The 453380-nt window shown below is 63.5% G+C and carries 430 protein-coding genes, 7 tRNA genes, 3 rRNA genes, 4 pseudogenes and 4 riboswitches (2 of these 448 cut by a window edge); of the genes and pseudogenes, 203 read left to right on the forward strand and 241 right to left on the reverse strand.

Annotation, left to right across the window (positions count from 1 at the left end; genetic code table 11):
* Window positions 1-150 carry the 3' end of a thiolase family protein gene (locus JWV26_RS05335; RefSeq protein ID WP_206418556.1) on the forward strand. Its footprint begins 1026 nt before the window's first position, so only the last 150 of its 1176 coding nucleotides appear in the window; the start codon falls outside the window, past its left edge; the stop codon is at window positions 148-150.
* Between the two features lie 45 nt (window positions 151-195).
* Here JWV26_RS05335 and JWV26_RS05340 read toward each other — a convergent pair whose 3' ends face one another.
* Window positions 196-825: a LysE family translocator gene (locus JWV26_RS05340; RefSeq protein ID WP_206418557.1), complete on the reverse strand. Its 630-nt coding sequence runs from the start codon at window positions 823-825 to the stop codon at window positions 196-198.
* A gap of 79 nt (window positions 826-904) precedes the next feature.
* Between JWV26_RS05340 and JWV26_RS05345 the strand changes: the two genes are divergently transcribed.
* The 4 genes from JWV26_RS05345 to JWV26_RS05360 all read left to right on the forward strand — a co-directional run bounded on the left by JWV26_RS05345 (window position 905) and on the right by JWV26_RS05360 (window position 4380).
* On the forward strand, window positions 905-1870 hold the full coding sequence (locus JWV26_RS05345) for a 2-hydroxyacid dehydrogenase (RefSeq protein ID WP_206418558.1): 966 nt from the start codon (window positions 905-907) through the stop codon (window positions 1868-1870).
* Window positions 1871-1995: 125 nt separating this feature from the next.
* Complete coding sequence (locus tag JWV26_RS05350) at window positions 1996-2991, forward strand: class I SAM-dependent methyltransferase (RefSeq protein ID WP_206418559.1); 996 nt, start codon at window positions 1996-1998, stop codon at window positions 2989-2991.
* Window positions 2992-3028: 37 nt separating this feature from the next.
* Window positions 3029-3149: riboswitch (yybP-ykoY riboswitch) on the forward strand.
* Window positions 3150-3243: 94 nt separating this feature from the next.
* Window positions 3244-3825, forward strand: a complete 582-nt coding sequence (locus tag JWV26_RS05355) for a TMEM165/GDT1 family protein (RefSeq protein WP_139271244.1) — start codon at window positions 3244-3246, stop codon at window positions 3823-3825.
* Window positions 3826-3936: 111 nt separating this feature from the next.
* Window positions 3937-4380, forward strand: coding sequence for an ester cyclase (locus JWV26_RS05360; RefSeq protein WP_206418560.1), 444 nt, complete (start codon window positions 3937-3939; stop codon window positions 4378-4380).
* Between the two features lie 53 nt (window positions 4381-4433).
* Here the strand turns inward: JWV26_RS05360 and JWV26_RS05365 are convergent, their stop codons facing one another.
* Window positions 4434-5255, reverse strand: a complete 822-nt coding sequence (locus tag JWV26_RS05365) for a M48 family metallopeptidase (RefSeq protein WP_072424307.1) — start codon at window positions 5253-5255, stop codon at window positions 4434-4436.
* Window positions 5256-5449: 194 nt separating this feature from the next.
* Between JWV26_RS05365 and JWV26_RS05370 the strand changes: the two genes are divergently transcribed.
* Window positions 5450-7600: a methyl-accepting chemotaxis protein gene (locus JWV26_RS05370; RefSeq protein WP_093052872.1), complete on the forward strand. Its 2151-nt coding sequence runs from the start codon at window positions 5450-5452 to the stop codon at window positions 7598-7600.
* A gap of 81 nt (window positions 7601-7681) precedes the next feature.
* Here JWV26_RS05370 and JWV26_RS05375 read toward each other — a convergent pair whose 3' ends face one another.
* From JWV26_RS05375 to JWV26_RS05385, 3 genes are read right to left on the reverse strand one after another with little or no spacing between them, the layout of a single operon-like run.
* Entirely contained in the window at window positions 7682-8299 is a 618-nt protein-coding gene (locus JWV26_RS05375; RefSeq protein ID WP_055986979.1) for an SOS response-associated peptidase, read from the reverse strand.
* A 27-nt stretch (window positions 8300-8326) separates the two neighbouring features.
* Window positions 8327-8587 (reverse strand): putative signal transducing protein, encoded by a 261-nt coding sequence (locus JWV26_RS05380; RefSeq protein ID WP_072424310.1) that lies wholly within the window; start codon window positions 8585-8587, stop codon window positions 8327-8329.
* Window positions 8587-8769 (reverse strand): CPXCG motif-containing cysteine-rich protein, encoded by a 183-nt coding sequence (locus JWV26_RS05385; RefSeq protein WP_017675389.1) that lies wholly within the window; start codon window positions 8767-8769, stop codon window positions 8587-8589. The genes JWV26_RS05380 and JWV26_RS05385 overlap by 1 nt, the downstream gene beginning before the upstream one ends.
* A 99-nt stretch (window positions 8770-8868) precedes the next feature.
* Between JWV26_RS05385 and JWV26_RS05390 the strand changes: the two genes are divergently transcribed.
* The gene (locus JWV26_RS05390) at window positions 8869-10032 is read left to right on the forward strand and encodes a 1-acyl-sn-glycerol-3-phosphate acyltransferase (protein ID WP_206418561.1); all 1164 of its coding nucleotides are present in this window, start codon (window positions 8869-8871) and stop codon (window positions 10030-10032) included.
* Window positions 10033-10096: 64 nt separating this feature from the next.
* Here JWV26_RS05390 and JWV26_RS05395 read toward each other — a convergent pair whose 3' ends face one another.
* Window positions 10097-10372, reverse strand: a complete 276-nt coding sequence (locus JWV26_RS05395; protein ID WP_074916392.1) for a hypothetical protein — start codon at window positions 10370-10372, stop codon at window positions 10097-10099.
* Between the two features lie 274 nt (window positions 10373-10646).
* Here JWV26_RS05395 and JWV26_RS05400 point away from each other — a divergent pair, with 274 nt between their 5' ends.
* Window positions 10647-10853 carry a hypothetical protein gene (locus tag JWV26_RS05400; protein WP_004424534.1) on the forward strand — a complete coding sequence of 69 codons (207 nt, stop codon included), beginning with the start codon at window positions 10647-10649 and terminating at the stop codon, window positions 10851-10853.
* A 61-nt stretch (window positions 10854-10914) separates the two neighbouring features.
* On the opposite strand, the gene JWV26_RS05405 is transcribed toward JWV26_RS05400, so the two are convergent.
* The gene (locus JWV26_RS05405; protein WP_004424536.1) at window positions 10915-11499 is read right to left on the reverse strand and encodes a YajG family lipoprotein; all 585 of its coding nucleotides are present in this window, start codon (window positions 11497-11499) and stop codon (window positions 10915-10917) included.
* 166 nt (window positions 11500-11665) lie between these two features.
* On the opposite strand from JWV26_RS05405, the gene JWV26_RS05410 reads away from it, so the two are divergent.
* Together JWV26_RS05410 and mqo are read left to right on the forward strand one after the other, a co-directional pair.
* Entirely contained in the window at window positions 11666-11896 is a 231-nt protein-coding gene (locus tag JWV26_RS05410) for a hypothetical protein (RefSeq protein WP_072424313.1), read from the forward strand.
* A gap of 463 nt (window positions 11897-12359) precedes the next feature.
* Window positions 12360-13859: a malate dehydrogenase (quinone) gene (mqo, locus tag JWV26_RS05415; RefSeq protein ID WP_206418562.1), complete on the forward strand. Its 1500-nt coding sequence runs from the start codon at window positions 12360-12362 to the stop codon at window positions 13857-13859.
* Window positions 13860-13904: 45 nt separating this feature from the next.
* On the opposite strand, the gene JWV26_RS05420 is transcribed toward mqo, so the two are convergent.
* The 5 genes from JWV26_RS05420 to rplU form a co-directional block, all read right to left on the reverse strand.
* Window positions 13905-14366: a CreA family protein gene (locus JWV26_RS05420; RefSeq protein ID WP_206418563.1), complete on the reverse strand. Its 462-nt coding sequence runs from the start codon at window positions 14364-14366 to the stop codon at window positions 13905-13907.
* 11 nt (window positions 14367-14377) lie between these two features.
* The gene (gene proB, locus JWV26_RS05425) at window positions 14378-15496 is read right to left on the reverse strand and encodes a glutamate 5-kinase (RefSeq protein ID WP_196459093.1); all 1119 of its coding nucleotides are present in this window, start codon (window positions 15494-15496) and stop codon (window positions 14378-14380) included.
* Between the two features lie 81 nt (window positions 15497-15577).
* Window positions 15578-16798 carry an Obg family GTPase CgtA gene (gene cgtA, locus JWV26_RS05430; protein WP_017675396.1) on the reverse strand — a complete coding sequence of 407 codons (1221 nt, stop codon included), beginning with the start codon at window positions 16796-16798 and terminating at the stop codon, window positions 15578-15580.
* A gap of 166 nt (window positions 16799-16964) precedes the next feature.
* Window positions 16965-17222: a 50S ribosomal protein L27 gene (gene rpmA / locus JWV26_RS05435; RefSeq protein ID WP_003240427.1), complete on the reverse strand. Its 258-nt coding sequence runs from the start codon at window positions 17220-17222 to the stop codon at window positions 16965-16967.
* Between the two features lie 36 nt (window positions 17223-17258).
* Entirely contained in the window at window positions 17259-17570 is a 312-nt protein-coding gene (gene rplU / locus JWV26_RS05440) for a 50S ribosomal protein L21 (protein ID WP_004424548.1), read from the reverse strand.
* Between the two features lie 246 nt (window positions 17571-17816).
* Between rplU and JWV26_RS05445 the strand changes: the two genes are divergently transcribed.
* Window positions 17817-18785: a polyprenyl synthetase family protein gene (locus JWV26_RS05445; protein ID WP_206418564.1), complete on the forward strand. Its 969-nt coding sequence runs from the start codon at window positions 17817-17819 to the stop codon at window positions 18783-18785.
* A gap of 133 nt (window positions 18786-18918) precedes the next feature.
* On the opposite strand, the gene JWV26_RS05450 is transcribed toward JWV26_RS05445, so the two are convergent.
* The gene (locus tag JWV26_RS05450) at window positions 18919-19677 is read right to left on the reverse strand and encodes an SDR family oxidoreductase (RefSeq protein WP_072424318.1); all 759 of its coding nucleotides are present in this window, start codon (window positions 19675-19677) and stop codon (window positions 18919-18921) included.
* A 108-nt stretch (window positions 19678-19785) separates the two neighbouring features.
* Between JWV26_RS05450 and JWV26_RS05455 the strand changes: the two genes are divergently transcribed.
* The 8 genes from JWV26_RS05455 (at window position 19786) to JWV26_RS05490 (ending at window position 27574) form a co-directional block, all read left to right on the forward strand.
* Window positions 19786-20520, forward strand: a complete 735-nt coding sequence (locus JWV26_RS05455; protein ID WP_093052881.1) for a HugZ family pyridoxamine 5'-phosphate oxidase — start codon at window positions 19786-19788, stop codon at window positions 20518-20520.
* Between the two features lie 67 nt (window positions 20521-20587).
* Window positions 20588-21037: an FxsA family protein gene (locus tag JWV26_RS05460; protein WP_079782823.1), complete on the forward strand. Its 450-nt coding sequence runs from the start codon at window positions 20588-20590 to the stop codon at window positions 21035-21037.
* Between the two features lie 324 nt (window positions 21038-21361).
* Complete coding sequence (locus JWV26_RS05465; protein ID WP_017675400.1) at window positions 21362-21655, forward strand: co-chaperone GroES; 294 nt, start codon at window positions 21362-21364, stop codon at window positions 21653-21655.
* Between the two features lie 48 nt (window positions 21656-21703).
* On the forward strand, window positions 21704-23350 hold the full coding sequence (groL, locus tag JWV26_RS05470) for a chaperonin GroEL (RefSeq protein ID WP_206418565.1): 1647 nt from the start codon (window positions 21704-21706) through the stop codon (window positions 23348-23350).
* 283 nt (window positions 23351-23633) lie between these two features.
* Window positions 23634-24338 (forward strand): lipopolysaccharide kinase InaA family protein, encoded by a 705-nt coding sequence (locus JWV26_RS05475; RefSeq protein ID WP_072424322.1) that lies wholly within the window; start codon window positions 23634-23636, stop codon window positions 24336-24338.
* A gap of 358 nt (window positions 24339-24696) precedes the next feature.
* Window positions 24697-24933, forward strand: a complete 237-nt coding sequence (locus tag JWV26_RS05480; RefSeq protein WP_072424323.1) for a hypothetical protein — start codon at window positions 24697-24699, stop codon at window positions 24931-24933.
* 314 nt (window positions 24934-25247) lie between these two features.
* Complete coding sequence (locus JWV26_RS05485; RefSeq protein ID WP_277426010.1) at window positions 25248-25979, forward strand: carbonic anhydrase; 732 nt, start codon at window positions 25248-25250, stop codon at window positions 25977-25979.
* Window positions 25980-26062: 83 nt separating this feature from the next.
* Window positions 26063-27574 carry a SulP family inorganic anion transporter gene (locus JWV26_RS05490; protein WP_206418566.1) on the forward strand — a complete coding sequence of 504 codons (1512 nt, stop codon included), beginning with the start codon at window positions 26063-26065 and terminating at the stop codon, window positions 27572-27574.
* 429 nt (window positions 27575-28003) lie between these two features.
* On the opposite strand, the gene JWV26_RS05495 is transcribed toward JWV26_RS05490, so the two are convergent.
* On the reverse strand, window positions 28004-28831 hold the full coding sequence (locus JWV26_RS05495) for an arylamine N-acetyltransferase family protein (RefSeq protein WP_206418567.1): 828 nt from the start codon (window positions 28829-28831) through the stop codon (window positions 28004-28006).
* Window positions 28832-29007: 176 nt separating this feature from the next.
* Here JWV26_RS05495 and JWV26_RS05500 point away from each other — a divergent pair, with 176 nt between their 5' ends.
* Both JWV26_RS05500 and JWV26_RS05505 read left to right on the forward strand, forming a co-directional pair.
* Window positions 29008-29214 carry a hypothetical protein gene (locus JWV26_RS05500; protein ID WP_175488667.1) on the forward strand — a complete coding sequence of 69 codons (207 nt, stop codon included), beginning with the start codon at window positions 29008-29010 and terminating at the stop codon, window positions 29212-29214.
* 153 nt (window positions 29215-29367) lie between these two features.
* Window positions 29368-29823 carry a phosphatidylethanolamine N-methyltransferase family domain-containing protein gene (locus JWV26_RS05505; RefSeq protein ID WP_239690095.1) on the forward strand — a complete coding sequence of 152 codons (456 nt, stop codon included), beginning with the start codon at window positions 29368-29370 and terminating at the stop codon, window positions 29821-29823.
* Window positions 29824-30038: 215 nt separating this feature from the next.
* Here JWV26_RS05505 and JWV26_RS05510 read toward each other — a convergent pair whose 3' ends face one another.
* The gene (locus JWV26_RS05510; protein WP_093052903.1) at window positions 30039-31535 is read right to left on the reverse strand and encodes a CoA-acylating methylmalonate-semialdehyde dehydrogenase; all 1497 of its coding nucleotides are present in this window, start codon (window positions 31533-31535) and stop codon (window positions 30039-30041) included.
* A gap of 107 nt (window positions 31536-31642) precedes the next feature.
* A complete protein-coding gene (aptA, locus tag JWV26_RS05515) occupies window positions 31643-32989 on the reverse strand; it encodes an omega-aminotransferase AptA (RefSeq protein ID WP_093052906.1) in 1347 nt (448 codons plus the stop codon).
* A 163-nt stretch (window positions 32990-33152) separates the two neighbouring features.
* Here aptA and JWV26_RS05520 point away from each other — a divergent pair, with 163 nt between their 5' ends.
* The 13 genes from JWV26_RS05520 (at window position 33153) to JWV26_RS05580 (ending at window position 47507) form a co-directional block, all read left to right on the forward strand.
* Window positions 33153-34070 carry a LysR family transcriptional regulator gene (locus tag JWV26_RS05520; protein ID WP_017675412.1) on the forward strand — a complete coding sequence of 306 codons (918 nt, stop codon included), beginning with the start codon at window positions 33153-33155 and terminating at the stop codon, window positions 34068-34070.
* A gap of 186 nt (window positions 34071-34256) precedes the next feature.
* Complete coding sequence (locus JWV26_RS05525) at window positions 34257-35633, forward strand: nucleobase:cation symporter-2 family protein (RefSeq protein ID WP_093053192.1); 1377 nt, start codon at window positions 34257-34259, stop codon at window positions 35631-35633.
* Between the two features lie 160 nt (window positions 35634-35793).
* Window positions 35794-36456: a TetR/AcrR family transcriptional regulator gene (locus JWV26_RS05530; protein WP_093052909.1), complete on the forward strand. Its 663-nt coding sequence runs from the start codon at window positions 35794-35796 to the stop codon at window positions 36454-36456.
* Entirely contained in the window at window positions 36456-37040 is a 585-nt protein-coding gene (locus JWV26_RS05535) for an IMPACT family protein (RefSeq protein ID WP_206418568.1), read from the forward strand. The genes JWV26_RS05530 and JWV26_RS05535 overlap by 1 nt, the downstream gene beginning before the upstream one ends.
* The gene (locus tag JWV26_RS05540) at window positions 37037-37603 is read left to right on the forward strand and encodes a DUF922 domain-containing protein (protein WP_093052915.1); all 567 of its coding nucleotides are present in this window, start codon (window positions 37037-37039) and stop codon (window positions 37601-37603) included. Before JWV26_RS05535 ends, JWV26_RS05540 begins: the two co-directional genes overlap by 4 nt.
* 161 nt (window positions 37604-37764) lie before the next feature.
* Entirely contained in the window at window positions 37765-38451 is a 687-nt protein-coding gene (locus tag JWV26_RS05545; protein WP_206418569.1) for an SDR family oxidoreductase, read from the forward strand.
* 324 nt (window positions 38452-38775) lie between these two features.
* The gene (locus tag JWV26_RS05550) at window positions 38776-40323 is read left to right on the forward strand and encodes an ABC transporter ATP-binding protein (protein WP_206418570.1); all 1548 of its coding nucleotides are present in this window, start codon (window positions 38776-38778) and stop codon (window positions 40321-40323) included.
* Window positions 40324-40334: 11 nt separating this feature from the next.
* Window positions 40335-41432, forward strand: a complete 1098-nt coding sequence (locus JWV26_RS05555; protein ID WP_206418571.1) for an ABC transporter permease — start codon at window positions 40335-40337, stop codon at window positions 41430-41432.
* Between the two features lie 17 nt (window positions 41433-41449).
* Complete coding sequence (locus JWV26_RS05560; protein ID WP_093052925.1) at window positions 41450-42376, forward strand: ABC transporter permease; 927 nt, start codon at window positions 41450-41452, stop codon at window positions 42374-42376.
* Window positions 42377-42577: 201 nt separating this feature from the next.
* A complete protein-coding gene (locus JWV26_RS05565) occupies window positions 42578-43933 on the forward strand; it encodes an 8-oxoguanine deaminase (protein ID WP_206418572.1) in 1356 nt (451 codons plus the stop codon).
* 254 nt (window positions 43934-44187) lie between these two features.
* On the forward strand, window positions 44188-45270 hold the full coding sequence (locus tag JWV26_RS05570; protein ID WP_206418573.1) for a BMP family ABC transporter substrate-binding protein: 1083 nt from the start codon (window positions 44188-44190) through the stop codon (window positions 45268-45270).
* 181 nt (window positions 45271-45451) lie between these two features.
* Window positions 45452-46417 (forward strand): 2-oxoglutarate and iron-dependent oxygenase domain-containing protein, encoded by a 966-nt coding sequence (locus JWV26_RS05575; protein ID WP_206418574.1) that lies wholly within the window; start codon window positions 45452-45454, stop codon window positions 46415-46417.
* A 142-nt stretch (window positions 46418-46559) separates the two neighbouring features.
* Window positions 46560-47507, forward strand: a complete 948-nt coding sequence (locus JWV26_RS05580) for an adenosine deaminase (RefSeq protein ID WP_206418575.1) — start codon at window positions 46560-46562, stop codon at window positions 47505-47507.
* A gap of 62 nt (window positions 47508-47569) precedes the next feature.
* Here JWV26_RS05580 and JWV26_RS05585 read toward each other — a convergent pair whose 3' ends face one another.
* The 8 genes from JWV26_RS05585 to JWV26_RS05620 form a co-directional block, all read right to left on the reverse strand.
* On the reverse strand, window positions 47570-48106 hold the full coding sequence (locus JWV26_RS05585; RefSeq protein WP_196459133.1) for a cytochrome b/b6 domain-containing protein: 537 nt from the start codon (window positions 48104-48106) through the stop codon (window positions 47570-47572).
* A complete protein-coding gene (locus JWV26_RS05590; RefSeq protein WP_017675426.1) occupies window positions 48106-48372 on the reverse strand; it encodes a PepSY domain-containing protein in 267 nt (88 codons plus the stop codon). Before JWV26_RS05590 ends, JWV26_RS05585 begins: the two co-directional genes overlap by 1 nt.
* Before the next feature lie 576 nt (window positions 48373-48948).
* A complete protein-coding gene (locus tag JWV26_RS05595) occupies window positions 48949-49443 on the reverse strand; it encodes a copper chaperone PCu(A)C (protein WP_206418576.1) in 495 nt (164 codons plus the stop codon).
* A 74-nt stretch (window positions 49444-49517) separates the two neighbouring features.
* Entirely contained in the window at window positions 49518-50891 is a 1374-nt protein-coding gene (locus tag JWV26_RS05600) for a PepSY-associated TM helix domain-containing protein (RefSeq protein ID WP_206418577.1), read from the reverse strand.
* Between the two features lie 23 nt (window positions 50892-50914).
* Window positions 50915-52426, reverse strand: a complete 1512-nt coding sequence (locus JWV26_RS05605; protein ID WP_241201300.1) for a PepSY domain-containing protein — start codon at window positions 52424-52426, stop codon at window positions 50915-50917.
* A 5-nt stretch (window positions 52427-52431) separates the two neighbouring features.
* A complete protein-coding gene (locus tag JWV26_RS05610; RefSeq protein ID WP_206418579.1) occupies window positions 52432-54588 on the reverse strand; it encodes a TonB-dependent receptor in 2157 nt (718 codons plus the stop codon).
* 72 nt (window positions 54589-54660) lie between these two features.
* Window positions 54661-55056 carry a DUF2946 domain-containing protein gene (locus JWV26_RS05615; RefSeq protein ID WP_072424345.1) on the reverse strand — a complete coding sequence of 132 codons (396 nt, stop codon included), beginning with the start codon at window positions 55054-55056 and terminating at the stop codon, window positions 54661-54663.
* 106 nt (window positions 55057-55162) lie between these two features.
* Complete coding sequence (locus JWV26_RS05620) at window positions 55163-56077, reverse strand: LysR family transcriptional regulator (RefSeq protein ID WP_072424346.1); 915 nt, start codon at window positions 56075-56077, stop codon at window positions 55163-55165.
* A gap of 105 nt (window positions 56078-56182) precedes the next feature.
* On the opposite strand from JWV26_RS05620, the gene JWV26_RS05625 reads away from it, so the two are divergent.
* From JWV26_RS05625 to JWV26_RS05635, 3 genes are all read left to right on the forward strand, one after another.
* The gene (locus JWV26_RS05625; protein ID WP_072424347.1) at window positions 56183-56476 is read left to right on the forward strand and encodes a putative quinol monooxygenase; all 294 of its coding nucleotides are present in this window, start codon (window positions 56183-56185) and stop codon (window positions 56474-56476) included.
* A 22-nt stretch (window positions 56477-56498) separates the two neighbouring features.
* The gene (locus tag JWV26_RS05630; RefSeq protein WP_072424348.1) at window positions 56499-57515 is read left to right on the forward strand and encodes a zinc-binding alcohol dehydrogenase family protein; all 1017 of its coding nucleotides are present in this window, start codon (window positions 56499-56501) and stop codon (window positions 57513-57515) included.
* Between the two features lie 179 nt (window positions 57516-57694).
* The gene (locus tag JWV26_RS05635; RefSeq protein WP_072424349.1) at window positions 57695-57877 is read left to right on the forward strand and encodes a hypothetical protein; all 183 of its coding nucleotides are present in this window, start codon (window positions 57695-57697) and stop codon (window positions 57875-57877) included.
* Between the two features lie 56 nt (window positions 57878-57933).
* Here the strand turns inward: JWV26_RS05635 and JWV26_RS05640 are convergent, their stop codons facing one another.
* Window positions 57934-58614 carry a TetR family transcriptional regulator gene (locus JWV26_RS05640; RefSeq protein WP_072424350.1) on the reverse strand — a complete coding sequence of 227 codons (681 nt, stop codon included), beginning with the start codon at window positions 58612-58614 and terminating at the stop codon, window positions 57934-57936.
* A 181-nt stretch (window positions 58615-58795) separates the two neighbouring features.
* Here JWV26_RS05640 and JWV26_RS05645 point away from each other — a divergent pair, with 181 nt between their 5' ends.
* Genes JWV26_RS05645 through adeC form a run of 3 tightly spaced genes read left to right on the forward strand, consistent with a single transcriptional unit; the run spans window position 58796 to window position 64532 of the window.
* Window positions 58796-59944 carry an efflux RND transporter periplasmic adaptor subunit gene (locus tag JWV26_RS05645; RefSeq protein WP_072424351.1) on the forward strand — a complete coding sequence of 383 codons (1149 nt, stop codon included), beginning with the start codon at window positions 58796-58798 and terminating at the stop codon, window positions 59942-59944.
* A 14-nt stretch (window positions 59945-59958) separates the two neighbouring features.
* Window positions 59959-63102, forward strand: coding sequence for an efflux RND transporter permease subunit (locus JWV26_RS05650; protein WP_079782796.1), 3144 nt, complete (start codon window positions 59959-59961; stop codon window positions 63100-63102).
* Window positions 63099-64532, forward strand: coding sequence for an AdeC/AdeK/OprM family multidrug efflux complex outer membrane factor (gene adeC, locus JWV26_RS05655; protein WP_074916457.1), 1434 nt, complete (start codon window positions 63099-63101; stop codon window positions 64530-64532). Before JWV26_RS05650 ends, adeC begins: the two co-directional genes overlap by 4 nt.
* Before the next feature lie 87 nt (window positions 64533-64619).
* On the opposite strand, the gene JWV26_RS05660 is transcribed toward adeC, so the two are convergent.
* On the reverse strand, window positions 64620-65231 hold the full coding sequence (locus JWV26_RS05660; RefSeq protein ID WP_079782794.1) for a TetR/AcrR family transcriptional regulator: 612 nt from the start codon (window positions 65229-65231) through the stop codon (window positions 64620-64622).
* Between the two features lie 106 nt (window positions 65232-65337).
* On the opposite strand from JWV26_RS05660, the gene JWV26_RS05665 reads away from it, so the two are divergent.
* Window positions 65338-66294 carry an SDR family oxidoreductase gene (locus JWV26_RS05665; RefSeq protein WP_206418580.1) on the forward strand — a complete coding sequence of 319 codons (957 nt, stop codon included), beginning with the start codon at window positions 65338-65340 and terminating at the stop codon, window positions 66292-66294.
* Window positions 66295-66325: 31 nt separating this feature from the next.
* Complete coding sequence (locus JWV26_RS05670; protein ID WP_072424354.1) at window positions 66326-67420, forward strand: alpha/beta hydrolase family protein; 1095 nt, start codon at window positions 66326-66328, stop codon at window positions 67418-67420.
* Between the two features lie 11 nt (window positions 67421-67431).
* On the opposite strand, the gene JWV26_RS05675 is transcribed toward JWV26_RS05670, so the two are convergent.
* The 4 genes from JWV26_RS05675 to JWV26_RS05690 are packed head-to-tail and all read right to left on the reverse strand — an operon-like array spanning window position 67432 to window position 71052.
* Window positions 67432-68025 (reverse strand): HAD family hydrolase, encoded by a 594-nt coding sequence (locus tag JWV26_RS05675; RefSeq protein WP_072424355.1) that lies wholly within the window; start codon window positions 68023-68025, stop codon window positions 67432-67434.
* Window positions 68022-68891, reverse strand: a complete 870-nt coding sequence (tesB, locus tag JWV26_RS05680) for an acyl-CoA thioesterase II (RefSeq protein WP_017675445.1) — start codon at window positions 68889-68891, stop codon at window positions 68022-68024. Before tesB ends, JWV26_RS05675 begins: the two co-directional genes overlap by 4 nt.
* Window positions 68888-70495 (reverse strand): SagB/ThcOx family dehydrogenase, encoded by a 1608-nt coding sequence (locus tag JWV26_RS05685; protein WP_206418581.1) that lies wholly within the window; start codon window positions 70493-70495, stop codon window positions 68888-68890. The genes tesB and JWV26_RS05685 overlap by 4 nt, the downstream gene beginning before the upstream one ends.
* Complete coding sequence (locus JWV26_RS05690) at window positions 70492-71052, reverse strand: GNAT family N-acetyltransferase (protein ID WP_079785264.1); 561 nt, start codon at window positions 71050-71052, stop codon at window positions 70492-70494. Before JWV26_RS05690 ends, JWV26_RS05685 begins: the two co-directional genes overlap by 4 nt.
* A gap of 52 nt (window positions 71053-71104) precedes the next feature.
* Here JWV26_RS05690 and JWV26_RS24335 point away from each other — a divergent pair.
* The 4 genes and pseudogenes from JWV26_RS24335 to JWV26_RS05705 all read left to right on the forward strand — a co-directional run.
* Window positions 71105-71321 (forward strand): annotated as a pseudogene (locus JWV26_RS24335) (histone deacetylase); the annotation flags it as partial.
* A 34-nt stretch (window positions 71322-71355) separates the two neighbouring features.
* Window positions 71356-71973, forward strand: a complete 618-nt coding sequence (gene trhA / locus JWV26_RS05695; RefSeq protein ID WP_206418582.1) for a PAQR family membrane homeostasis protein TrhA — start codon at window positions 71356-71358, stop codon at window positions 71971-71973.
* Between the two features lie 196 nt (window positions 71974-72169).
* Window positions 72170-73252 carry an L-dopachrome tautomerase-related protein gene (locus JWV26_RS05700; RefSeq protein ID WP_206418583.1) on the forward strand — a complete coding sequence of 361 codons (1083 nt, stop codon included), beginning with the start codon at window positions 72170-72172 and terminating at the stop codon, window positions 73250-73252.
* A gap of 258 nt (window positions 73253-73510) precedes the next feature.
* Window positions 73511-74431, forward strand: coding sequence for a histone deacetylase family protein (locus JWV26_RS05705; protein WP_093052972.1), 921 nt, complete (start codon window positions 73511-73513; stop codon window positions 74429-74431).
* Between the two features lie 72 nt (window positions 74432-74503).
* Here JWV26_RS05705 and JWV26_RS05710 read toward each other — a convergent pair whose 3' ends face one another.
* Window positions 74504-75637: an aminotransferase class V-fold PLP-dependent enzyme gene (locus JWV26_RS05710; protein WP_206418584.1), complete on the reverse strand. Its 1134-nt coding sequence runs from the start codon at window positions 75635-75637 to the stop codon at window positions 74504-74506.
* A 113-nt stretch (window positions 75638-75750) separates the two neighbouring features.
* Between JWV26_RS05710 and JWV26_RS05715 the strand changes: the two genes are divergently transcribed.
* The 4 genes from JWV26_RS05715 to JWV26_RS05730 all read left to right on the forward strand — a co-directional run bounded on the left by JWV26_RS05715 (window position 75751) and on the right by JWV26_RS05730 (window position 78998).
* On the forward strand, window positions 75751-76986 hold the full coding sequence (locus JWV26_RS05715) for a TIGR03862 family flavoprotein (protein ID WP_206418585.1): 1236 nt from the start codon (window positions 75751-75753) through the stop codon (window positions 76984-76986).
* 120 nt (window positions 76987-77106) lie between these two features.
* Window positions 77107-78108, forward strand: coding sequence for a response regulator (locus tag JWV26_RS05720; RefSeq protein ID WP_206418586.1), 1002 nt, complete (start codon window positions 77107-77109; stop codon window positions 78106-78108).
* Between the two features lie 4 nt (window positions 78109-78112).
* Window positions 78113-78550, forward strand: coding sequence for a PAS domain-containing protein (locus tag JWV26_RS05725; protein WP_045736286.1), 438 nt, complete (start codon window positions 78113-78115; stop codon window positions 78548-78550).
* An 82-nt stretch (window positions 78551-78632) separates the two neighbouring features.
* A complete protein-coding gene (locus JWV26_RS05730) occupies window positions 78633-78998 on the forward strand; it encodes a VOC family protein (RefSeq protein WP_074916491.1) in 366 nt (121 codons plus the stop codon).
* 66 nt (window positions 78999-79064) lie between these two features.
* Here the strand turns inward: JWV26_RS05730 and JWV26_RS05735 are convergent, their stop codons facing one another.
* The 3 genes from JWV26_RS05735 to JWV26_RS05745 form a co-directional block, all read right to left on the reverse strand.
* Window positions 79065-80408, reverse strand: a complete 1344-nt coding sequence (locus JWV26_RS05735; protein ID WP_206418587.1) for an RNA helicase RhlE1 — start codon at window positions 80406-80408, stop codon at window positions 79065-79067.
* A gap of 127 nt (window positions 80409-80535) precedes the next feature.
* Window positions 80536-81135 carry a 3'-5' exonuclease gene (locus JWV26_RS05740; protein WP_074916495.1) on the reverse strand — a complete coding sequence of 200 codons (600 nt, stop codon included), beginning with the start codon at window positions 81133-81135 and terminating at the stop codon, window positions 80536-80538.
* A gap of 7 nt (window positions 81136-81142) precedes the next feature.
* A complete protein-coding gene (locus JWV26_RS05745; protein WP_074916497.1) occupies window positions 81143-81622 on the reverse strand; it encodes a LabA-like NYN domain-containing protein in 480 nt (159 codons plus the stop codon).
* Window positions 81623-81723: 101 nt separating this feature from the next.
* On the opposite strand from JWV26_RS05745, the pseudogene JWV26_RS05750 reads away from it, so the two are divergent.
* The 3 genes and pseudogenes from JWV26_RS05750 (at window position 81724) to JWV26_RS05760 (ending at window position 83411) form a co-directional block, all read left to right on the forward strand.
* A pseudogene (locus JWV26_RS05750) lies at window positions 81724-82208 on the forward strand (YbaK/EbsC family protein).
* 63 nt (window positions 82209-82271) lie between these two features.
* Entirely contained in the window at window positions 82272-82940 is a 669-nt protein-coding gene (locus tag JWV26_RS05755; RefSeq protein WP_072424369.1) for a YciC family protein, read from the forward strand.
* A 33-nt stretch (window positions 82941-82973) separates the two neighbouring features.
* Window positions 82974-83411 (forward strand): VOC family protein, encoded by a 438-nt coding sequence (locus JWV26_RS05760; protein WP_017675461.1) that lies wholly within the window; start codon window positions 82974-82976, stop codon window positions 83409-83411.
* A gap of 9 nt (window positions 83412-83420) precedes the next feature.
* On the opposite strand, the gene JWV26_RS05765 is transcribed toward JWV26_RS05760, so the two are convergent.
* From JWV26_RS05765 to JWV26_RS05775, 3 genes are read right to left on the reverse strand one after another with little or no spacing between them, the layout of a single operon-like run.
* Window positions 83421-84164, reverse strand: coding sequence for a substrate-binding periplasmic protein (locus JWV26_RS05765; RefSeq protein WP_072424370.1), 744 nt, complete (start codon window positions 84162-84164; stop codon window positions 83421-83423).
* A complete protein-coding gene (locus JWV26_RS05770) occupies window positions 84164-85009 on the reverse strand; it encodes an SDR family oxidoreductase (protein WP_072424371.1) in 846 nt (281 codons plus the stop codon). Before JWV26_RS05770 ends, JWV26_RS05765 begins: the two co-directional genes overlap by 1 nt.
* Window positions 85010-85041: 32 nt before the next feature.
* Complete coding sequence (locus tag JWV26_RS05775; protein WP_206418588.1) at window positions 85042-85281, reverse strand: CDGSH iron-sulfur domain-containing protein; 240 nt, start codon at window positions 85279-85281, stop codon at window positions 85042-85044.
* Window positions 85282-85371: 90 nt separating this feature from the next.
* Here JWV26_RS05775 and JWV26_RS05780 point away from each other — a divergent pair, with 90 nt between their 5' ends.
* On the forward strand, window positions 85372-86463 hold the full coding sequence (locus JWV26_RS05780) for an endonuclease/exonuclease/phosphatase family protein (protein WP_206418589.1): 1092 nt from the start codon (window positions 85372-85374) through the stop codon (window positions 86461-86463).
* A gap of 96 nt (window positions 86464-86559) precedes the next feature.
* The gene (locus JWV26_RS05785; RefSeq protein ID WP_074916506.1) at window positions 86560-87294 is read left to right on the forward strand and encodes a substrate-binding periplasmic protein; all 735 of its coding nucleotides are present in this window, start codon (window positions 86560-86562) and stop codon (window positions 87292-87294) included.
* Between the two features lie 4 nt (window positions 87295-87298).
* Here JWV26_RS05785 and JWV26_RS05790 read toward each other — a convergent pair whose 3' ends face one another.
* From JWV26_RS05790 to JWV26_RS05800, 3 genes are read right to left on the reverse strand one after another with little or no spacing between them, the layout of a single operon-like run.
* Window positions 87299-88105, reverse strand: a complete 807-nt coding sequence (locus tag JWV26_RS05790) for a TlpA disulfide reductase family protein (protein WP_206418590.1) — start codon at window positions 88103-88105, stop codon at window positions 87299-87301.
* A gap of 7 nt (window positions 88106-88112) precedes the next feature.
* Window positions 88113-90647 carry an ATP-dependent helicase HrpB gene (hrpB, locus tag JWV26_RS05795; protein WP_206418591.1) on the reverse strand — a complete coding sequence of 845 codons (2535 nt, stop codon included), beginning with the start codon at window positions 90645-90647 and terminating at the stop codon, window positions 88113-88115.
* Window positions 90613-90777: a hypothetical protein gene (locus tag JWV26_RS05800; RefSeq protein ID WP_158234277.1), complete on the reverse strand. Its 165-nt coding sequence runs from the start codon at window positions 90775-90777 to the stop codon at window positions 90613-90615. Before JWV26_RS05800 ends, hrpB begins: the two co-directional genes overlap by 35 nt.
* Here JWV26_RS05800 and JWV26_RS05805 point away from each other — a divergent pair.
* The 5 genes from JWV26_RS05805 to JWV26_RS05825 all read left to right on the forward strand — a co-directional run bounded on the left by JWV26_RS05805 (window position 90776) and on the right by JWV26_RS05825 (window position 93716).
* Entirely contained in the window at window positions 90776-91195 is a 420-nt protein-coding gene (locus tag JWV26_RS05805) for a polyribonucleotide nucleotidyltransferase (protein ID WP_206418592.1), read from the forward strand. The genes JWV26_RS05800 and JWV26_RS05805 overlap by 2 nt on opposite strands.
* Window positions 91196-91199: 4 nt before the next feature.
* Window positions 91200-92081, forward strand: a complete 882-nt coding sequence (locus JWV26_RS05810) for a cation diffusion facilitator family transporter (RefSeq protein ID WP_072424385.1) — start codon at window positions 91200-91202, stop codon at window positions 92079-92081.
* A gap of 372 nt (window positions 92082-92453) precedes the next feature.
* Entirely contained in the window at window positions 92454-92933 is a 480-nt protein-coding gene (locus JWV26_RS05815; RefSeq protein ID WP_004424680.1) for an Lrp/AsnC family transcriptional regulator, read from the forward strand.
* 90 nt (window positions 92934-93023) lie between these two features.
* Window positions 93024-93242: a DUF2788 domain-containing protein gene (locus JWV26_RS05820; RefSeq protein WP_003240295.1), complete on the forward strand. Its 219-nt coding sequence runs from the start codon at window positions 93024-93026 to the stop codon at window positions 93240-93242.
* Between the two features lie 81 nt (window positions 93243-93323).
* Window positions 93324-93716 carry a globin gene (locus tag JWV26_RS05825; protein WP_072424386.1) on the forward strand — a complete coding sequence of 131 codons (393 nt, stop codon included), beginning with the start codon at window positions 93324-93326 and terminating at the stop codon, window positions 93714-93716.
* Window positions 93717-93934: 218 nt separating this feature from the next.
* Here the strand turns inward: JWV26_RS05825 and JWV26_RS05830 are convergent, their stop codons facing one another.
* Window positions 93935-94555, reverse strand: a complete 621-nt coding sequence (locus tag JWV26_RS05830) for a pseudouridine synthase (protein ID WP_420890293.1) — start codon at window positions 94553-94555, stop codon at window positions 93935-93937.
* A gap of 123 nt (window positions 94556-94678) precedes the next feature.
* Between JWV26_RS05830 and ahr the strand changes: the two genes are divergently transcribed.
* On the forward strand, window positions 94679-95710 hold the full coding sequence (ahr, locus tag JWV26_RS05835) for an NADPH-dependent aldehyde reductase Ahr (RefSeq protein ID WP_196460540.1): 1032 nt from the start codon (window positions 94679-94681) through the stop codon (window positions 95708-95710).
* 59 nt (window positions 95711-95769) lie between these two features.
* Window positions 95770-96216: an acetyltransferase gene (locus JWV26_RS05840; RefSeq protein ID WP_196460678.1), complete on the forward strand. Its 447-nt coding sequence runs from the start codon at window positions 95770-95772 to the stop codon at window positions 96214-96216.
* Window positions 96217-96253: 37 nt separating this feature from the next.
* Here the strand turns inward: JWV26_RS05840 and JWV26_RS05845 are convergent, their stop codons facing one another.
* The gene (locus JWV26_RS05845; RefSeq protein ID WP_206418593.1) at window positions 96254-97597 is read right to left on the reverse strand and encodes an aminotransferase-like domain-containing protein; all 1344 of its coding nucleotides are present in this window, start codon (window positions 97595-97597) and stop codon (window positions 96254-96256) included.
* An 80-nt stretch (window positions 97598-97677) separates the two neighbouring features.
* Between JWV26_RS05845 and JWV26_RS05850 the strand changes: the two genes are divergently transcribed.
* Window positions 97678-98649 (forward strand): threonine dehydratase, encoded by a 972-nt coding sequence (locus JWV26_RS05850; RefSeq protein ID WP_206418594.1) that lies wholly within the window; start codon window positions 97678-97680, stop codon window positions 98647-98649.
* A gap of 2 nt (window positions 98650-98651) precedes the next feature.
* Here the strand turns inward: JWV26_RS05850 and JWV26_RS05855 are convergent, their stop codons facing one another.
* A complete protein-coding gene (locus JWV26_RS05855) occupies window positions 98652-99461 on the reverse strand; it encodes a hypothetical protein (RefSeq protein WP_206418595.1) in 810 nt (269 codons plus the stop codon).
* 110 nt (window positions 99462-99571) lie between these two features.
* Window positions 99572-101044, reverse strand: coding sequence for an AMP nucleosidase (amn, locus tag JWV26_RS05860; RefSeq protein ID WP_021489460.1), 1473 nt, complete (start codon window positions 101042-101044; stop codon window positions 99572-99574).
* Between the two features lie 125 nt (window positions 101045-101169).
* Here amn and JWV26_RS05865 point away from each other — a divergent pair, with 125 nt between their 5' ends.
* Window positions 101170-101892, forward strand: a complete 723-nt coding sequence (locus tag JWV26_RS05865; RefSeq protein WP_206418597.1) for a hypothetical protein — start codon at window positions 101170-101172, stop codon at window positions 101890-101892.
* Window positions 101893-101901: 9 nt separating this feature from the next.
* Here the strand turns inward: JWV26_RS05865 and JWV26_RS05870 are convergent, their stop codons facing one another.
* Window positions 101902-102582 (reverse strand): energy-coupling factor ABC transporter permease, encoded by a 681-nt coding sequence (locus JWV26_RS05870; protein ID WP_206418598.1) that lies wholly within the window; start codon window positions 102580-102582, stop codon window positions 101902-101904.
* Between the two features lie 53 nt (window positions 102583-102635).
* A riboswitch (cobalamin riboswitch) is annotated at window positions 102636-102837 on the reverse strand.
* A gap of 307 nt (window positions 102838-103144) precedes the next feature.
* Here JWV26_RS05870 and JWV26_RS05875 point away from each other — a divergent pair.
* Window positions 103145-103888, forward strand: coding sequence for a carbonic anhydrase (locus JWV26_RS05875; protein ID WP_206418599.1), 744 nt, complete (start codon window positions 103145-103147; stop codon window positions 103886-103888).
* Between the two features lie 57 nt (window positions 103889-103945).
* On the opposite strand, the gene JWV26_RS05880 is transcribed toward JWV26_RS05875, so the two are convergent.
* The 8 genes from JWV26_RS05880 to JWV26_RS05915 form a co-directional block, all read right to left on the reverse strand.
* Window positions 103946-105595: an acyl-CoA dehydrogenase family protein gene (locus JWV26_RS05880; RefSeq protein WP_206418600.1), complete on the reverse strand. Its 1650-nt coding sequence runs from the start codon at window positions 105593-105595 to the stop codon at window positions 103946-103948.
* Window positions 105592-106233: a TetR/AcrR family transcriptional regulator gene (locus tag JWV26_RS05885; RefSeq protein ID WP_206418601.1), complete on the reverse strand. Its 642-nt coding sequence runs from the start codon at window positions 106231-106233 to the stop codon at window positions 105592-105594. The genes JWV26_RS05880 and JWV26_RS05885 overlap by 4 nt, the downstream gene beginning before the upstream one ends.
* Before the next feature lie 168 nt (window positions 106234-106401).
* On the reverse strand, window positions 106402-108813 hold the full coding sequence (locus JWV26_RS05890) for a hybrid sensor histidine kinase/response regulator (protein ID WP_206418602.1): 2412 nt from the start codon (window positions 108811-108813) through the stop codon (window positions 106402-106404).
* Between the two features lie 91 nt (window positions 108814-108904).
* On the reverse strand, window positions 108905-109795 hold the full coding sequence (locus tag JWV26_RS05895) for an ABC transporter substrate-binding protein (RefSeq protein ID WP_196460561.1): 891 nt from the start codon (window positions 109793-109795) through the stop codon (window positions 108905-108907).
* The gene (gene fhuB, locus JWV26_RS05900) at window positions 109792-111768 is read right to left on the reverse strand and encodes a Fe(3+)-hydroxamate ABC transporter permease FhuB (protein ID WP_196460563.1); all 1977 of its coding nucleotides are present in this window, start codon (window positions 111766-111768) and stop codon (window positions 109792-109794) included. The genes JWV26_RS05895 and fhuB overlap by 4 nt, the downstream gene beginning before the upstream one ends.
* Window positions 111769-111770: 2 nt before the next feature.
* A complete protein-coding gene (locus JWV26_RS05905; protein ID WP_206418603.1) occupies window positions 111771-112538 on the reverse strand; it encodes an ABC transporter ATP-binding protein in 768 nt (255 codons plus the stop codon).
* Window positions 112532-113278, reverse strand: coding sequence for a siderophore ferric iron reductase (locus JWV26_RS05910; protein WP_196460567.1), 747 nt, complete (start codon window positions 113276-113278; stop codon window positions 112532-112534). The genes JWV26_RS05905 and JWV26_RS05910 overlap by 7 nt, the downstream gene beginning before the upstream one ends.
* A 90-nt stretch (window positions 113279-113368) precedes the next feature.
* The gene (locus JWV26_RS05915) at window positions 113369-114529 is read right to left on the reverse strand and encodes an MFS transporter (RefSeq protein ID WP_074916544.1); all 1161 of its coding nucleotides are present in this window, start codon (window positions 114527-114529) and stop codon (window positions 113369-113371) included.
* Window positions 114530-114672: 143 nt separating this feature from the next.
* On the opposite strand from JWV26_RS05915, the gene JWV26_RS05920 reads away from it, so the two are divergent.
* From JWV26_RS05920 to JWV26_RS05940, 5 genes are all read left to right on the forward strand, one after another.
* Window positions 114673-115470: a hydroxymethylpyrimidine/phosphomethylpyrimidine kinase gene (locus JWV26_RS05920; RefSeq protein ID WP_196460569.1), complete on the forward strand. Its 798-nt coding sequence runs from the start codon at window positions 114673-114675 to the stop codon at window positions 115468-115470.
* A complete protein-coding gene (gene thiE / locus JWV26_RS05925; RefSeq protein WP_196460571.1) occupies window positions 115467-116090 on the forward strand; it encodes a thiamine phosphate synthase in 624 nt (207 codons plus the stop codon). The genes JWV26_RS05920 and thiE overlap by 4 nt, the downstream gene beginning before the upstream one ends.
* Window positions 116091-116112: 22 nt before the next feature.
* Window positions 116113-117402, forward strand: a complete 1290-nt coding sequence (hemL, locus tag JWV26_RS05930; RefSeq protein ID WP_206418604.1) for a glutamate-1-semialdehyde 2,1-aminomutase — start codon at window positions 116113-116115, stop codon at window positions 117400-117402.
* The gene (locus tag JWV26_RS05935) at window positions 117402-118034 is read left to right on the forward strand and encodes a DUF6962 family protein (protein ID WP_206418605.1); all 633 of its coding nucleotides are present in this window, start codon (window positions 117402-117404) and stop codon (window positions 118032-118034) included. The genes hemL and JWV26_RS05935 overlap by 1 nt, the downstream gene beginning before the upstream one ends.
* 312 nt (window positions 118035-118346) lie before the next feature.
* Window positions 118347-118895 carry a tetratricopeptide repeat protein gene (locus tag JWV26_RS05940; protein ID WP_074916562.1) on the forward strand — a complete coding sequence of 183 codons (549 nt, stop codon included), beginning with the start codon at window positions 118347-118349 and terminating at the stop codon, window positions 118893-118895.
* A 143-nt stretch (window positions 118896-119038) separates the two neighbouring features.
* Here JWV26_RS05940 and JWV26_RS05945 read toward each other — a convergent pair whose 3' ends face one another.
* A complete protein-coding gene (locus tag JWV26_RS05945; RefSeq protein ID WP_013717157.1) occupies window positions 119039-119362 on the reverse strand; it encodes a DUF1820 family protein in 324 nt (107 codons plus the stop codon).
* A gap of 191 nt (window positions 119363-119553) precedes the next feature.
* On the opposite strand from JWV26_RS05945, the gene miaB reads away from it, so the two are divergent.
* The 5 genes from miaB to lnt all read left to right on the forward strand — a co-directional run bounded on the left by miaB (window position 119554) and on the right by lnt (window position 124934).
* Window positions 119554-120897 (forward strand): tRNA (N6-isopentenyl adenosine(37)-C2)-methylthiotransferase MiaB, encoded by a 1344-nt coding sequence (gene miaB, locus JWV26_RS05950; RefSeq protein WP_074916563.1) that lies wholly within the window; start codon window positions 119554-119556, stop codon window positions 120895-120897.
* An 87-nt stretch (window positions 120898-120984) separates the two neighbouring features.
* Entirely contained in the window at window positions 120985-121977 is a 993-nt protein-coding gene (locus JWV26_RS05955) for a PhoH family protein (protein WP_072424516.1), read from the forward strand.
* Window positions 121970-122449, forward strand: a complete 480-nt coding sequence (gene ybeY / locus JWV26_RS05960; protein WP_072424409.1) for an rRNA maturation RNase YbeY — start codon at window positions 121970-121972, stop codon at window positions 122447-122449. Before JWV26_RS05955 ends, ybeY begins: the two co-directional genes overlap by 8 nt.
* A gap of 6 nt (window positions 122450-122455) precedes the next feature.
* Window positions 122456-123295 carry an HlyC/CorC family transporter gene (locus tag JWV26_RS05965; protein ID WP_072424410.1) on the forward strand — a complete coding sequence of 280 codons (840 nt, stop codon included), beginning with the start codon at window positions 122456-122458 and terminating at the stop codon, window positions 123293-123295.
* Window positions 123296-123410: 115 nt separating this feature from the next.
* Complete coding sequence (gene lnt / locus JWV26_RS05970) at window positions 123411-124934, forward strand: apolipoprotein N-acyltransferase (protein WP_206418606.1); 1524 nt, start codon at window positions 123411-123413, stop codon at window positions 124932-124934.
* Window positions 124935-125016: 82 nt separating this feature from the next.
* On the opposite strand, the gene JWV26_RS05975 is transcribed toward lnt, so the two are convergent.
* Entirely contained in the window at window positions 125017-125787 is a 771-nt protein-coding gene (locus JWV26_RS05975) for a YdcF family protein (protein ID WP_074916567.1), read from the reverse strand.
* Window positions 125788-125891: 104 nt separating this feature from the next.
* Complete coding sequence (locus JWV26_RS05980) at window positions 125892-126320, reverse strand: hypothetical protein (RefSeq protein WP_021489481.1); 429 nt, start codon at window positions 126318-126320, stop codon at window positions 125892-125894.
* A 178-nt stretch (window positions 126321-126498) separates the two neighbouring features.
* On the opposite strand from JWV26_RS05980, the gene leuS reads away from it, so the two are divergent.
* The 6 genes and pseudogenes from leuS to lipA all read left to right on the forward strand — a co-directional run bounded on the left by leuS (window position 126499) and on the right by lipA (window position 133734).
* Window positions 126499-129111, forward strand: a complete 2613-nt coding sequence (gene leuS / locus JWV26_RS05985; protein WP_206418607.1) for a leucine--tRNA ligase — start codon at window positions 126499-126501, stop codon at window positions 129109-129111.
* Window positions 129112-129165: 54 nt separating this feature from the next.
* A complete protein-coding gene (locus tag JWV26_RS05990; protein ID WP_072424415.1) occupies window positions 129166-129777 on the forward strand; it encodes an LPS-assembly lipoprotein LptE in 612 nt (203 codons plus the stop codon).
* A 55-nt stretch (window positions 129778-129832) separates the two neighbouring features.
* The gene (gene holA, locus JWV26_RS05995; RefSeq protein ID WP_206418608.1) at window positions 129833-130867 is read left to right on the forward strand and encodes a DNA polymerase III subunit delta; all 1035 of its coding nucleotides are present in this window, start codon (window positions 129833-129835) and stop codon (window positions 130865-130867) included.
* Window positions 130868-130997: 130 nt separating this feature from the next.
* A pseudogene (arfA, locus tag JWV26_RS06000) lies at window positions 130998-131144 on the forward strand (alternative ribosome rescue factor ArfA); the annotation flags it as partial.
* Between the two features lie 81 nt (window positions 131145-131225).
* On the forward strand, window positions 131226-132482 hold the full coding sequence (locus JWV26_RS06005; RefSeq protein WP_206418609.1) for a lytic murein transglycosylase: 1257 nt from the start codon (window positions 131226-131228) through the stop codon (window positions 132480-132482).
* Between the two features lie 199 nt (window positions 132483-132681).
* A complete protein-coding gene (gene lipA, locus JWV26_RS06010) occupies window positions 132682-133734 on the forward strand; it encodes a lipoyl synthase (RefSeq protein WP_206418610.1) in 1053 nt (350 codons plus the stop codon).
* Between the two features lie 108 nt (window positions 133735-133842).
* Here the strand turns inward: lipA and lipB are convergent, their stop codons facing one another.
* The 11 genes from lipB to JWV26_RS06065 form a co-directional block, all read right to left on the reverse strand.
* Window positions 133843-134460 (reverse strand): lipoyl(octanoyl) transferase LipB, encoded by a 618-nt coding sequence (lipB, locus tag JWV26_RS06015; RefSeq protein ID WP_206418611.1) that lies wholly within the window; start codon window positions 134458-134460, stop codon window positions 133843-133845.
* A 5-nt stretch (window positions 134461-134465) separates the two neighbouring features.
* Entirely contained in the window at window positions 134466-134744 is a 279-nt protein-coding gene (locus tag JWV26_RS06020) for a DUF493 domain-containing protein (RefSeq protein WP_206418612.1), read from the reverse strand.
* A 190-nt stretch (window positions 134745-134934) separates the two neighbouring features.
* Window positions 134935-136095 carry a D-alanyl-D-alanine carboxypeptidase family protein gene (locus JWV26_RS06025; protein ID WP_021489490.1) on the reverse strand — a complete coding sequence of 387 codons (1161 nt, stop codon included), beginning with the start codon at window positions 136093-136095 and terminating at the stop codon, window positions 134935-134937.
* A gap of 111 nt (window positions 136096-136206) precedes the next feature.
* Window positions 136207-137220: a septal ring lytic transglycosylase RlpA family protein gene (locus JWV26_RS06030; RefSeq protein ID WP_206418613.1), complete on the reverse strand. Its 1014-nt coding sequence runs from the start codon at window positions 137218-137220 to the stop codon at window positions 136207-136209.
* The gene (gene mltB / locus JWV26_RS06035) at window positions 137217-138227 is read right to left on the reverse strand and encodes a lytic murein transglycosylase B (RefSeq protein WP_206418614.1); all 1011 of its coding nucleotides are present in this window, start codon (window positions 138225-138227) and stop codon (window positions 137217-137219) included. The genes JWV26_RS06030 and mltB overlap by 4 nt, the downstream gene beginning before the upstream one ends.
* Before the next feature lie 19 nt (window positions 138228-138246).
* The gene (gene rodA / locus JWV26_RS06040; protein WP_420890294.1) at window positions 138247-139392 is read right to left on the reverse strand and encodes a rod shape-determining protein RodA; all 1146 of its coding nucleotides are present in this window, start codon (window positions 139390-139392) and stop codon (window positions 138247-138249) included.
* On the reverse strand, window positions 139389-141281 hold the full coding sequence (mrdA, locus tag JWV26_RS06045) for a penicillin-binding protein 2 (protein ID WP_072424424.1): 1893 nt from the start codon (window positions 141279-141281) through the stop codon (window positions 139389-139391). The genes rodA and mrdA overlap by 4 nt, the downstream gene beginning before the upstream one ends.
* Window positions 141282-141291: 10 nt before the next feature.
* Window positions 141292-141759 carry a 23S rRNA (pseudouridine(1915)-N(3))-methyltransferase RlmH gene (rlmH, locus tag JWV26_RS06050; RefSeq protein WP_003240195.1) on the reverse strand — a complete coding sequence of 156 codons (468 nt, stop codon included), beginning with the start codon at window positions 141757-141759 and terminating at the stop codon, window positions 141292-141294.
* Between the two features lie 9 nt (window positions 141760-141768).
* Window positions 141769-142122 carry a ribosome silencing factor gene (rsfS, locus tag JWV26_RS06055; RefSeq protein WP_003240193.1) on the reverse strand — a complete coding sequence of 118 codons (354 nt, stop codon included), beginning with the start codon at window positions 142120-142122 and terminating at the stop codon, window positions 141769-141771.
* Between the two features lie 66 nt (window positions 142123-142188).
* Window positions 142189-142848, reverse strand: coding sequence for a nicotinate-nucleotide adenylyltransferase (gene nadD, locus JWV26_RS06060; RefSeq protein ID WP_074916584.1), 660 nt, complete (start codon window positions 142846-142848; stop codon window positions 142189-142191).
* Window positions 142849-144114, reverse strand: a complete 1266-nt coding sequence (locus tag JWV26_RS06065) for a glutamate-5-semialdehyde dehydrogenase (RefSeq protein WP_206418615.1) — start codon at window positions 144112-144114, stop codon at window positions 142849-142851.
* A gap of 245 nt (window positions 144115-144359) precedes the next feature.
* Between JWV26_RS06065 and JWV26_RS06070 the strand changes: the two genes are divergently transcribed.
* Window positions 144360-145079 carry a DNA-3-methyladenine glycosylase gene (locus JWV26_RS06070; RefSeq protein ID WP_074916761.1) on the forward strand — a complete coding sequence of 240 codons (720 nt, stop codon included), beginning with the start codon at window positions 144360-144362 and terminating at the stop codon, window positions 145077-145079.
* Entirely contained in the window at window positions 145076-146392 is a 1317-nt protein-coding gene (locus tag JWV26_RS06075; RefSeq protein ID WP_206418616.1) for a bifunctional DedA family/phosphatase PAP2 family protein, read from the forward strand. Before JWV26_RS06070 ends, JWV26_RS06075 begins: the two co-directional genes overlap by 4 nt.
* A gap of 9 nt (window positions 146393-146401) precedes the next feature.
* Here the strand turns inward: JWV26_RS06075 and JWV26_RS06080 are convergent, their stop codons facing one another.
* The 3 genes from JWV26_RS06080 to JWV26_RS06090 are packed head-to-tail and all read right to left on the reverse strand — an operon-like array spanning window position 146402 to window position 148119.
* Window positions 146402-146986 (reverse strand): LON peptidase substrate-binding domain-containing protein, encoded by a 585-nt coding sequence (locus JWV26_RS06080; RefSeq protein ID WP_206418617.1) that lies wholly within the window; start codon window positions 146984-146986, stop codon window positions 146402-146404.
* A 60-nt stretch (window positions 146987-147046) separates the two neighbouring features.
* Complete coding sequence (locus JWV26_RS06085; RefSeq protein ID WP_072424429.1) at window positions 147047-147763, reverse strand: LrgB family protein; 717 nt, start codon at window positions 147761-147763, stop codon at window positions 147047-147049.
* Window positions 147760-148119: a CidA/LrgA family protein gene (locus JWV26_RS06090; protein ID WP_003463039.1), complete on the reverse strand. Its 360-nt coding sequence runs from the start codon at window positions 148117-148119 to the stop codon at window positions 147760-147762. Before JWV26_RS06090 ends, JWV26_RS06085 begins: the two co-directional genes overlap by 4 nt.
* A 401-nt stretch (window positions 148120-148520) precedes the next feature.
* On the opposite strand from JWV26_RS06090, the gene JWV26_RS06095 reads away from it, so the two are divergent.
* The 6 genes from JWV26_RS06095 (at window position 148521) to JWV26_RS06120 (ending at window position 155163) form a co-directional block, all read left to right on the forward strand.
* A complete protein-coding gene (locus JWV26_RS06095) occupies window positions 148521-148976 on the forward strand; it encodes a MaoC family dehydratase (RefSeq protein WP_017675516.1) in 456 nt (151 codons plus the stop codon).
* Window positions 148977-149111: 135 nt separating this feature from the next.
* Window positions 149112-150836 carry a C13 family peptidase gene (locus JWV26_RS06100; RefSeq protein ID WP_072424430.1) on the forward strand — a complete coding sequence of 575 codons (1725 nt, stop codon included), beginning with the start codon at window positions 149112-149114 and terminating at the stop codon, window positions 150834-150836.
* Between the two features lie 30 nt (window positions 150837-150866).
* On the forward strand, window positions 150867-151508 hold the full coding sequence (locus tag JWV26_RS06105) for an oxidoreductase (protein WP_074916592.1): 642 nt from the start codon (window positions 150867-150869) through the stop codon (window positions 151506-151508).
* Window positions 151509-151524: 16 nt separating this feature from the next.
* On the forward strand, window positions 151525-151869 hold the full coding sequence (locus JWV26_RS06110) for a DUF5629 family protein (protein WP_206418618.1): 345 nt from the start codon (window positions 151525-151527) through the stop codon (window positions 151867-151869).
* 3 nt (window positions 151870-151872) lie between these two features.
* Window positions 151873-152484 carry a class I SAM-dependent methyltransferase gene (locus JWV26_RS06115; protein ID WP_206418619.1) on the forward strand — a complete coding sequence of 204 codons (612 nt, stop codon included), beginning with the start codon at window positions 151873-151875 and terminating at the stop codon, window positions 152482-152484.
* A 69-nt stretch (window positions 152485-152553) separates the two neighbouring features.
* Complete coding sequence (locus tag JWV26_RS06120) at window positions 152554-155163, forward strand: EAL domain-containing protein (RefSeq protein ID WP_206418620.1); 2610 nt, start codon at window positions 152554-152556, stop codon at window positions 155161-155163.
* A 4-nt stretch (window positions 155164-155167) separates the two neighbouring features.
* Here the strand turns inward: JWV26_RS06120 and JWV26_RS06125 are convergent, their stop codons facing one another.
* Together JWV26_RS06125 and JWV26_RS06130 are read right to left on the reverse strand one after the other, a co-directional pair.
* Window positions 155168-155806, reverse strand: a complete 639-nt coding sequence (locus tag JWV26_RS06125) for a response regulator transcription factor (protein WP_093053107.1) — start codon at window positions 155804-155806, stop codon at window positions 155168-155170.
* 160 nt (window positions 155807-155966) lie between these two features.
* Entirely contained in the window at window positions 155967-157889 is a 1923-nt protein-coding gene (locus tag JWV26_RS06130) for a sensor histidine kinase (RefSeq protein ID WP_206418621.1), read from the reverse strand.
* Window positions 157890-158030: 141 nt separating this feature from the next.
* Between JWV26_RS06130 and JWV26_RS06135 the strand changes: the two genes are divergently transcribed.
* The 6 genes from JWV26_RS06135 (at window position 158031) to JWV26_RS06160 (ending at window position 165872) form a co-directional block, all read left to right on the forward strand.
* Entirely contained in the window at window positions 158031-159650 is a 1620-nt protein-coding gene (locus JWV26_RS06135) for an acyl-CoA synthetase (protein WP_206418622.1), read from the forward strand.
* A gap of 125 nt (window positions 159651-159775) precedes the next feature.
* Window positions 159776-161149: a solute carrier family 23 protein gene (locus tag JWV26_RS06140; RefSeq protein ID WP_206418623.1), complete on the forward strand. Its 1374-nt coding sequence runs from the start codon at window positions 159776-159778 to the stop codon at window positions 161147-161149.
* Between the two features lie 59 nt (window positions 161150-161208).
* Entirely contained in the window at window positions 161209-162981 is a 1773-nt protein-coding gene (locus tag JWV26_RS06145; RefSeq protein ID WP_206418624.1) for an acyl-CoA dehydrogenase C-terminal domain-containing protein, read from the forward strand.
* Between the two features lie 131 nt (window positions 162982-163112).
* Window positions 163113-164291 (forward strand): acetyl-CoA C-acetyltransferase, encoded by a 1179-nt coding sequence (locus JWV26_RS06150; RefSeq protein ID WP_206418625.1) that lies wholly within the window; start codon window positions 163113-163115, stop codon window positions 164289-164291.
* Window positions 164292-164365: 74 nt separating this feature from the next.
* Window positions 164366-165232, forward strand: coding sequence for an MBL fold metallo-hydrolase (locus tag JWV26_RS06155; RefSeq protein ID WP_206418626.1), 867 nt, complete (start codon window positions 164366-164368; stop codon window positions 165230-165232).
* Between the two features lie 160 nt (window positions 165233-165392).
* Window positions 165393-165872 (forward strand): YbaK/EbsC family protein, encoded by a 480-nt coding sequence (locus JWV26_RS06160; protein WP_093053209.1) that lies wholly within the window; start codon window positions 165393-165395, stop codon window positions 165870-165872.
* A 40-nt stretch (window positions 165873-165912) separates the two neighbouring features.
* Here the strand turns inward: JWV26_RS06160 and JWV26_RS06165 are convergent, their stop codons facing one another.
* The 5 genes from JWV26_RS06165 to JWV26_RS06185 form a co-directional block, all read right to left on the reverse strand.
* Window positions 165913-166203 carry a YceK/YidQ family lipoprotein gene (locus tag JWV26_RS06165; RefSeq protein ID WP_206418627.1) on the reverse strand — a complete coding sequence of 97 codons (291 nt, stop codon included), beginning with the start codon at window positions 166201-166203 and terminating at the stop codon, window positions 165913-165915.
* Window positions 166200-166490 (reverse strand): DUF2845 domain-containing protein, encoded by a 291-nt coding sequence (locus JWV26_RS06170; protein WP_206418628.1) that lies wholly within the window; start codon window positions 166488-166490, stop codon window positions 166200-166202. The genes JWV26_RS06165 and JWV26_RS06170 overlap by 4 nt, the downstream gene beginning before the upstream one ends.
* A gap of 11 nt (window positions 166491-166501) precedes the next feature.
* A complete protein-coding gene (gene ubiX / locus JWV26_RS06175; protein ID WP_021489517.1) occupies window positions 166502-167131 on the reverse strand; it encodes a flavin prenyltransferase UbiX in 630 nt (209 codons plus the stop codon).
* Window positions 167132-168487, reverse strand: a complete 1356-nt coding sequence (gene mpl, locus JWV26_RS06180; protein ID WP_206418629.1) for a UDP-N-acetylmuramate:L-alanyl-gamma-D-glutamyl-meso-diaminopimelate ligase — start codon at window positions 168485-168487, stop codon at window positions 167132-167134. It lies immediately after the preceding gene.
* An 85-nt stretch (window positions 168488-168572) separates the two neighbouring features.
* Entirely contained in the window at window positions 168573-169448 is an 876-nt protein-coding gene (locus tag JWV26_RS06185) for a LysR substrate-binding domain-containing protein (protein ID WP_074916611.1), read from the reverse strand.
* Window positions 169449-169571: 123 nt separating this feature from the next.
* Here JWV26_RS06185 and JWV26_RS06190 point away from each other — a divergent pair, with 123 nt between their 5' ends.
* The 5 genes from JWV26_RS06190 (at window position 169572) to JWV26_RS06210 (ending at window position 175384) form a co-directional block, all read left to right on the forward strand.
* Complete coding sequence (locus JWV26_RS06190; RefSeq protein WP_206418630.1) at window positions 169572-170741, forward strand: 2-aminoethylphosphonate--pyruvate transaminase; 1170 nt, start codon at window positions 169572-169574, stop codon at window positions 170739-170741.
* Between the two features lie 285 nt (window positions 170742-171026).
* Entirely contained in the window at window positions 171027-172313 is a 1287-nt protein-coding gene (locus JWV26_RS06195) for an MFS transporter (RefSeq protein ID WP_206419181.1), read from the forward strand.
* Between the two features lie 39 nt (window positions 172314-172352).
* A complete protein-coding gene (gene phnX / locus JWV26_RS06200; RefSeq protein ID WP_074916617.1) occupies window positions 172353-173180 on the forward strand; it encodes a phosphonoacetaldehyde hydrolase in 828 nt (275 codons plus the stop codon).
* A gap of 59 nt (window positions 173181-173239) precedes the next feature.
* Window positions 173240-174760, forward strand: coding sequence for an acetaldehyde dehydrogenase ExaC (gene exaC / locus JWV26_RS06205; RefSeq protein WP_206418631.1), 1521 nt, complete (start codon window positions 173240-173242; stop codon window positions 174758-174760).
* A gap of 168 nt (window positions 174761-174928) precedes the next feature.
* Window positions 174929-175384: a GNAT family N-acetyltransferase gene (locus tag JWV26_RS06210; RefSeq protein WP_036998299.1), complete on the forward strand. Its 456-nt coding sequence runs from the start codon at window positions 174929-174931 to the stop codon at window positions 175382-175384.
* A 27-nt stretch (window positions 175385-175411) separates the two neighbouring features.
* Here JWV26_RS06210 and JWV26_RS06215 read toward each other — a convergent pair whose 3' ends face one another.
* The gene (locus JWV26_RS06215; RefSeq protein WP_206418632.1) at window positions 175412-176995 is read right to left on the reverse strand and encodes a serine/threonine-protein kinase; all 1584 of its coding nucleotides are present in this window, start codon (window positions 176993-176995) and stop codon (window positions 175412-175414) included.
* Window positions 176996-177109: 114 nt separating this feature from the next.
* Between JWV26_RS06215 and JWV26_RS06220 the strand changes: the two genes are divergently transcribed.
* From JWV26_RS06220 to JWV26_RS06320, 21 genes are all read left to right on the forward strand, one after another.
* Window positions 177110-177937, forward strand: coding sequence for a M90 family metallopeptidase (locus tag JWV26_RS06220; protein ID WP_206418633.1), 828 nt, complete (start codon window positions 177110-177112; stop codon window positions 177935-177937).
* Window positions 177938-178015: 78 nt separating this feature from the next.
* Entirely contained in the window at window positions 178016-178543 is a 528-nt protein-coding gene (gene ppa / locus JWV26_RS06225) for an inorganic diphosphatase (protein WP_013717208.1), read from the forward strand.
* A gap of 170 nt (window positions 178544-178713) precedes the next feature.
* Window positions 178714-181080 carry an EcoAI/FtnUII family type I restriction enzme subunit R gene (gene hsdR / locus JWV26_RS06230; RefSeq protein WP_206418634.1) on the forward strand — a complete coding sequence of 789 codons (2367 nt, stop codon included), beginning with the start codon at window positions 178714-178716 and terminating at the stop codon, window positions 181078-181080.
* Between the two features lie 100 nt (window positions 181081-181180).
* Complete coding sequence (locus tag JWV26_RS06235) at window positions 181181-182647, forward strand: type I restriction-modification system subunit M (RefSeq protein WP_206418635.1); 1467 nt, start codon at window positions 181181-181183, stop codon at window positions 182645-182647.
* A 19-nt stretch (window positions 182648-182666) separates the two neighbouring features.
* Window positions 182667-183638, forward strand: coding sequence for a virulence RhuM family protein/type II toxin-antitoxin system death-on-curing family toxin (locus JWV26_RS06240; protein WP_206418636.1), 972 nt, complete (start codon window positions 182667-182669; stop codon window positions 183636-183638).
* Entirely contained in the window at window positions 183635-185326 is a 1692-nt protein-coding gene (locus JWV26_RS06245) for a restriction endonuclease subunit S (protein WP_206418637.1), read from the forward strand. The genes JWV26_RS06240 and JWV26_RS06245 overlap by 4 nt, the downstream gene beginning before the upstream one ends.
* Before the next feature lie 17 nt (window positions 185327-185343).
* On the forward strand, window positions 185344-186426 hold the full coding sequence (locus tag JWV26_RS06250) for an endonuclease NucS domain-containing protein (protein ID WP_206418638.1): 1083 nt from the start codon (window positions 185344-185346) through the stop codon (window positions 186424-186426).
* Between the two features lie 46 nt (window positions 186427-186472).
* Entirely contained in the window at window positions 186473-187051 is a 579-nt protein-coding gene (locus tag JWV26_RS06255) for a hypothetical protein (protein ID WP_206418639.1), read from the forward strand.
* Window positions 187048-187383 (forward strand): hypothetical protein, encoded by a 336-nt coding sequence (locus tag JWV26_RS06260; RefSeq protein WP_206418640.1) that lies wholly within the window; start codon window positions 187048-187050, stop codon window positions 187381-187383. The genes JWV26_RS06255 and JWV26_RS06260 overlap by 4 nt, the downstream gene beginning before the upstream one ends.
* Window positions 187346-188068, forward strand: coding sequence for a hypothetical protein (locus tag JWV26_RS06265; RefSeq protein ID WP_206418641.1), 723 nt, complete (start codon window positions 187346-187348; stop codon window positions 188066-188068). The genes JWV26_RS06260 and JWV26_RS06265 overlap by 38 nt, the downstream gene beginning before the upstream one ends.
* Before the next feature lie 61 nt (window positions 188069-188129).
* Entirely contained in the window at window positions 188130-188411 is a 282-nt protein-coding gene (locus JWV26_RS06270) for a ParE family toxin-like protein (RefSeq protein ID WP_206418642.1), read from the forward strand.
* Window positions 188412-188438: 27 nt separating this feature from the next.
* Window positions 188439-188942, forward strand: a complete 504-nt coding sequence (locus JWV26_RS06275; protein ID WP_206418643.1) for a glycine-rich domain-containing protein — start codon at window positions 188439-188441, stop codon at window positions 188940-188942.
* Between the two features lie 169 nt (window positions 188943-189111).
* Window positions 189112-190776, forward strand: a complete 1665-nt coding sequence (locus JWV26_RS06280) for a methyl-accepting chemotaxis protein (RefSeq protein ID WP_373422866.1) — start codon at window positions 189112-189114, stop codon at window positions 190774-190776.
* A gap of 2 nt (window positions 190777-190778) precedes the next feature.
* Window positions 190779-191273 (forward strand): chemotaxis protein CheW, encoded by a 495-nt coding sequence (locus JWV26_RS06285; RefSeq protein WP_206418644.1) that lies wholly within the window; start codon window positions 190779-190781, stop codon window positions 191271-191273.
* A 4-nt stretch (window positions 191274-191277) separates the two neighbouring features.
* Window positions 191278-192525 (forward strand): CheR family methyltransferase, encoded by a 1248-nt coding sequence (locus JWV26_RS06290; RefSeq protein WP_206418645.1) that lies wholly within the window; start codon window positions 191278-191280, stop codon window positions 192523-192525.
* Window positions 192518-193201, forward strand: coding sequence for a chemotaxis protein CheW (locus JWV26_RS06295; protein ID WP_206418646.1), 684 nt, complete (start codon window positions 192518-192520; stop codon window positions 193199-193201). Before JWV26_RS06290 ends, JWV26_RS06295 begins: the two co-directional genes overlap by 8 nt.
* Window positions 193198-195462 (forward strand): hybrid sensor histidine kinase/response regulator, encoded by a 2265-nt coding sequence (locus JWV26_RS06300; protein WP_206418647.1) that lies wholly within the window; start codon window positions 193198-193200, stop codon window positions 195460-195462. Before JWV26_RS06295 ends, JWV26_RS06300 begins: the two co-directional genes overlap by 4 nt.
* Window positions 195459-196463 (forward strand): chemotaxis response regulator protein-glutamate methylesterase, encoded by a 1005-nt coding sequence (cheB, locus tag JWV26_RS06305; RefSeq protein WP_206418648.1) that lies wholly within the window; start codon window positions 195459-195461, stop codon window positions 196461-196463. Before JWV26_RS06300 ends, cheB begins: the two co-directional genes overlap by 4 nt.
* Before the next feature lie 61 nt (window positions 196464-196524).
* Window positions 196525-197547 carry a response regulator gene (locus JWV26_RS06310; RefSeq protein WP_206418649.1) on the forward strand — a complete coding sequence of 341 codons (1023 nt, stop codon included), beginning with the start codon at window positions 196525-196527 and terminating at the stop codon, window positions 197545-197547.
* A 204-nt stretch (window positions 197548-197751) separates the two neighbouring features.
* Entirely contained in the window at window positions 197752-198192 is a 441-nt protein-coding gene (gene aroQ / locus JWV26_RS06315; RefSeq protein WP_055987317.1) for a type II 3-dehydroquinate dehydratase, read from the forward strand.
* A 4-nt stretch (window positions 198193-198196) separates the two neighbouring features.
* A complete protein-coding gene (locus JWV26_RS06320) occupies window positions 198197-199048 on the forward strand; it encodes a shikimate dehydrogenase (protein WP_074918618.1) in 852 nt (283 codons plus the stop codon).
* Window positions 199049-199118: 70 nt separating this feature from the next.
* Here the strand turns inward: JWV26_RS06320 and JWV26_RS06325 are convergent, their stop codons facing one another.
* The 6 genes from JWV26_RS06325 to JWV26_RS06350 form a co-directional block, all read right to left on the reverse strand.
* On the reverse strand, window positions 199119-199790 hold the full coding sequence (locus JWV26_RS06325; protein ID WP_045736196.1) for a TetR/AcrR family transcriptional regulator: 672 nt from the start codon (window positions 199788-199790) through the stop codon (window positions 199119-199121).
* Window positions 199791-199876: 86 nt separating this feature from the next.
* On the reverse strand, window positions 199877-201784 hold the full coding sequence (gene quiC / locus JWV26_RS06330) for a 3-dehydroshikimate dehydratase QuiC (RefSeq protein ID WP_074918616.1): 1908 nt from the start codon (window positions 201782-201784) through the stop codon (window positions 199877-199879).
* A 191-nt stretch (window positions 201785-201975) separates the two neighbouring features.
* Window positions 201976-202860 carry a DMT family transporter gene (locus JWV26_RS06335; RefSeq protein WP_206418650.1) on the reverse strand — a complete coding sequence of 295 codons (885 nt, stop codon included), beginning with the start codon at window positions 202858-202860 and terminating at the stop codon, window positions 201976-201978.
* Window positions 202861-202965: 105 nt separating this feature from the next.
* On the reverse strand, window positions 202966-203784 hold the full coding sequence (locus JWV26_RS06340; protein WP_206418651.1) for a sugar phosphate isomerase/epimerase family protein: 819 nt from the start codon (window positions 203782-203784) through the stop codon (window positions 202966-202968).
* Between the two features lie 13 nt (window positions 203785-203797).
* Window positions 203798-204847: a Gfo/Idh/MocA family protein gene (locus tag JWV26_RS06345; RefSeq protein WP_206418652.1), complete on the reverse strand. Its 1050-nt coding sequence runs from the start codon at window positions 204845-204847 to the stop codon at window positions 203798-203800.
* A gap of 302 nt (window positions 204848-205149) precedes the next feature.
* Window positions 205150-205926 carry an IclR family transcriptional regulator gene (locus JWV26_RS06350; protein WP_206418653.1) on the reverse strand — a complete coding sequence of 259 codons (777 nt, stop codon included), beginning with the start codon at window positions 205924-205926 and terminating at the stop codon, window positions 205150-205152.
* Between the two features lie 698 nt (window positions 205927-206624).
* On the opposite strand from JWV26_RS06350, the gene JWV26_RS06355 reads away from it, so the two are divergent.
* From JWV26_RS06355 to JWV26_RS06365, 3 genes are all read left to right on the forward strand, one after another.
* Window positions 206625-207095 carry a tripartite tricarboxylate transporter TctB family protein gene (locus JWV26_RS06355; RefSeq protein ID WP_093053162.1) on the forward strand — a complete coding sequence of 157 codons (471 nt, stop codon included), beginning with the start codon at window positions 206625-206627 and terminating at the stop codon, window positions 207093-207095.
* 13 nt (window positions 207096-207108) lie between these two features.
* On the forward strand, window positions 207109-208623 hold the full coding sequence (locus JWV26_RS06360) for a tripartite tricarboxylate transporter permease (protein ID WP_074918607.1): 1515 nt from the start codon (window positions 207109-207111) through the stop codon (window positions 208621-208623).
* Window positions 208624-208690: 67 nt separating this feature from the next.
* Complete coding sequence (locus tag JWV26_RS06365) at window positions 208691-209692, forward strand: tripartite tricarboxylate transporter substrate binding protein (protein ID WP_206418654.1); 1002 nt, start codon at window positions 208691-208693, stop codon at window positions 209690-209692.
* A 55-nt stretch (window positions 209693-209747) separates the two neighbouring features.
* Here JWV26_RS06365 and JWV26_RS06370 read toward each other — a convergent pair whose 3' ends face one another.
* Window positions 209748-210617: a helix-turn-helix domain-containing protein gene (locus tag JWV26_RS06370; RefSeq protein ID WP_206418655.1), complete on the reverse strand. Its 870-nt coding sequence runs from the start codon at window positions 210615-210617 to the stop codon at window positions 209748-209750.
* Window positions 210618-210752: 135 nt separating this feature from the next.
* Here JWV26_RS06370 and pobA point away from each other — a divergent pair, with 135 nt between their 5' ends.
* The 7 genes from pobA (at window position 210753) to JWV26_RS06405 (ending at window position 220517) form a co-directional block, all read left to right on the forward strand.
* Complete coding sequence (gene pobA / locus JWV26_RS06375) at window positions 210753-211937, forward strand: 4-hydroxybenzoate 3-monooxygenase (RefSeq protein WP_206418656.1); 1185 nt, start codon at window positions 210753-210755, stop codon at window positions 211935-211937.
* A 258-nt stretch (window positions 211938-212195) separates the two neighbouring features.
* On the forward strand, window positions 212196-213248 hold the full coding sequence (locus JWV26_RS06380) for a TRAP transporter substrate-binding protein (protein WP_206418657.1): 1053 nt from the start codon (window positions 212196-212198) through the stop codon (window positions 213246-213248).
* 58 nt (window positions 213249-213306) lie between these two features.
* Window positions 213307-213837 carry a TRAP transporter small permease gene (locus tag JWV26_RS06385; protein ID WP_238597196.1) on the forward strand — a complete coding sequence of 177 codons (531 nt, stop codon included), beginning with the start codon at window positions 213307-213309 and terminating at the stop codon, window positions 213835-213837.
* The gene (locus JWV26_RS06390; RefSeq protein WP_072424466.1) at window positions 213834-215156 is read left to right on the forward strand and encodes a TRAP transporter large permease; all 1323 of its coding nucleotides are present in this window, start codon (window positions 213834-213836) and stop codon (window positions 215154-215156) included. Before JWV26_RS06385 ends, JWV26_RS06390 begins: the two co-directional genes overlap by 4 nt.
* 125 nt (window positions 215157-215281) lie before the next feature.
* Window positions 215282-216541, forward strand: coding sequence for an OprD family porin (locus tag JWV26_RS06395; protein ID WP_206418658.1), 1260 nt, complete (start codon window positions 215282-215284; stop codon window positions 216539-216541).
* 107 nt (window positions 216542-216648) lie between these two features.
* Complete coding sequence (locus JWV26_RS06400; RefSeq protein ID WP_206418659.1) at window positions 216649-218583, forward strand: methyl-accepting chemotaxis protein; 1935 nt, start codon at window positions 216649-216651, stop codon at window positions 218581-218583.
* Window positions 218584-218822: 239 nt separating this feature from the next.
* Window positions 218823-220517 carry an FAD-dependent oxidoreductase gene (locus JWV26_RS06405; protein ID WP_206418660.1) on the forward strand — a complete coding sequence of 565 codons (1695 nt, stop codon included), beginning with the start codon at window positions 218823-218825 and terminating at the stop codon, window positions 220515-220517.
* Between the two features lie 81 nt (window positions 220518-220598).
* Here the strand turns inward: JWV26_RS06405 and pcaC are convergent, their stop codons facing one another.
* The 13 genes from pcaC to pcaQ all read right to left on the reverse strand — a co-directional run bounded on the left by pcaC (window position 220599) and on the right by pcaQ (window position 231765).
* Complete coding sequence (gene pcaC / locus JWV26_RS06410; RefSeq protein WP_017675537.1) at window positions 220599-220994, reverse strand: 4-carboxymuconolactone decarboxylase; 396 nt, start codon at window positions 220992-220994, stop codon at window positions 220599-220601.
* Between the two features lie 72 nt (window positions 220995-221066).
* Window positions 221067-221855, reverse strand: coding sequence for a 3-oxoadipate enol-lactonase (gene pcaD, locus JWV26_RS06415; RefSeq protein ID WP_206418661.1), 789 nt, complete (start codon window positions 221853-221855; stop codon window positions 221067-221069).
* Window positions 221856-221864: 9 nt separating this feature from the next.
* A complete protein-coding gene (locus JWV26_RS06420) occupies window positions 221865-223217 on the reverse strand; it encodes a 3-carboxy-cis,cis-muconate cycloisomerase (protein WP_206418662.1) in 1353 nt (450 codons plus the stop codon).
* 118 nt (window positions 223218-223335) lie between these two features.
* Window positions 223336-224541: a 3-oxoadipyl-CoA thiolase gene (pcaF, locus tag JWV26_RS06425; RefSeq protein ID WP_206418663.1), complete on the reverse strand. Its 1206-nt coding sequence runs from the start codon at window positions 224539-224541 to the stop codon at window positions 223336-223338.
* Entirely contained in the window at window positions 224538-225320 is a 783-nt protein-coding gene (locus JWV26_RS06430; RefSeq protein ID WP_206418664.1) for a CoA-transferase subunit beta, read from the reverse strand. The genes pcaF and JWV26_RS06430 overlap by 4 nt, the downstream gene beginning before the upstream one ends.
* Window positions 225320-226171, reverse strand: coding sequence for a CoA transferase subunit A (locus tag JWV26_RS06435; RefSeq protein WP_072424474.1), 852 nt, complete (start codon window positions 226169-226171; stop codon window positions 225320-225322). Before JWV26_RS06435 ends, JWV26_RS06430 begins: the two co-directional genes overlap by 1 nt.
* A gap of 131 nt (window positions 226172-226302) precedes the next feature.
* The gene (locus tag JWV26_RS06440) at window positions 226303-227148 is read right to left on the reverse strand and encodes an IclR family transcriptional regulator (RefSeq protein WP_072424475.1); all 846 of its coding nucleotides are present in this window, start codon (window positions 227146-227148) and stop codon (window positions 226303-226305) included.
* Window positions 227145-227282 carry a hypothetical protein gene (locus JWV26_RS06445; RefSeq protein WP_206418665.1) on the reverse strand — a complete coding sequence of 46 codons (138 nt, stop codon included), beginning with the start codon at window positions 227280-227282 and terminating at the stop codon, window positions 227145-227147. Before JWV26_RS06445 ends, JWV26_RS06440 begins: the two co-directional genes overlap by 4 nt.
* A gap of 104 nt (window positions 227283-227386) precedes the next feature.
* Window positions 227387-228334: an AEC family transporter gene (locus JWV26_RS06450; protein WP_072424476.1), complete on the reverse strand. Its 948-nt coding sequence runs from the start codon at window positions 228332-228334 to the stop codon at window positions 227387-227389.
* Window positions 228328-229371, reverse strand: a complete 1044-nt coding sequence (gene zapE / locus JWV26_RS06455; RefSeq protein WP_206419182.1) for a cell division protein ZapE — start codon at window positions 229369-229371, stop codon at window positions 228328-228330. Before zapE ends, JWV26_RS06450 begins: the two co-directional genes overlap by 7 nt.
* Before the next feature lie 4 nt (window positions 229372-229375).
* Window positions 229376-229984: a protocatechuate 3,4-dioxygenase subunit alpha gene (gene pcaG / locus JWV26_RS06460; RefSeq protein WP_206418666.1), complete on the reverse strand. Its 609-nt coding sequence runs from the start codon at window positions 229982-229984 to the stop codon at window positions 229376-229378.
* Between the two features lie 12 nt (window positions 229985-229996).
* Complete coding sequence (gene pcaH / locus JWV26_RS06465; protein WP_072424479.1) at window positions 229997-230716, reverse strand: protocatechuate 3,4-dioxygenase subunit beta; 720 nt, start codon at window positions 230714-230716, stop codon at window positions 229997-229999.
* A gap of 116 nt (window positions 230717-230832) precedes the next feature.
* Window positions 230833-231765 (reverse strand): pca operon transcription factor PcaQ, encoded by a 933-nt coding sequence (gene pcaQ, locus JWV26_RS06470; RefSeq protein ID WP_206418667.1) that lies wholly within the window; start codon window positions 231763-231765, stop codon window positions 230833-230835.
* A 146-nt stretch (window positions 231766-231911) separates the two neighbouring features.
* On the opposite strand from pcaQ, the gene JWV26_RS06475 reads away from it, so the two are divergent.
* The 8 genes from JWV26_RS06475 to JWV26_RS06510 all read left to right on the forward strand — a co-directional run bounded on the left by JWV26_RS06475 (window position 231912) and on the right by JWV26_RS06510 (window position 244912).
* Window positions 231912-232688, forward strand: a complete 777-nt coding sequence (locus JWV26_RS06475; protein ID WP_206418668.1) for a sulfite exporter TauE/SafE family protein — start codon at window positions 231912-231914, stop codon at window positions 232686-232688.
* A gap of 202 nt (window positions 232689-232890) precedes the next feature.
* Window positions 232891-233133 (forward strand): exodeoxyribonuclease VII small subunit, encoded by a 243-nt coding sequence (locus JWV26_RS06480; RefSeq protein ID WP_003244024.1) that lies wholly within the window; start codon window positions 232891-232893, stop codon window positions 233131-233133.
* The gene (locus JWV26_RS06485; protein ID WP_003244023.1) at window positions 233130-234017 is read left to right on the forward strand and encodes a polyprenyl synthetase family protein; all 888 of its coding nucleotides are present in this window, start codon (window positions 233130-233132) and stop codon (window positions 234015-234017) included. The genes JWV26_RS06480 and JWV26_RS06485 overlap by 4 nt, the downstream gene beginning before the upstream one ends.
* Window positions 234018-234163: 146 nt before the next feature.
* Window positions 234164-237436, forward strand: coding sequence for a carboxyl transferase domain-containing protein (locus tag JWV26_RS06490; RefSeq protein WP_206418669.1), 3273 nt, complete (start codon window positions 234164-234166; stop codon window positions 237434-237436).
* A 10-nt stretch (window positions 237437-237446) separates the two neighbouring features.
* Complete coding sequence (locus tag JWV26_RS06495; protein WP_206418670.1) at window positions 237447-238397, forward strand: alpha/beta fold hydrolase; 951 nt, start codon at window positions 237447-237449, stop codon at window positions 238395-238397.
* A gap of 82 nt (window positions 238398-238479) precedes the next feature.
* A complete protein-coding gene (dxs, locus tag JWV26_RS06500; protein ID WP_206418671.1) occupies window positions 238480-240375 on the forward strand; it encodes a 1-deoxy-D-xylulose-5-phosphate synthase in 1896 nt (631 codons plus the stop codon).
* Window positions 240376-240454: 79 nt separating this feature from the next.
* The gene (locus JWV26_RS06505; RefSeq protein WP_241201279.1) at window positions 240455-242704 is read left to right on the forward strand and encodes a methyl-accepting chemotaxis protein; all 2250 of its coding nucleotides are present in this window, start codon (window positions 240455-240457) and stop codon (window positions 242702-242704) included.
* Window positions 242705-242753: 49 nt separating this feature from the next.
* Window positions 242754-242959, forward strand: a riboswitch (cobalamin riboswitch).
* Between the two features lie 87 nt (window positions 242960-243046).
* Window positions 243047-244912 carry a TonB-dependent receptor domain-containing protein gene (locus JWV26_RS06510; protein WP_206418672.1) on the forward strand — a complete coding sequence of 622 codons (1866 nt, stop codon included), beginning with the start codon at window positions 243047-243049 and terminating at the stop codon, window positions 244910-244912.
* Window positions 244913-245131: 219 nt separating this feature from the next.
* Here the strand turns inward: JWV26_RS06510 and JWV26_RS06515 are convergent, their stop codons facing one another.
* The 13 genes from JWV26_RS06515 to nrdR all read right to left on the reverse strand — a co-directional run bounded on the left by JWV26_RS06515 (window position 245132) and on the right by nrdR (window position 254948).
* Entirely contained in the window at window positions 245132-245926 is a 795-nt protein-coding gene (locus JWV26_RS06515; protein WP_206418673.1) for a cobalamin-binding protein, read from the reverse strand.
* A complete protein-coding gene (locus JWV26_RS06520) occupies window positions 245926-246339 on the reverse strand; it encodes a hypothetical protein (RefSeq protein WP_017675574.1) in 414 nt (137 codons plus the stop codon). The genes JWV26_RS06515 and JWV26_RS06520 overlap by 1 nt, the downstream gene beginning before the upstream one ends.
* Window positions 246336-246956, reverse strand: a complete 621-nt coding sequence (gene ribA / locus JWV26_RS06525) for a GTP cyclohydrolase II (protein WP_017675575.1) — start codon at window positions 246954-246956, stop codon at window positions 246336-246338. The genes JWV26_RS06520 and ribA overlap by 4 nt, the downstream gene beginning before the upstream one ends.
* 111 nt (window positions 246957-247067) lie before the next feature.
* Window positions 247068-247712 carry a retropepsin-like aspartic protease family protein gene (locus JWV26_RS06530; RefSeq protein WP_074918557.1) on the reverse strand — a complete coding sequence of 215 codons (645 nt, stop codon included), beginning with the start codon at window positions 247710-247712 and terminating at the stop codon, window positions 247068-247070.
* Window positions 247713-247730: 18 nt separating this feature from the next.
* Complete coding sequence (locus JWV26_RS06535; protein WP_074918555.1) at window positions 247731-248465, reverse strand: substrate-binding periplasmic protein; 735 nt, start codon at window positions 248463-248465, stop codon at window positions 247731-247733.
* Window positions 248466-248474: 9 nt separating this feature from the next.
* Window positions 248475-249002: a phosphatidylglycerophosphatase A family protein gene (locus tag JWV26_RS06540; protein WP_017675578.1), complete on the reverse strand. Its 528-nt coding sequence runs from the start codon at window positions 249000-249002 to the stop codon at window positions 248475-248477.
* Window positions 249003-249017: 15 nt separating this feature from the next.
* Window positions 249018-249971, reverse strand: a complete 954-nt coding sequence (thiL, locus tag JWV26_RS06545; RefSeq protein ID WP_079782708.1) for a thiamine-phosphate kinase — start codon at window positions 249969-249971, stop codon at window positions 249018-249020.
* Complete coding sequence (nusB, locus tag JWV26_RS06550) at window positions 249968-250447, reverse strand: transcription antitermination factor NusB (RefSeq protein WP_079782707.1); 480 nt, start codon at window positions 250445-250447, stop codon at window positions 249968-249970. Before nusB ends, thiL begins: the two co-directional genes overlap by 4 nt.
* Complete coding sequence (gene ribH, locus JWV26_RS06555) at window positions 250444-250920, reverse strand: 6,7-dimethyl-8-ribityllumazine synthase (protein WP_003243999.1); 477 nt, start codon at window positions 250918-250920, stop codon at window positions 250444-250446. Before ribH ends, nusB begins: the two co-directional genes overlap by 4 nt.
* A gap of 218 nt (window positions 250921-251138) precedes the next feature.
* On the reverse strand, window positions 251139-252218 hold the full coding sequence (gene ribBA, locus JWV26_RS06560) for a bifunctional 3,4-dihydroxy-2-butanone-4-phosphate synthase/GTP cyclohydrolase II (RefSeq protein WP_024309629.1): 1080 nt from the start codon (window positions 252216-252218) through the stop codon (window positions 251139-251141).
* Window positions 252219-252230: 12 nt separating this feature from the next.
* Window positions 252231-252893: a riboflavin synthase gene (locus JWV26_RS06565; protein ID WP_206418674.1), complete on the reverse strand. Its 663-nt coding sequence runs from the start codon at window positions 252891-252893 to the stop codon at window positions 252231-252233.
* Window positions 252894-253019: 126 nt separating this feature from the next.
* Window positions 253020-253174: riboswitch (FMN riboswitch) on the reverse strand.
* Between the two features lie 194 nt (window positions 253175-253368).
* Entirely contained in the window at window positions 253369-254484 is a 1116-nt protein-coding gene (gene ribD / locus JWV26_RS06570) for a bifunctional diaminohydroxyphosphoribosylaminopyrimidine deaminase/5-amino-6-(5-phosphoribosylamino)uracil reductase RibD (protein WP_206418675.1), read from the reverse strand.
* Window positions 254481-254948 (reverse strand): transcriptional regulator NrdR, encoded by a 468-nt coding sequence (gene nrdR, locus JWV26_RS06575; RefSeq protein WP_003243991.1) that lies wholly within the window; start codon window positions 254946-254948, stop codon window positions 254481-254483. Before nrdR ends, ribD begins: the two co-directional genes overlap by 4 nt.
* A 145-nt stretch (window positions 254949-255093) precedes the next feature.
* Between nrdR and JWV26_RS06580 the strand changes: the two genes are divergently transcribed.
* Genes JWV26_RS06580 through trxA form a run of 3 tightly spaced genes read left to right on the forward strand, consistent with a single transcriptional unit; the run spans window position 255094 to window position 257118 of the window.
* A complete protein-coding gene (locus JWV26_RS06580; RefSeq protein WP_206418676.1) occupies window positions 255094-255534 on the forward strand; it encodes a hypothetical protein in 441 nt (146 codons plus the stop codon).
* Window positions 255531-256190, forward strand: a complete 660-nt coding sequence (locus JWV26_RS06585) for a class I SAM-dependent methyltransferase (protein ID WP_206418677.1) — start codon at window positions 255531-255533, stop codon at window positions 256188-256190. Before JWV26_RS06580 ends, JWV26_RS06585 begins: the two co-directional genes overlap by 4 nt.
* Before the next feature lie 55 nt (window positions 256191-256245).
* On the forward strand, window positions 256246-257118 hold the full coding sequence (gene trxA, locus JWV26_RS06590; RefSeq protein ID WP_206418678.1) for a thioredoxin: 873 nt from the start codon (window positions 256246-256248) through the stop codon (window positions 257116-257118).
* A gap of 124 nt (window positions 257119-257242) precedes the next feature.
* Here the strand turns inward: trxA and JWV26_RS06595 are convergent, their stop codons facing one another.
* Window positions 257243-257587, reverse strand: coding sequence for a hypothetical protein (locus JWV26_RS06595; protein ID WP_206418679.1), 345 nt, complete (start codon window positions 257585-257587; stop codon window positions 257243-257245).
* Between the two features lie 113 nt (window positions 257588-257700).
* Here JWV26_RS06595 and JWV26_RS06600 point away from each other — a divergent pair, with 113 nt between their 5' ends.
* The 4 genes from JWV26_RS06600 (at window position 257701) to JWV26_RS06615 (ending at window position 261036) form a co-directional block, all read left to right on the forward strand.
* Complete coding sequence (locus JWV26_RS06600) at window positions 257701-258273, forward strand: DUF2796 domain-containing protein (RefSeq protein WP_206418680.1); 573 nt, start codon at window positions 257701-257703, stop codon at window positions 258271-258273.
* A gap of 214 nt (window positions 258274-258487) precedes the next feature.
* Entirely contained in the window at window positions 258488-259195 is a 708-nt protein-coding gene (locus tag JWV26_RS06605; protein WP_206418681.1) for an ABC transporter ATP-binding protein, read from the forward strand.
* A 1-nt stretch (window position 259196) separates the two neighbouring features.
* On the forward strand, window positions 259197-260462 hold the full coding sequence (locus JWV26_RS06610) for an ABC transporter permease (protein WP_206418682.1): 1266 nt from the start codon (window positions 259197-259199) through the stop codon (window positions 260460-260462).
* A 52-nt stretch (window positions 260463-260514) separates the two neighbouring features.
* Entirely contained in the window at window positions 260515-261036 is a 522-nt protein-coding gene (locus JWV26_RS06615) for a DUF3299 domain-containing protein (RefSeq protein ID WP_017675594.1), read from the forward strand.
* 181 nt (window positions 261037-261217) lie between these two features.
* Here the strand turns inward: JWV26_RS06615 and JWV26_RS06620 are convergent, their stop codons facing one another.
* From JWV26_RS06620 to JWV26_RS06645, 6 genes are read right to left on the reverse strand one after another with little or no spacing between them, the layout of a single operon-like run.
* A complete protein-coding gene (locus tag JWV26_RS06620) occupies window positions 261218-262315 on the reverse strand; it encodes a tetratricopeptide repeat protein (RefSeq protein ID WP_206418683.1) in 1098 nt (365 codons plus the stop codon).
* 2 nt (window positions 262316-262317) lie between these two features.
* Window positions 262318-263001 (reverse strand): energy transducer TonB, encoded by a 684-nt coding sequence (locus tag JWV26_RS06625; protein ID WP_079782696.1) that lies wholly within the window; start codon window positions 262999-263001, stop codon window positions 262318-262320.
* Complete coding sequence (locus tag JWV26_RS06630) at window positions 263001-263411, reverse strand: ExbD/TolR family protein (RefSeq protein ID WP_021489595.1); 411 nt, start codon at window positions 263409-263411, stop codon at window positions 263001-263003. Before JWV26_RS06630 ends, JWV26_RS06625 begins: the two co-directional genes overlap by 1 nt.
* An 11-nt stretch (window positions 263412-263422) precedes the next feature.
* Window positions 263423-263971: a MotA/TolQ/ExbB proton channel family protein gene (locus tag JWV26_RS06635; protein WP_206418684.1), complete on the reverse strand. Its 549-nt coding sequence runs from the start codon at window positions 263969-263971 to the stop codon at window positions 263423-263425.
* The gene (locus JWV26_RS06640) at window positions 263964-265313 is read right to left on the reverse strand and encodes a MotA/TolQ/ExbB proton channel family protein (RefSeq protein WP_021489596.1); all 1350 of its coding nucleotides are present in this window, start codon (window positions 265311-265313) and stop codon (window positions 263964-263966) included. The genes JWV26_RS06635 and JWV26_RS06640 overlap by 8 nt, the downstream gene beginning before the upstream one ends.
* The gene (locus tag JWV26_RS06645; RefSeq protein WP_161867396.1) at window positions 265310-266083 is read right to left on the reverse strand and encodes a DUF3450 domain-containing protein; all 774 of its coding nucleotides are present in this window, start codon (window positions 266081-266083) and stop codon (window positions 265310-265312) included. The genes JWV26_RS06640 and JWV26_RS06645 overlap by 4 nt, the downstream gene beginning before the upstream one ends.
* Before the next feature lie 192 nt (window positions 266084-266275).
* On the opposite strand from JWV26_RS06645, the gene JWV26_RS06650 reads away from it, so the two are divergent.
* Window positions 266276-266959: an OmpW family outer membrane protein gene (locus JWV26_RS06650; RefSeq protein ID WP_206418685.1), complete on the forward strand. Its 684-nt coding sequence runs from the start codon at window positions 266276-266278 to the stop codon at window positions 266957-266959.
* A 55-nt stretch (window positions 266960-267014) separates the two neighbouring features.
* Here JWV26_RS06650 and JWV26_RS06655 read toward each other — a convergent pair whose 3' ends face one another.
* The 4 genes from JWV26_RS06655 to JWV26_RS06670 are packed head-to-tail and all read right to left on the reverse strand — an operon-like array spanning window position 267015 to window position 270730.
* Complete coding sequence (locus tag JWV26_RS06655) at window positions 267015-267938, reverse strand: NAD-dependent epimerase/dehydratase family protein (protein ID WP_196460658.1); 924 nt, start codon at window positions 267936-267938, stop codon at window positions 267015-267017.
* The gene (locus tag JWV26_RS06660; protein ID WP_072424507.1) at window positions 267931-268815 is read right to left on the reverse strand and encodes a sugar nucleotide-binding protein; all 885 of its coding nucleotides are present in this window, start codon (window positions 268813-268815) and stop codon (window positions 267931-267933) included. Before JWV26_RS06660 ends, JWV26_RS06655 begins: the two co-directional genes overlap by 8 nt.
* 19 nt (window positions 268816-268834) lie before the next feature.
* Window positions 268835-269326 carry a single-stranded DNA-binding protein gene (locus JWV26_RS06665; protein ID WP_003463262.1) on the reverse strand — a complete coding sequence of 164 codons (492 nt, stop codon included), beginning with the start codon at window positions 269324-269326 and terminating at the stop codon, window positions 268835-268837.
* Window positions 269327-269335: 9 nt separating this feature from the next.
* Complete coding sequence (locus JWV26_RS06670; RefSeq protein WP_125874142.1) at window positions 269336-270730, reverse strand: MFS transporter; 1395 nt, start codon at window positions 270728-270730, stop codon at window positions 269336-269338.
* 135 nt (window positions 270731-270865) lie between these two features.
* Here JWV26_RS06670 and uvrA point away from each other — a divergent pair, with 135 nt between their 5' ends.
* Window positions 270866-273700: an excinuclease ABC subunit UvrA gene (uvrA, locus tag JWV26_RS06675; protein WP_206418686.1), complete on the forward strand. Its 2835-nt coding sequence runs from the start codon at window positions 270866-270868 to the stop codon at window positions 273698-273700.
* A gap of 46 nt (window positions 273701-273746) precedes the next feature.
* On the opposite strand, the gene bfr is transcribed toward uvrA, so the two are convergent.
* From bfr to tyrS, 57 genes are all read right to left on the reverse strand, one after another.
* The gene (gene bfr, locus JWV26_RS06680) at window positions 273747-274211 is read right to left on the reverse strand and encodes a bacterioferritin (RefSeq protein ID WP_079782690.1); all 465 of its coding nucleotides are present in this window, start codon (window positions 274209-274211) and stop codon (window positions 273747-273749) included.
* A gap of 135 nt (window positions 274212-274346) precedes the next feature.
* On the reverse strand, window positions 274347-276497 hold the full coding sequence (katG, locus tag JWV26_RS06685; RefSeq protein WP_079782689.1) for a catalase/peroxidase HPI: 2151 nt from the start codon (window positions 276495-276497) through the stop codon (window positions 274347-274349).
* Between the two features lie 183 nt (window positions 276498-276680).
* Complete coding sequence (locus JWV26_RS06690; RefSeq protein WP_079785257.1) at window positions 276681-278060, reverse strand: Na+/H+ antiporter NhaC family protein; 1380 nt, start codon at window positions 278058-278060, stop codon at window positions 276681-276683.
* A 198-nt stretch (window positions 278061-278258) separates the two neighbouring features.
* Window positions 278259-278645 carry a 50S ribosomal protein L17 gene (rplQ, locus tag JWV26_RS06695; protein ID WP_003243945.1) on the reverse strand — a complete coding sequence of 129 codons (387 nt, stop codon included), beginning with the start codon at window positions 278643-278645 and terminating at the stop codon, window positions 278259-278261.
* Between the two features lie 44 nt (window positions 278646-278689).
* Window positions 278690-279691: a DNA-directed RNA polymerase subunit alpha gene (locus JWV26_RS06700; RefSeq protein WP_003463273.1), complete on the reverse strand. Its 1002-nt coding sequence runs from the start codon at window positions 279689-279691 to the stop codon at window positions 278690-278692.
* Between the two features lie 22 nt (window positions 279692-279713).
* Complete coding sequence (rpsD, locus tag JWV26_RS06705) at window positions 279714-280334, reverse strand: 30S ribosomal protein S4 (protein ID WP_017675608.1); 621 nt, start codon at window positions 280332-280334, stop codon at window positions 279714-279716.
* A gap of 17 nt (window positions 280335-280351) precedes the next feature.
* Complete coding sequence (gene rpsK, locus JWV26_RS06710) at window positions 280352-280741, reverse strand: 30S ribosomal protein S11 (RefSeq protein WP_003243933.1); 390 nt, start codon at window positions 280739-280741, stop codon at window positions 280352-280354.
* 30 nt (window positions 280742-280771) lie between these two features.
* Window positions 280772-281128, reverse strand: a complete 357-nt coding sequence (rpsM, locus tag JWV26_RS06715) for a 30S ribosomal protein S13 (RefSeq protein ID WP_012019780.1) — start codon at window positions 281126-281128, stop codon at window positions 280772-280774.
* A gap of 133 nt (window positions 281129-281261) precedes the next feature.
* The gene (rpmJ, locus tag JWV26_RS06720) at window positions 281262-281378 is read right to left on the reverse strand and encodes a 50S ribosomal protein L36 (protein WP_002555468.1); all 117 of its coding nucleotides are present in this window, start codon (window positions 281376-281378) and stop codon (window positions 281262-281264) included.
* A 28-nt stretch (window positions 281379-281406) separates the two neighbouring features.
* Window positions 281407-282735 carry a preprotein translocase subunit SecY gene (gene secY / locus JWV26_RS06725; RefSeq protein WP_017675609.1) on the reverse strand — a complete coding sequence of 443 codons (1329 nt, stop codon included), beginning with the start codon at window positions 282733-282735 and terminating at the stop codon, window positions 281407-281409.
* Entirely contained in the window at window positions 282736-283167 is a 432-nt protein-coding gene (gene rplO, locus JWV26_RS06730) for a 50S ribosomal protein L15 (RefSeq protein ID WP_017675610.1), read from the reverse strand. It lies immediately after the preceding gene.
* Between the two features lie 2 nt (window positions 283168-283169).
* Window positions 283170-283349 carry a 50S ribosomal protein L30 gene (rpmD, locus tag JWV26_RS06735; protein ID WP_003243922.1) on the reverse strand — a complete coding sequence of 60 codons (180 nt, stop codon included), beginning with the start codon at window positions 283347-283349 and terminating at the stop codon, window positions 283170-283172.
* A gap of 2 nt (window positions 283350-283351) precedes the next feature.
* The gene (rpsE, locus tag JWV26_RS06740; RefSeq protein WP_017675611.1) at window positions 283352-283852 is read right to left on the reverse strand and encodes a 30S ribosomal protein S5; all 501 of its coding nucleotides are present in this window, start codon (window positions 283850-283852) and stop codon (window positions 283352-283354) included.
* 3 nt (window positions 283853-283855) lie between these two features.
* Window positions 283856-284206, reverse strand: a complete 351-nt coding sequence (gene rplR / locus JWV26_RS06745) for a 50S ribosomal protein L18 (protein ID WP_017675612.1) — start codon at window positions 284204-284206, stop codon at window positions 283856-283858.
* Window positions 284207-284217: 11 nt separating this feature from the next.
* A complete protein-coding gene (gene rplF / locus JWV26_RS06750; protein ID WP_017675613.1) occupies window positions 284218-284751 on the reverse strand; it encodes a 50S ribosomal protein L6 in 534 nt (177 codons plus the stop codon).
* Between the two features lie 12 nt (window positions 284752-284763).
* On the reverse strand, window positions 284764-285156 hold the full coding sequence (gene rpsH / locus JWV26_RS06755; protein ID WP_003243915.1) for a 30S ribosomal protein S8: 393 nt from the start codon (window positions 285154-285156) through the stop codon (window positions 284764-284766).
* 192 nt (window positions 285157-285348) lie between these two features.
* A complete protein-coding gene (gene rpsN / locus JWV26_RS06760) occupies window positions 285349-285654 on the reverse strand; it encodes a 30S ribosomal protein S14 (RefSeq protein ID WP_003463288.1) in 306 nt (101 codons plus the stop codon).
* Window positions 285655-285668: 14 nt separating this feature from the next.
* Window positions 285669-286208 carry a 50S ribosomal protein L5 gene (gene rplE / locus JWV26_RS06765; protein ID WP_017675614.1) on the reverse strand — a complete coding sequence of 180 codons (540 nt, stop codon included), beginning with the start codon at window positions 286206-286208 and terminating at the stop codon, window positions 285669-285671.
* 19 nt (window positions 286209-286227) lie between these two features.
* Complete coding sequence (gene rplX / locus JWV26_RS06770; protein ID WP_017675615.1) at window positions 286228-286542, reverse strand: 50S ribosomal protein L24; 315 nt, start codon at window positions 286540-286542, stop codon at window positions 286228-286230.
* Window positions 286543-286553: 11 nt separating this feature from the next.
* Window positions 286554-286922 carry a 50S ribosomal protein L14 gene (gene rplN, locus JWV26_RS06775; RefSeq protein ID WP_003243907.1) on the reverse strand — a complete coding sequence of 123 codons (369 nt, stop codon included), beginning with the start codon at window positions 286920-286922 and terminating at the stop codon, window positions 286554-286556.
* Between the two features lie 23 nt (window positions 286923-286945).
* Window positions 286946-287212 (reverse strand): 30S ribosomal protein S17, encoded by a 267-nt coding sequence (gene rpsQ, locus JWV26_RS06780; protein WP_026088453.1) that lies wholly within the window; start codon window positions 287210-287212, stop codon window positions 286946-286948.
* Between the two features lie 2 nt (window positions 287213-287214).
* Window positions 287215-287406: a 50S ribosomal protein L29 gene (gene rpmC, locus JWV26_RS06785; protein ID WP_003463299.1), complete on the reverse strand. Its 192-nt coding sequence runs from the start codon at window positions 287404-287406 to the stop codon at window positions 287215-287217.
* Window positions 287406-287819 (reverse strand): 50S ribosomal protein L16, encoded by a 414-nt coding sequence (rplP, locus tag JWV26_RS06790; protein WP_003243901.1) that lies wholly within the window; start codon window positions 287817-287819, stop codon window positions 287406-287408. The genes rpmC and rplP overlap by 1 nt, the downstream gene beginning before the upstream one ends.
* A gap of 12 nt (window positions 287820-287831) precedes the next feature.
* Window positions 287832-288518: a 30S ribosomal protein S3 gene (gene rpsC, locus JWV26_RS06795; RefSeq protein WP_017675617.1), complete on the reverse strand. Its 687-nt coding sequence runs from the start codon at window positions 288516-288518 to the stop codon at window positions 287832-287834.
* Between the two features lie 13 nt (window positions 288519-288531).
* Entirely contained in the window at window positions 288532-288864 is a 333-nt protein-coding gene (gene rplV, locus JWV26_RS06800; RefSeq protein WP_003103908.1) for a 50S ribosomal protein L22, read from the reverse strand.
* 11 nt (window positions 288865-288875) lie between these two features.
* On the reverse strand, window positions 288876-289151 hold the full coding sequence (gene rpsS / locus JWV26_RS06805) for a 30S ribosomal protein S19 (protein WP_017675618.1): 276 nt from the start codon (window positions 289149-289151) through the stop codon (window positions 288876-288878).
* A 16-nt stretch (window positions 289152-289167) separates the two neighbouring features.
* Entirely contained in the window at window positions 289168-289992 is an 825-nt protein-coding gene (gene rplB, locus JWV26_RS06810) for a 50S ribosomal protein L2 (protein WP_017675619.1), read from the reverse strand.
* 14 nt (window positions 289993-290006) lie between these two features.
* Entirely contained in the window at window positions 290007-290306 is a 300-nt protein-coding gene (gene rplW / locus JWV26_RS06815; protein WP_003463306.1) for a 50S ribosomal protein L23, read from the reverse strand.
* The gene (rplD, locus tag JWV26_RS06820) at window positions 290303-290905 is read right to left on the reverse strand and encodes a 50S ribosomal protein L4 (protein WP_072424511.1); all 603 of its coding nucleotides are present in this window, start codon (window positions 290903-290905) and stop codon (window positions 290303-290305) included. The genes rplW and rplD overlap by 4 nt, the downstream gene beginning before the upstream one ends.
* Window positions 290906-290919: 14 nt before the next feature.
* Window positions 290920-291549: a 50S ribosomal protein L3 gene (rplC, locus tag JWV26_RS06825; protein ID WP_017675621.1), complete on the reverse strand. Its 630-nt coding sequence runs from the start codon at window positions 291547-291549 to the stop codon at window positions 290920-290922.
* A gap of 83 nt (window positions 291550-291632) precedes the next feature.
* Window positions 291633-291944 carry a 30S ribosomal protein S10 gene (rpsJ, locus tag JWV26_RS06830; protein ID WP_003463313.1) on the reverse strand — a complete coding sequence of 104 codons (312 nt, stop codon included), beginning with the start codon at window positions 291942-291944 and terminating at the stop codon, window positions 291633-291635.
* 155 nt (window positions 291945-292099) lie between these two features.
* Window positions 292100-293293: an elongation factor Tu gene (gene tuf, locus JWV26_RS06835; RefSeq protein ID WP_017675622.1), complete on the reverse strand. Its 1194-nt coding sequence runs from the start codon at window positions 293291-293293 to the stop codon at window positions 292100-292102.
* A 30-nt stretch (window positions 293294-293323) separates the two neighbouring features.
* Window positions 293324-295471, reverse strand: coding sequence for an elongation factor G (gene fusA, locus JWV26_RS06840; protein WP_072426374.1), 2148 nt, complete (start codon window positions 295469-295471; stop codon window positions 293324-293326).
* A gap of 30 nt (window positions 295472-295501) precedes the next feature.
* Window positions 295502-295972 carry a 30S ribosomal protein S7 gene (gene rpsG / locus JWV26_RS06845; RefSeq protein WP_003246741.1) on the reverse strand — a complete coding sequence of 157 codons (471 nt, stop codon included), beginning with the start codon at window positions 295970-295972 and terminating at the stop codon, window positions 295502-295504.
* A 104-nt stretch (window positions 295973-296076) separates the two neighbouring features.
* Entirely contained in the window at window positions 296077-296448 is a 372-nt protein-coding gene (rpsL, locus tag JWV26_RS06850) for a 30S ribosomal protein S12 (protein ID WP_003463319.1), read from the reverse strand.
* A gap of 146 nt (window positions 296449-296594) precedes the next feature.
* Window positions 296595-300794: a DNA-directed RNA polymerase subunit beta' gene (rpoC, locus tag JWV26_RS06855; protein ID WP_017675624.1), complete on the reverse strand. Its 4200-nt coding sequence runs from the start codon at window positions 300792-300794 to the stop codon at window positions 296595-296597.
* Between the two features lie 63 nt (window positions 300795-300857).
* Window positions 300858-304931 carry a DNA-directed RNA polymerase subunit beta gene (rpoB, locus tag JWV26_RS06860; RefSeq protein WP_074919223.1) on the reverse strand — a complete coding sequence of 1358 codons (4074 nt, stop codon included), beginning with the start codon at window positions 304929-304931 and terminating at the stop codon, window positions 300858-300860.
* A 221-nt stretch (window positions 304932-305152) separates the two neighbouring features.
* Window positions 305153-305521, reverse strand: a complete 369-nt coding sequence (gene rplL / locus JWV26_RS06865; protein WP_013717352.1) for a 50S ribosomal protein L7/L12 — start codon at window positions 305519-305521, stop codon at window positions 305153-305155.
* An 80-nt stretch (window positions 305522-305601) separates the two neighbouring features.
* A complete protein-coding gene (rplJ, locus tag JWV26_RS06870) occupies window positions 305602-306102 on the reverse strand; it encodes a 50S ribosomal protein L10 (protein WP_003463333.1) in 501 nt (166 codons plus the stop codon).
* A 211-nt stretch (window positions 306103-306313) separates the two neighbouring features.
* Window positions 306314-307009 (reverse strand): 50S ribosomal protein L1, encoded by a 696-nt coding sequence (gene rplA, locus JWV26_RS06875; protein ID WP_017675626.1) that lies wholly within the window; start codon window positions 307007-307009, stop codon window positions 306314-306316.
* Window positions 307009-307440 (reverse strand): 50S ribosomal protein L11, encoded by a 432-nt coding sequence (gene rplK / locus JWV26_RS06880; protein WP_004373444.1) that lies wholly within the window; start codon window positions 307438-307440, stop codon window positions 307009-307011. The genes rplA and rplK overlap by 1 nt, the downstream gene beginning before the upstream one ends.
* A gap of 119 nt (window positions 307441-307559) precedes the next feature.
* Entirely contained in the window at window positions 307560-308093 is a 534-nt protein-coding gene (gene nusG / locus JWV26_RS06885; protein WP_004373446.1) for a transcription termination/antitermination protein NusG, read from the reverse strand.
* Window positions 308094-308102: 9 nt separating this feature from the next.
* Entirely contained in the window at window positions 308103-308471 is a 369-nt protein-coding gene (gene secE / locus JWV26_RS06890) for a preprotein translocase subunit SecE (RefSeq protein WP_017675627.1), read from the reverse strand.
* Window positions 308472-308513: 42 nt separating this feature from the next.
* Window positions 308514-308589, reverse strand: a tRNA-Trp gene (locus JWV26_RS06895).
* A 53-nt stretch (window positions 308590-308642) separates the two neighbouring features.
* The gene (gene tuf, locus JWV26_RS06900; protein WP_017675622.1) at window positions 308643-309836 is read right to left on the reverse strand and encodes an elongation factor Tu; all 1194 of its coding nucleotides are present in this window, start codon (window positions 309834-309836) and stop codon (window positions 308643-308645) included.
* Window positions 309837-309920: 84 nt separating this feature from the next.
* Window positions 309921-309996 (reverse strand) — tRNA-Thr (locus tag JWV26_RS06905).
* 26 nt (window positions 309997-310022) lie between these two features.
* Window positions 310023-310096 (reverse strand) — tRNA-Gly (locus JWV26_RS06910).
* Window positions 310097-310120: 24 nt separating this feature from the next.
* A tRNA-Tyr gene (locus JWV26_RS06915) sits at window positions 310121-310205 on the reverse strand.
* Window positions 310206-310346: 141 nt separating this feature from the next.
* Window positions 310347-311033, reverse strand: a complete 687-nt coding sequence (locus JWV26_RS06920) for an SPOR domain-containing protein (protein ID WP_072426378.1) — start codon at window positions 311031-311033, stop codon at window positions 310347-310349.
* 8 nt (window positions 311034-311041) lie between these two features.
* Complete coding sequence (locus JWV26_RS06925; protein ID WP_206418687.1) at window positions 311042-311791, reverse strand: pantothenate kinase; 750 nt, start codon at window positions 311789-311791, stop codon at window positions 311042-311044.
* Window positions 311781-312746: a bifunctional biotin--[acetyl-CoA-carboxylase] ligase/biotin operon repressor BirA gene (gene birA, locus JWV26_RS06930; RefSeq protein WP_206418688.1), complete on the reverse strand. Its 966-nt coding sequence runs from the start codon at window positions 312744-312746 to the stop codon at window positions 311781-311783. Before birA ends, JWV26_RS06925 begins: the two co-directional genes overlap by 11 nt.
* A 321-nt stretch (window positions 312747-313067) precedes the next feature.
* Window positions 313068-313183, reverse strand: a 5S ribosomal RNA gene (gene rrf / locus JWV26_RS06935).
* 137 nt (window positions 313184-313320) lie between these two features.
* A 23S ribosomal RNA gene (locus tag JWV26_RS06940) occupies window positions 313321-316213 on the reverse strand.
* Between the two features lie 258 nt (window positions 316214-316471).
* Window positions 316472-316547 (reverse strand) — tRNA-Ala (locus JWV26_RS06945).
* Window positions 316548-316569: 22 nt separating this feature from the next.
* Window positions 316570-316646, reverse strand: a tRNA-Ile gene (locus JWV26_RS06950).
* A gap of 85 nt (window positions 316647-316731) precedes the next feature.
* Window positions 316732-318268, reverse strand: a 16S ribosomal RNA gene (locus tag JWV26_RS06955).
* Together the 16S, 23S and 5S rRNA genes with 2 tRNA genes alongside form the textbook arrangement of a ribosomal RNA operon.
* A 582-nt stretch (window positions 318269-318850) precedes the next feature.
* Window positions 318851-320050: a tyrosine--tRNA ligase gene (gene tyrS / locus JWV26_RS06960; protein WP_206418689.1), complete on the reverse strand. Its 1200-nt coding sequence runs from the start codon at window positions 320048-320050 to the stop codon at window positions 318851-318853.
* 181 nt (window positions 320051-320231) lie between these two features.
* Between tyrS and JWV26_RS06965 the strand changes: the two genes are divergently transcribed.
* Both JWV26_RS06965 and JWV26_RS06970 read left to right on the forward strand, forming a co-directional pair.
* Window positions 320232-321659, forward strand: a complete 1428-nt coding sequence (locus JWV26_RS06965; RefSeq protein ID WP_206418690.1) for a peptidoglycan DD-metalloendopeptidase family protein — start codon at window positions 320232-320234, stop codon at window positions 321657-321659.
* A 3-nt stretch (window positions 321660-321662) separates the two neighbouring features.
* Entirely contained in the window at window positions 321663-322754 is a 1092-nt protein-coding gene (locus JWV26_RS06970) for an anhydro-N-acetylmuramic acid kinase (RefSeq protein WP_206418691.1), read from the forward strand.
* Window positions 322755-322804: 50 nt separating this feature from the next.
* Here JWV26_RS06970 and erpA read toward each other — a convergent pair whose 3' ends face one another.
* The 4 genes from erpA to argC all read right to left on the reverse strand — a co-directional run bounded on the left by erpA (window position 322805) and on the right by argC (window position 325402).
* Window positions 322805-323155, reverse strand: a complete 351-nt coding sequence (gene erpA, locus JWV26_RS06975; protein ID WP_003463426.1) for an iron-sulfur cluster insertion protein ErpA — start codon at window positions 323153-323155, stop codon at window positions 322805-322807.
* A gap of 72 nt (window positions 323156-323227) precedes the next feature.
* Window positions 323228-323638, reverse strand: coding sequence for a bactofilin family protein (locus JWV26_RS06980; protein ID WP_196459465.1), 411 nt, complete (start codon window positions 323636-323638; stop codon window positions 323228-323230).
* Window positions 323628-324371 (reverse strand): DUF6776 family protein, encoded by a 744-nt coding sequence (locus JWV26_RS06985; RefSeq protein ID WP_241201280.1) that lies wholly within the window; start codon window positions 324369-324371, stop codon window positions 323628-323630. The genes JWV26_RS06980 and JWV26_RS06985 overlap by 11 nt, the downstream gene beginning before the upstream one ends.
* Entirely contained in the window at window positions 324368-325402 is a 1035-nt protein-coding gene (argC, locus tag JWV26_RS06990) for an N-acetyl-gamma-glutamyl-phosphate reductase (RefSeq protein WP_072425058.1), read from the reverse strand. The genes JWV26_RS06985 and argC overlap by 4 nt, the downstream gene beginning before the upstream one ends.
* A 134-nt stretch (window positions 325403-325536) precedes the next feature.
* Here argC and hemJ point away from each other — a divergent pair, with 134 nt between their 5' ends.
* The 5 genes from hemJ (at window position 325537) to JWV26_RS07015 (ending at window position 330100) form a co-directional block, all read left to right on the forward strand.
* Window positions 325537-325965: a protoporphyrinogen oxidase HemJ gene (gene hemJ / locus JWV26_RS06995; RefSeq protein ID WP_017675639.1), complete on the forward strand. Its 429-nt coding sequence runs from the start codon at window positions 325537-325539 to the stop codon at window positions 325963-325965.
* Between the two features lie 10 nt (window positions 325966-325975).
* On the forward strand, window positions 325976-326938 hold the full coding sequence (locus JWV26_RS07000; RefSeq protein WP_206418692.1) for an NAD(P)H-dependent flavin oxidoreductase: 963 nt from the start codon (window positions 325976-325978) through the stop codon (window positions 326936-326938).
* On the forward strand, window positions 326935-328197 hold the full coding sequence (locus tag JWV26_RS07005) for an alanine racemase (protein WP_206418693.1): 1263 nt from the start codon (window positions 326935-326937) through the stop codon (window positions 328195-328197). Before JWV26_RS07000 ends, JWV26_RS07005 begins: the two co-directional genes overlap by 4 nt.
* Window positions 328198-328321: 124 nt before the next feature.
* On the forward strand, window positions 328322-329302 hold the full coding sequence (locus tag JWV26_RS07010; RefSeq protein ID WP_206418694.1) for a DUF805 domain-containing protein: 981 nt from the start codon (window positions 328322-328324) through the stop codon (window positions 329300-329302).
* 9 nt (window positions 329303-329311) lie between these two features.
* Window positions 329312-330100, forward strand: a complete 789-nt coding sequence (locus tag JWV26_RS07015) for an SDR family NAD(P)-dependent oxidoreductase (protein ID WP_206418695.1) — start codon at window positions 329312-329314, stop codon at window positions 330098-330100.
* 8 nt (window positions 330101-330108) lie between these two features.
* Here JWV26_RS07015 and JWV26_RS07020 read toward each other — a convergent pair whose 3' ends face one another.
* Window positions 330109-331590 carry an AAA family ATPase gene (locus JWV26_RS07020; protein WP_206419184.1) on the reverse strand — a complete coding sequence of 494 codons (1482 nt, stop codon included), beginning with the start codon at window positions 331588-331590 and terminating at the stop codon, window positions 330109-330111.
* A gap of 123 nt (window positions 331591-331713) precedes the next feature.
* Here JWV26_RS07020 and JWV26_RS07025 point away from each other — a divergent pair, with 123 nt between their 5' ends.
* Together JWV26_RS07025 and coq7 are read left to right on the forward strand one after the other, a co-directional pair.
* Window positions 331714-332541 carry a formylglycine-generating enzyme family protein gene (locus JWV26_RS07025; RefSeq protein ID WP_206418696.1) on the forward strand — a complete coding sequence of 276 codons (828 nt, stop codon included), beginning with the start codon at window positions 331714-331716 and terminating at the stop codon, window positions 332539-332541.
* Window positions 332542-332832: 291 nt separating this feature from the next.
* On the forward strand, window positions 332833-333480 hold the full coding sequence (gene coq7, locus JWV26_RS07030; RefSeq protein ID WP_021488790.1) for a 2-polyprenyl-3-methyl-6-methoxy-1,4-benzoquinone monooxygenase: 648 nt from the start codon (window positions 332833-332835) through the stop codon (window positions 333478-333480).
* 45 nt (window positions 333481-333525) lie between these two features.
* On the opposite strand, the gene JWV26_RS07035 is transcribed toward coq7, so the two are convergent.
* The gene (locus JWV26_RS07035; protein ID WP_017675647.1) at window positions 333526-333948 is read right to left on the reverse strand and encodes an OsmC family protein; all 423 of its coding nucleotides are present in this window, start codon (window positions 333946-333948) and stop codon (window positions 333526-333528) included.
* 234 nt (window positions 333949-334182) lie between these two features.
* Between JWV26_RS07035 and crp the strand changes: the two genes are divergently transcribed.
* A complete protein-coding gene (crp, locus tag JWV26_RS07040) occupies window positions 334183-334827 on the forward strand; it encodes a cAMP-activated global transcriptional regulator CRP (protein WP_017675648.1) in 645 nt (214 codons plus the stop codon).
* Between the two features lie 49 nt (window positions 334828-334876).
* Here the strand turns inward: crp and trpC are convergent, their stop codons facing one another.
* The 16 genes and pseudogenes from trpC to JWV26_RS07120 all read right to left on the reverse strand — a co-directional run bounded on the left by trpC (window position 334877) and on the right by JWV26_RS07120 (window position 354219).
* On the reverse strand, window positions 334877-335716 hold the full coding sequence (trpC, locus tag JWV26_RS07045; RefSeq protein WP_072425051.1) for an indole-3-glycerol phosphate synthase TrpC: 840 nt from the start codon (window positions 335714-335716) through the stop codon (window positions 334877-334879).
* Window positions 335713-336759: an anthranilate phosphoribosyltransferase gene (gene trpD / locus JWV26_RS07050; RefSeq protein WP_072425050.1), complete on the reverse strand. Its 1047-nt coding sequence runs from the start codon at window positions 336757-336759 to the stop codon at window positions 335713-335715. Before trpD ends, trpC begins: the two co-directional genes overlap by 4 nt.
* Window positions 336756-337352, reverse strand: coding sequence for an aminodeoxychorismate/anthranilate synthase component II (locus JWV26_RS07055; RefSeq protein WP_021488787.1), 597 nt, complete (start codon window positions 337350-337352; stop codon window positions 336756-336758). Before JWV26_RS07055 ends, trpD begins: the two co-directional genes overlap by 4 nt.
* 13 nt (window positions 337353-337365) lie before the next feature.
* Window positions 337366-338856: an anthranilate synthase component I gene (gene trpE, locus JWV26_RS07060; protein ID WP_072425049.1), complete on the reverse strand. Its 1491-nt coding sequence runs from the start codon at window positions 338854-338856 to the stop codon at window positions 337366-337368.
* 67 nt (window positions 338857-338923) lie between these two features.
* A pseudogene (locus JWV26_RS07065) lies at window positions 338924-339744 on the reverse strand (phosphoglycolate phosphatase).
* A complete protein-coding gene (gene rpe, locus JWV26_RS07070; RefSeq protein WP_012019851.1) occupies window positions 339741-340415 on the reverse strand; it encodes a ribulose-phosphate 3-epimerase in 675 nt (224 codons plus the stop codon). Before rpe ends, JWV26_RS07065 begins: the two are co-directional and overlap by 4 nt.
* Window positions 340416-340577: 162 nt before the next feature.
* Complete coding sequence (gene gabD / locus JWV26_RS07075; RefSeq protein WP_206418698.1) at window positions 340578-342038, reverse strand: NADP-dependent succinate-semialdehyde dehydrogenase; 1461 nt, start codon at window positions 342036-342038, stop codon at window positions 340578-340580.
* 62 nt (window positions 342039-342100) lie between these two features.
* Window positions 342101-343480, reverse strand: a complete 1380-nt coding sequence (locus JWV26_RS07080) for a hypothetical protein (RefSeq protein WP_206418699.1) — start codon at window positions 343478-343480, stop codon at window positions 342101-342103.
* 77 nt (window positions 343481-343557) lie between these two features.
* Entirely contained in the window at window positions 343558-344706 is a 1149-nt protein-coding gene (locus JWV26_RS07085; protein ID WP_206418700.1) for an iron-containing alcohol dehydrogenase, read from the reverse strand.
* A gap of 177 nt (window positions 344707-344883) precedes the next feature.
* The gene (locus tag JWV26_RS07090; protein WP_206418701.1) at window positions 344884-346254 is read right to left on the reverse strand and encodes a sigma-54 interaction domain-containing protein; all 1371 of its coding nucleotides are present in this window, start codon (window positions 346252-346254) and stop codon (window positions 344884-344886) included.
* Window positions 346255-346357: 103 nt separating this feature from the next.
* On the reverse strand, window positions 346358-347185 hold the full coding sequence (locus JWV26_RS07095; RefSeq protein ID WP_196474679.1) for an ABC transporter permease: 828 nt from the start codon (window positions 347183-347185) through the stop codon (window positions 346358-346360).
* A 203-nt stretch (window positions 347186-347388) separates the two neighbouring features.
* Window positions 347389-348636 (reverse strand): ABC transporter permease, encoded by a 1248-nt coding sequence (locus JWV26_RS07100; protein ID WP_206418702.1) that lies wholly within the window; start codon window positions 348634-348636, stop codon window positions 347389-347391.
* Between the two features lie 66 nt (window positions 348637-348702).
* A complete protein-coding gene (locus JWV26_RS07105; protein ID WP_206418703.1) occupies window positions 348703-349734 on the reverse strand; it encodes an ABC transporter substrate-binding protein in 1032 nt (343 codons plus the stop codon).
* A 53-nt stretch (window positions 349735-349787) separates the two neighbouring features.
* Window positions 349788-350885, reverse strand: coding sequence for an ABC transporter ATP-binding protein (locus tag JWV26_RS07110; RefSeq protein WP_079782668.1), 1098 nt, complete (start codon window positions 350883-350885; stop codon window positions 349788-349790).
* A gap of 302 nt (window positions 350886-351187) precedes the next feature.
* Window positions 351188-351817: a response regulator gene (locus JWV26_RS07115; RefSeq protein ID WP_072425039.1), complete on the reverse strand. Its 630-nt coding sequence runs from the start codon at window positions 351815-351817 to the stop codon at window positions 351188-351190.
* Window positions 351814-354219, reverse strand: a complete 2406-nt coding sequence (locus JWV26_RS07120; protein WP_206418704.1) for a PAS domain-containing sensor histidine kinase — start codon at window positions 354217-354219, stop codon at window positions 351814-351816. Before JWV26_RS07120 ends, JWV26_RS07115 begins: the two co-directional genes overlap by 4 nt.
* A 113-nt stretch (window positions 354220-354332) precedes the next feature.
* On the opposite strand from JWV26_RS07120, the gene JWV26_RS07125 reads away from it, so the two are divergent.
* Window positions 354333-355322: an alpha/beta hydrolase family protein gene (locus JWV26_RS07125; RefSeq protein WP_206418705.1), complete on the forward strand. Its 990-nt coding sequence runs from the start codon at window positions 354333-354335 to the stop codon at window positions 355320-355322.
* 20 nt (window positions 355323-355342) lie between these two features.
* Here the strand turns inward: JWV26_RS07125 and JWV26_RS07130 are convergent, their stop codons facing one another.
* Genes JWV26_RS07130 through JWV26_RS07140 form a run of 3 tightly spaced genes read right to left on the reverse strand, consistent with a single transcriptional unit; the run spans window position 355343 to window position 357798 of the window.
* Window positions 355343-356104 (reverse strand): DnaJ domain-containing protein, encoded by a 762-nt coding sequence (locus tag JWV26_RS07130; protein ID WP_196459429.1) that lies wholly within the window; start codon window positions 356102-356104, stop codon window positions 355343-355345.
* Window positions 356105-356776, reverse strand: a complete 672-nt coding sequence (murU, locus tag JWV26_RS07135; RefSeq protein ID WP_206418706.1) for an N-acetylmuramate alpha-1-phosphate uridylyltransferase MurU — start codon at window positions 356774-356776, stop codon at window positions 356105-356107.
* Window positions 356773-357798 carry an aminoglycoside phosphotransferase family protein gene (locus JWV26_RS07140; protein ID WP_206418707.1) on the reverse strand — a complete coding sequence of 342 codons (1026 nt, stop codon included), beginning with the start codon at window positions 357796-357798 and terminating at the stop codon, window positions 356773-356775. Before JWV26_RS07140 ends, murU begins: the two co-directional genes overlap by 4 nt.
* Window positions 357799-357922: 124 nt before the next feature.
* Here JWV26_RS07140 and JWV26_RS07145 point away from each other — a divergent pair, with 124 nt between their 5' ends.
* From JWV26_RS07145 to JWV26_RS07195, 11 genes are all read left to right on the forward strand, one after another.
* Entirely contained in the window at window positions 357923-360712 is a 2790-nt protein-coding gene (locus JWV26_RS07145; protein ID WP_206418708.1) for an LPS-assembly protein LptD, read from the forward strand.
* Window positions 360693-361985 (forward strand): peptidylprolyl isomerase, encoded by a 1293-nt coding sequence (locus JWV26_RS07150; protein ID WP_206418709.1) that lies wholly within the window; start codon window positions 360693-360695, stop codon window positions 361983-361985. Before JWV26_RS07145 ends, JWV26_RS07150 begins: the two co-directional genes overlap by 20 nt.
* Window positions 361986-362081: 96 nt before the next feature.
* The gene (gene pdxA / locus JWV26_RS07155; RefSeq protein ID WP_196459419.1) at window positions 362082-363077 is read left to right on the forward strand and encodes a 4-hydroxythreonine-4-phosphate dehydrogenase PdxA; all 996 of its coding nucleotides are present in this window, start codon (window positions 362082-362084) and stop codon (window positions 363075-363077) included.
* A gap of 113 nt (window positions 363078-363190) precedes the next feature.
* A complete protein-coding gene (gene rsmA, locus JWV26_RS07160) occupies window positions 363191-364000 on the forward strand; it encodes a 16S rRNA (adenine(1518)-N(6)/adenine(1519)-N(6))-dimethyltransferase RsmA (RefSeq protein WP_206418710.1) in 810 nt (269 codons plus the stop codon).
* 29 nt (window positions 364001-364029) lie between these two features.
* Window positions 364030-364410, forward strand: a complete 381-nt coding sequence (apaG, locus tag JWV26_RS07165; RefSeq protein ID WP_021488768.1) for a Co2+/Mg2+ efflux protein ApaG — start codon at window positions 364030-364032, stop codon at window positions 364408-364410.
* Window positions 364410-365228 carry a symmetrical bis(5'-nucleosyl)-tetraphosphatase gene (locus JWV26_RS07170; RefSeq protein ID WP_074917218.1) on the forward strand — a complete coding sequence of 273 codons (819 nt, stop codon included), beginning with the start codon at window positions 364410-364412 and terminating at the stop codon, window positions 365226-365228. The genes apaG and JWV26_RS07170 overlap by 1 nt, the downstream gene beginning before the upstream one ends.
* 38 nt (window positions 365229-365266) lie before the next feature.
* Window positions 365267-365596 (forward strand): thiosulfate sulfurtransferase GlpE, encoded by a 330-nt coding sequence (gene glpE / locus JWV26_RS07175; protein ID WP_079782660.1) that lies wholly within the window; start codon window positions 365267-365269, stop codon window positions 365594-365596.
* A gap of 283 nt (window positions 365597-365879) precedes the next feature.
* On the forward strand, window positions 365880-367802 hold the full coding sequence (locus tag JWV26_RS07180) for a PrkA family serine protein kinase (protein ID WP_074917222.1): 1923 nt from the start codon (window positions 365880-365882) through the stop codon (window positions 367800-367802).
* 230 nt (window positions 367803-368032) lie between these two features.
* Complete coding sequence (locus JWV26_RS07185; RefSeq protein WP_206418711.1) at window positions 368033-369304, forward strand: YeaH/YhbH family protein; 1272 nt, start codon at window positions 368033-368035, stop codon at window positions 369302-369304.
* A gap of 10 nt (window positions 369305-369314) precedes the next feature.
* On the forward strand, window positions 369315-370880 hold the full coding sequence (locus tag JWV26_RS07190; RefSeq protein WP_072425026.1) for a SpoVR family protein: 1566 nt from the start codon (window positions 369315-369317) through the stop codon (window positions 370878-370880).
* Between the two features lie 57 nt (window positions 370881-370937).
* The gene (locus tag JWV26_RS07195) at window positions 370938-372176 is read left to right on the forward strand and encodes a multifunctional CCA addition/repair protein (protein ID WP_206418712.1); all 1239 of its coding nucleotides are present in this window, start codon (window positions 370938-370940) and stop codon (window positions 372174-372176) included.
* 130 nt (window positions 372177-372306) lie between these two features.
* Here JWV26_RS07195 and folK read toward each other — a convergent pair whose 3' ends face one another.
* Window positions 372307-372840 carry a 2-amino-4-hydroxy-6-hydroxymethyldihydropteridine diphosphokinase gene (gene folK, locus JWV26_RS07200; RefSeq protein WP_206418713.1) on the reverse strand — a complete coding sequence of 178 codons (534 nt, stop codon included), beginning with the start codon at window positions 372838-372840 and terminating at the stop codon, window positions 372307-372309.
* Window positions 372831-373187 carry a dihydroneopterin aldolase gene (gene folB / locus JWV26_RS07205; protein ID WP_206418714.1) on the reverse strand — a complete coding sequence of 119 codons (357 nt, stop codon included), beginning with the start codon at window positions 373185-373187 and terminating at the stop codon, window positions 372831-372833. Before folB ends, folK begins: the two co-directional genes overlap by 10 nt.
* A gap of 75 nt (window positions 373188-373262) precedes the next feature.
* Here folB and plsY point away from each other — a divergent pair, with 75 nt between their 5' ends.
* Window positions 373263-373832, forward strand: coding sequence for a glycerol-3-phosphate 1-O-acyltransferase PlsY (plsY, locus tag JWV26_RS07210; protein ID WP_024309705.1), 570 nt, complete (start codon window positions 373263-373265; stop codon window positions 373830-373832).
* Between the two features lie 56 nt (window positions 373833-373888).
* Here plsY and tsaD read toward each other — a convergent pair whose 3' ends face one another.
* Window positions 373889-374914, reverse strand: coding sequence for a tRNA (adenosine(37)-N6)-threonylcarbamoyltransferase complex transferase subunit TsaD (gene tsaD, locus JWV26_RS07215; RefSeq protein ID WP_079782656.1), 1026 nt, complete (start codon window positions 374912-374914; stop codon window positions 373889-373891).
* 203 nt (window positions 374915-375117) lie between these two features.
* Between tsaD and rpsU the strand changes: the two genes are divergently transcribed.
* The 7 genes from rpsU (at window position 375118) to egtD (ending at window position 385775) form a co-directional block, all read left to right on the forward strand.
* The gene (rpsU, locus tag JWV26_RS07220; RefSeq protein ID WP_003290642.1) at window positions 375118-375333 is read left to right on the forward strand and encodes a 30S ribosomal protein S21; all 216 of its coding nucleotides are present in this window, start codon (window positions 375118-375120) and stop codon (window positions 375331-375333) included.
* A gap of 146 nt (window positions 375334-375479) precedes the next feature.
* Window positions 375480-377480, forward strand: coding sequence for a DNA primase (gene dnaG, locus JWV26_RS07225; RefSeq protein ID WP_196459406.1), 2001 nt, complete (start codon window positions 375480-375482; stop codon window positions 377478-377480).
* Between the two features lie 67 nt (window positions 377481-377547).
* Entirely contained in the window at window positions 377548-379395 is a 1848-nt protein-coding gene (gene rpoD / locus JWV26_RS07230; RefSeq protein WP_074917243.1) for an RNA polymerase sigma factor RpoD, read from the forward strand.
* Between the two features lie 155 nt (window positions 379396-379550).
* Window positions 379551-383285, forward strand: a complete 3735-nt coding sequence (locus tag JWV26_RS07235) for a bifunctional diguanylate cyclase/phosphodiesterase (protein ID WP_206418715.1) — start codon at window positions 379551-379553, stop codon at window positions 383283-383285.
* Window positions 383286-383301: 16 nt separating this feature from the next.
* Window positions 383302-383378 (forward strand) — tRNA-Ile (locus JWV26_RS07240).
* Window positions 383379-383529: 151 nt separating this feature from the next.
* Window positions 383530-384810, forward strand: coding sequence for an ergothioneine biosynthesis protein EgtB (egtB, locus tag JWV26_RS07245; RefSeq protein WP_206418716.1), 1281 nt, complete (start codon window positions 383530-383532; stop codon window positions 384808-384810).
* Between the two features lie 2 nt (window positions 384811-384812).
* Window positions 384813-385775, forward strand: coding sequence for an L-histidine N(alpha)-methyltransferase (gene egtD / locus JWV26_RS07250; protein WP_074917256.1), 963 nt, complete (start codon window positions 384813-384815; stop codon window positions 385773-385775).
* Window positions 385776-386014: 239 nt separating this feature from the next.
* Here egtD and JWV26_RS07255 read toward each other — a convergent pair whose 3' ends face one another.
* A complete protein-coding gene (locus JWV26_RS07255) occupies window positions 386015-386173 on the reverse strand; it encodes a YqaE/Pmp3 family membrane protein (protein ID WP_003084988.1) in 159 nt (52 codons plus the stop codon).
* A 159-nt stretch (window positions 386174-386332) separates the two neighbouring features.
* Between JWV26_RS07255 and JWV26_RS07260 the strand changes: the two genes are divergently transcribed.
* Window positions 386333-386968: a LuxR C-terminal-related transcriptional regulator gene (locus tag JWV26_RS07260; protein WP_079782649.1), complete on the forward strand. Its 636-nt coding sequence runs from the start codon at window positions 386333-386335 to the stop codon at window positions 386966-386968.
* Window positions 386969-386971: 3 nt separating this feature from the next.
* Here JWV26_RS07260 and JWV26_RS07265 read toward each other — a convergent pair whose 3' ends face one another.
* A complete protein-coding gene (locus JWV26_RS07265; RefSeq protein ID WP_079782648.1) occupies window positions 386972-388603 on the reverse strand; it encodes an ATP-binding response regulator in 1632 nt (543 codons plus the stop codon).
* Between the two features lie 196 nt (window positions 388604-388799).
* Here JWV26_RS07265 and JWV26_RS07270 point away from each other — a divergent pair, with 196 nt between their 5' ends.
* Window positions 388800-389168 carry a hypothetical protein gene (locus JWV26_RS07270; RefSeq protein WP_017675741.1) on the forward strand — a complete coding sequence of 123 codons (369 nt, stop codon included), beginning with the start codon at window positions 388800-388802 and terminating at the stop codon, window positions 389166-389168.
* A 7-nt stretch (window positions 389169-389175) separates the two neighbouring features.
* Here the strand turns inward: JWV26_RS07270 and JWV26_RS07275 are convergent, their stop codons facing one another.
* From JWV26_RS07275 to JWV26_RS07290, 4 genes are all read right to left on the reverse strand, one after another.
* On the reverse strand, window positions 389176-390276 hold the full coding sequence (locus JWV26_RS07275; RefSeq protein WP_079782647.1) for a GGDEF domain-containing protein: 1101 nt from the start codon (window positions 390274-390276) through the stop codon (window positions 389176-389178).
* 83 nt (window positions 390277-390359) lie between these two features.
* Window positions 390360-391655 (reverse strand): TRAP transporter large permease, encoded by a 1296-nt coding sequence (locus JWV26_RS07280; RefSeq protein WP_072425008.1) that lies wholly within the window; start codon window positions 391653-391655, stop codon window positions 390360-390362.
* Entirely contained in the window at window positions 391645-392121 is a 477-nt protein-coding gene (locus tag JWV26_RS07285; protein ID WP_072425007.1) for a TRAP transporter small permease, read from the reverse strand. Before JWV26_RS07285 ends, JWV26_RS07280 begins: the two co-directional genes overlap by 11 nt.
* A 237-nt stretch (window positions 392122-392358) precedes the next feature.
* On the reverse strand, window positions 392359-393360 hold the full coding sequence (locus JWV26_RS07290) for a DctP family TRAP transporter solute-binding subunit (RefSeq protein WP_072425006.1): 1002 nt from the start codon (window positions 393358-393360) through the stop codon (window positions 392359-392361).
* A gap of 298 nt (window positions 393361-393658) precedes the next feature.
* Here JWV26_RS07290 and JWV26_RS07295 point away from each other — a divergent pair, with 298 nt between their 5' ends.
* From JWV26_RS07295 to JWV26_RS07310, 4 genes are all read left to right on the forward strand, one after another.
* Window positions 393659-395119 carry a sigma-54 interaction domain-containing protein gene (locus tag JWV26_RS07295; protein WP_206418717.1) on the forward strand — a complete coding sequence of 487 codons (1461 nt, stop codon included), beginning with the start codon at window positions 393659-393661 and terminating at the stop codon, window positions 395117-395119.
* Window positions 395120-395512: 393 nt separating this feature from the next.
* Window positions 395513-396898, forward strand: a complete 1386-nt coding sequence (locus tag JWV26_RS07300) for a GntP family permease (RefSeq protein WP_206418718.1) — start codon at window positions 395513-395515, stop codon at window positions 396896-396898.
* Window positions 396899-396967: 69 nt separating this feature from the next.
* Window positions 396968-398527, forward strand: a complete 1560-nt coding sequence (locus tag JWV26_RS07305; protein WP_206418719.1) for an acyl CoA:acetate/3-ketoacid CoA transferase — start codon at window positions 396968-396970, stop codon at window positions 398525-398527.
* A 140-nt stretch (window positions 398528-398667) separates the two neighbouring features.
* Window positions 398668-400971, forward strand: coding sequence for an FdhF/YdeP family oxidoreductase (locus JWV26_RS07310; RefSeq protein ID WP_206418720.1), 2304 nt, complete (start codon window positions 398668-398670; stop codon window positions 400969-400971).
* Between the two features lie 9 nt (window positions 400972-400980).
* Here the strand turns inward: JWV26_RS07310 and speB are convergent, their stop codons facing one another.
* Together speB and JWV26_RS07320 are read right to left on the reverse strand one after the other, a co-directional pair.
* Window positions 400981-401946, reverse strand: coding sequence for an agmatinase (gene speB, locus JWV26_RS07315; RefSeq protein ID WP_206418721.1), 966 nt, complete (start codon window positions 401944-401946; stop codon window positions 400981-400983).
* A 51-nt stretch (window positions 401947-401997) separates the two neighbouring features.
* On the reverse strand, window positions 401998-403071 hold the full coding sequence (locus tag JWV26_RS07320; RefSeq protein WP_206418722.1) for an extracellular solute-binding protein: 1074 nt from the start codon (window positions 403069-403071) through the stop codon (window positions 401998-402000).
* A gap of 140 nt (window positions 403072-403211) precedes the next feature.
* Between JWV26_RS07320 and JWV26_RS07325 the strand changes: the two genes are divergently transcribed.
* The 4 genes from JWV26_RS07325 (at window position 403212) to JWV26_RS07340 (ending at window position 406302) form a co-directional block, all read left to right on the forward strand.
* A complete protein-coding gene (locus JWV26_RS07325; RefSeq protein WP_074917275.1) occupies window positions 403212-404105 on the forward strand; it encodes a LysR family transcriptional regulator in 894 nt (297 codons plus the stop codon).
* An 81-nt stretch (window positions 404106-404186) separates the two neighbouring features.
* Complete coding sequence (locus tag JWV26_RS07330) at window positions 404187-404741, forward strand: NADPH-dependent FMN reductase (RefSeq protein WP_017675752.1); 555 nt, start codon at window positions 404187-404189, stop codon at window positions 404739-404741.
* A gap of 105 nt (window positions 404742-404846) precedes the next feature.
* Window positions 404847-405422, forward strand: a complete 576-nt coding sequence (locus JWV26_RS07335) for a TetR/AcrR family transcriptional regulator (protein ID WP_206418723.1) — start codon at window positions 404847-404849, stop codon at window positions 405420-405422.
* Between the two features lies 1 nt (window position 405423).
* The gene (locus tag JWV26_RS07340) at window positions 405424-406302 is read left to right on the forward strand and encodes an alpha/beta hydrolase family protein (protein WP_206418724.1); all 879 of its coding nucleotides are present in this window, start codon (window positions 405424-405426) and stop codon (window positions 406300-406302) included.
* A gap of 88 nt (window positions 406303-406390) precedes the next feature.
* Here the strand turns inward: JWV26_RS07340 and JWV26_RS07345 are convergent, their stop codons facing one another.
* The 6 genes from JWV26_RS07345 to JWV26_RS07370 all read right to left on the reverse strand — a co-directional run bounded on the left by JWV26_RS07345 (window position 406391) and on the right by JWV26_RS07370 (window position 415185).
* Window positions 406391-408346, reverse strand: a complete 1956-nt coding sequence (locus JWV26_RS07345; protein ID WP_206418725.1) for a PhoX family protein — start codon at window positions 408344-408346, stop codon at window positions 406391-406393.
* A gap of 160 nt (window positions 408347-408506) precedes the next feature.
* Window positions 408507-409295 carry an energy transducer TonB gene (locus JWV26_RS07350; protein ID WP_241201281.1) on the reverse strand — a complete coding sequence of 263 codons (789 nt, stop codon included), beginning with the start codon at window positions 409293-409295 and terminating at the stop codon, window positions 408507-408509.
* The gene (gene tolR, locus JWV26_RS07355; RefSeq protein ID WP_012019904.1) at window positions 409292-409741 is read right to left on the reverse strand and encodes a protein TolR; all 450 of its coding nucleotides are present in this window, start codon (window positions 409739-409741) and stop codon (window positions 409292-409294) included. The genes JWV26_RS07350 and tolR overlap by 4 nt, the downstream gene beginning before the upstream one ends.
* A gap of 10 nt (window positions 409742-409751) precedes the next feature.
* On the reverse strand, window positions 409752-410462 hold the full coding sequence (gene tolQ / locus JWV26_RS07360) for a protein TolQ (RefSeq protein ID WP_206418726.1): 711 nt from the start codon (window positions 410460-410462) through the stop codon (window positions 409752-409754).
* Between the two features lie 189 nt (window positions 410463-410651).
* Complete coding sequence (locus JWV26_RS07365; protein ID WP_206418727.1) at window positions 410652-412613, reverse strand: phytase; 1962 nt, start codon at window positions 412611-412613, stop codon at window positions 410652-410654.
* A 61-nt stretch (window positions 412614-412674) separates the two neighbouring features.
* A complete protein-coding gene (locus tag JWV26_RS07370) occupies window positions 412675-415185 on the reverse strand; it encodes a TonB-dependent receptor (protein ID WP_206418728.1) in 2511 nt (836 codons plus the stop codon).
* Window positions 415186-415549: 364 nt separating this feature from the next.
* On the opposite strand from JWV26_RS07370, the gene JWV26_RS07375 reads away from it, so the two are divergent.
* From JWV26_RS07375 to JWV26_RS07385, 3 genes are all read left to right on the forward strand, one after another.
* A complete protein-coding gene (locus tag JWV26_RS07375; protein ID WP_074917297.1) occupies window positions 415550-416467 on the forward strand; it encodes a GGDEF domain-containing protein in 918 nt (305 codons plus the stop codon).
* 10 nt (window positions 416468-416477) lie between these two features.
* Window positions 416478-417509: an AraC family transcriptional regulator gene (locus JWV26_RS07380; RefSeq protein ID WP_072424989.1), complete on the forward strand. Its 1032-nt coding sequence runs from the start codon at window positions 416478-416480 to the stop codon at window positions 417507-417509.
* 448 nt (window positions 417510-417957) lie between these two features.
* Window positions 417958-418617 (forward strand): endonuclease, encoded by a 660-nt coding sequence (locus JWV26_RS07385; RefSeq protein WP_079782630.1) that lies wholly within the window; start codon window positions 417958-417960, stop codon window positions 418615-418617.
* 128 nt (window positions 418618-418745) lie between these two features.
* Here the strand turns inward: JWV26_RS07385 and hutC are convergent, their stop codons facing one another.
* From hutC to hutI, 6 genes are all read right to left on the reverse strand, one after another.
* Window positions 418746-419459: a histidine utilization repressor gene (gene hutC, locus JWV26_RS07390; RefSeq protein ID WP_206418729.1), complete on the reverse strand. Its 714-nt coding sequence runs from the start codon at window positions 419457-419459 to the stop codon at window positions 418746-418748.
* 88 nt (window positions 419460-419547) lie between these two features.
* Window positions 419548-421083: a histidine ammonia-lyase gene (hutH, locus tag JWV26_RS07395; RefSeq protein ID WP_206418730.1), complete on the reverse strand. Its 1536-nt coding sequence runs from the start codon at window positions 421081-421083 to the stop codon at window positions 419548-419550.
* A gap of 13 nt (window positions 421084-421096) precedes the next feature.
* Window positions 421097-422758, reverse strand: coding sequence for a urocanate hydratase (hutU, locus tag JWV26_RS07400; protein WP_093051795.1), 1662 nt, complete (start codon window positions 422756-422758; stop codon window positions 421097-421099).
* A gap of 38 nt (window positions 422759-422796) precedes the next feature.
* Window positions 422797-424122: a YjiH family protein gene (locus tag JWV26_RS07405; RefSeq protein WP_206418731.1), complete on the reverse strand. Its 1326-nt coding sequence runs from the start codon at window positions 424120-424122 to the stop codon at window positions 422797-422799.
* 88 nt (window positions 424123-424210) lie between these two features.
* On the reverse strand, window positions 424211-425146 hold the full coding sequence (gene hutG / locus JWV26_RS07410; RefSeq protein WP_206418732.1) for a formimidoylglutamase: 936 nt from the start codon (window positions 425144-425146) through the stop codon (window positions 424211-424213).
* A complete protein-coding gene (gene hutI, locus JWV26_RS07415) occupies window positions 425136-426353 on the reverse strand; it encodes an imidazolonepropionase (protein ID WP_206418733.1) in 1218 nt (405 codons plus the stop codon). Before hutI ends, hutG begins: the two co-directional genes overlap by 11 nt.
* Window positions 426354-426580: 227 nt before the next feature.
* On the opposite strand from hutI, the gene JWV26_RS07420 reads away from it, so the two are divergent.
* The 4 genes from JWV26_RS07420 (at window position 426581) to JWV26_RS07435 (ending at window position 429604) form a co-directional block, all read left to right on the forward strand.
* Window positions 426581-427183 carry a HutD/Ves family protein gene (locus tag JWV26_RS07420; RefSeq protein ID WP_079782623.1) on the forward strand — a complete coding sequence of 201 codons (603 nt, stop codon included), beginning with the start codon at window positions 426581-426583 and terminating at the stop codon, window positions 427181-427183.
* Window positions 427184-427250: 67 nt separating this feature from the next.
* Complete coding sequence (locus tag JWV26_RS07425; RefSeq protein WP_196459341.1) at window positions 427251-428411, forward strand: Na/Pi symporter; 1161 nt, start codon at window positions 427251-427253, stop codon at window positions 428409-428411.
* Window positions 428412-428430: 19 nt separating this feature from the next.
* The gene (locus JWV26_RS07430; RefSeq protein WP_072424977.1) at window positions 428431-428658 is read left to right on the forward strand and encodes a hypothetical protein; all 228 of its coding nucleotides are present in this window, start codon (window positions 428431-428433) and stop codon (window positions 428656-428658) included.
* A gap of 4 nt (window positions 428659-428662) precedes the next feature.
* Window positions 428663-429604, forward strand: a complete 942-nt coding sequence (locus JWV26_RS07435; RefSeq protein WP_206418734.1) for a PstS family phosphate ABC transporter substrate-binding protein — start codon at window positions 428663-428665, stop codon at window positions 429602-429604.
* A gap of 75 nt (window positions 429605-429679) precedes the next feature.
* Here JWV26_RS07435 and ppk2 read toward each other — a convergent pair whose 3' ends face one another.
* The 11 genes from ppk2 to bioB form a co-directional block, all read right to left on the reverse strand.
* Window positions 429680-430612: a polyphosphate kinase 2 gene (ppk2, locus tag JWV26_RS07440; RefSeq protein WP_083431627.1), complete on the reverse strand. Its 933-nt coding sequence runs from the start codon at window positions 430610-430612 to the stop codon at window positions 429680-429682.
* Window positions 430613-430905: 293 nt separating this feature from the next.
* Window positions 430906-432684 (reverse strand): acyl-CoA dehydrogenase C-terminal domain-containing protein, encoded by a 1779-nt coding sequence (locus JWV26_RS07445; RefSeq protein WP_206418735.1) that lies wholly within the window; start codon window positions 432682-432684, stop codon window positions 430906-430908.
* 166 nt (window positions 432685-432850) lie between these two features.
* Window positions 432851-434170 (reverse strand): GGDEF domain-containing protein, encoded by a 1320-nt coding sequence (locus JWV26_RS07450; protein WP_230875377.1) that lies wholly within the window; start codon window positions 434168-434170, stop codon window positions 432851-432853.
* Window positions 434171-434285: 115 nt separating this feature from the next.
* Window positions 434286-436091, reverse strand: coding sequence for a phenylacyl-CoA dehydrogenase (locus JWV26_RS07455; RefSeq protein ID WP_072424973.1), 1806 nt, complete (start codon window positions 436089-436091; stop codon window positions 434286-434288).
* A 170-nt stretch (window positions 436092-436261) separates the two neighbouring features.
* Window positions 436262-436999 carry a putative metalloprotease CJM1_0395 family protein gene (locus JWV26_RS07460; protein ID WP_206418736.1) on the reverse strand — a complete coding sequence of 246 codons (738 nt, stop codon included), beginning with the start codon at window positions 436997-436999 and terminating at the stop codon, window positions 436262-436264.
* Window positions 437000-437053: 54 nt separating this feature from the next.
* Entirely contained in the window at window positions 437054-437353 is a 300-nt protein-coding gene (locus JWV26_RS07465) for a hypothetical protein (RefSeq protein WP_079782617.1), read from the reverse strand.
* Between the two features lie 99 nt (window positions 437354-437452).
* Window positions 437453-438139: a dethiobiotin synthase gene (bioD, locus tag JWV26_RS07470; protein ID WP_072424970.1), complete on the reverse strand. Its 687-nt coding sequence runs from the start codon at window positions 438137-438139 to the stop codon at window positions 437453-437455.
* Window positions 438140-438198: 59 nt separating this feature from the next.
* Window positions 438199-439032, reverse strand: a complete 834-nt coding sequence (gene bioC, locus JWV26_RS07475; protein WP_206419186.1) for a malonyl-ACP O-methyltransferase BioC — start codon at window positions 439030-439032, stop codon at window positions 438199-438201.
* Between the two features lie 19 nt (window positions 439033-439051).
* A complete protein-coding gene (locus JWV26_RS07480; protein ID WP_072424968.1) occupies window positions 439052-439774 on the reverse strand; it encodes an alpha/beta fold hydrolase in 723 nt (240 codons plus the stop codon).
* The gene (gene bioF / locus JWV26_RS07485) at window positions 439767-440936 is read right to left on the reverse strand and encodes an 8-amino-7-oxononanoate synthase (protein WP_093051764.1); all 1170 of its coding nucleotides are present in this window, start codon (window positions 440934-440936) and stop codon (window positions 439767-439769) included. The genes JWV26_RS07480 and bioF overlap by 8 nt, the downstream gene beginning before the upstream one ends.
* 88 nt (window positions 440937-441024) lie before the next feature.
* On the reverse strand, window positions 441025-442083 hold the full coding sequence (gene bioB / locus JWV26_RS07490) for a biotin synthase BioB (protein ID WP_074917335.1): 1059 nt from the start codon (window positions 442081-442083) through the stop codon (window positions 441025-441027).
* Window positions 442084-442279: 196 nt separating this feature from the next.
* Here bioB and JWV26_RS07495 point away from each other — a divergent pair, with 196 nt between their 5' ends.
* From JWV26_RS07495 to rarD, 5 genes are all read left to right on the forward strand, one after another.
* Window positions 442280-442573 (forward strand): hypothetical protein, encoded by a 294-nt coding sequence (locus JWV26_RS07495; RefSeq protein WP_072424965.1) that lies wholly within the window; start codon window positions 442280-442282, stop codon window positions 442571-442573.
* A gap of 43 nt (window positions 442574-442616) precedes the next feature.
* Complete coding sequence (locus JWV26_RS07500; RefSeq protein WP_206418737.1) at window positions 442617-443357, forward strand: ComF family protein; 741 nt, start codon at window positions 442617-442619, stop codon at window positions 443355-443357.
* Window positions 443358-443418: 61 nt separating this feature from the next.
* Complete coding sequence (locus JWV26_RS07505) at window positions 443419-444183, forward strand: TOBE domain-containing protein (RefSeq protein ID WP_206418738.1); 765 nt, start codon at window positions 443419-443421, stop codon at window positions 444181-444183.
* Between the two features lie 98 nt (window positions 444184-444281).
* Window positions 444282-445256 (forward strand): serine/threonine protein kinase, encoded by a 975-nt coding sequence (locus JWV26_RS07510; protein ID WP_079782610.1) that lies wholly within the window; start codon window positions 444282-444284, stop codon window positions 445254-445256.
* A 218-nt stretch (window positions 445257-445474) separates the two neighbouring features.
* Window positions 445475-446368, forward strand: a complete 894-nt coding sequence (rarD, locus tag JWV26_RS07515; RefSeq protein ID WP_017675778.1) for an EamA family transporter RarD — start codon at window positions 445475-445477, stop codon at window positions 446366-446368.
* Between the two features lie 295 nt (window positions 446369-446663).
* On the opposite strand, the gene JWV26_RS07520 is transcribed toward rarD, so the two are convergent.
* Together JWV26_RS07520 and JWV26_RS07525 are read right to left on the reverse strand one after the other, a co-directional pair.
* A complete protein-coding gene (locus JWV26_RS07520; protein WP_074917350.1) occupies window positions 446664-447182 on the reverse strand; it encodes a glycine cleavage system transcriptional repressor in 519 nt (172 codons plus the stop codon).
* Between the two features lie 34 nt (window positions 447183-447216).
* On the reverse strand, window positions 447217-447666 hold the full coding sequence (locus JWV26_RS07525; protein ID WP_206418739.1) for a GNAT family N-acetyltransferase: 450 nt from the start codon (window positions 447664-447666) through the stop codon (window positions 447217-447219).
* 356 nt (window positions 447667-448022) lie between these two features.
* Between JWV26_RS07525 and JWV26_RS07530 the strand changes: the two genes are divergently transcribed.
* From JWV26_RS07530 to JWV26_RS07540, 3 genes are all read left to right on the forward strand, one after another.
* A complete protein-coding gene (locus JWV26_RS07530; protein ID WP_206418740.1) occupies window positions 448023-450200 on the forward strand; it encodes a malate synthase G in 2178 nt (725 codons plus the stop codon).
* Between the two features lie 223 nt (window positions 450201-450423).
* On the forward strand, window positions 450424-452355 hold the full coding sequence (locus JWV26_RS07535; protein WP_072424957.1) for a putative nucleotidyltransferase substrate binding domain-containing protein: 1932 nt from the start codon (window positions 450424-450426) through the stop codon (window positions 452353-452355).
* On the forward strand, window positions 452352-453053 hold the full coding sequence (locus JWV26_RS07540; RefSeq protein ID WP_072424956.1) for a 3'-5' exonuclease: 702 nt from the start codon (window positions 452352-452354) through the stop codon (window positions 453051-453053). The genes JWV26_RS07535 and JWV26_RS07540 overlap by 4 nt, the downstream gene beginning before the upstream one ends.
* Before the next feature lie 201 nt (window positions 453054-453254).
* On the opposite strand, the gene trhP is transcribed toward JWV26_RS07540, so the two are convergent.
* Window positions 453255-453380, reverse strand: the 3' portion of a protein-coding gene (trhP, locus tag JWV26_RS07545) for a prephenate-dependent tRNA uridine(34) hydroxylase TrhP (RefSeq protein WP_206418741.1). It continues 1182 nt past the right edge of the window; 126 of the gene's 1308 nt are visible here — the last part of the coding sequence; its start codon lies beyond the right edge, outside the window; its stop codon occupies window positions 453255-453257.

Consider the following 453380-nt stretch of genomic DNA (forward strand, 5'->3'; position numbering starts at 1 on the left):
TGCGCCCAGGGTCATCCGGTCGGTTCCACCGGCTCGCGGATCATCCTCACTCTGATCAACGCCCTGCAGAAGAAAGGCGGCAAACGCGGCGTCGCCTCGCTGTGTATCGGTGGCGGCGAAGCCACTGCAGTCGCCATCGAACTGTTGTAAACCAGCCCATCACCAAAGAGCCCCGCAGTTGCGGGGTTCTTTGGTTTAGCGCATTTCGCTCAGCGCCAGCTTCACACCGATCCCGACCAACACTGCGCCCATCAGCCGATCGAACCAGTGCCCCATGCGGGCAAAGCCGGCGCGCACGCGCTGCTGGCTGAACAGCCAGGCCACCAGGCAGAACCAGAAAGCGGTGGCCAGCGCCAGATAAAGGCCGTAACCGGCCTGCACCGCCACTGGCGTATGCGGATTGATCACCACCGTGAACAGCGACAGGAAGAACAGTGTCGCCTTGGGATTCAAGCCATTGGTGATAAACCCCGTGACGAAGGCACCACGACCGCTGCGTTCGCCGGCTGCCAGATTCAGCTCGGCACTGGCCGGGTCGGCCGGGCGCGCGCGCAGCGCCTTGATGCCGATATACAGCAGATAGGCAGCCGCCAGCCATTTCAGCGCGTTGAACAGCACGATGGACTGCGACACGATCAGGCCGATACCGAGCAACGAATAAGTGACGTGGACCAGAATCCCGCTGCCCACACCGAAGGCGGTGAACAACCCGGCGCGGCGACCGTAGCCGACGCTCTCGCGCACGACGATGGCGAAATCAGGCCCGGGGCTGGCCACGGCCAGCAGGTGAATCAGGGCAACGGTGAGAAATTCAGTCCAGTACATGGTGGCTCCGCATCGACGCTGAAGGTCTGGTAGGCTCGCCAATCTACTCTTGCGAACCTCCTGCGAAAAGGTACAGCTGATGAGCAACAGCCCACGCGCCGTCTTCCTCGACCATGCCTCCCTCGACCTTGGCGACCTCGACATGCAACCGCTGCATCAGGCGTTCGCCGAGCTGACCCTGCACGCGCACACGCGTCCGGATCAGGTCGCCGAACGCCTGCAGGGTGCCCAGGTCGCCATCAGCAACAAGGTGCCGCTGGATGCCACCACCTTCGCGGCCTGCCCCGAGTTGAAACTGGTTCTGGTAACCGCTACCGGCACCAACAACATCGACCTGAAAGCCGCCAGTGCCCATGGCGTGACCGTATGCAACTGCCAGGGCTACGGCACCCCGTCCGTGGCACAACACACCTTTATGTTGCTGCTGGCCCTGGCCACACGCCTGCCCGACTACCAGCGCGATATCGCTGCCGGTCATTGGCAACAAGCCAGTCAGTTCTGCCTGCTCGATCACCCCATCGTCGAACTCGAAGGCAAGACTCTGGGCATGCTCGGCCATGGCGAACTGGGCGGCGCCGTGGCCCGCCTGGCCGAAGCCTTCGGTATGCGCGTGCTGCTTGGCCAACTGCCTGGCCGGCCCGCGCGCGCCGATCGCCTGCCGCTGCACGAACTGCTGCCGCAAGTCGATGCCCTGACCCTGCACTGCCCCCTCAACGAGCAAACCCGCAACCTGATCGGCGCCGAGGAGCTGGCGCTGATGAAGCCGCGGGCGTTCCTGATCAACACCGCGCGTGGCGGCCTGGTCGACGAACAGGCACTGGCCGATGCCCTGCGCAGCGGTCATCTGGGCGGCGCTGCCACCGACGTGCTGACGCAGGAGCCGCCGAAGGATGGCAACCCGCTACTGGCCGCCGATATCCCGCGCCTCATCGTCACCCCGCACAGCGCCTGGGGCAGCCAGGAAGCGCGCCAGCGCATCGTCGGCCAGGTCGTGGAAAACGCCGCTGGTTTCTTCGCCGGTGCGCCGCTGCGAGTCGTCGGGTAAGCTGCGCAGCTTTATTTAGGGAGCGACGGGCCAGCGCTGCGCTTTAACAGCGATGCCCTGGTTTCGCGAGCCGAGATCACTCCCGCCCCTCTTACTTTTCCGCGTCACAGATTTCAGGAAGCACCATGGACCCGCGAAGCGAAGTTCTCCTGCGCCAGGCCGAGCTGTTCAGCGGCGAGCTGTTACTGGCCGGCCTGCCGGCTGACGACCTGCTTGGCGCCCTGCCGCAGGCACATGGCTGGAACTGGCATGCGGGTGATCAGGCACTGCTCACCGCACGCTTTGCCGGTCGCAGCCACTTCGGCATACGCATGCCGGAAGGCGACTATCGCGCCGCTGTGCTGTTCCTGCCCAAGTCACGCGAGCTGACCGACTACCTGCTGCAAGCGCTGACCTCGCGCCTGGCAGGCAAGCCGCTGTACCTGGTCGGTGAAAAACGTGGCGGTATCGAACGCGCAGCGAAACAGCTGGCCGCCTATGGCAAGCCGCGCAAGCTCGACAGCGCGCGACACTGCCAACTCTGGTGCGTCGAAGTGGATCAAGCGCCAGCAGTACCGGACCTGCATGCCCTGGCACAGAGCTACCCATTGCAGTTGGCCGGCGGTGCACTGGAAATCGTTACCCTGCCCGGCGTATTCGCCCATGGCCGCCTGGATCGCGGCAGCGCGCTGCTGCTGGAGCATCTGGATGACTTGCCCAGCGGCCACCTGCTCGACTTCGGTTGCGGCGCTGGCGTGCTCGGCGCCGCGCTCAAAAGGCGTTACCCAGATAGCGAGCTGAGCCTGCTGGATGTCGACGCCTTCGCCCTGGAAAGCAGCCGCCTGACCCTCGCGCGCAATGGCCTGTCAGCCAACCTGATCGCCGGCACGGGCATCGAATCGGCACCCGAGGGACTCAGCGCCATCGTCAGCAACCCGCCGTTCCATCAGGGCGTGCACACCGACTACCAGGCCAGCGAGAACCTGCTGAGCCAGGCGGCTCGCCACTTGATAAAAGGTGGCGAGCTGCGCCTGGTAGCCAACAGTTTCCTCAAGTATCCCCCCCTGATCGAGCGTCATCTCGGCCCCTGCCGCACCCTGGCAGACGCCGATGGATTCCGCATCTACGGCGCCCGACGCTGAATTGGGGTTGCTCCCAATGCGGCGCTTGGGCACAATTGCGCCCGTCCTAGGGGAGTAGTCTCCCGCGAGCGCCCTGCTCGCCCGGTATACGTCAACACACTTGCTCCGCAGAGCATGGCGTATACGACCCAAGGCCTACATAGAGAGGCCTGCGGTTTGACAAGACCTATGACACGTACAACCTATACCCGGGGCGGGAAGGTCGTTCGTGTCATAAGCCGTGTCGACCCGCCCCCTGTAGGAAACCTGATGCTGGAATCGCTGTTCGTCCCCACCCTGATCGTTGCCCTCGCCGAAATTGGTGACAAGACCCAGTTGCTCGCCCTGCTGCTGGCCGCCCGTTTTCGCAAACCCTGGCCGATCATCTGGGGCATAGTCGTCGCCACCCTGGCCAACCACTTCGCCGCTGGCGCCGTCGGCAACTGGGTCGCCGGTTTCTTCTCCCCCGCCACTCTCAGCTGGATTCTCGCTGCCAGCTTCGTCGCCGTGGCGGCCTGGACTCTGGTACCGGACAAACTCGACGACGACGAAGCATCCGGCCTGAAGAAATACGGCCCCTTCCTCACCACGCTAATCGCCTTCTTCCTCGCTGAAATGGGCGACAAGACCCAGGTCGCCACCGTGATGCTGGCCGCGCAGTACCCGCACTTCATCCTGGTGGTGATTGGTACCACGCTGGGCATGTTGATCGCTAACGTACCTGTGGTGCTGGCGGGCAATTTCGCCGCCGAACGCCTGCCGCTGACCCTGATCCGCCGCCTGGCCGCCTGCGCCTTCGCCGCGCTGGCAATCTATGCCGGCTACCAGGCACTGAAGCTGAGCGGCCTGATCTGACGAACCACTGACGTCAACGAGCCGGCATTTCGGCCAATTCCAGCCCCCTCCTCCCTGCTGCTAAAGTGCGTGCCACGTCACATGGAGACGGCCTGCAGCCGGGAGGACAACATGTCATTGGATGATCGCAAGAAGGTGGTGTGCCAGCACATCGACCTGGCCTGGAACAAGGGGCGCCTGGCGCTGGCCGAACAACTGCACAGCCGCGATTTTCTCTACAAGAGCTCGTTCATCGGCACCCCGCTCAGCAGCGCCGGCTTCGCCCAGATGGTCCAGAACATCCGTTACGCCATGCCGGACCTGCAGGTACTGGTCGAGGAATGCATCGCCGAGAACTACAAAGTGGTCACCTGGAGTACCCTGATCGGCACCATCCAGAAACCCGCCCTAGGTTATCCACCCAGCGACAAGGTCCTCAGCATCTCGGCCATGGCCTTCTGGTCCCTGACACCGGGCAATGAGATCCAGGAAATCTGCACCATGTTCGACATGGAAAGCTTCCGCGCTCAGCTGGGCCTGCAACCCCGTCCACTTGCAGAAATCGCCCTGCCCTGAAACGCAAACGGCGCGCCGTGAACAATCACGCCGCGCCGTTTCCTGGCCCGAAATTAACGCCCGGCCTTGGCCTGCTCGTACAGCGGCATCACCTTGGGGATCGCCGCCTGCAGTGAGGCGATACGGCTGCTGGACGACGGGTGGGTACTCATGAACTCGGGCGGTGCCCCACCACCGGCGGCCTCCATCTTCTGCCACAGGCTGATGGCCGCATTCGGGTTGTAGCCCGCGCGTGCGGCCAGCTCCAGGCCAATCAGGTCGGCCTCGTTCTCGTTGCTGCGGCTGTTGGGCAATGTCAGGCTGTACTGCACCACCGTATCCGCCATGGCCATCCCGCTCTCGCCCAGTCCGAGCAAGGCACTGGCGCCCTGTTTGGCCACCTGAATACCGTATGCCTTGGACATCGCCTCACGGCTGTGCTCACGCAGGGCATGCGCCATCTCGTGGCCCATGATCGCGGCGATTTCATCGTCAGTCAGCTTCAGCTGCTCGATGATGCCACTGTAGAAAATGATCTTGCCGCCCGGCCCGCAGTTGGCATTGAGCTCGGGGTTCTTGATCAGATTGACCTCCCACTGCCAGTTGGCGGCATCCGGACGAAAACGCGGCGCCTGCGGAATCAGGCGAGCGGCGACGGCCTGCAGGCGTTTGGCATTGTTACTGGTCTTGTCCAGCACACCCTTGCTCGACGCCTCGCTCAGCGTCTGCTGATAGGACTGCGCGTACATCTGATTGACTTCTTCGGCTGACAGCATGCTGAACATGTACTGCTTGCGCTCCACGCCAACCGCACCACCACTGGTGGTATTGACGGCCTGACACCCTGCCAGCAGCACGGCAGCAGCCAGGCCACTCAGATATAGAACCTTGCTCATCGAGCCTTCTCCTTGAATCGGACGCCCTATGCTAGGCCGCCCCCGTGGCACGAGCAACCGCGTCACTTGCGCGATAGCCGTGCGCCATCTTTGCTAAATGCAACAGCAGCCAGATGCTCCGCATCAGCCTATTAAGGTTTTCCCCTGTCACGGCCGATAGCCCGTAACAGGACACACTGCGCTCGGGAGCTCCCATGAAGTTCAAGTCGATCCAGTTTTCCGTCGCATTCCTCGCCGGAGCCAGTGTGCTGGCAGTGGTCGTGGCATTGGTGCTCTATGCCCTGTTCGCCAGCGACCGAACCCAGAATCTGGTGCAGCAACGCACCCAGGTCCTGCTTGAGCAGGTTATCGAGCAGCGCCTTTCCTCGCTGGCGCAGGCCCAGGTCAGCGAAATCCAGCGAGAACTGGAAGCGCCCCTGCAGATCACCGCCGACCTGGCGCGCGTCAACGCCATGCTCGGCATGACCGATGCCGGCGGCAGCCCGCTGCTCAGCATCAGCCGCGAAGAACTGGCCAACCTGGTGCATGAAACCACGGCGCAGAATCCCAAGCTGCTCGGCAGCTACCTGGGCTGGGAGCCAAACGCCTTCGACGCCAGCGACGATATGTACGCCGGTAGCAAGGAAAATGGCTACGACGGTACCGGCCGTTTCCTGCCTTGGTGGTATCGCAATGCCGACGGCAGTCTCGGTGTCGATGCCATCGGCTCGACCGAGAGCGAGGAACTGCTGCCGACCGGCGTGCGCGCGGGCGAATACTACCTGTGCCCCAAGGAACGCAAACGCCCCTGCGTGATCGATCCAGCCCCCTACGACGTCGGCGGCAAGATGACCATGCTCGCCTCCTTCACCTCACCAATTCTGGTCAACGGCGAGTTTCGTGGTATCGCCGGGGCTGATCTGGCGGTCAACTTCATCCAGGAACTGTTGGTCAAGGCCGACGCCCAGCTCTATGGCGGCGCCGGCGAGATCGCCCTGATCGCCAGCAATGGCCGTATCGTCGCCTCGACCCAAGCACCGGAAAAGCTTGGCGAGCCCGCTACCGAGCTGCTCGACGCCAACGAACTGGCCAACCTGAGCAGCCTGCAGCCTGGCATGCCGAAGTACGACGTGCATGTCGAGGACGATCCCGCCGACAGCCACATCGAGCTATTCCTCAGCTTCACCATCGGCCAGACCGACGCTCGCTGGGTGCTGATGCTGGTACTGCCGCTGGACACCGTGATGGCAGACCTGCGCCAACTGCAGGCTGAGCTTGTCACCCAACGCGACGGCGACACCCTGGGCATGACGCTGGTGGGCTTGCTGATCGCCGGCCTGGGTCTGCTGGTAATCTGGTTCGTCGGCTACGGCATCGCCCGCCCGCTGCGGCAGATGGTCGGCATGCTCGATGACATTGCCAAGGGCGACGGCGACCTGACCGTGCGCCTGCAGGTCGACCGTACGGACGAGCTGGGACAGATCGCTCAAGGCTTCAATGCCTTCCTGGCCAAACTGCAGACGATGATCGCCTCCGTGGTGACCTCGGTGCAGCAGGTCAGCGACTCCTCCGAGCACACCGCCGACATCGCCATCCGCACCAACCAGGGCGTGCAGAAGCAACTGGCCGAGATCGAACTGGTGGCCACGGCGGTACACGAGATGACGGCCACCGCGCAGGATGTCGCGCGCAACGCCACTCATGCTGCCGAGGCGGCCAACCACGCCGACCGCGCGGCCAATCAGGGCAAGCAGGTGGTGCAGGAAACCTCCACCGCCATCGCCGCACTGGCCAGCGAAATCGGCCGCGCCGTGGGCGTGGTGCAGAACCTGGCCAAGGACAGCGAGAACATCAACGCCATCCTTGTCGCCATACGCGGCATTGCTGAGCAGACCAACCTGCTCGCCCTCAATGCGGCCATCGAGGCAGCCCGCGCCGGCGAGCAAGGTCGAGGTTTTGCCGTGGTCGCCGATGAAGTGCGCAACCTGGCGCAGAAGACCCAGCAGGCCACCGAAGAAATCCAGAACATGATCCAGCAGCTGCAGCAGGGCACCCGCGAAGTGGTCAAGGTGATGGAGCAGAGTCAGAGCAAGACCGACGATAGCGTGGAGCACGCCAACCAGGCCGCTCAATCGCTGGAGTCCATCACCCAGGCGGTATCGGTGATCAACGACATGAACACGCAGATCGCCAGCGCGGCCGAGGAACAGAGCGCAGTCGCAGAGGATATCAACCGCAACGTCACCAATATCGGCCAGGTCGCCAACGAGGTGGCCGGCGGTGCCGACGAAGCCAGCCAGGCCAGCGCCCAACTGACCAAGCTGGCCGAACAGCAACGTAGGCTGATCAACCAGTTCAAGGTGTAAGGGACTTCATCACCGCATGCAGCGGCTCTAGGCCAGCCGCGGCGTGCACAGCATGGACGACCCTCGAGACCCTGCGCAGGCTCAAGCCGGAGTCAGACACTCCGGCGCATCCAGCTGTGGATCGTTGACCAACGTTGCCAGCGCGCGCTCACGCAGCGCCATCTGCGGCTTGAGCAGCAGCGCTGCCAGTTGCTCGGGCGGCGTGTCGTTGCTCAACCACAACGCCTGTTCGTGCTCACCGAGAATCAAGGGCCGCCGCAGCGTGGCAGCTTCCTGAGTGATCAGCGCCACGCTCAGGTACTCCTGCCCGCCCACCGGATAAAGCTCCCACAACGCCGCGAAATACATCAGGGGCTCACCGTTGCTCATCCAGTACGGCCGCTTGCGCGCGCCACCGCGCCACTCATAAAAGCCATTGGCCGGCAGCAGCGCGCGGCGCTGGCGGAAGGGCTCACGGAACATCGGCTGCTCGGCCAGGGTTTCGGCGCGGGCATGAGCCGGGGTCTTGGACAGATCCTTGAGCCACGCCGGCGTCAGCCCCCAACGCGCCGCGGCCGCTTGCGGCCCTTGCTCGCCAGCACGCAACATCAGCACCTGACCGTTGGGCGCCAGGTTCCAGTGCGGCTTCTGGTCAGCGGGAAAGCCGGGTAACGCCGCAAAAGCGGGCGACCAGCGGAACAGGGCATAACGTCCACACATGAAACGACTCGACAGGCAGGGGGCGCGTCAACAGAGCAACACGCCCTGAAAGGACTCTGGCTCATCGCCAGGCACAGGTTGCGCCGCATTGTACTCAGCGATCAGCGTCCGTGCCCGCTCGGCGTAGTGATCAGCGACGACCAAGCCGAGCAGGCCGCACGCCGGCAACTCCCCCACCGCACCGACCAGATGCTGACCGAGCAGATGCGCCTCAACGCCCTCACTGGCCAGCATGTCCACCAGCATCTGCCCTTCCAGCAGGTTTTCCGGTTCGTAGATTCGTTGCATCAGTCGTTCTCCCCGCGAACGTCCAACTCCCACTCGGTGCCGTCCGTACGCAGCTCGAACTCGATCGGCCGACAGCACACCGGACAGTCTTCGATGTAGGACTGATCACCACCCGACAAATCCAGCAGCGCCTCGGCCGGCTCGCCGCAATAGGGGCAATAATACAACTGGCTTTCCAGCATCGCGGCCTCCTTGTGACTTGGCGGTATAATCGCCGGTCTACTGCTCACCCTGTTTAAGCAGACCCCCTTTCAACCTTAGCCGTTCTAGAACAAGAGAGCATGATGGGCGCATTCGATGCCATCCGACCCTATGCCGATGCAGAAGTGCGCCCCGTACTGGCGCGCCTGCTCGCCGACCCGGCGTTTCTCGGCACCCTCACCCGTTTTCGCTTCCCGCGCTTGGCCGGGCCACTCGGTTGGCTGCTCAAGCCGCTGATCGCTGCGCGGCTGCGCAGCGAGTTCGCCAGCATCGATTCGGTTTCCAAGCTGCAGGAAAAGATCGAACCCTATATCGATCGCACCATCGAGCATGCCAGTGATGGCATCAGCTACTCCGGCCTGGAACACCTGCAACCGGGCAAGCCCTATCTGTACCTGGCCAACCATCGCGATATCGTCATGGACCCGGCCTTCGTCAATTACGCCGTCTACCACGCCGGCCTGCAGACGCCACGTATCGCCATCGGCGACAACCTGCTGCAGCGCCCCTTCGTCAGCGACCTGATGCGCCTGAACAAGAGCTTCATCGTGCACCGCTCGATCAGCGGGCGACGCGAGAAGCTGGCGGCCTATCAATTGCTCTCGGCCTATATCAACCACTCGATTCGCGAAGATGGCGAGTCGATCTGGATCGCCCAGGCCGAGGGCCGCGCCAAGGACGGCGACGACCGTACCGACTCGGCCATCCTCAAGATGTTCCACATGAGCCGCAAGGATGAGCCGTTCGCCGCCGTGATCGATTCGCTGAACCTGATCCCGGTGTCGATCAGCTACGAGTACGATCCCTGCGACCTGGCCAAGGCCCGCGAACTCTGCGTACGCGCCGCCACGGGCAGCTATACCAAGGCGCCGGGCGAAGACGACGCCAGCATCGCCCTGGGCATCACCGGCTACAAAGGGCGCGTGCATCTGCACTTCAGTCCGCCTGTCGCCGGCCTGGAGGACACCAAGCAGCTTGCCCAAGAGATGGATCGTCACATTCTCGGCCAGTATCGCCTGTTCCCCGTGCACTACCTGGCCTACGCCATGTGGGAAGGCCGCGAGGCCGAGCTGAACGTGCCAGCAGCAAGCGACGTATTCGATGCCGCGGAACTGGCCAAGGCCGAAGCGCAATGGAACAAACGCCTGGCCGCCTGCAGCGCCGAAGAAAAACCGTTCCTGGTCCTGCAGTACGCCAATCCGGTGCGCAACCAGTATCGGATCAAGGCGGGTCTGCCTCTGTAAGAGGCCCGCGCTACAAACGAAAACGGCAGCCTGATGGCTGCCGTTTTCGTTTAGCGCTCAAGCATCAAAGCCGTGTGCTGAGCCAGGACAGCAGCAGGGCTGCGCCCAGGCAGACGGCGCCAAAACGGTAGAAGAAGCGGTTGATGCGCACAGTGCGCTCATCCTGTGCTTCGCTTTCGTCCAGCTCACCCTGAGCCAGCACGCGCGCCATACCGCGCTGCTCACGCACGCGAGTCATCAGACACAGCCAGGCACCCGCCAACGCGAAGAACAATGCCAGCGAATTCACCACCCCGGCCGGATGGACGAGAAACAGCGACCACAACATCTGCAGCGACATGCAACACCTCGAGAACAGCATGGTGCAGCAACCCCGCCACTGCACCAGAATGGGGATTTCGGCCGAGAAACGGTACGTCTCGACCCTCGAAAAGTCGTCGCGCAGTGTACTGAACTAGCGCTTTTATAAGGTTCGTTTCCGACGAACGCGGCCCGCTATCCCGAAATCGTCTGAAAACTGTCATATGCCTGGCCTAGGGTTTGTATCTCCAATAGTGACCAAACAGTCACGACTGTTGCTGGAGCCAAACCTCAACGTCCCTGGAGGACCTGCCATGCTTAATTCACAACCGCTGGATCGCGATTACCTGATCGACTCGCTGGATGAAGTGGACGCCGTGGTCGACGAACTCTCCTTCAACGTGCAGGACCAGCACTGGCTGGTGTACTGCGCCCTTGGCGGTCACGAGCATTACGACCTGCCGGACATCGACAACCGCACCGGCATGAGCCTGCCGGAGTTCTACGCCGAAGCGGCATGAAGACCCAGGACAAATGAAAACGCCCCGCAATGCGGGGCGTTTTTCGTAGCGATGCTAGGACTTACTGCAGCAGAACCTGGCCAATGGTCGGGTCCTTGAACGCACGGGTCAGCGCGTCGCTGAGCACGTCACCCACCAGCTTGGTGTTGGTCTGCTGGTTCGGTGCAGTGCCGAAACGCTGGTTCAGCGAGGCGCCGTAACGGCCGGTATAGCGGCGGCTGCCACCTTGAACGTCAGCGCGAATGGAAGCGGAGATATCCGCCTCGGTGACGTACATACCCTCTTTCGGCGACTGATACTTCAATTCCGCCAGGGTGATGGTCAGCTGCGGCGCGTTGTAGGCGTTGGCCGACGGGGTGAAGCCGAGCAGACGTACAGCAGCCTCGGCCTCAGCCTGCAGCTTGGGCAGCACATACTCGGGGCTGACGCTGATGGAACTGGTTTCCGGATACAGGCCACCGCGGGTGCCAAGCACCGGCGAAGGACGGCCATCGACCACGCGCACCACCACCGGCTGGCCCTGACCCACGGGAGTCAATGAGCTGGTGAGCTTGGGTTGCGGGGTGAGTTGCTGAGGGCTGAGGGCGCAACCGGCCAGAGTCAGGCTGGCGGCAGCAAGCAAGGCGATCAACGCACGGTGCAGCATGCTCATCTCTCCGAGTGAGGTAAAAGTGGCCGGCAGTATACCCAGCGCGGCCTGAGGCCGACAGTGGTGCAGCATAGGACCGCCAGCACAGCATTGCGGTTCCTGTCATCGGCCTGTCACCGCGCCCTGGCATAAAGATACCCGTCACCACGCTGGAGCCTTCGCCATGCTGTTGCGCCGTCTGTTCAGCCGCGCTCGCCCGATGCGCCATTTTGCCCTGATCGATGGTCAGGGGCTTTGCCGTGCCCTGCGGCAGATGCAGGAACACCCGAGCCAGCCTGGCTGGGTGGAAGTTCGCGAGCCGAGCATCTCCTGGCTGGGCTCCCCCTTGCCTGCCAGCGCCCGAATCACCCCGGTCGTCACACACGCACCAGCCGCTCGCCCGTTGGCGGCCTGACCGGCGGAAGAATAAAAGTCACGCAGGGGCGATCAATTTCCCCTCATTCACCGTTATAATCACGCCCCGATTATAAGGACGTCTCCTGATCGGGCCGAACGACCTCGCCGATGCAACGTCATCGCCCCGCCCCAGAGAGTCGCCCACTTCGAGCTGCCGCTTCCGGCCAGCCGCTTTCCGCCCATATGCAGAGCAGTTATGCAGCCATGCATTGCATGATTTGCACGGGCAAAAGCGCGCCGAGGCAGTCGAGCTTTTGAGGTTCACCGCTCCAAAAGAGCGTGAAAAAACGGTTTTTACAAACTTCACAAGAGTGTGGCGAACAGATGAACAGTTTTGCGTCCGCAAATCCCAGCCTTGACCCTCCCCGCCGAACGACAGGGCATCACGCCTGAGTCTGCCGGTATCGCCCTGAAAGGCCGAACGGCCATCCATCTGGTGCAGTTTTCTTGGAGAGAGGTTAATGGCGCATAACGATTACCAAAGCGTAGATGTGGTGCTGGTTGGCGCTGGCATCATGAGCGCGACCCTGGGCGTACTGCTCAAGGAACTCAACCCCGGCATCACCCTGGAAGTGGTAGAGCTGCGCGAGTCCGGCGCAGTGGAAAGCTCCAACCCCTGGAACAACGCCGGCACCGGTCACGCCGCGCTGTGCGAGCTGAACTACACCCCGGAAGGCGCGGACGGCAGCATCGACATCAAGAAGTCGGTGAACATCAACGCCCAGTTCGAGGAGTCCAAGCAGTTCTGGGCCTACCTGATCGAAAAAGGCGCGATCAACTCGCCGAAGACCTTCATCAACCCGGTGCCGCACATGAGCTTCGTGCGCGGCGAAAGCGGCATCGCCTTCCTCAAGAAGCGTTTCGAGGCCCTGCGTCAGCATCACGCCTTCACCGAGATGGAATACACCGAGGATCGCGCCACCATCACCGAATGGGCGCCGCTGCTGATCCCGGGCCGCGATGACAGCGAACCGTTGGCGATGACCCGTGTGCAGGCCGGCACCGACGTCAACTTCGGCGCGGTCACCGAGCAGATGCTCGCCTACCTGACCACCCAGCCCGACGCCAAGGTCACCTGCAACCAGAAGGTCACCGACCTCAAACGCGACGGTGAAGGCTGGCTGGTGGACATCAAGGACACCCGCTCCGGCGCCACGCGCAAGCTCAAGAGCAAGTTCGTCTTCCTCGGCGCTGGCGGCGGCGCGCTGCCGCTTCTGCAGCTGTCCGGCATCCCCGAAGGCAAAGGCTTTGGCGGCTTCCCGGTGAGTGGCCAGTGGCTGCGCTGCGACAACCCTGAGATCGTCAAGCAGCACCAGGCCAAGGTCTACAGCCAGGCTGCCGTGGGCTCGCCACCGATGTCGGTACCGCACCTCGATACCCGCGTGGTCGATGGCAAGAAATCCCTGCTATTCGGCCCCTACGCCGGCTTCACCACCAAGTTCCTCAAGCACGGCTCGTTCCTTGACCTGCCGCTGTCGGTACGCCCCAACAACCTCGGCCCGATGCTGGCGGTGGCGCGCGACAACATGGACCTGACCCGCTACCTGATCAAGGAAGTGATGCAGTCCGAGGAGCAGCGCCTGAACACCCTGCGCGGCTTCTACCCCGAAGCCAAGGCAGAGGACTGGCGCCTGGAAGTCGCTGGCCAGCGCGTGCAGATCATCAAGAAGGACAGTAAGAACGGCGGCGTGCTGCAGTTCGGCACCGAACTGGTGGCTGCAGCCGACGGCACCATCGCCGCATTGCTCGGCGCCTCGCCGGGCGCATCGGTCACCGTGTCGATCATGCTCGACCTGATTCGCCGCTGCTTCCCCGAGCAGGCCAAGAGCGACGAATGGCGCAGCAAACTGGACGAGATCTTCCCGGCCATGGCCGATGTTCTGTCCAGCGACGCCGCGCGCTACCACGAAGTGCAGACGCAATCGAATCAGCGCCTGCAGCTCGACATCCCCAGCGCCTGATCGTCACGCACGAAAAACCGCCCTTCGGGGCGGTTTTTTATGGGGTTACTGCTGACCCCAAGGCAGAATCGGAATGGCCGTCACCGCATTCTGCGGGCTGCCCTCGATCACCCGGTCGCTGTAGACCAGATACACCAGTGTGTTGCGCTTGCTGTCGAAGAAACGCACCACCTGCATGGTCTTGAACACCAGCGAAGTGCGTTCCTTGAACACCTCCTCGCCGTCCTTGAGCGTGCCCTTGAAGGCAATGGGACCGACCTGGCGGCAGGCGATGGAGGCCTCGGCCCGATCCTCGGCCAGGCCCAGACCACCCTTCACTCCGCCGGTCTTGGCCCGCGACAGGTAGCAAGTCACACCATCCACCTTGGGGTCATCGAAGGCCTCGACGACGATCTTGTCGTTCGGCCCCACCCATTTGAACACCGTCGACACCTCGCCGATGGTTTCGGCCAGCGCCAGGTTGGGCAGCATCAACACACCCAAGGCAATGCCCTTGAACAGCCCCATGAGCGTCTCCTTCATACGAGGATCAGATTGTCGCGATGCACCAGCTCCGGCTCATCGACATAGCCCAGCAGCTTCTCGATGGCGTCCGACGGCTGGCCGATGATCTTCTGTGCTTCCAGCGCACTGTAGTTGACCAGGCCACGGGCGACCTCACGGCCGTCAGGCGATACGCAGACCACCATCTCGCCACGGCGGAAGCTACCCTGCACAGCCTTCACGCCGACCGGCAGCAGGCTCTTGCGATCCTGGCTCAACGCCTTCACCGCACCGGCATCCAGCACCAGGGTGCCACGGGTCTGCAGGTGACCAGCCAGCCACTGCTTGCGCGCCGCCAGCAAGCCACGCTCGGGGGCCAGCAGCGTGCCCAAACGCTCGCCCGACTTGAGCCGCGCCAACACCTGCTCGATGGCTCCACCAACGATCACCGTATGCGCCCCGGAGCGCGCAGCCAGACGCGAAGCACGCAACTTGGTCTGCATACCACCACGGCCCAGCGCACCACCGACGCCACCAGCTACCGCATCCAGTGCCGGGTCATCGGCGCGGGCTTCGAAGATCAGCTCGGCATCGGGATTGTGGCGCGGGTCGGCGTTGTACATGCCATCGCGGTCGGTGAGGATCACCAGCAGATCGGCTTCCACCAGGTTGGCTACCAGCGCGGCCAGGGTGTCGTTGTCGCCGAAGCGGATTTCATCGGTGACCACGGTGTCGTTCTCGTTGATCACCGGAATTACGTCGAGATTCACCAAGGTGCGCAGGGTGCTGCGCGCGTTGAGGTAGCGCTTGCGGTCGGAGAGATCGTCGTGCGTCAGCAGCACCTGTGCGGTACGCCGGCTGTGCTCGGCAAAGCTCGACTCCCAGGCCTGCACCAGGGCCATCTGGCCAATGGCGGCAGCGGCCTGCAGCTCGTGCATCGCGCTGGGTCGGCTGGTCCAGCCGAGACGGCTCATGCCGGCAGCCACCGCGCCGGAGGACACCAGCACCAGTTCCACGCCCTGCTCACGCAGCGCGACCATCTGCTTGACCCACACCGCCATGGCCGCACGATCCAGGCCACGCCCGTCGGCGGTCAGCAGCGCGCTGCCGATCTTCACCACCCAGCGCCGCGCGCCGGTCACCTTGTCACGCATGATCTTCCAACCTTAGCCAGAAAATGATGGGGTCCACCCCACCTACAAAAACGCCGCAATTAAGCGGCGTTGAAAATTTGCTTAATCCCGGACGTAAATGATTTCCGGGCCATCGTCGTCTTCTTCGTCGAGGAAGTCATCGTCCTCGTCGATATCATCGACACTGCGCACACCGGATTTACGCAGCGCACGCTGATCGTCCAGCGCCTGCAGACGGGCACGCGCCTCGTCTTCGATGCGCTGATCCAGCTCGGCCAGTTCCTCGGCGAATACCGGGTCCTCGGCGATGCGCTCGGCACGCACTTCCAGGTAATGCATGATGTCGCGGCTGATGCGCTCGGTGCCGTCGCGGCTGATGGCCGAGACCACGTAAACCGGTCCCTGCCAGTTCAGACGGGCAACGATATCGGCCTTGCGCGCCTCGCGCTCGTCCTCGGGTACCTGGTCCATCTTGTTCAGCACCAGCCAGCGATCGCGCTCGGCCAACGCCGGACTGAAGCGCCCCAGCTCGTCGATGATCACCTGCGCAGCCTCGGCCGGATCGCTCTCGTCCAGCGGCGCCATGTCCACCAGATGCAGCAGCAGGCGAGTACGCGCCAGGTGCTTGAGGAAGCGAATGCCCAGACCGGCACCGTCCGAAGCGCCTTCGATCAGCCCCGGAATGTCGGCGACGACGAAGCTCTTGAAGCGATCGACGCTGACCACGCCCAGGTTCGGTACCAGGGTGGTGAAGGGGTAATCGGCGACTTTCGGCTTGGCGGCGGAAACGGCGCGAATGAAGGTGCTCTTGCCGGCATTGGGCAGACCGAGCAGGCCGACGTCGGCCAGCACTTTCAGCTCGAGCTTGAGATCGCGCGACTCGCCCGGCTTGCCCGGCGTGGTCTGCCGCGGCGCACGGTTGGTGCTGGACTTGAAGCGGGTGTTGCCCAGGCCGTGCCAGCCGCCCTGAGCGACCATCAGGCGCTGACCGGGCTTGACCAGGTCACCAATCACTTCCTGCGTGGCCACATCGATCACCGTGGTGCCGACCGGCACCGGCAGGATCAGATCCTCGCCCTTGGCGCCGGTGCAGTCGGTGCTACCGCCCTTCTCGCCATTCTGCGCGTTGAATTTGCGCGTATAGCGGTAATCGATCAGGGTGTTGAGGTTGGCATCGGCCTCGAGGAATACCGAGCCGCCGTCGCCGCCGTCGCCGCCGTTGGGGCCGCCCTTCTCGATGAACTTCTCGCGACGGAAGGCCATCATGCCGTTACCGCCGTCACCGGCTTTTACAAAAATCGAAACTTCGTCGACAAATTTCATGGATACGCCTCCCGCAAGCGCTGCGGGTCAACAGAACAACGTAAAGGCCCTTGCCGGATCACCCCACGCAAACAGCGTGGCGTTACGGGTGATCGGGCAAGAACCCAAGAATACAGAAACAAAAAAGCCCCGTCCTACGGACAGGGCTTTTCCAGCGCGTAGGCGATTAGGCCTGAACGACGCTCACGTAGCGACGGCCGAAAGCGCCCTTCACTTCGAACTTGACCACGCCTTCGATTTTAGCGAAGAGGGTGTGGTCTTTGCCCATGCCCACGCCGAAACCCGGGTGGAACTCGGTGCCGCGCTGACGAACGATGATGTTACCGGCCTTGATGACCTGACCACCGTACATTTTCACGCCAAGGCGTTTACTTTCGGAATCGCGGCCGTTACGGGTAGAACCGCCAGCTTTTTTGTGTGCCATGAGTCAATACTCCTATAAAGGATCGGGGCCGACGAATCAGGCCTGGATACCGGTGATTTTGATCTCAGTGAACCACTGACGGTGGCCCTGACGCTTCATGTGGTGCTTACGACGGCGGAACTTGATGATGCGCACTTTATCGTGACGGCCTTGCGACACGACTTCGGCAACCACTTTAGCGCCGTCTACGACCGGAGCGCCGATCTGAACGTCGTCGCCATTGCCGATCAGCAGAACGCGATCGAAAGTCACGGCTTCGCCGGTAGCGACTTCGAGCTTCTCGATCTTGAGGAATTCGCCTTCGGTGACTTTGTATTGCTTGCCACCAGTAACAATTACTGCGTACATGGTAAATCTCCGTTGATCCTGCTCACCCAGCGCTTTAGAAAAGTCGTTATTGGCTGGCATGGCTGCTTGGGGCCGGAAGTGACACCCTTGCAATTGCGTAAGGCAGGGAAATGCCCAGGGGGAAGTTCAGGGTGCGCGATTGTACGCAAGCGCCGAACGCTTCGCAAGGGGCGCCAGTGCTTGCCTTGACAGCCCCTACCCTGCCACCTAGCATGCCGCGCAACCTCACAGGAGCACCAGTCGCCGATGCAACCCCAGGCTTTCTACCGCGTGGTAGCGGACGATTTCACCGCCGTCGATGGCATCATTCGCCAACAGGTGGTTTCCCGCGTGCCGCTGGTGGAAAAGATCGGCGACTATATCATCTCCGCTGGCGGCAAACGCCTGCGCCCGCTTCTGGTGCTGCTCAGCGGTCGCTCGCTGGGTTACCAGGCCGACGACCTGCGCCTGCTGGCCGCCACCATCGAGTTTCTACACACTGCCACCCTGCTGCATGACGATGTGGTCGACATGTCCGACATGCGCCGCGGGCGCAGCACCGCCAACGCCCAGTGGGGCAACGCACCGAGCGTGCTGGTGGGCGACTTCCTTTATTCACGCTCGTTCGAAATGATGGTCGAGCTCGGCTCCATGCCGGTAATGAAGATTCTCTCCCACGCCACCCGCGTGATCGCCGAAGGCGAAGTGCTGCAACTGTCCAAGGTACGCGACGCCAGCACCACGGAAGAGACCTATATGGAAGTCATCCGTGGCAAGACAGCGATGCTGTTCGAGGCCTCGACCCACAGTGCCGCCGCCCTGGCCGGCGCCAACGAGGCGCAGCGCGAAGCCCTGCGCACCTTCGGCGACCACCTGGGTATCGCCTTCCAACTGGTCGACGACCTGCTCGACTACAAGGGCGACGCGGCCGAGCTGGGCAAGAACGTCGGTGACGACCTGGCCGAAGGCAAGCCGACCCTGCCGCTGATCTACACCATGCGTGAAGGCACCGAGGAACAGGCCGCTCTGGTACGCCGTGCGATTCAGAAAGGCGGTATCGAAGACCTGGAAAGCATCCGCGCTGCCGTGGATGCCGCTGGCGCTCTGGATTACACCGCACAACTCGCCCGCGACTACGCCGAACGCGCCATTGCCTGCCTGGAAGTGCTACCGGCCGGCGAATATCGCGATGCGCTGATCGAGTTGAGCCGTTTCGCCGTCGCTCGTACACATTGAAAGCAGCGGTGCGCACGGCGCACCCTACGGAAAGTCGCGCGCATCATGCCCGTAGGGTGCGCCGTGCGCACCAGCTGCCAGAAACGAAAACGCCCCGAACCAGTCGGGGCGTTTTGCGTTCAGGCCTGGCGGATTACAGACGCAGGCCGCCGTCCAGCTCCAGAATGCGACCGGTGTAGTAGTCGTTTTCCAGAATGTAGGCCACCGAATGCGCGATCTCGGCCGGCTTGCCCATGCGCTTGAGCGGAATGCCGGAGGTCATCTTCTCCAGGGCTTCCGGCTTCATGCTGCCGGTCATCTCGGTTTCGATGAAGCCCGGCGCCACACCCGCGACGCGGATGCCGTAGCGCGCCAGCTCCTTGGCCCAGACCACGGTGTCGGCAGCCACGCCCGCCTTGGCTGCAGAGTAGTTGGCCTGGCCCATGTTGCCGGCACGGGAGATCGAGGAAATGTTGACGATGGCGCCCTGGTTGCCCAGCTCGATCATCTTCGCCGCCACTTCACGGGTGCAGAGGAAGACGCCGGTCAGGTTGACGTCGATCACCGCCTGCCACTGCGCCAGGCTCATCTTGGTCATTTCGCCATCCTTCACACGGATGGTCAGGCCATCGCGCAGGATGCCGGCGTTGTTGACCAGGCCGTTGATGGCACCGAAGTCATCGGCCACCTGGGCGACCATATGGGTCACCTGCTCTTCATCGGCGACGTTGCACAGATAGGCGCGAGCATCGCCACCGGCAGCCTTGCAGGCAGCCACGGCTTCGTCGAGTTTTTCCTGGTTCAGATCGACCAGCGCCAGCTTGGCGCCCTTGGCCGCCAGGTACTCACCCATGGCGCGGCCCAGTCCCTGGCAACCGCCAGTGATGATGATGACTTTGTCTTTCAGTTGCATCGCTTTATCCCCTCAAGGTGCAGCATTTACCGACCCCGCTGATGCCCGCTAACCGCTATGCTAGGGCGTCTGTCCGTTTCTGACGGATTCTTTGCGAGGAGTCATAAGGTGAGCGTGAAAGCCGGCAAGCATGCACGAGAATTGCTGCTCAAGGAATACCGTGGCGTGCTCAGCACCCACTCCAAGGCCATGCCGGGTTTCCCTTTCGGATCGGTGGTGCCCTACTGCCTGGACGCCGAAGGCCGCCCACTGATCCTGATCAGCCGCATCGCCCAGCACACCCATAATCTCGGGCAGGACGCCAAATGCTCGCTACTGGTCGGCGAACGTGGCGCAGAGGATGTGCAGGCGGTCGGCCGCCTCACTTTGCTCGCCGAAGCACGACAGTTGCATGACGAGAGCGAAATCGAAGCGGCCGCACAGCGTTATTACCGCTTTTTCCCCCAGTCGCGCGACTACCATCGGGCGCATGATTTCGATTTCTGGCGGCTGGAGCCAGTGCGCTGGCGCTTCATCGGTGGCTTCGGTGCCATTCACTGGCTCGAACAGGTGGCCCTGGCCAATCCCTTCGCGACGGACGGCAGCGAAGCGAGCATGGTCGAGCACATGAACGACGACCACGCCAGCGCCATCGCGCATTACGTCGAACTGGCCGGCCTACCGCAACACGAACCCGCGCAGATGGCCGGTGTCGACAGTGAAGGCTTTCATCTGCGCATCGGCCAGAGCCTGTACTGGCTGCCCTTTCCCGCACCCTGCGGCAATCCCGGCGCCGTGCGCCAGGCGCTGGTGCAACTGGCCAGAGCCGAGAGCTGGCCGACCAATGGCGCGCCTTCAGCTTGAATTAAGCGCGAAACGCCATATTTAACTTCTACGGGAAGCCCGTCTTCCGCCAAGGACACTTCGACTCATGCGCGCGTTTCTGTTCCTCTTTCTGCTCTTTCCCATCATCGAGCTGGCCCTGCTGATCAAGGTCGGCAGCGCCATAGGCGTGCTGCCCACGCTCATGCTGGTGATCGGCACCGCTATCCTCGGCAGCGTGCTGCTGCGCGTCGCAGGTGTCGCCACCGCCTGGCGTGCCCGCGAAAAGCTCTCGCGTGGTGAGCTGCCCGAGCAGGAAATGCTCGAAGGCCTGCTGATCGCCGTCGGCGGTGGCCTGCTGCTGCTGCCGGGTTTCATCAGCGACATCTTCGGCGTGCTCTGCCTGATTCCCTTCACCCGGCGCCTGCTGGTGGGCAAGATCCGCCGCCGCGCCGAGGAACAGGCCCTGCGTCAGCGTGCTTTCTTCGACGACCAGGCGGCCCGCTCCGGACAGACCCGTCCAAACGTTCTCGAAGGCGAGTACGAGCGTCGCGACTGAGCATGCTCAGCGGCTACGGGCGCCAGCTTGCCGGCGATCACCGCAGAGGCTGATCGCTGGTAAGCCGGCTTCTACTCAAGAGCAACGCTGGCATCGAACCGCCCTGCGATATCCCCCTCTGCAGCGCAAAAATTTTTACCCCCGCCCCTTGAAATGCCCTTGCCCGCCCACATGTAGCAGTCACCGCAAGGTGCCTGCCCTCTGAGGCAGTCCGACTTTCGCGGTGCGCCCAGCGTGCCGCGCCCGGCCTCGCCGGATTTTACAAACCCGCCGACCAATCAAGAGTCGGCAAGTTGGCCATTCAATTGTTAGGAGAGATCGACAATGAAGCTTCGTCCTCTGCATGACCGCGTCGTGATCCGTCGCAGCGAAGAAGAGACCAAAACCGCAGGCGGCATCGTGCTGCCGGGTTCGGCCGCCGAGAAGCCGAACCAAGGTGAAGTCGTTGCCGTCGGTACCGGTAAGGTTCTGGATAACGGCGAAGTCCGTCCGCTGGCCGTCAAGGTCGGTGACAAGGTGGTATTCGGCCCGTACTCCGGCAGCAACACCGTCAAAGTCGACGGCGAAGACCTGCTGGTAATGGGCGAGAACGAAATCCTCGCTGTCGTCGAAGCCTGATTCCCACGAATCTCCGTTTAACCTTCAAGAATTTGAGGACTGATCAACATGGCTGCTAAAGAAGTCAAGTTTGGCGATTCCGCCCGCAAGAAAATGCTCGTAGGCGTCAACGTACTGGCCGACGCCGTCAAAGCCACCCTCGGCCCGAAAGGTCGTAACGTGGTTCTGGCCAAATCCTTCGGCGCTCCGACCATCACCAAAGACGGTGTTTCGGTTGCCAAGGAAATCGAACTGAAAGACGCCTTCGAAAACATGGGCGCCCAACTGGTCAAGGACGTTGCGTCCAAGGCCAACGACGCTGCCGGTGACGGCACCACCACCGCTACCGTTCTGGCTCAAGCCATCGTCAACGAAGGTCTGAAGTCCGTCGCTGCCGGCATGAACCCGATGGATCTGAAGCGCGGCATCGACAAAGCCACCACGGCCATCGTTGCTCAGTTGAAAGACCTGGCCAAGCCGTGCGCCGACTCCAAGGCCATCGCCCAGGTCGGCACCATCTCCGCCAACTCCGACAGCTCCATCGGTGACATCATCGCCGAAGCCATGGACAAGGTCGGCAAAGAAGGCGTCATCACCGTTGAAGAAGGCTCGGGCCTGGAAAACGAACTGTCCGTCGTTGAAGGCATGCAGTTCGACCGTGGCTACCTGTCCCCCTACTTCATCAACAAGCCGGACACCATGGTTGCCGAGCTGGAAAGCCCGCTGCTGCTGCTGGTCGACAAGAAGATCAGCAACATCCGCGAACTGCTGCCGGTTCTGGAAGCCGTTGCCAAAGCTGGCCGTCCGCTGCTGATCGTTGCCGAAGACGTGGAAGGCGAAGCCCTGGCCACTCTGGTCGTCAACAACATGCGCGGTATCGTCAAAGTCGCTGCGGTCAAGGCTCCGGGCTTCGGCGACCGCCGCAAAGCCATGCTGCAGGATATCGCCATCCTGACCGGCGGCACCGTGATCTCCGAAGAAGTTGGCCTGTCCCTGGAAAGCACCACTCTGGAGCACCTGGGTAACGCCAAGCGTGTTGTACTGAACAAGGACAACACCACCATCATCGACGGTGCTGGTGCTCAGGTCGACATCGAAGCCCGCGTTGCGCAGATCCGCAAGCAGGTCGAAGAAACCTCTTCCGACTACGACAAAGAGAAGCTGCAAGAGCGTCTGGCCAAGCTGGCTGGCGGTGTTGCCGTGATCAAGGTTGGCGCTGCCACCGAAGTCGAGATGAAAGAGAAAAAAGCCCGCGTCGAAGACGCCCTGCACGCTACTCGCGCCGCTGTTGAAGAAGGCGTGGTGCCTGGCGGCGGCGTGGCCCTGGTTCGTGCTCTGCAGGCTATCGAAGGCCTGAAAGGCGACAACGAAGACCAGAACGTCGGTATCGCTCTGCTGCGTCGTGCTGTTGAAGCACCGCTGCGCCAGATCGTTGCCAACGCTGGCGGCGAGCCGAGCGTAGTGGTCGACAAAGTCAAGCAGGGTTCGGGCAACTACGGCTTCAACGCCGCTACCGATACCTACGGCGACATGATCGAGATGGGTATTCTCGACCCGGCCAAAGTCACCCGTTCGGCTCTGCAAGCTGCTGCTTCCATCGGTGGCCTGATGATCACCACCGAGGCCATGGTTGCCGAAGCGGCTGATGACAAGGCTCCGGCCATGCCTGATATGGGTGGCATGGGCGGTATGGGTGGCATGGGCGGCATGATGTAAGCCACCCGGTTCCTTAGCAGTACCAAGAACCCCGCGCCCGTCGCGGGGTTTTTTATGGCCTGCCATCCATGGCGGCCACCCTGCGGGCCGTCGCTACACGACGTTAAGAATTTCTCCCGGAATTTTTTTATGCCCGACGAAGAGCGCTACAGGCCGAAAAATCCGATGACATTTCCTGTGGACTCGGGAACGTTGTTTGCTTATGTTTTGTTACAACCCTGAACGATGCAGTCCCCGTTCATGAGACGAGTACTGCGTAAACCTCCAATAGAAGAACAAAAATATGGCCCCTTGCAGTACGAGCGAGATTCCTCAGCAGGTATTCCAATACTGGTGGCAACAGCAAGGTGATTGGGTCGAAGAGCCCAACGCTCGTCGCGGCGGCGAAAGTGGCGTGCAACGCCTGCTGGATGAAACCGGTGTGCTCTACGCCAAGAAACAGATCGGCCATCTCTACCGCAGCCTGCTGCACCCACAGGGACGCCCGACCGTACTGCGCGAACGCAGTGCATTGCTGGCCCTGGACGCACTCGGCGTGCCCGTTCCCAAGCTGATCTACTGCGGCGTTGAACGCGACCCACAACAGGGCTGGCGGGGCCTGCTGGTGACCGCCGAGCTCGAAGGCTTCATGGACATCGAAAGCTGGTACGCCAAAGGCGGCCGCGAAGCCTGTGGCGAAGCCGTACACACCGAGCTGCTGCAACTTGTTGGCGCTACTCTGGCGCGCATGCACCTGGGGCGCTGGCAGCACGGTTGCCTGTATGCCAAACATGTCTTCGTTAACGTTGCCGGCGAAACGCCGCAGGTTGCCCTGCTGGATCTGGAGAAAAGCCGTCGTCGCCTGACACGCGTTCAGGCTGCTCAGCACGACCTGCCTCAACTACGACGCCACAGCCCCTGGTCCGACGCCGACTGGCAGCAACTGCTGCAGGGCTATCGCCAGATCTTCGCCGATGGTGCCAAAGGCTTCGGCACGGCTATTGCCTGAACAAACGACTGCCGGCCCAAGGTCGGCAGTGTTTTTCCCGCAACACCTCGTTCCATCCGCATCACCCCCACCAGGAAGTGGCTCTACCTTGCACCTTTGCGCTGGGTAGCAAGCAGAGCTGCAGGCAACTGCAACTGCCAGGGCCGGCTGTTACAGGGGGCCTTAACGGGCACCTAAGGTTACGTCGATACGTTACCCGCAGCATTGTTGAACCAACCGACAAGGCCCGTGTCCCACCACAGCCCCGGCTGGTGCCAGCTACGCGCTAAGACCGTTCGTCGCATAAGACGACAACAAGGCAATGGGTGATCTAGGTTTAGCGAACAGCGTTTGGCAGCGCTTTCAAGGGGTTAGCAAAATGAAATTAGAAATAGCACGAGGTTTGTTCTTGGGCCTCGCCCTCAGCGTAACGGCAATCGCCGCCGCAGCCTGGCAGGAGCCCGGCCCACGTGTGCTGGAAGCGCACGCCTGCACCGCCGCAGAGCCCTGCCCCACCGCGCCTTTGCGCAAGCAAGTGCAGCCCGCCGCCAAACCCGATGCCAATTTGCTGGTGCTGATGTTCAGCCTCAGTGGCGCGATGAAGGGCGAGCACTAAGTCACACCCACGGTCACACCTCGCCAAGCGGGCTGACCTGCATCAGCAGGTGGCCCGCCAGGCGCTGCCTCTTGGCGCTCATAACCGCGCAGCTCGACCTCCCATTCTGCTCCTCGGTACTCCCAGCACTCGCTCATGCCTCTGGCCCCACAGGCCGCATCCCTGAAAATACCCGCATAGTGGCGTTTTAGAGCCTCTCGTTCAGTTTTGATTAAGTAAGAATCTTTATCGTTGCCCCGAAAGTGACCGATCGGTCACAGGCGTTTGGCCAGCAGTCGAGAACGTCACCGATGAAAATCACAGGAGATGCAACGATGAACTCAACCGCTTCCCGAACCGGCAACACCCTGCGCCCCATCGCCAAGGACAACGCCCAGGCAGCCCTGCAACAACTGCTGCAGGGCTTTCGGCGTTTCCGCCAGGAGGTCTACCCGCAGCAGCAGGCGCTGTTCAAGCGTCTGGCCTCGGCGCAGTCGCCCAGCGCAATGTTCATCACCTGCGCCGACTCGCGCATCGTGCCGGAGCTGATCACCCAGAGCGACCCCGGCACCCTGTTCGTCACCCGCAACGTGGGTAACGTGGTACCGCCCTACGGACAGATGAACGGCGGCGTATCCACCGCCATCGAGTACGCCGTACTGGCGCTCGGCGTACAGCACATCATCGTCTGCGGCCATTCCGACTGCGGTGCGATGAAGGCCGTGCTCAACCCGGCCAGCCTCGACGGCATGCCCACCGTGCGCACCTGGCTACGCCATGCCGAGGTGGCGCGCAGCGTGGTGGCGGACAACTGCAAGTGCGGCAGCGCCCATGAAACCCTCGGAGTGCTGACCGAAGAAAACGTGGTGGCGCAGCTCGACCACCTGCGCACTCACCCTTCCGTCGCCGCACGTCTGGCCAGTGGTCAGCTGCAGATCCATGGCTGGGTCTACGACATCGACAGTGGTGGCATCCGCGCCTACGACGCCGCCTCGGGCAACTTCCTTGCGCTCGACGGTGACGAGCAGCCCTGCGCCACCCCGCAACCGCGCTACGCCAGCGCCTGAGCCACCCATTTCCCCGAGCCTGCCTCCACAAATGAAGGCGGGCACGGGCTGCTTTTGCCCGCAAGTCGGGCCAGGAGATCCCCATGAACCTGTTTCGCACATTGCCACGGGACGCACTGGCGTCCGTCGTGGTCTTTCTCGTCGCCCTGCCCTTGTGCATGGGCATCGCCATCGCCTCCGGCATGCCACCGGCCAAGGGTCTGATCACCGGCATTATCGGCGGTCTGGTGGTCGGTTTCATCGCTGGCGCGCCGCTGCAGGTGAGCGGCCCGGCTGCCGGCCTCGCCGTGCTGGTGTTCGAACTGGTGCGGACTCACGGGATGGCTGCACTAGGCCCAGTATTGCTGCTGGCCGGACTGATCCAGCTGGTCGCCGGCACCTTGCGCCTGGGCGGCTGGTTTCGCGTCACCGCACCGGCGGTGGTCTACGGCATGCTCGCCGGCATCGGCATCCTCATCGTGTTGTCGCAGGTGCATGTGATGATCGACGCGGCACCCCAGGCCTCCGGCCTGGACAACCTGCTGGCCTTCCCCGGCGCCGTGCGTGATGCGCTGAGCCTGCTCGGCAGCAACGCCATGATCGCCGGTGCAGTGGGCCTCGGCACCATCGTCAGCATCTGGCTGTGGGAGCGTTTTCGCCCAGCGCCACTGCGCTTTCTGCCCGGCGCGCTGGTCGGCGTGACGCTCGCCACTCTGGCCAGCCTGTGGCTGACACTGCCGGTCAAACGCGTCGAACTGCCGGCCAACCTCGGCGATGCCATTGACTGGATTACCCCGCAGGACCTGGCCAGCCTGGCCGATCCGCAACTGCTGATTGCGGCACTGGCGCTGGCCTTTATCGCTAGCGCCGAGACGCTGTTGTCTGCCGCCGCCGTCGACCGCATGCACGACGGCCCGCGTGCCCGCTTCAACCGCGAACTGTCCGCCCAGGGCATCGGCAACATCCTCTGTGGTGCGGTCGGCGCCCTGCCGATGACCGGCGTGATCGTGCGTAGCTCGGCCAACGTCCAGGCCGGCGCACGCGGCCGCGCCTCGACCATCCTCCACGGCGCCTGGCTATTGGCCCTGGTCACTCTGCTGCCCGTCGTACTGCAGAGCATCCCGGTGGCCAGCCTCGGCGCGGTGTTGGTGTATACCGGCTGCAAACTGGTCGACCCCAAGGCCATGCGCAACCTCGGCCAGTACGGGCGCATCCCGGTGTTCATTTACGCCGCCACGGCGCTGTGCATCGTCGTCACCGACCTGCTGACCGGCGTGCTGGTGGGCTTCGCCCTAACGCTGCTAAAACTGGTGTGGAGCGCCTCGCGCCTGCGCGTGAAACTGGTGCCCACCAGCCCGAACAGCGCCGAACTGCGTATGAGCGGCGCCGCCACCTTCCTCCGTGTGCCACAACTGGCCAAGCTGCTGGCCAGCGTCGAACCGGGCACACGCCTGCACCTGAGCCTGGCGCGGGTCAGCTATATCGACCATGCCTGCATGGAACTGCTGGAAGACTGGGGCCGCTCCGCCCGCGCCCAGGGCGGCGGACTGGAGATCGTCGAAGGTGCGGCGTTGAAACGCCGGGTGGAGGGCCGACAACGCACGGTGCTGGCCTGAACGCGCCACGGCTCACTCACGCATGCCGGTGAGTGAGCCAGACTGGGGACAGACCTTTTGGTTCCTTTGGGCGGGGCCGGCCATCCGGCGGTTGCCAAAAGGGGCTCGCCGTAAGGGCGATACGAAGCGAAGCGTAGTAACAGCCGCCGGCTGGCCCGGAGGGTGAGCGAAGCGAATCAACCGTAATCACGGACAACGAATTTGCGGTGTCGGAGTGCAATACCCCAGCAAAAGCCCAAAGCGCCCTCTCCCCTAGCCCCTATCCCGCAAGCGGGAGAGGGGAACTGATCGCAGGCCTTCAGCAATCTCAGCAGGCCTCCGAGGCTTCCAAGATTTTCGCGGCTGAAGCCGCTCCTACAGATTTGGGTGGCTTCGCGGCGCGGCTAAAGCCACTCCTGCAAGAGCGTGGCGATACCAGCGGCCTTGTCTTCACGCTCCCGCGATCAGCCGCTCGATGATCTCCCGACGCTCAGGATGCTCCGGCACCTGAATGCCAAACTCTTCTCGCAACACCTTCAGCACCTCAACGACACTCTGCAACTGCACCCGCTCACTCGCCTGCCCCAGGCGGTGGATGGCGAAGCTGCCATTGTTCAGCGTCTTGCGCAGGCCTGGCCCGGTGCGGGCGGCGATCATCTGGCCGAGGAAGGGCGAGTCCGGGTGGGTGCACACGTACCAGTTGCCCACCACGTAATCGATATCCGCCACCTGCTGCAGATCGAACACGTACATCGCCCGCCAACTGCCGGCGACCAATGCGTGCAGGGTGTAGGTGCCGTCCACCAACGTCAGCCGATAGGGCTCATGCGGTGTGGCCTGCTCAGCCTCGCTGTCGAGTAGCAGTGGGCCGGTCGGCACCATGCCGCCGAAACCGACGTCGCTGATGTAGCGCACGCCATCGAGAGTCACCAGCACCAGCATATGGGTACGCGCCGGCAGGGCATCTTCCGGACCGCCCATGACCACGCGGCCGGTCAGCCCGCGCGCGTCGAAGCCCAACGCCTGCAACAGCAGCAGGTACAGACGGTTAAGTTCGAAGCAGTAGCCGCCACGGCCCTGGCGTAGCAGCTTGTCCTGGATCGCGGCGGGTTCGACCTCCACCGGCACGCGCAGCATGCTCGCCAGGGTTTCGAAGGGGAACTCGGCGGTGTGCCGCGCTTGCAGCTCGCGCAGGGTGTCGAGGGTCGGTGGCGGCGCCGACGAGTAACCCAGGCGCTCGAGGTATGTGTGTAGATCCAGCATGAATGGCTCGGTCATCGTGCATCTCCCTTTTCTACCTGCCGGCTGTTTTACCAGAGGGCGTGGATAGACGATATGCAACGAGCCACATGGTGTGCTCGAATCAGCGCTTTCGGTTTGCGGCAGCCGGCACACATAACCCGGCATAAATGCGCCAATCTATCGCTCACCGCACGAGCTTGCCCGAGGACTCCATGATGCACCTGCGCCATTGCTGCACCCTTTCCCTGTTAATCACCCTGGGCGGCTGCGGCGCCGGTGAGACGGCCGCTACGGCGACGCTCCAGGCTGAACAGGCCAAACAGGCCCAGCAGCAGATGGAGCAGCTCAAGCAGCAGATCGACCAGGCCAATGCGGCGAACACCCAGCGCCTGCAGGAGGCAATCGATCAGGCGCAGTGAGCGTCGCCCATGCAGTGCGCCTATCCATCCAGTGGCAAGCTGCTTGTAGCTAACAATGCGCCGCCTGAAAACAGGGAGGCCGGTCACAAGACCGGCCTTTTTCTTTAATGCCTTGCTGTTATCCACCTGTAGTGGACATTCGGCACTTCCCTGATGGCGATAAGCCTCTATAGTACGCGCCCCTATCAGCACTACGACAAGGATGTAATCCGGATGTCTTCCCTCAAGTCTGCCGCCATGCTGGCAGCCGCGCTTATCGTCAGCGGTTGCTCCACTGCCACCTGGGTCAAGCTCCCCGACGATAGCGCGCTCATCGTCAACGAGCGCCCGGCTCTTCACAAAGAAGGCCTGATCAAGACTCGCCCATTTTCATGGGGTGCAGCAGGAGGCGTTCCTTATCGCTTGGAGGACAAGCAATCTCATGTCATCCAGAGTGGCCACCTGAAAACGCGCTTTCGCGTCGCTTCGATCTTCTGGCCACCGGTCGGCATAGCCTATTGGCCGATGGGCTTCGGCCAGCGCTGCTACGACCTGACCGGCCCGGCGCCCCAGACCTGCACCCATCAGGATCTGATCGACCTGCGGAAGAACCATCGCCTCTCTCGCTGACGAAAAAGGGGAGCCAATGGCTCCCCTTTTTTCTGCCCGTTCGAATCAACGATTGCTACCAGCGCCGTTAGGATGGATTAGGTATTGCATCGCCGGTGCTTGCACGTTCATTCGCGGCTGAAGCCGCTCCTACGAGAAGCCCAAGCACAGCGACACTGCGACCAAGAAAAAGGCCGATCACGTGATCGGCCTTTTCATTCAACGCCTCAGCTCACTCAGCCATTGCTGGGGAAGGCGAACTGCGCCGCTTCGTGGCTCTTGCGTGCCGGCCAGCGCTGGGTGATGGCCTTCTTGCGAGTGTAGAAGCGCACGCCATCCGGGCCGTAGGCGTGCAGGTCGCCGAACAGCGAACGCTTCCAGCCGCCGAAGCTGTGGTAGGCCACCGGCACCGGCAGCGGCACGTTGACGCCGACCATGCCCACTTCGATCTCGTCGCAGAACAGGCGCGCCGCTTCCCCGTCACGGGTGAAGATGCAGGTGCCGTTGCCGTACTCGTGTTCGTTGATCAGCTGCATGGCTTCTTCCAGGCTGCCGACGCGGACGATGCACAGCACCGGGCCGAAGATTTCGTCGGTGTAGATAGTCATGTCCGGGGTCACCCGGTCGAACAGGGTACCGCCGACGAAGTAGCCATTTTCATTACCCGGCACCACCAGACCACGACCATCGACCACCAGCTTGGCGCCCTGCGCCACACCGGCGTCGATGTAGCCCTTGACCTTGTCACGCGCAGCAGCGGTGACCAGCGGGCCCATGTCCAGCCCGCAGGAGGTGCCGGCACCGATTTTCAGCGCCTGGATCTGCGGAACGATCTTCTCCACCAGCGCGTCAGCGATCTGGTCACCCACGCACACGGCCACGGAGATGGCCATGCAGCGCTCGCCGCAGGAGCCGTAGGCCGCGCCCATCAGTGCGCTGACGGCATTGTCCAGGTCAGCATCGGGCATCAGCACAGCGTGGTTCTTGGCGCCGCCGAGGGCCTGTACGCGTTTGCCGCGCTTGGTACCTTCGCTGTAGATGTATTCGGCGATCGGGGTCGAGCCGACGAAGCTCAGGGCCTTGACCTCGGGCGCTTCGATCAGCGCATCGACCGCATCCTTGTCACCGTTGACCACGTTCAGCACGCCCTTGGGCAGGCCGGCCTGGTTCAGCAGCTCGGCGATAAACAGGGTGGAGCTGGGATCGCGCTCGGACGGCTTGAGGATGAAGCAGTTGCCGCAAACGATGGCCAGCGGGTACATCCACAGCGGCACCATGGCCGGGAAGTTGAACGGGGTAATTCCTGCGACGACACCGATAGGTTGCAGATCGGTCCAGGCGTCGATGTTCGGGCCGACGTTGCGGCTGTATTCGCCCTTGAGAATTTCCGGGGCGGCGCAGGCGAACTCGACGTTCTCGATGCCGCGCTTGAGTTCGCCGACGGCGTCTTCGATGGTCTTGCCATGCTCGGCGCTGATCAGCGCGGCGATTTCGTTCTCGTTCTGCTCCAGCAGTTGCTTGAAGCGGAACATGATCTGCGCACGCTTGGCCGGCGGGGTGTTGCGCCAGGCCGGGAAGGCGGCCTTGGCAGCGTCGATGGCCAGTTGCATGGTGGCGCGGTCAGCCAGGCCGACAGCGCTGGTGGAGTCGCCGGTGGACGGGTTGTATACCGGGGCGCTGCGACCGTTGCCGGCAACGCGTTCGCCATTGATCAGGTGCGGGATATGGCTCATGGGGAAGCTCCTAGACGTAATTATTGTGGGTAGGAGCCGGCTTGCCGGCGATCCGCTTTACAACATCGCCCGCAAGCGGACTCCTACAGAAATGGGTGCGTTCGCTCTTAATCCAGCTTGTTCAGCACGTCACCGACGGCGTTGAAGACGCGGTCGAGGTCTTCCATCTTGGCGTTGAAGGTCGGGCCGAACTGCAGGGTGTCGCCACCGAAGCGTACGTAGAAACCCGCCTTCCACAGGGCCATGCCGGCCTCGAACGGACGGATCACCGCGTCGCCATCACGCGGGGCGATCTGCAGGGCGCCAGCCAGGCCGCAGTTGCGGATGTCGACGATGTGCTTGGTGCCCTTCAGGCCATGCAGCGCAGCCTCGAACTTCGGCGCCAGCTCGGCGGACTGCTGAATCAGATTCTCGCGCTTGAGCAGCTCCAGCGTCGCCAGGCCAGCGGCGCAGGCCACCGGATGTGCCGAGTAAGTGTAGCCGTGGGTGAACTCGATCATGTGCTCCGGCGACGGCTGCTGCATGAAGGTGTTGTAGATCTCGCTGCTGGCGATCACCGCACCCAGCGGGATGGCGCCGTTAGTGATCTGCTTGGCGACGTTCATCAGGTCCGGGGTCACGCCGAAGAACTCTGCGCCGCTCCACTTGCCCATGCGGCCGAAGCCGGTGATCACTTCGTCGAAGATCAGCAGGATGTTGTGCTGCGTGCAGATCTCGCGCAGGCGCTGCAGGTAGCCCACCGGCGGCACGATGGCACCGGCCGAGCCGGACATCGGCTCGACGATCACCGCAGCGATGTTAGAGGCATCGTGCAGCTCGATCAGCTTGAGCAGTTCGTTGGCCAGCTCCACGCCGCCGGTCTCGGCCATGCCCTTGGTGAAGGCCATGCCCGGTTGCAGGGTATGCGGCAGGTGGTCGGCGTCCATCAATTGGCCGTACATCTTGCGATTGCCGCCGATGCCACCGAGGGCGGTGCCGGCGATATTGACGCCGTGGTAGCCACGGGCACGACCGATGAAACGAGTCTTGGACGCCTGGCCTTTCAGACGCCAGTAGGCCTTGGCCATCTTCACTGCGGTGTCGGCGCACTCGGAGCCGGAACCGGTGAAGAACACATGGTTGAGCTCACCCGGCATCAGGTCGGCGACCTGCTCGGCCAGCTTGAACGACAGCGGATGGCCGTACTGGAAGCCCGGCGAATAGTCGAGGGTGCCGAGCTGCTTGGCCACGGCTTCCTGAATTTCCTTGCGCGAGTGACCGGCGCCACAGGTCCACAGGCCGGACAGGCTGTCGTAGATCTTGCGGCCCTGGTCGTCGGTCAGCCAGTTGCCCTCGGCTGCCACGATCAGGCGCGGGTCACGCTGGAAGTTGCGGTTGGCGGAGAACGGCATCCAGTGCGCATCCAGCTTGAGCTGGCTGGCCAGGGACGGGGTTGCGGTCTGCGGCATGTTCATCGGGAAGCCTCACTCGGGCAGGCAATCGGATGTAGGAGCCCGCTTGCGGGCGATGATCGCCGGCAAGCCGGCTCCTACAGGGTAGTTGCCAGCAAAGGTGCCATGGGCATAGAGTCAGTAAAACAGTACTCTTCTTATCTTCAGTTCAAGGCCCACTAAACAAATGAGCAGCCGCCGTCCCGATCCGCTGGCCCAGGTCAGCGACTTTGAAATCCGCCTGCTCAAGCTGTTTCGCAGCGTGGTGGAATGCGGCGGTTTTTCCGCCGCGGAAAGCGCACTGGGCATCGGCCGCTCGGCCATCAGCCAGCAGATGAGCGACCTCGAACAACGCCTCGGCCTGCGCCTGTGTCAACGCGGCCGCGCCGGCTTCGCCCTGACCGAGGAAGGCCGCGAGGTGTATCAGAGCACCCTGCAACTGCTGGCGGCGCTGGAGAGCTTTCGCACCGAGGTCAACGGCCTGCACCAGCACCTGCGTGGCGAGCTAAATATCGGCCTCACCGACAATCTGGTGACCATCCCGCACATGCGCATCACCAATGCCCTGGCACGCCTCAAGGTGCAGGGGCCGGACGTGCGCATCCACATCCGCATGACGCCACCGTCGGAAGTGGAACAGGGCGTGCTCGACGGTCGCCTGCATATCGGCGTGGTGCCGCAGGTCGGCGCCCTCTCCGGTCTGGAATACCAGGCGCTCTATGACGAGCGTTCGCTGCTCTACTGCGCGGTCGGCCACCCGCTGTTCTACGTCGATGATCTGCAGCTCGAGGACGAAAGACTCAACGCCCAGGAGGCCATCGCCCCGACCTTTCGCGTGCCGCCCGAGGTGCAGAGCCATTACCAGGCGCTCAATTGCACGGCCAGCGCCTCGGACCGCGAGGGCATGGCCTTTCTCATCCTCACCGGACGCTATATCGGCTACCTGCCCGACCACTACGCCCAGGCCTGGGTGCAGCAAGGTCGCCTGCGCGCGCTCAAGGCGTCCACTCGCTACTACGACATCAACCTGGCAGCGGTGACGCGCAAGGGCCGCCGCGCGCACCTGGTGCTGGAGAGTTTTCTCGATGCCCTGGCCGAAGCCTGAGCCCGCACCATGGCCGCGCATGCCGAGCCAGTGCGGTGCATTGCGAACATGACAAGACCGCCGGACGCGAGCAGATCAGGTATCTGTACCCAATGAAAACCATGCTGCTGCGCACAACCCCTAAAAACTGATCACATGGACAGCTTCTTGCATAAGGGCGAGCGCCCTCTGCTGCGAGAACTCGTCATGACCACCGAATCACCGACATCGTCCGAACTGCTCTACGGCCTGGACGACTGCCCTGCGCCGCTGCCGGCCTTCTTCGCCGCGCTGCAGCATGTACTGGCCTGCTTCGTCGGCATCGTCACGCCGACACTGATCATCGGTGGCGTGCTCGGCCTGCACGAACAGTTGCCCTACCTGATCAGCATGGGCCTGATGGTGTCCGGCGTCGGCACCCTGATTCAGGCGCGCCGCCCGTTCGGCATCGGTGCCGGGATGATCTGCGTGCAGGGCACCAGCTTCGCCTTCCTCAGTGCCGTGCTGGCGGCAGGCTTGATGGTCAAGGCACGCGGCGGCAGCCCGGACGAGATCCTGGCGATGATATTCGGCGTGTGCTTCTTCGGCGCCTTCATCGAGATGGTGCTGAGCCGCTTCATCGGTCGTCTGCAACGCGTCATCACGCCGCTGGTGACCGGTATCGTCATCACCATCATCGGCGTCAGCCTGATCAAGGTGGGCATCACTGATGTCGGCGGCGGCGCCAAGGCGGAGAACTTCGGTGCGCCGATCAACCTGGCCCTGGGCGCCCTGGTGCTGCTGACCATCATCGTGCTCAACCGCCTGAGCAACCCTTGGCTACGCCTGTCGGCCATCGTCATCGGCCTGCTGGTGGGTTCACTGGCTGCCTGGTTCAGCGGCGTGCTGGTGCCCAAGGCATTGCCCGAACTGCCGCTGATGAGCCTGCCGATCCCGTTTCGCTACGGTTTCGACTTCGACTGGATGGCCTTCGTCCCGGTAGCGCTGATCTACCTGATCACCGCCATCGAAACCACCGGCGACCTGACCGCCAACTGCATGATCTCGAAACAGCCGATCAACGGCACGCAGTACCTGCAACGGATCAAGGGCGGGGTGTTCGGCGATGGCGTCAGCTCGCTGATCGCCGCCGTTTTCAACACCTTTCCCAACACCACCTTCAGCCAGAACAACGGGGTGATCCAGCTCTCTGGCGTGGCCAGCCGCCATGTCGGTTACTACATCGGCGCCATTTTGCTAATCCTCGGTCTGTTCCCAGTGCTCGGCGCCATCCTCCAGCAGATTCCCAAGCCGGTGCTGGGCGGCGCTACCCTGGTAATGTTCGGCACGGTCGCCGCCGCCGGCATTCGCATTCTCGCCCAGGCGCCACTGGAGCGGCGCAGCCTGCTGATCATGGCCACCAGTTTCGGCATCGGCCTCGGTGTTTCCAGTCAGCCGGACCTGCTGAGCCAGATGCCCACGCTGGTGCAGAACGTATTCGGTTCGGCAATCACCAGCGGCGGCCTGACGGCCATCCTGATGAACCTGCTGTTGCCGCTGGAATCAGCCAGCGCGAGCACGACTGGACAAGGGCAGGGAGCCTGAGGCGTCCGGGTGCGCGGGAGCCATTCCGCGCACAACCCTGGTGCACGAGACCGGTGTGAGGGTATTTCCTGCCATTTTTCCGCGACTTGCGCTTGTCACCCAGGCGGCGCTGGGGTATCAGTGCAAACGCTCTGCCCCAAGATCAGCCCGGAATCGCCCCATGACCTTCGAAGTCCCCGCCCACAGCGCCAACGACAAGCCCGCCGGGCGCATTCGCCAGAAGAACGAAGAAGCCATCATCAAGGCTGCCGAGGAAGAATTCGCCCGGCACGGCTTCAAGGGCACCAGCATGAATACCATCGCGCAGAACGTCGGCCTGCCCAAGGCCAACCTGCACTACTACTTCAACAACAAGCTGGGGCTGTACCTGGCGGTGCTGAGCAATATCCTCGAACTGTGGGACAGCACCTTCAATAATCTGAGCGTCGATGACGACCCGGCCGAAGCGCTGGAGCGTTACATCCGCGCCAAGATGGAATTCTCCCGGCGCCAGCCGAAGGCTTCGCGCATCTTCGCCATGGAAGTGATCAGCGGTGGCGACTGCCTGTCGCAGTACTTCAACCAGAACTACCTGGACTGGTTCCGTGGCCGTGCTGCGGTGTTCGAAGGCTGGATCGCCGCCGGCAAGATGGACCCGGTCGACCCGATCCACCTGATCTTCCTGCTGTGGAGCAGCACCCAGCACTACGCCGACTTCGCCTCGCAGATCTGCCGGGTGAAGCAGAGCTCGCGCCTGACCAAACAGGACTTCGAGCAAGCCTCCGATCAACTGGTGCAGATCATCCTCAAAGGCTGCGGCCTGAAGCCCGCCGCCAAAGCCTGATGGCCTTCACCCTGTCAGGGCCTTGCGAATACCGCGAGGAGATTCGCAAGAGCCGCTTCATTGCCCTCGCCGCGCCGATTGCCAGCGCGGCCGAGGCGCAAGCCTTCATCGATAGCCACAGCGATCTGGCCGCCTCGCACAACTGCTGGGCGTGGAAGGTCGGCAACCAGTACCGCTTCAACGACGACGGCGAACCGGGCGGCACGGCTGGCAGGCCGATCCTCGCCGCCATCGAGGGGCAGGACTGCGATCAGGTGGTGGTACTGGTGATTCGCTGGTACGGCGGCATTCAGCTCGGCACCGGCGGCCTGGCCCGCGCCTACGGCGGCAGCGCGGCGAAATGCCTGCAGGCTGGCGAGCGCCGTGAACTGGTGCTGCGGCAGCCCTTCACCTGTCATTTGCAGTTCGCCGAACTGCCGCTGTTCAAGGCGCGTCTGAACGAGTTCGACAGCCTGATCGAAAGCGAGGATTACGATGCTACCAGCGCACGTCTGCAACTGGCCGTGGCGCCGGCCGAACATGCGGCACTGGAACGCTTGCTGGGCGATATCAGCCGTGGCCGCGAGAGTCTGAAAGCGCCATGAAGCTAACGACCGCTGCCCTGCTGCCGCTGCTGTGGCTCGCCCTGTCGGCCCACGCCGAAGTACAGGAGCAGTTGCAGGAGCAGTACTACGACCTGCAGGTAGCGTCCGGCGAGTCCCTCAGCCGCGCCATCAACCAGGCCTCGCCGATTCGCCAGAACGGCCAGATCTACCACGCCTACACACGCTGGCAGGTGCAATGGAACTTCTGGTGGCGCGAACAGCGTGATGGTCGCTGCCAGATCGATCTCACCCGCACCCAGTTGAACGCCACCATCACCCTGCCCCGCCTCGGCGGCGGCGACGCACAGCAGCGCCAGCGTTTCGAACAGTACCTGGGCGCACTGCGCGAACATGAGCTGGGCCATTACCGCATCGGCCAGGCGGCGGCGGCCGAGATCGACGCGGCGCTGCTGGCGACACCTGAATACCCCAGTTGCGCCGAGCTGCAACAGCAGGCCAACCGGCGCGCCAATGCCGTGCTGCAACGGCATGTCGAACATGAACGCCGTTACGACCGCGACACCGGTCACGGCCGCAGCCAGGGCGCCTGGTTGACGGAATAACACTGCAGAAAAATTTAGGCGCGGCGCCCCGCCACGAATCGTGCCTGGACGCACTTGAAAAGCTTCGCCCCGGGGGGCTCCTAAAGGGGATTGCCGTGCCGGGCTTATCGGATCGGCATTCGCTATGCTGATCTTCTTTCTCATCCGCAATGGAGCCTGACATGACTGCCCCCCGATCCATCCTGATCATTGGAGCCTCACGTGGCCTCGGCCTTGGCCTGGCCGGTGAATTCGCCGCCCAGGGCTGGGCCGTGACCGCCACCGTGCGCAGCGCCGCGCAGCAAGCGCCGCTGCAGGCACTGCCCAGCGTACGCGTGGAGCAACTGGAGATGACCGACCCGGTCAGCCTCGAGCAGTTGGCTGGCCGCCTGAGCGACCAGCAGTTCGACGTCATCTTCATCAACGCCGGGATCGCCGGCCCCGAGCACCACAGCACTGCACAGGCCAGTGCCGAGGAAATGGGTCAGCTGTTCCTGACCAACGCCGTCGCCCCGCTGCGCGTGGCCGAGCGCCTGCTGCCGAACTTGGCCGCCGAACATGGGCTGATCGTGTTCATGAGTTCGATCCTGGGCAGCATCAAAGCCGGTGCCGGCCTGGGCATGCCGCTGTACGGCGCCAGCAAGGCTGCGCTCAACCACCTCGTGCAATGCTTCGTGCGCACTCAGGACAATCCAAAACTCGGCGTACTGCTGATGCATCCGGGCTGGGTACGCACCGACATGGGCGGCGCAGACGCCCCGCTGGATATCGACAGCAGCTGCAAGGGCATGGTCGAACAGGTCAGCGCTGCCGTCGGCCAACCGAGCCTGCGTTATCAGGACTATGAGGGCAATCCGCTGCCCTGGTAAGGGCGTTCGCTACGCTCGAACCGGGCCGGTAGCGGAAGTTCGCTCTGGTAGCCACAAGTAGTGGCCTCTGGTAATCCCCGGATTGCATCCGGGCTATGTTCGCGGCTAAAGCCCTTCCCACAGGAGCAGCAGCTGTTTGTGGGAGGGGCTTTAGCTGCGCACGCGCGAATACGGTGCATTGTGCGCAGCGCACGGAGAGACGCGCACCAATGGCAGGCATTGCAGTGCGCTCGGCCATAGGCGAGAGCCAATTAAATGGATTTTCTGACTCACTGGCCAAGTTTTTGCTTTATCCCCGCTCAGTCATGTTCATGAGCGCTTCCCATGTCCGCCCCACCCGCTTCCCCACGCCTGCAGCTGACAGCCATCAGCAAGCAATACCCCGGCTGTCTGGCCAACGACCGTATCGACCTGGCCATCGACCCCGGCGAGATCCATGCCCTGCTCGGCGAGAACGGCGCCGGCAAGAGCACGTTGATGAAGATCATCTACGGCGTCACCCAGCCCAGCAGCGGCGAGATTCACTGGCAGGGCCAAGCCTTGAAGATGCGCGACCCAGCCATGGCGCGCAGCCTGGGCATCGGCATGGTGTTCCAGCATTTCTCGTTGTTCGAGACGCTGACCGTCGCCGAGAACATCGCCCTGGCCATGGGCGCCGAGGCCGGTACGCCCAAGCAGCTTGAACCTAAGATTCGCGAGGTGTCGCAGCGCTACGGCATGGCGCTGGAGCCGACCCGGCTGGTGCACAGCCTGTCCATTGGCGAACGCCAACGGGTGGAGATCGTCCGTTGCCTGATGCAGGACATCAAACTGCTGATCCTCGACGAACCCACCTCGGTGCTCACCCCGCAGGAGGCTGATGAGCTGTTCGTCACCCTGCGCCGGCTGGCCGCCGAAGGCTGCAGCATTCTCTTTATCAGCCACAAGCTCGGCGAGGTGCGCGCGCTCTGCCACAGCGCCACGGTGCTGCGTGGCGGCCGCGAATCCGGCCATTGCGTGCCGGCCGAGTGCAGCGATCTGGAGCTGGCGCGGCTGATGGTTGGCGATGCCGAGGGGCTGGAAAGCAGTTACCCGAAAGTCAGCGGCAGCCTGCCACGGCTGCGCGTCGATGACCTCAGTTGGCACAACCCTGATCCCTTCGGCTGCTCACTGGAACGTATTCGCCTGGAGGTGCGCAGCGGCGAGATCGTCGGCATCGCGGGCGTGGCCGGTAATGGTCAGGACGAACTGCTCGCGCTGCTCAGCGGCGAAACGCGCCTGCCCCGTGGCGAGCGCGAGCGGGTCAGTATCGATGCCGCGCCAGTGGCCAATCTGCATCCTGATGCACGGCGTGGGCTTGGCCTGGCCTTCGTGCCCGCCGAACGCCTCGGCCATGGCGCGGTGCCGGAGATGAGCCTGGTGGACAACGCCCTGCTCACCGCCTTCGGCCAGGGTCTGGTCAAGGGCGGCCTGGTGCAGCGCAGCAAGGTGCGCGCGCTGGCCGAGCAGATCATCCAGCGCTTCGCGGTGAAAACGCCGGATGCCGACACCGCCGCGCGCAGCCTGTCCGGCGGCAATCTGCAGAAATTCATCCTCGGCCGCGAGATTCTGCAAAACCCCAAGCTGCTAGTAGCTGCACATCCCACATGGGGCGTGGACGTCGGCGCGGCCGCCGCCATCCACCGCGCGCTGATCGCCCTACGCGATGCCGGCGCGGCGATCCTGGTGATCTCCGAAGACCTAGACGAACTGTTCCAGATCAGCGACCGCATCGGTGCGCTGTGTAGCGGGCGGCTGTCGCCGCTGGCCGAGACGGCGCAGGTGTCCACCGTGGAAGTCGGCCGCTGGATGGCCGGTGAATTCGATCAACCCGCCGCCGCTGCGGCCTGCTGACGGAGCCCGTCATGCTGTTATCCCTGGAACCGCGCGGCCAGGAGTCGCGCCCCATGCTCTGGCTGTCGCCGCTGTTGGCCGCCGTGCTGACGCTGGTGAGCGGCATGCTGCTGTTCACCCTGCTCGGCCATGATCCGCTGGAAACCCTGCACACCCTGCTGATCGCCCCGGTCAGCGACTGGTACGGCGTGTCCGAACTGCTGGTCAAGGCGCTGCCGATTCTGCTCTGCGCCCTCGGCCTGGCGGTCGCCTACCAGGCGCGCATCTGGAACATCGGCGCCGAAGGCCAATTGCTGATCGGCGCGCTGGCAGGCAGCGCCATGGCCCTGCAACTGATCGACTGGGACAGCCGCTGGGCGCTGGCCTGGGTGGTGCTGGCCGGTACATGCGCCGGAGCGGCCTGGGCCGGGCTCACCGCCTGGCTGCGCACGCAGTTCAACGCCAACGAAATTCTCACCAGTATCATGCTCAACTACATCGCGCTGAACCTGCTGCTGTTTTTCGTGCATGGCCCGCTGAAGGACCCGGCCGGTTTCAACTTCCCCGAATCGGCCATGTTCGGCGATGCCAGCCGCCTGCCGCTGGTCAGCGAGGACGGTCGCCTGCATGGCGGCCTGTACCTGGCGCTGCTGGCCCTGGTCGCGGTGTGGGTGCTGCTGCACAAGAGCTTTCTCGGCTTCCAGATCAAGGTGCTCGGCCTGGACAAGCGCGCCGCCGGCTTCGTCGGCTTTCGCGAGAAACGCCTGGTGTGGTTCGCCCTGCTGGTCAGCGGCGCCCTGGCCGGTATGGCCGGCGTCGGCGAAGTGGCCGGGCCGATTGGCCAGTTGGTGCCGCAGGTGTCACCCGGCTACGGCTATGCGGCGATCACCGTGGCCTTTCTCGGCCGTCTCAATCCGCTCGGCATCGTCGCCGCCAGCCTGCTGATGGCGCTGCTCTACCTGGGCGGCGAGAACGCGCAGATGAACCTGAATCTGCCACAGGCGATCACCCAACTGTTCCAGGGAATGATGCTGTTCTACCTGCTGGCCTGCGACGTGCTGATCCTCTACCGGCCTCAGCTGAAGTGGAAATGGGCGCGCCGCCAAACGCTTGCCGAAGCCACCATCTGAACGCCAAGGAAATCCCCATGGATCTCGATCTGTTGACCAATATTTTCTACGCCATGGTCCGCACCGGCACACCGCTGCTGCTGGTGGCCCTGGGCGAGCTGGTGTGCGAGAAGAGCGGCGTGCTCAACCTCGGCCAGGAAGGCATGATGCTGTTCGGCGCGGTGATCGGTTTCATCGTCGCCTTCAGCACCGGCAGCCTGTGGCTCGGTGTGCTGCTGGCCATCGCCGCCGGCATGCTGCTGTCGCTGCTGTTCGCTGCCGTGGCGCTGGGTTTCAACGCCAACCAGGTGGCTACCGGCCTGGCCCTGACCATCTTCGGCGTGGGTCTGTCCACTTTCGTCGGCGCCGCCTGGGTCGGCAAGCCGCTGAGCGGTTTCGAGCCCATCGTCATCCCGCTGCTGTCCGACCTCCCGCTGATCGGGCGCATGCTGTTCGCCCAGGACGTGCTGATCTACCTGTCCTTCGCCCTGTTCGCACTGGTGGCCTGGGTGCTGCTGAAAAGCCGTATCGGCCTGATCATCCAGGCCGTCGGCGAGAACCCGGACGCCGCCAGCGCCATGGGCCTGCCAGTGCTGCGCGTGCGTACCCTGGCGGTGCTGTTCGGTGGTGCCATGGCTGGCCTGGCCGGTGGCTATCTGTCGCTGGCCTACACGCCGATGTGGGCGGAGAACATGACCGCCGGGCGCGGCTGGATCGCCCTGGCGCTGGTGGTGTTCGCCAGCTGGCGGGTGCTGCGCGTGCTGCTCGGCGCCTACCTGTTCGGCCTGGCCAGCATCCTCCATCTGGTAGCGCAAGGCATTGGCCTGTCGATCCCGTCGAACCTGCTGGCCATGCTGCCCTACGTCGCCACCATCGTCGTGCTGGTGCTGCTCTCGCGCGATGCGATCAAGACCCGGCTGTATGCGCCGGTATCGCTGGGCCAGCCTTGGCAGCCGGGGCATTGATGCGCCCATGAATCGCGGCTGAAGCCGCTCCTACACAAGCGACGCACTCCCTGTAGGAGCGGCTTTAGCCGCGACAGGCTTGTTGCCCCTGACTCCAGAGTCAGTTATCTTCGCCGCACGTCATTTCTGACGAACCTGGATCAGCAGACAGGGTCAACACTGAGCTGGCTTACCTGAAATCAACCTCAGAGGAGCCTGCTCATGGCAGCTACCCGTATCTGGATCAAGAACCCCCTTGCCATCTTCACCGCCAACGACCTGGACGCTTCCGGCGGCCTGATAATCGAGGATGGCCGCATCGTCGAAGTGCTCAGCGCCGGCCAGCAACCTGCCGCGCCCTGCCAGCACGTGTTCGATGCCCGCGAGCACGTGGTCCTGCCGGGCCTGATCAACACCCACCATCACTTCTACCAGACCCTCACCCGCGCCTGGGCGCCGGTGGTCAACCAGCCGTTGTTCCCCTGGCTGAAAACGCTCTACCCAGTCTGGGCACGCCTCACCCCCGAGAAACTGGCCCTGGCCAGCAAGGTGGCGCTGGCAGAGCTGCTGCTGTCCGGCTGCAGCACGGCCGCCGATCACCATTACCTGTTCCCCGGCGGCCTGGAGAATGCCATCGACGTACAGGTCGAGGCGGTGCGCGAACTGGGCATGCGCGCCATGCTCACGCGTGGTTCGATGAGCCTGGGCGAAGCCGACGGTGGTCTGCCGCCGCAACAGACGGTGCAGCAGGGTGAGGTGATCCTGGCGGACAGCAAGCGCCTGATTGGCCAATACCACCAGCGTGGCGACGGGGCGCAGATCCAGATCGCCCTCGCCCCCTGCTCGCCCTTCTCGGTAACCCAGGAGATCATGCGCCAGAGCGCCGAACTGGCCGAGGAGCTGGACGTGCGCCTGCACACCCATCTGGCCGAAACCCTCGACGAGGAAGATTTCTGCCTGCAGCGCTTCGGCCTGCGCACCGTGGATTACCTGGACAGCGTCGGCTGGCTCGGCCCGCGCACCTGGCTGGCCCATGGCATCCACTTCAACCCCGACGAGATCACCCGCCTGGGCGCTGCAGGCACCGGCATCTGCCATTGCCCCAGCTCCAACATGCGCCTGGCTTCGGGCATCTGCCCCAGTGTCGAGCTGGAAGCCGCTGGTGCACCGCTAGGCCTGGGTGTCGACGGCTCGGCCTCCAACGATGCCTCGAACATGATCCTCGAAGCGCGCCAGGCGCTGTACATCCAGCGCCTGCGCTACGGCGCCGAGCAGATCACTCCGCAACGCGTACTCGGTTGGGCCAGCAAGGGTTCGGCGAAGCTGCTGGGCCGCAGCGACATCGGCGAACTGGCGGTAGGCAAGCAGGCCGACCTGGCGCTGTTCAAGCTCGATGAGCTGCGCTTCTCCGGTAGCCATGATCCGCTTTCGGCGCTGCTGCTGTGCGGCGCCGACCGCGCCGACCGGATGATGATCGGCGGCACCTGGCGCGTCATCGACGGGCAGATCGAAGGGTTGGACGTGGCGCAGCTGATCGCCGATCACCGCCAGGCGGCGCGTGAGCTGATCAACGGCTGAGGACGACCCGCGAAGTAAGCCGTGCGCACTGGTGAACCAAGGTGCGCACGGCGCACCCTACGAGCGAAACACCGCATATCGCACCACAACGCAGCAGCTGCAAGCGCTGCGCACCAAGACCGTTCCATCCCGCACAACCGCATCTGCGTGGAATGGGTTCGCCACGGCTATCTGTCTTGTTGGTCAGCTTTTTGCAGTCAGGGGATCAGCCAAACAACGGCCACCCCAACACCAAGACTGGAGCTGCACCCACCATGCACAAGATGAGCAAGAAACCGCTGCTGCGCACACTCGTCGCCGCCCTGGGCTTTGGCGCCATGCTCAGCGCCTCCGCCGCCGACCCGCTGAAAGTCGGCTTCGTCTACATCGGCCCTATCGGCGACCACGGCTGGACCTACCAGCACGAGCAGGGCCGGCAGATGCTGATCAAGGAAATGGGCGACAAGGTCACCACCAGCTTCGTCGAGAACGTACCGGAGGGCGCCGACGCCGAGCGGGTGATCCGCAACATGGCCAAGGGCGGTTTCGACCTGATCTTCACCACCTCCTTCGGCTACATGAACCCAACCATCAAGGTGGCCAAACAATTTCCCAACGTCACCTTCGAACACGCCACCGGCTACAAGCAGGACAAGAACGTCGGCACCTACCTGTCGCGCTCCTATGAGGGGCGCTACGTCGGCGGCTTCCTCGCGGCGAAGATGACCAAGACCAAGAAGGTCGGCTACGTTGCCTCCTTCCCGATCCCCGAGGTGATCCGCGATATCAACGCCATCCAGCTGGCCCTGGACAAGTACAACCCGGGCACCGAGATCAAGGTGGTGTGGGTCAACACCTGGTTCGATCCGGGCAAGGAGTCCGATGCCGCCAACGCACTGATCGACCAGGGCGTGGACGTGATGTTCCAGCACACCGACAGCCCGGCGCCGATCCAGACCGCCGAGCGCCGTGGTATCTACTCCGTCGGCTACGCTTCGGACATGGCCCACTTCGGGCCGAAGGCCGTGCTCACCTCCATCGTCAACGACTGGGGCCCGCACTACGTGAAATCCACCCAGGCGGTGATCGACGGCACCTGGCAGGCGCAGGATTTCTGGGGCGGTCTGGCCGAGGACACCATCGAGCTGCCGATCAGCGACTTGGTGCCGGCTGATGTGAAGAGCGAGGCCGAGCAGATCATCGCCGACATTCGCAGCGGCACGTTCCACCCCTTCACCGGCCCGATCAAGGATCAGAGCGGCGCGGTGCGCATCGCCGAAGGCGTGAGCGCGACCAACGCCGAACTGGCCTCGATGAACTACTACGTGGAAAACGTGAAGGCCGAGCTACCGAAGTAAGCAAGCAGAACATCGCGGCTGAAGCCGCTCCCACAGGTGTGGGGGCGCTTCAGCGGCGACATTCTTGTATTCATCGATGCCGTCCCTGCCACCGGCAGAACCGCATCAAGGGGATCTCATCCGAGGTCTCTTTCCGCTGCCCTGGGTACGAGAAGACTCGCAGCAACACCCCGGAGCTTTTATGAACAGCCTTCCCATCATCGACATTGCCCCTCTCTACGCCGACGACGCAATCGCCTGGCCTGCCGTGGCCGAGCGGATCGACCGCGCCTGCCGCGACTGGGGCTTCTTCTATATCGTCGGCCACCCTATCAGCGCCGAGCGCATCGACGCCCTGCTCAGTGCGGCGAAGACTTTCTTCGCCCTGCCCGCCGAGGAAAAACTCAAAATCGATATCACCCAGACCGCCCACCATCGCGGCTATGGGGCGATTGCCACCGAACAGCTCGACCCGAGCAAGCCGAGCGACCTCAAGGAAACCTTCGACATGGGTTTCCACATGCCCGCCGATCACCCCGAGGTGCTGACCGGCAAACCGCTGCGTGGGCCCAATCGCCACCCGGATCTACCCGGCTGGGCCGAGCTGATGGAACAGCATTACGCCGACATGCAGGATCTGGCCAAGACTCTGCTGCGCGCCATGGCCATGGCCCTGGATATCGAGCACGACTTCTTCGACGTGCGCTTTCATGAGCCGATCAGCGTGCTGCGCATGATCCACTATCCACCGCGCCACACCGCCACCAGCAGCGATCAGCAAGGCGCCGGCGCGCACACCGATTACGGCTGCATCACCCTGCTCTACCAGGACGATGCCGGCGGCCTGCAGGTGCGCGCGCGCGATGGCGAGTGGATCGACGCGCCGCCGATTGCAGGCAGCTTCGTGGTCAACATCGGCGACATGATGGCGCGCTGGAGCAACGACCGTTACACCTCCACGCCGCATCGGGTGATAAGCCCGCTGGGGGTGGATCGCTACTCCATGCCGTTCTTCGCCGAACCGCATCCCGACACGCTGATCGACTGCCTGCCGAACTGTTCCAGCGCGGACAATCCGGCCAAGTATTCGCCGGTGACCAGCGCCACGTACCTGCTGTCGCGCTTCGCCGATACCTATGCCTATCGGCGTGAGGAAGCACAGGGCTGATCTGATGGCTCCCACGCTCCGGCGTGGGAACGATGATGGGCATGAAGAGCGATGTCCGCCCAGCAGGCTAGGCGGCGCAGCACGATCCTGTCCGAGCGGTTAAACTTTGCCGATCCCCAAGCCTGATAACGAGAACCTGACCATGCCCGAATGGCTCAACGCCCTGCCCAAGGCCGAATTGCACCTGCACCTGGAGGGCTCGCTGGAGCCCGAGCTGCTGTTCGCCCTGGCCGAACGCAACCAGATCGCCCTGCCTTGGGCCGATGTCGAGACCCTGCGCGCGGCCTACGCCTTCAACAACCTGCAGGAATTTCTCGACCTGTACTACGCCGGCGCCAACGTGCTGCGTACCGAGCAGGACTTCTACGACCTGACCTGGGCCTACCTGCAACGCTGCAAGGCGCAGAACGTCATCCACGTCGAACCCTTCTTCGACCCGCAGACCCACACCGACCGTGGCATTCCCTTCGAGGTGGTGCTGCGCGGCATCCAGCAGGCGCTGGTCGACGGCGAGAAGCAGCTGGGCATCAGCCACGGCCTGATCCTCAGCTTCCTGCGTCATCTACCCGAGGAAGAAGCCTTCAGGACCCTGGAGCAGGCCATGCCGTTCCTCGATGCCTTTATCGGCGTCGGCCTCGACAGTTCGGAGAAGGGCTTCCCGCCGCGGCTGTTCGAGCGGGTGTTCGCCAAGGCACGTAGCGAAGGCCTGCACGCGGTGGCGCATGCCGGTGAGGAGGGCCCGCCCGAATACATCTGGGAGGCACTGGATCTGCTCAAGATCAAGCGCATCGACCACGGCGTACGCGCCATCGAGGATGAACGCCTGATGCAGCGCATCATCGACGAGCAGATTCCGCTGACCGTCTGCCCGCTGTCCAACATCAAGCTGTGCGTGTTCGAGCACATGGGCCAGCACAACATCCTCAAGATGCTCGAACGCGGTGTGAAGGTGACGGTGAACTCGGATGATCCGGCCTACTTCGGCGGCTACGTCGGCGAGAACTTCGCCGCCCTGCACGAACACCTGGGCATGACCGAAGCTCAGGCCAAGCGCCTGGCGCAGAACAGCCTGGACGCGCGCCTGGCCTGAGCAGGAGCATCGCCGCTGAAGCCCCTCCCACAGTGGGAGGGGCTTCAGCCGCGACTGTACACTCAGTGCTCCGAGAGCTTGCGCCGCTTTCCGGTCACCATCGACAGCGGCAGGTTCTCGCGCAGCCGATAGCTCTCGAACAAGGCGGCGCTGATATGCAGGCCGACCACCACCATCAGGCCGTTGGCACAGAATTCGTGGATTTCCAGCGGCAGATCCGCGCCCCAGAAATAATCGACCTCCTCCATCAGAAAGCCGGTCACGCCCAGACCGAGCATGAGCGTCATCATCAGGAGCATCACCAGCGCGCCCAACGGCGAATGCCCCAGGCGGTGGTAGGGCTGGCCGGCAATCAGCGCACGCAGATGTGCACCGAGGCGTGCCCGAGTCGGCCAGAAATCCGCCCAGCGCGCCGCTGGCGTGCCGACGAAACCCCATACCAGGCGGATCGCCAGCCAGGCCACGGCGTAGTAACCGAACCAGCGATGCCAGTCCTCGCCCTCTTCGGTGAAGAAGTAGTTGGCCAGGAAAGCGCCGGCCAGGGACCAGTGGAACAAGCGCACCACTGGGTCCCACACGCGCACGATCGCGGCGCTCATCAGCCTTCTACGTTGCTCTTGACCGGCTTGCCGCTGACCGGATCGAAGTAGATCTCGACCTTCTTGCCGTCCTTGTCGAAGCCATAGATTTCGTAGCAGTTGCCGCCAGTGACCTTGAACTTGTTGATCTCGTAGCCCTGGGCCTTGAGGTCGGCCTGGAACTTGTCCTGATCCTGCCACTGCGACTTGTCGGCAGTGGTGCATTCGGTCGCGGCGAAGGTCAGCGGGCTGGCCAGAGCCAGAGACAGCAGAAGCAGTTTGCGCATGGTGTAGTCCTCTCGCGTGCAGGGAAAAGTGTGTCTGCGGGGGACTACTCTGGTGCCTGAACCTTAAGACTCTATTAGCGCACGCCAAATCGTAGCCCGGATGCAGCCCAGGGGGATCGGCAGGGATAAGGCTACGAACCATACAACCGCTGGGTGGGACTGGACCTGTGTGGGTCGCAGCTAAAGCCCATCCCATGGGCGAGCGTCTCAGAAGGCTAATCGACCTGGCCGTCCACTACAGGCCAGCGCTCGCCGACGCTCCAGGCGTCACACTGGTAGCGCCAGACTCGCCCCGCAGCTTGTCGCCCCGATACTGGATGCCGATATCGAGCTGGGGGCTCTTCTCCGGCTTGATGCCAGCGAAGGCGTTGCTCGCGCCAGCTACCCGGCGACTGGCCAGCCTCTGTCTACCAGGGCCGGGAAATGAGAGAACACCGACAGTAGCCGCAGGCATGCACGTGCACCACGGGCGACTGACATCAGGCGGCACGGCACGCAGTGGCGACGCCAGAGGCGCCAGCAGAACAAGAAGCCCATGCTGGGCTGCCACAGCTCGCCTGCGTGCCGTGAACAGCATCAGTGCTGATGCTTGCCGTGGTCGTGAGCCTCGCCATGATCATGGCCTGCCGGCGCGTCTTTCTGCACGACAACCTCGACCTCGACAGCACCGGCTTTCTCGAAGGTCAGGGTCAGCGGGAAGCGCTCACCATCCTTGGCCTGCTGCTTCAGGTTGAACAGCATGACGTGATAGCCCATGGGCTCGAACTTCACCTCGCCACCAGCGGGGATGGCCACATCCTGTACCTGCTGCATCTTCATCACGCCACCATCGTGCACATGCTCGTGCAGCTCGGCCTTGCCGGCTACCGGGGTGCTCACGGCAAGCAGGCGATCGGCTTCGCCGCCCTTGTTGTGGATGACGAAATAGGCGGCGGCAGTAGGCGCCACCGGCGGCATCTCGCGCGACCAGGGGTGGTCGATATGCAGTTGACCGGCTTCGTACTCGTGGGCCTGCACCAACAGCGTCGGCAGCAGCAGGGTGAGGCCGAGCAGGGTTTTCTTCAGGGTCATGGGGTGTTGCCTCCTGGTTTGGAATCGAATCATGGGTCGAGCCTATCGCGTCCTGCGGCGATCGAACTGTTCACTCATGCCAGCGGCCGGGTCGATGGCCGCAGTTGGCGAAAGCGCGAGAGTAGCCAGTCAAGAACGAAGACCAGCAGCAGCGAAGCACCGACCAGCGGGAAGATCACACCAAGCACCATCATCACGCCGATGGCGGTCTTCCAGCGCGGCAGGTCGTGGCGCAGCGGCGGCACGCCGAAGCGTCCGGCCGGGCGGCGTTTCCACCACAGCACCAGGCCGCTGACGGAGCTGAAGATGATCAGCAGGCACACCGCCGCCATCAGCAGTTGGTTGGCCAGGCCGAACAGCTTGCCTTCGTGCAGCATCACCCCGGTTTCCACGGTTTTCGCCACTGGCCCGTAGTCCTTCCAGCGCACGTCGGCGAGCACTGCGCCGCTATATTGATCGAAGTGCAGCGTGGCATCGTTGCGTGGATCGTCGGCGAACAGCGCGACGGTGTAAACGCCTTGCTCGCCCTGGGGCATGCTGATGCTGTAACCCGGCTGGACACCGCACTCGGCGGCGCTGTCGACCACATGCTGCAGCAGGTTGGTGGAGACCGCTGCGGGCTGATGCACGGCATGACCGTGATGCGCAGCATGCGGGTCGGACGCTGGCAGCGGCGTGACCTCCACCGCCCAGGCCACGGTTTGCTGGCTGCTGCTGTTGAGGCTGCCGGTCAGTTGCCCGGACTTGGGCACGTCATCCCACATGGCGGCGGGAAAGTGATTCCAGGCACCGGCGAACTGCGCGCCCCAGTAGCCCGTCCAGGTCATGCCGGTGAGCAGCATGAACAGCAGCAGTGCGCTGCCCCAGAAACCGGTCACCGCATGCAGGTCGCGCCACCACAGGCGCCCACGCGCGCTCAGGCGCGGCCACAGCACACCCGCCCCGCTGCTGCCGCGCGGCCACCACAGGTACATCCCAGACACCACCAGCACGATGCCCCAGCCCGCGGCCAGCTCGATCAGCCGGTCACCAACGGTGCCGATCAGCAGATCACCGTGCAGCGTGCGTACTACCGCCTGCAGATTCCACAGGGCGTCCTGGGTGCCGAGAAGGCTGCCGCTGTAGGGATCGACGAACAGGTTCAGCTCCTGGCCGTCCCGATTGATCACGAATTGCGCGCTGCGATCCTGCGCTGCAGGCGGCAGGTATTTGCTGACCACTGCCTGCGGGTAGGCTTCACGGACAATGGCCAGTTGCTGATCGGCGCTCAGGCGCTGCTCGGCGACCGGCACCTGCATCAGGTCGGCATACATCCAGGCGTCGAGCTGCGGTTTGAACAGATAGATGATCCCGGTGATCGACAGCAGGATCATGAACGGGATGACGAACAGCCCGGCATAGGAGTGCCAGCGCCAGGCCAGGTTGTAGAACGAGGTGGACTCACGCATGACAGGTGCCTCCATCAGGGGTTTCATAAAAGGCGTTCACAACGACCTTCCTTCGTTCGCAGGAGCGTGTTTCTACGGTTCGGCACTCGTGAGCGACGCAAACGTCGCCAGCCCAACACCGTGCCGCTGAGGCAGACCACCAGGCCGCCAAGGCTGAAGGCGATGATCAGGGCTTCGCGCAGCAGCGGGCGTTCCAGCAGCGGCGGCCAGTCCCAGCTATGCAGCAGGTTGAACAGCCAGCGGCCGACGCGCTGGCGCTGGTCATGCCGCGCGACCATCTCGCCGCTGGCCGGGTCGAGGTAGACCCAGGTCCGCTCCGGGTCATCGAAGCGCACCCGCAATACTGGCAGCGGCCGGCTCTGGGAGCCGTACATGCTCTGCGCATCGCGGGCGAAGTAGTAGGAATCGAAACGCTCCAGCCAATCGCTTTGCAGCGCCGTATCCGGCGCCATGAGGCGGGCCGTATCGAGCAGTTGTTCGCGGGGCAGCTGACGCAGCAAGGTCTCGCCGAGCAACAGGCGGCTATCGCCGCTCGCATCGCGCGCCACCAGATAGGTGCGGCCATCCAGGCGACGCCATTCCAGCTCGACCACATCCAGCTCGGTGCGCAGCAGTTGCAGCGCGCGGCTGATGGGGAGCGAAACGTCCGCCGCCCGCAACTCACCGCCCTGCATCAGCGCAGCATCGAGGCGCGAACGGCTGTCGGTGGTGCCCCAGGGCCGCATGGACATCAGACCACTGAAGATCCACACCACCAGCACAACGCCGAACAGCAGGCCGCCGATATGGTGCCAACGCCACCAGCCGCCGGAATGTGGGCTGCGGGAGCCGTTGCGATAGGGTTTGCGAAAGCGCCAGCGCATCAGGCCAACCACCATGCCCAGCACGGCCATGCCCGTGCCCAGCAGGGACAGGCCGATCACCAGTACGCGCCAGCCATTGTCGAAACCGAAACCACCACGTAGCGGATAGAGCCAGTGCAACCAGGCACCCAGCCAGTTCCAGCGCCGCTCCTGCAGGCTGGCGTCACGCACCACTTCGCCAGTCCTGCCCGACAGGTAAAGCCAGGTACGCTCGGCATCGCCCAGCTCGACCAGATGCAACGGGCGCTCGGCATCCAGCGCACGCGAATGCGTCCAGACATCCTCTTCGAACTGGCCGCGATAGCGCAGCGGCACATCGCCGGCATATTGCCGGGCGCCAGCCAACGCCCAGGCTTCGTCGGCGCGCGCCAGGGGCTCACCGCTACGCGCATCGAGGGTCACGCGGCGCCCGTCGGCCAGCTCCAGCAGATAGAACGGCTGGCTGCCCAGGCTGCTCAGGCGCAGCCGCTGCAACGGCAGTTGTGCCCATTGCGCCGGCACCTCGGCGCAGCAGCTCGCGGGCAGTGCCGGTAGATGCGCGAGGCGCTCGCTGCCGGTCAGCTTGGGGTAGCCGACATAGAGCATCACCACCCCGGAGACGAACCACAGCGCCATCAGCAGGCACAGGCCGATACCCAGCCAGCGATGCCAGAGGTACAGCTGGCGTTTCAGCGCCATCAGTAACGCCACTGCACAGCCACTTCCAGGCTGCGCGGCTCACCCAGGTAGTACTGGGTGTTGCTCTGGTGGATGAAGCGGGCGTAGGTCTCGTCAGTGAGGTTGCGCAGCCGCGCGCTCAGTTCGGTGTGAGCATCCAGGTCGTGCTTGAGGAACAACCCGTAGACCGTGTACGACGGCACCCACATGGTGTTGGCGGTGTTGGCGTAGACCGAGGAGACATAACGCGCATCGGCCCCCACCTGCCAGTCCGGTGCGACGTCATAGGTCAGCCAGAGGTTGGCCACGCGCTCGGGGATGTTCACCGGGTTCTTGCCCTTGCGCGATACCGCCACACCGCCGACGTTTTCGTTGAACTCGTCGTATTCGGCACGTACCCAGGCGACGTTACCGGCGGCGAGCAACTGCGGGGTTATCTTGAACGAGGCGGCCAATTCGACACCGGTGGAGGTCTGCTGCCCGGCCTGCTCGGTGGTGTTCGGCACGCTGGAAGACGGCACCGAGATGTTCTTGCGCACGATGCGGTAGGCCGCCGCCGTCGCCGAGCCGCGCCCATCGAGGAAGTCGAACTTGCTGCCCACCTCGACCTGGCGACCGGTGCTCAGGTCGAAATCGGCGACCTGGGCGACCGAGGCGCTGGTCAGGGTGCCGCCTGGCGGTTCGGCCGAGGTGCTGTATTGGGTGTAGAGGCTGATGGCATCGGTGAGGTCATAGACCAGACCGGCCCGTCCGGTGAAGGCATCCCAGCGGCGATCCAGCTCGACGCGGGTTGCATGTTCGACCACCTCGAAGTCGATATGGTCGTAGCGCAGCGCGGTGATCAGCGCCAGGCGCTCGGTCAGCCGGGTACGGTTCTCGACGAAGGCCGAGGCGGTATCGGTCCAGGTGCTGCGACCCTTTGTACGCGGGGCGTCCATGCCGGGGATGTCGAGAAACTCGCCTGGATTGAAACCGTTGGGATCTACCGTGTCGAAGTTCGCCGAGATCGACAGCGGGTAGTTGGTCTGCTGGTTGCGGCTGTACTCCAGACCGAACGCCCAGTCGCTGGCCAGGCCGAACAGATCGCCGGCATGGGTCAGCTCGAAGCGGTCGCCATTGACCTCCTGATCATGGCGCTGACGGTAAGCGGCAGAGCGGGTCACCTCGGTATTGGCGGCGTTGTAGCGATAACGCTCGAGGTTGCGGTAATCGCGCTGGCCCTTGTAGTGGTAGAAGGTGTTGCGCAGCTGGGTGGCGTCATCGAGGCGGTAGTCGGTGATCGAGCGCAGCCAGCGGGTGCGTTGCTCGTAGCGACCGTCCTCGACGTTGTAGTTGTTGAAACGGTTGTGCTTGTCGATACGCAGCTTGCCACTCAGTGGCTGCAACACCGGCGAGCCCCAGTACGGGCTGTCTTCCTGCTCCTCCAGGTACTCGATGGCCAGGGTGTGGGAGAGCTGGTCGTTGATGTCGCTGAGCAGGGAGAAGGCCAGGTTGCCGGCCTGGTTTTCCTGGCGGTCTATATAGCCGTTGGTGTGGGTGCGGCTGTAATCCAGGCGCGCGTAATGACGCGGCCCGTCGCCCTCATTGAGCGCCTGATTGACGCCGATGGCGGTTTCCCAGGTGTCGTAGCGCGAATAGCTGACGCGCCCTTCCAAGCTGTCCTTATCACGGCTGGCGAGCTTGGTGATGTAGTTCAGGCTGCCGCCGACCGCGCCACTGCCATTGAGGAAGGATGACGGCCCGCCCAGCAGTTCGACGCGATCATAGATCCAGGCGCCGACAGGACGCGCCGAACCGCCGTACTGCAGGTTGATGCCATTGAACAACTGGCCGATCTGTGCGCCATTGAAACCTCGATAGGCGACGTAGCCGCCCCAGCCGGGTGGTGCCGAGGCGTTCACGCCGGGCAAGGCATTGGCAGCATCCTGAAAGTTGCGTACGCCCAGACGCTCCATGGTCGCCCGATCCGCCACGCTGACCGAGGCCGGATTTTCACGAGCATTGAGATTGAGGCGCGAGCCACTCTCGATGGTTTTATCCAGGTTGATGCCAGTAGCCTCGTCAGGCTCGGCAGCAACGGCAGATACGGTGCTGGCAGGCAGCGTCAAGGCGTCATCTTGCGCCCAGGCAAGGGAGGTGCTGCAGGCGAGCAGCGCCAGGGTGGTCATACGAAACATGTAGGGCTTCCAGGCTTTTGTTCGATAAGCCCGCACGAGACCTGGCCTCAAAGCCAGGTTGAACGGGCGACTTCAGAGTGCAGGAAGCAGGAAGGGAGAAGCGCGGGGATTAGCGGGAGGCCAGCGATAGCGGGCAAGACGCGGAATATGCAGGGCCGCCAGCGGACGCACACGTTCGGCCACGAGCAGGCCGAGCAACCCGAAGAACGCCGCCAGGATGATCGCGCTGAACAGACTGGCCAAGGCGCAACCCGTACCGGTGGCCGGGTTGGGCGCAACGATGCCAGAGCCGTCAAGGTCGGCGCCCGCGCCGAAGTTGCCGTCGAACGAGCAATACTGACCGTCCAGACCACTGAGTTGCATGCCGGCCATCTGACCGTGGCTGATCGCGCAGACGAACGCACTGAACAGGATGCTGAAGTACAGCACCCAGGCGGTCAGTGAGCGGTCTTGGTGGGCCAGTTTCATGGGGCGCGACTCTAAACAGAGGATGGCAGCGCGACACTGCGGTGCGTTGCCGCAGCCATTGTGTACGAGAGTCTAGCAGGGCTTGCTGGCTTTATCGCATCAAGTGCTAACGCCATGGCGCAGCGTCCAGCAAACGCTGACAGCGCAGCTGCACGAAGTCACGCAGCAGATGCACCGCCTTGCTCAGCTGAGCACGGTGCGCGCACACCAGATACAGAGGCGTCGGCTCGCCCAGCCAGTTCGGCAGCAGCACCTGCAGGCGGCCTTCGCGCACGTCTTCGGCGACATCCAGCCAGGACTTGTAAACGATGCCCCGCCCGGCCACGGCCCAGCGCCGAGTGACATCGGCATCGTCGCAGACCCGGTCGCCCGCGACGTTCATCAGCACTTCGCGCTTGCCGTCCTGAAAGCGCCAACGATCATGCGCACGGCCATGCAACATATAAAGCAGGCAGTTGTGCTGATGCAGCTCCTCCACGCTCTGCGGCGAACCGCGCCGGGCGAGATAGGAAGGTGAAGCACAGAGCACCCGACGATTGTCCGGTGCCACCGGCAGCGCCACCAGGCTGGAATCCTCCGGTGCGCCGTAGCGCAGGGCGATGTCCACCGGCTCACGGAACAGGTCGGCCACCCGGTCGGCCAGCAGCAGACGCAGCTGCAGTTGCGGATGCTCGTCCTGGAACTCGTCGAGCCAGGGCAACAACGTATTGCGACCCAGATCCGACGGCGCCGACAGCTGCAATACACCGCAAATACCTTCCTGGCTGCCGACCAGTTGCTGACGCCCCTCCTCGAGGCTCTGCAACGCCAACCGGGCATGCACCAGATACAGCTCTCCCTCGGGCGTCAGGCGCAGACTGCGCGTCGAACGCGCCAGCAGGCGCACCTGCAGCTGCTGCTCAAGACGCTTGAGGGCGGCGCTGGCCACGGCTGGCGAAACATCCAGCAGCCGCGCCGCAGCAGAGAGGCTGCCGGTTTCGGCGGTACGCACGAAGAGTTGCAGGTCGTCGAAACGCAGCATGGCCGCTCACTTTCAAAATAATGATGAAAGAGACTCTATTACCCGCTGCTTTTTCTTTCCACACAAATAAAAGAGCATGGTTTCAATTCCCTACAGGAGCCAGCCATGGCCACTGCTCTCACACTGATCGCCACCATCAAGGCCCTGCCAGGTCATGCCGAGGCTGTGGCCGCAGGCCTGCAGCGTCTGGTCACGGCCACCTGCGCGGAGCCCGGATGCCTGCAGTACGCGCTGCACCGCAACAAGCTGGACCCGCACCAGTTCGTGATGATCGAACAATGGCGCGACGCCGAGGCATTGGACCAGCATCGCGCAGCGCCGCACTTCCTACACTTCACCAACGCATTCGGCGAGCGGCTTGCGGGCATCGATCTGCTCCCGCTGCAACCCCTTACCTGATTTCTCACAGAGGACCATTTCCATGAAAGCCATCGCTTACTACCAATCCCTGCCTGTCGACCATCCCGAAGCACTGCAGGACGTGCAACTGGCCGAACCCACTCCGGGTGCGCACGATCTTCTGGTCGAGGTTCGGGCCATCTCGGTCAACCCGGTCGATACCAAGATCCGCCTCGGTGTTAAACCGGAGAATGGTGCCGCCAAGGTGCTGGGCTGGGATGCAAGCGGCGTCGTCAAGGCCGTGGGCAGCGAAGTCAGTCTGTTCCAGCCCGGCGACCGGGTGTTCTATGCCGGCGCCATCGACCGTGCCGGCGCCAACAGCGAACTGCACCTGGTCGATGAACGCATCGTTGGCCATATGCCGGGCAGCCTGTCGTTCGCCGAAGCTGCGGCCCTGCCACTGACCGCCATCACCGCCTGGGAACTGCTGTTCGAGCGTCTGCAGGTTGCCGAGGGCTCGGCCGATCAAGGCCAGAGCCTGCTGATCGTCGGCGCCGCCGGTGGCGTCGGTTCGATTCTCACCCAACTGGCGCGCCACCTGACCGGCCTGACCGTGATCGGTACTGCCTCACGTCCGGAAACCCAGGCCTGGGTCCGTGAGCTGGGCGCACATCATGTGATCGATCACAGCAAGCCGCTGAGCGAGGAACTGGCGCGCATCGGCATCGGCCAGGTCACCCATGTCGCCAGCCTGACCCAGACCGACCAGCACTACGCGCAACTGGTCGAATCCCTGGAGCCGCAGGGACGCCTGGCGCTGATCGACGACCCGCTGCAACCGCTGGACGTGATGCAGCTCAAGCGCAAGAGCCTGTCGCTGCACTGGGAGTTGATGTTCACCCGTTCGCTGTACCAGACCGAAGACATGATCGAGCAGCATCGTCTGCTGGAACGAGTATCCGATCTGGTCGACGCCGGCGTGCTCAAGACCACCCTCGGCGAGCATTTCGGCACCATCAATGCCGCCAACCTGCGCCGTGCCCATGCGTTGCTGGAGAGTGGCAAGGCCAAGGGCAAGATCGTGCTCGAAGGGTTCTGAGGCGCGATGGCGTGGTGGGCTGACCCAATCACCTTTCCTTGGCGGTACCGCTTATCGCCAAGCGGCCACCACGCTGGTCGGCTATTTGACTTGGATCAGAAAAAGGTCATGCAAGCGAACTATCCTGACTGTCCCCAACAAGCACCGGCGACTCGTCGCAGCTTAAGGAGGTGGTTCGCATGAAAGTTCTCGTTCAGCCGCGTGATCAGGGCGGCGAATGCCTGTGGCAGGTACGACTGGATCAGCATTGCGTGAGTTTTCGCAGTGAAGAGGAGGCCCGCCAGTTTGCCGCCAGGCTCGAAGCCCGCTTGCGCGCACCACACAACCTGCCCGACTGGCCCGTGCAGCGTCAGGCGAGCTGAATCTCCGCCCTGATTGCAATGGCGTAGGGTGTGCTGTGCGCACCGAAAAAAACGGGCTAGCCCTCGGTGCGCACGGCGCACCCTACCTCGCCAGGCATCTGGCAGCCCGTCATCAGGCGCAACGCCGGACTGCGCAGCATATCCAGCACGGTATCGACCAGCGCAGGCGCCTGCTGCGCGAGGTCGAAGTTGGGCACCAGCAACCAGTTGGACTCGATACCTTCCATATAGGCATGCAGACAGACGGCCGCCCGCGCGCAGTCCAGGTCGCTCGGCAACTGACCCTTGTTGACCGCGTTGCTCAGCGCCTTGGCGATACGCTGATCGCATTCCAGGCTCAGTGCCTGCATGCGCTCGCGCAGACCTAGCAGCTCACCGGTGTATTCACACTTGTAGCGCAGGATGTCGTGGGTGCGATGAGTCTGCGGCTCGCAAGCCAGACGCGTCAGCGCCTTGATCAGCAATTCACGCATGCAGCCCAGTGGGTCCGGCTCGTCCTCGCTCTCGCTGGCACGCGCCAGTTCCTCGAGCGGCAGGCGTAGACGTTCGAGCATGGCCTGGAACAGGTCGATCTTGTTCTCGAAATGCCAATAGATGGCGCCGCGGCTGACGCCGGCTTCTTTCGCCACCTCGGCCAGAGACGCACGGGAAACGCCCTGGGCATGGAACACCCGCTCGGCAGCATCGAGTATCTGTACCCGCGTCGCCTGCGCTTCTTCTTTGGTTCTTCTGGCCATCTGTCTACCTGATTTCGCCTCTATGTAAAGCTCCGGTAAAGGAGGACGGGCGAGAGTATGCAGGCAGCTTTAGGCATTTACAAACATTCACGTACGTAAGTATATTCCTCCATCGATTTTTTCCCCTGCCTTCGTCCCCTTCGCCCCTTGGGCCATGATTCGATAAAAACGAGGTTCTCAGATGCACTCGAAGCCAGCCTTCGCTGTCTTGGTTTCCGCCATCGCCGTGGCAATGCTCAGTCTCACCGGCTGCCAGGAATCCAGCGCCCCACAGACCCAGCAAACCCCGCAAGTCGGAGTGGTAACGCTCGAAGCCAAACCCTTTGCTCTGACCAGTGAAGTGCCGGGGCGCACCAGCGCCTATCGCATCGCCGAGGTGCGCCCACAGGTCAACGGCATCATTCAGAAGCGCCTGTTCACCGAAGGCAGCGAGGTCAAGGCGGGCCAGCAGCTGTACCAGATCGACCCGGCCACCTACGAAGCCGCGTTCAAGAGCGCGCAGGCCACGCAACTGTCCGCCAAGTCCCTGGCTGATCGCTACAAGCTGCTGGTTGCCGACAAGGCCGTCAGCCAGCAGGCCTATGACGAAGCCCGCGCTGCCGGTCTGCAGGCCGATGCCGCACTGGAACAGGCGCGCATCGACCTGCGCTACACCAAGGTGATGGCGCCGATCAGCGGTCGCATTGGCCGCTCCGCGGTGACCGAAGGTGCACTGGTCAGCAACGGTCAAGCCAACGCCATGGCCACCATCCAGCAACTCGACCCGATCTACGTCGACGTCACCCAGTCGAGCAAGGAACTGCTGCGCCTGCGCCGTGACCTGGCCGAGGGCCGTCTGCAGAAGGCCAGCGACAGCGCCGCCAAGGTCGCACTGAAACTGGAAGATGGCAGCCGCTACGCCCATGAAGGCACGCTGGAATTCTCCGAGGTGGCAGTGGACGAAAGCACCGGCTCGGTGACCCTGCGCGCGGTATTCCCCAACCCCGATCATCTGCTGTTGCCGGGCATGTTCGTGCATGCCGAGCTGCTCTCCGGGGTCAAGCAGAACGCCATTCTTGCCCCGCAACAAGGTGTGACCCGCAATCAGCGCGGCGAACCCACGGCGATGGTGGTGGGTGCAGACAACAAGGTTGAACTGCGCGTGCTCAAGGCTGATCGCACCACCGGCAGTGCCTGGCTGGTAGAGGAAGGCCTGAACGAAGGCGACCGCCTGATCACCGAGGGTCTGCAGTTCGTACAGCCTGGCGCCGAGGTCAAGGCCGTACCGGCGAGCAACGTCAAGACCGAACAGCCTGCCCAAGACGCCGAACAAGCCAGCGGCCAGGACTAACGGAGAAGTACTGAATGTCCAGATTCTTTATCGACCGGCCGATCTTCGCCTGGGTGATCGCTCTGGTGATCATGCTGGCGGGTGGCCTGTCCATCCTCAAGCTGCCGATCAACCAGTACCCGAGCATCGCGCCGCCTGCCGTTGCCATTCAGGTTTCCTACCCGGGCGCCTCGGCGCAGACGGTGCAGGACACCGTGGTGCAGGTGATCGAGCAACAGCTCAACGGTATCGACGGCCTGCGCTACGTCAGCTCGTCGAGCAACTCCGACGGCAGCATGGAGATCATCGTTACCTTCGAACAGGGGGTGAACCCGGATATTGCCCAGGTTCAGGTGCAGAACAAGCTGCAACTGGCCACCCCACTGCTGCCACAGGAAGTCCAGCAACAGGGCATCCGTGTGACCAAGTCGGTGCGTAACTTCCTGATGGTCATCGGCGTGGTGTCGAAAGACGGCAGCATGACCCGTGAGGACCTGTCCGACTACATCGTCTCCAACCTGCAGGACCCGATCTCGCGGACCAAGGGCGTCGGCGACTTCCAGGTGTTCGGCGCGCAGTACGCGATGCGCATCTGGCTCGATCCGGCCAAGCTCAACAGCTTCCAGCTGACTCCGGTTGACGTGCGCAGCGCCATCCAGGCGCAGAACGTGCAGATCTCCTCCGGCCAGTTCGGCGGCCTGCCGGCGGCGCCGGGCAATCAGCTCAACGCCACCATCATCGGCAAGACGCGCCTGCAGACCCCGGAAGAGTTCCGCAAGATTCTGCTCAAGGTGCAGGCCGATGGCTCCCAGGTGCGCCTGGGTGATATCGCCAAGGTCGAACTGGGCGGCGAGAACTACGCCATCAACGCGCAGTTCAACGGCCTGCCGGCCTCCGGTCTGGCGATTCGCCTGGCCACCGGTGCCAACGCCCTGGACACCGCCAAGGCGGTGCGTGAAACCATCGCCAATCTCGAGCCGTTCTTCCCGGCCGGCATGGAAGTGGTCTTCCCCTACGACACCACACCGGTGATCTCGGCCTCCATCGAAGGGGTGGTGCACACCCTGTTCGAGGCCATCGTGCTGGTGTTCCTGGTGATGTTCCTGTTCCTGCAGAACCTGCGCGCCACCATCATTCCGACCATGGCGGTGCCGGTGGTACTGCTCGGTACCTTCGGCATACTTGCCGCGTTCGGTTTCTCCATCAACACCCTGACCATGTTCGCCATGGTCCTGGCCATCGGCCTGCTGGTGGACGATGCCATCGTGGTGGTGGAAAACGTCGAGCGGGTGATGCGCGAGGATGGACTGTCACCCAAGGAAGCGACGCGCAAGTCCATGGGGCAAATTCAGGGCGCACTGGTGGGCATTGGCCTGGTGCTCTCGGCAGTGTTCCTGCCGATGGCGTTCTTCGGCGGCTCCACCGGGGTGATCTATCGGCAGTTCTCCATCACCATCGTCTCGGCCATGGCCCTGTCGGTACTGGTGGCGCTGATCTTCACCCCAGCGCTGTGCGCCACTTTGCTCAAACCCATCGACAGCGATCACCACGAGGCCAAGCGCGGCTTCTTCGGCTGGTTCAACCGTACCTTCGAGCGCGGCAGCAATGCCTATCAGCGCGGCGTGGCGGGCATGATCAAGCGCAAGGCGCCCTACCTGCTGCTGTACCTGGTGATCGTCATCATCATGGCCTGGATGTTCACCCGCATCCCTACCGCCTTCCTCCCCGAGGAAGACCAGGGCGTGCTTTTCGCCCAGGTGCAGACGCCGTCCGGCTCCAGTGCCGAGCGCACCCAGGTGGTGGTAGACGAAATGCGCCAGTACCTGCTGGAAGACGAGGCGAGCACGGTCAAATCGGTATTCACCGTCACCGGCTTCAACTTCGCCGGCCGTGGTCAGAGCTCCGGTATGGCCTTCATCATGCTCAAGCCCTGGGGTGAACGTCCCGGCGCCGAGAATGGCGTAGCCGCGCTGGCGCAACGTGCGCAGATGCACTTCTTCAGCTTCCGCGATGCGATGGTGTTCGCCTTCGCCCCGCCGGCGGTGATGGAGATGGGTAACGCCACTGGCTTCAACTTCTTCCTGCAGGATCAGGCGGGTGTTGGCCACGAGGTGATGAACGAGGCACGTGACAAGTTCCTGCAACTGGCCAACCAGCACCCGGTGCTCGACAGCGTGCGTGCCAACGGCCTGCGCGACGAGGCGCAGTACCAGTTGCTGATCGATGACGAGCGGGCCCGCGCCCTCGGGTTGTCGCTGGCGGACATCAACAGCACCCTGTCGATTGCCTGGGGTGCCAGCTACGTCAACGACTTCATCGATCGCGGTCGAGTGAAGAAGGTCTACCTGCAAGGCGTGTCCGACGCGCGCATGAGCCCGGAAGACCTGAACAAGTGGTACGTGCGCAACGATCAGGGCCGCATGGTGCCGTTCAGTGCCTTCGCCAGTGGCGAATGGACCTATGGTGCTCCGAAGCTGGCGCGCTACAACGGCGTGTCGGCAGTGGAGATCCTCGGTGCTCCGGCGCCTGGCTACAGCACCGGTGATGCCATGGCCGCCGTCGAGGAAATCGCCTCGCAGCTGCCACAGGGCGTCGGCTACTCCTGGACCGGGTTGTCCTACGAGGAGCGCCTGGCAGGCTCGCAGACCACTGCACTGTTCGTGATCTCCGCCATCGTGGTGTTCCTGTGCCTGGCAGCACTGTACGAGAGCTGGTCGATCCCGTTCTCGGTGATGCTGGTGGTGCCGCTGGGGATCATCGGCGCCTTGATGTTCACCGAGCTGCGTGGCCTGTCCAACGACGTGTTCTTCAAGGTCGGCCTGCTCACCACCATCGGTCTGTCAGCGCGTAACGCGATTCTCATCGTCGAATTCGCCAAGGCCCAGTACGAACAGGGCATGACCTTCGCCGAAGCGGCCATCGAAGCCTGCCGCATGCGCTTGCGCCCGATCATCATGACTTCGCTGGCGTTCATCCTCGGCTGTCTGCCGCTGGCCATCGCCAGTGGTGCCGGCGCGGGCAGCAAGCACGCCATCGGCACCGGGGTGATCGGCGGCATGCTCAGCGCGATGATCCTGGCGATATTCTGGATTCCACTGTTCTACGTCGTGGTCTGCTCGATTTTCGAGAAGAAGCGCCCCGAGCCGACCCGTGAAAACGAGAAGGAGGTACTGCAATGAGGCAGTCCCTGTTGTCCCTGGCCGTGGCCGCCGCTCTGCTCAGCGGTTGCAGCCTGATTCCCGACTATCAGCGCCCTGACGCTCCGGTGGCCGCCGACTGGCCGCAAGGCGAAGCCTATGGCAGCGCCGCCAGCGAAGGCAGCCGTGCGGCGGCCGACCTGCAATGGCGCGAGTTCTTCCGCGACCCGGCGCTGCAGCAACTGGTGCAGGTGGCACTGGAGAACAACCGCGACCTGCGTGTCGCTGCGCTGAACGTCGAAGCCTATCGCGCGCTGTACCGCATCCAGCGCGCCGACCTGCTGCCATCGGTATCCGCTGATGGCGCCGGCACTCGCCAGCGCCTGCCGGCCGATCTGAGCCAGACCGGTGAAGCCCGTACCAGCGGTCAGTACAGCGCCACCCTGGGCGTCAATGCCTGGGAGCTGGACTTCTTCGGCCGTATCCGCAGCCTCAGCGAGCAGGCCCTGCAGCAGTACCTGGCCACCGAACAGGCCCAGCGCAGCACGCAGATCAGCCTGGTCGCCAGCGTCGCCAACGCCTACCTGCAATGGCAGGCGGATCAGGCGCTGCTGCAACTGACCCAGGACACCCTGAAGACCTTCGAGGAAAGCTACCAGCTGACCCAGCGCAGCTTCGATGTCGGTGTCGCCGATGCCCTGGCCCTGAGCCAGGCACGCAGCTCGGTGGACAGCGCCCGCGTCAGCCTCGCGCAGTACCAGCGCCTGGTCGCTCAGGATCGCAACGCCCTGATTCAACTACTCGGCACCGGCCTGCCGGCCAATCTGCCGCAAGGGCTGAAGCTCAATGCAGAACTGCTGGAACAGGTTCCGGCCGGCCTGCCCGCCGACCTGCTGCAGCGTCGCCCCGACCTGCTGCAGGCCGAGTACCAGCTCAAGGCCGCCAACGCCAATATCGGCGCGGCGCGTGCGGCGTTCTTCCCCAGCATCAGCCTGACCGCCAATGCCGGCACCGCCAGCAGCCAGTTGTCCGGCCTGTTCGACGGCGGCTCGGGCACCTGGCTGTTCCAGCCGCAGATCAGCCTGCCGATCTTCAACGCCGGACGTCTGCGCGCCAACCTCGACTATGCCGAATTGCAGAGCGATATCCGCGTCGCCGAGTACGAGAAAGCCATCCAGGTGGCCTTCCAGGAAGTCGCCGACCGCCTCGCGGCACGCACCACCTACCGCCAGCAACTGGACGCGCAGCGCGCCCTGCTGGAAACCACCGAGACCTATTACGACCTGGCCGAACGCCGCTACCGCACCGGCGTCGACAGCTACCTGACCCTGCTCGACGCCCAGCGTCAGCTGTTCAGCGTGCGCCAGCAACTGATCGCCGACCGCCTGGCCCAGCTCAGCAGCGAAGTGGAGCTGTACAAGGCCCTGGGTGGTGGCTGGAGCAATACGGGGAGCAACGCCCCACAAGGTTGACTGCGCGTAACCCGCTTCAAGGACGACCTTATCCCACGCGCCGCCCCCGCAGTCTTTGCGGGGGCGTTTTTTTGCTGGGTCAGTCGGTCAGAGTTCGGACTTGAGCGTCTCGAACGCTTCTTCGAGATAACTGGCCACGGGCTTGGGCTGACCCACCTGCTCCTGCCAGGTCTGGATCGCCAGGCGCATGGCGCCCAGAGACGCCATGGCCACCACGCGCAGGGTCATGCGCCGCTCGGGTTGGCGCCATACCTCACAGAGCGTGGCGAACAGCTGCCTCTCCTGCTCGGCGTAATGCGCCTGCTTGCGTGCCAGCAGCGACTCGCTGGAACGCATCAGCCGGTCGATGGCCGCCATCTGCTCGGTGGTGTAGCGGGAAATATGACTCACCAATACATCGCGCACGGCGTCCAGCGGCGCGATATCCGGCGACACCCGCAGCAGCTCGCTATGGATGCTGGCCCAGCCGGCCTCCTGCCAGGACAGGATGACGTCATCCTTCGACTTGAAATAGGAAAAGAAGGTACGCCGCGAGATACCAGCCTCGGCGGCGATCGCGTCGAGCGTGGTGCTTTCGTAACCATTTGTGAGAAACAACTGCAGCCCGACTTCGGCGATACGCTGCCGAGTAGCCCGGCGCTTGCGCTCTCGCAGGCCTTCGGCAGGCGCATTGCCCTCGGGAGGGAGAGATTCGGACATTCCAATAGCCTATTGCGATAATTGCACTGAGTGCACTAATGTTTGCACCCAGTGCAATTATTTATGCATTCAGATTAGCGCCCCATTCTGAGGCAAGGCAACGATCATGGCCAACTGGACCACTTCCGATATTCCGTCGCTACACGGTCGCACCGTCGTCATCACCGGCACCGGTGGGCTCGGCCTCGAAGACGCAAAAGCCCTGGCCGAAGCGGGAGCGCGGGTGATACTCGCCGGCCGCAACCCTTCGCGTGGCGCAGCTGCCGTCGAGCAGATCCGCCAACTCAATCCGGGTTCAGACGTCTGCTTCGAGCAGTTGGACCTGGCCAGCCTCGACTCCATCGACGCGTTCGCCAAACGCCTTGGCGACTCCGATAGCCACATCGACCTGCTGATCAACAACGCCGGGGTGATGACGCCGCCGCAGCGCCAGGAGACGGCCGACGGCTTCGAACTGCAATTCGGCACCAACCACCTCGGTCACTTCGCCCTGACCGCCCAACTGTTGCCGCTGCTGCGCAAGGGCGATCAGCCGCGCGTTGTCAGCCTCTCGAGCATCGCTGCCAGGCAAGGCGCCATCGACCTGAGCGACCTGCAATCCACCCGTGACTACAAGCCTATGGTCGCCTACAGCCAATCCAAACTGGCCTGCCTGATGTTCGCCATGGAGCTGCAACGCCGCAGCAACGCGGCTGGCTGGGGTATCCGCAGTATCGCGGCGCATCCGGGTGTGTCACGTACCGAACTGCTGCCCAATGGCGCCGGCAAGTGGAGCGCGGCCGGCAGTGCCCGGCGCCTGCTCTGGTTCCTGTTCCAGCCAGCGGCTCAGGGCGCGCTGCCGACGCTGTTCGCCGCTACCGCCCCGCAAGCTCAGGGCGGCGCCTACTACGGCCCGAACAGGCTGAGCGAAACCCGCGGCTATCCCGTCCTCGCCAGAACGCCTCTGCAGGCAATGGACCTGGGTATGGCCAGACGCCTGTGGAACGAATCCGAACGCCTCACCGGCATGTCATTTCCCGCCGCGCCTTTGCGGGTCACCAAGCCCTACCAACTCTTTCCATAGCCTGAACAGCCGCCAGGGAATCCGCACCACGATGAACTCGACTTTGAAATACCAAGCCAGCAGCGACGACCTTGACCTTACCGACTCCGCCGACTTCGTCGCACAACCACGACGCAGAGGCTGGAAGATGCTGGCAAGCGCATTGCTGGCCATGCTGGCCGTATCGAATACGGCCACGGCCAATACCACCGAAGCAGAGGAGTCGGCCTACGAAATCAGCGATTTCGACTGGCTCGATCAGACTCGCTCACGCGCCGTTCCGGTACGCCTTTACTGGCCGGCCAACGTGCAGCCAGGCGCCAGCGTGCCGCTGGTGGTGTTCTCCCATGGCATCGGCGGCTCACGCAAAGGCTACAGCTACCTCGGCAAGCACTGGTCGAGCCACGGCGTCGCCAGCCTGCACGTGCAGCACGTCGGCAGTGATTCTGCGCTGTGGCGGGGTAACCCGTTCGCCGTGGTGGAGCGCCTGCACGATGCTGCCCAGGAAAGCGAAGCGATGGCCCGTGCCAGCGATGTGAGCTTCGCTCTCGACCAGATGCTTTCCGCTGCGACAGGGAAGATGGGCGCTGCGGTCGACCCACAACGTATCGTCATCGCCGGACACTCCTACGGCGCCAACACGGCGCTGCTCACTGCAGGAGCACAGGTGGTCAGGGATGGCCAGGTCATCAGCTACCGCGATCCTCGCTTTGCCGCCGCAGTGATCATCTCGGCCCCGCCGTTCTATGGTGAAAACAACCTGGCAGCGGTGCTCGGTCAGGTTTCGGTACCGACCCTGCATGTGACCGCCACCGATGACGTGATCCAGATTCCGGGTTATCGCTCTGGCGCGGATGACCGCCTGGCAATCTACGATGCGGTGGCCAACCCGACCAAATTGCTGGCGGTATTTCGCGATGGCTCCCACAGCATCTTCACCGATCGCTCGTTCACCGGCGGCCCCTCGCTCAACGCCAAGACCAAGGCAGCCACGGCCGACCTGAGCCTGGCTTTTCTCGACCTGGTATTTCGCGGCGATGGCGCGGCACTGACGCAGTGGCGCAGCGACTGGCAACCCATCCTCGCTCAGGCTCGGGGCATGGACACCGCATCAGTCACAAGCCCGCAACACGCCGTCAATAACTGAGACCTCGCCGCTCAGCCCAGCCCCGCCAACAACTGCGCGCAATCCTGCGCGTGCAGCCCGGTCAGCTCCGGCCAGGGGTTGTCCGGCAGGTTGACCAGCACGCTGCGCGCACCGGCGGCCTGGGCGCACTCCAGGTCGAAGCGGTAGTCTCCAACCATTACCAGCTCACGCGGCGTAACGCTCCAGCGCTCGGCGAGGTGCAGCAGCCCACCCGGATGCGGTTTGGGTGGAGCCTCGTCGCGGCCAAGAATATCCGCCCTGGCAAAGCAGTCATCCAGGCCGATGGCCTGCAACGTCAGCAACGCCAGCGAGTGAGCATTGCGCGTGAGGATGCCGAGCTGGCAGCCACGCTCGCACAGGGTGCGCACCAGCTCGATGGCACCCGGCGCCGGGCGCGAGGCCACCGCCAGTTCGCGCTCGTGCTCGAGCAGCCAGGCATGCTTGGCCGCGGCCTCCTCTGCCGGTAGCGCCGCCAGGTGATGAAGGATGTCATCCTCCTGAGGAATGCCCAGCGCCCGCTTGATCGCCGGGAAATCATGCACGGCCAGGGTCAGGGTGCCATCCATGTCGAACACCCAGTGACGAGCTTCGCGCAGTGTTCTCACTTCCAGTCCTCACGCACGCGCGTCAGACCTTCCTGGGCTGCCGAGGCCACCAGTTCGCCCTGGCGGTTGTAGATGCTGGCGCGGGAGAAGCCGCGGGCGTTGCCGGCCCACGGGCTGTCCATGGCATATAGCAGCCAGTCATCCATGCGCAGGTTGCGGTGGAACCACAGCGAATGGTCAAGGCTGGCGACCTGCATGAACTTCTGAAACACCGACACACCGTGCGGCTGCATCGAGGTGGTCAGCAGGTTGAAGTCACTGGCGTAGGCCAGCAGGTACTTGTGCAGTTGCGGGTCGTCCGGCAGCTCGCCGGCGGCGCGGAACCACACGTACTTGACCGGTTCGCAGGGCTGCGGGGCAAAGGGGTTGATCAGGGTGACCGGGCGGATCTCGATCGGCTTGTCGCTGATCAACCGCTCACGCATGCGCTCGGGAATCATCGGCGCCACCATGCGCGCCAGTTCGGTTTCCGACTTCAGGCCCTCGGGACCGGGAACGTCCGGCATCTGGTTCTGGTGATGAAAGCCTTCCTCGTCGTACTGGAACGAGGCACTGCAGAAGAAGATCGGCTGGCCCTTCTGCACCGCCACCACGCGGCGGGTGCTGAAGCTGCCACCATCGCGGGTGCGCTCGACCTGATAGACCACCGGCAGGCTGGCATCGCCCGGGCGCAGGAAGTAACCGTGCATGGAGTGCACGTGGCGCGCCTCCTCGACCGTCTGGCTGGCAGCGGAAATGCATTGGCCAAGCACCTGGCCGCCGAACAGCTGGCGAAAACCGAGATCCTGGCTGCGGCCACGGAACAGGTTTTCCTCGATCTGTTCCAGGCTCAGCAGCGCGACCAGATCGTCGAGTACCTGGGTCATGGAGTCTCTCCTTGTGCAGGGGTTGGTAATCGCGGTTGGGAATAGGCCGGCAGGGACGTCAGGCGTTCATCCCATACAGCGCGGCCAAGGGTGAAATGGTAAAGACTTTGCCAGCCGCTGTCGGCATCGCCGAGCAATTCCCGCAAAGCGTCGTCGAAATAACAACCGATGCCAGTACCCGAAAGCCCGGCCGCCTCGGCTTCCAGATAGAGCAACTGGCCGATCTGGCCACATTCCCAGTAGAGCCGTGGATAACGCCAGGCGCCATCCGTCACGGCGCGCTCCACCCGCGCCAGCATGGCCAAGGCTACACAGCCGTCAGCGGCGATGTCCTGGCCACAACTGAGGAACCCCGCCAGGCCACGGGCGTCGCCTTCGAGCAGACGATACAGCGGCAGCTCCTCGTCCACCCGCTGCCACAGGTAATCCTCGCGTAACGGCTGCACACCGCTGCCCGTGCGATCCAGCCAGTACAGGCCAGGTTGCAGACCCTGCACGCGATGGACGAACAGCAGCAGGTCGATCTCGCTCCGCTCACCGCTCACGGCAAAGGGCACCGGTGACTGCTGCGGCATCAGGCGGTGCAGCCAGGCCAGCAGCAGTGCAGCCTGGATGCCGCTGCGACCGTCCATGGCCTGCGCGCTACGCCGACGATGCAGGATCGGCCTCAAGGGCAGGCCGGGGTTGTCATTGCGAACACCAGCAGCATCTACGCTCCAGACGGAGCGAGGACGAGCCGGCGCACGGCATAGCCCATGTATGCGCTGCAACTCGGGCCAATGGCGATACTCACGGGACAGGCGATTGGGCGCACCACTACGCTCAAGCTGTGCCAACGCTGTCAGCAGGGCCTCGGGCAGCGCGAATTCCATCGTCTGCGCCGGGCCGATCCACAGCAGGCAGTCGCCGTGTTCGGCTTCGTGAAAGTCGTCTCCGTCCAGTCCCAGCAGTCGGTCCAGACGCGCCTCGGCCACGCCGTGCAGCATGCGCACCTGCCAGCCCTGCACGCTGGCGGCGATGGCCAGCGCCGCCAGGGCATGCCCCAGGTCGTGCTGGCAATAGCGGTAGGCTCGCTCGCCGTACTTCCAGGCTTCGCGCCAGGCAATGCTACTCAGGCCGAGGAGAAAACCACCCGGCGGCAGGCTGTTGGCAAGCTGCTGGCCGAGCGGCGCAGGCAGCTCACTGCGTATCTCCAGCGCATGGATATCCGGGGCATAGTGGGCCAACACAGCGGCTTCAGCCACGACACCCGGCGGCAACAGCAGATAAGCCTCGGTCGGGTGCAGGTTGCCGGACGACGGGTTGACCCGCAGCGCCCAGCGGCTGCCGCCAGCCTCCTTCCAGGCGGAAATGGCCAGGCTGTCGTACAGCAGTTGCGAGACGCTGGCTCGATTCAGTGGTGCGGGCGGCGTCTGCGGCCCGGCGAATGCAACATCGTAGGCCTGCCCCTCTTCCAGCGGGCGGTGGTACAGCTCGATCAGCCGGGCACCGTTGTAGCGACGAAACGGTGCCGGCTGAGTCGCCCAATCCAACTGCCCCGGTCCCGGTGCGAAGCGCTCGGGGGCGTGTTTGCTGAGCTGGTGATAGGCGAGCACGTCCGTCACCGCTGCGCCTCCCACTGCTCGCGGCTTATGCGGTAGAGCACGTGCGGCTGCAAGGGATGACCGGACGGCACGCGCGGATGGAGAAAATCGCCGCTCTCGTCGCGCTGCATACCGATGCTACGCATCACCGCCTGCGACGGCAGGTTGGCCGGCACGGTGAAACTCAATACCTCGTCCAACCCAAGCTGCTCGAAGGCCACGGCCAGTGACGCGCGCGCCGCCTCACCGGCATAACCCTGGCGCCAGTGCGCCCGCGCCAGACGCCAGCCGATCTCCACAGCCGGTACGAACGGCGCATCGAAGCCGACCTGTGCCAGGCCGGTGACACCGATCAGCTCGCCCGTATCGCGCCGCTCCAGGGCCCAGAAGCCAAAGCCGTGCTCATCGAAATGCGCCCGGATGCGCGCCAGCAGTTGTGCGCTCTGCTCGGCGTCCATAGGCGCGGGAAAATGACGCATCACCTCGGCATCGGCATTGAGTGCGGCCAGCGCCGGCAGGTCACTGTCGCGCCAGGCACGCAGCAAGAGGCGCTCGGTGGAGGTTTCGATCAGGGGCATGGCGATTGTCTCGATTGGCTGCGACCATATGGCGTCGACTCGATGAGCACCTATTGTATGCCGCTTACAGCCTGCCCTTCGCGGCCAGGCCTCCTTCCCCATGGAGAAATTCCGCCTGCTGCGTGATCACCTGGTCGACCGCGGCCTGAGTACCGATGCCGAACTGCATCATCCCGAACAATCTCCAGCGGAGGCCCTCGCCCTTCGACTACATCGCTTGCTACATGGCTGGCGAACTGTCATACGAGAACCCGCACAGAAAAGGTCTGGCAAGGTCAGGCGTAACGGACGACGACAGATAGCATGTACCACGGAGAAAAATTCAACGCCTGGAGCCACCTGATCGGCGCCGTTCTGGCGGCCATCGGTGCGGTATGGCTGCTGGTACTGGCCAGCTCCACGGGCGACCTGTGGAAGATCGTCGCAGTGGCCATCTATGGCGTCACCCTGATATTGCTGTACAGCATCTCCACCCTCTACCACAGCATGCGCGGCCCGGCGAAACGGGTGATGCAAAAACTCGATCACCTGTCGATCTATCTGCTGATTGCCGGCAGTTACACCCCGTTCTGCCTGGTAACCCTGCGCGGCCCCTGGGGCTGGACCTTGTTCGGTATCGTCTGGAGCCTTGCGCTGATCGGCATGCTGCAGGAAATCAAACCCCGCTCCGAAGCACGCGTGCTGTCGTTGATCATCTACGCGGTGATGGGCTGGATCGTGCTGGTGGCGGTAAACCCCCTGATCGCCGCCCTGGGTATGACCGGCTTCAAGTGGCTGGCGGCCGGTGGCGTGCTCTACACCGTGGGCATCATCTTCTTCGCCTACGACAGCCGCTTTCGCCATTGGCATGGCATCTGGCACCTGTTCGTCATGGCTGGCAGCCTGCTGCACTTCGTGGCGATTCTGTTCTACGTGCTGTGACGACTTTCTTCCGTCGATTGAAAGACGTTCAACGTAGCCAGCCTTTTTCGCCTTTGCTGATAAAGCCACACTGGGCCTCACTGCCTGCCGACCTCAGGGTGAATGTTCGCCGCTATTGATCACCGAGGCAGCCGCAACGGCGGATAATGCTTGTATAGCGCATTCGCCCTTCCCAGTGCACAACAGGAAACCTGTCATGATGTCTCTTTCTCGCCCCATCCGCCGTGCGGCCAGCGCCACCCTGCTGGCTCTTTCCATACCCTTCTTCAACTCGGCCCTTGCTGCCAAGGTCGGCGACCTGGAAGTGGTCGCCGAACTGCCGATCCGCCCCGGCAACGTCGCCCCCAGCGCGGACAACCGGGTGTTTGCCACGGTCCATCCCTTCGGCGCGCCCGCTGCCGCTCAACTGATCGAAATCACCGGCCGCGACAGCTACAAACCCTGGCCCACCGGCAAGTTGCAACGCGGCACCGCCTCCGCCAATGATGCGCAGATCGATACACCGCTGGGCATCGCCATCGATGGCAAGAACCGCCTGTGGATAACCGACATGGGCCTGAACCTGGGCAAAACACGTTTGTGGGGCTTCGATGTTGCGACTGGCGATGAGCTGTATCGCATCGAGCTGCCTTCCGATATCGCGCCCAAAGGCAGCTTTATCCAGGACCTGGCCGTCGACGACAAAGAGGGCTGGATCTACCTGGCGGACATTGCCAACCCCGGCCTGATCGCCGTAGAGATCAGCAGCGGCAAGACACGGCGCTTCAGCGGTCATGCCGCGTTGCAGGCAGAACCCGACGCCAGGATGGTCATCGGCGGCGTGCCGATTCAGTTCCAGGGCAAGCCTGCCAACGTGGCGGTCAATCCGATCACCCTGTCGGCCGACCATGCCACCCTGTTCTTCGGCGCCATGAACGGCAAGACCTGGTACTCGTTGCCCAGTAAGCTGCTGCGTGACGGCGCCAGCGACGAGCAAATCGCGGCGGCCATCCAGCGAGTCGGTGCCAAGCCGGTTTCCGACGGCGCCGGCACCGACGCCAAGGGCCGGCATTTTTTCACCAACCTCAACGACAATGGCATCGACCTGCTCGACACCGACGGCGTGCTCAAGCCGCTGGTACGCGACGCCCGACTGGACTGGCCGGACAGCGTGCATGTGGGTCACGACGGCTGGCTGTATATCTCGGTCAATCAGCTATACAAAACCCCGGCCTTCACCGGCGGCGCCGACAGCGGCACACCGCCTTATCGCGTGATGCGCGTATGGCCGGGAGAATAAGCCCCCCGCAGCCACGGCCCGCATCATCCGTGCTCTGACAACGATCATCGTTGTGCCTATCGGTTTGATCACCGATTACAAGACCGGAGTCGTTACCCACCAAGCCACTCCCACAGCGCTGGCCCTGGCCGGCACTGTGGGCAGTGGACGTCAGTGGAGATATTCAGCTTTAGCTCGGAGCAGGTTTCGATCAGGGGGCATGGCGATTGCCTCGATTGGCTGCGACCATAGGGCGTCGATTCGATGAGCACTGCCTGTATGCCGCTACCGCTGGTCTACCACGAGGATTACAGCCCGCCCTTCCCAACCGGGCATCGCTTTCCCATGGAGAAATTCCGCCTGCTGCGCGATCATCTGGTCGACAGCGGCCTGACCACCGATGCCGAACTGCAGCGTCCCGAACTCTGCCCAGCGGAGATCCTCGCCCTGGTTCACTGCCCCGACTACATCGCCCGCTACATGGCCGGTGAGCTGTCATACGAGGACCAGCGCCGCCTCGGCCTGCCCTGGAGCGATGCCCTGGCACGGCGTACCGTGCGCGCCGTGGGCGGCTCGCTGCTGACCGCCGAACTGGCACTGCGTCACGGCCTGGCCTGCCACCTGGCTGGCGGCACGCACCACGCGCACTACGACTTCCCCTCCGGTTTCTGCATTTTCAACGACCTGGCGGTGATCGCCCGCTATCTGCTCGAAGCGGGCCGCGTGCACCGCGTACTGATTTTCGACTGCGACGTGCATCAGGGCGACGGCACCGCGCGGCTGCTGGAAGACGAACCGGACGCCGTTACCGTGTCGCTGCATTGCGAGCAGAACTTCCCGGCACGCAAGGCGCAGAGCGACTGGGATATCCCCCTGCCGCGCGGCATGGGCGACGAGGATTACCTGAAGGTGGTAGACGACATCCTCAACTACCTGCTGCCAATCTACCAACCGGACCTGGTGCTCTACGATGCGGGCGTCGACGTGCACAAGGACGATGCCCTGGGCTACCTGCAACTCACCGACGCGGGCCTGGCCGCGCGTGACGAAGCCGTGCTGCAGCATTGCCTGGGCCGCGATATCCCAGTACTCGGGGTAATTGGCGGCGGCTACTCCAAGGACCATGCCGCCCTCGCCCGCCGCCACGGCATCCTGCATCACAGCGCGGCCCGGGTTTGGGCTGCACGCGGGTTGGGCTAGCCCCTCGTAGGACGGGTGAAACCCGCCACGGATGAACTGGCGGGTTGCACCCGTCCTACGCAGTCCTGACGATCAGCCGGCCAGCACCCTGTCCAACGCCAGCTCCAGGGTCGCCACGGTACGCTCGATATTGCCCAGTTTGTCCAGGCCGAACAGGCCCAGACGGAAGGTCTGGAAGTCCGCCGGTTCGTCGCATTGCAGCGGCACGCCGGCGGCGATCTGCAGACCGACGGCGGCGAACTTGGCGCCAGTCTTGATCTGCCCGTCATCGGTGTAGCAGACCACCACGCCCGGCGCCTCGAAGCCCTCGGCCGCGACACTCTTGAAGCCACGCGCCGCCAGCAGCGCACGCACCCGGTCGCCAAGCTCCTGCTGTTGCTGGCGTACACGGTCGAATCCGAGAGCCTTGGCTTCCAGCATGGCATCGCGAAAACGCGCCAGGGCGTCGCTGGGCATGGTGGCGTGGTAGGCGTGGCCGCCCTGCTCGTAGGCCTGCATGATCTGCAGCCACTTCTTCAGGTCGCAGGCGAAGCTGCTGCTCTGGGTCGCCTCGACACGCGCCTGGGCCGCTTCGCTCAGCATCACCAGGGCGCAGCAGGGTGAAGCACTCCAACCTTTCTGCGGCGCGCTGATCAACACGTCGATGCCACAGGCCTGCATGTCCACCCACAGCGTGCCGGAGGCGATGCAGTCGAGCACGAACAGGCCGCCGACGGCGTGCACCGCATCGCTCACCGCGCGCAGGTAGTCGTCCGGAAGGATCATCCCCGAGGAGGTTTCCACATGCGGGGCGAACACCAGTTGCGGCTTCTCGGCGGCGATGGTGGCCAGCACTTCCTCCAGCGGTGCCGGGACGAAGGCCGCCTGGCGGCCTTCGGCGACCGGACGCGCCTTGAGCACCAGGGCCTCGGCAGGAATCCGACCCATCTCGAAGATCTGCGTCCAGCGGTAGCTGAACCAGCCGTTGCGGATCACCAGGCACTTCTGCTCGGTCGCCAGCTGCCGCGCCACGGCCTCCATGCCGTAAGTGCCGCTGCCCGGCACCACCGCCACGGCATGGGCGTTGTAGACCTGTTTCAGGGTGGCAGAGATATCGCGCATCACGCCCTGGAACGACTGCGACATATGGTTCAGCGAGCGGTCGGTGTAGACCACCGAATATTCGAGCAGGCCATCGGGATCGATGTCGGGGCAGATTTGGGACATAACGGGCTCCAGCCGAAAAGGTTCGAGCTGAACCTGCCCCAACCCGGGGCAAATGACAAGGCCGCGGAGCACTCGGGTAGAATGCGCAGCCTTTCTCCTGTCTGCTCATCACCATGACTACTGCCGCTCAGCCCAATGCTTATCACGTCGCCATCATCGGCGGCGGCCCTGCCGGGCTGATGGCTGCAGAAGTGCTGGCGCAAGGCGGCGTACGTGTGGAGCTGTTCGACGCCATGCCCTCGGTGGGGCGCAAGTTCCTGCTGGCCGGCGTCGGCGGCATGAACATCACCCATTCCGAGCCCAAGGACGCCTTTATCGGCCGTTACGGCGAGCGCCAGGCCGAGGTCGCGGCGCTGCTGCGTGAGTTCGATGCCGACGCCCTGCGCGAGTGGATTCATGGCCTGGGTATCGACACCTTCGTCGGTACCTCCGGCCGCGTGTTCCCCAGCGACATGAAGGCCGCGCCGCTGCTGCGTGCCTGGCTGCGCCGCCTGCGCGAACTGGGCGTGACGATCCACACGCGCAGCCGCTGGCTCGGCTGGAACGCGGATGGCAGCCTGCGTATCGCTGGCTCGGATGGTGAGCGCGCACTGGTCGCCGATGCCTACCTGCTGGCACTGGGCGGCGGCAGCTGGGCTCGGCTGGGTTCCGACGGTGCCTGGGTGCCCCTGTTGCAGGCACGCGGCGTCGAGGTGTCGGCGCTGAAACCGAGCAACTGCGGTTTCGAGGTGGCCGGCTGGAGCGAGTATCTCAGGGAGAAATTCGCCGGTGCGCCACTGAAGAACATAGCGCTGAGCCTGCCCGGCCAGGCGCCTCGCATCGGCGAGTTCGTGCTCACCGCAGGCGGTGTCGAAGGCAGCCTGGTGTACGCCTTTTCCGCCAATATCCGCCGCGCCATCGAGGCCGACGGCCAGGCCGTGGTTCACCTCGACCTGTTGCCGCAAATGCCATTGGTCAAGCTGCAGCGGGCGCTGGGCAAGCCACGCGGCAAGCACTCGATGGCCAAGCATCTGCATCGCCAGGCCGGGCTGGACGGCGTTAAGGCTGCCCTGCTGCGCGAGTTGGCGCCGACCGAAGCCTTCGTCGATCCAGCCGCCCTGGCGCCGTGGATCAAGGCGCTGCCGATCACCCTGTTGCGCACCCGACCACCGGACGAGGCGATCAGCTCCGCCGGCGGCGTGCCCTTCGAGGCATTGGATGGCGGCCTGATGCTCAAAGCCTTGCCCGGCGTGTTCTGCGCTGGCGAAATGCTCGACTGGGAAGCCCCCACTGGCGGCTACCTGCTCACCGCCTGTTTCGCCAGCGGGCAGGTCGCGGCGCAGGGCTTACTGGCCTGGTTGAAACCGTAGGAGCGATCACGACGCCAGGTACAGTGCGCGACGGCTGAAAAAGCACTGAAACCGTCGTGACGCCGTACGGGCTGAGGCTATGCTCAGAATTAGCGCTTCCCACACAGGTAATTCCCCGCCGTGATCCCGCTGCTGGTCTGCGACGACTCCAATATGGCGCGCAAGCAACTGATCCGCGCCCTGCCGCCGGAATGGCCGGTTTCCCTCAGCCAGGCCAACAACGGCGAGGAGGCGCTGGCCTTGATCCGCCAGGGTCTGGGCCCGGTCATGCTGCTCGACCTGACCATGCCAGTGCTCGATGGCTACCAGACCCTGGCCGCGCTGCGCGCAGAAGGGCTCAGCAGCAAGGTCATCGTGGTGTCCGGCGACGTGCAGGAAGAAGCCGTTCGCCGCGTGCGTGAGCTGGGTGCCCTGGCCTTCATCAAGAAACCCGCCGACCCCGAGGTCCTGCGCCAGACGCTGATCGACCTGAAGCTGTTCGACCCGCACGCCACGCCAGCGGCGCAAGCCCAGGCCGCTGCGCTGTCAGAACTCAAGGTCAGCTTCCGCGATGCCCTGCGCGAGGTAAGCAACGTCGCCATGGGCCGCGCCGCCGCGCTGCTGGCCAAGGTACTGGGTGTATTCGTGCAGTTGCCGGTGCCGCAGGTGAATATCTTCGAAGTCAGCGAGCTGCACATGACTCTGCTCGACGCCCAACGTGGCGAGCGCTTTAGCGCCATCTGCCAGGGCTTCATCGGCGAGGCCATCGCCGGAGAGGCGCTGCTGCTGTTCCATGACTCGGAAGTGGACGACATGGCGCGCCTGCTCGGCTGGCAGCCGGAGAACGAAGCGCAAACCTCGGAGATGTTGCTGGACCTGGCCAGCATCCTGACCGGCGCCTGCCTGGCCGGCGTCGCCGAGCAACTCGACCTGCGCTTCTCCCAGGGCCACCCGCAGTTGCTCGGCCAGCATGCCAGTCTCGACCAGCTGATCCAGGTCAACCGCCAGCGCTGGCGCAAGACCCTGGCCGTGGAGATCAGTTACAGCCTGGAAGGCCATGCCATCCACTTCGACCTGCTGTTGTTGTTCACCGAAGATTCGATCAAACGCCTGACCGACAAGATCGGCTACATGATGGAGTGAGGCGATGCCCGCACAGATCGATATCAAGGAAGTTCACTGGCTGCTCGACATCGTGCAATGCATCGACGTCGGCGTGGTGGTGCTCGACCGCCAGTACCGCGTCGAAGTGTGGAATGCCTTCATGGAGAACCACTCCGGGCTGGGGCCGGACCAGGTACAGGGGCGTTCGTTGTTCGAGCTGTTCCCGGACATTGACCGCCCCTGGCTGGAGCGCAAGGTGGAAAGCGTGGTGCAATTGGGCACCCGTGCCTTCAGCCTGTGGCAGCAACGCCCCTACCTGATGCGCTTCAAGAGTTACCAGCCGATCACCGGCCAGGCCGATTTCATGTACCAGAACGTCACTCTGTTGCCGCTGGCCGGCCAGCCGGTGGAGCATGTGTGCCTGGTGATCTACGACATGACCGCTGCAGCCGTGGCGGCACTGGCGCAACCGGCTCGATAAAACGCCGTAGCCCGGATGCAATCCGGGGCCGGTGCCAGGTGCTCCCGGATTGCATCCGGGCTCTGACGAAAAAGGAATTTACATGCTGCGCAGCGTTGAACTGAAAACCTTCGTCCCGGCACGGGACTTCGCCCTGAGCATGGATTTCTACCAGGCCATGGGCTTCAGGCGCGGTTGGTCGGACGAACAGATGGCCTATTTCAACCATGGTGATCACTGCGCCTTTCTGCTGCAGAACTTCTACGTGAAGGAACAGGCGGAGAACTTCGTCATGCACCTGCTGGTGGAAGAAGTCGATGCCTGGTGGCAGCAGATTCAGGCAGCCCGACTGGATGAGCGGTTCGGCACACGACTGATCGCGCCGCAGGATCAGCCCTGGGGCATGCGCGAGTTCATGGTGTTCGACCCCAGCGGCGTGCTCTGGCGCATCGGCCAGAACATCGACTAGTCGCGGCTAAAGCCCCTCCCACAGCGTGCCGTAGGGCGGGAGCAACCCGCCAACAGAGATTTCCAACTACTTCTTGCCGCCCTTGGGCTTGCTGCCAAAGCTCGGCACCTTGCGCACCGCCTTGGCCTTGGGCTTGGCGTCCTCTTCCTCGAACCAGCGGCCGAGGTGAATATTGCCCTTGCCGGCAGGCTTGGCCGCACCGGGGATCAGCTTCTGCTTGGGCTTCTTCGGTTTTTTCAGTACCTGGCCACCGACCGCAGTCAGCGGTACGCGGTGATCGGGAATGAAGTCCGGCTCATCGACACGCTTGATCAATTGCTGGGTCAGGTTCTCGATCGCCGCCAGCTGATCCACCTCGTCGGCGCAGACCAGGGAGATCGCCTCGCCCGTGCTGCCGGCGCGGCCGGTACGGCCGATACGGTGCACGTAGTCTTCGGCGTTGATCGGCAGGTCGAGGTTGACCACCAGCGGTAGGTCATCGATATCCAGGCCACGCGCGGCCACGTCTGTGGCCACCAGAATCTGCACCTCGCCAGCCTTGAAGCGCTCCAGTGCGCGCAGGCGGCTCGGCTGTGGCTTGTCGCCATGAATCGAATCGGCTGACACGCCCATGGCCAGCAGCTCCTGCTCGAGCTGATCGACACCCTTGCGGGTCTTGGCAAACACCAGCACCTGGCCCCAGCGTTTTTCCTGCAGCAGGTGCAGGAACAGCTCACTCTTGCGCTTCTTGTCTACCGGAATCAGCCACTGCTTGACGCTCTTGGCGACAGCGTTGCGTGGGCTGACTTCCACCGACAGCGGGTCGCGCAGCAACTCGCCGGCCATCTGCCGGATAGCATCGGAGAAGGTGGCGGAGAACAGCAGGGTCTGGCGCTTTTTCGGCAGTGCGCTGAACAGCTCGTCCAGCTCGCGGGCAAAACCCAGGTCGAGCATGCGATCAGCTTCATCCAGCACCAGGGTCTGCAACTGGGAGAACTTCACCGCGTTCTGCCGATACAGGTCGAGCAGTCGCCCCGGCGTGGCCACCAGCACGTCGACACCCTTGCGCAGTTTCATCATCTGCGGGTTGATGCTGACGCCGCCGTACACCGCATAGCTGGTCAGGGGCAGGTGCTGGCCGTAGCTCAAAAAGCTCTGCAGCACCTGCTCGGCCAGTTCGCGGGTCGGCGTCAGCACCAGCGCACGCACGCTGTTGCTCGCCACCTGCGGCCCTTCCAGAGTCAGACGCTGCAACACCGGCAAGGCGAAGCCGGCAGTCTTGCCGGTGCCGGTCTGCGCAGCAGCCATCAGGTCGCGCCCCTTGAGCACGGCGGGAATGGCCTGGCTCTGCACCGGGGTCGGGGTCTGGTAGTCGAGTTCGGTGAGGGTGCGCAGCAGCGGCTCGATCAAACCGAGGGAGGCGAAGGTCATGGAGGGTAACCGAAGGAAGTAGGAAAACTGGCGCGTAGTTTACCCGTTCGTGCCCGTAAAGCACCGCTCTGTAGCCCGGATGCAATCCGGGAATAGCGGCCCCCGGATTGCATCCGGGCTACGACGGCTAAGCCGCGGCCAATAGCGCACGCACCTTGGCGGCAGAGAGGTTCTGCAACTGGCAGAGAAAGGCATGATCGGCCTGGTGCCGGCCATGGCGCTCGCGCAGCAGGCCGAACAGGTGCAGTGTCAGGTTCGCTGCCATCTCGGCGTCGGCCAGGGCACGGTGAGCGCGGCCGGTATCCGGCAGACCGGCCCAGGTGTTGAGATTGCCCAGCTTGTGGCTTGGCGCCTCCGGTAGCAGACGGCGCGACAGCAGCAGCGAACAGGCGAAGGGCTGCGCACGACGCCGACGCACGCGCGCCAGCTCGGCGTCCCAGAACTTCTGGTCGAAGGATGCGTTATGCGCCAGCAGCGGCCTTTCGCCGATGAAGTCGGCCACCTCGTTCATCACCTGATCCGACGGCGGCGCCTTGCGCAGCATGGCGTTGCTGATACCGGTGAGCTGCTCGATGAATGGCGGCACCCAGGCGCCGCTATTCATCAGACTCTGGTAGCGGTCGACGATGCGCCCGTCCTCGATGATCGCCACGCCGATCTCGGTGGCGCGCGCCTGGGTCGGCGACACGCCAGTGGTTTCGAAATCGATTACTGCAATGGATTCCACGTACGCCTCAATGATTACGGAGCAAAAGTTCACCCTCGATGGGCACGTACAGGCTGGCGGCGCGAATCAGCGACTGCGCCGTCAGCCCGGGCGCGCCATAAGCGATGGCCTCGACGCCACGACTGCGCACACGCTCGAGCAACAAGTCGAAATCACCATCGCCAGAGGCCAGAACGATCTCGTCGACGCGCTCAACCGCGTCGAGCACGTCGATGGTGATGCCGACGTCCCAGTCACCCTTGGCCGAGCCGTCGCTGCGCTGGATGTAGGGTTTGAGCTTCACGGTAAAGCCCAGCTTGCGCAGGATCTGCTGGAACTGCTGCTGCTTGGCGTCGCCACGGTCGATGGCGTAGGCGTAGGCCTCGGCGATCACGCCACGGCGACTGACTTCGGCCCACAGCACACTGTAGTCGAAGTGGCAGCCATAGACCTGGCGCACCGTGTAGTAGAGGTTCTGCACATCGGCGAATACGGCGATCTTCTTCACCGGGAGTCCTCGGGGGCGACGAAGGCGCCAGTATGCCAGAGCCGACCGTATCCTGCGTCCGGGGCTGGTCCGGGCGTGGCGCAGCCCCTATCCTAGCCGCCATGACGCCTCTACAACTGCTGTGCCAGCGCAACCTCGACCTGCTGCAACGCCTGGATATCGCCCATCGCCTGGTCGAGCACGAGCCGGTACTGGATACCCCACCGCCCATGCCGTGCGCCAGCGTTTCGGTCTGCGCGGCGTGGAGAGTAAGAGCCTGTTCCTGCGCTTCGGCGCCGAACGCTACGCCATGCTGATCAGCCTCGAAGGCGCTCGCGCCGACTGGACCAGGCTCAAAGCGCTGCTGGGCAGCCGCCCGCGCATCGCCAGCGACGAGGAACTGATCGAACACACCGGCTGCGTACCGATGTGCGCCTGTCCGTTCGGCCATGACGCTGACATCACCCTGTTGATCGACCGCGCGGTGCTGGCCTGCGACTTTCTGCAGTATTCACCCGGCCCACCCGAGCTGACCCTGGAAGTGCCCGGCAGCGAACTGCCGCGTCTGCTCGCCGCGCTACCCAATGCGCAGCTGGAGTACCCTTGAACCCATTCGACTGCCCTGGCGCATGGCTACAGAGCCCACGCCCCGACACTTGGTAACCTGCCGATGAGCCCTCTTTCCATCCTCCGTGATGCCTGGTTTTTCTCCAGCCACAACCTGGCGGCCATTGCCCGCCTGACCCTGCCGCTGTTGCTGCTCGAAGCCATCGCCCAGACGATCCTCGCCGCCCAGCTCGGCGAAGACGCCAACCCGGCCTATGGCGTGCTGCTCGGCATTCTCTTCTACCCGCTGTATGCCGCGCCGCTGATTCTCTTCCTGCATGCACGCAGCATCGGCCAGACGCCCGGCAACGCGCAGCTGTTCGCGGCAGGCCTGCAACTATGGCCGACCTTCGCCCTGATGACCGGATTGAGCACCCTGGCAATCATGCTCGGCCTGTCGCTGTTCATCGTGCCGGGCATCTGGATCATGATGCGCCTGGCCTTCTCCGAACTGATTCTGGTACTGCGCCAGGAGCCGCCGCTACGCGCGTTGCAGGCCAGCTTCACCTTGACCGAGGGGCGCTTCTGGCCGGTGTTTGCCTGCCTGGCCAACGTGCTGGTGCCGTTGTGGCTGCTCGACTGGTGGACGCAGCCGAGCCAGAGCGACACCCTGCTATGGGTGCTGCATCAGACTGGCAACGGCTTCCTGCAGCTGTTCGCCATCGTGGTGCTGTTCCGCCTGTTCATGCTGCTCGAGCCGCAGCAGGCGGCGAATAGCGAGAACAGCGACTAGGCTTGCAGCTTTGGCCAGTGTAAGGAGAGCGCCATGAGCGAAACGAACCCCAGCATCCTGTCCCACGTCTCCATCGGCACCAACGACTTCGATGCCGCCAGCGCCTTCTATGCCAAGGTGCTGGCCACCCTCGGTTGTCGGGAAATCATGCGCCATCCCGGTGCGGTGGCCTTCGGCCGCGAGTACCCGGAGTTCTGGGTGCAGACGCCAATCAATGGTCAGCCGGCGACCCTCGGCAACGGCAGTCACTTCGGCTTCGTCGCCCCGGACAAGGCCTCGGTGCATGCCTTTCACGAGGCAGCTTTGGCAGCCGGCGGCCAGGACGAAGGCCAGCCAGGCCCGCGCCCGGACTACGGCGAGCCCTACTACGGTTGTTTCGTCAGGGACCTCGACGGTCACAAGATCGAGGCGGCGTACTGGGATATGGAGCTGATGTACGAGCTGTACGTCGAGCCGCACGAGCATGGCTGACACAACCTGCTACTGATGCGCCACCACCGTCTGATAACGCCGTGCCGCTCGCGCTACCCAGCCCTCGCGTAGCAGGGTCTCCAGCGCAGCCGCAAGCTGCGGCAGACGCTCCAGGCGCTGACGGGAAAAGCCGATATAGAGTTCGGTGCGCGCCTCGGGACGGTAGGCTGCCTTGACGATGCGACCGCCCAGTTCGGGGGCAAGCAAGGCGTAGTCGACCTGGCAGTCGGTGCCCACCAGTACGTCGATGCGGCCACGTGCGAGCATCTGCAGCAACTGGCTCTCGTTACTGACACCGACCTTGTTCAACTGCTGATCGCCATCGAACGGCTGGAAGTACACCGACTCCAGCACATGGCCGATGCGCAGCCCGCGAAGTTTCTCGTAGCTGTCCAGGCGCGTGGCCAGCGCCGGATTGGCGTAGAAACGCGGCGAGCACGCGTAGTACGGCGCTTCCAGATACTGAATATAGCGCTCACGCTCCGCCGTCCTGGCCAGCCCGGTCATCAGATCGGCCTTGCCCTGTTCCAGCGCAGCCAGACCTCTCGCCCAGGGCGCGCGCTCCACATCGAAACGCAGCCCAGTGCGCCGTGACAGTTCGGCCAGCAGATCGATATCCAGCCCCTGCAGCTGACCGTTCTCATCCTCCATGCGAAAGGGCGGCCAGAGGTCGGTCATCACCCGTAGGGGTTCGCCTTCGCCAGCCCGGCACAGAGGCGTCAGAATCAACAGTGCGAGTAGCCAAAGACGCATCAATTGCGCCCCGAACGCTGTGGTCGCAACCCGGAAAGCCGCGGTAGCAACACCCGCTCGAACAGCCTCGGGAAGAAGCGCGCCAGCACCCGGGCACGCCAATCGACGTTGGACAACACCAGCAGACGCCGACGCTTGAGTGCCCCATGATAGATGGCCTCGGCGACATCCTGCGGCGAAGCCACCTTGCCCATCGCCAAGGGAGGTTGGGCAGCCACCGAGCCGTCACCGACCAGAGCGTTCTTGCGCAGGTCTGTCGCGGTAAAACCTGGGCACACTAGCATCACGTTCACGCCCGAGCCCTTGAGCTCAAAGCGCAGCGTCTCGAACAAGCCGTGCAGCGCGTGCTTGCTGGCGTTGTAAGCGCTGCGGTAGAGCAACGGCGCGATACCCGATAGTGAGCTGAGCACGATTATCTGTCCGCCGCGGGCAATCAGGCTGGGCAGCGCTGCCTGGGTGCAGTAGAGCGCGCCGAAATAGTTGACCGCCATGACCCGCTGGAACACGTCCAGACTGGTCTCGGCGAAGGTGCTGCGATGAGTGATCCCGGCATTGTTGACCAACACATCGATACCGCCGAAACGCTCCACCGCCAGCGCCACTGCGCGCTGCACCGCCTCGGCGTCAGCCACGTCGCAGAGCAGCCCAAGAGCCTCGGCGTTGTGATGATCGGCCAGGTGCTGCACCAGGCTGTCCAGCGCTGCCTGCTGCAGATCGAGAATCACCAGGCGCGCACCAGCCTGGGCCAGGCGCATCGCCAAGGCGCGACCGATGCCGGCACAACCTCCCGTGATGAGTACGACCTTGCGGTCGAACACCTTGTTGGCGAATACCTTGCGATACATGCATTGCTCCCGCTGCCCTGGCCTCGGCGACACTACAACCTGTTATGGCTGCCATCGCAACAGGGCGGCGTGGCTGTGTGCTTGCAACCACAGAAAAATAGCCGTTCGGCGCGCTCGGCATGGTACCTCTGTGGCGTCAGTCCACTGCCCTTGTGGCTGCCATCGCAGAATGGCTGGCTGGCGCTGTGCCCACAACGGCACCAGAAATAATCCCGCCCAGCCTCCACATCCACCGCGTAGGGGCCATGCTGGGCGATCAGCGGCTGGTTCATCGCAACCTCCCGGCAGGATCGCGCATGCCTGGGCCGACAGGCCGCAGTCAGGTATCCTCGCCTCCTTCCAGCATAGCCGCCCGTTTCGCCATGTCCCTGCCTCGCCCGCTTCGCCTGCTCCTGCTCATTTTTTTGCCATTGCTCGCTGTGCTGATTGCGCTGGTGTACAGCCTGACATGGCGCCCGCTGCCCCATGAAGAAGCAGCCGTGTCATGCAGCGGGCAGGTGGCGCAGCTGCAGCCCGGCCAGGCACTCAAAGTGATGACCTGGAACGTGCAGTACCTGGCCGGCAAGCGCCATGTATTCTGGTACGACCTGCCCGGCGGTGATGGACCGGACGAGCGCCCGAGCAGCGCCGACCTGGCCATCACCCTGGATGAAGTGGTGCGCGTGCTGCGCGACGAACAACCGGATGTCGTACTGCTGCAGGAGCTGCACGACAACGCCAAGGCCAGCGACTACCAGGATCAGTTGGCCCTGCTGCAGGCACGCCTGAGCGACCTTTACCCCTGCAGCACCCAGGCCTTCTACTGGAAGGCTGGTTTCGTTCCGCACCCGCGAATCCTCGGCAGCGTCGGCATGAAACTCGGCACCCTCAGTCGCTTCCAGATCGCCCGCGCCGAACGCCTGCAATTGCCCATGCTCGATAGCGACCTGCTGAGCCGCCAGTTCCAGCTCAAGCGCGCCTTGCTGATCAGCTACCTGCCGATTCGTGGTGGCGACGAACTGGTGGCGATCAACACCCATTTCGATGCCTTCGCCCAAGGCGCGGACACCATGCAGCGCCAGGTAGAGATGACCGACGGTTTACTCCAGCAGCTGCAAACCAGCGACAAAACCTGGGTGCTGGGCGGCGACCTCAACCTGCTGCCACCCGGTCAATTCCAGCATCTGCCGGAGGGTCAACGTAGCTGGTACGCTGCCGACAGCGAATTGCAGGACTTGGCCCGTCGCTACCCGATGATCCCCAGCCTGCAACAGGCCAGCGGCGCACAGCAGGCGCAGTGGTACACCCATTACCCCAACGATCCAGCCGCCAGCGGCCCGGATCGCACCCTCGATTACCTGTTCTACAGCCCACGCCTGACCCCGCTCGCCAGCCAGGTTCGCCAGCGCGATACCTTGGCGATCTCCGATCATTTACCGGTGATCGGTCGCTTTTTCCTGCCAAGTCAGGAATAAACCGTGCAGAACTGGACAAGTCCACCGCGACTTGTCCATGCTCGTTAGGCACCATTCGATAACAACGAAAAGACGGCGAAGAGCCGCGATAACCGGATGCCAAGACGCTTCTGCCTGATATTCATCGCCCTGCTATGGCTACACGCCGCTCATGCTGCCGAGGCCAGGCAACGCGTTCACGTGGGTTACTACGAGTTTCCGCCCTATTCCTATACCGACGCGCAAGGCCAGCCCAGCGGCTCGGGCCTGGAGCTGGCCGCGCGCCTGCTCGACGAAGCGGGATACCAGGCAGACTTTCGCTCCTACCCCGGCGCCCGCCTCTACAGCGGTCTGCTCGATGGCAGCATACATATCTGGGCCGGCGCCTCAGGCAAGCCGGAGCTGGTCGAGCACACCCTCGAAGGCAAGCATCTGCTGGGGGAGATCACCCTCAACCTGTACTTTCGCCACGACACACCTGCACCGCGCATTCCGGATGATCTGCAGGATCGTGGGGTGATCCTGATCACCGGCTACAGCTACTGGCAAGACGTCAATCAATGGCTGGAAGATCCGGCGCGCAATATCACTCATCACCGTACCGCCAACCACACCTCGGCCCTGGAAATGCTCCAGCGCCGACGCGGAGACTACCTGCTGGACTATCAGGCCCCCGTCGAACAGGCCAAACGCACACTGGGCATGGGCGAACTGCCCTTCGTCGAGGTACAGCGTCTGCCGCTGCGGCTGATCTATTCGCGACGTGCGCCTGATGCCGAGCGCCTGCGCGAGGACCTGGATCGGGTGTACCAGCAGTTGCAGGATGCCGGCGAGGATCTGTGGTTGTATTGACGCGTCAATCGCCCCGCAATCGAGCCAGCGCTCGCTCCAGGCTGGCATGCGACAGCTCGCCCAGGTGACTGCCTACTTGCCGCCCCTCTGCATCGTAGAAAAGCGTGGTGGGTAACGCCCGCGAGCCCACCAACTGACCCAGCTGCACCTGATCGTCGAGCAGCAGATTGTCCAGACTCAGTTGCTGCGCGGCGAGGAACTCACCCACCAGCGCAGCACTTTCCCCCTGGTTGACGAACAGGATGGTGATAGCAGCCTCACGCTGCTGCGCCTGCATCAGCACCGGCATCTCACGTCGACATGGCGGGCACCAGGTGGCCCACAGGTTGACCACCAGCGGCTGGCCGGCGTAGTCACGCAGGTTCACCGGATTGCCCTGCATATCCCGCACCTGCAGGTCAGGCAGTCGCGTGCCCTGCTCCAGCGCATGCAACATCAGGTTGCCGCCCAGCCACAGCGCCAGGCCGACGCCCATCGCCGCGCCCAACGGCCGGCGCAATTGTGCCTGGCGCCAGAGATACCAGGCGCCCAGCACAAGTCCCGCGAGCACACCCGGCCAGGCGATGAAGCCGCCATCACGGATATCCACCACCCGCCACGGCTCATCGCGGTAATACTCGGCATACACCAGCACGAACGCCAGCCGCGCCACCAGCAAGCCCAGCATCAGCATCCGGAACAACTGGCTTTCCGGATTGCAGCCGTGGCGACGACCGATCAACCAACCAACCAGTGTGGCCAGCAGCAGGCTGCCAAACAGCAGTAAATGGGGTACACCAAGGGCCAAGGGCCCGACGTCCAGAGTCAGCATCGACTTCTCATTTTCTCGGTTTGGCTCGCGCCGTGGGTTCGGCGATCAGCGGGTCGTCAGGCCAGTAATGCTTGGGATAGCGGCCCTTGAGGTCCTTCTTCACCTCCAGATAGGTGTTGGCCCAGAAGCTGGCCAAGTCCTGAGTCACCTGCACCGGACGACGTGCCGGCGACAGCAAATGCAACTTGAGGCCCAGACGACCACCGGCGATGCGCGGCGTCGCGGCCAGGCCGAACAACTCCTGCAGGCGCACGGCGAGCACCGGCGGGTGCTCCGTGTAGTCGATGGCGATGCGCGAGCCGGACGGCACGCTCAGCGCTCTCGGCGCCAGCTCGTCAAGGCGTTGCGGCAGCGGCCAGGGCAGGAGCGTCTGCAGGATCAAGGGCAGGTCGAGATTGGCGAAATGGCTGAGGCGGTTGACCTTGCCCAGGAAGGGCGTCAGCCACTGCTCGAGGCTGGCCAGCAGCGTAGCATCGGACAGATCCGGCCATTCGCTCTGTCCCTGTTGCTGCAAATCCAGCTCGCGCAGCAGCGCCACGCGTGCCTGCCACTGGCGCAGCTCCGGCGTCCACGGCAGCAGTTCCAGGCCCTTGCGCCGTACCAGGCCGACCAGGGCGCGGCCGCGCGCCGCCTCGTCCAGCGCGGCCAGCGCCTGGCGTTCCAGCACCAGCTCACCCACTTTGCGCTGACGTTCGGCGCGCAGCACGCCTTCACGCTCGTCCCAGTCGAGCACGTCCAGCGTCGCGACCTGCTCGGCGAGTTCACGCTCGAACAGCACCGGGTCGAGATCGGCGGCGAGATAGATGCGCTCCTCGCGCTGGCCCTGGCGGCTGCCCAGATCGGCCACCACCAGCCATTCGTGCTTCATCAGGGCATCGGTTTCACCGAACTGTGCCGCGCGACCATTGGCCAGGCGATAGTCAGCGCCGCCGGCTCGGCGTTGCTGGGCAATACGGTCGGGGTAAGCGAAGGCCAGCAGGCAGCCGAGCCAGCGCGAGTGTCCAGGGTCACTCACTGCCTGGCTGACGGCCCGGCCATTGATCAGCCCCTGGAACTGCTTCGCCAGTTGCCGCGCCCGCTGCACGCCCCCTTGGGCCGAGCGCATGGCGCGGCTTTCGCCGCTGAGCAGGGCCAGACGACTGTGCAAGTCGGCGCCACCTCCGCGCAGGATATCGCGCTCGGACAACAGCGCCGCCAGATCGCAGGCCAGCCCACCAAGCCCCAGCGCCTGGCCACGCAGCAGCAGATGGGCAATACGTGGATGGCTCGGCAGCTCGGTCATGGCCTGACCGTGGGCATTGAGTGCACCACGTTCATCGAGGGCGCCCAGGCGACCAAGCAGATCCAGCGCCTGGGCGTAGGCGGCCGGCGGTGGCACGTCGAGCCAGCTCAGCTCCTGCGGTGTCACGCCCCAGCGCAGCAGTTGCAGGGCTAGTCCGGCCAGGTCCGCCTGGAGGATCTCCGCACTGGAATAGGCGCTGAACTGTTCGTGCTGCGCCTGCGACCACAGCCGATAGCACACGCCCGGCTGCAGGCGCCCGGCACGGCCGGCGCGCTGGGTCGCGGAGGCACGGGAAATGCGCTGGGTGTCGAGGCGGGTCATGCCGCTGGCCGGGTCGAAGCGCGGCACCCGCGCCAGGCCGGCATCGATGACCACACGCACGCCGTCGATGGTCAGGCTGGTCTCGGCGATGTTGGTGGCCAACACCACCTTGCGCTTGCCGGCCGAGGCCGGCTCGATGGCAGCACGCTGGGCGGACAGATCCAGCTCGCCATGCAGCGGACAGAGCAGGATGTCGTCGTGCCCGCTCAGCACCTCGCCCAGTTGCTCGGCCACGCGGCGAATCTCGGCCTGCCCCGGCAGGAACACCAGCAGGCTGCCCGGCTCGTCGGCCAGCGCCTGCTGTACCGTCTGCACTACCCGCGGCTCGATCCACTCACCGAGCGCCAGCGGCGCGCTCCAGCGGATATCCACCGGGAACATGCGCCCTTCGCTGCGCAGCACCGGCGCATCGCCAAGCAATGCCGACAGACGCTCGCCTTCGAGAGTGGCGGACATCAACAGCACCTTGAGCGGCGCCTCGCCGCTGCCTTCGCCACGGAACATGGCGCGGCCGTTGAGCGTCAGCGCCAGGGCCAGGTCGGCATCGAGGCTGCGTTCGTGAAATTCGTCGAAGATCACCAGACCGACGCCATCCAGCGCCGGATCGTCCTGCAGGCGGCGGGCAAGAATGCCTTCGGTGACCACCTCGATGCGCGTGTTCGGCCCCACCTTGCTGTCCAGCCGAATGCGGTAGCCGACCGTCTCGCCGACCCGTTCGCCCAGCTCGCTGGCCAGGCGCTCGGCGGCAGCACGTGCTGCCAGGCGACGCGGCTCGAGCATGAGGATGGTTTGCCCAGCCAGCCAGGGCGCATCGAGCAATGCCAGCGGTACGCGGGTGGTCTTGCCGGCACCGGGCGGCGCCTCCAGCACTACTTCGTGGCGGGCGCTCAGCGCATTGCGCAAATCAGGCAGCAGCGAATCGATCGGCAGGGTATTCATCATTTCTCCACAGCAGACCGGCAATTATAACGGCGAACCGCCTGCCAACTTGCTGGTCTGAAACAGCGCGCTGCAGTTTTGCAATCATCGCCTTGCTATAGTTGCGCCACTTTTTTCTGGAGGTGCTCATGCGCACGAAATCCCGCGTCATCGCCGGCATTGTCGCCGCGACCCTGCTCGCCCAACTGACTGCTTGCGGCTCGATCTTCTACCCGGATCGCCGCGGCCAGATCGAAGGCAAGATCGACCCGGTGATCGCCGGGGCCAACGCCATCGGCATCCTGTTCTACGTGATTCCTGGCCTGATCGCCTTCGCCGTGGACTTCGCCACCGGCGCCATCTACCTGCCCGAAGGCCAGACCGCCCAGGTCGACCCGCAGCAGCTCAAGCAACTGATTGGCGAAGACGGCAAGGTCGACCAGTACGCGCTCAAGACCCTGATCGAAACCAGCACCGGCCACCAGCTGCCGCTGGACGACCCACGCCTGATCCAGCACAGCGGCAGCGCCGAACAACTGGCAGCCTACGGCCTGCATCCGGCTGCCTGAGTTCATGCATGACCCACAGCACGCCAGGCTGATGCGCCTGGCCACCCGGGCAGCGCTGACGGTGGCGCTGACCCTGGTGCTGGCCAAGGCGATTGCCTGGTGGCTGAGCGGTTCGGTCAGCCTGCTGGCCGGCCTCACCGATTCGCTGCTTGATAGCGCCGCCTCGCTGATCAACCTGGTTGCCGTGCACTTCGCCCTGCGCCCTGCCGACGAGGATCACCGCTACGGCCACGGCAAGGCCGAGGCGTTGGCCGGACTGGGCCAGGCGCTATTCATCGGTGTCAGTGCCGTGCTCATTGGCCTGCAGGGCGTCGAGCGCCTGCAAGTGCCACAGCCGCTGGAGGCCGAAGGTATTGGCATCGCCGTCATGCTGCTGTCGCTAGCCTTGACCGTCGCCCTGCTGAGCTTTCAACGCAAGGTGGTACGCGAGACTGGCTCCACCGCGATTCACGCCGACTCGCTGCACTACCGCTCCGACATCCTGCTCAACAGCAGCATCCTCCTCGCCCTGCTACTGACCCGTTTCGGCTGGCAGCAGATGGATGCGATCTTCGCCATCGGTATCGCCTTCTACATCTTCTGGAGCGCCATCAGCATCGTGCGCGGCGCGATCGGCGTGCTGATGGACGAGGAGCTACCCAGCGAAACCACTCAGCATATGTACCAGCTGGCCACCTCGGTGCCGGGTGTGCTCGGCGCGCATGATCTGCGTACACGCATTTCCGGTACGCGCTGGTTCGTCCAGTTGCACCTGGAGCTGCCGGGCGAGATGAGCCTGTCCGACGCGCATGCGCACTGCGAGGCCGTGGAAAAGGCGATCCAGGAGCGCTATCCACGCGCCGAAGTGCTGGTACACGCCGATCCGCCGGAAGTTGTCCGGCACTGAATACACCCCCCGCCTCTCGAAAATCGCCAAAACCCACGAGCCTTCTGCAGAAATCCCAGACAATAAAAAAGGGGCCTTGCGGCCCCCTCGGGAAATCTGTCCGGTGCTGGCGATGCTGTCGCCGCTTTCTTCGCCCGCCTGGTTGGGCAGTGCGGACCCGGGTGCCGGTGCGATCCGGTAGGACCGTCGGCGCCGGCTCACCTGGTTGGGCGAGGCCGGTAGGACTTGTCGTCCGGGCCGTGAAACTGAGAGAAAGCTTACGCCTGCCGCGCCGAAATAAGATTGCTAAGATTGCTTACAAACTTACCAATTGCGCAATTAACAACTAAAGGAGCACTATCTAGCGCAATCCAATAATGAGCCAGTTAAAAAATGGACAAACTCGACCGTTACGACCTGAACATTCTCGCCGAATTGCAGCGCAACGCTGCCCTGTCCAACCAGGAACTGGCCGAACGTATCGGCCTGTCGCCCTCGCCCTGCTCGCGTCGGGTCAAACAGCTGGAAGACGATGGCTACATCACTGGCCAGGTCGCCCTGCTCGACCGCAAGAAGCTTGGCCTGAGCCTGACCGCCTACGTGCTGATCGGAATGGACCGGCACACCCCCGAGCGCTTCGAGCACTTTCAGGACGAAATCCGCAAATGCCCCGAGGTGCTGGAGTGCTGCCTGGTGACCGGGATGGACGCCGACTACCAGCTCAAGGTAGTGGTGCCGGACATGGACCATTACCAGAAGCTGCTGCTCGGCACCCTGACTCGCATCGATGGTGTTTCCAGCGTGCGCTCGAGCTTCGTACTGCAGCAGATTCTCTCCAGCACGCAGTTGCCGTTGCAGCACCTGCGCGACTGAAAGTCGCAGGGTGAAGCGGATCATGCCGCGCTCTGGGTCAGGGCGCGTATAATTCCGGCCCTGCGTTTTCCGTCCGAATCATGAGGCACCATGGAAACCGAACAATTTGAAGCCCTGATGATGTACGTCCTGGTGGGCGGCCTGATGCTGTTCATGTTCTTCATCATCTGGGACCTCGCGAAGAAGTCCAAGGCCGGCCGCCTCGGCACCGCCATCCTGTTCCTCGGCCTGGGCCTGTGCCTGTTCGCCTTCCTCGCCAAGCCGATCATCACCTACATCATCGAGACCGCGCGCGGCATTCACGGCTAAGCCACTCGGCCAGCGCATTACGTCTGATTGAAACCAGGCCATCGTCTCGATGCGACCTGCCGCCTATTCAAGGAGTTACACATGAGCGCCGCCAATCTGGTGATGCAGAGCTATGGACGCTGCTGCGCCAGCCTGGATTTCTTCGACAGTTTCTACCGCCACTTCCTCGCCAGCTCGCCGCTGATTCGCGAGAAGTTCGTCGACACCGACATGAGCGCGCAAAAGCAATTGCTGCGCCAGGGCATTCTCAATCTGGTGATGCACGCGCGCGGCATGCCCGACACCAAGCTGCGCGCCCTCGGCGAATCGCACTCGCGCCAGCATCTGGACATTCGCCCCGAACTCTACGACCTGTGGCTCGACGCGCTGCTGGCGACCATCAGCGAACACGACAAGGAGTGCGACGCAGAGGTACGCCAAGCCTGGCGTGAAGTGCTGAACAAAGGTATCGCCGTGATCAAGGCCGGTTATTGATTCAGGTCATGCTCGCTGGGCCGACCTCTGCGACAAAACGTCCGCTGCGCGGTGCGTCTCACTGATCACCGCGGCCGCCGCCGTTCTCCCCCTATACCCATCCAGCGGCGTACGGGAACAATCGGCGTCGTGACCCTGGTGCACGCGGCGCACCCTACAGGGACACCGCCGGCCGTAGGGTGCGCCGTGCGCACCAACTTCGCCTGCAATGAGGCTCCCTATGGCAATAACGCCGGGATCTCGCGCCACTGACCAGGCTGCAGGCCATCAAGTCTCCAGGGACCGATGGCCACGCGCACCAGGCGCAGGGTCGGCAGGCCAACCGCAGCGGTCATGCGCCGCACCTGGCGATTGCGCCCTTCGCGGATCACCAGTTCCAGCCACGCCGTCGGCACGCTCTTGCGAAAGCGTACCGGCGGGTTGCGCTCCCACAGCTCGGGCTCGTCCAGGCGCCGCGCCTCGGCCGGCAGGGTCTGGCCGTCATTGAGCGTCACGCCATCGCGCAACTGCTGCAGTTGCACATCGCTCGGCTCCCCTTCCACCTGCACCCAATACGTCTTCGGCAGCTTGTGCTTGGGGTCGGCGATACGCGCCTGCAGACGGCCATCGTTGGTCAACAAGAGCAGGCCTTCGCTATCGCGATCCAGGCGACCCGCCGGGTACACGCCGGGCACATCGACGAACTCCTTGAGCGTGACGCGGCCCTGCTCATCGTTGAACTGGGTGAGCACGTCAAACGGCTTGTTCAATACCAGCAGGCGCGGCTGCGCAGGCGGCGCCTTGGCCACTCGGCGTGGGGCTGCAGGGCGGCGATTGGCGGGAGTACGAGAGCGTGACATGCAACTGGCTTCGGTGGCACTGGGGCGCGCAGTGTAACCCACGATAAGCGGCGCTGATGGTGCTTCCACGGTCTGCCAGAGCAGCTAAGCTGCTGATTCACCCCCTGCGATCAGGAGCCACCGATGAGCAACAACGCCGAACTTGCCACCTTTACCGGCTGGGCCGCCACCGCGCCCAAGGCACCATTGGAGCCCCTGAGCTATGACCCCGGCCCACTGGGCGCCGAAGAGGTGGAAGTGGCGGTGGAATACTGCGGCATCTGCCATTCCGACCAGTCGATGATCGACAACGAATGGGGCAACGCGCGCTACCCCTTCATCCCCGGCCATGAGGTGGTGGGCACCATCGTCCGCCTCGGCGAGCAGGCGCGCGGGCTCAAGCTGGGCCAGCGCGTGGGCATCGGCTGGTACAAGGGCAGCTGCATGCACTGCGGCTCGTGCATGGAAGGCTCACACCAGCTGTGCCGCTCGGTGAAGCCGACCATCGTTGGCAGCCACGGTGGTTTCGCCGACCGCCTGCGTTCGCACTGGGCCTGGGCTGTGCCACTGCCCGATGGCCTCGACCCGGCGCTGGTCGGCCCGCTGTTCTGCGCCGGTTCGACGGTATTCAGCCCGCTGCTGGAATTCGACATCAAGCCGACGGATCGCGTCGGCGTGGTTGGCATCGGCGGCCTCGGCCACCTGGCGCTGCGCTTTCTCAATGCCTGGGGCTGTGATGTGACCGCCTTCACCTCGTCACTGAACAAGCAGGACGAAGCCAAACGCCTGGGCGCGCACAAGGTGGTGGCTTCCACCGACAGCGCGGCGATGAAGGCGATTGCCGGCAGCCTGGATTTCCTTCTGGTCACTGCCAGCGCCGATCTGGACTGGCAGGCGCTGATCGGCACCCTGCGCGGCAAGGGCCGCCTGCACTTCGTCGGCATCGTGCCCAGCGCCATCCCGGTGCACGTGTTCAACCTGATCCCGCAGCAGAAGAGCCTGTCCGGCTCACCGGTGGGCTCGCCCTCAAGCATGGCGACCATGCTCGAGTTCTGCGCGCGTCACCAGATTCTGCCGCAGGTCGAGCACTTCCCCATGAGCCAGGTGAACGCGGCCATCGACCACCTGCGCAGCGGCAAGGCGCGCTATCGCGTGGTGCTCGACGCCAGCAAATGACAGCACGGGCGCAGAACTGGCATGCTCCGCGCCCTGCTTGATCTTCGATGCCTACTGACATGCCGCTGACTCTCGACACCCCCACCGCTGCCGAACTGCCCACCCTGGTGGAAATCTGGGAGGCGGCCGTGCGCGCCACCCACCACTTCCTGCCGGAAAGCGACCTGCAGGTGATCAAGCCCTTGCTGCGCGAGCAGTATTTCCCGGCCGTGCAATTGACCTGCGCACGTGCCGAGTCAGGGCGAATCCTGGGTTTTCTCGGCACCAGCGAAGGCATGGTGGAAATGCTCTTCGTCGACCCGGCCTGCCACGGCCAGGGCGTGGGCAAGCGACTGATGCGCCACGCCATCGACGCGCTGGGCACCAGGCGCGTCGACGTCAACGAGCAGAACCCGCAGGCCGTGGGTTTCTACCAACACCTGGGTTTTGTCGTGACCGATCGCTCACGCCTGGATGGCGGCGGGCGGCCGTTTCCGATTCTGCATATGAAACTCGCAAGGGCGTAGGGCGGTCCGGGACGCCCTACCGCCCTACATGTGGCACTCAACCGATAGGCCAAGCCGCCACGATCCCCTCCAACGCCTGCTTGAGTTCGACCCGGCTGGCCGCCGCCGCAAGGCTGACACGCACCGCATGCCCCGGATTGGCTTCCACTGCGAACACCTCGGCCGGCACCACCTCCACGCCATGCTGTCGACAGGCCTCGGCCAGACCCACCGGCGCAGCACTATCGAGCCACAGGTGCGGCGCCACCGCCCTGCCCTGCGGCATGCGCGGCCCAAGCACGCGTGCGGCCAGGCGCCAACGCTGCTGCAGTTCCTCGATCTGCCAGGCCAGGCGCTGTTCGGCGATGCCGCTTTCGATCCACTCACAGGCCAGCGCCAGACTCAGTGGCGTCACCGCCCAGCGGGTGGCCTGGGCTTCGGGATCGATAAGTTCGAGCAGTTCCGGCGCACCGGCGATAAAGCCCAGGCGTAAGCCGGGTGCGACGCTCTTGGACAGGCTGCTGATCAGCAGACAGCGTTCGGGCACCTGCACCGCCAGCGGCGCCGCGCTGCCGAGCACGCCGTAGACGTCATCCTCGACGATCCACAGGCCGCGTCGGCGCGCCACCTCGGCAATGGCTGCGCGGCGCTCGGCGTCCAGACTGGCGCCAGTGGGGTTCTGCAGGCAAGGCGTAAGCACCACTACGCGAGCGCCGGTGGCACGCGCCTGGCGGTCTAGGTCATCAGGCAGGATGCCGCGTTCATCCATCGCCACACCGTGCAGCGGCAAGCGCAACTGGCGCGCGGCGGCCTTGATCCCCGGTGCGGTGAAGCGCTCCACCAGGATCGGCTCGCCCGCCTCGCACAGCGCCAGCAGCGCCGCCGATACGCCCTGCTGGGCACCAGCGCAAAGCAGCAGGCCGTTCGGCGCCAGTTCCAGGCCACGGCGGCGTAGCCAGGTGGCGCCCGCCAGGTGCGCACGCTCGAACAGCGCTGCCGTGGGATAAGCCTGCAACGCGTCCAGCTCGCTGCGCGCAGCCAGCGCGGCAAGGCTGACGGACAGGTCACGGCTGTCCGGATCGTGCACCGGCACGTTGGTCGACAGGTCGATCAGCTCGCCCTGCGCGGCCGGTTGCTTGAGGCGAAACAGGCTCGCCTCGCGGCTACCGGCCAGCACGTAGGTACCACGGCCGACCTCGCCGGAAACCAGATGCCGACGCGCCGCCTCGCGGTAGGCGAGCATCACCGTGCTCGGGTTGATACCCAGCGTCCATGCCAGGCGCCGCTGCGGCGGCAGGCGTTCGCCGGGCTTGAGTTCACCGCGACCGATGGCGGCGGCGATGGCCTCGACCAGGGCTAGGTAAGTGGGCAGGGAACTGCTGGAGAGGTCAGGGAGCCACATTGCTTGCCATGCAATATAAAGATTTACCCATACAATGCGCCGCACTAGCATCGGGGTCAACACCACTCGGAGCACAGCCCATGTTCGACCTCGCCCAACTGCGCCAGAGCGCTGAACTGGTTCACCGCCATATGGCGCCGACGCCGCAACTGGCCTGGCCGCTGCTGTGCCAGCGCACGGGTTGCGAGCTGTGGGTCAAGCACGAGAACCACGCACCCACTGCCGCCTTCAAGGTGCGTGGCGGGCTGGTCTATATCGACGCCCTGCTACGCCACGAGCCGCAGGTGCGTGGCCTGGTCACCGCCACCCGTGGCAACCACGGCCAGAGCCTGGCGCTGGCTGCGCGCCAGGCCGGGCTGGCGATCCGTATTCTGGTGCCACATGGCAACGCCCGCGAGAAGAACGCGGCGATGCGCGCCCTCGGCGCCGAGGTGATCGAACATGGCCGCGACTTCGACGAAGCGCGCGCCGAAGCCGCGCGTATCGCCGAACGCGACGGCCTGCACTGGGTGCCGTCACTGCATGAGGATCTGGTGCGCGGCGTGGCTACCTACGCGCTGGAGCTGCTGGAGGCGGTGCCGAACCTGCGCCGGGTGTACGTGCCCATCGGCCTCGGCTCGGGCATCTGCGGGATGATCCGCACCCGCGACCTGCTCGGCCTCGACACTGAGATCGTCGGCGTGGTCGCCAGTGGCGCCGATGCTTATGCACGGAGCTTCGAACAAGGCCGCCTGGTGCAGACCGAATGCGCCGAGACACTGGCCGACGGCATGGCCTGCCGCCAGCCCCAGGAATTGGCGCTGGGTATGATCCGCACCGGCGCGGCACGCATCGTGCGCGTGAGTGATGAAGAGATTCGCGCCGCCATCCGCGCCTATCACGAGGACACCCACAACCTTGCCGAAGGCGCCGGCGCGGCGGCGCTGGCCGCCCTGATGCAGGAGCGCGAAAGCAACGCCGACCAGCGCGTGGCCGTGGTGCTCAGCGGCGCCAATATCGACCGCGCAGCGCTGGCCGAACTGCTGAGCGACGAGGCGCCGGCGGCCGCCTGAACTCAGACCGTGGCAAGCGGCTCGGCAGGCAGGCGAGAGGGCATCTGCCGCAACCAGCGCGACAGGCCCCACTCCGCCGCGATTACGGCCAGCAGCAGGCCGAGTTGGATCAGCAGGGCGATATAGAAGGGTTTGAATACATGGCCGATCTGCTTCTTGAGCAGCCCGAGAAGAAACTCTGCCTGTAGCAGTTGCTCGATACGCGCATCCAGCACCTGCGTCAGCACCTTCTCGTTGAGCCCGCTGTAGCGCGCGGTTTCCTCAACCGCCATCTCGCCAATCGCCTTACCCAGCAGGCTGGCACGCAGGCGGTCGAACAGGTCGAAGGCGATGCGCTCGGCGGTAGAGGCCTCGGCACGAGCCCCGGCCTCCAATAGCCGCTCGCTGCGCAGGTAGTCCAGCGCCAGCTGATTGAGCACCTCCTGCACGCTGGTATCGCGCACCGCCAGGGCGCCCTGCTGGCCCTGTGCCTCGACGTACGCCTGGAAGTCACTCCAGACGCCATCGGCCAGTTCCTGCACCACCGGTGCATAGCTGTCGAGATGGCGATTGATCTGCTGCTGGCTGCCGTACAGCAGCCCTCCCTGAAAACCGAGAAAACCTCCAGCCAGGGGCAGCAGCAGAAAGTAGAGTTTGAGCAGCCAGTGGTGCCAGCGCTTGTTACGCGCCAGACAGCCCAGGCGCTGCAGCTTGAAGGCCAGCAGCAGGCCGAGCGCAGCACCCAGCGTGAGGGCCAGGCCGGTGTAGAGGAAAAGACTGAAAAAGCTGAAGGGTTCCCACAGCGCCGTGAGCAGCAAGCGTGCCTGTTCCATGCGTATCGCCTCGTTCGTCCATGACGGGCGCGAGTTTAAACCCGAGCGTGAACGAACGCCGAACAGGCGTGGCCGGACTGTGCGCCAGGCCACGCCGTTAGATCAGGCCTCTAGCGGAACGGCGGCTCGTCGAAGCTGCGCAACTTGCGCGAGTGCAGCGAGTTGAGCTGGCTGCGCATCAGCTCCAGCGCCGCGATACCGATATGCAGATGCTGGGTCACGGCGCGCTCGTAGAAAGCGCCGGCTGCGCCGGGCAGCTTGATCTCGCTGTGCAAGGGTTTGTCCGACACGCACAGCAGCGTGCCGTAGGGCACCCGCAGACGGTAGCCTTGCGCTGCGATGGTGCCGCTTTCCATATCCACCGCCACCGCACGCGACAGGTTGATCAGCGGCCGTTCCTGGGCCCAGCGCAGTTCCCAGTTGCGATCGTCGTAGGTGAGCACGGTGCCGGTGCGCAGGCGTTTCTTCAGCTCGTCGCCCTCTTCGCCGGTAACCAGCTTGGCGGCTTCCTGCAGCGCCTGCTGCACCTCGGCCAGCGCCGGCAGCGGGATATGCGGCGGCAGTACGCGGTCGAGAATGCCGTCGCGGCGCATATAGGCGTGGGCCAGCACGTAGTCACCGATGGTCTGCGACTGACGCAGGCCGCCGCAGTGGCCGATCATCAGCCAGCAGTGCGGACGCAGCACGGCCAGGTGGTCGGTGATGTTCTTGGCGTTGGACGGGCCGACGCCGATATTGACCAGGGTGATGCCGTGGCCGTCCGCTGCCTGCAAGTGATAGGCCGGCATCTGGTAGCGGTGCCAGACCACGTTCTCGATGATCGCCTGCATCTCGCCTTCGGCCATGCCACGCTCGATCACCACGTTGCCTGGCAGCACCATGCGCGTGAAGCGCGAGTCGCCCACCAGCATGTCCAGACCGTGGCGGATGAACTGGTCGACGTAGCGGTGGTAGTTGGTCAGCAGGATCCACGGCTGCACATGGCGCCAGTCGCTGCCGGTGTAGTGCTGGATGCGCTTGAGCGAGAAATCGGTGCGCGCCGCGTCGAACAGTGCCAGCGGCAGCGGGTCGATGTTCTCCCAGTCGTACAGGCCATCGGCGGTGCCGTCGGTGGCGGCGGACAGATCGGTGCTGGGGAATACCCGCGCCAGCTCGGCGGCGGTCACGCCACTGCCGGCCAGCTCATCGCCGCCCTCGACCACGTAGGGATAGGGAATGTTCTGCTGGCTGCGGCCGACCTCGACGCGCAGGGTGAAGTCGTTCATCAGCGGGCGCAGTTGCTCCAGCAGGTATTTGCGGAAGGCCGCCGGCTGGGTCACGGTGATCGCGTAGGTGCCTGGCACCTGTACCTTGGCGTAGGCACGCACGGTGGTCGGCACCTCGCCCTGGCACAGGTAGGTCAGGCGCAATTCGGGGTAGCGGAAAAGGCAGTGCTCGCTGGCATCGGGACGGATGCGCTCCTTGAGGTAGCGTTTGAGCGCCTGGCTCAACGCACCGGTGGCTTCCTGGTGCAAGGCGGCGAGGCGGTCGACGGCCTCTTCGGGGGTGTAAGCAATGATGAAATCATCTGAGCAGGCTTTCACTGTGCATCTTCCTGACTGAACGTACGCGTCTATCTTGCCTGCATACGTTGACGAAAACATAGCGCGATCCCCCGCCTATCGCTGCCAACGGCTAGGCTTGGATCAATTCGTCGGAGGTCACCATCATGCCTCATGCAATCGTTCTGCTGTTGGCCATGGCCTCATGCTCAAGCGTTCAAGCCGGTGAACTCGATGGCCATTACCGGGCCACGCTCGACGGCCAGCCGAGCGAGCTGATCCTGCGCCAGAACGACGCCGTGGTGGAAGGCGAGTACGTAGAGGGCCAGCACCTGCGCCTGGTCGTCAAAGGTCGCTACGACGGCAAGTTGCTGCGCGCCGAGATCAGCGACCCGCAATCGGGCCTGCTGCTGGCGAACATGAACGCGACCTACGCCAACGCGATGCTCAACGCCAGTATCGCTGCGCGTAACCCAAGAAACGGGGAGATCTTGGAACGCCAGGCGCTGTTTCAGCGCGAGGCGGCGATTGCGACGCCACCTACGTCAGGCACTTTGGACCCGACACTGGTCGGCACCTGGGTACACGAGAAGATCATCAATAGCGGCGGTGCCAGCTTCGCCTCGTTCAACACTCTGATGACCCTGCAGTTGAATGCCGACGGCAGCGTCACCCAGTGGAGCCGCTCGGTCGGTGGCGGAGGCGACTGGAGCTACGACAGCCCAGGCGAGATGCAGTACAGCGGCCACTGGCGCAGCCAGGGCGGCATGCTGATGGTGCGCCTGGCTGGCGCCGCCGACTATCAACCCGCCGCCTACTACCGCTTCAGCGACCAGTACCTGGTCACAGAGAGCAATACCGGCAAGATGATCTGGCAACGCCGCCGCTGAGCGACCGGCTCAGGCCGGCTGATGCAGGCGCACGTTGAACAGCGGCCCCTGGCTGAAACGCGACAGCGCCTTGGCAGCGGCCAGCACCCCCAGGTCGATCAGCGGCTCGACCAGGATCACGCTCATGTAGGCCAGGCCGAAGCTGCCCACGGCCGCCAGGTTCTCGCTGGAGAAGCCATGACCGTAGAAAGCCCAGAACGCGACCCAGGCGACGATGCCGCCCTGATAAGCGGTCGAAAGCGCCAGCGCCTGCTTGTAGGAAAGATCGACGTAAGCCGTGCCCGGCGCGACGATGCGCTTGGCCAGCAGGTTGATACCCCACAGCGGGATCAACAGCGTGGTGACGTTCATGCCGTACTGCGGCAGGTCGAACTGAGCGAACAGCAGCCCCTGCAACAACAGGCCAGCGGCCAGACCAATGGCGGCAGCCCCGGCGCCGAATAGCAGCAGCAGGGTCGAGCCGAGGATCAGGTGCACCTCGGAAACGCCCACCGCATGATGCGGGAACACTTCGAAGAAGCAGAACACCAGGGCGGTGGTCAGCAGGCTGCGTAGCGCCAGGGCGGCGACACCGCCGTTGTTGCGGACGCTGCCCAGAGCGAGCTTGGCGGTCAGGCCGAAAGCGGTGACGGCCGTTGCGTAGCTGAGCAGGATTTTGGCGCCTTCGACGACACCAGGTTCGATATGCATGCGAGCTCCTTTGCCGCGCCCACCGCGCGACGATTCGGATAAGGGGGTAGGCGAAACGCCCGTTGTCGATGGCAGGTCTCCTGGCTCACGGCTTGGCACTTCGCCCGCCTTCCCGACCGAAGTCAGTGGCATGAGGGCGTCGTTCGCCGCTTACAGTTGCGGGGGCAGCCAGGGCATTGGCGAGATTCGCCGCACCCTGTTCCCTTTTCATCCACACGCGCCAAGGCGAGCGGAACCATCGGCGGCAACCTTACTCCGCAGCTCGGGCAAAAGACAGTACTCGCGCTCAAGGCACCGCCCACCTCCTCGGCAACGATCCGGGCCTGCCACCTAAGCGCGACAGGCAGCGCAACACTCCCGAAATGCTCTCATCTGCCAGGAGCCACTCCACCTGAACAGATACTGTCTTGAATACAGCCGGCGCCACCGAGAATGCGCAATGCATCACGCCCAACCCATGAAGATGTAACTTTTTATTACAAATCATGCGTAATCTTTCCGCACTCGCCCCCGACTGCTGGCCACGCGAGCTGTAGATCCATCATCCAGTAAGAGAGCGCATATGAAGAAGACCCTGATCGTTGCGTTGACTGCACTGTTCGCAACCGGCGCCATGGCGGCCGAACAGCAACCGCACTGGAGCTACAAAGGCAAGGAAGGCCCCGAACACTGGGCCGAGCTCGACCCGGGCTACGAAACCTGTGCACTCGGCCATGCGCAATCGCCGATCGACATCAGCCATGCGACGCGCGCATCGCTGCCTCGCCTCGCCTTCGACTACCAGGCCAGCCCGGCCGAAGTGGTGAATAACGGCCACACCGTCCAGGTGAATCTGACCAATGCTGGCGGCATCGAGATCGACGGCAAGCCTTATCGCCTGGTGCAGTTCCATTTCCATACACCCAGCGAGGAGCACATCGCCGGCAAGGGTTTCCCGATGGTGGCGCATTTCGTCCACCAGGCCGCCGATGGCCGCCTGGCGGTAGTGGCTGTGCTGTTCAAGGAAGGTGAGAAAAATCAGGCACTGGAGTCCGTGTTCGATGCCATGCCGCCCAAGGCAGGCGAAAAAGTCGAACTGGCAGGCAGCTTCGCCCCGCAAACCGTACTGCCGCAGCAACAGGGTTACTACGCCTTCGCCGGCTCGCTGACCACACCGCCATGCAGTGAGGACGTGCAATGGCGCGTACTCAAACAACCGGTCGAGCTGTCCCATGCGCAACTGGCGCAGTTCCAGCACCTGTATGCGAAGAACGCCCGCCCGATACAGGCGCTCAACGGCCGAGAAGTACTGGAGAGCGACGACTGACCCCTGAGGCGCCGGCTGGATGGCCGGCGCACTGTCACGCCGCTATCGCGCTAGCCCTCACAGTAGATGCGGCGTGCTACGCGCCAGCAGCGCCTCGACATCGACACCGCGCGGCAGGGTGCCGTAGACGCGGCCGCGGCCTTCCAGGCGACTGGCGATAAAGGCGTCGCTGACCACGCTGTTGCCCGCCTCAAGCAGCAGCTTGGCCTGCAGTGCCACGGCCATGTCTTCGGTGAGCTGGCGGGCGCGGTACTGGATATCGGCTGTATCAGCGAAATCTGCCTTGAGCCGCTGGATATGCGCCTTCAGGCGGGCATCGCCATGGCCATCACCCAGTTCGGCGAACAACGCGTCGAGCACGCCCGGCTCCTTGGACAGTGCACGCAGCACGTCCAAACATTGCACGTTGCCCGAGCCTTCCCAGATCGAGTTGACCGGCGCTTCGCGGTACAGGCGCGGCATGATGGTTTCCTCGACATAACCTGCGCCGCCCATGCACTCACTGGCCTCGTAGATCATTTCCGGCGCGCGCTTGCAGATCCAGTACTTGCCCACGGCAGTGACCAGACGGGCGAACTTGTCTTCCTGCGCGTCATGCGCGTGATCCAGCGCGCGGCCCATGCGCATGCACAGGGCCAGCGCAGCTTCGCTCTCCAGCGCCAGGTCGGCCAGCACATTCTGCATCAGCGGCTGGTCGGCGAGCAGCTTGCCACCCACCTGGCGATGCGCACAGTGGTGCGCAGCCTGGGTCAGCGCCTGGCGCATCAGGCTGCTGGAGCCGACCATGCAATCGAAGCGAGTCATCGCCACCATCTCGATGATGGTCGGCACGCCGCGCCCTTCCTCGCCGAGCATCCAGGCGAAAGCGCCACGGTATTCCACCTCGCTGGAGGCGTTGGCCCAGTTGCCCAGCTTGTTCTTCAGGCGCTGGATGTAGAACGCGTTGCGCGTGCCGTCCGGGCGGTGACGCGGCAGCAGGAAACACGACAGGCCCTTGTCGGTGTAGGCCAGGGTAAGGAAGGCATCGCACATCGGCGCCGAGCAGAACCATTTGTGGCCCACCAGCTCATAGCCCTGCCCCGGCCCGCCGAGGCCGATGGGATAAGCGCGGGTGGTGTTGGCACGCACGTCGGTGCCGCCCTGCTTCTCGGTCATGGCCATACCGATGGTCACGCCAGTCTTCTGCTCCATCGGCAGGTTGCGTGGGTCGTACTCGGTGGCGAGGATCTTCGGCAGCCATTGCTCAGCCACGTTGGGCTGCAGGCGAATGGCCGGCACGGCGGCGAAGGTCATGGTCAACGGGCAGCCGCTGGCCGCTTCGGCCTGGCTATGCATATAGGTCAGCCCGGCACGGGCAACATGGGCGCCGGCGCGCGGGTCGCTCCAGGGCAGCGACGGCAGGCCGTGCTCGACCGCCGTGCGCATCAGCTCGTGGTAAGCCGGGTGAAACTCGACCAGGTCGATGCGATTTCCGTAGCGGTCGTGGCTCTTGAACGCCGGTTTGTTCTCGTTGGCAAGAAAGCCGGCCTGCATCAGGGCGCCGCCGGCCAGCGCGCCATAGGCGCTCAAACGCTCGTGGGCCCAGGCGCCATCGTAGCGGCGAATCCACTCCTGCAGCGGCAGGTCGAGGCGATAGAGATTGGCGCCATCGAGGCTCGGTACCTGGTTGAACACCTCGTGGGTTTCGGCATACAGGCTGGGTTTCATCGCGTGGACTCCTTGGCGCCGACGGCGCGCAGGCAGAAGGTGGCAAGGCTGGCGCTGACCTGCGCCAGCTCCAGGGTGGGTTGGCCTGCTTCGCGAGCGGCGCGAGCAGGTGGCGACAGGGGGCCGACCAGCGCTTCGGCAATGGCGCCGACCAGGCAGGCCGCCATCAGACCGATCTGTTCGACGCGAAACTCACCAGCGCCGGCACCCTCCTCCAGCAGATCGATGAACAGCTCGGCGTAGGCTTCGCGATAGAGCAGGCGCTGCTCATCGACTTCCGGGTCGACCGGTTCGGCAATCAGCGCGAAGGCCAGGCGGCGGCTATGCCAGGCGCGGGCAGCGAACTGTTCCAGGCCGATGCGCAGGCGCTCGCTGGCGCTGCCCGGCCCACGCAAGGCAGCGGCCAGAGCATCTACCTCACGCTGGCTGGCGCTGGCGAATACCTCGGCGGCCAGTTCACCCTTGCTGCGAAAGTGGCGGTACAGACTACCGGTGGCGATGCCAACATCGTCGGCCAACGCCTGCATGGTCAGGGCGGCGAAACCGCCCTCGGCCACTCGCAGCAAGGCGCAGTCGAGAATACGCACGCGCAACGCTTGGTCGCGGTCGAGTCGAGCTTCGGTGGTGCGATAAGCCATGGTCTGAATCCTGATTCACCTGCATGCAGTGAATCAGGATTCAGACCATGGCTAAAGGGACGATCCGGCCAAATCTGCCGCCGAATCGGGAAACAGGTAGCTCGTACAAAGCCGCACGTGCAGGAGCCTACAGGGCGGAGCGACTTGATTACGCCCTGCGAAGAAGAGTCAGACCGGCGCGGCGCCACCAGAGACCGCTGCCGGGCGGCACAGCACCCAGTCATGCAGCAGTACGCGTAACTCGTCGAATTTCACCGGTTTCGCCAGGTAGTCGCTCATGCCCGCAGCCAGGCAGCGCTCGCGGTCGCCACTGTGACTGTGCGCAGTGATCGCCAGCACCGGCAACTCGGCGCAGCCCGGCAGGGCGCGCAGTGCGCGACAGGTGGCAAACCCGTCCATCACCGGCATCTGGCAGTCGAGGAGCACCGCATCCACCGTCTCGCTGCGCAGCAACTCGAGGGCCTCGGCGCCGTTGTCGGCAGTGCGCACGCGGTAGCCGAGCTTGAGCAGCATGCCGCGAGTGACCAGTTGGTTGATAGCATTGTCCTCGACGATCAGTACCGTGCATTGCTGCGCCTGACGCTGCAGCGCGCCGCCCTGCGGCCGTGCCGGGCGAACATCGCTGGCCTGCGGTTGCAGCGGCAGGGTCAGCGGCACATCGAGGCGAAACCGACTGCCCTGCCCCGGCTGCGACTCGTGACTGAGCACGCCACCAAGCAGGTCGACCAGTTGCCGGCAGATCGCCAGGCCGATGCCCAGGCCGCCGTACTTGCGTGTCATCGAGCCATCGAGTTGATGGAAGCGCTGGTAAAGGTCGCCGTCGCCGGGCGCGAAACCGATCCCCGTATCGCTGACCACCACACTCAACGGCAGGTTGCTGCCCACGCTGCCGGCGCGGCCGACCTGCAAGGTCACGCCGCCCTGGCTGGTGAACTTGATGGCGTTGTCCAGCAGATAGCCCAGCGCCTGCGCCAGCTTGGCCGCGTCCCCTTCCAGGGTGTCGGGCAGGTTGTCGTCCAGCTCCAGGGCGAACGTCAGCCCCTTGTCTTCGGCGCGCGCCGCATACTGGGCACGCAGACCATCGAACAGCCCGCGCAGGCTGAACGTCTCGCGCCGCGGATAGAGCTTGCCGGCCTGCAATTCGGTGAGCGCGAGGATGTCGTTGACCATGCGCATCATGTCGCGCGCGGACGCTGCAGCGGTCTTCTGGTACTGCTCCAGTTCGATGTCCATCTTCACCGTCTGCATCAGCTCCAGCGAGCCGATCACCCCGTTCATCGGCGTACGCAGCTCATGGGTCACGGTGGCGAGGAATTCATCCTTGAAACGGTTGCTGTCGGCCAGTTCCTGGTTCAGCGTTTCGAGCTTGCGTCCGGCCTCCTGGAGGATGCGCGTGCGCTCTTCCTTCATCGCGTTGATGCGGTCGGCCAGCGCCAACGACAGCAGGCCCACTTCCAGCGCCGAGCCGATCTGACTGGCGTACATGGTGAGAAAGACGTTGGGCAGGTAGCCCAGCACCATCAGCGTGTTGACGATGCCGCCGATGAGAAAGGCGGTCCAGGCGAAGATGAAGTAACGCGCCACGCGCATACCGCGCAACCAGGCAAGCACTCCGGCAGCGAAGATCACCACGGTGAACAACAGGGCCAGGTAGGTGGCCAGACGCAATGCCGTGGCATAACTGACGCTCAGTGCCAGGATCATCACCCCGGCGCCGCAGGCCATCAGCAGCAGCAACAGGCGATCGACCCAGGGACTGTGTTCGCCAGTGTGCAGGAAGCTGCGGGCGAACTGGCAGCCGAACAAGGCGGCCGAGCCGATCAGAAATGGAGTCGCGGCATTGGCCCACCAGGGGTTGTTGGGCCAGAAATACTCGATGCCGGCACCGTTGACCGAGACCTGATACAGGCCGAACGAGGCGATATAAAGAATGTAATAGAGGTAGCTGGTGTCACGCACGCTGAGGAAGATGAACAGGTTGTACACCAGCATCACCAGCAGCACGCCGTAGATGATGCCAAGCACGTAGATACGCGCGGGCTGCTCTTCCAGATAGGCGTTGGGCGCCCACAGGGTCAGCGGCGCCTGGATCGAACCCTGGCTTTCCAGACGTAGATAGATGCGCTTGGTCTGGTTCGGCTCGAGGTTCAGCTCGAACAGGTAATTGTGCTGGCGGATCTGGCGGGTGTCGAAAGGCAACGAATCGCCTGTACGCTGAGCCAGTGCGAAGCCGCCGGCCTCGTCGGGGAGGTAGAGTTCAAGGTGATCGAGCGGCGGATAAGCCAGCTCCAGCAACCAGTTGCGGTCACCCTGCGCCTCGCGCGGCAGATAGTGCAGGTCCAGCCGCAGCCAGAATACCGAGCGTGAATAGCCGGCGTTGAGCACGGGTTTGTCATGCAGACGGAAACTGCCTTGCACGGCGGGCGAGGCGATGTCGTCGATGCTGGCATCGCCGCGCACGTCCTCGAACACGTACATGCTCTGCCCCAGAGGCAGAGTGCGCATATGTTCGTCGAAGGTAACGGCGCCCACGAGCGAGGAAAAAACGAGGCTCACGATGAGCAGGAGCAGCCGGTACATACGACTCCAAAACCCTGTCGGACAACGCCCAGGCCCCCATTAGCCCATCAGATGGCGCCGTCACGCACGGCAGACTTATATTCGAATCGCTCTACTCTAGGGACTGTTGGGGCGCTTTTCCAGATTCAGACGGTAGTTTAAGCAGCGCTTCACCTATGGCCCCGGCCAGATACTGCAGGGAAAACACGCCGCCATAGGTCCAGGTCGAGGGCATCGCGGCGAAGCGCTGCTCACGCACGAAAGGCATCGCCTGCCACAATGGTGAGGCGAACAACTGCGCTTCCTGGGCAAAGGGTTCGATATGCAGCACGACGCCCTCTTCGATGCGACCGAGCGCGGTGATCGGTACCTGAGTGATGCCCCAGGGGCTCGCCGCCAGGTCCATCGCAGGCTGAAGGCCGAGCAGCGCCAGCGCATGTTGCGGCATGGAGTTGGGACCGTTGATGAAGGCGGCCGTCGGCGACGAGAGACGTATCACCGTGACGGCCGGCAGGCGCTCCCCGTAATGAGCCCGCAGCCGCTCGCGCCATTGCGCCAGCTCGGCGTCCATCGCCTGCAGGCGTTGCCTGGCCAATGCCTCGCGGCCGAGCGCACGCGCCAGGTCGAGAAACGCCTCGCGCTGCACCTGCAGATTGTCGTGCTGCTGGCTGAAACCTTGGTACACCTGAACCGGCGCAATACGCTCTAGCAACGGGCGGATGTCTTCCAGCAAAGGAGGGATGACGATCAACTCAGGCTGCAACTCGGCCAGCAATTCGAGGTTGGGCTCCAGGCGCGAGCCGGCCGAAGGCACGTCTGCGGGCAGCGTCGGCCGCACCACCCAGGCGCGGTAGTCACCGGCATCGGCGACGGTCAACGGTGTCACATCGAGCATCAGCAAATGCTCGGTGGCCTCCCAGCTCAGCGCGGCCACCCGTGGCTCAGCGCTGCTCCAGGCAGGCGTCAGCCACAGCAGCAGAAAGCAGAGCAAGCAATGCTTCACGCCAGCCTCCCACGGATGAGCAGGTAGACGAAATAGCTGCCACACAACACCGAGGCGACAATGCCCACCGGAATCTGCAACGGGAAGATCAGGGTGCGACCGGCCCAATCGGCCAGCAGCATCAGCACCGCGCCCAACGAGGCCGCCAACAGCAACTGCGGCAGCACCCGGCGCGCGCCAAGCATCACCGCGATATGCGGGGCCAAAAGCCCCAGAAACGCCACTGGACCTAGCAGGCTGGTAACCAGCGCACAGAGCAGCGCCACCAGCACCAGCAGTGCCAGACGCAAGCGCGGCACGTTCAGGCCACGGCTGGCGGCCACCCCGTCTCCGATGCCGATCAGCGTCAGCGCACGCTGGAACAGCAATGCCAGCGCGCCGAACAGCAGCACGCCGACCGCCAGCCACAATGCCTGTGCCGGTGTGGCGCGGTAGGTGGAGCCGGCCAGCCAGCCGAGCAACGCGAACGAGTCACCGCTGCCCTTGGCCAGCACGAACTGCAAGGCGGCGTTGAGCAGCGCGCCGAGGGAAATACCCAGCAGCGCCATCAATGCTGGTGAGTAGTGATGACGCCGGCCCAGCAGCATCAACACCGCCAACACCGCCAGGCTGCCGACGAAGGCAGCCAGCGGCGCGACCGCTCCGAACATCGCGCCACCGAAGACGATCAGCGCCAGCATAACCGCCAGCGTGGCACCCGCGGATAGACCGAGAATATCCGGGCTGGCCAGCGGGTTACGCAATAGGCGCTGCAGCAGCAGACCGGAAATCGCCAGGCCGGCACCGGCCGCGGCGGCAGTGAGCACACGCGGCCAGCGCAGCGACCAGACCAGCGCCGACGGCCACTGCAGGTGCCAGCCATCGACACCACGCGCCAGCCCGAGCGCCACGGTCAGCGCCAGTACGGCGAGAAGTGCCACCCACAGCGCACTGCGCCAGCCGAAACGCTCGGCGCCGCGCGGCAACTGCAGGCCACGCGGGTCTTCCGCAGCCAGGTGGCGGCGCGCCAGCCACAACAACACTGGCGCACCGATCAACGCCGCCGCCGCGCCACTGGGTACCAGTTGGCCGCTGACACGATTGGCCAACAGCGCCAGGGCGTCGGTGCCGAGCAGCAGCAAGGCACCGAGCAACGCGCTGTAGAACAGTTCATCACGCGCCGTGCGGGCACCAAGCATCTTCGCCAGATTCGGTGTGAGCAGGCCGATGAAACCGATCAGGCCGACCGCCGTGATCGACACCGAACATAGCCAAAGCGCCGCCAGGAACAGCACCAGCATCACCGGCCACAGCGCCAGGCCACGGGCCTGAGCGGCATCACTACCGAGCTGCAACAGGCTCAACGGTCGTGGTGCCAGCACCAGCAGTGGCAAGGCCAATAGCAGCTTGGGCCACAACCACTGCACCCAGTGCCAGTCGATCTGCGCCAGATCACCCGCACCCCAGACGAACAACCCCTGGGTGTACTGGTTGTTGATCAGCACCAGGCCGGCAGCCAATGCGCCGAGCAACAGGTTCATGGCCATGCCGCCCAGCACCAGCGGCAGCCCGCCAATACCGCTGCGCCCGGCAATCAGCAGCACCAGACCGACCGCCGCCAGTGCGCCGAGCAGGGCCGCCCATTGTCCGTTGCTGGCCGCGAAGGTCGGCACCAGCAAGGTGGCCAGCACCAGCCCGAGCCAGGCCCCGGACGAGGCGCCGATGGTCATGGGCGACACCAGGCGATTCTGCGTGATCTGCTGTAGCAGGCTGCCGGACAGTCCCAGCGCAGCGCCCGTGAGCAGCGCCATGCTCAGCCTGGGTAGAGCCGACAGTTGCAGCTGTAGAAACTCGAAGCTGTGTTCGGCAGAAGCCAGCATCGCCCACAGTTCGAACGGATCAAGATCGGCCGCCAGCCACAGGTGCAGGAGTGCCAGGGGCAGCAGCGCGAGCAACGTCAGAAGGTGGCGTGACGGCGCCGAAACTGCCGCCATGCTCAGGCCACCACGGCAATCTTGCGGGCGCTGCCGGGCTGCTCGATCAGTTCGATATCGATGTCGTAGAGCTGGCTGAGCAACGGCCCGCTGAGCAACTCGTCCGGGCTGCCGTCGAAGAAGATCCGCCCCTGCTTGAGGGCAATCACCCGGTCGGCATGCCGCGCCGTGAGGTTGATGTCGTGGAGGATGGCAACGATACCGCGCCCGCTGTCGCGATTGAGCTGGCGCAGCATGCCCATCAACTCGTACTGATGCGCCAGGTCCAGCGCCGAGGTTGGCTCGTCGAGCAGCAGCAGCGGCGATTGCTGGGCCAGCAGCATGGCGATCCAGGCGCGTTGGCGCTCGCCGCCGGACAGACTGTCGGCCAGGTGATCGGCGTAATGGGCGACATCGGTCTGGGCCAGCGCCAGATCGACGGCGGCATGGTCCTCGGCGCGCCAGCGGCCGAGCAGCCCGCGCCAGGGGAAGCGCCCCAGACGCACCAGTTCGCGAACGGTCAGGCCAACGACATCGGGCAGGTGTTGCGGCAGAAAAGCCACACGGCGGGCGAAGTCACGGGCGGAAAAATCGGCCAGGGTACGCCCGTCCAGTTGCAGCGAGCCTCGGGTCGGCTGCAGCTGCCGCGCCAGCAGGTTCATCAGGGTCGACTTGCCCGAGCCGTTGTGGCCGAGGATCACGGTGAAGCGATCACCTTCGAGGTGCAGTTCGTCCAGCGCCAGCGTCACCCGCTCGCCGCGGCGTACTTCGATATCACGCAACGTCAACATGCCAGGGCCAGCTCCTCGCGCAGACGCAGCAGGCGCTCGTCACGCCGCAGCTTCGGGCAGGTGCTGCACAGCTCGCCGTCGCAACGCCGAAAATGCTGACAGCAGGCCTTGCGCTCCAGAGTCAGGCAGCCGCGGCCATCGTCCAGGCGCACTTCCAGCAGCTCACTGGCGCCGCGCAGGCCCAACGCGTCCAGCCAGCGTACCGCCAGCGCGCGAAGTTGCTGGTTATCCAGAGTCAGTTGGCGCTGTACCAGCAACAAGGCGGCCAGCACGTAGTCGGCAGCGAGGCGCTGGGCCAGCTTGCCGTGAATGCTTTGTACCTGGCAGAACTCGGCGTGCTGGCGGCGCAGCAGTTGCTCAAGCTGGCTGGCAGCCAGGCCGATCAGCTGATCGTCCGTAGCCTGCTGCGGGCAATGCTCGGGCAGACAGAAACCCGACACCACGCCGCCCTGCACCGCCTGCCCCAGGCTCGCCAGACAGGGCACGCGCTGCGCCAGGTGTACGCCGAGCAAGGTCAGGTAGATGGGCTGCCAGACCAGGTAGGTCCAGCTGCGCACCGTCCAGTAATGCGGCCCGGCCTCGGGATGAGCCTGCTGCCAGTGCTGGTAGAGCGCGGCGATACGCCGGTCGTTGCCCTCGCTGCCGCACACCAGCAGGTCAGCCCCGGCATGCCCGATCCGCCCTTGCAGCCCGGGCAGGCTGCGGGAAATGACATCGAGCAGGTGGTGGAGGTCTTGCATCGCGGCGAACCCGGACGACGGCGGCAGTGCGGAGGGCGAATTTAATCACCGAAACGCATCTGCATCAAATTATCATTCGCCACTCAAGACTCAGGCCGTGCGCGGTTTACGCACCAGCAATGGGAATAGTGCAGCCGTCGCCAGCAGGCCGGCAGCACCGACCCAGAACGGCATGGCCTGGCCGTAATGGCTGACCAGTAGGCCCGCGCCGTAGGCCGAGCCCATGTTGCCCAGGCACTGGAAGATATTGATCTTGCTGAAGTCCACCGCGTAGTGCTCCGGCGAGCTGAGCTCGAACAGCAGTGCGTCGAGACGCACGGTGACCTGATACAGCGCCCAGCCGAACAGCACACGGCCGAGCAGGATCAGCCACTGATCACCAAAGCCCTGAATGAAGGTGGCCGCCGCGCCCAGCAGCAGACCGGCAAGAATGCCGTCACGGGTATTGCCCTGCTTGGTCGCGCGGCGCCCCCACCACAGCGCCACCACGGCCACCGCGCCGGGCAGGGCATAGACGAAGCCGGCCGCCATCTCGCTGTTCCAGTGCGCCACCTGCTGCCAGTACACAGCAAAGAACGGCCGCGTGACGTAACCGACGAAGTAGAACAGCAGCATCACCAGGCACAGGCGATAGATCGCTGGCAGGCTGCGCGACTCGTTCTTCACCGGCGCCTCGTCGCTCGCTGGCTGCTCGCCTGGTGCCGGCAGATAGCCACGCACCAGATGCATGCAGATGGCCATCTGGATGAAATCGCCGGCGGCCATCACCAGAAACACATCGCCAATGTTCATGATCTGCAAAATCAGGCCGCCCAGCGCGGCGCCGAGAATGGCGCCGAAATGCACCACCACCGACAGCGTGCCGATGGTCTGGGTGTGGTTGTCCTGCTGCTGCAGGCTCATCACGTAGGGGTACATCAGCAGGTAGCTGCCCTTGAACACCACCATCAGCAACGACACCACCCAGAACAGCGGCAGCGAGTCGATGAAATAGCAGGCGGCGGTCAGGCTGCCGGCCATCAGCTGCGCGCTGATCAGGATGCGCACCGGGTGCACGCGCTTGGCCAGACGCGCCCAGAGCGGGAACACCGCCATCACCACCAAGCTGACCACCGCCAGATACAGGCCGACGTGCTGCTCCGGCGGATTGTCGAAGCGCTCGGCGAAGTACTGCGGATAGAAGGGAATGATCAGGTTGTCGGTGATCACCGCCAGGGCGGTCATCATGATCAGGCAGGTACGCAGCGTCATCGGAGGCAGTCGGGCAAGGCGGCAGGGCCGCGCATGATGCCATTTCCAGACCAGATAACGCTAATACGCACGAGAATCAGAAAGGCTAACGACCGGCATGGCGTGCAGCGACTTGAGGCTTGTTAGTGATAAGCTCGCGCACCATGAAAACGCCAAACTTCCGCCCCGTAGTGCTATGCATGTCCGGTCACGACCCCAGTGGTGGTGCTGGTCTGCAGGCCGATATCGAAGCCCTGCTGGCCCAAGGCTGCCACGCCGCACCGACGGTGACCGCGCTGACCGTGCAGGACACCGTCAACGTCTCCGACTTCCGCGTGCTCGACCGCGACTGGGTGCTGGCCCAGGCCCGCGCGGTCATCGCCGACATGCCCGTGGCCGCCGTCAAGCTGGGCATGCTCGGCTCGGTGGACATGGTCGACACCGTGCTCGAGGTGATGAGCCAGCTGCCGGGCGTGCCACTGGTCTGCGATCCGGTGCTGCGCGCTGGCGGCGGCGGCTCGCTGGGCAAGGACGACGTCGGCTATGCCATGCGCGAGCGCCTGTTCGCCGTCTCCACCATCGCCACGCCGAACCTGCCGGAAGCGCGCATCCTCGCCGAACTGCCGCAAGGCAGCGCCGACGAGTGCGCCGAGAAGCTGCTGCCTTTTATAGAACACCTGCTGATCACCGGCGGCCACGGCGACGAAGCCGAAGTGCACAACCGCCTGTACTGCCGTGACGGCAGCCGCCACACCTTCACCTGCGCGCGCCTGCCCGGCAGCTACCACGGCTCCGGCTGCACCCTGGCCAGCACCCTGGCCGGTCGCCTGGCCCTGGGCGAGGAACTGGTCAGCGCCGTGAAAAGTGCCCTGGACTATACCTGGCGCACCCTGCGCGACGCCGAACAACCCGGCCATGGCCAACACGTGCCGCGCCGCCTGCCTTTGGACTTCGGGGCATGAATCTTCGCGGTCTCTACGCCATCACCGACACCCCGCTGCTGGCCGGCGGCAAGCTGCTGCCCTATGCCGAAGCGGCGCTGATCGGTGGCGCGCGCCTGCTGCAGTACCGCGACAAGTCGGGTGATGCCATGCGTCGCCTCGATGAAGCCCAGGCACTGGCCGAACTGTGCCAGCGCCATGGCGCCACGCTGATCATCAACGATGACCTGGAGCTGGCCGCGCGCCTGGGCGTCGGCCTGCACCTGGGCCAGAGCGACGGCTCGCTGGCCGCCGCTCGCGCCTGCCTCGGCGCAGAAGTCGTGATCGGCGGTACCTGCCACGCCCAGCTGGAACTGGCCGAACGCGCGGTCGCCGAAGGCGCCAGCTACATCGCCTTCGGCCGCTTCTTCAATTCCAACACCAAACCCGGCGCTCCGGCTGCCACCGTGGAGCTGCTGGATCAGGCACGCGCGCGCTTTGCCCAGCCCATCGTCGCCATCGGCGGCGTGACCCTGGAAAACGCCCCCGGCCTGATCGCCCGGGGCGCCAGCATGGTTGCCGTGATCCACGCCCTGTTTGCCACGGACTCCGCCACCGAGGTGGAAGACCGCGCCCGCGCCTTTGCCGCGCTGTTCGACTGATTCGTTTCCAGAGAGACCTGCCATGTCCCGTTCCGAAATTCTCTTCGCCAACGCCCAGAAACACATCCCTGGTGGCGTCAACTCGCCGGTGCGCGCCTTCCGCAGCGTCGGCGGCACGCCGCTGTTCTTCAAGCACGCCGAAGGCGCCTATGTCGTGGACGAAGACGACAAGCGCTACGTCGACTACGTCGGTTCCTGGGGCCCGATGATCCTCGGCCACAGCCACCCTGAAGTGCTCGACTCGGTGCGTCGTCAGTTGGAACACGGCCTGTCCTACGGTGCGCCGACCGCGCTGGAAACCGAAATGGCCGAGCTGGTGTGCGGTCTGGTGCCGTCGATGGAGATGGTGCGCATGGTCAGCTCGGGCACCGAGGCGACCATGAGCGCCATCCGCCTGGCCCGTGGTTTCACCGGCCGCGACAGCATCATCAAGTTCGAGGGCTGCTACCACGGTCACTCCGACAGCCTGCTGGTCAAGGCCGGCTCCGGCGCCCTGACCCAGGGCGTGCCGAACTCCGCGGGCGTGCCGGCGGCCTTCGCCAAGCACACCCTGACCCTGCCGTTCAACGACATCGACGCCGTGGCCGAGTGCCTGGCGCAGGTCGGTCAGGAAGTGGCGTGCATCATCGTCGAGCCGGTGGCCGGCAACATGAACTGCGTGCCGCCGGCGCCGGGCTTCCTCGAAGGCCTGCGCGAGCAGTGCGACAAGCATGGCGTGGTGCTGATCTTCGACGAGGTGATGACCGGTTTCCGCGTCGCCCTGGGCGGTGCGCAAGCGCACTACGGCGTCACCCCGGATCTGACCACCTTCGGCAAGATCATCGGCGGCGGCATGCCGGTAGGCTGCTTCGGCGGCAAGCGCGCGATCATGGAATGCATCGCCCCGCTCGGTCCGGTCTACCAGGCCGGCACCCTGTCGGGTAACCCGCTGGCCATGGCCGCTGGCCTGACCACGCTGAAGCTGATCAGCCGTCCGGGCTTCCACACCGAGCTAACCGACTACACCACGCGCATGCTCGATGGCCTGCAACAACGCGCCGATGCCGCCGGCATTCCCTTCGTCACCACCCAGGCCGGCGCCATGTTCGGTCTGTATTTCAGCGGCGCCGACGACATCGTCACCTTCGCCGACGTGATGGCCAGCGACAGTGCGCGCTTCAACCGCTTCTTCCATCTGATGCTGGACGGCGGCGTGTACCTGGCACCGAGCGCCTTCGAAGCGGGCTTCACCTCCATCGCCCATGGTGAAAAAGAGCTGGAAACCACCTTCGCTGCCGCCGAGCGCGCCTTCGCCGAGCTGAAAAAAGCCTGATGCAATACAGCACGGCCTTCAGTGACGCGTTGCTGGCCCTGGCCTGCGTCGTCTGCGTCGTATGGATCGGCCGGGCTCGCAGGCGCTATGGCGAAGGTGACCAACCGGCGCTGTTCTGCGCCCTGCTCGGTTTTCTGCTGCCGGCTGCGGCGGCCAGCGTCGGCGTGATTCGTTACGGCTTCGACCCGAGCTGGCAGCCAGCGCACCTGTGGCTGTCGCAGGCCAGCAGCTTTCTCGGCCTGCCGCTACTCGGTGCCGCCGCACTGGCGCTGGGCCGTGGCTGGGCCTGGAGCCGGCCGAACTGGGGCCGAATCCTGCTCGGCCTGTGCGCCTTCTTCGAGTTGTTCCGCCAGCTTGGTTATATGGAGGACTACCGCCTGGCGCTGAACCTGGCCACGCTGGTGCTGATTCTCTATGCCGGCGCAGTCCAATGGCCGCGCCGCGCGCCTGCTGTAGTCGCAGCCGTGGTGGTGGGCCTGTTCCTGCTGGCCGGTGTGGCAGTCGGCACCGAAGGCGTGATCGGACCGCTGCGCCGCATCGACCTGTTCCACGTGCTGTTGGCGCCAGCTTACCCGCTGCTGGCATGGCTGCTGATGAGGCTGCCGGGAAGTGCGAAACGACAGACCGGGTAACAGGCTGTTGAAAAACGTAGGCGACGACTGCATGGATGCAGGAGGTAGAGCGAAGCAGGAAGCCCGAGCCGAGGCAGGCAAGACAATACCGATGGCGGCCCCGCAAAAACGGCCGAAAAAGCGCAGTTTACGCGCTGTAAATGAGCATTTTGAGGCCGGCTTTAACGCAGTATTGCCAACGCAGGTAGTTTTTCGACAGCCTGGTAAAGCCTTTGTAACAAGCCCGCGGTTATTCCATAATGCGACTGTCGGCACGTTTTGCGCCGACCGGGCACGTCACCCGCCCTGAACTGCCGAGGTCCCGTTATCCAGATGAACCGCACCGGCCGCACCCTGTCCCTGGGCTGCCTGTTGCTTTTCCTCCCGCTGTTTGCATTCGCAGGCGGCAATTCGCTATTGATCCCCGCCAGCGGCAGCTGCGCGCTGAACGCCTCCCCCGAAGAGATGCCCGATGCCCTGGCCAGCTGCCAGGAAATGGCACGCGCCGGCAACACGCAGGCGGCCTATGAGCTGGGTGAGTACTACTACGACGGCAAGCGCACCCCGCGCGATCTAAAGCAGGCCCTGACCTGGTTCGAGCGCGCCTCACTGCAGGGCCACGCCGAAGCGCAGCTGCGCCTGGGCACCATGTTCTTCCGTGGCGAAGGCGTACCGGCCAACAACGTGCAGGCCTACATCGTATTGAAGATGGCATCGGTCAATGGCTCGGACGAAGCCATGGACAGCGCCGACCTGGTGTCGGCGCAGATGCGTCGCGATGAACTGGAAATCGCCAGCCAGGTGCTGGGACAGATCTTCCGCAGCTACCTGCTGGAGCTGCAGACCGCCGAAGGTCGTTCACCTTTCGCGCCCTTGCCCTGACCCCACAGGGTGGGCCGGGCGGCGTTCCGCTTCAGCCCACCAGGTGGCATCGCGATACCGCTGTTGGGCTGAAGCCCACACTACTTCGCTGCCTTAAGCACCATTAAAAGCTGGTGCGCGCGGCACACCCTACGATTCTGCGCTTACTTGTCCGGCATCGGCATGGGGAATGGCATCACGTTGCCGCCGCCCTTGGCCTCGCTGATCTTCGCCGTGCCCAGGCGCTCCACCTCGTCGATGCGGATGATCGCGTGCATCGGCACGAAGCTGCGCACTACACCCTCGAACTGGGCCTTGAGCTTCTCCTCGCTGGGATCGACCACCAGTTGGCTGCGCTCGCCAAAGACGAACTCCTCCACCTCCAGAAAACCCCACAGATCGCTCTGATAGATCTGCTTGGCATACATCTCGTACACCTGGCCCTGGTTGAGGAAAATCACCTTGTAGATGGGATCGCGCTTGCTCATGAAGACTCGAAGTCAGGAAAAAAACAGGGCGCGCAGGATAGCACAGCGGAGCATGCGTAGCCCGGATGCGAACCGCGGATGGACGGCGCAAGACGCCGGATTGCATCCGGGCTACGGGAACTGAGCGGTAGCATCCCCCAGGGCACACGCCTATAATGCGCGGTCATTTTTTAACCACCTCAGACAGTGCCATGACCAAGAAGCTCTATATCGAAACCCACGGTTGCCAGATGAACGAGTACGACAGCTCGCGCATGGTCGACCTGCTGGGCGAGCATCAGGCCTTGGAGGTCACGGAAAAACCCGAAGAAGCCGACGTGATCCTGCTCAATACCTGCTCGATCCGCGAAAAGGCGCAGGACAAGGTGTTCTCCCAGCTCGGCCGCTGGCGCGAGCTGAAGCAGGCCAATCCAGATCTGGTGATCGGCGTCGGTGGCTGCGTGGCCAGCCAGGAAGGCGCGGCGATCCGCGACCGCGCGCCCTATGTCGACGTGGTATTCGGCCCGCAGACCCTGCACCGTCTGCCGGAGATGATCGACGCCGCGCGCACCACCAAGACCGCGCAGGTCGACATCAGCTTTCCAGAGATCGAGAAATTCGACCGCCTGCCCGAACCGCGCGTCGACGGCCCCAGCGCCTTCGTCTCGGTGATGGAAGGCTGCAGCAAGTACTGCACCTTCTGCGTGGTGCCCTACACCCGTGGCGAGGAAGTCAGCCGTCCGCTGGTCGACGTGCTGATGGAAATCACCTCCCTCACCGAGAAGGGCGTGAAGGAAATCACCCTGCTCGGGCAGAACGTCAATGGCTACCGTGGCGAAGCGCCGGACGGCCATATCGCCGATTTCGCCGAGCTGCTACATGCCGTGGCTGCGCTCGATGGCGTCGAGCGTATCCGCTACACCACCAGCCACCCGCTGGAGTTTTCCGACGCGATCATCCAGGCCCACGCCGAGATCCCGCAGTTGGTGAAATACCTGCACCTGCCGGTGCAGTCCGGCTCCGACCGCATCCTCGCGGCGATGAAGCGCAACCACACCGCACTGGAATACAAGTCGCGCATCCGCAAGCTGCGCGCTGCCGTGCCGGACATCCTGATCAGCTCGGACTTCATCGTCGGCTTCCCCGGCGAAACCGAGAAGGACTTCGAGCAGACCATGAAGCTGATCGAGGACGTCGGTTTCGACTTCTCCTTCTCCTTCATCTACAGCTCGCGCCCCGGTACCCCGGCCGCCGATCTGGTGGACGACACCCCGGACGAGGTGAAGAAGCAGCGCCTGGCCCTGCTCCAGCACCGCATCAACCAGAACGGCTTCGAGAACAGCCGGCGCATGGTCGGCACGGTGCAGCGCATCCTGGTCAGCGACTACTCGAAGAAGGACCCGGGCATGCTCCAGGGCCGTACCGAGCAGAACCGCATCGTCAATTTCCGCTGCGACAATCCACGCCTGATCGGTCAGTTCGTCGACGTGCATATCGACGACGCCCTGCCCCATTCGCTGCGCGGCACCCTGCTGGATGCCGACACCCTCCACTAACGTAGCGGGCGCCCCCACTTTGCGTTGCGGGCGCCCGGCGTTATGCTGCCTTTCAATACCCAGACAAGTGACGATCACACCATCACCTTGAACACCTCTCTAGAACCTCATCGTTTTACCCTCGAACCTTTCGAGGCCCGCCGTTTCGCCAATCTCTGCGGCCAGTTCGACGAGCATCTGCGCCTGATCGAAGAGCGCCTCGGCCTGGAAATCCGCAACCGTGGCAACCAGTTCGAGATGCTCGGCGCCGCCGAAAAGACCCAGGCCGCCGAAACCCTGCTGCGCAAGCTGTACCGCGAAACCAAAGCTACCGAGCTGTCGCCCGACCTGGTGCACCTGTACCTGCAGGAGTCCGGCGTCGAGGAACTGGTCAACCCCAGCAACCTGCCGCAGGTCACCCTGCGCACCAAGAAGGGCGTTATCAAGCCACGCGGCGTCAATCAGCAGCGCTACGTCAAGGCGATCCTCGACAACGACATCAACTTCGGCATCGGCCCAGCCGGCACCGGCAAGACCTACCTGGCCGTGGCCTGCGCGGTGGACGCCCTGGAGCGCGAGCAGGTACGACGCATCCTGCTGGTGCGTCCGGCGGTCGAGGCCGGCGAGAAGCTCGGCTTCCTGCCCGGTGACCTGGCGCAGAAGATCGACCCCTACCTGCGCCCGCTGTACGACGCGCTCTACGAGATGCTCGGTTTCGAATACGTGGCCAAGCTGATCGAGAAGCAGGTGATCGAGATCGCACCGCTGGCCTACATGCGCGGCCGCACCCTTAACAACAGTTTCATCATTCTCGACGAGAGTCAGAACACCACCGTCGAGCAGATGAAGATGTTCCTCACCCGTATCGGTTTCGGCTCCACCGCCGTGATCACTGGCGACATCACCCAGGTCGACCTGCCGCGCGGCACCAAGAGCGGCCTGACCCACGTGATCGACGTGCTACGCGACGTGCCCGGCATCAGCTTCACCCACTTCAAGCCCAAGGACGTGGTGCGTCACCCGTTGGTGCAGCGCATTGTCGAAGCCTACGAGCGCCACGACGCGCGCCTGCACGGCAAGGTCGACAGCCACGATGCTTGAACTCGACCTGCAACTGGCCACTGACGGCCAGCACCCGGACGAAGCGCAGCTGCGCCGCTGGTGCGAACTGGCGCTGCGCCAGCGCACGGCCGACTCCGAACTGACCATCCGCCTGGTCGATGAAGCCGAAGGCCGCGAGCTGAACCACACCTGGCGGCACAAGGACTACGCTACCAACGTCCTGTCATTCCCTGCCGAGATTCCTGACGGAATCCTCGACATTCCGCTGCTGGGCGACCTGGTGATCTGCGTACCGGTGGTCGAGCGCGAAGCTGCCGAGCAAGGCAAGACATCGCAAGCGCACTGGGCCCACCTGGTGATCCATGGCTGCCTGCACCTGCTGGGCTATGACCACATCGAGGAAGACGAAGCCCTCGAGATGGAAGATCTGGAACGACAATTGCTCGCCGAACTGGGTCATCCCGACCCGTATGCCGGTGATGAATCTCCTAATGAAAAGGACCCCGAGTAAAACGCCATGAGCGAAGACCGATCGAGCAACGAGCAGAAGTCCTGGTTCAACAAGCTGACCCAGGCTTTTGCTCATGAGCCGAGAAACCGCCAGGAACTGCTGGAAGTCCTGCGCGAAGCCCATCAGAACAAGCTGCTCGACAGCGAAGCACTGGCCATCGTCGAAGGCGCCATTCAGGTCGCCGACCTGCAGGTACGCGACATCATGGTGCCGCGCTCGCAGATGATCAGCATCAAGGCCAGCCAGACGCCCCGCGAGTTCCTGCCCGCCATCATCGACGCGGCGCACTCGCGCTACCCGGTGATCGGCGAAAGCCTCGACGACGTCATCGGCATCCTCCTGGCCAAGGATCTGCTGCCGCTGATCCTGCAGGGTGAACAACCCAACTTCAACATCAAGGACTTGCTGCGCCCGGCCACCTTCGTGCCCGAGTCCAAGCGCCTGAACGTGCTGCTGCGTGAGTTCCGCGCCAACCACAACCACATGGCCGTGGTCATCGACGAATACGGCGGCGTCGCCGGCCTGGTGACCATCGAGGACGTGCTCGAGCAGATCGTCGGTGACATCGAGGACGAGCACGATGTCGAGGAAGACGGCTACATCAAACCGCTGCCCTCCGGCGACTACCTGATCAAGGCACTGACGCCCATCGACAGCTTCAACGAAACCTTCGACAGCCAGTTCTCCGACGACGAGTACGACACCGTCGGCGGTCTGGTGATGAGCGCCTTCGGCCACCTGCCCAAGCGCAACGAAGTCACCGAGATCGGCGAGTTTCGCTTCCGCGTGCTCAACGCCGACAGCCGTCGCATCCACCTGCTGCGCCTGACGCCAGTCAGCCGCTGACGGCTGCTATCCGGGGATGGCAACCGAGCCTCCCCGGATTGCATCCGGGCTACCACTTGCCGCCTACCACTGCCTCCCCCTACCCTTGCGCCACCCCGACTCCAAGGATCACCCCATGCTGCAATGGATCACTCGTCCGGGCTGGCCCGGCCACCTGCTCGCCTGCGGCGCAGGCGCCCTGACCACCCTGACGCTTGCCCCCTTCGACCTGTGGCCGCTGGCCGTGCTGTCCATTGCCCTGTTCTATCTCGGCCTGCGCGAACTGCGCCCGGGCCAGGCGGCGCTGCGCGGCTGGAGCTACGGCTTCGGCCTGTTCGCCGCCGGCACCAGCTGGGTGTATGTGAGCATCCACGACTATGGCGCCGCCTCGCCGGCGCTGGCAGGCATTCTCACCCTGGGCTTCGTCGCCGGGCTGGGCCTGTTCTTCGCCCTGACTGCCGCTCTCTGGGCGCGCTGGATACGCCGCAACGAAGCGCCGCTGGCCGACGCCCTGGCGTTCGCCGCACTATGGGTCGCCCAGGAAGTGTTGCGCGGCTGGTTCCTCACCGGTTTCCCCTGGCTGTATGCAGGCTACAGCCAGCTCGACGGTCCGCTGAGCGGCCTGGTGCCGATAGGCGGAGTCTGGCTGTCATCCTTCGTCATCGCGCTGTCGGCCGCGCTGATCATCAACCTGGAGCGCCTGCGTCCGCACAAACCGCGCTACATCTGTGCCCTGCTTCTGCTGCTGAGCCCTTGGCTCGCCGGCCTGGCGCTGAAGGATCACAACTGGACCCGAGCCGCAGGCAGCAGCCTTACGGTCGCCGCCGTGCAAGGCAACGTCGAGCAGAACCTGAAATGGGACCCGGCCCAGCTCAACGCACAGCTGGCGCTGTATCGTGACCTTAGTTTCAGTGCCGAGCGGGTCGATATTCTGGTCTGGCCGGAAACGGCGATCCCGGTGCTCAAGGACATGGCCCAGGGCTATATCGGCGTGATGGATCGCTTCGCCCGTGACCGCAACAGTGCGCTGATCACCGGCGTGCCGGTGCGCCAATCCAACGAGCGCGGGGAGATTCGTTACTACAACGCCATCACCAGTTTCGGCGAAGGCCAGGGCACCTACCTCAAGCAGAAGCTGGTGCCATTCGGCGAATACGTGCCCCTGCAGGAAGTGCTGCGTGGCTTGATTGCTTTCTTCGACCTGCCCATGTCCGACTTCGCCCGCGGCCCGGCCGACCAGCCACCGCTGCTGGCCAAGGGGCATCGCATCGCACCATTCATCTGCTACGAAGTGGTCTACCCGGAGTTCGCCGCAGCACTGGCAGCGGACAGCGAGATCCTCCTGACGGTGAGCAACGATGCCTGGTTCGGCACCTCCATCGGCCCGTTGCAGCACCTGCAGATGGCGCAGATGCGCGCGCTCGAGGCCGGACGCTGGATGATCCGCGCCACCAACAACGGCATGACCGTGGTGATCGACCCGCAGGGCCGTATCCAGTTCGGCTTGCCGCAGTTCGAACAAGGCGTGCTCTATGGTGAAGTGCTGCCCATGCAGGGACTCACGCCTTATCTGCAATGGCGCATCTGGCCGCTGGCGATTCTCTGCGCCCTGTTACTGGGTTGGGCCCTGCTGGCCAGCCGCATGGCCAAGACCCTGTAGGACGGTCTCGCGAGCGAAGCGAGCAGCCCGCCAGCCCTCGGAACGCAGAATCCGCAGGCTTACTTCCTGCGGCGAGTACGCCCTACTGCTTGCCGTAGACGATGGGATACGCCAACAGGCCGATGGCTTCGTTGAGCAACTGACTGCTCTGCCAGATCACCCGCGACTCCGGCAGCCAGCCACCCAGCGGGCGCTCATAGCCGGCACTTAGGTAACCCATCGGCGCCGTGATCACCTCGAAGCCGGCCTGCTCGAAACTCCGGCGGGCACGCGGCATGTGCCAGGCCTGCGTTACCAGCACCACGCGACGCACACCCTGAGGCTGTAACAGTTCAGCGCTGAGCGTCGCATTTTCCCAGGTAGTGCGGCTCTCCTCCTCCAGCCAGCGGATCTCCAGCCCGTAGTCGCGGCGCATGGCATCGGCCATCAGCGCTGCTTCACTGGGCGGCTGGCCGTAATGCAGGCCACCGCTGGCAGCCAGTGGCAGACCGGACGCGCGCGCCAGACGAGCTGCATAGCGCAGGCGCTCCAACGCCATCAGGCCGGGTTGATCGGTGCGCCCCCAGCCCGGATCGTTCTGCTCACGCCCGGCACCGAGAATCACGATGGCGTCGGCACGCTGCGCCAGCGTCGTCCACTGCGCCTGCTCCAGCACCGGCTCGCGCTCGAGCAACCCCGCGCCCCACTGCATCACCGCCGGCAGACTCATCAGCCAGAGCCCGCCAAAACCCATCGCGAAACAGACCACCGCCACACGCGGAAACCGACGGCGCAACCACCAACCCAGCAGCATCAGCAGCAGCAGGACGCCTGGCGGCATCAACAGTTGTTTGAGGATGTAGCGAATCGGCATCAGGCACCTCCTGGGCGCCCTAGCCTAGCAGGCTGCTGAAACCGTAGGCGACGACTGTATGGATGCAGGAGTAAAGGCGAAACAGGAAGCACGAACCGAAGCAGTTAGCGGGAATTGCCACTGCGAAACAGCTTCGAACCGCAGGCCTGACAGGCCTGGGCATTCTGGCCTCGCTGCCAGGTCACCGGCGTACCGCACAGGGCACAACACAAGGCCTGGCGCCGCTTGAGCAGGGGCTTGGCCTTGGCCACCGGACGGGCGGAGGCACCCTTGCCCATGCGAATTGGCTGGCGCTGTATCAGCGCCAGCTCCTCGGCCGCCGCATGCCAGCCACGCAGCCAGTGCAGGTCACGGTTGAGATAGGCACGAATCAGGTCCAGCTCCGCCGGGCTCAACCCATCAAGCTCCAGCTCGCGCAGCGGCTCAGCATGCAGGCGGCTGGCGGTATCAGCTTCCTCCAGCGCCAGGGCAAGCCTTTGCAACAGTCGCTCGTAAAGGCCACCACCCCGTTCCGCCTGCCGTACATCCGCCATCTAACACCTCGCGAGCCCCGACAACCGCGGGCCTTGAATAAAGCTTAGCGAAGGCCCCGCGCGCAGCCCGGCGCCGCGACAAACGGCGGACGCGGCACAATCTGGGTTTCCCTCGATAGACGGCGCTCATGTATGCTACGACGTTTTCCGCAAGCCCCATTCCTTCAGCGCCAGAGCCATGCACGAACAGTACTCGCCCCGTGAAATAGAAGCCGCCGCGCAGTCCCACTGGGACGCGCAGAAATCCTTCGTCGTCAGCGAACAGCCCGGCAAGGACACCTTCTACTGCCTGTCGATGTTCCCCTACCCCAGCGGCAAGCTACACATGGGGCACGTGCGCAACTACACCATCGGTGACGTGATCGCGCGCTACCAGCGCATGCAGGGCAAGAACGTGCTGCAGCCGATGGGCTGGGACGCCTTCGGCATGCCGGCGGAAAACGCCGCGATGAAAAACCAGGTAGCGCCAGCCAAGTGGACCTACGAGAACATCGCCTACATGAAGTCCCAGCTCAAATCGCTGGGCCTGGCCATCGACTGGACGCGCGAAGTTACCACCTGCAAGCCGGACTACTACCGCTGGGAACAGTGGCTGTTCACCCGCCTGTTCGAGAAAGGCGTGATCTACCGCAAGAACGGCACCGTCAACTGGGACCCGGTGGACCAGACCGTACTGGCCAACGAGCAGGTCATCGACGGCCGTGGCTGGCGTTCGGGCGCGCTGATCGAGAAGCGCGAAATCCCGATGTACTACTTCAAGATCACCGCCTATGCCGAAGAGCTGCTGAGCAGCCTGGATGAGTTGGATGGCTGGCCCGAGCAGGTCAAGACCATGCAGCGCAACTGGATCGGCAAGAGCTTCGGTGCCGACATCGTGTTCGACTACGACGTCGCCAGCATCGGCATCGACGGCCAGCTCAAGGTCTACTCGACCCGCCCCGACACCCTGATGGGCGCGACCTACGTCGCCGTGGCCGCCGAGCATCCGCTGGCCCAACGCGCCGCCGAGGGCAACCCGGCCATCGCTGCGTTCATCGCCGAATGCAAGGCCGGCTCCGTGGCCGAGGCCGACATGGCCACCATGGAGAAAAAGGGCGTGGCCACCGGCCAGTTCGTCATCCACCCGCTGACCGGCGACAAACTGCCTGTGTTCGTCGCCAACTACGTGCTTTGGGGCTACGGCGAAGGCGCGGTAATGGCCGTGCCGGCGCATGACGAGCGCGACTTCGAATTCGCCAACAAGTACGACCTGCCGATCACCCAGGTGTATGCCGGTGAAGGCAAGGACTACGACGCCAGCGCCTGGCAGGACTGGTACGGCGACAAGGCCGGCCTGACCACCATCAACTCCGGCAAGTACGACGGTCTGGATTTCAGCGCCGCCTTCGACGCCATCGTCGGCGACCTCGAAGCCAGCGAACACGGCGCGCGCAAGACCCAGTTCCGCCTGCGCGACTGGGGTATCAGCCGCCAGCGCTACTGGGGCTGCCCGATCCCGATCATCCACTGCGATAGCTGCGGCGATGTGCCGGTGCCGGAAGACCAGTTGCCGGTGGTGCTGCCCGAAGACGTGGTGCCGGACGGCGCCGGTTCGCCGCTGGCGAAGATGCCCGAGTTCTACGAGTGCAGCTGCCCGAAATGCGGCGCACCGGCCAAGCGCGAAACCGACACCATGGACACCTTCGTCGAGTCGTCCTGGTACTTCGCCCGCTACGCCAGCCCGCACTACGAGGGCGGCATGGTCGACCCGCAGGCCGCCAACCACTGGCTGCCGGTGGATCAGTACATCGGCGGCATCGAGCACGCCATCCTGCACCTGCTGTACGCGCGCTTCTTCCACAAGCTGATGCGCGACGAAGGTTTGGTGTCATCGAATGAGCCGTTCAAGAATCTGCTGACCCAGGGCATGGTGGTTGCCGAGACCTACTACCGCACCCTGGAAAACGGCGGCAAGGACTGGTTCAACCCGGCCGACGTCGAGGTCGAGCGTGATGCCAAGGCCAAGGTCATCGGCGCCAAGCTGAAGAGCGACGGTCTGCCGGTGGAAATCGGCGGCACCGAGAAGATGTCCAAGTCGAAGAACAACGGCGTCGACCCGCAGGACATGATCGACCAATACGGCGCCGACACCTGCCGCCTGTTCATGATGTTCGCCTCGCCGCCCGACATGAGCTGCGAATGGTCGGATGCCGGCGTCGAGGGTGCCAACCGCTTCCTGCGTCGTGTCTGGCGTCTGGCTCAGGGCCATGTCAGCGCCGGTCTGCCGGGCAAGCTGGATGTCTCCGCTCTCACCGACGAGCAGAAAGCCGTGCGCCGCGCCATTCACCTGGCGATCAAGCAGGCCAGCAACGATATCGGTCAGCACCACAAGTTCAACACCGCCATCGCCCAGGTGATGACCCTGATGAACGTGCTGGAAAAGGCCGCCACCGCTACCGAACAGGACCGCGCGCTGGTGCACGAAGGTCTGGAAATCGTCACTCTGCTGCTGGCACCGATCACCCCGCACATCAGCCACGAGCTGTGGCAGCGCCTGGGTCATGCCGATGCGGTGATCGATGCGCAGTGGCCGCAGGTCGATGAATCCGCCCTGGTTCAGGACAGCCTGACGCTGGTGGTACAGGTCAATGGCAAACTGCGCGGCGAGATCATCGTTGCGGCCAGCGCCAGCCGCGAAGACGTCGAGGCCGCCGCTCGTGCCAACGAGAACGTCCTGCGCTTCACCGAAGGCCTGAGCATTCGCAAGGTCATCGTGGTGCCGGGCAAGCTGGTCAACATAGTCGCCAACTGATTAAGCTCGGCGCCACACATGTGTGGCGCCGTGATCCGCCAAGGGGATATGAGAATGATGAAACGGAATCTGCTGGTCATCGGCCTGGCTGGCCTGCTCAGCGCATGCGGCTTCCAGCTGCGTGGCACCGGCGATGTGCAGTTCGCCCTCACGGAACTCGACGTCAGCGCGCGTGATGCCTACGGCGACACCGTGCAGCAAGTACGTGAAGTGCTGGAGAACAACGACGTTCGCGTCTACTCCGGCGCCCCCTACAAGCTGGTGATCGCCCGCGAGACCGAGAATCGTCGCGGCGCCAGCTACAGCAGCGGCGCACGTACCGCCGAGTACGAGCTGACCATGGGTCTGGAATACGAGATCCGCGGTGCGAAGAACCTGCTGCTGACCGGCAACAAGGTGGAAGTGCAGAACTACTACCAGCAGGACGACAACAACCTGGCCGGCTCCGACCAGGAAGCGGCTCAGCTGCGTAGCGAGCTGCGCCGTGAAATGATCCAGCAACTGATGTTCAGCCTGCAGCAGATCACGCCCGAGCGACTGGACCAACTGCAGCAGACCGCCGAAGCCCGCGCCAAGGCCGAAGCCGAAGCACTGGAAGCGCAGCGTCGGGCTCGTGAGAGCCAGGTCGCGCCGCAGCAGTCGCCGATCGAACTGCCGTCCCGCTAAAGGCCCAAGGGCCGCAGCCGCGGCCCGACGCCCTGCCCCTGATGACATCAACCCGATGAAGCTTGCCCCAGCGCAACTCGGCAAACACCTGCAAGGCGCACTGGCACCTGTCTATGCGATCAGCGGCGACGAGCCATTGCTGTGCCAGGAAACCGCTGACGCCATTCGCAATGCCTGCCGCCAGCAGGGGTTCGGCGAACGCCAGGTGTTCAATGCCGAAGCCAACTTCGACTGGGGCAACCTGCTACAGGCTGGCGCCAGCCTCTCGCTGTTCGCCGAGAAACGCCTACTGGAACTGCGCCTGCCTTCCGGCAAGCCAGGCGACAAGGGCACAGCCGCCCTGCTCGAGTACCTGGCCCGGCCGCCCGAGGACACCGTCCTGCTGCTGAGCCTACCCAAGCTCGACGGCAGCATGCAGAAATCCAAATGGGCCAAGGCGCTGATCGACGGTCAGGTGAGCCAGTTCATTCAGATCTGGCCGGTAGACGCCAACCAGTTGCCGCAGTGGATTCGCCAGCGCCTCGCTCAGGCCGGCCTGAGCGCCAGCGCCGATGCCGTGGACATGATCGCCGCGCGCGTCGAAGGCAACCTGCTGGCCGCCGCCCAGGAAGTGGAAAAGCTCAAGCTGCTCGCCGAAGGCAACCAGGTGGATGCCGAAACCGTGCAGGCGGCCGTGGCCGACAGCGCCCGCTTCGACGTATTCGGCCTGATCGACTGCGCCCTGGCTGGCGATGCCGCCCATGCCCTGCGCGTACTCGAAGGCCTGCGTGGTGAAGGCGTGGAAACCCCGGTGATCCTCTGGGCGCTGGCGCGCGAAATTCGTCTGCTGGCCGGCATCGCCCACCAGCAAAGCCAGGGCATCCCGCTGGACAAGGCCTTCTCCAGTGCCCGCCCCCCCGTCTGGGACAAGCGCCGTCCGCTGGTTTCCAAGGCGTTGCAGCGCCACAGCAGCAAGCGCTGGGGCCAGTTATTGCAGCAGGCGCAACTGATCGATGCGCAGATCAAAGGCCAGGCGGCTGGCGATCCGTGGAGCGAGCTCGCCATGCTGACCCTGCAACTGGCCGGACAGCGGCTACGTCTCGCAACGTAGCGCGGGTACAAACCATCACTTGGTGATGGCGGCTGCACTCGCTCTGAGCCCCATCTGGACATTTTCTGTACAGCGGCGCATAGTCCTCGCCGCCTGCATAGGCGCAGGCCAGTCTGCATGAGGAAATTCCATGAGCAAGAAAACCGGCAAACGGCCGAACAAGGCCAAATCCATCGTCGCCCAACCGCTGTTTCGCTCCCGCCAGGAACGACCACAGAAAGGCAAAGGCAGCTACCGCCGCGAAGCCTCCCACAATTGGGAGGCTTCTTGCTTTATGGGGTATGTCGACTCACTGATGGCCCTGCCTGTTGCCCGAGCATGCTAAGGTAAGCGCCTGCTTAAACGTCCTGAGATAGACATGCCACACCAGCTTCCTCGTCGCGTCCTGGCTCTGCTTCCTCTTCTGCTGCTGGCGGCCTGCGCCCAGGCCCCGGCGGAAAATCTGCCTACCGCCACAGCCCCTGCAGCGGTTCAGACTGCCACCGAAACAACCTTGCCCAGTTTCGCCGACTGGCGTCAGGCCATGCGTAGCGAAGCGATTGCCGCCGGCATCGACGCGGCGCTGTTCGATCGCGTATTCGCTGGCGTCACCCCTGACCCTGCGGTGCTCAAGGCAGACAGCAGTCAGCCCGAGTTCACTCGCCCGGTGTGGGAATATCTCGACGGCGCCGTCTCCTCCAGCCGCATCGGCCGCGGCCGGGTATTGCTGGCCCAGCACAACGCCATGCTGCAACGCATCGAACAGCAATATGGCGTCGAAGCGCAGATCCTGGTGGCCATCTGGGGCCTGGAGAGCAACTTCGGTAACAATATCGGTAGCCACAGCGTCATCCGCTCCCTCGCTACGCTGGCCTATGACGGTCGCCGCCAGGGCTTCTGGCGTGCCCAGTTGCTGGCCGCCCTGCAAATCCTGCAGAACGGCGATGTGCCCAGCGAACGCATGATCGGTTCCTGGGCCGGCGCCATGGGCCAGACTCAGTTCATGCCCACCACCTACAACCAGCATGCGGTCGACTTCGACGGCGACGGCAAGCGCGACCTGTGGAACTCTCAGGCCGACGCCCTGGCCTCGGCCGCCCATTACCTGCAGGCATCCGGCTGGCAGCGAGGGCAGCCTTGGGGCTTCGAAGTGAACCTGCCGAATGGCTTCGACTACGCCCTGGCCGACCCGGATCAACGCCGCACGCTGGCCGAATGGGCAGAGCTCGGCGTAAGGCCGCTGGCACCGACAGGCGCAGCGGCGAGCTCCCGCGCCAGCCTGCAGCTGCCTGCTGGGCATCAAGGTCCCGCCTTCCTGCTGCTGGATAATTTCCGCAGCATCCTCAAGTACAACAATTCCACGTCCTACGCGCTGGCCATCGGCCTGCTCGCCGACAACCTGCTACGCACCACCGAAATCAAGGGGCAATGGCCCCGGGGTGAGCGTCAGCTGGGGCGTAGTGAACGTGTCGAACTGCAGGAACTGCTGGCCCAGGCCGGCTTCGACCCAGGCCCGGCCGACGGCATCATCGGCGCCAATACGCGCAAGGCCATTCGCGCCCTGCAACTGCAGTTGAACTGGCCAGCCGATGGCTACCCCAACACCCAACTGCTGCAACAGCTGCGCACACGCTGAATCCAGCACTGACACCTCAGAGGGGCTTGCCATCATCGGCAAGCGCCTTGCCGAGCGGTCATAGCGCCGCCTCCCCAAAACGCCTTGGCTGTGTTTTGTCGACAGGCGGCCTCAGCGTCTGCATACACCTTCTGTGGTAGACTGGCCGGCGGCCAAAAGCCACCTGCCCACGGAGCCTCTACCGGAGCCCAGATTTCCGATGTCCGACACCTCCTCGCCCAAATCCGTCGCCAGCGGCGAAAAATTTCGCACCGCCCAAGGCATTACCGCGATCAAGGATGGTCAGAAGCGCCGCGCCTCGGCCGAACCCCAGGTTTTCGAACCCAAGCCCAAGTGGCTGCGGGTCAAGGCTCCTGGTGGTAGCCGTTTCGAGGCGGTCAAGCGCAACGTCGGCGAACACCGCCTGAGTACCGTCTGTCAGGAATCGCACTGCCCGAACATGGGCGAATGCTGGTCCAACGGCACGGCCACCATCATGCTCATGGGCTCGGTGTGCACCCGCGCCTGCCGCTTCTGCGCCGTGGACACCGGCAATCCCAATGGCTGGCTTGACCTGGAAGAGCCGCAGAACACCGCCAAGTCGGTGGAGCTGATGGCCCTGCGTTATATCGTGCTGACCTCGGTGGACCGTGACGATCTCGAAGATGGCGGCGCCAGCCACTACGCAGCCTGCGTGCGAGCGATCAAGGAAAACACCCCGCAGGTGGTGGTCGAAGCCCTGACCCCGGATTTCGATGGCGATCATCAGGCCATCGAGCGCGTCGTCGACTCCGGCCTGGAGGTGTTCGCGCAGAACGTCGAGACGGTCAAACGTCTCACCCATGTGGTACGCGACCCGCGCGCCGGCTACGAGAAGACCCTAAAGGTGCTCGAGCACGCCAAGAAGCACCGTCCCGACGTGCTGACCAAGACCAGCCTGATGCTCGGCCTGGGTGAAACCGACGAGGAAATCCTCGAGACCATGGATGACCTGCGCACCATCGGCGTGGACATTCTCACCCTCGGCCAGTACCTGCAGCCGACGCGCAACCACCTCAAGGTGCAACGCTGGGTCAGCCCTGAAGAATTCAACCGCTTGCGCGACATCGGCCTGGAGAAAGGCTTCATGGAAGTCGCCGCCGGCCCGCTGGTGCGCTCCAGCTACCGCGCCGACCGCGTGTTCGAGAAGAACAACCTGGGTCTCGCCGCTCCGGTTCCGGTGCCTGGCCAGGAAGTTAATGCCAGCCTGATTCCGGCGCTAAATCTGAACTGAAATTAGTCTTCACGACAAACGAAAAAGGGACGCCTCGGCGTCCCTTTTTCGTTGCTTGCAGTAGGCTGCGCCGTGCGCACCAAGAAATCGCCGATGGGTGGCGACGCGCTACGCGTAACCCAGACGGACACGCAGTACCTGCTCCAGACGTCGCGACACCTCGTCGAACGCAGGCGGCGATTGCAGCAGGTCACGCATCTGCATCATCTTCAGCCCCGCGTAGCCGCATGGGTTGATGCGCAGGAAAGGCGACATGTCCATATCGACGTTCAGCGCCAGGCCATGGAAGGAGCAGCCACGGCTGACGCGCAGCCCCAGCGAAGCGATCTTGTCACCTGCCACATAGACGCCCGGCGCATCCGCTTTGGGCGCCGCCTCGATGCCATAGCTGGCCAACAGCTCCACCAGGCTCTGCTCCATGGCGGTGACCAGTTCACGCACACCAAGGTCAAGGCGACGCAGATCCAGCATCAGATAGGCCACCAGCTGACCGGGACCGTGGTAGGTCACCTGCCCACCGCGCTCGACCTGAATCACCGGAATATCGCCGGCAGCGAGTACATGCTCGGCCTTGCCAGCCTGGCCCTGAGTGAACACCTTGGGATGCTGCAGCAACCAGATTTCGTCCGGGGTCTGCGCATCGCGCTCACGGGTCAACTCGCGCATGGCTTCCAGTGTGGGCTGGTAGTCGACCAATCCTAGGTGACGGACGACAAGCTCGGGCATGGCTATCACAGCACCATATGCACGCGGCCGGTGGCACGCAGGTCGACGTGAATCGCCTGCAATTGCTCGACACCGGTGGCCGTGATCAGCACCTGAACGGAAATGAAGTTACCGTTGCGGCTGTCACGCATCACCAGCGTGGAGGTATCCAGATCGGGGGCGTGGCGCTGGATCACTTCGATCACCAGGTCGGAGAAACCCTCACCAGCGGTGCCGATAACCTTGATCGGGTAACGCTCGCAGGGGAATTCGATTTTTGGCGGTTGAACGTCGCTATCGGTCATGGCATCAGCGGGCTTGTGGCCCGTCCAGAAAGGGCCGCTCCGGATTGGAGCGGCCGGGCTAAATCGGAGGCCTCTAAAGCGCAGACGGAGCAGTCAGGCGAAGAAGCGCGGCTTACAGCATGTAAATGGGCACTGCTGCAGCCTGTTTCAACGCCATGACGACAACGCTGGTCGCTTTCGGAGGTGGCCGTCAGTTGAACAGGCCGAAGAAGAACATCCGAATGCTATCCCACAGACGACGTAGCAAGCCGCCCTCTTCAACCGATTCCAGCGCAACCAGGTCAGTGCTGCGCACCACCTCGTCACCCAATTTGACTTCGACCTTGCCGATCACATCGCCCTGCTGGATCGGTGCGATCAGTTGCGGATTGAGGGTCATGCTGGCCTGCAGTTTTTCCAGTTGGCCCTTGGGCATGGTCAGGGTCAGGTCTTCGGCGAGGCCGGCCTTGACCTGATGCGCAGTTCCTTTCCAGACGGTGGCCTGAGCCAGCTCGGCGCCTTTCTGATAGAAGGTGCGGCTTTCGAAGAAACGGAAACCATAGGTCAGCAGCTTCTGCACTTCGGCAGCACGGGCCTGTTCACTGACGGTACCGAACACCGCCGCAATCAGACGTTGGCCGTCACGCACGGCGGAAGCCACCAGGCAGTAGCCCGCTTCCTCGGTGTGACCGGTTTTCAGGCCATCAACCGTGTTGTCGCGCCACAACAGCAGATTGCGGTTGGGCTGCTTGATGCCGTTCCAGAAGAATTCCTTCTGCTTGTAGATATCGTAGTGAGCCTGATCTTCGTAGATGATCGCGCGGGCCAGTTTGGCCATGTCGTGGGCCGAGGAATAGTGCTCCGGATCCGGCCAGCCGGTGGAGTTCATGAAGTGGGAGTTGCTCATGCCAAGACGCTGGGCATGAGTATTCATCATGTCGGCGAAGGCATCTTCACTACCGGCGATGTGCTCGGCGATGGCAATACTGGCATCGTTGCCGGACTGAATGATGATGCCGTGCAGCAGGTCATCCACCGAGACTTCCTTGCCCACCTCGATGAACATCTTCGAACCGCCCTTGCGCCAGGCCTTTTCGCTGACGCGGACCATGTCGCTTTCCTTGATCTGGCCCCGGTTGATCTCCAGAGTCGCGATATAGGCGGTCATCAGCTTGGTCAGGCTGGCCGGCGGCAGACGCTGATCACCGTTGTTCTCCACCAGGACCTGGCCGCTGGCGGCATCCATCAGGACATAGGAAGTCGCCGCCAATTGCGGGGGCGCGGGAACCACTTGCTGGCTGGACCAGGCGAGCGGAGCGCTCAGCAGGCCCAGGAAGAGGAAGGCACGTTGCGCGAAGCTGGTGATGTTCATCCGTCTCTCGAGATTCATTACTTGGGTTTAGCGACCCATATGGGCCATCGGACAGCTCGCCGCGAACGGCGAGCCTCGGATTTAGTCCGGCAAACGCCGGTTAAGTTGCCCTCAGTCGGCACGTACCAGCGTGGGCTGCCCCAGATTGGCCAGGCGCACGCTGCTCTGCAGCTGCTCAGCCTCGCCCTGGTTGCTGATCGGCCCCATGCGCACCCGATGCAGAATCTGCTGGTCGCGCACCACTGAGCTGATGAACACCGGCACACTGCTGGTCTGGGTCAGCTTGGACTTGAGCAGCTCCGCAGCGTCCGGATTGGCGAAGGCTCCCACCTGGAGATACAGGCCAGAGGCTCCGAGTGAATCGTTTTTTTTTGCGTCGATCTGCACCGGCACCACCGCAGCGGCGTGCTGCGTCGGCGGCGGCGAGTAATGCTCGACAGGCTGCGGCACAGGCTGCGCGACGGGCTGGGCAACGGCAGCCTTGGCCGGCTGATTGTTGGCCAGCACCAGCGGCACCGGACGGCCCTGCTGCGCCCACCACTCGTGCGGATCGATACCTTCGACCTTGACCCGCGCGGTACCTTTCTCGGCATAGCCGAGCTTCTTCGCCGCTGCGAAGGACAGGTCGATGATGCGGTCGGAGTAGAACGGCCCACGGTCGTTGACCCGCAGGATCACAACCTTGCCGTTCTCCAGGTTGGTCACCCGCACGTAACTGGGCAGCGGCAGCGTCTTGTGTGCTGCGGTCATGCCGTACAGGTCGTAGGTCTCGCCGTTGGCAGTGGCCTGGCCATGAAACTTGGTGCCATACCAGGAAGCCGGACCGACCGCCTGGTAGCGACGAGCGTCCTGAATCGGGTAGTACTGTTTGCCGAACACCACATAGGGGCTGGCCTTGACCGGCCCGTAATGGGGCATGGGAATGGCGTCTTGAATCTTCGACACGTCGACGTCCCACCAGGGCGCGCCATCCTTGTGCGGTCGGTTGAAATCATCCGGGCCGGAGATGCCAGCCGACTGACCGGGCACCACCGCAGGCTGCGGTGCACGCTTGGAAGAACAGCTCGCCAGCAACAGCGCTGCAGCTACGCAGGCTGCCAGCGGCAGCAGTTTGGACGCACTCATCGATTACCCCGCGCTTCGACCAGCAGTTCGGCCAGTTGGTTGACCGCCATGGCATACATCACGCTGCGATTGTAGCGGGTGATGGTGTAGAAGTTGGGCAAACCGAACCAGTATTCGTCACCTTGCGCGCCTTCCAGACGAAACGCGGTCACCGGCAAGTCTTCTGCCAGTTCGTCCTGGCTGTTCCAGCCCAGCTCGCGCAGCTCGGCGACGTTCTTCACCGGGTCCAGCCCCTGGGTCAGGCCTTCGTCGACGCGAGCACCACTGGCCTCGACGCGACTGGCGACCTGACCGCCGGCCTGCCAGCCGTGACGCTTGAAATAGCTGGCAACGCTGCCGATGGCATCGGTCGGGTTGCTCCAGATGTTGATATGCCCGTCGCCATCGAAGTCCACGGCGTAAGCACGGAAACTGCTCGGCATGAACTGTGGCAAGCCCATGGCGCCAGCATAAGACCCCTTGAGGGTGATCGGGTCGACCTGCTCCTCACGGGTCAGCAGCAGAAATTCGCGCAGCTCCTTGCGGAAGAACGGCGCGCGTGGCGGGTAGTCGAAGGCCAGCGTGGACAGCGCGTCCATCACTCTCCAGCTGCCGGTGTTGCCACCGTAGAAGGTTTCCACGCCGATGATTGCGACGATGAACTGCGGCGGCACACCGTACTCGGCCTCGGCCTTTTCCAGCGCAGCCTGGTTCTTGCTCCAGAACTCCACGCCCTGGGCGATGCGCTTGTCGGTAATGAAGATCGGCCGGTATTCCTTCCAGGGCTTGACCTTCTCTGCTGGGCGCGAAATGGCATCGAGGATCGCCTGCTTGCGCTCGACCTCGGCGAACAGACTGATCAGTTGCTCGCTGGCGAAGCCATAGTCGCGGGTCATTTCCTCGACGAACTCGGCCACCTGCGGCGACCCGTCGTAATCGGCCGCCAGCGCCTGTGCACCAGTACCAAGCGCGCCGGCGATACCGACTCCAATGAGCGTACGAGCAGCCCAACTACGCAGAGAATGCATTAACTCAAAACCCCCAAAATCAAACCTGAGCGATCCACTTTCTGTGGGTGTGGATCGCCATCAATACCCCGAAGCCTGACAACAGCGTGACCAGATGGGTTCCGCCGTAACTAATGAAGGGTAGCGGCACCCCAACCACCGGCAGCAGCCCGCTGACCATGCCGATATTGACGAATACGTAGACGAAGAAGGTCATGGTCAGCGCCCCGGCCAGCAGCTTGCCGAACAGCGTCTGTGCCTGGGCGGTAATCACCAGGCCACGCGCCAGCAGCAGCAGATAGAGCAGCAACAACAGACAGACGCCGACCAGGCCGAACTCCTCCGCGAGCACGGCAATGATAAAGTCCGTATGGCTTTCCGGCAAAAAATCCAGGTGCGACTGGGTACCCAGCAACCAGCCCTTGCCCAATACGCCACCAGAACCGATCGCCGCCTTGGACTGGATGATGTTCCACCCCGACCCCAGCGGATCGCTCTCAGGGTTGAGGAAGGTCAACACACGGCGTTTCTGGTAGTCATGCATGACGAAGTACCACATGCCCACCGCGATCGGTACCACCGCGGCAGCGGCACCAATGATCCAGCGCCACTGCAGGCCGGCCATGAACACCACGAAGGCGCCAGAGGCCAGGATCAGCAGCGAGGTACCCAGATCAGGCTGCTTGGCAATAAGCACAACAGGCACGCCGATCATCGCCAGGCTGATGGCGATATGCTTGAAACGCGGCGGCAGGTTGTGCCGCGACAAGTACCAGGCGATGGTCATCGGCATGATGATCTTCATCAGCTCCGAGGGCTGGAAGCGGATCACCCCGGGAATGTTGATCCAGCGCGTGGCCCCCATCGCCGTGTGCCCCATCAGCTCGACCACCATCAACAGGCCGACGCCCGCCACGTAGGCCAAGGGCACCCAGCGTGCCATGAAGCGCGGGTCGAACTGGGCGATCACCACCACCGCGAGCATGCCGATGCCGAAAGACGAGGCTTGCTTGAGGAGCAGGTCGACGTTCTTGCCATTGGCCGAATAAAGAATGAACAGGCTGCCAGTACCCAGGATCAGCAGCAGCAACAGCAACCAGCCATCGATATGCATGCGCTGCAACAGGCTGGCGCGACGACGCAGTACGTCCTCGTCGGACAGGGTGCGGTCGAAATTGCTGATCATCGCTGGCTGACCTCGGCAGTCTGGGGCAAGGCGAATTCGGCTTTGAGCTGACCGGTCTCTTTATCCAGCAACCAGGCGTCCATCACCTGCTTGACCACCGGGGCGGCGACACCGGAACCGGACTCGCCGTTTTCCACCATGACCGCTACGGCGATCTGCGGCTTCTGCGCCGGCGCAAAACCAATGAACAGGGCGTGGTCACGATGGCGCTCCTGCACCTTGTTGCGGTCGTACTTCTCACCCTGCTTGATCGCCACCACCTGCGCCGTACCGCTCTTGCCCGCGATGCGGTAGACCGAACTGTCACCGACCTTGCGCGCGGTACCGCGAGGGCCGTGCAATACCTCTTCCATGCCGTGAATGCCGTAATCCCAGAATTTCGGATCACGCAGGACGATATCGGGCATCGGATTGGGGTCCGCGGGCAGGCGGCCGTCGATGCTCTTGGCCAGGTGCGGGCGAATCCACTTGCCGCGCGTGGCCATCAGCGCGGTGGCCTGCGCCAACTGCAGCGGCGTGGTCTGCATGTAACCCTGACCGATACCGAGAATCAGCGTCTCGCCCGGGTACCAAGGCTGACGATAACGTGCCCGTTTCCAGTCACGCGAGGGCATCAGGCCGGCGGTTTCCTCGAACATGTCCAGCGCCACGCGCTGCCCGAGGCCGAAGCGGCTCATGTAGTCATGCATGCGATCGACGCCCATCTTGTGCGCCAGATCGTAGAAATAGGTGTCGTTGGAGCGAGCAATGGCCAGGTTGAGATCGACCCAGCCGTCACCTGTGCGGTTCCAGTTACGGTATTTGTGGCTGTGATTGGGCAACTGGTAGAAGCCGGGGTCGAACACCCGCGAAGTGGGCGTGACCACGCCGGCATCGAGACCGGCCACGGCCACCATCGGTTTGATGGTCGAGCCTGGTGGATAGAGGCCACGCAGCACCCGGTTATACAGCGGCTGATCGATGGAGTCGCGCAGCTCGCCATAGGCCTTGAAGCTGATACCGGTGACGAAGGGATTGGGGTCGAAGCTGGGCTGGCTGACCATCGCCAGCACTTCACCATTGTTCGGATCGATGGCCACCACTGCTCCACGTCGACCACCCAGGGCGTTCTCGGCCGCCTCCTGCAGCTGTACATCGAGGCTGAGAACGATGTCCTTGCCCGGTTTCGGGTCGACGCGCTTGAGCACCCGCAAAACGCGGCCACGCGCGTTGGTCTCTACCTCTTCGTAGCCGACCTCACCGTGCAGCTCGTCCTCGTAGAAACGCTCGATACCGGTCTTGCCGATATGGTGGGTGCCGGCGTAATCGGTCGGGTCCAGGCGCTTGAGTTCCTGCTCGTTGATGCGCCCGACGTAGCCGACCGAATGAGCGAAGTGTTCCTGCTGCGGGTAATGACGCACCAGTTGCGCGGCCACCTCGACGCCCGGCAGGCGGAACTGATTGACGGCGACACGCGCGATCTGTTCTTCGGACAACTCGAACAGGATCGGCACAGGCTCGAACGGGCGCCGCCCCTGGCGCACGCGGCGTTCGAACAGCGCCCGGTCGTCATCGGCAAGCTCCAGTACCTCGACCACCGTATCGAGCACGCTCAACCAGTCACCGGCGCGCTCACGGGTCACGGTCAGGCTGAAGCTGGGACGGTTGTCGGCAATGATCACTCCATTGCGGTCGAAGATCAGCCCACGGGTCGGCGGCAGCGGTTGCACATGGATGCGATTGTTTTCCGCCAGGGTGCTGTGATGCTCGTACTGCACCACCTGCAGGTAGTACATGCGCATGATCAACAGGCAGGTCATCACGATGATGGCCACAGCACAGAACACCACCCGGCGCTTGACCAGGCGAGCGTCCTTTTCGTGATCCTTGAGGCGAATCGGCTGCGGCATGACTAGGTGATCACTTGTGATACGGGTGGCCGGACAGCACCGTCCAGGCCCGGTAGATCTGCTCGCCGAGCAGAATACGCACCAGCGGATGCGGCAGGGTCAGTGGCGACAGCGACCAACGCTGTTCGCTACGCGCACAGACCTCCGGCGCCAGCCCTTCCGGACCGCCGACCATGAGGTTGACGTTGCGCGCATCGAGACGCCAGCGCTCCAGCTCCGCCGCCAGTTGCTCGGTGCTCCACGGCTTGCCATGGACCTCCAGCGTGACGATACGTTCGCCGGGCTGCACCTTGCTCAGCATGGCCTCACCCTCCTGACGGATCAGGCGGGCAACGTCGGCATTCTTGCCGCGGGTATTGAGGGGGATTTCCACCAGTTCCAGCGGCAGTTCGGCAGGCAGACGCTTGACGTACTCCTGCCAGCCCTCCTCGACCCAGCGTGGCATGCGCGAACCGACGGCGATCAACTTGATCCGCACGATCCAGGCTTACTCGGCGCTGTGCTGGGCGCGGCTCTGCTCGGCGCCTTGCCACAGGCGCTCGAGGTCGTAGAACTGACGCGCGGTCGGCAGCATCACGTGCACGACGATGTCGCCCAGGTCGAGCAGGGCCCATTCGCCGCTGTCCAGACCTTCGCTACCGATCGGACGCACGCCCTGCTCCTTGACCTTTTCCAGCACGTTTTCCACCAGCGACTTGACCTGACGGCTGGAGCTACCGCTGGCGATCACCATGAAGTCGGTGATGCTGGTCTTGTCCTTGACGTCGATCACGGTGATGTCGGTCGCCTTGATTTCTTCCAGCGCCGCCACGGCGATCTTGACCAGCTCTTCGCTGGGCATGTTCTGCTTGCTCATATAAAACTCATTTGCCTCGTGTAATGGACGCCAGCGCACATGCGCGGCGTTTCAAGCATTCGGCGCACGGTACAGATCGTGCGCCTGGATGTAGGCCAGTACCGCATCCGGCAGCAGATATCGCGCCGAGCGGTCGGTTGCCAGTAGATGGCGAATCTGCGTGGCGGAAATCGCCAGCGGAGTCTGCCAGATGAAACTGATTTGCCCGCCTGCACCCTGCAGGCTCAGCGGGTCGCTGACACTGCGCGCGGCCAGCAGATCGCGCAGCGCCTCCGGCGCTTCGCTGTCGGCATCCGGCCGTTGCAGCACCAACAGGTGGCAATGCTCGAGCAGTTCCTGCCAGCGATGCCAACTCGGCAAGCCGCAGAAAGCGTCCCAGCCGAGCAGCAGAAACAGCTGATCATCTGCTGCCAGCTCGGCGCGCACCGACTCCAGCGTGTCCACCGTGTACGACGGTTTGTCGCGGCGCAGCTCGCGATCATCGACCGTAAGCCGCGGCTCGCCGACCACCGCCAGCTCGACCATGGCCAGACGCTGCTCAGCTGTTGCCTGTGGCGTGTCGCGATGCGGCGGCCTGGCGCTGGGAATCAGCCGCAGCTGGTCCAGCGCCATGAACTCGGCCACTTCCAGTGCGGCACGCAGATGCCCGATGTGCACCGGGTTGAAGGTACCGCCGAGCAGGCCGATGCGTCGGGCGCCGATCCGTTTCATTTATGTGCGAATGTGTCCATCGCCGAAGACCACGTACTTCTCGCTGGTCAGCCCCTCCAGGCCAACCGGGCCACGGGCGTGCAGCTTGTCGGTGGAGATGCCGATCTCCGCGCCCAGGCCATATTCGAAACCATCGGCAAAGCGGGTCGAGGCATTGACCATCACCGAAGCGGAATCCACCTCGGTGAGGAAGCGACGAGCATCGCTGAAGTTCTCGGTGATGATCGAATCGGTGTGCTGCGAGCCGTAGTGGTTGATGTGTTCGATGGCCGCATCCAGCGAGTCGACGATACGAATCGCCAGGATCGGCGCGTTGTACTCGGCGAACCAGTCGTCCTCGCTCGCCTCCAGCACGTCGCTGCCGAGCAGTTCGCGGGTCGCGGCATCGCCACGCAGCTCTACGCCCTTGTCACGGTAGATGGCGGCCAACGGCGGCAGCACACGCGCGGCGATGGCCTGGTGCACCAGCAGGGTCTCCATGGCGTTGCACGGCGAGTAGCGCTGGGTCTTGGCGTTGTCGCAGACGCGGATGGCCTTGTCGAGATCGGCAGCGACGTCGACATAGACGTGGCAGACGCCGTCCAGGTGCTTGATCACCGGTACCTTGGCGTCGCGGCTGATGCGCTCGATCAGACCCTTGCCACCGCGCGGCACGATCACGTCGACGAACTCCGGCATGCTGATCAGCTCACCGACCGCAGCGCGGTCGGTGGTTTCCACCACCTGCGCGGCAGCTGCCGGCAGATCGGCCTCGGCCAGACCCTGCTGGATGCAGCGGGCAATCGCCTGGTTGGAATGAATGGCCTCGGAGCCGCCACGCAGGATGGTGGCGTTGCCGGACTTCAGGCACAGACTGGCCGCATCGATGGTCACGTTCGGCCGCGACTCGTAGATGATGCCGATCACGCCCAGCGGCACACGCATCTTGCCGACCTGGATGCCGGACGGCAGGTAGCGCATGCCCTGAATCTCGCCGATCGGATCGGGCAGGGTCGCCACCTGGCGCAGGCCTTCGATCATGCTGTCGATCACCTTCGGCGTCAGCGCCAGGCGGTCGACCATGGCCGGCTCCAGACCGCTGGCGCGGGCGGCAGCCAGGTCCAGTTCGTTGGCGGCAGTCAGTTCGGCGCGAGCAGCGTCGAGGGCATTGGCAGCGGCCTGCAGCGCGCGATTCTTCTGCGCGGTGCTGGCACGGGCGAGCACCCTGGACGCCTGGCGGGCGGCCTGGCCCAGGCGGGTCATGTAGTCGTGCACGGACTCGGTCATGGCGGCGGAGGTCTGGCAGTTGGAAAAAGGGGCTGATTATAGCGGGCTCGCAAGGCCACGCCCAGCGGCGTCTGGCAAGCGGTAGGCAGCTCGTCCGCCAGGTGATGAATGCTGGGCAAAGCCGGGGCTTGCCGAGGTAGTGCACCGATGGGCAAACATGGGTACCAAGGGTGCTGGAACGTTCAGGCATTTTTAAGCTTCTTGTTGTTATGCTCGCCGCCCGATACCCAGCCACCGTGCGACAGATGAAGCCTGCTGAACCCACCCTCAGTTTACCCTGGCCCGGCGCCAGGCCATTGCCCGATACCTTCTTTGATCGCGATGCCCAGTTGCTGGCCCGCGAGTTGCTCGGCAAGGTCATCCGCCATCGCGTCGGCGCGCTGTGGCTGAGTGCACGGATCATCGAGACCGAGGCCTATTACCTGGTCGAAAAGGGCAGCCACGCATCGCTCGGCTACACCGAGAAGCGCAAGGCACTGTTCGCTGATGGCGGACATATCTACATGTACTACGCGCGCGGCGGCGATTCGCTGAACTTCAGCGCTCATGGGCCTGGCAACGCGGTACTGATCAAATCCGCGCATCCCTGGGTCGACGCCATCAGCGGCCCCGATGCCCTGGCGGCAATGCAACGCAACAACCCAGGTAGCCTCGACCAGCCCCGCGCCCCCGAACGTTTGTGCGCCGGGCAGACGCTGCTGTGCAAAGCGCTGGGCCTGAAAGTAGCGGACTGGGATGCGCGTCGCTTCGACCCGCAGCAGCTGTTCGTCGAGGATGTCGGCGAACGCCCGCACGTGATCATCCAGTGCGCGCGCCTGGGCATTCCCAAGGGCCGCGACGAGCACCTGCCCTACCGTTTCGTTGACGCCACCTACGCACGCCATTGCACACGCAACCCTTTGCGTCGTGGTCAGGTCGAAGGGCGTGATTATCGATTGTTGAGTGTTTCGGGAGCAGAACGATGAGTGTCTGGCTGGACAACCTGACCACCTGGCTTAGTGGCAACCCGCAGTGTCTGGGTCTGGCGATCTTCCTTATCGCCCTGCTCGAGTGCCTGGCACTGGTCGGCATTGTGCTGCCCGGTGTGGTGCTGCTGTTCAGCGTCGCGCTGCTGGCCGGCAGCGGCGTACTGACGTTGTGGCAGACGCTGCTGCTGGCCTACGCCGGCGCGCTGTGTGGCGACATGATTTCCTATTCGCTGGGCAGACGCTTCAAGCACAACATCGGCCGCCTGCCGGTGCTCCGTCACCACCCGCAGTGGATCCTGCGCGCCGAACTTTATTTCCGCCATTACGGCGTGGCCAGCCTGCTGGTCGGTCGCTTCATCGGCCCGCTGCGCCCCATGCTGCCACTGGTAGCCGGCATGCTGAGCATGCCGCTGCTGCGCTTCGTTCTGGTCAGTCTGGTGGCAGCTGCCGGCTGGGCGGTGGCGTACCTGCTACCGGGCTGGGCGACCGGTGCGGCCCTGCGCCTCCCCATGGCAGAAGGTTTCTGGACAGAAGCGGCGGTGCTGCTGGCGGGTATCGTAGTGATTCTGCTGCTGACCATCCAGGCCAGCCTGGCGGAAAAACCGCGCGCCAGCCTGCTCGGTGGCGGTCTCAGTCTGTTGCTGTTATTGGCCATCGTCATCGGCTGGCCGCATCTCGACGCACTGGATCAGGGCCTGATGGCCCTGGTCCAGGAACAGCGCCAGACGCACCTGGATCGCTGGATCGGCACCATCACTCGACTGGGCGATTTCCATATCCAGCTGGTAGCCGCAGCGGTGCTGTGCATCCTGCTGCTACTGGCACGCCGCTGGCGTCACCTGCTGTTCGCCGGCTCGACCCTGCTGGTCACGGCGCTGGGCAACACCACGCTCAAGCATGGTTTTGCCCGGGCGCGCCCCGACGTGCTGAGCGAGCCACTGACCACCTTCAGCTTTCCCAGCGGGCATAGCTCGGCAGCCTTTGCCTTCTTTCTGGTGCTGGGTGTGCTGGCCGGCCGTGGTCAATCGGCACGCCTGCGCCTGGCCTGGCTGGTGGTGGCGAGCCTGCCGGCCTCGGCGATCGCTCTGTCGCGGGTCTACCTGGGTGTGCACTGGCCCAGCGACATCATCGCCGGCGCCCTGCTGGCCTCGGCCGTCTGCGGCCTGAGCCTGGCGCTGTGTCAGCGCCAGGAAACGCTGCCGGCGCTACCGGCGCGCCTGTGGTGGATTGTCCTGCCCGCCTGCCTCGCGGTCCTGGGCGCCATGGCGACCTGGCAGCTGTCATCGGCGCTGCTGCGCTATGCGTATTGACACGTCGCTTCAGACATCGCCCTGGAGCATTTCCAGCATGACGTGCAGTTGCTCCAGACGCAGAGCGGGGTCATCGAGTTGAAGTAGCTGCAGTTTCTGCGCAGGCTCCAGTGGCAACAGATAGGCCAGCTGATTGGCCAGTTGCTGCTGACCGGCGACCACGCCTTCCATGGCCAGCCCCGCCACCAGCGGATGCTCGGCCAGGGCAGCGTGCAGGGCGGCCAGATCGGCGTGCTCGGCCTGCAGCGGGCTGTCTGGCTGTTCCTCAAGCCACTGCACCTCGGCGACGGTCAGTTGGTCAGGCAGAACCTGGGCACGCTCGACACGAAAACGCCGCCCACCTTTGACGCGAATACCAAGCAGCCCATTGGTACGCTGCTGAAAGTCGCGCACCAGGGCCTCGCAGCCAATCGCGGCAAAACTACTGGCGGCTGCGCCCACTTCAGCGCCCTCGACGATGCACACCACACCGAAACCACTGCCCTGCTTCATGCAGCGACTGATCATGTCCAGGTAGCGCGCCTCGAATATCTGCAGGTCGAGCACACAGTCGGGAAACAGTACGGTATTGAGCGGGAACAGCGGGAGCTTCATGGTTTACGGCCTGTTATCTACGCAAGGCTGCCGGAACATCAGGGATGGTCAGGCAGGCTCTCACAGGAGCATGACAATCGCCAGAGGCAACAGTACGGCGGTGATCACCCCCATCAGACTCATCGCCAATGCCGCGAAGGCACCGCACTCATCGCTCTCCTGTAGTGCCCGCGCGGTACCCACGGCATGCGCGGTGATGCCCAGGGCCATGCCCTGCGCCGCCGGATGATGAACCCTGCACAGACGCAGAATGGACGGCCCGACGATGGCACCGATAACCCCGGTGATCATCACGAACACCGCCGCCAGCGCCGCGATACCGCCGATCTGATCAGCCACCAGCATGGCGATAGGCGAGGTCACCGACTTGGGCGCCATGCTCATCAGCATCAGCCGCTCGGCACCGAACAACCAGGCCAGCCCCGCACCAAGCACGGTGGCGAAGGTGCCGGCAACCAGCAGGGTCAGGATGATCGGCCAGAACAGCTGACGAATCCGCCGCAGGTTGAGATACAGCGGCACCGCCAGGGCCACGGTGGCCGGGCCGAGCAGCAGAGTCAGCGCCGCAACGCTGCTCCGGTATTCGGCAAAACTCAGACCGCACAGCAGCAGGATGCCAATGACCGTGAGCATCGACACCAGCACCGGCTGCAGGAATACCCAGCGAGTACGCTCGTAGGCGGCCATGGCCAACTGATAGGCGCCCAGAGTGATGCCGATGCCGAACAACGGGTGATGGGTCAGCGCCTGCCAGGCGCCCTGCCAATCGGGACTCATACGTCCTCCCGGCGCTGCTGGCGCTCGATCAGTTTCTGCATCAGCCAGCCGGCGAAGGCCAGCGATACCAGCAGCGACAGCACCAGCGCGCCGACCACGGCCCAGAAATCGGCGGCGATATCGCTGGCATAGGCCATCACACCCACGGCGGGTGGCACCAGAATCAGCGGCAGGTATTTGAGCAGGCTGCTGGATGCAACGCTCAGCGGCTCGCCCACCTCGCCGCGCAGCATGAGAAAAACGAACAACAGCAGCATGCCGATGATCGGCCCTGGCAACATCGGTAACAGCAGGACGTTGAGAACGGTACCCAGCAACTGGCATAGCACCAGCCAGGAAAGGCCGCGAAGCAGCATGTTTGAGGTCTCCAGAAGACGAGCGATGGCCGTATTTCCGCTCGCGAGTAGGCCGTTGAAAAACGTAGGCGAGGCAGTCAGTGCAATACCGGTGGCGGCCCCGCAAAAACAGGCGAAAAAGCGGAGTTTACGAGCTGTATATGAGAACTTTTAGCCTGTTTTTAACGCAGCAAGACAACACAGGTAGTTTTTCAACGGCCTACTAGAGGGGATTCCGGGCATCTATTGGGGCATGTCGGCCATTATAGGCGCGCTGGCCTCTGTATTGCTTCGTCAGGCTGGCCTATGCCGCGTCATTCATTACGCCAAGGCAGGCTTGACCCGCTGCCGGCCCCGTGATGATCTAGGCCGCAACGGTTTCACGCACACAAGAAAAACACCCGCGTCCTCAAGGAGGAACTATGCCGTTCGTACCCGTAGCAGAGCTCAAGGACTATGTTGGCAAGGAACTTGGCAAGTCCGAGTGGCTGACCATCGACCAGCAGCGCATCAATCAGTTCGCCGAGTGCACCGGCGACCATCAGTTCATCCATGTCGACCCGGAAAAGGCCAAACTGACCCCCTTCGGCACCACCATCGCCCACGGTTTCCTGTCGTTATCGCTGGTGCCGATGCTGATGGAAAAGATCATGATCATGCCGCAGGGCCTGAAGATGGCGGTGAACTACGGTCTCGACAGCGTGCGTTTCATCCAGCCGGTCAAGGTCGACTCCAAGGTGCGCCTGGTGGTCACCCTGACCGACGCCAGCGAGAAGAATCCCGGCCAGTGGCTGCTCAAGGCCCGCGCCGTACTGGAGATCGAAGGCCAGGAGAAGCCGGCCTATATTGCCGAACCCTTGACCCTCTGTTTCGTCTGACCCCTGCCTGTTCCCGTTTCCGGTGTCATCCGCCGGAACGGGAGAGTTCTCACATCAGCAAAGCGTGCGACTCGGCAACGCAAGCGTCCAGGCTTGCGGCATACTGCGGACAAAGCACCGACCTGGACGTCCCTCATGAATCCCCTTGCCCTGCGCTTGCTGCCTCTTTGCCTGTCTCTGCTGCTCGCCGGTTGCGACGAAGCACGCCCGCTGCTGCCGGCCAATGCCACCCTGCCGGATGGTGGCCAGTATCGCGGCGAGATAGTCGACGGCCTGTTGCAAGGGCCGGGACGCCTGGACTACCGCAACGGCAGCTGGTTCGTCGGCCAATTCAAGGACGGCATGCTCGAAGGCAGCGGTGAATGGCAAGGCCCAGGTGGAGAGCACTATCTGGGCGAGTTCCACGAAGGCATGTTCCATGGCCAGGGCACCCTGACCTACAGCGATGGCAGCCGCTACCAGGGCGGTTTCGAACGCAATAGATTCAGCGGCGTCGGCCTGCTGGAACAGGGCGGCCAACGCTACCAGGGCGAATTTCTCAACGACCGCTTCCATGGCCTGGGCAAACTGGAGATGGCCGACGGCAGCAGCTTCCAGGGCCAGTTCGTCAACGGTCAACCAGAGGGCCAGGGCGTGCGCAGCGACGCCTACGGCAACCAGTACAGCGGCGTGTTCGCCCAGGGGCTGCTCAGCGGCCAGGGCAGTTACCAGAATGCCGATGGCGACAACTACAGCGGCGGTTTCCAGAATGACGAATTCCACGGCAAGGGCCGCTACCAGAGCGCCAGTGGCGAAACCTGGGCCGGGGAGTTCATCGAGGGCGTGATGCAGGGCCCCGGTGAATATACCGACGGCGCCGGCACCCGCTACCTCGGCGAGTTCGCCGACTGGCAGTATGAAGGTGAAGGCCTGCTCACGCTGAGCGATGGCAGCGCCTACCGGGGCCGCTTCTCGGCTGGCGAGTACAGCGGTACAGGTACCCTGACCCTGGCCGATGGCAGCCGCCAGTCCGGCACCTGGCAACGCGGCCGCCTGGTACGTGACGAACAGGGCCAGGTGTTGCCCGATAGCCTCGAGCTGGGCCTGCTGCAACAAGGGCACCTGCTCGATGAAGCCATCGCCGCGATTCCAGAATCGACACCGGCGCGCGAGTTGTATGCGCTGACCCTGGCCGGCGACGGCAAGCAGAGCGTATTCATGCGCGAAGCCGACTACGTCAGCCGGCTGATGCGCGAGCGCTTCGGCGCCCATGGCAGCATCAGCCTGATCAACCACCGCGACCATCTCGCCGACCGCCCACTGGCCACCCGCGAGAATCTCACCCGCGTGGTGCAGGCGCTGGCCGAACGCAGTGGCGAAGAAGACCTGATCTTCATCTATCTGACCAGCCACGGCTCGCGCCGTCACGAGCTCAATCTCGACCAGCCGCGCCTGCAACTGGCCGACCTGCCCGCCAGCGAGTTGGCTGCCCTGCTAGCTCCACTCAAGCAGCGCAACAAGGTGGTGGTGATCTCTGCCTGCTATTCCGGCGGATTCATCCCGCCACTGAAAGACGAAAAGACCCTGGTGATGACCGCCGCACGTGCCGACCGGGTGTCCTTCGGTTGCAGTGAAGAGAACGACTTCACCTACTTCGGTCGCGCCCTGTTCGCCGAGGCGCTGGGCGAAACCGACAACCTCGAGCGGGCCTTCGAGCTGGCCAAGGAACGCGTCGCCGAGCGTGAGCAGAGCGACGGCTTCGAACCTTCCGAACCGCAGATCTGGGCGCCACGCGGCGTACTCCAGCACTGGCGCAACCTGCGTCAGAGCCAGGCCGAGCGTGCGCTCAGTGCCTTGGCCAGTGGCCCGGCAAAGGACTAAGCTGAACTGTAACGGACAAGAGACAACTGCATGTACCTGACCCCGCAGCACATCCTTATCGCTGGCGCCACCGGACTCACCGGTGAACACCTGCTCGACCGCCTGCTCAGCGAGCCGACGGTCGCCCGCGTGCTGGCACCTACGCGCCGCCCACTGGCCGCGCACCCGCACCTGGAAAACCCGGTGGGCGACCTGCAAGCGCTGCTGCCGCAGCTGTCCGGCCAGGTCGATACCGCTTTCTGCTGCCTGGGCAGCACCATCAAGCAGGCCGGCTCGCAGGAAGCCTTCCGTGCCGTCGATCATGACCTGGTGCTGGCCTTCGCTCGTCGCGCTCGCGAGCTGGGCGCACGGCATCTGGTGGTGATCAGCGCCCTCGGTGCCAACCCCGGATCAAAGGTGTTCTACAACCGCATCAAAGGCGAGACCGAAGAGGCGCTGAAAGCCATGGACTGGCCGCAACTGACCATCGCCCGCCCGTCGCTACTGCTCGGCGCGCGGCACGAATTTCGTCTCGGCGAGCGCCTCGCCGCCCCGTTGCTGCGCTGGCTACCAGGCAAGTATCGCGGCATCGACGCCTGCGCCCTGGCCCGCGCACTGTGGCGCCTGGCCCTGGAAGAGGAAGACGGCGTGCGCGTGATAGAGTCTGCCGACCTGCGCCGGCTGGGGCGCTGATACCGTGGATGAAACGATGAAACCCACAAGCCTGATCGAGGCCCTGCAAGACGCCGACATGCTCGAGATCGACGGCCTGTACGCCTGGCAGTTCGACCTCGACACCGAATTGCTGGCGCAGATCAGCGCCGGCACGGCTGGCAGTGACAGCGCCGCCAAACCCCTGCTGCAGGTGCACTGCATCGACGGCCGTGAACGCCGCCTGTGGAAGTTTTCCCTGGCGTCGGTGCAGGCTGCGCGCTACAGCGAAGCGGACGACAGCTGGCTGATCGAGGGCAGCGAAGTCGGCCATAGCCTCAAGTGCTTCGCTGCCTATCGCGGCGACAACGATGACGGCGACGACGAGCAAGACGAAGCCTGAACCATGCGCCTCTATGACCGCCACGTGCTGCCGTATCTGATCGATTTCGCTTGCGGCATGGGCGCGGTCATGAAAGCCCGCTCGCAGATCCTGCCGCTGGCCAAGGGCCGAGTACTGGAGATCGGCATCGGCAGTGGCCTCAACCTGAGCCTCTACGATCCGCAGCGGGTCGAGGTGATCGTTGGCGTCGACCCGTCCGCCGACATGCAGCGCCTGGCCCGTGAACGCGCCGCGCGCTGCCAGGTGCCGGTGGAAATGATCGCCCTGGAGCTGGGGCAGATTCGGGCCGAGGACGCCAGCTTCGACGACATCGTCTGTACCTTCACCCTGTGCACCATCCCCGATGCGCTGGCCGCACTCAGGGAAATGCGCCGGGTGCTGAAAGCCGGTGGTCGTCTATTGTTCTGCGAACATGGCCTGGCGCCGGATCTGCCTGTGGTGCGCTGGCAGAAACGCCTGACGCCGCTGTGGAAACCGCTGGCCGGCGGCTGCCATCTGGATCGAGACATACCCGCACTGATCGAGGCCGGGGGCTTTCATATCCGCCAACTGGATACCGGCTACCTGAAAGGCCCCAGGCCCATGACCCATGTCTATAGCGGCTGGGCCGACTGAGCACCGTCCTGAGCTCGCATACTCGGTATAGACGGCCATACTGCAGAACAGGCTGCTGGAATTCTGTCCATGGAAGTCGACCCGCGCATGAAGCCCCTCTCGTCACCCCGCCTCGTTAACCTGCTGCTGTGTCTGTACCTGCTGGGCTGCGCCTGGAGCAGCGCCGCAGAGTCACGCACGGTCAGGGTCGGCGTGTACGCCAACGAGCCAAAGATCTTTGCTGATGCCAGCGGGCAACCATCAGGCATTCTCGGCGAACTGCTGCAGGCCATTGCCAACGAGGAACGCTGGCAACTGCAGGCAGTGCCCTGCGCCTGGCAGCAATGCCTGCAACTGCTGCAGGACGGCGAGATCGATCTGCTGCCGGATGTCGCCTTCAGCGAGGAGCGGGCACAACTGATGGATTTCCACCAGGTGCCTTCGCTATTCAGCTGGTCACAGCTGTACAGCCACGAAGAGCTGCGCCTGCAGAGCGTGCTCGACCTGCGCGGCCTGCGTATCGCAGCGTTGGAGGGGTCGATTCAGTTCCAGTATCTGCAGAGCCTGCTCGATAGCTTCGGTCTGCAGGCGCAGATGATTCCGCTCAGCGACCTGAGCCAGGGCTTTGCCATGGTGCTTGCCGAACAGGCCGATGCAGTGGTGGCCAATCAGCTGTTCGGTGACTATCACGCCGCCAACTACCGCCTGAGCGCGACACCGATCATGTTCCAGCCCGCACAGCTGTTCTACGCCACGCGCAAGGGTACCAACGGCGAGCTGCTCAGCGCCATCGACCACCACCTGCAGAATTGGCAATCAGCGCCTGGCTCTATCTACTTTCAGGTGCTGCAGCGCTGGAGCGGCACACCTCAGCAGCGCAGCGTGCCCGTCCTGTTCTGGTGGGGCCTGGCGCTGCTCGCCGCAATGCTGACGCTGGCCATTGGCGGCAGCCTGCTGTTGCGCCGCCAGGTCGCAGACAAGACCCGACACCTAAAGACCAGCGAAGCGCGCCTCAATACCATCCTCGACAGCGTCGAGGCGCATATCTACATCAAGGATCCGCAACTGCGTTATCAGTACGCCAATCGCAAGGTCTGCGAGCTATTCGGACGCAGCGCCGAACAGGTCATCGGTCATAGCGATGCCGACTTCTTCGACAGTGACACGGCGCAAGCACTGGGCATCAACGACCGACGCGTACTGGCTGGCGAGCGTATCGAGAGCGAGGAAACCAACCGTGATCGCTACGGCCGTAACGAGCGCACCTACTTTTCGGTGAAGCTGCCGCTGCGTGCGGCCGATGGCAGCATCTATGCCCTGTGCGGCATTTCCACCGACATCACCGAGCACAAGAAGAACCTCGAACAGATCCATCAACTCGCCTATTACGACGCGCTCACCGGCCTGCCCAATCGCCGCCTGCTGCTCGAACACCTGCAGTTCGCCCTGGCCCGCAGCGCACGCAGTCGACGTGAGGGCGCGCTGCTGTTCATCGATCTGGACAATTTCAAGCAGCTCAATGACACCCTCGGCCACGACATGGGCGACCTGCTGCTGCAACAGGTCAGCGAGCGCCTGCTCAATCAGGTGCGCCTCGAAGACAGCCTGTCGCGCCTCGGCGGCGACGAATTCGTATTGATCCTGGAGAACCTCGAGCCCGAGCCTCAGGCTGCCATCGCCACTATCGAGCATGTCGCAGAAAAGCTGCTGCGCGCTCTGGCCACCCCGTTCGAGCTGCCCGGCTATAGCCACAGCGGCAGCGCCAGCATCGGTGTCGCACTATTCTCGCAGCCCCATGACAGGCCCGAGGAGTTGCTCAAGCACGCCGACCTGGCGATGTATGAAGCCAAGGCCGCCGGGCGCAATACCCTGTGCTTCTTCGACCCGCGCATGCAGCAGGCACTGGCCGCCCGCGCCACCCTGGAGCACGAGCTGCGCCGCGCGCTGAGCGAAGCTCAGCTGCTTCTGCACTACCAACCGCAGGTGAATGATAGGGGTGAGCTGCTCGGCGCCGAGGCGCTGGTGCGCTGGCAGCACCCGCAGCGCGGTCTGGTACCGCCTGGCGAATTCATCCCGCTGGCGGAAAGCACCGGGCTGATCCTGCCCATGGGCCGCTGGATCCTGCACTCGGCCTGCCAGCAACTCGCCTCATGGGCCAACGACCCGCAGCGCGCCGAGCTGACCGTGGCGATCAACGTCAGCGCCCGCCAATTCCATCATCCGGACTTCGTCACCGACGTACTCAGCGCGCTACAGAAGACCGGAGCCAACCCGCACAAGCTGGAGCTGGAGCTGACCGAGAGCCAGCTGGTGCAGGACATCGAAGCGCTGATCAACAAGATGGAGCAACTCAGGGCTCGTGGCGTGCGCTTCTCGCTGGACGACTTCGGCACCGGCTACTCATCACTCAGCTACCTGAAACGCCTGCCACTCGACCAGTTGAAGATCGACCGCAGCTTCGTTCGCGACCTGCTCGACAATGCCAGCGATACCGCCATCGTGCGGACCATTCTCGCCCTGGGGCAGGCGCTCGAGTTGCGCGTCATCGCCGAAGGCGTAGAGAGCCAGGCACAGCGCGATGCTCTGCTACGCCTGGGCTGTCGCCACTTCCAGGGCTACCTGTATGGCGTCCCGCAGCCGGCCGAACAGATCGGCGCCTATGGCCGAGCCACCCTCGACCTGCGCCAGGGCTCCGCCTGAAGGCTCAGGCGCGCACCGGCTCACGCAACGCCAGGCTGTCCACCAGACCGGCGGCGATAGCCATACCCACCAGCTCGGCCAGCGTCTCGGCCTGCATGCGTTTCATTACCCGTGAGCGATAGAGGTCGACGGTTTTCACACTGATATCGAGTTGCTCGGCGACTTCACGGTTGGTGTAGCCGCGCACCAATGGCAACAGCACGTCACGCTCACGCGGGGTGAGTTGATCGAGCCGCGCCTGTACCTCGGCCAGACGCGGATCGCGCCTGGTTACAGGCTTACGGCGCTCCAGCGCCTGCTGCACGCTGTCGAGCAGCAGTTGCTCGTTGTAGGGCTTCTCGATGAAATCCACCGCGCCGGCCTTGAACGCGCGCACCACGATGGGCACGTCGGCGTGACCGCTGACGAAAATTATCGGCAGGTCGATACCCCGTGCGCGCATCTCCTCCTGCACATTGAGCCCACCCATACCCGGCATGCGTACATCGAGCAGCACGCAGGCATTGACCGCCGGGTCGCAGGCGTCGAGAAAGGCACGACCGCTGGTAAACGGCACGCCCTTGAGCCCCACCGACTCCAGCAGCCAGAGCGTCGAATCGAGCATGCCCTGGTCGTCATCGACCACATAAACCAGTTGTTGCATCTGCGTGCTGCTCCTCTTGTTGTTATCAGTTCGTGGGGCGGACTCAGGAGCGAAGCGAACAGTCCGTTTTTTTTGGCGTCTCTCGAATCCATCGGCGTACTGCTTCGCGAGTACGCCCTACATCCAGTACGCCCTACACCTGGGTACGCCTTGCCTCGGCTTAACCCTCGCTTTCCTCAACCCTGCCCAACGGCAAACGGCACTCCAGGCACAACCCGCCGCCCTCGACCGGCAATGCCTCCAGCGCCCCGCCAAAGCCTTCGACGATGCTGCGGCTCATGGATAGACCAAGGCCCAGGCCGTCCTCCTTGCTGGTGTAGAAGGGGATGAACAGCTTGCCCATCTGCTCATCGCTGACACCCGGCCCCTGGTCGATCACCCGGATCGCCAGGCTGCCGTCGGCTTCGCCGGCCTCCAGACGCACCTGCGAAGGCGCGCCCGGGTGACGTTCGCGGTTGGCATCGATGGCGTTGCGCAGCAGGTTGAGCAGCACCTGTTCGAGCAACACACGGTCGGCGAATACCGGCGGCAGATTGTCCGGCAAGGCGTCGCTGACCGCCACCTGCGCCGTGCTCGCCTCCCAGTTGCACAGACGCACCGCTTCGCGCGCCACCTCGGCCAGATTGAGCGCCTGCATGCGCCGCTGGCCCTTGCGCAGGAAGGCGCGCAGGCGCTTGATCACCACCGAGGCGTGATTGGCATGTTCGGTGATGCGCGCCAATCCCCGAGCCACCTTCTCGACACCCACCGGATCGCCGCCGACACCCTGCAGGTAGCGCTGGCTGGCGCTGGCGTAGTTGACCACTGCTGCCAGCGGCTGGTTGATTTCGTGGGCGATGCCCGAGGCCAGCTCGCCCAGGGTGATGAGACGCGTGGTATGCGCCAGCTCGTCCTCCAGACGGCGCTTGTTCTCCTCGGCCTGGATGCGCGCGGTGATGTCGCGCGACACGCTGACCACCTCGACCACCGCGCCGGTGTAAGTCTCACGAATGGCACGACTGGCGGTCTCGAACCACAGGTAATGGCCGTCGCGATGACGAATGCGATAGCTCATCGTGTGGTAGCCGTCCTGCTCCAGCGCCTCGCGCGCCTGCTTGGCCTGCTGCAACTGGTCCTGCGGATGCAGCAGACTGTCGACCGCCAGACCGCGCAGCTCCTCCGGCCAGTAGCCGAGCAACGTCCAACTGGCGGGCGTGGCATCGAGAAACACGCCGTCCGGGGTATGGCGGGAGATCAGGTCGGTGGTGTTCTCGGTGATCAGCCGGTACAGCCGTCGCGCCCGCGCGGCCTCGCGCTGCTCGCGAATCTCCTGGGTCGCTTCGCGGCAGCGTGCCAGCACCCGCTGCTCTGCCACATCGGGAATAAAGCTCCAGATCAGGATGCGCTCGCCGTCCTGTGCCTCCACCGCTTCGATGGCTCGCGACTGCTGCAAGCAGGCGCGCACCAGCGGCAGATGATTGACCGGCAGCAGTTCACCGACCCGGGCCAGCGGACGTTCGTCGAGCAGCGCCTGCAACGCCTGGTTGAACTCCAGCGGCCTTGCGCGCGCATCGAGCAGCAACGCCGGCTGCGGGTCGGCCGACAGCAGCGGCGCACTGCGGCTCATGCCACCAGCCAAACCGACCAGTTGTGCCAGCAACTCGCGCAGCCAGGGCAACCACTCCAGGCCGGCATCTTCGTCCACCTGCAGCAGCAACAGACCGGCACCGCCCTCCTCCAGACTCAGCGCCAGCGCCTGACCGTGATGAATCGCGGCGCGGCGCAGTCGCCCGGCCAGCCAGCAGGGCAGTTGACGCACTGCTTCCAGGCTCAGGCAGGGCTGTGTCGTCAGCGCCTCGAACAACTCCTGATCGCTGGCGGCCAGAGGATCGCCCTGCCCCGGCGGCAAGCGTGGCCCGCCATCTTCCTGGGCATAGGTACGGCTGGCCGGCTGCCAGGTCAGGTACCAGGCCTGGCGTACCTGTGGGCAGCCGAGCACGGCACGGCGCAAAGCCGCCGCCCGCTCGTTGAGGGATGGCGCTTCGCGCTGGATACGCAGCCAGGCCTGCAGCGGCACGGCCGCCTGATCACTCGAAAGATTCATATAGTAATTATTCTATAAAACCTTGGTACAACTTCCATAAAAAATAGAAATGACCTATAAATTACCGCCAACAAGCTTCGGTAATGCCTGCATCATTACCGGAATAACCAGAGCTAACAATCAGCCAAAGGTGTATCCGCCATGTCGATCTACGAGCAGGGCCTCGGCCGCGCCGCCGTCAACCACGTCGCCCTCAGCCCCCTGAGCTTCATCGAACGTACGGCGGCGGTATACCCGCACTATCCGGCGGTGGTGCATGGCTCGATTCGCCGTAACTGGGCCGAGACCTACGCGCGCTGCCGACGCCTGGCCTCGGCGCTGGCAGGCCGTGGCATCGGCAAGGGCGACACGGTGGCAGTGATGCTGCCGAACATTCCGGCCATGCTCGAGGCGCATTTCGGCGTGCCGATGATCGGCGCGGTGCTCAACACCCTCAACGTGCGCCTGGATGCCGAGGCCATCGCCTTCATGCTGCAGCACGGCGAAGCCAAGGTGGTGATCGCCGACCGCGAGTTCTTCGATGTCATCCACGCCGCCATCGGCATGCTCGACCACCCGCCACTGGTGATCGACGTCGACGACCCCGAGTACGGCGAGGGCCAGGCGGTCAGCGACCTGGATTACGAGGCCTTCCTCGCCGAGGGCGACCCCGAGTTCGCCTGGCAGTGGCCCACCGACGAGTGGCAGGCCATCAGCCTCAACTACACCTCAGGCACCACCGGCAACCCCAAGGGCGTGGTCTATCACCACCGCGGCGCCTTCCTCAACGCCATGGGCAACCAGATGACCTGGGCCATGGGCAACCACCCGGTCTACCTGTGGACCCTGCCGATGTTCCACTGCAACGGCTGGTGCTACCCCTGGACGATCACCGCCCTGGCCGGCGTGCATGTGTTCCTGCGCCGCGTCGACCCGGCGAAGATCCTTACCCTGATCCGCGACGAGCAGGTCACCCACCTGTGCGGCGCGCCCATCGTGCTCAATGCGCTGGTGAACATGCCGGCCGAGGCCAAGGCGGCCATCGATCATCCGGTCAAGGCCATGGTCGCCGGTGCCGCGCCACCCGCCAAGGTGATCGGCGCAGTGGAGGAAATGGGCATCGCCGTGACCCACGTCTACGGCCTCACCGAGGTCTACGGCCCGGTGACCCTGTGCGCCTGGCACGCCGAATGGGACCAGTTGCCGCTGGAAGAACGCGCCACCATCAAGGCGCGCCAGGGCGTGCGCTACCCTACTTTGGAAGGGGTGATGGTCGCCGACCCGAAGACCCTGGAGCCGGTGCCGCGTGACGGCCAGACCATCGGCGAGATCTTCATGCGCGGCAACACGGTGATGAAGGGCTACCTGAAGAACCCCAGCGCCACCGCCGAAGCCTTCGAGGGCGGCTGGTTCCACACCGGCGACCTGGGCGTGTGCCACGCAGACGGCTACGTGGAAATCCGCGACCGCCTCAAGGACATCATCATCTCCGGCGGCGAGAACATCTCCACCATCGAGGTCGAAGGCGTGCTCTATCGACACCCGGCGGTGCTGGAGGCGGCGGTGGTCGCCCGCCCGGACGAGAAATGGGGCGAGACGCCCTGCGCCTTCATCACCCTGAAGACCGGCCAGCAAGCCAGCGACAGCGAAATCATGAGCTTCTGCCGCGAACACCTGGCCGGCTTCAAGGTGCCCAAGACCGTGGTCTTCACCCAGTTGCCCAAGACCAGCACCGGCAAGATCCAGAAGTTCGTCCTGCGCGATATGGCCAAGGCTCTCTGACCACGTAGCCCGGATGCAATCCGGGGACAGCGATTCGGATTCCCCGGATTGCATCCGGGCTACGGCAAAACCGCACCGTTTGCACAACAACAAGAACCGGCCCAGGCGGCCGACGGAGAACCCTCATGCAAATCTTCCAGCGCCGTGACGGCGACGAACAACCGCACTGGCCCCTTGGCCCGTTCAAGGTGCGCCTGCCCTTCGTGCATTACCGCTGGGAAACCGCGGAGATGCTACAGGCGCTGATCATGTTCGTGGTCAGCCTGGCGATGATCCCGCTGCTGGAGAAATACCTCGGCCTGCCCTACGACGTGGCCCTGGCCTACGTGGTGGTGTGCGGCATAGGCTTCATGCTGCCGGCGCTGCTCGGCGTGCCCTTCGTACCCGGCTGGATCACCCCCGGCATCCCCGTGGTGCTGCTGTTTCTCGGCAACTACGAGCCGGGTCCTGCGGCCATCCAGGCGCTGTTCGCCCTGCAGTTCCTGGTGTTCGTGATCTTCCTTTTCCTCGGCGTCACCCGCCTGGGCAGCGCCCTGGTGCGGCTGATCCCCAACTCGATGAAGGGCGGCATAATCATCGGCGCCGGCATCGCCGCGCTGATGGGCGAGATCAGCGCCGGCGGCCGCCTGGCCAACACGCCGATCTCCCTGGTTCTCGGCAGTCTGATCTGCCTGTACCTGATGTTCTCGGTGTCGTTCAAAGGCCTGACCGAGCGCGTGCCCTTTGCCCGCAAGATCGTCAACTACGGCATGGTGCCGGGCATGCTGATCGCCATCTTCATCGGCATCGCCGTGGGCGAGTACAAGATGCCGGACGTGAAGTGGGGCATCACCGCGCCGGCCTTCGGCGAGATGTGGAACTACCTGCCGTTCAACGTTGGTTTCCCGAGCCTGGACGTGTTCATGCTGGCGGTGCCCACCGCGGTGATCGCCTACGTGATCGCCTTCGGCGACATCATCGTCGGCCAGTCGCTGATGCAGCGCGCCGATGAACTGCGCACCGACGAGGTGATCGAAAACAACGTCGACCGCGTACACCTGGTGACCGCCATCCGCAACGCCCTGCACGCCTTCTTCGCGCCCTACCCTGGCCTGGCCGGTCCGCTGTGGACAGCCGTGGCGGCGACCATGGCCGAGCGCTACAAGTACGGGCGCAAGGCGATGGACTCGATCTACAGCGGTGCCGGCACCTTCTGGATTACCGGCTTCGCCGCGCTGTTCATGCTGCCGCTGGTCAGTTTCTTCCAGCCGGTACTGCCGATCGCCCTGTCGCTGACGCTGATCCTCACCGGCTATATCTGCCTGATGGTCGGCTTCGAGCAACTGAACAACAACACCGAGCGCGGCATCGCCGGCACCATGGGTGTGGTGCTCGCTGTCTACGGCGCGGGCTGGGGCCTGGCTGCAGGCGCGGCGCTGTACATCCTGGTCGAACGCACCCATCTGCTTAAATTCACCAGCATCAAGGACAAACCGAACGAAGCGGCCGAGGCTGACTGAGTTCTTTCGTTCACCCAGCGCCGCGCCTGTCGCGGCGCCTCTGCTGTCGAGGTTGCACCATGCCCGAATTCAACGCCCCGCTGCGCGATATGCGCTTCGTCCTCCACGACGTCTTCCAGGCGCCGAGCCTGTGGGCACGCCTGCCGGCCCTGGCGGAAACCGTCGATGCCGACACCGCCGACGCCATCCTCGAAGAGGCGGCCAAGGTCACCGGCAGCCTGATCGCCCCCCTCAATCGCAGCGGCGACGAGGAAGGCGCGCAATGGATCGATGGCGACGTGCGCACCCCGGCCGGTTTCCGCGAGGCCTACGCCACCTACACCGAAGGCGGCTGGGTCGGCCTCTCCGGCAACCCGAATTATGGCGGCATGGGCATGCCCAAGATGCTCGCCGTGGCCTTCGAGGAGATGCTCTACGCCGCCGGCTCCAGCTTCGCGCTGTATTCGGCGCTGAGCTCCGGCGCCTGCCTGGCCATCGACGCCCACGCCAGCGAAGAACTCAAGACCACCTACCTGCCGCCAATGTACGAAGGCCGCTGGGCAGGCTCCATGTGCCTGACCGAGGCCCACGCCGGCACCGACCTGGGTATCATCAGAACCAAGGCAGAGCCGCAGGCCGATGGCAGCTACAGGATCACCGGCAGCAAGATCTTCATCACCGGCGGTGAGCAGGACCTGACCGAGAACATCATCCACCTGGTGCTGGCCAAGCTGCCGGACGCACCGGCCGGGCCGAAGGGCATCTCGCTGTTCCTGGTGCCCAAGGTGATGGTCAACGGCGATGGCAGCCTCGGTGCGCGCAACGCGGTGAGCTGCGGCTCCATCGAGCACAAGATGGGCATCAAGGCCTCGGCCACCTGCGTAATGAACTTCGACGGCGCCACCGGCTACCTGATCGGCGAGGTCAACAAGGGGCTGGCGGCGATGTTCACCATGATGAACTACGAGCGTCTGTCCATCGGCATCCAAGGCATCGGCTGCGCCGAGGCCTCCTACCAGTCGGCGGTCAGCTACGCCCGCGAGCGCATCCAGAGCCGCGCCGCCAGCGGCCCGGTCAACCACGACAAGATCGCCGACCCGATCATCGTGCACGCCGACGTGCGCCGCATGCTGCTGACCATGAAGGCGCTGAACGAGGGTGGTCGTGCATTCGCCTGCTACGTTGGCCAGCAGCTAGACCTGGCCAAATACGCCGAGGACGACAGCGAGCGGCAGAACGCCGAAGCCCTGGTCGCCCTGCTGACACCGGTAGCCAAGGCCTTCTTCACTGACACCGGGCTGGAAAGCTGCGTGCACGGCCAGCAGGTATTCGGCGGTCATGGCTATATACGCGAGTGGGGTCAGGAGCAGCTGGTACGCGACGTGCGTATCGCACAGATCTACGAAGGCACCAACGGCATCCAGGCGCTCGATCTGCTGGGGCGCAAGGTGGTGACCAATGGAGGTGCCGCGCTACGCCTGTTCGCCGCCGAAGTGCGCGACTTCGCCCATGCCCATGAATCGTCCTTCGGCGATCGCCTGGTGGAAGCGCTGGAACGCCTGGAAGCGGTCAGCGGCTGGCTGCTGGAGCAGGCCAAGAGCGACCCGAACTCGGTAGGTGCCGCCTCGGTGGAATACCTGCACCTGTTCGGCTATGTCGCCTACGCCTACATGTGGGCGCGCATGGCGGCGGTGGCGCAGGGCAAGCAGGACGAAGACGAGGCCTTCTACGGCGGCAAGCTGGCCACAGCGGAGTTCTTCTTCGCTCGTCTGCTGCCGCGCACCCTGAGTCTGGAAGCGAGCATCCGTTCCGGCAGCCAGCCACTTTACGGTCTGGCTGCCGAGCAGTTTTAAACGTAGGGCGGGTACAACCCGCCACCGCCGAGCCGGTGGCCCTACAAGCTTGAGCGTGTTGCGCGGCGCTTCGGTGCCGCGCTTTTTTATTCGAGTCTCGGCTGGCGCTGCCCAGCCGACGAGGATTTTGTATGCGTGAAGTCGTAATAGTCGCTGCCTGTCGTACCGCCATCGGCAGCTTCCAGGGTGCGTTGAGCCGCATTCCAGCCCCACAGTTGGGCGCCGCGGTGATCCGTGAGCTGCTCGCCCGCACGGGAATCGAGGGCGAGCAGATCGACGAGGTGATTCTCGGCCAGGTACTCACCGCAGGCTCCGGGCAGAACCCGGCCCGGCAGAGCGTGCTGCTCGCCGGCCTGCCGCATACGGTGCCGGCCATGACCCTGAACAAGGTCTGCGGCTCCGGCCTCAAGGCGGTGATCCTCGGCGCCCAGGCCATTCGTGGCGGCGATGCCGAGATCATCATTGCCGGCGGTCAGGAGAACATGAGCCTGGCGCCCTACGTCATGCCCGGCGCCCGCAGCGGCCTGCGCATGGGCCATGCGCAATTGGTCGATACCATGATCCAGGACGGCCTGTGGGACGCCTTCAACAACTACCACATGGGCATCACCGCCGAGAACCTGGCCGAGCAGTACGGCGTCACCCGCGCCGAGCAGGATGCCTTCGCCCTGCGTTCGCAGCAGCGCGCTCAGGCCGCCATCAAGTCCGGGCGTTTTACCAGCGAGATCGTACCGGTGGAAATCCCCCAGCGCGGCGACGAACCGCTGCGTTTTGCCCAGGATGAACAACCGCGCGCCGGCACCAGCCTGGACAGCCTGGGCAAGCTGCGCCCGGCTTTCAAAAATGACGGCACCGTGACTGCCGGCAATGCCTCGACGCTCAACGACGGCGCCGCTGCCGTACTGCTGATGAGCGCCGAGAAGGCCGACGAACTGCAACTGCCGGTGCTGGCCCGTATCGCCGCCCACGCCAGCGCCGGCGTCGATCCGGCGGTGATGGGCATCGGCCCGGTATTCGCCAGTTGCAAGGCGCTGGAGCGCGCCGGCTGGAGCCTGGAACAGCTCGACCTGATCGAGGCCAACGAAGCCTTCGCCGCCCAGGCCATCGCCGTCGGCCGCGAGCTGCATTGGGACAGCGCCAAGGTCAACGTCAACGGTGGCGCCATCGCCCTCGGCCACCCCATCGGCGCCTCCGGTTGCCGCATATTGGTCAGCCTGGTGCACGAGATGCAGCGCCGCGACGTCCGCCGTGGCCTGGCCACCCTGTGTATCGGTGGCGGCCAGGGTGTGGCCCTTGCCATCGAACGCTGAAACAATCGCCGTTTCGGGTGGATCACGCTTCACCGATCCACCCTGCAATCCCAGACAAGAACAAGAGAAACACCATGCGAACCCTGACCACCCTGACCGGCAACAGCCAGAAACTCGATGGCGGCGCCATGTTCGGCAACGCACCCAAGGCGCTCTGGCAGCGCTGGATGCAAGCCGACGACCTGAACCGTATCGACCTCGGCTGCCGCGCCCTACTGGTACAGGAAGACGAGCGCAACATTCTTATCGAGACCGGCATCGGCGCCTTCTTCAGCCCGGAACTCAAGCAGCGCTTCGGCGTACAGGAAGAGCGTCACGTGCTGCTCGACAGCCTTGCCGCCGTCGGCCTGAACGATGCCGATATCGATATCGTCGTGCTCACCCACCTGCATTTCGACCATGCCGGCGGCCTGCTCGCCGCCTGGCATGACGGTCAGCCGGCGCGCTTGCTATTTCCCAACGCGCGCTTCGTCACCGGCCGGCGCCAATGGCAGCGCGCCTGCAAGCCACACGCTCGGGATAGAGCCTCCTATATCCCGGAACTGCTGGAACTGCTGGAGAACAGCGGTCGCCTGCATTTGATCGAAGAAACCGAGCACTGTGAATTGCTCGGCCCAGACTGGCGCCTGCACTGGAGCGACGGCCACACCCCAGGCCAACTGCTGCCGGAAGTGGCCATGCCGGGTGGGCCGGTGGTATTTCCCGGCGACCTGATTCCCGGCGCGCCCTGGGTTCACCTGCCAATCACTATGGGTTACGACCGTTTCCCCGAAGGCCTGATCGAAGAGAAGGAAGCACTGCTCAGCGACCTGTTCTCGCGCGGCGGCAGGCTGGTATTCACCCACGACCCGAACGTCGCCCTGGGCCGGGTAACGAGAGACGAAAAAGGTCGCTTCGGGCTCGATGAAGCCGAAAAAGCAGCGCATCTGCTGGCAAACTGACGCCATCAGGCCTTGACGTGCCGGCCATGCAGCGCGAGCATGGCCGCTTGTTTTTTCGCCGTGCTCACGACCACGCCAGCACTAGGATGGGGCTGTGCTTGACCAGCACCAGACTGGCCACAGCGTCGTGCTCACCTCGACAGCCCTGGGGGACCGTTTCATGAGCCTGGCCTCTGTACGCGCCTTCTTCGCCGCCAAGGCGCCCGACATTGCGATCATCGAACTGCCGTCCAGCACCGCCACCGTGGCGCTGGCGGCCGAAGCGCATGGCGTATCGCCGGGGCAGATCGCCAAGACCCTGGCCTTTCGCATCGCCGAACGCGACGTACTGATCGTCGCCCGCGGCGACGCGCGTATCGACAACCGCAAGATGAAGGAATGCTTCGGTGCCAAATCGCGCATGCTCGATGCCCAGACCGTGGTGGAGCTGACCAGCCACCCGGTGGGCGGCGTCTGCCCATTCGGCCTGGCCACCCCGTTGAGCGTCTATTGCGACCGCTCGCTGCTGGCCTTCGATGAAGTGCTGCCGGCCGCCGGCGCCACCCACAGCGCAGTGCGCATCGCCCCGCAGCGCATGGCCGAACTGGTGGATGCCGAGTGGATCGACGTGTGCCAGGAAGTGGAAACGGAAATCTGCTGAACACCGCGCGCATCAGCGCATTTCCCGGATTGCATCCGGGCTACAACCCGCCGCTGACACCGAGGCTCACACCCAGCGCCGTGGCCAGCGAAAACGGCAGCAACAGGGTATCGAGCAAAGCGCTGGCCGGCAGATCCAGCCCGGGATAACGCGGTGCCTTGGCACCGAAACGATCCAGCGGGCAGCAGCCGCCATTGATCGCATACCAGTCCAGCCGCGTCCCGGCATAAACCACAGGGGCATCGGGCTTGGCCGCGTCCAGCGTTCGCACGGTGGCGCAGCCGGTCAGGTTCAGCGCCAGCAGCAGAGTGAGTGCCAAAGTCCGTCTCATCCGCGCTCGACCCTGATTTCCACCAGCTTGCCATCGAGAAAACGCAGGTAGCGATAGACGCCATTGCGAGGCCCATACATCCATTGCTCCACTGTCACGCCGCCACCCAGTGGACTGCTGGGTGGCGTCACCTCGCGCTGGTCGGGTTCACCGCATTTGCGCAGCACCTCGACGCTACGCTCGCCCTCGTAAACCAGGGCGGTACCGCAGCGCATGGAGGCCTCTGCGACCGGCAGCAACGACAAGGTGAGAACGCTTCCCAACACACAGCGACTCACAATGGACATCAGCACTCTCCTTAGTCATCTGATACCAAATGATGCTCGCCCCAGCGCGGCAGCATGTCCTGAGGGATATTCAGGCAATTGAGGATGCGTGCGACGACGAAGTCCACCAGGTCATCCAGCGTCTGTGGCTGATGATAGAAGCCGGGCGATGCCGGCAGGATGGTCACACCCAGATTCGACAGCTTGAGCATGTTTTCCAGGTGGATGCTCGAATACGGCGCCTCGCGCGGCACCAGAATCAGCTGGCGGCGTTCCTTCAATGCCACATCAGCGGCGCGTTCGATCAGGTTGTTGCAGGCACCGCTGGCGATGGCCGACAAGGTGCCGGTGCTGCACGGCACCACCACCATGGCGGTCGGCGCGCCGGAACCGGAAGCGGCTGGCGCCATCCAGTCTTCCTTGCCGTAGACGCGAATCTGCCCCGGCGCCGCGCCGGTGTACTCGGTCAGGAACTGGGCCATGGACTGCGGTTTGGCCGGTAACGCCACGTCGGTTTCGGTGGCCATCACCAGTTGCGCGGCCTTGGAGATCAGGAAGTGCACCTCGCGATCTTCCTGCACCAGACAATCGAGCAGGCGCAGGCCGTATTGCGCGCCGGAGGCACCGGTCATCGCCAGCGTTATACGTTCCGGACCAGACATCTATCCCTCCAGAGCTGCTGCCAGCTTGCCATGCAGGCCGCCGAAGCCGCCGTTGCTCATGATCACCACCTGGGTGCCGGGGCGCACCAGGGCCTTCACGCCATCGATGATCGACTCCAGCGAGTCGCACACGCGCGTCGGGTTGCGCGCCTGCGCCACGGTGGCGGCCAGGTCCCAACCGAGATTCGGTGGCGCGTACCAGAACACCGCATCGGCCTGTTCGGCGGACTCGGCCAGACCGTCGCGATGGGCGCCGAGCTTCATCGAGTTGGAGCGCGGCTCGATCACCGCGATCACCTGGGTGTCGTCGCCGACGCGCTTGCGCAGGCCATCGAGCGTAGTAGCGATGGCGGTTGGATGATGGGCGAAATCGTCGAAGACGGTCACGCCATTCACCTCGGCGACCTTTTCCATGCGCCGCTTGGCGTTGATGAACTGGCCCAGCGCCTCGATGCCCAGCGCCGGCACCACACCGACATGGCGCGCCGCAGCGAGCACGGCCAGGGCGTTGGCAACGTTGTGCTGGCCGGTCAGTTGCCAGTCCACGGTGCCCTCGACCTTGCCCTCGAAGCTCACCTCGAAGCGCGAGCCATCGGCGCTGAGCAGGCGTGCCTGCCACTGGCCACCTTCACCGGTGGTCTGCACCGGCGTCCAGCAACCCATCTCGATCACTCGCGCCAGCGCAATTTCGCTGGCCGGATGGATGACCAGGCCCTCGCCGGGAATGATGCGCACCAGGTGATGGAACTGCCGCTCAATGGCTGCCAGGTCCGGGAAGATGTCCGCGTGGTCGAATTCCAGGTTGTTGAGGATCGCTGTGCGCGGGCGGTAGTGGACGAACTTGCTGCGCTTGTCGAAGAAGGCGCTGTCGTACTCGTCGGCCTCGACCACGAAGAACGGCGTACCGCCCAGGCGCGCGGAAATACCGAAATTCTGCGGCACGCCGCCGATCAGAAAGCCCGGGCTCATGCCGGCATGTTCCAGCACCCAGGCCAGCATGCTGGAACTGCTGGTCTTGCCGTGGGTACCGGCCACCGCCAACACCCAGCGCCCCTGCAGCACGTGATCGGCCAGCCACTGCGGCCCGGAAACGTAGGGCAACCCCTTGTTCAGCACGTATTCCACCGCCGGGTTGCCACGGCTCATGGCATTGCCCACCACCACCAGATCCGGAGCCGGCTGCAGGTGCGCCGGGTCAAAACCCTGCATCAGCTCGATGCCCTGGGCTTCCAACTGAGTGCTCATGGGCGGGTAAACGTTGGCATCGGAGCCGGTGACGCGATGGCCGAGCTCCTTGGCCAGAACAGCCAGCGACCCCATGAAAGTGCCGCAGATGCCGAGAATATGGATGTGCATTGATGACCTCTGAACATGCCCAACAATAGGGCGTGAAGCGATGGCGGCAGGTTAGCACAGCGCCTTCAGGCCGTAGGCACCTGCATCAGATGCCGACGTTCGACCGTACCAATTCAAGAAAAGTCTCGATGATGCGTCGTGAGCTCTGCTCGCGTAGGCACACCATTGTTTCAGTCATGCGCTGGCGGCAATCGAGAATAGGCAATGCATGCAGGCTACGGCTGCTCCCAAACTCTGCAGCCGAGACAATGCCTATGCCAAGCCCGCCAGCAACTGTCTCGAACACGGCCTCGCGCCCCTCCACCTCGATCGCTGAGCGCAGGCGAAGTCCTTCACGCTGGAGCTCCAGTTCGATCAGCTGACGCGTCATTGAACCCCGTTCACGTAACACCAAGGGTTGATCATCGAGATCAGCCAACACAATCGATTCACGCGCAGCCAACGGATGATCGGCGGCGACGAAAGCCAACAAGGGTGAACTGCTCAACACGACACTCACCAACGCCTCATCTTGAATCGGACGGCCGAGTACGGCGAAGTCGGCCTGGTAGGCGAACAACCGAGCCAGCGCCTCGTCTGTGTTACCAGTGACCACGTTGAAGCGTATACCCGGATAACGGTCGTTGAATTGACCAATGAACGGCAACACATGCACAGGCGAATCCACCGCCAGGGTGAGACTTCCAGTCTGCAGTGCACGCGAGCTGGAGAGCAGTTCCTGCGCTTCGGCCGCTACCGCATAGAGGCGCTGAGTGATGCCGAGCAGGCGCTCTCCCAGCTCGGTGAGCTGCACCGTGCGCTTGGTGCGATTGAACAGCAGCACGCCGTACTGCTCCTCCAGCTTGCGTACCTGGTCGGAAACAGCCGGCTGGCTAAGGAACAGGCGCTCGGCCGCACGGGTGAAGCTGCCCGTCTGGGCTACGGCATGAAAGGCCCGCAGTTGGGCGTGGGAGACAGCCATAGGCACCTCTATTAATAAGCTCAGCTTGTTTTTGAAATACTATAAATCGATTTTATTTATTCATCGCCAATTGTTTTGATCGTCTCCAGCGCGGCGTACTGCCGCACCTCACCGGAGACGATCATGAGCAAAGCCGAATTTCTCACCGCCCGCCCCGCCATCGCCGCCCCCGCCCTGGGCGAACCCTACCTGCTGACCCCCGGCCCACTGACCACCTCGCTGACCACCAAGCAGGCCATGCTGCGCGACTGGGGCTCGTGGGACGCCGACTTCAACCGCGTCACTGCGGAGATCCGCCAGGGCCTGCTGGCCATGGCAGGCGTGCACGATGACAGCTACGCCTGCGTCCCCCTGCAAGGTAGCGGCACCTTCGCCGTGGAAGCGGCGCTGGCCACCGCCATCGCCCGCGATGGCAAGGCTCTGGTGCTGATGAACGGCGCCTATGGCAAGCGGGCCACACAGATTCTCGATTACCTTGGCCGCGACTACATCGCCCTAGACAAAGGCGACTATCTGCCGCCACAACCGGAGGAAGTCGCCGAGCTGCTGGAGCGCCATCCGGATGTCACCGATGTGTTCCTGGTCCACTGCGAAACCAGCTCGGGCATCCTCAACCCGCTGCGCGAGATCGCCGATGTGGTCAAGGCGCACGGCAAGGGCCTGATCGTCGACGCCATGAGCTCGTTCGGCGCAGTGCCGCTGACCGTCGACAAGATTCCCTTCGACGTCATGGTCTCCTCGGCCAACAAGTGCATCGAGGGCATTCCCGGTTTCGGTTTCGTGATTATTCGCCGCGCACTGCTGGAGCAGTCCAAAGGCCGCGCCCATTCCCTGAGCCTGGATCTTCTGGAGCAGTGGCAATACATGGAGCGCACCGGGCAGTGGCGCTTTACCCCGCCCACCCACAGCGTGGTGGCCTTCCGCAAGGCGCTCGAGCAGCACGCCGAGGAAGGGGGAGTGGTCGGACGCCAGGCACGTTACACGAACAACCGCGACACCTTGGTGGCCGGCATGCGTGCCATGGGCTTTCAAACGCTTCTGGAAGACCGCTGGCTGTCGCCGATCATCACCACTTTCTTCAGTCCTACTCACCCGAACTTCCAGTTCAAGCGTTTCTACGACGAGCTCAAGGCCCGCCAGTTCGTCATCTACCCCGGCAAGTTGACCATTGCCGAGAGTTTCCGCATCGGCTGCATCGGCCAGATCGACGAACGCATCGTTGGCCAGCTGTTGCGTGCCGTCGCCGACACCCTGGCGGTAATGGGCGTCGACGACTGCAGCCCGGCGAACTGAACCACAGCGCCCAGGCCAACACGGCCATGGGTGCAGACCTGCTGTACGAGACCGGCTGTTGCCCGCCCTGCCAGGCAGGGCAACCCGGCAGGACGCCACGCCCACCGGGCCTCGATTGATCTGATCCAGACCGTCCGCCAAGACGGCGCCAGAAGTGCTTTGACAACAACAAAAGCAGCCATCCCTTGAACTGCCAGCACATTCAACTCAGAGGTCAGTAACGTGAATCAGACATCCGGTTTTCCCCTGTTCAACCTCGGCAATAACCCTGCTCAGCGTTGGCGCATGCAGATATTCGCCATAACCTGGCTGGCCTATGCCGCCTTCTACTTCACCCGCAAAGCCTTCTCGGTAGCCAAGCTGGGCATCGCCGATGACCCCGACTTCGAACTGGAAAAGGCCACCATGGCCAACCTCGACGCGCTCTACCTTGGCGCCTACGCCGTCGGTCAGTTCACCTGGGGCATCCTCGCCGACCGTTTCGGCCCACGCGTGGTAGTGCTCGGAGGTCTGCTGATCTCAGCCGTGGTGGCATTGATCATGGGTAGCTTCGCCACCCTGCCGATCTTCGCCACCTGTATGGTAATCCAGGGCCTGGCGCAGTCCACTGGCTGGTCGGGGCTGTGCAAAAACCTCGGCAGCTTCTTCGCTACCGGCGAACGTGGTCGCGTGCTCGGCCTGTGGAGCAGTTGCTATGCTTTCGGCGGCCTGGTTGCCTCCCCCTTCGCCGGCTGGTGGGCCTATCAGGTCTACGGCGACTGGCGCGCGGCATTCTTCTCCAGCGCCATAGTGGTCGCCGGGGTCGCCGTGCTGTTCTTCCTGCTCCAGCGCAATACCCCGCAGGACGTCGGCCTGCCGCCGGTGGAAGACGCCGATGCGCCACAACACGATGACAGCGGTCGCCACGCCAGCTTCGGCAGTTGCCTGAAGACCATCCTCAAGAACCGCACCGTGCTGGTGCTCGGTCTTGCCTACTTCCTGCTCAAGCCGGCGCGCTACGCCATCCTGTTCTGGGGCCCGGTCATGGTCTACGAGCGCATGTCGGAGATCGGTAAGGTCGCCTCGGCCATCGTCCCCACGTCCTTCGAGGTCGCCGGCCTGGTCGGCCCGATTCTCCTCGGCCTGATCTCGGACAAGCTGTTCGGCGCCCGCCGCTTCCCTGCCTGCGTGATCAGCCTGCTGGCCCTGACCGCCTGCCTGGCGCTGTTCGTCCCGGCGATGCAGAGCGGCAGCGTACTGGTGGTAGTCGCCCTGCTGTTCATGATGGGCCTGACCCTGTACGGGCCAGACTCGATGATCAGCGGTGCCGCCGCCATCGACTACGGCAAGGGGACCGCCGGTACCGCGGCTGGGTTCGTCAACGGCTGTGGCTCGATCGGCGCGATCCTCGGCGGCCTGCTGCCCGGCTACTTCGATACCGAAAGCGTGTTCCTGGTATTCACCGGCACTGCCCTGATCGCCACCGCCCTGATGCTTCCCTACTGGAACAGCCGGCCGGACAAGCGGGCCGACAGCCAAACCGCCGCATGCAACCCCAGCTCCCATGTCAGCAACGCCCGCCTCAAGGCCTGAAGCGTCCAACCTTCCCCGCAAGCAACAGGAGTCACTGCAATGAACTATCAGCAACCCCGCCAACTGCAAGCCGCGATCCTCGACTGGGCCGGCACCGTGGTCGACTTCGGCTCCTTCGCGCCGACCCAGATCTTCGTTGAGGCCTTCGCCGAGTTCGGCGTCGAGGTCAGCCTGGCCGAAGCTCGCGGCCCCATGGGCATGGGTAAGTGGGATCACATCCGTACCCTGTGCAACGTGGTGGAGATCGCCGAGCGCTACCGCGCCGCCTTCGGCCGCCTGCCCACTGATGACGACGTCACCGCGATCTACGAACGTTTTATGCCGCTGCAGATCGCCAAGATCGCCGAACATTCCGCACTGATCCCCGGTGCGCTCGATACCATCACCAGCCTGCGTAACCAGGGCCTGAAAATCGGCTCCTGCTCCGGCTACCCGGCGGTGGTGATGGAAAAAGTAGTGCAACTGGCCGAACGCAACGGCTACGTCGCCGACCACGTGGTCGCCACCGATGAAGTGCCCAATGGCCGCCCTTACCCGGCCCAGGCGCTGGCCAACGTGATTGCACTGGGCATTAGCGATGTGGCGGCCTGCGTCAAGGTCGACGACACCACGCCCGGCATTCTCGAGGGGCGTAGCGCCGGCATGTGGACAGTCGCCCTGACCTGTTCGGGCAATGCCCTGGGTCTGACCTACGCGCAATTCAAGGCTCTGCCTGCCGAGCAACTGGCCAAGGAACGCGTGCGCATCGCCCAACTGTTCGAAGGCTCACGCCCGCACTACCTGATCGACACCATCAACGAACTGCCGGCAGTGATAGACGACATCAATGCCCGCCTCAAGCGCGGGGAAACCCCGCAAGGCGTCTGACAACCTCAGCCGGCAGGCACCGCGCTCGCCGGCTCCCCCTAACAAGAGAGGTCAGCATCATGATTTACGCGAAACCGGGTACTCCAGGCGCCGTCGTCACCCTCAAGCCGCGCTACGGCAACTACATCAACGGCGAGTTCGTCGCTCCGCTCAGCGGCCAGTACTTCAGCAACACCAGCCCGGTCGATGGCTCGGTGATCGCCGAATTCCCCCGTTCCAACGCTGCGGACATCGACAAGGCGCTGGATGCTGCCCACGCTGCGGCCGATGCCTGGGGGCGCACCAGCGTGCAGGAGCGCTCGCACATCCTGCTGAAGATCGCCGACCGCATCGAAGCCAACCTCGAACTGCTGGCCGTGGCCGAAACCTGGGACAACGGCAAGGCCGTGCGTGAAACCCTCAACGCCGACGTGCCGCTGGCCGCCGATCACTTCCGCTATTTCGCCGGCTGCATCCGTGCTCAGGAAGGCAGCACCGCCGAGATCAACGACGGCACCGTTGCTTATCACTTTCACGAGCCGCTCGGCGTGGTCGGGCAGATCATCCCGTGGAACTTCCCGCTACTGATGGCCGCCTGGAAACTGGCTCCGGCCCTGGCCGCCGGTAACGCCATCGTGCTCAAACCGGCCGAGCAAACGCCGCTGTCGATCACCCTGCTGATGGAGGTCATTGGCGACCTGCTGCCGCCGGGGGTGCTCAACATCGTTCAGGGTTTCGGTCGTGAAGCCGGTGAAGCGCTGGCCACCAGCAAGCGCATCGCCAAGATCGCCTTCACCGGTTCTACCCCGGTCGGCTCGCACATCCTCAAATGCGCCGCCGAGAACATCATCCCGAGTACCGTCGAGCTGGGCGGCAAATCGCCGAACATCTTCTTCGCCGACATCATGAACGCCGAGCCGGCCTTCATCGAGAAGGCTGCCGAAGGTCTGGTGCTGGGCTTCTTCAACCAAGGCGAGGTGTGCACCTGCCCGTCGCGCGCGCTGGTGCAGGAGTCGATTTACGATGCCTTCATGGCCGAGGTGATGAAGAAGGTCAAACAGATCAAGCGTGGCAACCCGCTGGACACCGAGACCATGGTCGGCGCCCAGGCCTCGCAGCAGCAGTTCGACAAGATCCTCAGCTACCTGGAGATCGCCCAGCAGGAAGGTGCGCAGGTGCTCACCGGTGGCGCCGCCGAGCGTCTGGAAGGCGACCTGGCCAGTGGTTACTACATCCAGCCGACCCTGCTCAAGGGTACCAACCAGATGCGCGTGTTCCAGGAAGAGATCTTCGGCCCGGTGATCGGTGTGACCACCTTCAAGGACGAAGCCGAGGCCCTGGCCATCGCCAACGACACCGAGTTCGGTCTGGGCGCCGGCGTGTGGAGCCGCGACATGAACGTCGCCTACCGCATGGGCCGCGCAATCAAGGCCGGCCGCGTGTGGACCAACTGCTACCACCTGTACCCGGCGCATGCCGCCTTTGGTGGTTACAAGAAGTCCGGTGTCGGCCGTGAAACCCACAAGATGATGCTCGACCACTACCAGCAAACCAAGAATCTGCTGGTGAGCTATGACATCAATCCGCTGGGCTTTTTCTAAAGCGGTATGACAGCATCCAGCTCTCAGAGACTGTTAGGGCTGGATGCTAAATCAAACGCTTGCTTTGATTGCGCTTTCAACTGGCTTTGAGGCAGCATCGACTGACCCGCTGGCACAACAGCTGCATCGCCACTCCTGCCCCATTACAGAGAGAAGCCGAGGCCCACCATGCGCATCGTCCAAGCCACCCTGGAGCACCTGGACCTGTTGACCCCGCTGTTCGTCAAATACCGCGAGTTCTATAACGAGCTGCCCTACCCCGAGTCGTCACGCAAGTTCCTCGAGAAGCGCCTGCGCCGCAAGGAGTCGGTGATCTACCTGGCTCTGGCCGATGATGAAGACAAGCTGCTCGGCTTCTGCCAGCTCTACCCCAGCTATTCGTCGCTGTCGCTCAAGCGCGTGTGGATTCTCAACGACATCTACGTGGCCGAGGATGCTCGCCGCCAACTGGTTGCCGACCGCCTGCTGCACACCGCCAAGCAAATGGCCAAGGAAACCAACGCCGTGCGCATGCGCGTGGCCACCAGCCGCGACAACGAGGTGGCGCAGAAGGTCTACGAGTCCATCGGCTTCGTCGAGGACGAACAGTTCAAGAACTACGTACTGCCGATCAATTCCGATTGATCGACTCACAGGCGCAGTGACTGCCTATCAGCCACCAAGACTGAGCAGCAGCCCCAGCAGCAATGGCAACGTGACCAGGCCCAGCGCAGCCAGGCGTGCCGGCTGCATTGGCACACGCCGCAGCGCCTGACTGCGACGCGCCTGCAGGGGCTGCTGCAATGCCAGCTGAAACTCCGACAGCGCCTCGAAACGTGCCTGTGGCTGTGGCGCCAGAGCCCGGGCGAGCACGCCGTCCCAGCCCTGCGGCACATGCCCGGTAAAGGTCGCCAGCGGCACATAGCAGTGTCCGGGCCTGACGTCACTGCGCGCCGCCTCCGGCCATTGCCCACTCATAAGCCAATAGACCAGCGCCGCCAGGGCAAACTGATCGGCACGACCATCCAGCGCACGGCCGCTGCGCAGTTCCGGCGCCAGCGGCACAGCCTGCTCAGGCAAAGGCTGACGCGCTACACCGGGCAGAATCGCAGCTGCGCCCGGCAGAAACAGCACCCTCCCGTCATCACCGAGCAGAATCTGCCTGGGGTTCAGCCACAGCCCCTGCATGCCACGGCGCTGCAACGAACGCACGGCTGCGATCAGTTGCGTCACCACCCCCATCAGCGTCTGTGTATCCGGCGCGCCATGGGCGGCCACCCAATCGAACAGATTGCGCATGCCGCGGGGCGGCTTGGCCAGGACCAGATACGCGTAACTACGCGTCTGATGCGGCGACAGCACCTGCGGCAACGCCTGCTGCGGACTGCGCCGCAACGCCCACTCACGCTGCCAGAAGGCTTCGCCTGCATCTTCCTCGGCGAACCAGAGCACGGCTTCCCGTCCGGACTCATCACGCCCGATATACAGCCGCCCGGGCGGCCCATAAGGACATTGACGCAACAGCGTCCAACCATCGAGCTGCTGGCCGCAGGCGATCTGCGCCAGCGCCGGGCGCGGCGCAGCGGACGGCGCCGGCGTCAGGCACTGGGTTTCCCCCACGCCGAGCAGCACCGCAGCGCCGGGGGCCTGCAACAGCGGTTGCAACCGCTCGCACAAGCCGCCCTGCGCCTGGATACATAGCCCTTGCAGATCACTCACATCGAGCAGCGGTTGCGGCGCCAGCAGCAGCTGCTCGCCACAGCTGGGCAACAGATTGTTCTGAACCAGCGCCAGCTCGGCCTGGGCGCCGAGAGCCTGCCCCTCACGACCTGCCAGGATCTGCAAAGCGCCTTTGTCTGCTCGCGCCAGGCCAACACTGCCCGCCTGCAGAAACTGCAACTCATCGCCCTGCATCAGCAACACACCGGCATGCAAGTCGGCGACGCCCTGCCCAGTCTGCTGCCGGCGAAACAGCTGGAGATTCAGTGCGGCCAGTACCTGGCGCGCCGCCTGGGTTTCACTCCAGCCCTCAGGCGTACAGCGAAAATCGGCGAACAGGGCGTCCAGATGACGCTCCAGGCTTTGCACCACATCGGGGCAGTGGCGTGCCCAAAGCAATACGACCAGCAGCAACGGCGGACGCTGCTGGCGACCGGCCAGCCACATCGCTCGAGCCCGCGCGGCCTGGTGCGGCAAGTCCAGTCCGGTGCCGGACGCCAGCGTGATTCCAGGGTGTTCCAGCAGTTGCAGCGCCATGCTCAGCCCTCCTGCTGCAGCGAAGCTGCAAGGAGCTTTGCAGCCTTTATGCCGACTTGTGGCGAGTGCCTGGCGCCCTTATGGTGGCGTGGTCCTCCCAACGAGCCTGCATGCATGTGGTCCTTCAAGGCCTGGCGCCGTCGTCGCACCCTCGCAAACAACCCTGTCGATCCCGCCCACTGGGCCGAAGTACGCAGACGCCTGCCGATTCTCGATGGCCTCGACGAGCACGAAGAGCAGCTGTTGCGCGAACGCGCCGTGCTGTTTCTGCATGACAAGCACCTGACCGCCCTACCAGGGCTGGCGCTCGGCCCGGTCGAGCACCTGCTGCTGGCCGCCCAGGCGCAGTTGCCACTGCTGCACCTGGGCGATCTGGACTGGTACCGGGGTTTTCACGAAATCGTCCTCTACCCGGATGACTTCGTGAGCCCACAGCGCCACCGCGACGCCAGCGGCATCGAGCACGAATGGGACGACGCGCGCAGCGGCGAGGCCTGGCAGCAAGGCCCGGTGATCCTCGCCTGGCCCGGTGTCGAGGCCAGCGGTGGCTGGGAAGGCTACAACCTGGTGATCCACGAACTGGCGCACAAGCTGGACATGCTCGAAGGCGGCGCCAATGGCCTGCCGCCGCTGCACCGCGACATGCGTGTCCAAGACTGGGCGAGCGCCATGCAGAGCGCCTATGACGCACTGAACGCCGAGCTGGACGCCAATCCTGAGGCGGAAACCGCCATCGACCCTTACGCAGCCGAAGATCCGGCGGAATTCTTCGCGGTGACCAGCGAATACTTCTTCACCGCACCGGATCTGCTGGCCGACGCCTTCCCCGAGGTCTACCGGCAACTGGCCCTGTTCTACCGCCAGGACAGCCTGGCGCGATTGCAGCGTCTACAAGCGGAACACCCCGACTACAAGGCGGTCGAAAACGCGACCAATGGCTGAGTAGTCCGCCGTAGTAACGCATTGCGAATACGCCTATAATGCGCCCCACTTTTTTGGCCCTCCCTGGGAGTTTCCCCCATGAGCTACAGCAAGATCCCGGCTGGTAAAGACCTGCCGAACGACATCTACGTTGCCATCGAAATCCCGGCCAACCACGCGCCGATCAAATACGAAATCGACCACGACACCGATTGCCTGATGGTTGATCGTTTCATGGCCACCCCGATGTTCTACCCGGCCAACTACGGCTTCATCCCGCACACCCTGGCTGACGACGGCGACCCCCTCGACGTGCTGGTCGTGACCCCTTATCCGGTCGCGCCGGGTTCGGTGATCCGCGCCCGTCCGGTCGGCGTACTGCACATGAGCGACGAAGCCGGCGGCGACGCCAAGCTGGTTGCCGTTCCGCACGACAAGCTGACCGTTCTGTACAAGGACGTTCAGGAATACACCGACCTGCCCGCGCTGCTGATCGAGCAGATCAAGCACTTCTTCGAGAACTACAAGGATCTGGAGAAGGGCAAGTGGGTCAAGGTAGAAGGCTGGGGCGGCGCTGAAGAAGCCCGCGGCCTGATCAACAAGGCAGTCGCGGCTTACCAAAAATAAGTCCTGACCACCTCCGAAAAGCCGGCCACAAGCCGGCTTTTTTATTGCCTGTCTCCCGGCAAGACCGACCTCAGCTTCAACCATGAGACGACCTCGCAGACCGATACTGGCGCCATGCCTGCATTCGGCTCTGGTAAAGTCCACAGCACGCCATAAGGACGTAGCTGGTCATGGATAAAAAATCGCTTTCCGAGCGCGACATCTGCAGCAAATACATCACCCCCGCCATCACCGCTGCGGGCTGGGATCTGCACAAGCAGGTGCGCGAGGAAGTCAGCTTCACCAAGGGCCGTATCATCGTCCGTGGCAAGCTGCACAGCCGTGGCCAGGCGCGCCGCGCCGATTACATCCTCTATCACCAGCCCAACCTGCCCATCGCCGTGATCGAGGCCAAGGACAACAAGCACTCATTGGGCGCCGGCATGCAGCAGGCGCTTGGCTATGCCGAGTCGCTCGACGTGCCCTTCGTGTTTTCCAGCAACGGCGATGGCTTTCTCTTCCATGACCGCAGCGGTACCGGCAGCCAGGTGGAAACCACGCTGAGCCTCGACCAGTTCCCCAACCCGGATGAACTCTGGCAACGCTATTGTCAGTGGAAGGGCCTGGATGCCCCGGCACGGCACAAGGTCGAGGCGCCGTACTACGACGACGGCTCGGGATACACGCCGCGTTATTACCAGATGAACGCCATCAACCGCACCGTCGAGGCTGTCGCGCGTGGCCAGGAGCGCATATTGCTGGTGATGGCCACCGGCACCGGCAAGACCTACACCGCCTTCCAGATCATCTGGCGCCTGTGGAAGTCCGGGCAGAAGAAACGCATTCTCTTCCTTGCCGACCGCAACATCCTGGTCGACCAGACCAAGACCAAGGACTTCAAACCCTTCGGCCCGGCGATGACCAAGATCGCCAAGCGGCAGATCGACAAGTCCTACGAGATCTACCTGTCGTTGTACCAGGCCGTCACCGGCGCCGAAGAAGACCAGAACATCTACAAGCAGTTCTCTCGCGACTTCTTCGACCTCATCATCATCGACGAATGCCATCGCGGCAGCGCCGCCGCCGATTCCGCCTGGCGCGAAATACTCGACTACTTCTCCAGCGCTACTCACATCGGCCTGACTGCCACGCCCAAGGAAACCAAAGAGGTTTCCAGCAGCACCTACTTTGGCGAGCCGGTGTACAGCTACAGCCTCAAGCAAGGTATCGAAGACGGCTTCCTCGCGCCCTACAAGGTGGTGCGTATCGACTTCGATAAGGATCTGCAAGGCTGGCGCCCGCCCAAGGGCATGCGCGACAAGCACGGCGAACTGATCGAAGACCGCATCTACGACCTCAAGGACATGGATCGCCACCTGGTCATCGAAGCACGCACCTGGACAGTGGCGGCCAAGGTCACCGAGTTCCTCAAGGCCACTGACCCGTACCAGAAGACCATCATCTTCTGCGACGACATCGACCACGCCGAGCGCATGCGCTCAGCGCTGTTCAACCTCAACCCCGAGCGCATCGCCGAAAACCGCAAGTACGTCATGCGCATCACCGGCGATGACCAGGAAGGCAAGGCCGAGCTGGACAACTTCATCAACCCCGAACAGCGCTACCCGGTAATCGCCACCACCAGCAAGCTGCTGACCACTGGGGTGGATGCCCAGACCTGCAAGCTGATCGTGCTCGACCAGCACATCAAGTCCATGACCGAGTTCAAGCAGATCATCGGCCGTGGCACGCGCATCAACGAGGATTACGGCAAGTACTGGTTCACCATCATGGACTTCAAGAAAGCCACCGAACTGTTCGCCGACCCGGCATTCGATGGCGAGCCGGTGGTGATCTACAGCCCCGAAGGTGACCAAACGCCCGTGCCGCCCGACAGCCCGCTGGACGATGAAGACGGCATCGTCGACGGTGGCGATTGGCTGCCCGAAGGCGACGAAACCGACGGCGAGGAGGGCGGTAAAAAGCGCATCAAGTACGTGATCGACAGCGTGCCGATCTACGTCATCGCCGAGCGTGTGCAGTACTACGGGCCGGACGGCAAGCTGATCACCGAATCGCTGCGCGACTACACCCGCACCTGCGTGCACAAGCAGTTCGCCTCGCTCGATGACTTCCTGCGCCTGTGGAGCAGTGCCGAGCAGAAGAAAGCCATCATCGACGAACTCGCCGCCCAGGGCGTGATGTGGGAAGCGCTGGCCGAAGAAGTCGAGGCCAAACGCGGCCAGGCCCTCGACCCCTTCGACCTGATCTGCCACATCGCCTTCGACCAGCCGCCGCTGACCCGCAAGGAACGCGCCGAGCAGGTGAAGAAGCGCAACTACTTCGGCAAATACTCTGGCGCCGCCCGCCAGGTGCTGGAAGCCTTGCTCGACAAATACGCCGACACCGGCATCGAGCACATCGAAGACATCCGCATTCTCCAGCTCGACCCGTTCCGGCAAATCGGCGCGCCGATGGAGCTGGTCAGGGCGTTTGGCGACCGGGCCGGCTACGAGAAGGCGCTGCATGAGCTGGAAACCGAGCTTTACGCCAGCTAGCCAGCGCCGCCAGTAAGGTGGGCAACGGTGCAGCCTTGCCCACCTTACCCGCCAACCCCATTACAATCCCCCGCTTTGCCGTACCCGCCCGGAAGTCACCATGTCCATCAGCTCAACCATCAAATCCATCCAGGACATCATGCGCAAGGACGTCGGCGTCGACGGCGACGCCCAGCGCATCGGCCAGCTCGTATGGATGCTGTTTCTCAAGATCTTCGATGACCGCGAGCTGGAATGGGAACTGATGAATGGCGACTACCGCTCGCCGCTGCCCGACAGTTGCCGCTGGCGCACCTGGGCGGCCAACCCGGAAGGCATCACCGGCGATGAACTCAAGCACTTCATCGACAACAACCTGTTCCCGCAACTGCAGAACCTCCACGAATACAGCACCACCCCGGCGGCCTACGTGGTGCGCGGTGTGTTCGAGGACGCCTACAACTACATGAAGTCCGGCCAACTCATCCGCCAGGTGATCAACAAGATCCAGGAGGGCGTGGACTTCAACAAGGCGCAGGAACGTCATGCCTTCGGCGACATGTACGAGCAGCTGCTGCGCGACCTGCAGAACGCCGGCAATGCCGGTGAGTTCTACACCCCGCGCCCGGTCACCGAATTCATGGTGCGTATGGTCGACCCCAAGCTGCACGAGAAGGTCATGGATCCCGCCTGTGGTACAGGCGGCTTCCTTACTTGCACCATCGACCACAAGCGCAGCCGCTACGTGAAAACCGCCGACGACGAACGCGCTCTGCAGGCCAGCATCTTCGGCGTGGAAAAAAAGCCGCTGCCGCACCTGCTGGCCACCACCAATATGATCCTGCACGGCATCGAAGTGCCCAGCCAGATCAAACACGCTAACACCCTGGGCCGCCCGCTGATCAATTGGGGGCCGAGTGAGCGCGTCGACTGCATCGTCGCCAACCCGCCGTTCGGCGGCATGGAAGAAGACGGCATCGAAAGCAACTTCCCCGCTGCCTTCCGCACCCGCGAAACTGCCGACCTGTTTCTGGTGCTGATCATGCACCTGCTCAAGGACGGTGGTCGCGCCGCCGTGGTGCTGCCGGACGGCTTCCTCTTCGGTGAAGGCATCAAGAGCCGCATCAAGGAAAAGCTGCTGACCGAGTGCAATCTGCACACCATCGTTCGCCTGCCCAATGGCGTGTTCAACCCCTACACCGGCATCAAGACCAACCTGCTGTTCTTCACCAAAGGCACGCCGACCAAGCAGGTGTGGTTCTACGAGCACCAGTACCCGGCAGGCGTTAAGAACTACTCCAAGACCAAGCCCATGCGCATCGAGGAGTTCGCGGTGGAGGAGGCCTGGTGGGGCAGCGAGGCCGATGGCTTTGCCGCGCGGGTGGAAAACGAGTTCGCCTGGAAGGTCAGCCTGGACGAGATCAAGACGCGCAACTGGAACCTGGACTGCAAGAACCCGCACATCGGAGAGCAGATCAGCCACGACCCGGACGAGCTGCTGCGTAACTACGCCGCCCTGCAAGGCGAGATTGGCGAGCTGCGCGACCAGCTCAAGGCCGTGCTGGCCGAAGCGCTGGAACGCCAGTGAACACCTGGGGAGCACGAGCATGAACAGCGAAATTGCGATCTATGAAAGCGCCAACGGCCAGATTGCCGTCACCATCGAGCACGACAGTGTCTGGCTGAGACAGGAACAACTGGCCGAGCTCTTTGGTCGTGACCGTACAGTGATCGGACGGCATATTCGCAATGTATTCGCCGAGGGCGAGCTGGAGCGTGAAAGCAATGTGCAAAATCTGCACATTGCCGGCTCCGACAAGCCTGTGGCCTTTTACAACCTCGACGTGATCATCTCGCTGGGCTACCGGGTCAAATCGCGCGAGGGCACACGCTTCAGGCAATGGGCCAGCCAGGTAATCAAGCAACACCTGACCCAAGGCTACACCCTCAACCGCGAACGTTTCGAAGCCAACGCCCGCGAGCTGGAAGCGGCGCTGGAGTTGGTGCGCAAGACGGCACGAGCGCCCGAGCTGGATAGCGAGGGTGGCCGTGGGCTGGTGGAAATCGTCAGCCGCTACACCCAGACCTTTCTCTGGTTACAGCGCTATGACGAAGGCCTGCTCAGCGAACCCGCCGGTAGCCCCGGTGGCGAATTGCCCAGCCTGGCCAGCGCGCGCCAGCACCTGCAGAGCTTGAAAGCCCAACTGATGACCCGAGGCGAAGCCAGCGAACTGTTCGCCCGCGAGCGCGGCGACGGCCTCGCTGCGCTGCTCGGCAACCTGCAGCAGAGCGTGTTCGGCGAACCGGCCTACTCCAGCCTGGAAAGCAAGGCCGCGCACCTGCTGTATTTCGTGGTCAAGAACCACCCCTTCGCCGACGGCAACAAACGCAGCGGCGCCTACCTGTTCGTCGACTTCCTGCACCGCAACGGTCGCCTGCTCGACGCCCAGGGCAACCCGCTGATCAACGACACCGGCCTGGCCGCTCTCACCCTACTGGTCGCCGAGTCCGCCCCAGCGCAGAAGGACACCCTGATTCGCCTGATCATGAACATGCTCGCCCCGGAACCCCGCCCATGACCGCCTTGCTCACCGATAATCTGCCGCTGCTGGCCGGCGCACCCAATGGCATCAAGAAACTGCGTGAGCTGATTCTGGAGCTGGCGGTGCGCGGCAAGCTGGTGCCGCAAGATGCGAATGATGAGCCGGCCAGTGAGTTGCTCAAGCGGATTGCCGAGGAAAAGGCACGGTTGGTGGCGGAAGGCAAGATCAAGAGGTCGAAGCTGCTTGTAGATATAAATGAGCTGGATAAGCCTTATGAATTGCCAGCCGGTTGGAGCTGGACAACTCTACCTGGAGCCGCCAGTTATCAAATTGGTAAAACTCCCCCGACCAAGGAGTCTAAATTCTGGGACGACTCTGGACAGGCTTGGGTGAGCATCTCCGACATGGAGCATTACGGTGAGATAAATGACACCTCTCGCAAGGTTTCCGTGCTTGCTCAACAGAATGTTTTCAAGTATCCGCCTATCCCAGCGGGCACACTGCTGATGAGTTTCAAGCTCACTGTCGGAAAAGTATCGATACTCGCAGTTGACGCGTATCACAACGAAGCAATCATATCGTTGTCGCCATTTTGTGGAGTTTCGAAAGATTACCTTTTCAGCTTTCTGCCAAGCATTGCACTTGGGGGGCAGCAAAAGAATGCATTGATGGGGAACACTCTCAACTCCGAGTCGATGGCTCAGTTGCTAATCCCAATCCCCCCACTCGCCGAGCAACACCGGATCGTCGCCAAAGTTGATGAGCTGATGGCTCTGTGCGACCGGATGGAAGCCCGGCAGGCCGATGCCGACAGTGCCCACGCCCAACTGGTGCAGGCGCTGCTGGATAGCCTGACCCAGGCCCGCGATGCCGAGGACTTTGCGCAAAGCTGGCAGCGCCTGGCCGAGCACTTCCATACCCTGTTCACCACCGAATCCAGCATCGACGCCCTCAAGCAAACCCTACTGCAACTGGCGGTGATGGGCAAACTGGTGCCGCAAGACTCCAGCGATGAGCCGGCTAGCGAGCTACTGGTGCGCTTGACCAACGATCGGAATGATTATGCAGCCATACACAAGGTTGCTGTGGCTAAGCCAGAGCCGATATCAGGCTCTGATCAGAGCCTCTCTCTACCGAATGGCTGGGCGTGGGCACGCCTCTGCTCAATGTTCAGAGTGATTACGGATGGTGATCATCAGCCACCACCGAAATCCACTGACGGTATTGCATTCCTTACTATCGGAAATGTAACAAAAGGGTACCTTGATTTCTCAAACTGCCGTTTTGTGCCGCAGGACTACTTTGATCGAGTCGCGATTTATCGCCGCCCTGAAACTGGTGACATTCTTTATACGGTTGTAGGTGCAACGTATGGTCGCCCCATAGCAGTCAATAGCTCGCGAGACTTTTGTGTGCAGCGACACATCGCGATTCTCAAAAGCAGCAAGCTGATTAGCCCTGCATTTGCATGCTACTTACTAGCATCGCCGTGGATATATGAGCAGGCCACTCAAAGTACGACTGGTACCGCGCAGCCCACAATTCCACTGAAACCATTGCGTAACTTTCTGGTCATGCTTCCTCCGCTCCCCGAACAACACCGCATCGTCGCCAAAGTCGATCAACTGATGGCCCTGTGCGACCAACTCAAAGCCCGTCTTAACCAGGCCCGCCAGGTGCATGAGCAACTGGCCACAGCCCTGGTCGAGCAGGCCGTGGCCTAACCAACAGGAGCGCAGGGATGCCCATTCGCACCCAGATTTGGACCGTCGGCGCGCAGCCCGCGCCGCTGAAAAACGCCGTGCTGGCCAGCGAGCAGTTTCTTGAAGACATGATCGTCAGCGCCCCAGCGCTGCTGTCCGAGGACTGGCTGCTGATTGGACGGCAGGAAAGCACCGGCCAGGGCGGGCGTATCGACCTGCTGGCGCTAGCGCCCGATGCCTCGCTGGTGCTGATCGAACTCAAGCGCGAGCGCACCCCGCGTGAGGTGGTGGCGCAGGCGCTGGACTATGCGGTGTGGGTGGAGCGCTTGCAGGCCAACGAGATCGAGGCCATCTACCAGCGCTTCAAGCCGGGTGCCGACCTGGCGGCGGACTTTCAGGCGCGCTTCGGCACGCCGCTGGAGGCCGAGGCATTGAATCAGAGCCACCAGATCGTCATCGTCGCCGCCGAGCTGGATGCCAGCAGCGAGCGCATCGTCGGCTACCTGAGCGAGCGCGATATCGCCATCAACGTGCTGTGCTTTCAGGTGTTCCAGTTGGGCGAACAACAACTGATCAGCCGCGCCTGGTTGCTCGACCCAACCGAGGCGCCGCAGGCCAGCAGCGCCAGCAAGCCCGGCATGCCGGCCGAGCCGTGGAACGGCGAGTTCTACTGTTCCTTCGGCGATGCCGAGCACCGCAACTGGGCAGAAGCGCAGCAGTACGGCTTCGTCTGCGGCGGTGGCGGCAGTTGGTACAGCAACAGCCTGAAAATGCTCGCCCCTGGTGACCGTGTGTGGGTCAACGTGCCTGGTGCCGGTTACGTGGGCGTGGCCAAGGTCACCGGCCACGCCACACCAGCCGGGGACTTCTGCCTGCAACAAAATGGCGAAGAGTTCCCGGCTCTGGATGTGCTCAGCGCCGCCCGTTATCACCGTGACCAAGTCGACGACCCCGAACGCTGCGAATACTTCGTGCCGGTGCAATGGCTGTACAGCCTCCCGCTGAACGAGGCGGTGAAGGAAGTTGGCCTGTTCGGCAACCAGAACACCATCTGCCGCCCCACCACGCCGAAATGGCGCTGGACTGTAGAGCGACTCAAGGAGCGCTTCGGTATTCACTGAAGCGCTCCCAATCCAACCAAAATCATCAAACGGACAAGGACGCCCCATGCAGCTCCCCATACCAAGCCTTCTGCTGGAACAACTCGATATCGGCCTGAACCACGCCGTCGGTTATGTGCTGCGCGGTCTCAAACATTTGGCTCTCTGGCTGACGGGCCTGACCGCCCTGATCGCGGCAACCTGCATCGTGTTCGAATACGGCGAAGGGCTGGCCGATATCTCCCAGTTCGAATGGGCCTTCATGGTGCTGGCAGCGCTGCTGGCCTGGCGGCATTGCCATTACGCCCGGCAATTCGGCTATGGCTTCTGGCGCGGTCTGGCGCGAGGGCTGAGCGTACAGGGCATAGCGTTGATCACCCAATTCACCCTGATGGGGCTATGGCTACTGTTAGCACTGTGGGCAATGAGCCTGCCCATGGAATGGCAGGGCACTGCAGATGCCATGAACGATGGCGATATGGCCCTCAAGACTTACGAGATCATTGGCCTGGCTATGGTGCTGCTGGCCCTGTATCTCGGCGCGCCTACTCGCCCACTCGATGCTGTAGCCACCCAGCCGAAACAAAAGGCGCTGCGCCAGGAACCTACACTCGCCTCTACTCCCGACAAGGAAGTCTCGCTGTGAACTACCTGTACCCGCTGTGTGCGTTGACTCTTTTCAGCCTGCCGTTCCAGGCCAGCCAGGCCAATACCGATGCCGCCCGATTGATCGACGGCTGCCGCGAGTTGGTCAGCATCTACAACAAACGCGACGAATTGCGTTTTGCCGCAGCTCAGTTCGCTTCACTTTCCGAGGCGATGCGCGCCGGTTATTGCCGAGGCGTGCTGGACGAGTACCAACGCAAGAATACCTGCAACACCAACGACTGGCGTGAGCAGGCCAATACCATCGTCAGCCATGCCTTCGAGCAACCGCAGGATGTCGACACCTTGCTGGCAACTGCCTGTGGCCGTTGAACAGGGGCTGACCCTGCCCCAGGCGGTGGAGCGCCTGTTCGGTATTCCCGTGGCTCGCCATCCGGTGCTGCGCAATGCGGTAAACACCTTGGTCAAGGCGCTGAGCCAAGCCAAGGTGTTGCAGTTACAGGAAGAAGAAATCAGCTACGTCACGAACGGCCGCAAGCGTTGGACGCTGCCGCGCAGTGATCTGGTCGGGCTGAGCAATGCCATAGTGCTGCACGGTATCTTCGGTGAACCGAAAACGGTTCTGCGCCTGTTCGAGCAACCCAAGGTTCGCCGCGAGCATGCCGACTGGGCCCGGAGCCTACTGCTGGAGCGGCAATCGGTCGCCAGTCTGGGGCTGATCAATCAGGAGCTGCTGCGCTTGCTCGACCTGCTCGAATCGGACGTTGACCTCAAGCAGGTGCGCTTACCCAACCCCTTCGATAACAACACCCTGCCGCAGATGGGCCTGGACGACTATGGCGGCAACCTGCTGCGGGCACTCGCCTGCCAGACAGCGGCCCTGTCACTAGGCGACAGCATGATGGCTCACTACCTCAATGGCGAGCTGGAACAGGCGCACTCGGCAGCACTCGCCCTGAACACCCAGAATCCCCTGCTGCTGCAGTATCGCCAAATGATCCTGCGCCGCTATGAAGAAGCACGCGCCTTCGATGAGCTGCTGGATACGTGGCGATGAACGGTCTTGGTAGTGGATTCAACATATAAACACTGGCTCCGTCATCCCAACGGAGCCAGTCATGCACACCATTCAATCAATCCTCACCCGCTGCCCTCATCAGGTCAGCCCCTGCCATCAGCACAAAGCCCTGGAAATCGATCAGGCGCTGCGTCTAGGTACTCCCTTCACTGCACTGGGTGGCAAGCGCGTGCGCTGCCGCAACGGCCTGGTACGTTTCAAGCTGGGTTGCGCCTGGCGTCTGCTTTATCGCATCAGCGCCAACGGCTACGTGCCGCACAGTCTGGTCAGCCGCCAGTGTTTCGAACGTGAACTGAAACGAAGGCGGGCTCTCAAGCCCTGATTCCTTTCATTCACTGGAGAAACACCCATGACTGCAATCATTGCACTGAAACAACCGCTACTGGCCGCCGATGGCCTGGAGATGCAGGTCAGCCTGCTGGATTTTGCACGCCTGAAGCACAAGTACACGGCCTCATCCGAGGCTGAGATGAGCGCTGAGCAATGGGAGGCGGCAGAGCTGGAGTACCGCCGTTTCCTGACACTCAAGTGCCTGTACCCAGCGGTGGCGCTGGTTCCGAGCAAGCAGGTCGATGCCATCTGGCATGCACACATTCTCGATACCCGCGCCTACCGCGAGGACTGCCATCAGGTATTTGGCCGCTTCATCGATCACTACCCCTACTTCGGCATCTACGGCCAGGAGGACTATCAGGAACTGACGAATGCATTCGCTCATACCGTCGCGCTTTACGAAAAACACTTCGGCGCCTACCCAGGCGGCGGCAATGAGGCTCAGGCCATGCGCTGTAAAGATCACGCCTGCCATGTGCCGACAACCTGCGCCTGCCGTGTGCCTGGCGCCTGCCAATAACGACGCGATCAGAGGAGGAGCCTCTGGAGATTGTTATTTCTTTCAAATCAATTGATTGAGAAGTAAAAAAGCCGGCCACAAGCCGGCTTTTTTATTGCCTTTCGCCAGGCAATCGGTACACATTCGTTACACCCAGACAAAACGGCGACACGCTGGTGTGCTGTAATCGATGAGCAAAACTGACCTGCCAGGCCCAATGGACATGATGAACCTGACCGTACGCAATCGAATCATTGTCAGCTTCCTGCTGATCATCGCCATTCTGGTTCTGCTGGCTGGCGCCTCTTATGCTCGCCTGGTGCAGATCGAGAACGAGGCCAATGGCATTCGCAATGAGTCGATCCCGGGCTTGTATTACCCGAGCAAGGCACAGGAGCTTTGGTCCCGTCACATGCTCGACACCCGCCGCCTGCTGTTGCGTGCCGTCGATGAAGACGTTGCCACCCTGCTCAACAACTACCGTGACCAGTTCGCCACGCTGGAGCAGGCGATCGATGAGGAATTCGGCCGCTACCAGAGCGCCACGGCGGACGATCAGGAACTCGCGCTGGCCGAGCAATTCCGTCAGGTGCAACGTCAGTATCTGAACCGCCACGGGCAGTTGCTCGACAGTTTGCCGAGCATCGAACTCAAGCAGGCTCGTCAGTTCAGTGCTGAACGCGTGTTTCCCGACTGGGAAAAAGGCGAGAGCCTGCTAAGCGAGCTGATCGAGATGAATCGCAGTCAGGCCGACGCCGCTGCGCACGAAATTCGTAGCGCGGTGCGCATCATGGAGGCAGGCTTGCTGATCGCCATCCTGCTGGCCATCCTCGTCTCCGCCGTATGCGGCTGGCTGTTGATGAACGCCATCACCACACCGGTGAACCGCATCGTCAGCACCCTCAAATCCCTGGAAAGCGGCGACCTGTCGGTGAAGCTCGACCTGCACCGACGCGACGAATTCAACGCCATCGAGCTGGGCTTCAACAGCATGGTCGGCGAGCTCAAGAACCTGGTCGGCAACGCCCAGCGCTCGGCAGTGCAGATGACCACCTCGGTCACCGAGATCGCCGCCACCTCGCGTCAGCAGCAGGCCACGGCCACCGAGACCGCCGCCACCACCACCGAGATCGGTGCAACTTCACGGGAGATCGCCGCCACTTCGCGCGACCTGGTCCGCACCATGGGCGAGGTATCGGATAACGCCGAGCAGACCTCGATTCTCGCCGGCACCGGCCAGTTGGGCCTGGCCCGCATGGAAGAAATCATGCATCAGGTGATGGGCGCGGCCGACGTGGTCAACGGCAAGCTCTCGATCCTCAACGAGAAGGCCGGCAATATCACCCAGGTGGTGACCACCATCGTCAAGGTGGCGGATCAGACCAACCTGCTTTCACTCAACGCCGCCATCGAGGCGGAAAAAGCCGGCGAGTATGGCAAGGGCTTCGCCGTGGTGGCCGTGGAAGTGCGTCGCCTGGCCGACCAGACCGCCGTGGCCACCTACGACATCGAGCAGATGGTGCGCGAGATCCAGTCCGCGGTATCCGCCGGCGTGATGGGCATGGACAAGTTCTCCGAGGAAGTGCGCCGCGGCATCGGCGAGATGGCGCAGATGGGCGACCAGCTCAGTCAGATCATCCAGCAGGTGCAGGCCCTGGCGCCACGCATCCAGATGGTCAACGAAGGCATGCAGGCGCAGTCCACTGGCGCCGAACAGATCAACCAGGCGCTGGTGCAGCTCGGCGAAGCCAGCAGCCAGACCGTCGATTCGCTGCGCCAGGCCGGCGCCGCCATCGATGAACTCAACCAGGTGGCCAACAACCTGCGCGTTGGCGTCAGCCGCTTCAAGGTCTGAACATGCCGGTTTCCAGCAAAGCAGCAGCCGGCGAACTGCACTTGCAGTTTCAGCTCGGTGACGATCGCTACGCTCTGCCCGCCAGTCAGGTGGTCGAAGTGCTGCCGCTGCGCCGCCTGAAACAGGTGCCCGAAGCACCACAGTGGGTGGCCGGGCTGTTCGAGCATCGCAACCGGGTGACCCCGGTGATCGATCTCAGCCGCCGCGTGCTGGGGCGCCCCGCCCTGCCCCGCAGCAGTACGCGGCTGGTGCTGGTGCGCTTCGACATGCAACAGGGCGAGCAAGCACCGGTGCTCGGGCTGATTCTGGAGCACGCCACCGACACCCTGCGCCTGCCCAGCGACGCCTTCAAGGCCAGCGGCCTGGAAGCCGGCCAGGCGGATTACCTTGGGCCGCTGCAGCGCGATGCCCGCGGCATGATCCAGCGCATCGAGGTCGCCGGGCTGCTCGACGACGAGGTACGCGCCCTGCTGTTCCAACCGGCGGAACAGGGCTGACGGCATGATCGAGCATATCGAGCGCCTGCTGAAAAGCCGCATCGGCCTGGAAGCCGAATCGGTCGGCCGCACGGTGATCGAACGCGCCGTCCGTCAGCGTATGAGCGCCCTCGGCCAGCAGAACCTGGAAGGCTACTGGACCACTCTCGGTGGTTCGCCGCGCGAGCAGCAGGCGCTGGTGGAAGCCGTGGTGGTGCCGGAAACCTGGTTCTTCCGCTACCCGGAATCGTTCAAGGCACTGGCAAGTCTGGCCCAGGAACGCCACGCCCAACTGCACGGCGGCCGGCCGCTGCGCCTGATCAGCCTGCCCTGTTCCAGCGGTGAAGAGCCCTACTCCATCGCCATGACCTTGCTCGATGCCGGTTTTTCCGCCGAACAGTTTCAGATCGAGGCGCTGGACGTCAGCGACAAGGTGTTGGAACAGGCACGCAAGGGCCTCTACGGGCGCAACTCGTTCCGCGGCGATGCCCTGGCCTTTCGCGATCGTTTTTTCCATGAGCAGGACACCGGAGGCTTTCTCCTCGACGAGCGGGTGCGCACCGGCGTCAGGCTGCGCACCGGTAACCTGCTCGACCCCAGCCTGTTCGCCGGCGAACCCAGCTACGACTTCATCTTCTGCCGCAACCTGCTGATCTATTTCGATCGCCCGACCCAGGTGCGCGTGCTGGAACTGCTCAAGCGCCAGTTGCAGGAGGGTGGCACGCTGTTCATAGGCCCGGCCGAGGCCAGCCTAGCCAGCCAGAACGGTCTGCAGGCACTGGGTCGGCAGCAGACCTTCGCCTTTCGCATGGCCCCGGCCCAACCAGTAATGAGCGTGCCGACGCGGGTACCCGCCAGCCGCACGCGCCCAGCAGCAGTGATACCAACGCGCGCCATCCAGCCGAGCAGGCCACGCCCCGCAAGCAGAACGCTGAGCGCAGCGGCGCCACAAGCGCAGGCTGTGGATATCTGGAGCGAAGTCGCCAACCTGGCCAACGCCGGCCGTATCGACGAGGCGCGCCGGCATAGCGAGCAGCATTTGCAACTCAACGGCCCCAGCGCCGCCGCTTATTACTGGTTGGGCCTGCTCTGCGATGCGGCAGGTAAGGGTGACCAGGCCTGCGCCTACTACCGCAAAGCGATCTATCTCGAACCGCAGCACCGCGAGGCGCTCACCCACCTGGCCGCACATCTGGAAGCGCAAGGCGACCAGAGCGGTGCCCAACGCCTGTATCGCCGCGCGCAGAACCCCGAGGTAGGCGAACGTGACTGATCAGGACCTGCTGCACAGCCAGGCTGTCGTGGACGATTGCTGGAATCGCATCGGCGTATTCGGCGACAAGAGCTGCCCGCAGCTGGAGCGACATATTCACTGTCGCAACTGCGAGGTTTACGGCGCAGCGGCCATCGCCCTGCTCGACCGCTATGGCAGCGCCCTGGAGCGTGGCGATGACGACTACGGCCAAGGCGAGACCGAGCAGGCGCAGGGCGCACAACGCTCACTGCTGATCTTCCGCCTTGGTGAACAATGGCTGGCCATCGCCACGCGCTGCCTGGCCGAGGTGATGCCGGTCTCGCCGATCCACGTACTGCCACACCGCAACAGCCATGGCCTGCTGGGCGTGACCAACGTACGCGGCACCCTGGTCGCCTGCCTGTCGCTGGCCGAATTGCTCGGCCTCGACACGCAGCAGGATGCGCGCCGTGGCGAGCGCCGGGTGATCCCGCGCATGCTGATTCTGGAAAGCGACAGCGGCCCGCTGGTGACGCCGGTGGATGAGGTCAGCGGCATCCAGCGCATCCCTGTGGCACGCATCAGCAGCGTCAAACATGACGACAAGCGCGCCATCAGCCGTTTCACTGCGGGCGTCCTGCAATGGCAGGAACAGAGCATTACCCTGCTCGACGACGAACAGTTGCTGCAAACCATGATCGGGAGCCTCGCGTGACACCGGACCAGATGAGGGATGCATCGCTGCTCGACCTGTTCCGGCTGGAGGCCGAGGCGCAGAAGCAGGTGCTCGACACCGGCCTGCTGATTCTCGAGCGCGACCCGGCCAACGCCAGCCAGCTGGAAGCCTGCATGCGCGCCGCGCACTCGCTCAAGGGCGCAGCGCGCATCGTTGGCCTGGACCATGGCGTGCAGGTCGCCCACGCCATGGAGGACCTGCTGGTCGCCGCCCAGGAAGGCCTGCTACGGCTGCTGCCCGATCATATCGACGCCCTGCTGCAAGGCTCCGACCTGCTCCTGCGCATCGGCCAGGCACAACAGGACGCCGAGCTGGAAGCACGTGTAGAAACCGTCACCACACGCCTACAGGTGCTGCTTGGCAACGCCGTACCGGCACTGCGCGTGCAACCAGGTGAAAGCGCCGCGTTTGCCGCCGAAACGGCAGCCCCCAGCAAACCCGAACCACTGCCGACGCCTGCGCCACAAGCAGCCGAGCCGGTCGCAGACGAACGCATCAGCCGCGTATTGCGGGTGTCGGCCGAGCGCTTCGATCACCTGATCGACCTGTCCGGTAAATCGCTGGTGGAATTCCAGCGCACCAAGCCGCTGAACGATTCGCTGCATCGCCTCAAGCGCCAACAGGAGTCGGCACGCCGCACCCTGGAGAGCCTGCGCGAGCACCTGCTCGGCACGGAGCTGGACGCCTCCGCCCAGGCGCTGTTCGCCGAGAGCCGCAACCTGCTGATCGAATGCCAACAACAGCTGCAAGCCCATCAGGAACTGTTCGACGACTTCGTCTGGTACGGCGGGCAACGCACGCAGCAACTCTACGACCTGGCCCTGGCCTCACGCATGCGCCCCTTCGCCGACGTGCTCACCGGGCACACACGCATGCTACGTGACCTGGGCCGCTCGCTGGGCAAACAGGTGCGCCTGGAAATCGAAGGCGACAACACCCAGGTCGACCGCGACGTACTGGAACGCCTGGAGGCGCCGCTGACACACCTGCTGCGCAACGCCGTCGACCATGGCATCGAGCCGCCGGCGCTACGCGCTCGCAAGGGCAAGCCGGAAGAAGGTGTGGTGCAACTGCGCGCGCGTCATCACGCTGGCATGCTGGTGCTGGAGGTCAGCGACGACGGCGCCGGTATCGACCTCGAGCGCGTTGCCCAGGCGGTGGTCAAACGCCGTTTCGCCACCGCCGAGCAGGTTGAGCAGATGACCGAGGAAGAGCTGCTGGCCTTCCTCTTCCTGCCTGGTTTCAGCATGAGCCAGCAGGTCACCGAAGTCTCCGGTCGCGGTGTCGGCCTCGACGTGGTGCAACACGAGATTCGCCGCATGCGCGGCAACGTGCGACTGCTGCAGACCCCCGATCAGGGCTGTCTGTTCCACCTCGAACTGCCATTGACGCTCTCGGTGGTGCGCGCGCTCGTGGTGACCATCGGCGGCGAGGCCTATGCCTTTCCGCTGGCGCAGATCGAACGCATGCTGCGTCTGCCGCGCAGCGCCATCGTCCAGCTCGAGGGGCGCCAGCATTTCTGGCTGGAGGACGAGCACGTCGGCCTGATCTCCGCCGCACAGCTGCTGCAATGCAATGAGAAACAGGGCGATGATGACAGCATCCCCATCGTGCTGATTCGTGACCGCGAGCAATACCACGGTCTGGCGGTCGAAGCCTTCCTCGGCGAGTTCACCCTGGTGCTGATGCCGCTCGATGGACGCCTGGGCAAGGTGCGTGACGTCGCGGCCGGCGCCCTGCTACACGACGGCACGCCGGTGCTGATCCTCGACGTCGACGACCTGCTCAACTCGGTGGGTAAATTGCTCGGCACCGGCCACCTGGAGCGTGTCGACCATGCCAGCCACGCGCGCCAGACTGTCAGCAAGCGCGTGCTGGTGGTGGATGACTCGCTCACCGTGCGCGAACTGGAGCGCAAACTACTGCTTAGCCGCGGTTATCAGGTATCGGTCGCCGTCGACGGCATGGATGGCTGGAACGCCCTGCGTGCCGAGACCTTCGACCTGCTGATCACCGATATCGACATGCCGCGCATGGACGGTATCGAGCTGGTCACCCTGGTACGCCAGGACCCACGCCTGCGCTCGCTGCCGGTGATGGTGGTGTCGTACAAGGACCGCGAAGAGGATCGCCGCCGGGGCCTGGAGGCCGGCGCCGATTATTACCTGGCCAAGGCCAGCTTCCACGACGAAGCGCTGCTGGACGCCGTACAAACCCTGATCGGTGAGGCCCGCGAATGAGGATCGCCATTGCCAACGACATGCCCTTGGCGGTCGAAGCCCTGCGCCGTGCGCTGGCGGCAGAACCCGAGTACCAGTTGATCTGGGTCGCCAGCAACGGCGAGGAAGCGGTCAGCCGCTGCCGCGACGACCTGCCCGACCTGCTGCTGATGGACATGCTTATGCCCGGCATGGACGGCGTGGAGGCGACCCGGCGGATCATGCACGACACCCCCTGCGCCATCCTCATCGTCACCTCGGATGTCGAGCGCAACATGTCGCGGGTGTTCGACGCCATGGGCGCCGGTGCGCTGGATGTGGTTGCCGCGCCATCGCTGGGCCCGCAACAGGTGCTCGATGCCGCGACCGTGCGGCGCAAGATTCACAACATCGCCTGGATGATCGGCCACAAGACCTCGCGCTCGGTCAAACCGACACCCATGCGCAGCACTGAAAACCGCAGCAAGAGCCTGGTAGCCATCGGTGCATCGGCGGGCGGCCCGGCCTCGCTGGTGGAGTTGCTGCGGCAGATCCCGGCGGACTTTCCGGCCAGCATCGTGCTCGTTCAGCATGTCGACGAAGTCTTCGCTGCCGGTATGGCACAGTGGCTCGGCAGTGAAGCGCACATCCCCGTGCGCCTGGCGCGGGAAGGCGAAGTGTTGCAGCCGGCTACCGTGCTGCTGGCCGGCACCAACAACCACCTGTACCTGGCGCCAGAGGGGCGCCTGGTCTATCGACGCGAACCTGCCGATCAGGTCTACCGGCCCTCTATCGATGTATTCTTCGAAAGTGTGGCCACCTACTGGCGAGGTGATGCTATCGGCGTGTTGCTGACGGGCATGGGCCGCGATGGTGCCAGGGGCCTGAAGCTGATGCGCGAACGCGGCTTTCATACCATCGCCCAGGACCAGGCCAGCAGCGCCGTCTACGGCATGCCCAAGGCCGCCGTGGCACTGGGTGCCGCAGCAGAAGTGCTAGCCCTGGACAGAATTCCCGCGCGCCTGATCGAGCGCCTGGGCTAAAAACGCCAACCGCGGCCAAAGCAGCCGCGTAACCTACGAAAACAAAGGCGGAGACGCGCTTATGCAACGGCCTCAAGGTAACTCCAACCATCATCACGGTTTGCCCGACTATTCGATGATGGTGCTGCTGGTCGACGACCAGGCCATGATCGGCGAAGCCGTGCGACGTGCCCTGAGTGAAGAGAGCGATATCGACTTCCACTTCTGCTCCGACCCGCACCAGGCGCTGAGCGTGGCTCAGCAGATCAAGCCGACGGTGATCCTGCAGGACCTGATCATGCCCGGTGTCGACGGCCTCGAGCTACTCGCCCAATACCGCGCGGCGCCCGGCCTGCGCGATGTGCCGATCATCGTGCTGTCGACCAAGGAAGACCCCAAGGTCAAGAGCGCCGCCTTCACCGCCGGTGCCAACGATTACCTGGTCAAGCTGCCGGATGTGATCGAACTGCTCGCGCGCATTCGATACCACTCGCGTTCCTACCTGACCATGCTGCAGCGCGACGAAGCCTACCGTGCCCTGCGCGAAAGCCAGCAGCAGTTGCTCGATACCAATCTGGTGCTGCAGCGCCTGATCAAGTCCGACGGCCTCACCGGCCTGGCCAACCGCCGCTACTTCGACGAATACCTGGAGATCGAGTGGAGCCGCGCCCTGCGCGATCAGAGCGAACTGTCGCTGCTGATGATCGACGTCGACTATTTCAAGGCCTACAACGACCAGCACGGCCACGTCGCTGGCGATGAAGTATTGCGCCGCGTTGGTGAGTCGCTGCGCGGCAGTTGCACACGCGCCACCGATCTGGCAGCCCGCTACGGTGGCGAGGAATTCGCGGTGATCATGCCCGGCACGGCAGCCGGCGGCGCGCGCCTGCAGGCAGAAAAGATCCGCCGCGCAGTGGAAGGGATGGGTATTCCTCACGACCTCCCCAAGCCGGGCTCGCCAATCAGCGTAAGCATCGGTATCGCCACCATCCGCCCCTCTGTGGAACATGACCCGCTGAGCCTGGTGATAAAAGCCGATGAAGGCCTGTACCTGGCCAAGCACAGCGGCCGCAATCAGGTGGCGCAGGCTGGCGAAAGCAGCTAGCCACCGGGCGATAATCGCCCACTTTGCGAGCATCCTTCGGCCTTGCCGAAAACCCCCGCAACCCGCGATTTTACTGAGCCTGACGCCCCGCTCGAGGGTGTCGGGCTTTTTCTTGCACGCTTTAACTAGCAACCGCTGAATTGACTGAATTAACCAGTTAGTACATTTTTCTTGCAGTCACGTCACAACAACAAGAGATACCCCATGACGCCCTGCATTCTTGTACTCAACGGCCCCAATCTGAACCTGCTCGGAACCCGCGAACCGGCTACCTATGGCCATGAAACCCTCGCCGACATTTCCCGGCTTTGCGCCGATACTGCCGCCGAACACGGCTTGAAGATCGAGTTTCGCCAGACCAACCATGAGGGCGAACTGCTCGACTGGATTCATGCCGCACGAGGGCGCTGCGCCGGCATCCTGATCAATCCGGCAGCCTGGACTCACACGTCGGTGGCCATCCGCGATGCCCTGGTAGCCAGCGAACTACCGGTCATCGAGGTGCATCTGTCCAACGTGCACAAGCGCGAACCGTTCCGTCATCACTCCTTCGTCTCGCCGATTGCCGTCGGTGTCATTTGTGGGCTCGGCAGTCAGGGTTACCGACTGGGCCTGCAGTACTTCGCTCAATCGCTCAAGGGTTAAGACCATGTCCTCCGTTACCAGCGGCATTCTCGCCGGCCTAATCGGCAAAGGCATTCAGGCTTCCCGCACGCCCGCCATGCACGAACGCGAAGGCGATGCGCAGGGGCTGCGCTACCTCTACCGCCTGATCGACCTCGATCAGTTGGGCCTCGACCTCGACGCGCTGCCGAGCCTGCTCGATGCGGCGCAGCACATGGGCTTTACTGGTCTCAACATCACCTTCCCGGCCAAGCAGGCGATCATCCCGCTGCTCGATGAGCTGTCGAGCGAGGCGCGTGGTATTGGCGCGGTGAACACCGTGGTACTCAAGGACGGCAAGCGGGTCGGCCACAACACCGACTGCCTGGGTTTCGCCGAGGGCTTGCGTCGCGGCCTGCCCAACGTGGCTCGCCGGCGCGTGGTGCAGATGGGGGCAGGCGGCGCAGGCGCAGCCGTGGCCCATGCCCTGCTCGCCGAAGGCGTCGAACGCCTGTGCATTTTCGAAGTGGAGCCCGGCCGCGCCCAGGCCCTGGCGGACAATCTCAACGCTCACTTTGGCGCCGAGCGCGCCATCGCCGGTGTAGACCTGGCCGGTGAAGTCGCCGCTGCCGATGGGCTGGTCAACACCACGCCGGTGGGCATGGCCAAACTGCCGGGCACACCGCTGCCGGTGGAGCTGCTGCATGCCGGGCTGTGGGTGGCCGAGATCATCTATTTTCCGCTGGAAACCGAACTGCTGCGCCACGCTCGCGCCCTGGGCTGCCGCACCCTGGATGGCGGCACCATGGCGGTATTCCAGGCGGTCAAGGCGTTCGAACTGTTCAGCGGCCGCCCGGCCGATGCCGAACGCATGCAGGCGCATTTCGCCAGTTTCTGAGCGTACTCATGCAAAAAGGGCCCTGGCAGCGACAACGCCGCCAGGGCCCTTTGCATATCCGCACCGATCTTCAGCCCTGGATATAACGCAGCACCGCCTCGCAGATCATCGCCTTGTGGCGCTGCTTGACCTGCTCGTCGGGCAGATCGATCTGGAAGATCTCGCCAAAGGTATGGCGGTTGGACACCCGGTAGAAACAGAACGAACTGATCAGCAGGTGCACATCGAGCACATCGATACCGGGGCGGAACACGCCCTCTTCCTCGCCGCGACGCAGGGTCTTGCCGAGGGTGTCGAGCACCACGTTGCTCATCTGGCGGATGACCGGCGACTGCTTGACGTACTCGCCGTAGTGGATGTTCTCGATGCTGACGATGCGCACGAAGTCGACGTTGCGGTCATGGTGATCGAAGGTGAACTCCACCAGCCGACGGATCGCCAGCACCGGTGGCAAGGAGGCCAGATCGAGGCGACTCTCGGTACCGCGGATATCGCCGTAGAGTTTGACCAGCACCTCGAGATAGAGCTGTTCCTTGCTGCCGAAGTAGTAGTAGATCATCCGCTTCGAGGTCGCGGTACGCTCGGCGATGGCGTCCACGCGGGCGCCGGACAGGCCCTGCTGAACGAACTCCGTGATGGCGGCCTGGAGAATGCTCTCGCGAGTTTTCTCCGGATTGTTCTTACGTACCTTGCGCACCACCTCGAGAGGTTGAGTGGCCAGGTTGGCAACGGCTTCGGTCATACGGCAATGGTCTTTTTTATAGGTATTGGTGGAGCGGATTATGGCAGGCCGCAGCGGCAACCGGACAGGCTGCCACCTGCACCCACTTATAACCGCGGACGCTTCAAGCCACCGCTGCGCGCCTTGGCCATGGCGGCCAGACGCACCGCAACGTTGGCCGCGCCATAGCCGACATAGCCGCCCTTGCGCTGAATGATTTCGAAGAAGAAGCGTTCCTCGAACGGCTCGGTGTAGACATGGAACAGCTCGCCACCCTGGGCATCGCGGTCGTAGAGCACGTTGTAATAGGCCAGCTCGCTGAGGAACTCGTCGTCGAAGTCGAAGCGCGCGGCCAGATCGTCGTAGTAGTTCAGCGGGATTTCCAGTAGCGGCACGCCTGCCTCCTTGGCCCGCGCCACTTCGGCGAAGATGTCTTCGCAGGAGAAGGCGATGTGGTGCACGCCGGAGCCCTGATAGCTGGACAGGGCGTGGGCAATTGCGGTGTTACGGTTTTCCGAGATGTTCAGCGGCAGGCGAATCGAACTGCAACGGCTGCGAATCGCGCGGCTTTTCACCAGGCCGTAAGGATCGGGCAGGACCACTTCGTCGTCCGCTTCGAAGTCGAGCAGGCTCTTGTAGAACAGCACCCAGCTATCCATGGAATCGGCTGGTAGTGCCAGCGCCATGTGATCGATGCGCTGCAGCCCGCCGCTGGCCTGGGCATTGGCGTCCAGGCTGAAGTCGCTGTCGTAGATGGTCTGCCCTGCTCCCGCCTGCTCCACCAGATAGATCAGGCTGCCATCGGGAGCGCGCACTGCCGGCACTTCCCGCTCGTTGGGGCCGACCAGGCCGCGATAGGGCTGGCCCCGATAATCGCAGGCGCGCTGCAACGCAGCGGCACCATCCTTCACCCGCAGCGCGGTGGCACACAGTGACGGGCCATGGGACTCGAAGAAGTTGTGCGCGAAGGAATAAGGTTCGGCGTTGAGCACGATGTTGATATCGCCCTGGCGCAGCAGGCTGACGTCCTTGGAGCGATGCTGGCCGGCATGGGCAAAGCCCAGTCGCTCCAGCCAGCCTGACAGACGCGCGCCGACGGCCTCGTCGACGGCGAATTCGAGAAACTCCACGCCGTCGTAGCGGTGGGCCGCAGGCGGGGTGAAGAGCACGCCCGGCTCGATCTGATGCCCCTCTTTCTCGAGACGCTTGTGGGTCTTCTCCTCGAGATAGAGCAGCGAGCGCAGGCCGTCGGCGGCGTTCTGACGCGGCGGCGCGGCACGGAAACCATCGTTGAAGATTTCCAGCGACAGCGGACCGCGGTAGCCGGTGCGCAGGATCGGCGCGAGGAAACCGGCCAGATCGAATTCGCCCTGCCCCGGGAAGCAGCGGAAATGACGGCTCCATTCCAGCACGTCCATGGCCAGGATCGGCGCATCGGCCATCTGCACGAAGAAGATCTTGTCGCCAGGGATATCGGCGATGGCGCTCGGGTCGCCCTTGAGCGACAGGGTATGGAAACTGTCGAGGATCACCCCGACGGCCGGATGGTCGGCCTGGCGCACCAGCTTCCATACCTGCTGATAGGTATTGACGTGGCGGCCCCAGGCCAGGGCTTCGTAACCGATTCGCAGGCCGCGTGCGCCGGCGCGCTCGCCGAGCAGGCGCAGGTCGTCGATGAGGATTTCATCGTCGCCCAGCGAGTCGGCGGCGACGTTGCTGCACACCAGCACCAGGTCGGTTCCCAGTTCCTGCATCAGGTCGAACTTGCGCTCGGCACGGTCGATGTTGCGCTGCAGGCGGTCGCGGCGGCAGCCTTCGAAGTCGCGAAATGGCTGAAACAGGGTAATGGCCAGGCCGAGGTCGGCACAGCGCTTGCGGATCTCAGTGGGGCTGCCGTCGTAGTAGAGCAGGTCGTTCTCGAAGATTTCCACACCGTCGAAGCCGGCGGCGGCAATGGCTTCGAGCTTCTCGGGCAGGGTACCGCTGAGGGAAACGGTGGCAATTGAACGCTGCATAGACGGCTCCGGGCTGAGGCGGCGCCGTGGCGGGCAAAGTGAGGGAGGCGAGACGCGCTCATGAGCCCTCACTCGGCCGGTTGGTCGGCGCTCATGGATTGTTCGTAGCCTGGATTATTGGCAGGGTCGGAGAGATCAGCAATTCAAAATGAACGAACTGGTTAGTTTTCCGTTCGATAATCGAACATCGATCATTTCCGGGACGGTTTCCGGCTCTGCCAGGCAGCCGCCAAACCACTGAGGCAGATGATGAGGATACCGATCATCGCCGTGGTATCCGGCTTGTGCTGGAACACCAGCAGCCCCAGCAACCCGGCGAAGACGATCTGCACATAGCCGAACGGCGCCAGCAAGGCAGGCGCGGCATGGCGGAAGGCATGGGTCAGCAGCAGGTGCGCGGCCATGCCACAGCCGCCTAGCGCCAGCATCATCAAACCGTGCGTGAGGCTCGGCACATGCCAGAAGAACGGCACCAGCAGACTCATCACCAGCGTGTTGACCAGGCCGGCGAAGAAGTTGCTAGTGGTCGCGCTGTCCACTTCACTGAGGCGCCGGGTGAGGATCTGATAGCAGCTGAAACACAGCGCTGCGCTCAGCGGCAACAGCACCGCCGGGGTGAACAGGTTGCCGCCCGGATGCACGATGATCAGCACCCCGACGAAGCCGATGATCACCGCCACCCATTGCCCAATGCTGACGCGTTCACCGAGCAAGGGCACCGAGAGCGCCGTGACCAGCAGCGGTGCGAGAAAGATCACCGAGGTCGCCTCGGCCAGCGGGATGAACATCAGCCCCGTGGTGAACAGCAGGCTCACGCCCAGCAGGCACAGCGCCCGCAGCACCTGCAGGCCAGGCCGTTTGGTACGCAGCACGCGCAAACCGGATTGCGGCAGGAAGATGCCGGCCATCAGCAGGGTGTGCACCAGGTAGCGTGCCCAGACGATGAGGATGATCGGATAGAAACCCGACAGGTATTTGGACATGGCATCGTGACTGGCGAACAGGAAGGTCGCCAGCACCATCAGGCCGATCCCCTTGAGCGGGTGATTGGCACCGGACAATGGAGTGAGACTCATGAAATACCCGGAAGGCGGACTCGCCGCAAAAAGATAGCAAGGCAACCAACTATACAGACCACCGCAGCCCAGCGCCTACATCCACTGCGGCAAGCACTGACTGCATCACGACTGACGGCCGAGCAGCTGCCGGGTCTTCTCCAGCGCCATGCGGGCTCGCTGCAATGCGCTGACACCCTGCTCCAGCAGCTGTCGGGTCGGAATTTCCAGGCTCAGCGGGATATTTGCCGGTAGGGCTCGCAGCAAGCCGAGCAGATCGCAGTCACCATCACCGGGAAAGCGCCGCTCGTTGCGCGCTTGGCGCAGGATCTCCTCCATGTCAGCTGGACGAGGCCCGGCCACGTCGCACAACTGAGCGTAGCGCAAGCGCTCGGCGGGCACTGCCGCCAGGTCTTGCAGGCGCGAAGCCGAGCGGTCGAAGTGGAAGGCATCGACCAGCACGCAGCCGTTGGGGCGGCCCGCCGCGGCGACGATACGCGCCGCCTGGGCCAGATCGCGGGCGTCGGTCCAAGGCATGAACTCCAGGTGCGGATGCAGGCCGTACTGCGCTGACAGATCACAGAGCGCGGCGAAGTTGTCGGTCAGTCGTGCTTCATCTGGATCATTGCCGGCCACCAGCAGTTCGCTGGCACCGCACTCGGCGCCTACTGCGAGGATGGCCTCGAAATCGGCGACGCGGGTGTCCGGCTTCAGGCGCAGGATTTCCACATCGAGCACCCGGATGCCGGTATCGCGCAAACGCTGCAGGGTCTGCACACGCAGGGCGGCATCGGCCACCAGCGGGAAGTGATGTTCCTCCGGTGTGGCCGGTACCAAACGCAGGCCAACATGGCTGTAGCCGGCGCGCGCCGCTACTTCGACCATTTCCGGCGGCGACAGCTCGAGCACGGTCAGGGCGGCCAGGGAAAGAATACGTTCGCTCATGATGATTCTCTGCTCAGAGGGTTTCGGGGACGCAGGCCAGGCCGCTTTCCGCCGCCTGGCGAATGGCCTCGACCAACGCCAGGGTGCGACCAGCATCGGCAGCGCTGACCAGCGGCTCAACCTGGCCACGGGCGACCTGGACGAAATGCTGCAACTGGCGGTACAGCGCCTCGCCTGCGTCGAAGTACTCCTGTACCTGCTGCAACGGCTGGTGCCAGCCAGCGCCCGCCTCGCAGTAATACCAGCGCTTGAGCTGTGGAACGCTCAAGGCGCCGCGGGTACCGGCGAGCAGGTAACAGGGCTGATCGGCCTGGCGCGGGTAGACCGGGTTCTCGCCTGATGTCATCTCCCAGCTCCAGGGCGCGGCAACGCCGTCGGAGCCGGTCAGGCTGCCAAGCGCGCCACCTTCGAATTGCAGCAGCACCGCTGCGCTGTCCTCGTTGGCGAAGCCGCGTACGCCATTGCTGGTAATGGCCTGTACCTGGCGCACTTCGCCGCACAAGTGCCGCAGCAGATCGAGGTCGTGAATCAGATTGGTCAGCAGCATCCCGGCCCCGGCCTCGCGGCGCCAGGCAATGTCGTAGTAGCTGTCGGGCTTTTGCACCTGCCACAGCGCGGTCACCGTGGTCAGTCGGCCCAGAGCGCCCTCCTCGATCAACTCGCGGGCACGGGCGATCAGCGGATTGTGTCGGCGATGATGGCCGACCAGCACCGGCACGCCACTGCGTTCGCTGGCCGCCACCAGCTCGCGCACTTCGTCCAGGTGCACGCCCACCGGTTTCTCCAGCAGCACCGGCACGCCTACGGCAATGCAGTCGAGTGCGGTACTGACATGCAGTGCGTTGGGGTTGGCAACGATCACTGCTTCAGGCCGCACCTGCTCCAGCATCTGCTGGTGATCGGCGAAACAAGGCACAGCGTATTGCGCCGCAAACTCGGCGGCCTGGGGGCCGGGATCGGCGATGGCACAGAGCCGTGCCTCAGTGAGGTTCTGCAGGTGCTGATGGTGCTGGCGGCCCATGACACCAGCGCCGATCAGGGCAATACGCAAGGGGGAAGTCACGCGTTGATCCTCTTGTTGTCGTCTTTACGCGGAGGCACCGAATACATCAGGCGCAGACCTTTTTAATATTTAGAACCTAGTTCCAAAATTTACGCAAGACGAAAAACAGCGGATATCGCAGGCTTCGCTGCCCTCCAGAAGTTGACCTGGGATTCGTAGGGTGCGCGATGCGCACCGCGCCTTGAGAAAGGTCGGATTTGGATCAGGCCCGGATTACCTGCAGGCGCGACGGTGCCGCGAAGGACGCTGATCGCGGCTGAAGCCGCTCCTACGTTGAGGTTGACGCGTTGCCTTCCAGCCGATCAGGCGAACAGTTCGGAGGCAGGGCTGGCGGCGGACAGTTCGGCAGCGGCGGCCAGCAGCTCAGGCGCCAGTTGCTCGATACGCGTCAGAGGCAGACGAGCACTGGGCCCGGCAATGCTGAGCACGCCGAGCACTCGTCCCTCGACAGGGTGACGCACCACGGCGGCCAGTGCAGCGGTACCCAGCGACGAACTTTCCATCACCCAGGCATAGCCCTGCTGACGCGCCAGCGCCAGGCGCTGCAGCAGTTCCTGTTCATTGCGCGGGGCGTTGGGGCCGAAGCCGGCAGGGTCGGCGATCCCCTGCCGCGCCACCAACGCCAACGCGTCTGCATCGCTCATGCTGGCCAGCCAGGCATGCCCGGAGGCGGTATAGAACAGCGGCGCCTCACGCCCCATGTCCGGGTCGTAACGCAGGCCGGAACGAGCTCCCTGGCTCTTGGCGATCCAGGTCTGGCGCTCGCTCTCGATCACGCCCAGGCGCACCAGCTCGCCGCTGGTTTCAGCCAAGGCATCGAGAATCGGCTGCACCACATCGGCGCCGCTATTGGCCAGGTAGCGAAAGCCAAGCGCCACCAGTTTGGTCGACAGCCGATAGCGACTGGTGAGCGCATCCTGGCGCACATAGCCCAGGCGCATAAGCTCGGCGAGCATGCGGTGCGTGGCGCTCTTGGGAATATCCAGCTCATCGGCCAGGGCCTGCATCTGTACGCCACGGGCATCGCGAGTGAGGCTTTCGAGAAGGCTGAGCGCGCGTTCGATCTGACTGCCGGCCATGAGAATGTCCTGAAAAATTTGCGCCGATTCTAGCAGGCCGCAGGAGAACTACCTGCGTTGGCAATACTGCGTTAAAAACGACCTCAAAATGCTCATTTACAAAACGTAAACTGCGCTTTTTCGGTCGTTTTTGCCTTGTCTTGCCTGCCTCGCCTACGTTTCCAACGGCCTGCTGAGAGACAAGCGCCCGGCGACGCGAGCCAGACCGGAGCCTGCCTCTGGATGCTGGGCCACGGACGCGCGATACTGCCAGCGCGACGCACAATGTACTAACTGGTTCGTTCTTGTTCGGTTATCGAACAAAACCCCGTTTAGCGAATTGAAATGGCCAGCCTGGTCGGCCCACTATTCCTACCACGCCTGAAACCGAAGTGATCTTCTGCCTGGTGCATCACGCTTCGAATGTTTCAGCAGCCAATAAATATAAGAAGGTCAATTGTCATGTCACAGCCTATGCACCTGCGTGCCCCGGCCACCCCTGCCACAGCGAGGATCGCTCCTCGTCCGGCGCCCAGCTCGTTGCTCGACGACTGGTCATCCCTATCGACGCTAGCCATGCCTGCCCTCGCCCCTGCCTCTCATGACATGCATGGGAGCTCTCGGCCGCGCCTGATCAGCTCGCTGCTTGCCAGACTGCTGCCTGCGCGCAAAGCCTGACTCAGCCCCTTACCCTCCCCCCATTCTGTCGGAGCGATAGCATGAACAAGACAGACAAGATGCTGGTCGGCGAGCGCACCTTCTGTGTCCTGCTGTTACTGGCCAGCCTGGTGGTGTTCTACCTGGCCTACCAGATTTCCGGTTTCTCCTCGGTCAATTCCCCCGGGGCGTTTCCCCTCGGCGTCGCGCTGGTGATGATCCTCTCCGCGGTGAAGATCGCCGTCGAGCTGATCGGCAAGGCCAAGCCTGACTGCAGTGGCTGGCAGGATGCCTTCAAGCAATTTCGCGACACCCACTTCCCGCGCCGCACCCTGGTCTTCGGCCTGCTGGCCGTGGCCTACCTGGCGGCGATCCAGTGGGCCAGCTTCTACGTCAGCACCTTCGCTTTTCTGGTGCTGTCGATCGTCTACCTGCGAGGCGGCCGCGTACTGAACGCGATCCTGATCGCAGCTGTGTTGCTGGTGCTGATCTATCTGTTGTTCAGCCTGGCGTTCAGCGTTTACCTGCCATAACGAGGCACCCGAGATGAGCGATACCCTTTCCTACCTGCTGATGGCCTGGAGTGACCCGCAGCTGCTGATGCTGACTGCGCTGGGCACTTTCGCCGGCATCTATATCGGCGCCATCCCGGGCCTGTCGGTGACCATGGCGGTGTCCATCCTGGTGTCCTTCACCTTCTCCTGGGATGTCAACGACGCGCTGGCGCTGATCGTTGGCATCTTCATCGGCGGCGTTTACGGTGGCTCGCGCAGCGCCATCCTGCTGAACATCCCCGGCGCGCCTTCCTCGGTGGCCACGGCCTTCGACGGCTACCCGCTGGCGCAACAGGGTGAGGCCGGTCGTGCCATCGGCCTGAGTACCGTGATGTCGGTGGTCGGCGGTATCGTCGGCACCATCATGCTCGCCAGCGCCGCACCGCTGATCGGTGAACTGGCCCTGCGCTTCGCCCCGCGCGACTACTTCCTGGTCGCCGCCATCGGCCTGCTGCTGGTCGGCAGCCTGGCAGAAGGTTCGCTGGCCAAAGGCATCTTCGCCGCTGCCCTCGGCGCGGTGATCGGCCTGGTCGGTATGGACCCGGTGACAGCGCAGGGGCGTTTCACCCTGGGCCAGGTCGAGCTGATGGGCGGCATCCACTACGTGGTACTGATGATCGGCCTGTTCGGCGTTGCCGAGGCCTTCTATCAACTGCATAACCTCGACAGCCCGGTCATCCGCCAGAAGGTGGACAAGATCCTGCCGTCCTTCGCCATGGTCCTGAAATTCCTGCCGTTGTCGATCCGCACCTCGATCATTGGCGTCATCGTCGGCGTACTGCCGGGCGTAGGCGGCGATATCGCCGCGCTGATGGCCTACGACCATGCCAAACGCACCGTGAAGAATCCGTCCAAGCCCTTCGGCAAGGGTGCCTACGAAGGCCTGGTAGCCCCGGAAACCGCCAACAGTGCGGCGGTCGGTGGCGCCTACGTGCCGATGCTGACCCTGGGTATGCCCGGTGATGCAGTCACCGCAGTGATCATCGGTGCCCTGGTGGTGCATGGCCTCAATCCCGGCCCGATGCTGATGGTGGAAAACCCGCACATCTTCTACTTCACCGTCGGTAACCTGCTGCTGGCCAACGTGTTTCTGATGATCTTCGGCCTGATGGGCATCAAGCTCTTCGCCAAGTTCGTGGAAATGCCCAAGGCCGTGCTGATTCCGCTGATCCTCGTGCTCTGCGTGGTCGGCACCTACTCGATCAACAGCAGCATGACCGAGGTGTACTGGATGCTCGGTTTCGGCGTGCTCGGCTACCTGCTGAAGATCTTCGGCTTCCAGATGGGCCCGATCATTCTCGGCGCCATCCTCGGCCCGTTGATGGACACCTCGTACCGCCAGGCCATGTCCTCGGCCGGTGACAACCCGGTGGAGCTGCTGCAAGGGCTGGTCACCAGCCCGCTGTCGCTGATCCTCAGCGCCGCGGTGGTGCTGATCCTGCTGGGCAACACCCCGCTGCTGAAGAAACTCAAGAGCAAGTTCAGCCCCGCTTCGGCGCGCGGCTGATACCCAGGTTCCAAGGCGTGCCCCGGCCGACAGGGGCTCACAACAACAACCGATGGAGAGTCTCCACATGTTCAAATCGCTACTGACTGGCGCCGCTCTCGGACTCAGCGCCCTCACCATGGCCCTGCCAGCCCACGCCGAATACCCCGAGCGCAGCATCCAGGCGGTCATTCCCTGGGGTGCAGGCGGCGCCACCGACAACGTCATGCGCAGCCTGACTCCGTACGTGGAAAAGGAACTGGGCGGCAAGTTCATCCTCAACAACCGCCCGGGTGGCACCGCTGTGATCGGCAGCACCCACGTCATGCAGCAGCGGCCGAACGGCTACACCATCCTGCTCGGCGCCGAAAACCCGCAGCTCTATAAAGTGCTGAAACTCGCCGACTTCGACTACGCCGACTTCTACCCGGTCAACATCATCGGCCAGAACGTGGTGGTGATCGCCGCCAACGCCGACGCGCCGTTCAACAACATGGCCGAACTGATGGCCGCCGCCAAGGCCAACCCGGACACCCTGCGCATGGGCTCCACCGGCGCCGGCGGCCTGCCGAGCACCGTCAGCGCGATGATCAACGCGGTGGACGAGCTGAAAGTGCGTGAAGTGACCTTCGGTGGCGACGGCCCCGGCATCACAGCACTGATGGGCAAGCACATCGACTTCATGCCCCTTAGCCTGGCCGCCGCCCGCGAACTGGTACGCAGCGGCAAGCTCAAGGCCCTGGCCGTGTTCGCCACCGAGGAAACCCCGGAGCTGCCGGGCGTGGAACCGATCACCAAGTCCCTGCCGGCCATTGCCGAGTACCTGCCGTGGGGCCCGTTCTGGGGCGCCTTCGTGCACAAGGACACCCCGGACGACGTCAAGCAGAAGCTGGTCGACGCCTACGCCAAGGCCGTTGCCAACCCCGAGTTCCAGGGCTTCCTGAAGAACTTCGGCGCGCAGAGCCTGAACCTCAACGGCGCCGAAGCTGAAGAGTTCCTCAAGCGCTGGCAGTCGGTCACCACCTGGTCGATGTACAAGGCCAAGGCCATCGAGGTTGCCCCGGACTCGGTCGGCATCGCCAAGCCCTGAGCCCTTCCCCGGCGGGTGCCTTCGGCGCCTGCCTCTCTTTCGCCTGCATCGCTGCTCAGCGATGCAGGCGAAATGCCTTGGGCGAAAGCCCGCTGCCACGCTTGAAGAAACGGGAAAAATAGCCCGGCTCGGAAAAACCCAGACTGTCTGAAATCTGGCTCACCGTCATGGTGGTGTACACCAGACAGCGCTTGGCCTCGAGCAACAGACGCTGATTGATCAGTTGCAATGCGGATTGTCCGGCCAACCGCCGGCACAGCGCATTGAGGTGAGCGGCGCTGATCCCCAGGCGCGAGGCGTAATGTTCGATCGGTAGATGCTCGCGAAAGTGCACCTCGAGCAAATGCACGAAGGCCTGCACATGCTCGCGCCCTCGGCCGTCGGCGGGCTCCTGCGCCTCACTTCGCGCCAGTTGCCGGCGCGCGATGGCAACCAGCAGGACACTGATCAACGATTGCAGCATCAGCTCCCGCGCTGGCTCCAGACGGCCGTACTCCTGGCTGATCGATTCGAACAAGGCATCCAGATAACGGCGCTGCTCGCCAACCTCATAGCACATGGGGCTCTGCAAGCATTGCTGGCCCAGCGGCGCGGCCAGTTGCTCCACCAGCGGCCGCGCCAGGCTCAGCACATAGCCCTGAACATCACGCGAGAAACGAAAGCCGTGCACGCACAGCGCCGGCACGACCTGCAGCGAAGCACTGCGCACCAGGCGCACCTGCCCCTCCACCTCCAGCTCCGCCTCACCCGCCTGCACATAGAGCAACTGCAGCAGGTCAGCGTGACGGTGCGGTTTGATTTCCCAACCGTGCAACTGGCTGCGTTCGGGAATCGATTCGCAGTGGATAAGGTCGGGAGTCGGCCATTCGGTCGTCTCACCGTACAGTTTGAATACCGGCACCAGGGAGACTTTCGAAGCAGTCATGAGCGGGCTCTTAAAATCATCGAAAAGTCCAAGAATCCTTTTCGATATTGCCTTCTAACCGAGCATGTATCCACAAAAAATACAGACCTGAGCCTGTGAATCGACATACAGCCGATCACTTACTGGAGAACAATAATGAACACTCAGGTCGCCATCATCGGCGCTGGCCCTTCCGGCCTGCTGCTCGGCCAACTGCTGCATAACGCCGGCATCGACAACGTCATCCTCGAACGCCAGAGCCCCGACTACGTGCTCGGCCGCATCCGCGCTGGGGTGCTCGAACAGGGCATGGTCGACCTGCTGCGCGAGGCCGGCGTGGCCGCGCGCATGGATCGCGAAGGCCTGCCGCACGATGGTTTCCAGTTGGCCTTCGATGGCCGCTGCGAGCGCATCGACCTCAAGGGGCTGACCGGTGGCAAGAGCGTGATGGTCTACGGCCAGACCGACGTCACTCGCGACCTGATGGAAGCACGCCAGGCCAGCGGCGCCGTCACCCTGTACAACACCAGCCAGGTGCAGTTGCACGAACTCAAGGGCGAGCGCCCTTACCTGACCTTCGAGCATGAGGGCCGCACGCAGCGCCTGACGTGCGATTACATCGCGGGCTGCGATGGCTTCCATGGTGTATCGCGACAATCCATTCCGGCTGGGGTACTTCAGGAGTTCGAACGGGTGTATCCGTTCGGCTGGCTGGGCATCCTTGCCGACACCCCGCCAGTGCACAAGGAGCTGATCTACGCCAATCACGCGCGCGGCTTCGCCCTGTGCAGCATGCGTTCGCCGACACGCACGCGTTACTACGTGCAGGTGGGCGCCGAGGAGAAGGTCGAAGACTGGTCCGACGAACGCTTCTGGGACGAACTCAAACGCCGCCTGCCAAACGAGATCGCCAGCCAGTTGGTCACCGGACCTTCGATCGAAAAGAGCATCGCGCCGCTGCGCAGCTTCGTGGTCGAGCCGATGCAGTATGGTCGCCTGTTTCTGCTCGGCGATGCCGCACACATCGTTCCGCCGACCGGCGCCAAGGGCCTGAACCTGGCCGCCAGCGACGTCAGCACGCTGTACCGCATCCTGCTCAAGGTCTACCGCGAGGGCCGTGTGGACCTGCTCGAACGCTACTCGGAAATCTGCCTGCGGCGCATCTGGAAGGCCGAGCGTTTTTCCTGGTGGATGACCTCGATGCTGCATCGCTTTCCCGACACCGATGCGTTCAGCCGCCGCATGCAGGAGACCGAACTGGACTACTTCGTCAGCTCCGAAGCAGGGCGCAAAACCATTGCCGAAAACTACGTCGGCCTGCCCTACGAGGCCATCGAATAGCGCATTTCTCAGCCGCAGGACGACGCAACTTCCCCCCTCGCACGGGAGCCCCTGACCGATAATCGCCTGGCGCGCCGACGGCACGTCCCAGGCCTACGCAATTCGTTCGTTTATCGCACACTAAGTCGTTAATCGAATTGAATAGCCCCTCGCTAACTCGCACCATGCGAGCAGCGAATCCTAGCGGCGGCAGTATTGCAGCCGAATTTGGCTGTACCTGAGTCGCCTACTAACAATGAATAAGAAAGGACATTTGCGATGCACAAGCTTTCCAAGGCTTTGCTGACGCTGCTTGCCACCAGCGTCATGACCTGGGCCAACGCCGACGAGGCCGAGGTCACCCTCAAGGTTCACCACTTCCTGCCAGCGCACTCGGTGACCCAGGCCGACTTTCTCAAGCCCTGGGCAGAGAAGATCACCGCCGAATCCAATGGTCGGATCCAGTTTCAGTTCTACCCGTCCATGCAGTTGGGCGGCACCCCGCCACAACTGATCGACCAGGCGCGTGATGGCGTTGCCGACATCGTCTGGACCCTGCCCGGCTACACCAGCGGCCGCTTCCCTCTGGCATCGGCATTCGAGATGCCGTTCATGAGCCGCTCTTCGGAAGCCAGCAGCCAGGCCATGTGGGACTTCCTCGAAGCCCACGGGCAGAAGGAGTTCGCCGACGTGCATCTGCTCGCGACTCACCTGACCGATGGCGCGCTGCTGCATACGGCGAAAAAACCGGTGCGTAGTCTGGCAGACTTCCGTGGCCTGAAACTGCGCTCGGCCAACCGCATCTCCACCAAGCTGATCTCCATGCTCGGCGCCACCCCTGTGGCCATGCCGGTACCGCAGGTGCCAGAAGCGCTGTCCAAGGGTGTGGTCGATGGCGCCGTGCTGCCCTGGGACGTGGTCCCTGCACTGAAGCTGCAGGAACTGGTCAAGTACCACACCGAAATGGCGCCGGGTCAGCCGGCGCTGATGCACACCGCGCTGGTGCTGGCGATGAATCCGGCCAAGTACGCCAGCCTGCCCGATGACCTGCGCAAGATCATCGACGACAACAGCGGCCGTGAACTCTCACGCCAGGCCGGCCATATCTGGGATACCAACGTGATCGAGACCGGGCACCAACTGGCGCAATCGCGTGGCAACGAGATCTATGTACTGCCCGCCGAAGAACAGGCCAAGTGGATGGCCATCGGCCGCAAGCTGGACAACGACTGGATCAAGGAAGTCGAGAGCAAAGGCAACGACAACGGTGCTGCGCTGCTGCAAGAAGTGCGCGACCGGATCGAAAGCTACAACGCCAAGCTGCCGCACTGATCGTTAACCCTCGTTGTGTTGGCCGGCACTTGCGGTGCCGGTCTTGCGGAGTCCTGTCATGATCGAAAACCCTGCCTTGCCCGGGCAGCCTCAACGCATGCGCCCGTTCGGCCAGTTGCTCGATGTCCTGGCACGCTGGCTTGCCCTGGCTGGCGGCCTGGTGCTGGTCGCCATCACCCTGCTGTCGGCCTACAGCATCACCATGCGCAGCCTGTTCGATGCGCCACTGCTCGGTGACGTCGAGCTGGTGCAGATGGGCTGCGGTATTGCCGTGGTGAGTTTCCTGCCGCTGTGCCAACTGCGTCGTAGCAACGTCATCGTCGACGCCTTCACCCTGCGCGCCTCGGCCACCACCCGGCGCTATCTCGACACGCTCGGCTGTCTGCTGATGGCCGCCTGTGCAGCGCTGCTGGCCTGGCGCTCGGTAATCGGCACGCTGGACACTTACCGCAACGGTGAAGAGTCGATCATCATGGGTATTCCGATGTGGTGGTCGATGACGCCCTTCGCGCCGTCTTTCGCCCTGCTGGCCGTCATTTCCCTGTACACCGCCTGGCTCGACCAGCGTGGTGAGGGAGGCCAGCAATGAGCAGCGTCGCATTGGGCGGACTCTTTCTCGCCTTCCTCCTGGTTCTGCTGGCCATCCGTATCCCGATCGCCATCGCCATGCTGCTGACGGGTATTGGCGGCTACGTCTCGATCAGCGGCTGGGACCCATTGCTCAACTACCTGAAGACGGTGGCCTACGCCCGCTACACCGTGTACGACCTGTCGGTGATCCCGCTGTTTCTGCTGATGGGGCAGTTCGCCTCGCGTGGCGGCCTGGCTACCGGCCTGTTCCGTGCCGCAGCCGCCATGGTCGGGCACTGGCGCGGTGGCCTGGCGATCTCCGCCATTGGCTCCTGCGCAGCCTTCGGCGCGGTCTGTGGCTCATCGGTGGCAACCGCTGCGACCATGGGTCAGGTGGCCCTGCCGGAGCTGCGTCGCTACAAGTACTCCAACTCGCTGGCAGTCGGTTGCCTGGCGGCCGGCGGCACCCTGGGCATTCTCATCCCGCCATCGGTGGTGCTGGTGATCTACGCCATCCTCGCCCAGCAGAACATCTCCACGCTGTTCATGGCCGCCTTCGTGCCGGGCATTCTCGCGGTCATCGGCTACATGATCGCCATTGCCATCTATGTGCGCCTGTTCCCGGACTCCGGCCCAGCACAGGAACGCTCGAGCTGGAAGCAACGGCTGCAAGCGCAGCAGGGGGTGTGGCCGGTACTGCTGATTTTCCTGGTGGTGCTCGGGGGTATCTACGGCGGCTGGTTCACCCCGACCGAGGCCGCAGCCATCGGCACCGTGGGCACGGGCTTCTTCGCCTTCACCCTGGGCAAGATGCGTCTGGCCGAACTCAAGGAGGTGCTGCTGGGCACCGGGGTGACCACGGCCATGATTTTCATGATCCTGCTCGGCGCCGATGTGATGAACGCCTTCCTGGCCATCTCGCAATTGCCCAACTTCATCGCCGAAACCATCAGCGGCGCAGGTCTGCCGCCGTTCCTGGTGCTGGCCGGGATCCTCGTCCTGTACCTGATCCTCGGCTGCGTGATGGACACCATGTCGATGATCCTGCTGACCATCCCGATCTTCTTCCCGGTGATCATGGGGCTGGACTTCTATGGTCTGGACCAGACCGAGAAGGCCATCTGGTTCGGCATCCTGGCCTTGATGGTGGTGGAGATCGGCATGGTCACCCCGCCACTGGGCATGAATGTCTACGTGATTGCCGGCATGGCGCGCGATATCCCCATGAGTGAAGCCTTCAGAGGCATCGTGCCGTTCCTGATCTCGGACATCGTGCGCGTGGTCATCCTCGTGCTCTTCCCATCGATCACCCTGTGCCTGGTGCGCTGGCTGACCTGAGGACTCGCGATGCATTCAGACGAACACCGCTGAACCCCGAATAACTGCCACCACTCTCCCCGATGTAGAAGCCTATCCGCCACTGCGGAGGGGAGCTTTCAACCTTGAAAAAGGAAACGATAACAATGAAAAAAACTCTGTACCTCGCTCCCAGCGCAATCGCCGTTGCAGTCATGGCCTCCAGCCTCTCGGTCGGCGTTCAGGCCGCCGGTTTCGTCGAAGACGCCAAGGTCACCCTCGGCCTGCGCAACTACTACTTCAACCGTAACTACCTGAACGGCACCGACCCCGTGATCCGTGGCGAGCGCCAGGGTCAGGCCGAAGGCTGGACGCAGAACTTCATTCTCGATGCGCGCTCCGGTTTCACCGAAGGCACCGTTGGCTTTGGCCTGGACGTGCTCGGTCTGTACAGCATCAAGCTGGACGGCAATCGCGGCGCTGCCAACACCCAATTGATGCCGATCCACGACGACGGCCAGGCCGCCGACCAGTTTGGTCGTACTGCCGTTGCGGCCAAGGCCAAGCTCTCCAAGACCGAACTGAAAGTCGGTGAGTGGTTCGCCGTGCTGCCGATCCTGCGCGCTGACGACGGCCGTTCGCTGCCGCAAACCTTCCAGGGTGCGCAGCTGACTTCCAACGAGATCGACGGCCTGACCCTGTACGGCGGCCAGTTCTGGAAGAACAGCCAGCGCAACGATGCCAGCCGTGAAGACATGTCGTTCGGTGGCGTGAAGGGCGACGACTTCAACTTCGGCGGCGGTGAGTACCGCTTCAACGGCAACAACACCATGGTCGGCGTCTGGCATGCGCGCCTGGAAGACGTCTACCAGCAGAGCTACGTGCAGTTGACCCACAGCCAACCGGTCGGTGACTGGGTACTGGGTGCCAACCTGGGCTATGTCACCGGCAAGGAAGAAGGCGCGGCCAAGGCCGGCAACCTGGACAACAAGGTCTACCAGGGTGCGCTCTCCGCCAAGACCGGCAACAACACCTTCATGGTGGCCTACCAGCGCCTGAGCGGTGACACCAAGTTCATGCGCATCGACGGCGCCAGTGGCGGCACCCTGGTCAACGACGGCTTCACCAACAGCTACGACAACCCGGAAGAGCGCTCCTGGCAGATCCGCCATGACTACAACTTCGCCGGCCTCGGCATCCCGGGCCTGACCCTGATGAACCGTTACGTCAGCGGCTCCAACATCCACACCGGCGGCCGTACCGATGCTGAAGAGTGGGGTCGTGAATCCGAGCTGGCCTACACCATTCAGGAAGGCTCGCTGAAGAATCTGAGCATCCGCTGGCGTAACTCCGATGTGCGCCGTGACGTGGGCCAGGATCTGCACGAGAACCGCCTGATCATCAACTACCCGCTGTCGATTCTGTAAGCATCACGCAACATCGCTGCACAAGTGACTCCTAGTGTTACGGCACGTTCAGCCCGTCCTCGTGACGGGCTTTTTTTTGATGTGCAACTGTTCGAGGAAGTACCCCCATGCGCTGGATTATCGAACGTAGCGCCGACCTCAAGGTCGGGCACAAACTCCTGCTGGGCTTCTCACTGGTAATGCTGCTGACCCTGGCAGTCGCCCTGGGTGGCTGGCGCACCGCCAGCGAGATTCTCGGGCATGCCGCTCAGTCGCTCCAGGTGGCGGACCTCAAGCAACAGATCCTGCAACTGCGCTTGCAGGAGAAGGATTATCTGCTGGCGCCGCTGGCTGGCCATGAAGCAGCCATCGCCGAGCAACATGCGCGCATCGCCGCACAGCTGGCTGACTTGCCCACCGACGCCGAGCAACTCCAGCTGTTGCTGCACGGCAACGACGCCTATCTGCAGCAATTCACCCAACTGCGCGCGACGCAATCTCAGGCAAGCACGGCGCAAACCGGCATGGCGATACGCGCCGACGAAGCGCTGATCCAGTTCGAAATGGTCACCCAGGACCTGTTCAACCTGATTCGCGATCGATTGTTCGATGGCGAAACGGGCACGCAGAGCAGCGTCGACCAGGCCGAGGCGGCGGCGCGCCTGAGCCACACGCTGCTGCAGCTGCGCCTGGCGGAAAGCCAGTTCATCCGCAGCGGCGACAGCGCCGATATCGATCTCTGGCAAATGCGCTTCGCCAGCATGACCGAAGCGGCGCAGCAACTGCGCGCACAACTGGCGGCCCTGCAGCAGGCCTCCCTGGACGAGGCCCTGCGCGCACTCGACAGCTATCGCGAATCCTTCGAGCACTATCGCCACAGCCACGAGGCCGAACAGCGCAGTCGCAGCCAACTGGCCGATCTGGCGCAAGTCATGCTGCAACATGGCAACGACCTGCAGCAGCACCAGCAACGCACCATGCAAGCGGGCAACCGCACCTCCCTGCAAACCCTTGCCCTGCTCACGACTGCAGCGCTGCTACTGGCTCTGCTCGCCAGTTGGCTGATTCGCCGCCTGATCGTCGGGCCGCTGCAACACTGCCTGCTACTGGCCCAGCAGGTCGCGTCCGGCAATCTCAGTGGCAGTCACATCGCCGTGCGCCGTGATGAGGTCGGCCAGCTTCTGGGCGCCCTGCAAACCATGCGCGACCACCTGCGCGAACTGATCGAGCAGATCGGTGGCAGCGCGACACAGATTGCCGCTGCGGCAGAGCAACTCTCGGCAGTCAGCGAACAGACCCGCGCGGGGGTGCGCGAGCAGAGCGAAGAGTCCAGCCAGACGGCCTGCGCCATGCAACAGATGGTCACCAGCGTGCAGCAGGTCGCCGGTGATGCCGAGCAGGCATCGCAGGCCGCGCAACAGGCAGAATTGCAGGCCCGTGATGGCGACCGCCAGGTGCACCAGGTAGTCGAGCAGATCGAGCGCCTGGCCAGCGAGGTGGCGCATACCGGGCAGACCGTTGGCCTGGTGCAGGGCGAGAGCCAACGCATCGGCACTGTGCTGGATGTGATCAAGGCTGTCGCCGAGCAGACCAACCTGCTCGCGCTCAACGCCGCCATCGAAGCCGCACGCGCGGGTGAACAAGGCCGCGGTTTCGCTGTTGTCGCCGATGAAGTGCGCGCGCTGGCGCGCCGTACTCAGGACTCCGCCCGCGAGATCGAGGCGCTGATCAGCAGCCTGCAAAGCCGCGTACAGAGCGCCGTCGCCCAGACCCAGGCCAGCCAGACGCTGAGCCAGGACGCCATGAGCAGCGTCAAGCTGGCCGGGCAGAGCCTGATGCGCATCAATCAGGCGGTTGCACTGATCGAGCAGATGAACCAGCAGATCGCCAGTGCGGCCGAACAGCAGAGTGCGGTGGCCCTGGAGATCAACCGCAGCCTGGACAACGTACGCGGCATCGGCGAGCAAAGCGCCAGCGCCACCGAGCAGACCGCGCTATCGAGCGCCGAGCTGGCCAGGCTGGGCGGTGAATTGCAGCTGCGCATCGGCCGCTTTCGTACCTGAGGCCGAGGAACCGGCCTTTACGGCCGTAGGGTGGAAAACGCGCAGCTTGTCCACCATCGCTGCTCGTAAGCGAAGCAATCGCTACCCTTTCTCGGATTGAATCCGCACTACCCCGACAATAATTGACCGCTAACCGCACGACTTCCCCGGCGAATCATCCGACAGTGCTTGGCGCCTCGGCAGCCCCAACATAAAATCCGGAACCAGGTTCCAATAAATAGCACATGCGGAGATCTGCCATGGCCAACGCCCCACTCGACTGCGACCTGCTGGTGGTCGGCTCCGGCGCGGCCGGGCTGGCGGCTGCCGTCAGCGCCGCGCACCTGGGCAAACGGGTAATCCTGGCGGAGAAGGACGCCGTGCTGGGTGGTGCCACCGCCTGGTCCGGCGGCTGGCTGTGGGCGCCGCGCAACCCCCTGGCCCAGCGCGCTGGCATCGTCGAGGATATCGAGCAGCCGCGCACTTACCTGCGTAACGAACTCGGCGAGCATTACCGTCCCGAACTGGTGGACGCCTTTCTGCAGCACTGCCCCGATATGGTGGCGTTTTTCGAGCAGCACACTGCCCTGCAGTTCGTCGACGGCAACGGCATCCCCGACATGCACGGCGACACGCCCGGCGCTGCCACCGGCGGCCATCAGGTCATCGCAGCGCCCTACGATGGCCGCGAAGTGCTCGACCTGCTGCCACATCTGCGCAAGACCATGCGCGAGACGTCCTTCATGGGCATGCCGATCATGGCTGGCGCCGATCTCGCCGCCTTCCTCAACATGACGCGTTCGCCCAGGGCTCTGCTGTACGTCATCCGCCGTTTTACCACCCATCTGTATCACCTGGCCCGCTACGGACGGGCCATGCACCTGGTCAACGGCGTGGCGCTGGTCGCCCGCCTGGCGCGCTCGGCGCAGGACCTGGGTGTGCAGATGATGGTGTCCACGCCCGCGCAGCGCCTGATCATCGAAGACGGCAACATATGCGGTGCCGTGGTGCTGCACGCTGGTGAAGAAACTACTATCCGGGCCAAAGCGGTGGTGCTGGCTGCCGGCGGTTTTCCCAACGATCCTGAGCGGCGTAAGGCAATGTTCCCGCGCGATGCCAGCGGCCATGACAACCTCGCCCTGCCGCCAGCCAGTTGCTCCGGCGACGGCCTGCGCCTGGGCGAATCAGCGGGTGGCTATGTGGCCGACGACCTGCGCTCGCCAGTGGCCTGGGCGCCGGTATCGAAGGTGCCCTACGCCGACGGCAGCGTCGGCCACTTTCCGCACATCATCGACCGCGGCAAGCCCGGCATCATCGGCGTGCTGCAAAACGGCAAGCGTTTCGTCAACGAGGCAGGCGGTTACTACGACTATATCGACGCCATGCTCAAGGCCATTCCCGAGGATCAGCAAGCCTGCTCCTGGCTGATCTGCGACCACCGCTTTCAACGCCGCTACGGCCTTGGCTTCGCTCGCCCGGCGCCAGTACCGCTGTGGCCACATATCCGCAACGGTTACCTCAAGCGCGGCCACAGCCTCGAAGCACTGGCGCAGGCCTGCGGCATCGACCCGTTCGGGCTCGTGGCCACCGTCGACGAGTTCAACCAGCATGCGCGCCGTGGCGAAGACCCACTGTTCGGCCGTGGCAGCACCGCGTTCAACCGTCGCAGTGGCGATGCCCAGCACAACGGTCCGAACCCCTGCGTAGCCCCTATCGAGCATGGCCCCTTCTATGCCGTGAAAGTACAACCGGGCTGCTTCGGCACCTTTGCCGGGCTACGCACCGATGGCCATGCGCGCGTACTTGATGGTGTCGGCCAGCCTATCCCCGGCCTGTATGCCGCCGGTACGGACATGGCCAGCCCACTGGGCGGGCACTACCCCTCGGGTGGCATCAACATTGGTCCGGCGCTGACCTTTGGCTATATCGCTGGACGTCACGCGGCTGCGGTCTGATATGGGCCAGCCATGGATGGCAGGCATAAAAAAGCGCCGCCCGGATGCGTGGTCCGGGCAGCGCTGTATCGCTCGTACGAATCAGTCTTCCAGCGATTCCACGCCCAATTCGTCCCAGACTTCCTCGGCCAGGTGGAAGGTGGCGTTGGCCGCCGGGATACCGCAGTAGATCGCGCTCTGCATGAGCACTTCCTTGATCTCGTCGCGGGTCACACCATTGTTCTTCGCCGCGCGCAGGTGCAGGCGCAGCTCACCCTCACGGTTCATGCCGATCAGCATGGCGATGGTGATCAGGCTGCGGGTATGACGCGGCAGGCCGGGACGCGTCCAGATATCGCCCCAGGCGTGACGGGTGATCATCTCCTGGAACTCACTGTTGAACGGCGTGAGTTTCTCCAGGCTGCGGTCGACATGGGCGTCGCCCAGCACCGCGCGGCGCACCTGCATGCCGGCTTCGTAGCGTTGTTTTTCGTCCATTGCATCACTCCGGGTAAGCATCGGTGCGCACAGCGCACCCTACCGTAAGGTGCGCCGTGCGCACCGATGGTTTCACTGGTTCAGGAAATCCAGCAGCGCCTGGGTAAAGGCCACGCCGGCCTCGACGTTGGACAGGTGCGCGGCGTGGAACTCCACCAGCTTCGCACCCTCGATGCGCTGCTGCATGAAGCGACCGTGCTCGACAGTGGTCACCGGATCGAGGCTGCCGCAGACGATCAGCGTTGGCGACTGGATATCTGCAAGCTGCTCGCGAAAATCGGCATCGCGCACCGCTGCACAGTTGGCGGCGTAACCTTCGGGCGAAGTCTGCGCCAGCATGCCGACGATGGGCTCGACCTGCTGCGGCTGCGCGGCGGCGAAACCGGCGGTGAACCAGCGTGAGATCGAGGCATCGCGCAGGTCACGCATGGCCTGCGCGCCGCCGGCCAGCACGCTTTCAATACGCGGGTTCCACACCTCCGGCGCGCCGATCTTGGCGGCGGTATTGCACAGCACCAGGCGTGCGATACGCTCGGGCGCGTTGAGCGCCAGCCACTGGCCGATCAGCCCGCCCATGGACAGCCCACAGAAATGTGCCTTGGCGATATCCAGCGCATCGAGCAGAGCCAGCACGTCGCGGCCCAGTTGCTCGATGCTGTAGGGCCCTTCAGTCACCAGCGACTGGCCATGGCCGCGGGTGTCGTAGCGCAGCACCTGGAAATGACGGGTCAGCGCTGGCATCTGCACGTCCCACATATGCAGGTCGGTGCCGAGGGAGTTGGACAGCACCAGCACCGGCGCGCCGGCCGGGCCTTCGAGCTGGTAGTTGAGGTCGCCATCGGCGAGACGTACGGCAGGCATGGATAACTCCTAACGCGAAAATTGCGTGTGTTCGGCGACGGCCCGCTGCACCCAGCGGCGGGCCTGTCCCAGGTAATGGGCCGGATCGAGCAGGCGCTCCAGCTCGGCGGCGGACAGCTCTGCGCTGACCTCGGCATTGGCGCCGAGCACCGCGCGCAGGTGCACACCCTGCTGCACCGCCTGGCGGCAACACTGCTCGACCAGATGATGGGCGGCGTCGCGACCGATGCGCTGGGCCAGGGCGATGCTCACCGCCTCGGCCAACACCAGGCCCTGGGTCAGTTCGAGGTTGGTGCGCATGCGCGCCGCGTCCACTTCCAGCCCCGGCACCGCCAGCTGCGCCTGCTGCAGCGCACCGGAGACCAGGCAGCACAGCTCCGGCAGGGTTTCCCACTCGGCATGCCACAGGCCGAGGCTGCGCTCGTGCTCCTGCGGCATGGCGGCCAGCATCGTCGCCACCAGGCCCGGCGCGCGAGTAGCGGCGCCGATCAGCACCGCGGCACCCACCGGGTTGCGCTTGTGCGGCATGGTCGACGAGCCGCCTTTGCCCGGCGCGGAAGGCTCGAACACCTCGCCGGCTTCGGTCTGCATCAGCAGGCTGAGGTCGCGGCCGAGTTTGCCCAGGCTGCCGGCGATCAGCCCGAGCAGGCTGGCGAATTCCACCAGGCGGTCGCGCTGGGTGTGCCAGGGCTGCTCGGGCAGGGTCAGCTGCAACTCGGCGGCCAGCGCCTCGGCCACCGGCCAGGCTTGCTCGCCGAGCGCCGCCAGGCTACCCGAGGCGCCGCCGAACTGCAGGCACAGCAGGCGCGGCTTGAGCTCGGCGAGGCGCTGACGATGGCGGGTGATGGCGCCGAGCACGCCGGCCAGCTTCATGCCCAGGGTCACCGGGGTGGCCTGCTGCAGCCAGGTGCGTCCGGCCAGCGGCGTGTCGGCATGCCGCTCGGCCTGCGCCGCCAGGGCATCGGCCAGGGTGGCGAGATCGCTTTCGATCAGGTCGATAGCGGCGCGCAGCTGCAGCACCAGGCCGCTGTCCATGGCGTCCTGGCTGGTGGCGCCGAGATGCACGTAGCGCTCGGCCTCGGCATCGCTGGCGGCGATACGTTTACCGAGGGCCTTGACCAGCGGAATCGCCGAGTTGCCGGCGGTAGCGATGGCCTGGGCCAGCGCCGGGTAATCGTAGAGCTCAGCTTTACAGGCGGCCTCGATGGGCGCCACGGCCTCGGCGGGGATCAGCCCCGCAAGTGCCTCGGCCCGCGCCAGCGCGGCCTCGAAGTCGAGCATGCCCTGCACCCGGCCGGCGTCGCAGAAAATCGCGCGCATGGCCGGGGCGGTGAAATAGGCATCGAAAAGTTGGTTGCTCACGAGCGAAACGCTCCTGGAAGAAATATACGGCTAAGTGTGGCATCAACCGGCGGTGGTAAGCACAGCGCGTAGGATGGGCTAAAACGGATCGCCACCCGACCCACCCTACAGATGTCATTCACACCCGCTCAATCGCCAGCGCCAAACCCTGCCCCACGCCCACGCACATGGTCGCCAGACCAAGCTTGCCGCCGGTCTTCTCCAGGTGATGCACGGCGGTCAGTACCAGGCGGTTGCCGCTCATGCCCAGCGGGTGGCCGAGGGCGATGGCGCCGCCGTTCGGGTTGACCTTGGGGCTGTCGTCCGGCAAACCGAGGTCGCGGATCACGGCCAGGCCTTGAGCGGCGAAGGCTTCGTTCAGCTCGATCACGTCGAACTGCTCGACGTTCAGGTTCAGCCGCGCCAGCAGCTTGCGCACCGCCGGTACCGGGCCGACGCCCATGATGCGTGGCGCCACGCCGCCGCTGGCCATGCCCAGCACCTTGGCGCGCGGCTTGAGGCCGTACTTCTGAACGGCTTCGGCAGAGGCCAGAATCATCGCCGAGGCGCCATCGTTGAGGCCCGAGGCGTTGCCGGCGGTGACGGTCTTGCCTTCGCCATTGACCGGCTTGAGCTTGGCCAGGCCTTCGGCGGTGGTGTCGGCACGCGGGTGCTCGTCACGGTCGACGACGATCTCGCCCTTCTTGGTCTTGATCACTACCGGGACGATTTCCTCGGCGTAGTAACCGCTCTCCTGAGCCGCCGCCGCACGCTGCTGGCTGCGCAGGCCGAAGGCATCCTGATCGGCGCGGCTGACGCCGTAGTCCTCGGCGACGTTGTCACCGGTGACCGGCATCGGGTCGACGCCGTACTGCGCTTTCATCAACGGGTTGACGAAGCGCCAGCCCAGGGTGGTGTCTTCCAGCTTCTGGCCACGGCCAAAGGCGCTGTCGGCCTTGCCCATCACGTAGGGGGCGCGGGTCATGGACTCGACGCCAGCAGCGATGGCCAATTCCATCTCACCCGAGGCAATGGCGCGGAAGGCAGCACCGACCGCCTCCATGCCCGAGGCGCAGAGGCGATTGAGGGTCACGCCCGGCACCGTTTCCGGCAGGCCGGCGAGCAGCAGCGCCATGCGCGCCACGTTGCGGTTGTCCTCGCCGGACTGGTTGGCGCAGCCCATGAACACTTCATCGACGGCAGACCAGTCGACCTGCGGGTTGCGCTCGACCAACGCCTTGAGCGGAATCGCCGCCAGGTCGTCGGCGCGCACCGCCGACAGCGCGCCATTGAGGCGGCCAATCGGCGTGCGGATGGCGTCGCAGATGAAAACGTCGCGGCTCATTCTTCACCTCCGGCCTGGCCGTGGGCGGCGGCGGTGCGCGCTTCCAGGTCACGCAGTGCAGCCAGCTCCTCGGCAGTCGGCGCCTCGGTAGTGGTCACGCTGTCGGCGAAGCGAATCTGCCAGCCGGTGTTCTCGATCACCTGCTCGCGGGTCACACCCGGGTGCAGCGAAGTGACGATGAATTCGTTGGTGCCGGCTTCCGGCTCCATGATGCACAGGTCGGTGATGATCGCCACCGGCCCGTCGCCCGGCAGGCCCAGGCGCTTGCGGTGGTCGCCGCCCTCGCCGTGGCCGACCGAAGTGATGAAGGCCAGCTTGTCGACGAAGGTGCGGTGGCCCTGCTTGAGGATGATCAGCACTTTCTTCGCACTGCCGGCGATTTCCGGCGCGCCACCGGCACCCGGCAAGCGCACTTTCGGCGCGTGGTAGTCGCCGATCACGGTGGTGTTGATGTTGCCGTACTTGTCGACCTGGGCGGCGCCAAGGAAGCCGACATCGATACGCCCGCCCTGCAGCCAGTAGCGGAAGATCTCGCCAGTCGGCACCACGGTGTCGGCGGTTTCGGCCAGCTCGCCGTCACCGATGGACAGCGGCAACACGCTCGGCTTGGCGCCAATCGGGCCGGATTCATAGATCAGCACCACTTCCGGTGCATGGGTCAGGCGCGCCAGGTTGGCGGCCTTGGACGGCAGGCCGATGCCGACGAAGCACACGCTGCCATTGCCGAGGCGGCGAGCGGCAGCCACGGTCATCATTTCATTGGTGTTGAATGCGCTCATCACTTGGCCTCCCCATTCACTTTCGCCTGGTACTGCGCAAAATCCTCGGTGCCACGGATGTACTCATCGATCCAGGCGGTGAAGGTGTCGCGGCCACGGGCAATCGGGTCCCAGGCCTGGTAGAAGCGGTTGTCACGCTCGTAGTAGCCATGGGCGTATGACGGATGGGCACCGCCGGGCACCACGCAGACCGCACTGATGGCCCAGGTCGGCAACACGCAGGCGTTCATCGGCGCCTGCAGGTCGTCGACGATTTCCTCGACCGTGACGATGCAGCGCTTGGCGGCCAGGGCGGCTTCCTTCTGCACGCCAAGGATGCCCTGGATCAGCACGTTGCCCTTGCGGTCGGCCTTTTGCGCGTGGATCACGGTGACGTCCGGACGCACGCTGGGGATCGCGGCCAGCTTCTCGCCAGTGAACGGGCATTCGATGAACTTGATCTCCGGGTTGACCTTGACCAGGTCGGAGCCCTGGTAACCGCGCAGCACGGCGAACGGCAGGTTGGAGGCACCAGCGACGTAGGCGTTGGCCATGGCGGCGTGGCTGTGCTCGCTGATTTCCAGCTTGTGCGGCCAGTGCTTCTCGACCGCGTCGCGCAGGCGGTGCAGCGAACCGACGCCGGGGTTGCCGCCCCAGGAGAAGGTCAGCTTGCGCGCACAACCGGCGCCGATCAGCAGGTCGTAGACCAGGTCCGGGGTCATGCGCACCAGGTGCAGGTCTTTCTTGCCCTGGCGGATCAGCTCATGAGCGGCAGCAGTGGGAATCAGGTGGGTGAAGCCTTCGAGGGCGACGCAATCGCCGTCCTGGACATGGCGCGAAATGGCGTCGCGCAGCGTGATGATGTCGGCCATCGTATTGTTCTCGTCAGGTTGCAGGCGCCACCGAAGCGAGCGCGGTGGATACCTGCCACATTAAAAACTGACCCTGAAGAGAACAATCCGATAATCGCCATATAGGGCGATTATCGAACACCTTCGAACACCTACACCGCGCGGAACAACTGCCCGCTCAACTCTCGACTGGCCGACAACATCAGCGGCAGGTAACGCTTCTCCAGCTCGCTGACCGGCACACGACCGGCGTGGGTGCTGACGTTCATCGCCGCCAGCACGTGGCCGGCCGAGTCGTATACCGGCACTGCCAGCGAACGCAGGCCCTGCTCCAGCTCCTGATCGACGACGCACCAGCCCTGATGGCGCACGCGCTGCAGGCATTCCCACAGCGCTTCGGGGGTGTGCAGGGTGCGACTGGTCTTGGGCTGCAGCTCGGCGTGAGCCAGGTAGTCCTGCAGTTGGTCGTCGTCCAGCGCGGCCAGCAGGATGCGCCCCATCGACGTGCAGTAGGCCGGCAGGCGGCTGCCGACGCTCAGGTCCACCGAGATCAGCCGCTGCGGAATCGCCGAGCGGGCGATGTAGAGCACCTGCTCGCCTTCCAGGGTGGCCAGGTTGCAGGCCTCGTGTAGTTGCTCGCTCAAGCGGTCGAGATAGGGCTGGGCGGACACCGCCAGCGGCGTCGACGACAGGTAAGCGTGCCCCAGAGTCAGCACCTTGGGCAGCAGCGAATAGGTGCGCCCGTCGGTGGTGACGTAGCCCAGCTTCATCAGCGAGTACAGACAGCGGCGCACCGCGGCGCGGGGAATCTCGGTACGGTGGCTGATCTGCGCGATGGTCAGGTGGCGCTTGCGCTCCTGAAAGGCGTTGATCACCGCCAGGCCACGGGCCAGGGAAGTCATGAAGTTGGGGTCGCCAGCGAACTCTTCGATACGCTTGGCCGGCGATACGTAGGGCGGCGGAGCAAGACTGGTAAGCGGCGGACGGGTTTCGCTCATGATGACTCCGAAACGGCGATGAACAGCACCTGGCGATTATCGAACCCTTGTGCGGTAATCGCAAACATGCTGAGCGAAACAGCGAACGACACTTCTGTAGCCCGGATGCAATCCTGGGCCATCGTGTCAGTCATTCCCGGATTTCATCCGGGCTACGAGGCTCAATACCCTTGCCGCCGCCCAGCCCCGGCCGTTACGGTCAGGTACCCCTCGGGGCGCGGGCGGGGTTCGCCACTGCTTACGCGAGCAGCCCGCGGAATTCGATGAAGCCGATCAGCGCACTGATAGTGAAGAACGCCAACACGGTCGCCCCGACCAGCGCCGCCGCGCAACGTTCCTCGAGGCCGAAGCGCTGGCCCATTATCGGGTAGATGCTCAGCATCGGCGCACTGGCGAACAGCACCCCGGCCACCAGCATGTGCGGCTCGATACCGGGCATCAGCATCAGTGCGGTGAACACCGCCAGCGGGTGCAACAGCAGCTTGGCCAGGCTGATTTGCGCCACCTCGCGCCACACGCCATTGGCCTTCATGCCGTACAGGGTGCCGCCGATGACGAACAGCGCCACCGGCGCCGAGGCACTGGCCAGCATGTCGATGGGCCGGCTCAGCAGGGTCGGCAGGTCGATCCCCAGCAACGAGACAACCAGGCCCAGACTGATACCGATGATGATCGGATGCTTCAGCAGGCGCTTGAGGGTTTCACCCAGCACCGCCCACTTCGACTGCGCCTGCTGCTGCCCGCCCTCGGCGAGCATCAGGGCCAGGGGGATCATCAGCAGGTTTTCCACCAGCATGCCCAGGGCCAGCGCCACGGCAGCTTGCTCGCCCAGCACCGTAAGCGCGATCGGGTAACCGATGAAACCGCTGTTGGACACCGACACGCCAAGGGCCATGATCGCGCTGCGCGACACGCCCTGCCGGCGCAACCCGAAGGCCACGGTAAAACCGATGGCGAAGATCGCCAGCGAGCCCAGGGCATAGGCGCCCATGTACGGCACGTTGAGCACCTCACTCAGCGGCCGCTTGGCCAGGGCGTTGAATACCAGGGCGGGCAGGGCGAAGGTGATGACGAAGGTGCCCATGCCGCGCAGTTGTTCGCGGTTGACCAGACCACCCCGTACCGACACGAAACCCAGACCGATCAGGATGAAAATCGGTGCGGTAATGCTGAGTACGGCTAACACGCGACGCAGTTCTCCACAGAGCTGGACAGTTGCTGCAAACGGCTGCGGGTGCGGCTGAAATCGCTGGTGCCGATACCGGCGCACACCTGCTCCAGGCTCGACTCGCTGGCGAGCAGCAGGACCACCCCACTGTCGTAGGCAACATCGATGAAATTGATCACCCGCTGCTGCACATCCAGTGACAGCCGATGCAGCGGCGGAACGTTACTGACGGCGACGCAAGCGAGATGCTCGCACAACCACAGGTAATCCGCGGTCGATGACGGCACCTCGAACAGCGCCGAAAAATCCAGCCAGATCCCCTGCCCGCTTCGCCCCCGCAGGGCGAACGAGCGGCGGTTCAGTTCCAGCTCGCCGCCCTCGCCCGCCACGATCTGCAAGGCGCGGCACAACAGGCTGTCGGCCCGCTCGGCAGGCGCCTGGATGAAGCGCCCCCAATCGTGCCGGGTGCGCTGGCGATAGTCTTCGCCGGCGTCCAGTTCGAGTAGCTGGCAATGGCGCTGCAGCAACGCGATGAACGGCCTGAAGCGTACATGATAGAGCGGGTTCGGGCACAGCCTGGCCGGTGCGAAATTGGACGTGAACACCAACGCCACGCCTTCACGCAGCAGGCATTCGAGCAGGCGCCCGAGGAGAATGGCGTCGCCGATGTCGTGCACATGGAATTCATCGAAGCACAGCAGGCGCGCTTCGCCGGCCAGGTCGGTGGCGACCCGGGCCAGCGGCTCGGGCTGGCCGCTGTAGGCGTTCAGGCGCTGTTGCAGCTCCTGGAGAAAACCGTGCACGTGCACCCGGCGCTTGTTCGCCACCGGCGCGGCGGCGAACAGGCAATCCATGACGAAGCTCTTGCCGCGCCCGACACCGCCCCACAGGTAGACACCCGCAGCCGGACGCCGCCAGCGCCGCTTGGGCGCCAGCTGCGCGCCCAGCCAGTCGGCAAGTTGGGCGATGGCCCGCTGCTGGGCGGGGTCGGCGCGAAAGCCCCGGGCCGCCAGCTCGCGGTCGAAGTGACGGCGCACCGCCTCGGCGGGCGCCACCGGGTCAGAAGTCAAAGAACACTGTCTCGCCGTCCCCCTGGATACGGATATCGAAACGGTAGGCCGGCTTGCCGTCCACCTCGCAGCGCTTGGCGATCAGCGTCTCACGGCGTTGCGGCTGCTCGATCAGGTTGAGCACCGGGTCCTTGGCGTTGGCCTCGGCCTCGTCCTCGAAATACAGGCGAGTGTTGAGGTGAATATTGATGCCACGGGCGAACAGCGCGACGTTGACGTGCGGCGCCATCGGCACGCCAGCGGCGTTGTGCACCACGCCCGGCTTGACCGTATAGGCGGTCCACTCGCTACCGGCATCGAAGGTGGTGGCGGTACGGCCGAAACCGTTGAACGGCTTGGACTGGTCGTACTCCTCGTCGTACCGGCCCTGATGGTCGGCCTGCCACAGCTCGAGAAAGGCGTCGCGCACCAGGTGGCCGTTGCCGTCATAGACATGGCCAACCAGCACGATGTGCTCGCCGGGCGCGTCGGGCCCCGCCATCTGATTCCAGATTTCCTGCTCACGGGTCGGGTTGCCGGCAGCGGCGAGGGCCAGGCCGATGTGCACGTAAGGGCCGGCGGTTTGAGAAGGGGTTTCCGGCAGCAGTTCAACAGGCATGGTCATCCCTCCTTATTTGTTCTCGAAATGGGTTTGGCGTTGGCCACGCAGCACGATATCGAAACGGTAGGCCAGGCAGTCCATGGGGTTGGCCGTGCTCATGTCCAGCTTGGCGATCAGCGTCTGCACCGCGTCCGGGTTGGCGATCGACTTGACGATCGGGCACAGCGGGATCAGCGGATCGCCCTCGAAATACAGTTGAGTGATCAGACGCGTGGCGATCGACGGGCCGTTGAGCGAGAAGTGGATATGCGCCGGGCGCCAGTCGTTGGGGCCATTGCGCCAGGGGTAGGGGCCGGGCTTGATGGTGCGGAAGATATAGCGACCTTCGCTGTCGGTCAGCGCGCGGCCGACGCCGCCAAAGTTGGGGTCGAGCGGCGCCAGGTAGCGGTCGTTCTTGTGGCGGTAGCGGCCGCCGGCGTTGGCCTGCCACATCTCCACCAGGGTATGCGGGATCGGCTTGCCGTACTGATCCATCACCCGCCCGGAAACGATGATGCGCTCGCCGATGGGCAGGCCACCGTTGTTGAAGTTGAGCAGCAGGTCGTTGTCGTGCTCACCACGCTTGAGGTGCGAGAAGTCCGGGCCGGTGGTTTCGGAAATCGACTGCGGGATGCTTACCAACGCCTGACGCGGCGAGCGGGCGATGGAGGTCTTGTAATCGGGCGTCAGGGCTTTGGGGTGCCAGTTGCGGTCACGAATGACGAAACGGCGATTGTCCTCGGCAGGCATGGTGCGCTCCTGTTGTGAGTATTGTGGAGTCGACCTGGGATCAGGCTGAAACACAGTTTCCGACAAAGCAGACGCGGGGAATATTGAAAAGACGCCGTCTATCCATAACCAAATGGTTATGAAAAAAGCCCTTCGCGGTAGGCTTCGGCCACCTCACGCAGCGCCGCGCAGAACTGCTCGGCGGCCAGCGGCAGGGCCAGCGCGCTGTTGCGGCAGATGCCCACCGAGCCGCCTGGTTCCTGCACGCCCAGCTGCAGCTCGACCAGCTCGCCGCGCTGCACGTCCAGGCACACCGCGTCCTGCGGCGCCACCCACAGCGCATCGCCGGACAGCACGTAGCGCCGACTCAGCGCCGGCGACAGGGTTTCCAGGCGCTGCCGCGAAGGCGTCACCCCGCACTGCACGAACAGGCTGTCGGCATGCTTGCGGATGGTGGTGCCGGCCGTCGGCAGCACCAGTGGGTAATCGCCAAGCTGTCCCAGCGCGGCGGCGCCGGCAGCCAGCAGTGGATGACCGGGACGCACCACCAGACTCATCGATTCGCTGTACAGGTGCTCGAAGGTCAGACCCTGGATGTCCGGGCTGTCAGTCATGCGCCCGACCACCAGATCCAGCTCGCCAACGCGCAACTGACCGAGCAGGTAGGCACCCGGTCCGGTGGCGACGCTGACCACCAGCGCCGCGTGACGCTGATGCAGACGCCGCACCACCTCGGGAATCAGCAGGCTCTCTACCGTAGAAAGCACGCCGACTCGCACCTGGCCGGCCTCGTGCTCACCCTCGCGCAGGCTGTTCACCCCATCGCGCAGCGCCTGCACGCAGGGCCCGGCGTAACGCATAAAGGCTACGCCGGCGGCCGTCAGGGTCACGCCACTCTTGCTGCGCTCGAACAAACTGGCGGCGAGAATCTCCTCCAGTTCCTTGAGCGTCTTGGAAATCGCCGGCTGGCTGATCGCCAAGGCATCGGCCGCCTTGGCGAAACTGCGCTGGCGGGCGATCTCGAGAAAGCACAGCAGGTGACGGAATTTGATACGGGTGTCGATGTTCATCGCGGGCACCGAAAACAGATGCCCGCGATGATGCCGCAAAGCACAGGCCTGGCACAGACGACAATTGGCAGGTTGGTCACTTTGGTCGCACTTGGCTGACCGAGGGGTCAGCTCTATGCTGCACCTTTTTTGTGCGAGCCTGCCTGATGTCTCTGTCCGATCTGCTGCTGTTAGCCCTCGCCGGTTTCGCCGCCGGAGGTATGAATGCCCTGGCTGGCGGTGGCACCTTTTTCTCCTTCCCCGCCCTGCTCGCCGCCGGCCTACCACCGGTGACCGCCAATGCCACCAACGCGGTGGCATTGTGGCCGGCCAGCCTGGCTGGTGCGTGGGCAGCGCGTGCCTCGTTGCGGCCGCTGGGTCGTTATCTGCTTCCACTGCTGTTGGCCGGTCTGGCCGGCGGTCTGCTGGGCGGTCTGTTGCTGCTGGCGGGTGGCGACGACGTTTTCCGCGTGCTGATCCCCTGGCTGCTGCTAGCGGCCACCGCACTGTTCGCCGCCAGCCCCTGGCTGGGTCGCTGGCTATCCGAGCGGCGCAAGAACAAGACATCCGTACATCCGCCGCATACGCCGATGTCGCTGGGCGCGCATATCAGCGTGTCAATCTATGGCGGCTACTTCGGCGCCGGCATGGGCATCCTGCAGCTCGCCGCATTCTCCATCGAAGGTCACCCGCTGGCCCGTGCCAACGCACTGAAGAACCTGATCTCGGCGGTGATCTACAGCATCGCCACGCTGACCTTCGTCATCGCCGGCCGGGTCAGCTGGTACGAGTTGGCCGTCCTGCTAACTGGCGCCACCATCGGCGGTTACGCTGGCGGCGCATTGGGCGAGAAGCTGCCGCCGGCACTGCTACGCAGCTTCGTCATTCTGGTCGGTAGCACGATGACCCTGTATTACTTCTGGAGCACCTACTTCGCCGCCTGAAAATCACGGCACTCCCGCAGCTGGGCATCCCAGGCGCCTTCCGTAGGAGCGGCTTCAGCTGCGAATTTCGCGGATAAATCCGCTCCTACAGAGAGCAGCTTTCAACGCCTTTCAATTGCTCCCTGCAAGGCCCACTGATTTGCCCGAGTGGCCTAGCTCTGCTAGTGTCGCGCGGTTTCCAAGCTGCCCGAGACTCGCCGCCATGGCCCGCAAGAAAGCCGCCCCCGACTTCGAACACTCCCTCGCCGAGTTGCAGACTCTGGTCGAGCGCCTGGAGAGCGGCGAGCTGTCGCTGGAAGACTCGCTGACTGCTTTCGAGCAGGGCATCGGCCTGACCCGTGAATGCCAGGCCGCCCTGGCTCAGGCCGAGCAGAAGGTGCAGATCCTCCTGGAACGCGATGGCGAGCTGGAGCCGGCTCCCTTCGACGCGGACCCGACCGCATGATCAAGGCCTACCAGGCGAGCTGCCAGGCACGGGTCGACGCCGCCCTCGAGCCGCTGTTCCAGCCTCCCCGTGCCGAGCTGCAGCGTCTGTACGAGGCGATGCGCTACAGCGTGATGAACGGCGGCAAGCGCGTGCGCCCGCTGCTGGTGTATGCCGCCTGCGAAGCGCTGGATGGCAATCTCGATCGCGCCGATGGCGCCGCCTGCGCGGTGGAGCTGATCCACGCCTATTCCCTGGTGCACGACGACCTGCCGGCGATGGACGACGACGATCTGCGCCGCGGCCAACCCACCACTCACAAGGCCTTCGACGAGGCCAGTGCCATCCTCGCCGGTGACGGCCTGCAGAGCCTGGCCTTCGAGGTGCTCGCCGACCGCCGGCGCAACCCGCAGGACGCCGAAGTGCGTCTGCAGATGATCGATGCCCTGAGCAGCGCAGCTGGGCCGGCCGGCATGGTTGGCGGCCAAGCCATCGACCTCGGCTCGGTGGGGCAGCAGCTCGACCAGGCGGCGCTGGAAACCATGCACCGGCACAAGACCGGCGCGCTGATCGAAGCCAGCGTACTGCTCGGCGCCCTGGCCAGCGGCAACGCCGACGAACTCAGCCTCAAGGCACTGCTGCAGTACGCCCGCGCCGTCGGTCTGGCCTTCCAGGTGCAGGACGACATTCTCGACGTGGAGAGCGACACCGCCACCCTGGGCAAGACCCAGGGCAAGGACGAGGCCAACGACAAGCCCACCTACCCCGCCCTGCTCGGCCTCGACGCAGCCAAGGACTATGCCCTGGAACTGCGCGACCAGGCCCTGCACGTGCTGCGCCCGTTCGGCAGCCAGGCCGAGCCGCTGCGCGAACTGGCGCGCTATATCGTCGAACGGCGCAGCTAGCAGGTAAGCGCTGGTGCGCACGGCGCACCCTACGCTCGGCATCATCATTGGCATCTATGTCGGCATGATCGCCGCATAAGGCTTGCTTTACCCCTGCGACCAGCCTCCTAAGATGGCTCCATAACGACAAGACGTCTGGAGCCGCCATGCCCTTCCCCGCCCTGCTGATCGCCAACCGTGGCGAGATCGCCATTCGCATCGCCCAGGCCTGCGCCGACCTCGGTATCCGCAGCGTGGCGGTATACGCCGAGGACGACAGCGCCTGCCTGCACACGCGAAAGGCCGACCTGGCCGTGGCGCTGGCTGGACGCGGCCCGACGGCCTATCTGGATATAGATCAGCTCATTGCCATCGCCCGCGAGCAGGGCTGTGCAGCCATACACCCAGGCTATGGTTTCCTCGCCGAGAACGCTGAGTTCGCACGCCGCTGCCAGGCGGTCGGATTGACCTTCGTCGGCCCGACGCCCGAAACCCTGCAACTGTTCGGCGACAAGGCCGCCGCCCGTGATCTCGCCCAGCACTGCGACGTACCACTGGTGCCCGGCATCAACCAGGCGGTGACGCTGGAGCAGGCCGCCGCCTTCCAAGCCGAACACGGCAGCGTGATGCTCAAGGCCCTGGCCGGCGGTGGCGGGCGCGGCATGCGTGCAGTGGACGATCCGGCGCAACTGGCCGAGGCCTTTACCCGCTGCGCCTCCGAGGCTCAGGGCGCCTTCGGCAGTGGCGCGCTGTACGTGGAAAAGCGCGTGCGCCGCGCCCGGCATATCGAAGTGCAGGTGCTCGGTGACGGCAGCGGCGCGGTCAGCCATCTGTGGGAGCGCGACTGCAGCCTGCAACGCCGCCACCAGAAGCTGGTGGAGATCGCGCCCAGCCCAGATATGGATGCGTCCACCCGTGACGCCATCATCGCCAGCGCCCTGCGCCTGGCGGCCGAGGTGCAGTATCGCGGCATCGGCACCTTCGAGTTCCTCCTCGACCTAGACCAGCCAGGGCGCTTCTATTTCATGGAAGCCAACCCGCGCGTGCAGGTGGAGCACACCGTCACCGAGCAGGTCACCGGTGTCGACCTGCTGCAAACGCAACTGCACCTGGCCGCCGGCAAAAGCCTGGCCGAGCTGAACCTGCTCACGCCACCGGCGACCAAGGGCTATGCCGTGCAGGTGCGCCTGAATCTGGAAAGCCTGCACGCCGATGGCAGCGCGCGCCCGGCCAGCGGCGCGCTCAGCGCCTACCAGCCGCCCAGCGGCCCCGGTCTGCGAGTGGATGGCTGCGGCTATGCCGGCTACGCCATCAGTCCGGCCTACGATTCGTTGATCGCCAAGCTGATTGCCAGCGCCAGCGATTACCCCGGCGCCCTGCGCCGCGCCTACCGAGGGCTGTGCGAGTTCCGCCTCGACGGCGTGGCGAGCAACCTGCACCTGCTGCAGAACCTGCTGCAATGCGAGGCGGTGATCGCCAACCAGGTCGACACTACTTATGTCGAGCGTCACCTGGGCGAGTTGCTGGCCGCTCGCGAGCAGGCCCATCCACACCGCTACTTCGCCACTGACACCGCGCTGCACAACGCCAAGGCCACTGTCGACGCCCCGCCCGGCACCCTGGCCCTGACCGCCGCCAGCGCCGGCGTGCTGGTCAGCCTGGCGGTGGCCGAAGGCGACGCCGTGGCCGCAGGCCAGCGCGTCGCCGTGCTGGAAGCGATGAAGATGGAATTCGAGGTCAAGGCCGAGCACAGCGGCATCGTCCGTGCGCTGGCCGTGGTACCCGGTGACGCCATCGGTGAGGGCCAGGCGCTGGCGTTCCTGGAACCTGCCGAGGTGGATGGCCTCGCCGAGCATGGCGAGCAGGCGGTCGACCTGGCGCATATCCGCGCCGACCTGGCCGAAGTGCTGGAACGCCACGCGCGCCTGACAGACGCGCGCCGTCCCGAAGCCGTGGCGAAAAGGCGCAAGACCGGTCAGCGCACCGTGCGGGAAAACCTCGCGGACCTGCTCGATGCAGACAGCTTTATCGAATACGGCGCCATGGCACTGGCCGCCCAGCGTCGTCGACGCTCCCCCGAGGAACTGCTGGAGCTGAGTCCGGCCGATGGCCTGGTCGCCGGCATCGGCACGGTGAACGCCGAGCGATTCGGCAGCGAGGCCGCGCGATGCATGGCCATCGCCTACGACTACACGGTATTCGCCGGCACCCAGGGCGTTATGAACCACAAGAAGACCGACCGCATGCTGGCCCTGGCCGAGCAATGGCGCCTGCCGGTGGTGCTGTTCGCCGAAGGCGGCGGCGGGCGGCCGGGGGATACCGACTTCGTCGGCGTGGCCGGGCTGGACTGCCACACCTTCGTCGCCATGGCCAGGCTCTCCGGCCTGGTACCGACGGTGGGTGTCGTCTCCGGTCGCTGCTTCGCCGGCAACGCGGCGCTGCTCGGCTGCTGCGATGTGATCATCGCCACGCGTAACGCCAGCATTGGCATGGCCGGCCCGGCGATGATCGAAGGTGGCGGCCTCGGCAGCTTCACCCCCGAACAGGTCGGCCCGACCAGCGTGCAGGGCCCCAACGGGGTGATCGATGTGCTGGTGGAGGACGAAGCCGCAGCGGTCGCCGTGGCCAAGCAGTACCTGGGGTATTTCCAGGGCCCTGTGAGCGACTGGCAGTGCAGCGATCCCCGCGAGCTGCGCCAGGTGATCCCGGAAAACCGCCTGCGTGTGTACGACATCCGCAAGGTGATCGAACTGCTGGCCGACGAGGGCAGTGTGCTGGAGCTGCGCCGTCAGTTCGCACCCGGTCTGATCACCGCGTTGATCCGCATCGAGGGCAAGCCCTTCGGCCTGATCGCCAACAATCCCGCGCACCTGGGCGGCGCCATCGATGCCGTGGCCGGCGATAAGGCCGCACGCTTCCTGCAACTGTGCGAAGCCCATGACCTGCCCATCGTCTCGCTGTGCGACACCCCCGGTTTCATGGTCGGCCCGGAGGCGGAGAAGCAGGCCACGGTGCGCCACGTTTCGCGCCTGTTCGTCACCGCCGCCAGCCTCACGGTGCCTTTCTTCACCCTGGTGCTGCGCAAGGGTTACGGCCTCGGTGCCCAGGCCATGGCCGCCGGCAGTTTCCATTCGCCGCTGTTCACTGCCGCCTGGCCCAGCGGCGAGTTCGGCGCCATGGGCCTGGAGGGTGCCGTGCGCCTGGGCTTCGCCAAGGAACTGGCAGCCCAGCCGGACGAGGCTGCGCGTCAGGCGCTGTTCGACAAGCTGGTGGCCAAGGCCTACGACAACGGCAAGGCTCTGAACATGGCCAGCTATCTGGAGATCGACGCCGTGATCGATCCGGCCGACAGCCGCGCCTGGTTGCTGCGCGGTCTCAATGCGGCGCCACGACCGCTTCGGCGCGATGGCAAGAAACGTCCCTTCATCGACACCTGGTAAGGACATCGCCATGCATATCGATCACCGCCTGCTCGCCGTCAACGGCATTGAACTCAGCCTGTACAACGCCGGCCCCGAGCACGGCAAGCCGGTGTGGCTGCTGCATGGTTTTCCCGAGTGCTGGTACGCCTGGCATCCGCAGATCGAGGCACTGGCCGCCGCCGGCTATCGCGTGTTCGCCCCGGAAATGCGCGGCTACGGCGCCAGCAGCGCACCGGCCGATCCGACGGCCTATGACCTGCTCACCCTATGCGGCGATATCCAGGCGGCGATGGACATGCTCGGCCAGGGCGAGGTAGCGGTGGTCGGCCACGACTGGGGCGCGCCGGTGGCCTGGCATCTGGCGCTGCTGGAGCCCGAGCGGGTCAAGGTGCTCGGGGCGCTGTCGGTGCCCTTCGGCGGCCGGCCGAAACGCCCGGCCATCGAGATGATGCGCGAGGCCTATGCCGGGCGCTTTCACTACATCCTCTACTTCCAGCAACCGGGGCTGGCCGAGGCCGAACTGGACGACGACATCGGCCGCAGCCTGCGCCTGCTGCTTGGCGGCCTGGGCGATGCCCTGCTGGCAGCGGACAAGCCGGCCGATGCGCGGCTGTTCGATGGCATGCCGGACGACCTGCCGCTGCCACCCTGGTGCAGCGAGGCGATGTTCGCCCACTACCTGCGCACCTTCGAGCGCCACGGCTTTCGCGGCGCGCTGAACTGGTACCGCAACTTCGAGCGCAACTGGCAACGCAGCGAGCATCTGGCGTGTCTGCAAATCACGCAGCCGACGCTGTTCCTGCTCGGGGAGAATGACCCGGTGGGCCGCTTCGAGGCACCGACGCTCAAGCGCATGGGCGACAAGGTGCCGCACCTGGAACGCCACGACCTGCCCGACGCAGGCCACTGGCTGCAGGCCGAATGCGGCGAGCGGGTCAGCGCCCTGCTGCTGGACTTCCTCGCACGAAACTACCAGTAACGGCGATATGGACAGCGGATTGGGCTGTTTTCCTGGCATCAGGTAAACTGCCGCATCTTTTACGCCTATAACGATTCGCCTGATGCCGACCACTTTCCACGAGATCCCCCGCGAGCGCCCGTTGACGCCGCTGCTCGACAGCGCCAACACGCCCGACGAACTGCGCCGCCTGGCCGAAGCGGACCTGGAAACCCTCGCCGACGAACTGCGCCAGTACCTGCTCTACAGTGTCGGCCAGAGCGGCGGGCACTTCGGTGCCGGGCTCGGCGTGATCGAGCTGACCATCGCCCTGCACTACGTCTTCGACACCCCCGACGACCGCCTGGTGTGGGACGTCGGCCACCAGGCCTACCCGCACAAGATCCTCACCGGCCGCCGCGAGCGCATGGGCAGCCTGCGCCAGAAGGACGGCCTGGCCGCCTTCCCGCGCCGTAGCGAGAGCGAGTACGACACCTTCGGCGTCGGCCACTCCAGCACCAGCATCAGCGCAGCGCTGGGCATGGCCATCGCTGCTCGCCTGAAGGGCGAGAAGCGCAAGAGCGTAGCGGTGATCGGTGACGGCGCACTGACCGCCGGCATGGCCTTCGAGGCGCTCAACCACGCTACCGACGTCGGCGCCAACATGCTGGTGATCCTCAACGACAACGACATGTCGATCTCCAAGAATGTCGGCGGCCTGTCCAACTACCTGGCCAAGATCATCTCCAGCCGCACCTACGCCAGCATGCGCGAGGGCAGCAAGAAGATCCTCTCGCGCCTGCCCGGCGCCTGGGAAATCGCGCGCAAGGTCGAGGAACACGCCAAGGGCATGCTGGTACCCGGTACCCTGTTCGAGGAATTGGGCTGGAACTACGTCGGCCCCATCGACGGCCATGACCTGCCGACCCTGCTCGCCACATTGCGCAATATGCGCGATCTGGACGGCCCGCAGTTTCTCCATGTGGTGACCAAAAAGGGCAAGGGCTTCGCCCCGGCCGAGGCCGACCCCATTGGCTACCACGCCATCACCAAGCTGGAACCGGTAACCCCGGTCGCCGCCCCGAAGAAGCCAAGCGGCCCGAAATACTCCAACGTGTTCGGCCAGTGGCTGTGCGACATGGCCGCAGCCGATAACCGCCTGGTTGGCATCACCCCGGCGATGAAGGAGGGCTCCGACCTGGTGGCCTTCGCCGAGCGCTTCCCCGAGCGCTACTTCGATGTGGCGATTGCCGAGCAGCACGCCGTGACCCTGGCCGCCGGCATGGCCTGCGAAGGCGCCAAGCCGGTGGTGGCGATCTACTCCACCTTCCTCCAGCGCGCCTATGACCAGTTGATCCACGACGTGGCCGTGCAGCACCTCGACGTGCTGTTCGCCATCGACCGCGCCGGCCTGGTGGGCGAAGACGGCCCGACCCATGCCGGCAGCTTCGATATCTCCTACCTGCGCTGCATCCCCGGCATGCTGGTGATGACCCCGAGCGACGAGAACGAGCTGCGCCGCATGCTCAGCACCGGCCACCTGTTCGACGGCCCGGCGGCGGTGCGCTACCCACGCGGCAGCGGCCCCAACGCGCCGCTCGATGCTGGCCTGGAGCCACTGGAAATCGGCAAAGCCGTAGTGCGCCGCCAGGGTAAGGGCGTTGCCCTGCTGGCCTTCGGCGTGCAACTGGCCGAAGCCTTGCGCGTGGGTGAGACAATGGACGCCACGGTGGTCGACATGCGTTTCGTCAAACCGCTGGACGAAGCGCTGCTGCGCGAGCTGGCGAGCAGCCACGCGCTGCTGGTGACCATTGAGGAGAACAGCATCATGGGCGGCGCCGGCAGCGCGGTCGGCGAGTTCTTCGCCGCCGAGAACCGCCAGGTGCCGATGCTCCATCTGGGCCTGCCGGACTACTATGTCGAACACGCCAAACCGAGCCAGATGCTGGCCGAGTGCGGCCTCGACGAAGCCGGTATCGAACACGCAGTACGCCAACGCCTGAACTTGCTACAGCCCTGATCTGACGCCCTGCACGGCCCAATTATTGCAAAATATTTGGGCTACGCTCTCAGCATTGAGCAGCGGACAGGGGCGCATCATGTCGTTACGCAGTCATCAGATGAACTTCACCGGACAGGAACGGCGCTGGCTGCCCTGGTTCGGCAAAACCGGCAAACTGGCCATGCGCTGGTCATGCCTGCTCAATGCCGGACAGGTGGCGCGAGTCGAGAAAACCTTCGCAGGCTTGGCGCAAACCCGTGTCGACCTGCTGGTCAACTGGGCGCGCCAGCACTGGCAAGAGCTCGAGCTGATCGCCAGTGGCCTGCAGCAGGCCTGGCCCATCACGGCCAACAGCGAGCTGCACAGAGCGCACAGCCACATGCCGGAAGTCTCCGAGCTGTTCGTGGTGGACGTCAGTGGCCTCGTTATCGCCTCCACTCATGCCCCCCGCGCAGGTCAGCGCCACGATGCAAAGGCCCTAGCCACCGGCCTGGCCGCGCCCTTCCTGCACGGTCCTTATATCGACCCGGTGACCCGGCAACTGGGTGCGACCACCTCCAAGTTCCATGACGCCGTTACCCTGGTGTTCCATCAACCGCTACGCCATGCCGGCAAGGTAGTCGGTTGCCTGTGCGCACGCATTCCCAACGACGTGCTGAGCGACCTGATCCAGCGCGAGGCCGGACACGTCTACCGCGACTCGGGTGACAACTACCTGTTCATGGTGCAAAGCCGTCATGACCCGCAGATCGCCCCGGGCACCGCCCTGTCCCGCTCGCGCTTCGAAGACGATACCTTCAGCGGCGGCGACAACCTGAAACAGGGCGTAAAAACCGCTTTCGGCACCGTTCGGGTGCAGAACCATACCGAGTTCGAGCTGCGCTTCACCGATCCAGCAACGGGCGAGCTGCACCCGGGGGTGCGCGAAACCATCCGCAACGGCAGGAACCTTTTCGCCCTTTACCCGGGCTACCCGGATTACCGGCACATCCCGGTGATCGGCGCCGGACTGACCCTGCAGATGCCCGGCTCGCCCGATACCTGGGGGCTGATGTGCGAGGGCGACCTGGAGGAGGTTTACCGTCAGCGCAGCCTCAGCTACACGCTTTCCAGCCACCTGCTCCTTGGTCTACTGGCCTTGGGGTTGCTGCAGTGGCAACTGCAGCAACTGGTGCCGGCCTTCGCGGTACAGGCCGGCATGATCGCCACAGCGGCCATGATGTTCGCTTACTGGGGCTTGAGCCTGCGTCCGCGCGTGCGCAGGCTCCAGGCTCTCTCGGACTTCTTCCTGGAAACCGCCGAATGCGGCGCACCACTGAGCAACCGCCTGGCCCCCGAATTGTTCGGCAGTGACGAGGCCGGCGCGCTGGCCGGCTGGGTAAACAGCTTCGTCGACAAGATGGACCACACCATGCAGGGCATCCTCACTGCCGGTGCAGCCCTGCAACAGACCTCCACAGGACTGACGCGCACCGCCATCAACGCCAGCCAGTGTGCCACCCAGGGACAGAACGCGGCGACCTCCACTGCCCGCGCGATGGTCGAGGTCAACCACAGCATCGGCCAGGCCACAGCGCACATCCTCGACAGCGAACGCGCCTCGCAACAGGCCCTGGACATGACGCGCCAGGGCAGCGCTGCGGTTAACCAGAATGCCGAGGAAGTCAGCCAGCTGGCCGAGCGCATCGAACAGTCCAGCCAATCCCTGCAGGCCCTGAATCGACAGACCGAAGAGATCCAGCACATCAGCGAGTCGATCCACGCCATCGCCGAGCAAACCAACCTGCTGGCCCTGAACGCTGCGATCGAAGCCGCTCGTGCCGGCGACAGCGGCCGCGGCTTCGCGGTGGTGGCAGATGAAGTGCGTAATCTGGCGCAGCGCACGGCGCAAGCGACCGAAGAGATCACCACCACCCTGGCCAGCGTGCGCCAGCAGACCCTGGACAGCATGAGCAGCATGCGCAGTTGCCAGGAAGCGGCCCAGCGCAGCGTGACGCGTTCCGATGAAGCCACCGCAGCCCTGGCGCGCATCCAGCACGAAGTGGAAGCGATGCAGAGCCGCCTTGGCCAGTTGAGTCAGGGCATGCAATCTCAACTGGCGCAGGTGCATGCAGTCAACGATCAGGCCCAGGCCATTACCGGCGCCGCCGAACGCAGTAGCCAGAGCGCAGATGAAACCCTGCAAGCTGCACAAGTCCTGGCGCAACTGGTGCTCGATCTGCACAAGACGGCGAACCGCCTCAGCCATCAGGAGCCCCAGACTGATCAGCACACGACGATCCAGCACGGCTGGCAAGCGCCGCCTAGGATGAAGAGCGATCTGAGCATGAGCGCCACTCATCGCTGAATGAGCGGCGCTTGCTTGTCATTCATACTCGCGCGCACTAAGGTGCGCGCCATTCATGTTCCGCCAGGGTGCGCTGCGCAAGCAGTGTTAAACGGGAAGTCGGTGCGCTTTTGTTGAGCAAACCCGACGCTGCCCCCGCAACGGTAATCGACAGCAAGCCCAAAGCTTGCGCCACGTCCAACAGCCACTGGGCCAAGCCTGGGAAGGTGGACGCGGGTCGAGAGCCCGGAGACCGGCCAAGGCGGTGCGACTGGTGTTGCGGAGGGCGACACGGTCAAGCGCCGTCCTGCCCGCGCTTGCGCCTGCCCTCCTCGAACGTCTGCCGACTGTTGAGGAAAAATAATGAAACTGTCTCGTCTGGCTCTGGCCATCGCCGTCATGCCAGGTCTTTCGCTGGCCGCCGAACCCTACGTGGCCGAGCCACTGGTCGTCACCTCCGGGCGCCTGGCCGAACCGCAAGCGCAGGCTACCGCCGCCACCACGGTGTTCAAACGGGACGACATCGAGCGCCTGCAGGTCAGCAGCGTTACCGAGCTACTGGAGCGTGTGCCCGGCCTCAGCGTCGTCCGCACTGGCGGTGCAGGCAGCCAGACGGGCGTGTTCCTGCGCGGCGCCAGCACGGCACAAACCCTGGTCCTGGTCGACGGGCAACGTATCGCGGCAGCCTCCAGCGGCACCAGCAGCCTGGAGTTTCTCGCCCCCGAGCAGATCGAGCGTATCGAAGTGGTTCGTGGAGCGCGTTCGGCGCTATACGGCTCAGACGCCATTGGCGGGGTGATTCAGATCTTCACTCGCCAGGGCGATGGCCAGGGCCTCAAGCCTTACGCACGGCTGGCGGCTGGCAGTGATAGCACTTACCAGCGCAGCCTCGGCCTCTCCGGCGGCGACAAGCGCACTCGTTTTCACCTGGGTGCCGCTCTGGACGAGACTGCCGGCATCGACGCCACCCGCGACGGTTTCGGCGCCAATGGCGACGACGACGCCTACCGCAACCGCTCGTTAAGCCTGAATCTGTCGCACCGCTTCAACGACTCGCTGGAGGTTGGCTTCACTGCGCTCGATCAGCGCGGGCAGGTGGAGTATGACGACACCTTCACTGGCTCCCTGCCAACCACCGATTTTCTGCTCAGCAGCATCTCTGGTTTTATCGAGGCTCGTGTTACCGAAGTCTGGAGCAGCCGCCTGGAACTGGGACACAGCGAGGACAAGCGCGACAGCGGCAACGACCAGGCAGGCGGTACCGTCAGCCAGTTCAATACCTACCGTGACGCAGCCAACTGGCTGAACACCCTGACACTCAACGAAAACCACCAACTGCTGCTAGGTCTGGACTGGTATGAAGATCGAGCGCAGGGCACGACGGACTTTGTCGAGGACTCACGCTGGAACCGCGCGGCCTTCGTTCAGCATCGTTATATCGGAGAAACGTTCTCGACCGAGCTAGGGGTGCGCCACGACGACAACCAGCAATTTGGTAACGAGAACACATGGAACGCGTCATTGACCTTACCCCTCAACAACGCCAACGACCTGATCCTGTCGTATAGCGAAGGCTTCCGCGCCCCGACCTTCAACGACCTTTACTACCCGGACTTCTGCTTTGGTGGCATGTGCTTCCCCAGTGCCAATCCCGACCTCGCCCCGGAACGCTCCAAGAGCTACGAGCTGCAATGGCGTAGCCGCTACAGCGACACAGGATCGTTGCAGGCTTCCGTGTATCGAACCGATATCGAGGACGCCATCGTCCTGGACGAGAACTTCATTCCACAGAACGTCCAGACAGCCCGGATCAATGGCTTCGAAGCCGCCGTGCAGCAGGAGTTGTTCGGCTGGCAAGGCAATCTCGCGCTGGCCCTGATCGACCCGCGTGACCGCGCCAGCGGCCATACCCTGCAGCGCCGCGCCAAACGCACTTTGAGCCTGGACGTCGACCGCCGCTTTGGCGATGTGTCGGTGGGCGCAGGCTGGCGTGCGATCAGTGGTCGCTACGACGACGCCGACAACGAGATCGAAATGAGCGGCTACGGCCTGCTGAGCCTGCGCGCCGCCTGGCAGGCCAATGAGGAACTGGGGCTGAGCCTGAAGCTGGATAACCTGCTGAACAAGGACTATGCAGAATCGACCTACAGTACACCCAATGGCCGTTTCGGCTACAACAGCGCCGGCCGCACCGCACTATTCGCCGTCACCTGGACGCCGCAACTCTAAAGTTGATGTGCAATCTGCGTAGGGTGGTTTAGCGGAGCTGAACACCAATCTTGCAAACGCAGATACAGGCAGCGCGCTCGGATGGCCGCCCCACGTAACCCACCAGGCGATGGATCGCCTTGCACCAATGGTGGCTTACGCCGCATCAAGCACAGTGAGTCACGCAACCACCGCAACAAGCGGCTCCCCCCTACGCGACCATATGCAACCCACGTAACGCTACCGTGCCTCGGCCATCAACTCGCACAACCGCTCGATGGCGCCCAGCATCTGCCGGCTAGGCCGTTCCAGGCCCTTGTCCGGCACCGCCCAGACCTGTCCCAGCCGCACCGCATGCAACTGCGGCCAGGCTTGCCAGACGCTCAGCTCGGCATTGCTGCCACCGAGTATCACGTCCGGATCACGCGCCAGCACCGCCTCGACGCTGACCTGCGGCGCCGGCTGCGGCAGGTCGGCGAACAGGTTGCGCGCTCCACACACCTGCAAGGCGTCACCGATCAGTTGCTCGCCACCGATGGTGTACAGCGGTTGGTGCCAGACCTGGTAGAACACCGCAAGGGGCTGCTCACGCCGGTAGCGCTGGCGCAGCGCGTCCAGTTCGGCGCGAAACTCAGCCGCCAGCCGCGTCCCCTGCTCGGCCCGGCCCACTTGCTCGCCAATACGCATGAAGGCCTCGCCGAGTTGCTCGAGGCGCTGCGGCTCGACAATCAGCAGGTCAATGCCGAAACGCTGCAACTGCGCTTGTTGCGCCGGCGGCACACTGCCAGGCGCGATGAGGATCAGATCCGGCGCCAGCTGTAACAGGCGCTCGAATTCCAGCTGGCCATAACGACCGACTGTGGGGAGATGGGCCAGCGCGGCGGGACGCTCATCACCGTCGAGCACGCCGACCAGCAGGTCGGCGGCATCCAGATCAAGCATGATTTCACTGAGCGATGGGGCCAGGCTGATTACCCGCTCGGCGGCTGTCAGCGGCAACGCCAGCAGGCAAAGCGCGAGCAGCAGCGTGCGCATCAGCCCAACTGGCGGGGTATGCGGTAGAGGCTGTGCAGCACGATGGACGACAGCGCCAGCAGTACCAACGGGATCGCCTCGAGGCCAGCGAGGACTGCCAACGCGGCGATCCACGCAGGCAGCGCAGCACCGAGCAAGGCACGCAGACGGACACGATCCAGCTCCAGCCAGGCGGCAGGTTCGTCGTCGCTGTCGAGAGCCTTTTCGGTCGCGATCAGAGCGCGTTTGTAAGCGGAGAACAACGGCAGGCTGACGAACATCGAAGCCAGGCCGGCGATGAACAGCGGCATGGTCAGCACCGTGGTGCTACCGCCGCCGAACAGCAGGTTGAACATGAACACGGGCGCCAGCGCCACGCCCAGCTGACGCCACCAGGCCAGCGCCAGGCGACGCTTTACCTGGCCTCGGGTCACAGGCTTTCCTCGGTCTCGCCCTGATGCTGGTTGCCCAGCATATGACCGAGCTTGCCGGCCTTGGTGGCGAGGTAGCGCTTGTTGTAGGGATTGTGCGCAATCTGCAGCGGCACACGGTGATCCACGGCGATGCCCATGTCGCCCAAGGCTTTGACCTTGCGCGGGTTATTGGTCATCAGCTTGAGGCTGTCGATGCCCAGGTGCTCGAGCATCGGCAGGCAGATGGCGTAATCACGCTGGTCGGCGCCGAAACCCAGGCGCTCGTTGGCTTCCACGGTATCGGCACCGCCGTCCTGCAGTTCATAGGCGCGAATCTTGTTCAGCAGACCAATACCACGGCCCTCCTGACGCAGATACAGCAGCACGCCGCGGCCTTCGTTGGCGATGGCCTGCAGCGCCGCCTGCAGCTGGGCACCACAGTCGCAACGCAAGCTGAACAGTGCGTCGCCGGTCAGGCATTCGGAATGCAGACGTCCCAGCACCGGTGCACCGTCGGCGACGTTGCCGAAGGTCAGGGCGACATGTTCCTTGCCGGTAGCCTCATCGAGGAAACCGTGCATGGTGAACACACCGAAGGGCGTGGGCAGTTGGGAGGCGGCGACGAACACGACGGACACCGGATACTCCTAGCAATGAGTACGAAACAGGGCCGGCATTGTATCAGCAGCCCCCGCTGGCGGGTCAGTCAGAATTGCCGATCATCAGTATCGAAACGGTCAATGGCAGTCTCATAGCTTGGACTCCAGCACTAGCATCCCCTGCTCCTCGCGCCAGCCAACCCGACCGAGGAAGCTCATGCCCAGCAGCGCCTCATGCGGCGCGCCACCTTCGAGCACCACAGCTTCGACGCCGAGCACCTCGAGATCGCCGACCTTGACCCGGTCGAGCATCACTCGCCAGCCACGCGCAACGCCGCTGGCGGTGTTGACCTGCAGAGGCCGCCCACTGACTCGATAATCGATACCCAGGCGTCGGGCATGGGCGTCGTTGAGCGCCACCGAGGTGGCGCCGGTATCCACCAGAAACTGCACCGTCTGGCCGTTGACCGAACCGGCCACCCAGTAATGTCCGCCGATGCCCTTGGCGATGCTCAGACGCTTCCTTACCGGCTCGGCGAAACCGGCACTGTATTCACGACTCAGTGGATAGACGCGCTCGACGCCCTCGACACGTAGCACCGCGCCCTGCTTGTCGACGCTGACCACTTCCACCCCGCCAGGGCCGGCCTGGCCGACCCGCACCAACTTGCGCTGGCCATCGACATTGAGCACCGCCGCACCGGGAAACAGGCCGACCACCTGAACCTGAGAGGCCGCCCAGGGAGAACTCGCACATAGCAGCGCCAGCGCGGCGAGACAATGACGAAGCTGCATGTATGAAGGCCTCCCGGCTCAGTCGAAGGGATAGGGTTGCTGCCAGCGCTCGAAGATTGGCCGCAGCTCACCACTGGCGATCAGCTGCGTCATACGCTGATCGAAGAGCTTGGCCAGGATATGGCCGCGTGGCGTATCGGCAAAGCCGAGATAGAGCGGCAATTGCATCAGATTCGTCACCCGGTATTGCTGAGGCTTGGCGGCCCGGCCCAGTACGTAGTCGACCTCGGGACGGGCATCGATATAGAAATCCGCGTGGCCCAGCTCGAGCATGCCGAGGATACCGTCACGCCGCTGTACTTCCCGGTAGTCGTGCACATTCGGCAGATATTCCTCGTAACCGTAGCCTCGCACCCAGACCAGCCGGTGCTTGCCCAGGCCGTCCAAGGTCGGCACCGGTTTGTCCTTGAGGGCGAGTGCGACGATCTGATCACGGTCATAGTGATGCTTGGGGTAGAACACCGGCCCCTCGACCTCGTCACGATAGGAACCGACCCAGGCATCGGCTTCGCCACGCTGCACCAACCCGACAGAACGGGTGTATGGCACGCTGTGAATATCCAGACGGACGCCTGCCGGCTCGAACACCTCGCGCATGACATCCCAGCCCAGACCGGTACCATCGGCTTCGGTATAGGCCTCCCAGATTTCACTGGCCAGACGTATTTCACCTGGCAGCTCGCCCTGGGCCTGAGCACCAGACAAGGCAGAGAGCATCAGCAGCATCCCCAGCCAGACTTGCCTCATGCGCATGTCCACTCCTTAGAAACCCAGCCCGGCTCCATAGTTGGCCCAGCCCCAGACCAACCCCTGCATCGCCAACCAGGCAAAGACCCCGGCGATGACATCATCGAGCATGATGCCTACACCGCCATGCACGTGCCGATCGATCCAGCGAATCGGCCAGGGTTTGACGATGTCGAACAGGCGAAACATGAGAAAGCCTAGCAGCAACCAGACCCAGCCCTCGGGCACCAGCCACAGGGTGATCCACATGCCGACCATTTCGTCCCAGACGATGCCTTCGTGATCGTGCACGCGCAGGTCGTCAGCCACCTTGCCGCATAGCCAGAAGCCGAACAGCATGGTCACCCCGAGCATCAGCCAGTAGCCCCAGTCCGGCAACATCTGCCATAGCGGCACGAACGGCAGCGCCACCAGCGACCCCCAGGTGCCGGGCGCCTTGGGCAGGGTGCCGGAGCCGAAGCCGAAGGCGATGAAATGCCAGGGATTGCGCCATACCGAAGGCGGTACGTACTCGGCGGGAACCTGGTTGGGGTGATCGGTCACACGCACTCCGTCCTGTCAGAAATGTTGGTAGCCGCCACGCGGCGGCTCGATGGGCTGGCCGGCGGCGTCCAGCAACTCTACCCCAGAGCCGGCCTGCACACGGCCAATCACCCGTATTTCGGGCCAATCGGCCTGCAGATCGGCGAGCAGGGCTGGCGGTAGGGTAAAGGCCAGTCGGTAGTCATCGCCACCGCCCAGCGCGCAGACCCGCGCCTGCTGCTCGCCGGCGAAGGCGCGCAGCGGCGCAGACAGCGGCACGTGCTCCAGCTCGATCTTAAGGGCGACCTGTGAAGCCTTGGCGATATGCCCGCAGTCGGCCAACAGGCCGTCGGAAATATCCAGCGCGGCCGTGGCGCGGCCACGCAGCGCTTGCCCCAAAGCCAATTGGGGTTGCGGCGACCAGTAGCGCGCCAGCAATGCTTCGCTGATGTCCGCCGCTGCCTCGCGCTGCCCCAGCACCAACGGCAGCGCGCCCGCGGCATCGCCCAGCTCGCCGCCGACGCAAAGCAGATCGCCCACCTGCGCGCCGCTACGCAGCAGCGCCTGTCCGCTCGGCACTCGGCCGAACACGGTGAGCGTCAGACTCAACGGGCCACGCGTGGTATCGCCGCCGACCAGCGCCAGCGAACAGCTCTGCGCCATCGTTTGCAGGCCGCGAGCGAATTCGGCCAGCCAGGTTTCATTGGCGCTCGGCAGGGTCAGGGCAAGGGTAAAAGCCAGCGGCGTAGCGCCCATGGCGGCCAGATCACTGGCGGAAACGGCCAGCGCGCGCTGACCGAGGAGAAAGGCATCGCAGGCGTCGGGGAAATGCACCCCGGCGACCAAGGTGTCGGTGGAAACCGCCAGCTGTTCACCGGCGGGCAACGCCAGCAGCGCGCAGTCATCACCAATACCGAGAACCACTCCGTCGCCGCCCTGAGCACAACGGGCGGCGGCGAAATAGCGACGGATCAGCTCGAACTCATTCACCGCTTGTTGGCGTTGACTTCGGCGGCACGCAGCTTGGGCGCGAGCTTGTCGAGAATGCCGTTGACGAACTTGTGCCCGTCGGTGGCGCCGAACACCTTGGCCAGCTCGATACCTTCGTTGATCACCACCTTGTAGGGGACGTCGACGCGGTTCTTCAGCTCGTAGGTGGACAGGCGCAGGATGGCCAGCTCGACCGGGTCGATCTCTTCCAGCGGGCGATCGAGCAGGGGCGTGAAGGTCTCGTCCAGCTCGGTCTTGTGCCGCGGCACGCCGTGCAGGATTTCGTGGAAGTAGGCACCATCGACCTTGCTGAAATCGTTGTCGACGCGAAACTGCGCTTCGATCTCGTTCAGCGGCTGGCCGGCGATGTGCCAGGAGTACAGGGCCTGCATGGCCAGGGTACGGGCTTCGCGGCGCGCGAGAATCTTGCCGCTGGGGCCCTTCTTGGCCGGCTGGCCGTTACCGGAGTTGCTCACTTGGCCTCCAACTGCGCCAGCAGGCTGACCATTTCCAGGGCAGACAGCGCAGCTTCGGCACCCTTGTTACCCGCCTTGGTGCCGGAGCGTTCGATGGCTTGTTCGATGGAGTCGACGGTCAACACGCCGAAGGCGACCGGCACGCCGTATTCCATGGAAACCTGGGCCAGGCCCTTGGTGCACTCGCCCGCTACGTATTCGAAGTGCGGGGTGCCGCCACGAATGACCGCGCCCAGGGCGATGATCGCGGCGAACTCACCACGCTGAGCGACCTTCTGGGTCACCAACGGAATCTCGAAAGCACCCGGCGCACGGATGATGGTGATGTCGCTCTCGCTAACACCGTGGCGAACCAGGGCGTCGATGGCGCCGCTGACCAGGCTCTCGACGACGAAGCTGTTGAAACGGCCTACCACCAGGGCGTATTTGCCCTTCGGGGCGATGAAGGTACCTTCGATGGTCTTCAGGGTCATGACGGGTCTCACATGGGTTAAAGAGCCGGAGCGCCTTGCGCTCCGAAAATAAAATTCGTTTGTCGGCGTAGCCCGGATGCAATCCGGGGCCAGTGTGCCGATCTCCCCGGATTTCATCCGGCTACGTGCTTTAGCTCCCCTCTCCCATTTGTGGGAGAGGGGTCGGGGGAGAGGGTCGGCGTTGGCCACGACACCCTCTCCCGCCCTGCGGGCCGCTTTTAGTCAGCCGGCAGGTATTCTACAACTTCGAGGTCGAAGCCGGATATCGCGTTGAACTTCATCGGCGAGCTCATCAGGCGCATCTTGCGCACGCCGAGGTCACGCAGGATCTGCGAACCGGCGCCGACGGTGCTGTAGGTCGCCGGATTGGCCGGTTGCTGACGACCGATAAGCGCCAGCAGCTCCGGCCCGGTCAGCGGGTTGCCCAGCAGCAGCACCACGCCACTGCCGGCCTTGGCCACTTCCGCCATCGCCGCACGCATGCTCCATCGGCCCGGCTGGTTGACCAGGAACAGGTCGCGTAGCGGGTCCATGTTGTGCACGCGCACCAGGGTCGGTTCCTCGGCGCAGATGGTGCCCAGGGTCAGCGCCATGTGCGCGGTGTCTTCCACCGCGTCACGGTAGGTCACCAGATTGAACTGGCCCAGCTCGGTGTCCAACGGCTGCTCGCTGATGCGTTCGACGGTGCGCTCGTGGATCAGACGGTAGTGGATCAGGTCGGCGATGGTGCCGATCTTCAGGCCGTGCTCTTCGGCGAACTTTTCCAGCTCCGGGCGGCGGGCCATGGTGCCGTCGTCGTTCATGATCTCGCAGATCACCCCGCTCGGTTCGAAGCCGCCCATGCGCGCCAGGTCGCAGGCCGCCTCGGTGTGACCGGCACGGGCCAGTACGCCGCCAGGCTGGGCCATCAGCGGGAAGATATGACCTGGGCTGACGATATCGTCGGCCACGGCATTGCGCGCCACGGCGGCCTGCACGGTACGCGCGCGGTCGGCGGCGGAGATGCCGGTGGTCACACCCTCGGCCGCCTCGATGGAGACGGTGAACTTGGTGCCGAAGCCGGAGCCATTACGCGGCGCCATCAGCGGCAGCTTGAGCAGCTCGCAGCGCTCGCGGGTCATTGGCATGCAGATCAGGCCACGGGCAAAGCGGGCCATGAAGTTGATATGTTCGGCCGTCACGCATTCCGACGCGATGATGATGTCGCCTTCGTTCTCGCGGTCCTCGTCATCCATGAGGATGACCATCTTGCCGGCGCGGATGTCTTCGATCAGTTCTTCAGCGGTATTGAGCGCCATCGGGGCGTCTCCTCAATTCTTCAGGTAGCCGTGTTCGGCGAGAAAGCTTTCGGTCAGGCCCGAGGCCTTGGGCTCGGCGGCCTTGTCGCCGAGCAGCAGGCGCTCCAAGTAACGCGCCAGCAGGTCGACTTCGAGGTTGACCTTACGCCCGGCCTGGTAGTCGACCATGATGGTCTCGGCCAGGGTGTGCGGCACGATGGTCAGTTCGAACTCGGCGCCATCGACCGCGTTGACGGTCAGGCTGGTGCCGTCGACGGTGATCGAGCCCTTGTGCGCGATGTACTTGGCCAGCTCACGCGGGGCGCGCACCTTGAACTGCACGGCGCGGGCGTTATCGGCTCGGGAGACGATCTCGCCGACGCCGTCGACGTGGCCGCTGACCAGGTGCCCGCCGAGGCGGCTGGTGGGCGTCAGGGCCTTTTCCAGGTTAACCGCGCTGCCGGGTTTGAGGTCGACGAAGGCCGTACGCGCCAGCGTCTCGCGGCTGACGTCGGCCCAGAAGCCGTCGCCGGGCAGTTCCACTGCGGTCAGGCACACGCCGTTGACGGCGATGCTGTCGCCGAGCTTGACGTCGCCCAGATCGAGCTTGCCGGTGGCCACGTAGACGCGCACGTCGCCGCCCTTGGGCGTTATGGCGCGGATGCTGCCGATGGCTTCGATTATGCCGGTGAACATGCGCCCTCCGGTGTCACGTTGAAGATGGTGCTGAACAGCATGGACGAACTCCTGTTTTGGTCAAAAACAGGGCAATGCCGATCGATAGGGATTTCGCGGACGCGCAAAAAGCGCCCGAGGAGGGAATCCCGCTCTCTCTTTATCCGGACTATACCGTCGGCCCCGGAATCGCACCGGGTCTGCTGGACCTCGCCAGGCAGGTGCCATGGCGAGCGCTCGCGGGCTAGGTTCTGCGAACCATTACCGCCGGTGGGGAATTCCACCCCGCCCTGAGAACGTTGCGGCCATATGAATGACCGCGTGGCGTTTTACCATATTTATCGCAGCGCTGCATGGCCTGTAGGGTGCGCTGTGCGCACCAGAACCAACCGCCGATCTGCCAGGCCAGCACCTGTTCCCGTGCCAGCTCGAATCATTGCCGCCAGGCAAAGGGGATGTGGAGAGAGCCGCGGCGGCCGCGGTGCGCACGGCGCCCCTACCTGGTCTTGGGCACCGCGGTAATCTGCCAGTCGTCACCGACGGCGCGGATATCGACAATCTGCAGCTCCGGCGCCTCGGCCATACGATTGAGCGGCAGCTCGAACAACGGCCGAGCACTGGAGCCGAGCAGCTTGGGCGCAACGAAGATGCGGTACTCGTCCACCAACCCGGCACGCGCGAAGGCGCCGGCCAGACGCGGCCCGGCTTCGACCAGCACCTCGTTGACGCCACGGCCGGCCAGTTCCAGCAGCAACTTGCGCAAATCGACGTGACCATTGCTGCCCGGCACGGCAAGCAGTTCGTGGCCGTCGGCCAGGTAGCGGTCGCGCGCGGCAGCGGCCGCGCAGGTGGCCACCAGCGCCGGGCCGACCTGGAAGAACGCCTTGCTCAGCGGCACCCGCAGCCGGCCATCGACCAGTACCCGCAGTGGCGGCCGCGAGGCTGCCATGAAGGTGGCCTCCACACCCAGTCCCAGCTCATCGGGGCGCACGGTCAACCGGGCATCGTCAGCTAGCACGGTATCGGCACCGCTGAGCACCACGCTGGACTGCGCACGCAAACGCTGCACCTCGGCACGCGCCGCCGGGCCGGTGATCCACTGGCTTTCGCCACTGGCCATGGCCGTGCGGCCATCGAGACTCATCGCCGATTTGACTCGCACAAACGGCAGGCCGGTTTCCATGCGTTTGATGAAGCCGACATTGAGCGCGCGCGCCTCGGCCTCCAGCACGCCGGCCAACACCTCGATACCGGCATTGGCCAGGCGCAACAAACCGCGACCCGCGACCTGCGGGTTGGGATCCTGCATCGCCGCGACCACCCGGCCGACACCGGCGGCGACCAGCGCATCGGCGCAGGGCGGCGTACGCCCATGGTGACTGCAGGGTTCCAAAGTGACATAGGCGGTGGCACCGCGCGCCCGTTCGCCTGCCTGGCGCAGAGCATGCACCTCGGCGTGCGGTTCACCGGCACGAGCATGCCAGCCCTCGCCGACGATCTCGCCATCACACACGATGACGCAACCGACACGCGGATTGGGATGAGTGGAGTAAAGGCCTTTGCGCGCCAGCCGCAGGGCGCGCGCCATGAACAAGTGGTCGCGCTCGCTCATCGGCTTTTCGACGGCTCGCGGGCCAGGCGTTCGATCTCTTCGCGGAACTCGTTGAGATCCTGAAAGCGTCGGTACACCGAGGCGAAACGAATGTAGGCCACCTCGTCGAGCTTGCTCAGCTCGGTCATCACCAACTCACCGAGCACCAGCGATTTCACCTCACGTTCGCCGGTGGCACGCAATTGCTGCTTGATGCGGGCGATGGCCTCTTCCAGACGCTCGACGCTTACCGGGCGTTTTTCCAGCGCACGCTGCATGCCGGCGCGCAGCTTCTCTTCATCGAAGGGCTGACGACTGCCGTCCTGCTTGATCAGGCGCGGCATCACCAGCTCGGCGGTTTCGAAAGTGGTGAAGCGCTCGCCGCAGGCCACACATTCGCGGCGGCGGCGAACCTGATCGCCCTCGGCGACCAGGCGGGAATCGATGACCTTGGTGTCGTTGGCGGCGCAGAAGGGACAATGCATGGCAGGCGCTGACTGATTGGCGGCAAAGGCGCCATGGTAGCGCATAGCACGCCGTTGAAAAATGTAAGTAGCCTTGAGCAGGCCTGCTTGGCAGGTACAAGACAAATTAAGCTATGGGCAAGCACCTCCAAGAGCAGTACATGCCATGAACCGATACCTGCCCCTTCTGCCACTGGCCCTGAGCGGCCTGCTTGCCGCCTGCGCCGGCGAGCCAACAACCACCGTGCCGCCCCCCATGCCAGCACCTGCACTGGCAGACCCCAGCACTGCGCCGATTCATGGCCCTGGCCTGCGTGGCGAGTTGCTTGGCGTCGCAGCAGGCGCCGATGTCGACCTGGCACTGCTGGGCGTGGATATGCGCGGCAGGCCGCGCGCGCTGCTCGGCCAGGTTCATCTGCGTGGAAGCGGCGAAGCGCTGCCGTTTCATCTGCCCCTGAGCAACCTGCAGACGCCGCAGGATCTGCGCCTGGAGCTGCGTGGCCGGGTCAGCCAGTCCGGGCGACTGGTGCAACGCCTGCCGGCACGCACCATCGCCGAGCTGCGCGATCAGGACCTTGGCGCACTGCAGCTGGGGCCGGCGCCATGAGGCCACCCGAAGCGCTGCAGCAGGCACTGAGCGACCTGCTCGGCGATGCCCGCCTGGTGGCCGAAACGCTGCCGGGTACCGATATCGCCCTATGGCTGATCGATGCCAGCAATATGGATCGCGCGTTCAACCCCGAGGAAACCCGCCGCATCCTCGAAGAGCCGCCCTACTGGTGCTTCTGCTGGGCCAGCGGCCTGGTGCTCGCCCGCTGGCTGGCCGAACGCCCCGAGTGGGTACGCGGCAAACGCGTGCTGGATTTCGGCGCAGGCTCCGGCGTGGCTGCCATCGCCGCAGCCAGGGCGGGCGCCGCCGAAGTGGTGGCCTGCGACCTCGACCCAGTGGCGCTGGCCGCCAGCCGCGCCAATGCCGAGCTCAACGGCGTGACGCTGAACTACTCGGAAGATTTCTTCGCCGAAGCGGACCGCTACGACCTGATTCTGGTTGCCGACGTGCTTTATGATCGCGCCAACCTGCCGCTGCTCGATCATTTTCTCAGCCGCGGCCATCAGGCGCTGGTGGCCGATTCGCGGGTCAAGGATTTCCAACATCCGCTCTACCAGCGCCTGGCAATGCTGGATGGCTGCACCTGGCCGGACCTGGCCGAGCCGGCGGAATTCCGCGAAGTCAGCCTGTATCACGCCGCGCGCCCCTTGTAACCGCGCCACACTGCCCGCATTAATAGACCATTGCCCTGCTTTTTCGAGACCGACCATGAGCGACTCCCCCTACATCTTCGACATCTCCGGCGCCGCCAGCTTCGAGCAACTGGTGATCGAGAACTCCTTCCACAAACCGGTGCTGGTGGACTTCTGGGCCGAGTGGTGCGCGCCGTGCAAGGCGCTGATGCCGATGCTGGCGAAGATCACCGAGGAATACGCCGGTGAATTGCTGCTGGCCAAGGTCAACTGCGATATCGAGCAGGACATCGTCATGCGTTTCGGCATTCGCAGCCTGCCGACCGTGGTGCTATTCAAGAACGGTCAGCCGGTGGACGGCTTCGCCGGTGCCCAGCCGGAAGCGGCGATCCGCGAGATGCTCAAACCCCATGTCGCCGAACCCGCTCCTGCCGCTGCCGATCCGATGGAAGCTGCCCAGGCGTTGTTCACCGAAGGACGTTTTGCCGACACCGAAGCGCTACTCAAGCAGGTGCTGACGGAAGACAACGAGAACGCGGCCGCGCTGATTCTCTACGCACGCTGCCTGGCCGAACGCGGCGAGCTGGGCGAGGCGGAAACCGTGCTCAACGCGGTCAAGGGTGATGAGCACAAGCAGGCACTGGCCGGCGCCAAGGCGCAGCTGACCTTCCTGCGCCAGGCCGTCGACCTGCCAGACGCTGCCACGCTGAAAAGCCGCCTGGCACAGAATGCCGAGGATGACGAAGCGGTGTATCAACTGGCCGTGCAACAACTGGCGCGCCAGCAGTACGAAGCGGCGTTGGACGGCCTGCTCAAGCTGTTCGTGCGCAATCGCAGCTACAGCGACGGCCTGCCCCACAAGACCCTGCTGCAGGTGTTCGATCTGCTAGGCGGCGACCACCCGCTGGTCACCAGCTACCGCCGCAAGCTGTATCAGGCGATCTACTGACCTCTAGGACTTTAAATAACACTCGCCGTAGGGTGCGCCATGCGCACCGCGGCCTAGCCAAATCGAGCAGACGCTACCCGGTGCGCGCGGCGCACCCTACGGGCAGATCGCCACTCGGCCTGCCTTACTCCGCCACCCAGTGATAGATCGGCGCATCCGCTCCGGTTTCCATGCGGATCTGCGAGCAGTGGCGCAGGCGCACCAACAGACGCTTGCCCGCTGCCTCACCGCCAGCCAGTGCCGCCAGTTGCGCCAGCAACCGCGGACCCTCGACCGAACCGGCATCGCGCACCAGTTGCAGTGTGGTCTGCCATAGTCGGTCACTGCTATCAGCCGCCGTCCCTGCTAAGGGCTGAATAGCCGCCGGTGTGACGGCGACGTGCTCTGCCAGTTGCGCCCAGTCCTCGGCATCCAGCTCCAGCGTCAGATCCACCGGCCAGTCGCCAATGCGCCCACGTATTCGCACCATGTTCAGCCTCCAGTCAGGATCTTGCATGCTCCCATGACAGCGCCGGGCTGGCCAGTTCGCCACGAAAGTTGTTATAATGTAACAATCAAATCGCACCTACGCTGGAGATAACCATGCGCCACCTGCTGCTCGCCCTGCCCTTCGCCCTGTTGCCCCTGGTCGCTGCCCAGGCTCATGAGCACGGCCATGATCACGACAGCCTGGGTGCCCACGAGCATGGTGTCGCCAGCCTCAATGCCGCGCTGGACGGCAATCTGCTGGAGCTGCAATTCGAAAGCCCGGCGATGAACCTGGTCGGCTTCGAATATGCGGCCAAGAGCGATGCCGACAAGGCCAAGGTCGCGGCCGCCAAGCGCGAGCTGGAGCAGCCCATCAGCCTGTTCGCCCTGACCAGCGGCGACTGCAAGGCCACTCAGGTCGAACTGCAAAGCCCGCTGTTTGGCGACGCAGACCACGACCACGACCACGACCACGACCACGACCATCATGATCATGAGGGCGAACACAGCGACATCCATGCGCACTACCGCTTCGAATGCGCCAAGGCCAACGAATTGAAACAACTGGATCTGGCCGAGCTGTTCAAACGCTTCCCCGCCACCGAGAAGATTCAGATACAACTGATCGGCCCGAACGGCCAACAGGGCGTGGAACTGACTCCAGCCCAGCCACGCCTGTCTTTCTGATGCCGCAGGGTGGATCGGGGCGCATAGCTGACGCTCTTTTCATCCACCACGCCTGCTTTGAGGGAGGGCCAGGGGCGACTCGCTTTAGCTGCGAAAAAGCTCGCTAAAGCGCCTCCCACAACCTGCTCCGGAGGTGTGAATGCCATCCGAGAGCTCGGCTCAGATGATCAGGCCAGCATGCCCGGCTTTTCATGAACGACGATTCGAAGAAACCATGACCCAACCTCTGATCGAACTCGCCGATCTCGGCTTCGCCTGGCCTGGCCAGGCGCAGTTGCTGAATATTCCCCATTTCACCCTGGCGCGTGGCGAAACCCTGTTTCTCAAGGGCCCCAGCGGCAGCGGCAAGACCACCCTACTCGGCCTGCTGGGTGGCGTGCAGAAGGCCCAGCACGGACACATCCGCCTGCTCGGCCAGGAACTCGGCCAGCTCTCGGCCGGTGCCCGTGATCGCTTCCGCGTCGATCACACCGGCTACATCTTCCAGCAGTTCAACCTGTTGCCCTTTCTCTCGGTGCGCGAGAACGTCGAACTGCCCTGCCGCTTCTCGCGTCTGCGCGCAGAACGTGCGCGCCAGCGCCATGGCAGCGTCGATGCTGCAGCCGCGGCGCTGCTCGACCACCTCGGCCTGCGCGCCGAACTGCTCGGCCGCCGCGCCGACGAGCTGTCCATCGGCCAACAACAACGCGTTGCCGCCGCGCGTGCACTGATCGGCCAACCGGAACTGGTGATCGCTGACGAACCCACTTCGGCGCTGGACTTCGACGCCCGCGAAGCCTTCCTGCGACTGTTGTTCGCCGAATGCCGCGCCGCCGGCGCCAGCCTGCTGTTCGTCAGCCACGACCAGAGCCTGGCGCCGCTATTCGACCGCAGCCTGTCGCTGGCCGAACTCAACCGCGCCACGCGCGCCCAGGAGGCCTGAGATGCACCTGATCCGCATCGCCCTGGCCAGCCTGGCCAACCGACGTTTCACCGCCTTGCTCACGGTATTCGCCATCGCCCTCTCGGTGTGCCTGCTGCTGGCCGTGGAACGTGTACGTACCGAGGCGCGCGCCAGCTTCGCCAATACCATCAGCGGCACCGACCTGATCGTTGGCGCCCGCTCGGGCAGTGTGAATCTGCTGCTGTACTCGGTATTTCGCATCGGCAACGCCACCAACAACATCCGCTGGGACAGCTTCGAGCACTTCGCCCAGCACCGTCAGGTGAAGTGGGCCATCCCCATTTCCCTCGGCGACTCGCACCGCGGTTACCGGGTGATGGGCACCAGCACCGCCTATTTCGAGCACTATCGCTACGCCCGCGGCCAGACGCTGCAACTGGCGCAGGGCCGCGAGTTCGCCGACGACCCGTTCGAGGTGGTTCTGGGCGCGGAAGTGGCGCAGGCGCTGGGCTACGGCCTCGGCGAGAAGATTGTCCTGGCACACGGCGTCGCCACCATCAGCCTGGTCAAGCATGACGACAAGCCGTTCACCGTGGTCGGCATCCTCGAACGTACCGGCACGCCGGTGGACCGCACGCTGCACATCTCCCTGGCCGGGATGGAGGCGCTGCATATCGACTGGCAGAACGGTATGCCGGCACGCGGCGCGGCGCAGATCAGCGCGGATCAGGCACGCGCCATGGACCTGCAGCCAAAGCAGATCACCGCGTTCATGCTCGGTCTCAACAGCAAGATCGCCACCTTCAGCCTGCAGCGCGAGATCAACGAGTTCCGTGGCGAGCCGCTGCTGGCCATCCTGCCGGGTGTCGCCCTGCAGGAGCTGTGGAGCCTGATGGGCACCGCCGAACAGGCGCTGTTCGTGGTCTCACTGTTCGTCGTGCTGACTGGTCTGATCGGCATGCTCACCGCCATTCTCACCAGCCTCAACGAGCGTCGCCGGGAGATGGCCATCCTGCGCTCGGTGGGTGCTCGCCCCTGGCATATCGCCAGTCTGCTGGTGCTGGAGGCCTTCACCCTGGCGCTGGCAGGCGTGGCCTTCGGTGTCGCGCTGCTCTATCTGGGCATCGCCGGCAGCCAGGGTTTCGTCCAGGCCAATTACGGTCTGTACCTGGCACTCAATGCGCCGTCGAGTTACGAATGGAAACTGCTTGGCGGCATTCTCGCCGCCGCCGTGGCGATGGGCAGCGTACCGGCCTGGCGGGCCTATCGGCAGTCACTCGCCGACGGCCTGTCGATACGCCTGTAAGGCGCGATTCGCCTGTACACTGTGCAGGCGAATCACTGCACAGAGGTAATCCATGTTCCGCCCCCTGCTCGCCAGCCTGCTGCTGACGCTGGCCCTGCCGCTGGCCGCCGCCGATGTGCGCGAAATCACCTGGTCGGAGCTGATTCCGCCGGATGCTCCGCCGCAGGTCATCAACCCCGCGCCGATCCATGACCTCTCGCAATTGGCCGACGCCCTGGCTGAATCCGGCCCGGCCGCCATGCAGCAATCGCCGGCCGCCCCGGTGGTCAAGGAGCTCAATGGCCAGCAGGTGAAACTGCCCGGCTATATCGTGCCGCTGGATGTGACAGACGAAGGCCGGGTGGTGGAGTTTTTGCTGGTGCCCTACTTCGGCGCCTGCATCCACGTGCCGCCACCGCCGTCGAACCAGATCGTTCATGTCACCAGCGAACTCGGCGTGCTGCTCGATGCGCTGTACCAGCCTTTCTGGGTGGAAGGCCCGCTGAAGACCGAGCATGTCAGCAGCGAACTGGCCGAAGTCGGTTACCAGATGGAAGCGGACAAGATCTACGCCTACGAACTGCCGGATAGCTGACCCCTGCCGGGGCATTCGTAGGTGTGGCTGTAGGAGCGGCTTCAGCCGCGAAAAGATTCGCGGATAAATCCGCTCCTACAGAGATACGCCACCCAAGAAAAAGCCAGACACTAGGTCTGGCTTTTTCTTGGTGCGTACGGCGCACCCTACGGTAGGGTGCGCCGTGCGCACCGAGAACGACTCAACTGCGACTGGCTACCCGATTTTCTCGTTCGAAACGCAGCTCGCTTTCCGCCCACTGCCGCCACGAACGCACCTTGGCCCGCTCGGCACCGCCACGTTCGGCACGCGCCAGCGCATCCAGGCCGGCCTGCCAGCGCGACTGCTCCAGCTCCAGTTGAGCGACGTACAACCAGTGTTTGCCATTGCCGCTGCGTTCGGCCAGCGGTCGCAACACGCGCACCGCGGCAGAACGATCACGCGCCTGCCACCAGAACAGGCCCAGACGTTCCTGGCGAGCCGCGGTATTGGCCAGCAGACCGCTGTCGAGCATGCCGGCCAGCAGCTTGGCGCCCTGCCAGGGTTGATCGGCGGCACCGGCGAGCAGCACCAGGTTGTCCAGTTCCGCCTCGCTGAAACGCAGGCCCTTGCTGTGCGCCGCACGCAGGGTCGCCAGCGCCTTGTCGTTGCTGCCGGCCATCTGCTGCAGACCGGCCAGTTGGCGCCAGCCCTTGGCATCGTTCGGCTGGCGCGCCAGCAACTGACGCTGCCAGCGCTCGGCCTGGGCATAGCGCTTGAGGTCGGCGTTGGCACCCACCAGAAACTGCAGCCAGATGTCATCGGCATTGGGATTGGCCTGCACGTAGCGCTCGGCCAGTGGCAATGCCTTGGCCGGCTGGTTCATGCCCTGATAGGCCTGCACCAGCATCTGCAACACCTCCTCGGAGGCGCTGGCCTGATTCGGCGCCAACAGCTCGACGACCTTGGCGTAGCGGCGCTCGCCCAGGTTGAGCTTGGCCAGGTTGAGACGCTCGCCGGCCAGCATCTCCGCGTCCAGCTTGCCGCTGCGCACGGCCTTGTCCAGCCAGTCGATGGCCTGGCCGTTGTTGCCGGCCGACCAGGCCACATAGGCCTTGCTGCGCCAGACCAGTGCCTCTTCGAGGCTGCCGCTCTTGGCCTGGACATCATCCAGCGCGCGTCGTGCAGCGGCATAATCGCCCTTCTGCTGCGCAACCTGCGCCGTGTTCAGAGCCTTGAACACGGCCGGGTCGACGGTCTGCTGGGCCATGCCAGGCACGGCCGCAGCACTGAGCATCACGAGCAACAACCAACGGTACATGGTCAGCTCCTTTCCAGACGGAAGTAGAGGGTCTTCACCGCTTCGCGGTCCACCGCCAGGCCACCCTCGGTACGTGGTGCGAAGCGCCAGCGAGAGGCGGCACGGCGTGCTTCGCGCTCGAAGACGTTACGCGGGTTGGCCTCCAGCACGCGGATATTCTCCACGTTGCCGGAGCGATTGATGGTGAAAGCCAGTTTGACGAAACCTTCGATGCCACGCTGCAGCGCATAACGCGGGTATTCCGGGCGCACGTCGTTGAGCGGCATGACTTCGCTCTCCATGCCGCCCATCTGCCCACCGGACTCGGCGGCCTCGCTCGGTGGCGTCGGCGCTGGAGCACCCGGCGCAAGGCCGGACAGACTCGGTGCCGGCGCGCTGTTGACGGCAATACCGCTGGCCAGGCTGGGCAGCTGGATATCCAGCGCCGGCAGGTTGGCATTCGGCGTGGCCGTTTGCGGCGTCGGCGGCGTGGGGGGCTGCGGCGTCTGCGGTTGCGGCGGCTGCGGTGCCTGCTGACGGGTGCGGCTGGCGGTCTCGCTGGCGTTACCGTCCATGCGCACAAAGTTGGCCACGCTGACCGGCTCCTGGTTCACCTTGGCGCTCGGTGGCGCGACCATATATAGCATCAGGGCGAACAGCCCCAAGGCCATCAGGCAGGCGCCGAGAAAAGACAGCGGCAGGCGCATCAGTTGACTCCGCTACCGGCGGCCAGGGCGACATCCTGCACGCCGGCCAGTCGCGCCTGATCCATCACCTGAACCACCAGGCCGGTACGCGCATCCTGATCGGCCTGTACCACCACGGCGCCTTCCGGCTGATCGACGCGCATGCGCTCGACATGGGCACGCACGCTGCGGATGTCCACCGGCTGCTTGTCCATCCAGATCTGCCCGTCAGCGGTGACGGCGATAAGGATATTGCCCTTGTCCTGCGGGCTGGCGGTTTCCGCTTGCGGGCGCTGCACCTCGACCCCGGACTCACGAATGAAGGAGCTGGTGACGATGAAGAAGATCAGCATGATGAAGACCACGTCGAGCATCGGCGTGAGGTCGATACCGGTGTCTTCGTCCTGCTGGTGGTGACGACGCATTCTCATGTTGGGCGATCTCAGTCGTGACGCAGCTGGTCGGCCAGCCGCTCGATGGCCTGGCTGGCTTCGCGTTCGAGGCGCGCCAGGCTGAACAATCCAGGAATGGCCAGAACCATGCCGGCCATGGTCGGCAGGGTCGCCTGCCAGACGCCTGCGGCCATGCCACGTGGGTTACCGGTGCCGTTGAGGGCGAGCACGTCGAACACCGCGATCATGCCGAGCACGGTGCCGAGCAATCCCAGCAACGGGTACAGCGCCACCAGGGTCTTGCCCAGGCGCAGCGGCGCCGCCAGTTGCTGGCGCGCCTGCGCCAGCCAGGCCAGACGCACGGCGCGCTGCCAGTTGCCGTTGTCATCGGCCAGCACCTGCTGCCAGGCCTCGCGGCGCTCCTGCACCCAGCGCGGGAAAATCCTGCGCATGTACCAGAAACGCTCGAACACCAGGGTCCAGAACACCACGCAGAGCAGCGCAAGCGCCCACATCACCACGCCGCCGGCGCCCATGAAGTCGAGCAGTGCATAGGCACTGTCGACTGCACGCAGCCAGAAGGCGAACAGATCAGTCACGGCGCGGTGCTCCCGACAGGTGCAGGGCGATCAGGCCGGCGCTCTGCTGCTCCAGAATCTGGATCAGGCCCTTGCTGCGGCTGGCCAACAGGCTGTGCAGGAACAGCAGCGGAATGGCCACCACCAGGCCCAGTACGGTGGTCACCAGCGCCTGGGAGATACCGTCGGCCATCAGCCGCGAGTCGCCGCCACCGCTCTGGGTGATGGCCTGGAAGGTCACGATCATGCCGGTCACGGTGCCCAGCAGGCCGAGCAGCGGTGCCACGGCGGCGAGCAGCTTGAGCAGGCCTTGGCCTTTCTCCAGCGGCGGTGTCTCCTGCAGGATCGCTTCGTCGAGCTTCAGTTCCAGGGTTTCCAGATCCGCCAGTTGCGGCTTGGCACCCAGCACGCCAATCACGCGGCCCAGCGGGTTGTCATTGCGCGGCGCGCTGAGGTCGTGCATCTGCGCCTTGACGCCACTGCCAACGCGCCCCAGATAGACCATGCGCCACACAGCCAGAAGCAGGCCGAAAGCACCCAGCACGACGATCACCCAGCCGACCAGACCGCCCTGCTGCAGACGATCCCACAGGGTCGGCTGCTGCTGCAGCTGCGCCAGCAGGCTGCCACGGCTCGGGTCGATGGGCAGCGTGGCGAGCGCATCGGTGCTGCTCAGGTAGTCCTTGACCTGGCCCAGGCCGGACGGCTGACGCGGCGGGGCTACCAGTTGCCCTGCATCGGCGTCGTAACGCAGGAACGCATCCTCACCATATACGGCAAAGGCGCCAACACGCAGCACCTGCTGCTCCTGGCGAGAGCCATCGGCATTCACCACCGGCAGTTGCAGGCGCTCGATACGACCGCTGGCGGCCAGGTCTTCGAGCAGCAGCATCCAATAGCCGTCGAGGTCTTCGGCGGACGGCAGCGAACGGCTCTCGGCCAGTGCCTTGAGGCGCTTCAGGCGCTCCGGATACTGGGCGTTGAGCAGGCTGTCCTGCCATTGCCCGGCGACATCACCGGCACTCTGGCGTACCACACCGAACAGTTCACCGAGGTGGCCGACACGCTGCGCCAGAAGTTTTTCCTGCTCGGCCAGTTCGGCCTCCTGCCGGTCGAATTCGGCCTTCAGACGCTCGCTTTCGGCTTTCTGGGTATTCAGCGCTGAACGCGCGGCAGCCAGCAGCTGCGCCTGCTCGCTACGCTTGGCCAGGAAGGCCTGCTCACGCTCCTGCATGGCGCTGACTTCAGCAGCGCGCTCGCTGCGAATGCGCTGCAGCAGTTGATCAGGGTTGAGGGTTTCGGCCACGGCGGCCAGCGCCGGCAACAGGCTGAGCGCCAGTACGGCTACAACACGACGACTCATTGTGCGGCCTCCTCGGCCAGGGTCTTGATCGGCAGGGACAGCACGGCGGGCGCCTGTTGCTGACGGGCGATGGCGATGGCCTGGGTCAACGGACGGCGCGCGCTGCCGTCGAGCACTTCCCATGCCTTGGTCTGCGGGTTCCACCAGCCGCTCTCGTGCGCATCGAGGGTCTGGTAATAAAGCATGCTGCGGCCCAGGCGCAGGAACTCGACGCTGCGCGAACCACCATCTGCCTGATTCAGCTCGCCGCGCCAGGCTTCGAGCGTGCGGCCATAATCGCTCTCGATCTGGTAGGCCTCGAGGATGCGGCGGTATTTGTCGGCCAGGCTGACGTCGGCGCGCGGCAGCAAGTCCTGCAGTTGAGCCAGACGGTCTTCGCGTTCTTCGGGCAAAAACGGCAGGTCAGCGGCGATGAACTCACCCAGCACCTCGACCATCTTGACCATCTGCGGGCTCACCGCTTCCTGGGTACGTTCGATGCCATCGAGCTGCTTCTGATAACTGGCCAGTTCCTGACGCTGGGCTTCGACCAGGTCACGAAGTTGACTGTTATAACCTTTCAAAGCTTCAGCCTGCTGCAGGGCATTTCGGTACTCATTGAGCATCTCACGGCTGGCGTCATCCAGCTGTTCGACACGGCCCTGGGAGGCTTTCGCCTCGGCGGCCAGGCGCTGGCTTTCGTCGAGCGCAGCATCCAGCGGCGCAGCAGCCAGCGAGCCGCTGGCCAACATCAGGGCCACGGCCAGGGAACGGAGGGGGAAGCGATTCATGCGCAGAGGGTCCTCAACAGACGGGCTTGCTTCAAAAAGAGAAACATTATCATCTACAGACGCATTCGAAGCAATGGACAAAACACCGCAACAGAGCTCGCCGATCTATTGAGCCAGGTCAAAAAGCGGATTGTTGCTTGGCTTAGCATTGATTCCAGCCAAAGACACAACCGACTCGAACTGGAGCTCGCCATGTACAAATCACTGTTCACTGCCTCGCTGCTGGCCCTCGCCATCGCCGCCCCTGTTGCCCAGGCCCACCAGGCCGGGGATGTCATCGTCCGCGCCGGTGCCATCACCGTCGATCCGCGCGAAGACAGCGGCAATATCGATCATGCCGTACTGGGCAAGGTAGCCGGCAGCGGCGCCACCCTGAACAGCGACACCCAGCTGGGCCTGAACTTCGCTTACATGGTGACCGACAATTTCGGCATCGAGCTGCTGGCGGCCACGCCGTTCAGCCACGATGTCGGCGTCAAGGGCATGCCAGGCGCTTTCGCCGGCCTGAATGGCAAGCTGGGCAGCCTCAAGCACCTGCCGCCGACCCTCAGCGCTATTTACTACCCGCTGGACAAGAGCTCGGCCTTCCAGCCCTATGTCGGCGTCGGCATCAACTACACCTGGTTCTTCGACACCGAACTGAGCAGCGAAGCCGAGGCCAAGGGCTTCCGCGGCCTGGACATGAAGGACTCCTGGGGCCTGGCCGGGCAGATCGGCATGGACTACATGCTGACCGACAACCTGATGCTCAACGCCCAAGTGCGCTACATCGATATCGATACCACCGGCACCACCTATCTGGCCGGCGACAAGGTCAAGGTCGATGTGGATGTCGACCCCTTCGTCTACATGGTCGGCCTGGGTTACAAGTTCTGATAACCCTCGCAGAAACGAAAAAGCCGGCGCATGCCGGCTTTTTCATGAGCTCGATTCACACACCGAGCAGCTGGCGCAAGCCTTCACGCAGCGGCGTCTGCTCTGGCATGTGGTAATGAGCCTGCAAGCGCGCATTGTCAGCACGCGAATGGCGAATATCGCCAGCACGGGCCGGCAAGTGCGTCACCGGCGGCAGGCCGCCGCACAGCACGCCGATCTCAGCCAGCAGTTGGTTGAGACTTACCGCCTGGCTCCAACCCACATTGAGCGGATCACTCACCACCTGCTCGCTGAGCAAGCCCTGCATCAACAGCGCGACCAGATCACCGACATAGAAGAAATCACGGGTCTGCTCACCATCACCGAAGACGCTGATCGGCAGCCCCTGCTGCGCACGTTGGGTGAAGATACTGATCACCCCGGAGTACGGCGAGGATGGATCCTGGCGCGGCCCGAAGATATTGAAGAAACGAAACACCGCCGGCTCCAGGCCATGCTGACGGCGGTAGAAATCCAGATAGTGTTCGCCAGCCAGCTTGTCGGACGCGTAAGGCGTCAACGGCGCCTTGGCGGTGGCTTCATCGATTGCCACGCCCTCGCCATTATTGCCATAGATGGCCGCACTGGAGGCATAGACCACGCGTCGCACGCCATGCTGACGCATGGCCTCGCAGACATTCAGGGTACCGATGAAATTGCTCTGGTGCGTGGACACCGGATCATCCACCGAGGCCTGAACCGACGCCACCGCAGCCAGATGCGCTACCCCTGCACAACCAGCGACCGCCTGCGCGACCACCTCGGCATCGGCGACATCGCCCTCGATGAAGCGCAAACGCGGGTTGTCCAGCGGCAGATTGCTGCGCTTGCCCATAGACAGATTGTCCAGCACACGCACATTGTGACCGGCGGCCAGCAAGGCATCGACCAGGTTTGAACCGATAAAGCCTGCACCACCCGTTACGAGAAATTCAGCCATGGCGATAGTAACGATCCAGTAAGCTCGGCAGACCGGAGCGCCAGGCGCGCGGCTTGATGCCGAAGGTGTGAAGAATCTTCTTGCAGGCCAGCACGGCATGCTGCGGCTCATCGGCTGCATCCGGACGGGCGGCGTGCGCCTGCGGCGCAACATCCTCGACCAGATTGCTGCGATAGTGACGCGCCTCGCTCAGTACTGCCTGCCCCAGGCTCAGCGATGTACTCGCCTCATGGCCGCCGTAATGATAGGTACCCCACAAGGGCGACTCGCAATCGAGCTGCTTGAGCACGGCCAGAATCACCCGTGCAGCATCGTCCACCGGCGTCGGGTTGCCGCGCCGGTCATCGGCGAGGTAGAGCGCATCGTCGCGCTCGGCGCGCAGCAGAAAGCGCCCCAGCAACCCTTCACGGCTGTCATCGAGCAGCCAGCCGAAGCGCAGCAGCACATGGCGCGGACAGATCGCCCGAACGCTCTGCTCCAGACGCCATAGCGCCTGGCCACGCAGCCCGAGGGGGACCGGCTCTTCCTTTTCGCTGTAAGCGGTGACACGTGAGCCATCGAAGACCCGATAGCTGGACGGCTGCAGCAAGACGATGGAATGGTGTTGGCACAGCTCGGCCAGGCGCTCCACAGCGCGTTCCTGCGTCTGCAGGCGCGACTCGGCCACCGACTCGGCCTGGAACCAGTCGAAGTAGTAAGCCAGGTTGATCAGTGCATCCGGGCGGGTCTCGTCGAGCAACTCGGTGAGGCTCGCCGCATCCCAGCCATCTTCCGGCGGGCGTGGCGCGAGGAAGCCGATGTCTTCCTCGGCGCCAAGACGGATCAGCGCTTGCCCCAGGGCACTACCACCGCCCAGCAGCATCAGGCGCATTCGCATAGGCTAGAGCCCGCTCAGATCAGAACGGGATGTCGTCATCGAAGCTGTCGTAGTCAGGCGCTGGCTGGGCCTGCTGCGGAGCCGGACGCTCCTGACGCGGGGCCTGTTGCGGCTCGCGCTGCGGAGCCGGACGCGACTGGCGCGGCGCGCCGCCTTCATCACCGCTCGGACGACCGCCCAGCAGCTGCATGGTGCCCTGCATGTCGACGATGATCTCGGTGGTGTAACGCTTGATGCCGTCCTTTTCCCACTCGCGGGTCTGCAGCTTGCCTTCGATGTACACCTGCGACCCCTTGCGCAGGTACTCGCCGGCGATCTCGGCAACCTTGCCGAACAGGGCGACGCGGTGCCACTCGGTCTTCTCGACCTTCTGCCCGGTCTGCTTGTCGGTCCACTGCTCGCTGGTGGCCAGGCTCAGGTTGGTGACCGCGTTGCCGCTGGGCAGGTAGCGTGTTTCCGGGTCCTGGCCGCAGGTGCCGACCAGAATGACTTTGTTAACCCCACGGGCCATAACGTTCTCCTAGACTCGGCACGCCGCTGGTGCCGATATGATCAGGCTTTCCAGCGTCGTGCGATCCACTTGTTGGGTATCGACTTTGATATAGATGGCCGCTTCGTCGACCACCACCACGGCGTCCGCCACTCCCGGCGTTGCCTTGAGGCGTTCGACCAGTCCGACATCGGCCAGTGCCGCGGCATCGAGCGGCAGGCGCAAACTGGTCACGTACGGCGGTTCGCGCATAGTAACAGCAATAGCCAGCCAAATTGCACAGAGCACGGCGCAGCCGATGAACACACCGCCCAGGCCCACGTGCTGGTACAGCCAGCCACCGAGAATGCCGCCCAGGGCTGCGCCGAGGAACTGGCTGGTGGAATAGACGCCCATCGCCGTGCCCTTGCCGCCTGCCGGCGCCACCTTGCTGACCAGCGACGGCAGCGAGGCCTCGAGCAGGTTGAAGGCGGTGAAGAACACCACGATACCCAGTACCAGCGCCCGCAGGCTGCTGCCGAAGAAAGCGAAGTAGAGCTCGCAGGCCAGCAACACGCTGACGGCACCGAGCAGCACGCGCTTCATCTGGCGTTTCTTCTCGCCATAGATGATGAACGGCACCATGCCGAAGAAGCCGATCAACAGCGCGGTGAGGTACACCCACCAGTGCTCTTCCTTGACCAAGCCGCCCTGCTCCACCAGCGCCAGCGGCAAGGCGACGAAACTGGCCATGAGCACCGCATGCAGGGCCAGGATGGCGAAGTCCAGACGCAGCAGGTCGCCATGCTTGAGGGTCGGCCACAACGCCTGTGCCGCCACGCCGGATTCGCGATGCTGCAGCGGGCCGGCGTCTTTCGGCACGATGCCGGCGACGATCAGGATGCCGAGCAACGCCATCGCCGCCGTCGCCCAGAACAGCCCGGACAAACCAAAGGCGCGAGTCAGCAGCGGGCCGACCACCATGGCTACGGCGAACGACAGACCGATGCTCATGCCAATCATGGCCATGGCCTTGGTGCGGTGCTGCTCGCGAGTCAGATCCGACAACAACGCCATCACCGCCGCCGAGATCGCTCCAGCCCCCTGCAGCACACGCCCGGCGATCACGCCCCAGATCGAATCGGCATTGGCCGCCAGCACGCTGCCTGCAGCAAAAATCAGCAAGCCTGCGTAGATCACCGGGCGTCGGCCGATACGGTCACTGAGCATGCCGAAGGGAATTTGCAGCACAGCCTGGGTCAAACCATAGGCACCGATGGCCAGGCCGATCAGTGCGGGGGTACTACCCGCCAGATCCATGCCGTAGGTGGCCAACACCGGCAGCACCATGAACATACCCAGCATACGAAACGCGAACACCATAGCCAGGCCGCCGGCCGCGCGGGTCTCGCTACTACTCATGCGCTCGCTGTGCGGATCGTGCATCGAATGAACCCTGAGGAAATCAGCCGGCGATTCTAGCAGCCGCCGTCGTTTCGGCACAGGCGCACACTTTGCCGCAGGGCAGCAGCAAGCCCTATACTCGACCGTTTTCCGCCCGCCCAGCGAGGCCCGTTGTAAGTGGACAAGATTCTGATTCGTGGGGCCCGTACCCACAACCTGAAGAACATCGACCTGACCCTGCCGCGCGACAAACTGATCGTGATCACCGGCCTGTCCGGTTCCGGCAAGTCCTCTCTGGCTTTCGATACCCTTTACGCGGAAGGCCAGCGCCGTTACGTCGAGTCGCTGTCGGCTTATGCCCGGCAGTTTCTGTCGATGATGGAAAAGCCCGATGTCGACACCATCGAAGGCTTGTCACCGGCAATTTCCATCGAACAGAAATCCACCTCACACAACCCGCGTTCGACCGTCGGCACCATCACCGAAATCTACGACTATCTGCGCCTGCTGTATGCCCGCGCCGGCATTCCGCGCTGCCCGGACCATGACGTGCCGCTCGAGGCGCAAACCGTCAGCCAGATGGTCGATCAGGTGCTGGCCCTGCCGGAAGGCCGCAAGCTGATGCTGCTGGCACCGGTGGTCCGCGAGCGCAAGGGCGAACATCTGTCGGTGTTCGAGGAGCTGCGCGCCCAGGGTTTCGTCCGTGCACGGGTCAACGGCAAACTGTTCGAGCTGGACGAGCTGCCCAAGCTGGACAAACAGAAGAAGCATTCCATCGACGTGGTGGTGGACCGTTTCAAGGTCCGTGAAGACCTGCAGCAGCGTCTGGCCGAGTCTTTCGAGACCGCCCTCGGCCTGGCCGACGGCATCGCCCTGATCGCCCCCATGGATGATGAGCCGGGCGAAGAGATCATCTTCTCCGCGCGCTTCGCCTGCCCGCACTGCGGCCACTCGATCAGCGAGCTGGAACCCAAGCTGTTCTCCTTCAACAACCCGGCCGGCGCCTGCCCGACCTGCGACGGCCTGGGCGTGAAGCAGTTCTTCGACGTCAAACGCCTGGTCAATGGCGAACTGACCCTGGCCGAAGGCGCCATACGCGGCTGGGACCGGCGCAACGTCTACTACTTCCAGATGCTCGGTTCGCTGGCCGCGCACTATGGCTTCAGCCTCGAAAAGCCCTTCGACGATCTGGCCGCCGAACACCAGAAAGTCATTCTGTTCGGCAGCGGTACGCAGAGCGTCGACTTCAAGTACCTGAACGACCGTGGCGACATCGTCAAACGTTCGCACCCCTTCGAGGGCATCATTCCCAACCTCGAGCGCCGCTACCGCGAGACCGAGTCGGCCAGTGTGCGCGAGGAGCTGGCCAAGTTCCTCAGCACCCAGCCCTGCCCCGATTGCCGGGGCACGCGCCTGCGCCGCGAAGCGCGGCATGTCTGGGTCGGCGAGAAGACCCTGCCGGCGGTGACCGGCCTACCGGTCGGCGATGCCTGCGATTACGTCGCCAACCTGCACCTGACCGGGCGGCGCGGCGAGATCGCCGAGAAGATCCTCAAGGAAATCCGCGAGCGCCTGCAGTTCCTGGTCAACGTCGGCCTCGACTACCTGACCCTTGATCGCAGCGCCGATACCCTGTCCGGCGGCGAAGCGCAGCGCATCCGCCTGGCCAGCCAGATCGGCGCCGGCCTGGTGGGCGTGATGTACATCCTCGACGAGCCGTCCATCGGCCTGCACCAGCGCGACAACGAGCGCCTGCTGGGTACCCTCAACCACCTGCGCAACCTGGGCAATACGGTGATCGTGGTCGAGCACGACGAAGACGCCATCCGCATGGCCGATTACGTGGTGGATATCGGCCCGGGCGCTGGCGTGCATGGCGGACGCATCGTCGCCGAAGGCACGCCGGACGAGGTGATGAATCACCCCGACTCGCTGACCGGCAAATACCTGTCCGGCCGCGAGAAGATCCGCTATCCGGCGCAGCGCACACCGCGTGACAAGAAGAAACTGCTCAAGCTCAAGGGCGCACGGGGCAACAACCTGCGCAATGTCGATCTGGAGATTCCGGTAGGCCTGCTCACCTGCGTTACCGGCGTGTCCGGCTCGGGCAAGTCGACGCTGATCAACAACACCCTGTTCCCGCTGACCGCCACGGCCTTGAACGGCGCCACCACCCTGGAGGCGGCGCCGCACGACTCCTTCGACGGCCTGCAGCACCTGGACAAGGTGGTCGACATCGACCAGAGCCCGATCGGCCGCACGCCGCGTTCCAACCCGGCCACCTACACCGGCCTGTTCACACCGATTCGCGAGCTGTTCGCCGGCGTGCCGGAGTCGCGCTCGCGCGGCTACGGCCCTGGGCGCTTCAGCTTCAACGTCAAGGGCGGGCGCTGCGAGGCGTGCCAGGGCGACGGCGTGATCAAGGTGGAAATGCACTTTTTGCCGGACATCTACGTGCCGTGCGACGTGTGCAAGGGCAAGCGCTACAACCGCGAAACCCTGGAAGTGAAGTACAAGGGCAAGAGCATCACCGAAGTGCTGGACATGACCATCGAGGAGGCCCGCGCCTTCTTCGACGCCGTGCCGGCCATCGCCCGCAAGCTGCAAACGCTGATGGACGTCGGCCTGTCTTATATCAAGCTGGGCCAGAGCGCAACCACCCTGTCCGGCGGTGAGGCGCAGCGGGTCAAGCTGAGTCGCGAGCTGAGCAAGCGCGACACCGGCAAGACCCTGTACATCCTCGATGAGCCGACCACCGGCCTGCACTTCGCCGATATCCAGCAACTGCTGGACGTGCTGCACCGCCTGCGCGACCACGGCAATACCGTGGTGGTGATCGAGCACAACCTGGACGTGATCAAGACCGCCGACTGGCTGGTCGACCTCGGCCCCGAGGGCGGCTCCAAGGGCGGCATGATCATCGCCACCGGCACACCGGAGGACGTGGCCGACAATCCGGCATCGCATACCGGGCACTTCCTCAAGCCATTGCTGGAACGCGACCGCGCCTGAAACGAGAGAGCCCCGCAGATGCGGGGCTCTTTTTTGGCAAATCAGCTTACATCTGACTTTGCAGGTACTTCTCCAGCCCCAGCTTGTCGATCAGCTGCAACTGAATCTCCAGCCAGTAGGCGTGGTCTTCCTCGGTGTCCTTGAGCTGCAGCAACAGGATGTCGCGGCTCTGATAATCCTGATGTTTCTCGCACAACTCGATGCCCTTGCTCAGAGCCGCGCGCACTTCGTACTCCAGGGCCAGATCCAGCTTCAGTGCCTCAGGTACGGTCTGCCCGTATTTGAAAGCGTTGGGCACCATGTCCGGCACACCCTCAAGGAAGATGATGCGCTTGAGCAGGGCATCGGCGTGCTGGGTTTCCTCTTCCATCTCGTGGTTGATGCGCTCGTAGAGCTTGCTAAAACCCCAGTCCTCATACAGCCGCGAATGAATGAAGTACTGGTCGCGCGCAGCCAGCTCGCCCTTGAGCAGGTGCTTGAGATAGTCGATGACTTCGGTATGGCCTTTCATGGCGGCAATCCTTGTTGCATTCGTGAGCAGGGGGCAATGCTCCACCTGACGCCCTGCTCGGTCAAGCAAAAGCACAACGCCCCCACGAGGGAGGCGTTGCGGTTTACTGACGCACCGTCGGCGCGCCAATCAGGCTCAGGCCAGATCGAAGCGATCCAGGTTCATCACCTTGGTCCAGGCGGCAACGAAGTCCTTGACCAGCTTCTCCTTGCCGTCGGCACTGGCATACACCTCGGCATAGGCGCGCAGTACCGAGTTGGAGCCGAACACCAGGTCATTGCGGGTGGCGGTGTATTTCACCTGGCCATCCTTGCGTGTACGTCCTTCGAAAACTTCATTGCTGTCATCGGTGGCCTTCCATACGGTGCCCATATCCAGCAGGTTGACGAAGAAGTCATTGGACAGCACGCCGACCTTGTCGGTGAACACGCCATGCTGACTGCCGTCGTAGTTGGCGCCCAGCACTCGCAGGCCGCCGACCAGCGCAGTCATCTCCGGCGCGGTCAGTGTCAGCAACTGCGCCTTGTCGATCAGCATCGCCTCGGTGGGCACGCCCAGGTTGCCTTTGCTGTAGTTGCGGAAACCATCGGCAGCAGACTCCAGCACATCGAAGGAGTCGACATCGGTTTGATCCTGACGTGCATCGACACGGCCCGGCGCGAAGGGTACGTCTACGCTCACACCGGCAGCCTTGGCGGCCAGTTCGACACCGACATTACCGGCCAGCACGATCACATCGGCCAGGGAGGCCTTGCCGGATGCCTGCTGGATTTCTACCAGCTTCGGCAGCACCTGAATCGCCCGCTGGTTGGCCGCCCAATCCTTCTGCGGCGCCAGAGCCAGTCGCGCACCATTGGCACCACCACGCTTGTCACCACCACGGAAGGTCGAGGCCGAAGCCCAGGCCACGGACACCAGATCACCGATCGAAATCCCCGAAGCAGCGATCTTCGCTTTCAGATCGGCGATATCGGCAGCGCTTGGGTTATGGGTGGCAGCCGGCAGCGGGTCTTGCCAGATCAGGTCCTCTTTCGGCACTTCCGGGCCCAGGTAGCGGGCTTTCGGCCCCATGTCGCGGTGGGTCAGCTTGTACCAGGCGCGCGCGAAGGCATCGGCGAAGGCCTGCGGATCTTCATAGAAGCGCTTGGAAATCTTGCCGAACTCCGGATCGAAGCGCAGGGTGAGGTCGGTGGTAAGCATGGTCGGCTTGTGGAATTTACCCGGCACGTGCGCATCCGGGATGATCTCCGGCGCGTCCTTGGCCACCCACTGCTTGGCACCGGCGGGGGACTTGGTCAGCTCCCATTCGAACTTGAACAGGTTCTCGAAGAAGTTGTTGCTCCACAGCGCCGGGGTCTTCGTCCAGGTCACTTCCAGGCCACTGGAAACCGTGTCCTTGCCAAAGCCACTGCCGAAGTTGCTGGTCCAACCCAGACCCTGGGCTTCGATAGGTCCAGCCTCAGGCTCCGGCCCTTTGTGCGATTCCGGCGCCGCGCCATGCGCCTTGCCGAAGGTGTGGCCGCCAGCGATCAACGCGACGATTTCTTCGTCATCCATCGCCATGCGATAAAAGGTGGCGCGAATATCCTTGGCCGCTGCCAGGTAGTCGCCGCTGGCATTGGGGCCCTCCGGGTTCACGTAGATCAGACCCATGTGGGTGGCGCCAAACGGTGCGGTCAGCTCGCGTTCATCATTGACGCGCTTGGGATCGACACCCAGCCAGGCGACTTCGGCGCCCCAGTTGACGTCCTGATCCGGTTCCCATACGTCTTCGCGACCGGCACCGAAGCCGAAGGTGCGAAAACCCATGGATTCCAGAGCGACGTTACCAGCGAGGATGTACAGGTCGGCCCAGGAAATGGACTGGCCATACTTCTGCTTGATCGGCCACAGCAGGCGACGCGACTTGTCGATGTTGACGTTGTCCGGCCAGGAGTTGAGCGGAGCGAAACGCTGCTGACCACGGCCGCCACCGCCACGGCCATCGGTGGTGCGATAGGTGCCGGCAGAGTGCCAGGCCATGCGGATGAACTGCGGACCGTAGTGACCGAAGTCGGCAGGCCACCAGTCCTGACTGTCGGTCATCAGTCTGACCAGATCGGCCTTGAGCGCCTTGTAATCAAGCTTCTTGAAGGCTTCGGCGTAGTTGAATGTTTCACCCAGCGGATTGGATCGGTCGGAATGCTGATTGAGCAAATCCACACGCAGCTGATTCGGCCACCAATCTTTGTTGGTCGTGCCACCACCAGCGACGTGGTTGAACGGACATTTACCTTGGTTCGACATGGTTCTCTCCTTCTCCTCATCGGGTCGGTCCCAGCGAGTGCGACCAACAATGGGACAAGCCTAGACCCGCTTCGCCAGGCGAACCAATTCATGAAGCATAACGGCGCGATAGTTATTTTCTTTTGCGCGCGCCATGAAAAAACGGGCCACCAGGGCCCGTTCTTTCATGACGCGCAACAACCTTCAGGCGACGATAACGAAGCCTACGAAAGCCACTGCGGCGGCCACCAGCGTGTAAGGCAGCTGAGTGATCGCATGGCTGATCAGGTTGCAGCCCGAGCCCTGTGCCGCCAGCACGGTGGAGTCGCTGTAGAAGCAGGCCTGACTGCCGAAGGCCGAGGCCGACATCAGCGCCCCGATCACCAGCGGAATGTCCGCGCCCAGGGCGTAGGCCAGGGGCATGACGATGGGAATGGTCACAGCGAAGATGCCCCAAGACGAGCCGGTAGCGAAGCTCAGCACCGCCATGCACAGGAACACCATAGCCGGCAGCATCTGCGGCGTCATGTAGGGCTTGAGCGTCTCGACCACGTACTGCGGCAGCATCAGCTGATCGCAAACATCCTTGAAGACGAAAGCTGCCACGCAAATGCCGATGGCCGGAAGCATCGTCTTGAAGCCGTCGACCATCTGATCGAGCATCTCCGACAGCGGCATCAGGCGCTGTACCAGATAGAACGGCAGAGTCAGCAGCATAGTGGCGATCATGCCCATCCATACGTCGATGTCGAAATACACGGTGAAGCCCACCAGCATCGCTAGCGGCACAAGGAAGTTGTATAGCTTGCCGCTCTCCTTGTCGGCGCCTTCGAACTCCTCTTCCAGCGACTTCATCGAATAGTTGTGCTCGGGACTCAGCTCGCCAACGTGCATGGCACCAGCGGAGCCGTGGCGCGCCTGCAACTCGACCTTGCGCATCGGCCCGATATCCGGGAACAGCCCGGCGGCCACCAGCACCACCAGCAATACCGCCGCCCAGGCGTAGAGCATGTAAGGAATGGCCTGGATGTAGACGTTGATGCCCTGACCAGTCTCGGCGATACCGTTGTTCTCCAGCAGGCCGCCAAAGAACACCGCCCAGGTGGACAGCGGCACCAATACACAGATCGGCGCGGCGGTGGAATCCACCACGTAAGCCAGCTTCTCGCGCGAAATTTTGAAACGGTCGGTAACGCGCTTCATGGTCTCACCCACCGTCAAGGCATTGAGGTAGTCATCGACGAAGATCACCACGCCGAGCACGAAAGTCATCAACAGCGAGGAGCGAGGCCCCTTGGCCAGCTTCAGCGCACTGCGACCGAAGGCCAGGGCACCACCAGTACGCACCAGCAGGGCGATCAGCGCACCGAAGCTGCCACACACCAGGATCAGCCAGCCGATGGTTTCGTCCTGCATCACCTTCAGCGAGATTTCCGCGAAGCTCCCGAGCGCATCCTGGGGCGAAAGCAGCAACAGACCGCTGCAGGCGCCGACCAGCAAGGCCAGGATGGGGCGACGCAGCCAGATGGCGAGGGTCAGGACAACGGCAGGAGGGATAAGACTCAGAGCAGTAGGTTCGGACATGATCAGCAATTGTTCTTGTTGGGGCCGGCGCAGCGGCGAAACGGAGACTGCCGCACCTTACCCGAGCCCCTCTGCGTACACAATATCAAACAAGACGTGCGGAAAAATATTCACCCCACACACTGCGCGCCTCCGTTCGGCGAATCTCAGACAACAAAAAACCGGGCACAAGGCCCGGTTTCTTGTACAACCAGCAACTTACTCGGCAGCTTCTACCGAACCGCCGACCGGACGGTCGACCAGTTCAACGTAAGCCATCGGAGCGTTGTCGCCAGCGCGGAAACCGCACTTGAGGATGCGCAGGTAGCCGCCGTTACGGGTGGCGTAGCGCTTGCCCAGATCGTTGAACAGCTTGCCGACGATGGCTTTCGAACGGGTACGGTCGAAGGCCAGACGACGGTTGGCAACGCTGTCTTCCTTGGCCAGGGTGATCAGCGGCTCGGCAACGCGACGCAGTTCCTTGGCTTTCGGCAGGGTAGTTTTGATCAGCTCGTGCTCGAACAGCGAGACCGCCATGTTCTGGAACATGGCCTTGCGGTGAGCGCTGGTGCGGCTGAGGTGACGGCCACTTTTACGATGACGCATGGTTCAATTCCTTACCAAACTTGTTCGTTCGGTGATGATGACGATCAGGCAGTGGCCTTATCGTCTTTCTTCAGACTTGCCGGCGGCCAGTTGTCGAGGCGCATACCGAGGGACAGACCGCGAGAAGCCAGAACATCCTTGATTTCGGTCAGGGATTTCTTGCCCAGGTTCGGGGTTTTGAGCAGCTCTACTTCGGTGCGCTGAATCAGATCACCGATGTAGTAGATGTTCTCTGCCTTGAGGCAGTTGGCCGAACGTACGGTCAGTTCCAGGTCATCAACAGGACGCAGCAGGATCGGATCGATCTCGTCTTCCTGCTCGACCACCACTGGCTCGCTGTCGCCCTTGAGGTCGACGAACGCGGCCAACTGCTGCTGCAGGATGGTCGCGGCACGACGGATAGCCTCTTCAGGGTCCAGAGTACCGTTGGTTTCCAGGTCGATAACCAGTTTGTCCAGGTTGGTGCGCTGCTCAACACGGGCGTTTTCCACCACGTAAGCAACCCGACGCACAGGGCTGAACGAAGCATCCAGCTGCAAGCGACCAATGCTGCGGCTTTCATCTTCGTCGCTCTGACGCGCGTCAGCCGGCTCATAGCCGCGACCACGAGCCACGGTGAGCTTCATGTTCAGCGCGCCATTGGAAGCCAGGTTGGCGATTACGTGGTCGCCATTGACGATTTCGACATCGTGATCCAGCTGAATATCGGCAGCGGTAACTACGCCCGGGCCCTTCTTAGCCAGAGTCAGGGTCACTTCGTCACGGCCGTGCAGCTTGATAGCCAGACCTTTCAGGTTGAGCAGGATCTCAATGACATCTTCCTGCACACCTTCGATCGCGGAGTACTCATGGAGTACGCCATCGATCTCGGCCTCGACTACTGCACAGCCAGGCATGGAGGACAACAGGATGCGACGCAGCGCGTTGCCCAGGGTATGGCCAAAGCCACGCTCGAGAGGCTCGAGGGTGATCTTGGCGCGGGTCGGACTGACCTCCTGCACATCGATGTGACGGGGGGTCAGGAACTCATTTACCGAAATCTGCATGGATGCACCTATTTTCTAGCCCTTACTTGGAGTAGAGCTCGACAATCAGGCTCTCGTTGATGTCAGCGGACAGATCGCCACGAGCCGGTACGTTCTTGAACACACCAGACTTCTTCTCGGCGTCTACTTCTACCCACTCAACACGGCCACGCTGGGCGCAGAGCTCGAGAGCCTGAGCGATGCGCAGCTGATTACGCGATTTCTCGCGAACAGCAACGACGTCGCCAGCCTTAACTTGGTAGGACGGTACGTTTACGGTCTGACCGTTGACGCTGATCGCTTTGTGCGAAACCAGCTGACGGGACTCGGCACGAGTGGCGCCAAAACCCATACGGTAAACCACGTTGTCCAGACGGCACTCCAGCAGTTGCAGCAGATTTTCGCCGGTGGCGCCTTTCTGGCTGGCAGCTTGCTTGTAGTAACCGCTGAATTGACGCTCCAGTACGCCGTAGATACGACGAACTTTTTGCTTCTCACGCAGCTGGGTGCCGTAGTCGGACTGACGGCCACGGCGCTGGCCGTGGATACCCGGGGCTGCTTCGATGTTGCACTTAGATTCAAGCGCGCGAACACCACTCTTCAGAAAGAGATCGGTGCCTTCACGACGAGACAGTTTGCACTTGGGACCAATGTAACGAGCCATTTCTCACTGTCTCCTGATTACACGCGACGCTTCTTCGGCGGACGGCACCCGTTGTGCGGGATTGGCGTCACGTCGGTGATGCTGGCGATTTTGTAGCCGCAGGCGTTCAGAGCACGCACGGCGGATTCGCGACCTGGGCCTGGACCTTTGACGTTGACGTCGAGGTTCTTCAGACCGTATTCCAGTGCAGCCTGACCAGCGCGCTCGGCGGCGATCTGAGCAGCGAACGGAGTGGACTTACGCGAGCCGCGGAAACCCGAACCACCAGAGGTAGCCCAGGACAGGGCGTTACCCTGACGGTCGGTAATGGTCACGATAGTGTTGTTGAAAGACGCGTGGATGTGGGCGATGCCATCAACCACCGTCTTTTTGACTTTTTTACGAGTACGAGCAGCAGGTTTTGCCATGACTAAATTCCTGTCGATTCGCGAATGCGATTACTTGCGGATCGGCTTACGCGGGCCCTTACGGGTGCGAGCGTTGGTCTTGGTACGCTGGCCGCGAACCGGCAGACCTTTACGATGACGCAGGCCACGGTAGCAACCCAGATCCATCAAGCGCTTGATCTTCATATTCACTTCACGACGCAGGTCGCCTTCGGTATTCACCTTGGCTACTTCGCCACGCAGCTGTTCGATCTGCTCGTCAGTCAGATCCTTGATTTTCGCAGCCGGGTTTACACCGGTAGCGGCACAGATTTTCTGTGCAGTGGTGCGACCAACACCATAGATGTAGGTCAGCGAGATAACAGTGTGCTTGTTATCCGGAATGTTAACGCCTGCAATACGGGCCATTCAGTGGAACTCCAATTGACAGCTACCTACGCCCCGGAAGCCAAGAAATAGGGCGCGAGATATTAACGCTGTAATAACAAATAATCAACCCGGCAGCGCACTAGCTGCCGGGCTTATCACGCGTGGTTCACACTCAGCCTTGGCGCTGCTTGTGACGCGGCTCTGCGCTGCAGATCACCCGCACGACACCTTCGCGACGGATAATTTTGCAGTTACGGCACAGCTTTTTCACCGATGCACGAACTTTCATTACCAACTCCTCGAACCTTACGGGTGGATCAGCGGAGCATGCCGCTGCCATAGCCCTTCAGGTTGGCTTTCTTCATCAGGGAATCGTACTGGTGAGACACGAGGTGCGATTGCACTTGGGACATGAAGTCCATTACAACCACGACCACGATCAGCAACGAGGTCCCGCCAAGGTAGAACGGAACGTTGGCTGCAACCACCAGGAACTGGGGCAACAGGCACACGGCCGTCATGTACAGAGCACCGAACATGGTCAAGCGGGTCAGAACGCCATCGATATAGCGTGCAGACTGCTCGCCCGGACGGATGCCCGGAATAAAGGCACCGGACTTCTTCAGGTTTTCCGCTACGTCTTTCGGGTTGAACATCAGCGCTGTGTAAAAGAAGCAGAAGAAAATGATCCCTGCACTAAACAGCAGAATGTTCAACGGCTGACCAGGAGCGATAGCCTGCGAAATGTCCTGCAGCCAGCCCAAACCCTCGGACTGACCAAACCAGGCACCCAGCGAGGCCGGGAACAGCAGAAGGCTGCTGGCGAAGATGGCCGGGATTACGCCCGCCATGTTCACCTTCAACGGCAGGTGGCTGGTCTGCGCAGCGAAGACCTTGCGGCCCTGCTGACGCTTGGCATAGTGCACCGCAATGCGACGCTGACCACGCTCAATGAACACCACGAAACCGATGATCGCTACTGCCAGCAGGCCGATGGCGATCAGAGCGAAGATGTTGATATCGCCCTGACGAGCAGACTCGAAAGACTGCCCGATCGCCGACGGCAGACCGGCCACGATGCCTGCAAAAATCAGCATCGAGATACCGTTGCCGACACCGCGCTCGGTGATCTGCTCGCCCAGCCACATCATGAACATCGCGCCCGCCACGAAAGTGGTGATCGCCACAAAGTGGAAGCCGAAATCGCCCGAGAACGCAACGCCCTGACTAGCCAGACCAACGGACATACCGATGGCCTGAACGAACGCCAGAACGAGAGTGCCGTAGCGGGTGTACTGGCTGATCTTGCGACGGCCAGCTTCACCTTCCTTCTTCAACTGTTCCAGCTGCGGGCTGACAGCGGTCATCAGCTGCATGATGATCGATGCCGAAATGTACGGCATGATCCCCAGTGCAAAGATGCTCATCCGCTCCAGCGCGCCGCCGGAAAACATGTTGAACAAGCTAAGAATGGTCCCCTCATTCTGCCGGAACAGATCCGCCAGTCGGTCTGGGTTGATGCCAGGAACCGGGATGTGCGCACCTATCCGGTAGACGATGATCGCCAGGAACAGGAAACGCAGACGAGCCCAGAGTTCGGACAACCCGCCACCTGCCAGCGCTGAGAGAGCACCTTGCTTAGCCATTTAGTCCTCGAACTTACCGCCAGCTGCTTCGATAGCCGCACGCGCACCCTTGGTGGCGGCGATACCTTTCAGGGTGACCGCACGGGTAACCTCACCGGACAGCATGACTTTCACACGCTGTACGTGATGGCCTACCAGATTGGCATCCTTCAGAGCCTGCAGAGTTACAACACCCTCTACCTTGTTCAGCTCGGAGGTACGCACTTCGGCGCGATCCATAGCCTTCAGGGAGACGAAGCCGAACTTCGGCAGACGGCGGTGCAGCGGCTGCTGACCACCCTCGAAGCCCGGAGCGATGGAACCACCGGAGCGGGAGGTTTGACCTTTGTGGCCACGGCCACCAGTCTTACCCAGACCGCTACCGATGCCACGGCCCGGACGGTGCTTCTCGCGACGGGCACCCGGCGCGGAACGCAGATCGTTCAGTTGCATGATTAACCCTCCACCTTCAGCAGGTAGTAAGCCTTGTTGATCATGCCGCGGTTTTCCGGAGTATCCAGAACCTCTACGGTGTGACCGATGCGACGCAGGCCCAGGCCCTTGACGCAAGCTTTGTGATTGGCCAGACGGCCATTGGTGCTCTTGATCAGAGTCACTTTGACGGTATTAGCCATGGTTAGAGAATCTCCTCGACGCTCTTGCCACGCTTGGCTGCAACAGAACCCGGAGACTGCATGGTCTTCAGACCCTTGAAAGTGGCGTGAACCACGTTCACCGGGTTGGTCGAGCCGTAGCACTTGGCCAGAACGTTCTGCACGCCAGCCACTTCCAGCACGGCACGCATGGCGCCGCCGGCGATGATACCGGTACCTTCCGAAGCCGGCTGCATGAACACCTTGGAGGCGCCGTGAGCGGACTTGATCGGGTACTGCAGAGTGGTGCCGTTCAGATCAACTTGGATCATGTTGCGACGAGCAGCTTCCATCGCCTTCTGGATAGCAGCCGGAACTTCGCGGGACTTGCCACGGCCGAAACCGACGCGACCCTTGCCATCACCCACCACGGTCAGCGCGGTGAAAGTGAAGATACGGCCACCCTTTACGGTCTTGGCAACGCGGTTAACCTGAACCAGCTTCTCGATGTAGCCTTCGTCGCGCTTTTGGTCGTTATTTGCCATAACTTAGAACTCCAGCCCGCCTTCACGAGCAGCATCAGCCAGCGCCTTGACGCGGCCGTGGTACTTGAAGCCAGAACGGTCGAATGCCACCTGGGTCACACCAGCGGCTTTCGCACGCTCAGCAACCAGCGCACCAACTTTCTTGGCTGCGTCGACGTTGCCGGTGGCGCCATCACGCAGTGCTTTGTCCAAGGTAGAGGCGCTGGCCAGAACCTTGCTGCCGTCGGCCGAGATGACCTGGGCGTAGATGTGCTGCGAAGAGCGGTACACGCACAGACGCACGGCTTCGAGCTCGTGCATTTTCAGGCGTGCTTTGCGAGCGCGACGCAGACGAGTAACTTTTTTGTCGGTCATTTTTCAGCCCCTTACTTCTTCTTGGCTTCTTTACGACGGACAACTTCATCCGCGTAACGAACGCCTTTGCCCTTGTAGGGCTCAGGACGACGGAAGTCACGGATTTCCGCAGCCACCTGACCCACCAGTTGCTTGTCGATACCCTTGATCAGGATTTCGGTCTGGTTCGGGGTTTCAGCCACGACGCCTTCCGGCAGTTCGTAGTCGATCGGGTGGGAGAAGCCCAGTGCGAGGTTCAGCACCTGGCCTTTGGCTTGAGCTTTGTAGCCCACGCCGACCAGCTGCAGCTTACGCTCGAAGCCTTGGCTGACACCGATGACCATGTTGTTCACCAGGGCACGAGTAGTACCGGCCATAGCGCGGTTCTGCTGGTCGCCATTACGGGCGGCGAAACGCAGTTCGCTACCTTCCTGGATCACTTCCACGGACGAGTGAACGTTCAGTTCCAGGGCGCCCTTGGCACCCTTGACCGAGAGCTGCTGACCGGCGAGTTTGATCTCGACACCGGCAGGCAGCACAACGGGGTTCTTAGCAACGCGAGACATGCTTATCCCCCCTTAGAACACGGTGCAGAGCACTTCGCCGCCGACACCGGCAGCGCGCGCAGCGCGATCCGTCATCACACCTTTGTTGGTGGAGACGATGGAAACACCGAGACCGCCGCGAACCTTCGGCAGGTCATCGACGGATTTGTATTGACGAAGGCCAGGACGGCTCACGCGCTTGACTTCCTCGATGACCGGACGGCCTTCGAAGTACTTCAGCTCGATGGACAGTTGTGGCTTGGCTTCACCATTGACTTCATAACCCGCAATGTAACCTTCGTCTTTCAGAACTTTGGCTACGGCTACCTTCAGAGTGGAAGAAGGCATGCTTACGACGGACTTTTCAGCCATCTGGGCATTACGGATACGAGTTAGCATGTCCGCTAACGGGTCCTGCATACTCATGGGCTAGACGCTCCTGATACAAAAAGAACAGCCCGAGGGCTGTGGGATCATCCAAAAGCTCGGCATGGAAATACCAGGCTCAGGAGAGCCGGACATTCTAGAGACCGATCAAAAATGAATCAAGCCCCAAAAGGGGCTTGTTCAAATAAAGACAAAGCCGGCACTAGGCCGGCTTCGCTTTTTTTACTGCTGTTACCAGCTGGCTTTCACCAGGCCCGGTACGTCACCGCGCATGGCGGCTTCGCGCAGCTTGTTACGCGACAGACCGAACTTGCGGTAAACGCCGTGCGGACGGCCGGTGATGCGGCAACGGTTACGCAGGCGCGAGGCGCTGGCGTCACGTGGTTGCTTCTGCAGAGCGACCTGGGCTTCCCAACGCGCTTCCGGACTGGTGTTCGGGTTAGCGATGGTGGCTTTCAGCTCGGCACGCTTCTTGGCGTACTTGGCAACCGTTTGCTGACGCTTCAGCTCGCGGTTCTTCATGCTTGTCTTGGCCATTATCCAGACTCCGATCAGTTGCGGAACGGGAAGTTGAAAGCACGCAGCAGAGCGCGGCCTTCATCATCGTTACGGGCAGTGGTAGTCAGGGTGATGTCCAGACCACGCAGCGCATCGATTTTGTCGTAATCGATTTCCGGGAAGATGATCTGCTCTTTCACGCCCATGCTGTAGTTGCCACGACCATCGAAGGACTTGGCATTCAGGCCGCGGAAGTCACGCACGCGCGGCAGGGAGATGGACAGCAGACGATCCAGGAACTCGTACATACGCTCGCGACGCAGAGTGACCTTGACGCCAATCGGCCAACCTTCACGAACCTTGAAACCGGCGATCGACTTGCGGGCATGAGTCACAACGACTTTCTGACCGGTAATCTTCTCGAGGTCGGCAACAGCGTTTTCGATGATCTTCTTGTCACCGATCGCTTCGCCCAGGCCCATGTTCAGGGTGATCTTGGTGATGCGCGGAACTTCCATCACGTTCGCCAGCTTCAGTTCTTCCTTCAGCTTGGGCGCGATTTCCTTCCGGTAAATCTCTTTCAGTCGTGCCATGGTATTTACCTACGGATTCTCAAGCGCCAACCGGCTTCTGGGTGGACTTGAAGACACGAATTTTCTTGCCGTCTTCGGTCTTGAAGCCAACGCGGTCAGCCTTGTTGGTTTCAGAGTTGAAGATGGCAACGTTGGAAGCGTGCAGAGGCGCTTCTTTCTCGACGATACCGCCTTGAACGCCCGACATCGGGTTCGGCTTGGTATGACGCTTCACCAGGTTGATGCCACCGACGACCAGACGGTCGTCAGCGAGAACCTTGAGCACCTTACCGCGCTTACCTTTGTCTTTGCCGGCGATCACGATGATCTCGTCGTCACGACGAATCTTTTGCATGTCGGATCTCCTTAAAGCACTTCAGGGGCGAGCGAGACGATCTTCATGAACTTCTCGGAACGCAGTTCACGGGTCACTGGCCCGAAGATACGGGTACCGATCGGCTCTTGCTTGTTGTTCAGCAGAACAGCAGCGTTGCCGTCGAAGCGGATGATCGAACCGTCGGCACGACGAACGCCGTGACGGGTACGAACAACCACTGCGGTCATGACCTGACCTTTCTTCACTTTGCCGCGCGGAATTGCTTCCTTGACGGTGACCTTGATGATGTCGCCGATGCCGGCGTAGCGACGATGAGAGCCGCCCAGCACCTTGATGCACATAACGCGACGTGCACCACTGTTGTCAGCAACATCGAGCATGGATTGAGTCTGAATCATAAAATTTCTCCGACCCCTAGCCCTTAGACGTCAACTGCGCGTTCGACGACTTCAACCAGAGCCCAGGACTTGGTCTTGGACTGCGGACGGGTTTCGCGAATGGAAACCTTGTCGCCGATCTTGCACTGGTTGGTTTCGTCGTGAGCGTGCAGTTTGGTCGAACGCTTGACGTATTTACCGTAGATCGGGTGCTTTACACGGCGCTCGATCAGAACGGTGATGGTCTTGTCCATCTTGTCGCTGACAACACGGCCGGTCAGCGTACGGACTGTTTTTTCGGCTTCAGCCATGATCACTTACCTGCCTGCTGGTTGAGCACAGTTTTCACACGAGCGATGTCGCGCTTAACTTGCGAGAGCAGGTGAGACTGCCCCAACTGGCCAGTTGCTTTCTGCATGCGCAGATTGAACTGGTCGCGCAGCAGACCGAGCAGTTGCTCGTTCAGTTGCTGTGCGGTTTTTTCACGAAGTTCGGTCGCTTTCATCACATCACCGTCCGCTTAACAAAGGTGGTGGCGAGCGGCAGCTTTGCAGCAGCCAGGGCGAAAGCCTCGCGCGCCAGCTCTTCGGAAACGCCTTCGATCTCGTACAGGACTTTGCCTGGCTGGATCTGGGCTACCCAATATTCGACGCCACCCTTACCTTTACCCATCCGCACTTCGAGAGGCTTCTTGGTAACCGGCTTGTCCGGGAATACGCGAATCCAGATCTTGCCGCCACGTTTTACGTGACGAGTCAGAGCACGACGAGCGGACTCGATCTGACGGGCGGTGAGACGACCGCGGGCTACAGACTTCAGCGCGAACTCGCCGAAGCTGACCTTGCTACCGCGCTGAGCCAGACCACGGTTGTGGCCGGTCATCTGCTTGCGGAACTTCGTACGCTTTGGTTGCAACATGATGCGTACTCCTTATTTCTTAGCAGCTTTACGAGGAGCGGGCGCTTGCGGCTTCAGCTCTTCAGTGCGGCCACCAATGACCTCACCCTTGAAGATCCAAACCTTGACGCCGATCACACCGTAAGTGGTGTGCGCTTCGTAGGTGGCGTAATCGATATCTGCACGCAGGGTGTGCAGGGGCACACGACCTTCGCGATACCACTCGGTACGGGCGATTTCAGCGCCACCAAGACGACCACTCACCTGGATCTTGATGCCCTTGGCACCAATACGCATGGCGTTCTGTACAGCGCGCTTCATGGCGCGACGGAACATTACGCGGCGCTCCAGCTGCTGAGCTACGCTCTGTGCAACCAGCATACCGTCGAGCTCCGGCTTGCGGATCTCTTCGATGTTGATGTGCACCGGCACACCCATTTGCTTGGTCAGGTCCTGACGCAGCTTCTCAACATCTTCACCTTTCTTGCCGATCACGATGCCGGGACGAGCGGTGTGGATGGTGATGCGTGCGGTTTGAGCCGGACGAGCGATGTCGATACGGCTAACGGACGCGCTTTTTAGTTTGTCTTGCAGGTATGCACGAACCTTCAGGTCGGCATTCAGGTAGTCGGCGTAAGTGCGACCATCTGCATACCAAACCGAAGTGTGATCCTTGACGATTCCCAGGCGGATGCCAACGGGATGTACTTTCTGACCCATCTGATCGACTCCGTTACTTGTCCGCAACCTTGACAGTGATATGGCAAGACCGCTTGACGATGCGATCAGCACGGCCTTTGGCACGCGGCATGATGCGCTTAAGCGAACGCCCTTCGTTGACGAAAACGGTGCTGACCTTCAGGTCATCAACGTCTGCGCCTTCGTTGTGCTCGGCGTTGGCAACGGCCGACTCCAGCACTTTCTTCATGATCTCGGCGGCTTTCTTGCTGCTGAAAGCCAGCAGGTTGAGCGCTTCGCCCACCTTCTTCCCGCGGATCTGGTCGGCGACCAGGCGAGCTTTCTGGGCGGAGATGCGAGCGCCCGACAACTTAGCGGCTACTTCCATTTCCAAACCCCTTAACGCTTGCCTTTCTTGTCGGCAACGTGACCACGATAGGTACGCGTGCCGGCAAATTCGCCCAGTTTGTGGCCGACCATGTCTTCGTTCACGAGGACCGGGACATGTTGACGACCGTTATGCACAGCGATGGTCAGACCGACCATCTGCGGCAGGATCATGGAACGACGCGACCAGGTCTTAACCGGTTTGCGTTCGTTCTTTTCCACCGCCGCTTCGACCTTCTTCAGTAGGTGAAGATCGATAAAAGGACCTTTTTTCAGAGAACGTGGCACTGTCGTATCCCTCTATTTACTTGCGACGACGGACGATCATGTTGTCGGTGCGCTTGTTAGCACGGGTTTTCGCGCCCTTGGTCGGGAAGCCCCATGGCGACACCGGATGACGACCACCGGAGGTACGACCCTCACCACCACCGTGCGGGTGATCAACCGGGTTCATGGCAACACCACGAACGGTCGGACGAACACCGCGCCAGCGCTTGGCACCGGCCTTACCCAGCGAACGCAGGCTGTGCTCGGAGTTCGAGACTTCGCCCAGGGTCGCACGGCACTCGGAAAGGACTTTGCGCATTTCGCCGGAGCGCAGACGCAGAGTCACATAGGCACCTTCACGAGCGATCAGCTGAGCGGAAGCACCAGCGGAACGAGCGATCTGAGCACCTTTACCCGGCTTCAGCTCGATACCGTGAACGGTCGAACCTACCGGAATGTTGCGCAGCTGCAGGCTGTTGCCCGGCTTGATCGGAGCCATGATGCCCGCAATCAGCTGGTCGCCAGCAGAAACGCCCTTCGGAGCGATGATGTAGCGACGTTCGCCGTCAGCGTATTTCAGCAGAGCGATGTGAGCAGTACGGTTCGGATCGTATTCCACGCGTTCGACGGTGGCAGGAATGCCATCCTTGTCGTTGCGACGGAAGTCGACCAGACGGTAATGCTGCTTATGACCACCACCGATATGACGGGTGGTAATACGGCCATTGTTGTTACGACCACCGGACTTCGACTTTTTCTCGAGCAGCGGAGCGTACGGAGCGCCTTTGTGCAGCTCCTGATTGACCACCTTGACCACAAAACGGCGGCCAGCGGAAGTCGGTTTGCATTTAACGATTGCCATGATGCACCCCTTCCTTACTCAGCACTGCTGGTGAAATCGAGTTCTTGGCCCGGCTGAAGGGAGATAACTGCCTTCTTCCAGTCGTTACGCTTGCCCAGACCGCGAGCGGTGCGCTTGCTCTTACCCAGAACGTTCTGGGTAGTAACGCGCTCAACCTTCACGCCGAACAGGCCTTCGACAGCCTTCTTGATTTCCAGCTTGGTCGCATCGGTAGCGACTTTGAAAACGAACTGACCTTGCTTGTCAGCCAGAACCGTGGCCTTCTCGGAGATGTGCGGGCCAAGCAGCACTTTGAATACGCGTTCCTGGTTCATCCCAGCAGCTCCTCGAATTTCTTCACGGCCGAAACGGTGACCAGCACCTTCTCGTACGCGATCAGGCTGACCGGATCGGAACCCTGGACGTCACGTACATCAACGTGCGGCAGGTTGCGGGCAGCCAGGTACAGGTTCTCATCGACAGCGTCGGATACGATCAGCACGTCGGTCAGGCCCAGGCCATTGAGTTTGGCCAGCAGGGTCTTGGTCTTCGGCGCATCAACGGCGAAGTCTTCGACCACGACCAGACGGTCGGTACGAACGAGCTCAGCAAGGATGGAGCGCAGAGCTGCGCGGTACATCTTCTTGTTCAGCTTTTGCTCGTGGTTGCGGGTGGACGCTGCGAAGGTCACACCACCGCCACGCCAGATCGGACCACGAGTGGTACCAGCACGAGCACGACCAGTGCCCTTCTGACGCCATGGGCGCTTACCGCCACCGGAAACGTCGGAACGGGACTTCTGACCTTTGGTGCCCTGACGGCCGCCAGCCATGTAGGCCACGACTGCTTGGTGAACCAGAGTCTCGTTGAACTCGCCACCGAAGGTCGCTTCGGACACTTCGATCGCCTGAGCGCCATTTACATTCAATTGCATCTCAGATTCTCCCCTTACGCCTTGGCAGCCGGACGAACGATAACGTCGCCGCCAGTAGCGCCAGGAACGGCACCCTTGACCAGCAGCAGATTACGCTCGGCGTCTACGCGCACGACTTCCAGGGACTGCACGGTAACGCGCTCAGCACCCATGTGGCCGGACATCTTCTTGCCCTTGAATACGCGACCCGGGGTCTGGCACTGGCCAATGGAACCCGGAACACGGTGGGACACGGAGTTGCCGTGAGTGTTGTCCTGGCCGCGGAAGTTCCAACGCTTGATGGTACCGGCGAAGCCTTTACCCTTGGACTGACCGGTGACATCCACCAGTTGACCAGCTTGGAAAATTTCAGCGTTGATCAGATCGCCAGCCTGGTAGTCGCCTTCTTCAAGACGGAACTCCAGAACGGTACGACCTGCCGCGACGTTCGCCTTGGCGAAGTGGCCAGCTTGAGCTGCTGTGACACGCGAAGCACGACGCTCGCCAACAGTGACTTGCACTGCGCGATAGCCATCGGATTCTTCGGTTTTAAACTGGGTGACGCGATTCGGCTCGATCTCGATGACCGTAACCGGAATGGAGACACCTTCTTCGGTGAAAATACGGGTCATACCCGCTTTACGACCGACTACACCAATAGTCATGTTGTAAACCTCATGAGTGTACGGGGCTTTCACCCGCTATGGCCGCCCATTTCAGAGCGTTACACGACTAAAACCGCCAGGTTTTAGCCGAGGCTGATCTGCACTTCCACGCCTGCCGCAAGGTCAAGCTTCATCAGCGCGTCAACGGTTTTATCCGTCGGCTGGACGATGTCCAGAACACGCTTATGAGTGCGGATTTCGTACTGATCACGCGCGTCTTTGTTGACGTGCGGGGAGACCAGAACGGTGTACCGCTCCTTACGAGTAGGCAGAGGAATCGGACCACGCACCTGAGCACCAGTACGTTTCGCGGTTTCCACGATTTCCTGGGTAGATTGATCGATCAGGCGATGGTCAAAAGCCTTCAACCGAATACGGATTTGTTGGTTTTGCATTTTGACCTCAGATTCCAAGCTGCTAATCCCCACAGACGGACTACGCCCGCTCGAGGGAGGCGCAATTGTACGGATGCCCCCTGGGGGTGTCAACTTTTAACCAGTTCAAAAGAAAAGGGCCCCGAAGGGCCCTTTTCTATACCGCGGATCGTTGATTACTCGACGATCTTGGCAACCACGCCAGCACCAACGGTACGGCCGCCTTCGCGAATCGCGAAACGCAGACCATCTTCCATGGCGATCGGCTTGATCAGGGTAACAACCATTTTGATGTTGTCGCCCGGCATTACCATCTCAACGCCTTCCGGCAGTTCGCACGAACCGGTCACGTCAGTGGTACGGAAGTAGAACTGAGGACGGTAGCCCTTGAAGAACGGAGTGTGACGACCACCTTCTTCCTTGGACAGAACGTACACTTCAGCTTCGAACTTGGTGTGCGGCTTGATGGTGCCCGGCTTGGCCAGAACCTGACCACGCTCGACTTCATCACGCTTGGTGCCGCGCAGCAGCACGCCGCAGTTCTCACCAGCACGACCTTCGTCCAGCAGCTTGCGGAACATCTCAACGCCGGTGCAGGTGGTCTTGGTGGTCGGACGCAGACCAACGATTTCGATTTCTTCCTGGATACGGACGATACCGCGCTCTACACGACCGGTAACTACAGTACCGCGGCCAGAGATCGAGAATACGTCTTCGATCGGCATCAGGAACGGCTTGTCGATGGCACGAACCGGCTCAGGGATATAGGTATCCAGAGTCTCGACGAGCTTCTTGACGGCAGTGGTGCCCATCTCGTTGTCGTCCTGACCGTTCAAAGCCATCAGCGCGGAGCCGATGATGATCGGAGTGTCGTCACCCGGGAAATCGTAGGTGCTCAGCAGGTCGCGAACTTCCATCTCGACCAGCTCCAGCAGCTCAGCGTCGTCAACCATGTCAGCCTTGTTCAGGAAGACAACGATGTACGGTACGCCAACCTGACGGGACAGCAGGATGTGCTCACGGGTTTGCGGCATCGGGCCGTCGGCAGCCGAGCAGACCAGGATCGCGCCATCCATCTGGGCAGCACCGGTGATCATGTTCTTCACGTAGTCGGCGTGACCCGGGCAGTCAACGTGCGCGTAGTGACGAATGTTGGAATCGTACTCTACGTGGGCAGTGTTGATGGTGATACCACGAGCCTTCTCTTCCGGAGCGCTGTCGATCTTATCGAAGTCAACGCGAGCGGAACCGAAAACTTCGGAGCAGACACGGGTCAGAGCAGCGGTCAGAGTGGTTTTACCGTGGTCAACGTGACCGATGGTGCCAACGTTGACGTGCGGTTTGTTACGTTCGAATTTTTCCTTAGCCACGACAGTAAACCTCTTACTTAAAGGGCGGGATTAGCCTTGTTTTTTAACCAGTGCTTCGACGATGTTCGCCGGAGCCTCTGCGTACTTGGAGAATTCCATGGAGTAGCTGGCGCGACCCTGGGACATGGAACGGACGTCGGTAGCGTAACCAAACATCTCGCCCAGCGGAACTTCGGCACGGATAACCTTACCGGACACCGAATCTTCCATACCCTGGATCAGACCACGACGACGGTTCAGGTCACCCATCACGTCACCCATGTAATCCTCAGGAGTTACCACTTCTACCTTCATGATCGGCTCAAGCACCTTACCGCCACCCTTCTGGGCCAGCTGCTTGGTCGCCATGGAGGCAGCGATCTTGAACGCCATCTCGTTGGAGTCGACGTCGTGGTAGGAACCATCGAACACGGTAGCCTTCAGGCCGATCAGCGGATAGCCGGCAACAACGCCGTTCTTCATCTGCTCTTCGATACCCTTCTGGATCGCCGGGATGTATTCCTTTGGAACCACACCACCTACGACTTCGTTGGTAAACACCAGACCTTCGGTGATGTTGCCCTTGTCGTCCACGTCCGGAGTCGAGAAACGAATCCAGCAGTGACCGAACTGACCGCGACCACCGGACTGACGAACGAACTTACCTTCGATCTCGACAGCGTCCTTGGTGATGGTTTCACGGTAGGAAACCTGCGGCTTGCCGATGTTGGCCTCGACGTTGAATTCGCGCTTCATGCGGTCAACGAGGATGTCCAGGTGCAGCTCACCCATACCGGAGATGATGGTCTGACCGGTTTCTTCGTCAGTCTTGACGCGGAACGACGGGTCTTCCTGAGCCAGCTTGCCCAGTGCGATACCCATCTTCTCCTGGTCAGCCTTGGTTTTCGGCTCTACAGCTACCGAAATGACCGGCTCCGGGAAGTCCATGCGCTCGAGGATGATCTGCTTGTCCGGATCGCACAGGGTTTCACCGGTGGTGACGTCCTTCATGCCGATCAGAGCTGCGATGTCGCCAGCGCGCACTTCTTTGATCTCTTCACGCTGGTTGGCGTGCATCTGCACCATACGACCAACGCGCTCTTTCTTACCTTTCACGGAGTTGATGACCGACTGGCCAGACTCCAGAACGCCCGAGTAGACGCGCACGAAGGTCAGCGTACCGACGAACGGGTCGGTAGCGATCTTGAACGCCAGAGCCGAGAACGGCTCGTTGTCGTCAGCATGACGCTCGTCGTAATCGCCTTCGGCGATTTCATCTTTCGGCTTGTCGGCCAGATCCGGGTGAATACCCTTGATCGCAGGGATCTCGGTCGGAGCGGGCAGGAAGTCGATGACGGCATCGAGAACCAGGGGAACGCCCTTGTTCTTGAACGAGGAACCGCAGACAGCCGGCACGATCTCGCTCGCCAGAGTACGGGCGCGCAGACCAGCCTTGATGTCCTCGGCCGACAAGTCACCTTCTTCAAGGTACTTGTTCATCAGCTCTTCATTGGCTTCGGCAGCAGCCTCAACCATGTTCGAGCGCCACTCGTTGGCCAGGTCTACCAGCTCGGCAGGAATCTCTTCCTCACGATAGGTAGTGCCCTTGTCGTCTTCGTTCCAATAGATGGCCTTCATCTTGATCAGATCAACCTGACCTTCGAAGTTCTCTTCTGAACCGATGGCGATCTGAATCGGTACCGGGGTGTGACCCAGACGGTTCTTGATCTGACCAACGACGCGCAGGAAGTTGGCACCAGCACGGTCCATCTTGTTCACGTAGACGATACGTGGAACGCCGTACTTGTTGGCCTGACGCCATACGGTTTCGGACTGCGGCTCAACGCCCGAAGTACCACAGAACACTACGACAGCGCCGTCGAGTACGCGCAGCGAGCGCTCTACTTCGATGGTGAAGTCAACGTGACCGGGGGTATCGATGACGTTTACGCGGTAGTTGTCGTACTGACCAACCGAACCTTTCCAGAAGGTGGTGATAGCAGCAGAAGTAATGGTAATACCACGCTCCTGCTCCTGAACCATCCAGTCGGTGGTCGCGGCGCCATCATGCACCTCGCCCATCTTGTGGCTCAGGCCTGTGTAGAACAGGATCCGCTCGGTAGTGGTGGTCTTGCCCGCGTCAACGTGGGCACAGATACCGATGTTACGGTAGCGGTTAATTGCTGTATTACGAGCCATAAAGCCCTCGCAAGGTTAGTGGAGCCGGAATTAGAAGCGGTAGTGCGAGAAAGCTTTGTTGGCTTCAGCCATACGGTGCACGTCTTCACGCTTCTTGACAGCAGCGCCTTTGCCTTCAGCAGCATCCAGCAACTCACCAGCCAGACGCAGAGCCATGGACTTCTCACCGCGCTTGCGCGCGTAGTCCACCAGCCAGCGCATAGCCAGGGCGTTACGACGGGAAGGACGAACTTCGACCGGAACCTGGTAGGTAGCACCGCCTACACGGCGGGACTTGACTTCGACCAGCGGAGCGATGGCGTCGAGAGCTTTCTCGAAGATCTCCAGGGGATCGCTGTTCTTGCGTGCTTTGACAGTGTCCAGAGCACCGTAAACGATGCGCTCGGCCACGGCCTTCTTGCCGCTTTCCATCACGTGGTTCATGAATTTGGCGAGGATCTGGCTTCCGTATTTCGGATCGTCCAGGATCTCACGCTTTGCTGCTACACGACGTCTTGGCATTGATAAGCCCTCAAACGGTCTTCAGGTTAGCTCGGGACCAACAGCGAACGCCGCGCCCGACCTTACTCTTATCGACTCAACTAAATAAAAAGGATCAAGCGGCCTTATTTCGGACGCTTGGTACCGTACTTGGAACGACCCTGCTTACGGTCTTTGACGCCGGAGGTATCCAGCGAACCACGCACGGTGTGGTAGCGCACACCCGGAAGGTCTTTTACACGACCGCCACGGATCAGCACGACGCTGTGCTCTTGCAGGTTGTGGCCCTCACCACCGATGTACGAGGAAACCTCGAAACCGTTGGTCAGACGCACGCGGCATACTTTACGCAGTGCCGAGTTAGGTTTTTTCGGCGTAGTGGTGTACACGCGAGTGCACACGCCACGACGCTGCGGGCAGTTCTGCAGCGCAGGCACGTCGGATTTCTCGACGATACGCTTACGCGGCTGACGTACCAGCTGGTTGATAGTTGCCATCTACTAGCTCCACTGTTGTCTTTCGACGCTCACAAATAAAGATGGCAGAGCACAGCGCCCTGCCAAATTTAGGGGTGCATGAGTCTAAAGAGACTCACCCCCCCAGTCAAGACAAAGCCCCGCTGGCAAACCAGCGAGGCTTCGACTCAATTTCCGCTGGAGTTCAGCGCTTCGGTCAGTGCGGCTTCCACCTCACTGGCGCTGACTCGTACCGGCTTGTCTGCATCACGCTTGCGCTTGCGCTCGCTGTGATAGGCCAGACCGGTACCGGCCGGGATCAGACGACCCACGACCACGTTCTCTTTCAGACCACGCAGGTAGTCGCGCTTGCCGGTAACCGCCGCCTCGGTGAGGACGCGAGTGGTTTCCTGGAAGGACGCTGCCGAGATGAACGACTCGGTGGACAGCGACGCCTTGGTGATACCCAGCAGTACGCGGGTGTACTTGGCGACGAACTTGTCCTCTTCGGCCAGACGCTCGTTCTCGCCCAGAACCTGGGTGAGCTCCATCTGGTCGCCCTTGATGAAGGACGAATCGCCGGACTCGCTGACTTCGACCTTACGCAGCATCTGACGCAGGATGGTCTCGATGTGCTTGTCGTTGATCTTCACGCCCTGCAGACGGTAAACGTCCTGGATCTCGTTGACGATGTACTTGGCCAGCGCGCTCACACCCAGCAGACGCAGGATATCGTGCGGATCGCTCGGACCGTCGGAGATAACTTCGCCGCGGTTCACTTGTTCGCCTTCGAAGACGTTCAGGTGACGCCACTTCGGAATCAGCTCCTCGTACGGATCACTGCCATCGGTCGGGGTGATGACCAGACGGCGCTTGCCCTTGGTCTCTTTACCGAACGAGATGGTGCCGCTGATTTCCGCCAGGATCGAAGCTTCCTTCGGACGACGGGCTTCGAACAGGTCGGCAACGCGCGGCAGACCACCGGTGATGTCGCGAGTCTTCGAGGTCTCTTGCGGAATACGGGCGATAACGTCACCGACCGCGATCTGCGCACCGTCAGCCACACCGACCAGGGCGTTGGCTGGCAGGAAGTACTGAGCGGGAACGTCGGTACCCGGCAGCAGCAGTTCCTTGCCGTTGGCATCGACCATCTTGATGGCCGGACGAATGTCCTTGCCAGCAGCCGGACGATCCTTCGGATCGAGAACCTCGATGTTGGTCAGACCGGTCAGTTCGTCGGTCTGGCGCTTGATGGTGATGCCCTCCTCCATGCCGACGAAGGTCACGGTACCCTTCATTTCGGTCACGATCGGGTGGGTGTGCGGGTCCCACTTGGCGACGATGGCGCCAGCGTCGACCTTGTCGCCTTCCTTCACGGAAATCACGGCACCGTACGGCAGCTTGTAACGCTCGCGCTCGCGACCGAACTCGTCAGCCACAGCCAGCTCGCCGGAGCGGGAAACCGCTACCAGGTTGCCGTCCACGCGCTCGACGTGCTTCAGGTTGTGCAGGCGGATCGCACCACCGTTCTTCACCTGGACGCTGTCGGCAGCCGAAGTACGGCTTGCAGCGCCACCGATGTGGAAGGTACGCATGGTCAGCTGGGTACCCGGCTCACCGATGGACTGCGCTGCGATAACGCCGACCGCCTCACCGATGTTGACCTGGTGACCACGGGCCAGATCGCGGCCGTAGCACTTGGCGCAGATGCCGAAGCGGGTTTCGCAGGTGATCGGCGAACGCACGACCACTTCGTCGACGCTGTTCAGCTCGATGAACTCGACCCACTGCTCGTCGATCAGGGTACCGGCCGGGACGATAACGTCCTCGGTGCCTGGCTTGAACACGTCCTTGGCAATCACTCGACCCAGTACGCGCTCACCCAGCGGCTCGACGACGTCGCCGCCTTCGATGTGCGGCGTCATCAGCAGACCGTGCTCGGTACCGCAATCGATCTCGGTCACCACCAGATCCTGCGCCACGTCGACCAGACGACGAGTCAGGTAACCGGAGTTCGCGGTCTTCAGTGCGGTATCCGCCAGACCCTTACGAGCACCGTGGGTGGAGATGAAGTACTGCAGAACCGACAGACCTTCGCGGAAGTTCGCGGTGATCGGCGTTTCGATGATGGAGCCGTCCGGCTTGGCCATCAGACCACGCATACCGGCCAGCTGACGGATCTGGGCGGCGCTACCACGAGCACCGGAGTCCGCCATCATGTACATGGAGTTGAAGGACTCCTGCTCGACGGTCTTGCCTTCGCGATCGACAACCGGCTCTTTCGAGAGGTTGGCCATCATCGCCTTGGACACTTCATCGTTGGCCTTCGACCAGAGGTCGATCACCTTGTTGTACTTCTCGCCCTGGGTAACCAGGCCGGAGGCGTACTGCGATTCGATTTCCTTCACTTCCTCGGTGGCGGCGTCGATGATGCGCGCCTTCTCGTCCGGGATGACGAAGTCGTTCACGCCGATCGACACACCGGAGATGGTCGAGTAAGCGAAACCGGTATACATCAGCTGGTCAGCGAAGATGACGGTGTCCTTCAGACCAACGGTGCGGTAGCACTGGTTGATCAGCTTGGAGATCGCCTTCTTCTTCATCGACTGGTTGACCACGTCGTAAGACAGGCCGGCCGGTACGATCTGGAACAGCAGCGCGCGGCCGACGGTGGTGTCGACGATGCGGGTGTTCTTGGTGATCGAACCATCTTTCTCTTTGATGGTTTCGTTGATACGCACTTTCACGCGGGCGTGCAGGGACGCTTCGCCGGCGCGGAACACGCGATCGACTTCCTGCAGGTCGGCGAATACGCGACCTTCTCCCTTGGCGTTCACGGCTTCACGGGTCATGTAGTACAGACCCAGTACAACGTCCTGCGACGGCACGATGATCGGCTCACCGTTGGCGGGCGAGAGGATGTTGTTGGTCGACATCATCAGCGCGCGCGCTTCGAGCTGGGCTTCCAGCGTCAGCGGCACGTGAACGGCCATCTGGTCACCGTCGAAGTCGGCGTTGTACGCGGCGCAGACCAGCGGGTGCAGCTGGATCGCTTTACCTTCGATCAGTACCGGCTCGAACGCCTGGATGCCCAGACGGTGCAGGGTCGGTGCACGGTTGAGCAGGACGGGGTGTTCGCGGATCACTTCGGCGAGAACGTCCCACACTTCCGGCAGCTCGCGCTCGACCATCTTCTTCGCGGCCTTGATGGTGGTCGCCAGACCACGCATTTCCAGCTTGCCGAAAATGAACGGCTTGAACAGCTCCAGGGCCATCTTCTTCGGCAGACCGCACTGGTGCAGACGCAGGGTCGGGCCGACGGTAATAACGGAACGACCGGAGTAGTCCACGCGCTTACCGAGCAGGTTCTGACGGAAGCGACCTTGCTTACCTTTGATCATGTCGGCCAGCGACTTCAGCGGACGCTTGTTCGAGCCAGTGATGGCGCGACCGCGACGGCCGTTGTCGAGCAGGGCGTCGACCGCTTCCTGCAGCATGCGCTTTTCGTTGCGCACGATGATGTCCGGCGCGGACAGATCGAGCAGGCGCTTGAGACGGTTGTTACGGTTGATCACGCGGCGATACAGATCGTTCAGATCGGAAGTCGCGAAGCGGCCACCATCCAGCGGTACCAGCGGACGCAGATCCGGCGGCAGAACCGGCAGAACGGTCAGCACCATCCATTCCGGCAGGTTGCCGGAGTCCTTGAAGGCTTCCATCAGCTTCAGGCGCTTGGACAGCTTCTTGATCTTGGTCTCGGAGTTGGTCTGCGGAATCTCTTCACGCAGGCGGCCGATCTCATGATCCAGGTCGATGGCGTGCAGCAGCTCACGCACGGCTTCGGCGCCCATGCGCGCATCGAAGTCGTCACCGAACTCTTCGAGGGCTTCGAAGTACTGTTCGTCGTTCAGCAGCTGACCCTTCTCGAGGGTGGTCATGCCCGGATCGATTACGACGTAGCTCTCGAAATAGAGCACGCGCTCGATATCACGCAGGGTCATGTCCATCAGCAGGCCGATACGGGACGGCAGCGACTTCAGGAACCAGATGTGGGCAACCGGCGAGGCCAGTTCGATGTGCGCCATGCGCTCACGACGAACCTTGGCCAGCGCCACTTCAACGCCGCACTTCTCGCAGATCACACCGCGGTGCTTGAGGCGCTTGTACTTGCCGCACAGGCACTCGTAGTCCTTGACCGGGCCAAAGATCTTGGCGCAGAACAGGCCGTCGCGCTCTGGCTTGAAGGTACGGTAGTTGATGGTTTCCGGCTTTTTAACTTCACCGAACGACCACGAACGGATCATCTCAGGCGAGGCCAATCCGATACGGATGGCGTCGAACTCTTCGATCTGACCCTGGTTTTTCAGCAAATTCAGTAGGTCTTTCAAGGCCTTTCCTCCTGGCGGAGCGGGCAGCGGGCTGGACTAGCCCCGCTGCCGATTCACGTCGTGTTATTCGGTTTCCAGATCGATATCGATGCCGAGCGAACGGATCTCTTTGATCAGTACGTTGAAGGACTCGGGCATGCCCGGCTCCATACGGTGATCGCCATCCACGATGTTCTTGTACATCTTGGTACGGCCGTTCACGTCGTCCGACTTCACGGTCAGCATTTCCTGCAGGGTGTAGGCGGCGCCATAGGCTTCCAGTGCCCAGACCTCCATCTCCCCGAAACGCTGACCACCGAACTGCGCCTTACCACCCAGCGGCTGCTGGGTAACCAGGCTGTAGGAACCAGTGGAACGGGCGTGCATCTTGTCGTCCACCAGGTGGTTCAGTTTGAGCATGTACATGTAGCCGACGGTGGTCGGGCGCTCGAACTGGTTACCGGTACGACCGTCGAACAGGCGCATCTGGCCGCTCTCCGGCAGATCAGCCAGCTTCAGCATGGCCTTGATCTCGGTTTCCTTGGCGCCGTCGAACACGGCAGTCGCCATCGGTACACCGCCTTTGAGGTTCTTCGCCAGCTCGAGGATCTCGGTATCGGAGAACTCGTCGAGGTTTTCCTGACGGCCACCGATCTCGTTGTAGATCTCAGCGAGGAACTTGCGCAGTTCGGCGATCTTGCGCTGCTCTTCGAGCATGCGGTTGATCTTCTCGCCCAGACCCTTGGCTGCGAGGCCTAGGTGGGTTTCGAGAATCTGACCGACGTTCATACGCGACGGAACGCCCAGCGGGTTCAACACGATGTCGACCGGAGTACCGTTGGCGTCGTGCGGCATGTCTTCGACCGGCATGATCACCGACACCACACCCTTGTTACCGTGACGACCGGCCATCTTGTCACCCGGCTGGATGCGACGGCGGATGGCCAGGTAAACCTTGACGATCTTCAGTACGCCCGGCGCCAGGTCATCGCCCTGCTGCAGCTTGCGCTTCTTGTCTTCGAACTTGTCGTCGAGCATCTGACGGCGATCGGAGATGTAGGCCTGAGCCTTCTCCAGCTGCTCGTTCAGGGCATCATCGGCCATGCGCAGTTTGAACCACTGGCCACGCTCAAGACCGTCGAGGAACTCGTCGGTGATCGCAGTGCCTTTCTTCAGACCAGCGCCGCCTTCGGCGATAGCGCCAACCAGAGCGGAACGCAGACGCTCGAAGGTCGCGCCTTCGACGATGCGGAACTCTTCGTTGAGGTCCTTGCGGATCTCGTCCAGCTGCATCTTCTCGATGGACAGGGCGCGCGAGTCGCGCTCCACGCCATCACGGGTGAAGACCTGCACGTCGATGACGGTACCCTTGGTGCCAGTCGGCACGCGCAGGGAAGTGTCCTTAACGTCGGAGGCTTTCTCACCGAAGATCGCACGCAGCAGCTTCTCTTCCGGCGTCAGCTGGGTCTCGCCTTTCGGAGTGACCTTACCGACCAGGATGTCGCCCGGGCCGACTTCGGCGCCGACGTAGACGATACCGGCTTCATCCAGCTTGTTCAGAGCAGCTTCACCCACGTTCGGGATGTCAGAGGAGATTTCCTCTGGGCCGAGCTTGGTGTCACGCGCCACACAGGTCAGTTCCTGGATGTGGATGGTGGTGAAGCGGTCTTCCTGGACCACGCGCTCGGACAGGCAGATGGAGTCTTCGAAGTTGAAGCCGTTCCACGGCATGAACGCAACGCGCATGTTCTGACCCAGCGCCAGTTCACCCATGTCGGTGGACGGGCCGTCAGCCATGATGTCGCTACGCGCCACCTTGTCACCTTTGCTCACCAGCGGACGCTGGTTGATGCAGGTGTTCTGGTTGGAGCGGGTGTATTTGGTCAGGTTGTAGATGTCGACACCGGCTTCGCCAGTTTCGACTTCGTCATCGTTGACACGCACCACGATACGGCTGGCGTCGACGGAGTCGATCACACCACCACGACGGGCCACGACGCAGACACCGGAGTCACGGGCGACGTTGCGCTCCATGCCGGTACCTACCAGCGGCTTGTCGGCACGCAGGGTCGGCACAGCCTGGCGCTGCATGTTCGAACCCATGAGGGCGCGGTTGGCGTCGTCGTGCTCGAGGAACGGAATCAGCGAGGCAGCGACGGAAACGACCTGCTTCGGCGAAACGTCCATCAGAGTGACGTCTTCCGGCGCCTTGACGGTGAATTCGTTCAGGTGACGTACGGCTACCAGCTCATCGATCAGCTGACCCTTGTCGTTCAGGGTCGCGGATGCCTGGGCGATAACGTGATCGGCCTCTTCGATGGCGGACAGGAACACGATCTCGTCGGTGACCTTGCCTTCCTTGACCACGCGGTACGGGCTTTCCAGGAAGCCGTACTGGTTGGTGCGGGCGTAGGCAGCCAGCGAGTTGATCAGACCGATGTTCGGACCTTCCGGCGTTTCGATCGGGCACACGCGACCATAGTGAGTCGGGTGTACGTCGCGGACTTCGAAGCCTGCACGCTCACGAGTCAGACCACCTGGGCCGAGTGCGGAAACGCGGCGCTTGTGGGTGATCTCGGACAGCGGGTTGTTCTGGTCCATGAACTGCGAGAGCTGGCTGGAACCGAAGAACTCCTTCACCGCTGCCGCAACCGGCTTGGCGTTGATCAGGTCTTGCGGCATCAGGCCTTCGCTTTCGGCCATCGACAGACGTTCCTTGACCGCGCGCTCTACACGCACCAGGCCAACGCGGAACTGGTTCTCGGCCATCTCGCCGACGCAACGTACGCGACGGTTACCCAGGTGGTCGATGTCGTCGACGATGCCCTTGCCGTTACGGATGTCGACCAGGGTCTTCAGTACGGCAACGATGTCTTCCTTGCTCAGCACGCCCGAACCTTCGATCTCGGTACGACCGATACGACGGTTGAACTTCATGCGGCCAACGGCGGACAGATCGTAACGCTCGGCGCTGAAGAACAGGTTGTTGAACAGGGTCTCGGCAGCATCCTTGGTTGGCGGCTCGCCAGGACGCATCATGCGGTAGATCTCGACCAGCGCTTCCAACTGATTGGTGGTGCTGTCGATCTTCAGCGTGTCGCTGATGAACGGACCACAGTCGATGTCGTTGGTGTACAGGGTCTCGAAACGAACCACCTGCGCCTTGGCCATCTTGACCAGCAGGTCGGCGGTCAGCTCGGTGTTGCACTCGGCGATGATTTCGCCGGTAGCCGGGTGCACGATCGCCTTGGCAGTGGTACGGCCAATGACGTAGTCGAGCGGAACTTCCAGCTCCTTGATACCAGCCTTGTCCAGCTGGTTGATGTGACGAGCCGTGATACGACGGCCCTGTTCCACGATCACCTTGCCGCTGCCGTCCTTGATGTCGAGAACGGCGACTTCGCCGCGCAGGCGCTGCGGAACCAGCTCCAGACTCAGGCTCTCGCCCTTCACATGGAAGACGTTGGTGTCATAGAAGGCATCCAGTACTTCTTCAGTGCTGTAGCCCAGCGCGCGCAGCAGGACGGAAGCCGGCAGTTTGCGGCGACGGTCGATACGCACGAATACCGCGTCCTTCGGATCGAACTCGAAGTCCAGCCAGGAACCGCGGTAAGGAATGATGCGAGCGGAGTACAGCAGCTTGCCCGAGCTGTGGGTCTTGCCACGGTCGTGGTCGAAGAACACACCCGGCGAACGGTGCAGCTGGGACACGATCACACGCTCGGTACCGTTGATGACGAAGGTACCGTTCTCGGTCATGAGCGGAATCTCGCCCATGTACACTTCCTGCTCTTTGATGTCCTTGATCGCTTTGTTCGACGATTCTTTGTCGAAAATGATCAGGCGCACTTTCACGCGCAGCGGCACGGCGAAGGTCACGCCACGCAGGACGCACTCCTTGACGTCGAACGCCGGCTCGCCCAGGCGATAGCCGACGTACTCCAGGGCGGCGTTGCCGGAGTAGCTGATGATCGGGAATACCGATTTGAAGGCCGCATGCAGGCCGATGTCGCGGAACTGTTCCTTGCTCACCCCTTGCTGCAGGAATTCGCGGTACGAATCCAGCTGGATGGCCAGGAGGTAAGGCACATCCATGACATCCGGCAACTTGCTAAAGTCCTTGCGGATACGTTTTTTCTCAGTGTATGAGTAAGCCATCAGCGTTCCCCAGCTTGGTCACCTGCTTGTTTGGCCAGCGCCGGCGGCGGTGACCAGAAAATCGTGCAAACCCTCGGTTTGCAACCGCCTCTCGGGCGGGATCTTTTCGGCTCCAGGCCGGCCGTTGAACAGCCAACCTAGAACGGAAAAAGGCCGGTGGCAAAAGCCACCAGCCATCAGCCTTGTGCGAGTCGCTCGGGCTGTAGACGCAAGGTACGAACTTACTTGAGCTCGACCTTGGCGCCAGCTTCTTCCAGCTTCTTCTTGGCGTCTTCAGCAGCTTCTTTGGTCAGACCTTCAGCGATGACCTGAGGAGCGGTATCAACCTTCTCCTTGGCTTCTTTCAGGCCCAGACCGGTCAGCTCGCGAACAGCCTTGATCACGTTCACTTTCTTGTCGCCGGCTTCAGCCAGGACAACGTTGAACTCGGTCTGCTCTTCGACAGCGGCAGCGGCAGCAGCCGGGCCGGCGGCAACAGCGGCAGCAGCGGTAACGCCGAAGGTTTCTTCCATCGCCTTGATCAGCTCAACGATTTCCATAACGGATTTCTGGCCGATAGCTTCGATGATTTGCTCGTTAGTCAGAGACATGACTATCAATTCCTGTATTGGGGTGACGGCCTACGCGACCATCAAATTAAACGTTTGATTTCGAAAGGGCTCACGCTGCCTTAGGCAGCAGCAGCTTCTTTCTGGTCGCGAATGGCTGCCAGAGTGCGAGCGAGTTTGCTGGTGGCGCCTTGAATAACGCTCATCAGCTGGGCGATGCCCTCGTCGCGGGTCGGCAGACTTGCCAGTACGTCGATCTGGTTTGCTGCGAGGTACTTGCCCTCGAACGCAGCTGCCTTGATCTCGAACTTGTCCTGACCCTTGGCGAACTCCTTGAACAGACGAGCAGCAGCGCCCGGGTGTTCGTTGGAGAATGCGATCAGGGTCGGGCCTTTGAACACGTCGTTGAGCACGTCAAACTGAGTGCCTTCAACGGCGCGCTTGAGCAGGGTGTTACGCACGACTTTCACGTACACACCAGCTTCGCGGGCCTCTTTACGGAGTCCGGTCATTGCGCCGACGGTCACGCCACGGGCATCAGCCACGACAGCGGACAGACCGGCTTTGGCAGCCTCGTTGACTTCAGCGACGATGGCCTTCTTGTCTTCGAGTTTAATTGCCACGGGTTTACTCCTGGTTTTTACCGTATCGCCGAACCGGAGTTCGGCGGCGTTTTGGTGTCTGATTCGGTAACGAATCGGGAGCACCATCTGCGTAGGCCATCAGGCGAACCTGACATTTAAAACGCGAGTCACCTACGGTCTTGGATAGCCCCCGCCAGGCAGGGACCCCAATCTTTCAAGGCCGGCAGCCCATGGCTACCGGCCCAATCACTTACGCGTCGAGCGAAGCCTGATCGATGATCAGACCCGGACCCATGGTGGTGCTCAGGGTCACGCGCTTGACGTAGATGCCTTTCGAGGTCGACGGCTTCAGACGCTTCAGGTCGGACAGCAGGGCTTCCACGTTCTGCTTCAGCGCAGCGGCTTCGAAGCCGACCTTGCCAACGGAGGTGTGGATGATGCCGTTCTTGTCGGTACGGAAACGCACCTGACCAGCCTTGGCGTTCTTGACAGCGGTAGCGACGTCCGGAGTAACGGTGCCGACTTTCGGGTTCGGCATCAGACCGCGCGGGCCCAGTACCTGGCCCAGCTGGCCAACGACGCGCATGGCGTCCGGGGAAGCGATGACCACGTCGTAGTTCAGATCGCCTGCCTTCATTTCGGCAGCCAGATCGTCCATACCAACCTTGTCAGCACCGGCAGCCAGAGCAGCTTCAGCGCCCGGACCCTGGGTGAACACGGCAACGCGTACGGTCTTGCCAGTGCCGTTCGGCAGAACGGTGGCGCCACGTACAACCTGGTCGGATTTACGCGGGTCTACACCAAGGTTCACGGCGACGTCGAAGGACTCGGTGAACTTGACGGCAGACAACTCGGCCAGCAGGCCGGCAGCTTCTTCGAAGGTGTAGGCCTTGCCGGCTTCAACCTTGGCCGCGATGGCCTTTTGGCGCTTGGTCAACTTAGCCATTACACACCCTCCACGTTCAGGCCCATGCTACGAGCGGAGCCGGCGATGGTGCGCACGGCCGCATCCAGGTCAGCGGCAGTCAGATCAGCCTGCTTGGTCTTGGCGATCTCTTCCAGCTGAGCACGGGTAACGGTGCCTACTTTGACGGTGTTCGGACGAGCGGAACCGCTGGTCAGGCCGGCGGCCTTCTTCAGCAGTACCGATGCCGGGGTGCTCTTGGTTTCAAAGGTGAAGCTGCGGTCGCTGTAAACGGTGATGATCACAGGAGTCGGCAGACCAGGTTCCATGCCCTGAGTCTTGGCGTTGAACGCCTTGCAGAATTCCATGATGTTCACGCCGTGCTGACCCAGAGCGGGGCCGACGGGTGGCGACGGGTTTGCCTGACCGGCTTTAACCTGCAGCTTGATATAAGCCTGAATCTTCTTAGCCATTAGCTACTCCAATTTCGGGTTCGAACGCCTGACGGCTCCCCGAGGTTACTTACGCATTTATCCCAGTGACGACAAAACCCCGCAGCCTAAGGCTGCGGGGTGAGGGATGCTTATGTCAGTTATGCCTTCTCGACCTGACTGAACTCCAGCTCGACCGGGGTGGAGCGACCGAAAATGGTCACAGCAACCTGGATGCGGCTCTTCTCGTAATTCACTTCTTCGACCACACCACCGAAATCGGCGAACGGGCCATCGACAACTCGTACCATCTCGCCCGGCTCGAACAGCGTCTTCGGCTTGGGCTTGTCACCACTATCGGCAACACGACGCAGAATGGCTTCAGCTTCTTTCTCGGTGATCGGCGCCGGCTTGTCGGCCGTACCACCAATGAAGCCCATGACGCGCGGCGTATCCTTGATCAAGTGCCAAGTCGCCTCGTTCATTTCCATCTGCACCAAAACATAGCCAGGGAAGAACTTGCGCTCACTCTTGCGCTTTTGACCATTGCGCATCTCGACCACCTCTTCAGTGGGAACGAGAATCTCGCCAAAGTCATCTTCCATACCAGCCAGTTTCACGCGCTCGATGAGCGAGCGCATCACATGCTTCTCGTAACCCGAGTAGGCATGCACGACGTACCAACGCTTAGCCACGAGACACCCTTAACCAACAATCAGGGAAACAAGCCAACCGAGCAGGGAATCAAGCCCCCACAGCAGCAGCGCCATCACCAGGACCACCGCAACCACAATCAGAGTGGTCTGCATGGTTTCCTGACGGGTCGGCCAAACAACTTTACGAATCTCGACGCGCGCTTCTTTCAGCAGCACCGCGAACGCTTGACCACGAGCAGTCTGAAACGCCACGAAAGCAGCAACAGCACCCAACGCAACCAAGCCCAGAACGCGATACAGAACCGGCTCAGCAGAGAAGTACTGATTACCGACAACACCCACAGCAACCAGGGCAGCGACAACCAGCCACTTGACCAGATCAAAGCGAGAGTCTTTGGCTTCAGCCTTAACATTCATTCGAGAGGATCCTGTGAAAGACACGCCAGATTCGTTAGAAAATGGCAGGTCAGGAGGGAATCGAACCCCCAACCTGCGGTTTTGGAGACCGCCGCTCTGCCAATTGAGCTACTGACCTAAAGCAAAATCAGGCCGACCATTATGCCGGCCTGAGAGGAACAGATCAACCGATTACTCGACGATCTTGGCAACCACGCCAGCACCAACGGTACGGCCGCCTTCGCGAATCGCGAAACGCAGACCATCTTCCATGGCGATCGGCTTGATCAGGGTAACAACCATTTTGATGTTGTCGCCCGGCATTACCATCTCAACGCCTTCCGGCAGTTCGCACGAACCGGTCACGTCAGTGGTACGGAAGTAGAACTGAGGACGGTAGCCCTTGAAGAACGGAGTGTGACGACCACCTTCTTCCTTGGACAGAACGTACACTTCAGCTTCGAACTTGGTGTGCGGCTTGATGGTGCCCGGCTTGGCCAGAACCTGACCACGCTCGACTTCATCACGCTTGGTGCCGCGCAGCAGCACGCCGCAGTTCTCACCAGCACGACCTTCGTCCAGCAGCTTGCGGAACATCTCAACGCCGGTGCAGGTGGTCTTGGTGGTCGGACGCAGACCAACGATTTCGATTTCTTCCTGGATACGGACGATACCGCGCTCTACACGACCGGTAACTACAGTACCGCGGCCAGAGATCGAGAATACGTCTTCGATCGGCATCAGGAACGGCTTGTCGATGGCACGAACCGGCTCAGGGATATAGGTATCCAGAGTCTCGACGAGCTTCTTGACGGCAGTGGTGCCCATCTCGTTGTCGTCCTGACCGTTCAAAGCCATCAGCGCGGAGCCGATGATGATCGGAGTGTCGTCACCCGGGAAATCGTAGGTGCTCAGCAGGTCGCGAACTTCCATCTCGACCAGCTCCAGCAGCTCAGCGTCGTCAACCATGTCAGCCTTGTTCAGGAAGACAACGATGTACGGTACGCCAACCTGACGGGACAGCAGGATGTGCTCACGGGTTTGCGGCATCGGGCCGTCGGCAGCCGAGCAGACCAGGATCGCGCCATCCATCTGGGCAGCACCGGTGATCATGTTCTTCACGTAGTCGGCGTGACCCGGGCAGTCAACGTGCGCGTAGTGACGAATGTTGGAATCGTACTCTACGTGGGCAGTATTGATGGTGATACCACGAGCCTTCTCTTCCGGAGCGCTGTCGATCTTGTCGAAGTCAACGCGAGCGGAACCGAAAACCTCGGAGCAGACACGGGTCAGAGCAGCGGTCAGAGTGGTTTTACCGTGGTCAACGTGACCGATGGTGCCAACGTTGACGTGCGGTTTGTTACGTTCGAATTTTTCTTTAGCCATCTTGACCGTCTCCTAGCGAAGAATTGAGCAAGCCATGCCGCCATTAAAACAAAGGCAGATACTTTCATATCTGCCTTCATTAGATGGAGCTCATGAGCGGATTTGAACCGCTGACCTCACCCTTACCAAGGGTGTGCTCTACCAGCTGAGCTACATGAGCCAAACTCTGTTGCGCCAACCACAAACTGGAGCGGGTAGCGGGAATCGAACCCGCATCATCAGCTTGGAAGGCTGAGGTTCTACCACTGAACTATACCCGCGGAGCTTGCAGCTCACGCTGAATCTGGTGGAGGGGGAAGGATTCGAACCTTCGAAGTCGATGACGTCAGATTTACAGTCTGATCCCTTTGGCCGCTCGGGAACCCCTCCAAAGTGAGGCGGCATTTTCTAGATCTGCCACCCTGCTGTCAAGCTTTTTCTCATTAAAATCTTGAGGTTAGCTACTTTGACAACATCTTCGTCGGGAACCAACTTTGACCACCCTGCGAAGCGGGCGCCATTCTATGCAAACTACTGGAGCAATGCAACGCCTTCACAAGGCATTAATTGATGCTGCAAACCTGCGAAGTCACCCGCGAGCCGCCCAAGCAAAAATTCGTCAGCCAAGCGCCGGCTTTCCGGAGCCACCCGCACCCAGAAACTGCGATGCGCACGCGAGAGCTCGCGAATCTGCGGCTCGTAACCCACATCCCGCAAACGCTGCATGACGCTATTGGCCGAGTCATTGCGAGGGAATATGCCGAGCGATATGCCATTCGCCAGCTCGCCCTGAGTAATGATGTAGCTATCGATACGACGGGCCTGCAGTTCGCGCAACTGCCTCAGCGAGGCCTGGCGGGAAGCCAGAGGCGGCAGATACACCCAATACTCGACCCCCGCCGCCGCATCGACACCGCGCACCTCAGCCTGTATGTCCAAACTCAATAGCCGCTGCTCCACAACCCTGGCCCTCGACTCCTCTTCGAAACTCCCTAGATAGAGGCAAACAGCCGCATCAGGAGCAGCCGCATCAGCCGGCATCGACGAATCTGCACGCGAGCGCGGCGCATCCGCTTCACTCAACAAACGAATATCTTTACGCGCCGCCTGATAAGCACCTGCTGGAGCCACCTCTTTGGCACGCAAGGGGGCCTGCTGCTGATGCCAAACGTAATAGAAGGCGTTAAGCAGCAGGAGCAATAGCAGAATCCAGCGCATACCTCGCCTCAGCTCAAGGGACAGGCGATAGCCAGCCCGACAAATACCAGATCAGGAACAACCTGCGCTCCCGGAACCACATCTTGTACCAGGCCCGCATCGCCTCCAGTCAAGAAGACCTCGAAGCCCTCAGGAAAACGAGCCTGCGCCTGCAGCAACTGCTCGGCAACAAAACCGCGCAGCATCAATACGCACCCTCGCTCGACAGCCTCCGCAGTGGAGCGCCCAGGCTCCAGCTCTTGCAAAGCAGCGAGAGCCACCTGTCGGTCATAGCGAATACGCCGAGTGTGCGTACTCAACTGATCACGCATGAGCGGCAACCCCGGGCAAATGAAGCCGCCCAGGTGCATACCTGAGGCAGAAACGAAATCAGCGGTCACCGCTGTCCCGAGATCCACCACCAGACAAGCACGCTGCCCAAGATGATAGGCACCCAGCATAGCCAGCCAGCGATCCAGACCAAGGCGCCGGAAGTCTTCGTAACCGTTATGCACAACCCCGACCTGACTGGCAGATTGAGCACAGACCGCATCCACCCCCAAGGACTCACGCAGACGCGCAACCAACTGTTCGGTCTCGGCGTCGCTGCGCACGCTGACCAAGCGACAGCGACTTACCCGCAACTCAGGCGCAGCAGCCAATGACTCGAAGAGAGCGGCATCGGAATCGACCACGCCTGCAAGAAGGCGCTGCGCTCCATCCACGGAGATCACCCGCCACTTGATAAAGCTATTACCGCAGTCGAGCTCAAGAATCATGCTGCAACCTCAGGCTCAACTCGCCCCCACTGAAGGAGCGATCGACGCCATCCACGCTCAGCCTAATAGCGCCTCGCTCATCAACCCCAAGCACGACACCCAGAGTCGCATTATTTCCTGCCGTCAACGCCACAGCTCGCCCGCGCCATGCATGCAACGCTTCCCACTCCTCGCGCAAACCGGCAAACCCGCGCTGCCAATGAATGGAAAGGCAATCTCGAAGCTGCAACAACAACTTGGCGGCCAACTCATTACGGTCGAGCATGTGTCCAAGGCACTGGCGCACTGAGGTCCAGGGCTGGTCGATAACAGCAGGCACATCGATCGCCATATTGACGTTGATACCGACACCAATCACAACGTGACAGACATCTGCCGGATCCCCGGCCAGCTCTAGGAGAATTCCAGATATCTTGCGCCCCTCGACCAGTACATCATTCGGCCATTTCAGTCGCGCACCATTGATGCCAATGGATTGCAGCGCCTTAGCGACAGCAAGGCCCACAGTCAGACTCAAGGCCTCCACCTGACTCATGCCACCATCTACACGCAGAACCACGCTGCAATAAAGGTTCTCGGCAAAGGGACTGGCCCAGACCCGCCCCCGCCGACCACGCCCAGCGGTCTGACGCTCGGCAAGCAGAACGAAAGGCGCACGCACTCCAGCATCGAGGCGACGAAAGATCTCCGCGTTCGTAGAGTCCACGCTGGACTCGACAGTGATCGGCCAATCCAAGCCATCAGCGCCATGAGATATCTCTTGGGCATCGAGCAAGGTCATGGGCGAAGACAACCGATAGCCCCGACCAGGAACCTTGAACACCTCGATCCCCAGCTCGGCCTCCAGGCCTTGCAGTTGCTTCCAGATGGCACTGCGACTTATCCCAAGCTTCGCCCCCAGGGCTTCACCGGAATGGAATCGACCATCCTGTAGAAGTTTCAACAATTCCAGCATGCCAGGCCCCGCCACGAACAAGGCTGGCATGATAACGACGAGGCTTCAGCTTGCATAGAAAACGGCAAGCCGAAGAAGGCCGCGCGGGGAAAGATAACTGCCACGGCGCAAGATCCAGCCGAAAGAGCCGCCAATAAAAACCAACGGCAACAAGACCACCTTCAAGGAAACCTTCCTATTGATGCCGATAAAGCTTAAATCTGAGGCGAGCGCTGTGACGCCGACATGTCGGTGCGCGCAGCGCACCCTACGCGAGCGTTGTTTTCCAGCCCCAAAGAAGAAACCCCAGACCGCTTTCGCGATCTGGGGTTTCGTATAGGAGCTTGACGATGACCTACTCTCACATGGTGAAGCACCACACTACCATCGGCGATGCGTCGTTTCACTACTGAGTTCGGGATGGGATCAGGTGGTTCCAACGCTCTATGGTCGTCAAGCAATTCGGTTGGGATCTCGCGGTGAGGCGCTATCCCTTGGATACGTGATAGAGGCTTGTAGCTCTCGCAAATTTTCGGCTTTCTGTCGACTTCACCATCGACACCCTCTGCACGAGAGCAGATTGTTTGGGTGTTATATGGTCAAGCCTCACGGGCAATTAGTATGGGTTAGCTCAACGCCTCACAGCGCTTACACACCCCACCTATCAACGTCGTAGTCTTCGACGGCCCTTCAGGGAGCTCAAGGCTCCAGTGAGATCTCATCTTGAGGCAAGTTTCCCGCTTAGATGCTTTCAGCGGTTATCTTTTCCGAACATAGCTACCCGGCAATGCCACTGGCGTGACAACCGGAACACCAGAGGTTCGTCCAACCCGGTCCTCTCGTACTAAGGTCAGCCCCTCTCAAATCTCAAACGTCCACGGCAGATAGGGACCGAACTGTCTCACGACGTTCTAAACCCAGCTCGCGTACCACTTTAAATGGCGAACAGCCATACCCTTGGGACCGGCTTCAGCCCCAGGATGTGATGAGCCGACATCGAGGTGCCAAACACCGCCGTCGATATGAACTCTTGGGCGGTATCAGCCTGTTATCCCCGGAGTACCTTTTATCCGTTGAGCGATGGCCCTTCCATACAGAACCACCGGATCACTAAGACCTACTTTCGTACCTGCTCGACGTGTCTGTCTCGCAGTCAAGCGCGCTTTTGCCTTTATACTCTACGACCGATTTCCGACCGGTCTGAGCGCACCTTCGTACTCCTCCGTTACTCTTTGGGAGGAGACCGCCCCAGTCAAACTACCCACCATACACTGTCCTCGATCCGGATAACGGACCAGAGTTAGAACCTCAAGGTTGCCAGGGTGGTATTTCAAGGATGGCTCCATGAGAACTGGCGTCCCCACTTCAAAGCCTCCCACCTATCCTACACAAGCAAGCTCAAAGTCCAGTGCAAAGCTATAGTAAAGGTTCACGGGGTCTTTCCGTCTAGCCGCGGATACACTGCATCTTCACAGCGATTTCAATTTCACTGAGTCTCGGGTGGAGACAGCGCCGCCATCGTTACGCCATTCGTGCAGGTCGGAACTTACCCGACAAGGAATTTCGCTACCTTAGGACCGTTATAGTTACGGCCGCCGTTTACCGGGGCTTCGATCAAGAGCTTCGCTTGCGCTAACCCCATCAATTAACCTTCCGGCACCGGGCAGGCGTCACACCCTATACGTCCACTTTCGTGTTTGCAGAGTGCTGTGTTTTTAATAAACAGTCGCAGCGGCCTGGTATCTTCGACCGGCATGGGCTTACGTAGTAAATACTTCACCCTCACCGGCGCACCTTCTCCCGAAGTTACGGTGCCATTTTGCCTAGTTCCTTCACCCGAGTTCTCTCAAGCGCCTTGGTATTCTCTACCTAACCACCTGTGTCGGTTTGGGGTACGGTTCCTAGTTACCTGAAGCTTAGAAGCTTTTCCTGGAAGCATGGCATCAACCACTTCGCATTCTAAAAGAACGCTCGTCATCAGCTCTCGGCCTTGACCCCCCGGATTTACCTAAGGAATCAGCCTACCACCTTAAACACGGACAACCAACGCCGTGCTGGCCTAGCCTTCTCCGTCCCTCCATCGCAGTAACTAGAAGTACGGGAATATTAACCCGTTTCCCATCGACTACGCATTTCTGCCTCGCCTTAGGGGCCGACTAACCCTGCGTCGATTAACGTTGCGCAGGAAACCTTGGTCTTTCGGCGTGCGAGTTTTTCACTCGCATTGTCGTTACTCATGTCAGCATTCGCACTTCTGATACCTCCAGCAAGCTTCTCAACTCACCTTCACAGGCTTACAGAACGCTCCTCTACCGCTCATCCAAAGGATGAACCCGTAGCTTCGGTGTATGGTTTGAGCCCCGTTACATCTTCCGCGCAGGCCGACTCGACTAGTGAGCTATTACGCTTTCTTTAAAGGATGGCTGCTTCTAAGCCAACCTCCTAGCTGTCTAAGCCTTCCCACATCGTTTCCCACTTAACCATAACTTTGGGACCTTAGCTGACGGTCTGGGTTGTTTCCCTTTTCACGACGGACGTTAGCACCCGCCGTGTGTCTCCCGTGCTGACACTTGCTGGTATTCGGAGTTTGCATCGGTTTGGTAAGTCGGGATGACCCCCTAGCCGAAACAGTGCTCTACCCCCAGCAGTGATACACGAGGCGCTACCTAAATAGCTTTCGAGGAGAACCAGCTATCTCCGAGCTTGATTAGCCTTTCACTCCGATCCACAGGTCATCCGCTAACTTTTCAACGGTAGTCGGTTCGGTCCTCCAGTCAGTGTTACCTAACCTTCAACCTGCCCATGGATAGATCGCCCGGTTTCGGGTCTATACCCAGCGACTAAAGCGCCCTATTAAGACTCGCTTTCGCTACGCCTCCCCTATTCGGTTAAGCTCGCCACTGAATATAAGTCGCTGACCCATTATACAAAAGGTACGCAGTCACCCAACAAAGTGGGCTCCCACTGCTTGTACGCATACGGTTTCAGGTTCTATTTCACTCCCCTCTCCGGGGTTCTTTTCGCCTTTCCCTCACGGTACTGGTTCACTATCGGTCAGTCAGTAGTATTTAGCCTTGGAGGATGGTCCCCCCATGTTCAGACAAGGTTTCTCGTGCCCCGTCCTACTCGATTTCATTGATAAGAGCGTTTCGTGTACGGGGCTATCACCCACTACGGCGGCACTTTCCAGAGCCTTCCACTACACTCAAATCAACTTAAGGGCTAGTCCCCGTTCGCTCGCCACTACTTAGGGAATCTCGGTTGATTTCTTTTCCTCAGGGTACTTAGATGTTTCAGTTCCCCTGGTTCGCCTCTTGCACCTATGGATTCAGTACAAGATACCCGGCTTATGCCGGGTGGGTTCCCCCATTCAGAGATCTCTGGATCACAGTCTGTTTGCCGACTCCCCAAAGCTTTTCGCAGGCTACCACGTCTTTCATCGCCTCTGACTGCCAAGGCATCCACCGTATGCGCTTCTTCACTTGACCATATAACCCCAAGCAATCTGGTTACTGTCTCAATCGTGAAGACGACATTCGCCGAAAATTTGCGTCTTGAGAACTACAAATTTTACCTTGACCAGATCAATTGCCAGTGAAAGCAATTAATCAGTCACTTCTATCACATATCCAAATTTTTAAAGAACGATATTCGTACCGGTCAAAAGACCAGAAATCAGCACTCACCAGGTCTACCCTGAAGCGCTCATTTCTGAACTCTCTAACACTCACCGCAACACGAGAGAGTGGTGGAGCCAAGCGGGATCGAACCGCTGACCTCCTGCGTGCAAGGCAGGCGCTCTCCCAGCTGAGCTATGGCCCCGTATTCTTCTGCACCAAGCAATTGGTAGGTCTGGGCAGATTTGAACTGCCGACCTCACCCTTATCAGGGGTGCGCTCTAACCAACTGAGCTACAGACCTATAACAGGGTCGCGTTACAGCATCGTCTTCGACTATGAATCAAGCAATTCGTGTGGATACTTATGAAGAAGCTGATGTCTTCGATTAAGGAGGTGATCCAGCCGCAGGTTCCCCTACGGCTACCTTGTTACGACTTCACCCCAGTCATGAATCACTCCGTGGTAACCGTCCCCCCGAAGGTTAGACTAGCTACTTCTGGAGCAACCCACTCCCATGGTGTGACGGGCGGTGTGTACAAGGCCCGGGAACGTATTCACCGTGACATTCTGATTCACGATTACTAGCGATTCCGACTTCACGCAGTCGAGTTGCAGACTGCGATCCGGACTACGATCGGTTTTATGGGATTAGCTCCACCTCGCGGCTTGGCAACCCTTTGTACCGACCATTGTAGCACGTGTGTAGCCCTGGCCGTAAGGGCCATGATGACTTGACGTCATCCCCACCTTCCTCCGGTTTGTCACCGGCAGTCTCCTTAGAGTGCCCACCATAACGTGCTGGTAACTAAGGACAAGGGTTGCGCTCGTTACGGGACTTAACCCAACATCTCACGACACGAGCTGACGACAGCCATGCAGCACCTGTGTCTGAGTTCCCGAAGGCACCAATCCATCTCTGGAAAGTTCTCAGCATGTCAAGGCCAGGTAAGGTTCTTCGCGTTGCTTCGAATTAAACCACATGCTCCACCGCTTGTGCGGGCCCCCGTCAATTCATTTGAGTTTTAACCTTGCGGCCGTACTCCCCAGGCGGTCAACTTAATGCGTTAGCTGCGCCACTAAGTTCTCAAGGAACCCAACGGCTAGTTGACATCGTTTACGGCGTGGACTACCAGGGTATCTAATCCTGTTTGCTCCCCACGCTTTCGCACCTCAGTGTCAGTATCAGTCCAGGTGGTCGCCTTCGCCACTGGTGTTCCTTCCTATATCTACGCATTTCACCGCTACACAGGAAATTCCACCACCCTCTACCGTACTCTAGCTCGCCAGTTTTGGATGCAGTTCCCAGGTTGAGCCCGGGGCTTTCACATCCAACTTAACGAACCACCTACGCGCGCTTTACGCCCAGTAATTCCGATTAACGCTTGCACCCTTCGTATTACCGCGGCTGCTGGCACGAAGTTAGCCGGTGCTTATTCTGTCGGTAACGTCAAAACACTAACGTATTAGGTTAATGCCCTTCCTCCCAACTTAAAGTGCTTTACAATCCGAAGACCTTCTTCACACACGCGGCATGGCTGGATCAGGCTTTCGCCCATTGTCCAATATTCCCCACTGCTGCCTCCCGTAGGAGTCTGGACCGTGTCTCAGTTCCAGTGTGACTGATCATCCTCTCAGACCAGTTACGGATCGTCGCCTTGGTGAGCCATTACCTCACCAACTAGCTAATCCGACCTAGGCTCATCTGATAGCGCAAGGCCCGAAGGTCCCCTGCTTTCTCCCGTAGGACGTATGCGGTATTAGCGTTCCTTTCGGAACGTTATCCCCCACTACCAGGCAGATTCCTAGGCATTACTCACCCGTCCGCCGCTAAATCAGGGAGCAAGCTCCCGTCATCCGCTCGACTTGCATGTGTTAGGCCTGCCGCCAGCGTTCAATCTGAGCCATGATCAAACTCTTCAGTTCAATACTGCTTGGGTTTTGAGAAACCCCTAAACTTGGCTCAGCAATCGCAAAACTTTCAAATTAATGAAAGGTAACTCTCGAATTAACGAGTGTTGCTTTGTGATGCTGATAATCAGTTGACTATCAGTCTTACCTCACAAGCACCCACACGAATTGCTTGATTCAGTTGTTAAAGAACAGTTGGTTAAGCCTTTCGTCTCAACCGAGGCGCGCATTCTACAGCAGCCTCTCTACCTGTCAAGCTGTTTTTCGATTTTGTTTCCGGAGAAACTTCTTTCTACTCAACCACTTGCGCCTTCGATCAGAACTTCTTCTCTCCAGCGGGAGGCGCATTCTACAGCGTTCAAAACCGCTGTCAACCACCTCTTTCAAACCGCTTTCGATCCATTCGACCGAACCACCAACAGAACTAAACCATCGCCCTGTCGACCGGCGCGCATTCTACACGCCAGATCCAGCTTTGCAAGCCCTTCACTCAACTTAACTTATTGATTAACAAGCAGTTTTTGAAGCGCTTCATCGCTGAAGTGGCGCGCATTCTACCGCCAGCAGAATGCGCGTCAAGCTTATTTTGCAGTTTTATTACTCGGCCTTGAGGGTGATGCGCGCAAAGGCCTTCTTGCCGGCCTGACAGATATGGGCAGAACCCACCTTGAACAGGAAAGCGCGGTCAACCACCTCACCATCGACGCGCACGCCACCCGAACCCAGCAGATCGCGAGCCACGGCAGCATTCTTAACCAGGCCTGCCTTATTAAGGACGGATGAGATCGGCATATCTTCAATCGAGGTCAACTCAACCTCAGGCAGATCTTCCGGCAGCTCGCCATCTTTCATACGGTTGCCAGCGGAACGGTGAGCATTGGCCGCAGCCTCTTCACCGTGAAAGCGCGCCACGAGCTCTTCGGCCAGCTTGATCTTGATGTCACGTGGATTGGCGCCCTGCTCGACATCACGCTTGAACTGCTCGATCTCTTCCATGGAACGGAAGCTGAGCAGCTCGAAGTAACGCCACATCAGCGCATCGGGCATGGACACCAGCTTGTTGTACATCACACCCGGCGCTTCCTGGATACCCACATAGTTGCCCAGCGACTTGGACATCTTCTTCACACCGTCGAGACCCTCCAGCAACGGCATGGTGACGATGCACTGCGACTCCTGGCCATAGGCGCGCTGCAGCTCGCGCCCCATCAGCAGGTTGAATTTCTGGTCGGTACCGCCCAGCTCGACATCAGCCTTCAGCGCTACGGAATCGTAGCCCTGCACCAGGGGATAGAGAAACTCGTGAATGGCGATCGGCTGGTTGCTGCTATAGCGCTTGTCGAAGTCATCACGCTCGAGCATCCGCGCCACCGTGTACTGCGACGTCAGACGAATGAAATCGGCAGGCCCCATCTGGTCCATCCAGGTGGAGTTGAAAGCCACCTCGGTCTTGGCCGGATCGAGAATCTTGAAGACCTGCTGCTTATAGGTCTCAGCATTATCCAGAACTTGCTCACGGGTCAGCGGCGGACGAGTAGCGCTCTTGCCGCTGGGGTCACCGATCATTCCGGTGAAATCCCCGATCAGAAAGATCACATGGTGACCGAGCTCCTGAAACTGACGCAGCTTATTAATAAGCACGGTGTGACCGAGATGCAGATCCGGCGCGGTAGGGTCGAAACCCGCCTTGATCCGCAGCGGCTGACCACGCTTGAGCTTTTCGACCAGCTCAGCCTCAACCAGAACCTCTTCTGCACCGCGCTTGATCAGCGCCAGCTGCTCTTCGACCGACTTCATGACAGAACCCGCAACCACTGGAAATTGAAAGGGAACCAACCATACAAGATCGCGGACTAATTACAAGTTTTGCCCAGGGTAAGCGCCCTGAGCATCCGTTCGGCATGTCAAGGGTTGCTCCAAGCCGATTTTGGTTATATTTTATACAGTTAATGCATATTCCAAGAAAACGCCTCACGCCATGACGCAAAATATTCCCAAAGCCCCGCCCTACCCTAAAAGCCATATCCTGGCTGCTAGCGGTGTAGCTGCGCTGCTGAGCCTGGCTCTGCTGGTGTTTCCTTCGCGTGAAGTCGAAGCGCAGAAAACCTTTCTCGATCTGGACCTCGGTAACGATACCGAGCAGGTGCTGCAGGAAAAGGATGACCTCCGAGCGGGACTGCCCGTGCCTGGCGCCGCTTCGCCCTTCGCCAAGATCGAGCAAAGCGCGAACACCGCCGAAAACAGCGCAGAAGACGCTGACGAAGATCTCCTAGAAACAGCCGACACCACTCCTCCTTCCGACCCCAACCACCACAACATCACGGTCAGTAATGGCGATACGCTTTCTACCGTGTTCGCCAAGGTCGGTCTGAACGCCAATGATCTGCATGAAGCGCTCAATAGCAGCAAGGACGCCAAGCAGTTCAGCCGCCTCAAAGTGGGCCAGGTGCTGGACTTCGAACTGAACGAAGACGGCAAGCTGAAGAGTCTGCAGAGCAAGCTCAGCGATCTGGAAACCATTCGCCTCAGCCGTACCGACAAAGGCTTCGATTTCCAGCGCGACCAGGTCAAGCCTGAGGTGGTCACCGCATACAGCCGCGGCGTGATCAACAGCTCGCTGTTCCTTTCCGCCAAGCGTTCGGGCCTGTCTCATAGTCTGACCATGGACCTCGCCAACGTGTTTGGCTACGACATCGATTTCGCCATGGATATTCGCGAAGGCGACGAGTTCGAGGTGATCTATGAAGAGAAGGTGGTGAACGGCAAGCGCGTTGGCACCGGCAACATTCTCTCGGCGCGCTTCACCAATCGCGGCAAGACCTATACCGCCGTGCGCTACACCAGCAAGCAAGGCACCACCAGCTACTACAATGCCGATGGCGAAAGCATGCGCAAGGCATTCATCCGCACGCCGGTGGACTTCGCTCGTATCAGCTCGCGCTTCTCCACTGGTCGCAAGCACCCGATCCTGAACAAGATCCGCGCACACAAGGGTGTCGACTATGCTGCGCCACGTGGCACGCCGATCAAGGCGGCCGGTGACGGTCGCGTGACGCTGGCAGGTCGTAATGGAGGCTACGGCAATACTGTGATCATCCAGCACGGCCAGCGTTATCGCACCCTTTACGCACACATGCAGGGTTTTGCCAAAGGTGTGCGCAACGGTGCGAACGTCAAGCAAGGCCAGATCATCGGTTATATCGGTACTACCGGACTCTCCACCGGACCGCACCTGCACTATGAGTTCCAGGTCAACGGCGTACACGTCGATCCGCTCAGCCAGAAGCTACCGATGGCCGACCCGATTGCAGCGAGCGAGAAGCAGCGCTTCATGCAACTGAGCAAGCCGCTGATGGCACGCATGGACCAGGAAAAGGCCACCATGCTAGCCGCCAACCAGCAGTAAGCCGTGCCCCTCTATATCGGCGTGATGTCCGGCACCAGCCTGGATGGGCTGGACATCGCGCTGATCGATCAAGATCAGCGCCCTCACCTGCTCGCCACCCTCTATCGCCCCATGCCAGAACAGCTGCGTAGCGACCTGCTGGCGCTGTGCACCTCGGGTGATGATGAACTGGCGCGCGCAGCCATTGCAGAACAGCGCTGGGTCGAACTGGCCGCTGCCGCTATCAACGAACTCCTGCAGCAACAGAACCTAACCGCGCAGCAGATTCGCGCCATCGGTAGCCATGGCCAGACCGTGCGCCATGAACCGGCGCGCGGCTTCACCATCCAGATTGGCAACCCGGCATTGCTGGCCGAGCTTACGGGCATTTGCGTGGTCGCAGACTTTCGCCGTCGCGATGTGGCTGCAGGCGGTCAAGGGGCTCCCCTGGTCCCAGCCTTCCACCATGATCTGTTCGGCAATAGCCAGCGGCAGGTCGCCGTGCTCAATGTCGGCGGTTTCAGTAACCTCAGTCTGCTTTCACCCGGCCAGGAGGTTCTGGGATTCGACAGCGGCCCTGGCAACGTTCTGCTCGACGCCTGGATTCAGCATTGCCAGGGCCTGGCCTATGACCGTGATGGTGCCTGGGGAGCCAGCGGTACCGTCCACCCGGAGCTATTGAAACGGCTGCTGAGCGATCCCTTCTTCGCCACTCAGGGACCGAAGAGTACCGGTCGCGAGCTGTTCAATCTCGACTGGTTGCTTGGCCATCTGCAAGCATTGCCACAGTTGGCCGGCGAAGACGTTCAGGCGACCCTGGTAGAACTCACTGCGCGCAGTGTCGTCAGCGCCTTGCGCAACGCGCAAGCTCACACGGACGCTCTGCTGGTGTGTGGTGGCGGCGCTCACAACGCTTGCTTGATGAAGCGTCTGAACGAGATGCTGGCAGGAACCGAGGTCAGCAGCACCGCGACTGAGGGTGTAGACCCGGACTGGGTCGAAGCCATGGCCTTCGCCTGGCTGGCACATTGCGCACTTGAAGGCATTGCTGGCAATCGCCCGAGCGTAACCGGCGCCAAAGGCCTGCGCGTGCTCGGCGCCATCTACCCGGCCTGAAAACGAAAACGCCGCGCATCGAGCGCGGCGTCTGTCATCAGGCGGAGCATTCAGATCGAGAAGGACGACCCGCAACCACAGGTAGTGGTGGCATTGGGGTTCTTGATCACGAAACGCGAACCTTCCAGCCCTTCCTGATAGTCGACCTCCGAACCAGCCAGATACTGGAAGCTCATGGCGTCGACCACCAGACTCACGCCTTCACGCTCGACGATGGTGTCGTCCTCAGCCACGTCCTCATCGAAGGTAAAGCCGTACTGAAAGCCCGAGCAGCCGCCGCCCGTGACGAACACGCGCAGCTTCAGACGCGGATTGCCCTCTTCATCGACCAGGTTCTTCACCTTGCTGGCCGCGCCTTGAGTAAAGTGCAAGGGGGCAGGGGTGAAGGTTTCGACGCTCATTCTGGACTCCCGGCGCCATGCGCCATACTGCTTTGGGCGTGCATTATCCGCTTGCCCGACGAAATTGGTCAACTATTGCTCGATTTCCAGCGTAGCGGGAAGCTCGAGTGGCCGCTCACCATCCTTGAGGTGACAAAGGCGCCCCTCGATCTGCGCCCCCATGGCCATCTCCATCAGGCCATAATGCAGGTTGCCGCGAACCCGTGAGCGTGAACCCAGCTCAAGATGGCTGCTGGCGAACACATCACCACTCACCTCTCCATCGATCACTATATGGGGTGCGCGTATCTCACCTTCAACCAGGCCGCCTGCACTTACACGCACCAGACCTTCGGTAGCCAACAGATTACCGGTGACCCGACCATCCACTTGCACCGCGCCCTGAAAGCGCATGTCGCCCAACAGCTCGGCGCCAGCGGCAATCAGGCTGGTCTTACCGCTGAAGCGCTGCAAGTCGGGTTTGGTCTTGTCTTTACTCCACATGGGTAGCTATCGCTCCTGATTTTATCCATTCGAATGTACGGCTCAGCGGTTTGTCGCCCTCGACCTCCGCCTGAACCTTGACCTGACGCGGCTCGAAGCCCTCAGGTAGTTGTAGCTCGCCGAAACGCCCCGCTTCGGGGAAGGACTGGAAGTGCTTGAAAGAGAAGGCAATGCTGCTCTCGCTGACCTCGTCGGACAGCGCCGCCAGCTCCAAGGTGGCCGGCTTACCGTCCTGCAGTCCTTCGACCGTGATACGCAAACGCCCCTGCAATGCCTCATCACTGGTACCGACTCGGCTCATCAGCAATTTGTAGCGGAATCGCTGCGGCGCGTCCGTGGCTTGCAGCTCAAAGGCGCGAATACGAATGCCTTCACGACGACTGGCAGGCGCCAACACGCCTTTATAGAAGGCCAGATCCTGCTGCTGCTTGAAGATCTGCTCCTCCAGCAGCTTGATGGTGCGGCGATTCTGCTCCATGGCCTGCTGAGTGACCTTGTCGCTACTGCCAACCACAGCCAGGCGCTGGCGCAACAGTTCCAGCTCCTGCTCCTGTTCGGCAACACGGGTCAGCAGTGCGTGCGTATCCTCGGGCGTCTGCTGTGGCTGCACCTGTGGCCAGTACCATCCCAGAGCAAAGGCCGCCGGTACGGCGAGTACCAGCAGCAGTTGCAGCCAACGCCGTCTGCGCTCACGACGCGGATCGCTGAGGCGGACCTCCCAGCCCGGTATCACGGCAGCAGGGCCGCGTGCGACAGGCCGAGACGCTCGTCGAGACCGAAGAGGATGTTCATGTTCTGCACCGCCTGGCCGGAGGCCCCCTTGACCAGGTTGTCGATCACCGAGAGCACCACCACCAGGTCGCCGCCCTGCGGACGGTGCACGGCGATGCGGCAAACGTTGCCTCCGCGCACACTGCGGGTTTCCGGATGGCTGCCCGCGGGCATCACATCGACGAAAGGCTCGCCAGCGTAACGCTTCTCGAACAGTGCCTGCAGATCGACCGAGGCATCGGCCACGCGCGCATAGAGGGTCGCGTGAATGCCACGAATCATCGGTGTCAGGTGTGGCACGAAGGTAAGGCCGACATCGCTACCTGCTGCCTGGCGCAGCCCCTGGCGAATCTCCGGCAGGTGACGGTGGCCCTTGACCGAGTAGGCCTTCATGCTCTCGCCGGCCTCACAGAACAGCGAGCCAACGCTGGCACCACGGCCGGCACCGCTGACGCCGCTCTTGCAGTCAGCGATCAGGCTGCCGGCATCGGCCAAGCCGGCTTCCAGCAATGGGATCAGCCCCAGCTGAGTGGCGGTCGGGTAGCAGCCGGGGACGGCGATCAGGCGCGCAGTCTTGATCGCCTCACGATTGACCTCGGGCAGACCGTACACCGCCTCGCTCAGCAGCTCGGGAGCCCCATGCGGCTGGCCGTACCACTTGGCCCACTCCTCGGCATCCTGCAGACGGAAGTCAGCGGAGAGGTCGATCACTCGCGTGCCCGCAGCGAGCAACTCACCAGCCAGCGCATGGGCCACGCCGTGCGGGGTGGCGAAGAACACCACATCACAGGCGCCCAGGGTGGCGACATCCGGCACGCTGAACGCGAGTTCGGGGTAGTGGCCGCGCAGATTGGGGTACATCTCGTCGACGCGCAGGCCGGCCTCGGAACGGGAAGTGATCACGCTCACCTCTGCCTGCGGGTGTTGCGCCAGCAGACGCAGCAATTCGACACCGGTGTAGCCCGTGCCGCCGACGATACCGACCTTGATCATCACATGCCCCTTTGCAAAAGCCATTGGAAAGTTGCCGATGATAAAGCCGCATCGGCCAAGCTCCAACCGCAGAGGTGACGCAGACCGTCAGCTGCCTCTACTATCGAGGCCATTTTTCAGCGCGGGAAGCGAAAATGCTCTATCTCTGGCTCAAGGCTCTGCACATCATCGCCATGGTCTGCTGGTTCGCCGGCCTGTTCTACCTGCCGCGTCTGTTCGTCTATCACGCCATGAGCAGCGATGCCGCCAGCCACGAACGCTTCTGCATCATGGAGCGCAAGCTGTATCGCGGCATCATGATCCCCTCGATGATCGCCACGCTGGGCCTGGGCATCTGGTTACTCAGCCTCAATTCGGCTTACTACTTCACGCAAGGCTGGATGCACGCCAAGCTCACGCTGGTAGTGGCGCTGGTGATCTATCACCACCTCTGCGGCGCTCAGCTCAAGCGCTTTGCCCGCGGCGAGAACAGCCGTAGTCACGTGTTCTATCGTTGGTTCAATGAAGCGCCGGTGTTGGCCCTGCTGGGCATCGTAATCCTGGTCGTCGTCCGCCCCTTCTGAGGAGTTCGCCATGTCTCTGCCTGCCCTGCTCGATCAACGCCTGCGCCTGCCTCTGGTAGCTGCGCCGATGTTTCTGGTGTCCAACCCGGCGCTGGTCAGTGCCTGCTGCAACAGCGGCATCGTCGGCAGCTTTCCGGCGCTGAACCAGCGCGAGAGCGCCGGTTTCGCCGCCTGGCTCGACGAGATCGAAGCCAGCCTGGCGAGCAACGCCGCGCCCTATGCCGTCAATTTGATCGTGCATAACAGCAACCCACGCCTGCAGGCGGATCTGGCCATCTGCGTCGAACACCGCGTGCCCATCGTCATCACCAGCCTGGGCGCGGTGAAGGAAGTGGTCGATACGGTGCACAGCTACGGCGGCTTGGTGTTCCATGACGTGACCACCCGCCGCCATGCTGAAAAAGCTGCCGAGGCCGGCGTGGATGGCCTGATCGCCGTGGCAGCCGGCGCTGGCGGCCACGCCGGGACCTGGAGCCCCTTCGCCCTGCTGGCCGAGATTCGTCAGTTCTTCGACAAGACCGTGCTGCTGTCCGGCTGCCTCAACCACGGCCACGAAATTCTCGCCGCGCAGTTGCTCGGTGCCGACCTGGCCTATATGGGCACGCGCTTCATCGCCACGACCGAGAACAATGCGTCGGCCGATTACAAGGCGATGATTCTCGAAGCGCGAGCCGCCGACATCATTCACACACCCGCCGTGTCCGGTGTACCGGCCAGCTTCATGCGCCAGAGCCTGGAACAGGCCGGCTACGACCTGAAACAGCTGCAGAACAAGGGCGATATCAACTACGGCGAGAAGCTCAAGCCGATGGATGAAGAAGCCAAGGCCTGGAAAACCGTCTGGTCGGCCGGCCAGGGCGTCGGCGGCATCGACGACCTGCCGTCGGTGCAGGAGCTGGTGTCGCGACTCGACCATGAATATCGCGCCGCACTGACACGTAGCCAAGCACTGGGGCAACGCTGGCCGCGATGAAGCGTCGCCATCTGCTGGGCCTGGGCGCGCTCGGTCTGCTCGGCGGCTGGGCGCTGCGCCCAACTGATCGAGGTCGCGAGCATGAGGCCTACTTCGCCGAGCTCAACCGGCAGCTGCAGCGCGATGGCGAGGGCATCCCCACCCTGCTGCTCGACCTCGATCGGCTCGACGCCAACGCCGACCTGCTGGCCGCAAGACTGGGCGGTCACCTCCAGCTGCGCCTGGTGGCCAAATCACTGGCCAGCACCGGCCTGCTGGAATACCTGGCCAAGCGCCTGCAGACCCAGCGCTTCATGGTCTTTCATCAGCCGCAATTGAATCGCCTGGCCAGGAGTTTTCCCCAGGCCGACCTGCTGCTTGGCAAACCCATGCCGGTTGCCGCTGCGCTGAACTTCTATCGCCAGCTTGCGCACCACCTGGATTTCGATCCCGACCGCCAGGTTACCTGGCTGATCGACAGCCAGCAGCGCCTGATGCAATACGGTGAATTGGCCAAGGCGCTGGGGCGACCGCTGCGCATTGCGCTGGAAATCGACGTCGGCCTGGAGCGCGGCGGTTTCGCCACCCCGCAGGCGCTGGCTCAGGCGCTGCTGCAACTTCGTCAGCTGCCGGCACTGCGTCTGCAGGGGCTGATGGGATATGACGCGCATGTCGCACACAGCCCACCCTGGCAGAATCAGTTACGCGCATTCAGGGAGACCGATGAGCGCTATCGACTATTCATCAGCAGCGCTCAGGGGTTCAGCGATCTTTGGCCAGCAAAGCCGCTGCTCAACGGTGCCGGCAGCCTGACCTACCTGCTGCACAGCCAGCAGGAGACTTCGCTCAATGAAGTCGCCGTCGGTTCCGCCCTGCTCAAGCCCGCGGAGTTCGACACGCCACTGCTCAAGGAGCATCAGCCGGCCCTGTGGATCGCCAGCCCCATACTCAAGGTGGTCGACGGCGCCTTGCCCTACCTGCAACCGCTGCAGCCTCTGATCAGCGCCTGGAACCCCAACCGAGAGAACGCCTACTACCTCTACGGCGGTCGCTGGCCGGCACAGCCCGTCTCACCGACCGGGCTCGACTACGACAAACTCTACGGCCGTAGCGCCAATCAGGAGCGCCTGGTGGGTGGTAAAGGCACACGACTGACGAGTAACGATTGGGTATTTCTGCGCCCCGCGATCAGCGAAGGTGTGCTGGGCGATTTCAGCGAAATACGTCTACTACGCCGCGGCCAGCTGGTCGGCCGCTGGAGCACAATAGGCGACAGCTGAAAAATAGCCATGAGAGGCGCTTCAGGCCGCTTGTATATTGGCCTTGCGGCACTCTAGGCTTATGCCTCGCTTGCTGCTCAACGGGCGCTCGCTCCCCCCACTTCCCGCCGACAAGGAAGCTCGCATGAATCAACCGCGTTACAAGATCGTGTTCGACGGCCAACTGATGCCCGAGGCATCGTTGGAAATGGTCAAGACAAACCTGGCCCGCCTGTTCAAGAGCGACCTTGCCCGTATCGACAGTCTGTTCAGCGGAACGCCGGTGGCGCTCAAGCGTGATCTGGGCGAAGGCGAGGCGGAGCAGTACCTCAATGCTTTGCAGAAGGCGGGGGCCAAGGTGCGCAAGGAGCTGGATCAGGCCGCCAGCCTGAGCTTGGTGCCTACGGATGATCATCAGGAGACCGCACCTCAAGAAGTGGCTACGCCCTCCCCCACCAGCACTCACATGACCTGCCCCAAATGCGGTCATGAGCAGGCCAAGGCGAGCGAGTGCTCCGCCTGCGGCATCATCATCGAGAAATACCTCGCTCGCCAGGCACAGCTGGCCGAAGCCGCTCCGGCCCCGGTGCCTGCCGCAGCGACTGCATCGCCCTACGCACCGCCACAGGCGAATGTCGCCGAGCAATTGCCGCAGTACTCCGAACTCAAGGTCCTCGGCGTCAGCGGCCGGATCGGCCGCGTGCGTTACCTGGGCTGGCTGATGGCGATGACGCTGTGTTTCATCCCAATCATGTTGATCGGTACCGGCATTGCCGCGATGTCCTCGACCCTGGCCATGTTGGCGCTGGGCATCGTCAGTATTGCCGCGGTGGTGATCGGCATCTTCATCGGCGTACAGCGTCTGCATGACATCGGTTGGTCCGGCTGGCTGCTGCTGGTACACCTGATCCCGGTGGTCGGCAGCGTGTTCGCCCTGCTGATGCTGATCATCCCAGGCACTCAAGGCGTCAACCGCTACGGCCCACCGCCGCCCCCCAACAGCACTGCAGTCAAGGTACTGGCCTGGTTGTTCCTGCTGGTACCAGTGACCGGTATCGTCGCCGCCATCGCCATTCCCCAGTATCAGGGCTATGTCGAGCGTGCCGCCGAATATCAGGAGCAGTAATTCCCGACCATGCGCAGCTATGCATTGATCACCGGAGCGTCCAGCGGCATTGGCCTGGCCTTGGCCGAAGCTCTGGCACGCCGGGGGCGCAACCTGATCCTGGTGGCGCGCCGGCGTGATGCCCTGGAAAGCATCGCCTGCGAGTTGGCCCAGCGCTTCGGCGTCGAAGTGCTGTTTCGTCTCTGCGACCTGAGCGAGCCGCTGCAATTGTCCGGCCTGCTGCTGGAGCTGGAAGAAGGCCAGTGGCATGTCGATCTGCTGGTGAACAACGCCGGCCTCGGCTGCGCCGGTCCGTTCCTGGAGCAGGACTGGAGTCGCGAGCTGGAGCAGTTGGAAGTCAACGTGTTGGCGCTGACCCGCCTGTGTCACGCACTTGGTCAGCGCATGGCCGAGCACGGCAGCGGGCAGATTCTCAACGTCGCCTCGGTCGCGGCCTTCCAGCCCGGCCCCTGGATGAGCAGTTACTACGCCAGCAAGGCCTATGTGCTGAACTTTTCCGAGGGGTTGCGCGAAGAGCTGAGAAGCCGCGGCGTGCGTGTGTCAGTACTTTGCCCCGGCCCGACCCACAGCGCCTTTTTCCGTGCAGCGCAGATGGACGTCGCGCGGATTACCGGCAGCAAGCTGATGATGAGCGCCGAGGAAGTGGCGCTGATCACCGTGCGCGCACTGGAAAAGAACCGCGCCATCATCATTCCCGGCTGGCGCAACCGCCTGCTGGCCCTGAGTCCACGCCTCGCGCCGCGCTGGCTGGTACGCAAACTCAGTGCTCGCCTGACCCGCCCCTTCACCGGCGCCTGACCGGGTACTCAGCCGGCATTGACCGTGCGCCCATCGGCCCACTCTCGCAACGCCATCAACCGCTCGGCCATTACCACCGACAGCGGCGCGGTGCTCTGCAGTGCGCGCAGCAGCAACCCCTGATCGACCGCCTGCTGCTGCGCCTGACCAGCGTACAGCGCGCTGACCACTGCCTGCTCGATCTCGGCACCCGAGTAGCCCTCGCTGGCAGCAGCCAGCTGCGCGAGATCGAAGTTGCCTGGTTCCAGTTCACGGCGTTGCAGGTGGATACGGAAGATGTCGGCCCGCACCTCAGCACTGGGCAGGTCGACGAAGAACAGCTCGTCGAAGCGCCCCTTGCGCACCAGTTCCGGCGGCAGACGGTCGATGGCATTGGCCGTGGCCACCACGAACACCGGTGCCTTGCGCTCGGCCATCCAGGTCAGCAGGGTGCCGAGCACGCGCTGGCTCACGCCACCGTCGTGGTCGCCACTGGCCAACCCCTTCTCCACCTCGTCCATCCACAGCACGCAGGGCGCCATCTGTTCGGCCAGACGTAGCGCCTCACGCAGATTACGCTCGGTCTCGCCGAAGAACTTGTTGTACAGGCAGGCGAAATCCAGACGCAGCAGCGGCAAGCCCCAGAGTCCGGCCACGGCCTTGGCCGCCAGGCTCTTGCCCCCGCCCTGTACGCCGACCAGCATCACGCCTTTCGGCGCATCCAGGAGCTTGCCTTCGAGAAAGCCGGCCTGACGTTCGGCCAGCCAGCGCTTGAGGTTGACCAACCCGCCGACTTCTGCGAAGCGCGCAGTGTCGTATTCGAAGCTGAGCACACCCTCCAGATCCAGCAGCTGAAACTTGGTCTTGTTCAGCTCCGGGATGTCTTCCTGGGTGATCGCGCCATCATCGCAGATCACGTTGCGCGCCAGCGCCCGTGCCTCGGCATGACTGAGGCCGCGCAGGTTCTTCACCACCTGCTGCAAGGTACGGTTGTCGGTGCGCACGCGTGCGCCGCGATTGCCTTCGCTCCAACGCGTCGCCTCGTCACGCACGATGCTCAGCAGCTCGTCTTCCGACGGCAGCGCAAGACTGAAACGAGCCGCGAAACGCTGTACTTCGGCAGGCAGCTTGAGCGCATGCGACACCAGCACCAGCGTCGGCTTGTGCGCGGCCTCGCTCATGGCGATTTCCTTGAGCAGGCGCACCAGCCTGGGGTTGTCATCAAGGAAGGGATGCAGGTCGCACATCACGTAGAGGTTCGGCTGCGGATCGACCTTGATCATGCGCAGCGCCGCTTCGGGCTCCAGGGTCGGTGACTCGTCCATTGGTGCGCCGCCGAAACCCAGACGCTGCAGGCCCTCGGTCACCGACCAGGTGTGCAGACCGAGGCCGCGCTTGATCGCCAGGCCAGTCAGGGTCTCCAGCACGCGCAGCTCGTCCCAGGACTCGATCACCACCAGCTTGACCTTGGAGTCCAGCACCAGTCCAAGATCATGAATATCGTTCTTCAACACCGACTCCTTGTGAGATTTGGCCAGCCAGGCACGCAGGGTTACCATCCGCGGCTTCACAGAATCGAGAACTTACCGCATGGACCGCCTGAACACGCAGATCGTCGCCGGAGGCATCACGCCGTGCAAGTGCTGAAAGCGCGTTGCGTCACAGTATCCATGGCCATCGCAGCCGGCCTGCTGGTTAACCTGCCGGCCGTTGCTACCGAAACCATCAGCGACCCGTTGCCCGGCGGCGCTCAGGGCCCCGAAATGGTGGTGATTCCGGCTGGCGAGTTCCGCATGGGCGATGCCAGCGGTCGCGGCAATGACAACGAGCGGCCGCAACGATCGATTGCTTTCGATCAACCCTTCGCCATCGGCCGCTACGAAGTCACCTTCGCCGACTGGCAGAAGTACGCCGACGCCAACGGGCTGCCCATGCCTGACAACGAGGGCTGGGGCCTTTCGGCGCAGCGCCCGGTGATTCATGTGTCCTGGCGTGACGCTCACGCCTACACCCAGTGGTTGTCACGCGAGACGGGCGCACGCTATCGCCTACCGACCGAAGCCGAATGGGAGTATGCAGCACGCGGAGGCAGCCAGAGCTACTACTGGTGGGGCGAGCAACTCGACAGCAGCGAGCAGGCGCCACGCGCTCACTGCCGCGGCTGCGCCAGCTCGCGCCTGTTGCGCAACAAGACGGCAGCCGTCGGCCAGTTCCCGGCCAATGGCTTCGGCTTGCATGACACCGCGGGCAATGTCTGGGAGTGGACGGCGTCGAACTTCACCCAGCGCTTCGACGGCAGCGAAACGCAGAGCGCCGGCCTGCTCGACAGCAGCCCGCGCGTGGTGCGCGGCGGCGCCTGGAACAGTGGCCCGGTCTACCTGCGCAGCAGCATGCGTGATCTCAAGCAACCGCATCACCGCGACTATGCCCTGGGGTTTCGCGTGCTGCGCGAGCTACCCTGAGAGACTGCCCAAAGTCTGCTCCACGTCGACCCTGCTGCGTTAAAAACAGGCTCGGAGGCCGCTTGCGGCCAACGTCCTTCAGGGCGGCCCCGAAGGGGTGAGCGGAGCGAGTCATGCGAATGTACAAAAGTACAGTCGTCCGCGACTCCAACCGTTCCTCACCTGTTTTTGCGGGGCCGCCATCGGTATTGCACGATCCTAGCTCGCGAGACTTTAGAACAGCCTCTGAGCCACGGACGACCTGGCGACTTTGCAGTAGACTAGCGCTGTTGTTACCTCTGGAGGTGCCCCATGGCCAGCGAACGCCAGTATTCCCCCGTCGACCGCCTGCTGCTGCAAGCCGATGCCGCGCTGCGCACGCTGCTGCCATTCAGCGGCGCGTCGAGTCGCCCCTCGCCTGCCATCGTGCAGAACGAGACCGAGCTGAGCAGTGAGGAGTCGCGCCACGTCGCCGGCCTGATGCGCATCAATCACACCGGTGAAGTCTGCGCCCAGGCGCTCTATCAGGGCCAGGCGCTGACCGCCAAGCTGCCGCAAGTGCGTAGCGCCATGGAGCATGCGGCCGATGAGGAAATCGACCACCTGGCCTGGTGCGAGCAGCGCATTCGTGAGCTGGGCAGCCAACCCAGCGTGCTCAACCCGCTGTTCTACGGTCTGTCGTTCGGTGTTGGCGCCGTTGCCGGGCTTGTCAGTGATCGCGTCAGCCTCGGCTTCGTCGCCGCCACCGAAGACCAGGTGTGCAAACACCTGGACGAGCACCTGGAGCAACTGCCCGAGCATGACGCCAAGTCGCGCGCCATCCTCGAGCAGATGCGCATCGACGAACAGCAACATGCCAACAGTGCCCTGGCGGCGGGCGGTGTGCGCTTCCCGGCGCCGATCAAGTTCGGCATGACCTTGCTGTCGAAGGTGATGACCAAGAGCACCTACCGCGTCTGAAACGAACGAGGGCGCCATTGGCGCCCCCGTCATTTTCAGCGAACCTCAGCCCAGTTCGACGATTTCGTAATCGTGGCTGATATCGACGCCGGCACGACCCAGCATGATCGAGGCCGAGCAGTACTTCTCCGCCGACAACTCCACCGCCCTTTTCACCTGAGCCTCTTTCAGTCCACGGCCCTTGACCACGAAGTGCAGGTGAATCTTGGTGAACACCTTGGGCTCCTCGCCTGCGCGCTCGGCGTCGAGGAACACTTCGCAGCTTTCTACCGGCTGACGGCCCTTGCGCAGAATGCTGACCACATCGAAGTTGCTGCAGCCACCGAGGCCGATCAGCAACATCTCCATCGGTCGAACACCGAGATTACGACCACCGGCATCGGGCGGACCGTCCATCACCACGGCATGGCCACTACCGGACTCGCCGAGGAACAGAGCTTCACCGGCCCATTGCACACGCGCTTTCATCGATATTGGCTCCCAGAGTGGAAAAGTTCGGCAGATTAACACAGGCAGGCCGCGATCCGATGTGCGCCGAATGCGCGAAAGTTCCGCATAGTTACGTTACCCAGGTCGCAAAAAACTACCTAGTCATAGTATGTCTGTTAAGCTGGCGTCGGAATGCTGGCACACTTGGCCGGATAACAAATAAGAAATTGCCGTTGGACAAAGGCCTTCACTTTTCATATTCGGGACTCGGGCATGGTTGCTATTACCCTTACACCAAAAATCAAGAACCTCGACAAGCTTCTTGCGCATTGTCATCGTCGTCGTTACACAGCCAAAAGCACCATCATCTACGCAGGTGATCGCTGCGAAACCTTGTTCTTCATCGTCAAGGGCTCGGTCACCATCCTGATCGAGGATGACGATGGCCGTGAAATGATCATCGCCTATCTGAACTCTGGCGACTTTTTCGGCGAGATGGGCCTGTTCGAGAAGGATGGTTCAGAGAAGGAACGCAGCGCCTGGGTTCGCGCCAAGACCGAATGCGAAGTCGCGGAAATCAGCTACGCCAAGTTCCGCGAACTGACCCAGCAAGACCCCGAAATCCTCTTCGCCCTCGGCAGCCAGATGGCCGAGCGCCTGCGCAATACCACGCGCAAGGTCGGCGACCTGGCCTTCCTCGATGTCACTGGCCGTGTAGCGCGCACCCTGCTCGACCTGTGCAAGCAGCCGGACGCGATGACCCATCCGGATGGCATGCAGATCAAGATCACGCGTCAGGAAATCGGCCGCATCGTCGGCTGCTCCCGTGAGATGGTCGGCCGAGTGCTCAAGTCCCTGGAAGAGCAGGGCCTGGTACACGTCAAAGGGAAGACCATGGTGGTCTTCGGCACACGCTGAACAGCCCCAATAGAAAAAGCCGGCTTGATTGCCGGCTTTTTCATGCGCGTTATTCCGGGTCCGTGCCGATCACTGCAGGCCGGCCACGCTCGGGAAAGAACAGACGCTGCAATTCGCTACCCGGACTTTCCGCCCGCATGAAAGCTTCTCCGACCAGGAAGGCATAGACCTGGTTGATCTCCATCAGCTCGACATCAGCGCGATTGAGAATGCCACTTTCGGTCACCACCAGGCGATCACGCGGAATACGCGGCAGCAGATCGAGGGTGGTTTCCAGGCTGACATCGAAGGTGTGCAGATTGCGGTTGTTGATCCCCACCAGTGGTGTGTCCAACGTATTCAACGCCCGCTCCAGTTCGGCGCCGTCATGCACCTCGACCAGGACGTCGAGGCCGACGTCCTTGGCCACCGAGGCCAGCTCGGCCATGCGCACGTCATCCAGGCAGGACACGATCAGCAGCACGCAGTCGGCGCCCAGTGCGCGGGCTTCGACGATCTGGTACGGATCGACCATGAAGTCCTTGCGGATCACCGGCAACGCACAGGCCGCGCGGGCCTGTTGCAGGTACTGGTCGGCACCCTGGAAGAAATCGATATCGGTCAGCACCGACAGGCAGGTGGCGCCCCCCGCCTCGTAGCTGCGGGCGATATCCGCTGGCACGAAGTCAGCGCGCAGCACGCCCTTGCTCGGCGAGGCCTTCTTGATCTCGGCGATCACGGCCGGTTGCTTGCGCGCCGCCTGCTCGAGCAGCGCACGAGCGAAGCCACGCGGTGCGTCGGCACTGCGCGCAGCAGCCTCGACCTCGGCCAGGCTGACCTGAGCACGGCGCGCCGCGACTTCCTCGAACTTACGGGCGACGATCTTCTCCAGTACGGTTGGCACGCTCACCCTTCGTTCTCCTGTTTGAATACCGCGGTAAAGGACACCAGCTCTTCCAGCTTCTCGCGCGCCAGGCCGGTGTGCAGGGCGTCATGCGCCAGCTGCATGCCTTCGCGCAGGCTGCTGGCATGGTCAGCAGCATAGAGCGCCGCGCCAGCATTGAGCACGATCATATCAGCGGCTTTCTGACCGTTGTCGGTCTTGCGCCGGCCGAGGGCATCGTGGATCAGCGCCAGCGACTGCTCGGCGTTGTCGACGGTCAGGCCGATCAGGCTCTGACTCTTGATACCGAAATCCTCGGGCTGGATGCGGTACTCGCTGACCGTGCCATTCCTGAGTTCGGCAATGAAGGTCGGCGCAGCCAGGCTGATCTCGTCCAACCCATCCTGCGCGTGCACCACCAGTACGTGCTCGCTGCCCAGACGCTGCAGCACTTCGGCCATCGGCCGGCACAGCGCCTGGCTGAATACACCGATGACCTGATGCCTGGCGCCTGCCGGGTTGGTCATCGGGCCAAGCATGTTGAAGATGGTGCGCAGGCCCAGCTCGCGGCGCGGGCCGATGGCGTGCTTCATCGCCCCGTGATGAGACGGCGCGAACATGAAGCCGACGCCCACGCTCTCGACGCAGCGCGCGACCTGCTCGGGTTTGAGCCCCAGGTAGACGCCAGCGGCTTCCAGCAGATCGGCGCTGCCACTCTTGCCGGAGACTGCGCGGTTGCCGTGCTTGGCCACCTTGCCACCGGCCGCGGCGACGACGAAGGCCGCGGCGGTGGAGACGTTGAAGATGTTCATGCCATCGCCACCGGTGCCGCAGGTGTCGACCAGCCGCTCGGCGTCGATGACCACTGGTGCGGCCAGCTCGCGCATGACGCTGGCGGCACCGACGATCTCGTCGATGGTTTCGCTCTTCATGCGCATGCCCATGAGGAAAGCGCCGATCTGCGCGTCGGTGCACTGACCGGTCATGATCTCGCGCATCACCGCCTGCATTTCCTCGGTGGTCAGATCGAGCTGGGCGACGATGCGGCCCAGGGCTTCCTTGATATTCATGCGCGCACGCCTCCGGTCTGCTTGAGGAAGTTGGCGAACAGTTCGTGGCCCTGCTCGGTGAGGATGGATTCGGGGTGAAACTGCACGCCCTCGATGTTCAGGGTCTTGTGGCGCAGGCCCATGATCTCGTCGACCGAGCCGTCTTCATGCTGGGTCCAGGCGGTGATCTCCAGGCAATCCGGCAGGGTTTCGCGCTTGACCACCAGGGAATGATAGCGGGTCACGGTGAGCGGGTTGTTGAGGCCGGCGAACACGCCCTTGTCCTCATGGAACACCGGGCTGGTCTTGCCATGCATCACCTGGCGCGCGCGCACCACATCACCGCCGTAGGCCTGGCCGATGCTCTGGTGGCCAAGGCAGACACCCAGGATCGGCAGCTTGCCGGCGAAATGCAGGATGGACTCGATGGACACCCCCGCCTCGGTCGGCGTGCAGGGGCCGGGCGAAACGACGATGCGCTCGGGCTGCAGAGCCTCGATCTCAGCGATGGTCAGTTCATCGTTACGAATCACGTGCACGTCGGCACCCAGCTCACCCAGGTACTGCACGACGTTGTAGGTGAAGGAGTCGTAGTTGTCGATCATCAAAAGCATGGTACGGCTCCTCTTATTCCTGGGCCTGGACGGCAGTCTGTTCAGCGAGCGCGACGGCGCGGAACATCGCGCGGCGCTTGTTCAACGTTTCTTCCCACTCCAGCGCAGGCACCGAGTCGGCGACGATGCCGGCGCCGGCCTGTACGTGCAGCTCGCCGTCCTTGATCACCGCGGTGCGGATGGCGATGGCGGTGTCCATGTTGCCGTTCCAGGCGTAGTAACCGACTGCACCGCCATAGACGCCGCGCTTGACCGGCTCCAGCTCGTCGATGATTTCCATGGCGCGAATCTTCGGTGCACCGGACAGGGTGCCGGCCGGCAGGATGGCGCGCAGGGCGTCCATCGAGGTCAGGCCCTTTTTCAGCTCGCCGGTGACGTTGGAAACGATGTGCATGACGTTGGAATAGCGCTCGATGACCATCTTCTCGGTCAGTTTCACCGAACCGATTTCCGAGACGCGTCCGGTGTCGTTGCGGCCCAGGTCGATCAGCATCAGGTGCTCGGCGACTTCCTTGGCATCGGCCAGCAGGTCTTCTTCCAGCGCCAGGTCGGCCTCCTCGGTGGCACCGCGCGGACGGGTGCCGGCGATTGGCCGCACGGTGACCAGGTTGTCCTCGACGCGTACCAGCACCTCAGGCGACGAACCCACCACGTGGAAGTCGCCGAAGTTGAAGAAGTACATGTAAGGCGTCGGGTTGATGCAGCGCAGCGCGCGATAAAGGTCAATCGGTGCAGCCTTGAACGGGATCGACATGCGCTGGGAAATCACCACCTGCATGCAGTCGCCAGCCAGGATGTAATCCTTGATGGCGCTGACCGAGCGTTCGTAATCCTCGCGGCTGAAGCTGGAACGGAACGCCGGCTCGGCACCTGCCGGCTTGTTCAGGTCCACGCCCAGGCGCGGGGTGAACGGCTGACGCAGCTTGTGCAGGATGTCCTGCAATTGCTGCTGGCCACGCTCGAAGGCATCGCTTTCAGCCGGATCGGCCAGGACGATGGCGTGCATCTTGCCGGCCAGATTATCGAACACCACCACAGCATCGGAGACGTTGAGCAGGATGTCCGGCGTGCCCAGCGCGTCGGGATTCACTCCGGCAGCCAGCTTGGGTTCGACGTAACGCACGCTGTCATAGGCGAAGTAACCGACCAGGCCACCATTGAAACGCGGCAGCCCGGCGATGGTCGGCACCTTGTAGCGCGCCTTGAACTGCTCGACGAAGGCCAGCGGATCGGCGCACTCATGACGCTCGACCTCGACGCCGTCGGTGGTGACCACAACCTCATGACCCTGCACACGCAGCACGGTGCGCGCCGGCAGACCGATGATCGAGTAGCGGCCCCACTTTTCGCCGCCCTGCACGGACTCCAGCAGGTAGGAGTTGGGCGCATCGGCCAGTTTCAGGTAGATCGACAGCGGCGTGTCGAAGTCGGCGATGGTTTCGCAGGCAAGCGGAATGCGGTTGTAGCCTTCAGCGGCTAAACGCAGGAATTCTTCATGGGTCATGATCAGCCTCATGGCTCGGGGTAAACGGTCGGGTGCAAACGGGCCGCGCGGCGGCGGCAGGACGAGATCAGGCGCGCCAGCGCCAACGGGCCAGAGCCTTGATCACTTTCATCCAGAGTTTGCAGCTAACCACCACGGTGCGATCTCGACAGGCGGGGGAATAAGGAGAGCGGCCACGGTAGCGCAGCCGCTCAGGCTAAGCAACTATCAGAGCAACTCGGCCAGGCTATCGACCACCAGGCTTGGCCGCTCTTCAGCAATCGGCCGGCCGTGGTTGTAGCCGTAACTCACGGCGATGCAGGGCACCGCGGCAGCGCGCGCGGCCAGCACGTCGTTGTGCGAGTCGCCGACGAACAACGATTGCGCCGCCTCCACCCCAGCCAGACGCATCACCTGCAGCAGCGCCGCCGGGTCAGGCTTCTGCTGCGGCAGGGTGTCGCCACCGATGATCCAACGGAAGTAACCGCCGAGGCCGACCTGTTCCAGCAGCGGCGCGACGAAGCGCTCCGGCTTGTTGGTCACCACGGCGAGCTCGACAGCCGCTGTGCTAAGCGCTTCGAGCAGCTCGTGCACGCCCGGGTACAGCGCGGTCAGGTTGTGGCAGTCGGCGTAGATATCAAGAAAGCGCGCCAGTGCCTCTTCCGTCTCGACCTCGCCCACTGCAGCGTGATCCAGACCGCCGGCCAGGGCGCGGCGCACCAGCACCCGCGCGCCGTTGCCGACCCAGTCACGCACGTATTCAACGCCAGCCGCTGGGCGACCCAGCTCGACCAGCATACGGTCGACCGCTGCGGCCAGATCGGGCACCGAGTCGATCAGCGTGCCGTCCAGGTCGAACATCACCAGGCGCGGCAGCTCGCCGCCGCACAGCGCGCGCAGCGGTTTCATCCACGCACCTGGGCCAGTTCGGCGCGCATGGCGTCGATCACGGCCTTGTAGTCCGGCTGGTTGAAGATCGCCGAGCCGGCGACGAAGGTGTCAGCACCTGCTTCGGCGATCTCGCGGATGTTCTGCACGTTGACGCCACCGTCGATCTCCAGGCGAATCTCGCGTCCACTGGCATCGATCAGCGCACGGGCCTCACGCAGCTTGTCGAGGGTACCGGGGATGAACTTCTGCCCGCCGAAACCGGGGTTGACGCTCATCAAAAGGATCATGTCGACCTTGTCCATCACGTACTTGAGCACGTCCAGCGGGGTGGCCGGGTTGAACACCAGGCCGGCCTTGGCGCCACCAGCCTTGATCAGTTGCAGCGAACGGTCGATGTGCTCGGAGGCTTCAGGGTGGAAGGTGATGTAGGAAGCACCGGCCTCGATGAAATCACCGATTATGCGATCCACCGGCTTGACCATCAGATGCGCGTCGATCGGAGCGGTGATGCCGTACTTGCGCAGCGCTGCACAGACCATCGGGCCGATGGTCAGGTTGGGCACGTAGTGGTTGTCCATGACATCGAAGTGGACGATGTCCGCCCCGGCGGCGAGTACGTTGTCCACTTCCTCACCCAGACGGGCGAAGTCGGCGGAAAGGATCGACGGGGCGATGGCGAAGGGTTGCATGGCGCACCTCTAAGGGCTTTGGTCACGGTGGCGCGCATTGTAACGGCTGTGGCGCCCTTGATCGACAAGCGCAGGAGACAGTGGGAGGCGCTTCAGCGGCGAGTTTCTGGCTTTTGTGCCAAGCCGGTCGCGGCTAAAGCCCTCCCACAATAGCGACCTGATTCAGATACCGCCGAGGCAGAGGTACTTGATCTCCAGATACTCGTCCAACCCGTACTTGGAGCCTTCGCGGCCCAGGCCGGAGGCCTTGATGCCGCCGAACGGCGCCACTTCGTTGGAGATCAGCCCGGTGTTGATGCCGACCATCCCATACTCCAGCGCCTCGCCGACACGGAAGGTGCGGCCCAGATCGCGGGTATAGAAGTAGCCGGCCAGGCCGAACTCGGTGTCGTTGGCCTGGCGCACCACCTCGGCTTCGTCGCTGAAACGAAACAGTGGCGCCAGCGGACCAAAGGTCTCTTCGCGGGCCACACGCATATCCGCGGTGACGCCAGTGATGACCGTGGGCTCGAAGAAATGCCCGCCCAACGCGTGCGGCTTGCCGCCCTGCAGCACCTTGGCGCCCTTCTCCAGCGCATCGGCCAGATGAGCCTGCACCTTGGCCACGGCATTGCCGTCGATCAACGGGCCAATTACAACGCCTGCTTCATCACCCGAGCCAACCCGCAGTTTGGCCACGGCCGCGGCCAGCTTGTCGGCAAAGGCGTCGTAGACAGCGTCGTGCACATACAAGCGATTGGCGCAGACGCAGGTCTGCCCGGCGTTGCGGTACTTGGCCACCAGTGCGCCTTCGACCGCGGCATCGAGATCGGCATCCTCGAAGACGATGAACGGCGCATTGCCACCGAGTTCCAGCGAGAGCTTCTTCAGCGTCGGAGCACATTGCTCCATCAATTTGATGCCGACACCAGTGGAACCGGTGAACGACAACTTGCGCACGATGGGGTTGGCGCACAGCTCGGCACCGACTTCTCGGGAACGCTCGGCATCAGCCGGCAGTACGCTGAACAGCCCGGCCGGAATGCCCGCGCGCTCGGCCAGCACAGCCAGCGCCAGCGCACTGAACGGTGTCTGTGGCGCCGGTTTCAGCACCATGGCGCAGCCAGCGGCCAACGCTGGGCCGGCCTTGCGGGTGATCATCGCCGCCGGGAAGTTCCAGGGCGTGATGGCTGCGGTCACGCCAATGGGCTCCTTGGTCACGATCAAGCGCTTGTCCGGCTGATGGCCGGGAATGGTGTCGCCGTAGACGCGTTTGGCTTCCTCGGCGAACCATTCGATGAAGGATGCCGCGTAAAGCACCTCACCGCGCGCCTCGGTCAGCGGCTTACCCTGCTCGGCCGTCATGATCCGCGCCAGATCTTCCTGATTTGCCAGCATCAACTCGTACCATTTGCGCAGTCGCGCCGCCCGCTCCTTGGCCGTCAACGCACGCCAGGCGGGTTGGGCAGCCTGCGCCGCCTCGATGGCCTGACGGGTCTGCGCGCCACCGATGTTCGGCACGCTGCCCAGCGACTCGCCGTTGGCAGGGTTGAAGATTTCAGTCACATCGCCATTGCTGGCGTCGCACCATTGGCCATCGATATAGGCCTGATGGCGCAGCAGATCGGGATCGTTCAGTTGCATGATTTTCTCCTGCTGCCGAGGGAGGCGATCACCCCTCGGCTGAATTGGGGATTGCACAGGCCTCATTCGGCGGGCGGCAGATCCTTGGTGAAGGTCTGGTCGTTCTCGCCACGGAACATCCTTGCCCCATAGATCAGCGCGCACAGGCCAACGCCAATGGCGAAGGCCCAGCCGGCGCCCTTTATCGCCAGCACCGCGCCGATCACCCCGGCGATGCCCAGGTCGCGCTGGCTGCGCGCCTCCATGATGCCCAGACGCACACTGACGTAGCCCTGAATCAGCAGGGTCAGCGCCAGCGCCACACCGAGAATCGGCTGCAGCAGGGTGACCACCGGCAGCAGCAACAGGCCGGTGTTGGTTCCCCAACGGAAAGATCCGACCCCACCGTAGATGGACTTCATTGCCTGGGCGCCGCCCTTGAAGCGCTCGGTGATGACAACCTGCATGGCCGACCACTGCGGGCCACACATGGCCACGTCCGGCCCGAATAGGCTCATGAAGGCGTTGCGCCCGCCAAAGATCAGGTGCGAGCGGTTGGGGTTGAAGTCGACTTTCTCGTCACTGCGCACATGGTCGGCCTCGGACAGGATCGCCCTGGCCCCCAGCACGTCACCGAACACCACCAGATAGGCGGCGAACACGGTGGGAATGGCGGTGACGAACATCATCAGCGGCGGCATGCCAAGGCCGAATACGGTGTACTCGTTCCACAGGGTGACAAAGTCTGGTTTGCTGATGCCCCACTCGATGCTGGGCCAGGGCGCCTCACCGAAGATCGGCGCAACGATCACCGCCAGCAGAATGATCGGGAAGATGCCCAGCTTGGCGAAGTTCCACCAGAAGCGGTTGCGCTTCTTCAGCTGTTGGAAGTGAAGGGAGAACACCAAGTAGAAGGCGATACCGACGGCGATGGAAATGGTCCAGGGGAAACTATCGAAGCGACCGCCCTCCTTGAATACCGTCACCACCGCACTGAGGCCGGCGCCCATGATGATGCCGGCCTTGAGCGCAGAGGGCACCAGGGACACCACCTTGCGTGCCATGCCCGTCATGCCCAGGCCTATCGAGAACACCCCCAGCATCAACTGGAAGGCAATCAGCGCATGCACCCGCTCCGGGCCCTCCGGGAACTGGCTGCAGTAGGCCATCAGCAGTGGGATCGCCGGGGTGATCCAGCCCGGAACCACGGGGTCACCCAGCAGGTGGTGGGTCAGATACAGCAGACCGTTGAGCATGACCACCGCCAGCGCCACCTCGAAGGGCATGCCGAGAAATTCGGTCATCAGCGGAATCGCCGCCAGGTCCACCGCACACATGAGCAGGCCCTGCATGTAGTCGGAGATCTCGAAGCGGTAATGAATGAAAGGCAGACGCACCTTGAATGGCCCCACCGGCCAGTAGGGGGCTTCCACACCAAGGTCTTGTTGATGCAGTTCGGACATTTGAGTCACCCAGCTTTATTAGAGTTGTATTTCAGCCGGCCCCAGCAAACTGGGGCCTGTCATCTTCGTTGCGGTAATCAGTAGGCAGCGCGGTAGATCTGCTCTATGTCGCCTGCGCTCAGACGACGCGGATTGTTGCGCATCAGGCGGTCGATCTTGCTCGCCTCCTCGGCCATGGCCGGGATGGCGTCTTGCGGTACGCCAAAGCTGCGCATGCCCTTGGGAATATCGACGCTGGCGCACAGCTCGGCCATGGCCTCGACGGCCAGGTCGGCGGCGGCCTTGTCGCTCAGGCCATGCGTTTGCACGCCAAGAGCAGCGGCGATCTCGGCCATGCGCTCGACGCATGCCAGCTTGTTCCAGGCCATCACGTAGGGCAGCAGCAAGGCATTGCTGACACCGTGAGCGATATTGAAGCGCCCACCCAGGGGATAGGCCAGCGCATGCACGGCGCCCACGCCGGCATTGCCGAAGGCCATGCCGGCCATCAGGCTGGCGGTGGCCATGTCTTCGCGAGCGACCAGATCCGCCGGGTTGGCATAGGCCTTGGGCAACGCCCTGGCGATCAGCTTGATGGCCCCAATGGCCAGGGCGTCGGTGATCGGCGAGGCGTTCACCGACAGATAGGACTCCACCGCGTGTACCAACGCATCGACGCCACTAGCAGCGGTCACGCCGCGCGGGCAGGTCAGGGTCATCACCGGGCTGACCAGCGCCACATCAGGCAGCAGGTAATCGCTGACGATGCCCTTCTTCAGTTGCGCCTGCTTGTCGGAAAGGATCGACACGTTGGTCACTTCCGAACCGGTGCCGGCAGTGGTCGGAATGGCAATCAGCGGCGGGCCTTTGCGCTTGATCTGATCGACGCCGAACAGCTCTTCCAATGGACCGTCATGACCCACATAACCGGCCACGGCCTTGGCGATGTCGATGGCGCTGCCACCACCGACACCGATCAGGCCATCGTGGCCGCCGTCGCGGTAGACCTTGGCGCAGGCCTCGACGATGGCAATCTCCGGCTCCGGCTCGACACCGTCATAGATGCCATAGCGGCGCTCGCCGAGTTGCTTGAGGACATGTTCGACCGTACCAGACTTGATCAGGATGGCGTCGGTGACGATCAGCGGGTTGGTGATATTCAGTCGAGGCAGTTCGACCGCCAGTTGCTCCACGGCACCCTGGCCGGTCAGCAGCTTATTGGCGATCTTGAATGCAGCAATACTCATCAGCAGGCCCTTTATGCGTTGTTGTGCTGAACGGGTTCGGGGCTTGCCATAGCCATTCCTGTGCCAGCTCGCGGAAAGCGGCGCGCTAGAAGGCTTGAGTCGATTTGTCACAGCGCGCTGCGGGCTACGCTTGATCAAAAAATCAATCAAAAGAGCCTATCTCGATCCATTTTCCAATCAGCCCTGTTCCCAGCGCTTCATCTTCTGTACCAGCGTCGCCTGGCTGAGGCCGAGTACCTTGGCCGCTTCTCGGGTGGTCTTGTGCTGCATCAACGCACGACGGATGAGGCGCCGCTCGAGGTTTTCCACCTGCTTGCGCAATGGCAGCAGGTCGTCTTCGCCGGCGTCGCTACGGGCGATGCGCATCTCCTCCGGCAGCTCGAACAGCTCTATGCGCTCGCCACAGACGGTGACCACCAGACGCTCGACCAGATTGATCAGCTCGCGGATATTGCCGGGCCAGGCGTAGTCGGTCAGCGCATCTAGCGCTTCGAGTTCCCAGCTCAGCGCTCGTCCATAACGCTGGTTGAATTCGGCCAGGTAGAAGTCCAGCAGCGGCTGAATTTCCTCGGGGCGCTCGCGCAGCGCCGGGATGTGGATCGGCACGACATTGAGCCGGTAGTAGAGGTCGGCACGAAAACGCCCCTCGGCAACCATCGTGCGCAGGTCATGGTGGGTGGCGGTGATGATGCGCACGTCCACCTCCTTCAACTCCAGCCCACCGACCGGAATGAAGCGGCTCTCCTCGATCACCTTGAGCAGCTTGACCTGCAGCGGCAACGGCAGATCGCCGATCTCATCGAGAAAAACCGTGCCCTGGTGCGCCAACTCGAGCAGGCCACGTTTGCCCTTGCTACCGGCGCCGGTGAAGGCGCCGGGCACATAGCCGAACAACTCGGCCTCGATCAGGTTCTCCGGCAACGCGCCACAGTTCAGCGCGAGAAAAGGCTGCGCCGCGCGCGGGCTGCTCTTGTGGATGTACTGGGCGATCAGGGTCTTGCCGACGCCGGTTTCACCCTGCAGCAGCACTTTCACGTCGCTGGCCGCGACCTGCCGCGCCTGCATGAAGACGCGCCCCGAAGCGGGCTTGTCGGCGACCGGGGAGGCATCGAGCAGATCGTCACGCTGCCCGGCATGCAGCCTGGCGGTGCTGTTGCGCAGTTGCTTCAGTTGCTGCAGCTCGTCGCGCTCGTGCTTCATGCGCAGCAGTTCGGTCATGTCGCGCACGGTGCTGACTACGTAGCGAACGCGGCCATCGGCGGCGAAGATCGGCGTACCACTGACCAGCAGACGCTTGCCCTGGCTGACGCTCTGCATCAGCGACAGCGCCTTGCCTTCCTTGAGCACGCGCAGGGACACCGACTGCGAGATCACGCCCTGTTCTACCAGCGCCTGCATGTGCTGGCCGACGACGTCCTCGGCACGCAGCCCGGTCAGGCGCTCATAGGCACTGTTGACCTTGAGGGTGATGCCGTCGGCGTCGGTGATGTAGACGCCGTCATGCAACGCGTCGATCAGTTCGCGAAAACCGGGATCATCGAAGTCCATCTGGCCGCCTTGTTACGGAGGAGAAACTGCACATTCTACGCCCGGAAACGAGCAAGGCCCCGCCGGTTTCCCGGCGAGGCCCTGAGCATGCAGCTACGGCGATCTATTCCGGCGCCGAAGTTCGCAGCTTCTCGCTGCGACCACGCAGCCATTCCAGGGTCAGCAGCAACAGAATGGAGAAGCCGATCAGCAGGGTTGCCGCAGCAGCGATGGTTGGCGACAGGTTCTCGCGAATACCGCTGAACATCTGCCGCGGCAGGGTAGCCTGCTCGGGACCGGCGAGGAACAGGGTCACCACCACTTCATCGAAGGAGGTGGCGAAGGCGAACAGCGCGCCGGAGATCACACCCGGCGCGATCAGCGGCAGGGTCACCCGGCGAAACGCCGTCAGCGGAGAGGCGCCCAGGCTGGCGGCGGCGCGCACCAGGTTGTGGTTGAAGCCCTGCAGGGTGGCCGACACGGTGATGATCACGAACGGCACGCCGAGCACGGCATGCACCAGGATCAGTGACAGGTAGCTGTTGCCCATGCCCAGCGGCGCGAAGAACAGGTAGCTGGCGACGCCGATGATCACCACCGGCACGATCATCGGCGAGATCAGCAGGCTCATCACCAGCGCCTTGCCGCGAAACTCGCCTCGGGTCAGGCCGATGGCCGCCAAGGTGCCGAAGACCATGGCCAGCATGGTCGCAGCCGGGGCGATGATCAGGCTGTTCTTCAGCGAGCGCATCCAGTCAGCGGACATGAAGAAGTCCTCGTACCAGCGCAGCGAGAAGCCCTGCAACGGGTAGACCAGAAAGGTGCCGGAGTTGAACGACAGCGGCACGATGACCAGCACCGGCAGGATCAGAAACAGCAGGACCAGGCCGCAGAGAATGCGCAGGCCGTAGTACCAGAGGCGCTCGACGGGTGACATGTAGGGGCTGAGCATGAGTTTTACTCCAGTGAGCTTTCAAGCTCCCCTCTCCCATTTAAGGGAGAGGGGTTGGGGAGAGGGCGCTCTACCTGCGCCGTCCTCCCTGGTTCGGTTACCGAGAGGCAGTGGTGCCGACACAAGCACCCTCTCCCGCCCTTCGGGCACCCTCTCCCATGAATGGGAGAGGGTCATCGGATGGTCTGCTACGCAGACCGCTTTTAGCCAAGTCTCAGCTTGCTGGCGCCAACCAGCCAGCTGTACACCACGTAGAGCACCAGGGTCGCGGCCAGCAGCAGGCCGCCGAGGGCCGTTGCCATGCCCCAGTTGATGGTGGTGTTGGTGTAGAAGGCGACGAAGTAGCTGATCATCTGGTCGTTCGGGCTGCCCAGCAGCGCCGGGGTGATGTAGTAGCCAATCGACAGGATGAACACCAGCAGGCAACCGGCACCGACACCGGCCAGGGTCTGCGGGAAGTACACCCGCCAGAAACTGGCGAACGGGTGGCAGCCCAGCGATACCGCCGCACGCATGTAGCTGGGCGAGATGCCCTTCATCACGCTGTAGATCGGCAGGATCATGAACGGCAGCATGATGTGCACCATGGCCACGTACACACCACTGCGGTTGAACACCAGTTGCAGCGGCTGCTCGATGATGCCCAGCGAGATCAGCGCGCTGTTGATCAGCCCACCCGACTGCAGCAATACGATCCAGGCCGCCACCCGCACCAGGATCGAGGTCCAGAACGGTAGCAGCACCAGGATCATCAGCAGGTTGCCCTGCCGCGTGGGCAGGTTGGCCAACAGGTAAGCCAGTGGGTAGGCCAGCACCAGGCAGATGGCGGTGATCACCAGGCTCATCCAGAAGGTACGGGCGAAGATGTCCAGATAAATGGCCTGGTCCGGCGTGGCCTTGGCCAGTTCGCCAAGGTCGTCGATGCGGTGATCGAGCGCAGCCAGCAAATAGTATGGCGTCACCGACGAAGCATTGCGGCGGATCACCTGCCAGTAGGCGGGATCGCCCCAGCGCTCGTCCATGTCGAGGAAGGCTTCCTGGTAAGACACCGGCTCCTCGCGCAGCGGTAGCTTGCGTGCGGTGCTGCTGACCAGGCTGCGAAAGCCCGCCAGTTCCATGTTCAGGCGCTTGGACAGATCGCCCAGGCTCTGGTTGCGCCGCGCTTCGAGCATATCGCTGGCAATCGCCCGGTACGCCGCCTCATCCGGCAGGCCACGGCCATCCCAGGCAGCAATCGCCTCGACGGTACGCGGCAGGCTGCCGACCACCTCAGGGTTGTCGACGCTGCGCATCAGCAGCGCGCCGATGGGCAGCAGGAAGGTCAGCAGGAGAAACAGCAACAGCGGCAGGATCAGCGCCTTGGATTTCAGGCGATTGAAACGCTCGGCACGAGCCAGACGCTGCTTCAGGCTCGGCCCAGGCAAATCGTTGGCAGGCAGTACGGCGGCCATGGACAACTCCGCAAGCAAGAAAGGAATTCAGACGGCCCCGCCACGAGACGGGGCCGGATAGGCGACTTAGCGCGCGGCCCAAGCGTTGAAACGCTGCTCCAACTGCTCGCCGTAGTCAGCCCAGAAGGTCACGTCGATGGCCACCTGGTTGGCGATGTTTTCAGGGGTAGTCGGCATCAGGTTCAGACGCTCCGGCGCCAGCAGCTCGATGGCCTGCTTGTTGGCCGGGCCGTAGGCGATGTTCTCCGAGTAGGTCTTCTGCGCTTCAGGTTTGACCGAGAAGGCGATGAATTCCTTGGCCAGTTCGGCATTCTTGGCGCCACGCGGGATGGCCCAGGAGTCGAAGTCGTAGATACCGCCGTTCCACACCACCTGCAGGTTGCTCTCGCCCTGCACCGCCGCGATGCGGCCGTTGTAGGCCGAGCTCATCACCACGTCGCCGGAGGCGAGGTATTGCGGCGGCTGAGCGCCGGCTTCCCACCACTGGATGTTCGGTTTCAGCTCGTCGAGCTTCTTGAATGCGCGATCCTGACCTTCCTTGGTGGCGAGCACCTTGTACACATCCTTGACCGGCACGCCGTCGGCCATCAGGGCGAATTCCAGGGTGTACTTGGCACCCTTGCGCAGGCCGCGCTTGCCCGGGAATGTCTTCACGTCCCAGAAATCGGCCCAGCTGGTCGGCGCCGCGCTGAGTTTGTCGGCGTTGTAGGCGAGCACCGTGGACCAGACGAAGAAGCCCACGCCGCATGGCTGGATGGCGCCGTCGATGAAGTTGGCCTCATCGCCGAACTGGGCAGGATCGAGCTCCTCGAACAGACCTTCGTCGCAACCGCGGGCCAGCTCCGGCGACTCCACCTCGACCAGGTCCCAGCTCACGCTGCGGGTGTCGACCATGGCTTTGACCTTGGCCATTTCACCGTTGTATTCGCCGCCCAGCACCTTGTTGCCGGTTTCCTTCTCGAAGGGTTCGTAGAAGGCCTTGACCTGCGCCGCCTTGTTCGCGCCGCCGAAGGATACCGCTGTCAGGTCCACCGCCAGTGCCGGCATGGCGCAGCTAACGCCCAGGGCCAATGCCGCCAGCTTCAGGGATTTCGTCATTCTTATCAGCTCCTCTGTGTTACGGGGTAAAGGTGAAGCACTGCGCGAAAGGCTCACTCGACTTGGAGTGGATCCAGCGCGCGGACATGCTCGACAGACCAGCCGAGCGGAACCAGGTCACCAACCGTCAGCGCGGGATCGAGCTCGGCCACGGGTTGCTTGACGTAGAAATCGGACTTGCCGCAGACCTCCATGCGGATACGCACGTGGTCGCCCAGGTAGATGAACTCGGCGATACGCCCGGAGAATCGGTTCGGGCAGGCCTCGCTGTGGCCGTTGAGGCGGATGCGCTCGGGGCGGATCGACAGGCTCACCGCCTCACCGACCGCACCGACGTTGACCGCTGTGGCGCGCACTTCTTCACCCCGCGCCAGGCGTACCACGCACTGCTCGCCGTCGCGGCTGACCAGCTCGCCAGCCAGACGATTGTTCTCGCCAATGAACTGGGCGACGAAGGTGTTGTGCGGCGCTTCGTAGAGTTCGCGCGGCGGCGCGATCTGCTGGATCTCGCCCTGATGAAACACGGCTACACGGTCGGACATGGTCAGCGCCTCGCCCTGATCGTGGGTCACGTAGACCACGGTCACGCCCAGGCGCTGGTGCAGGTGCTTGATCTCCATCTGCATGTGTTCACGCAGTTGCTTGTCCAGCGCGCCGAGGGGTTCGTCCATCAGCACCAGTTGCGGCTCGAACACCAGCGCACGGGCCAGGGCCACACGCTGCTGCTGACCACCGGAAAGCTGGCCGGGGTAACGATTGCGGAAGCTGTCGAGCTGCACCATCGACAGCGCGCGCTTGACCCGCTCACTGATATCGGTGCGCGACATGCCGCGCACGCTCAGCGGGAAGGCCAGGTTCTCGGCCACGGTCATGTGCGGGAATAGCGCGTAGTTCTGGAACACCATGCCGATGTCGCGCTTGTGCGGCGGCAGTTTGTTCAGCGAGCGGCCATCGAGCAGGATCTCGCCAGCGGTCGGCGTCTCGAAGCCGGCCAGCATCATCAGGCTGGTGGTCTTGCCGGAACCGGACGGGCCGAGCAGGGTCAGGAACTCACCCTTGCGGATATCCAGGTTGAGGTCTTTGACGATCAGCGTTTCGCCGTCATAGCTCTTCTGTACGCCACGGAAACTCACCAGTACATCGTTTGCCATCACACCACACCCTTGTTCTTGTCTCAGGCCGATGACCCAAGATTAGGCCGGCGAGACAGGGTGAAAAATCGGGCAGGATGACAAGCTGATATCAGGCACGAGGAGAATCTTGTGTAGGGCTCGCCCTACAAAATCCGAGCGATCACGTCGGCTATCGAAGACGCCTCATGGGTAATCCATGGGTAGGGTGGACATCGCTTTTCATGTCCACCCATGCGGATGTCCCCATATGGCAACGGTGGATGAAAAGAGCGTCATCCACCCTACGCCGGCCATACAGCCGCGTGTGCAGGAACGGTTGCTCAGACCAGGCGGTGCTCCATGGCGTAGCGCACCAGATCGGCCATCGAATGCGCACCGAGCTTCTGCATCAGGCGCGCCTTGTGCGTACTCACGGTCTTGTTGCTGATCGCCAGGTGCAGGGCGATGTCGTTGACGCCCTCGCCGCGCACCAGGCGCTCGAATACCGAAAACTCGCGTTCGGAAAGCTGCGCGTGGGGCGGGCGCGAGTCGGTCAGGCCGACCTCGAAGACCATGCGGTCGGCCAGCGCCGGATCGATATAACGACCACCGCTGGCCACCTTGCGAATCGCAGTGATCAGCAGCGCCGGATCGCTGTCCTTGGTGGCGTAGCCGGCAGCGCCAGCCTTGAGCGCACGCGCCGCCATCTGCGCCTCGTCGTGCATCGACAGCACCAGAATCGCCGGGGCCTCGGTCAGCGCGCGGATACGCGGAATGGCCTCCAGACCGTTGACGCCGGGCATGGAGATATCCAGCAGTACCACGTCGCAGGGCGTGCGACGCAGCACCTCGATCAGTTGCTCGCCATTGCAGGCTTCGCCAGCCACCTCGAGATCACGTGCCATGCCGATCAGTTGCTTGATGCCTTCCCGCACGATGGTGTGGTCTTCGGCCACCAGTACCCGAATCACGCTGCGATCTCCTCTTCCAGATTGATGCGCGCGCACAGGGTAGTGCCCTCGCCCGGCTGACTGTCAATCTGCAACTGGCCACCGAGCATGAGCATGCGCTCCTGCATGCCGACCAGGCCGAAGGATTGCCCGGGCTTGCGCAGCGCCGGATCGAAGCCCTTGCCATCGTCGACCACCGACAGACACAGGCTGCCGCTCTCCTGCCACAGACGCACCTCGACGCTATGCGCGCCAGCGTGGCGCATGACGTTGGTCAGCGCCTCCTGAAGAATGCGGAACATGCCGATGGCCTGGGCATCCGGCAGATGCGGCAGGTGCTCCGGCACCTCGACCAGGCAAGGAATCTGCGTGCGCTCCTCGAAGCGCCGCACCTGCCACTCGATGGCCGAGGCAATGCCGGCATCGAGAATCGGCGGCCGCAGCGCCGTGGCCACATCACGCACCAGCTGGAACAACTGCGCGATCAGACGCTTCATGCTGGCCAGGCGCTCGTCCAGCTCAGGCATCTGCCCGGCGCAAACCAGCTCGCACATCGCCGTCTCCAGCTTGAGCACGGTCAGCACCTGGCCCAGCTCGTCATGCACTTCGCGGGCGATGCGCGCCTTCTCTTCCTCACGCACGCTTTCCAGGTGCGCCGACAGTTCGCGCAGACGCGCCCGCGAATCGGCCAGCGCCAGCTCGGCCAGCTTGTTCTCGGTGATATCCCAGAGGATGCCGTCCCACACCACTCGGCCATTGCCGAGCGGACGCGCGGTGGTACGAATGTCCGCCCACAGCACCTCCTGCTCGGCGGTGAGGATGCGCCCCAGCCAATACCAGTCGCTCTCGCCTTCCAGCGCCAGCGTCTGGCTGTTCAGATAGCTGCTCAGATCCTGCGGGTGCACCAGGCTGCGGATGCCACGGTCCTCACGCTGCAGCTCCTGCGCCGGCCAGCCGACCATTTCCTGACTGGCCTCGCTGATGTAGGCAAAATTGACCACCGCTCCCGGCCCGGCGCGCTCCAGGCGAAACACCAGGCCAGGCACGTTGCCAGCGATGCCCTTGAAGCGCGCCTCGCTCTCCTCCAACGCGGCACGCGCACGGCGGCGCTCGGTAACGTCACTGAGAAACACCACCAGGTACTCGGCCTGGCGGTAACGCAGAAAACTCAGCGATACGTCAGCCGGCATGCGGCTGCCATCGGCGCGCAGGCAGTCGACCTCGAAGCTGGGTGAACCCTCGTCCTGCTCGCGCACGCGTTTCCACAGGTTGAGCCAGCGGTCCATATGCAGGCCGGGCTCCAACTGACTCAATGGCTTGTCCACCAGCTCACCAGGGGCGTAGCCGAGCATGCGTTCGGCAGCGCGGTTGGCGTAGCGCAGATGACTGTCCCAGTTGACCCAGAGAATGCCCACCGTGCTGTGGTCGATGGAGAACTGACTCAGGCGCAATGCCTCGGCGGCCTGCTGGTGACGATCCAGCTCGCCACGTGCGCCCAGCAGCCCTCGCTCGAGCAAACGCGTCTGCTGTCGTTGCCGATAAAGCGCGGTTGCCCCCAGCATCAGCAGCAGGCCGAAAAATAGCGCGAGCGTCTTCCAGAAGCCGACGAAATCGGTGGACTGCGGATAGCGCAAAGGCATCCAGGTGTCGCGCAATTCCTCCAGCTCGCGAGCCGGCAGTGCCTTCAGGGTCTGATCGACGATGCCGGACAACAGCGCTTGATCGCGGCGCGTGGCCAGGCGCAGGAGCTGCGGCAAACCGATATCGCCAACGATGCTCAGGCTGGAGAAACGTGATTCGCGCAGCAGCAGGCTGAGGCTCGCCTCGTCCAGCACTGCATAGCTGACCTCCTGATTCAGCACCAGCAACAGCGCCGAACGCTCCGAAGACGTCGCCCGCAGACGCAGGTTGGTATGAGTACGCTCCAGGTATTCGGCAGCCTGGCTCGGCGAGCGCAGGGCGACCATCTGCTCCAGCGGCAACTGATCGAGATCCACCGCACCATTGCCGCTGCGCTCGCCGACCACCAGGTGTGGCACGCGCAGGTAAGGCATGGAGTAATGCCAGATGCGCAGGCCGGCCGGCGTCTGCTGCAGGCCTGGCGCCAGATCCACCTCGCCCGCACTGGCGGCACGTTCCAGGGCCTCCAGGTTCGGATACAGGCGCCAGTCAGGCGCGACGCCCATGCCTTCGAGCAGACGCTGCATCAGCTCGACATTGGCGCCTGTCAGCTGTCGGTTCTGGCCACGCAGAACCCAAGGTGCCTGCTGGATCAGGCCCACGCGCAGCACGGGATGCTCCTTCAGCCAGGCGCGCTGCTCGGCATCGAAAGCCGGGCGCAACGGCATGCGCGCGCTCTCCGCCCAGGCGGTGGAAACAGCCAGCATCAGCAGCATGGCGAGGGAACGAAGAAAGGAGTTCATGCACGGCGAATCCGGTGACGCGATCCCCTACCTTACTCCAGTCTTGCGCCAATCGCCTGACAAAAGCGGAGCCCGGCATTAGGCTCTGTAGCAGACGATCAGGAGCCTCATCGATGCGCCTTCATTCACTAGCACTGCTCGGTTTCTGCCTGCTCTCCTGTCCCGCGGCCTGGGCCGAGGAGCCGCCCGAGAATGCGCCGGCTGATAGCGCCGACGCCCCCGCGGCGAGCGAACGTCCTCTGTTGCCCGAACGCAGCGTCAGCGACGCGCAGACGCTGGAGCAACGTCTGGACAAACGTGAGCAGCAGATGCTGCAGGCCGGCGCCGAAAGTTTTCTCGCCCTGTGGCTGCCTGCCAACGTCGGCGAGCCCAGTGGTGCGGTGATTCTGCTGCCCGGTGATGTGGAAAACGCCGACGGCGCCGCCGCGATCGGCCCGCTGCGGCGCAAGCTGCCCGACGCCGGCTGGCACAGCCTGAGCCTGACGCTGCCGGACCCGGACGGTGACCCGCTGCCACTGCGCACTGCCGCCACTGCAACAGCGGCACCGCAAAGCGATGCCCCCACTACCGAGAGCGCTCCTGCCGCCGAAAGCCCGCCTGAAGCGACCGTAGCCGAGGCTACACAACCAGCCGACAGCGGCGCGATCAGCCCAGAGCAAAGGCGTCAGGCGCATGTCGAGCGGGTGATGGCCCGCATCGATGCCGCCATCGCCTTCGCCAACCAGCAGCAGGCCAGGGAAATCGTCCTCCTAGGTCATGGCAGTGGCGCCTACTGGGCTGCGCGCTACCTGAGCGAGCGCCAGCCGGACAACGTGCAGAATCTGCTGATGGTGGCAGCCGAACTACCTGTCGGCTTTGCGCCGCCACTGGATGAGATGGTCGCGCAGCTGGCCGTGGCCACTGGCGACTTCTTCTACAAGGACCAAGCCACCGAGCGCATGGCTGCGTTGAAACGCCTGCAGGCGAGCAAGCGAGCCAAGCTGCCCACCTACATACAGGTATCGATGAAAGCCCTGCCGGGTAACCTGGATGTTCAGCAAGAGCAGCTTTATCGCCGTCTACGTGGCTGGTTGACGCAGCATATTCGCACCGCAGGCAGCTAGTAGTCTGTTGAAACTACCTGCTAGCGAATGCCTCGGCGCTGGCGAATCAGCGCATAGGCCTGATGCAGTTGGCGCGTGGTGTCGGTGGCTTCACGAATGCGCTCAGACGAAGCGCCGGAGCCGGCCAGTTTGTCCGGGTGATGGCGGCTGAGCAGGCGCCGGTAGGCGCGCTTGATCTGCTCAGGCTCGCTGCCTTCATTCACACCCAACAGCCGCAGCGCCTCCTGGTAACTGCCGCCAGCCGGTGCCGGCTGCTGACTGCGACGCGGCGCGTATTCCTCGCCCAGGCTATCGAGCCGGGTGCTGTCCCAGCCGAGCCACTTGCCCCAGAGCAGAATTAGCTCATGCTCACTGGCCGATACCCGTCCATCGACCCAGGCCATGCGCCAGCAGGCCCGCAGCATGGCATCGGCGCGCTCACGCTGACGCTGCAGCGGCGCACGCAGGTTGTCACGCCCGGTCTTGCCCCGGGCGAAGGCCTCGATGGCACGTCGCTGAGCCGCAGCGTCCAACCCCAGCCTTTGCATTTCCGAGCGAGCCTGCTGGATATGGCTCTGCACCACCCGACCGTCACTCTTGGCCAGACGCCCCAGCATCAGAAACAGCAGGTCGTCATCCGACGGCGCCGCACGACCGCCCAGACGCTCGCGCAGGTTGTCCCAGCCATGCAGGCGCAGACGACGGTCCAGCACCTGCCCGAGCAGACCGCCCAGCAGAGCACCTGGGATGCTGGCCAGGGCGAGCCCGGCTGCTGCCCCGAGCATGGTGGCCGGCCACAACACCTAGCGTGCCTCCTGCAGCAAGCGCTCGACTTCGGCCAGGCGCTCGTGCGTACCGACATCGACCCAGCAGCCGCCATAATGCTCGCCGCTGACCTGCCCGGCCGCCATCGCCTCACGCAGCAGCGGCGCCAGCTTGAAGGCGCCGGGTTGAGAAGAACCGAACAGACGCGGATGCAGCACGGCAAGACCGCTATAGGTCAGCCGCTCACCCATCGTGCCGCTGTCCTGCACCTGGCCGGCCGCCAGAACGAAGTCGCCCTGCGGGTGATGCGCCGGGTTATCCACCAGAACCAGATGTGCCAGACCGGCGAGCGGCTCGCGTAGCGCGGCGAAGGCGTAGTCGGTGAAGATATCGCCATTGACCACCAGAAACGGCTCAGCGCCCAGCAGCGGCAGCGCCTTGAAGATGCCGCCACCCGTTTCCAGCGGCTCACCTTCGGGGGAATAGACGATACGCACACCGAAGCGCGAGCCATCGCCGAGGTAGTCCTCGATCTGCTGGCCTAGCCAGGCGTGGTTGATCACCAGCTCGGTGAAGCCTGCAGCAGCCAGCGCACGGATGTGGTACTCGATCAACGGCACGCCCGCCACCTGCACCAGCGGTTTGGGTGTATGCAGCGTCAAAGGACGCATGCGCTCGCCCTTACCCGCCGCGAGAATCATCGCCTTCATGCACGTGCCCCTTCATCTTTCGCCAGGCTGGCGAACAGCTCACCCAACTCGGCGAGCTCCGGCCGACGCGCCAGCACAGCTTCTATATATGAGAAGAAACGCGGCACATCGCCGAGGTATTTGGGCTTGCCATCGCGGTGGCAGATGCGCGCGAAGATGCCGATGACCTTGAGGTGGCGCTGCACGCCCATCAGGTCGCTGGCTCGCAGAAAGTCTTCGAACGATGCCTGTAGCGGAATACCCGCCGCCTTGGCACGTTCCCAGTAGCCGTGCAGCCAGGCCTGCACGCGCGCCTCGGGCCAACTGAGGAAGGCATCCTTGAACAGGCAGGTGATGTCATAGGTGACCGGGCCGTTGACGGCATCCTGGAAGTCCAGCACGCCGGGGTTCGGTGCACTCTGCATCAGGTTGCGCGGCATGAAGTCGCGGTGCACCACCACCTTGGGCTGCGCCAGGGCGCTGTCGATCAACAGGCGGCTGATACGTTGCCACGCTGCTTCCTGCTCAGGTGTGAAGGCATGCCCCAGATGGCGTTGTACGTACCACTCGGGAAACAGCTGCAACTCACGACGCAGCAACGCCTCATCGTAATGCGGCAGATGGCTGTCGAGGGGCAAGCGCTGCTGCAGCAGCAAGGCCTCGATGGCATCGTCGAACAACTCGTCGGCATTGTATTCGTTTATCACGTCCAGATAGGTCTGGCGGCCCAGGTCATCGAGAATCAGGAAGCCCTGCTCAAGATCGGCAGCCAGCACCTGCGGCACATGCACACCGGCGCTGGACAGCAATGCCGCGATACGCACGAAGGGCTCGCAGTTTTCCTGAGGTGGCGGCGCATCCATCAGAATCAGGCTGCGCTCACCGGCCTGCCAACGAAAATAGCGACGAAAGCTGGCGTCGCTACTGGCAGGCGTGAGCCCGGCCTCAGGCACCGCGCCCCAGTCGCGCACTGCGAAGAGGGGGGGCAGTTGCTCGGCGAGCCAGGTTTGCAGCTGTTGCAGTCGTACATCGTGTTCAGACATCAAGGGGTCTCCGACGGCGCTAGCCGTTGCGCGGGTCATGCTTTATTATCCAGCATCTTTTTCAGCCCATCGAGAGGCGTGCGGCCCCTGGGCCGATAGCGCGCAGGAAGCCCGGACTAACAAGATGGCAGTAAAATACCCCGCGTTCCGCAAGAAATTCCCGCTGCTGGTCACCGGCAGCCTTCTGGCCCTACAGCCCGCGTTCAGCCTACAGTCCTTTGCCGCCGAGCAATACGATTGCCAGGCGTCGCCCACGGGCGGCTGGGCCTGCGCGCCGAAATCAGCGGCCAGCGCCCTGCCTCCGCGCCCGGTGCACAGCCGTGATGCTGTCAGCACCAGCGGTGCCACCAGCGAGGCGGTAGCCAAGCAGGATACCGCCCCGGTGCTGGTCACCGAGAGCAAGGGCCGCGCCCTCGCCTCGCGCAGCCCCGATTACAGCCACTTGGACTGGGTCCCACGCGATAAGTTGACTGCCGCGCAACTGGCCGAGGCCGGTCCTTACTGCGCAGGCGCCTACGTCGAGCCGCTGCGTCCGGGCATGGATGACACCACGCCGCTGGACGAGTCGCCGATGTACGTTTCCGCCAAGGCCTCGCGCTTCGAGCAGGAAAAGCAGATCGCCACCCTCGCCGGTGACGTCGTCCTGCGCCAGTCCGGTATGCAGGTCGAGGCCGACGAGGCCAGCCTGCACCAGACGGAAAACCGTGGCGAGCTGGTCGGCAACGTACGCCTGCGCGACAAGGGCATGCTGGTGGTCGGCGACCGCGCCGAACTGCAACTGGATAACGGCGAAGCCCGTATCGACAACGCCGAATACGTGATGCATCAGGCTCATGTGCGCGGCAGCGCGCTCTACGCCAAGCGCGAAGAGACCGCGATCATCCGCCTCAAGGATGGCACCTATACCCGTTGCGAACCGGGCGACAATGCCTGGCACCTGAAGGGCAACAACGTCACCCTGAACCCGGCGACCGGCTTCGGTACCGCGACCAACGTGACGCTGCGGGTCAAGGACATTCCGGTGTTCTACACCCCGTACATTTACTTCCCGATCGACGACCGTCGCCAATCCGGTTTCCTGCCGCCGAGCATCGGCACGTCGAGCAGCAACGGCTTCTCGCTGCAAACGCCGTACTACTTCAACCTGGCGCCGAACTACGACGCCACGCTGTACCCGACCTACATGGCCAAACGCGGCCTACTGATGGAAGGTGAGTTCCGCTACCTGACCGAGAGCAGCGAAGGCCAGATCGGCACTGCCTACCTCGACGACAGCGAAGACGAGCGCAAACTGCAGTCCGAGTACGAAGATCAGCGCTGGATGTACAGCTGGCAGCACAAGCAGGGGCTGAACTCGCGCCTGCTCGCCGAAGTCGACTACACCGACATCAGCGACCCCTACTACTTCCAGGATCTCGATACCGATCTGGGCATCGACAAGCAAACCTACGTCGACCAGCGCGGCACGCTGACCTATCGCGGTGACAGCTATACCGCACGCCTGAACGTGCATGCATACGAACTGGCCAACATCACTGATGTGACGCCGTATGACCGTCTGCCGCAGATCACCCTGGACGGCAAGCTGCCGTTCAATCCGGGCGGTCTGGACTTCACCTACGGAACCGAGTACGTGCGCTTCGATCGCAACCTGCGCTCGGGCTTCTTCATCGACAAGGATGGCGTAACCGGTCGCCCGCAAGACCTCTGGTACGACGAACGTCTGACCGGCCTATCAAGGGCCGATGGTGAACGGCTGCACCTCGAACCAGGCGTTAGCCTGCCGCTGAACTGGAGCTGGGGCTTCGTCAAACCTCAGGTCAAGTACCTGCAGACCAACTATGACATCAGCCTGGATCAGCAAGGCAAAGACACGTTGCTGGCTGAGCAGAATTACAAGGGCACACAGAGCCGCGGTGTAGGCCTGATCAGTGTCGACAGCGGCCTGTATTTCGACCGCAACACCCAACTGTTTGGCAAAGACGCCCGCCAGACCCTGGAACCGCGTGCGTTCTACCTCTATGTGCCGGAAGAAGACCAGACCGATATCCCGGTATTCGACACGGGCGAGCCGACGTTCAGCTACGCCTCGCTGTGGCGTGAAAACCGCTTCAGTGGCAAGGATCGCATCGGTGACGAGAACAAGCTGTCGCTGGGTGTGACCAGCCGCTGGATCGAGTCGAATGGCTTCGAGCGTCAGCGTTTCAGCATCGGCCAGGCCTTCTACTTCGAAGACCGCAAGGTACAGCTGCCGGGCATCGACTACCGTGCCCGCCAGGAAGCCACCGCCGACGTCTCGCCTTATGCGCTGGAGTACCTGTATCGCTTCAATCGCGACTGGCGCTTCTCCTCGACTTTCAACTGGGATCCGGACCAGCACGCCACCCGCTCGGGCAGCGCAATGTTCCATTACCAGCCGGAAGCCAATCCGAACAAGATCGTCAACTTCGGTTATCGCTATCGTAACGACACCGTGCGTTATGACCGTGACAGCGGTACCTGGACGACCAACCCGGACTACGGTAGCGAGACCCTTGCCGACGGCTCGCCGAACCCCAACTACATCAAGAACTACTACAAGATCGACCAGCATGACTTCTCCGTCATCTGGCCGCTGGCTCCGCAGTGGAGCCTGATCTCGCGCTGGCAGTACGACTATGGCCGCAACCGTACCTTGGAAGCCTTCGGTGGTTTCGAGTACGACAGCTGCTGCTGGAAACTGCGCCTGATCAACCGCTACTGGATCGATTACGACGAAGTCAGCCTCGACCCATCGCGCAACGACGAGCCGGACCGCGGCATCTTCCTGCAGATCGTCCTCAAGGGCCTCGGCGGCGTTGTTGGCAACAAGGTGGAATCTTTCCTCGACCAAGGCATTCAAGGTTACCGTGAACGTGAAGACCAAGCTTTCTGATCGCCTGCGCCCCCTGCTATTGGGCGCAGCACTGCTGGCAGCAATGGCTCAGGCCCAGGTTCTCCCACTGGATCGCGTCGTGGCCATCGTCGACAACGACGTAGTCATGCAGAGCCAGCTCGACGCTCGCCTGCGTGAAGTGCAACAGACCATCGACAAGCGCGGTGGCGCCCTGCCTCCGGAGAACGTACTCAGCCAGCAGGTGCTCGAACGCCTGATCATCGAGAACATCCAGCTGCAGATCGGCGACCGCTCCGGCATTCGTATCACCGACGAAGAGCTGAACCAGGCCATGGGCACCATCGCCCAGCGCAACGGCATGAGCCTGGAGCAGTTCCGCGAAGCGCTGGCTCGTGATGGCCTGTCCTATGCCGATGCCCGTGATCAGGTGCGTCGCGAGATGATCATTAGCCGTGTGCGTCAGCGCCGCGTGGCCGAACGCATCCAGGTCACCGACCAGGAAGTGCAGAACTTCCTCGCCTCGGACCTGGGCAAGATGCAGCTGTCGGAAGAGTTCCGTCTGGCCAATATCCTGATTCCGGTTTCCGAGGGCGCGTCCTCCAACGAAATCCAGGCCGCCGAGCGGCAGGCGCAGGAGGTGTATCAGCAACTGCAGCAAGGCGCAGACTTCGCCCAACTGGCGATTTCCCGTTCGGCCAGTGAAACCGCGCTGGAAGGCGGCGAAATGGGCTGGCGTAAAGCCGGTCAGCTGCCGCCGCCGTTCGACAACATGATCAGCCAGCTGAGCCCGGGCGAAGTCACCGAGCCGGTGCGTACACCGGGCGGCTTCATCATCCTCAAGCTGATCGAGAAGCGTGGTGGCGATACTCAGGTGCGTGACGAAGTGCATGTTCGCCACATCCTGATCAAGCCCAGCGAGATTCGCAGCGAAGAAGAAACCCGTCGCCTGGTCGAGCGCCTGTATCAGCGCATCGTCGATGGCGAAGACTTCGCCGAACTGGCGAAGAGCTTCTCCGAAGATCCGGGCTCTGCGCTCAATGGTGGCGACCTGAACTGGATCGACCCCAACGCGCTGGTGCCCGAGTTCCGTGAAGTGATGAACAACACTGCCAGCGGCGAGCTGTCCAAGCCGTTCAAGAGTCCTTACGGCTGGCACGTGCTGCAGGTCATGGGCCGCCGCGCCACTGACAGCAGCGCGCAGTTCCGCGAGCAACAGGCCGCAAACCTGCTGCGTAACCGCAAATACGACGAGGAGCTGCAGGCCTGGCTGCGCCAGATCCGCGACGAAGCCTACGTCGAGACCAAGCTGTAATAGCGGTATCGTCCCAAAAGCCCGGCCAAGTGCCGGGCTTTTTCGTTATTGGCCTGGCAGCGTAAACTGACGCCCCAGCCCGCACAGAGAGCGACCATGACTGCGCAGCACTGCTTTGCCCTCACACCTGGCGAGCCCGCCGGTATCGGTCCTGATCTCTGCCTGCTGCTGGCCCGCCAGGCGCAGCCAGCGCCTCTGGTCGCCATCGCCAGTCGCGAGCTACTGGCAGAACGCGCTAAGCAGCTGGGGCTGAATATCGAATTGCTGACCGTCGGCCCGCAGCGATGGCCAGACAGCCCCGCAGCGGCTGGCACCCTCTACGTCTGGGACACGCCCCTGGCGACGCCTGCCATACCCGGCAAACTGACGCCCGCCAACGCCGCCTACGTGCTGCAGACCCTCACCCGCGCAGGCCAAGGCTGCCTGGACGGAACATTTGCCGGGATGATCACGGCGCCCGTACACAAGGGCGTGATCAACGAAGCGGGTATCGCCTTCTCTGGCCACACCGAATTTCTCGCCGAACTGACCCACACCCAGCAGGTGGTGATGATGCTGGCGACCCGCGGCCTGCGCGTGGCGCTGGTCACCACTCACCTGCCACTGAAGGATGTCGCGGCAGCCATCACCGCCGAACGTCTGGAGCGTGTGACCCGCATCCTGCATGCCGATCTGCAAAGCAAGTTCGGCATCGCCGAGCCGCGCATCCTGGTGTGCGGGCTCAATCCGCACGCAGGCGAAGGCGGGCATCTGGGACGGGAGGAAATCGAGATCATCGAACCGACGCTGCAGCGTCTGCGCAGCGAAGGCATGAACCTGATCGGCCCGCTGCCGGCCGATACCCTGTTCACCCCCAAGTATCTCGACCATGCCGACGCCGTACTGGCCATGTACCACGACCAGGGCCTGCCAGTGCTCAAGTTCAAGGGCTTCGGTGCGGCGCTCAATGTCACGCTGGGCCTGCCGATCATCCGCACCTCGGTGGATCATGGTACTGCCCTGGATCTGGCCGGTACCGGCAAGGTGGACATCGGCAGCCTGCAGGTGGCACTGGAAACCGCCTACCAGATGGCCGCCAGCCGCCCGGAATGAACCACTGAGACCACGGCCCGCGCCCGCGGCGCCATTCGCTGGTAGACTGTGCGACTTTCTTTTTTGCATCCAGCCTCGAGCAAAACGCCTCGAGGCGCTGCGCGGAGCCGTACATGTCCGAATACCAACACCGCGCGCGCAAGCGCTTCGGCCAGAACTTCCTGCATGATGCCGGGGTGATCGACCGCATCCTGCGCGCCATTCGCGCCAAGGAAGACGAACGCCTGCTGGAAATCGGCCCAGGCCAGGGTGCCATTACCGAAGGGTTGCTCGGCAGCGGTGCGCAGCTCGACGTGATCGAACTCGACCTCGACCTGATCCCCATCCTGCAAGGCAAGTTCGGCGACAATCCGCGCTTTCGCCTGAATCAGGGCGACGCGCTGAAATTCGACTTCGCCCGCCTCGAAGCTGCGCCACGCAGCCTGCGCGTGGTCGGCAACCTGCCCTACAACATCTCCACGCCGCTGATTTTCCATCTGCTGGACAACGCGCCACTGATTCGCGACATGCACTTCATGCTGCAGAAGGAAGTGGTCGAACGCATGGCCGCCGGCCCGGGCGGTGGCGATTGGGGGCGGCTGTCGATCATGGTGCAATACCACTGCCGCGTGGAGCATCTGTTCAACGTCGGCCCCGGCGCCTTCAACCCGCCACCCAAGGTCGACTCGGCCATCGTCCGTCTGGTGCCGCATGAAACCCTGCCGCACCCGGCCAAAGACCATCGCCTGCTCGAACGCGTCGTGCGTGAGGCCTTCAACCAACGCCGCAAGACCCTGCGCAACACGCTCAAACAATTGCTGCCCGCCGAGGCCATCGAAGCGGTAGGCGTCGACGGCAGCCTGCGCCCCGAGCAGCTGGATCTGGCCGCCTTCGTCCGCCTGGCCGACCAGCTGGCCCTGCAGCCTTCGGCCGAGCAGGACTAAACTGCAATCACGCTCAACGGATCATGTGCATGTCCGACCCTCGCTATCAGATCGACGTCAGTGTCACCACCCGCTACCTGGCTGCGCAATCGCAGCCGGAGCAGAACCGCTACGCGTTCTCCTACACCGTGACCATCGTCAATAACGGTGAGCTACCGGCCCAATTGCTGTCGCGTCACTGGGTCATCACCGACGGCGACGGCCGCGTGCAGGAAGTGCGTGGTGCCGGGGTGATCGGCCAGCAGCCGCATATCGCTCCCGGCGCCAGCCACACCTACAGCAGCGGCACGGTAATGGCCACGCAGGTCGGCACCATGCAGGGCAGCTACCAGATGCTCGCCGAGGACGGCAAACGCTTCGACGCGACTATCGCGCCCTTCCGCCTGGCCGTACCGGGAGCCCTTCACTGATGGCGGTGTATGCCGTCGGCGACCTGCAGGGTTGCCTCAAACCGCTCAAGTGTCTGCTCGAGCAAGTGTCCTTCGATCCCGCGCAAGACCAGCTGTGGCTGGTCGGCGATCTGGTCAACCGCGGCCCGCAGTCGCTGGAAACCCTGCGTTTTCTCTACTCCATTCGCCATGCGATCACCTGTGTGCTGGGCAACCATGACCTGCACCTGCTGGCTGTCGCGCACAACATCGAGCGTCTGAAGAAGGGCGATACCCTGCGCGAGATTCTCGATGCGCCGGACCGCAACGATCTGCTCGATTGGCTGCGCATGCAGAAACTGGTGCACCACGACGCCGAACGCAAGGTGACCCTGGTGCATGCCGGCATCCCGCCGCAATGGACGCTGAGCAAGGCACTGCGCCGCGCAGCCGAAGTCGAAGAAGCATTGCGTGACGATGCCCGTCTACCGCTATTTCTCGACGGCATGTACGGCAACGAACCGGCCAAATGGAACAAGGAACTGCACGGCGTCACCCGCCTGCGGGTGATCACCAATTATTTCACCCGCATGCGCTTCTGCACGGCAGATGGCATGCTGGATCTGAAGAGCAAGGAAGGCGTCGGCAGCGCACCGCCAGGCTTCGCCCCCTGGTTCAGCCACCCGCAGCGAAAGATGCGCGGCGAGAAGATCATCTTCGGTCACTGGGCAGCGCTGGAAGGCAACTGCACGGAACCCGGCCTCTACGCGCTGGATACCGGCTGCGTCTGGGGCGGTGCGATGACCCTGCTCGACGTCGACAGCGGAGCACTGCACCGCTGCACCTGCCCCAAGGCATAAGCGCCCGAGGCGCACCACGAATCCAAAGGTCTGCGAACATGAGCGAATTCAAGCGTATTTCCCCACAACAGGCGCAGGAGCTGCGCACCCAGGGCGCCGTCGTGGTCGACATTCGCGACCCGCAGAGCTTCGCCAATGGTCATATCAGCGGCTCGCGTCACCTGGACAATCACTCGCTGCATGATTTCATCAGCCACGCCGACCTCGACGCGCCATTGATCGTCTCCTGCTACCACGGCAACTCCAGCCAGAGCGCCGCAGCCTACCTGGTCGGTCAGGGTTTCTCCGAGGTGTACAGCCTCGACGGCGGTTTCGAGCTATGGCGCGCCACCTACCCAAGCGAGACCGCGCAAAGTTCCGAAGAATAAATTTCTTCACGCGGCAAGCCGCGTCCGCTCTGGCCTGCCGCCACTTCCCGACGTACGGTAACATCCCGTTATCGTTGTCTCGCCCTTGACGCTCTGCAGAACGAACTATTCTGTTACTCAGGCCATCCCACTGAAGGTAGAGCCGGCAAACCGGCATCGGGCCATCGGTAACGACTTTTAGGTTTTGGGGGATTGTTCCCGACTTCTTCGGAGCCGGAGTTACCCAGCACCTGCACGCACGACCGATCCCGAGCCAGCTTTCAGCATCGAGCGAGGTGAAGTCATGAGCATTTTCAGTCACTTCCAACAACGTTTCGAGGCGACCCGCCAGGAGGAGTACTCGCTGCAGGAGTACCTCGAACTGTGCAAACAGGATCGCAGCGCCTACGCCACTGCGGCCGAGCGCCTGCTGATGGCCATTGGCGAGCCGGAACTGCTGGACACCTCCAGCGATTCACGGCTGTCACGCATCTTCTCCAACAAGGTCATCCGCCGTTATCCGGCCTTTGCCGACTTCCATGGCATGGAAGAGTGCATCGACCAGATCGTCTCCTACTTCCGCCATGCCGCTCAGGGCCTGGAAGAGAAGAAGCAGATTCTCTATCTGCTCGGTCCGGTAGGCGGCGGTAAATCCTCGCTGGCCGAAAAGCTCAAGCAACTGATGGAGAAGGTACCCTTCTACGCCATCAAGGGCTCACCGGTATTCGAGTCGCCCCTGGGGCTGTTCAACGCCACCGAGGACGGCGCCATCCTCGAAGAGGATTACGGCATCCCACGGCGCTACCTCAACTCGATCATGTCGCCCTGGGCCACCAAGCGTCTGCAGGAGTTCGGCGGCGACATCAGCCAGTTCCGCGTGGTCAAACTGTACCCCTCGATCCTCAACCAGATCGCCGTGGCCAAGACCGAACCGGGCGACGAGAACAACCAGGACATCTCCGCCCTGGTCGGCAAGGTGGATATCCGCAAGCTGGAGGAATACCCGCAGAACGACGCCGACGCCTACAGCTACTCGGGCGCACTGTGCCGCGCCAACCAGGGCCTGATGGAATTCGTCGAGATGTTCAAGGCGCCGATCAAGGTGCTGCACCCGCTGCTGACCGCTACCCAGGAAGGCAACTACAACAGCACCGAAGGCCTCGGCGCGATTCCCTACAGCGGCATCCTGCTGGCCCACTCCAACGAGTCCGAGTGGCACAGCTTCCGCAACAACAAGAACAACGAGGCCTTCATCGACCGTATCTACATCGTCAAGGTGCCCTACTGCCTGCGCGTGACCGACGAGATCAAGATCTACGACAAGCTGTTGATCAACAGCTCGCTGGCCAGGGCCCATTGCGCGCCGGACACCCTGAAGATGCTTGCCCAGTTCTCCACCCTGTCGCGCCTGAAGGAACCGGAGAACTCCAACATCTACTCGAAGATGCGCGTCTACGACGGCGAGAACCTCAAGGACACCGACCCGAAAGCCAAGTCGATTCAGGAGTACCGCGACAGCGCGGGTGTCGATGAGGGCATGAACGGCCTGTCGACCCGCTTCGCCTTCAAGATCCTGTCCAAGGTGTTCAACTTCGACCCGCACGAGATCGCCGCCAACCCGGTACATCTGCTGTACGTGCTGGAGCAGCAGATCGAGCAGGAGCAGTTCCCTGCCGAGGTGCGCGAGCGCTACCTGCGCTACATCAAGGAATACCTGGCGCCGCGCTACATCGAGTTCATTGGCAAGGAAATCCAGACCGCTTATCTGGAGTCGTACAGCGAATACGGGCAGAACATCTTCGACCGCTACGTGCTGTACGCCGACTTCTGGATTCAGGATCAGGAGTACCGCGACCCGGAGACCGGCGAGATCCTCAACCGCGTGGCGCTCAACGAGGAGCTGGAGAAGATCGAGAAACCGGCCGGCATCAGCAACCCGAAGGATTTTCGCAACGAGATCGTCAACTTCGTGCTGCGCGCCCGCGCCAACAACAACGGCAAGAACCCCACCTGGCTCAGCTACGAGAAGCTGCGCGTGGTCATCGAGAAGAAGATGTTCTCCAACACCGAGGATCTGCTCCCGGTCATCAGCTTCAACGCCAAGGGCAGCAAGGAGGATCAGCAGAAGCACAACGACTTCGTCAAACGCATGGTCGAGCGCGGCTACACCGAGAAGCAGGTGCGCCTGCTGTCGGAGTGGTACCTGCGGGTTCGCAAGTCTCAGTAAGCCCTACCCGGCGCGCGGCGCGCGCCGTGTCATTCGCTGCTCGCCCGTGGCCACGGGCGGGCAAGAACCTGTTCAAAGTCTCGCGTGCTAGAGCGCTGCCAGGCGAAAACAGGTGAGGACCGGTCGGAGTCGCGTTCGACTTTACGAGCGATAAATGAGCAGTCCGAAACTGTTTTCAACGCAGCAGGGCCGACGCGCAGCAGACTCTGAGCAGGTTCGAAGGAGATGTCATGAGCTACGTGATCGACCGACGCCTCAACGGCAAGAACAAGAGCACGGTTAACCGCCAGCGCTTCCTGCGGCGTTACCGTGAACACATCAAGAAGGCGGTGGAGGAAGCCGTCAGCCGGCGCTCCATCACCGACATGGAGCACGGCGAGCAGATCAGCATTCCCGGTCGCGATATCGATGAGCCGGTGCTGCATCATGGCCGCGGCGGCAAGCAGACCATCGTCCACCCCGGCAACAAGGAATTCACCACCGGTGAACGCATCCCACGACCACAAGGCGGCGGTGGTGGGCGCGGCAGTGGCAAGGCGAGCAACTCCGGCGAAGGCATGGACGAGTTCGTGTTCCAGATCACCCAGGAGGAATTCCTCGATTTCATGTTCGAGGACCTGGAGTTGCCCAATCTGGTCAAGCGCCACCTGACCGGTGCGGAAACCTTCAAGACCGTGCGCGCCGGTATCAGCAACGAGGGCAACCCCTCGCGCATCAACATCGTGCGCACCCTGCGTTCGGCCCACGCGCGGCGCATCGCCCTGTCTGGTTCCAGCCGCGCCAAATTGCGCGACGCCAAGGCCGAACTGGAGCGATTGCGCCGGGAAGAGCCGGACAACTTCGGCGATATCCAGGCCATTCAGGAGGAAATCGAACGCCTCAGCGCGCGCATCCATCGTGTGCCGTTTCTCGACACCTTCGACCTCAAGTACAACCTGCTGACCAAGCAGCCCAATCCCAGCTCCAAGGCGGTGATGTTCTGCCTGATGGACGTCTCCGGCTCCATGACCCAGGCCACCAAGGACGTCGCCAAACGCTTCTTCATCCTCCTGTACCTGTTCCTCAAGCGCAATTACGACAAGATCGACGTGGTCTTCATCCGCCACCATACCAGTGCCAAGGAAGTGGACGAGGAGGAGTTCTTCTACTCCCGCGAAACCGGCGGCACCATCGTTTCCAGCGCCCTGAAGCTGATGCAGGAAGTCATGGCCGAGCGCTACCCGATCAACGAGTGGAACATCTATGCCGCCCAAGCGTCGGACGGCGACAACTGGAATGACGATTCACCGGTATGCAGGGATATATTGATCAACCAGATCATGCCGTTCGTGCAGTACTTCACCTATGTCGAGATCACCCCACGCGAACACCAGGCGTTGTGGTTCGAGTACGAACAAGTGGCCGAAGCCTTCGCCGACAGCTTCGCCCAGCAGCAACTGGTGTCCGCCGCGGACATCTACCCGGTGTTCCGCGAACTGTTCCAGCGTCGCCTGGTGAGTTGAGGGCCAAGCCATGAATGCCAGCAGCAGAAAGCGCGAGCCGATCTCCACCGGATCGGAGTGGACCTTCGACCTGATCCGCCAGTACGACAAGGAAATCGCCCGCATCGCCGAGCGCTATGCGCTGGACACCTACCCCAACCAGATCGAAGTGATCACCGCCGAGCAGATGATGGATGCCTACGCCTCGGTGGGCATGCCGCTTGGCTACCATCACTGGTCATACGGCAAGCATTTCCTTTCCACCGAAAAAGGCTACAAGCGCGGGCAGATGGGCCTGGCCTACGAGATCGTGATCAACTCCGATCCTTGCATCGCCTACCTGATGGAGGAAAACACCATCTGCATGCAGGCACTGGTGATCGCCCACGCGTGCTACGGCCACAACAGTTTCTTCAAGGGCAACTACCTGTTCCGTACCTGGACGGACGCCAGCTCTATCATCGATTACCTGGTGTTCGCCAAGCAGTACATCATGCAGTGTGAGGAGCGATACGGCATCGATGCGGTGGAGGAGCTGCTCGACTCCTGCCACGCGCTGATGAATTACGGCGTCGACCGTTACAAACGCCCCTACCCCATCTCCGCCGAGGAAGAACGGCGCCGGCAGAAAGATCGCGAAGAGCACCTGCAGAAGCAGATCAACGACCTGTGGCGCACCATTCCCAGGAACGCAGACAAGGGCAGCGAGAAGGACAGCAAGCGCTTCCCCGCCGAACCGCAGGAAAACATCCTCTATTTTCTGGAAAAACACGCGCCCTTGCTGGAGCCCTGGCAGCGCGAGGTGATCCGCATCGTGCGCAAGATCGCCCAGTACTTCTACCCGCAGCGCCAGACTCAGGTGATGAACGAAGGCTGGGCCACCTTCTGGCACTACACCCTGATGAACGATCTATACGACGAAGGCCTGGTCACCGACGGCTTCATGATGGAGTTCCTGCAGTCGCACACCAGCGTGGTCTACCAGCCGCCGTTCGACAGCCCCTACTACAGCGGTATCAATCCCTACGCCCTGGGTTTTGCCATGTACCGCGACATCCGCCGTATCTGCGAAAACCCCACCGAAGAGGACAAACGCTGGTTCCCGGACATCGCCGGCAGCGACTGGCTGACCACGCTCAAGTTCGCCATGAACAGCTTCAAGGACGAGAGCTTCATCCTGCAGTTCCTCTCGCCCAAGGTGATTCGCGACTTCAAGCTGTTCGGCATTCTCGACGACGACCAGAAGGACGAACTGCTGGTGCCGGCCATTCATGACGAACCGGGTTACCGCACCATCCGCGAACTACTCGCCGCGCAGTACAACCTGGGCAACCGCGAACCCAACGTGCAGATCTGGAACATCGACCGCCGCGGCGACCGCTCGCTGACCCTGCGCCATCAGCAGCACGACCGCAAACCATTGGGCGACTCCACCGGCGAAGTGCTCAAGCACCTGCACCGGCTGTGGGGCTTCGACATTCATCTGGAGGTCTGCCAAGGCGACCAGTTGATCACCACCCAGCATGTACCACCACGCGGCAGCTCGGAGAACGACAGCGAGTACCCGAGGCTGGACCTGATCATTCCGCCGATTTGATCGCCTGCGCGCTCGACACGTTCTTCGGTATCCTCTGCGCTCAGTGGAGGAACATACATGCAGATCTACAAAGTCGGCGGTGCCGTGCGCGATCGCCTGCTTGGCCGCCCCGTCAGTGAAGTGGATTGGGTCGTGGTCGGCGCCAGCGCCGAGCAGATGCTCGAACTCGGCTACCGCCCGGTGGGCGCCGACTTTCCGGTGTTCCTGCACCCGCAAACGGGCGAGGAATATGCTCTGGCCCGCACCGAGCGCAAGAGCGGGCGCGGCTATGGCGGCTTCACCTTCCATGCCAGCCCCGACGTCACCCTGGAACAGGACCTGATCCGCCGCGACCTCACCGTCAACGCCATGGCCGAGGACGACCAGGGTAACCTGATCGATCCCTATAACGGCCAGCAGGATCTTGAAGCCCGCATCCTGCGCCATGTTTCCCCGGCATTCGCCGAAGATCCGCTGCGTGTCCTGCGTGTGGCCCGCTTCGCCGCGCGCTATGCACCGCTCGGCTTCAGCGTCGCGCCAGAAACCCTGATGCTGATGCGTGAGTTGGCCGAGTCAGGCGAACTGGCCCACCTCACCGCCGAACGCAGCTGGAAGGAAATCTCCCGCGCCCTGATGGAGCCGCGCCCGGATGTGTTCGTCCAGGTGCTGCGCGACTGCGGCGCGCTGGCCGCCCTGCTGCCGGAAGTGGACGATCTGTTCGGTGTGCCGCAACCGCAGGCACACCATCCGGAAATCGATACCGGCGTGCATGTGCTCAGCGTGCTGCGCCAGTGTGCGGAGCACGACCAGCCGCTGAACGTGCGCTGGGCCAGCCTGCTGCATGACGTCGGCAAAGGCCTGACGCCCGAGGATGAGTGGCCGCGGCATATCGCTCACGAGCCAAAAGGCCTGCGCCTGATCCAGGCCATCAACGAACGCTGCAAAGCACCCCGTGACTGCGCCGAACTGGCAATGCTGGTCGGTGAGTTTCATACCCATGGCCATCGCGCGCTGGAGTTGCGTCCCTCGACGCTACTGGAACTGCTGCAACGCTTCGACGTGTTCCGCCGCCCGCAGCGCTTCGCCGAATTCGTCGCCGCTTGCGAGATGGATGCCCGCGGGCGCCAGGGCCTGGAACGGCGCGACTATCCACAAGCCGCTTACCTGCTGGGCGCAGCCGAGGTAGCGCGGCAGGTACCGGTCAAACCGTTGCTGGAGAAGGGATTCAAGGGTGCAGAGCTGGGCGAGGCGCTCAATCGCGAGCGCCTGAAGGCACTCAAGGCCTATAAGGAACAGCAAACAACAGAGCCCGGATGAAATCCGGGGTAGCACCCGACGCAAGTCCCGGGTCTCATCCGGGCTACAACCGCAGGGTGTCGCAGGGCCGTGCGCGTACCGGTAACCGTGGTGCGCGCGGCGCACCCTACAAAGGCCTGGCCGCAGCCAGCTAGACCGAATGCGTCTGCAGCAGCTCTGCCGGCGTCAGCTCGGTGCCACGCCACTGGAAGGCCGCCGGCCATAACTGCTGATCGATCTGCGCGGAGGCCCACAGCTCGGCGAACGAGCGGCCAGCAACCGGGTGCTGCAGCTGCGGCGCCAACAGTGCCAGCGGCCAGAGCACGAAGGCGTTCTTGAGAATTTCCGCGCGCGGCAGGATCAGGCCGTTGAAGTTGCCGACCTGTTCGCCATACAGCAGCACGTCGATGTCCAGCGGCAAACCCTTGCGGTCCGGCGCGTAGCGGCCATTGTCGGCTTCGATGAATTTCAGCCGGCGGTCCAGCTCCAACAGCGGCAGGTCCGTCTCACCGACCACCACCAGGTTGAAGAAGTTACCGCTCTTGATGCCCACCGCATGGCTCTCGAACACCGGCGAGCAGCGCATGTCGCTGAGCAGCCCCGCCAACGCATCGAGACCGGCGGTGAGGTGAGCCTCGCGCTCGACATTGCTGCCGAGGCCGAGAAAGACCCGAGTCAGAGGCATCCGCGCTCGATCTCCACGCCCACGCCACCGCGAGCGTCTGGCACCGCGCCGGGCTTGGTCAGCTTCAGACGCATCCAGGGAATGTTGAACTCTTCCATCAGGGTCTGCACCAGGCGTTCGGCGAAGGTCTCGACCAGAATGAACTGCGACTCGGCCGCGAAGGCCTGGATGCGCGTGGACACGCTGGCGTAGTCGAGCGCCAGGTTGAGGTCATCACCGGCGGCGGCGGGGCGGTTGTCCCAGGCCATCTGCAGGTCCAGGCGCAGGCACTGGCGAATCTCGCGCTCCCAATCGTAGGCGCCGATCACCGTGTCGACTTCCAGCCCCTCGATAAATACTCTGTCCACCCGCACTCTCCGCGCCACGACAAGGGCGCTGCACCTCGTTAGAATCGGGCCACCCCATGCCCTGGAATGGCCACCATGTTCTGGCTTCTGGCAATCCTTGCCTACCTGCTCGGTTCGCTGTCCTTCGCCATCCTGCTCAGCCGCCTCGCTGGCGGGCCAGACCCGCGCGCCAGCGGCTCGGGCAACCCCGGCGCCACCAACATGCTGCGCGTGGCCGGCAAGAAGCTCGCCGTGATGACGCTGATCGGCGACCTGTTCAAAGGCCTGCTGCCCATCCTCATCGCCAAGCTGCTCGGCCTCAGCCTGCACCAGCAGGCCTGGATCGGCCTGGCGGCCGTCGTCGGCCATCTCTACCCGCTGTACTTCCGTTTTCGTGGCGGCAAGGGCGTGGCCACTGCCGCCGGCATGCTACTCGGCCTCTACCCACCGGCGGCCTTGCTCGCCCTGGCGGCCTGGGCCCTGGTATTTCTGCTGACCCGCACCAGCTCGCTGGCCTCGCTGATCGCCACACCGCTGACGCTACCGCTGCTGGCCTGGCAACAACCGGCGGCCCTGCTGCCGGCCTGCGTACTCACCGGGCTGATTGTCTGGCGTCACCGCAGCAATCTGCGCGATCTGTTCGCCGGCCGCGAGCGGCGTTTTTAAGCAACCGGTCGGACTGCAAAGCGCGGCTGAAGCCGCTCCTACAGAGCCTCGACTCGTTAAATCGCCGGCAGCGACTCCATCGGCCAGCGCGCCTGCACCTTGATCGCCAGATCCTCATGCTGCCCGGCCAGTAAACGCTGGCAACCGGCGTAGGCGATCATCGCGCCGTTGTCGGTGCAGAAACGCGGACGCGCGTAGAACACCTTGCCCTTCATTTCACCCAGCATGCGCTCCAGATGCTCACGCAGCGCCTTGTTGGCACTCACGCCACCAGCGATGACCAGGCTTTTCAGCCCGCTCTGCTTGAGCGCGCGCTTGCACTTGATGGTCAGAGTCTCAACCACCGCCTGCTGGAAGGCCAGCGCGATGTCGCGGCGGGCTTGGTCGAGGTCGTCACCGCTGTCGCGGCATTGCTGCCAGGTATTGAGCGCAAAGGTCTTGAGGCCGCTGAAACTGAAGTCCAGCCCCGGGCGATCGGTCATCGGCCGCGGGAAGACGAAGCGCCCCGGCGTGCCCTGCTCGGCCAGCTTGGCGATTTCCGGGCCGCCCGGATAATTCAGCCCCATCAGCTTGGCGGTCTTGTCGAAGGCCTCACCGGCGGCATCGTCCAGCGACTCGCCAAGCAACTGGTACTGGCCGATGCCATCGACTCGCACCAACTGGGTGTGGCCGCCGGACACCAACAAGGCGACGAACGGAAAGGCTGGAGGCTGCTCTTCCAGCATGGGTGCCAGCAAATGACCTTCCATATGATGCACGCCGATGGCCGGCACGCCCCAGGCAAAGGCCAGCGCCTGGGCGCAGGAGGCACCAACCAGCAGCGCGCCGACCAGGCCGGGGCCTGCCGTGTAGGCCAGGGCGTCGATATCGCTGGCCTGCTTGCCCGCCTCACCCAGCACCTGGCGGATCAGCGGCAGCATGCGCTTAACGTGATCGCGCGAGGCCAGTTCCGGCACTACGCCGCCGTAGACGCGATGCAGGTCGATCTGGCTGAACAGGGCGTCAGCCAGCAGGCCGCGCTCGCTGTCATAGAGCGCGACGCCGGTTTCATCGCAGGAGGTTTCCAATCCCAGTACGAGCATGGAGCTTGAGCCTTGATTTGCCGCGTGGAACAAAGGCGCGCATGATAAGCGCCGCCCGGCGGAGCGGCCAGCGCTTTTCGATCAGAGGCCTTTGCATTCCTCGGCTCGAGGGGGTAACATCCGCAACCCTTAAAAACCGACGCAACCCGAGCCATTTGCCGGGAGCGCGTTGAACACCGGTAATTAACGAAGGTACGACCTGGATGCCAGCCGTCAAAGTTAAAGAGAACGAACCCTTCGACGTAGCCCTGCGTCGTTTCAAGCGCTCCTGCGAAAAAGCCGGCGTACTGGCTGAAGTCCGTAGCCGCGAATTCTACGAAAAGCCGACCGCTGAGCGTAAGCGCAAGGCCGCTGCCGCTGTTAAGCGTCACGCCAAGAAAGTGCAGCGCGAACAGCGTCGCAGCGTCCGCCTGTACTAATACCGTACACGCAGCGCTCGAATGCCCGGCCCTGGCCGGGCATTGCATTTGAAAGACTCCGCCTCGCACCTTAGCGAGTGAGCGGAGTTTTTGCTTTTCTACCCATCGTTGTCCCGCGCTTGCGCCGGGCAGTATGCTGAGCGCCTATGGCCGGCCTGATACCGCAATCCTTCATCGATGACCTGCTCAACCGCACCGACATCGTCGATGTGGTGAGTTCGCGCATCCAGCTGAAGAAGACCGGCAAGAACTACAGCGCCTGCTGCCCGTTCCACAAGGAAAAGACCCCCTCCTTCACCGTCAGCCCGGACAAACAGTTCTACTACTGCTTCGGCTGCGGCGCCGGTGGCAACGCCCTCGGCTTCGTCATGGACCACGATCAACTGGAATTTCCCCAGGCGATCGAGGAGTTGGCCAAACGCGCCGGCATGGACGTGCCGCGCGAAGAAAGCGGCCGCGGACACAAACCCAGACAGCCGGTCGACTCACCGCTCTACCCGCTGCTCAATGCCGCCGCCGAGCACTATCGCCAGGCGCTGAAAAGCCATCCGCAGCGCAAATACGCGGTGGACTACCTCAAGGGCCGCGGCCTGACCGGCGAAATCGCCCGCGACTTCGGCATCGGCTTCGCCCCGCCCGGCTGGGACAACCTGCTCAAGCAACTGGGCGCCGACGCCCTGCAGCAGAAGGTCATGATCGACGCCGGCCTGCTGATCGAGAACGCCGAGAATGGCAGGCGCTACGACCGCTTCCGCGACCGCATCATGTTCCCCATCCGCGACAGTCGCGGCCGGGTGATCGCTTTCGGCGGCCGCGTGCTGGGCGACGACAAGCCCAAGTACCTCAACTCGCCGGAAACCCCCGTGTTCCACAAGGGCCAGGAGCTCTACGGCCTGTACGAGGCGCGCAAGCACAACCGCGATCTCGACGAGATCATGGTGGTCGAAGGCTACATGGACGTCATCGCCCTGGCCCAGCAGGGCCTGCGCAATGCCGTGGCGACCCTGGGTACGGCCACCAGCGAAGAGCACCTCAAGCGCCTGTTCCGCATCGTGCCCAGCGTGCTGTTCTGCTTCGACGGCGACGCTGCCGGGCGCAACGCCGCCTGGCGCGCCCTGGAGTCCACCCTGTCGAGCCTGCAGGACGGTCGCCGCGCGCGCTTTCTGTTCCTGCCCGAAGGCGAAGACCCGGACACCCTGGTGCGCGCCGAAGGCACCGACGCCTTCCGCGCACGCATCAACCAGCACGCGCAACCGCTGGCCGACTACTTCTTCCAACAGCTGTGCGAAGAAGCCGACCCGCGCTCACTGGAAGGCAAGGCACACCTGGTGACCCTGGCCGCGCCGTTGATCGACAAGATTCCCGGCAACAACCTGCGCGCCCTGATGCGTCAGCGCCTGAGTGAGATCACCGGCCTTTCCGGCGAAGCGCTGAGCCAGGTCGCCAGTGCACCGCGCAGTCACGCGCCGAGCACCACCAGTCAGGCGCCCAGCAGCGATTACCCGGACTACGGCGACATCCCCGACAGCGCCTACTACGACAACCTGCCGGATGTCGGCGGTTACGAGCAGCCCGCACCGCCCCAGCAGCACTACGAGCGCAGCAACGAAGGCGGCAAGGGCGGCTGGAAAAAAGATGGCGGCGGCAAGTGGAACAAGAAGGGCAAGGGCGATTTCGCCCCACGTGCCCCGCGCACTGCCGTGAGCGTCGAATCACCACACCTGATCGCCCTGCGCACGTTGCTGCACCATCCGCACCTGGCGCAGAAGGTCGAAGATGTCAGTCATTTCGCCGACGAAGACGACACCTACGCTCAGCTTCTCGTGGCCTTGGTCGGTGCCCTGCAGAAAACGCCCAACCTGCGTTCGCTGCAACTGATCGCCCGCTGGCACGGCACCGAACAAGGTCGCCTGCTGCGGGCGCTGGCGGAGAAGGAATGGCTGATCCAGGGCGACAACCTTGAACAGCAGTTTTTCGACACCATTACTACACTTGCAAATAGTCAATCGCAGAGGCGGCGTGAAAAGGCGCTCCGCAGCATCATTCATAAAAGCCCCAGCGAGCTCACAGACGAGGAAAAGACATTGCTCAGAGAGCACTACAGCCTGACCTCCTCGCAGAGCAGCAAGTCCCCAACTGGCGCCTAAAGCCAAAACCGAGGTATAATCCTCGGCTTGTTTTCAGCCCGCCAAGACCTTCAGTGGATAGGGTGTTATGTCCGTAAAAGCGCAGCAGCAATCTCGTATCAAAGAGTTGATCACCCTGGGTCGTGAGCAGAAGTATCTGACTTACGCAGAGGTCAACGACCACTTGCCTGAGGACATTTCAGATCCTGAGCAGGTGGAAGACATCATCCGCATGATCAATGACATGGGGATCCCGGTACACGAGAGTGCTCCGGATGCAGACGCCCTGATGCTGGCCGATGCCGACACCGACGAGGCTGCAGCCGAAGAAGCCGCTGCCGCCCTCGCCGCCGTCGAGACCGATATCGGCCGCACCACTGACCCGGTGCGCATGTACATGCGCGAAATGGGCACCGTGGAACTGCTGACCCGCGAAGGCGAGATCGAAATCGCCAAACGCATCGAGGAAGGCATCCGCGAAGTCATGAGCGCCATCGCTCACTTCCCCGGCACCGTCGACGGCATCCTCGCCGAGTACACCCGCGTCACCACCGAGGGCGGCCGCCTGGCCGAAGTCCTCAGTGGCTACATCGACCCGGATGACGGCAGCGTGCCTGACGAAGCCGCCGCCCCCGTTCCCGTCAAGGAAGGCGCCGCCGCTGAAGAAAGCGACGACGAAGAAGAAGACGAGAGCGGCGACGACGAGGAAGAAGAAGGCGATGGCGGCCCGGACCCGGAAGAAGCGGCTCGCCGTTTCACCGCCGTGGCCGAGCAGCAGGACAAAGTCCTCAAGGCGCTGAAGAAGCATGGTCGTGGCAGCAAGCAGGCCACCGAAGAGCTGGCCACCCTGGCCGAGCTGTTCATGCCGATCAAGCTGGTGCCCAAGCAGTACGACGCCCTGGTCACCCAGGTGCGCGACGCCCTAGACCGTCTGCGTGCGCAAGAACGCGCCATCATGCAGTTGTGCGTACGTGATGCGCGCATGCCGCGTGCCGACTTCCTGCGCCTGTTCCCGGGCAACGAAATCGACATGGACTGGGCCGCCGACCTGGCCAAGGGCAAGGCCAAGTACGCCGAAGCCCTGGGCAACCTGCAGGGCGACATCCAGCGCTGCCAGCAGAAGCTGGCCGATCTGGAAGCCGAGTGCAGCCTGAGCCTGGCCGAGATCAAGGACATCAACCGGCGCATGTCCATCGGTGAAGCGAAAGCTCGCCGCGCCAAGAAGGAAATGGTCGAGGCCAACCTGCGTCTGGTCATCTCCATCGCCAAGAAGTACACCAACCGCGGCCTGCAGTTCCTCGACCTGATCCAGGAAGGCAACATCGGCCTGATGAAGGCGGTGGACAAGTTCGAATACCGTCGCGGCTACAAGTTCTCGACCTACGCCACCTGGTGGATTCGCCAGGCGATTACCCGCTCGATCGCCGACCAGGCGCGCACCATCCGTATCCCGGTGCACATGATCGAGACCATCAACAAGCTCAACCGCATCTCCCGTCAGATGCTCCAGGAAATGGGCCGCGAGCCCACTCCGGAAGAGCTGGGTGAGCGCATGGAAATGCCCGAGGACAAGATCCGCAAGGTATTGAAGATCGCCAAAGAGCCGATCTCCATGGAAACCCCGATCGGCGACGACGAAGACTCGCACCTGGGCGACTTCATCGAGGACAGCACCATGCAGTCCCCGATCGACGTAGCCACGGTCGAAAGCCTCAAGGAAGCCACTCGCGAAGTGCTGGCCGGCCTCACTGCCCGTGAAGCCAAGGTCCTGCGCATGCGCTTCGGTATCGACATGAACACCGACCACACCCTCGAGGAAGTGGGCAAGCAGTTCGATGTCACCCGTGAGCGTATCCGTCAGATCGAAGCCAAGGCGCTGCGCAAGCTGCGCCACCCGACGCGAAGCGAGCATCTGCGCTCCTTCCTCGACGAGTGATACCAGAACCCCCGGCCCAGGCCGGGGGTTTTGCTTTCTGGGCCGTGTGCCCGCTCACTCGCCAGCCAAAGGCAGCGCAGACGCTGCAATCAAACTGCCATCCCGGCAATGGCCGATCTACACTACGACGATACTGATCGCGAAACGAGGCCGTTATGCCCCGCTTGCCGGCCATTGTGCTGTTGTGCCTGGCGTACTGGATGACCCCGGCCCTAGCCCTGACACTCAACGAGGACGAGCGCACCTGGCTGGCAGCACACCCCGAACTACGCCTGGGTGTCGATGCATCCTGGCCCCCTTTCGAGTTTCGTGACGAACAGGGTAACTATCACGGCCTGACCGCCGCCTATGTACGGCTGATCGAAGAGCGTCTTGACGTGACGCTGCAACCCGTCGAGCCCAGTAACTGGAGCGCGATACTGGAGCAGGCGCGCATGGGCCAGGTCGACCTGCTCCCCGGCGTGATGTCGACACCCGAACGCCAGGAATACCTGATCTTCACCCGCCCCTACCTGGACTTTCCCATCGTCATCCTCGCCCGCAACGGCGGGCCGCAGCCGAGAACGCTCAATGAGCTGTACGGTTTGAAGATTGCCGTGGTGGCTGACTACGCCCCGCACGAGCTGCTGCGCCAGCAACACCCCGATCTCAACCTGCTGCCGCTGCGCAACGTCGCCGCCGCCCTGCAGGCGCTGGCGACCAACCAGGTCGATGCCATGGTCGGTGATCTTGCCTCCAGCGTCTGGAGCCTACGCCAGCTCAAGCTCGACGGCGTCTACATCAGCGGCGAGACGCCCTATCGCTACCAGTTGGCCATGGCCGCCCCGCGCGGCCAGAGCATGCTGGTCAGCATTCTCGACAAACTCTTCGCCGAGCTCAGCGCCGAAGAAATCGCCGCCTTGCAGGAACCCTGGGTCGGCAGCGTGCTGGACAAACGCAGCATCTGGCACGAAACCCTGCTCTACGGCCTGCCAGCCCTGCTCGGCCTGCTGACGGTCATCGCCATCATCCTGCGCATCAACCGCCGCCTGAAACGCGAGATGCGCAACCGTGAAGCGCTGGAGCAGGAACTGCGTAACCGCGAGCAGCACTTTCGCGACATGGTCGAAAGCCTCTCGGCCATCACCTGGGAAACCGAGTCCAGCGGGCTGACCTACACCTACGTCTCGCCCCATGCGGAAAAATTGCTGGGCTATCCCCTGCACGAATGGCTGGAGCCCGGCTTCTGGCAGCGCCACCTGCACCCGGACGATCACCAGCGCACCCTGCGCACCTGCCTGGAAAAATGCTCGGCCGGCAACGACCACGCCCTGGAATACCGCCTGCTCGCCGCCGACGGGCGCACGGTGTGGGTGCGCGACATCGTCACCCTGCTGCAACGCGACGACCGCCAGGTGATTCGCGGTGTGATGGTCGACATCAGCGACGCCAAGCAGACCGAGCAGGCACTGCGCCTGTCGGAACAGAAGTTCGCCTCGGTGTTCCAACAATGCCCGGACATCCTGATCATTGCTCGACGCGTCGACGGCGTGCTGCTGGAGGTCAACACCGCCTTCACCGAACAGACCGGCATCAGCGTCGAGCAGGCCATCGGCAAGACCGCCACCGAACTCGATCTATGGGGCGTGCCTGGCATCGGCCCGAGCTTGCTGCTGCGTCTGCAGGACGAAAGCCTGCGCAACCTGGAAATCCCCTTCCGCCGCGCCGATGGCACCCTGTTCACCGGCCTCATCTCGGCCAGTCAGTTCATGCTCGACAACACCCTGGCACTGGTCGTGGTGGTGCGCGACATCAGTCAGCTCAAGAGCACCCAGCAGCAACTGCAGATTTCCGAAGAGAAGTTCGCCAAGGCCTTCCACGCCTCGCCCGATGGCCTGCTGATCACCCGTCTGCGCGACGGCCTGCTGGTGGAGGCCAACGAAGGTTTCAGCCGCATCACCGGCTACAGCCTCGGCGAGATTGCCGAACAAAGCACCCTCAGCCTAGGCATCTGGGCCGACCCGAAAGATCGTGAACGCCTGGTGCAACGCATTCGTGAGCAAGGCAGCGTGCGCGACCTGATCGCCCCGGTGCGCACCAAGAGCGGCCAGTTGCGCCTCTGCGAACTCTCCGCGCAGCCGCTGCCCATCGGCGGCGACGAGTGCCTGCTGACCATCGCTCGCGACATCACCGAACGCCAGCAGATGCAGGAAGAACTGCAACAAGCCGCCACCGTTTTCGAAAGCACCGCCGAAGGCGTGTTGATCACCGACCTCGAACAGCGCATCACCGCGGTCAACCGCGCCTTTACCCAGATCACCGGTTACAGCGAGGCCGAAGCTCTCGGCCAGCGTCCCAACCTGCTCTCCTCCGGCCAGCACGACAACGCCTTCTACGCCGCCATGTGGCACAGCCTGGCGGCCAACGGCCACTGGCAGGGGGAAATCTGGAACCGGCGCAAGAACGGCGAGCTGTACCCCGAATGGCTGACCATCAGCGCCGTGCGCAACTGCGATAACCAGATCACCCACTTCGTCGGGGTATTCGCCGACATCTCCAGCCTCAAGCATGCCCAGGCACGCCTCGATCATCAGGCCCACCACGACCCGCTGACCGGCCTGCCCAACCGCCTGCTGTTCGAGAACCGTCTGCGCAGCGCCCTGGATGGCTCACGCGCCGACGACCAACTGGGCGCCGTGCTGTTTCTCGACCTCGACCGCTTCAAGCAGATCAACGACAGCCTCGGCCACCCGGTCGGTGACCAGTTGCTCAAGGCCATCGCCGCGCGCCTGAAACTGCAGCTGCGCGATATCGACACCGTGGCCCGTCTCGGCGGCGACGAATTCATCATCCTGCTGCCCGGCCTGCACCAGCCGCAAGACGCCGAACAGGTCGCGCAGAAACTGCTCGAATGCTTCGGTGCACCGTTCCAGCTCGACAACCACGAGTTCTTCATCAGCGCCAGCATCGGCATCAGCCTCTACCCCAAGGACGGCCTCGACGTCGCCACCCTGGTCAAGAACGCCGACGCGGCCATGTACCAATCCAAGGCCAAGGGCCGTAACCGCAGCGAGTTCTATACCCGCTCGCTGACCTTCCAGGTCAACGAGCGCATGGCCATGGAACAAGAACTGCGCCGCGCCCTGGAGCGCGACGAACTGTGCCTGCACTACCAGCCCAAGTTCTGCCTGCGCAGCCAGAGTCTGGTCGGCGCCGAAGCGCTGGTACGCTGGCCGCACCCGGTGTTCGGCGACATCCCGCCGGACCGCTTCATCCCGGTGGCCGAAGAAAGCGGACTGATCCTGCCGCTGGGCGACTGGGTGCTGGAACAAGCCTGCCGCCAACTGCAGGACTGGCAGGAAAGCGGCCACGGCTTCGGCGCCCTCTCGGTCAACCTCGCCGGCGCCCAGCTGCACCAGCCCAGCCTGCTGCCGCGCATCAGCGCACTGTTGCAGCAATACAACCTGGCGCCGGAGCTGCTGCAACTGGAGATCACCGAGAACTTCATCATGAACCAGGCCGGCGAAGCGCTGGACATCCTCCACCGCCTCAAACAGCTCGGCGTGCAACTGGCCATCGACGACTTCGGCACCGGCTACTCCTCACTCAGCTACCTAAAGCGCCTGCCGCTGGACGTGCTGAAGATCGACCAGTCCTTCGTCCGTGGCCTGCCGGACGACCCGCACGACCTGGCGATCACCCGCGCCATCATCGCCCTTGGCAACAGCATGCAACTGACGGTGATCGCCGAAGGCGTGGAGACCAAGGCCCAGGAACTCTGCCTGGCCGCCGAAGGCTGCCTGCAAATCCAGGGCTACGTGGTCAGTTGCCCGCTTTCCGCCGAGGCCTTCACCCGGAAATTTCTCCCACCAGGTCAAGCGGTTGGCGCTGGCGATAGCGCGCCGGTATAATCCGCCGGCCTTCTGGGGGCCTATAGCTCAGTTGGTTAGAGCAGAGGACTCATAATCCTTTGGTCCACGGTTCGAGTCCGTGTGGGCCCACCACCTTCAAAGCCGCGCATTGCGCGGCTTTCGTATTTCTCGCTTCTGTTAGCTGCGTTTCGCAGTCCCTAATTTTTTCCTGAACCTTTGCCCCTTTAGCCCAGTCGGCTTTAAGTACCGTCGCGCTTCGCGGCGCCAGCAAAGGATGCGTGTTATGCGAGACCGCACCAGCAGGATCGCCGTTTCACCGCCGCACCTCGAACAACTATGGCAGCGTTACCAGCGGGTGCGCGCTGCCAGCGAGCGGCTCTGTGAGCCGCTGGAGGCCGAGGACTATGTGATCCAGAGCATGGCGGACGTCAGCCCGCCGAAATGGCATCTGGCGCATGTCACCTGGTTCTTCGAGGCCTTCGTGCTGCAGCCTTTTCTGCCGGGCTATCGCCCGCTGGATGAGCGCTACGACCATCTGTTCAATTCCTACTACAAGACCCATGGCACGCCCTTCGAGCGTGCGCGGCGCGGGTTGTTGTCGCGGCCGACGGTAAGCGAGGTGTACGCCTATCGCAGCCATGTCGACCTGGCCATGGCGCAGTTGCTCCAGTCAGGCGGCGACCTTGCCGACGAGGTGCTGCAACGGGTCGAGCTGGGGCTGGAGCACGAGCAGCAGCATCAGGAGCTGCTGTTGATGGATATCAAGCACATCCTGGCGCAGAACCCGTTGCGACCGGTCTATCGTCACGACCTAAAGCCGGGCGGCGCAGCCGCAAGCGAGCTGCGCTGGGTCGAGTTTCCCGCCGGGCTACGGCATGTCGGCCATGCCGGTAATGGCTTTGCCTTCGACTGCGAGCGGCCGCGCCACCGGGTGTTCGTCGAGGCCTTTCAGCTCGCCAGCCGACCGGTGAGCAATGGCGAGTATCTAGAGTTCATCCGCGATGGCGGTTATTGCAGCACGGCGTTGTGGCTGGCGGACGGCTGGGACCTTATCCAGCGCGCCGGCTGGCAGGCACCGCTGTACTGGCTGCGCGAGGGCGACGACTGGCTGGAGCTGACCCTGGGCGGGCCGCGCGAGCTGGATCTGGATGCGCCGGTCTGCCACCTGAGCTACTTCGAGGCCGAGGCCTTCGCCACCTGGGCGCAGGCGCGTTTGCCACGCGAAGAGGAATGGGAGGTTGCCGCGCAGGACGAACCGCTGTGGGGCAACTTCGTCGAGAACGATCACCTGCAGCCGGTGGCGGCGGGCGCGGGTGATGGCCTGCAGCAGCTCTATGGCGATGTCTGGGAATGGACCGCCAGCGCCTATCGGCCCTACCCCGGCTTTCGGCCGTTGGGCGGCAGCCTGGGTGAGTACAACGGCAAGTTCATGTCCGGGCAGATGGTGCTACGTGGCGGCAGCTGCGCCACGCCTGAAGACCACGTGCGCCCCACCTGTCGCAACTTCTTCTACCCCACGATGCGCTGGCAGTTCTCCGGCCTGCGCCTGGCCAAGGAGCTCTGAGCATGGCATTGGCAATCCGTACCCACGAACAGTCGATCAGCCCGGAACTGGAGTCGCTGCGCGAGGAAGCACTGCGTGGCTTCGCGGCCAGCCCGAAGGCGATGTCACCGAAGTTCTTCTACGATCATCGCGGCTCGCAGCTGTTCGAGCTGATCTGCCTGCAGCCGGAGTACTACCCGACGCGCACCGAGGAAACCATTCTGCGTCTGGCGGCGAGCGATATCGCCGAGCTGGCCGGGCGCAACGCCAGCCTGGTGGAGCTGGGCAGCGGCGCCAGCCGCAAGATCCGCCTGCTGCTCGAAGCCCTGCGCCCGGCGCGTTACCTGGGCATCGATATCTCCCGCGAGTTTCTGCATAGCAGCACCCGTCGCCTGGCGGCCGACTATCGCTGGCTCGATGTGCACGCGCTGTGCGCCGACTTCAGCCAACCCTTGAAGCTGCCCGCCGAAGCGCTGGGGCAACGGCCGTTGGCGTTCTTTCCCGGCTCCAGCATCGGCAACTTCGACCCGGATCAGGCCCGCGCCTTTTTGCGCAACCTGCATCAGGCACTGCCGGCAGGCAGTGGCTTGCTGATCGGCGTGGATCTGGTCAAGGACCGCCAGGTGCTGGAGCGCGCCTACAACGATGCGGCCGGGGTGACTGCGCTGTTCAACCTCAACCTGCTCGAGCGCATTCGCAACGAGCTGCACAGCGACATCGACCCGCGCCGCTTCCAGCATAGGGCCTTCTACAACGAAGCCGAGTCGCGCATCGAGATGCATCTGGTCAGCCGGCAGGCGCAGCGAGTGCGCATCGAGGACCGCGTGTTCGACTTCGCCGCTGGCGAGACTCTGCACACGGAGAACTCCTACAAGTACACGCCGAGCGGCTTTCGTGATCTGGCGGGCGCATGCGGCTTCGCCTCGGTCGCCATGTGGCGCGACCCGGCGCAGCTGTTCAGCGTGCATTTTTTGCGGAGGGAATGAAGGACGGCGAAAAACCCACCGTAGCGTAGGGTGGGTTAGCGGCGCCGAATACCGAGTATTCCAGACGCAGATGAAGGTGGTGCGCCGCGTAACCCACCAGACGATGGACGGCGTTGCGCCGATGGTGGGTTACGCCGCAGCCGACACTGCGAGTTGATCGGCAATGTCACAGGCGGCTAACCCACCCTACGCGAGCAGCGCTCGGCGCCGCTTGCCCAAACACATCAGCCAATAGCGCCTCAGCGTTTGGCGATGATGTACACCGCGTGGACGATGCCGGGGATGTAGCCGAGCAGGGTGAGCAGGATGTTCAGCCAGAACGCGCCGCCGAAACCGACCTGGAGAAACACGCCCAGCGGTGGCAGCAGGATGGCGATGAGGATGCGGATAAGGTCCATGCGGTACTCCTTTACATTCCATAAGGGGTACCTGAACAGACTGCGGCTGGCGCCTTGCAGTTCACTCGGGGCGACCAAGCCAGCGGCGATACTGAGAACCAGACGCTGGCGCCGCCAGGGATATGACCTTAGTCTGGCGCCAGGATGGAAGCGCCCAGTATGTCCGAACAATCACCACAAGAACGCATCATCGTCGCCGACGATCATCCGGTTTTCCGCGATGGCCTGTGTCGTATCGCCCAGCGCGTCTTCCCCCAGGCGTGCGTTGTGGAAGCCGGAGACATGGATGAAGTGCTGAGCCTGGCGCAAGCCGGCACGGCGCCAAGCCTGTTCATGCTCGACCTGCTGTTCCCCGGCCAGTCGCCGCAGGCCATCAGCGCGCTGCGTCAGACGTTTACGCGCAGCTCGATCGTGATCGTGTCGATGGTCGACAACCGCGAGTTGATCGATGAAGTGATGGCGGCAGGTGCGGACGGCTTCATCGGCAAGGCGACGCCGCCGGATGAAATCGCCGATGCCTTGCTGGCCGTGCGCGCCGGGGAGTTCGTCCTGACCCTGGGCCCTGCCGGCGTACCGGCCTTCGCCGAGGACCGTCATCTGCTGGAGCAACTGACGCCACGTCAGCAGGAGGTCTTGCGGCTGGTGGTGCGTGGTCTGTCGAACAAGGAAATTGCCCGCGAGCTGGCGATCTCGCCCTTTACCGTACGCATCCATGTGTCCTCGCTGCTGCGCACGCTGGATGTCAGCACCCGCGCAGCGGCCGCCGCCAAAGGTGCCAAAGCCGGGCTGGTGTGAGCATCACGCGGCCTTGAGCTTGAGTTTCAAGGCCACCAACAGCGAACGCAGCTCGGCGGGCTGTACCGGTTTCGACAGGATCGGGATATCGCTGTCGCCCACCTGCTCCTGCACACGACGCACGTCGTGTCCGGTCATGATGATCGCCGGTACCTTGCGCCCACTGCTGCGCCGCACATGCTGGATGCAGTCGGCCCCCGACGCTTCGGTGCCGAGGTCGAAGTCCGTCACCACCAGATCGAAATGCGCAGAGGCATCGGGCAGCGTGCTGAAGGTGGCGACTTCGCAGCCCCACTTCTGCAGTAAGGTTGCGGTGGCCAGCAGTACGTTCTGGTCATCTTCGATCAGGCACACGCGCAAGCCATCGAGCATGCGCGGTGCCTGCAGGCCAACGCCCTTGGCGGTGGACATCTCGCGCGGTGCCTCGACGCGCTGCAGGCCGTCGATCACCACCCGTGTGCCGCGTGCCTCCACGGAGCGAATGCTCACATGCATGTCCATCAACGCTCCCAGACGCCTGACGATGGCCAGGCCGAGGCCCATTCCCTCGACATCGCTGTCTCGCTCCTGGCGCACGCGGTAGAACTCCTCGAAGACGCTGTCGAGATGGTCGGCGGCGATGCCGCGCCCCTTGTCGTAGATCTCGATGGCAACGCCTGGCCCACGACGGCGGCAGGCGATCAACAGCGGTTTGCCCGGCGCGTATTTCAGGGCATTGGACAGCAGGTTCTGCAGCATGGTGGTGAGCAGCACCGGGTCGGCCCGCACATGCAGCGGCGGGCAACGCAGGCGCATCTCGACCCCGGCCCAACGCGCCGCCTCGGCATTCTGATGGATGAGTTGCTGCAGCAGGCTGCGCAGCTCCAGCGACTCCAGTTGCGGCACCACCTTGCCGCTGTCGAGCGAGTACATATCGAGAATCGTGCGGAACAGGCGTGCGACGCTGTGCAGTGATTTATCGATGTTCTCCACCAGGCGCCGCTGCTCGGTGCCCAGGCTGCTGTCGCGCAGGCAGGCGGTGAACAGGCTGATGGAATGAATGGGTTGACGCAGGTCGTGGCTGGCCTGGGCGAGAAACTGCGACTTGGCCCGGTTGGCAGCCTGCTCGGCCTCGGCCGCCTGGCGCGAACGCTTGAGCAGGGCGTGCATGTAGGCCGGCGCCAGCAGGGTGGTGAGCAGCAGCGTGACGATCAGGTAGGGCTGCGATTGCCAGTGTGCCGACAGGCTGGCGGCCACGCTCAGCGACAGCAGCGCCATCAGGGTGGCCAGCAGCAGGTAGCCGGAACCGTAGCGCAAGCCATAACCGATGGTGACCCACAGCAGAATCGCATAGACCGGCAGCATGGCTGCGCCGCCAAGCGCCATGGTCACCGCGATGCCGGCGTAGTCGGTGAGCATGGTGATCAGGCGGCGCCCACGATGGTTACCCGGACGCCGCCGGATATCGAACCAGATCAGCGTGGCGACGACGCTGAAGACGCACTCCAGGAGGAAGATCTTCCATACCAGCGCCGGGTCGATCAGCGACAGATGGTAGAGGATCACGATGTAGCAGGCCGCGACCGACATGAAGATCATCCGCACCCCGGCCTGGGCGCGTTCGGTGTCATACGCGGCGAAGACAGTCCCGGACATGACGTTTCCCTGCTGATTACAGCTCATGTTGTGGTGTCGGCACCTTAGGCCGGAGCTTGCGGCCGGCGCAAGGAACTGGTTGGCAGGCAAAGAGGCACTAGTACACCCGTACTATTTCGTGCGCCCCCAGCCATTCCTAGAATCCGGGCAACGCCTCGGCACTGGGTCGGGGCCCGGTCATAGAAGGGAATGTCTGATGAACATCAAAGGAACCCTGGGCGTCCTCATGAGCGCCACCGTGCTGGCCTCGCTGAGCGGCTGTCTGGCGCAAAACACGCAAACCCAGGGGCTGCAGAATACCCAGCTGGCCAACGATCCATGCGCGCCGAGCGCGACCAGCAACCTGATCGCCACCGGGCGCAGCCTGCTGGATATGGCCAACACCGTGCTGGAGACGCAGCAGAGCTTCAACGGCAACACCGCGACCTATGCCAAGCGCATGGAAGTTGCGGAAAACGCGCAGAAGGTCAACCAGGGCCACAACGTGCTGAATAACGTCGAGAACCTGGCCGGTGCCGGCCAGCAGCCCTGCGTGCCCGCTGCACCTGCCAACGCAGCACGCTAGCCGGCCCTCAAAGCCGCACGTCGAATTTGTCCAATAGCAGCTCGGTCGGTATGTCGGCGCTGACCAGCTGGTTGCGTCCGCGCTGCTTGCCGCTGTACAGGCGACGATCAGCAGCGCGGTAGAGCTCGGCGGCGCTGCGGCCGTCCACGGGCCAGGTGGCCAGGCCGAAGGTGGCGGACAGCGCGATCTGCTCACCGTCGTACTCAAGCGGCTGTTCGGCGATCTGCTTGCGCAGTTTGTCCACCAGCGGGTCGGCGCCGGTGCTGTCGGTATGACGCAGCAGCAGACCGAACTCCTCTCCTCCCAGGCGACCGAGAAAGTCGGTCACGCGCAGGCGCTGCTGGAGGATCTGACAGATATGCTGCAGCGCCATGTCGCCCGCCTCGTGCCCCCACTGATCATTGACCTGCTTGAAGTGGTCGACGTCGAGCAGCACCAGTACCATATGCCCGTTGCTGCGTTCGGCCTCCTGGATGCTGCGTTGCAGGGCGTGCTGGAAGCTGCCGCGGCTGGCCACGCCAGTGAGCGAGTCGGTCTGCGCCAGGCGCTGCAGCTCCTCATAGGCCTGCATGCGCAAACCGTCGTAGATATGCACGAACACCAGGATCAGCACACCACACAGGGCGGCGTTGCCCAGGTCGATCAGGCCGTGTGTGTCCAGGGTCAGGTGGTTGTCGGCGAAGTACAGCAAAAGCCCGGCGCCCATGAACGGCGCGGTGAGCAGGAAGGCGCGCTGCTTGCCCAGCAGCAGGTAGGCCAGCAGCGGGATCATGTACAGCCAGACGAACGCCGCCGCTGAGGCGTCCGGCATGACGATGATGTAGAGGATGAAGCAGAAGGTCGGGATCAGGTACAGGTAGATCCACAGGTACAGATGGCGAGCGCGTTCGATGCGCCAGGCGCCGAACAGCAGCAAGGCGGTGCACAGCACTTCGAGGATGGCGAAGGGGTAGTTGCCGGCCAGGGCCTGCAGCACGGCAAAGCCGCCCAGGGTCAGGCCGGTGGCGAGCAGGATGGTGCGCATCAGCTTGCGCTTGCCCGATTCGCGCAGCCCTTCGCAGTGCCCTGCGCCTACATCCCTGTGATCGTTATAGTTGCCGTCACTCATCTTGGTGCCCAGCGCTGCCGCCCTCAGCGGTGCGCAGCCCCCCGCTGCGCACCATCAGGCAACTATAGACGGCCTTGCCTGTTTTACACCGCGTAACCCAGCACGCGCGGCAGCCACAGGGCGATTTCCGGGAAGATCGCCACCAGCAGCAGGGCGCTGGACATCACCACGACGAACAGCGCGGCCCAGCCCACGGTCTGCTCCAGGCGTATCTTGGCCACCTCCGCCGTGACCATCAGGTTGATCGCCACCGGCGGGGTGAACTGGCCGATAGCGATGTTCATTGCCAGCAGGATGCCGAACCACACCGGGTTCCAGCCGAAGTGCTGCATCACCGGAATCAGGATCGGCATCAGGATCAGGTAGATGGAAATGGCATCGAGCAGCATGCCGGCCAGCAGCACGGCGAGCATCACCAGCGCCAGCAACACCCAGCCGTTGTCCGACAGCGAGATCAGCCATTCGGCCAGATGACGGAAGGTGCCGAGCATGGTGCCGGCCCAGGCGAAGATGCCGGCCAGGGCGATGATCAGCATGACCACCCCGGAGATTACCCCGGCCTCGCCACACAGGCGCCAGAGGCTGCGCCAGTCCAGCTCGCGGGTGACGAACAGGCCGATCAGCACGCCGTAGGTCACGCCGACCACGGCGGCTTCAGTGGGGGTGAACAGGCCGCTGCGCAGGCCGCCGAGAATCAGCACCGGGGCGAACAGCGCCGGCAGCGCCTGCTTGAAGCTCTCGCCCAGCGGCGGACGCTCGCCCTGCTCCGGCGACTCCCAACCGTAGTGGCGCGACAACAGCCAGGCCGGCAGCAACAGCACCAGGCCGGCGAGAATGCCGGGGAACAGGCCGGCGGCGAACAGCGCGCGCAGGTCCACGCCTGGCACCACGATGGAGTAGAGAATCAGCGCGATCGACGGCGGAATCAGGATCGCCGTCGAGGCCGAAGCGGCGATCAGCGTGGCCGAGAAGGGTTTGGGATACCCCGCCTTGGTCATGCTCGGCAGCATCACCATGGCCACGGCGGCGGCATCGGCCGGGCCGGAGCCGCTCATACCGCCCATGATCAGGCACACCAGCACCGCGACCATGGCCAGGCCGCCGTGACGCGGGCCGATCAGCGCCTGGGCGAAGCGCACCAATCTGAGTGCTACTCCGGCTTTCTCGAACACCAGGCCGGTGAGGATGAACAGCGGAATGGCGATCAGCGGGTACTTGGCCACGCCGTTGTAGGTGTTGGTGCCGAGGGTGGCGAGCATGTCCGGCGACAACCCGGCGATGATACCGATGGCCCCGGACAGGCCGAGGGCGAAGGCCACCGGCACACCGAGTGCCAGCAGCACGGCGAAACTGAGGATCAGCCAGAGATCAGGGCTCATCACTGATTCTCCCGCGCAGGCGATCGACGGTCATCTGGGTCAGGCGCACGAACACCAGCAGCGCCAGGATCGGCAGCCAGATCACGTACCACCAGTTGGGCAGGCCAAGGCCGGGCGACTCGGAATCCCACTGGAATTCCTCCCAGGCGAACTGGCCACCGAACCAGCACACCAGCCCCAGCACCAGCACGCCGGCCAGCCACTGCAGCAGGATCAGCGGCGTGCGCAGGCGCGGGAACAGGCGCTCGAGCAGGCCGATACGAATGTGTCGGTTGCTGCGCATGGCCACCGAGGCACCGGCGAAGGTGAGGATGACCAACAGGAACACCGAGATTTCCTCGGTGAAGGCAAAGGATGCATCGGTGAAATAACGCACCACGACGTTGGCCAGGCTGATCAGGCTGATGATCACCAGGGCCAGGGTGGCGAGCACGCGCTCTAGCGGCGCGTCGATTGGCTTGCTCATAAGAACCTCGAATGACCGACTTGGCGTTGTTCAGCGCAAGTGCCGCTGGCCCTCTCCCTCAGCCCCCACTCTGTGCCCCAGCCCTTCGCAGAGCTCAGGTCGCGACAGCGGGCGAAGTAGTGCTTCGCTGTTTCCGCTGTCGCCCCATGAATGGGAGAGGGGAGCGGATCAGTGTCGCGCGACAGACTTGCAGCATCACGCCCCGAAACCCTTGGGCTTCCGGTCAGATAAAACGAATCAGGGCTGGGCCACGGCCTTGCGCGCGGCGTCCATCAGCGCATCGCCGATGCGCGGTGCCCATTTCTCATGCACGCTGGCGGTGGCTTCGACGAAGGCCGCGCGCTCGGCGTCGCTCAGTTCGATCACTTCCACGCCACGCTCACGCACGTCGACCAGGCGCTGCGCCTGAGCGCCACGCGACAGCTCGATCTCCCACTTGCCGGCGTCGATGGCGGCCTGGCTGAGCAGCTCGCGATCTTCCTCGGGCAGGGATTTCCATACGCGCTGGTTGACGGCGAACACCAGCGGGTCGGCCATGTAGTCCCACAGGGTCAGGTACTTCTGGCCAACCTGGTCGACACGCGCCACGTCGAATACCGACAGCGGGTTTTCCTGGCCATCCACCGCGCCGGTGGTCAGCGCCGGCTTGGCATCGGCCCAGCTCATTTGCGTCGGATTGGCACCAAGGGCGGTGAAGGTGTCCTGGAACAGTGGCGAGCCGACCACACGGATCTTCAGGCCGGCCATATCGGCGGGGCTACGTACCGGCTTGGCCGAGTTGGACAGCTGGCGAAAACCGTTCTCGCCCCAGGCCAGCGGCACGATGCCGCGCTGTTCGATGGCGGCGAAGGCCAGCTTGCCGGCTTCGCCCTGGGTGATGGCGTCGAGGTCGGCATCGTTCTTCATCAAAAACGGCAGGGAGAACAGGTTGAGTTCCGGCACCTGCGGCGACCAGTTGATGGTCGAGCCCACGGCCATGTCGATCAGGCCGGAGCGCATGGCAGAGAACTCCTTGGTCTGGTCGCCGGCGACCAGTTGCGCATTGGGGTACACGCGCAGGGTAATGCGTCCCTCGGAGCGCTCGTTGACCAGGTCGGCCCATTTCTGCGCGGCCTGGCCCCAGGGGAAGGCGTCGGAAAGTACGGTGGAAACGGAGTATTCACGTGCCTGCGCGGTGGCGCACAGGGCGGTCAGCGCAGCGCCAGCGGCGAGCGCGGAGAAGAGTCGCTTGAGTTTCATCGGGGCGTCCTTGTATGGATCTTGGTCATTGTCGTTGTGGCACCGGCAAAGCGGTGCGGATCCAGCGGCGAGCGGATGGCTCGCCTGGCGCGCCTGGTCGGCACGCGAAAGGGACACGGCAGGTGTCACGGCTGCCGGGCAGGCCTTGTGGGCGATCGGCAGGTGCCGGCGGGTTACGCGCGGCCGCCCAACTATTCCAGAAGCGCGCGGCGAATGCCATTGTCTGATGACTGTTGACGTTGCCCGGCCTGATCGGCGCTGCCCATAATCACCGGCATCTCATTTTCGGACAGTCCCCATGGCCATTTCCCGCGACGACCTCGACCAGCACGGCCTGATCATCGGCGTGTCGCCCGAGCGCTTTCGCGCGGTGGCCATGCCGCTGCTGTTCGATCACCTCAATGCGCAGTGCGAGGGCACCATCGCGGTCAATCGCCAGGCGCGCATCGTTTGGATCAACGACAAGTACGCACAGAAGGTCGGCATCGCCGATGCGCGCACGGCGCTGGGCAAGGAGATCGAGGAAGTGCTGCCGGCCAGCCGCCTGCGCGAGGTGGTGGAAAGCGGCCAGCCGAGCATGCTCGACCTGATGGCCTTCGGCAGCGAGCACTTCGTGGTCACCCGTATTCCGCTGCGCGACGAGGACGGCACCCTGGTCGGCGCGCTGGGCTTCGTGCTGTTCGACCGCGCCCGCCATCTCAAGCCGCTGATGGCCAAGTACGCCAACCTGCAGACGCAACTGCTCGCCACCCAGCACGAGCTGGCCAAGGCGCGTCGGGCGCGCTACACCATCGCCGGTTTCATCGGCGCCAGCAGTGCAGCCAGTGAGGTAAAGCGCCAGGCCCGCCGTGCTGCGCAGCTCGACTCCACCGTGCTGATCCGCGGCGAGACCGGCACCGGCAAGGAGCTGCTGGCGCAGGGCATCCACAATCTGTCGCCGCGCGCCAACGGGCCATTCGTCGCGGTCAACGTCGCGGCAATTCCGGAAACCCTGGTGGAAGCCGAGCTGTTCGGCACCGCGCCCGGCGCCTTTACCGGCGCCGACCGCAAGGCGCGCATCGGCAAGTTCGAGGTGGCCAACGGCGGTACGCTGTTTCTCGACGAGATCGGCGATCTGCCGCTGCCGTTGCAGGCCAAGCTGCTGCGGGTGCTGCAGGAGCAGGAGGTGGAGCCGCTCGGCTCCAACCAGGTCAAGCCGCTCAACGTGCGGGTGATCGCGGCGACCCATATCGACCTGGAAGCCAGGGTGGCCGCCGGGCAGTTCCGCGATGACCTTTACTACCGCCTCAACGTGCTGGCCCTGCGCGTGCCGCCGTTGCGCGAGCGTGCCAGCGACATTCCCGCGCTGATCGAACACCTGCTCGATGACCTGGCCAACCGCTCCGGCCTGGCGCCCATGGAGCTGACGGACGATGCCCTCGCCCTGCTCTGCGCACAACCGTGGAAGGGCAACGTGCGTGAGCTGCGCAACCTGCTGGAGCGGGCGCAGCTGGCGGTCGATGGGCGGCTGGATGGCGAAGCCTCGCGTGGTTTGCTGGTCGACCCAGTCGCGCCGAGCGAGCCAGCGCCCGCTGTGCCAGTGGTGACGAGCATGGCGCAGACGCTGGCCGAACAGCTGGCGCAGGCCGAGCGCCAGGCGCTGCAGGCGGCACTGGCGGCCTGTGGCGGCAATCGCCAATTGGCCGCCGAGCGCCTGGGAATCTCCCGCGCCGGGTTCTACGCCAAGCTGGCGCAGCATGGGCTGGGGCGAAAGGGCTGAGCATTTCGCAGAGCGTGTTGTAGGAGCGGCTGGGCAGCACTCCGCTTTAGCCGCGATTGTCACCGGGCCGGAAATCGCTTCGCGGCTGAAGCCGCTCCTACAAATACCGTTGTCGGCTGCGCGTCCATATTTCTGGAATTCTCTCCAAATAAATCCAAGAAACTAGACCAAGTCCAGAAAACTGGACACTTATCTACATCCGACCTACCTGCCCTGCACTCGGCACGAAAACCTGAAATCCCCTGCCCACAAGCCTTCCCGCCCTATCGACCAAAGTCTCACCCCAGCCTGGCACGACTCTGGCTCTATATCCGGCAAAGGCGCGCTGCCGCATCCGCGCCTTCCCGATAAAACGGCCTCGAGCCGCTAGAACAACAACAAAAGGAACCACCCATGGGTACCCTCGGTATTCTGATTTCCCTCGCATTGTTGATGTACCTCGCCTATCGCGGCATCAACGTCCTGATCCTCGCCCCACTGCTGGCCCTGCTGGCGTTGCTGTTCGCCGGCGATATCGCTCTGCTGCTGCCCACCTACACCCAGGTGTTCATGAAGGCCATGGGCGGCTACGTGATCCAGTTCTTCCCGCTGTTCCTGCTCGGCGCACTGTTCGGCAAGTTGATGGACGACTCGGGATCAGCGCGCGCCATCGCCCACGGCATCGTCGCCAAGGTCGGCAGCGAGCGCGCCATCCTGGCTATCGTACTGGCCTGCGGCATTCTCACTTACGGTGGCGTATCGCTGTTCGTGGTGGCCTTCGCCGTGTACCCGATCGGTGCCGCACTGTTCCGCGAGGCGGGCATTCCCAAGCGTCTGATCCCCGGTGCCATCGCCCTCGGCTCGTTCACCTTCACCATGACCGCGCTGCCCGGCACGCCGGCTATTCAGAACGCCATTCCCAACCCCTTCTTCGGCACCGACGCCTTCGCCGCGCCGGGTCTGGGGGTGATCGCCGGCCTGATCATGTTCGGCCTCGGCACCTGGTGGCTCACCGCGCAGTCGCGCAAGCTGATGGCCGCGGGTGAAGGCTATGGTGAACACCGCGACGACCCGGTCGTCGAAGAGCGCCGCGACATTCCCGGCTTCTGGCTGGCGCTGCTGCCAATCTTCGTGGTGATCGCGCTGAACTTCCTGATGGCCAAGCAGATTCTGCCGGCGGTAGATACCAGCTACCTGGCCAAGCCGGAATACGGCGGTCTGCAGGACGCCAAGTCGCTGATCGGTATCTGGTCGATCATCGTCGCCCTCAGTGCCGCCATCGTGCTGCTGATCGCCATGCACTGGAAGCGCTGGATGGACCTGAAGCAGAGCGTCAACGATGGTGCCTTCGGCTCCATGCTGCCGATTCTCAACACTGCCGCCGAGGTGGGTTACGGCACAGTGATCGCCTCCTTGGCCGGCTTCGTCATCATCCGTGACCTGGTACTGGGCGTCTCCAGCAACCCGCTGATCTCCGAAGCGGTAGCGGTGAACATCCTCGCCGGCATCACCGGCTCGGCATCCGGCGGTATGTCCATCGCCCTGAAGACCCTCGGCGCGCAGTACCTGGAAATGGCCAACGCCGTCGGCATCAGCCCCGAGCTGCTGCACCGCGTCGCCGCCATGGCCTCGGGCTGCATGGACACCCTGCCGCACAACGGCGCGGTGATCTCGCTGTTGGCGATCTGCAAGCTTACCCACCGCGAGTCGTACAAGTTCATCTTCGTCAACACCGTCGCCTTCCCGATGGTGGCCCTGGCCGTGGTCATCACCCTGGGCACCCTGTTCGGCAGCTTCTGACGAATATGGCGCCCTCGGGCGCCATGCTGCCTGTACACCGTGTTGTTCAATCGCTTTCGAGTACCCGCAATGAGCAAGATCATGACCGCCGCCGACGCCGTGGCGCGCATCCCGGACAACGCCAACCTGGCCACCGGCGGCTTCGTCGGTATCGGTTTCGCCGAGCAGATCGCCATCGCCCTGGAGCAGCGCTTCATGGCTGAACAGGCGCCGCGCGATCTGACCCTGGTGTATGCCGCCGGCCAAGGTGACGGCAAGGGTCGCGGCCTCAACCACCTGGCTCATGAAGGCCTGGTGCGCCGGGTGATCGGTGGCCACTGGGGCCTGGTGCCGGGGTTGCAGAAGCTGGCGGTGGACAACCGCATCGAAGCCTACAACCTGCCGCAGGGGGTGATCTCCCAGCTGTTTCGCGATATCGCCGCCGGCAAGCCGGGGCAGCTGTCGCGGGTAGGCCTGGGCACCTACGTCGACCCGCGCCACGGTGGCGGCAAGCTCAATGCGCTCACCACTGCCGATCTGGTGCGGCTGATGCCCATCGATGGCGAGGACTACCTGTTCTACCCAACCTTCCCGATCAACGTCGGCATCGTTCGCGCTACCAGCGCCGACCCTGACGGCAACCTCAGTTTCGAGCGCGAGGCGTTGACCATCGAGAGCCTGGCCATCGCCATGGCCGCGCGCAATAGCGGCGGCCTGGTGATTGCCCAGGTCGAGCGGGTGGTCGAGCGCGGCTCGCTCAACCCACGGCAGGTGAAGATTCCCGGCATCCTGGTGGATTGCGTGGTGGTGGCCGAGCCGGCCAATCACCAGCAGACCTTCGCCACGTCCTATAACCCCGCCTTCGCCGCCGAAACCCGCGTACCGGTGGACAGCCTGACCCCGATGCCGCTGGACGTGCGCAAGCTGATTGCCCGTCGCGCAGCGCTGGAGCTGAAAGCGGACGCGGTGGTGAATCTCGGCATCGGCATGCCCGAAGGCGTCGCCGCAGTGGCCGCCGAAGAAGGTGTGATCGAGCGCCTGACCCTGACCGCCGAGCCCGGCGTGATCGGCGGCGTGCCGGCCTCGGGCCTGGACTTCGGCGCGGCGAGCAACCACAGCGCTCTGCTCGATCAGCCCTACCAGTTCGACTTCTACGACGGCGGCGGCCTGGATATCGCCTTCCTCGGTCTGGCCCAGGCCGATGCGGCGGGCAACCTCAACGTGTCCAAGTTCGGTAGTCGCCTTGCGGGGGCTGGCGGTTTCATCAACATCAGCCAGAACGCCAAGCAGGTGGTGTTCGTCGGCACCTTCAGCGCCGGCAAGCAGGACATCCGCATCGAAGACGGCCAGTTGCGCATCATCGAGGACGGCGAGTTGCGCAAGTTCGTCGCCGAGGTGGAACACCGCACCTTCGCCGGCCGCCTGGCCGCCGAGCGCGGCCAGCCGGTGCTCTACGTCACCGAGCGCTGCGTGCTGCGCCTGACTACCGAAGGGCTGGAACTGATCGAAGTGGCGCCGGGGGTGGACATCGAGCGCGACATCCTCGCGCGCATGGACTTCGCCCCCATCGTCCGCCAGCCGAAGCTGATGGACGCACGGCTGTTCCGGCCCGAGCCGATAGGCCTGGCGCAATGCCTGGCAAACCTTTGAGCGTGAACTCGCGGGCCTGAACGGGCCCGTTTTTTTCCCGGCAAGATGCGCCCCGCTCGCGCCATGCGCGGGCAAACAACCTGAACCATCGCCCGCCCCCTTCGTCGTAACTGCAAGACGACGAGCCAGGGAGACGGAGCATGAAACCCCGATTCAAACCCTATCGTGGCCCTTCCGGTGGCTGGGGATCAGCCAATGCCGTGGGCACCATCCTGTTGCGCGAGCGGGCTCCACTGACCGGCGCCATGGCGCTGCTCAAACAGAATCGTCCGATCGACGGCTTTGCCTGTGTCAGTTGCGCCTGGGCCAAGCCGCACCCGTCCAAACCCCTGGCTTTCTGCGAGAACGGTGCCAAGGCCACGGCCTGGGAAACCACCAGCCTGCGCTGCACGCCCGAGTTCTTCGCCGGCCACACCCTGAGCGAGCTGCGTAACTGGAGCGACTATCAGCTGGAACAGCAGGGCCGCCTGACCCAGCCGATGCGCTGGGATGCTACGACTGATCGCTACCTGCCCGTGAGCTGGGACGAAGCCATCGCCGAGATCGGCGCCGAACTCAAGGCACTGGAGGATCCCGATCAGGCCGTGTTCTATGCCTCCGGCCGCGCCTCGCTGGAGGCCTCGTACCTGTGGCAGTTGCTGGCCCGTTGCTTCGGCACCAACAACCTGCCGGACAGCTCCAACATGTGCCACGAGAGCACCTCGGTGGCCTTGCCGGAAAGCATCGGCGTGCCGGTCGGCACCGTCACCCTGGAGGATTTCGCCAAGACCGACGGCCTGCTGATCTTCGGCCACAACACCAGCAGCAACAGCCCGCGCATGCTGCACGACCTGGACGCCGCCCGGCAGCGCGGCGCCCCCATTCTCACCTTCAATCCGCTGCGCGAACGCGGCCTGGAGCGCTTCACCAATCCGCAATCACCGCGGCAGATGCTCACGGGTGAGTCGGAAGTGGTCAGCACCCACTATCACCAGGTCACCATCGGCGGCGATGCCGCGGCCATCGCCGGCATCTGCAAGGCCTTGCTGACGATGGACGACGCCGCGCGCGAAAGCGGTCAGGATCGCGTACTGGACATTGCCTTCATCGAACAGCACACCCAGGGTTTCGAGGCTTTCGAGCGGACCATTCGCGGCTATGCCTGGGAGATGCTGGAACGCCGCAGCGGCCTGACCCGTGGCGCGATGGAGGGCGCCGCCAGGGTCTATGCCGGTTGCCAGCGGGTCATCGCCATCTACGGCATGGGCCTGACCCAGCATCGCCATGGTGTGACCAGCATCCAGATGCTGGTCAACCTGCTGCTCATGCGCGGCAATCTGGGCAAGGAAGGCGCGGGTATCTGCCCGGTGCGCGGCCACTCCAACGTGCAAGGCCAGCGCACCGTCGGCATCACCGAGAAGGTCGCACAGGTGCCGGTCGACCGCCTGTACGAGCAGTTCGGTTTGAACGTGCCGGAGCGCGACGGCACCACCACGGTGGACGCCTGCGAGGGCGTACTCAGCGGCACGATCAAGGCATTCCTCTCCCTGGGTGGCAATTTTGTCCGCGCCACCCCGGACAGCCAGCGCCTGGAGCCGGCCTGGAGCAAGCTGCGTCTGACCGTACAGATCACCACCAAGCTCAACCGCAGTGCGCTGGTGCATGGCGAGAAAGCCTACCTCCTGCCCTGTCTGGGCCGCACTGAAATGGATATCCAGGCCAGCGGCCCGCAATACCACACCACCGAAGACAGCACCGCCTGCATTCGCGCCTGGCAGGGCGTGGTCAAACAGGCCGGCTCTGACCTGCGTTCGGAGCTGGCGATCATCGCCGCCCTGGCCAGGACCGTGCTACCGGCCAACCCGCGTATGGACTGGGACGCCTGGGTGGCCGACTACGGGCTGATCCGCCAGGCCATCGCCACCACCTACCCGGAAACCTTTCACGACTTCAACACGCGCATGCTCGAACCAGGCGGTTTCCATCGGCCACTGCCGGCCACCTGGCGCGAGTGGAACACCGACAGCGGCAAGGCCAACTTCATCCGACCGGACAGCCTGGCGCTCAACGATGACGTTGAACAGAGCACGGAACGTCGTGACGTACTCAACCTGATGACGATCCGCAGCAACGATCAGTTCAACACCACGGTGTACGGTTATGATGATCGCTTCCGCGGTGTGTACGGCACCCGCTCGGTGATCTTCATGCACCGCAACGACATGGCCCGACTGGGCCTGGACGAAGGCGAGCAGGTGCAGGTGAGCACGGCGGTGGACGATGGCGTGCCACGCTCGGTCGGGCCACTGCGCGTGACGCCACACGATATTCCCGAGGGCTGCTGCGCCGCCTACTACCCCGAGTGCAACCCATTGGTGCCGCTCTGGCACCATGAGAAAAAGGCCAAGGTCCCGGCGGCCAAGTCGATTCCGATCACCCTGCGCCGGGTGATCGCGACCGCCTGAAGCTGGAGGTTACTGCACGGCATCGACCTTATGCCGCGCGGCATACAGGCAGATCATCTCCATCGCCAGGGTGGCGCCGGCCAGCGCGGTGACTTCGGCGTTGTCGTAGGGCGGCGCCACTTCCACCACGTCCATGCCGACCAGATTGATGCCGCGCAGCCCGCGCAGGATCTCCAGCGCCTGATGGCTGGAAAGGCCGCCGCACACCGGTGTGCCGGTGCCGGGGGCGAAGGCCGGGTCGAGGCAGTCGATGTCGAAGGTCAGGTACACCGGATGCTCGCCCACCCGCGCACGAATGCGCTCGGCGATCTGCTCCGGCGTGCTGCGGTGCACCTCGCGGGCATCGAGCACCTGGAAGCCCATCACGTCGTCGTTGGTGGTGCGCAAGCCGACCTGCACCGAGCGCGCCGGGTCGACCAGGCCTTCACGCGCGGCGTGATAGAACATGGTGCCGTGGTCGATACGCTTGACCTCTTCGTCCGGCCAGGTGTCGCTGTGCGCGTCGAAGTGGATCAGCGCCAGCCTGCCATGCTTTTTCGCATGGGCCTTGAGCAGCGGGTAGCTGATGAAGTGGTCGCCGCCCAGGGTCAGCAGCGCGCTGCCGGCCTCGAGAATGCGCGTGGCATGCGCCTCGATCAGCGCCGGGGTGTCCTGCGGCGTGCCGTGGTCGAAATAGCAGTCGCCGTAGTCGACGCAGGCGAGCACATCGAAGGGGTCGAACTCCCAGGGAAAATGCCGCGCCCAGGCCGACTGGATCGAGGCGGCGCGGATCGCCCGCGGGCCGAAGCGGCTGCCGGGCCGGTTGGTGGTGGCGGTGTCGAACGGCACGCCGCTGATGGCCAGGTCCACGCCGGTGAGGTCACGGCTGTAGCGGCGGCGCATGAAGCTGGTGATGCCGGCGTAGGTGGGTTCGGCGGCGGTGCCGTAGAGGCTGGCGCGGGTGATGGCCTGGTCGTTGTCGAAGGCTTGATCCATGGTCGGGTACTCGTTCGGTGATGTTCGCGAGCAGAGCTCGCTCCTACAGACTCAGTACTGGCTGCGGAAAGCTGTCCACAGGCGGGTGCGCTGACGCTGCTCGCGCAGGCTCAGCACCTGCTCGGCGAACAGGCGCTCGCGCACGGCTTCGGGCGGGTAGATATCCGGGTCGCCGCTCACCGCCTCGTCCAGCAGGGGCGTGGCGGCGTGGTTGGCGTTGGCGAAGAACAGTTCGTTGGTCAGCTCGGCGATGGCTTCGGGCTGCAGCATGAAATCAATGAAGGCGCGGGCGTTGCCGGGGTGCGGCGCATCGACGGGAATGGCCATGGTGTCGAACCAGATCAGCGTGCCTTCACGCGGGATGCGGTAGAGCACCTCGAACGGCTGCCCAGCTTCGGCTGCGCGCGCAGCAGCCATGCCGGCGTCACCGGTGTAGGTCAGCGCCAGGCAGGTTTCGCCCTTGGCCAGATCATCGATCTGCCGGGCATTGCCGATATAGCGCAGGTTCGGTTGCAGCGCGGCGAGCAAGGCGCTGGCTGCCTCCAGGTCATCACCCTTGGCACTGTAGGGCGGCTTGCCCAGGTAATTGAGGGCGATGGCGATCACCTCCTGCGGCGAGTCGAGCACGGAGATGCCGCAGTCCTTCAGCTTGCTGGCGTACTCGGGCTTGAACAGCAGGTCGAGGCTATCCAGGGCCACGCCAGGCAGGCGCTGTTCGACGGCCTGTTTGTTGATCGCCAGGCCCACCGTGCCCCAGGTGTAAGGCACGCCGTACTGGTTGCCGGGATCGACGCTGGCTAGCTTGGCCAGCAGTTCGGGGTCGAGGTTGCTGGCGTTTTTCAAGGTTCCCACCGGTTGCAACGCCTTGGCCTGGATCGCCCGCGACAGGCCGCTGGAGGCAGGAAAGACCAGATCGTAGCCACTGCCGCCGGTCATCAGCTTGCTCTCCAGCACATCGGTGCTGTCGAAGGTGTCGTATTTGACGCGGATGCCGGTTTCGGCCTGGAAGCGCGCGAGCGCCTGCGGCGCCACGTAGTCGGCCCAGTTGTACAGGTTTAGCTGTTTCGGCTCCGCCATCAGCGGTGTGGCGATGGCCAGAAGCAGCAGGCTTACAGCAAGACGCATGGTTTTATCCTCGGGCAGACGTGGTTGGCCGTGCCTCTCTGCTGGAGGCTGGGATGTGTGCATCCTGCGCCCAGCGTTGCTTCGGATAAATTCGAAGTGTTCTACTCCAACATCGACATTCATCAATGTATGGAGCCCGCATGCTCAGCCAACTGCGCGACCTCGACCTGCAACTGCTGCGGCTGTTCGTCACCGTGGTGGAGAGCGGCGGCTTCAGCGCCGCGCAGGGTGAACTGGGTATCGGCCAGTCAACCATCAGCACGCAGATGGCCAAGCTGGAAACCCGCCTGGGCTTTCGCCTGTGTGAACGCGGCAAGGCCGGCTTTCGCCTGACGCCCAAGGGGGAGCAGGTGCTGGCCGCCACACGCAAGCTGTTCGCCGCCATCGAGACCTTCAAGGGCGAAGCCCAGGGCATGGCCGACAAGCTGCTCGGCGAACTGCGCATCGGCCTGTCCGAAGCGTTGTCGGACGAGGTGCTGCAGCGCATCGGCGAGGCCATCGGGCGTTTTCGCCAGCGCAACCAGGCGGTACAGATCGAGCTGGTCAGCGCCATGCCCGCCGAGCTGGAGCGACGTCTGCTGCAGGACCAGCTACAACTGGCCATCGGCTATTTTTCCGGCAGCCAGACGGCGCTGGACTATCAGCCGCTGTTCGACGAACGCCAGCGCCTGTACTGCGGCCGCCAGCATCCGCTGTTCGACCGGCAAACGCCGAGCGCCGATGACCTGCAGGCCTGCGACCGCGTGGTGCATCCCTATCGTTTCATCGCTGCCGACGAACCCTGGCAAGGCGGCAGCAGCAGCGCGCGCTGCGAACAGGTCGAAGGCAGCCTGGCGTTCATCCTCTCCGGTGCTCACCTGGGCTATCTGCCCGAGCACATCGCCCTGCCCTGGGTAGAGCGCGGCGGCTTGCGCGCGCTGCCCGGCAAGTGGGATTTCACCGTGCAGTTTCGTCTGGCCAGCCATCGCGGCCATCCCGCCAGCGAGGCGCAGAAGGCCTTCGCCGACGATCTGCTGGACGCGTTCGGCGAGTGACGAGGCGCGAGCCCTGCACCTGCTGAAACATCCGGGGTCTATAGTGGTTGTTCCTTCCTCACCACACCTTCTGGAGTACACATGAGCAAGACCTATAACGTCGCCGTGCTGGTTGGTAGCCTGCGCAAGGCTTCCATCAATCGCAAACTGGCACTTGCGCTGGCCGACCTGGCGCCGGCCTCGCTGAATCTGGAAATCCTCGAGATCGGCGACCTGCCGCTGTACAACGAAGACGCCGATGGCGATACCGCTCCGGCCTCCTATGCGCCGTTTCGCAGCAAGCTCAAGGCGGCCGATGCGGTGCTGTTCATTACCCCCGAATACAACCGCTCGATCCCGGCGCCGATGAAGAACGCCATTGATGTCGGCTCACGCCCTTATGGCCAGAGCGGCTTCAGCGGTAAACCAGGCGCCGTGCTCAGTGCCTCGCCGGGCGCCGTTGGTGGCTTTGGTGCCAACCATCACCTGCGCCAGTGCCTGGTGTTCCTCGACGTGCATGTGCTGCAGCAGCCGGAGGCTTATCTCGGTGGCGCCGGCAACTTCTTCGACGAGAACGGCGTACTCAGCGACGGCATCAAGCCGTTCCTGCAGAAGTTCATCGACGCCTATGCCGCCTGGGTAGCCAAGCAGGCCTGATACCGCGCGCCGCCCACCGGGCGGCGCTTCACTATGCCGATATGCCCTCATCTGCGGCCTGAATGACACTGGCCACTAGACCGACCGGTCTACATAATCCAGGCCATGACCAAGACCACTCGCGACAAACTGATCGACGCCATGATCGATGCCCTGCAACGCAAGGGTCTGCATGGCGTTGGTTTGAACGAACTGCTGGCCGCCGCCGATGCGCCCAAGGGCAGCCTTTATCACCACTTCCCGAACGGCAAGACCGAACTGGCCGTGGCCGCCATCGAGTGTGTCGGCCAGCGTGCCGAACAGGCATTCGCTGCGCTCTTCGAGCGTCAGTCCGATCCACTCGATGCGCTGACTATCTGGCTACAGGGCGCGCTTGGCCAGTTGCAGGAAAGCGCCTTCGAGCGCGGCTGCCCGCTGGCCACCGTGGCCCTGGAAAGCGGCCCGCGGGATCATGAAATTCGTGCAGCCCTGGCCAATGCCTTCACCTCCATTCGCCAGGCACTGCAGCAGCAGCTGCAACGTCACGGTTACCCACAGCCAGAAGGGCTCGCGGCCCTGTTCGTCGCGCTCTACGAAGGCGGTCTGTTGCAAGCGCGTGTCGCCGGCAGCAGCGAGCCGCTGAAACAGGCCGTCGCCACCCTGCTCCACCTGACCCGCCAGCACCGTACGGAGCCCAGATGACATGAACGCCACCCTCCGCAGCGAAACCCTGCCCCTGCTCGCCCTGGACGACTATCAGCTGGCCACCACGCGCTATCACGCCGAGCGCCCCCAGGCGCAACTGCTGATCGCCGGCGCCACCGGGGTGCCACAAGGTTTCTACCGGCGTTTCGCCGAGCATGCGGCCAGTCGCGGTTTCAATACCCTGACTCTGGACTACCGCGGCATCGGCCAATCCAGGCCAGACAGCCTGCGTGGTTTCGAGATGGAGTATCTGGACTGGGCCCATCTCGACCTGGCCGCGGCAGTGGATCAACACCGGCACGCCGAGCGCCCGCTGTTCATGGTCGGCCATTCCTTCGGCGGTCACGCCTTTGGCCTGCTGCCCAATCATGATCAGGTCGCCGGCTTCTACACCTTCGGCACCGGCGCCGGCTGGCATGGCTGGATGCCCAGGGCCGAACAGCTTCGCGTGCTGGCCATGTGGCGAGTGATCGGCCCGCTGATGACGCGCTACAAGGGCTACCTGGCCTGGAGCAAGCTGGGCATGGGTGAGGATCTGCCCATGGGCGTGTACCGCCAGTGGAAGCGCTGGTGCCGCTTCCCGCGCTATTTCTTCGACGACCCGCAGATGCCGGGGCTGGCCGAGCGCTTCGCTCAGGTGCGTACACCCATTGTGGCGCTCAACGCCCTGGACGACCTGTGGGCGCCACCCGCCTCGCGCGATGCCTTCATGGCTGCCTACGTCAACGCGCCCTATCGGGCGCGCACGCTCGACTCGCAGGCCGAGGGCCTGGGCAATATCGGCCATATGGGCTACTTCCGCCCCGCCGCCCAGCGCCTGTGGGACGAGACGCTGGACTGGTTCGAGCGGCTGCACGCCGAGCGCCGCGCGGCCTGACCTCGTAGGATGCGCTGTGCTCACCAGCCATGGTGAGCGGAGGCATTGGTGCGCGCGGCGCACCCTACGGAAAGGTGCGTCGCAGAGATCAGCTGCCTATCACGCCGCCGTCGAGGCGGGTCACCAGCACGGTGGTCGAGCGCGGGCGGCTGCGGCCATCGCTGGCCGGGTAGCTGAGGGTCGGGTGCTGGATATTGGCCCACATCGCCTTGCCATCCGGGCTCCAGGCCAGACCGGTGATCTCGCAGCCACGCGGGCCGACCATGAAGCGGCGCACCTCTCGGGTGGCGGGGTCGGCGCAGAGCATCATGTTGCAGCCCATGCCCTGCATCGGCGCCTCCTCGTCATCGTAGTCGGTCTGGATCCACAGCCGCCCAGCGGCGTCGAAGGCCAGACCGTCCGGCGAGGAGAAGATGTCACCGTTGACGGTGCCGGTGAGGTTGGCCGGCATTGGCTCGCCGCCAGCAGTCCGCGCGCCCCTGGCCTCGCCGGCCAGGAGGAACAGCTCCCAGGTGAAGGCGGTGGCGGTCGGGTCGCCGCCCTGCTCGTTGAAACGCAAGATCTGCCCGTGCAGGTTGTGCGGACGCGGGTTGGCGGCGTCCGTGGGCTGCTTGTCGCCACGGCCGTCGTTGTTGGTCAGGGCGACATAGACCTCGCGGGTGCCGGGGTGCACCGTGGCCCACTCGGGGCGATCCATCGGCGTGGCGCCGGCGCGATCGGCGGCGGCGCGGGCGTTGAGCAGCACCTCGGCCTGGCTGGCGAAGCCGTGCTCGGCGCTCAGGCCGTTCTGCCCGTGAACCAGGGCCAGCCACTGGCCGCTGCCGTCGGCATCGAAACGCGCGGCATACAGCGTGCCTTCGTCCAGCAGATCGCGGTTGGCCCGTGGATTGGCGGCGTCGAAGCGCCCGCTCGGGACGAACTTGTAGACGTACTCGCCGCGGGCGTCGTCGCCCGAATAGAAGGCCATGCGCCCGTCCTCGCCGAGCGCCAGCGCCGCGCACTCGCGACTGAAGCGGCCGAAAGCGGTGCGCTTGATCGGCTGCGCGCCGGGGTCGAAGGGATCGATCTCCACCACCCAGCCGAAACGGTGCGGCTCGTTGACATGGCCGCCGTGGGGCTGGTCGGCATAGGGCGTGGCGTCGAAGCGCGCGTCGGCGGTTTCCCAGGCGTAGTTCTTGCTGGTGCCCTCGGTGGCCAGGCCGTAGCGCTTGTGCGACACACGGCGCTCATAATCCTGTTGGTCGCGATTGATGAAGTAGTTGTGCCAGTTCTCCTCGCAGGTGAGGAAGGTGCCCCAGGGCGTAACGCCGGTGGCGCAGTTGTTCAGGGTGCCGAGCACCGTCAGGCCTTCGGGGTCGCTGGCGGTCTTCATCATCTCCAGCCCGGCCAGCGGCCCGGCCAGGCGCATTGGCGTGAGCATGCTGATGCGTCGGTTGTAGGGCGAATCCATGACTCTGTGCCATTGGCCGTCCGAGCCTTTTCTCACCTCGATCACCGAGACGCCATGGGCGGCCTGCTCCTTGCGCACCTCGTCCAGCGGCCGCGGTCGGCTCTGGTCGATCACCCCGGACGGATGCAACGGCGGGTTGACGTACTCGTGGTTCATCACCAGCAGGCCACGATCCTCTTCGCCCTCGAAGGCGAAGAAATTCATGCCGTCATGGTTGTCGCCCGCCTGCTTGAGCTGGGCCTGCCAGTCGTCGCTGGCGTCCGGACGCCAGTCCGTCGCGCCAGGCTCCACCGCATCGCCCCAGGAGAAGAACGGCACGGCGCGGTAGCCCGGTGGCACCAGCACCTGGTCGAACTGGGGATCGAACTGCAGCGGCACGCTGGTGAAGTTCAGCAACGGGCTGGCCGACGCCTTGCTACAAGCGGCCAGGCCGCCACCGAAGAAACCCAGGGCGGCCAGACCCAGGCCGCCCTTGAGCAGGTTGCGCCGGGTGGGGTCGATCAGCGTCGCCAGCGACGGGTTGGCGCTGGGGTTGATCGACTGGTCGTCGTGGGCTTCGAGGCGTTGGTGAAAGTCCTGCGGATCGTGCTTCATCGAGCTTCTCTGTGCTGGCTGGTGTTCCCGGATTGCATCCGGGTCGGGGATACGCGGTTAAATGCCCCCTCTCCCTAACCCTCTCCCCAGAGGTGCGAGGGGACTGATGGTGCGCGCGGCGGCCGGCTGCGTATGGGCCAGGTTCTGTTGCGCTGCGTGGTCATTCGATGCGGTAGGTGAAGGTGTTCCTCACGCTCTCCACCACCACGGCGCGGCCATCGATCACCCGCGGCTGGTAGCGAAAGCTCTTCGCCGCGCTCAGCGAGGGGCGGACGAACAGTGGGTGGCAGTCGGGTTCGGCCTCGGGGTTTTCCACCCGGCCCTGCTCGTTGACCCGGTAACGCACCGTGCACTGTCCTTCGAGGCCTTTGTCCAGGGCGCGCTGCGGATAGGCCGGGGCCTGCTTGGCAATCGGCAGGAACTCGCGGCTGGCGGCGGCCGCAGCCTCGGCCTGGCGCGCGCGTTCGGCTGCCGCAGCCGCCTGCTGACGCTCGACCTGTTCGCGCTGCTCGGCCAGGCGCTGCTGCTCGAGCTGCTCGCGGGCCTCGGCCTCGCGGCGCTGGCGCTCCTGTTCACGCCGCTGCGCCTCGCGCTGGCGTTGCTGCTCCTGTTCAAGGCGCTGCTGCTCGGCGCGTTTGCGCGCCAGGGCGGCCTGTTCCAGATGCTGGCGTGCGATGGCCGGATCGGGTTGCGCCGGCTGCGTCGGCTCGGGAATCACGGCAGGCGGCTCCGGCGGTACCGGCGGGGCCAGGGTCAGCAGTTGCAGCTGCACCGTGCTGACCTGCGGCGCGAGAGGCTCGCCGATCTGCCAATGGGCGAGCAGCAGTGCGCCCAACCCCAGGTGCAGGGCCAGGGTGGCCGCCAGCGCGCCGCAACTACGGCGCCAGTGCACGGACGGCACGAGCGGGCGTCGCATGTCGTGCTCGGCGGGCAGGGTCAGGCTGCTCATTGCGGCGCCTCGGTGATCAGCCCCAGGCTGCTCACCCCACCCTGCTGCAGGGCGGCGATACCGGCCACCACACTGGCGTAGTCGGCGGCCTGGTCGGCGCGGATGTACACCTGGGTGTCGCCCTGCTCGGCGACCAGCTGCGCCACCCGCGCGCTCATCACCGCCAGGTCCACGGCCTGCTCGCTGGCCGCGCCCAGTTCGGTGTCCAGCTCGCTGCCGAGGTTCCAGTAGTAGCTGCCGTCGGCCTGCACCGACAGGGTGAGGATGCGCTGCTGGTTATCGCTGGGCAGCGCCTCGGCGGCCACCTTGGGCAGCTCGATATGCACCCCCTGGGTGAGCATGGGCGCGGTGACCATGAAGATCACCAGCAGCACCAGCATCACGTCGATGTAGGGCACCACATTCATCTCGGCCTTGGGGCCATGCTTACTCTGCGGCCTGCGCATGACGTTCCCCTCAGCCCGCTACGGCGACGCGGCTGGCGCTGCTGTGCAGCCTGCGCTGCAAGCGTCCCTGCAGCTCGTTGCCGAAGCTGTAGTAGCGCGCGCCGAGGCCTGCCACGCGCGCGGAGAAGCGGTTGTAGGCGATCACCGCGGGAATCGCGGCGAACAGGCCGATGGCGGTGGCGATCAGCGCCTCGGCGATGCCCGGGGCGACGGTGGAGAGGGTGGCCTGCTGCACCTGCGACAGGCCGATGAAGGAGTTCATGATGCCCCAGACGGTGCCGAACAGGCCGACGTAGGGGCTCACCGAGCCGACCGTGGCGAGCAGCGGCAGGCCCTTTTCCAGGCGCTCCTCCTGTTCGGCGATGGCCACCAGCAGGCTGCGCTCGACCCCTTCGATCACCGCGTCGGCGGCAATACCGGGCTCGCGCTGCAGCTGCAGATACTCGCCGTAACCGGCCTGAAACAGCTGCTGCACACCAGCGTCCTGATCGGCTTCGGCGGCGCACTCACGCTGCAGCTGGGCCAGCTCGGCGCTGCCGCGAAAGCGCTGCAGGAAGGCTTTCGCCTCGCGTTCGCTGCGGCGCAGCACGGCGCTGCGCTGGACGATCAGGTACCAGCTGACCAGCGACGCCAGCACCAGGCTGAGCATCACCGCCTGCACCAGCAGGCTGGCCTCGCTGACCAGGCCCCAGACGGTCATCTGTTCGAGTGAACTGTGCATCTTCGACTCCTTGCTTGCTGCGCCCGCCGTGGGTGGCGGGCGCCATGCCTATTGGGATTACAGGCAGCCTGGTTGCCGCTGCCGATGGAGGGCTTCGCTGCGGCGGACTGTTCGCTGCGCTCCTGAGTCCGCCCTACGTACTGAGTTCGCCCTACGTCGCCCGGCCAAAGGCCAGGCGGTGAAAAGCGGTCACTCCAGGCCCAGGGCCTCGGCCACTGCGCTCCAGGGCAGGTATTTGTAGTTCTGCCGACCTTCGGGCATGCGCTTGCGGCCGTCCTGCACCACCAGCACCCCCTGGCTCCAGGGGCCGCCGAGGTTGGCCGAGGTCACTTCCAGGCCGTCGGTTTCAGACACACCGTCGATGCCGCGCGCGGCGTCCAGGCCGATGCGGAAGGCACCACGCACGGCGTACGGCGCCTGGCCGTCGAGCACCACGTAGCTGTCGTTGCCCTGGCTGGAGATCACCAGGTAGTCGCGCTGCGCGCCCTGGTAGAAGGCCAGGCCCTCGATATCGTCGTGCACCACCTCGCCGACGCCGATCACCTGCTGCAGCTCGGCCGGTGCTTCGGCGCGGGCGTCCAGCACCCAGACCGCGACATCCTCCTCGCCGACGAACAGGCGCTGATTACGGTCATCGGCGACGCAGCCTTCCGGCTGGCTGGCGACCTTGAACTGGCGCGCCAGCGTGGCCTGCACACGGCCGCTGCTGCCGTCCAGGCGGTACTGCAGGAAGGTGCCGTCCTTGTCGTTGGCGATGGCGTGAATGGCGCCATCGGGTTGCTGGAACAGGCACAGGCCGTAGATGTCGCTCAGCGCGGTGGGCGCCTGGCCAAGGTCGCTGAGCTCGCCACTGGCGCGGTCGATGGCGAAGAAGTGCAGGCTGTTATGATCGCGATTGCTGGCCACGGCCAGATCGACGCGCTGCCCGCCAAGCTCGAAGCCGGCGCGCAGATCGACATTGTTCATACGACCGACGCGCAGGTCCTGCAGCTGCCTGCCCTGCAGGTCGTACACCAGCAGGCCGCCCTGTTTGTCGGTGCCCAGCACGCGGCTGCGGCTCGGCTCCTGCGGATGCAGCCAGATCGCCGGGTCGTCCGCCGCGTCGCCCAGGCTCGGCACCTCGTCGGTCTGTACCAGCGGCGTCAGCACCGGCAGCGGCCTGGCCAGCGCCGGCGCGGCCGGTGCCCAGTCGAGCTGGACGCGGTGCAGGCCGTTATCGCCGCCGATCAGCAGCTCCAGGCCACCCTCGACCGGCCGCGCGCCGAGGCGCTCCGGCTCGTCCAGCCCTGTCAGCGGCAGCGGCGTCTCGGCGCGCCAGCCTTTACCTTGGCGGGCGTAACGGTGCAGCACACCGGCCTCGGGATCGAGGGCGAGCACCCCGCCCGGCACCACCGCCATGCCGGCCATGGCCTCGGCGATATCGCCGAACGGCTGACGCAGACCAACCGGCTGGCGGATCAGGTCATCCTCGGCGCCAGCGGCATAGGCCCACAGGCCGACGTTCTCCTCGTTGATGTAGAGCAGCTCGGCGTCATCATCCACGCGGCAATGCTCGCTGGCCGGTGGCAGACTGAGGCGCCGCACCAGGCGCGGCTCGGCCAGCGGCTGCAGGGCCTGGGCCACCAGCCACTGCTCGCCGATGCCTTCCTCGCCGACCAGGAACAGGAACTGGTTGTCGGCCGCGTCGCGCGACAGGCACAGGCCGTCCACCTTGAAGCTGGCGCGCGGCAGGTACACCGGCTCGCCCCAGCGCCGGTCGGCGCCGCGCAGGGCCACCAGCATAGGCTGCTGGCGGTCGATATCGACGCTGGCCAGCAGCAGGCCCTCGGCATCGCTGCGCTGGTCCAGGGCGCCGAAGCGCCCGGGCAGGTGGGCCAGCTTGGTGCCCTGCTCGTCGAGCAGGTAGAGGCCCTGCTTCTCGCTGCTGAGCAGGAAGCGTGCGCCCGGCCAGAACGAGGTTTCGCTCAGCAGTTGCAGGTCTTCGACGGCAATCTCGGTGGCCGGCTGCCAGGCCTGTGGCGCCAGCGGCGCAGTCTCGACTGCCGCGGGCTGGGCCTGGGCAGCCGGCGCCTGTGGCTCACAACCAGCGAGGCTCAGGACACCGGCGAGCAGGCCGAGGGCCAGGGGAGTGGGAGAAAAGACACGGTTCATCAGAGGGGCGATCCTTTTACGGGTCGCCCTGCGCTACCCGGCGGGCGCGCAGGGCAGTGCATTAGAAGTGGGTGAAGGTCAGGCCAAGCTTGTAGGTCGGGCCGTATTCCTCGTACTGGGCGTTGTAGCGACGGTTGCCGGTGTAGAGGTAATAGGACTCGTCGGTGAGGTTCTGCGCCTCGAACTTGAGCTGCAGGTTGTCGCTGAGGAAATACCCGGCGCTGAAGTCGACGAACAGCTGCGAATCGGCGTAGAGGTCGTGAGCCTTGTCGTCCACCGCTGCCACTTCGGCCAGGTACCTGGATTTGTAGTTGGCCGCCAGGCGCAGGCTGAGCTTGTCGCTCTCCCAGCCCAGAGTCAGGTTGCCGACTTGGTCGGACTGGTTCGGCAGATCGATGCTGCGCTTGCTGCCCTGACCTTCGATGCGCGCATCGGAGCGGCTGAAGGTGGCGTTGGCGCTGAGTAGCAGGCCGTTCCAAGGTGCCGGCAGCCAGTCGAATTTCTGCGAGTAGGCCAGCTCGATGCCGTACAGCTTGGCGCTGGCGCCATTGGCGAAGGTGTTGGCCTCGCTGAAATCGGCCCAGGCGCCGCTGCCGGCCAGGTCCGTGGCATAAACGAAGTTGTCGATGTCCTTGTAGAAGGCGAAGGCCGAGACCACCCCCGCACGGCCTAGGTAGCGCTCGATGCCGAGGTCGAAGTTGCTCGACTCCAGCGGCTTGAGATCGGGGTTGCCGAAGCTGGCCTCATCGCCATCGATGACGAAGCCGGGTGCCAGCTGGCCGAAGGTCGGACGCACCACCGAGTTGGTCCAGGCGGCGCGGATCTGCGTGTTGGCATCGAGCTGGTAACGTGCGTGCAGGCCCGGCAGCCAGTGGTCGTAGCGCTTGCGGCTGCTGATCGACTCATAGGCGTCGTCGCGCAGACCGGTGCCCTTGGCCTCGAACTCGGTGCCCTCGTAGCGCATCCCGGCGATAAAGCGCCAGTCGTCGATGTCGACGCTGTTCATCAGGTAGGCGGCGTTGATGTCCTCGCGCATCGTGAAATCGTTGATGCGCGACTCCTCCTCGTCGTAGAAGTCAGCCTTGTTCAGCCCGGCGAGCAGGCGCTCGATGGCCTTGGCGCTGATGCCCGGGCCGAAGCGGCCGAGACCGTAGTCGACCTCACCCTTGACGAACTGGCCGAGGTTAAGCTGCTCGTCCGTCAGGCCGAAGTCGCCCAGGTCTTCGTAGACCCACGCCTCCAGGTCGTTGTCCTTCTTGCGCCGGCTGAGCTTGCCACCGAACTTAGCCTGTGCTGCATAGCCGCTCAGCTCGTAGTCGCGGGCCAGGTCGAGCTTGATGTTCTTTTCGGTGTCGGTGGTCTTCTGTTTCTCCCACTGCACCTCGTCGAGGGTGAAGTTGGCCGGGTCGTAGAAGGCCGAGCCGATGGTCAGCTTCGGCTTGCGCGTGCCGCCGAAGCCGACATCGGCAAAGTCGTCGTTGCCCTCGAAGGTGGCGCCGGCGATGCCTTCCGGGGTCTTCTCGCTGGCCTTGCTGTAGCCGACCTGGCCACTGACCGTCCACAGGCCCAGGCTGCGCTCGCCGCCGAACACGTAGGACTGGATCTGCTGGGTTTCTTCGCGGCTCTTGAGCTCACGCCAGCCTTCGGCTTCGCCGCTCTCACCGGGCAACTGCGCGTCGGCGAACTCGACGCCGGCGGCGTTGCGCGTTTCCGTGTCCTTGTAGCGGCTGTAGAGCGTGCGCAGGTAGTAGCTGGAGGCGTCGTCCGGCTTGTAGTCGAAGTTCAGACCGAAGCCGGTGCGCTCGCGGCGGATGTCGTAGGCGCGCTGCTCCAGCTCTTCGAGCCGGGCACCGTCGCTGAAATCCCAGGCGCCGCCGGTTTCCACGTTGTCCGAAGCGAAATCGCGTTTTTGCCAGCTCAGCGCCGCGGCCACACCAAAGTTGTCGATACCGTCCCCGAGACTGAAGCGCTCGCTGATCGCGCCGGAGAATTTCGGGCTGGTCTGACTACTGTTGTCGTCGTAGCTGGCCTCGCCGCTGAGGGTGTAGAACAAGCCGTCGTGGTCGAAGGCCGAGAGGCTCTCGACCTGCACGGTGCCGCCAAGGGAATTGGCGTCCATGTCCGGGGTCAGGGTCTTGACCACCGACAGCGACTGCACCAGCTCGGACGGCAGCACGTCGAGGGCCACGGCGCGGCGGTCACTCTCCGGCGACGGCACCAGGGTCCCGTTGATGGTCACGGCGTTGAGATCCGGGCCGATACCGCGCACGCTGACAAAGCGGCCTTCGCCCTGGTCACGCTCCACCGACAGGCCGGGAATGCGCTGCAGCGCCTCGGCGGCGTTGTCATCCGGCAACTGGCCGATACCATCGGCGTGCACCACGCTGGTGACGCTGTCGGAGCGGCGCTGATCCTGCAGCGCCTTGTCGATGCTCACCGCCTGGCCGACCACCTCGATGTGCTCGAGAAGCACCGGCTCCTCGGCCAGGACGACGGTACTGGCGGCGATGGCCAGCGCCAGGGTGCTGATACGAAAGCCCGCACGGCGGGTGCTGCTGTGACCTAGGCGCATGGCCTGCTCTCCCCAAGAGTGAAATCCACCGGCACGGGGCCGGCTCGCTGGAGGCGCAAGCTAGGTGGGGCGAATGACGCTTCTGTGACAGCCCTGCAGCGCATGCGGTGAAATACCGGGTTTTGTCGGCAATATCCGCAGCAGATGAGCCGAAATGACCTGACGCAGCACAGCTCAGAGCCAGATGGGCGCCTGCAACGAGCCCGGCGCTACAGGTGCGCGCCCCCAGAGTCGGTGCGCGCAGCGCATCCTGAGCAAAAAAATCGTGCAACTGCCCTGAGCCAAATCGACCTCCCCCACTGCAACCAAAGTGTCATGAGCCTCTGTTCTGCTGGCCGTCATTGAAGCCTGCGGAGCCCGCCCGATGCCGCCCCTGTTGAAACTGCATGCCTGGAAACTCGCCGGCCTGTTACTGCTGGCCAACCTCGGCCTGCTCGCTCATCTGATCGCCGGCCATATCAAACCCACCAGTGAATGGAACTGGACCGATATCCTCGGCGAAGGTGGCTCGGCGCTGCTGGTGCTGCTGTGGATCGGCCTGCTACTGAAAAGCCGCCCGGCCGGGCGGGTGACCAACCTGCTGTTCTGCGGCCTGGCCTGCCTGTTCTTCTCGCTGTGGATGGATTCGGTGGACGAGTTCGTCCAACTGCCGGCCAGCGTCCACTGGGACAAGTGGCTGGAGTCCGGACCGATGCCGGTAGGCTTCATTCTCATGACCCTGGGCATCTACCACTGGCACCGCGAGCAGCTGGCGATCAGCGCGCAGATGGAAAAGCGCGAGCGGCTGTTCCGCGAACACCGCCTGTTCGACAAACTCACCCCACTGGGCGGCGCCGAGTACCTGCGTCTGCAGGTGCAGCAGGCGCTGCAGCAGAGCCACGAACAGGGCCAGCCCCTGGCGTTGGTGATTCTCGATCTGGATGGTTTCGACCGCCTCAATCGCGAGCATGGTCATGCCGAGGGTGACCTGGTCTTGCAGAACCTGACCCAACTGTTGCTGCTCAACCTGCGTCGTCAGGATCTGCTCTGCCGTCTGGCCGGCGATCGCTTCGTCGCGCTGCTGCCAGGCACCGGCGCGCAGCAGGCGCAACAGATCGCCGGCGAGCTGCAGGATGCCGTACGCCACCTGGCCTACCGCAGCAGCCGCAACGGCGAACGCCTGTATCTGTCAGCCGGCGTGGCCAGCGTGCTGGCCCAGGACGAGGATGGTGACAGCCTGCTCAGGCGCCTCAACCTGGCCCTGGCGCGCGTCAAGCAGACGCCCGCAGCCAAGCGCGCCTGAGGAAGACGCCATGGCCGTCAAGGGCAGTTGGTACGAACGCGACAGCCGCTTCATCGCCGCCCACCATCAACCGGCGCTGTTGCTCGACCTGGCCCTGGCGCGCGAGCTGGACAGCCATCGCCTGCTGCGCGGTAGCGGCCTGTTTCACGAAGACATTCTCAGCGGCCAGGCGCGCATCAGCCCGCAGCAGTTCCTGCAACTGATCGACAACGCGCGGCGCCTGCTGGATGCCGACGACAGCAGCTTTCTGTTCGGCCAGCGCCTGCTGCCGGGCCACTACGGTGCCGCCAGCCAGGCCCTGCAGCAGGCCGCCGACCTGCAACAGTCGCTGGAACTGCTGGTGCGTCTGCGCGCCCTGCTCAGCCCGCTTTTGGCGCCACGCCTGCTACTCGACGAACAGCGCGTCTACATCGTCTGGCTGGATGCCTGCGGCTGCGGCGAGCAGCGACGATTCCTGCTCGAGGCGAGCATGACCGCGCTGGCCTCGAGCAGCCGCTGGCTGGCTGGCGAACGCCTGCCCTGGCAGTTCGAGTTCGCCCATGAGCAGCCACGCTATATCGAACAGTACTGGGTACACCTTGGCGAGGACGTGGCGTTCGCGCGCCAGGTGGACATGATGAGCCTGCCACGCGAATACCTGACCCGTCCCTGGCCCGGCGCCTCGCTCACTGCCGGGCAGGTGGCCGAACAACAGAGCCTGGCGCAACTGGAGGCGCTGGGATTTTCCGCCAGCCTGCTGGATCGCCTTTACGACCACCTGCACGAGCAGATTCGCGAGACACCGAATCTGGACAAGGTGGCGCACGCTTTCGCCATGAGCCCCGCCACCCTCAAGCGCAAGCTGGGCAAACACGACAGCCACTTTCAGGAACAGCTCGACCTGGTACGCAAGCACGTGGCGCTTTACCTGTACCGGGTAAAGGGCTACAGCAACGACGAAGTGGCCGCCTACCTGCAGTTCCATGACAGCACCAACTTCCGTCGCTCGTTCAAGCGTTGGACGGGCCTGTCGCCCAGTGCGCTAAGGCAGTTGCTGGGTTGAGATCGCGCCAATCAGCGTAAAAGTCCGGCACGCGCGGCGCGCACTAGGTGGGTAATGCGAGGGAGGATTGAATGAAGGTGGGCGAGCGCCCAAAAAAGAAAACCCCGCGATTGCGGGGCCTTGCAGACTGTTGTCCTGACATCCTTGATCTGCTCACCATCCTGGCGGCTGTCCAGCGTGTCCCTGTTCGTCTAGGCGCTTCCTGCGCTGAATCCATGTGCAGCAGAGTACGCCCGTACCTGATCGACCAACAGTGGCGAAAATCGTGACATCGTGTAAGCCATGGCTTACACGAATTCTCCCTCTGTCAGCCGCCTGACTTTGCTCGGGCCATTCCAGATTGGGAGAAAGCATTTGGCCATGTTTTTTGTGACGCACGTCTTGCTAGACTGCATCTTGTCCTACAAAAACAACAGACTCCGACAACGGCGGTCACTGGGGCTAGAGTATGCGCGCAGTCACCTTGCTTCTTGGTTGCCTGGCAACCTGCATCAGCAGCTTCTCCCTGGCCAATGGCCAGACCCAACTGGGCGACGTCAAACAGGCCATCGCTCAGGCGTTCTGGCAGGATCTTTACGGTAATGGCGGCACCACGCTCTATTGCGGCCAGACCTTCGCTCGTGAAAGCGGCACCCTCACTGCCAGCCCGATCTACAGCAGCAAGCAGCTCAAGAGCGCGATGCGCTGCGTCACCGACCGCCAATGCACCATCATGAACCCGCGCTATCCGTACATCGTCGCCGACCTGCACAACTACTACCCGGCGCTGAGCCGCGTGGAGCTGGCACGACGCAATGCCCAGTTCGCCGAACTGGCCGATGACGTACCGAGCAAGTTCGCCGATATCGGCTGCGATCTTAAAACCAGCTTCCAACTGGTGGAGCCGCGCGACGAAGCCAAGGGCAATATCGCCCGGGCAATCTTCTACATGCACATCGAATACGGTTTGCCCATCGTCGGCCTGGTGCCAATGTACAAGGCCTGGCACCGCATGGACCCGCCGGATGCCGAGGAAAAGACGCGCAACGACAAGATCGAGGTGCTGCAGGGCACGCGCAACCGCTTTATCGACGATCCGTCACTGGTGGATCAGTTGATCGCTGATTGAGGTCTCGCTGCTTTCGATATCGCGACGCCGCTCCGTAGGGTGTCGCGGGGCCGCCTAGGCCGTGCGCACCGAATCTGTCTGCTGAACTACAGCGTGCTTGGTGCGCACAGCGCACCCTACCAATCGCCCTACGCTCTGCGCTTATGTAGCGAACGCAGCTTGTAGCGGTCGCCGGGATGGATCAGCCGCGCGTAGCTGATCAGGTGATCGTCCGACCAGGTGCGGCGAATCACGCTCAGGCAGGGCATGGCCGGTTCGATCTGCAGCAGCTCGGCCGTGCGCGCGTCCACCAGTACCGCCTCCACCACATGCTCGACATCCGAGATCGGGCAACTGGCGACCAGCACCTCGTTGGGCGTGACCTGGGTGAAGTCGCTTTGCAGGTAATGCGGCACCCAGCGCGGGTTGACGAAGCGATCCTCGAGCTGGATCGGCAGACCGTCCTGCAGGTGCACGAGGATGCTGTGAAACACCTCGGCGCCCAGGCGCAGCCCCAGGCGCAGGGCCACTTCGTCATCGGCGGCGATGGCTTCGCAGCGCACCACTGCGTTGCTGTAGGCATGACCGCGGCCGCGCACTTCGCTGGCGATGTTCATCACCTCGTGCAGCGGCGACTCGGCCTTGCGGTCGGTGACGAAGGTGCCGAGCCCGGCCTGACGCACCAGATAACCCTTTTGCACCAGATGCTGAATCGCCTTGTTGGCGGTCATGCGGCTGACGGCGAAATCGCGCGCCAGCTGTTCCTCCGGCGGAATCTGGTGATTGACCGGATAGGCGCCGCCGTGAATGCGCTCGAGGAGGAAATCCTCGATGGCCTTGTAGCGCGGGGTGGGACTGGTCACGGCTGCTCCTTGGATATGCCCGGTGCGCGGATGATAGCGGAGCTTGCGCCGCGCTCCCACTTGCAGGGGCGGGCGCAAGCCGGGCGTATCAGCCTACCGAAGGCAACATGCCGGCCGGCAGCAGCGGCGTCAGCACGCGCTCGGCGAGCAGAGCATCGGCGGCGGCGATGTCCGGAGCGAAGAAGCGGTCCTCGACGTAGTACGGCACCTTGGCGCGTAGCGCCTGCCGCGCCTGTTCCAACGCGGGGGTGCTCTTCAGCCCTTCACGGAAGTCCAGGCCCTGGCAGGCGCCGAGCCATTCCACGGCCAGTACGCCACGGGTGTTGGCGGCCATGTCCCACAGGCGCTTGCCGGCAGCTGGAGCCATGGAAACGTGGTCTTCCTGGTTGGCCGAAGTCGGCAGACTGTCGACGCTGTGCGGGTGGGACAGCGCCTTGTTCTCGCTGGCCAATGCCGCGGCAGTGACCTGGGCGATCATGAAGCCGGAGTTGACCCCGCCATTGGCCACCAGGAACGGCGGCAGCTGCGACATGTGCTTGTCCATCATCAGCGATACACGGCGCTCGGACAGCGAGCCGATCTCGGCGATGGCCAGGGCGATATTATCGGCGGCCATGGCCACCGGCTCGGCGTGGAAGTTGCCACCGGAAATCACCTCGCCTTCGGCGGCGAACACCAGCGGGTTGTCGGATACCGCGTTGGCCTCGACGCCGAGCACCTCGGCAGCCTGACGCAGCTGGGTCAGGCAGGCGCCCATGACCTGCGGCTGGCAGCGCAGCGAGTACGGGTCCTGCACCTTGTCGCAGGCGGCATGGGAACGGCCGATCTCGCTACTGTCACCGAGCAGGTGGCGGAAGGCGGCGGCTGCGTCGATCTGTCCGCGCTGGCCACGGGCGGCATGGATGCGCGCATCGAAGGGCGAGCGCGAACCCAGCAGCGCTTCGACACTGAGCGCGCCGCAGACGCTGGCGGCGGCGTACAGGTCCTCGGCCTCGAACAGACCGCGCAGGGCGTAGGCGGTGGACACCTGGGTGCCGTTGAGCAGGGCCAGGCCCTCCTTGGCAGCCAGGGTCATCGGCTCCAGGCCGGCGATGGCCAGCGCCTCGGTGGCCGGCAGCCATTCACCCTTGTATCGCGCCTGGCTTTCGCCGAGCAGTACCAGCGACATATGCGCCAGCGGCGCCAGGTCACCGGAGGCGCCGACCGAGCCTTTCAGCGGGATATGCGGGTAGACCTCGGCGTTGACCAGGGCGATCAGCGCGTCGATCACCTGGCGGCGGATGCCAGAGAAACCGCGCGCCAGGCTGTTGATCTTCAGCAGCATGATCAGGCGCACCATTGCGTCATCCAGCGGCTGACCGATGCCGGCGGCGTGGGACAGCACCAGCGAACGCTGCAGCTTTTCCAGGTCGTCGTTGGCGATGCGGGTCGAGGCCAGCAGGCCGAAACCGGTGTTGATGCCGTAGGCGGTGCGGCCCTCGGCGATGATCTGGTTGACGCAGGCAACGCTGGCCTCGATAGCCTCATGGGCGGCGGGGTCCAGACGCAGTTGCACGGGTGCCTGGTAGGCGGCGCGCAGGTCGGCCAGGGTCAGCTGGCCGGGTTTCAGGTTAAGCGTATTCATGGAATCTCTTTCCTCAGCCGATCATCGGCAGTTTCAGGCCCTGCTCGCGGGCGCAATCGATGGCGATCTGGTAACCAGCGTCGGCGTGACGCATCACGCCGGTGCCCGGGTCGTTGGTCAGCACGCGGGCGATACGCGCGGCGGCTTCGTCGGTGCCATCGCAGACGATGACCATACCCGAATGCTGGGAGAAGCCCATGCCCACGCCACCGCCATGGTGCAAGGACACCCAGGTGGCGCCGCTGGCGGTGTTGAGCAGGGCGTTGAGCAGCGGCCAGTCGGACACGGCATCGGAGCCATCCTGCATCGCTTCGGTCTCGCGGTTGGGGCTGGACACCGAGCCGCTGTCGAGGTGGTCGCGGCCGATGACGATAGGTGCACTCAGCTCACCCGAACGCACCATCTCGTTGAAGGCCAGGCCGAGCTTGGCACGCAGACCCAGACCGACCCAGCAGATACGCGCCGGCAGGCCCTGGAAGGCGATGCGCTCGCGGGCCATGTCCAGCCAGCGGTGCAGGTGGGCGTCGTCCGGGATCAGTTCCTTGACCTTGGCGTCGGTCTTGTAGATGTCCTCGGGGTTGCCGGACAGCGCCGCCCAGCGGAACGGGCCGATGCCGCGGCAGAACAGCGGGCGGATATAGGCCGGGACAAAACCGGGGAAGTCGAAGGCATTGCTCACGCCCTCTTCCTTGGCCATCTGGCGGATGTTGTTGCCGTAGTCGAAGGTCGGCACGCCCATCTTCTGGAAGTCGAGCATGGCCTGAACATGCACGGCCATGGACTGCTTGGCAGCCTTGACCACGCCAGCCGGGTCGGTGGCGGCGCGATCCTTGTATTCGGCCCAGGTCCAGCCGATTGGCAGGTAACCGTTGAGCGGGTCGTGAGCGCTGGTCTGGTCGGTGACCATATCCGGGCGAACACCGCGCTTGACCAACTCCGGCAGGATCTCGGCGGCGTTGCCCAGCAGGGCGATGGAGATGGCCTTGCCTTCGCCGGTGTACTTGGCGATGCGCGCCAGAGCGTCGTCCAGATCAGTGGCCTGCTCGTCGACGTAGCGGCTACGCAGTCGGAAGTCGATGCTGCTCTGCTGACATTCGATGTTCAGCGAGCAGGCACCAGCCAGTGTCGCGGCCAGCGGCTGGGCGCCACCCATGCCACCCAGGCCTGCGGTCAGCACCCAGCGGCCCTTGAGGTTGCCGCCGTAGTGCTGGCGACCGGCCTCGACGAAGGTTTCATAGGTGCCCTGGACGATGCCCTGGCTGCCGATGTAGATCCAGCTGCCGGCGGTCATCTGGCCGTACATGGCCAGGCCCTTGGCGTCCAGCTCGTTGAAGTGCTCCCAACTGGCCCAGTGCGGCACCAGGTTGGAGTTGGCGATCAGCACGCGCGGCGCGTTGCTATGGGTCTTGAACACGCCGACCGGCTTGCCGGACTGCACCAGCAGGGTCTCGTCGTCGTTCAGGTTGGTCAGGCTCTCGACGATCTTGTCGTAGCACTCCCAGTTGCGCGCGGCGCGGCCGATGCCGCCGTACACCACCAGCTCCTTGGGGTTCTCGGCCACGTCCGGGTCGAGGTTGTTCATCAGCATGCGCAGCGGCGCTTCGGTCAGCCAGCTCTTGGCGGTGAGCGTGTTGCCGCGCGGGGCGCGGATTTCGATGTCGCGGTACTTGGTCATTTGCGGGCTCCTGTGGAGAACGAGTTAAGGGTGGGCGGTCAGAGCCAGCCCAGAAATTGCGCGAGGTAAGCCAGGGGGATGGCCAGCAGCAGGCTGAGCAGGGTGCGCTGCAGCCAGATCAGCAGCAGGTGGCCCAGGCTCAGGGGAATTCGCGTGGCCAGCACGCAGGGAATCGATGCGGAGAGAAACAGCACGCTGCTCACCGAAACGATGGCGGTGACGAACTTCACCAGCACGTCGGCGTCCTTGAGCAGCATCGCCGGCAGGAACATCTCCGCCAGCCCGGCGGACATGGCGCGGGCCACCTGCATGGGTTCATCCAGGCCGAACAGCCAGGTCAGCGGGTAGAGCAGTACGCCGAGGGCATCGAACAGCGGGGTGTACTTGGCGGCGAGCAAGCCGAGCAGACCGACAGCGAGAATGCTCGGCAGGATGGCGGCAGTCATGCGCAGGCCATCGACGAAGGTTTCGCGCAGTGCCGAGCCCAGCGACGGCGCGTTGCTGGCCTGCTGCAGGCCGGCGCGCCAGGCGCTGCCCAGGCGGCTTTCGCCGGGCTGCAGTGGCGCTTCCGGGATGGGCTCGGACGGCAGCCGCGACAGCGGGTAGATGCGCGCGCTGATCGCGGTGACGGCGAAGGTCACCGCCATGGCGCTCCAGAAATACAGGTTCCACTGGCCCATCAGGCCCAGGGTCTTGGCGATGATCACCATGAACGGTGCCGACACGGTGGAGAAACCGGTGGCGATGATCGCCGCCTCGCGCAGGCTGTAATGGCCCTGCTGATACATGCGGTCGGTGATCAGCAGGCCTACCGAGTAGCTGCCGACGAAGGATGCCACGGCGTCGACGGCCGACTTGCCCGGCGTGCGCCAGATCGGCCGCATCACCGGCTGCATCAGCACGCCGATCAGCTCCAGCAGGCCGAAGCCGATCAGGAACACCAATGCCAGCGAGCCCAGCGGCACGATCAGCGCCAGGCTGAGCACCAGCTTGTCGAACAAAAACGGCAGCATGCCCGGCTGATACAACGCCTGCGGGCCGAGCTGCAGCAGATAGGCGACGCCGATCAGCAGGCCGAACACCTTGAGCACGCTGAATACGCTATGGGTCAGGCTGCGCCGCCAGCTGCCGTCGAGCCAGGGCGCCAGCGCACCGTAGAGCATGAACAGCAGCGCCACGCCGATCACCAGCGGCCGCGCATGCAGTTGCAGGGCGCTGGCCGCATGGTCGAGAAGGATGGTCGAACGCCCGGCGATCTCGAACGGCACGAAGAACAGCAGCAGACCGATCAGGCTGTAGCCCAACAGGCGCGCCAGGGCGCGCGAGCGCGACACGCCGGCGCTCAACGGCAGGGACTCAGACATGGCGCGGCTCCTGGCCGCGGCGGACGGTGGTGAACATCGGGTATTCCTCGTAATTGTTGTTGTGCGAGAAAGCGCGGTTCTTGCCTGCTCAGAGGCTGAGCAGATGGATCAGCCGCGCCGCCACCTTGGCGGTACGGTTGTCGATGTCGTGTTCGGGGTTGATCTCGGCCAGGTCGGCCAGGCGCAGCTTGCCGCTGGCCTTGAGCCGTTCGAGCAGCGGCTCCAGCAGTTCCAGGCGCACGCCACGGGCGGCCGGCGCGCTGACGCCCGGCGCCTCGCAGGCCGGCAGCACATCGATGTCGATGGTCAGGTAGAGCGCGTCGCAGCCGGCGGCGAAGGCGTCCAGCTCGGCGCCGATGGCATCGAGGGTCGACTCGCGAATTTCGTGATCCTCGCGCACCAGCACGTTCAGCTCGGCGGCCTTGGCGAACAGCGCGCGGGTGTTGCTGGCGCGGCTGACGCCCAGGCAGGCGTAGCGGAACGGCCATCCGCGCGCGGCGCATTGCTCGGCGATCTGCGCGAAAGGGGTGCCGGAGGAATGCACATGGGCCGGGTCGCGCAGATCGAAATGGGCGTCGAAGTTGACGATGCCAATCTTCGGCGCAGGGTTGCCGGACAGGTGTTCGGCCAGACCCGACCAGCTGCCGAAGGCCACCTCGTGGCCGCCGCCTATCACCAGCGGCAGGTGGCCGGCATCCAGCAGCGCACAGACGTTGCGACCGAGGCGAACCTGGGCCGCTTCCAGGTCGCCGTCCTCGCAGGTGACGTCACCGGCGTCATAGGCCGGCGCCTGACGATGCCAGGCCAGGTTGGCCAGCGCCTTGCGTACGCTTTGCGGCGCAGCGGCAGCACCGACGCGGCCATGGTTACGGCGCACGCCCTCGTCGCAGGCGAACCCCAGCAGGGCCAGGCCCGGCTGGCTGTCTTCGGCGAGTGCGCGGATGCGCTGGTGCCAGCGCGCGCTGTCGGTTTCCGGGTCGGTACGACCGCTCCAGGCAGCCATGCTGTGACGATCAGCGAGCATGAGTAATGGCTCCGTTGAAAACGCGCTGACGCAGGCGCCCGGCCTGCACCGCGTAGGCCAGTTCGGCCGGTTGCTGGATATCCCACAGGCACAGATCCGCTGGCGCGCCGACCGCGATGCGGCCGAGGTCGGGCAGGCCGAGGGCGCGGGCGCCATGGGCGGTCATGCCGGCCAGGGCTTCGCGCGGGGTCAGGCGAAACAGGCTGCAGGCCAGGTTGGCCATCAGCGTCGGCATGCAGATCGGCGAGGTGCCGGGGTTGGCGTCGCTGGCCACGGCCATCGGCACACCGTACTGGCGCAGCAGCTCGATGGGCGGCAGCTGGGTTTCGCGCAGCACGTGGAAGGCGCCGGGCAACAGCACGGCGACTGTGCCGGCTTCGGCCATGGCGCGCACGCCGGCTTCATCCAGGTATTCGATATGGTCGGCGGACAGCGCGCCGTAGCGCGCCGCCAGGGCACTGCCGCCCAGATTGGACAGCTGCTCGGCATGTGCCTTGATCGCCAGACTATGGGCCTTGGCCGCCTGATAGATGCGCTCGCACTGTGCCGGGGAGAAGCCTATGCCTTCGCAGAACACGTCCACCGCATCGGCCAGGCCTTCAGCTGCGGCGGCCGGAATCATCTCGTCGCAGACCAGGCTCACGTAGTCGTCGGCGCGGCCGGCGTATTCCGGCGGCAGCGCGTGGGCGCCGAGCAGCGTGGTGATCACCCGCACCGGGCGCAGCTCGCCGAGACGACGCGCTACGCGCAGCATCTTCAGTTCGTCGGCGACGGTCAGGCCGTAGCCAGACTTGATCTCCACCGTGGTCACGCCATCGGCCAGCAGCGCATCGAGGCGCGGCAGGCTGGCGGCGATCAGCTCGTCCTCGCTGGCCGCTCGGGTGGCGCGCACGCTGCTGAGGATACCGCCGCCGGCGCGGGCGATCTCCTCGTAGCTGACGCCCTCCAGGCGCTGCTCGAACTCGCCGGCGCGGTTGCCGGCGTAGACCAGGTGGGTATGGCAGTCGACCAGGCCGGGGGTCAGCACCCCGCCGCGACCGGCGCAGGCGGCGCCCTCGGCACGCGCCTCGTTGAACTCGCGTGCCGGCCACAGACCGGCGATGCGCCCGTCCTCGACCAGCACGGTCATCGCCTCGCTCAGCTGCACCAGGCCATCGAAGACCTGCACGTCGCGCCACAGCTGTTTCGAAGTTGATTGCGTCGGCATGGGATTCTCCCTGCTTGTTTTGTATATACAATATGAGTGGTTCGATCGGCCGTCAAGCCATGCCGGCTCGTTTGACCAGATGGTCATCCGACGGCGAGCGCTGTCCATTCAACGAGCGAAGCCCCTGACACAGAGCCGCTACGACTGTCAGATAGAGACTGCGCGCCGGCGCAATCAATAGCTGCCATTCGTCGCCTCATGATCATGTATATACATTTGGAGAAAGCATGCCCTGCACCCTGCTCGACCTCGCCACCGCCCGCGTCATGCCCTGGAAGAACGGCGGCGGCGAAACCCTGGAACTGGCCATCGCTCCGGCAGGCGCCGGGCTGGAGGATTTCGCCTGGCGCATCAGCAGCGCGCGGGTCGGCGCGGCGGGCCCCTTCTCGACCTTCGCCGGCGTCGACCGCAGCCTGGCGCTGCTGAGTGGCGCGGGGCTGCGCCTGCAGCGGGGCGACGGCGGCGTCGAGGAGCTGCATGCCGGCGGCGCGGTGGCGGCGTTTGCTGGCGAGGAGGCGATCACCGCGGAGCTGGTAGACGGCCCGGTCGGCGACCTCAATCTGATGACTCGCCGTGGCGCCTGGCGCCATCGCCTCGCCCCGCTGCGGCTGCATGGGCGGCAGGACGTGGAGAACGATGCCGAGGTGATGCTGCTCTGGTGTCAGGCTGGCGCGAGCATCGAATGCCGGCTGGCGAATGGCGAAAAGCGGCTATTGGAAATCGGCCAGGGGTTGCTGCTGGAAAGCCTGCCCGGCCCGCTTGCGCTGCATGCCCAGCAACCCGCCCTGCTCTATCTGGCCTGGCTGTGGCGCGAGACCAACGGTAGCTGAGCGGTCATCAAACCTTAACCCCGCGCCGCCAGCATCGAGCCATTGCTGCCACTAGGGAGAATGGCCGATGACCGCCAATGCCGATGCCTTGACCGTCGAACCCTCGCTGCCGGCCACGCGCCAGTGGCTGTCCTGGTTGCTGGTGGTGGCGCTGATCTACCTGCTGCTGGCCGGCGTTGGCGCCATCGGCGACGGCTTCAAGGCCGCCACCGGCAACAACGCCCGCGAACTGTTCGCCTTCGCCACCAACCCGCTGGTCGGCCTGATGATCGGCCTGGTGGCCACGGCACTGATCCAGAGTTCCAGCACCGTGACCTCGATCATCGTCGGCATGGTCGCCGGCGGCCTGCCGATTCCCATCGCCATTCCGCTGATCATGGGCGCCAATATCGGCACCTCGCTGACCAGCACCATCGTCAGCCTCGGCCATATTCGCAGCGGCGAGGAGTTCCGCCGCGCCTTCTCGGCAGCCACGGTGCACGACGCCTTCAACATCACCGCGGTGACCATCCTGCTGCCGCTGGAGCTGCTGTTCCAGCCACTGCAACGCCTGTCGGAATCGCTCGCCGGCCTGCTGGTCAGCGATGCCAGCGTCGACATGAAGAGCGTCAACTTCATGAAGACCCTGCTGTCGCCAGCCTCCGACCTGCTTGCAGGTAGCGTCAGTTGGCTGCCCGGCGCCGTGTGGAGCGGCGTCGCGCTGATCCTGATTGGCGTGGCGATGATCCTGTTCGTGGTCACGGCCATCGGCAAGGTCCTGCGCAAGGTGATGGTCGGCCGCGCCAAGGACATCATGCATGCCAGCGTCGGCCGCGGCCCGCTGTCCGGCATTGCCTCGGGCAGCGTGATCACCGTGCTGGTGCAGTCGTCCTCGACCACCACGGCGCTGATCGTGCCGCTGGCCGGCAGCGGCGTGTTCAGCCTCAAGCAGGTCTACCCCTTCACCCTCGGCACCAATATCGGCACCTGCGTCACCGCGCTGCTGGCGGCCACCGCGATCACCGGGCCGACCGCGGAGGTGGCCATGCAGATCGCCCTGGTACACCTGCTGTTCAACCTGCTGGGCATCCTCATCATCTATGCCCTGCCCTTCCTGCGTGGTGTACCGCCGATGATCGCCGAGGGCCTGGCCACGCTGGCACAGCGCAGCAAGCTCTACGTGGCCGCCTATATCGCCGGCGTGTTCTTTGCCCTGCCCCTGCTGCTGATCGGCGCCAGCCAGATCTGAGCCCTGCCAAGGAGTTGCCATGAGACGCGAACAGAGTCGCCACGAAACTCAGCAGCGCATCCACGAGCTGCGCGAAACCCTCAACGAGCTGGAGACGCAACTGGCCGGGATGGAGGCGCAGGAGCAGGCCCAGCACCAGCAGATCGATCACCTCGACGACTATATCGACGCCGTCGACACCAAGCTCAGCAGCCTGCAGCTGTTCTGGAACTCGCTCAAACAGGAATGGCGCAAGCCCAAGGCGTGATCCCATGACGACCCGACTCTCTCTCGCCAAGACCCTGCTCGGCGGCCTCGCCGTCAGCCTGCTCAGCGCCTGCGACGAGGCGCCACCGGTAACTTCGGCCGCGGCCGATCTGCACATCGACGGCTCCAGCACGGTGTTTCCGCTGAGCCGCGAGGCGGCGCGACGTTTTGAGCGCACGGTCGGGGGCAGCCGTATCGCAGTGGACTTCTCCGGCACGGCAGCCGGCTTTCGCCGCTTCTGCGCCGGCGAGACCGACATCAGCAACGCCTCGCGGGAAATCAATGCCGAGGAACTGGCCCAGTGTCAGGCCAACGGCATCGACTTTCGCGTCGTGCCGCTGGCCATGGACGCCATCGCCGTGGTGGTCAATCCGGCCAATACCTGGGTCGATGCCATCAGCGTCGAGGAGCTGAAGAAACTCTGGTCGCCGGCCGCCGAGAAGAAGCTCAACAGCTGGCGCGACCTGCGTCCGGACTGGCCGGATGAGCCCATCGTGCTGTTCGGCCGCGGCCAGGACTCCGGCACCTACGACGTGTTCACCCAGGCCATAGTCGGCACCACGCACAGCAGCCGGCAGGATTACCAAGCCAGCGAGGACGAGGAGTTTCTCGCCAAGGCCATCGCCGCGGAGCCCAATGCCCTGGGCTTCTTCGGCATCGGCGCCTACCACCGACACTGGGACGAACTCAAGCTGGTCGCCGTCGACGCCGGCCAAGGCGCGGTCTTCCCCACCCTGGAGACGGTCGCGCAGAACCGCTACCAGCCGCTGACCCGGCCGCTGTTTCTCTACGTCAGCCAGCGCAGCCTGGCGGACAAGCCGTTGCTGGACAGCTTCCTGCGCCACTACCTGGACGGTCTGCCCGGCTGGATTCACTTCACCGGCTATATGCCGCTGGCCCGCGACAGCTACCGCAGCAGTTTGGAAGCCCTGAGCAAGGCGCCCTGAGGCGTCCCGCAGGGCGCCGCGAGGCTGCCTGGACAGCAGCACGCGCGGTGCGACCATCACCCATGGTCGCGGAGGCTAGTAGCGCGACGGCACCAGCATGCTGTCCGGCACCGGCATGCGCAGATAGTCAGGGTTGTAGACCCGCGCCGGCAATTGCACCTGTGCCCGCGGCACCGTCTGGTAGGGAATCTGGCTGAGCAGGTGGGCGATGCAGTTGAGCCGTGCGCGCTTCTTGTCGTCGGCCTCCACCACCCACCAGGGCGCCTCGGGGATATGCGTGCGCTCGAGCATCACTTCCTTGGCCTGGGTGTAGGCCTCCCAGCGTCGCCGCGACTCCAGGTCCATCGGGCTCAGTTTCCACTGCTTGAGCGGATCGTGAATGCGCGCGAGGAAGCGGCGGTTCTGCTCGTTGTCGGTGATGGAGAACCAGTACTTGATCAACAGGATGCCGGAACGCACCAGCATGCGTTCAAACTCCGGCACCGAGCGGAAGAACTCCTCGTACTCGGCATCGCTGCAAAAGCCCATGACCTTCTCGACGCCCGCGCGGTTGTACCAGCTGCGGTCGAACAGGACCATTTCCCCGGCGGCCGGTAGGTGCGGCACGTAGCGCTGGAAGTACCACTGGGTGCGTTCGCGGTCGTTGGGCGCGGGCAACGCTGCGACCCGGCAGATACGCGGGTTGAGGCGCTGGGTGACGCGCTTGATCACCCCGCCCTTGCCCGCGGCGTCGCGCCCCTCGAACAGCACCACCACCTTGAGCTGGTTGTGCACCACCCAGTCCTGCAGCTTGACCAGCTCGCCTTGCAGGCGCAGCAGCTCGGAGAAGTAGGTGCGCCGCGACAGATCACCCGGTTGTAGCGGTACGCCGCCCTCGGCGCGGGCGATCAGGCCATCCATGCGCGCATCGTCCAGCTCCATTTCCAGTTCCTCGTCGAGGCTGTCCTGGAATTCGGCCTGCAGCAGTTGCTCGTAGGCCTGTAACGAACTGTGCATCTGATCGGTCATGACCGCTCCTCGCTGACTGGATTGCCCGGCTGGGTCACCCCAGGCTAGCGAGCAGCAATGACAGGGGCGTGAACGGCAAAACCCACCACGTAGGGTGCGCCGCGCGCACGGGAGCTCACGGCGCGGCGCTTTACCGTAGCCCGGATGCAATCCAGGGAAGTGGACGATCTGCCCCGGATTGCATCCGGGCTACGAAGCGACGCGATATGGCATTGGTTGCACCTCGCACCAGAGGCCCGGAACGCAAAAGCCCCGGCACTGGGGCCGGGGCTTTCGGGTGGTACCGGAGGCGCTTAGAACTGCGCGGCGTCGAGCAGGTACAGCGACTCGCTACCGGCCTTGACCGACGCACTCAGCGAGTGAATGCGCGGCAGCAGGCGGGCGAAGTAGAAGCGTGCGGTGCCCAGCTTGCTGGCGTAGAACTCGTCCTGCCCTTCCTTGCCTAGAGCAGCCCTGGCCATCAGCGCCCACATATAGGCATAGGCGGTGTAGCCAAACACGTGCAGGTACTCCACCGACGCCGCACCGATCTCGTTGGGGTTGCTCTTGGCACGGTCCAGTACCCAGGCGGTCAGCTCATCCAGGTTCTGCACGGCAGCTGCCAGCGGCTTGGTGAACTCGTCGAGACTGGCATCGGCCGAGGCGACGAAGGCCTTGATCTCGTCGGCCAGGTGCTTGTAGTAGCTGCCACCGCTGCCGACGATCTTGCGCCCCATCAGGTCCAGCGACTGGATGCCGTTGGTGCCTTCGTAGATCTGGGTGATGCGGCAGTCGCGCACCAGCTGCTCCTGGCCCCATTCGCGGATGAAGCCGTGGCCGCCGAAGATCTGCTGGCCATGCACGGTGGTTTCCAGCGCCATGTCGGTGAGGAAGGCCTTGGCTACCGGGGTCAGCAGCGCCACCAGCTCGTCGGCGCGCTTGGCGGTGTCCTTGTCCTCGCTGTACTTGGCGGTATCGAGCTGCATGGCGACGTAGCTGGAGAAGGCACGACCGCCCTCGTTCAGCGCCTTCATGGTCAGCAGCATGCGGCGCACGTCCGGATGCACGATGATCGGGTCGGCGGCTTTGTCCTTGGCCACCGGACCGGTCGGTGCGCGGCTCTGGATGCGCTCGCGGGCGTATTCGATGGCGCTCTGGTAGCTGCGCTCGCCCAGGGCCAGGCCCTGGATGCCAACGCCCAGGCGCTCGTAGTTCATCATGGTGAACATGGCGTTGAGGCCCTTGTTCACCTCGCCGACCAGATAACCGGTGGCGCCGTCGAAGTTCATCACGCAGGTGGCCGAAGCCTTGATGCCCATCTTGTGCTCGATGGAGCCGCAGCCGAGCGCATTCTTATCACCGAGAGAGCCGTCGGCATTGACTATGACCTTGGGCACGATGAACAGCGAGATGCCTTTCGGGCCCGCCGGCGCGTCCGGCAGCTTGGCCAGCACCAGATGGATGATGTTTTCGGTCAGGTCGTGTTCGCCGCCGGTGATGAAAATCTTGGTGCCGCTGATCTTGTAGCTGCCATCTGCCTGAGGTTCGGCCTTGGTGCGGATGATGCCGAGGTCGGTGCCGGCGTGCGGCTCGGTCAGGCACATGGAGCCAGCCCAGACACCGGCATACATGTTCGGCAGGTACTGCGCCTTCAGCTCTTCGCTGGCGTGGTTGAGGATCGACAGGCAGGCGCCGGCAGTCAGCATCGGGTACAGGCCGAAGGACAGGTTGGCCGAGTTGACCATCTCCTCGACCTGGGCGCCGATCACCTTGGGCATGCCCATGCCGCCGAACTCCGGCGAACCGCCAACACCGACCCAGCCACCCTCGGCGTAGGTCTGGTAGGCCTCGGGGAAGCCGGCCGGGGTCTTCACCGCGCCGTTATCCCAGGAGCAGCCCTCTTCGTCACCGCTACGGTTCAGCGGCGCGATGCTGCCGGCAGTGACTTTGCCAGCTTCTTCCAAGATGGCACTGGCGGTATCGGCATCGACCACCTCGGCCAGGGCCGGCAGCTCGGCCCAGAGCTTGGAGACTTCGAAGACTTCATTGAGCACGAAGCGCATGTCGCGCAGGGGGGCTTGGTAATCGGCCATGACACATCCTCGGAAAAACGGACTTACGTGAGAGGACCGAGTTTACTTGAACAACTTTACAGACACATAGGGTCGTGTTGTGACCATTAATCCACTGCAGGTCACTAACTATCTGATTGACTGAGGGCAAGGAAAACCCCTGCTGACCGCTCGTCTGCCAGTGCAGCTATTCGCGCCCGGAGGCCAGCTTCACAGCCCCGCGACGCTGGCCAGCGCTACGGATGCAATTGCGCCCGGCCGCCTTGGCGCTATACAGCGCCTTGTCCGCCTCCTTGATGACTTCCTGCGGGCTGCGCTGCTCGGCCTGACGCTCGGCAACGCCCATGCTCACGGTCACCGACACCTCGCTGGCGGCCTTGCCGGCCCGGCGCTGCTTGCCTTCACGGTCATCACGCGGGCGGCTTTGCGGATCACGCAGTTGCATGCGGTACTGCTCGATGGCCAGACGCACTGCCTCGATGTGCGGCAGGGATTGCTCCACGCTCTTGCCGGGAAACAGCAAGGTGAACTCCTCACCGCCATAGCGGTAGGCCTTGCCGCCACCGCCAACCTTGCGCAGCTGACCGGCGACCAGGCGCAGCACCTGGTCGCCGACATCATGGCCGTGGGTATCGTTGAATTTCTTGAAATGATCGACGTCGACCATGGCGATCACATAATCGCGCCCCAACCGCTGCAGGCGCTCGTTGAGCGCCCGCCGCCCAGGCAACCCTGTGAGCTCGTCACGGAAGGCCATCTGGTAGGCCTCGTGCGCCACGGCAGCCACCAGCATGAGCATCACCATGCTGATCATCACCTGCAACGCGTTGGCCAGGATGAACACCTGCGGCAACATCCACAGCAGACCGCACAGCCCCACCAATTGCGCCGCATGCAGCGGCCTGGGCTTGCGCAGGTACTGCACTGACAGAGCGATGAAAGCGAGCAGGAACGCCAGATAGACCAGTTGTGCCAGGTTCATCCAGGCGCCGTGCAGCGACGGCCAGTGAATCTGTGCCAGCCAGTCGGCGATACCCTGCGGGTAACGGCGCGCCAAGCCGAAAGCCACTGCGCTGACTGCCAGTAGCACCAAGGCGCGGGCGAGCATGTCCTGCGCCAGGTGCGAGCGCTCCTCCCAGCAACCGTAGAGGGCGTAGAGCAGCGGCAGCAACAGGCAGATCAGGTGAAAGACCAGAGCCGCATCGTCGCGTATCTGGCCATTGTCACGGAAGTGATCGACCTGGATATCCAGCAGGAAGTAGCCGACATACAGCGCCAGCAGCAGAAACACCTCGCGCTGACGGCCATAGACCAGACAGAACGCACCGCCGAGCAACAACAGCAGCGTCGGCAATACATTGAACAGGGAGATGAAGAACTCGCTCAGCACTGGCAGCAGAGCAGCCACGATCCCACCGGCCAGCAAAGGCAGCGACGAGAAGAAGTGACTGAGGCGCAAATTGGCCGGACGGATCACGCTGACATCCTGGGCGAGAGATGAAGGCATTCTGCCTGCTTCGCCTGTTGAAAACAGCGACAGGATGCGACATTCCCTTCAGTACCCGGCGCAAAAACGACAACGCCGCCCCGAGGGGCGGCGTTGCGGTTCAACCGATCAGGACTTAGAAGCCGAGCGCGAAATGCTCTTCATCCATCTCCATCAGGTTGTTGGCGCCGGACAACATGGCTTCGACGTGCGCGCGGGTGCGCGGCAAGATACGTGCGAAGTAGAAGCGCGCGGTCTGCAGCTTGGCCTTGTAGAAGGCCTCGTCGTCAGTACCGGCAGCCAGCTTCTCGGCAGCCAGACGCGCCATGTCGGCCCAGAAGTAGGCCAGGCAGGCGTAGCCGGAGTACATCAGGTAGTCCACGGAGGCGGCACCGACTTCCTCGCGATCTTTCATCGCGGCCATGCCGATCTTCATGGTGATGTCGCCCCACTCCTTGTTCAGCTTGGCCAGAGGCTCGACGAATTCCTTGACGGAGTCGTTGCCTTCGTTGGCCTGGCAGAACTTGTGCACGATCTTGGTGAAGTTCTTCAGGGCGCCGCCCTGAGTCATCAGCACCTTGCGGCCCAGCAGGTCGAGCGCCTGAACGCCGGTAGTGCCTTCGTACATCATGGAGATGCGGCAGTCGCGCAGGTTCTGCTCCATGCCCCACTCGCTGATGAAGCCGTGGCCACCGTAGATCTGCATGCCGTGGGAAGCGGCTTCGAAGCCCACTTCGGTCATGAAGGCCTTGGCGATCGGAGTCAGGAAGGCCAGCAGTTCGTCGGCTGCTTTCTTCTCTTCTTCGTTCTGGCTGTGCTGAACGATGTCCACCTGCTTGGCGGTGAAGTAGACCATGGCACGGTTGCCTTCGGCGAACGCCTTCATGGTCAGCAGCATGCGGCGTACGTCCGGATGCACGATGATCGGGTCAGCGGCTTTTTCCGGTGCTTTCGGGCCGGTCAGCGAACGCATCTGCAGACGCTCGCGAGCGTACTTGATGCCACCCTGGAAACCGACTTCGGCATGGGCCAGGCCTTGCAGCGCGGTACCCAGACGAGCGGTGTTCATGAAGGTGAACATGCAGTTCAGGCCCTTGTTGGCCGGGCCGATCAGGTAGCCGGTGGCGCCGTCGAAGTTCATCACGCAGGTGGCGTTGCCGTGGATGCCCATCTTGTGCTCGATGGAGCCACAGGAAACGGCGTTGCGCTCGCCTACGCCGCCTTCGGCGTTGGGCAGGAACTTCGGCACGATGAACAGCGAGATACCTTTGGTACCAGCCGGTGCATCGGGCAGGCGGGCCAGAACGATATGGACGATGTTGTCGGCCATGTCGTGCTCACCAGCGGAAATGAAGATCTTGGTGCCGGAAACCTTGTAGCTGCCGTCGGCCTGCGGTTCGGCCTTGGTACGCAGCATGCCCAGGTCGGTGCCGCAATGCGGCTCGGTCAGGCACATGGTGCCGGTCCATTCGCCGGAAACCAGTTTGGTCAGGTAGGTGTGCTTCTGCTCGTCGGTACCGTGAGCACCAATGGTGTTCATCGCGCCATGGCTCAAGCCCGGGTACATGCCCCAGGACCAGTTGGCCGAACCGACCATCTCGCTGATGGCCAGGCCGAGGGATTCCGGCAGCCCCTGGCCGCCGTGCTCGACGTCATGGGCCAGGCTCGGCCAACCGCCTTCGACGAACTGCTGATAAGCCTCTTTGAAGCCGGTCGGGGTCTTCACGCCGGATTCGCTCCAGGTGCAGCCCTCGGTGTCACCCACACGGTTCAGCGGCGACAGCACCTGCTCGCAGAACTTGGCGCCTTCTTCGAGGATGGCGTCGACCATGTCCGGAGTGGCGTCCTGGCAGCCAGGCAGGCTCTGGTAGTGCGCTTCATAACCCAGCAGTTCGTCACGAACGAAACGAATGTCACGCAAGGGGGCCTTGTAGTCAGGCATAACGGTAAACCTCTGCGGTGGATTCCTAGTAGTTGGGGGTGACCGTCTTGGCGGTCGCTCTCGGGATCACTCCCGGCTGCCTGGCCACGAGGCTGCGGCCGAAGCAATCAAACAGGCGTTTGAAACATACGTTTACGCCACCCCCTTGTCAAGCGCTGCCAATCGGCCGGCTACGCGACCAGATCGATGCGAGGCTCCGGCGCTGGCAACTCACCCAGACGCCGATACAGATCAAGATTAGGCGCTGGCGGTAAAGCCTGCTGCGACTGCTCGGCGGGCTGCTCATCCGCTTGTCTTGCTTCTTCACGAGCCTTGCGCTGCTCGACGGCGTTGGTGGCGTCCTCTCGCCGCTGCTCGGCCAGTTCAACGCGCGCCTGCGCCGCCTGCGCCTGAGCCAGAGCAGCTACACGCAGGTCCTGCGGGGAAGGTTCGATGGGTGCGAGTGCTGCGCGCAGGACGATTTCCATCTTGCGCAACGTCGCTTCGGGATCATTGGGGATGGGAGCGGTATCGATGCTGACTTCGCCGGAAACGGCGTAACGCTGCCCATCAGGACCGCGCTTGAAACTGTAGGTGGGCGCACCGGCGTATTGCCCACCAACGGCCGCGTGCGCCTGCTCGTGGGTGCGCACCTCGCGGTCACGTTGCACGAGATCGGCGATTTCCAGCTGCTGCTGGCGCTGCTCCTGGGGGCTTGGCTTGGCCTCGCCTGCAAGTGTCGATGAGTTGGTATCGCGATCCGCCTCCTCTCGGCCGGAAGCAGCGGAGTCGGCCTGTTGCTCCTGTGGCGCGGCGACAGGCGCCTGGTCGGCACGGGCAATATCAGGGGAAACATCGGACGACAGCGGTCTCGCCGCACTGGCGGACGGCGCGGGAGTGAATGGTGGCAGGCTACTGCCGATCTGCATGAGCGCCCTCCTGCCCCGCCGCTGGCCGCATCCGCGCGGCCGGGGTGAGACGACTTAAGCGCGGGTATCGATCAGGGTGCCTAGCACCTCGTCAGCCGTGTCGACGACGCGCGCATTGGCGCGCACTTCGTTTTCACCGACACGCAGTGCAACGAGGCTTTCGGTCAGGTCGGGACGGCTACGCTCGGAAACCTGCGAGCTCGGGTTGACCTGATTCTGCGGCGGAGTCTGCGTGGTCTGCTGAGAAGGGTTGATGGTGTTGCTGGCGATATCAGCGGCTGCCTGCTCGACACGGCGTTGCCCGGCCTGAATACCGTTCAAACCCGAATTGAATGCGTTGGCGGAGATTTCCATCGGCAGCCACCTGAGGGATATAGAACCTAATGGCGTGTATTGAAGCAGAAAACGGCTAAAAAACGTACAGGCAAAAGGCTATGGTCACTTTACTGTTTATTACCAGTCTGCCAACAACTCGAGATTGAGGTGCTCCGCCACCGCCGCAGCCGTCGCTTTGCCCAGGTGCGGCACACGCCCCAGGCAAGGCGCTGGCAGCCGCTCGCTGAGGGTGGCGAGATTGTCTTCCAGGCGTGAGGTCTTAGGCTCGACGATATTGGCCACCCAGCCGGCCAGCCTGAGTCCGTCGCGCTCGATGGCTTCGGCACTGAGCAATGCATGGTTGATGCAACCCAGGCGCACACCCACCACCAGAATCACCGGAATGCCCAGCGCCATCGCCAGGTCTGACAGGTTTTCCTCGCCGGCCAGCGGTACACGCCAGCCGCCTGCGCCCTCCACCAGAGAGAAGTCCGCGCCCTTGGCCAGGATCGCCCGTACCGGCGGCAGCAAGCTGGCAACATCCAGTTTGACGCCCACTTCGCGCGCCGCCAGGTGCGGGGCAATGGCCGGCTCGAAGGCCAGCGGGTTGACCTCGTCATAGCGCAGCGGCAACGAACACTGGGCGAGCAAGGCCAGCGCGTCGTCGTTGCGCAGCCCATCGGCGGTTCGCATGCAACCGGAAGCGACCGGTTTGGCCGCTGCGGTGCTCAAACCCTGCTGGCGAGCCGCATGGAGCAGACCAGCGGCAATAGTGGTCTTGCCGATTTCGGTATCCGTTCCGGTGACGAAGTAGGCTTGGGTCATCTGATCCACCGTGGCAGCGAGCTCTGCTCGCGAAGCTTGTTGGCGAGCGAGGCTCGTTCCTATGAAGGTTTCTGTAGCACGCCGTACACCACCTGGTAGGTTGCCGGCAGTCCTTGAGGCTGACGAAAACGCTCGTAGGCCTCGATCAGCGCACGAATGCGTGAGCGCCCGGTCAATCCGCCCGGTCGCCCCGGATTGAGGTTATGCGCGCCGAGCTCCTTGAGCGAGGTGGTCAGGCTGCGCAGATCCGGGAAATGCAGCACCTCGGCCTGACGCTGTAGCGTCAGCGGCTGCAAGTCACTGGCCGCGCACAGCTGCTGGTAATCCTCGAAGCGGCGAAAACGATTGACGTGGACGAAACCATCGACCGCCAGCCAACTGTCACGCAGCTCCTGCAGGGTACCGACGCACAGGCTGGAGAACGCCAGCACACCACCGGGGCGCAGCACCCGCTGCGCTTCGCTCAGCACACGCGGGAAGTCAGCACACCATTGCAGCGCCAGACTGGAGAACAACAGCTCGACGCTGTCGCTTTGCAGCGGCAGAGCCTCAGCATCGCCAGCGATGAAATGTGCAGCACCGCCCTGCGGGCGGGCGTGGCGCAACATGCCCTCGGCGATATCCACAGCCAGCCCTTCGCCTGGTGCATAACGCTCGGCCAGGGCGCGGGTGAAATAGCCCGTGCCGCAGCCCAGGTCCAGCCAACGACGTGGCTGCAGCGAGGCCGGCAAACGCGCCAACAGCTGCGTGCCGACGTTGCGCTGCAACTCGGCCACTGCATCGTAGCTTTCCGCCGCGCGGGAAAAGGACGCCGCGACCTGACGCTTGTCCGGCAACGCCGCATCACCCTGGGGTGCGCTGTGCGCACCAATGGATTGGTAAAGCGGGTCCATGCCATGTACCCCACGCAGCTCAGACATCCTTGGCCTCGCGGATGAAATCGAGCATCAAGGCCGCCAGAGCATCCGCCTGGTCAAGTACGAAGGCGTGACCACAATCTTCCAGCACGTCCACCTCACCCGTTGGCAACAGCGCCAGCAGCGCATCACCCGCCGCAGCCGGCACCAGCGCATCCTGCTCGGCCAGCAGGTGCAATTGCGGCCCGGTGAAAGCCGCCAGCGCCGCGCGATTATCCAGACTCGCCAGCAAGCGCAGCCCGGCCAACAAGGATGGCTCGTCGCTGGACGCCAGATGGTTCTGCAGCTGTCGTGACAGACCGCGCGTGTCGGCGCAGCCTTGGGCGCAGAGCATGGCGAAACGCTTGAGCGTAGCGCCGGCGTTCTCCTGGCAGCCCTCATAGAAGGCTGCGTAAGTCTGCGCCGGCATTGCCGTCGGCCAGGTAGCGCTGGCGACGAAACAGGCGTTACTGGCCAGGGTGATCAGGCCACGACAACGCTCGCCGCGACGTGTCGCCAGGGCAGCGGCCAACATGCCGCCGAGCGACCAACCGGCCAGCCAGCAATCATGTGGCAAACGCGTATCCAGCTCGTCGAGCCAATCGGCCGCTGCCGCACTGCTCAGGCGCGGCAAGGCCGACACCTGTACCTGCATATCGCCACCCAGCGATTGGGCCAGCGGTTGCAGCAAGGCGCCGTCCAGGCCCCAGCCCGGCAATAGAATCAGCGTCTCACGCATCGGTCTGCACCTGCGGCCAGCACTCGGCAAGCGCTTCGAGCAGCAGCTCGAGCTGCGCATCGCTGTGCGCCGCGGACAGCGTCACGCGCAAGCGGGCACTACCAGCAGGCACGGTCGGCGGGCGGATGGCGCCGACCAGCAGGCCGCGATCCTTGAGCAGCGACGAGAGTTTCAGCGCCCGCGCGCTGTCGCCCACCAGGATCGGCTGAATCGGCGTGGGGCTGTCCATCAGGCTCAGGCCGATTTCGGCGGCGCCCTGACGAAAGCGAGCGATCAACCGCTGCAAGTGTTCGCGACGCCAGCTTTCACTGCGCAGCAGTTCCAGGCTCTGCAGCGTGGCGCAGGCCACCGCTGGCGGCTGACTGGTGGTGTAGATGTAGGGGCGGGCGAACTGGATCAGCGTCTCGATCAGCTCCTCGCTGCCGGCGACGAAGGCGCCAGCGGTGCCAAAGGCCTTACCCAGGGTGCCGACCAGCACCTGCACGTCATCCTGGCCCAGACCGAAGTGCTCGACGATACCGCCGCCGGTGGCGCCCAGCGGGCCGAAGCCATGGGCGTCATCGACCATCACCCAGGCCTGCGTGGCGCGCGCCTCGGCGCACAAGGCCGGCAGATCGGCCAGATCGCCGTCCATGCTGAACACGCCATCGGTGACCACCAGACAGTTGCCCGTAGCCTTGCGCAGGCGGTTGGCCAGACTCACCGCATCGTTGTGCAGGTAGCGCGAGAACCGCGCGCCGCAGAGCAGGCCGGCATCGAGCAGCGAAGCGTGGTTGAGACGATCCTGAATTACGCTGTCGCCCTGGCCAAGCAGCGCGGTGACGACCGCCAGGTTGGCCATGTAACCGGTGGAGAACAGCAGAGCACGTGGCCTGCCGGTGAACTCGGCCAGTGCTTCTTCAAGTTCATGGTGCGGCGTGCTGTGGCCGATCACCAGATGCGAAGCACCGCCACCGACGCCCCATTTTTCCGCGCCCTGCTGCAGGGCGCGAATCACCTCGGGGTGGTTGGCCAGGCCGAGATAGTCGTTGGAACAGAAGGCCAGCAGTTCCTGATCGTCCGCGCGCACCTGCGGCCCCTGCGGGGTCTGCAGCAGCGGGCGTTGGCGGAACAGATCGGCGGCCTGACGCTCGGCCAGGCGGCTAGCGAGATCGAAACTCATGCACGTTTCCCGTAGGAGCGAGCGTCGCGAGCGAAAAACCAGGGCAGGAGGTCATTCGCGAGCAGAGCCCGTTCCTACATAAAAGGAATCAGGCCGAAGCGGCGTTGTAGAACAGCTTGGAATCGCGCTGCTCGACCAGCGCCTGCTCGATGGCCGCCTGGTGCACCTCATCGGCATGCTCTTCGCGCTCTTCGGGTTTGATGCCGAGGCGCTTGAACAGGGCCATGTCCTTGTCCGCCTGCGGGTTGGCGGTGGTCAGCAGCTTCTCGCCGTAGAAGATCGAGTTGGCGCCGGCCATGAAGGCCAGGGCCTGCATCTGCTCGTTCATCGCCTCGCGGCCGGCAGACAGGCGCACATGGGATTTCGGCATCATGATGCGCGCCACGGCCAGGGTGCGGATGAAGTCGAACGGGTCGACGTCCTTCTCCTCGGCCAGCGGCGTGCCCTTGACCTTGACCAGCATGTTGATCGGCACGCTTTCCGGGTGCTCCGGCAGATTGGCCAGCTGGATCAACAGCCCTGCACGGTCGTCCACCGACTCGCCCATGCCGAGGATGCCGCCGGAGCAGATCTTCATCCCCGCCTCGCGCACGTAGGCCAGGGTTTGCAGGCGTTCGCCGTAGGTGCGGGTGGTGATGATGTTGCCGTAGAACTCCGGCGAGGTATCGAGGTTGTGGTTGTAGTAGTCCAGCCCCGCTTCGGCCAGCGCCTGGGTCTGCTCCTGGTCGAGACGGCCGAGGGTCATGCAGGTTTCCAGGCCGAGCTTCTTCACGCCTTTGACCATTTCCAGCACGTAGGGCATGTCCTTGGCGGACGGGTGCTTCCACGCTGCGCCCATGCAGAAGCGCGTGGAGCCGATGGCCTTGGCCTCGGCGGCGGCCTCCAGCACCTTCTGTACCTCCATCAGTTTTTCCTTGTCCAGGCCGGTGTTGTAGTGGCCGGACTGCGGGCAGTACTTGCAGTCTTCGGGGCAGGCGCCGGTCTTGATCGACAGCAAGGTCGACACCTGTACGCGGTTTGCATCGAAGTGCTGGCGATGGACGGTCTGCGCCTGGAACAACAGATCATTGAACGGCTGCTCGAACAGCGCGCGAACCTCGGCGAGGCTCCAGTCGTGGCGGGTGGTGATTGCAGCGGTTGCGCTCATCTGAGAAGTCCTTCGACGCTTGGTGGCATCTGTTGTCAGGCCCACAGGGGGCATTCAGGCTTTGGTCATCATATGTGGCGATTGGATGCTGTCAACCATGATAAAGACACAGGTTTACATCTGATCAATTAACAATCAATAGAACTTATGTCATGGCACAAGGCCAAATGCTTACCCCTCTCACAGGATGTTCTGCATGCAGGTTGAAGGTTTCTTCGAAGGGCTCGGCGAAGCGCTGGGCCGTGCCATCCGTTTCATCGTCGACATGCTGTCCGGCGTGCTGGGCGCCATGGCCGATGCCATCGACGACTTTCTCCATGGCCTGGCCAGGGCCATTGGTATGGACGTGTCGATTTTCAGCATCATCCTGCTGATCATCGGCCTGCTGTTTCTGTTCAGCGGCGCTCGCTCACTGCTACGCGGCTCGATCATCGGCGGGGTGATCTGGCTGTTTCTCGGTCTGATCGTAATGGGCTGGCTCATCCGCTGACGCTGACTAAACTTCAGGCACCACCGCTCATGGACGAGCTGCCATGCCTCCGTTTGACCTCACCGTTCCGCAACGCCTTGCCTGGTTACGTCAAAGGCGCCATTGCCAGCTCTGCGACGAAGCCACCGATCACCCCACGCACAGCATCTGCACGGCTTGCGAATCCGAACTGCCCTGGCTCGGGGCTCACTGCCAGATCTGTGCGGTGCCATTGCCGGCACACGGCATGATCTGCGGCGCCTGCCAGAACAAGCCGCCGAGTTTCAGCCGTGTGGAAGCGCCCTGGCGCTATGCCTTTCCCGTCGACAACCTGATCACCCGCTTCAAGCATCAGGCGCAATGGCCGCACGGTCGTCTGCTCGCCGAGCTGCTGGCCGAACACCTGCGCCATGCCTTCGATGAGGGTCTGCCCCGCCCCCAGGCGCTGCTGCCGGTGCCGCTGGCCCGCAAGCGCCAGCGTCGACGCGGATTCAATCAGGCACAGATGCTCGCCGACTGGCTGGGCGCCAGCCTGAAGCTGCCGGTGCAACATGAATGGCTCCAGCGCCGCGTCGATACACCCGCACAGCAAGGGCTGGATGCCGTAACGCGCAAGCGCAATCTGCGTCAGGCCTTCAGCCTGGAACTGCAAGCCAAGGTCGCCGGCGCTCATCTGGCGCTGGTCGACGACGTGCTCACCACCGGCGCCACGGCGGGCGTGCTCGCCCACCTGCTGCGTCGCGCTGGCGCCCTGCGCGTCGATGTGTATTGCCTGGCACGCACGCCACGACCGGGCGATGGCTGACTTGACGCGCCAGGCACAGTCACGCAACGTGCCCAGCATTCTCCCTGGCCACGCCTGAACCATGTCGCAGCTCGATTCCATCGCCCAATTGCTCAGCCGCCGCCCGAAGCGCCTGGCCCTACTCGAGCAGATCGCCGAACAAGGCTCCATCACCCGCGCCGCCAAGGCCGCCGGGCTGAGCTACAAGGCCGCCTGGGACGCCATCGATGAGCTGAACAACCTGTCCGAGCAGCCCCTGGTCAGCCGCAATGTCGGCGGCAAAGGTGGCGGTGGCGCACGCCTGACCCCCGCTGGCGAGCGCCTGCTGGCACTGCAACAGCGCCTGCAGACGTTGCAGGTGCAACTGCTGCATGCCGCCGGTGACGACGCCGACCTGGAGCTCCTCGGCCGCCTGATGCTGCGCACCAGCGCGCGCAACCAACTGACCGGCCGTGTGCGCGCGATTCACGCCCACGGGCACAACGATCTGATCGACATAGAACTACCAGGCGGCGGCCACCTGCAGGCGCAGATCACCCATGACAGTACGGAAAACCTGCAGCTGAGCGAAGGCAGCAGCGTGGTCGCGCTGCTCAAGGCTGGCTGGCTGGAATTGCAGCCACTACAGACTCCCCGTGCAGAACAGCACAACGCACTCGAAGGCCGTATCGAACAGATTCTGCCGGCCAACGACGGCCCCAGCGATGTGCGCATCAGCCTACCTAACGGTCAGACCCTGTGCGCCCTGCTCGACTCCGCTCGCCTGGCCGAGCTGGGCCTGCGCGTCGGCGATCCGGTGCGCGCGCAGTTTGCCGCCAGTCAGGTGCTGCTCGGCACACAGCTATAGGGCGGGTACAACCCGCTAATAATGCTAACGGCGGGTTACACCCGCCCTAGGTTTAGCGCAAGCCGGTAGACTGGGCGCCCACTCACGCGGAGCCGCTCATGAGCCATCCTTTTTCCACCCTCACCCCGGATCTGGTGCTCGATGCCGTGGAGAGCCTTGGCTACCTCAGCGACGCCCGCGTATTGGCACTCAACAGCTACGAGAACCGCGTCTATCAAGTCGGTATCGAGGACGAAACGCCGCTGATCGCCAAGTTCTATCGCCCGGACCGCTGGAGCGATGCGGCGATCCGCGAGGAGCACAGTTTCAGCGCCGAGCTGGCCGAGCATGAGGTCCCGGTGGTAGCGCCGCTGGAGCGTGATGGCGAGACGCTGTTCGAGCACGGCGGCTTCCGTTTCGCCCTGTTCCCGCGCCGGGGCGGTCGCGCACCCGAGCCGGGCAACCTCGAGCAACTGTACCGCCTCGGCCAGTTGCTCGGACGCATGCACGCCATCGGTGCCAGCCGTCCTTTCGCTCATCGCGAAACCCTGGCGGTGGACAACTTCGGCCATGCGGCCCTGGCCTCCCTGCTCGACGGCGGCTTCGTGCCGCGCAGCCTGCTGCCCGCCTACGAGTCGGTAGCGCGCGATCTGCTTGCCCGCCTCGATGAACTGTTCGCCCGCGTGCGCTATACGCCGATTCGCCTGCACGGCGACTGCCACCCAGGCAACCTGTTGCACCGCGACGACGCCTTCCATGTCGTCGACCTCGACGACTGCCGGATGGGCCCTGCCGTGCAGGATCTGTGGATGATGCTGGCCGGCGAACGCCATGAACGCCTTGGCCAGTTGGCCGAACTGGTCGACGGCTATCAGGAGTTCCATGATTTTGCCGCCCGCGAGCTGCCGCTGATCGAAGGCCTGCGCGCCCTGCGTCTGATGCATCACAGCGCCTGGATCGCCCGCCGCTGGGACGACCCGGCCTTCCCCCTGGCCTTCCCCTGGTTTGCTGGCGAGCGCTACTGGGGCGATCAGATTCTGTCGCTGCGCGAACAGATGGCCGCACTGGATGAAGAGCCGCTGCGACTGTTCTGAGGCGATGACATCCGGGGCCGCAGTTCCCGGATTGCATCCGGGCAACGCACCGACCGCGCCAAGTCCGCGCACCAATACAGTTGCGCACGCCGCGTAAAGTTTGCCTTACGACTTTGCCGGCACTTCGGTATACGGAAAAAGCTGAACGAACAGACAAGGCGGCGGACAGAACGCTAGAATTTCGCGGCAACCGTTAGCTGCCTAACCAAGGATTCTCGATGGCTACCGCCAACCCGCAACGCGGGTACGTTCTGGGCCTTACCGCCTACATCATCTGGGGCCTGTTCCCGCTCTACTTCAAAGCCCTGCAAAGCGTCCCGGCGATGGAGATCATCGTGCACCGCGTGCTCTGGTCCGCGCTGTTCGGCGGCCTGCTGCTGCTCGTCTGGAAGCACCCTGGCTGGTGGCGCGAGCTGCGCGACAATCCCAAACGCCTGGCAGTGCTGGCCGGCTGCGGGCTGCTGATCGCGACCAACTGGCTGGTGTACGTGTGGGCGGTGAACAATGACCGCATGATCGAGGCCAGCCTGGGCTACTACATCAACCCGTTGATCAACGTACTGCTCGGTCTGCTGATTCTCGGCGAGCGCCTGCGCCGCCTGCAGTGGCTGGCGGTCGCCCTGGCCGCGCTGGGCGTGCTGCAGCAGCTATGGCAGGTGGGCAGCCTGCCCTGGGTGTCGCTGGTGCTGGCGCTGACCTTCGGCTTCTATGGATTGATCCGCAAACAGGCACCCGTGGCGGCACTGCCCGGGCTGGTGGTGGAAACCTGGCTGCTGGTGCCGGTAGCGCTGGCCTGGCTGGCTCTGCACCCTGCGGCGATGAGCAGCCAGGCAAGCTTCTGGACCAGTAGCGAAGCACTGTGGTTGGCCGCCGCCGGGCCGATCACCCTGGTGCCGCTGGTGTGCTTCAACGCCGCGGCGCGGCATCTGCCCTACACCACGCTGGGCTTCCTGCAATACCTGGCTCCGACCCTGGTACTGCTGCAAGCCATCTTGCTGTTCGATGAACACTTCTCGCCGAGCACCCTGCTCGCCTTCGCCTGCATCTGGGCCGGGCTGTTTGTATACAGCCTGGATATCTGGCTGAACCTGCGCAAGCGCTCGAACGGTTAACCCGGCGGTGCGCACGGCGCACCCTACGATTCCGCGCAGAGCATCCTTGTAGGGTGCACTGCGCGCACCGGCTTCACTTTCACTGAACAAAAAATATCCATCCACCGCCAGGCCGCGCCAGCCTTGGGGCGGCGCCTGTCACCCCCGGCTTATCCACAGATCCATCCCCGGCATTTGTGCACAAGACATTGATCCTGTTGAACTTTTAGCCAGCCAATGAAAACCCCCGGGGCACTATGTTGTGCGCCGGGGCTCCCCAGTTTATCCACAGGCTGATCCACTTATACCGGGGATATCAATCCTCGGCGCGCAGATTCAGCTCCACCATCAGATCGTCGGCCAGGGTCTCCAGACGCGCCTGCAACTGCTCCAGGGGCAGCGTCTCCGGCACGGCCAGCAGCGCTTCGGCGGTGAACAGCAGTTCGCCGCTCATCGGCGCCGGCGCCACTTCGGTCAGCAGGTTCTCCAGGTTGACGCCCTGCTCGGCCAGCACGCGGGTGATGTCGCGGACAATACCGGGACGGTCGTTGCCCACCAGCTCCAGACGAATCGAGGTGAAACGCCCACCCGGCTCGCTACCGCTGGCCGCCAGCTGCACGCGGATGCCCTGGGTGCTCAGCGCTTCCAGGTCCTTGATCAGACCGCCGTGCGCCTCGGCCGGCACGTCTACCCGCACGATCCCGGCGAACTGCCCGGCCATGCGCGCCATGCGGCTCTCCAGCCAGTTGCCGCCGTGCGCGGCGACACAGCCGGCCAGACGCTCTACCAGGCCGGGCTGATCCGCGGCAATCACTGTCAATACCAGATGATCCATATACGGCCTCTCTCATTCATGTAGTGCAAGGGTTTCAATCCTGTAGTGCCAGCCAGTAAGTCAGAAACTGCTCGTCGCGCACATAGCCCAGGCGTTCGTACAGACGCTGTCCGGCCAGGTTGGTCTTCGCTGTCTCCAGTTGCAGGCCACAGGCCCCGCTGGCTTCGGCATGAGCGCGCGCCGCATTCATCAATGCCTCACCGACGCCCATTCGACGGGCGGACTCGTGCACATACAGATCGCTGAGCAGCCAGGCCGGTTCAAGGGCCAGTGATGATTGGAAGGGGTAGAGCTGGACGAAGCCCAGGGCGAGGCCCTGCGCGTCACGCGCGATGAGCAGTTGCGAATCACCACGTTTCAGGCGCTCGCCGAGAAAGACGGCGATCTGCGCCTCGGCCTTCGGCACCTCGTAGAAACGCAGGTACCCGGCAAACAGACGGGTGAGGTCCTGAAGATCGGCAGTTACGGCGACAGATACCAACATGGCAGGCTCCAACGGCTTGGCCGCAGTATAGGTGAAGGTGGCGTAGGCTATATTCGGCCCGTTGTCAGTATTCCACGCAATTAATCGTGTACGTTTTTGCACTTTTTATGAAACAATAGCTAACTTTTTTGAACACAACGCGTACTGCTCGTGACCGTAACTAGTCTTTTGGTCGCGGTCTGACGCATACCCACTGCATTTCCCCGGAATCTTGATGTAGTATGCCGCGCCACGGACTACAAGACGGCCAGACCGTCTCCGACGAGCCTCTCTGAAAGCGCAGGCGTTGACCCGCAGGTCGTTTTCAGAGGTGCCCGAAGCGGCGATTGAGTAAAGCTCAGATAGTGAGGCAAGTGATGACTGAACGCGTTCAAGTCGGTGGCCTGCAGGTCGCCAAAGCCCTGTACGACTTCGTGAACAACGAAGCCATTCCCGGTACCGGCATCGCTGCCGACAAGTTCTGGGCCGGTGCCGCTGCGGTCATCAAGGACCTGGCGCCGAAGAACCGTGCCCTGCTGGCCAAGCGCGACGAGCTGCAGGCGCAGATCGACGCCTGGCACCAGGCGCGCAAGGGCCAGGCCCATGACGCCGCAGCCTACAAGGCCTTCCTCCAGGAGATCGGCTACCTGCTGCCGGAGCCGGAAGACTTCCAGGCCACCACTGCCAATGTCGACGAAGAGATCGCCCGCCTGGCCGGCCCGCAGCTGGTGGTGCCGGTGATGAACGCGCGTTTCGCCCTGAACGCTTCCAACGCCCGCTGGGGCTCGCTGTACGACGCGCTGTACGGCACCGACGTGATCAGCGAAGAAGGTGGCGCCGAGAAGGGCAAGGGCTACAACAAGGTGCGTGGCGACAAGGTCATCGCCTTCGCCCGCGCCTTCCTCGACGAGGCCGCGCCGCTGGCTGCCGGCTCGCACGTCGATTCCACCGGCTATGCCATCGTCGGCGGCAAGCTGGTCGTCGCACTCAAGGGTGGCAGCAACAGCGGCCTGCGTGACGACACGCAACTGGTCGGTTTCCAGGGCGAGGCCAGCGCGCCGATCGCCGTGCTGCTCAAGCACAACGGCCTGCACTTCGAGATCCAGATCGACGCCTCCAGCCCCATCGGCAGCACCGACGCCGCTGGCGTGAAAGACGTGCTGATGGAAGCCGCGCTGACCACCATCATGGACTGCGAAGACTCCGTCGCGGCCGTCGATGCCGATGACAAGGTGGTGGTCTACAAGAACTGGTTGGGCCTGATGAAGGGCGACCTGGCCGAGGAAGTGTCCAAAGGCGGCAAGACCTTCACCCGCACCATGAACCCGGACCGCGTCTACACCCAGCCGGACGGCTCCGAGCTGACCCTGCATGGTCGCTCGCTGCTGTTCGTGCGCAACGTCGGCCATCTGATGACCAACCCGGCCATCCTCGACGCCGCAGGCAACGAGATTCCGGAAGGCATCCAGGACGCGCTGTTCACCAGCCTGATCGCGGTGCACAACCTGATCGGCAACACCAGCCGCAAGAACACCCGCACCGGCAGCGTGTACATCGTCAAGCCGAAGATGCATGGCCCGGAAGAAGTCGCCTTCACCAGCGAAATCTTCGCCCGCGTCGAGGATGTGCTAGGCCTGGCCCGCAACACCCTGAAAGTCGGCATCATGGACGAAGAGCGTCGCACCACCGTCAACCTCAAGGCCTGTATCAAAGCGGCTTCGGAGCGCGTGGTGTTCATCAACACCGGCTTCCTCGACCGCACCGGTGACGAGATCCACACCTCCATGGAAGCCGGCGCCGTGGTGCGCAAGGCCGCCATGAAGAGCGAGGCCTGGATCGGCGCCTACGAGAACAACAACGTCGACGTCGGCCTGGCCACCGGCCTGCAGGGCCGCGCGCAGATCGGCAAGGGCATGTGGGCCATGCCGGACCTGATGGCGGCGATGCTCGAGCAGAAGATCGCTCACCCGCTGTCCGGCGCCAACACCGCCTGGGTCCCCTCGCCGACCGCCGCCACCCTGCACGCGCTGCACTACCACAAGGTCGACGTGTTCGCCCGTCAGGCCGAACTGGCCAAGCGCACCCCGGCTTCGGTGGACGACATCCTGACCATCCCGCTGGCCAAGGACACCAGTTGGTCAGCAGAAGAAATCCGCAACGAGCTGGACAACAACTCGCAAGGCATCCTCGGCTACGTGGTGCGCTGGATCGACCAGGGCGTCGGCTGCTCCAAGGTGCCGGACATCAACGACGTCGGCCTGATGGAAGACCGTGCCACTCTGCGCATCTCCAGCCAGCTGCTGGCCAACTGGCTGCGCCACGGCATCGTCACCGAGGCGCAGGTGGTCGAAAGCCTCAAGCGCATGGCACCGGTGGTCGATCGCCAGAACGCGGGCGACCCGCTGTATCGCCCGATGGCCCCGGACTTCGACAACAACGTCGCCTTCCAGGCCGCGCTGGAGCTGGTAGTCGAAGGCACCAAGCAGCCCAACGGCTACACCGAGCCTGTACTGCATCGCCGTCGTCGCGAGTTCAAGGAAAAGAACGGCCTGTGATTCGGGCGCTGCTCGAATAGGAAACCGCCCTCCGGGGCGGTTTTTTTATGGGAAGTCGCGGCTAAAGTCCCTCCCGCAGCCCCGTAGCCCGGATGCAATCCGGGGATGCCGCCCCCGGATTGCATCCGGGCTACGCCTCTCTCTCCCCCTACTTAGGTGCAATGGGCAAGCCGACCAGCCAGGGCCACACTGACAACATCCCGAAACTGCGAGGCGCACGCCCATGAGCAAGGCCGACGCGATGGCCGATGCGGGCAAGACAGCGGTGCTGCAGAACATCCACGGCACCATGGAGTTCCTGCAGAAGTTCCCGCCTTTCAACCAGATGGACACCGCCCATCTGGCGTTTCTGGTCGAGCACTGCCAGCTGCGCTTCTATGCCGAGGGCGATTCGATCATCAAACCCAGCGATGGCCCGGTCGAGCACTTCTACATCGTCAAACAGGGCCGTGTGCATGGCGAGCGCCCGCACAGCGCACGGCGTGGCACCGAGACCACCTTCGAGATCACGGCCGGTGAGTGCTTCCCCCTGGCGGCGCTGATCGGCGAGCGCGCCACACGTACCGAGCACCTGGCCGCCGAAGATACCTTCTGCCTGCTGCTGTCCAAGCTTGCCTTCGTCAAACTCTTCGCCGTCTCCAACCCGCTGCGCGATTTCGCCCTGCGTGGGGTCAGCAGTCTGCTCGATCAGGTCAACCAGCAGGTGCAGCTGCGCGCGGTGGAAACTCTCGGCGCGCAGTATTCGCTGGATACCCGCCTGGGCGAACTGGCCATGCGCCAACCCATCGGCTGTGCGCCGCAGACGCCGTTGCGTGATGCCGTGCGAATGATGCACGAGCAGCACGTGGGCAGCATCGTGGTGCTCGACCCGGCCGATAAACCACTGGGTATCTTCACCCTGCGCGACCTGCGCCGGGTGGTGGCTGACGGCGTCGACCTGGCCCAGCCGATCGACAACCTGATGACGCCCAACCCCTTCCATCTGGCGCCGGATGCCAGTGCCTTCGATGCCGCCATCGCCATGACCGAGCGGCACATCGCTCACGTCTGCCTGGTGGAGCACGAGAAACTCTGCGGGGTGATTTCCGAGCGCGACCTGTTCAGCCTGCAACGCGTCGACCTGGTGCATCTGGCACGCACCATCCGCCACGCCGGCAAGGTAGAGACCCTGGCCGGGCTGCGCAGCGACATCCGCCTGCTGGTCGACCGCATGCTCGCCCACGGTGCCAGCTCGACGCAGATCACCCATATCGTCACCCTGCTCAACGACCACACCGTATGCCGAGTGATCGAGCTGACCCTCGAGGACATGGGCGACCCGGGCATACCCTTCACCTGGCTGTGCTTCGGCAGCGAAGGCCGCCGCGAGCAGACCCTGCACACCGATCAGGACAACGGCATCCTCTTCGAGGCCGAAAGCGCCAGTGAGGCTACTGCCATCCGCGAGCGCCTGCTGCCGATCGCCCGCGAGATCAACCAGCGCCTGGCGCAGTGCGGCTTTACCCTGTGCAAGGGCAACATCATGGCCGGCAACCCCGAGCTGTGCCTGTCGCGCGAGGAGTGGTCGCGGCGCTTCGCCGGCTTCGTCCTCGAAGCCACGCCGGAAAATCTGCTGGGCTCGACCATCTATTTCGACCTGCGCGCGATCTGGGGCCCGGACGAAGGCTGCGAACAGCTACGCGAGGAGCTGCTCGGACGCATCGCCAACAACAGCCTGTTCCAGCGCATGATGGCGGAGAACGCCCTGCGCCACCGCCCGCCGGTTGGACGCTTCCGCGACTTCGTGGTGGCCCGTTCGGGCGCCGACAAGGACACTCTCGACCTCAAGGTGCAGGGCCTGACGCCCTTCGTCGACGGCGCCCGTTTGCTCGCGTTGGCCAATGGCATCAGTGCGGTCGGCACCCTGGAGCGCCTGCGCGCGCTGGTCGCCAAGGGCGTGATCGAGGCCCTGGACGGCGCCGCCTATGAAGAGGCTTACCACTTCATTCAGCAGACGCGCATGCAGCAGCATCAACTGCAGGCGCGTGACGAGCTGCCCTACTCCAATCGGGTCGACCCCGACCACCTCAATCATCTGGACCGGCGTATTCTGCGCGAGTCGTTCCGCCAGGCGCAGCGCCTGCAGAGCAGCCTGGCCATGAGGTATCAGCTATGAGCAAGTTCACCTGGTTCACTGGCCGTGGCCCGGCCCTGACCCAGCAGCAACTGCAACGCCGCGAGGCCTTGAGCGCTCCGGCAGCGTTCGACGAACGTCCGCTGCACCAGCAGCGCTTCGTCGTCCTCGATCTGGAAACCACCGGTCTGAACATGCGCCGCGATCAGGTGCTGGCCATCGGCGCAGTGGTGATCGATAACGGCGCCATCGACTTCGCCGAACAGTTCGAATGTACCCTGCACCGCCCCGATCACCAGGCCAGCGCCAGCACCCTGATCCACGGTATCGCCCCCAGCGAAGTGGCCCGTGGCGTGGAGCCAGCCGAGGCACTGCTGGATTTCATGGAGTTCGTTGGCAGCAGCCCACTGCTGGCGTTTCATGCCGAGTTCGACCAGCGCATGCTGGTTCGCGCGCTGCGCCAGAGTCTGGGCTATCGCCTGCAGCACCGTTTCTTCGATGTCGCCGAAATCGCCCCGCTGCTGTGCCCACAATCGCGCATTCGCCAGGGCGGGCTCGATGAGTGGGTCGCCGAATTCGGCCTGCAGGTGCACCAGCGCCACAACGCCAGCGCCGACGCCCTGGTGACCGCTGAACTGGCGCTGATGCTGTTCAGCAAGGCACGCCGTCAGGGCATCGACAGTCTCTGCGAGCTGGAGCGCCAACTGGCTAGCCAACGCCGGCGTCAACACGCCATGTAGCATCGCGCCCCTGGCCACCACAGCGTAATCGCAACACCTCCTTGGCCCTGCAAGAAAACAGTTCACCATCCCCCGGTGCGCACGGCGCACCCTACGGATTGGCGTCCGCGTAAGGTGGTGCGCCGCGCGCACCAACACTTTCGGCACTGTCCACGTGCCCTACAGCACGTAGGGAGGATGGCGCTTCACCCTAAGAAAGGCCTAGAGGTCACGCATCAGCAGCCCGTAGTTCAACTGCACATCTGCCGACAGTGGCAGGTACAGAACGTGGCCATCGCCCGGCGCAACCTGCTGTGCCTGGCCCTGCGCATTCTGCAACTGTTCCAG

Origin of the sequence: Ectopseudomonas toyotomiensis, from assembly GCF_017167985.1 — a bacterium.
GTDB lineage: Bacteria > Pseudomonadota > Gammaproteobacteria > Pseudomonadales > Pseudomonadaceae > Aquipseudomonas > Aquipseudomonas toyotomiensis.

What these genes read in the sequence shown, in the direction of transcription:
- JWV26_RS05340 (WP_206418557.1), bottom strand. Translation starts at nt 825, where the DNA reads ATGTACTGGACTGAATTTCTCACCGTTGCCCTGATTCACCTGCTGGCC.
- JWV26_RS05345 (WP_206418558.1), top strand. Translation starts at nt 905, where the DNA reads ATGAGCAACAGCCCACGCGCCGTCTTCCTCGACCATGCCTCCCTCGAC.
- JWV26_RS05350 (WP_206418559.1), top strand. Translation starts at nt 1,996, where the DNA reads ATGGACCCGCGAAGCGAAGTTCTCCTGCGCCAGGCCGAGCTGTTCAGC.
- JWV26_RS05360 (WP_206418560.1), top strand. Translation starts at nt 3,937, where the DNA reads ATGTCATTGGATGATCGCAAGAAGGTGGTGTGCCAGCACATCGACCTG.
- JWV26_RS05365 (WP_072424307.1), bottom strand. Translation starts at nt 5,255, where the DNA reads ATGAGCAAGGTTCTATATCTGAGTGGCCTGGCTGCTGCCGTGCTGCTG.
- JWV26_RS05370 (WP_093052872.1), top strand. Translation starts at nt 5,450, where the DNA reads ATGAAGTTCAAGTCGATCCAGTTTTCCGTCGCATTCCTCGCCGGAGCC.
- JWV26_RS05375 (WP_055986979.1), bottom strand. Translation starts at nt 8,299, where the DNA reads ATGTGTGGACGTTATGCCCTGTTCCGCTGGTCGCCCGCTTTTGCGGCG.
- JWV26_RS05380 (WP_072424310.1), bottom strand. Translation starts at nt 8,587, where the DNA reads ATGCAACGAATCTACGAACCGGAAAACCTGCTGGAAGGGCAGATGCTG.
- JWV26_RS05385 (WP_017675389.1), bottom strand. Translation starts at nt 8,769, where the DNA reads ATGCTGGAAAGCCAGTTGTATTATTGCCCCTATTGCGGCGAGCCGGCC.
- JWV26_RS05390 (WP_206418561.1), top strand. Translation starts at nt 8,869, where the DNA reads ATGATGGGCGCATTCGATGCCATCCGACCCTATGCCGATGCAGAAGTG.
- JWV26_RS05395 (WP_074916392.1), bottom strand. Translation starts at nt 10,372, where the DNA reads ATGTCGCTGCAGATGTTGTGGTCGCTGTTTCTCGTCCATCCGGCCGGG.
- JWV26_RS05400 (WP_004424534.1), top strand. Translation starts at nt 10,647, where the DNA reads ATGCTTAATTCACAACCGCTGGATCGCGATTACCTGATCGACTCGCTG.
- JWV26_RS05405 (WP_004424536.1), bottom strand. Translation starts at nt 11,499, where the DNA reads ATGCTGCACCGTGCGTTGATCGCCTTGCTTGCTGCCGCCAGCCTGACT.
- JWV26_RS05410 (WP_072424313.1), top strand. Translation starts at nt 11,666, where the DNA reads ATGCTGTTGCGCCGTCTGTTCAGCCGCGCTCGCCCGATGCGCCATTTT.
- mqo (WP_206418562.1), top strand. Translation starts at nt 12,360, where the DNA reads ATGGCGCATAACGATTACCAAAGCGTAGATGTGGTGCTGGTTGGCGCT.
- JWV26_RS05420 (WP_206418563.1), bottom strand. Translation starts at nt 14,366, where the DNA reads ATGGGGCTGTTCAAGGGCATTGCCTTGGGTGTGTTGATGCTGCCCAAC.
- proB (WP_196459093.1), bottom strand. Translation starts at nt 15,496, where the DNA reads ATGCGTGACAAGGTGACCGGCGCGCGGCGCTGGGTGGTGAAGATCGGC.
- cgtA (WP_017675396.1), bottom strand. Translation starts at nt 16,798, where the DNA reads ATGAAATTTGTCGACGAAGTTTCGATTTTTGTAAAAGCCGGTGACGGC.
- rpmA (WP_003240427.1), bottom strand. Translation starts at nt 17,222, where the DNA reads ATGGCACACAAAAAAGCTGGCGGTTCTACCCGTAACGGCCGCGATTCC.
- rplU (WP_004424548.1), bottom strand. Translation starts at nt 17,570, where the DNA reads ATGTACGCAGTAATTGTTACTGGTGGCAAGCAATACAAAGTCACCGAA.
- JWV26_RS05445 (WP_206418564.1), top strand. Translation starts at nt 17,817, where the DNA reads ATGCAACCCCAGGCTTTCTACCGCGTGGTAGCGGACGATTTCACCGCC.
- JWV26_RS05450 (WP_072424318.1), bottom strand. Translation starts at nt 19,677, where the DNA reads ATGCAACTGAAAGACAAAGTCATCATCATCACTGGCGGTTGCCAGGGA.
- JWV26_RS05460 (WP_079782823.1), top strand. Translation starts at nt 20,588, where the DNA reads ATGCGCGCGTTTCTGTTCCTCTTTCTGCTCTTTCCCATCATCGAGCTG.
- JWV26_RS05465 (WP_017675400.1), top strand. Translation starts at nt 21,362, where the DNA reads ATGAAGCTTCGTCCTCTGCATGACCGCGTCGTGATCCGTCGCAGCGAA.
- groL (WP_206418565.1), top strand. Translation starts at nt 21,704, where the DNA reads ATGGCTGCTAAAGAAGTCAAGTTTGGCGATTCCGCCCGCAAGAAAATG.
- JWV26_RS05475 (WP_072424322.1), top strand. Translation starts at nt 23,634, where the DNA reads ATGGCCCCTTGCAGTACGAGCGAGATTCCTCAGCAGGTATTCCAATAC.
- JWV26_RS05480 (WP_072424323.1), top strand. Translation starts at nt 24,697, where the DNA reads ATGAAATTAGAAATAGCACGAGGTTTGTTCTTGGGCCTCGCCCTCAGC.
- JWV26_RS05485 (WP_277426010.1), top strand. Translation starts at nt 25,248, where the DNA reads ATGAACTCAACCGCTTCCCGAACCGGCAACACCCTGCGCCCCATCGCC.
- JWV26_RS05490 (WP_206418566.1), top strand. Translation starts at nt 26,063, where the DNA reads ATGAACCTGTTTCGCACATTGCCACGGGACGCACTGGCGTCCGTCGTG.
- JWV26_RS05495 (WP_206418567.1), bottom strand. Translation starts at nt 28,831, where the DNA reads ATGACCGAGCCATTCATGCTGGATCTACACACATACCTCGAGCGCCTG.
- JWV26_RS05500 (WP_175488667.1), top strand. Translation starts at nt 29,008, where the DNA reads ATGATGCACCTGCGCCATTGCTGCACCCTTTCCCTGTTAATCACCCTG.
- JWV26_RS05505 (WP_239690095.1), top strand. Translation starts at nt 29,368, where the DNA reads ATGGCGATAAGCCTCTATAGTACGCGCCCCTATCAGCACTACGACAAG.
- JWV26_RS05510 (WP_093052903.1), bottom strand. Translation starts at nt 31,535, where the DNA reads ATGAGCCATATCCCGCACCTGATCAATGGCGAACGCGTTGCCGGCAAC.
- aptA (WP_093052906.1), bottom strand. Translation starts at nt 32,989, where the DNA reads ATGAACATGCCGCAGACCGCAACCCCGTCCCTGGCCAGCCAGCTCAAG.
- JWV26_RS05520 (WP_017675412.1), top strand. Translation starts at nt 33,153, where the DNA reads ATGAGCAGCCGCCGTCCCGATCCGCTGGCCCAGGTCAGCGACTTTGAA.
- JWV26_RS05525 (WP_093053192.1), top strand. Translation starts at nt 34,257, where the DNA reads ATGACCACCGAATCACCGACATCGTCCGAACTGCTCTACGGCCTGGAC.
- JWV26_RS05530 (WP_093052909.1), top strand. Translation starts at nt 35,794, where the DNA reads ATGACCTTCGAAGTCCCCGCCCACAGCGCCAACGACAAGCCCGCCGGG.
- JWV26_RS05535 (WP_206418568.1), top strand. Translation starts at nt 36,456, where the DNA reads ATGGCCTTCACCCTGTCAGGGCCTTGCGAATACCGCGAGGAGATTCGC.
- JWV26_RS05540 (WP_093052915.1), top strand. Translation starts at nt 37,037, where the DNA reads ATGAAGCTAACGACCGCTGCCCTGCTGCCGCTGCTGTGGCTCGCCCTG.
- JWV26_RS05545 (WP_206418569.1), top strand. Translation starts at nt 37,765, where the DNA reads ATGACTGCCCCCCGATCCATCCTGATCATTGGAGCCTCACGTGGCCTC.
- JWV26_RS05550 (WP_206418570.1), top strand. Translation starts at nt 38,776, where the DNA reads ATGTCCGCCCCACCCGCTTCCCCACGCCTGCAGCTGACAGCCATCAGC.
- JWV26_RS05555 (WP_206418571.1), top strand. Translation starts at nt 40,335, where the DNA reads ATGCTGTTATCCCTGGAACCGCGCGGCCAGGAGTCGCGCCCCATGCTC.
- JWV26_RS05560 (WP_093052925.1), top strand. Translation starts at nt 41,450, where the DNA reads ATGGATCTCGATCTGTTGACCAATATTTTCTACGCCATGGTCCGCACC.
- JWV26_RS05565 (WP_206418572.1), top strand. Translation starts at nt 42,578, where the DNA reads ATGGCAGCTACCCGTATCTGGATCAAGAACCCCCTTGCCATCTTCACC.
- JWV26_RS05570 (WP_206418573.1), top strand. Translation starts at nt 44,188, where the DNA reads ATGCACAAGATGAGCAAGAAACCGCTGCTGCGCACACTCGTCGCCGCC.
- JWV26_RS05575 (WP_206418574.1), top strand. Translation starts at nt 45,452, where the DNA reads ATGAACAGCCTTCCCATCATCGACATTGCCCCTCTCTACGCCGACGAC.
- JWV26_RS05580 (WP_206418575.1), top strand. Translation starts at nt 46,560, where the DNA reads ATGCCCGAATGGCTCAACGCCCTGCCCAAGGCCGAATTGCACCTGCAC.
- JWV26_RS05585 (WP_196459133.1), bottom strand. Translation starts at nt 48,106, where the DNA reads ATGAGCGCCGCGATCGTGCGCGTGTGGGACCCAGTGGTGCGCTTGTTC.
- JWV26_RS05590 (WP_017675426.1), bottom strand. Translation starts at nt 48,372, where the DNA reads ATGCGCAAACTGCTTCTGCTGTCTCTGGCTCTGGCCAGCCCGCTGACC.
- JWV26_RS05595 (WP_206418576.1), bottom strand. Translation starts at nt 49,443, where the DNA reads ATGACCCTGAAGAAAACCCTGCTCGGCCTCACCCTGCTGCTGCCGACG.
- JWV26_RS05600 (WP_206418577.1), bottom strand. Translation starts at nt 50,891, where the DNA reads ATGCGTGAGTCCACCTCGTTCTACAACCTGGCCTGGCGCTGGCACTCC.
- JWV26_RS05610 (WP_206418579.1), bottom strand. Translation starts at nt 54,588, where the DNA reads ATGTTTCGTATGACCACCCTGGCGCTGCTCGCCTGCAGCACCTCCCTT.
- JWV26_RS05615 (WP_072424345.1), bottom strand. Translation starts at nt 55,056, where the DNA reads ATGAAACTGGCCCACCAAGACCGCTCACTGACCGCCTGGGTGCTGTAC.
- JWV26_RS05620 (WP_072424346.1), bottom strand. Translation starts at nt 56,077, where the DNA reads ATGCTGCGTTTCGACGACCTGCAACTCTTCGTGCGTACCGCCGAAACC.
- JWV26_RS05625 (WP_072424347.1), top strand. Translation starts at nt 56,183, where the DNA reads ATGGCCACTGCTCTCACACTGATCGCCACCATCAAGGCCCTGCCAGGT.
- JWV26_RS05630 (WP_072424348.1), top strand. Translation starts at nt 56,499, where the DNA reads ATGAAAGCCATCGCTTACTACCAATCCCTGCCTGTCGACCATCCCGAA.
- JWV26_RS05635 (WP_072424349.1), top strand. Translation starts at nt 57,695, where the DNA reads ATGAAAGTTCTCGTTCAGCCGCGTGATCAGGGCGGCGAATGCCTGTGG.
- JWV26_RS05640 (WP_072424350.1), bottom strand. Translation starts at nt 58,614, where the DNA reads ATGGCCAGAAGAACCAAAGAAGAAGCGCAGGCGACGCGGGTACAGATA.
- JWV26_RS05645 (WP_072424351.1), top strand. Translation starts at nt 58,796, where the DNA reads ATGCACTCGAAGCCAGCCTTCGCTGTCTTGGTTTCCGCCATCGCCGTG.
- JWV26_RS05650 (WP_079782796.1), top strand. Translation starts at nt 59,959, where the DNA reads ATGTCCAGATTCTTTATCGACCGGCCGATCTTCGCCTGGGTGATCGCT.
- adeC (WP_074916457.1), top strand. Translation starts at nt 63,099, where the DNA reads ATGAGGCAGTCCCTGTTGTCCCTGGCCGTGGCCGCCGCTCTGCTCAGC.
- JWV26_RS05660 (WP_079782794.1), bottom strand. Translation starts at nt 65,231, where the DNA reads ATGTCCGAATCTCTCCCTCCCGAGGGCAATGCGCCTGCCGAAGGCCTG.
- JWV26_RS05665 (WP_206418580.1), top strand. Translation starts at nt 65,338, where the DNA reads ATGGCCAACTGGACCACTTCCGATATTCCGTCGCTACACGGTCGCACC.
- JWV26_RS05670 (WP_072424354.1), top strand. Translation starts at nt 66,326, where the DNA reads ATGAACTCGACTTTGAAATACCAAGCCAGCAGCGACGACCTTGACCTT.
- tesB (WP_017675445.1), bottom strand. Translation starts at nt 68,891, where the DNA reads ATGACCCAGGTACTCGACGATCTGGTCGCGCTGCTGAGCCTGGAACAG.
- JWV26_RS05690 (WP_079785264.1), bottom strand. Translation starts at nt 71,052, where the DNA reads ATGCCCCTGATCGAAACCTCCACCGAGCGCCTCTTGCTGCGTGCCTGG.
- trhA (WP_206418582.1), top strand. Translation starts at nt 71,356, where the DNA reads ATGTACCACGGAGAAAAATTCAACGCCTGGAGCCACCTGATCGGCGCC.
- JWV26_RS05700 (WP_206418583.1), top strand. Translation starts at nt 72,170, where the DNA reads ATGATGTCTCTTTCTCGCCCCATCCGCCGTGCGGCCAGCGCCACCCTG.
- JWV26_RS05705 (WP_093052972.1), top strand. Translation starts at nt 73,511, where the DNA reads ATGCCGCTACCGCTGGTCTACCACGAGGATTACAGCCCGCCCTTCCCA.
- JWV26_RS05710 (WP_206418584.1), bottom strand. Translation starts at nt 75,637, where the DNA reads ATGTCCCAAATCTGCCCCGACATCGATCCCGATGGCCTGCTCGAATAT.
- JWV26_RS05715 (WP_206418585.1), top strand. Translation starts at nt 75,751, where the DNA reads ATGACTACTGCCGCTCAGCCCAATGCTTATCACGTCGCCATCATCGGC.
- JWV26_RS05725 (WP_045736286.1), top strand. Translation starts at nt 78,113, where the DNA reads ATGCCCGCACAGATCGATATCAAGGAAGTTCACTGGCTGCTCGACATC.
- JWV26_RS05730 (WP_074916491.1), top strand. Translation starts at nt 78,633, where the DNA reads ATGCTGCGCAGCGTTGAACTGAAAACCTTCGTCCCGGCACGGGACTTC.
- JWV26_RS05735 (WP_206418587.1), bottom strand. Translation starts at nt 80,408, where the DNA reads ATGACCTTCGCCTCCCTCGGTTTGATCGAGCCGCTGCTGCGCACCCTC.
- JWV26_RS05755 (WP_072424369.1), top strand. Translation starts at nt 82,272, where the DNA reads ATGAGCCCTCTTTCCATCCTCCGTGATGCCTGGTTTTTCTCCAGCCAC.
- JWV26_RS05760 (WP_017675461.1), top strand. Translation starts at nt 82,974, where the DNA reads ATGAGCGAAACGAACCCCAGCATCCTGTCCCACGTCTCCATCGGCACC.
- JWV26_RS05765 (WP_072424370.1), bottom strand. Translation starts at nt 84,164, where the DNA reads ATGCGTCTTTGGCTACTCGCACTGTTGATTCTGACGCCTCTGTGCCGG.
- JWV26_RS05770 (WP_072424371.1), bottom strand. Translation starts at nt 85,009, where the DNA reads ATGTATCGCAAGGTATTCGCCAACAAGGTGTTCGACCGCAAGGTCGTA.
- JWV26_RS05775 (WP_206418588.1), bottom strand. Translation starts at nt 85,281, where the DNA reads ATGAACCAGCCGCTGATCGCCCAGCATGGCCCCTACGCGGTGGATGTG.
- JWV26_RS05780 (WP_206418589.1), top strand. Translation starts at nt 85,372, where the DNA reads ATGTCCCTGCCTCGCCCGCTTCGCCTGCTCCTGCTCATTTTTTTGCCA.
- JWV26_RS05785 (WP_074916506.1), top strand. Translation starts at nt 86,560, where the DNA reads ATGCCAAGACGCTTCTGCCTGATATTCATCGCCCTGCTATGGCTACAC.
- JWV26_RS05790 (WP_206418590.1), bottom strand. Translation starts at nt 88,105, where the DNA reads ATGCTGACTCTGGACGTCGGGCCCTTGGCCCTTGGTGTACCCCATTTA.
- hrpB (WP_206418591.1), bottom strand. Translation starts at nt 90,647, where the DNA reads ATGAATACCCTGCCGATCGATTCGCTGCTGCCTGATTTGCGCAATGCG.
- JWV26_RS05805 (WP_206418592.1), top strand. Translation starts at nt 90,776, where the DNA reads ATGCGCACGAAATCCCGCGTCATCGCCGGCATTGTCGCCGCGACCCTG.
- JWV26_RS05800 (WP_158234277.1), bottom strand. Translation starts at nt 90,777, where the DNA reads ATGAGCACCTCCAGAAAAAAGTGGCGCAACTATAGCAAGGCGATGATT.
- JWV26_RS05810 (WP_072424385.1), top strand. Translation starts at nt 91,200, where the DNA reads ATGCATGACCCACAGCACGCCAGGCTGATGCGCCTGGCCACCCGGGCA.
- JWV26_RS05815 (WP_004424680.1), top strand. Translation starts at nt 92,454, where the DNA reads ATGGACAAACTCGACCGTTACGACCTGAACATTCTCGCCGAATTGCAG.
- JWV26_RS05820 (WP_003240295.1), top strand. Translation starts at nt 93,024, where the DNA reads ATGGAAACCGAACAATTTGAAGCCCTGATGATGTACGTCCTGGTGGGC.
- JWV26_RS05825 (WP_072424386.1), top strand. Translation starts at nt 93,324, where the DNA reads ATGAGCGCCGCCAATCTGGTGATGCAGAGCTATGGACGCTGCTGCGCC.
- JWV26_RS05830 (WP_420890293.1), bottom strand. Translation starts at nt 94,555, where the DNA reads ATGTCACGCTCTCGTACTCCCGCCAATCGCCGCCCTGCAGCCCCACGC.
- ahr (WP_196460540.1), top strand. Translation starts at nt 94,679, where the DNA reads ATGAGCAACAACGCCGAACTTGCCACCTTTACCGGCTGGGCCGCCACC.
- JWV26_RS05840 (WP_196460678.1), top strand. Translation starts at nt 95,770, where the DNA reads ATGCCGCTGACTCTCGACACCCCCACCGCTGCCGAACTGCCCACCCTG.
- JWV26_RS05845 (WP_206418593.1), bottom strand. Translation starts at nt 97,597, where the DNA reads ATGTGGCTCCCTGACCTCTCCAGCAGTTCCCTGCCCACTTACCTAGCC.
- JWV26_RS05850 (WP_206418594.1), top strand. Translation starts at nt 97,678, where the DNA reads ATGTTCGACCTCGCCCAACTGCGCCAGAGCGCTGAACTGGTTCACCGC.
- JWV26_RS05855 (WP_206418595.1), bottom strand. Translation starts at nt 99,461, where the DNA reads ATGGAACAGGCACGCTTGCTGCTCACGGCGCTGTGGGAACCCTTCAGC.
- JWV26_RS05865 (WP_206418597.1), top strand. Translation starts at nt 101,170, where the DNA reads ATGCCTCATGCAATCGTTCTGCTGTTGGCCATGGCCTCATGCTCAAGC.
- JWV26_RS05870 (WP_206418598.1), bottom strand. Translation starts at nt 102,582, where the DNA reads ATGCATATCGAACCTGGTGTCGTCGAAGGCGCCAAAATCCTGCTCAGC.
- JWV26_RS05875 (WP_206418599.1), top strand. Translation starts at nt 103,145, where the DNA reads ATGAAGAAGACCCTGATCGTTGCGTTGACTGCACTGTTCGCAACCGGC.
- JWV26_RS05880 (WP_206418600.1), bottom strand. Translation starts at nt 105,595, where the DNA reads ATGAAACCCAGCCTGTATGCCGAAACCCACGAGGTGTTCAACCAGGTA.
- JWV26_RS05885 (WP_206418601.1), bottom strand. Translation starts at nt 106,233, where the DNA reads ATGGCTTATCGCACCACCGAAGCTCGACTCGACCGCGACCAAGCGTTG.
- JWV26_RS05890 (WP_206418602.1), bottom strand. Translation starts at nt 108,813, where the DNA reads ATGTACCGGCTGCTCCTGCTCATCGTGAGCCTCGTTTTTTCCTCGCTC.
- fhuB (WP_196460563.1), bottom strand. Translation starts at nt 111,768, where the DNA reads ATGGCGGCAGTTTCGGCGCCGTCACGCCACCTTCTGACGTTGCTCGCG.
- JWV26_RS05905 (WP_206418603.1), bottom strand. Translation starts at nt 112,538, where the DNA reads ATGTTGACGTTGCGTGATATCGAAGTACGCCGCGGCGAGCGGGTGACG.
- JWV26_RS05910 (WP_196460567.1), bottom strand. Translation starts at nt 113,278, where the DNA reads ATGCAAGACCTCCACCACCTGCTCGATGTCATTTCCCGCAGCCTGCCC.
- JWV26_RS05915 (WP_074916544.1), bottom strand. Translation starts at nt 114,529, where the DNA reads ATGACGCTGCGTACCTGCCTGATCATGATGACCGCCCTGGCGGTGATC.
- JWV26_RS05920 (WP_196460569.1), top strand. Translation starts at nt 114,673, where the DNA reads ATGAAAACGCCAAACTTCCGCCCCGTAGTGCTATGCATGTCCGGTCAC.
- thiE (WP_196460571.1), top strand. Translation starts at nt 115,467, where the DNA reads ATGAATCTTCGCGGTCTCTACGCCATCACCGACACCCCGCTGCTGGCC.
- hemL (WP_206418604.1), top strand. Translation starts at nt 116,113, where the DNA reads ATGTCCCGTTCCGAAATTCTCTTCGCCAACGCCCAGAAACACATCCCT.
- JWV26_RS05935 (WP_206418605.1), top strand. Translation starts at nt 117,402, where the DNA reads ATGCAATACAGCACGGCCTTCAGTGACGCGTTGCTGGCCCTGGCCTGC.
- JWV26_RS05940 (WP_074916562.1), top strand. Translation starts at nt 118,347, where the DNA reads ATGAACCGCACCGGCCGCACCCTGTCCCTGGGCTGCCTGTTGCTTTTC.
- JWV26_RS05945 (WP_013717157.1), bottom strand. Translation starts at nt 119,362, where the DNA reads ATGAGCAAGCGCGATCCCATCTACAAGGTGATTTTCCTCAACCAGGGC.
- miaB (WP_074916563.1), top strand. Translation starts at nt 119,554, where the DNA reads ATGACCAAGAAGCTCTATATCGAAACCCACGGTTGCCAGATGAACGAG.
- ybeY (WP_072424409.1), top strand. Translation starts at nt 121,970, where the DNA reads ATGCTTGAACTCGACCTGCAACTGGCCACTGACGGCCAGCACCCGGAC.
- JWV26_RS05965 (WP_072424410.1), top strand. Translation starts at nt 122,456, where the DNA reads ATGAGCGAAGACCGATCGAGCAACGAGCAGAAGTCCTGGTTCAACAAG.
- lnt (WP_206418606.1), top strand. Translation starts at nt 123,411, where the DNA reads ATGCTGCAATGGATCACTCGTCCGGGCTGGCCCGGCCACCTGCTCGCC.
- JWV26_RS05975 (WP_074916567.1), bottom strand. Translation starts at nt 125,787, where the DNA reads ATGCCGATTCGCTACATCCTCAAACAACTGTTGATGCCGCCAGGCGTC.
- JWV26_RS05980 (WP_021489481.1), bottom strand. Translation starts at nt 126,320, where the DNA reads ATGGCGGATGTACGGCAGGCGGAACGGGGTGGTGGCCTTTACGAGCGA.
- leuS (WP_206418607.1), top strand. Translation starts at nt 126,499, where the DNA reads ATGCACGAACAGTACTCGCCCCGTGAAATAGAAGCCGCCGCGCAGTCC.
- JWV26_RS05990 (WP_072424415.1), top strand. Translation starts at nt 129,166, where the DNA reads ATGATGAAACGGAATCTGCTGGTCATCGGCCTGGCTGGCCTGCTCAGC.
- holA (WP_206418608.1), top strand. Translation starts at nt 129,833, where the DNA reads ATGAAGCTTGCCCCAGCGCAACTCGGCAAACACCTGCAAGGCGCACTG.
- JWV26_RS06005 (WP_206418609.1), top strand. Translation starts at nt 131,226, where the DNA reads ATGCCACACCAGCTTCCTCGTCGCGTCCTGGCTCTGCTTCCTCTTCTG.
- lipA (WP_206418610.1), top strand. Translation starts at nt 132,682, where the DNA reads ATGTCCGACACCTCCTCGCCCAAATCCGTCGCCAGCGGCGAAAAATTT.
- lipB (WP_206418611.1), bottom strand. Translation starts at nt 134,460, where the DNA reads ATGCCCGAGCTTGTCGTCCGTCACCTAGGATTGGTCGACTACCAGCCC.
- JWV26_RS06020 (WP_206418612.1), bottom strand. Translation starts at nt 134,744, where the DNA reads ATGACCGATAGCGACGTTCAACCGCCAAAAATCGAATTCCCCTGCGAG.
- JWV26_RS06025 (WP_021489490.1), bottom strand. Translation starts at nt 136,095, where the DNA reads ATGAACATCACCAGCTTCGCGCAACGTGCCTTCCTCTTCCTGGGCCTG.
- JWV26_RS06030 (WP_206418613.1), bottom strand. Translation starts at nt 137,220, where the DNA reads ATGAGTGCGTCCAAACTGCTGCCGCTGGCAGCCTGCGTAGCTGCAGCG.
- mltB (WP_206418614.1), bottom strand. Translation starts at nt 138,227, where the DNA reads ATGCATTCTCTGCGTAGTTGGGCTGCTCGTACGCTCATTGGAGTCGGT.
- rodA (WP_420890294.1), bottom strand. Translation starts at nt 139,392, where the DNA reads ATGATCAGCAATTTCGACCGCACCCTGTCCGACGAGGACGTACTGCGT.
- mrdA (WP_072424424.1), bottom strand. Translation starts at nt 141,281, where the DNA reads ATGCCGCAGCCGATTCGCCTCAAGGATCACGAAAAGGACGCTCGCCTG.
- rsfS (WP_003240193.1), bottom strand. Translation starts at nt 142,122, where the DNA reads ATGCCCAGCGAAGAGCTGGTCAAGATCGCCGTGGCGGCGCTGGAAGAA.
- nadD (WP_074916584.1), bottom strand. Translation starts at nt 142,848, where the DNA reads ATGAAACGGATCGGCGCCCGACGCATCGGCCTGCTCGGCGGTACCTTC.
- JWV26_RS06065 (WP_206418615.1), bottom strand. Translation starts at nt 144,114, where the DNA reads ATGACCGAGTCCGTGCACGACTACATGACCCGCCTGGGCCAGGCCGCC.
- JWV26_RS06070 (WP_074916761.1), top strand. Translation starts at nt 144,360, where the DNA reads ATGAAGCCTGCTGAACCCACCCTCAGTTTACCCTGGCCCGGCGCCAGG.
- JWV26_RS06075 (WP_206418616.1), top strand. Translation starts at nt 145,076, where the DNA reads ATGAGTGTCTGGCTGGACAACCTGACCACCTGGCTTAGTGGCAACCCG.
- JWV26_RS06080 (WP_206418617.1), bottom strand. Translation starts at nt 146,986, where the DNA reads ATGAAGCTCCCGCTGTTCCCGCTCAATACCGTACTGTTTCCCGACTGT.
- JWV26_RS06085 (WP_072424429.1), bottom strand. Translation starts at nt 147,763, where the DNA reads ATGAGTCCCGATTGGCAGGGCGCCTGGCAGGCGCTGACCCATCACCCG.
- JWV26_RS06090 (WP_003463039.1), bottom strand. Translation starts at nt 148,119, where the DNA reads ATGCTGCTTCGCGGCCTTTCCTGGCTGGTGCTATGCCAGTTGCTGGGT.
- JWV26_RS06095 (WP_017675516.1), top strand. Translation starts at nt 148,521, where the DNA reads ATGCCGTTCGTACCCGTAGCAGAGCTCAAGGACTATGTTGGCAAGGAA.
- JWV26_RS06100 (WP_072424430.1), top strand. Translation starts at nt 149,112, where the DNA reads ATGAATCCCCTTGCCCTGCGCTTGCTGCCTCTTTGCCTGTCTCTGCTG.
- JWV26_RS06105 (WP_074916592.1), top strand. Translation starts at nt 150,867, where the DNA reads ATGTACCTGACCCCGCAGCACATCCTTATCGCTGGCGCCACCGGACTC.
- JWV26_RS06110 (WP_206418618.1), top strand. Translation starts at nt 151,525, where the DNA reads ATGAAACCCACAAGCCTGATCGAGGCCCTGCAAGACGCCGACATGCTC.
- JWV26_RS06115 (WP_206418619.1), top strand. Translation starts at nt 151,873, where the DNA reads ATGCGCCTCTATGACCGCCACGTGCTGCCGTATCTGATCGATTTCGCT.
- JWV26_RS06120 (WP_206418620.1), top strand. Translation starts at nt 152,554, where the DNA reads ATGGAAGTCGACCCGCGCATGAAGCCCCTCTCGTCACCCCGCCTCGTT.
- JWV26_RS06125 (WP_093053107.1), bottom strand. Translation starts at nt 155,806, where the DNA reads ATGCAACAACTGGTTTATGTGGTCGATGACGACCAGGGCATGCTCGAT.
- JWV26_RS06130 (WP_206418621.1), bottom strand. Translation starts at nt 157,889, where the DNA reads ATGAATCTTTCGAGTGATCAGGCGGCCGTGCCGCTGCAGGCCTGGCTG.
- JWV26_RS06135 (WP_206418622.1), top strand. Translation starts at nt 158,031, where the DNA reads ATGTCGATCTACGAGCAGGGCCTCGGCCGCGCCGCCGTCAACCACGTC.
- JWV26_RS06140 (WP_206418623.1), top strand. Translation starts at nt 159,776, where the DNA reads ATGCAAATCTTCCAGCGCCGTGACGGCGACGAACAACCGCACTGGCCC.
- JWV26_RS06145 (WP_206418624.1), top strand. Translation starts at nt 161,209, where the DNA reads ATGCCCGAATTCAACGCCCCGCTGCGCGATATGCGCTTCGTCCTCCAC.
- JWV26_RS06150 (WP_206418625.1), top strand. Translation starts at nt 163,113, where the DNA reads ATGCGTGAAGTCGTAATAGTCGCTGCCTGTCGTACCGCCATCGGCAGC.
- JWV26_RS06155 (WP_206418626.1), top strand. Translation starts at nt 164,366, where the DNA reads ATGCGAACCCTGACCACCCTGACCGGCAACAGCCAGAAACTCGATGGC.
- JWV26_RS06160 (WP_093053209.1), top strand. Translation starts at nt 165,393, where the DNA reads ATGAGCCTGGCCTCTGTACGCGCCTTCTTCGCCGCCAAGGCGCCCGAC.
- JWV26_RS06165 (WP_206418627.1), bottom strand. Translation starts at nt 166,203, where the DNA reads ATGAGACGGACTTTGGCACTCACTCTGCTGCTGGCGCTGAACCTGACC.
- JWV26_RS06170 (WP_206418628.1), bottom strand. Translation starts at nt 166,490, where the DNA reads ATGTCCATTGTGAGTCGCTGTGTGTTGGGAAGCGTTCTCACCTTGTCG.
- ubiX (WP_021489517.1), bottom strand. Translation starts at nt 167,131, where the DNA reads ATGTCTGGTCCGGAACGTATAACGCTGGCGATGACCGGTGCCTCCGGC.
- mpl (WP_206418629.1), bottom strand. Translation starts at nt 168,487, where the DNA reads ATGCACATCCATATTCTCGGCATCTGCGGCACTTTCATGGGGTCGCTG.
- JWV26_RS06185 (WP_074916611.1), bottom strand. Translation starts at nt 169,448, where the DNA reads ATGGCTGTCTCCCACGCCCAACTGCGGGCCTTTCATGCCGTAGCCCAG.
- JWV26_RS06190 (WP_206418630.1), top strand. Translation starts at nt 169,572, where the DNA reads ATGAGCAAAGCCGAATTTCTCACCGCCCGCCCCGCCATCGCCGCCCCC.
- JWV26_RS06195 (WP_206419181.1), top strand. Translation starts at nt 171,027, where the DNA reads ATGCAGATATTCGCCATAACCTGGCTGGCCTATGCCGCCTTCTACTTC.
- phnX (WP_074916617.1), top strand. Translation starts at nt 172,353, where the DNA reads ATGAACTATCAGCAACCCCGCCAACTGCAAGCCGCGATCCTCGACTGG.
- exaC (WP_206418631.1), top strand. Translation starts at nt 173,240, where the DNA reads ATGATTTACGCGAAACCGGGTACTCCAGGCGCCGTCGTCACCCTCAAG.
- JWV26_RS06210 (WP_036998299.1), top strand. Translation starts at nt 174,929, where the DNA reads ATGCGCATCGTCCAAGCCACCCTGGAGCACCTGGACCTGTTGACCCCG.
- JWV26_RS06215 (WP_206418632.1), bottom strand. Translation starts at nt 176,995, where the DNA reads ATGGCGCTGCAACTGCTGGAACACCCTGGAATCACGCTGGCGTCCGGC.
- JWV26_RS06220 (WP_206418633.1), top strand. Translation starts at nt 177,110, where the DNA reads ATGTGGTCCTTCAAGGCCTGGCGCCGTCGTCGCACCCTCGCAAACAAC.
- ppa (WP_013717208.1), top strand. Translation starts at nt 178,016, where the DNA reads ATGAGCTACAGCAAGATCCCGGCTGGTAAAGACCTGCCGAACGACATC.
- hsdR (WP_206418634.1), top strand. Translation starts at nt 178,714, where the DNA reads ATGGATAAAAAATCGCTTTCCGAGCGCGACATCTGCAGCAAATACATC.
- JWV26_RS06235 (WP_206418635.1), top strand. Translation starts at nt 181,181, where the DNA reads ATGTCCATCAGCTCAACCATCAAATCCATCCAGGACATCATGCGCAAG.
- JWV26_RS06240 (WP_206418636.1), top strand. Translation starts at nt 182,667, where the DNA reads ATGAACAGCGAAATTGCGATCTATGAAAGCGCCAACGGCCAGATTGCC.
- JWV26_RS06245 (WP_206418637.1), top strand. Translation starts at nt 183,635, where the DNA reads ATGACCGCCTTGCTCACCGATAATCTGCCGCTGCTGGCCGGCGCACCC.
- JWV26_RS06250 (WP_206418638.1), top strand. Translation starts at nt 185,344, where the DNA reads ATGCCCATTCGCACCCAGATTTGGACCGTCGGCGCGCAGCCCGCGCCG.
- JWV26_RS06255 (WP_206418639.1), top strand. Translation starts at nt 186,473, where the DNA reads ATGCAGCTCCCCATACCAAGCCTTCTGCTGGAACAACTCGATATCGGC.
- JWV26_RS06265 (WP_206418641.1), top strand. Translation starts at nt 187,346, where the DNA reads ATGTCGACACCTTGCTGGCAACTGCCTGTGGCCGTTGAACAGGGGCTG.
- JWV26_RS06270 (WP_206418642.1), top strand. Translation starts at nt 188,130, where the DNA reads ATGCACACCATTCAATCAATCCTCACCCGCTGCCCTCATCAGGTCAGC.
- JWV26_RS06275 (WP_206418643.1), top strand. Translation starts at nt 188,439, where the DNA reads ATGACTGCAATCATTGCACTGAAACAACCGCTACTGGCCGCCGATGGC.
- JWV26_RS06280 (WP_373422866.1), top strand. Translation starts at nt 189,112, where the DNA reads ATGAGCAAAACTGACCTGCCAGGCCCAATGGACATGATGAACCTGACC.
- JWV26_RS06285 (WP_206418644.1), top strand. Translation starts at nt 190,779, where the DNA reads ATGCCGGTTTCCAGCAAAGCAGCAGCCGGCGAACTGCACTTGCAGTTT.
- JWV26_RS06290 (WP_206418645.1), top strand. Translation starts at nt 191,278, where the DNA reads ATGATCGAGCATATCGAGCGCCTGCTGAAAAGCCGCATCGGCCTGGAA.
- cheB (WP_206418648.1), top strand. Translation starts at nt 195,459, where the DNA reads ATGAGGATCGCCATTGCCAACGACATGCCCTTGGCGGTCGAAGCCCTG.
- JWV26_RS06310 (WP_206418649.1), top strand. Translation starts at nt 196,525, where the DNA reads ATGCAACGGCCTCAAGGTAACTCCAACCATCATCACGGTTTGCCCGAC.
- aroQ (WP_055987317.1), top strand. Translation starts at nt 197,752, where the DNA reads ATGACGCCCTGCATTCTTGTACTCAACGGCCCCAATCTGAACCTGCTC.
- JWV26_RS06320 (WP_074918618.1), top strand. Translation starts at nt 198,197, where the DNA reads ATGTCCTCCGTTACCAGCGGCATTCTCGCCGGCCTAATCGGCAAAGGC.
- JWV26_RS06325 (WP_045736196.1), bottom strand. Translation starts at nt 199,790, where the DNA reads ATGACCGAAGCCGTTGCCAACCTGGCCACTCAACCTCTCGAGGTGGTG.
- quiC (WP_074918616.1), bottom strand. Translation starts at nt 201,784, where the DNA reads ATGCAGCGTTCAATTGCCACCGTTTCCCTCAGCGGTACCCTGCCCGAG.
- JWV26_RS06335 (WP_206418650.1), bottom strand. Translation starts at nt 202,860, where the DNA reads ATGAGTCTCACTCCATTGTCCGGTGCCAATCACCCGCTCAAGGGGATC.
- JWV26_RS06340 (WP_206418651.1), bottom strand. Translation starts at nt 203,784, where the DNA reads ATGAGCGAACGTATTCTTTCCCTGGCCGCCCTGACCGTGCTCGAGCTG.
- JWV26_RS06350 (WP_206418653.1), bottom strand. Translation starts at nt 205,926, where the DNA reads ATGGCCGGCAGTCAGATCGAACGCGCGCTCAGCCTTCTCGAAAGCCTC.
- JWV26_RS06355 (WP_093053162.1), top strand. Translation starts at nt 206,625, where the DNA reads ATGAACAAGACAGACAAGATGCTGGTCGGCGAGCGCACCTTCTGTGTC.
- JWV26_RS06360 (WP_074918607.1), top strand. Translation starts at nt 207,109, where the DNA reads ATGAGCGATACCCTTTCCTACCTGCTGATGGCCTGGAGTGACCCGCAG.
- JWV26_RS06365 (WP_206418654.1), top strand. Translation starts at nt 208,691, where the DNA reads ATGTTCAAATCGCTACTGACTGGCGCCGCTCTCGGACTCAGCGCCCTC.
- JWV26_RS06370 (WP_206418655.1), bottom strand. Translation starts at nt 210,617, where the DNA reads ATGACTGCTTCGAAAGTCTCCCTGGTGCCGGTATTCAAACTGTACGGT.
- pobA (WP_206418656.1), top strand. Translation starts at nt 210,753, where the DNA reads ATGAACACTCAGGTCGCCATCATCGGCGCTGGCCCTTCCGGCCTGCTG.
- JWV26_RS06380 (WP_206418657.1), top strand. Translation starts at nt 212,196, where the DNA reads ATGCACAAGCTTTCCAAGGCTTTGCTGACGCTGCTTGCCACCAGCGTC.
- JWV26_RS06385 (WP_238597196.1), top strand. Translation starts at nt 213,307, where the DNA reads ATGATCGAAAACCCTGCCTTGCCCGGGCAGCCTCAACGCATGCGCCCG.
- JWV26_RS06390 (WP_072424466.1), top strand. Translation starts at nt 213,834, where the DNA reads ATGAGCAGCGTCGCATTGGGCGGACTCTTTCTCGCCTTCCTCCTGGTT.
- JWV26_RS06395 (WP_206418658.1), top strand. Translation starts at nt 215,282, where the DNA reads ATGAAAAAAACTCTGTACCTCGCTCCCAGCGCAATCGCCGTTGCAGTC.
- JWV26_RS06400 (WP_206418659.1), top strand. Translation starts at nt 216,649, where the DNA reads ATGCGCTGGATTATCGAACGTAGCGCCGACCTCAAGGTCGGGCACAAA.
- JWV26_RS06405 (WP_206418660.1), top strand. Translation starts at nt 218,823, where the DNA reads ATGGCCAACGCCCCACTCGACTGCGACCTGCTGGTGGTCGGCTCCGGC.
- pcaC (WP_017675537.1), bottom strand. Translation starts at nt 220,994, where the DNA reads ATGGACGAAAAACAACGCTACGAAGCCGGCATGCAGGTGCGCCGCGCG.
- pcaD (WP_206418661.1), bottom strand. Translation starts at nt 221,855, where the DNA reads ATGCCTGCCGTACGTCTCGCCGATGGCGACCTCAACTACCAGCTCGAA.
- pcaF (WP_206418663.1), bottom strand. Translation starts at nt 224,541, where the DNA reads ATGAGCCGCGACGTTTTCATCTGCGACGCCATCCGCACGCCGATTGGC.
- JWV26_RS06430 (WP_206418664.1), bottom strand. Translation starts at nt 225,320, where the DNA reads ATGAGCGCATTCAACACCAATGAAATGATGACCGTGGCTGCCGCTCGC.
- JWV26_RS06435 (WP_072424474.1), bottom strand. Translation starts at nt 226,171, where the DNA reads ATGGCCGACATCATCACGCTGCGCGACGCCATTTCGCGCCATGTCCAG.
- JWV26_RS06440 (WP_072424475.1), bottom strand. Translation starts at nt 227,148, where the DNA reads ATGAGCGAAACCCGTCCGCCGCTTACCAGTCTTGCTCCGCCGCCCTAC.
- JWV26_RS06445 (WP_206418665.1), bottom strand. Translation starts at nt 227,282, where the DNA reads ATGACTGACACGATGGCCCAGGATTGCATCCGGGCTACAGAAGTGTCG.
- pcaG (WP_206418666.1), bottom strand. Translation starts at nt 229,984, where the DNA reads ATGCCTGTTGAACTGCTGCCGGAAACCCCTTCTCAAACCGCCGGCCCT.
- pcaH (WP_072424479.1), bottom strand. Translation starts at nt 230,716, where the DNA reads ATGCCTGCCGAGGACAATCGCCGTTTCGTCATTCGTGACCGCAACTGG.
- pcaQ (WP_206418667.1), bottom strand. Translation starts at nt 231,765, where the DNA reads ATGAACATCGACACCCGTATCAAATTCCGTCACCTGCTGTGCTTTCTC.
- JWV26_RS06475 (WP_206418668.1), top strand. Translation starts at nt 231,912, where the DNA reads ATGTCTCTGTCCGATCTGCTGCTGTTAGCCCTCGCCGGTTTCGCCGCC.
- JWV26_RS06480 (WP_003244024.1), top strand. Translation starts at nt 232,891, where the DNA reads ATGGCCCGCAAGAAAGCCGCCCCCGACTTCGAACACTCCCTCGCCGAG.
- JWV26_RS06485 (WP_003244023.1), top strand. Translation starts at nt 233,130, where the DNA reads ATGATCAAGGCCTACCAGGCGAGCTGCCAGGCACGGGTCGACGCCGCC.
- JWV26_RS06490 (WP_206418669.1), top strand. Translation starts at nt 234,164, where the DNA reads ATGCCCTTCCCCGCCCTGCTGATCGCCAACCGTGGCGAGATCGCCATT.
- JWV26_RS06495 (WP_206418670.1), top strand. Translation starts at nt 237,447, where the DNA reads ATGCATATCGATCACCGCCTGCTCGCCGTCAACGGCATTGAACTCAGC.
- dxs (WP_206418671.1), top strand. Translation starts at nt 238,480, where the DNA reads ATGCCGACCACTTTCCACGAGATCCCCCGCGAGCGCCCGTTGACGCCG.
- JWV26_RS06505 (WP_241201279.1), top strand. Translation starts at nt 240,455, where the DNA reads ATGTCGTTACGCAGTCATCAGATGAACTTCACCGGACAGGAACGGCGC.
- JWV26_RS06510 (WP_206418672.1), top strand. Translation starts at nt 243,047, where the DNA reads ATGAAACTGTCTCGTCTGGCTCTGGCCATCGCCGTCATGCCAGGTCTT.
- JWV26_RS06515 (WP_206418673.1), bottom strand. Translation starts at nt 245,926, where the DNA reads ATGCGCACGCTGCTGCTCGCGCTTTGCCTGCTGGCGTTGCCGCTGACA.
- JWV26_RS06530 (WP_074918557.1), bottom strand. Translation starts at nt 247,712, where the DNA reads ATGCAGCTTCGTCATTGTCTCGCCGCGCTGGCGCTGCTATGTGCGAGT.
- JWV26_RS06535 (WP_074918555.1), bottom strand. Translation starts at nt 248,465, where the DNA reads ATGCGCATGAGGCAAGTCTGGCTGGGGATGCTGCTGATGCTCTCTGCC.
- ribH (WP_003243999.1), bottom strand. Translation starts at nt 250,920, where the DNA reads ATGACCCTGAAGACCATCGAAGGTACCTTCATCGCCCCGAAGGGCAAA.
- ribBA (WP_024309629.1), bottom strand. Translation starts at nt 252,218, where the DNA reads ATGGCGCTCAATACCGCTGAAGAACTGATCGAAGACATCCGCGCCGGC.
- JWV26_RS06565 (WP_206418674.1), bottom strand. Translation starts at nt 252,893, where the DNA reads ATGTTCACCGGCATAATCGAAGCCATCGGCAGCATCCGCGCCATAACG.
- ribD (WP_206418675.1), bottom strand. Translation starts at nt 254,484, where the DNA reads ATGAGCGAGCGCGACCACTTGTTCATGGCGCGCGCCCTGCGGCTGGCG.
- nrdR (WP_003243991.1), bottom strand. Translation starts at nt 254,948, where the DNA reads ATGCATTGTCCCTTCTGCGCCGCCAACGACACCAAGGTCATCGATTCC.
- JWV26_RS06580 (WP_206418676.1), top strand. Translation starts at nt 255,094, where the DNA reads ATGAACCGATACCTGCCCCTTCTGCCACTGGCCCTGAGCGGCCTGCTT.
- JWV26_RS06585 (WP_206418677.1), top strand. Translation starts at nt 255,531, where the DNA reads ATGAGGCCACCCGAAGCGCTGCAGCAGGCACTGAGCGACCTGCTCGGC.
- trxA (WP_206418678.1), top strand. Translation starts at nt 256,246, where the DNA reads ATGAGCGACTCCCCCTACATCTTCGACATCTCCGGCGCCGCCAGCTTC.
- JWV26_RS06595 (WP_206418679.1), bottom strand. Translation starts at nt 257,587, where the DNA reads ATGGTGCGAATACGTGGGCGCATTGGCGACTGGCCGGTGGATCTGACG.
- JWV26_RS06600 (WP_206418680.1), top strand. Translation starts at nt 257,701, where the DNA reads ATGCGCCACCTGCTGCTCGCCCTGCCCTTCGCCCTGTTGCCCCTGGTC.
- JWV26_RS06605 (WP_206418681.1), top strand. Translation starts at nt 258,488, where the DNA reads ATGACCCAACCTCTGATCGAACTCGCCGATCTCGGCTTCGCCTGGCCT.
- JWV26_RS06610 (WP_206418682.1), top strand. Translation starts at nt 259,197, where the DNA reads ATGCACCTGATCCGCATCGCCCTGGCCAGCCTGGCCAACCGACGTTTC.
- JWV26_RS06615 (WP_017675594.1), top strand. Translation starts at nt 260,515, where the DNA reads ATGTTCCGCCCCCTGCTCGCCAGCCTGCTGCTGACGCTGGCCCTGCCG.
- JWV26_RS06620 (WP_206418683.1), bottom strand. Translation starts at nt 262,315, where the DNA reads ATGTACCGTTGGTTGTTGCTCGTGATGCTCAGTGCTGCGGCCGTGCCT.
- JWV26_RS06625 (WP_079782696.1), bottom strand. Translation starts at nt 263,001, where the DNA reads ATGCGCCTGCCGCTGTCTTTTCTCGGCGCCTGCCTGATGGCCTTGGGG.
- JWV26_RS06630 (WP_021489595.1), bottom strand. Translation starts at nt 263,411, where the DNA reads ATGAGAATGCGTCGTCACCACCAGCAGGACGAAGACACCGGTATCGAC.
- JWV26_RS06640 (WP_021489596.1), bottom strand. Translation starts at nt 265,313, where the DNA reads ATGAGTCGTCGTGTTGTAGCCGTACTGGCGCTCAGCCTGTTGCCGGCG.
- JWV26_RS06645 (WP_161867396.1), bottom strand. Translation starts at nt 266,083, where the DNA reads ATGAATCGCTTCCCCCTCCGTTCCCTGGCCGTGGCCCTGATGTTGGCC.
- JWV26_RS06650 (WP_206418685.1), top strand. Translation starts at nt 266,276, where the DNA reads ATGTACAAATCACTGTTCACTGCCTCGCTGCTGGCCCTCGCCATCGCC.
- JWV26_RS06655 (WP_196460658.1), bottom strand. Translation starts at nt 267,938, where the DNA reads ATGGCTGAATTTCTCGTAACGGGTGGTGCAGGCTTTATCGGTTCAAAC.
- JWV26_RS06660 (WP_072424507.1), bottom strand. Translation starts at nt 268,815, where the DNA reads ATGCGAATGCGCCTGATGCTGCTGGGCGGTGGTAGTGCCCTGGGGCAA.
- JWV26_RS06665 (WP_003463262.1), bottom strand. Translation starts at nt 269,326, where the DNA reads ATGGCCCGTGGGGTTAACAAAGTCATTCTGGTCGGCACCTGCGGCCAG.
- JWV26_RS06670 (WP_125874142.1), bottom strand. Translation starts at nt 270,730, where the DNA reads ATGCACGATCCGCACAGCGAGCGCATGAGTAGTAGCGAGACCCGCGCG.
- bfr (WP_079782690.1), bottom strand. Translation starts at nt 274,211, where the DNA reads ATGAAAGGCCATACCGAAGTCATCGACTATCTCAAGCACCTGCTCAAG.
- katG (WP_079782689.1), bottom strand. Translation starts at nt 276,497, where the DNA reads ATGTCGAACCAAGGTAAATGTCCGTTCAACCACGTCGCTGGTGGTGGC.
- JWV26_RS06690 (WP_079785257.1), bottom strand. Translation starts at nt 278,060, where the DNA reads ATGTCCGAACCTACTGCTCTGAGTCTTATCCCTCCTGCCGTTGTCCTG.
- rplQ (WP_003243945.1), bottom strand. Translation starts at nt 278,645, where the DNA reads ATGCGTCATCGTAAAAGTGGCCGTCACCTCAGCCGCACCAGCGCTCAC.
- JWV26_RS06700 (WP_003463273.1), bottom strand. Translation starts at nt 279,691, where the DNA reads ATGCAGATTTCGGTAAATGAGTTCCTGACCCCCCGTCACATCGATGTG.
- rpsD (WP_017675608.1), bottom strand. Translation starts at nt 280,334, where the DNA reads ATGGCTCGTTACATTGGTCCCAAGTGCAAACTGTCTCGTCGTGAAGGC.
- rpsK (WP_003243933.1), bottom strand. Translation starts at nt 280,741, where the DNA reads ATGGCAAAACCTGCTGCTCGTACTCGTAAAAAAGTCAAAAAGACGGTG.
- rpsM (WP_012019780.1), bottom strand. Translation starts at nt 281,128, where the DNA reads ATGGCCCGTATTGCAGGCGTTAACATTCCGGATAACAAGCACACTGTT.
- rpmJ (WP_002555468.1), bottom strand. Translation starts at nt 281,378, where the DNA reads ATGAAAGTTCGTGCATCGGTGAAAAAGCTGTGCCGTAACTGCAAAATT.
- secY (WP_017675609.1), bottom strand. Translation starts at nt 282,735, where the DNA reads ATGGCTAAGCAAGGTGCTCTCTCAGCGCTGGCAGGTGGCGGGTTGTCC.
- rplO (WP_017675610.1), bottom strand. Translation starts at nt 283,167, where the DNA reads ATGCAACTGAACGATCTGCGTTCCGCGCCGGGTGCCCGTCGCGAGAAG.
- rpmD (WP_003243922.1), bottom strand. Translation starts at nt 283,349, where the DNA reads ATGGCTAATACCGTCAAAGTGACTCTGATCAAGAGCACCAATGGCCGT.
- rpsE (WP_017675611.1), bottom strand. Translation starts at nt 283,852, where the DNA reads ATGGCAAATAACGACCAAAAGCGCGACGAAGGCTACATCGAGAAGCTG.
- rplR (WP_017675612.1), bottom strand. Translation starts at nt 284,206, where the DNA reads ATGACCGACAAAAAAGTTACTCGTCTGCGTCGCGCTCGCAAAGCACGC.
- rplF (WP_017675613.1), bottom strand. Translation starts at nt 284,751, where the DNA reads ATGTCTCGCGTTGCTAAGAACCCCGTTGTGCTGCCTGCCGGTGTCGAG.
- rpsH (WP_003243915.1), bottom strand. Translation starts at nt 285,156, where the DNA reads ATGAGTATGCAGGACCCGTTAGCGGACATGCTAACTCGTATCCGTAAT.
- rpsN (WP_003463288.1), bottom strand. Translation starts at nt 285,654, where the DNA reads ATGGCCAAGACAAGCATGAAGAACCGCGAGCTGAAGCGTCAGCAAACG.
- rplE (WP_017675614.1), bottom strand. Translation starts at nt 286,208, where the DNA reads ATGGCACGACTGAAAGAGATTTACCGGAAGGAAATCGCGCCCAAGCTG.
- rplX (WP_017675615.1), bottom strand. Translation starts at nt 286,542, where the DNA reads ATGCAAAAGATTCGTCGTGACGACGAGATCATCGTGATCGCCGGCAAA.
- rplN (WP_003243907.1), bottom strand. Translation starts at nt 286,922, where the DNA reads ATGATTCAGACTCAATCCATGCTCGATGTTGCTGACAACAGTGGTGCA.
- rpsQ (WP_026088453.1), bottom strand. Translation starts at nt 287,212, where the DNA reads ATGGCTGAAGCCGAAAAAACAGTCCGTACGCTGACCGGCCGTGTTGTC.
- rpmC (WP_003463299.1), bottom strand. Translation starts at nt 287,406, where the DNA reads ATGAAAGCGACCGAACTTCGTGAAAAAACCGCACAGCAACTGAACGAG.
- rplP (WP_003243901.1), bottom strand. Translation starts at nt 287,819, where the DNA reads ATGTTGCAACCAAAGCGTACGAAGTTCCGCAAGCAGATGACCGGCCAC.
- rpsC (WP_017675617.1), bottom strand. Translation starts at nt 288,518, where the DNA reads ATGGGTCAGAAAGTACATCCCGTTGGCATCCGCCTGGGAATCGTCAAG.
- rplV (WP_003103908.1), bottom strand. Translation starts at nt 288,864, where the DNA reads ATGGAAGTAGCCGCTAAGTTGTCGGGCGCTCGCATCTCCGCCCAGAAA.
- rplB (WP_017675619.1), bottom strand. Translation starts at nt 289,992, where the DNA reads ATGGCAATCGTTAAATGCAAACCGACTTCCGCTGGCCGCCGTTTTGTG.
- rplW (WP_003463306.1), bottom strand. Translation starts at nt 290,306, where the DNA reads ATGAACCAGGAACGCGTATTCAAAGTGCTGCTTGGCCCGCACATCTCC.
- rplD (WP_072424511.1), bottom strand. Translation starts at nt 290,905, where the DNA reads ATGCAATTGAATGTAAATGGCGCTCAGGCGATCGAAGTGTCCGAAGCG.
- rplC (WP_017675621.1), bottom strand. Translation starts at nt 291,549, where the DNA reads ATGACTATTGGTGTAGTCGGTCGTAAAGCGGGTATGACCCGTATTTTC.
- rpsJ (WP_003463313.1), bottom strand. Translation starts at nt 291,944, where the DNA reads ATGCAAAACCAACAAATCCGTATTCGGTTGAAGGCTTTTGACCATCGC.
- fusA (WP_072426374.1), bottom strand. Translation starts at nt 295,471, where the DNA reads ATGGCTCGTAATACAGCAATTAACCGCTACCGTAACATCGGTATCTGT.
- rpsG (WP_003246741.1), bottom strand. Translation starts at nt 295,972, where the DNA reads ATGCCAAGACGTCGTGTAGCAGCAAAGCGTGAGATCCTGGACGATCCG.
- rpsL (WP_003463319.1), bottom strand. Translation starts at nt 296,448, where the DNA reads ATGGCAACTATCAACCAGCTGGTACGTCAGCCGCGTAAGCGTATCGTC.
- rpoB (WP_074919223.1), bottom strand. Translation starts at nt 304,931, where the DNA reads ATGGCTTACTCATACACTGAGAAAAAACGTATCCGCAAGGACTTTAGC.
- rplL (WP_013717352.1), bottom strand. Translation starts at nt 305,521, where the DNA reads ATGTCTCTGACTAACGAGCAAATCATCGAAGCTATCGGCCAGAAATCC.
- rplA (WP_017675626.1), bottom strand. Translation starts at nt 307,009, where the DNA reads ATGGCTAAGTTGACCAAGCGCCAAAAGGCCATCGCGGCCAAGGTTGAA.
- rplK (WP_004373444.1), bottom strand. Translation starts at nt 307,440, where the DNA reads ATGGCTAAGAAGATTCAGGCTTATATCAAGCTGCAGGTTAAAGCCGGT.
- secE (WP_017675627.1), bottom strand. Translation starts at nt 308,471, where the DNA reads ATGAATGTTAAGGCTGAAGCCAAAGACTCTCGCTTTGATCTGGTCAAG.
- tuf (WP_017675622.1), bottom strand. Translation starts at nt 309,836, where the DNA reads ATGGCTAAAGAAAAATTCGAACGTAACAAACCGCACGTCAACGTTGGC.
- JWV26_RS06920 (WP_072426378.1), bottom strand. Translation starts at nt 311,033, where the DNA reads ATGCGCTGGATTCTGCTATTGCTCCTGCTGCTTAACGCCTTCTATTAC.
- JWV26_RS06925 (WP_206418687.1), bottom strand. Translation starts at nt 311,791, where the DNA reads ATGATTCTTGAGCTCGACTGCGGTAATAGCTTTATCAAGTGGCGGGTG.
- birA (WP_206418688.1), bottom strand. Translation starts at nt 312,746, where the DNA reads ATGCTGGAATTGTTGAAACTTCTACAGGATGGTCGATTCCATTCCGGT.
- tyrS (WP_206418689.1), bottom strand. Translation starts at nt 320,050, where the DNA reads ATGAAGTCGGTCGAAGAGCAGCTGGCGCTGATCAAGCGCGGTGCAGAA.
- JWV26_RS06965 (WP_206418690.1), top strand. Translation starts at nt 320,232, where the DNA reads ATGACGCAAAATATTCCCAAAGCCCCGCCCTACCCTAAAAGCCATATC.
- erpA (WP_003463426.1), bottom strand. Translation starts at nt 323,155, where the DNA reads ATGAGCGTCGAAACCTTCACCCCTGCCCCCTTGCACTTTACTCAAGGC.
- JWV26_RS06980 (WP_196459465.1), bottom strand. Translation starts at nt 323,638, where the DNA reads ATGTGGAGTAAAGACAAGACCAAACCCGACTTGCAGCGCTTCAGCGGT.
- argC (WP_072425058.1), bottom strand. Translation starts at nt 325,402, where the DNA reads ATGATCAAGGTCGGTATCGTCGGCGGCACGGGCTACACCGGTGTCGAA.
- hemJ (WP_017675639.1), top strand. Translation starts at nt 325,537, where the DNA reads ATGCTCTATCTCTGGCTCAAGGCTCTGCACATCATCGCCATGGTCTGC.
- JWV26_RS07000 (WP_206418692.1), top strand. Translation starts at nt 325,976, where the DNA reads ATGTCTCTGCCTGCCCTGCTCGATCAACGCCTGCGCCTGCCTCTGGTA.
- JWV26_RS07005 (WP_206418693.1), top strand. Translation starts at nt 326,935, where the DNA reads ATGAAGCGTCGCCATCTGCTGGGCCTGGGCGCGCTCGGTCTGCTCGGC.
- JWV26_RS07010 (WP_206418694.1), top strand. Translation starts at nt 328,322, where the DNA reads ATGAATCAACCGCGTTACAAGATCGTGTTCGACGGCCAACTGATGCCC.
- JWV26_RS07015 (WP_206418695.1), top strand. Translation starts at nt 329,312, where the DNA reads ATGCGCAGCTATGCATTGATCACCGGAGCGTCCAGCGGCATTGGCCTG.
- coq7 (WP_021488790.1), top strand. Translation starts at nt 332,833, where the DNA reads ATGGCCAGCGAACGCCAGTATTCCCCCGTCGACCGCCTGCTGCTGCAA.
- JWV26_RS07035 (WP_017675647.1), bottom strand. Translation starts at nt 333,948, where the DNA reads ATGAAAGCGCGTGTGCAATGGGCCGGTGAAGCTCTGTTCCTCGGCGAG.
- crp (WP_017675648.1), top strand. Translation starts at nt 334,183, where the DNA reads ATGGTTGCTATTACCCTTACACCAAAAATCAAGAACCTCGACAAGCTT.
- trpD (WP_072425050.1), bottom strand. Translation starts at nt 336,759, where the DNA reads ATGAATATCAAGGAAGCCCTGGGCCGCATCGTCGCCCAGCTCGATCTG.
- JWV26_RS07055 (WP_021488787.1), bottom strand. Translation starts at nt 337,352, where the DNA reads ATGCTTTTGATGATCGACAACTACGACTCCTTCACCTACAACGTCGTG.
- trpE (WP_072425049.1), bottom strand. Translation starts at nt 338,856, where the DNA reads ATGACCCATGAAGAATTCCTGCGTTTAGCCGCTGAAGGCTACAACCGC.
- rpe (WP_012019851.1), bottom strand. Translation starts at nt 340,415, where the DNA reads ATGCAACCCTTCGCCATCGCCCCGTCGATCCTTTCCGCCGACTTCGCC.
- gabD (WP_206418698.1), bottom strand. Translation starts at nt 342,038, where the DNA reads ATGCAACTGAACGATCCCGATCTGCTGCGCCATCAGGCCTATATCGAT.
- JWV26_RS07080 (WP_206418699.1), bottom strand. Translation starts at nt 343,480, where the DNA reads ATGTCCGAACTGCATCAACAAGACCTTGGTGTGGAAGCCCCCTACTGG.
- JWV26_RS07085 (WP_206418700.1), bottom strand. Translation starts at nt 344,706, where the DNA reads ATGAGTATTGCTGCATTCAAGATCGCCAATAAGCTGCTGACCGGCCAG.
- JWV26_RS07090 (WP_206418701.1), bottom strand. Translation starts at nt 346,254, where the DNA reads ATGGACTTCGATGATCCCGGTTTTCGCGAACTGATCGACGCGTTGCAT.
- JWV26_RS07095 (WP_196474679.1), bottom strand. Translation starts at nt 347,185, where the DNA reads ATGCTCAGCCCCTACATGTCACCCGTCGAGCGCCTCTGGTACTACGGC.
- JWV26_RS07100 (WP_206418702.1), bottom strand. Translation starts at nt 348,636, where the DNA reads ATGGCCGCCGTACTGCCTGCCAACGATTTGCCTGGGCCGAGCCTGAAG.
- JWV26_RS07105 (WP_206418703.1), bottom strand. Translation starts at nt 349,734, where the DNA reads ATGACGAAATCCCTGAAGCTGGCGGCATTGGCCCTGGGCGTTAGCTGC.
- JWV26_RS07110 (WP_079782668.1), bottom strand. Translation starts at nt 350,885, where the DNA reads ATGGCAAACGATGTACTGGTGAGTTTCCGTGGCGTACAGAAGAGCTAT.
- JWV26_RS07120 (WP_206418704.1), bottom strand. Translation starts at nt 354,219, where the DNA reads ATGAACTCCTTTCTTCGTTCCCTCGCCATGCTGCTGATGCTGGCTGTT.
- JWV26_RS07125 (WP_206418705.1), top strand. Translation starts at nt 354,333, where the DNA reads ATGCGCCTTCATTCACTAGCACTGCTCGGTTTCTGCCTGCTCTCCTGT.
- murU (WP_206418706.1), bottom strand. Translation starts at nt 356,776, where the DNA reads ATGAAGGCGATGATTCTCGCGGCGGGTAAGGGCGAGCGCATGCGTCCT.
- JWV26_RS07140 (WP_206418707.1), bottom strand. Translation starts at nt 357,798, where the DNA reads ATGTCTGAACACGATGTACGACTGCAACAGCTGCAAACCTGGCTCGCC.
- JWV26_RS07145 (WP_206418708.1), top strand. Translation starts at nt 357,923, where the DNA reads ATGGCAGTAAAATACCCCGCGTTCCGCAAGAAATTCCCGCTGCTGGTC.
- pdxA (WP_196459419.1), top strand. Translation starts at nt 362,082, where the DNA reads ATGACTGCGCAGCACTGCTTTGCCCTCACACCTGGCGAGCCCGCCGGT.
- rsmA (WP_206418710.1), top strand. Translation starts at nt 363,191, where the DNA reads ATGTCCGAATACCAACACCGCGCGCGCAAGCGCTTCGGCCAGAACTTC.
- apaG (WP_021488768.1), top strand. Translation starts at nt 364,030, where the DNA reads ATGTCCGACCCTCGCTATCAGATCGACGTCAGTGTCACCACCCGCTAC.
- JWV26_RS07170 (WP_074917218.1), top strand. Translation starts at nt 364,410, where the DNA reads ATGGCGGTGTATGCCGTCGGCGACCTGCAGGGTTGCCTCAAACCGCTC.
- glpE (WP_079782660.1), top strand. Translation starts at nt 365,267, where the DNA reads ATGAGCGAATTCAAGCGTATTTCCCCACAACAGGCGCAGGAGCTGCGC.
- JWV26_RS07180 (WP_074917222.1), top strand. Translation starts at nt 365,880, where the DNA reads ATGAGCATTTTCAGTCACTTCCAACAACGTTTCGAGGCGACCCGCCAG.
- JWV26_RS07185 (WP_206418711.1), top strand. Translation starts at nt 368,033, where the DNA reads ATGAGCTACGTGATCGACCGACGCCTCAACGGCAAGAACAAGAGCACG.
- JWV26_RS07190 (WP_072425026.1), top strand. Translation starts at nt 369,315, where the DNA reads ATGAATGCCAGCAGCAGAAAGCGCGAGCCGATCTCCACCGGATCGGAG.
- JWV26_RS07195 (WP_206418712.1), top strand. Translation starts at nt 370,938, where the DNA reads ATGCAGATCTACAAAGTCGGCGGTGCCGTGCGCGATCGCCTGCTTGGC.
- folK (WP_206418713.1), bottom strand. Translation starts at nt 372,840, where the DNA reads ATGCCTCTGACTCGGGTCTTTCTCGGCCTCGGCAGCAATGTCGAGCGC.
- plsY (WP_024309705.1), top strand. Translation starts at nt 373,263, where the DNA reads ATGTTCTGGCTTCTGGCAATCCTTGCCTACCTGCTCGGTTCGCTGTCC.
- tsaD (WP_079782656.1), bottom strand. Translation starts at nt 374,914, where the DNA reads ATGCTCGTACTGGGATTGGAAACCTCCTGCGATGAAACCGGCGTCGCG.
- rpsU (WP_003290642.1), top strand. Translation starts at nt 375,118, where the DNA reads ATGCCAGCCGTCAAAGTTAAAGAGAACGAACCCTTCGACGTAGCCCTG.
- dnaG (WP_196459406.1), top strand. Translation starts at nt 375,480, where the DNA reads ATGGCCGGCCTGATACCGCAATCCTTCATCGATGACCTGCTCAACCGC.
- rpoD (WP_074917243.1), top strand. Translation starts at nt 377,548, where the DNA reads ATGTCCGTAAAAGCGCAGCAGCAATCTCGTATCAAAGAGTTGATCACC.
- JWV26_RS07235 (WP_206418715.1), top strand. Translation starts at nt 379,551, where the DNA reads ATGCCCCGCTTGCCGGCCATTGTGCTGTTGTGCCTGGCGTACTGGATG.
- egtB (WP_206418716.1), top strand. Translation starts at nt 383,530, where the DNA reads ATGCGAGACCGCACCAGCAGGATCGCCGTTTCACCGCCGCACCTCGAA.
- egtD (WP_074917256.1), top strand. Translation starts at nt 384,813, where the DNA reads ATGGCATTGGCAATCCGTACCCACGAACAGTCGATCAGCCCGGAACTG.
- JWV26_RS07255 (WP_003084988.1), bottom strand. Translation starts at nt 386,173, where the DNA reads ATGGACCTTATCCGCATCCTCATCGCCATCCTGCTGCCACCGCTGGGC.
- JWV26_RS07260 (WP_079782649.1), top strand. Translation starts at nt 386,333, where the DNA reads ATGTCCGAACAATCACCACAAGAACGCATCATCGTCGCCGACGATCAT.
- JWV26_RS07265 (WP_079782648.1), bottom strand. Translation starts at nt 388,603, where the DNA reads ATGTCCGGGACTGTCTTCGCCGCGTATGACACCGAACGCGCCCAGGCC.
- JWV26_RS07270 (WP_017675741.1), top strand. Translation starts at nt 388,800, where the DNA reads ATGAACATCAAAGGAACCCTGGGCGTCCTCATGAGCGCCACCGTGCTG.
- JWV26_RS07275 (WP_079782647.1), bottom strand. Translation starts at nt 390,276, where the DNA reads ATGAGTGACGGCAACTATAACGATCACAGGGATGTAGGCGCAGGGCAC.
- JWV26_RS07280 (WP_072425008.1), bottom strand. Translation starts at nt 391,655, where the DNA reads ATGAGCCCTGATCTCTGGCTGATCCTCAGTTTCGCCGTGCTGCTGGCA.
- JWV26_RS07285 (WP_072425007.1), bottom strand. Translation starts at nt 392,121, where the DNA reads ATGAGCAAGCCAATCGACGCGCCGCTAGAGCGCGTGCTCGCCACCCTG.
- JWV26_RS07290 (WP_072425006.1), bottom strand. Translation starts at nt 393,360, where the DNA reads ATGAAACTCAAGCGACTCTTCTCCGCGCTCGCCGCTGGCGCTGCGCTG.
- JWV26_RS07295 (WP_206418717.1), top strand. Translation starts at nt 393,659, where the DNA reads ATGGCCATTTCCCGCGACGACCTCGACCAGCACGGCCTGATCATCGGC.
- JWV26_RS07300 (WP_206418718.1), top strand. Translation starts at nt 395,513, where the DNA reads ATGGGTACCCTCGGTATTCTGATTTCCCTCGCATTGTTGATGTACCTC.
- JWV26_RS07305 (WP_206418719.1), top strand. Translation starts at nt 396,968, where the DNA reads ATGAGCAAGATCATGACCGCCGCCGACGCCGTGGCGCGCATCCCGGAC.
- JWV26_RS07310 (WP_206418720.1), top strand. Translation starts at nt 398,668, where the DNA reads ATGAAACCCCGATTCAAACCCTATCGTGGCCCTTCCGGTGGCTGGGGA.
- speB (WP_206418721.1), bottom strand. Translation starts at nt 401,946, where the DNA reads ATGGATCAAGCCTTCGACAACGACCAGGCCATCACCCGCGCCAGCCTC.
- JWV26_RS07320 (WP_206418722.1), bottom strand. Translation starts at nt 403,071, where the DNA reads ATGCGTCTTGCTGTAAGCCTGCTGCTTCTGGCCATCGCCACACCGCTG.
- JWV26_RS07325 (WP_074917275.1), top strand. Translation starts at nt 403,212, where the DNA reads ATGCTCAGCCAACTGCGCGACCTCGACCTGCAACTGCTGCGGCTGTTC.
- JWV26_RS07330 (WP_017675752.1), top strand. Translation starts at nt 404,187, where the DNA reads ATGAGCAAGACCTATAACGTCGCCGTGCTGGTTGGTAGCCTGCGCAAG.
- JWV26_RS07335 (WP_206418723.1), top strand. Translation starts at nt 404,847, where the DNA reads ATGACCAAGACCACTCGCGACAAACTGATCGACGCCATGATCGATGCC.
- JWV26_RS07340 (WP_206418724.1), top strand. Translation starts at nt 405,424, where the DNA reads ATGAACGCCACCCTCCGCAGCGAAACCCTGCCCCTGCTCGCCCTGGAC.
- JWV26_RS07345 (WP_206418725.1), bottom strand. Translation starts at nt 408,346, where the DNA reads ATGAAGCACGATCCGCAGGACTTTCACCAACGCCTCGAAGCCCACGAC.
- JWV26_RS07350 (WP_241201281.1), bottom strand. Translation starts at nt 409,295, where the DNA reads ATGAGCAGCCTGACCCTGCCCGCCGAGCACGACATGCGACGCCCGCTC.
- tolR (WP_012019904.1), bottom strand. Translation starts at nt 409,741, where the DNA reads ATGCGCAGGCCGCAGAGTAAGCATGGCCCCAAGGCCGAGATGAATGTG.
- tolQ (WP_206418726.1), bottom strand. Translation starts at nt 410,462, where the DNA reads ATGCACAGTTCACTCGAACAGATGACCGTCTGGGGCCTGGTCAGCGAG.
- JWV26_RS07365 (WP_206418727.1), bottom strand. Translation starts at nt 412,613, where the DNA reads ATGAACCGTGTCTTTTCTCCCACTCCCCTGGCCCTCGGCCTGCTCGCC.
- JWV26_RS07370 (WP_206418728.1), bottom strand. Translation starts at nt 415,185, where the DNA reads ATGCGCCTAGGTCACAGCAGCACCCGCCGTGCGGGCTTTCGTATCAGC.
- JWV26_RS07375 (WP_074917297.1), top strand. Translation starts at nt 415,550, where the DNA reads ATGCCGCCCCTGTTGAAACTGCATGCCTGGAAACTCGCCGGCCTGTTA.
- JWV26_RS07380 (WP_072424989.1), top strand. Translation starts at nt 416,478, where the DNA reads ATGGCCGTCAAGGGCAGTTGGTACGAACGCGACAGCCGCTTCATCGCC.
- JWV26_RS07385 (WP_079782630.1), top strand. Translation starts at nt 417,958, where the DNA reads ATGCGCGCAGTCACCTTGCTTCTTGGTTGCCTGGCAACCTGCATCAGC.
- hutH (WP_206418730.1), bottom strand. Translation starts at nt 421,083, where the DNA reads ATGAATACGCTTAACCTGAAACCCGGCCAGCTGACCCTGGCCGACCTG.
- hutU (WP_093051795.1), bottom strand. Translation starts at nt 422,758, where the DNA reads ATGACCAAGTACCGCGACATCGAAATCCGCGCCCCGCGCGGCAACACG.
- JWV26_RS07405 (WP_206418731.1), bottom strand. Translation starts at nt 424,122, where the DNA reads ATGTCTGAGTCCCTGCCGTTGAGCGCCGGCGTGTCGCGCTCGCGCGCC.
- hutG (WP_206418732.1), bottom strand. Translation starts at nt 425,146, where the DNA reads ATGCTCGCTGATCGTCACAGCATGGCTGCCTGGAGCGGTCGTACCGAC.
- hutI (WP_206418733.1), bottom strand. Translation starts at nt 426,353, where the DNA reads ATGCCGACGCAATCAACTTCGAAACAGCTGTGGCGCGACGTGCAGGTC.
- JWV26_RS07420 (WP_079782623.1), top strand. Translation starts at nt 426,581, where the DNA reads ATGCCCTGCACCCTGCTCGACCTCGCCACCGCCCGCGTCATGCCCTGG.
- JWV26_RS07425 (WP_196459341.1), top strand. Translation starts at nt 427,251, where the DNA reads ATGACCGCCAATGCCGATGCCTTGACCGTCGAACCCTCGCTGCCGGCC.
- JWV26_RS07430 (WP_072424977.1), top strand. Translation starts at nt 428,431, where the DNA reads ATGAGACGCGAACAGAGTCGCCACGAAACTCAGCAGCGCATCCACGAG.
- JWV26_RS07435 (WP_206418734.1), top strand. Translation starts at nt 428,663, where the DNA reads ATGACGACCCGACTCTCTCTCGCCAAGACCCTGCTCGGCGGCCTCGCC.
- ppk2 (WP_083431627.1), bottom strand. Translation starts at nt 430,612, where the DNA reads ATGACCGATCAGATGCACAGTTCGTTACAGGCCTACGAGCAACTGCTG.
- JWV26_RS07445 (WP_206418735.1), bottom strand. Translation starts at nt 432,684, where the DNA reads ATGGCCGATTACCAAGCCCCCCTGCGCGACATGCGCTTCGTGCTCAAT.
- JWV26_RS07450 (WP_230875377.1), bottom strand. Translation starts at nt 434,170, where the DNA reads ATGCCTTCATCTCTCGCCCAGGATGTCAGCGTGATCCGTCCGGCCAAT.
- JWV26_RS07455 (WP_072424973.1), bottom strand. Translation starts at nt 436,091, where the DNA reads ATGCCTGACTACAAGGCCCCCTTGCGTGACATTCGTTTCGTTCGTGAC.
- JWV26_RS07460 (WP_206418736.1), bottom strand. Translation starts at nt 436,999, where the DNA reads ATGCAGATCGGCAGTAGCCTGCCACCATTCACTCCCGCGCCGTCCGCC.
- JWV26_RS07465 (WP_079782617.1), bottom strand. Translation starts at nt 437,353, where the DNA reads ATGGAAATCTCCGCCAACGCATTCAATTCGGGTTTGAACGGTATTCAG.
- bioD (WP_072424970.1), bottom strand. Translation starts at nt 438,139, where the DNA reads ATGACCCAAGCCTACTTCGTCACCGGAACGGATACCGAAATCGGCAAG.
- bioC (WP_206419186.1), bottom strand. Translation starts at nt 439,032, where the DNA reads ATGGACCCGCTTTACCAATCCATTGGTGCGCACAGCGCACCCCAGGGT.
- JWV26_RS07480 (WP_072424968.1), bottom strand. Translation starts at nt 439,774, where the DNA reads ATGCGTGAGACGCTGATTCTATTGCCGGGCTGGGGCCTGGACGGCGCC.
- bioF (WP_093051764.1), bottom strand. Translation starts at nt 440,936, where the DNA reads ATGAGTTTCGATCTCGCTAGCCGCCTGGCCGAGCGTCAGGCCGCCGAT.
- bioB (WP_074917335.1), bottom strand. Translation starts at nt 442,083, where the DNA reads ATGAGCGCAACCGCTGCAATCACCACCCGCCACGACTGGAGCCTCGCC.
- JWV26_RS07495 (WP_072424965.1), top strand. Translation starts at nt 442,280, where the DNA reads ATGCAGGTTGAAGGTTTCTTCGAAGGGCTCGGCGAAGCGCTGGGCCGT.
- JWV26_RS07500 (WP_206418737.1), top strand. Translation starts at nt 442,617, where the DNA reads ATGCCTCCGTTTGACCTCACCGTTCCGCAACGCCTTGCCTGGTTACGT.
- JWV26_RS07505 (WP_206418738.1), top strand. Translation starts at nt 443,419, where the DNA reads ATGTCGCAGCTCGATTCCATCGCCCAATTGCTCAGCCGCCGCCCGAAG.
- JWV26_RS07510 (WP_079782610.1), top strand. Translation starts at nt 444,282, where the DNA reads ATGAGCCATCCTTTTTCCACCCTCACCCCGGATCTGGTGCTCGATGCC.
- rarD (WP_017675778.1), top strand. Translation starts at nt 445,475, where the DNA reads ATGGCTACCGCCAACCCGCAACGCGGGTACGTTCTGGGCCTTACCGCC.
- JWV26_RS07520 (WP_074917350.1), bottom strand. Translation starts at nt 447,182, where the DNA reads ATGGATCATCTGGTATTGACAGTGATTGCCGCGGATCAGCCCGGCCTG.
- JWV26_RS07525 (WP_206418739.1), bottom strand. Translation starts at nt 447,666, where the DNA reads ATGTTGGTATCTGTCGCCGTAACTGCCGATCTTCAGGACCTCACCCGT.
- JWV26_RS07530 (WP_206418740.1), top strand. Translation starts at nt 448,023, where the DNA reads ATGACTGAACGCGTTCAAGTCGGTGGCCTGCAGGTCGCCAAAGCCCTG.
- JWV26_RS07535 (WP_072424957.1), top strand. Translation starts at nt 450,424, where the DNA reads ATGAGCAAGGCCGACGCGATGGCCGATGCGGGCAAGACAGCGGTGCTG.
- JWV26_RS07540 (WP_072424956.1), top strand. Translation starts at nt 452,352, where the DNA reads ATGAGCAAGTTCACCTGGTTCACTGGCCGTGGCCCGGCCCTGACCCAG.